This window comes from Bacillus sp. CH_48 (genome assembly GCF_038008465.1).
Taxonomy (GTDB): Bacteria; Bacillota; Bacilli; order Bacillales; family Bacillaceae_G; genus Bacillus_A; species Bacillus_A thuringiensis_S.
On sequence record NZ_JBBOZF010000001.1, the window covers coordinates 3,200,216 to 3,661,588 of the forward strand.

The window sequence follows — 461,373 nt, forward strand, 5'->3', positions numbered from 1 at the left end:
TGGTTCATATGTATTGAACATAAAATAAGCAAAAGGAACTTCAGATGAAGTTCCTTTAAATTTTTCTAATTTAGTATATGTGAATGATTTTTTAACTTTACTTCTATGCAATATTTCATATTGATGGAATGTTATTTATTTTTTATGAACTAGCTTATATTATATTCAATAAGTTTGATATAAAAACAGAAAAAGAGAGTGATAATAATGAGAAATAAGAAGTTAATTTTGAAATTATTCATATGTAGTACAATATTTATCACATTTGTATTTGCTTTACATGATAAGAGAGTAGTTGCAGCTAGCTCTGTTAATGAGCTTGAAAATTGGTCGAAATGGATGCAACCTATACCTGATAATATTCCGTTAGCACGAATTTCAATTCCAGGAACACACGATAGTGGGACGTTCAAGTTGCAAAATCTGATTAAGCAAGTGTGGGGAATGACGCAAGAATATGATTTTCGCTATCAAATGGACCATGGAGCTCGCATTTTTGATATAAGAGGACGTTTAACAGATGATAATACGATAGTTCTTCATCATGGGCCATTATATCTTTACGTAACACTGCATGAATTCATAAATGAAGCGAAACAATTTTTAAAAGATAACCCGAGTGAAACAATTATTATGTCTTTAAAAAAAGAGTATGAGGATATGAAAGGGGCAGAAGATTCATTTAGTAGTACGTTTGAAAAAAATTATTTTGTTGATCCTATCTTTTTAAAAACAGAAGGAAATATAAAACTTGGAGATGCTCGTGGGAAAATTGTACTACTAAAAAGATATAGTGGCAGTAATGAATCTGGAGGATATAATAATTTTTATTGGCCAGATAATGAGACGTTTACCACAACTGTAAACAAAAATGTAAATGTAACAGTACAAGATAAATATAAAGTGAGTTATGATGAGAAAGTAAAATCTATTAAAGATACAATCAATGAAACGATGAACAATAGCGAGGATTTAAATCATCTATATATTAATTTTACAAGCTTGTCTTCGGGTGGTACAGCATGGAATAGTCCATATTATTATGCGTCTTATATAAATCCCGAGATCGCGGCATATATTAAACAAGAGAATCCAAAAAGAGTTGGTTGGGTTATCCAAGATTATATTAGTGATAAGTGGTCACCGATTCTCTATCAAGAAGTTATAAGAACTAATAAGTCGCTTTAATTTTTATCATAATTTCATAGAAACAATATAACTCTATTAAAAGTCTTGTGGAATTCCCATAAGACTTTTTAGTATTTGATAGTATAAGAATCAAGTTCTTCGAATATAATTATAAGATTAATAAAAAAATGTCGATAAATGTCGATTGTTGTTGTAATATAAAACAAGTAAAATATAATATATAGATGGAGTGATTTTGTTGTCTTTTATTAAAAATAGTAAAATTGGAACGAAATTAAATGTATTAGTCATTATATCGAGTTTGGCTTGTATCATGTTATCTTCACTCGGGTTTTTAGGGCTTCAAAAAGGTGAAAATGCATCTTCTAGTATGTATGAAGAAAGACTATTACCAATTGAATGGATAGGAATTGTAGAATCAAATTTTTACCATGTTAATATGAATTTTATGGAGATTATGATATCGAAAGATGAAAAAAGAATGAAAGAACTCATAATAGAAATGGATAAGACTAGAAAAGAAAATGATGAGCTGTTAAAACAATTTGAAACTAGAATTAGTTCTCATAAAGAAAAAGATTTGTATAATGCGTTTCAAAGTCAATTTAAAGATTTAAGAGTACAAATGAAAAAAGCACAAGATTTGGGACTGACTAATAATGAAGAAGCCTATAGCTATTATTTAAAAGAAATTGACCCTAATATGGAAAAAACAATTCAGTCTATTCGTGAACTTATTTTATATAATAATAATGCTGCTGAACAGCTACAAAAAGAGAATGTTAATAGTGTGAAAAATACAATCATAACATTTGTAATTATTTCATTTGTTGGAATCATAATAATCATTTTTATTGGTTTTATAACAAAAAATGCTATAAAAAAACCAATTGTATTATTACAAAAAGATATGGAACGAGTATCTGCTGGAGATTTAACAATTCGAACTTCTTATAAATCCGAGAACGAATTAGGCCATATTGTACAGTCCTTTAATAGTATGTTAGATAACTTGCAACAATTAGTCGGTCAGGTGAAGGTTACGGCGAAAGAAGTGATTGTTTCAACTGAAAATATGCTACAAGAGACGAAAACGGCAGCACATATATCAAACGAGGTTGTTCGAACTACTTCTGAAATAAATAAAGAAATAGAGGGACAAGTGACTAGTATTCAAGAAAGTTCAACTTCAATGGAAGAAATTGCAACTGGTGTTCAAACAGTAGCTGAATCTTCAGCGATGGTTGCTGAAGTTGCTGTTGCAACAATAGACCAAGCAAACTCTGGTAGTGAAGTTATAAAACAATCTATTCATCAAATGAATAGCGTGAATGAAGTTGTCGAAGAAACTTCTAAGGTCATTGATAGACTTGTTACGCGTACACAACAAATTGAAGAAGCGTTAGATGTTATTACTAATATTGCGGAACAAACGAATTTACTTGCTTTAAATGCTGCAATTGAGGCAGCACGTGCTGGAGAAAATGGAAAAGGATTTGCAGTAGTTGCAGCTGAAGTAAGAGGTCTAGCTGAGAAATCTAAAACATCTGTAAATGATATAAATAATTTAATACGTTTTATACATCAAGATACAGAGGATACAGTTCATGTAATGAAAAAAGGTCAACAACAGGCTAGTGGTGGTAAAGAAGCAGCGCATAAGGCAGAACTCGCATTTTCATCTATTATGCAAGATATTAATAGAATAACGACCCAAATTCAAGAAGTGTCTGCTGCCACAGAAGAAATGTCTGCTGGGACAGAAGAAGTAAATGCCTCTTTGTCAATAGTTTCTGAAACTGCAACACAAGTCGCACAAGAAACGAATCGAACGGTACAATCAATTCAAGCACAAGCCACATTGATCCAAGAAATAACGACGAAATCTAATGAAATGAAAAAGAAAGTCGAAAATTTAGAAATGCTAATTTCACAATTCATTATTGAAGAATAAGTCTATTAACATTTATCCCGCTATTTGCCGGGCAGTAAGACCCCTACCTCAAAATTCAGCGGAAGCAAAGAAGTTAGGTAGGGGCCTGCTGCCCGTAAAAGCCCGATTGGTGAAGACTGATTAAAGTTTCACTTTATCATTAGTATAAACTTTAAGATACTCAACATAGTGCTGTGTTGTATAATTTGAAAAAGGACCTTCATAGGTTCTTTTTTTGTAAATGGTGTGAACGATACTTTTCATTATGAAAAAATCAAACTTTTAAATCGGGTTAATTTCAAGTGGAAAATGGATATAATTAACCTTGCGAAAAAGCAACTGGTCCTAAGTGATCAGTTGCTTTTTATTTTTAAAGTGGATGAGCAAAAAAACGCGAAAGTGGTTGGTCCGCTTTTTACAAACATCTATTATGATAAGAGAAGAAAGGTAGTATGTTATCAGCGTTTTAAAGAGGAAGGTTTTTATGTAAGTTCTTTAATTAAAATAGATGGGTCTTAGAGAGGTGAAAAGACAATGAGTTTTGCAATTTCACTAGTCGTTATTATTGTAATTGTATCGCTATTTGGGACTGTACTAGTTGCAAGAAACGTGGAGGAGAATTACGGCAAGTCTACAAAAAGAAATGTGAAAAACTTATCTGCAATCTATATTCTTCTTCTTTTTGTTCTACTGGTTGGGGTAACATGGTATGTGGTAATGATTTGATAGTTTGTGAAAGAACTGAAATGAGAGTATGAAGTTGGAATTTCAGAAGCTATCGAGTAATCAGAAAGAGAACTATTTTGGATATATCCATTTACGGATAAGAAAATGTGACTAATTAATACTATTTTTACGGTGAATACTGTTAGTAAAAAATGAGGATAGTTCGTTTTGAAAGGAGGGAACTAGATGGAATGGAAACCAAATCGTGCAGATAAGACACCTGTATATAAACAAATTGCTGATTATATTGAAAGAGGCATTTCTTCAGGTGAATTTCCTTCTGATAGTAAGTTACCTTCTGAGCGTATATTGGCAAAGGGATTACAGGTGAACCGGAGTACAATAGTAGCTGCGTATGAAGAATTAAAATCACTTGGAGTAGTAGAACGGCAAAAGGGAAGCGGAACACGGGTCAATACAGACATATGGGGTGTCTCACATAAACGAATACCGAACTGGGGTAGGTACGTGGAGGACGGATCATTCTTACCTAACGTACCACTCGTTCAACAAATTCGAACGGAAACACAAAAAGATGATTTAATTAATTTAGCAAGTGGTGAACTGTCACCAGAATTAATTCCAAGTGATAGATTTCGAACAATTTTGTCGGAGAAAACATTTATGGAAAACCTCGGTTATGACCATCCACTTGGAAATGAGATGTTGAGAAAAACAATTTCAGCACATGTTCAGCAATATAAACAAATTGAAGCAGATTCAAGCTCTATTCTTATTACGTCTGGAGCACAACAGGCGCTTAATCTTATCGTTCAATGTTTATTAAAACCTGGCGATGCGATCGCGATTGAAGATCCTTCGTATTGTTTTTCGCTTCCAATGTTTAAATCGGCCGGTTTAAACATATTTCATTTACCTGTTGATGAGCATGGAATGAATCCAGATGACTTAATCGATTTGCACAAAAAGCATCGCATTCGGATGGTATTTTTGAATCCAGATTATCAGAATCCAACGGGTACTGTACTTTCATTAGCGAGACGTAAAAAGGTTTTAGAACTGTCTTCTGAGTTCGGTATACCAATTGTAGAAGATGATCCGTATAGTTTAATTTCTTTTAATGGAGAAGTGAATCCGACATTAAAATCAATGGATCAAAATGGAAATGTTCTTTATATAAGTTCATTATCAAAAATTGTTGCATCAGGATTACGTATTGGATGGATAATTGGTCCTATACGAGTAATTGAGCGTTTAGCAGATGCAAAGCAACAAGTTGATTTTGGCCATAGTGTATTTACGCAGTGGGTAGCAAATCAATTTTTAGAATCAAAGGATTTTCATACACATATTACGATACTTCGTGGACAATTAAAGCAAAGAAGAGATGAATTAATTACAGAGCTTGAAGGAACATTGGGAGACCGAGTTGAATGTTTCGTGCCAGAGGGTGGAATACATGTATGGTGTAAAGTGAAAGGAAAGTTTGATGAATATCACTTATTAGGTGAATCTATACGGAATGGTGTCGCATTTGTTCCGGGCAGTGTTTTAGGTTCGAAAAATGAATATATACGATTTACGTTTGGTAGAGCGAATATAGAACAAATTCAACTTGGAATTAAACGGTTTGCTTACACGCTAAATGAGATTTCATAATATGGATGTGTGATAGTGAAATGAGGGAAATAAATGAAGTACGTGACGCTTTTACTTCAAGTAGGCGTGCTATATGTATTTAGCTTAGTGGGTATGTGGATTCAGGAAATATTTCATCTATCAATACCGGGAAGTTTAATAGGGATGTTAATACTGTTCCTGTTTCTTTTCACTCGCGTTCTACCGTTAAAGTGGTTTGAGTTAGGTGCGGAAAAGTTAATCGTATTTTTACCGTTATTTTTAATCCCTTCGACAACAGGGCTCATGGAATACGGATCTTTTCTTTTAAGTAAGGGGAGTATTATATTCCTTTTAGTAGTTGCAAGTACTATAGTAACTTTAATTGTTTCAGGTTATATAAGTCAATTATTAGTAACATCAAAAAAATAAAATCGACAAGGTGCACGATTCAAATGGTCTTAATTATTATTACTGTAGCAATTTATTTCTTGGCGACAAATCTATATAAAAAATTTACGTTTGCATTTACGTTACCGGTGTTAACAGTTACGGCAATTATGATTTGTTTATTTTTGATTTTTGGTATTTCTCATCATGAGTATAGGGAAAATGGTGGAGACATTCTTTCAAGCTTATTGAGCCCTGCAATTGTAGCATTAGCCATACCTCTATTTAAAGAGCGAAAGATACTGATGAAAAATTTTTTATCGATACTTATCGGAGTAGTGATAGGTATAGTGGCTGTAACGAGCATGAATGTAGTGATTGGCGGAATTTTAAATATAGATAAGGAACTTATATTAACTACTTTACCACAGTTAGCAACGATGCCTATTGCCCTTTCATTAGCGGATCAAATTGGTGGTATTCCATCTATGACTTCTAGTTTTGTAGTTGTTGCAGGGATAACAGGTGCTATTGTCGGACCGACAGTACTTAAGTTTTTCAGTATAACAAGTACGATTGGAAAAGGAGTTGGAATGGGCTGTGCATCACATATTATCGGTGTGAGTCGTTTAGTGAAGGAAGGCGAGAAAGAAGCGACTATCGGTTCGGTAACGATGATTGTAACTGGAATACTCATTAGTATACTAATACCGTATGGAACGAAATTTATTTTTTAAATGTAATGGAGATGATAACAATGACAACATGGTTTATAGTTACATTATTTGTTTTTGGAGCTATTAAAGTATTAGTTTCTAGTATGCCCACTTCTGTTGTAGAATCAATTATTAGTAAATTTGAGTTGCATCAAAAACTTGAGGCGGAAAATACTTCTATATCAATAGATGGAAAAAATATAGAGGGAGAAATGAAACTACAAGTTATTCATGAATTTAATGAAGCTTTGTTTTTAGATAAACATTATTTCCCGCCGCACGGAGAAGGGACACCAATAGTCATTGATACGAAGAAAGGGAATAAAGAGATTAGGTTTTCTCTATATAGCTATGAGGAACATATTGATGTCATTAAGCAATATAAGAAGAAAGTCGTTGCCTATCGTTTACGCTCTAAAAGCCTACAAACACTGGCACCATTAGCAATAATGGAAGAGTATGCTTAAGAAGGGACCTATAATGGTCTCTTTATTTTTTTATCCAATTATATATGTTCCAAATAAAAGAATGGAAAATCATATAACCAAATAAAGAATATGTATGGTTCCAATTCGTACTGTGTATAAATAAACCTAAACTTTCAGCAATCTGTTCAAAAAGGCTAGCACAAATACCAATTGAAATAATAAATAGAATTCTAGAAACTTTAGATAATTTTTTTGAAATGTGTATAAAGATAACTGTTAAAATCGGCAGTACGAATAATGTAAAAGCTATATTAACCGAAAATGTGGATGAGAAGGGTCTAGCTGGAAAGGAATATATTTGTTTATGAACAAAAAAAGCATCTAAACAAGTTCCAATAATAGCAGAGAGAAAGATTGTAACTACTAATGCTAGAAACTCATTCTTCTTCTCGGAGGAGGACATTTTTCTTTGCGAGAATTGCGAGTTCAATTTTTTCGAGTGTTTTGCAGTAGTCTTCTGTAATTTGTCCATTTATATTTTCCTCCTTATCAACTAAATAATGTACAACTTGCCAATCGGTAAACCAATCTTCACTGTCAACTTCCTCATGCTTCATATCTCGCCATGCATAGATGAGTGCAGGGCTGTATATGCGATAAGCGTCATTTCGTAACTGGCATTTTTTTATTCGGCGCTTATAAAACTCACGGGAAAAAGATTCATTTACACTTGAAAATAAATGGGGCCAGTAATCTTTCCTTGATCCCGTATGCGGATGGTGTTGGGCCCAGCTTATTATTTGAGATAAAACATGTGTATCTCGAAATAATAATGAATATAATCTTTTTCCAATTAATATTCGTTCATGTAAGGAAGTGAAATGTTTCATTGTATCACCAAATAGTAACACTTTTTGTTTCTTATCATTTTCGTAGAATGGGAAAAGGATATGATTAAACTGAAAGAAATCAAAGAGTTTAAATCCAATACTATTTAGTACAGTCTTTTTAAATTGTACATTTTGAATCACTCTTTTTTCTAAGTAGTTTTGTTCATTAATAATAGTTGCAATGGCTAATGTTTTTTTGTTGCCTGTTTTCCAAAAATCGTTCCACATCGTTTCCATAAATGTAGAAACATTTAGGTGAGGGAGAAGGTGAAATAACTTTTGTGATTTCTTTACACTTTGTTCGTAAAGTAAAAATTGAGGGTATACATCTTGGAAAATAAGCCAATTCCCTCTTTCTAAAAAAGAAAAAAATATGAATTGATCTTTCTCTGATAAGATTCTCGTATATAAATCGCCCTTTAAATCAGTCATATTCCAACCGCCGTTACGTGATACCATATGTCCAAGCAGTGCCCAATGTATTTCTGGATATTGAATGTAAAATTGGTAGTATGCGCGTGTTCTTGTAACATTATTTTTATTTAGCTGTTCTGTTTGTATTTTTATTTTGTTGATGATGAGTTGCTCTTCTTTCGTTAATTTATACAAGGTATCAGAAGGAATAAGCTTGCTTTTTTGTTTCAATTCATTTTTTACATCGAATAGGGAGAGGGGCAGTGCTTTGGAAGGTCCGTTATATGTATGATTTGAATTGCTTTGGTCCATTCCGTTACCTCCCTTTTTCATAAATTTAAACATGATTATTGGCTATGAATCATTCTATTTATCCCGCTATTTGCCGGGTAGTAAGATCCCCACCTCAAAATTCAGCGGAAGCAAAGATGTTCGGTGGGGGATCAACTGCCCGTAAAAGCCCGATTGGTGAGGGCTGATAATTAGTGGGGGATGAACAATATCCCCACTGATTAAAGTTTCACTTTATTTTATTACGAGTATAAGAAATAAATGAGCGGTGTTTTTTTACAAGGAATTTATTTATCATGCAAACAGTATAAAAAATCTTACTGTTGTGAGGTGAAATGAAAAACAGAAACGTTGTTTAATAGTTTCTGTTTTTTTATTTTGTCAATTAAATGTAACAAACGACGATTATGATTTGAATCAATTGAAAATAATTCAATAAATACTATTTAAATTGAGATGTTTGGTAGGAGGAAAAGGAATGTTAAATAAAACAATTTTAATTACTGGTGGTACAGGTTCGTGGGGGCATGAACTTATAAAACAACTATTAGAAAAATCACCGAAAGAAATTAGAATTTTTTCAAGAAATGAAACGGTTCAGTTTGAAATGCAGCAACAGTTTATAAATGATGAAAGGTTAAAATTTATTATTGGAGATATTCGTGATAAAGATCAACTAGTCTATGCTTGCCAAGGTGTACATTATATATTTCATCTTGCAGCTTTAAAACACGTTCCAGTATGTGAGTATTATCCTTATGAAGCTATAAAAACCAACATACATGGTACGCAAAATGTAATTGAAGCCTCTATACAGATGCGAGTTGAAAAAGTTATATATGTTTCAACGGATAAAGCAGCTGATCCATCAAATACGTATGGGATGACAAAAGCAATTGGTGAAAAATTAATGGTTCATGCGAATATACAAACGAAGAAAACAAAATTCATTTGTGTTCGTGGTGGAAATGTTTTAGGGACGAGTGGAAGTGTAGTACCGCTTTTTAAACAACAAATTAAAAAATCTTCACAAGTAGGGATTACCGATGCGAATATGACTAGATTTTTCTTAACAGTTGAAGATGCTGTTGGATTGTTATTTAAAGCCGTATATCAAGGTAGAGGCGGGGAAATCTTTGTTATGAAAATGCCGGCATGTAAAATAACAGATTTAGCAGAAGTGTTAATTGAAGATTCAGAAAAAAGGAACGTTAAGGTAAAAGAGGTAGGGATAAGACCAGGTGAAAAATTAAGTGAAATGCTTTTATCTGAGGTAGAGAGTAAAACAAGTATAAGTTTTGATCAAAATTATTTTGTGGTACTACCGACCATTCCTATAGAAGGACTTCAAGAATATTATTCTAGCTATCCGCTAGTGGATGTGAAGAGTTTTAGTTCTCAACAAGACTTACTTGCAAAACATGAGGTGAAACAAATGCTATTAAAAGGAGGATTTTTGCGATGAAAAAAAATGCGAGCCTTTTAATAACTGGTGCAAATGGTTTTACAGGACGCCATGCTTGCCAATATTTTTTAGAGCAGGGCTTTCATGTAATTCCCATGTTTCAAAATCGTGCACATAGAGAAAAAATTAGAAATGGTATTACTTGTAATTTAACTAATAAGAGCGAAGTAATAAAGGTAATGAAACAAATAAAGCCAGACTACGTATTGCATTTAGCAGGAAGGAATTCGGTCATAGAATCTTGGACATCTGCTCTTGAATATATAGAGATTAACGTAATAGGAACGTTATATTTATTAGAAGCAATTAAGCAAGAAGCATCGCATTGTAGAACATTAGTTATAGGATCTGCTTTGCAAGCAGATAGTATGGACGAAATGAAAATTTCAAATCCATATAGTTTAAGTAAAACGATGCAAGTCATTATTGCAGAGGCTTGGGGAGAATTAATGGATTCAAATATTATCATTGCAAAGCCTTCAAATTTAATTGGTCCAGGGGTATCGAATGGCATTTGTTCGATTCTCGCAAAGAAAATGATAGATATAGAATCAGGTAGAAGTAAAGCTATTATTGAAGTAAATAGTTTGAAAGATAGTAGAGATTTTCTAGATGTACGTGATGCGGTTAAAGCGTATCATGTGTTATTACGAGATGGAATAAATGGAAAACAATATAACATCGGATCAGGAGTAAAACGATCTTTATTAGATGTACTAGAACAATATAAAGAATTAACACAGCTAAATTTTTTTATAGAGGAAACAGAGAAAAGTGGGAGCGACTCAAATGAGAGTTTAGTAATAGAGGAAATAAAAAGGTTAGGTTGGGTCCCAGAAATTGAATTTCATCAATCATTAAAAGATGTACTTGAGTATGCGAAGTGTAGTGACATCTGCATTCAATGAAAAACAAAAAAGGGTGTAAGAAATATATGAATGGTTATGAAGTAATAGATAATCAAAATACGCTATTTCTTTCAATTGTTGATACGCTGGACTGGAAAGATGAAGAAGCGCATGTATTGCGTCTTTATGAGGCAATACATAAATATCAAGCGTATGTAGAAGAAAAAAGGGTTAATCGAATAAAGTCAGCATTAGAGACCGAAACTAGGTATGTGATTCAAATCTTTGCTCAATATGAGTGTAGTGAGTATGGAAATGATTTTTATGAACTCATTAAAGATCTTTTACAAGATATAGAGGTGGAGTTAAAGATTTATATAAAAAATAATAAGTTTATTTACATTTAAAAGGTAAATATAAAGCTAGATTTTTAATAATAAAGGTGGGTATAAGTTATGAGCAAAACGATTCTTTTTACTGGGGGCGGTACAGCCGGACACGTTATGATTAATATTGTATTAATTCCTAAATTTATAGAGCAAGGATGGAGAGTCGAGTATATTGGATCCAAAAATGGAATTGAAAAATCATTAGTGAAAAATGTTAAATACAATAGTGTTTCAACGGGCAAGCTTAGGAGATATTGGGATTGGGAGAATTTTAAAGATCCTTTTAAAATTATAAGCGGTTGTTTACAAAGTTATAAATTAATTAAGAAAACAAAGCCTGACGTTATCTTTTCAGCAGGAGGATTTGTTTCAGTTCCTGTAGCTATAGGAGCATGGTTAAATCGTGTGCCTATAATTATACGTGAACCAGATAGCACATTAGGACTTGCCAATAAAATAGCATTACCTTTTGCTACAAAGCTATGCACAACATTTCCTCAGACAGGAGAAAATGTAAGTAATGAGAAGAAGGTTTATGTAGGACCGATTGTAAGGGAAGAAATTGAGAAGGGTAACGTATTACGAGGAAGAAGATATTGTGAATTTCAACAAGATAAACCAGTGTTATTAATTATGGGTGGGAGTCAAGGTGCTAAATGGATAAATGATATGGTAAGGAAATGTTTAGATACAATACTATTAAACTTTAATATTATTCATATATGTGGTAAAGGGAAGGTAGACCCATCTATTGGCATGGAGGGGTATATGCAATTTGAATATATAGGAGACGAGTTGCCGCATATACTAAATATGGCAAGTGTTGTAGTTTCCAGAGCGGGTTCTACTGCTATTTCTGAATTGTTATTTTTGAAGAAACCGATGTTGCTTATCCCGTTAACTAACAGTTCCAGTAGGGGAGATCAAGGTTTAAATGCTGAATATTTTTCACGGCAAGGATATGCGGAAGTAATACTCCAAGACAGAGTAAATACGAATACATTTATAGATGCAGTAAATAAGTTGTATACAAATCAGGAGAAATATATTCAAAACATGAATGAATATAAAAAAACAAATGATGAGGGGATTCATCAATTAGTAGATATAATAAATGATGTGGTGAAGTAATAGAAATGTAAATGGAAAAACAAAAGGAAAGAAGGTATCTTCTTTCCTTTTTACTATATTTGTTCAAATTTATTGTTAGTTATTCCAATTAGCTATGTAATATGGGTGAATGCCGTTTTCTAATAGCTCAGTAAATGCATCAATATGAATAGGCTTACTGTAATAATAACCTTGAATAAACTGACATTTATTTTTTTGAAGGAAATTTACGTGCTCTTTCGTTTCTACACCTTCAGCAATGACAGACATTCCTAGTGTATTTGCTAATGTGATGATTGTTTTAATAATTTCCATTCCATCATCACATGTTTCAGACATTGTAATAAATTCTCTCGGAATTTTTAATGTATCAATTGGATATAAAGGTAAGTAGGCTAGCGAAGAATAACCTGTACCAAAGTCGTCGATTGAAATGTGAATCCCTAGACTTTTTAGTGTACGCAGTTTTATCAATGTTTCTCGTTCATCCATCATTGCAATTCGCTCTGTTAATTCAAGATCAAGAGAGCTTGCTGGTAAACCTGTATTTGTTAAAGTAGAAGAAATAGACCTTACAAAATCCTCTTGTTCAAATTCTTTAGCAGATAAATTTACACCTATTTTTAAATGTGAATATCCGAGTCCGTGCCAACGTTTCATTTGCTTACAAGCCTGCTCTAATGTCCATTTTCCTATTGAAATAATTTGTAGTGTTTCTTCTGCAATCGGAATAAACTCGTATGGAGAAATAATACCTAATTCAGGATGATTCCACCTAATTAAAGCTTCTGCACCGATGATTTTATTAGATTCACTATCAACTTGAGGTTGATACAAAAGGAACAATTCTTCATTTTGTAGTGCGTTTGGTAAATCTTTTTCTAATCGTAATCGTCTTTCAATTTTTTTAGCGATTACATCGTCATAAATAGAGAGAGAGTTAAGTTCTTTTGCTTTTGCATCATACATTGCAACATTGGCGTTTTTCAGGAGTGTAGCGGTATCGATTCCGGAATGTGGATAAATAGCGATGCCGATACTCAGTGATAAAGTTAATTTATGCTCATGTATGATAAATGATTTTTTCATGCATTCAAATAATTGGTTACATAATTGGAATAAGTAATCTTCGTCAGTATAGTTTTCAATTATGATTGTAAATTCATCGCCACCGATTCTTGAAAGATGAGTATGTGATGGAAGACATGATTGGAATCGCTTTGCTACTTCTTCTAATATGTAATCTCCTGACGAATGTCCAAGTGTATCGTTAATTGCTTTAAAGCGATCTAAATCTAAATATAATAATGCAAACTCGCTTTCTGCTATTTTAGCATTTTTTATAACTCTCTTTAATTTTTTATGAAAAAAGGCACGGTTCCCAATTTTCGTTACTGTGTCATGGAATGCTAAATATTTAATTTCTTCTTGCTGTTTTTTTAGTGCAGTAATATCTTTCACCATAATATAGCTTCCTGAAATTTGTCCGTCTATTATAATAGGAATGATTGTAACGTATAAAAAATAAGTAAAGCCATCTTTATATTGAGAACTAAGTTGTAAGGATGCCGATTCTTGTTGTTTCACTTTCTCTAATGCCAATGCTAGCTTATGCTTATCTTCATCTAAAATAATCGAAAAACAAGTTTCACCTAGTAACTCATCCGTTGGTGCACCAAGTAGTACACTCCCAGCCTTATTTACATTTAAGAATATTCCATTTAAATCAATGGTGAAAATAGGGTCAGGATGATATTCATATAATGATTTAAACTTTTGTTGTTTTTGAGAAAGAGCCTCTGATTTATGAACTAAATCAGACGTCCGTAAAGTAACTTTTTCTTCTAGTTGGGCATTAAATGCCTGCAAACGTTTTGTTAAGGAATTGTTTTGCATACGTACGATAGAATGACGAATGAGTACGAAAATAAAAGTAATACAATTTCCTGTAATGAGAGTTGAAGATGATGTTTGTTCTTTTAATGTAAACCCGATTAGTATTGCAACAGCAAGATAGGGAAATACAACTAAAGCTTTTTTTCCTATTATAGGGTTTACAATGAAATAATTTTTATGGCTATTATGATCTTCTGGAATAGAGCCAGCTATTGCAATAAGTAATATAGGTATTCTATATAAAAGACGTAATAATGTTATCGTTTCAGTTGATAAGTGGTTATTTAAGTAAAAATAAATATAGTTAAAAGTTGCAGAACTTATTAATACAAAAATAAAGATATAAATTTTCCGTTTGGATTTAAAAATTGTTGGACGGAAAAAGAGACTAACACCTAGCAGCAGAAATAATAAATCTGCAATTGGGTATAAAAATGAAAGGAAAACATCTCCTAGTGAAAGAGAGAATATATTTAAACTTGGTTGGTTAAATAAATACCATTCTAATGTAAATATGGAAGTAAGCACTATGCATATATCACAAATAAAGAACGCTTTTCCCCATTTATTGCATTCCTTTAAAATTTTATAGCAGAAAGCGATAAGACAGAAAAATAGAAAAAACATGTAAAATACATCAGAAACAGTAAAACGATGTATTGGAATTTCGAAGAAGCTATCCTGATATGTATATACTATTTTCCCTAATAAAAAACTACCAATTGCTATTGTAATACATATCCAAAACGGATTTGAACTGACTTTTTTAGAATATATAGAGTAAATCAGTGATACAAATGTAATGGCTTCAACGATAAGTGAAGCGAAGCGTACATCTGAATTTGAAAAATGAGTAGGGAACAGATAGAAAAACATAAAATAGATTGAATAGCATATTAATGTCCCAATTAATATACATAATTGTAAATTTTTATTTAATTTCAATGAAATCACCTTCTTTAATTATGTACTATGTTCGTTATATCTATACATAATAATATTATTTAAGAATTGTATCAGATTTCCTTATAAAAATCATGTTTATAAGGAAAGTGTTAAATAGTGTAAGTATTCTTAAAGTTAAAAAAACATTGTGGTTGATAGTATAGACTGTATCAAGATTTTAAATAGAAATTGTATATTTAGTCATCCTTTGAATTGTAAAGTTTTTTTAGTGATTTGTAAGTGGAGATGCAAAATTGCATATAAAATGATGAGGATTTTTTAGGCGAGATTTTTATTTTAAATCTGAAAATTAACATTTGTGAAAATATAGGGGAAGGATATAAAATAAGAACGTGTATTCTTACAGAGTGGATAGTATTGCCACTAAATAGGGAGGTTTTTTTATGATATATCGAATTAAAGATGCAGAAATATACTATGAAATTGTGGGAGAGGGTAAACCGGTCATTATCATACATGGCTGCGCCCCTGATCATAGGTTAATGATGAAATGTATGGAATCAGTATTTCAGAAATATGAAGGTTATAAGCGAATATATATTGATTTACCTGGTATGGGGAAATCGAACGCTCCAAATTGGATAAATAGTTCAGATCGTATAGTAGAAGTGCTTATCACATTTATTGAGGAAATCATTTCTACTGAAAAATTTTTATTGGTAGGAGAATCATATGGAGGCTATTTAGCCAAAGGTATACTTACAAAGATGTTTGAGAGAGTTAGCGGATTACTATTAGTATGTCCTGTTGTTGTAGCGGAGCCAGAAAAAAGGATTCTTCCAGATAAACAGGTAATTGTACAAGATGAGGAATTTTTAAATACGCTTACTTCCACGGAAAGAGAGAAATTTTGTGAGTTAGCTGTAATAGCAAATGAATATACATATACGCGATTTAAAGAAGAAATTAAGCCTGGGTTAGATGTTGCTAATTATGAATTTATTGAAAGGTTGCAAAAGAATTACTCTCTTACTATGGATTTTCAGCGTGAAAAATATGAAAAGCCCGTTCTTTTACTGACTGGAAGACAAGATATATCAGTAGGTTATCAAAATATTATAGAAATTATTGAAGAATATCCCAGGGCAACATTAGCAGTGTTAGATATGGCAGGGCATAATTTGCAAATTGAGCAGCCTGAATTATTTGAGAGTTTAGTAGGAGAATGGATTAGACGAACAAATCAGCACATTTTATAAAGTATTTTAGTATTACACTTAAGTGTTGAAATGGGATAAATGAACGTGATGTATTAACTAATAAACAATTTTAAGGAGAAATTATGAGCACATATATTTATATGGTTAGACATGGTGAATCACCAAAACTAGAAGGAAATGAAAGAATGCGCGGGTTAACTGAGAAGGGACGTATGGATGCCCGTAGAGTAACTGACATATTAAAAGCGGAGAAAATTGATACTTTTATTTCCAGTCCCTATAATCGGGCTATGTTAACGATAGAGGAGTCAGCTAATTTCCATGAAAAAGAAATAGTAGTATATGAAAATCTTAAAGAGTGTATGTTTTCAAGTGAGGGTCAGGTTATATCAGACAAAGAGGTGTATCCACTTGTACAGAAGATGTTCTCTAATCCGGACTTTTCACGAACGGAAGGAGAGTCATATGCAGATTGCCAGAGAAGAGTAGTGAAAGTATTAAAAGAAATCTTAATAGATTTTCAAGGACGCAAAATTGTAATTGGTACACATGGGCTTGTCATGACATTAATGATGAACTATTTTGATAAACAATATGGTTTTGAATTTTTAATGAATACGTCAAAACCGGATATATATAAGATGGAGTTTAAAGAAGAACAATTAATGAATGTAGAGAGATTATGGAAAGCGGAATAAAATTAGTTGCATGGATTTTGTTGTAAAAGTTACTTTTATAGCAAAGTCTTTTTTTGAATAGAAAGCATCTTTATCAACTATTTTTAGAATGTTAAATCAATAAGTAATTATTCAGTATTTGAATAAATTATGGGAGAATTGGTTTAGGGAAACAATTTTAAATGTGTCAAAACTCCAAACGTTGGATTTATATTCAATAGGAGAAAAAGATGTAGAATTTTGTCTTACAGTCCCCGTTTACTTTTCATTTCATTACATATAGGCTTTGTGGTGTAAGGGGGACATCACCTTTACGCAAAATCTATAAGGAGGTCATTGTAATGAAACAGATTAAAAAGTTTGCGGGAGTTGCTTTAGCGGGGACGATTGGATTAAGTGGACTACTGTTTTTAGAACCAAGTGTAAGCGTTGCGGAAGCACAGCAAGTGAAAGTGGAAAATTTCAATACAATTGATGTAACGATGGATCTAAATGAATTGTATGTATTAAGTGGCAGAAGTATTGATATTCTTTCTGGAGATAAAGAAGCAATTCAGTTAAATAAATACACAATTAGTTTTAATAAACCTGGGAAGTATGTGATTAAAGTAAATGGTTGTATTTATGATGATGTATATACTTTTATTGTGAATGAGTAGTATATATTCTTAAATTGCGAGATAAAAACAGAAACACCCTATTTGCGGCGGGAGTCGTAAATAGGGTGAATTTATTTGCATTAAGCTGTACTTTAAATATGTTCACTAATTTTCTTTTTGTTATGTAAAGTATGTAAAAGTGTTTGAAACATCTTAAATGATTGCTGAAAGATTGGACTTTGAATAAAGGTGTACAGAAAAGTTACGATGAAAACAGGACCGCCTAGCATAAATCCAACAACTAGTACAATACATTCTACTATGATTCTAGCACGGCTAATAGAAAGTCCTGTTTTGTCGGAAATAGTAAGCATGAATCCATCACGGGGGCCAGCGCCAATCCCAGCTGCAACGTACATCCCTCCCCCGATACCTGTAATGGCAATACCAGAAAATAAAATGAGTAAGTTTATCCATAAATAATTACTAGCGTCTGGAAGCATGTTTGATTGTAAGAAAAAGTCCATAATGGGACCGATAAGTAGTGCATTCAAAAATGTACCGACATTTATATATTTTCGATCTACTAGTAAAGATATTAGAACGAGACATAACCCACATATGACACTCCACGTACCAATGGTCCATCCAAACTTTTGGTAGAGAGCCATATTTAAAACTTCCCAAGGGTGCAAGCCTAGAAATTTAACTTTGACCGCAAGAGCATTTCCAAGGCCAAAGAAAATTAATCCTAAGAAAAAAAGAAAATAGCGAAAGAGAGTTAGCCTCATCTTTAAAACCTCCCATATTTTATAATTATGTATGTTACCTGTTACGGTTTTAATGTACAAATATTATGTCTTTTTATCATTCGTTTAAAAATGTTAACAATGTAAATGAAATATGTATCTTCACAGTCAAAAAAGTTAAAATATTTCGTTTTAAGGATTATAATGGAGAGAGAAACGTAAAAGGGAGTGAATGAACTTGAAACAAGAACTTATTGAAAGATTTACGAGATATGTAAAAATTGATACGCAATCAAATGAAGAAAGCCATACAGTACCAACAACACCAGGACAAATTGAGTTTGGTAAGTTATTAGTGGAAGAGCTAAAAGAAATTGGGTTAACAGAAGTAACGATGGATGATAATGGCTATGTAATGGCAACACTTCCAGCTAATACGGACAAGGATGTTCCTGTAATCGGATTTTTAGCTCATTTAGATACGGCAACAGACTTTACAGGGAAAAACGTCAAGCCACAAATTCATGAAAATTTTGATGGTAATGCAATTACGTTAAATGAAGAGCTAAATGTTGTGTTAACACCAGAGCAGTTCCCGGAATTACCATCATATAAAGGGCATACCATTATTACAACTGATGGTACAACACTTCTAGGAGCAGATGATAAAGCTGGTCTTACAGAAATTATGGTTGCAATGAACCATTTAATACATAATCCGCAAATTAAGCACGGGAAAATAAGAGTAGCATTTACACCGGATGAAGAAATTGGTCGTGGGCCAGCGCATTTTGATGTAGAAGCGTTTGGTGCATCATTCGCTTATACGATGGATGGAGGTCCATTAGGTGGTTTAGAGTATGAAAGTTTTAATGCTGCAGGTGCTAAGTTAACGTTTAACGGAACGAATACACATCCTGGAACAGCGAAAAATAAAATGCGCAATGCAACTAAACTGGCTATGGAGTTTAATGGGCATTTACCAGTAGAAGAGGCGCCAGAATATACAGAAGGCTATGAAGGATTCTATCATTTACTTTCTTTAAATGGTGATGTTGAGCAAAGTAAAGCGTATTATATTGTTCGAGACTTTGATCGTGAAAATTTTGAGGCACGTAAAAATAACGTTAAAAATATTGTGAAGAATATGCAAGAAAAGTATGGTGAAGATGCAGTCGTCTTAGAAATGAATGATCAATACTATAACATGCTTGAAAAAATTGAACCGGTAAGAGAAATTGTTGATATTGCATATGAAGCAATGAAAAGTTTAGACATTGAACCAAATATTCATCCGATTCGCGGAGGCACAGATGGATCACAATTATCATATATGGGATTACCGACGCCGAATATTTTCACTGGTGGTGAAAACTATCACGGTAAATTTGAGTATGTTTCGGTAGATAATATGGAAAAAGCCGTTCAAGTTATTGTAGAAATTGCAAGACGTTTTGAGGAGCAAGCTTAAAAAAGAACCAAGTAGTACGAATGTGCTACTTGGTTCTTTTAATATAGTACTCGCCATAAATAAAAAGTTGCATAAGACTCCCAATTAGCCCAGTTTGCCGCGAAATCTTTTATTTCATTTTTAGTCGGTTTATTTTCGGAACCTGTTATAAATTTAATTGCATTATGCAGACCAACATCATCAATTGGAAAAGCTGAAGGAAATCTTAAACAACGCATTAAAACATAGTTGGCAGTCCATGGGCCTATACCATGGATAGCGGTTAATTGTTTCTCAGCAACCTTTACATCTTGTGTTTGCAGTAAATCCTCTTTTGATAGTTTTCCCTCTGTAATAAGCTTCGCAATACCGATTAAATATTCACATTTTCTAGTCGTCATTTTTAATTGTTGGAGATCTTCTACATGTAGATTTGCAATTGTTTCAGGTGATGGGAATATCCAATGCTTTCTACCGTCCCATTCTACATAACTTCCAAATTGCTCAACTAATCTTCTTTTTAGCGTATAAGCATATGATAGGTTAATTTGTTGACCGATAATTCCCCAGGAAAGTGCCTCAAATAAGTCTGGAATACCTAAAGTACGAAGGCCATAATATTGTTCAATTGGTCCTTGAAGGAGTAAATCATGTTTAGCTAATGTATAAAAGGGGGCTAAATCAGTAGTTAAATCAAACCATTCTTTTACATAGTTAGCTACAGCTTCACGTATCGATTTTTCAGATGTGTATGATTCTTCTAAACAAAGTATTTGAATATTGCCATCTGTATTCACACTAATTTCAACTAAAGGATTTACATCTTGAACAGGGATAACTTTATAAATTTTGTTATCTTCAATATGGAACATACATTCATTGTTAGAACGTGATAGATAACGTAAATTTTCTTGGAAACAAAATTCTTTTGGAACTGCTATAGATAATGCGCTATTATATTCTGCTGTCATATGAATTCCACCTGCAACTTTTCTAATGTAAGCAATTTTTTCTTCATTTCTAATCCACCCCTAAATCCGGTTAGTTTCCCATTCTTCCCAATAACGCGGTGACAAGGAATGGTAATAAGAAGAGGGTTAGCAGCAATAGCAGAAGCAACGGCGCGCACAGCTTTAGGTTTTTGAATTCTTTCAGCAATTTCTGTATAAGAATAGGTCTTTCCATAAGGAATTTCACGTACCGCATTCCAAACAGATGATTGAAAATTAGTTCCATAAGCATCGATAGGGAATGTAAAAGTTTCTCGCTTGCTTTCTAAATATTCGATAATTTCTTTCGTATATATTTGCAAGTAATCTGGACTATGGATCAATATATGTTGGGGCAGTTTTTTTCTAGCCCATATATTTAATTCTTCAAAGTTTTCGTCTTGTGATCCAATGAAACATAGTCCATTTTCAGTTGCAGCAATATGAAATCGCCAATTTTTATGTGTAAGTAGCGTCCAATATATATAATTATTTTTGTAGGAATTCATTATCGTATCCCTCTTTCATTTCGTTCTTTTTTCGATATTCAGTAGGAGTAAATCCGGTTTTCTTTTTAAATAAAGTTGCGAAATACTCTGGGTTTTCTATCCCGACAGCAGTACTAATTTCTTTAATAGATTGATTTGTGTGTAAAAGGTATTCGGTTGCTTTAAGAACCCTGAATTGTTGTATATATTCTATAGGAGTTAGCCCTATTATTCTTTTGAAAGTACGCTGTAAATGAAAAGGGCTACCATGACACATTTCCGCAAGCATGTCGAGAGTTAAGGGTTCGTCATAATGCTTTTCGATATAGTCTTTAATTTGTTCTACCCACTCTTCATTAGGTAAAGTGATCCCGTTTGGCTTACAACGTTTGCACGGGCGAAAGTTTTCACTTAATGCTTGTTCTGCATGATGAAAAATTCGTACATTGTTTCTATTCGGTATTCTTGATTTGCATGATGGCCTGCAAAAGATTCCAGTTGATTTCACAGCATAAAAGAATTTGCTATCATAGGAAGAATCATTATGAATAATTGCATGCCAATACTCACTCGTTAATGTTAACCCTTCATTGTGCAAAAACATCACCTCTGAAAGTAGTATAACCTGAATAAAGTGCGTATGTACGTATTTACAAATGTAAGAGCAAGATTACAAAGATGAACATATGATTGTTTTTCTATTTTGTGATAGCATGAACTTTGAAAGTGAACATCAAGAGGAGGACTATAAGTGAAGTTAATTTCATGGAATGTAAATGGTTTACGTGCAGTTATTGCAAAGGGTGGATTTTTAGAATATCTCGAAGAATCTAATGCAGATATATTTTGTCTGCAAGAGATTAAATTGCAAAGTGGCCAAATTGATTTAAATCTAGAGGGATATTATACATACTGGAATTACGCTGTGAAAAAAGGGTATTCGGGAACGGCTATTTTTACAAAAAAAGAACCGCTTTCTGTTACATACGGCTTAGAAATTGAAGAGCATGATCAAGAAGGGCGACTTATTACATTAGAATTCGAAGATTTTTACATGATCACGTTATATACACCAAATTCAAAACGTGGATTAGAACGATTAGATTACAGAATGAAATGGGAAGATGATTTCAGATCCTATATCAAACGATTAGATGAGAAAAAACCAGTTATTTTTTGTGGAGACCTAAATGTTGCTCATAAAGAAATCGATTTAAAAAATCCAAAAAGTAATCGTAAAAACCCTGGATTCTCCGATGAGGAACGAGAGAAATTTACATGTATTTTAGAAGAAGGATTTATTGATACGTATCGTTACCTTTATTCTGATCAAGAAGGTGCATACTCGTGGTGGTCGTATCGTATGGGCGCGAGAGCGAAAAATATCGGATGGCGTTTAGATTATTTTGTTGTTTCGGAAAGAATGAAAGACCAAATAACAGAAGCGAAAATTAATAGTGAAGTAATGGGATCAGACCATTGTCCAGTTGAATTACATATAAATTTCTAAAAAAAGAAGTATCTCCCTAAAATCAGGCGGATACTTCTTTTTTTAATTCAGTTTGTTAAAATTTTTCAAATCATTCTTGAAATAATTTCATATTAAATATATACTTAGTAACGATAATCATTATCAGTAGAAACGGTTATCAAGTGATGAAGGTGTAAAAGAATTATAGTCTAGGGGAAGTGAACGTGAATGAGTTCTGGATAAAATTATTAATCTAATGAAATATATATTTGAGACAAGGTTCATATAGTTAAATTTTATTGAGAATATAGTTTGAAAATTCGAGAGGAGACATATAAAGATGAACAAGAAATTATTTACTTTAGGGATGGTTACAGTTTTAAGTGTAGGTTTAGCGGCATGTAATAGTGCGGATAAAACTTCAGGCGAGCAAAAACAACAGACAAAAGCTACGGAAACGAAAAAAGATGAAAAACGAAAAATTACATATTTAGGTAAAGAATATACAGTGCCAGCAAAAGTAGATAAAATTGCGACAGCTAGTTTAGAGTCAATGGAAGATGCGGCGGTACTTGGAATTAAACCAGTTGGTGCCATTACTGTAGGTGGTAAATTACCAAAATACCTTGAAAAAGAGTTAGAAGGTGCGAAATCTGTTGGTGAGAAAATGCAACCAAATTTCGAAACATTACTACAATTAAAACCAGATGTTATTACATCGAGTACGAAATTCCCAGCAGAAACAGCTGAAAAGTTTACGAAAGTAGCTCCTACATTCCCGGTATCACACGTTTCAACAAATTGGGAAGATAACTTAAAGTTAATGGGAGAATTAACTGGTAAAAAAGATAAAGCAGAAAAAATTATTAAAGACTACAATTCGGACGCTGAAAAAGCAAAAGCAAAACTAGGAGATAAGTTAAAAGATAAAAAAGTACTTGTCATTAGATTAAGAGCAAACGAATTATTCTTATATCCAGATGGAGTATACTTCAACCCTGTAATTTATAAAGATCTTGGACTAACTGCTCCAGAACAATTGAAAACTGTAAAAGCACAAGAGAAAATTTCATTTGAAAAACTTGCTGAACTTAACCCAGATTATATTTTCTTACAATATGAGGCAAGTGAAAATAAAAACCCGAAAGTGTTAGAAGAAATTGAAAGTAATCCAATTTGGCAAAGTATGAATGCTGCGAAGGAAAAGAAAGTATTTGTAAATGTTGTAGATCCAATGGCACAAGGTGGTACTGCTTGGAGTAAAACAGCATTCTTAAAAGAAGCAGTGAAAAATTTATCTAAATAATACAATAAGTAAGGTGCGTTGAATGATATGCAGAAAACAAATGCAGTACCAGTAACCATATTATGTATAGCACCCATACTCATCTTATTTACAGTTATACTTTCGATTTTGTATGGGGCGAAAAGTATTGATGCTGAAACAGTGTGGAACGCATTATTGCATTTTGATTCAAGCGATGTAAATCATAATATTATTATTACTTCACGTTTACCAAGGGTAGTTGCAGCTCTTTTAGTCGGAGCATTTCTAGCCATATCAGGAGCACTTATGCAGGGGATGACAAGAAACTATCTTGCATCCCCTTCTATTATGGGTGTGACGGATGGCGCTGCCTTTGTTATTACACTTTGTATGATCTTTCTTCCGGGAATGTCATCAATTGGTATGGTTTTATGTTCAATGATTGGTTCTGCACTAGGAGCCGGTATCGTGTTTGGTTTTGGTTCGCTCCTTCAAAATGGCTTATCACCAGTTAGGTTAGCGATTATAGGGACAGTTATTGGAACATTTTTAAGCAGTGTATCGGCTGCAATGGCTTCATATTTTCAAATTTCTCAAAATGTTAGTTTTTGGTTTAATGCAAAATTAGATCAAGTAGATCCTAATATCATTAAAATCACGATACCGTTTGGGATAATTGGAATAATTTTAGCGCTGTTAATATCAAAATCTATTACCATTCTTTCATTAGGCGAAGAGGTTTCTATTAATTTAGGGCAGCGTACAAAACTAGTTAAAGCGATGGCAATTTTATCAGTTATCTTTTTAACAGGAACAGCAGTTGCTTTAGTGGGGAAAGTTGGTTTTGTAGGTTTAATTATTCCGCACATTACTCGCTTTATAATTGGGGTAGATTATAAGTGGATTTTGCCATGTGCAGGCGTTATTGGTGGCGTTTTCTTAGCGTTATGTGATGTTTTAAGTAGATTTGTAAATTATCCATTTGAAACGCCAATTGGAGTCGTAACATCTTTAATTGGAATTCCTTTCTTCCTTTATTTAATTCGTACAAGAGGAGGAGAGAGACATGCTTAAAAGTTCAAGTCAACGTTTTGGAATGACGATGGGGATTATTGTATTTTTAATACTATGTGCCATTTACATTAGTTTAACGAATGGTACGTTTGATATTACGATTACAGATGTATTTAAAACACTTTTTAGAATTGATCCAGTACCAGAACATGATTTAGTTATTTTTGAGTTTCGCCTTCCGCGTATTGTAATTGCTGGATTAGTAGGATTAGGCCTTGGTGTTGCGGGTGCCGTTATTCAAGGGATTACAAGAAATGGATTGGCAGACCCAGGTATTTTAGGCGTAAACGCCGGAGCAGGAACAGCCATCGTTATTTTTATGTTTTTCTTTCAAGGGCAACTAAAGAGCACAGATTGGATTTCTATAATGATGATGCCTATGTTTGGTTTAATAGGTGGATTAGGTGCAGCGCTAATCATTTATTTGTTTTCTTGGAAAAACGGTAAGTTAGATTCGCAACGACTGTTATTAACAGGGATTGCAATCGGTTCAGGGTTTGGAGCATTCTCTATGTATTTATCACTCAAAATGAAGTCAACCGATTTCGAGATGGCTGCAGTGTGGGTGTCTGGAAGTATATATAGTGCAAACTGGAAGTATATTGTGGCTATGTTACCATGGCTTATTATCTTAATTCCGCTTATACAAAAGAAAGCTTATTTATTAGATTTATTTCAATTGGAAGAAACGAGTATTACAAGTTTAGGTGTTTCAGTAGAAAGAGAGAAATCGATTTTACTGTTAAGTAGTATCGGACTTGTGAGCGCATGTGTTGCTGTTTCAGGGAGTATTGGTTTTATTGGACTAATGGCACCGCATATAGCGAAAAGACTTGTCGGTATTCAACATAAGTATATAATTCCTACGTGCGGCGTAATAGGAATGTTTCTTGTAATTGCTTCAGACTTTATTGCGAAAACAGTTTTCACACCTGTAGAGCTACCAGTTGGAATCGTTATTTCTATTGTCGGTGTACCGTATTTCTTATATTTACTTTATAAGGCGAAAGCGTAAGAGGAGGAATAAAAGTGAGTATTTTAAGTGCAAAAAATTTAGAAACAAGTTATGAAAAGCTTACAGTGTTTCGCGATTTAAATGTGGAAATACAAGAAGGAAAAGTAACGACAATTATAGGTCCAAACGGTTGCGGTAAATCGACATTGTTAAAAACAATGGGAAGAATTTTAAAACAAAAAAGCGGAAAAGTATATTTGCAAGGGCAAGATTTACATACAATTCCAACGAAAGAAATTGCGAAGCAGTTAGCTTTACTCCCGCAAACGCCAATTGCACCAGGTGAACTTAAAGTGGAAGAATTAATTTCTTATGGACGCTATCCACATCGAAATAACGTAAATAAGTTAACGACAAAAGATAAAGAAATGATTGATTGGGCATTAGATATAACGAAAACTTCTGAATTTCGGACGAGAAAAATTGCAAATTTATCGGGCGGTCAAAGACAAAAGGTATGGCTAGCGATGGCATTAGCACAAGAGACAGAAGTGTTGCTATTAGATGAGCCAACTACATACCTTGATATGTCTCATCAATTAGATGTATTACAAATTGTGGAGAAGTTAAATAAAGAACATAATTGTACGGTTGTTATGGTATTACATGATATTAATCATGCAGCAAGGTTTTCAGATGAAATTATTGCAATGAAGGAAGGAGAAATTGTTATAACTGGTAGCCCAGAAGAAATCATTACAAATGAAGTGTTAAAAGAAGTATTTCATATTGATGCGCGTGTCATGATTGATCCGTATAACGGGGCTCCTGTTTGTTTCGGTTATGATAGCGTTGTATCTCAAGAAGAAAAAATCGAAATATATGTAACAAGTTAAAAAGGGGGGGATAGGGTGAATACTACAGTTGAAAAACAGCAGATTATAACATCTAATACAGAGCAGTGGAAAATGTATTCAAAATTAAAAGGTAAAGAATATCAAATTCATATTTCAAAGCCGAGGCAACCAGCACCGGATTCAGGATATCCTGTCATTTACGTATTAGATGGCAATGCCTTTTTTCAAACATTTCATGAAGCAGTTAAAATACAATCAGTAAGAGCGGAAAAAACCGGTGTTTCACCAGCTGTTATAGTAGGAGTGGGTTATCCAATTGAAGGCGCATTTTCAGGGGAAGAAAGATGCTATGATTTTACGCCTAGCGTAATTTCAAAAGATGCTCCTTTAAAATCAGATGGTAAACCGTGGCCTAAAACAGGAGGAGCACATAATTTCTTTACTTTTATTGAAGAAGAACTGAAACCACAAATTGAAAAGAATTTTGAGATTGATAAAGGTAAGCAAACGTTATTTGGGCATTCTTTAGGTGGACTATTTGCTCTCCATATACTATTTACAAACTTAAATGCTTTTCAAAATTATTTTATTAGTAGTCCATCTATATGGTGGAATAATAAATCTGTACTTGAAAAAGAAGAGAACCTTATACATGAATTAAACAATGCTAAGTTTGAAACAGGAGTGTTCCTTACAGTTGGGTCACTAGAACGAGAGCATATGGTTGTAGGTGCAAATGAATTATCAGAGCGCCTTCTCCAAGTAAACCACGATAAACTTAAATTTAAGTTTTATGAAGCTGAAGGGGAGAATCATGCATCTGTTGTGCCGACGTCTTTAAGTAAAGGATTGAGATTTATTAGTTACGTATAGGAAAAAAGGTAAGCAATTGCTTACCTTTTTTCCTTATTGTTTAAAGGCAACGTATCCATCAATTAAAAAACTAGTGAAAAAGTGAGTCATTTGAGTAAAGCCACATTCCTCCATAATGGTTAATAAATTAGCTTCGGAAATAGGAAATATTTCTGTTTCAAAAGAATTTTCAAATCGGTCCCAATCTTCTAATGGAATTTGATTTTGCATCATATGGTTGCGCCAAGCATGTAATTGTGTAGAAAACATACTTGTATGGGGTACACCATTTATTGAAGAGAGAAAGAATGGCGCACCAGGCTTTAGGCGACTACTAATATCATTAATAAGTTCTTTTTTCTCCTTATTAGTTGGAATGAAGTGCAGGACAAGCATACAGGTGGCAGCGTCAAATAACTGATTTGGTAATAATGTATGGATAGTTCCATGTACAAGATGAACATGGTTTTGTATGCCTTCGTTTTTAATTCTTTTTTTAGCTAACTGTAGCATGCTTTCAGATGGATCGACCCCTGTAAAAGATAAATTGTTATTTTGTTTGCCTATTGAGAGAATTTCTTGTCCGCCACCAGCACCTATAACTAGTAAATTTGGATTCATGTTTTTTATAGGGAGTGTAGTAAATAAAAAATGGTTCATCATTTCATATAGGTGGTAGTAGCCTGGGATTTTACATGGAATTCTTTGTTCATATGAATTTACGGTAGTATCATTCCAATTCATTTTTAACCTCCTAAGTATGTGTTTTATAGGTTTATTATGAAATGAAATTATGAAGGGGAACAATCCCGTAAATCTGGGGGGGAAGAGGATGCATGAAAAAACAATGAAAGAAATTAAAATGGTAGCGAATCATATAAGTTCTATAAGATCATTTCAAGAGTCATTTCTCCACTTGATACGTAAAGTTATTGATTTTGACGCCGCTTGTTTTACAACTATAGACCCAATTTCTTTTTTATCTACTGGGGCATTTACCGATGAGAGTGTTGAAAAGATTCATCCACAATTGTTTATGAATGAATTTTTAGAAGATGATTTTAATAAATTTAAATGTTTAACAGAACACTCTCCTCATGTTGCTTCTCTAAGTATGGCGACAAATGGTGAACAAAAGAAAAGCTCTAGATACCGAAATATTTTAAAACCAGCAAGTTTTGGAGATGAATTAAGGGGCGTTTGTATGAGTAAGGGGAAATGTTATGGCCATCTTAGTTTATTTCGAGGAAGTATAAGTCCCGCTTTTCATATCGATGATTGTAAGTACTTAGCAACGATAGTCCCAATCGCTGGAGAGGCTTTAAAGAAGACAGTTTCTATACCTTTTTCAGAAGAGAAGGTGATAGGCACAGGTACGATTATAGTAAGTGAGGATTTTAGTGTATTATATTGGAATCAAGGTGGCAGCGAGTGGCTTTCAAATCTTAGAAAGCATGAACAGTTAAATATAAAAGAAATACCAAGGCCAATACGTGCGGTTTGTTCGAAAGTAAAGGCTAACGAGTATAATGTAGGGTGTATGAATAGAGAAGAAAACGTTTGTCTACCTTTAGCCTATGGCCATTTTTTAATCATTCGGGCTAGTAAGTTAGAACGTACAAGTAGTTTTCAAGGTGGTTATATTGTTCTATTCGAAAGAGCAAGACCGGAAGAGATTTTTCCACTTATTATGGAAGCTTATAGTTTTACAATACGTGAGAAGCAAGTAATACGTAAAATTCTTACAGGTATGTCGACAAAGGAATTAGCCCAAGAACTTTGTATATCTATATACACGGTACAAGATCATTTAAAATCCATTTTTGAAAAGACTGGGGTAAGTAGCAGAAATGAACTTGTGTGGGAAGTATTTTCGAAGTTTTGCTTTGATGTCAATGAATGAAAATAAAACAACTCTACAAAGATCACATGAAGTACGGTGGATGAGTTGTAGGATTGGACTTAAAAAGGTTATGGATGAAACGTTCCATAACCTTTTTTGATATGTAGAATTGTCCTTTTTGAACGTTTTGTTTCAACTTTTCGTCTAAAGAGACAAAAAGTTGTCACAATTCGGTCACAATTAGCATAAACATAAAATAGACGAAATGAACTTATTTCCAAAAAAGCTTAGTTCATTCCAATCATGATTCGTAGAGCTGCAAAAGCATGGATTAAAAGTTCACTATATTTTCAAGGAGGTAGATCGTATGAAAACTATTCTTGCTATCGCTGGGCTTATTTGGGTTTTATCACATGGAATTCCAATTTATGAAGGAGAACAAATTCGCAGTGCTCTGAATAAAAATTTTAATGAATATCATGTTATTGATCGGCAAGATAATGTTGTGACAGTTCGTGTAAATGACTGTTTTCATACGGTAACCGTGGAAGGAACTTCAGTAGTGAATGATGAAAAAGTATGTGATCAGCAATAATTATATATAGAAGGAAAAAAGTCTCAATTTATACACGTATAAATTGAGACTTTTGTATTTATGGATGAATAATAAGAGGGGATGGATAATCCCCTCTTATTATTTTTTTGAAAAAAGGAAAGGGTATCATGATAATTGAGGCTGAGAAGCTAATAAGTTGTTAAGAATAGGCATAAAGTGTAAATATACTCTTATGGGGTATCATGCGTAGATATTTAATGCTATAATTGGTATACTCATAAAAACAATTGTTTTATTGGATGAAGAGAAACTTTAAGAAGGTGATAATATGGATCATAAAGAGAATGAAGCAGTAACACATAGATCAGAAAAAGAAAAAGAACAGATTATAAATAGATTAAAGAGAATTGAAGGACAGGTTCGCGGTATTCAAAATATGATTGAAAATGATCGTTATTGCGTGGATATTTTAGTGCAAATTTCAGCGATTAATGCAGCGATGAAAAAAGTAGGAATGGGCGTTCTCAAAAATCATACGAGTCATTGTGTTTCAGGAGCTATTAAAAATGGAAATGGTGACGAAGCAATTGAAGAATTAATGACAGTATTTGAACGTTTTTCAAAAGCGTAAAAACAAGCTAGTATTTAACTGGCTTGTTTTTTTGTTTACCCTTATATTGGATTTTGGTGTATTGTAGTGAAAAAGTGTGTGTAAAATAAACTTTTAGAAAATAATTGAAAAATCATGATATAAAACCATTGATTACCTTAGGGGGGTATGGTAAGATGTAATTGTGATTAACAAACAATGAATAAACAAGAGGAGGATTTTAAATGGAACAGTTAACATTACAAGTTGAAGGTATGTCTTGTGGACATTGTGTAAATGCTATCGAAAGCAGTGTGAAAGAGCTAAACGGTGTTGAACAAGTGAAGGTTCAATTAGCAGAAGGAACTGTTGAAGTTACTATCGATTCGTCTGCTGTAACATTAAAAGATATCGTTGCTGTAATCGAAGATCAAGGATACGATGTTCAATAATTATTTTTAGATATGGAGATAAATCGTACTTTAAATGAAGTACGATTTATTTTGCTAATAATTATACCTCATAAGGGTATATAGAGGTGAGAGACATGAATGAAAAAAAAGAGGCCAATCTTCAAATATCAGGAATGACATGTGCGGCATGTGCAAATAGAATTGAAAAAGGTCTAAAAAAAGTAGAAGGTGTTCATGAGGCAAATGTAAATTTTGCGCTTGAAAAAACAAAAATAATGTACGATCCAACTAAAACAAATCCGCAACAATTTAAAGAAAAAGTTGAATCGTTAGGATATGGAATTGTAAGTGATAAAGCTGAATTTACTGTTTCAGGAATGACATGTGCAGCATGTGCAAATAGAGTTGAAAAGCGTTTAAATAAGTTAGATGGTGTGAACAAGGCGACAGTAAATTTTGCTTTAGAATCAGCCACAGTAGACTTTAATCCTGATGAAGTTAATGTAAATGAAATGAAGAGCGTGATTACGAAGCTAGGATATAAATTAGAAGTGAAACCAGATGATCAAGATGCATCAACTGATCATCGATTACAAGAAATTGAGCGACAAAAGAAGAAGTTTATTATTTCGTTTATTTTATCTTTCCCATTATTGTGGGCAATGGTTAGTCATTTCTCATTTACTTCGTTTATTTATTTACCAGATATGTTAATGAACCCTTGGGTGCAACTAACACTTGCAACTCCTGTTCAATTTATCATTGGTGGACAGTTTTATGTTGGGGCTTATAAAGCGTTACGCAATAAAAGTGCTAATATGGATGTTCTCGTGGCGCTTGGAACGTCGGCCGCCTATTTCTATAGTGTATATTTAAGTATTCAATCTATTGGTTCTTCGGAACATATGACAGATTTATATTTTGAAACGAGTGCGGTACTTATTACATTAATTATTTTAGGTAAATTATTTGAAGCGAAAGCAAAAGGGCGCTCATCAGAAGCGATTAAAAAATTGATGGGTTTACAAGCGAAGACAGCTACAGTTGTGCGAGATGGAACAGAAATAAAAATTTTGATTGAAGAAGTAGTAGCTGGTGATATCGTCTATGTAAAGCCTGGTGAAAAAATCCCAGTAGATGGGGAAATTGTAGAAGGAAAGTCAGCGATAGATGAATCGATGTTAACAGGCGAAAGTATTCCGGTTGATAAAACAATTGGAGATGGAGTAATCGGTTCTACAATAAATAAAAATGGGTTTTTAAAAGTGAAAGCCACTAAGGTAGGCAGAGATACTGCATTAGCTCAAATTATTAAAGTAGTAGAAGAGGCTCAAGGTTCAAAAGCTCCTATTCAAAGGGTAGCAGATCAAATTTCAGGTATTTTCGTACCAGTTGTAGTTGTGATTGCAATTATCACATTTGCAGTGTGGATGCTATTTGTTACACCTGGTGATTTTGGCGGAGCACTTGAGAAAATGATTGCCGTACTTGTTATCGCTTGTCCGTGTGCATTAGGGCTTGCAACGCCTACATCTATTATGGCAGGATCAGGAAGATCGGCTGAGTATGGTATTTTATTTAAGGGCGGGGAGCATTTAGAAGCAACACACCGATTAGATACAGTTATTCTAGATAAAACAGGTACTGTGACAAACGGGAAGCCGGTGTTAACAGATGTAATTGTAGCAGATGGATTCCGTGAAGAAGAAATACTACGTTTAGTAGGGGCAGCAGAAAGAAATTCTGAACATCCACTTGCAGAAGCGATTGTAGAAGGAATTAAAGAAAAGAAAATTGATATCCCAAGTTCAGAAACGTTTGAAGCGATTCCAGGATTCGGTATCGAATCAGTTGTAGAAGGAAAACAATTATTAATTGGCACACGTCGATTAATGAAGGAATTCAATATTGATATTGAAGAAGTTTCTAAATCAATGGAAGCGCTAGAACGAGAAGGAAAAACAGCAATGCTTATTGCAATCGATAAAGAATATGCCGGTATAGTTGCCGTTGCAGATACTGTGAAAGATACTTCAAAAGCAGCTATCGCAAGACTGAAAAAAATGGGTCTAGACGTTGTGATGATTACAGGAGATAATACACAAACTGCTCAGGCGATTGCAAAGCAAGTTGGTATTGATCACGTAATTGCAGAAGTATTGCCAGAAGGAAAAGCAGAAGAAGTGAAAAAACTCCAAGCACAAGGTAAGAAAGTAGCAATGGTTGGAGATGGAATAAATGATGCTCCTGCTCTTGCTACGGCGGATATCGGTATGGCAATTGGAACAGGAACGGATGTAGCGATGGAAGCGGCAGATATTACGTTAATCCGTGGGGATTTAAATAGTATTGCTGATGCGATCTTTATGAGTAAAATGACGATAAGAAATATTAAACAAAATTTATTCTGGGCATTAGCTTATAACGCGTTAGGAATTCCAATCGCGGCATTAGGCTTCTTAGCACCTTGGGTTGCTGGAGCAGCGATGGCATTTAGTTCTGTATCCGTTGTATTAAATGCATTAAGATTACAAAGAGTTAAATTAAAGTCTTAAAAAGCTACATTAAAGTAATTGAATAGAATTAAAAAACAATACTTTGAATAAGTATTGTTTTTTTGTTCGTATAGAAATTAAAACGATATAATAAAGAAGAAATATGGAATCGTATGTAGTAGAAAAGTTAAGAGGTAGTTTGGTAAGGAGACTTATATATGTTAAAAGATATTATAGTTAGAACATTTCAGAAAGAAGATTTAGAGCAAGTATTACAATTGTTCTATGAGACAGTTCATACGGTTAATGCAAAAGATTATAATGAGTTACAGCTACAGGCGTGGGCACCAAATCGACTAGATAGAGAAAGCTGGTTAAAGTCTTTAGAGAAGAATATTAGTTATGTAGCGGATCATAACGGTGTGATATTGGGATTTGGGGATTATAACGATGATCATTACGTAGATCGTTTATTTACACATAAAGATTATCAAGGGAAAAGAGTCGCTTCATACATACTACAGATGTTAGAAAAAGAAGCAGTGAAATTGGGGCATAGGGAGATATATACAGAGGCGAGCATTACCGCAAAACCTTTTTTTAAAAGTAAAGGTTTTATTTGCATAAAAGAACAAAAGAAACAGCATAATGGTCAGATTTTTATTAATTATGTTATGAAAAAAATATCCTTCTCATAAATGAGAAGGATATTTTTCATTATTTTACAGCTTCTTTTAGTTCTTTACCAGCTTTGAAAGCAGGTACTTTAGAAGCTGCGATTTGCATTTCTTCACCAGTTTGTGGGTTACGGCCTGTACGAGCAGCTCTTTCGCGAACTTCGAATGTACCGAATCCGATAAGTTGTACTTTTTCACCAGCAGCTAAAGTGTTAGTGATTGATTCTACTACAGTTTGTACAACTACAGTAGCTTCTTTTTGAGAAATCTCAGCATTTTGTGCTACGTTTTTAATTAATTCTGTTTTGTTCATGTTTTTCACCTCATATGTAAATAATGCTATTTAAGTTGTTATTATAACGTATAAAACATTCGAGAACAAGTGTACGTACATATATTCGCAAAAAAAATGAAATTTGTAATATTTTTTAGGACACTTTATAGACATTCCATTTAAGCGGATAGAGATTTGTTCTTCATTTCAGTCTTCTCTTGATGAGAAGGTAGTTTCTTATTATAAGATATGAAGTAAGGTAGTGCTACAAATAACATACCCCCTACTAAATTTCCAAAGAAAACAAAAATAAAGTTTGGAAAATATTCAGCCCAAGTGAAATGACCGGCAAAAATCGCAGCTGGGATGACAAACATATTGGCTACAACGTGTTGAAATCCAATCGCAACAAAAGTCATAACTGGGAACCAAATACCGATAATCTTTCCGATAAATTCTTTACTTCCCATACTGAGCCAAACAGCTAAACAAACGAGCCAATTACATCCGATTGCAGAAATAAATGCTTGCAATGGTGTATCTTGTAGTTTCGCTTGAGCGATAGAAATAGTTTTCGCTAAAAAAGCTCCTTCAGTTAAGCCGACGATATGACCGAAAAAATAGGCTACGAATACAGCTCCTATGAAATTGCTAAATGTAACAATAACTAAATTTCGTATGAAATAAAATAAAGTAATTTTCTTTTGGAACCAGGCCATAGAAACTGTCATCATGTTACCAGTAACTAGTTCACCGCCTGCAAGAATAACGAGAATAAGACCAATAGGGAATACAGCAGCGCCTAGAAAACTAGAAAATGATCCCCAATATTTTGGCATTGTCCCAATAACATGAATATCGAGTAAATACCCTAATGAGATAAAAGCACCACCAAAAAAACCAAGAATTAGCATAGGGAGCAATGATAAATGACCTTTTTTCCTTCCTGAATTCGCAGCAAGTTTCGTAATTTCTTCTGGTGTAAATACAGACATGAATAACCCCTCCGTAATAAAATGATGGAATGAATAGAAAAAATTCAAAAATCTACGTATTATAAAAATATGTTATGACTTCTGTATAAAATTGTCAAAGTGAATAGAGAGGGAACGACATATTGATAACATTGTTCATGTTGTCACATTAATGTAACAATAAGGATTTAAAGTGTTTCTAGAGGTGAAAACATGAATACGAATCATGTAAAAAAAGAACGAAAAAAATCAATCGTAAAGATATTTATTATTATTTTTATAAGTATATTAATGATACCAGTAAGTTTGTATTATTATGCGACAGAAATAGAACGAAAATTAGTAACAGTTACGTGGAATGAAATAGAAGCTTCTGCAATTCCTAAAGAATTTAATAATAAAAAAATATTACAGTTTTCAGATGTACATTTAGGACCAGAGTTTACACTGAAACAACTTGAACATTTAGTGGAGAAGATGAATGAATTACATCCAGATATAGTAGTTTTTACTGGAGATTTAATAGATAAATTTGGGTCTTATAGTGCGGAAAGAGAAGAAGCGAAGGCTATTTTGCAGAAAATTTACGCTCCCTTAGGGAAATATGCTGTGTTTGGGAATCATGATAGGGGCGGGGGCGGTAGTTTATTTTACAAAAAATATATGGAGGAAGCTGGTTTTTCTGTATTAGTAAATGAAGTGCAGAAAATTAAAGTGGAAAACGGCAAATATATTACAATATCAGGTTTGGATGATTTTCTATTAGGGAAGCCGCAAATAGATTCAACTTTAAAAAACTTGAAACAAAATGATTTCAACATGTTATTAGTACATGAGCCGGATGTTGTAACCAAAATCAATCGTTACCCAGTTGATCTTCAACTGTCAGGACATAGTCACGGAGGACAAGTCCAAATTCCTTTTGTAGGTCCGTTAATTACTACCAAACTAGCTGAGAACTATGTTGAAGGTATGTATGAAGTAGAGGGGAAGAGTAAGCCGTTATATTTATATGTAAATCGTGGCATTGGGACTACTAGGATGCCTGTTAGATTTTGGAGTGTACCTGAACTTTCAATTTTTGTGTTGAAGCAAAATAGTGACTAGAATAGTAGGAGGACTTTTAGAGAAAGTTCTCTTTTTTTAATGGTTAAATACTGAATATTATGTAAGTTTTGTTTAAAGTGTTAAATAAAGAAAGGGGAATTTCTAGGATAGAAACATGGCATAAAGAATTGGAAAGTTTATATAACCAAATAGTTTCATGACGAAGAGATTTTCATCAATATCCAGAGCTATCGTTGCAAGAAATAGAAACGCCGAGAAAAATAGCTGAAATCTTAAAAAGTTTTCATATTGATGTGAAAACAAATATCGGGAGCAGAGGAGTAATCGGCGTAATTGAAGGTGGAAGACCTGGGAAGACGATAGCGCTACGTGCTGATTTTGATGAACAAGCAATGTTAATTGGTGGTAAATTACTTTTAAGTCTTGTGAATAGTTATGTAAGAGATGAAAAAGAATCTCTTCATCATGTAGAAGTGAAAAAGTAATTTACATAAATAAAAAACAACAATAGGTTATGTAACCTATTGTTGTTTTTTATTATTTTTGCAAGGAAAGATTATCAAAATATGTTCTGTAAGTATTAGAGAATTCAAAGTTGTTTTTTGCATCCCAATTAATAGACCAAGACATTAGGCCGCGGAATGCAGGATAGCCACTCTGATTTGAAAGTTTATACTTTCCTCCGAAAGGAATGCCCTTAATGATATAATCTAAAGCTTTTTTCATTTCAGTTGGAGAAATGTACCCGCCACTTGGAGCGGCCGCTGGAGCTGCAGGAAGTCCAATCATGACTTGATCCGAACGAAGAGCTGGGAAAATGTTATTTGCATTACCACCTACAGGAAAACCATGTAAGAGCATATCCGCCATAGCGACTTCGTAGTCTGCAGTACCTTGATTGTAGTTATTACCGTCCATTCCAATCCCGCTACCAGCATTGTAGTGTTGAACGTGAATGTATGTTAGTTTATCTTTCACTCCATAAATAATTGGTAAATATGCACCCCAGATGCTTCCGTATGCGCTATAACCGCCTTGAACATAAGCTGTTTCAGGAGCCATGCTTAATAGAAAATCTGGACCATAATGATCTGAGATTGTTCGAATAGCTGATATAAGATTTACGATTTGAGGAGTAGTTGGGTTTTTGAAATTAGTGTCATTTCCGTTTAAGTAAATACCCGATTCAAGGTCAATATCTATTCCATCAAAATCATATTTATCAATCAGAGATTGTATGGAATTAATAAAACGTTGCTTAGCGGCATTGTCAGGGAGTAAAACGACCCCATTTTGTCCACCTATTGAAAGAACTACTTTCTTTCCTTTACTTTTTAAATAAGAAATATCTGATTTGAATTCTGCATCTGTACCATATACAGGGGAAAATTCAACAGTGGAACGATCACCACCAGTTTCACCGAAAGATACATTGATTACATCCCATTTTGGTGAAACGTCTCTTAATTTAATAATGCCAGTACCGTTATCGAAGTTATGCCAGTATCCAACGAGTAATTTTGAACCTAAATTGTTTGCTGCTTGTGTTTGGAAAGGGGATAGCGGTAGTAGTAAGAACATTACTAAAATACAACAAAAAAATTTGAACTTGTTTAACATATTAACACTCCTATACAAAAAGTTGTCTAGATGTATAATCTTGTTTATTTAATGATATCTGAAAATTCTTTCTTTTGTAAGAGGACTATAATTTTCTCAACAATTGTGTATGGGAAAGTATTAAACCTAATGAAATAATTTTTGAAGGAGATTGAATTGCAATTGTTAAATTCAGAATATTTTGATATATTTTAAAGTATAGGACAAAATCTTTCGCACAGTACTCTTACATAAATTTCAAAATTTAGTTTGGAAGGGGATGTACAAGAGTTGGATAAAAATCTTAAGAAAGACCTCAAAATACGCCACATTACAATGATCTCAATTGGTGGCGTAATAGGAGCTGGTTTGTTTGTTGGAAGTGGTGCGGTTGTGCATTCGGCAGGACCTGGTTCTATCGTTTCATATGCATTAGCAGGGCTTCTAGTTATTTTCGTTATGAGAATGCTGGGGGAAATGGCAGCTATTAATCCGACAAGTGGTTCATTTGCAACATATGCAAGAGAAGCAATTGGTCCATGGGCAGGTTATACAATTGGGTGGCTATATTGGTTTTTCTGGGTAATTGTTATTGCAATAGAAGCTACAGCAGGTGCTGGTATTATTCAATACTGGATTCCGGAAATCCCACTCTGGTTATTAAGCTTAATATTAACGATTTTATTAACGTTGACGAATGTTTTCTCGGTGAAATCATTTGGAGAATTTGAATATTGGTTTTCATTTATTAAAGTAATAAGTATTGTTTTGTTCCTTTGCTTAGGTCTTGCTGTTATTTTAGGATTTGTACCAGGAACGGAAGCACCTGGCACTTCGAATTTAGTAGGGCAAGGAGGGTTTATGCCAAATGGTATAAGTTCGGTGTTACTTGGAATCACCGTCGTTATATTTTCATTTATGGGATCTGAGATTGTTGCTGTAGCCGCTGGAGAGTCTGCCGAACCTGTAAAAGCAGTAAAAACAGCAACAAATAGTGTGATTTGGCGTATTCTCGTATTTTTCATTGGATCGATCGCTGTAGTTGTTACACTCCTTCCGTGGAATTCAGCGAACATACTAAAAAGCCCATTTGTGGCGGTATTGGAACATATAGGGATACCAGCGGCAGCACAAATTATGAATTTTATCGTTTTAACAGCTGTACTTTCTTGTTTAAATTCGGGTTTATATACGAACTCAAGAATGCTTTTTTCAATGGCAGAAAGAGGAGATGCACCAAAGGCATTTTTGAAATTGAATAGTAGTGGTGTTCCGGTTCGGGCGGTTTTATTTGGAACTTTCTTTGCTTACATTGGAGTTGTTTTTAGTTACATATCTCCAGATAAAGTATTTTTATTTTTAGTGAATGCATCTGGCGGTATTGCATTACTCGTTTATCTCGTTATAGCAATTTCACATTTCAAGATACGTAAAAAAATGGGGAAAGCAGAACAACAAAATTTGAAAGTGAAGATGTGGCTTTTTCCATATGTAACATATGTTACAATTGCTGCGATTATAGCAGTTTTAGTTGCAATGATCGCAATTGAATCTTTACGTTCACAGGCACTATTAACGATGCTTGTTACTCTTCTTATAATAATTTCTTATTTTATTTTTAATAGAAATAAAAATAGTACAGTATTGAATTCCGAAAGTAAAAATGAGGAATCTGTTCGATTCTAATTTCTTGTTTTAGAAGAGAGTTACACCCAATCATTGCTATAAAAGAATCATAGAAACAAGTAATTACTATTGTCATAGTGAATATAAACTTTTTTCTTGACTTTTTATATGAAGGCGAGCAGAATGGTAAAAAAGGAAGGGGGGATGATGTTGGAAGAGTACGTATTAGAGCTGTATAACTTGTTATATACGACAGAATGGCAAGATATTGTTTCGTTTCTAGGAATAGTATTTTGCATGAAAATTGTAATTGTATATATGGAAGAGCAAGGTATGTTCTATTCCTTCTCATCTCCGTTCGATGTGCAGCGCGAGCCGTTGCTAAACTATGCCAATGTGAATTACGAACAATTTCCTTTTGTACTATTCTTTATGATTCGATTTATAACAGCAATTGTAAAGAAGAAGGAAAGTGATGATGAAGAGTGCCACGCAACTTGTAAGGTAGCTAATGTTTTTTAAGCTAAATACAAGGAGGAGATTTATATGTGGTTTCGATTTCTTATGATTGGTTTCTTTTCATTAACAGCAATTTCATTAATGGGATATCAAGTGTCTGAAATTTTTCAAGCATATAGCGATACATTTTTTAACAAAAATTAATCGCGTTGCTATTTGAATAATAAAGCGATAAAATCCTTCTTAAGAAGTTTTATTAAGAAGGATTTTTTTCTTTGTCTTGTCTTGCTGTGTCAAACTATTGTCACATTTACACTGTGAATAATATGTTAAAATAGTGAGGTTATGTATACATACTTGAAGGAAGAGGGAGTGACCATTTTGGTGAATCAATCAACAAATCAGAAAAGCTATGCTCCTATTGTGATAACGCTTTCTGTAATTGTAAATGCGATTATTTTATTTTTGTTCTTTGGACCTGTTGGCTATGAAGGAGAAGTACATTTTGATGTAACAATTTTACCAATGTTAAATGCGATTTTTAATAGCTTTACGTTCGTATTCTTATTAGCAGCTTTATACTCTATTATTAAAAAGAATGTGAAAATGCACCGTGGTTTTATCCTCGCAGCATTTACAACGACGTTGCTATTTTGTGTTTCTTATTTATCGTATCATTACTTGGCGCCAGCAACACATTTTGGCGGAGAAGGGTTCATTAAATATGTGTACTTCATTATTTTAATTACGCATATTATCCTTGCTGCAATTATTGTACCACTTGCATTGTTTGCACTTGTATTTGGTTTTACAAATCAATTAACACGTCACCGTAAAATTGTACGTTGGACGATGCCAATTTGGTTATATGTAAGTTTATCTGGTGTTATTGTTTACTTAATGATCTCACCTTATTATCAATAAAAGTCTCAGCCCTTAGGCTGGGGCTTTTTTGTTAAGCAAATCTTTTTGTGAAATGAAAAAAATATGGTATACAAAAGTATAGTTGCTTTTCATATAGAAGGGATGGTAAAGAAATATGCAAAATTTTGTATTTCGTAATCCAACGAAACTTATTTTCGGTAAAGATCAATTAGAACAGTTAAAAACTGAAATTCCACAGTTTGGTAAGAAGGTTCTTCTCGTATATGGAGGAGGCAGTATTAAAAGAAACGGTATTTATGATAATGTAATTTCTATTTTAAAGGATATTAATGCAGAAGTATTTGAATTGACGGGTGTTGAACCGAATCCTCGTGTATCAACTGTAAAGAAAGGGATTCAAATTTGTAAAGATAATGGAGTTGAATTTATTTTAGCAGTTGGTGGAGGAAGTGTAATCGACTGTACGAAAGCGATTGCTGCTGGTAGCAAATATGATGGAGATGTATGGGATATTGTAACGAAAAAAGCATCTGCTAGTGAGGCATTACCATTTGGCACTGTACTTACTCTTGCTGCGACAGGTTCTGAAATGAATGCAGGCTCGGTAATTACAAATTGGGAAACGAATGAAAAGTATGGATGGGGAAGCCCAGTTACATTCCCGCAGTTTTCAATTTTAGATCCAGTTCATACTGCATCTGTACCGAGAGATCAAACGATTTATGGTATGGTAGATATTATGTCACATGTATTAGAACAATATTTCCATCATGGAACGAATACAGAACTACAAGACCGTTATTGTGAATCTGTTTTAAGAACAGTCATTGAAACAGCACCTAAGCTTTTAAGTGATTTAGAAAATTATGAGCATAGGGAAACAATTTTATATTGCGGAACGATGGCGTTAAATGGCATTTTAGCGATGGGAGTAAGAGGTGACTGGGCAACTCATAATATTGAACATGCAGTTTCTGCTGTTCATGATATACCGCATGGAGGTGGGCTTGCGATTTTATTCCCGAACTGGATGAAACATGTTGTAGAGGAAAATGTAAGTCGTTTTAAACAGTTCGCTATTCGTGTATTTGATATAGAAACAGATGGCAAAACAGATAAAGAAGTGGCGTTAGAAGGAATTGAGGCACTGCGTCAATTTTGGACTTCAATTGAAGCGCCAGCAACATTAGCTGATTACGGTATTGGAGAAAATGAAATTGATATAATGGCTAATAAAGCGATGGTGTATGGTGAATTTGGTAACTTTAAAAAATTAAATAAAGATGATGTTCTAAGTATATATAAAGCTTCTTTATAAGTGAATTTAGAAAAGAAACCTATTTGATTGTTTGATCGAATAGGTTTCTTTTTTGCTGTTTATAAGCGTTTATGAATGTTTGTGATTATTTTTGACTGTTTATGGTTGATTTTTGTGACCGTTTTCATTATACTGTAATCAAAGAAGAGGTGAATAAAATGTTAACTCCTGAACGTCATCAAATGATATTGCAACTTGTAAAAGAACAGAAAGTTGTAAAATTACAGCAATTAGTTGAAAGAACAGAAAGCTCTGAGTCGACAATTCGCCGTGATTTAGCACAATTGGAAAAGCAAAGGTTATTAAAAAGAGTTCATGGTGGTGCCGCTGTTTTAACAGGAAAAGGGCAAGAACCAACGATGGTTGAAAAATCATCCAAAAACATTCAAATAAAACAACAAATTGCTAATTATGCGGCTAGCGTTGTTGAACAAGGTGATTGTATTTATTTAGATGCAGGGAGTACAACATTTGAAATGATTCCATTTTTAATCAATAAAGATGTTACTGTCGTTACGAATGGACTTATGCATATTGAAGCTTTAGTTGAAAATAATATTCGTGCGTATTTACTAGGCGGAATGATGAAGAGTAGGACGAAAGCTTTAATCGGTGCTATGGCACAGGAAAGTATGCAGAAGTATCGCTTTGATAAATGTTTTTTAGGTGCAAATGGTGTACATGAACAGCTTGGCTTTACAACGCCAGATCCAGAAGAAGCGCTCCTAAAACAAATGGCATTAACATTAGCAAACGAAGGATATTTCTTAATTGATGAAAGTAAGTTTTCAGAAGTTGCGTTTGCGAAAATTGCAAATGTTGAAGATGCAAATATTATTACAAACCATTTAGAAATTGATTTAGAAAAATATAAAAAACAAACCAATGTAATTGAGGCTGATAAACAATGATCTATACAGTTACTTTAAACCCATCTATTGATTATGTAGTGCAAGTTCCTTCTTTTGATTTAGGAACAATAAATCGAGCGGAGAAAGATATGAAGTTTCCTGGAGGAAAAGGAATTAATGTTTCTCGTGTTCTTCAGCGTTTAGGTGTTAAAAATATAGCACTTGGATTTACTGGTGGATTTACTGGTCAATTTATTAAAGAGGTATTACAGACGGAAGGTGTAACAACAAACTTCGTCCAAGTAGATGAAGATACTCGCATTAATGTGAAAATAAAAGGGAAAGAAGAAACAGAATTAAATGGCCAAGGTCCTATTGTAACAAAAGAGCAGTTCGAACAGTTAATGAAAAAAATTGAGAGTATGCAACCTGGAGATTGTGTTGTACTCGCTGGGAGTGTACCAGTCTCTATTCCAAGTACCTTTTACGAATCAATCGCTGCGTTTGGAGCTGAAAAAGGTATTCGTGTAGTAGTAGATGCAAGTGGAAGTGCACTGCAACATGTAATTAAAAATAAGCCGTTTTTAATTAAGCCAAACCACCATGAACTTGGTGAGTTGTTTGGAGTGGAGCTTTCAACAGTAGAAGACATTTTACCTTATGGAAGAAAATTAATTGAACAAGGTGTAAAACACGTTATCGTATCGATGGCTGGAGAGGGAGCTTTATTATTTACGGCAGAAGGTATATATGAAGCGACTGTTCCAAAAGGTGTTGTAATTAATTCAGTTGGGGCCGGAGATTCTCTTGTTGCAGGGTTTGTAGGCAAATATGAACAGACAAAAGATATTGAAAAGGCATTTCAATACGGCGTTGCAACAGGGAGTGCAACAGCATTTTCAGCTGATTTATGTAAGAAGGAAAAAGTAGAAGAATTATTGTCGCAAGTAATTGTAGCTAAGCGATAGGGGGAAGCAACATATGAAAATTACAGAACTATTAAAAAGGGATACAGTCATTATGGATTTGACAGCTTCAAATAAAGAAGCTGTCATAGATGAATTAGTTGAGAAATTAAACGGGGCAAATCGTTTAAATAGTAAAACGGAATTTAAAGAAGCTATTTTAAAGCGGGAGTCCCAAAGTACGACTGGAATAGGGGAAGGTATTGCAATACCTCATGCGAAGACAAAGGCTGTTAAACAACCATCGATTTGTTTTGGTAGAAGTGTAAGCGGTATCAATTATGAGTCGCTTGATGGACAACCGGCACACTTATTCTTTATGATTGCTGCAAGTGAAGGAGCGAATAATACTCATTTAGAAACGTTGTCTCGTTTATCGACATTATTAATGGATGAAGGGTTTCGCAAGCAACTATTAGAAGCGAAGGATGAAAGTGAGCTTCTTCAACTATTTGATGAAAAAGAGAATGAAAAAGAAGAAGAGATTGAAGTTGCAAAACCAGAAGGAAATGAACCGTACGTACTTGCTGTTACAGCTTGCCCAACTGGAATCGCTCACACATATATGGCGGCGGATAGCTTAAAAGCAAAAGCGGCAGAGTTAGGAATAGCGATTAAAGTTGAAACGAACGGATCAACAGGTATTAAAAACGGTTTAACGAAAGAGGATATTGAACGTGCAACAGCTATTATTGTTGCGGCAGATAAACAAGTAGAAATGAATCGTTTTGCTGGTAAACATGTCATTCAAGTGCCAGTTGCTGATGGGATTAGAAAAACGGAAAATCTGCTTAAACGAGCTGTCAAACAAGATGCACCAATCTTTAAAGGTGTAAAAGAGGATGGGAAAACAGAAAGTATTGAGAGAGAAAAAGGATTAGGAATTTATAAGCATTTAATGAGCGGTGTAAGTAATATGCTTCCATTCGTTGTTGGTGGCGGGATTTTAATAGCGCTAGCATTTTCGTTTGGTGGTATAAAGGCGGAAGGTCCTTTAGCTGAATTGTTCATGTCAATTGGTGGAGGAAAAACAGGTGCGTTTTTATTCCTTGTACCAATTTTAGCTGGATTTATTGCAAGCTCTATTGCTGATCGTCCTGGTTTTATGCCTGGTGTTGTAGGTGGATTTTTAGCGGCGAATGCGAATGCTGGATTTTTAGGTGGATTAATTGCTGGTTTCTTAGCTGGATATGTTGTTTTAGGGTTAAAAAGATTATTTTCAGGACTACCAGTACAATTAGAAGGAATTAAACCTGTTTTGTTATATCCAGTCTTTGGATTATTGATTACAGGAGTTGTAATGCAAAAAGTAGTAATTCCGCCTGTAGTAGCATTAAATGAAATGTTGACAGGGTGGTTAAATGGTTTAAATGGTACGAATGCTATATTACTAGGTCTTATTTTAGGTGGTATGATGGCAATTGATATGGGTGGTCCAATTAATAAAGCGGCATTTACGTTTGGTATTGCTGCAATAGAAGCACAGAATTTTGGAGTGCACTCAGCAGTTATGGCTGGTGGTATGGTACCGCCACTTGCGATTGCATTCGCAACTACATTCTTTAAATCAAAGTTTACAGAAGCGGAACGTAAATCTGGTTTAACAAATTATATTATGGGAGCATCGTTCATTACAGAAGGTGCGATTCCGTTTGCAGCTGCAGATCCGGTTCGAGTAATCGTAAGTTGTGTTGTTGGTTCAAGTATTGCAGGTGCGTTATCTATGTTATTCCAAATTACATTACCGGCACCGCATGGTGGATTATTTGTAATAGCATTAGTAAATAAACCGTTACTATATATTTTCTCTATATTAATTGGAACGATTGTCTCGGCTATTATGCTAGGTGTTTGGAAAAAGAAAGTTCAATAACAAATGAAAAGAGAGCAGCTTTTAGTAGCTGCTTTCTTTTTATTACAAAAAAATAGGTTAACAATGGAATATTGATGCTTTTTGGTAAAAGATGTAATGAATTTTGGGTTTTTTGTAACAAAAAAGTAACACTGTAATTTTTTCTGGAAAAAGTTCTTGTGCTCGTATGTAAAAAATATATGAAAACCATTGGAGATTGTATTAAAAATACATTTTATTAATATGGAAATTTATGTTACAGCTCATTAATCGTATATTACGAATGCTTTGTAATTGTGTGATTTCTAAAAATTCTAAAAATCTGTTGCTATAATGAAAATACGAAAACAAAGCAAATGGAGGCTATTCATGAAAAAATTATTAAGTATAGCAACAGCAGCAGTTTTTGGTCTTGGGATTTTTGCAGGTTCTGCTAAAGCGGAAACAATTGTAACAACAGACGTATTAAATGTTAGAGAAAACCCAAATGTAGAGTCAAAGCTTGTAGGTAAAGTGTTAAGTGGGAATACACTAGATGTTATAAATACAGAAAATGGATGGACAAAAATTAAGTTGAACGGTAAGGAAGCGTTTGTAAGTGCTGAGTTTACAAAGAGCACATATTATGTAACGGCGGGCGTATTAAATGTTCGTGCTGGAGCGAATACTGATTCTGAAATTTTAGGTAAACTTAATAAAGGTGATGTGATTGAAACGACGAATCAAGTTCAAAATGAATGGTTACAATTCGACTACAATGGAAAAGTCGGATATGTTCACGTGCCATTTTTAACAGGAACGGCACCTGTAATTGAAAAGAAAGAAGTTGTAGCTCAAGAAGAAGCGCCGGCTAGAACAAATACGCCGGTTAAAAATAATACAGCAGTTAAGAATAAAGAGTCTGTTAAGAGTAACGATTCTATTAAGAAGGTAGAATCAAGTAAACCTGTGGTAAAAGAAAAGCCGGCTGCAAAACCAGTTGCGAAATCTACTGAAACAAGTGCGCCGACTGGTGGTCGTGAAATTACAGTAGAAGCGACGGCATATACAGCAGATCCGAGTGAGAATGGTTCGTATGGTGGTCGTGTATTAACTGCAATGGGGCATGATTTGACAGCAAATCCAAATATGAAAGTAATTGCTGTTGATCCGAAAGTAATTCCGCTTGGCTCAAAAGTATGGGTAGAAGGATATGGAGAAGCGATTGCTGGAGACACTGGTGGTGCGATTAAAGGAAATCGTATTGATGTATTAGTCGGTTCAGATGGTAGTGCTAATAGCTGGGGGCGCAAATCTGTAAAAGTGAAAGTTATACAATAGGTTATCGATATTAATATAAAAAGCGGTTGCTTGAAATTATGTAAGCAGCCGCTTTTTATGGATTATTGAAATGGATAAATAGTTTTACCTGTAATAATTTTATATGCACTGCAAAATTGCGTTTGTATATATTCTGTATTTTTATTTTCTACATGTAATGTTGTTTCATGGAGAGTAGAATGAAAAGCCCGTAGTAAACAATTTAGGGCGAAGTATAATTCCTCTTGTGAACAATTTTGTTCTTTTGTAGAAGTAGCTAAAATGAGGTCTTTTGTCAAAGATGAAAAATTGATGGTGGATTGTTTCATAGTTAACTCATCCTCTCGAAACTATTTTTATCATGTATATGCAGAATTGGACAAACTATGTTCTTTTTTATATGTAATTTCATGTACCGAAATGAAAGAACTTGCAATCATGCCGTTAAAATTGGTAAGATTGGGTATAATCAATAGATGGAGTATATTACATAAAGAGAGTTGAATGATATGGGAGAATTGCAACGTGAAAAAGTTGCTGTCATCATTGGACCAACTGCTGTTGGAAAGACGAAGTTAAGTATCGATCTTGCCAAAGCGTTGAACGGTGAAATTATTAGTGGTGATTCCATGCAGATCTATCGAACGATGGATATTGGAACTGCAAAGGTAACAAAAGCAGAGATGGACGGAATTCCACATTATATGGTCGATATAAAAAATCCGGAAGATTCATTTTCTGTCGCGGAATTTCAAGAACGTGTTCGCAAGCATATTCAAGAAATTACAGAACGTGGTAACTTACCAATTATAGTTGGTGGAACCGGTCTTTATATACAATCTGTTTTATTTGATTATCAGTTTACAGATGATGCTGGTGATGTGATATACCGAGAGCAAATGGAAAAGTTAGCTTTAGAACGCGGTGTGGAATATGTACATAAAAAATTGCAAGAAGTAGATCCAGAAAGTGCAGAGCGTATTCATGCAAATAATGTACGACGTGTCATTCGGGCGTTAGAAATTTTCCACACGACGGGTGAAAAAATGAGTGACCAAATTGAGAAACAAGAAAAAGAGTTACTCTATGATGTTTCATTAATTGGCTTGACAATGGATCGAGAAATGCTATACGATCGCATTAACTTACGAGTGGATTTGATGATGGAACAAGGCCTATTAGAGGAAGTAGAAGGGCTGTATAATAGAGGGATACGAGATTGTCAATCTATTCAAGCGATTGGATATAAAGAAATCTATGATTATTTTGAGAATCGAGCCTCTTTAGAAGATGCGGTATCACAATTAAAGACGAATTCGCGTCGTTATGCAAAGCGTCAATTAACGTGGTTCCGTAATAAAATGGATGTCACGTGGTTTGATGTTACAGACGGTGAAAAAACGTCAGAAATTTTACGATACATAGAAGGAAAGTTACAAGTAAAGTCGAATAATAGTAAGTAGAGAAAAAGAGGAGGATTCGACATGAAGCAATCAATCAATATTCAAGATCAGTTTTTAAATCAACTCCGTAAAGAAAATACGTTTGTTACGCTGTACTTATTAAATGGTTTCCAGCTTCGTGGACTAATTAAAGGATTTGATAATTTTACAGTCCTACTGGAAACAGAAGGTAAGCAACAGCTTATTTATAAACATGCAATTTCTACATTTGTACCACAAAAAAATGTTTCAATTGAATTAGAATAGTAATGAATTATTGTACATAACAAAAAAAGAGCGAGTTTCTCGCTCTTTTTTTATTTGTCATAAACAATATATAGTGAAATTTAAGCGATTCTAAATACAGTAAGGCGGATGTTAGTATTTCCTGTCGCAGGAATCGTAATCTCATTAAGAGTAGATTGGACAGAAATTCTTGCACCAGCTACTAATGTTTCGATTGTAGTAAATGAAAGTGAGTCGCCTATTAAATTTGAAGAGAAATTATCAGTTGCGACTGCTCCATTAATTGAAATTCCTACTCCGAGTGGAGCGCATCCTGGCGCAGTTGTAGAAATGGATACGCTAATTACATAAATACCACCGTTGATAACAGTAACTGTATCTGTGCCGTTGAAGATAATATTGTTTACGTTAATTGCAGTACTAAAAATAAAGTTATTAAATTGCAGTACTGTTTGCTGAATATTGTTTGTTACAACAATTGTTGCTACAGGGAAGCTAGGTCCAGTTGGCCCAGTAGGTCCGGTAGGCCCACCAGAAGGTCCAGTAGGTCCAGTAACTCCTATACCAGTAGCGCCGGTAGCACCCGTTGGTCCTTGAATGCCTTGAGGTCCGGTAGCGCCGGTAGCACCCGTGTTACCTTGAACACCTTGAGGTCCAGTGGCACCAGTAGCACCTGTGTTACCTTGAACACCTTGAGGTCCAGTGGCACCAGTAGCGCCTGTGTTACCTTGAACACCTTGAGGTCCAGTGGCACCAGTAGCGCCTGTGTTACCTTGAACACCTTGAGGTCCAGTAGCACCCGTGTTACCCTGAGGCCCCTGAGGTCCAGTAGGTCCAGGAGGCCCGCCAGAAGGTCCGGTAGGTCCGGTAACTCCTATACCAGTAGCGCCAGTGGCACCCGTAGCACCCGTAGCACCTGTGTTACCTTGAACACCTTGAGGTCCAGTAGCGCCGGTAGCACCAGCAGGTCCTTGAACACCTTGAGGTCCAGTGGCACCCGTAGCACCCGTAGCACCCGTGTTACCTTGAACACCTTGAGGTCCAGTAGCGCCGGTAGCACCCGTGTTACCTTGAACGCCTTGAGGTCCAGTAGCACCCGTAGCACCTGTGTTACCTTGAACACCTTGAGGTCCAGTGGCACCCGTAGCACCTGTGTTACCTTGAACACCTTGAGGTCCAGTAGCACCAGTAGCACCTGTGTTACCTTGAACACCTTGAGGTCCAGTGGCACCAGTAGCACCTGTGTTACCTTGAACACCTTGAGGTCCAGTAGCACCCGTAGCACCTGTGTTACCTTGAACACCTTGAGGTCCAGTAGCACCAGTAGCGTAGCACCTGTGTTACCTTGAACACCTTGAGGTCCAGTGGCACCAGTAGCACCTGTGTTACCTTGAACACCTTGAGGTCCAGTAGCACCCGTAGCACCTGTGTTACCTTGAACACCTTGAGGTCCAGTAGGCACCCGTAGCACCGGTAGCACCCGTGTTACCTTGAACACCTTGAGGTCCAGTAGCACCAGTAGCACCTGTGTTACCTTGAACACCTTGAGGTCCAGTAGCACCCGTAGCACCTGTGTTACCTTGAACACCTTGAGGTCCAGTAGCACCCGTAGCACCTGTGTTACCTTGAACACCTTGAGGTCCAGTAGCACCCGTAGCACCTGTGTTACCTTGAACACCTTGAGGTCCAGTAGCGCCAGTAGCACCCGTGTTACCTTGAGGCCCCTGAGGTCCAGTAGGTCCAGCACCCTATACCAGTGGCACCTGTGTTACCTTGAACACCTTGAGGTCCAGTTGTTACCTTGAACACCTTGAGGTCCAGTAGCACCAGTAGCGCCTTGTTAACACCTTGAGGTCCAGTGTTACCTTGAGGCACCAGTAGCAGCCCGTAGCACCTGTGTTACCTTGAACACCTTGAGGTCCAGTAGCACCAGTAGCACCTGTGTTACCTTGAACACCTTGAGGTCCAGTAGCACCTGTAGCACCGGTAGCACCCGCAGGTCCTTGAGCGCCTGTATTGCCGGTAGCGCCTGTGTTACCTTGAGGCACCCTTGAAGACCTTGAGGTCCAGTAGCACCCGTAGCACCTGTGTTACCTTGAACACCTTGAGGTCCAGTAGCGCCAGTAGCACCCGTACCTTGCACCTTGAGGTCCAGCACCAGTAGCCCCGTGTGTTACCTTGTTACCTTGAACACCTTGAGGTCCAGTAGCACCTGTAGCGCCGGTAGCACCCGCAGGTCCTTGAGCGCCTGTATTGCCGGTAGCGCCTGTGTTACCTTGAGGCCCCTGAGGTCCGGTAGCACCGGTAGCAGCAGGTCCTTGAGCGCCTAGCCGGTAGCCCTGTGTTACCTTGAGGCCCCTGAGGTCCAGTAGCGCCGGTAGCGCCTGTGTTACCTTGAGGTCCCTGAGGTCCAGTAGCGCCCGTGTTACCTCGAGGTCCAGTGGCACCAGTAGCGCCTGCTGGTCCAGTAGGCCCAGTAGGTCCGGTAGGTCCTTGAATGAACGAAGCAGAATTAACTAGAGCAGTTTGTAATGCTGCTATTAATTTAAGAAGCTCTTGAAGTGTGCAAGGGTCAATTCGGAATAATTTTGTAATGTATAGTAAATAGTTAATGAGATTTTGAAGTTCAATAAATACAGCGCTTGCTACAAAGGTTGGATTTCTTAATATAGTTATTAAGTTTTTAATAATAGCTAACCCTTGTGCTTTCAGGGAGGAAGTAGCGTCTAGTGAACAAATAAATTTACTTAGTAGGTTCAATGTATCGATTAGATCTTCAATGTTTTGGGGAGATGGATTTGCGAAAAGTTTTGGGATTATTTTTGTTAAATCAATAATAATCGCACGAAATGTTCTAAGTTGAGCTTTAGTAATTGGGATTGATGGAGTATTTGGGATTCGTCCGGCGCTACTTGGAAAGCATGGTTTGGAGAATTTGTTTTGACTGTCGTTATAACGAGACATTAAATCTCTCCTTTCTCATGAAAATGTGAACGAAACTCATCATAGTAGATGCAGAAATTAGTTAAATGGTCATAGTAAAATCGTTTGTTTAAAGAAAAAATAGAAAAAACGCCTTACAATAAGGCGTTTTTTCTATTTTCTGCGTATTGATAATATCGCTTTAATGAAATTTTTGATTTGAATCCAGCGAGTTTTATAATTTCTGATTCAGGAGTTTCTTTTTTTATTAAGTTTAAAATATAGGTGTTACGAAAATGTTGTCCTGAAATTCCTTTACGTAAATTGGCTCTAGCCACTTCGAGGCGAATCATTTTTTGTATAGCAATTTCCGTTAATGCCTTTGGTGCATCATTTTCATATACCCACCTGTATGTTCCGCGGTTAAAATCAAATGCGACAAACAATGAATCATCACTATGATACTTAGGACGAACTGGTTCTGGGATACTTTTGTAATAATTATATAGTTGTTTTTTGTCTTCTTTTGCTAATGTAATTGTTCTTTCTACACCTGCGGTTGCTGGGATTGACAATGTGTTAGTTTCAAAGTGAACGTGATGCATTGTTAATGCTGTAAGTTCCTGTAAGGATAAACCGTAGTCGATCAATAAATTTAAAATGGCGATATTGCGATCCATTAATAAAGGGCGCACAGGAAGTTGTTTTTCTGAAAGTCCTTCTAATGAAGTGACTATATACTTTAATCTTTTTTCTTCATCAGGTGAAATGAAATCTTCGTTACGAAGTGTACGGTCTGGTTGAATAGATATTTCCATATTCTTCAATGGATTGGGAATGTTTAGAAAGTGATGCATTCTATTTAGTACAGTAAATACACGATGCATCGTTTTTTCTGAGTAATGTCGATTCGTTTTTAAATCGGAAAAGTAATCTTCGTAGTCTTTTGTACAAAGTGTAGCCCATATATTACTGGAAGGGAGCTTTTTGTTTTTTTCTAACCAATGTCCGAAGTCTTCAACGTCATAAACATAACGTTTAATAGTTGAAGGTTTTCGGCCTTTATTCAATAAAAAAATAGAAAAGGCTTGTATTGTATCATGGAATTCCGTTGTATCCATAGTCCCACCACCTTAATTATTTCTTATATTATAGCAAACTTTTCTGAAAATAGGCATTTACAAGGGGGACAGGAATAATAATATTTGGTGAGTGGATAAAGTGAAACTATAATCAGTGGGGATTTTGTTCATCCTCTGCGATTATTAGTTGAACCAATCGGGCATTTACGGGCTTAAATACCAAGCGTTTGCTGAATGTCGAGGTGGGAGTCTTACTGCCCGCAAATAGCGGGATAAAATGAGGTGATTGTATGGAACAATCGATGCGAAAGAAAAACAACAATCAAATTAATATTGTGTTAAACCATCGAAAGAAAATTTCTTTGCCAGCCACAGAAAATAAAACGGTAATTTCAAATGAAACTACAATTAAACATGAAATGCTGCAGAGAATTGAAGAAGAGATGGGGAAGCTTGTTGGGATGGATGATATAAAAAAGATAATAAAAGAAATATATGCTTGGATTTATGTGAATAAAAAAAGACAAGAGAAGGGATTGAAGTCTGAGAAGCAAGTACTTCATATGTTGTTTAAAGGGAATCCGGGTACAGGGAAGACAACTGTTGCTAGAATGATAGGGAAATTGCTGTTTGAGATGAATATTCTATCGAAAGGCCACTTGGTTGAAGCTGAACGTGCTGATCTTGTAGGAGAGTATATCGGCCATACAGCTCAAAAAACAAGAGACTTAATAAAAAAAGCAATGGGAGGTATTTTGTTTATTGATGAGGCTTATTCTTTAGCTCGAGGAGGAGAGAAGGACTTTGGAAAAGAAGCAATTGATACGCTTGTAAAACATATGGAAGATAAACAACATGGTTTTGTATTGATTTTAGCTGGATATTCAAGAGAGATGAATCACTTTCTTTCATTAAATCCAGGGCTGCAATCTCGTTTTCCATTTATTATTGAATTTGCGGATTACTCGGTAAATCAGCTATTGGAAATTGGAAAGAGAATGTATGAAGATCGTGAATATCAGTTATCGAAAGAAGCTGAATGGAAATTTAGGGATCATTTACATGCGGTGAAGTATTCGTCGCAAATTACATCGTTTAGTAATGGGCGGTATGTACGGAATATTGTTGAAAAATCAATTCGTACACAGGCGATGCGGTTGTTGCAAGAAGATACGTATGATAAAAATGATTTAATTGGAATATCGAGTATGGATTTGATGCTCGAAGAGGAGACGCACAGTACATAAACTGTGCGTCTATTTTTGTGTATAAGTTCGTTTACTCTTTTTTTGCTTTTTCTTGGTGCGCTTTATGGAAGCGTTCCATTTTAGCGCTCTTTTCGTGTGCTGAATTAGGGTCGTGTCCAAATTGGTTTACTGAACTTTTTTGAGCTCCTTTATTAACGTGGTTTGTCATTTGTATTCACCTCACTTTAAAAATTAGTATAAACATTATATAAAGAAAAAATCGTTAGAAAAGAAAAACCTCTTTACGATATGTAAAGAGGTTAGATTGCTATTTATGCATTGAACGTTCTTTCGTTTCGATACGTCTGTGCGGTAAATGCCATTTGTAATGAATAGAAACCATGCGGAAGCAAACAATTAAAATGAATAAAATGTAAAGAGCCCAATCGCTAACAATAATTTGAGCGCCAATTAAGAAACCTGCTAAAATTGTCCAAAAGGCATATACTTCAGCTCGAAGAACGAGAGGTTTTCTGCGGGCTAAAAGGTCGCGAATGATACCGCCGCCGATACCAGTTAAAACAGCTGCCACGATTGTGGCGCTAATTGGTAAATTTAATTTTTGAGCATATAATGCTCCTTGTACAGCAAATGCTGATAAGCCGATAGCGTCAGTGATATTTTCCCACTTTTTCCAATGTCTAATTAACTTATTTGGAAAAAGAAAAATAATAGTCATTGATAAAAGTGCGATTTGGAATAACATGTCTTGTTGCCAAAACGCGACAATCGGATAACCGATTAATAAATTACGAAGGGCACCTCCCCCAAATGCGGTTGCCATTCCTAAAATATACACCCCGAAAATATCATAATCCTCTTCCATTGCAACAATGGCTCCGCTTAGTGCGAAAGCGATTGTGCCTATGATGCTAAAAATCTCCCATGCCATGAATTTTCTCCCCCGCTAACTAGATGAAATGTGCTTCCTCTGCTATTATATTAGAAGGTTTAAATTTCGAAAAGGATGAGTGAACATATTTGATGGAAGAAAAAGAAAAAGTCATATTAGTAGGCTGTCAATTGCCGCAAGATGATGATGAAAAATTTATGCATTCCATGAAAGAGCTTGCATCACTAGCTAAGACTGCGAGAGCGGAAGTGTTAGTTTCAACAACGCAAAAACGACCAAAGTTTCATCCGGCAACTTACATAGGTAAAGGGAAATTAGAAGAGCTTACAATGCTAACTGAAGAATTAGAGCCGGATGTTATTGTATTTAATAATGAATTAACGCCGAGTCAAATTCGGAATTTATCCTCAGTATTAGATGCGAGAGTAATTGATCGAACGCAACTAATACTAGATATTTTTGCGCAACGTGCGAAGTCGAGGGAAGGTAAGCTTCAAGTAGAATTAGCTCAGTTGCAATATACAATGCCACGTCTTATGGGTCAAGGGTTGTCCTTATCACGTCTTGGTGGTGGTATTGGAACGAGAGGACCGGGTGAGACGAAACTTGAGACGGATCGTCGTCATATTCGATCGCGTATTGATGAAATAAAGAAACAACTTGCAGTTGTTGTGGAACACCGAAAAAGATATCGTGAGAGAAGAAAAGACAATAAAGTATTTCAAGTTTCATTAATAGGCTATACAAATGCAGGGAAATCGACACTGTTTAATAGATTAACGGAAGCTAATACGTTTGAAGAAAACCTTCTGTTTGCAACACTAGACCCAACGACGAGGAAGATGCCGTTACCTTCTGGTTATACAGTATTACTAACTGATACTGTTGGTTTTATACAAGATTTACCCACTTCATTAATTGCTGCTTTTCGTTCAACACTGGAAGAAGCGGGGGAAGCAGATGTTATTTTACATGTAGTTGATTCTGCGGATCCTAACTACATAGGGCATGAAAGAACAGTAAAACGATTATTATCAGAACTTGAAATTAATCATATTCCTATTATTACGTTATATAATAAAAAAGATGAATTACATCAAAACTTTATTCCGTTTCCGAAAAGTGATTTCTTAATGACTAGTGCTTTTGAAGAAAGTGATTTATTGCGTATAAAAGAAGCGATAGAAATGAAAATGAAGAAAGAAATGGATCGTTATCGAGTAGAAATCCCTCCGAGTGAAGGTAAGTTATTAACGCTTTTAAAGACGGAAACGCTATTAGCAAAGATGGAGTTTCTGGAAGATAAATTTGTATATGATTGTGCAGGGTATATTTTTACTCATTCATCGCTTAATGTGCAATTAAAGAGATTTTTAGTGGAAGAAGGAGAAAATAAAAATGTTTGATCGTTTGAAAAATGGAGAAAAAATTGCTCCAATCGTAAAAGAAGTAGAGAGTCAGATTACAGAAGTACATAAACGTGCGGATGAAGTAATTGAAAGTAATCAGTTTCGTGTATTAGAAAGTTTTCGTAAACATAAAATTAGTGACTCGCATTTTATCCCGACGACAGGTTATGGTTATGATGATATTGGCCGTGATTCGTTAGAAAAAGTGTATGCTGATGTGTTTGGAGCGGAAGCTGGACTTGTTCGTCCGCAAATTATTTCAGGTACTCACGCTATTTCTACAGCGTTATTCGGTATTTTACGTCCAGGAGATGAGTTATTGTACATCACTGGAAAACCGTATGATACGTTAGAGGAAATCGTTGGCGTGCGTGGGAAAGGTGTAGGTTCATTTAAAGAATATAATATTGGTTACAATGCAGTTCCGCTAACTGAAGGTGGGCTTGTTGATTTTGAAGCTGTTGCAGCAGCTATTCATAGTAATACGAAAATGATCGGTATTCAGCGTTCGAAAGGTTATGCTACTCGTCCATCGTTTACTATTTCTCAAATTAAAGAGATGATCGCGTTTGTTAAAGAAATTAAACCTGATGTTGTTGTGTTTGTAGATAACTGTTATGGTGAGTTTATTGAAGAGCAAGAGCCGTGTCATGTTGGTGCAGATTTAATGGCGGGTTCGCTTATTAAAAACCCAGGCGGGGGAATTGTAAAAACTGGTGGTTACATTGTCGGTAAAGAACAGTATGTTGAAGCGTGTGCATATCGTTTAACATCTCCGGGAATTGGTGCGGAAGCTGGAGCGTCTTTATACAGTCTGCAAGAAATGTATCAAGGGTTCTTCTTAGCGCCACATGTTGCAGGGCAAGCGCTGAAAGGTGCAATTTTTACAGCTGCGTTTTTAGAAAAGTTAGGAATGAACACGTCACCAGCGTGGAATGCACCAAGAACAGACTTAATTCAATCTGTTCAATTTGATGATAAAGACCGTATGATTGCCTTCTGCCAAGCGATTCAATATGCATCTCCAATTAATTCGCATTTTACTCCGTATGCAAACTATATGCCAGGTTATGAAGATGATGTAATTATGGCGGCGGGAACGTTTATTCAAGGTGCAAGTATTGAATTGTCTGCTGATGGTCCGATTAGACCACCGTATGTTGCATATGTGCAAGGTGGATTAACGTATTCGCATGTTAAAATTGCGATTTGTTCTGCGATTGATGAATTGATTGAAAAGAATTTATTAACAATTTCTTAAAGGGGAGCTGTCGATATCGGCAGCTTTTTTCGTATAAAAGTAACGATTTATGCGATTAGAAAAAAGAATGAAAAAATTTATAAAAAAATCATGTAAGAAAAGCTAACATCTATTGACACTAAACATAACATGTTATAAAATGAGAAGCAGTTAAGGCGAAGGAGGAACTGAAAAATGAAAGAAGATAGACGTTCTGCCCCGCTGTTTCCAATTGGTATTGTTATGGATTTAACACAATTGTCTGCACGTCAAATTCGCTACTATGAAGAGCATAATCTTGTTTCTCCAACCCGTACAAAGGGGAATCGTAGATTATTTTCATTTAACGATGTAGATAAGTTGTTAGAGATTAAAGATTTGTTAGATCAAGGCTTGAATATGGCTGGTATTAAGCAAGTGTTACTAATGAAAGAAAATCAAACAGAAGCAGTGAAAGTAAAAGAAGAAACAAAAGAAATTTCAAAAACTGAGCTTCGCAAAATACTTCGAGATGAACTACAACATACAGGTAGATTCAATCGAACTTCATTGCGACAAGGTGACATTTCAAGATTTTTTCACTAAAGATAACTGATTCTGAAGGCGATTAGAGGGACTAAGGAGGAATTTATAATGTCTAGATACACAAAAGAAGATATTTTCCGTTTGGCGAAAGAAGAGAATGTAAAGTATATCCGTTTACAATTTACGGACCTTTTAGGGGTAATTAAAAACGTAGAGATTCCAGTGAGACAATTAACGAAAGCTCTTGATAACAAAATGATGTTTGATGGATCTTCGATTGAAGGTTTCGTACGTATTGAAGAATCTGATATGTATTTATATCCTGATTTAGACACTTGGGTAATTTTCCCTTGGACAGCTGAAAAAGGTAAAGTAGCTCGACTAATCTGTGATATTTACAATGCAGATGGCACTCCATTTGATGGAGACCCACGTAACAACTTAAAACGTGTGTTAAAAGAAATGGAAGCTTTAGGATTTTCAGACTTCAATCTTGGACCAGAGCCAGAATTCTTCCTATTTAAGGTTGATGAAAAAGGAAATCCAACATTAGAATTAAACGATAACGGTGGATACTTCGACCTTGCGCCGATGGATCTAGGGGAAAACTGTCGTCGTGATATCGTTCTTGAACTTGAAGAAATGGGATTTGAAATTGAAGCATCTCACCATGAGGTTGCTCCAGGACAGCACGAAATTGACTTTAAATATGCAAATGCAATTCGCTCATGTGATGACATTCAAACATTCAAACTTGTTGTAAAAACAATTGCTCGTAAACATGGTTTACACGCAACGTTTATGCCAAAACCACTATACGGTGTGAACGGTTCAGGTATGCACTGTAACTTATCATTATTTAAAAATGGTGAGAACGTATTCTTTAATGCAAACGGTGACTTACAATTAAGTGATGATGCTCGTCACTTCATCGCAGGTATTTTAAAACATGCACCAGCATTTACAGCGATAGCAAACCCAACTGTAAACTCATACAAACGTCTAGTACCTGGATATGAAGCGCCTTGTTACGTAGCGTGGTCTGCACAAAACCGTAGCCCGTTAGTACGTATCCCTGCATCTCGTGGTATTAGTACACGCGTAGAAGTACGTAGTGTTGACCCAGCTGCAAACCCATATTTAGTAATGGCTACATTATTAGCTGCAGGTCTTGATGGAATTAAAAACAAATTAACTCCACCAGCTGCAGTAGACCGTAACATCTATGTAATGACAAAAGAAGAGCGCGAAGAAGCAGGTATCGTTGACTTACCAGCAACATTAGCGCAAGCGTTAGTTACATTACAATCTAATGAAGTAGTATGCGGTGCACTAGGAGAACACTTACTTGAGCACTTCATCGAAGCGAAAGAGATTGAGTGGGATATCTTTAGAACACAAGTTCACCAATGGGAACGCGATCAATATATGTCTCTATACTAAGAGGCTTGAACCCTTGATACAACTCGTATCAAGGGTTTTTTAATTCCCTATTATTACAATTTTATATGGTTGCAAAATGAAAAACAGCCACATAAAAGCCAACAATTAATAACAAGTAGTGATATCATAGAAAAACATTATCAGATAAATGTAAGTTTTATATAATTTGTGAAATGAAAAAGCCTTGATACTACGGTATCAGGGCTTTTTTAGTGAAGTTATTGGATATGTTAACTACTAGATAATGGATTGTTTTTGGTTATTTTGAATCATGTTACTAAGAAAATCTTTTCAAAAGAATCGATCTTATCTTTTTTAAAAATCACTTGTGCTATGACTTAATAATTCTTTACTGCCTGTACAACGCGACCAATGATTTTTACATCTTCAGCTGAAAGATCGTAAGTTTTTGGTTCGTGGATAGGGTCATTACTCAATGGTATTAAAGTAATGATGCTTCCAGATTTTGAAATCTTTTTCACGGTAGCATCATAACCATTGACTTTTACAACAGCAATTTGTCCGTTTTCAACATAAGGAGTTTCCTCTACTAAAACATAAGAACCATCAGGGAATTCGAGATTCATGCTAGTGCCTTTTACAGTAAGGTAAAAATACTTTTTACGCTTGTTTAAAAATGTACTTAGCATTGGTAAATAGCCTTCGATATTTTCTTCAGCGAATATAGGTGTACCAGCTGCTACAGAACCAATGATAGGAATATGAATAATATTTGATTGATCGTTTTGGATGGTTTCATAAATAGAAACTTCTTCTTTAACAGTATTGTCCTCTTGGGTTGCGAGTTTTTCTAAATCATCAGTAGTGATTCCTAATCCCTTACAAACTTTTATTACATTATCAACAGATGCTTTACCAATCCCTCTTGATAACATGGATTGCAGTGTTGTGGGGGGGAGACCTATTTTTTCGGCGAAGGCTCTTTTGCTATAGCCAGCTTCTTTTATTAAGCGTGTTACAACCTCTGCTTTTTTCATTACTTTCACCATCTTTCGTATTAAAATGTATACGATATTGCGTATTTCTGTATATATCATAACCTAACTGAATTTGTTAGTAAATAGAAATGTATACGAAATTGAGTATTTAAATACGTTTTTTTTGTTGACTAAATACGAAATTGAGTTTATATTTAAATGGAAATGAACGCAATATCGTACATAAAATAGGTGGTGAGTCGATGTATCCGAATTTGCGTGCAGAGATGGCGAGAAAAAGAATTATGATTACACAAATTTCTTCGCATCTGAAACTTCGCCACGCAACAGTGAGCGACAAAATAAATGGTAAATTTCGTTTTTATTATGATGAAGCTTTTGAAATTAAGAAAACTTTTTTTCCAGAACATAATTTGGAATATCTTTTTGAATTTGAAGAAAACGAAGCGAATTGAAATCGGAGGAGAATTGCTTAAAATGGATAACCGAATTATTGAATAATGACTTAATAAAAGGGTTCATATTATAGTATTTATATTAAATTTCGATAATTAGTTAATCTGTAAAAAGAAAGCAACGAATTATGCGTAGTGCGAAATTATCTCAATACAATAAAGATAGTTCAAAATTAGTAGTGAGGAGGAGGTGAGGATGGGGCAATTAACTGACTCATCAGTACATAGTTCATTAGTATTTGAAGTTAATGGCAAAGTAGTAACGGATAGTTTGGTAATTGCAAAGATATTCAAAAAAGATCACTTCGACGTTTTGAAGGAAGTTCGAAAACAAATTGTATATGTAGATGAAGAGTTTGGAGGAGAAAATTTTCACGAGTCCACTTATGTTAATTCAAAGAACAGGCGGATCCCTAAATATGATTTAACAGAAGAAGCATTCACGTTACTTGTTATGGGATATACCACTAGAGAAGCGGTTGGAATGAAAATTAAATTTATGAAAGAGTTCAAACGAATGAAGCAGTATATACAAAATCAACAAAATGTGCCAAAGGATCCAATGGGGGTTTTAAAGTTAACATTTGCTGCGTTAGAAGGGCATACTCAGGAGATACAAGAGATTAAGTCTGAGGTGAAGGAATTGCGAGAAAATACGCCGCTTTATGCTATTGAGTGTGAAGAGATAATAAGGGCTGTAAAGAGGTTAGGTGTTATGTTATTGGGAGGTAAAAATTCAAATTCTTATCAGGATATCGGCCTTAGAAGAAAGTGATATAGAGATATTTATAGTCAGTTACATCGGGAATTTGGTGTGAATAGTTATAAAGCTATTAAACGTTATCATTTGGATAGAGCGATACAAATTATTAATGAAGAATATTCAATTCCAACTGTTTTAAATGAAGAAATTACAGTTAAAAACTCACAAATAAATATGGCAGAAATTCAGTAGGAGGAAAGAACATGCAAAGAAAGATTTTAGTCATTACTAGCAGTTTAGCAGGACTACCAACTGTCAGTGAATTTAAAACAAAAGAAGATGCAAAAGAGCAGGTTAGAAAGCTTATTCAAAAAGGAGTGAGTCAAAATGTGATTCGTATAACACAAGAAATTCCTATGAATATCGAAATTCAAGTGGATGTTGAATTTGAGGAATAAGAGAGGTTTAGGAGAAAATTGATATGGATAGCATAATTGTTTTGAATGAATGTATAAGAAAAGAATCCGTTGCAGCGGATTCTATAAGAAAAAATATCTCTAGATAAGTATACCATTGAATACCGTTTTTGAGAATTTATGAGGTGGCTAATATGGGAATTATTCGAGTGAAAAAAGATAGTAATTATTCCGTTATAAATAATACTGGTTTAAAAGATGAAAGGTTGTCTTGGAAAGCGAAAGGAATCTTAGCCTATGCGCTTACATTACCAGACGATTGGACTTTTCATATTAGCGAATTAGCTCGACATGCTAAGGATGGAGAAGATTCGCTCCGTACAGGTTTTAAGGAATTAAAAGAATTAGGTTATGTAAAACGTTATCCTGTTCGTGATGGGAATACCAAAAAAATTACAAGGTGGGATACGGAAATTTACGAAACGCCACAAAGGAACATGCCACAAGTGGAAAACCAAGATGTGGTAAAGCCATATGAGGAAAATCAAGCACTACTAAATACTAATAGAATAACTACTAATAAACGAAATACTAATATACAAAATACTAATCATTATGATGATATTGATAAATTAGATTCTTGTGTATCCAGCAATGAGAAGGTTAAAGTAAGTTGCAACTTTATTAAGGGGACGGGCATTCCGTTAAGTGAAATTGCAATTGCAGAGTTGGGGGATTTTTGTAATTTGTTTAGTGATGAATTAATTCAGCATGCAATTAATAAAGCCGTTGATGAGAATGCACCAAGATGGAACTACATTAAGGCTATATTGAGGAATTGGAAGGAGCAAGAAGTTAAAACATTAGTTGATGTGGCCATACTAGATAGACGTTTCGAAATGAGCAAGAAAAAGAAATATAATGGGATAGGTAGGAAGTATTCAAATAGAAAAGAGATTGTACCTGATTGGTTATACAAAGATGATGAATCAACAAATCAAGAAGAGGAAAGAAAAATCGTGCAATCTACTGATGAAGAGCGTGAGAGATTACAAGAAGTGTTAAATAAATATAAGTCATAAGAAAAAACGTTAGATGATTTTGTTATTTTGAAATATATTACCTTAATAAAAAATAATACATTTATATTCTTTAAAGATTCCCGATGCATAGTGAACAGTATTATAAAGATATTAGTGAATGTTTGGATCAAGTATGAACCATTTGTAATTTCAGTTTATTTCTTAAAGTTCTATGGGAACTGTTAGAAGTTTTTTCAAAAGGATTCAGGAATTAATTACAATATCTGAATTCTAAAGATGTAAGGAACTTATCAATAGAGGGTAAAAAAATGTTAGGAAAGGGTTGTGTTTATAAAATGAAAGATAATTTACAAGTAATAAAGATTGAAAAAGTTAATAAGCATATTCATTCTATTAAATTAGTATTAAGAGACTTTGTAAAAAGAACGGAAGTGGGTGAATCGGTAAGTGTTCGAATGGCTCAAAGATTATAAGAAGTTAGAAGAAGAAATTACTTATTTAGAATACAACTTAGATAAATCAAAAGCCGAATTGAAGCGTTGGATTAGTGGTGATTTGCAAAATGTACGATTAAACGCTGAATCGGAAGGGGCTAAGGTAGAAGGACGAATTGAAGTAATTGAATATGAATTAGCTTATAAGATGAATGAAGAGTATGATTTAAAGCTTTTAATTAATAAGTTTACAGGACTGGATCATCAAATACTTAAAATGAAATATGTTGATGGAATGACTTTAGAACAAATAGCGTTTGAATTACATTATAGTACAGGCTATATCCGCCGAAAACATGCTGAAATAAGAAAGATTGTCAAGTTTTTAGATGGGTTTTAATGTTACCTTTTTGTAGGATACATGCAGTGTACAGAAAGTATTGAAAAAGTGATTTATGGTAGTAATATAAGATTTCGACGAAAGGGCAACTATTTTTATGGTTGCTCTTTTTATTGTGAAAGAAGGTGAGTAACATGAAGTGATTTTATAGATAAATGGGCATTTGGCTTCCGGTTATATTTAGTAAAGTAGTAGGTTTACAGGCGAAAATAATAGCAAATAAGGAGATGTTTAATGATGAATTTATTAGCTGCTTCAGTCAAAACAAAGAATTTGCCACAACAAGTGTTACGTTGGCAATCAATGGTAGAAAGTGAATGTTCCGCACAAGGAGTACCTGAGTTAGTTCCTTACGTACTTGGAATTATTATGGTGGAAAGTGGAGGGAACTCTGAAACAACCCCCGATATTATGCAGTCCAGTGAATCACAAGGTTGGCCAATGAATACAATTAAAAATCCTAAGGATTCAATTTATTACGGAGTAAAGCATTTAAAGGGAGCTTTTGATGATGCAAAGAAAAATGGTATTACAGATTTAAGTGCCATTGTTCAATCGTATAATTTTGGACGAGCTTACCTTCGCTGGTTAGCTTCTAACAATAAACAGCATTCATTACCGGTAGCAGATTTGTATTCTAAAACAGTTGTTGCTCCATCACTCGGAAATACAACTGGTGCTATGGTGAAATATAGTCACCCTATCGCTGTTGCCTACAATGGTGGTTATCGATATAAAAATGGGGGGAATTTCTTCTACTCTGAAATTGTTAAGCAATATGTTGATTTTAACGGAGGAACTGATGGTGGTGACAATAAACCGTTACAACCAAAAGGACTAGGAATCGCAACGTCTAAATACCCAGAAGGATCGGGTATCAATTTATATAGTGGCCCTGGAAAAGATGCTTGGTTCACAGGTCATGTCATTAATACAAAAATGCCATATTTAATTATAGATGCTGCTTGGTATGGTGGGAATGAAAATATGTTGTGCCTAGGTTGGGAAGCATGGGCGAAAGAAGAACACTTTGAAGTAGAGTGGTTCCATGCTTATTCAAAATATCCAGCAGGTTATGGTATTAACACATATGATGGCCCAAATGGAAATTATAAAGGAAATGTAGATGGATCTTATCCATATGGCGTTTTTGCGAGAAAAGATGGCTATATCGATATTGGACAAAATACATGGGTAAAAGAAGAACATTTTAATGTAAGGTAATAACAAAGGGTTTCTTATTCTGCGATTATAAATATTAAATTTAAATATAAAGAAAAAATGTTATGAAAGGGTGCTTTTTTAAGTGCCTTTTTATATCACTTATAAATAGGAAGGAAGATTATTATGGCGAAATTTATTTATCCAACCGATACAACGAGAGTAACAAGTGGTTTTAGGGGGAGTAGACCAGATCATCATGGGATAGATCTGGCTGAATCGGGTTATCATCCGATTTATGCAGCGGCTAGCGGACGAGTTAGTCGTTCTTATGTTTCATCTAGTTATGGTGAATGTATTATGATTGTGCACACTATTGATGGGGTTACATGGGAAACAGTATATGCTCATATGCGTAGCGGTTCTCGAACGGTGAAAGAAGGTGATTATGTTACGCAAGGACAAACTATTGGAGTTATGGGTAGCACGGGAGAAGTTACTGGTCAACATCTACATTTTGAATTGCATAAAGGGTCTTGGAACGTTAATAAGAGTAATGCTGTGAATCCATTAGATTACTTAGGAAAAGGAGACGGTGGTGGTACAACAGATCCTTCTAATAAACCACTACAACCAAAAGGGCTAGGTATCGCAACGTCTAAATACCCAGAAGGATCGGGTATCAATTTATATAGTGGCCCTGGAAAAGATGCCTGGTTCACAGGTCATGTCATTAATACAAAAATGCCATATTTAATTATAGATGCTGCTTGGTATGGTGGGAATGAAAATATGTTGTGCCTAGGTTGGGAAGCATGGGCAAAAGAAGAACACTTTGAAGTAGAGTGGTTCCATGCTTATTCAAAATATCCAGCAGGTTATGGTATTAACACATATGATGGTCCAAATGGAAATTATAAAGGAAATGTAGATGGATCTTATCCATATGGGATTTTTGCAAGAAAAGATGGTTATATCGATATTGGACAAAATACATGGGTAAAAGAAGAACATTTTAATGTGAGATAAGGATATTAGAGTAGGGTCACTCGTGTGATTCTTTTTAATTTTTGAAAAGGAGATGAGAACGATGGAAGAACAAATCTTCAATTCAATGATTCAACAAGGAGCATTCGCAGCTTTATTTGTGTGGATGCTGTTTACTACGCAAAAAAAGAATGAACAGCGCGAAGAACAATATCAAAAAGTTATTGAAAAAAATCAACAGGTCATTGAAGAACAAGCAAAAGCATTTAGTTCGTTGTCAAAGGATTTATCAGATGTTAAGCAAAAAATATTGGGAAACGGGGATGAGAAATAAAATATGATATTAAATTATTTGTCGCGTATGTAGGTTCTCAAATAGAAATTCAATTAATATATAATAATGAGAAAAAGCCCTAATACCGATAAGTATTGGGGCTTTTTCTCATTAGCTATAGTGAATAAGGTTGTGGTGGATTCTTCAAGAGGAAAGAGTGAATGAAGTCTAATATTTAATGTAAATGAAATGAAACCTTGAAGGATGCTTAGTTATAACACAGTCTTATTCAGGGATTCGTTAGTTCGCTTTCTAAATTTAGGGAATAAATATAGCTTAGTACCTTGCAATAAATAATACTAAGTGGTATATTATGGATAAATCAGGTACCGTGTATTGAACAGTACTAAGATAGGAAAGGAGGATGACACTTGAACGTTCAGTTTAAAAAAGGTGTGCTTGAACTTTGTGTATTAGCACTTGTAAAACGTAAAGATAGTTACGGTTATGAACTTGTTCAGCAAATTTCTAATAAATTTTTAATATCGGAAGGGTCAGTATATCCTTTGTTACGTCGTTTGACGAAAGAAGGGTATTTTCAAACGTATTTAAAGGAATCTACGGAAGGGCCACCTCGTAAATATTATCAATTAACAGAGCAAGGGGAGACGCAATTTCATTTGTTAGTAACAGAATGGCGTGATTTTGCGAAAGGGGTACAAGAAATTATTGAAGGGGTGGAATGGGATGAGTAAAGAAGGGTTTCTTAAAGAATTATCAAGTTATCTTAGAAAGTTACCAGAGGAAGAGAGGCAAGATATTTTATTGGATTATGAAGAGCACTTTCAGTTTGGACTAGAAGAGGGGAAAACTGAATCAGAAATAATTCAGGGCCTTGGTTCTCCGAAAGTAATCGCAAAAGAGTTACTTGCGATGTATCGCTTCGATGAAATGAAAAAAAATCCATCGACTTCAAATGTGACAAGAGCTGTTATGGCAGCGATTGGACTTAGTTTGTTTAATTTTATTATTGTGTTAGGCCCGTTAGTCGCAATTGTTGCTTTTATATTTTCTTTTTGGATTGGTGGCATTGCTAGTGTAGTAACACCATTTTTCGTTATTGGAAAAGTATTTATGGGTACTTTTATATGGTTGGATCTTTTCGTTAGTATAACGTTTGTTGGAGTAGGTTTGTTGTTATGTATTATCGCTTTTTATAGTACAAAGTGGTTTAAGAGATTGTGTGTACGATACGTAATATGGAACTTCAAAATGATAAAAGGAGAGTAAATGATGAAAAAACTATTTTTAATCGCTATCGCTTGTATCATTATTGGAGTAATAGGAATTTCCCAAACATATGAAAAAGCAGTACAAACTGCTGAAAAAGGCGATAAAGAAGATGTAATTAAAAACGAAACATTAAAAAATATAGAAGTTAAGTTAGATGCCGGAGATATTGTTATCCAAAAATCTCCTGACTCTTCTTTTTATGTAAAGCAATCAGGAGATGTACGTAAACAAGAGATTCGTATTGCAGAAGATGGTGACACATTAAAAATTATTGGGGAAAGAGAAAAAGGTGCTTCATTTGATTTTTCTTTTTACGATTTTAGGTTCCAAACGTCTAAATTGACTCTCCTTGTGCCCGAACGCTCTTATCAAGATGTAAAAGTAAATTCATCTGCTGGACAAATCGAAATGAGTGATGTGAAAAGTGATAGTGTAAGTGTTAGAACACTTGCTGGAGAAGTAGAGCTGAAACAAGTAACGTCTAAGAATGTGGAGGGATCTACAAAAGCTGGTGAGGTGAACTTTAAAAAAGTAATAGGGAAAGTGACCGCAAAAACAACAAGTGGGGAAATAAATATTCAAGATCATGATTCTAAGTATAATCTAGAAGCAAGTTCAACTGCGGGAGATATAGATATTACTTTATCGGAAAAACCACAAGATGCGGTAATTACTGGGCAAAGTGCTGCCGGAGATGTAACAATTTTTAATGAAGAAAATAATAACGTAACAATTGGAAATGGTAGTAAAAAGATTAGCGGTAAAACGGCTGCTGGAGATGTCACGATTGAAACTCGTTAATAAGAAATAGAGTGCATGGAAATCTATCAAAATACAAAAAGAAGATAATTACCGTATATAAATAAGGTAATTATCTTCTTTTTATTATTTTTAATGTAAATCACGATATACGCCAATTACTTTCCCGATAACTGACACTTGTTTTAAAATGATAGGTTCTAATGAAGAGTTTTCTGGTTGTAGACGGAAATGGTCTTTTTCTTTATAGAAACGTTTAACAGTTGCTTCGTTATCTTCTGTTAAAGCGACTACAATTTCACCATTATATGCAGACTGTTGTTGGCGAACAACAACTAAATCTCCATCGAAAATACCAGCTTCAATCATACTATCTCCAGAAATACGTAACATGAACACTTGGTCTGCTCCGGAAACAATGCTAGCTGGAAGTGGGAAATGTTCCTCTACGCTTTCGACCGCTGTAATTGGTAAACCAGCAGTAACTTTTCCGACAATTGGAACTTGAATAACAGATTGTGTTTCCGTATCCATTCGGTCTTCGCCTAAAATTTCAATGGCACGTGGTTTTGTTGGATCGCGTCGAATGTATCCTTTTTCTTCTAATCGTGATAAATGTCCGTGCACTGTAGAACTAGAAGCGAGGCCGACTGCTTGACCAATTTCACGTACGGAAGGTGGATATCCTTTTTCTTGTACTTTTAGCTTAATAAAGTCGAGAATGTCTTGCTGGCGTTTCGTTAACTTTTCCATGTTTTCTAACACCTCGTTTTCTTTCATTTTTCTTATTAATAAGTATAACATGTGAAAAAACATTCTACAAACATAAGTTCGAACAAATGGCAGATTTATGTTACACTATAGGGAAATGATAGGGAGAAAGAGGGGTTCAAAATGAATGCAATTATTTATGCACGTGTGAGTACAACGAAAGAAGCGCAAGAAACATCATTATTACGTCAAAAAGATGAATTATTGCATTTAGCTGAGCGCTATCAAATGAATGTTACGAAGGTGATTGAAGAGCAGGCTAGTGGGTATACAATTGAACGTGACGGTATATTAGAGGTGTTAGATACAATTCGGGACGAACAAATTGATGTGTTACTTATACAAGATGAAACGCGCCTTGGTAGAGGGAATGCGAAGATTGCATTAATGCATTGTTTACATAAAGAAGGCATAAAAGTATATACACATACACATAATGGTGAATTACAATTGTCGGATTCTGATTCGATGGTATTAGATATTATTGGTATTGTTGAAGAATATCAAAGGAAGATTCATAACTTGAAAATTAAACGAGGTATGCAACGTGCAGTAGAAAAAGGTTATCGTCCAGAAAATAATTTAAAAAATCGTCATTTAAGTGTAGGAAGAGAGAAAAAAGAAGTGCCAATTGAGGAAATTGTACGTTTGCGAAAAAGTGAACTCACGTTTGAAGAAATTGCAGCAACACTACGTGGATTTGGTCATAATGTTTCAAAGGCGACTGTACATCGTAGATATGTAGAGTATACGAAGCAATTGCTTGATAAAGAAGAGTAACTATTGTATGATAATAATCAGTTTTGATTAGAAGGGGGATTCGAGATGATTAATCACGAACTCGTTGAACGCATTAACTTCTTAGCGAAAAAAGCAAAAGCTGAAGGTTTAACTGAAGAAGAGCAACGTGAGCGTCAATCGCTACGTGAACAATATTTAAAAGGATTTCGTCAAAATATGTTAAACGAACTTAAAGGTATTAAAGTTGTTAACGAAGAAGGTACAGATGTTACACCGACGAAATTAAAAGCTTTAAAAAAGCAAGATAATGCAAAATTAAATTAAAAGATGGGCGAAGCCCATCTTTTTTATTTGTAAAAATCCTTATTTAATAACTTTCCAGTTGTTATTAACGGTTGCTTCTATCGTTCTATGTTCCAATATATAATTAGCGATAAGTTCAGACATATCAGTGGGTATATCTTTTACTATCGGTTTGTTTTGAAACATAAAGAAATTTCCCCCGCCACTTGCACGATAATTATTCATTACAACGTCATATTCGTCATTCATATTAAGAGGAGCACTTTTATGCTGTAAAGATTCTACTCTTTCACCAATTGGTTTTGAAATGTTTAATACATATGAAATCCCTTCCCACATATCATAATTATAATGTTGTGGTTTTGGTTCTATGTAGGTAGGGCTTACGATGATGGATCCATCTGTTTTTAATGTGAAATAAGAAGCAGAGAGTTCAAGAGCATCTTTTATATCTGCTCCAGTTATTCTAATTACTTTTAATGTGTTTGGATAAATATAATTAGAAACGATGTCACGCATTGTTACATGTTCTGGGAAGCCTGGAGATGTATTATGGAACAAACTTGTACAAGAAATTGATACATTAGCTATATCCATCTGTATTTTATTTATGAACTCGATAAAAGGATGATCATGCAAACGAGTTTGCATAGCATCTGAAATTTTCATGTCCCCCTCAATAATTCCAATAGGTTGATCAAGCCACTTTTGTGTTTTCTCTTCGTAATCGGCTACCAATGAAAGTACATCTTGGTCCGCTTCAACCCCTTGTACAGATAATAATTCAGAAGAACTCTCTTTTTTCACCCATTTATGTTTCATTTTTTCGAATGTTACTTTTACTTTTCCAACTGAGTGTCCATTGCATCCGGTCTGTAAAATTGTTACACCGTTAGCCATTGTGTGAGAAATGTCTCGGTGTTGATGACCTGTTAGTAAAAGATCTATGCCTTCAATTTCCTGGCACATTGCATATCCTTGGTTTTCACCTGTTAACACTTCAGTCGGTTCCCCGGTTTGTAAATCACTTTCAAATCCACCGTGATAGGCTACGACTAATAAATCTGGTTTCTCGTGTTCGTGAATATAAGAAACCCATTTTTTTGTAGTCTCTAATGCATCTTCAAATAGTAAATCTTTAATATGATGGGCCTGTTCCCAATTTGGGATGTAATGTGTTGTTACCCCTAAAATAGCAATTTTTATATTTGATTCAATCTGTTTGATTATATAAGGTTTTCCGAAATAGGGTTTCTTTATGTTTTTATCTAAAATGTTTGCTGATAGGTACGGGAAGTTCGCAGTAGTCACAGCATTATTTAATATGTCCATCCCGTAATTAAATTCATGATTGCCGATAACTGCAGCATCATACTGTAGGTAATTCGCTAATAAGGACATTGGGTTTTTTTTGTTTTTTTCGTATGTAACATAATGATAAGTAAATGGTGTTCCTTGAATGAAGTCACCATTATCAATTAAAAGAACGTTTGTATTTTGGGAACGTTCTTTTTTTATAAGAGTAGAAATTTTAGCTAAACCAAGTTCTGCCGGGGAGTTATCTTGGTAGTAAATGGGATAAACAGTGCCATGTATATCGCTTGTTAATAAGATGTTTAAAGTTACAGTTTGATTTTGTTCCAATATGACTCACCTTTTCTATTGTTATCTTCCAATTCATCATATCAAATATGTGAAGTGAATTTTGATGTGAATGTATAGAATGTGTAAAGATTCTGTAAATAACAAATTGTGCATCAAAATATGTGATATATTTCTTCATGTTTACGGAAGCTTATTTCATAACAAGAAAAATGGAGGCATTAATATGTTGAAAAAAGTTTTTGCAATGAGTACAACAGTTGTACTAGCGGCGGGATTATTAAGTGGCTGCGGAGCGAAAGAATCAAGTGCAAGTAAAAATGAAGATACGAAAAAAGGTTATGTACCAAAGACCTTAAATGTTCAATTTGTTCCTTCTCAAAATGCGGATACGCTAGAGGCGAAGGCAAAACCATTGGAAAAGCTATTAAGCGATAAATTAAATATTCCGGTAAAAGTTAGTATTTCAACTAACTACAATACAATTGTAGAAGCGATGGCATCTAAACAAGTAGATGTAGGGTTTTTACCGCCAACAGCGTACGTGTTAGCACATGAAAAGAAGGCTGCTAATGTAATTTTGCAAGCACAACGTTTTGGAGTAGAGGATGAAACAGGAGCTCCTACAAAAGATTTAGTAGACTATTATAAATCTGAGTTTGTTGTTAAAAAAGACTCTAATATAAATAGTGTAAAAGATTTAAAAGGTAAAAAAATTGGTTATCAAGATGTAACATCATCAGCAGGATATGTATGGCCTGCAGCTGTTCTATTAAAAGAGGGAATTGATCCGCTAAAGGATGTGAAACCTGTTACATTAAAAGGCCATGATCAGTCACTTATTGCACTTTTAAATGGTGATGTAGATGCAGCTGTTGTATTCCAAGATGCTCGTAATATTGTAAAAAAAGATTATCCGAATATATTTGATCAAACGAAAATAGTGAAATTTACTGAGAAAATTCCGAACGATACAATTTCTGTACGCTCGGATTTAGATGCAGAGTGGAGTAAGAAATTACAAGATGCTTTCATTGAAATTGGAAAAAATGAGGAAGGCCGTAAAATCATTAAAGAAGTATATTCCCATGAAGGATATATTAAATCTGATGATAGTAAATTTGATATTGTTCGTGAATATGGAAAGACAGTGAAGACGCAATAATACATAGTGAAATGGCGGCTAGCTGGAAGGTGTGAGATTTCAGTTAGTTTGCCGTTTTTTAGTTATTGATAATACATTGAAAGTAGGTAAGATGTGTGATAGAGTTTCGAAATGTTTCCAAAATGTATCCGAATGGCACAAAGGGATTGAATAATATAAATTTAAAGATTCAAAAAGGTGAGTTTATTGTAATGGTCGGATTATCCGGAGCCGGAAAATCTACACTTCTCAGATCCGTAAATCGTCTTCATGAGATTACCGAAGGAGAAATTATTATTGAAGGTGAGTCTATTACTTCTGCGAAAGGAAAAGGATTAAGGCGTATGCGCCGGGATATCGGTATGATCTTCCAAAGTTTTAACCTTGTAAAGCGATCAACAGTATTAAAAAATGTATTAGCTGGTCGTGTTGGATATCATTCCACACTACGTACAACGTTAGGTTTGTTTCCGAAAGAAGATGTGGAGCTCGCATTTCAAGCATTAAAAAGAGTGAATATTTTAGAAAAAGCATATGCACGTGCTGATGAATTATCAGGAGGACAACAGCAACGTGTATCGATAGCTAGAGCATTGGCGCAAGAAGCAAAAATCATATTGGCAGATGAGCCTGTTGCATCGTTAGATCCACTTACGACAAAGCAAGTGCTAGATGATTTGAAAAAAATTAATGAAGATTTTGGAATCACGACAATTGTAAATTTACATTCTATTGATTTGGCTAGACAATATGCGACACGCATTATCGGATTACATGCAGGAGAAATTGTTTTTGACGGTTTAGTAGAAGAAGCAACGGATGAAAAATTTGCTGAAATTTATGGGGACGTTGCTCAGAAAAGCGAATTATTAGAGGTGGCAGTAAAATGAATGACATGACGATATATTCAAATGAAATACCGAAGCCGCCGAGTAAATTGAAACATATGTTAACGTTTATTTTAGTTATTTTAATGCTGTGGAGTAGTAGTGTACAAGTAGATGCATCATTTTCAAAACTGGTAGACGGTTTTCCAAATATGGTAGATCTATTGAAAGAAATGGTGCCACCTGATTGGAGTTATTTTCAAGTTATTACAACAGCGATGTTAGATACAATACGTATGGCGATTATTGGGACGACCTTAGGAGCGATTTTAGCTATTCCACTTGCATTGTTTGCAGCAAGTAATGTGTTTACTAACACATTTTTATATAGTCCAGCTCGAATGATTTTAAATTTTATACGAACGATACCAGATTTATTATTGGCGGCTATTTTCGTAGCGATTTTTGGAATTGGGCCACTTCCAGGTATTTTGGCTCTTACTTTTTTTTCAATTGGACTTGTAGCGAAATTGTTGTATGAATCAATTGAATCAATTGACCCTGGCCCACTAGAAGCGATGACAGCTGTAGGGGCTACTAAGGTGCAATGGATTGTTTATGGAGTCATTCCACAAGTAAAAGCACACTTTGTTTCCTATGTACTATATACATTTGAGGTGAATGTACGTGCAGCGGCTGTCCTAGGTTTAGTAGGAGCAGGTGGTATTGGACTATATTATGATCGTACACTTGGATTTTTACAATATCAACAAACTGCTTCTATAATTATTTATACCCTTATTGTTGTTTTGTTAATTGACTACATTAGTACATTGTTGCGGGAGAAACTATAATGAATAGAACGACGATGATTGTGCCAAAACCGAAGAAACTGAGTGTATATCGCTGGGTTATTTTTATAGCAATTACATTTGTTTATGTTTGGGCCTTTTCAGGAGTACCATTAGAAGGGATAAAGGACACAGCAGGTGAAATCACGAAAGCAATTATGACAGGGGTATTGAATCCAGACTGGTCGTATGTATCTTTGCCAGATGGTGAAGATTTATTGCATGGATTAATTGATACGTTGGCAATTGCGATATTAGGTACATTTATTTCTGCATTTTTATCTGTTCCGTTTGCCTTTTGGGCGGCAACGAATATGAGTAGTGGAAAATTAACTTCAGGATCTGGAAAATTTGTACTTAGTTTTGTTCGTACGTTTCCTGAATTAGTTATGGCTCTTTTATTTATAAAAGCTGTTGGTCCAGGCTCTTTTGCAGGAGTATTAGCCTTAGGATTACATTCTATTGGAATGTTAGGAAAACTATATTCAGAAGGAATTGAAAACATAGATAAAGGACCGACGGAAGCGTTACTAGCAACAGGAGCAAACCGTTTTCAAATACTTTGGTATGCAGTGTTACCACAAGTGTTACCAGACTTTCTATCGTATACGTTATACAGATTTGAAATTAATGTACGATCCGCTGCGATTTTAGGGGTTATCGGAGCAGGAGGGATTGGTACACCTTTAATTTTTGCGCTGAGTTCACGGAATTGGTCTCGTGTTGGGATTATTTTATTAGGTATTATTTTAATGGTAATTATAATTGATTTGATTTCAAGTTCGATTCGCAAACGGATTGTTTAACTTATTTGAAAAGCATCGAAGTTAGATGCTTTTTATATTTTTAAAAACGTATTTAAAAACGTAAGTATAGAAGAAATTTGTATAAATATACAGATAATTCTCTTTCTTTTTAAAATAAAAATAATGAAAAAGTATGTCATATTGAATGCCCATACATTCCCGGAAACATTGATTTTTTTATAAAAAATCAAAAAAATATCAACATATTTGTCGATACATGTTGTATAATCTTGCGTGGGAAGCTATCATATAAATGTATAAAACGTTTACTAATATAAGCGAAGGGAAGAATAGCATGTCACATTCAATCGAACAACTTTCTATCAACACGATTCGCACATTATCCATCGATGCGATTGAAAAAGCAAACTCTGGTCACCCAGGAATGCCAATGGGTGCAGCACCAATGGCTTATACATTATGGACTCAATTTATGAAACACAATCCAAATAACCCAACGTGGTTTAACCGTGATCGTTTCGTATTATCTGCAGGTCATGGTTCAATGTTATTATACAGCCTACTTCATCTATCTGGTTATGATGTAACAATGGATGACTTAAAGAACTTCCGTCAATGGGGAAGCAAAACTCCAGGACATCCTGAGTACGGTCATACAGCTGGTGTAGATGCAACGACTGGTCCACTTGGACAAGGTATTGCAACTGCTGTAGGTATGGCAATGGCTGAAAGACATTTAGCTGCTAAATATAACCGTGATGCGTATAATGTAGTAGATCATTATACATACGCTATTTGTGGTGATGGAGATTTAATGGAGGGCGTTTCTGCTGAAGCATCTTCATTAGCTGCTCATTTACAATTAGGTCGTCTTGTTGTGCTTTATGATTCAAACGATATTTCATTAGATGGCGATTTAAATCGTTCATTCTCTGAAAGTGTAGAAGATCGTTACAAAGCATACGGATGGCAAGTGATCCGTGTTGAGGATGGAAACGATATTGAAGCAATCGCGAAAGCAATTGAAGAAGCGAAAGCTGACGAAAAACGCCCAACGCTAATTGAAGTAAGAACGACAATTGGTTTCGGTTCTCCAAACAAATCAGGAAAATCAGCTTCACATGGTTCTCCACTTGGTGTAGAAGAAACAAAATTAACGAAAGAAGCATATGCTTGGACTGCTGAACAAGACTTCCACGTAGCAGAAGAGGTATACGACAACTTCCGTAAAACAGTACAAGATGTTGGTGAAACTACGCAAGCAGAGTGGAACACTATGCTAGGTGAATATGCGCAAGCATACCCAGAATTAGCAAACGAATTCCAAGCAGCAATGAACGGTCAACTTCCAGAAGGTTGGGAGCAAAACTTACCAACTTATGAATTAGGATCAAAAGCAGCAACTCGTAATTCTTCTGGTGCTGTAATTAATGCAATTGCAGAGTCTGTACCATCATTCTTCGGTGGATCTGCTGACCTTGCTGGTTCTAACAAAACATACATGAATAACGAAAAAGACTTTACAAGAGACGATTACAGCGGTAAAAACATTTGGTACGGTGTACGTGAGTTCGCAATGGGTGCAGCAATGAACGGTATTGCATTACATGGCGGTTTAAAAACTTACGGTGGTACGTTCTTCGTATTCTCTGATTACTTACGTCCAGCAATTCGCCTTGCAGCATTAATGCAATTGCCAGTAACGTATGTATTCACACATGACAGTATCGCTGTTGGTGAAGATGGTCCAACACATGAACCAGTCGAACAATTAGCAGCGCTTCGTGCAATGCCGAACGTTTCTGTTATCCGTCCAGCTGATGGTAACGAATCTGTTGCAGCTTGGAGACTGGCTTTAGAATCTACAAACAAACCAACTGCTTTAGTATTAACTCGTCAAGACCTTCCAACATTAGAAGGTGCAAAAGATGATACGTATGAAAAAGTAGCAAAAGGTGCATATGTAGTTTCTGCAAGCAAGAAAGAAACGGCTGATGTTATCTTACTTGCAACTGGGTCTGAAGTAAGCCTAGCTGTTGAAGCTCAAAAAGCATTAGCAGCGGACGGCGTTGACGCAGCTGTTGTCAGCATGCCATCTATGGATCGTTTTGAAGCTCAACCTGCAGAGTACAAAGAATCTGTATTACCAAAAGCAGTAACAAAACGTTTCGCAATCGAAATGGGTGCTACATTCGGATGGCACCGTTACGTAGGTCTTGAAGGAGATGTGTTAGGTATCGATACATTCGGTGCTTCTGCTCCTGGTGAGAAGATTATGGAAGAGTATGGATTTACTGTAGAGAACGTTGTTCGTAAAGTAAAAGAAATGCTTTAATGATTTCAGAAAAATCTCTCCGGCATGGAGAGATTTTTCTATGTAAATGAGTTTTTTCGACAGAAAAAGTTTTTTATCTCTCCGCAGTCAGACAATCATTGCAAATTTTCTTATATATAATGAAGGGAAAAGGTTGTCCAGATTGGGAGGGGAAAAATGAAAACGTATGAATTGTATTTAATTCAAGAGGATATTGCGAAATCTTATTTTGGTCGTGAATATTTGTTTTTTGATTTATTTGCTCGATTTTCAGAATCTGGGTCCCTTTCGGAGAAAAAAGTGTTATATAAACAAATGATGTATATAACGAAACCATTGCAAGTAATGAAAATTCATCATAAATTAGAACAAGCTTTGCGCGTTCTTGGTAAATATGATAGAACACATCATACACATACACTTTATACGGGAGCGGAGTACGGTGAAATAATGGTGAAACCACACTATATTCGTATGAATACCTCTGGAAATGTCTCTATGGAAACGACTTTCTTTGAGGTGTTAAGAAAGTGTGAATTAACATTTTTAGCTATGGATTATGAAAATACAAAGTACGGATGGCTGAATCCTCTAAAACAAGTACGAACATATGTGTAAAAAATGTCGAATTGTATCTTGTCTTATTGAAAAGGTTTTAGTACACTGTAAGGTAGACAACATGAAGGAGGAAAATATATGCCAATTTGGTTAGGTATTCTAGTGGGCGTAGTAGCACTAGTAGCAGGCGTGGCGTTAGGATTTTTCATTGCCCGCAAATACATGATGAATTACTTACAAAAAAATCCACCAATTAACGAACAAATGTTAAAAATGATGATGATGCAAATGGGACAAAAACCTTCCCAAAAGAAAATCAATCAAATGATGAGCGCGATGAACAAGCAACAAATGAAATAAGCGCTAAAAGACACTCACTAAGAGTGTCTTTCTTTTTGTTAGTTACAGTTTTTAAAACTTTTAAAAATTCTGTATTTTTGGTAAACTGAAAACATCGCTCATTTTAAGGGAGGAGGAAAAAAATGAAAGTGTTTATGAATTTAGCGTGGTTTTTTAAACAAGAAAAACGAGCGTACATAACCGGAATTATTTTATTATTTGGCGTTGCACTTTTAGAGCTCGTAGCACCAAAAGTAATTGGAATCGTTGTAGATGAAATTAATGATGAAACATTGACGACCGATAAGTTACTAAAATGGGTTGTACTATTAGTAATTGTAGGTATTACGATGTACATATTGCGTTACATATGGCGTATTATGATTTTCGGGTCTTCGTTAAAATTAGCTCGCCAATTACGAAAAAATTTATATGAACATTTTACAAAGATGAGTCCATCTTTCTATCAGTCAAATCGAACAGGTGATTTAATGGCACATGCGACTAATGATATTCAAGCAATCCAGCAAACTGCTGGAGCGGGTGTTTTAACGCTTGTTGATTCATTAGCTGTTGGGGGATGTGTACTCGTAGCGATGGGTTTTACAATTAGTTGGAAGTTAACATTGTTAAGTTTAATTCCGATGCCGATTGTAGCCATTTCGACAAATTATTATGGAACGTTATTACATAAAAGGTTTCATAAAGCACAGCAATCGTTTTCGGAAATTAATGATAAAGTGCAAGAGAGTATGAGTGGAATGAAAGTGATTCGATCGCTTGGACAAGAGAAAGAAGATTTGCAGGCGTTTCGAAAAAAATCAGAAGATGTTGTGCATAAAAATGTGTTAGTTGCACGTATTGATTCGTTATTTGATCCGACAATCGCTCTTATCGTTGGATTTTCTTTTTTAATTGCAGTATGTTACGGATCGGTATTAGTTGTAAGAGGTGAATTAACAGTAGGTGATCTCGTTACATTTACGACATATTTAGGTACCCTCGTTTGGCCAATGTTAGCGTTTGGATGGTTGTTCAATATTATGGAGCGTGGGCGTGCTTCATATGACCGTGTAGAAAAAATTCTTTCACAAAAATCAGATGTAGTAAATAGAGAAAATGCTGTACATACGATAGCGAGCGGTAATGTTTCATTTGCCATTGATTCATTTTCGTATAAGAAAAATGAACTGTTACATTTAAACGATATTCACTTTGATTTGAAGAAGGGCGAAACGCTAGGAGTTGTAGGACGTACAGGTGCAGGGAAAACGACTTTATTAAAATGTTTAATCCGTGAGTATGATCATTTTAATGGTGAATTAAAAGTTGGGGAGCGAGATATTCGAGATTTAACACTTCATGGTGTCCGTTCTGCCATTTCATATGTGCCGCAAGATCATTTTTTATTTTCAGCAAGTATTGGTGAGAATATTGCCTTTGGAAAGGCGGATGCTACATATAATGAAATTACCCAAGCTGCAGAGATTGCTTGTATTCATAATGATATCCTCCAATTTTCAGAAGGATATGAAACAGTAGTAGGGGAAAGAGGCGTTTCGTTATCTGGTGGTCAAAAACAGCGAATCTCTATTGCTCGTGCTTTATTAACAAATGCTGAAATTTTAATTTTGGATGATTGTTTATCAGCGGTAGATGCAAAAACAGAAGAGACAATTTTAAGTGCCTTAAAGAGGGAAAGAGCAGGGAAAACGACGATTATTACTGCACACCGATTAAGTGCAATTCAGCATGCTAATCTTATTCTTGTTGTTGATGAAGGTAGAATTGTACAAAGAGGTACACATGAGGAATTAATGAAGGAAAACGGCTGGTATAAGGAAATGTATGAAAGCCAGCAATTAGAAGCTTTAGTCGAGAAAGGAGGCGTATGATGGTAGAGAAGAAGCGAAGTGATTTAAGTAGATTGCTTTCTTATATGAAGCCATATAAAGGGTTGCTATCTTTAGCATTTATCTTTTTAGTTGGTGCGACAGTAACGGAAATGATGGGGCCTTTTTTAATTAAACAATTCCTTGATGAACACCTAGTACCGCGGGATTTTGAACGATCAGCACTCGTTACTTTATTTGTAATTTACATAGTTGCTCATTTATTAAAGGTATTATTTACGTATTTAAATCTATTGTACTTTCAGAACATTGCTTTTAAGATTGTTCAAGATATGCGAGTTGAAGTATATGAACATGTTCAAAAGCTGTCATTAAGTTTCTTTGATCGTACGCCAATTGGTACGCTCGTATCTCGTATAACGAATGATACGGAAGCGATTAAAGATTTTTATGTCAGTGTATTATCAACATTTGTGAAAAATGTAGTCTTTTTAGTAGGTATTTTAATAGCGATGTTTTTATTAGATGTAAAATTAGCGTTATTTTCTCTCATATTAATTCCGATAATGTTCGCGATTATGGTATTATATCGCCGGAAAAGTGCAGCTTTTTATTTAGAAGTACGTAATCAACTAAGCGTGTTAAATGCAAAATTGAACGAGTCCATACAAGGAATGAATATTGTTCAAGTGTTCAGACAAGAAAAACGTATGAGAAAAGAGTTTGAAGAAGTGAATAATAAACATTATAGTGCAGGGCGACGTACTTTGAAGTTAGACGCATTACTTTTACGACCAGCTACGGATTTAGTACATATTGTAGCTATTGCGTTAGTACTAGGTTTATTTGGGATTGATGCTTTAAAGAGCCCTGTTGAAGTAGGAGTTTTATATGCTTTTGTTAACTATATACATCGTTTCTTCCAACCTGTAAATGAGATGATGATGAAATTGTCCTTTTTCCAACAGGCACTTGTTTCGTCATCACGTGTATTTCATTTAATGGACGAGAAAGATTTAGCACCGGTTCAAAAAGGCAATGAGAATCCTCAAGTTGTCGATGGAGATATTGAATTTAAAAATGTTACTTTTTCATATGATGGAAAGCGTGACGTTTTAAAAAATGTATCATTTCACGTGAAACAAGGGCAAACGGTTGCTTTTGTTGGGCATACTGGTAGCGGAAAAAGTACGATTATGAATTTGTTAATGCGATTTTATAATATTAAGTCGGGAAATATTGTAATAGACTGTGTAGATTTAGAAAAATTTGAAGAACGAGAAATTAGAAAGAAAATAGGACTCGTATTGCAAGATGCATTTTTATTTGCTGGAAATGTAAAGCAAAATATTCGTATGTATAATGAAGAAATTACGGATGAAGAAGTAAAAGAAGCTGCTCGATTTGTGCAAGCGAATACGTTTATTGAAAAGTTACCAGAGCAGTATGAAACAGAAGTAGTAGAAAGAGGTGCAGCATTTTCAAGCGGTCAACGACAATTAATTGCTTTTGCTAGAACGATAGCAACGAATCCGAAAGTATTAGTATTAGATGAAGCAACAGCTAATATCGATACAGAAACAGAAGAGGCTATTCAAACAGCGTTGCAACAAATGCGAAAAGGTAGAACGACGATAGCCATTGCGCATAGGTTATCTACAATTCAAGATGCAGATCAAATTTTTGTGATGCATGATGGAGAGATAGTAGAAAGAGGAACACATCAAGAATTACTAAGTGAGCAAGGTTTGTATTATAATATGTACTTGTTACAAAATAAAGGGAGTTTGCAAAAGGCCTTGTAAATACAAGGTCTTTTTTATTTTGTATACAAAATATATTTACTCTTTGTTTCTATAGCATAAATGTCGTGTCCTCTTATGAAATTTGTACATATTGTATGTATACGAAGTAAAAAAATTAATAGGAGATTTTATATGCAAAACAGATCGAGTTCAAATGTTACGTTAATTGATGTGTCTCATTGGGAAGGGAATATTGATTGGAATGCAGTGAAGGCATCTGGAATTCCAGCAGCGTATGCAAAAGCGACAGAAGGTGTAAATTACATTGATCCTACTTTTACTAAAAATGTACAAGCAGCCCGAAGTGCGAATGTATTAATTGGTGCATACCATTTTGCACGTCCAGAACAAAATGATGCAATTTCAGAGGCGAAATATTTTGTGAGTATATTACAAAGTAACCAGACAGACTTAATGCCAGTTCTGGATTTAGAATCACCAAAAGATCCGAGTAATAGTAATTTAACTGGTAGCGCTATATCGAATTGGGCAAGAAGCTTCATAAATTATGTGAAACAGGCTACTGGAAAAGATGTAATGTTATATACAGGAGTTTGGTATATTAATGAGTTCGGAATTAGCGGATTAAGTGATATTCCACTTTGGATTGCTAAATACTCGAGTACACCGCCTGCTGATGCTGGTGGATGGACAGCGTGGACAGCATGGCAGTACACAGATTCTGGACAAATTTCAGGTGTAGGAAATTGTGATGTATCAGCTGCAGTTTCACTAGAAGCTTTACAAGGGAATGGAGCAAGTGGTGGAGGGAATGTTTCTCCGCCTAATAATGCAACTCCAGTGTACGGGGTTGCTATAATTAATGGAGATAATGTGAATTTGAGAAGTGGACCATCTTTGCAGTCTAGTGTAATTCGCCAATTGAATCGTGGCGAAACATATGAAGTTTGGGGAGAACAAGATGGATGGCTTTGTTTAGGGACAAATCAGTGGGTATATAATGATCCGAGTTATATTCAGTATAAACATTATGTGGCGACTATTACTGGTGATAATGTAAATTTACGTGACGCTCCATCATTAAAAGGAAATGTTATAAGACAGTTACATCTTGGTGAATCGTATCGAGTATGGAGTAAGCAAGATGGATGGCTTTGCTTAGGGACAAATCAATGGATATACTACGATCCAAGTTATATTCAGTATGGTGTACAATAGAGTGAAAATAAAAGGTGCCCCGTCAGAGGTGCCTTTTATCCCGCATTAACTGGCGGTAAGACTCCCACCTCAAAATTCAGCGGAAGCAAAGAAGTTAGGGGGGATCAATTGCCAGTAAACGCCCGATTGGTTCAACTAATAATCAGTGGGGAAGGAACAAAACCCCACTGATTAAAGTTTCACTTTATTAAAAATATACAACTTTTACAAAGTCTGTATCGAAACCATAGTATACTATAGTAGATATATTTATAAAAAATAATCGAAAATGAAATAAAGGGGTAAAAATATGAATTATGTGCTAATAGGTGCGGTTTTAATATTATTAGCTGTAGTATTTGTGCTGTTTTATAAAAATAAACAGTTAGAATCAGAGAGTCAGCAAGTAGAATTTGAAAAGAAACAAGCGATTGAAACGTATAAAAATGAAATTGCAGCTACGGTGATAGAGCATACAGAACAACAAAATAATTTGAAAAATATGGAACAGAAAAAATACAATGATTTACAAGTAAGTGCAAATAGAGAAATTGAAAATATGCGTATGATGAAAAATCAATTAGCTGTGCAGCATAGTAAAGAACGTAGTGAAATACAAAATAAACATAATAATGAAATACATATGTTTCAAAAATTAATTGCAAATTTACGAGAATATACTAAAAACGGCGCTGAAATGAATACGTACGAAACATTACATTATATGAAGCGAGGATTCATAGAGCAAGGCATCATATTAGATGCTGAAATTCAAATCATGCCGAATGTTTTTATTAAAAATAATAGTGAAATAAACGATAATCGGATCCATCATCTCATCTTGTGCAAAACTGGTATTTATCTACTTGAGACGAAAGAATGGGAAGAGAAATTAGTTCATGGTTTAACGAAAGAAAATGCTGGTATATATTCATTTATGATTGATGAAATGGGTAAGTATCAACAAGAAGTTGAAAAAGAAGAGACATTTGAATATATAGTAGGTAAAGATTCGTCAACTATACAAGTGAAAAATGAAGGGAATCCAGTATATAAGGCGAAGAAACTATCTCAAATTTTATACAATTGTTTGAAAGAAATGCAGACTAATAGTATAAAAGCAAAGGTAAAACCAGTTGTATATTTTTATAATGAAAATGGAAAAGAAATAATAGATCTTTCTAGTGAGGAAACACCTAGATTAAAAGATCGGGAGCAAATTGTAACGTTCTTCAGAAATGAAATCTTAGCAGGGAAAATAGTATATACAGTGCAAGAATTAGAACAGATTCGAGAAATGATTAGCAGGATGAATTATATAGTGAGTTAAAAGGGGGGATCTTTCTGAGCGCTATGCTATGTGGCATTTTGTATGTCTATTTTTGTTTGTATATAGTAATGTACATTCTATTTATATTCGTCATCGATATGATCCATATGCCCTTAAGTGTAAGGAGCATTTTTGTAGTATTCATACCATTTGTTTTATTAGTCATGGTTCAAAGGGTTATTTTATATGCTTCTAAAAATCGTAATGAAGAAAAGAAGCAAATGTCTGGGGTTTTAATAGTAGCACTCATACCATTAATAGTATGCACTGTACAACTAAGTGTAAATGAATATACGTCAAAGTTTAATCAAAATAGATGGTTAAATCATGCAGAGAAACGGATACATATGGTAGATGATCTATTACAAAAATATAAATTAATAGGGAAATCAAATGAAGAAATTACACAATTGTTAGGCGCTTCAACGGACACGAGAAGTGGGGAAGAAGGAGTTATCACTTTGTATTATCTTGGGACTGAACGTGGCTTTATTCCAATAGATAGCGAACAGCTTGTTTTCCAATTTGATAGAGATGGAAAAGTCATGGAATATACGGTGCATAAAGATTAAAGAAATGTAGAGGGAAGCTATATGTTATAGCTTCTTTTTTATTTTTCAATATGTCACGGAAGGGGGAGAAGGTTTTTGAGTGGAATAAGGAATGAAAGCGGAGGTGATGCATATATATAGATGCATTGGGTGATTATTAGTCCGATTGGTGAGGGGTAATAATTAATAAGTACGGAAAAAACCCCCACTGATTAAAGTTTCATTTTATCATATTGTATAAATGAAAAGGAGGTAAGACGGTGAAAGCAATCCCGACTGATGTCCTGAGTAAAGAATTGATGGAAAGAGAAGGAGTTATCTCTATTACAGTAAAGGAATTTGAAAAGATAGAAGTAGCTGGAGTGGTGGTCGCTGGTCCAGCAGTTATTTTGATTAATCAAGATTAAGTACATATCATTGAAATAAAAAGCATCCGTCTAGGATGCTTTTTATTTGTATGTAAGGATAAATATGATGGATAATTGTGTTACTGGAGGGAAAGTCTGTGGCAATTATTATAACAATGTTAGTAATGGGTATTTTATTAGGATTTGTTGGAGCTGGAGGAGCTGGATTTATTATCGCGATACTCACTTTGGTATTCCAAATTCCTATTCATGTTGCTCTTGCAACATCTTTAACTGCAATGGCATTTACGACATTATCAGGTGTTGTAAGTCATTACCGTGAAGGCAATGTTGCACTTATTATAGGTGGGATTGTTGGGGGATTTGGCGCAATTGGCTCTTATATTGGTTCTAAATTTGGTTCACTTATACCAGCACATCTTCTTCATTGGTTTACAGCTGGGATGTTATTTTTATCGGCAATTTTTATGTTTATTAAATTAATTATGTTCCAAAAAAAAGAACAGTCGTCTTTATATAAACATAAAGAGTTTTCCGTGAAATACTTGTTGAAATGTGTATGCCTTGGATTAGTTACTGGAATGATGGCTGGTTCATTTGGGATTGGTTCTGCACCGTTTATTCAACTTGGATTAATGGTTCTATTGGGACTTACGATTCAGCAATCTGTAGGGACAACAATGCTTGTTATATTACCGATTGCAATTGGAGGCGGGCTAGGATATAGTTCGGAAGGATATTTAGATTATATATTGTTATTGCAAGTATTGATTGGGACCATGTTAGGGGCATACATTGGTGCGAAGTTTACAAATTATGCACCGCGAACGCTTTTGAGGTTTTCGATGATTATGACACCGGTTTTAGCTGGATGTATGCTATTGATGGAATAAAGTGAAATTATAATCAGCAGGGGGTTACTGCCTACAAATAGCGGGATAAAATTAATATAGCAAACTATTAATATATTTTACGAATGAATTATATAGGTAATTCATATTTCCCATATAAAAGGATTTGTTTTAATATTATGAGTGTAAAGTTCGAGTATTCGAAGTACTACTTGAATTATATCCCTATCCCTTTTCTAAAAATGCGAACAAGTTTTGCCCTATTCTATTCAATAGTTAATTGCATAGAAATATATTGTTCGATGACCATTATGGAACGTACATAATGGGAAAATCCCGATCCTTAAAGAGGATGCCCCTAATCTTCATGTGAAAATATGATCGGATATGAAAGCTGACCAATTTATGGTCAGCTTTCTTTTTGTTCGAAAATTATTTCTTCTTTAATTTCTGTTTGCAATAATACAGTTTTTCCGAAGCGACGTTTGCATTCCGCGTGCACTTTTTCAAGGGCTAGTAGCTGAGTAGTGGCGGGAACTGTGACAATAGCTTGGCGAGGTTTTCGATTTTCTTCACAAAAGACACATTCCACAACATAATTAGAAATCATATTTTCATCCTTCCAGTTTTAATTTCTAAGAAGGGATTGTCTATGAAGTTGATGTAACTTTTCGTCGTTGTTTTATTATTTTCCTCTTTTTTTCAAGGGGAAAATAATAAAGAAGGCGAATTTTAGTAGGGGAGGGATGTTTATGGAGAGATGGATAGGTAGTGCAGCGGTATGTGTAAATGAAAAAAATGAAGTTTTAATGGTATTGCAGGGCAAAGAGGGAGAAGAAAAAAGGTGGTCTGTCCCAAGTGGAGGACTTGAAAAGGGAGAGACACTAGAAGAATGTTGTATCAGGGAAGTTTGGGAAGAAACGGGTTACAATGTGGAAGTTGTAAATAAAATATATGAAAAAGAGGGTATTACATACGGAATTCCAGTGTATGTCCATTATTATTTTGTTAAACAAATAGGCGGTAATATGAAAATCCAAGATCCTGATGAGTTAATACATGAAATTGCTTGGAAAGGGATACATGAAGTTGAACAATTGTGTTTAGCTTTTCCAGAGGATTATGAATTGCTGTGCCAATATATAAATAAAGAAGCAAGTATGTAAATACTTGCTTCTTTAATGTATCCAAGACAAGAAAAGCGGAACGATAACCAAACTAGCGCCTGCTGTTAAAAGCATGGATAAACTTGCAATTGTTCCTTCCACAGGACCGATTTCGAATGCTTTTGATGTACCGGTTCCATTTGCGCTCGTTCCTAACATAATACCTTTTGCGATTGCTGTTTTAATACGGCAAATACGTATGAGAGAAGGACCGAGCAATGCTCCTGTTAAGGCAGTTAAAACGACAAATACAGCAGTTAATTGTGACATACCACCAATCATTTCTGAAATAGCCATTGCGATTGGTGTTGTTACGATATGTGGCGCTAAACTATGTTCTAGTGATGAATCAATTTGAAAATAATTTGCTAGTAGTGCTGAAGTAATGACTGATAAAAACGAACCGACAATGACATTAAGTAAGATAGCCATTCCATGTTTCTTTAATAAATCAAAGTATTTATAGATTGGCCATGCAAAAGCAACTGTTGCGGGTTTTAATAATTCAGTTAACCAGTGACCACCAGATTCATATGTTTCATAAGGTGTATCTAATCCGAGCAATAAAGCAATTAAAATAATGGGACAGACGAGAAGAGGAGAAAGTAGACTCCAATTCCAGCGTTGATACATTTTTTTTGATATCCAATATGTGAATAGTGTTAATAGTAAACAAAGAAATCCGATCATTGCGTTGATCCTTTCCGCTTTAGTAGCAATTCTGTTAAAAGTCCTGTAACTAAGGTAACGCAAAGAGTGCTAATCATAATAATTAAAATGAGATCGATTCCATATTGTGTTAGTGTATCTCTGTAACGTATGACAGCGACTGCAGAAGGGATGAAAAATAAAATAAGTTCTTTTAATAAAAAATCTGCTCCGTCCTGTATCCATTCTTTTTTAACTAGGTTAAATTTTAATGAAATTAATAATAAAAAAATACCGATTATACTTCCTGGAACTGGGAGGTGTGCCTGTTTTGCAATCCATTCACCTGTCCAAGCGAAACAAAATAGTAACAAAATTTGTCCGCTTAACTTCCACCATTTCATACAGTAACCACCTCTTTCTTTTTTTACATAAAAATTGTAAAAAAGAATTAACAATTTCTACTATACGTTCATTCAAAATATTTGTCTAATATATAAATTATATGTTATTAATATATTAGACATATTAATCGAAAGTGAAAAGGGTGTCCAAAAATGGAATTACGGCATTTGCAATATTTTGTTGTTGTGGCAGAAGAGTTACACTTTGGACGGGCGGCTGCTCGTTTACAAATGACACAGCCACCACTTAGTCAACAAATACAGCAATTAGAAAAAGAAATGGGAGTTACATTATTTTCAAGAACGAAAAGAAAGGTTGAACTAACAGAAGCAGGAGAAATGTTTTTAAAAGAAGTAAAAAAAGCGTTTGAACAAATTGAAAAAGCAGTAGAAGTTGCACAAAGTGCGCAAAGGGGAGAAGTGGGATCACTTTCAATTGGTTTTGTAGGTGCAGCGATATACGATATTTTACCATCAATTGTTAGGGAATATAGAAAGAAATTTCCGAGAGTGTCTGTTGCATTACATGAATTGTCAACACCAGATCAAGTTCATGCACTTCATGATAACCGTATTGATATTGGCTTTTTACGTCCGCCAATTCCAACACAATTATTAGAATTAGAGCCAATTCAAAGGTTATCTTGCACCTTATGTTTACCAAAGGCACATCCGCTTGCAGAGAAAGATGAAATACATATAGAAGATTTACGAGATGAGCCGTTTGTATTTATTACGAGACCAGTATGGCCAGCTTTATATGATACAATTTTATCTCTTTGCAGAGAAGTTGGATTTAGTCCGCGTATTGTACAAGAAGCAACAGAGTATCAAACAGTTATGGGGCTTGTAGCAGCAGGAATTGGAATTACAGTAATACCCGTGTCGGCAAATAAGTTATATAAAACAGAAGTTGTATATAAAGAGTTATATGATTCTAATTTTGTTGCAGAAATGTCAGTGGCTTACAAAAAAATGAATAGTAATCCAGAGCTACTAGAGTTTTTAAAAATTGCAAGAGAGAAGAAAAGAATAGAAGTAGAAGATGAGTAATAGTAGTAACAGAAAATGGATTTAATTCAGATTCATAAAAGTACACCTTATTAAACAATAAAGCGGAAATGCAACTTAAGTTGCATTTCCGCTTTATTGTTCTTTTTTTAGCTCGATACTAAATAGATAAACGTGTTCATTTTCTTTTAAGAGTAGATCAATGCCTGTTTCTTCATCAATGATAGGAACGATTACAGTTTCTTTACTGGTTTGGATTACAGCAGCTAAAATCGTTTTTTGATTGTATTTTAAATTTTTTATAGATTGGATTGTAGTAGTTGCAGAGCTATTTACGATTGGTGGCGCTTCTTCAGGAACAAGTGTTGCACCACCATTAATATTAATATACCATTGCCCTTTTTCTGGTACATCTTCATTAAAGTAGGGGTATGGCGATATGAAAGAGAGTTTTATTTTCTTTTCTAGAAAATGTGAGGTAGCAATGTAAGCAATTTCTTTTGTTTTTTTACCATTGTTATAATAATCAATTGTAGCATTTATTTCATCTTTATCATTTTTAAGCGTAATGTTATAAAACATGCTATTTCCTTCTTGAAAAGGAGTCATTTGTAAAATAGAAGCTTGCTCTTTTGTTAATTTGTATGGCTCAACAATGGCAACTTCATTGTTTTTTAGTGGGCTACAACTTGTGAGTAATAATAAAGACAAGATTGATAGTAATTTTATACGCATGCAATCTCCTCCTTTTTACAATTATATTCTAAATGTGATTTTTTTATCATTTCGTTTTCTAGGACTAAAGACTTAGAAGAAATTCCGATTGTAGTGCGATGTTTAAAATGTCATATTTTTATACACTAGTAGTATAGAATGCGTATGTAATAAGGTAGGGGAAGAATTTTATGTCTTTATGTCGGCTAGCGAGAAAAAATATTAGAACATTTGCTACCAAAAGGATGAAGCAATTTATTTGGATTGCTATGAGTACTATGATTTTGTTTTTTATGATATCGTTACAATTTAATGAAGGAGCCATTTGGAAAGTAGGGGATACATTTGTATTTCAAATGTATTTTTACACGCTGTTTATTGTACTAATTTTCATATGTATTTTTACTACATATCAAATGATGTACTCCCTTTTGCATGTGAGGAGAGAGGAGTTTACATCTTATGTAGCAGAAAATATGAAAAGAAAAGAAGTGCTATGTTTATTATTTCAGGAGCAATTATTCATTTATGGAGCAGCATTTGTTTTCGGATTAATTAATGGGATGCTATTTTTAAAATTATTTACGGTTATCTTTATGAAAATCGCAGGGATACAAGGAGTAAATAGTGCGCCAATTACAATATATGCAATAGTAGTAGTGAGTATAATTATGATTGTTATCCTTCTATTATCGATGGTGCAATGTTTTCGATTTGTTCAAAGTTTACAAGATAAAAATTCGTTGCATTTCAAGAAAAAGGCATGAGAAATCATGCCTTTTTCTTGAAATGCCTTTTGAGAGGACTCCCACCTCTAAACGTAAATGAAGGTGGTGAGGTGAATCGAAAGAAATATTTTATTTTCAAGAAAAACAGAAACGTACGTTCTTTTTTGCTATAATATCCTTAACAAGGAGGTGAATAAAATGACAAAGGAAAATCCATCAAACTATAAAACTCTTCAAATTTGGATTAAAAAAGGGCATCGTATGTATTCTTATTTTCAAGAATGTTGTCATAACGCTAAGAATATGTATAACACCACAAACTTTTATATACGCCAGGTGTACACTGGATTAACACAAGAAAAAGAGTTGCAGCCTTTGCAAAAAGAAGTTCTGGATAATATTCATAAAAATATTGATAAGATGAATGACACACAACTTCTTGCCTATCGGAAGAAATTGGAAAAAGAGAAATTAAAGCCTAAAGAAGAACAGAAAGAGATTACATGTAATTTGTTTTCAGAACCTAATTTTGAAAAACCTTATGTAGATTACAACTTTCTAGATGCACTATTTAAGGCTATGATTCAAAATGATTATCGAGCTTTGCCTACGCAATGTAGCCAGTCAATCATGAAGGGTTTGTTCCAAAATTGGAAATCTTTTTTTGCTAGTTTAAAAGACTATAAAAAGAATCCAAACAAATATGCTGGAACGCCTAGGATTCCAAAGTATATTCGTTCTTCTGAAAAAGAGATTCTGTATACAAACCAAGATTGTATCATTAAAAACGGTAGATTTTTAAAGTTTCCAAAGACGAAATTACAATTAAATATTGGGAAACTAGGTTTCACTGAAGGTAAACTGAAACAAGTTCGTGTGATTCCAAAATACAATGAATATGTAGTGGAATTGGTAATTGATGTTCCTTCTGAACAACAAATGATTGAAGAGAATGCTCGTTATATGAGTATTGATTTAGGGATTGATAACCTTGCAACCATCGTAACAAACACAGGTATGAAACCTGTCCTTGTTAAGGGCAAACATGTCAAAAGCATAAATCAATATTACAACAAAATGAAGAGTCATTTTACAAGCATTCTTAGAAATGGAAAACAAACGAATGAAGGACCTTTTACTTCTAAAAGGATAGAAAAACTTCATCAAAAACGTTACTTGAAAATAAAAGACGTCTTCCATAAAGTTAGTCACCATATCGTAAAACTAGCTCAAGAAGAAGAAGTTTGTAAAATCGTTATTGGTCAAAACAAAAGTTGGAAACAAGAAACGAATATGGGAAAAAGAAATAACCAATCGTTTTGTCATATCCCGCACAATTTACTGATTCAAATGATTACATACAAAGCAAATGCTGTAGGCATTCAAGTTGTTGTAACTGAAGAATCATATACATCGAAAGCAAGTTTTCTGGATAACGACTTCATTCCAACGTATGGAGAAAATGACCAAAATACAACTTTTTCAGGAAAACGAATAGAGCGCGGCATATATCGTTCAGCAAATAAAACTTTAATTAATGCTGATGTAAATGCTGCGGCTAACATTTTACGAAAAGTAATCCCAAATGCATGGACAAATGGGATAGAGGGGTTAGGCGTGAAACAGCTCGCTAATGTGTTAACTCCTCTGACGTTAATCGTCCGTTAGGTCGAAACGTTAGAAACCACCACTTCAAGCTTTGCTAAGTGGGGGAGTGTTCATTTTACACATAAAAATAATCATGTTACAGTGAAAAGACCTGACAAAGAATGGGAAGGAAAGGTTGTATAGAATGACAAATGAACAATCAATTGTAAAAGTCGATCGGTTAACGAAGCGAATTGGCTCAAAGACACTTGTACAAAATATTAGTTTTGAAGTGAAAAAAGGCGAGGTTGTCGGTTTACTCGGACCAAACGGTGCTGGAAAAACGACTTTAATGAGAATGATGGTTGGTATGATCCGTATGACAGAAGGTGAAGTATGGATTGATGGTCAATCTGTGAAACAGCAATTTGAAAAAACCGCTGCGAAAATTGGGGCGGTAATTGAGACACCCGAATTTTATCCTTTTTTGAGCGGGTATGAAAATTTAACATATTTCGGACGAATGAATGGTAATGTGACCGAAGAACGTATCGATGAAGTAGTGAAATTGTTAGGAATGGGACAAGTAATTAATCGTAAAGTAAAAGCATATTCACTTGGCATGAGACAACGTTTAGGAATCGCTCAGGCGCTTATTCACGATCCGGATGTGTTGGTACTAGATGAACCGACGAATGGATTAGACCCTAGTGGAATACATGAAATGAGAATGTACATAAAAAAAATTGCACATGAACAAGGAAAAGCTGTACTTGTATCGAGTCACTTACTTTCAGAAGTTGAATTAATGTGTGACAGAGTTATCATTATTCAGCACGGGGAATATGTGGCTACGCAAAACATTCAGCATAGTCAAAGTGAAGAGATGGAGACGATCCGTATACGTGTAGATGATGCGAATAAAGCAGCGGAAATGTTAGGGCATGATGTTTTAGTAAAAGATAATGAATTAATTATTAACGTAAAAGATGAAGAAATCCCAAATGTTATTCGTACATTGCTTGAGAAAAACATTCAAGTGTATCGTGTATATGAAGAAAGAAAAACGTTAGAAGAGCAATTTTTAGAATTAACAGGGGGAAAAGATATTGTTTAATTTAGTATATAACGAACTGTATAAAATATTTAAGCGGAAGCGAACGATTATTCCATTTGCGGTTATTGCAGTATTAATAATCGGATTAGGGTGGGTTACGGTAAAGTATTTTGAACCGGAAACAAAAGGATGGAAAGTAGATTATACAGAACGTACTGTAGAAATTGAGAAAAAGCTTGGCATGAAAAAAGAAGCTATTTTAGCAGAAAAATCAGGGGATGAGCTTGTAAAAGAATACCAGCTTAAGATGAAGCATTTAGATACGGATACAGCACCGGCAAGCAGTTCTCCACTTTCTTTCATGAGAGATACAGGTTTTATCGTATTTCCAATTTTGCTCCCATTTATCCTCGTGTATGCAAGTACAATTTTTGCGAATGAATATAGCTGGGGAACATATAAATTTTTAACAATCCGTCCGGCGAGTCGATTTAAAATTTTAACAGCAAAGTTTTTAGCAATCGTTATATTTGCAGCTTTATTGTTTATATTTAATATGATTTTCTCCGCTTTATGTGGACTTGTTATTTATAAATTCCAACAGCCTGCATGGAGTGAGTTTATTTTCCAAGATGGAAATATAATAAAACAAAATATTTTTGTGGAAGCAAGTAAATATTATGTTTTATCGTGGTTACCAACGGTTGTGTATGCATCGTTTGCATTTATGATTTCTGTGTTAACGAGATCTAGTGGAGGTGCAATTGGTATTTCACTATTCCTTGCTTTATCAGGCAATATTGCGTTATTAGCAGCCACTAGATATAACTGGGCGAAATATTTATTGCCAGCAAACACAGATTTATATAGTATTTCAAAGAATGGAAGTTTTATTGATGGAGTAACATTCCCGTTTGCATCATGTATGTTACTACTTTATTTGTTCGTATTTTTATGTATTTCATATACTGTGTTTTTAAAACGTGATTTAACTTAATAAGAAAAGCCGTTCAGGGTGCTGAGATGCACTTTGAACGGCTTTTTTTATGAGAATTGTTTAAGTGCTCTTTCGGCTAGTAAAGCAAAGTATTCGGCACTTATAGGCAGTGCCTCTTCATTAATTGTAAAAGCAGGATGATGCCATTCATGTGTACCGCTCGTTCCCATAAAGACGAATGAACCTGGTATTTCCTGTTGGTAAAATGAAAAATCTTCTCCAGCCATTGACGGACTAGGCGAGATGATATTAAGATTCATCTTTGTGGCAACGTGAGTAGATAAGTCTGTAAGAGCTTTATCGTTGTGAACAGCAGGAGGACCTGAATAAAAACGAAATTCCGTTTTTACACCTAATGCATCAGATACACCTTTAATAATACGCTCCATGAGTGCTGGGATCTTTTCACGTGTTTCAGCTTGGAACGTGCGAATAGTTCCTTCTAACGTAGCTTTTGCAGGAATCACGTTCCACGTATTTCCCGCATGAATATTTGTAACACTAACAACTGCATTATGAGATGAACTTATATTTCGGCTTACAATTGTTTGCAGTGCCATCACAATTTGAGAGGATGCGACAATAGGATCTACGCCAGCATCTGGTACAGCCGCGTGTGTACCAACTCCGTGAATTTCAATTTCAAATCGATCAACTCCGGCCATCAGTGGACCATCTTTAATGCCAATTGTACCTACTGATAAATCAGGTTTATTATGCATGCCGAAAATCGCTTGCACATTACGTAAATGTCCAGCATTAATAACTTTGCAAGCGCCATTACTACTTTCTTCAGCTGGTTGGAATATGAAGCGAACCGTTCCATTTAGGGAAGATTCTCTTTCTTTTAATAAGAAAGCAGTACCTAAAATAGCAGCTGTATGAAAATCGTGTCCACAAGCATGCATTTTCCCTGGTACTTTAGATGCATAGGACAAATGTGTTTCTTCTTGAATAGGAAGGGCATCAATATCAGCACGAACTGCTACAATTGGTCCGTTTTTATTACCAGACACTTCAGCGATAATTCCTGTTTCTAAATTGGAATCAATGATAGTAATGTTTTTTTCTTCTAACCAATTTTTTATTGCTTTTGTTGTTTCGAACTCTTCATATGATAGTTCTGGATACTCATGTAAATGTCGACGGATGGAAATAAGTTTTTCTTTTAGTTGATTTGAAATAGATACCATGTAGTATGCCTTCTTTCTTCAGCAAAATCTTTACTATAAGTATACAACAATAAAAGAGAGGATTTTCAAATGAAAATCCTCTCTCGTTCATGCTGCTATTTTTTTATGCGTATGATGTTTACGATAACGTCCGCGTCCACGCATTGCGTATGCAATTTGCGGGATTGCAATCCCGATTAAAATAAGTGATACACCGAACCATTGTGAAGATAGTACAGCCTCTTTTAAAACGAATACTGACATAATTGTTGTAACCGGTAGTTCCGCTGCACCAAGAATAGTCGCTAAGCCAGAACCGATTTTTGGAATTCCGATTGTAAAGGCAATAGATGGAATTACGATACTAAATGTTCCTAATCCTAAACCGTATTTCCAAAGACCTTGAGAAATGGCACCATTAAAAATAAATGTTGGTGGAAATACAATCATGACTAAAGTTAAAGCACCAGTCATTAAGAGAACACCGCGCGGTAATGAAGGTACTTCAACAGCAACTTTTCCGCTCACGAAAATGTATGTTGCGAATGTAACAGCAGATAATAAACCTAAAATGATTCCAGTCGTATCGAAAGCACCTGCTGATTGTTCTAGTAAACCACTGGATAAAAATGTCCCTACAAGTAAGAAAATAACAGAAATAACTTTTTCTCTTGAAGGTAATGTTTTTGTTGCGACTGCTTCAATGATAATTCCGACCCAAACGAATTGGAATAAAAGAATAATTGCAATAGAAGCTGGTACAGTTTTTAATGAAGCATAATAAAAAATTCCGGTAAAACTTGCAGATGTTCCTGCAACGAATAAAAGTAATGCTTGCTTTAAAGGAACGCGATGTCTAGAAAATAGAAGTGTAATAGCAAGCAAAATAATCCAACCGAACAAATATTGGCTGCCAATTACTTCTCCAAGTGAAAATCCTTCTGCATATGCAAGCTTAACAAAAATAGCTAAAATTCCATAACTACACGCTCCTAATAAAACTAAAAGAGAATAACGAAGCATGAAAAATTCCTCCCATCTATATGAAGTTGTTCCGTATCGAAAATATATAACTAGAGGGAAGTATACAAAATTAGAAATAAAGGGTCAAATGAAAGAAAAGTATGACATTTTATAGAATAATAATAAAAGTATGATATTTATGCATAATCTTGAAATTATTAATAGTAGAAGTATTATAAAATCAACTTTGCATTGTATAGAGACAGCATTTGAAAAAAATATTTTTTAAACCAATATGTAAATAGGCGTACTAGTAGCGTGCTAATTATTTGAGAAACTATGTTACCTTTGTTATGTTAATAACAATTAAAGGAGTTTTATAATCCATTTGAGTTTTTTCTATATAATAGAAGGAAATGAAAACGTTTTATTAGAAACTGTGGGGAAGTGTGGTTTTTCTTATTGCCACGTTGTAAAAGTGATTTCACGAATTGTTCATAGTATTTTTATGTGTTTTTGTTACAATATTTAGGGAGAGGAGTGGAATGATGCAAGATATTAGTATTTTTTTAGCGTTTGGCGCCGGGTTCTTATCATTTATTTCCCCATGTTGCTTACCGCTTTATCCGGCATTTTTATCGTACATAACAGGTATGTCGGTTTCTGAATTGAAAGAAGAAAATGCAATGCTTCGCAAAAGAAGTATGATACATACAGCGTTTTTCTTACTTGGATTTTCAATTATATTTATTGCAATTGGATTTGGTACAAGTTTTATTGGAGGAATCTTTACTGACTATAAAGATTTAATCAGACAGTTAGGTGGTATCTTTATCATCGTGTTCGGCTTAATTATTGTCGGGGTGTTTAAGCCGAAATTTTTAATGCAAGACCGTAAATTTACATTTAAAAATCGTCCAAGTGGCTATTTTGGATCAGTACTAATTGGATTAGCCTTTGCAGCAGGATGGACGCCATGTACCGGACCAATTCTAGTGTCCGTAATTGGATTAGCAGCAACAAACCCAGAATCTGCAATGATTTACATGATTGCTTACATACTTGGATTTGCTATCCCGTTTTTCGTACTGTCATTCTTTATTACGAAAATGTCTTGGATTAAAAGAAATAGTATGGCCTTCATGAAAATCGGAGGATATATTATGATTGTTATGGGTGTCTTCTTATACTTTAACTGGATGACGAAAATTATCGTATATTTCTCAAGTTTATTTGGTGGTTTTACCGGTTTTTAGTATTATTCTGCGAAAATGTTGGAAATACTAACGGAAAAGCATATAATGAAAGTATATTTTGCATATAGCCACAAAAAAGGATGAGAAAATATGAACATAGTTGTTTTATCCAGTATCGTTGCTGTTTGTATGGCTGTCGGTGCGATGTTTATTCGTTTAAAAGCAGCTAAGAAACCTGCAACATTGAAAAAAATTATACTTCCACCATTTTTTATGAGTACGGGCGCATTGATGTATGTTTTTCCTGAATTTCGATTAACTCCAGCAGAAATGTTAGAAGCAATTGGTGTCGGTTTGATTTTCTCTATTTTTCTTATTAAAACATCTAAATTTGAAATTAGAGGACAAGAGATTTATTTGAAGCGTTCAAAAGCCTTTGTTTTTATATTAATTGGATTACTTGTAGTGCGGATTGTATTTAAAACATACTTAAGCCAATCTCTTGATTTAGGACAACTTAGTGGCATGTTCTTCTTACTTGCGTTTGCGATGATTGTGTCATGGAGAATTGCAATGTATCGTTCCTTTACGAAATTACAGAAGGAAATGGAAAAAGAAGATGGTTTTTATAATGAAAAAGATATGAAGCTAACTTAAAAACTGTATATGTACCAAATAAAAAGACAGCGTCAAAGGCGCTGTCTTTTTTATCGAAAATAATATGAAGTTACTTTGCGAGTAAAGATTGATAGTTAGAATAATCAATCTTTTTTTCTTGTAGTTTTTTAATTAAAAATTTATGATCACGCTTTGGTGTGGCAATGATATATCCTTTAATAATTAAGTCTTGTGTAATTTGAGAGGCATTTTCTTGTAATGCAAGTTCCCCAATTTTGCCAGCGATTTTTGATTTTGCAACATCGCGAAATAGTTCTGGAACAGGACTTACAAGCTCTTCTAACAATTGTTTTTGTTCGTCAGCCCATAAATGTCTCGTTTTATTTATGTAGTGTTCTTCCCAATCCAAAATGGACATGCCGTCTTCTTTTGGTAATCGTTTTAAAAATTTTCTGAACATAAAGTATCCACCGATAGACATAAGTCCTAATAAAATAACCGTCCATAATACAATGAACCAACTGAACCATCCTTCGAGCAAGCATATCCCCCCTTAATGATTACGGTTTTCTTTTATTCATATTATATACAGTGAGATTAATAGAAAGCAAGAACGCTTGGTCAAAATGACCAAGCGTTATAGTTTAAACGAAGTATAGTTGTTCAACACATAAATTATTATTATCGTCTTCAACATACTCAATAATAAGTGTGCCAACTTTACGATCTTTATCTTCAGTTGTGAAAATAGAGTAAGAAGTAAAACGTGTTTTTGATAGGCCGCTTATATGTGTAGGTAAAGAAATGTAGTCGTTATCGCGGAAGAATTCCATCAGTTCAATATCCTCAAATTCTTTTCGGTCAACTTGTTTGTTTGTATAGCGGCGTTGAAGTTGTTTTAAAGATTCATTCCAAGAAATTGCTTTTGTGTCGTATACCATTGTTCTATCTCCTTACTGTATGTAATTATTAAGAACATACGTTCCAATCTAGTATACTCTTTTTATTAGAAAAGGGAAAGCAAAAAATAATGTAAGCTTGGATTTCCAAGCTTACATTATTGATGCGTCCGTCATAATCTCTATTTTTCATTATAAGTTAGATAAGAATAAGAAACAAGATGATATATATAATGTTGAGAGTTTTCAAATTTCTGTATATTATAGGTGTACTAAAGTGTAAGGGAATGAGAGGCATGGCATACGTAATTTCACTGCAAGGGCCGATGGCAAGCGGAAAAACAACATTGGCTAAAAGATTAGAAGAGAGAGGATATTCGGTTATATATGAAAATCCTTATCCAATTGTAGAAAAGCGAAAGCAATTAAATTTGGATGTGAATTCAAAAGAAGGGTTTATCATAAATCAAAAAATGTTTATCGAAGTAAAAATAAAGGAGTTTCAAAATGTGAAAGATTCAGTTGTTATTTTTGATCGTGGACCTGAAGATATTGAATTTTATACACTTTTTTATCCAATGATTATAGGGAAAGAGTGGGATATAGAAACTGGATTGAAAGATGAATTATATAAATTAAGAGAATGTCGTTCAGATGCTATTTTTTATTTAGATGTGACAAAAAAGAATGTATATGATAGAAAAAATAACGATAGGACAAGAAAACGAAGTACATTTGATGAGCAATTTAAATTAGTAGAAACGGAAAAAGATTGGTATAGACAATTTCCTGTAACTTATTTGGACACGAATAGATTAACAGTGGACGAATTAGAGGCATATTTTATGAGATGGTTGAAGGAGAAAGCGTTATGAAAAAAATACTTTTATTCGTATATCCAACATTTGCGGAGTTTGAAATAACGGTAGCTACAGCATTGCTGAAAAAGAAATATGACATCATTACAGTAGGTTTAACTAAGGAATTGGTTATAAGTGAAACTGGGTTGCAAGTGCAGCCGCATATAGAAGTAAGTGAAGTACGTGTAGATGAGTATGAGGGGATACTTATTCCAGGTGGAGAAGAAGTACAGTTAAAAGATGCAAAAACTCTTTTTTCAATCATTCGGCAATTTCATGAACAAGAAAAATTAGTGGCGGCAATTTGCGCTGGACCGTATGCGCTAGCAAAAGCAGGCTTATTTAAGGGGATTTCTTATACTGCGACTATAGATTATCAAAAATTCGATTGTTTTCCAGTAAAAAATTTTGTGTATGAAGAAGTTGTGAAACATTCAAATATTATTACAGCACAGGGGCATGCATTTGTAGCATTTGGAATAGTGATTGCCTCTTATTTTGGAGTGGCAGACGAACATAATACAAATTTTTATTGTGGTAAAGGCAATGTAGTAATGGAGAAACTTTTACGAGAAAACGTGTAAAAGCTAGCAAATGCTAGCTTTTTTCTTTTTTACACCGATAAATTACTAACGTTTTTGGATCGCGCCATATACCGTTATGGAGAGATAATTCCTTGTTGATTTCTTCTGTTAGCCATTCTTTCATCTCGGCTTGAAGATACATATTATCGGGTATATTTAGCGATGGAAACATGCTAGAAATATAGTTTACTATTGGGGTAGCATGATGAAAAACGAGCGCATTATGAATAACTGTTTCTTCAACAGTTGGAAAAACGGATTGTAATATCTCTTTACCGTTTTCTAAACAAAATGGAGTGACTGATGATGTTGTTTTCGGTAAATCAAATGCGTCTAACATGCGGTTACACATTTCAATTATACGAGGTAGTGTATCGTTAGAATTTGTTGTAGCTAAAAGTGAGCCGCCGGGACGAATTACTTTATGTAATCCTTGAATTGTTGTTTCAACGTCTTTCACATGGTATAACATATGTCTTGCAATTATTAGGTCATAACAATTTGTTTCAAAAGGAAGTTTATTAGCATCCCCTCGTTTCCATTCTATTAAGTTATTCGTCTTAGCAGCTTGAGCAAGCATAGCTTCGGATTGATCCAACCCGGTTAATGGGCCTTTATGACCATTTGTTTGTAAAAGGGAAAGGAATTTTCCACTAGCGCACCCAACCTCTAATATGCTTTCTTCCCCTTGAAGTTGTAAATGTTCAATAACGATTTCATCTAAATTCACTTGTTTTTCTTCGTAATGTTTATGCGTATCGATACGTGTTTGTAAATTGTTACTGACGCTATATTGCCGTTTTACATCATTCATTTTTTCACATTCCACCTTCGTGCAAAATTGCTGAATCGCATGTGTTAATACGTCGGTTTTCTTTAAACCTTCATATTGAAGTGCAGATTCAAACCTTTCAAGTAATTTTTCTTCAATTCGAAAATGAATATCTTTTCGCTTCGTCATTGAAATATCGCCCCTTTGCATCTGTTAGTGAGACTATAGCACGTCTGAAAAATTTGTGTAAATCATTTGTGTACACAAATGGAGGAGATGAAAAAAATGTTTGAATGTGAGTTTAAACTATTGACGATTTAACCGTTTTCATATATTCTTAAATTAAGAAATATTCAAATAATTAAAAGAAATGAGAGAGTCACATGCTTCTCCAAGGAACACATCGAATTGGTCGTATGGCCATGTTGTTGGCACTTGCGGATGAGAATGAAAGCCCTGTATTATCTATTCCAAAAGGTTGGAAGTATTGTACGGGGAAAGTGGGTTCGATGAATTCGCAAAAAGTTGTAGCAGCAATGGAAACAGCGGCTAAGAGCAACCAAGTTATTGAAACAGATGTTTACAGAGAAACACATGCACTTTATCATGCAATTATGGAAGCATTGTACGGAGTGACGAGAGGTCAAATTCAGTTAGCAGACGTTCTTCGTACAGTAGGACTTCGATTTGCGATTGTGCGCGGTAGACCATACGACGGAAAAAAAGAAGGCGAATGGGTTGCTGTTGCGCTATATGGAACGATTGGTGCACCTGTAAAAGGATCTGAGCATGAGGCGATTGGTTTAGGAATTAATCACATATGATTTGCCCATAGTCTATTAGTTAGAAGGGGGCCTTACTTTTTTAGGACAGAAGTCTGTCTTAAAAAGATAAGGTCCCCTTTTGCCTTTTTAAGGAGGAAAAAAAGAATGATTACGTTAACAGGACACACATTGACAATTGAAGAAATGAAGAGATTGTTACTTGAAGGGGAAGGTGTAACAGCCTGTCCAACTAGTATGCAAAAGGTGGCGGAGTGCCGCGAAGTTGTTGAGAAAATTGTCGAGGACGGAAAAGTCGTTTATGGTATTACAACTGGATTTGGAAAGTTCAGTGATGTGCTTATTCAAAAAGATGATGTAAAGGCACTTCAACACAATTTAATTCAGTCACATGCATGCGGTATAGGCGATCCATTCCCTGAAGAAGTATCACGCGGTATGTTAATTTTACGAGCGAACACGATGCTTAAAGGAGTATCTGGTGTTAGACCGCTTGTTGTAAATATGCTTCTTGAGTTTGTAAATCGTAAAATTCACCCAGTTGTCCCGCAACAAGGTTCACTTGGTGCAAGTGGAGATTTAGCACCTTTATCTCATCTCGCTCTCGTATTATTAGGCGAAGGTGAAGTGTTCTATAAAGGGAAACGCGTTCATGCAATGGTTGCTCTTACAGAAGAAGGGCTTGAGCCAATTGAACTTGAAGCGAAAGAAGGTCTTGCGTTAATTAATGGTACGCAGGCGATGACAGCACAAGGAGTTCTTTCTTATATAGAGGCAGAAGCAACGGCGTATCAAGCTGAACTAATTGCTTCGATGACAATTGAAGGGTTACAAGGCATTATTGATGCATTTGATGAAAATGTTCATAAAGCACGTGGTTATAAAGAGCAAGTAGATGTAGCAAGCAGAATTCGTGACATTCTTCATGATAGTAAGTTAACAACAAAACAAGGAGAACTACGTGTACAGGATGCCTATTCACTTCGCTGTATCCCGCAAGTACACGGTGCTTCTTGGCAAGTTTTGAATTATGTGAAAGAAAAATTAGAAATTGAAATGAATGCAGCAACGGATAATCCGCTAATCTTTGATGGCGGAGAAAAAGTAATTTCGGGCGGGAATTTCCATGGTCAACCGATTGCGTTTGCGATGGACTTCTTAAAAGTAGGAATGGCGGAACTTGCAAATATTTCGGAGCGTCGTATTGAGCGTTTAGTAAATCCGCAATTAAATGATTTACCTCCATTTTTAAGTCCAGAACCAGGACTTCAGTCTGGTGCAATGATTATGCAGTATGCAGCAGCATCACTTGTTTCTGAGAATAAAACGTTAGCACATCCAGCGAGTGTAGATTCAATCCCGTCGTCAGCTAACCAAGAAGATCATGTAAGTATGGGAACAATTGCTTCACGCCATGCACATCAAATTATTCAAAATGCAAGACGTGTTCTTTCAATTGAGATGATTTGTGCAATGCAAGCAGCAGAATATCGTGGTATTGAAAACATGAGTACAGTGACGAAGAGCTTCTACCATCAAGGTCGTCAGCAAGTACCTTCTATTACAAATGACCGTATATTCTCAACGGATATTGAAAATATTGCGCATTGGTTAAAAACGAATTATTCGATAAAAGAAAGATTAGATGTAAACGCAGCACTATAAAATGAGAAAAGGGAGAGATTGAAATGGAAAAAGTACAACAAACAATTCGCGCGCCAAGAGGTACAGAGTTACAAACGAAAGGGTGGGTGCAAGAAGCTGCACTTCGTATGTTAATGAACAATTTAGATCCTGAAGTTGCTGAAAAACCAGAAGAATTAGTTGTATATGGCGGAATTGGCCGTGCAGCTCGTAACTGGGAAAGCTACAATGCAATTGTAGATTCATTAAAAACGTTAGAAAGCGATGAAACGTTACTTGTTCAATCAGGAAAACCAGTTGCCATTTTTAAATCACATGAAGATGCACCGCGCGTTCTGTTAGCGAACTCAAACTTAGTACCAAAATGGGCGAATTGGGATCACTTCCGAGAACTAGAGAAAAAAGGACTTATGATGTACGGACAAATGACAGCTGGTAGCTGGATTTACATTGGAACACAAGGGATTCTACAAGGAACATATGAAACATTTGGTGAGGCAGCTCGTCAACATTTCGATGGTTCATTAAAAGGTACATTAACACTTACTGCTGGTTTAGGTGGTATGGGTGGTGCACAACCTCTTGCTGTAACGATGAATGGCGGTGTTGTCATTGCTATTGATGTAGATAAGCGCAGCATCGATCGTCGTATTGAAAAGAGATATTGTGATAAGTATACAGAATCATTAGAAGAAGCATTGGCTATTGCAAACGAGTATAAAGAGAAGAAAGAGCCTATTTCAATTGGATTATTAGGTAATGCAACAGAAATTTTACCTGAGTTAGTAAATCGTAATATTATCCCTGACTTAGTTACGGACCAAACATCTGCTCATGATCCATTAAACGGTTATATTCCAGTAGGTTATACGTTAGAAGAGGCAGCGAAACTTCGTGAAGAAGACCCAGAACGTTACGTACAATTATCAAAAGAAAGTATGACAAAGCACGTAGAAGCAATGCTTGCGATGCAAGAAAAAGGCGCAATTACATTTGATTATGGAAATAACATTCGCCAAGTTGCTTTCGATGAAGGTTTGAAAAATGCTTTCGATTTCCCAGGATTTGTTCCAGCATTTATTCGTCCATTATTCTGTGAAGGAAAAGGACCATTCCGCTGGGTAGCTCTTTCTGGTGATCCAGAAGATATTTATAAAACAGATGAAGTAATTTTACGAGAATTCGCTGACAATGAGCATTTATGTAACTGGATTCGTATGGCGCGTCAACAAGTGGAGTTCCAAGGGCTTCCATCACGTATTTGTTGGCTAGGTTACGGTGAGCGTGCGAAGTTTGGCCGCATCATTAATGAAATGGTGGCAAATGGTGAATTATCAGCACCGATCGTTATTGGTCGTGACCATTTAGATTGCGGTTCAGTAGCATCTCCCAACCGTGAAACAGAAGCGATGAAAGACGGTAGTGATGCAGTAGCAGACTGGCCAATTTTAAATGCATTAATTAATAGTGTAAACGGTGCGAGTTGGGTATCTGTTCACCACGGTGGCGGCGTTGGTATGGGTTATTCACTTCACGCTGGAATGGTTATTGTTGCAGATGGAACAGAAGCAGCAGCAAAACGTATTGAGCGCGTATTAACTTCTGACCCTGGTATGGGTGTTGTTCGTCACGTTGATGCAGGATATGACTTAGCAGTGGAAACTGCGAAAGAAAAAGGCGTTAACATTCCAATGATGAAATAAGGGGGAGAAAACATGCTGGACACTTTACTAATAAATATCGGTCAATTACTAACAATGGATCAAGAAGATGGCTTGTTAAGGCGGGAAGCGATGAACACGCTTCCTGTTATCGAAAACGGTGTGGTTGGAATTGAAAATGATGTAATCACTTTCGTTGGAACAGCGGAAGAAGCGAAAGGACTTCAGGCGAAAGAAGTTATTGATTGCGGCGGGAAAATGGTTTCTCCTGGTCTTGTTGATCCGCATACTCATCTTGTATTTGGTGGATCTCGCGAAAATGAAATCGCACTAAAATTACAAGGAGTTCCGTACTTAGAAATTTTAGAACAAGGCGGAGGTATTCTTTCAACTGTAAATGCAACGAAACAGGCGTCGAAGGAAGAACTTGTTCAAAAAGCGAAATTCCATTTAGACCGTATGCTATCTTTCGGAGTTACTACTGTAGAAGCGAAGAGCGGTTACGGATTAGATGATGAGACGGAATGGAAACAATTAGAGGCAACAGCACAATTACAAAAAGAGCATCCGATCGATTTAGTTTCCACATTTTTAGGTGCTCATGCAGTTCCGAAAGAATATAAAGGTAGATCGAAAGAATTTTTACAATGGATGTTAGACTTATTGCCAGAAATGAAAGAGAAGCAATTAGCGGAGTTCGTTGATATTTTCTGTGAAACAGGTGTGTTCTCTGTCGAAGAATCAAAAGAGTTTTTATTAAAAGCGAAAGAGCTTGGCTTTGATGTGAAAATTCATGCGGATGAAATAGACCCTCTTGGTGGTGCGGAAGCAGCGGCAGAAATTGGTGCAGCATCAGCGGACCATTTAGTTGGCGCTTCTGATAAAGGGATTGAAATGCTTGCAAACTCGAATACAGTAGCAACATTATTACCAGGAACAACTTTCTATTTAAATAAAGAAAGCTTTGCTCGTGGTCGTAAAATGATTGATGAAGGTGTTGCAGTTGCGTTAGCTACAGACTTTAACCCAGGTAGCTGTCCAACTGAAAATATTCAGCTTATTATGAGCATTGCGATGCTAAAACTGAAAATGACACCAGAAGAAGTGTGGAATGCCGTAACGGTTAACTCATCATATGCCATTAACCGTGGTGATGTAGCTGGGAAAATTAGAGTTGGTCGTAAGGCAGATTTAGTTTTATGGGATGCTTATAATTATGCTTACGTACCGTATCATTACGGCGTAAGTCATGTGAATACAGTATGGAAGAATGGTAATATTGCATATACAAGAGGTGAACAATCGTGGAGCACGGCCACTATTTAAAGAAGAATGCAAAGTTTATTGATCGTGAAGTGACAAAATGGAGTGAGATGATTAAAGATTGGGAGGAAGGCGTAGAAATATTCGGTGCTGCCTTAATTGGAGCACCCCTTTCTAAGCCATCTATTAGTCATTCAGGAGCAAGTTTTGCTCCAAAAACAATTCGTGCGATGTTAGATGCATATAGTACGTACGCAATTACAGAAGAACACGATATGAAAGAAAGTGTCTTATATGATTGCGGCGATATCACGATGCATGTGACGGATATAAAAGAAAGTCATAACCGAATTGCGAAAACAGTTGGTCATGTAACGAAAGTAAATCCGAACATGGTACCAATCGTTCTTGGTGGTGACCACTCGATTAGTTTTCCGAGTATAACAGGCTTTACAAACAGTAAAGGAAAGGTCGGGATTATTCAATTTGATGCTCATCATGATTTACGTAATTTAGATGATGGAGGCCCGTCAAATGGTACACCATTCCGTAGTTTATTAGAAAATGATGTCATTACAGGGAAACAACTTGTTCAAATTGGAATTCGTAATTTTTCTAACGCACGTGCGTACCATGAATATGCAATAGAGCATGGCGTAACAGTGTATACAATGAAAGACGTACGAGAGCGAGAAATAAAAGATATTATCACGGAAAGTATTGAAGTATTAAGAAAACAAGGTGTGACTTCTATTTATATTTCTCTTGATATGGATGTACTAGACCAAGCGTTTGCACCAGGTTGTCCAGCAATTGGGCCTGGTGGAATGGATAGTACGACTTTACTAGATGCGATTGAATTCCTTGGTAAAGAACCGCTCGTTCAAGGAATGGATATAGTAGAGATTGATCCAACTCTTGATTTTAGGGATATGACGAGCCGAGTAGCTGCGCAAGTAATTATGAGTTTTCTTTTAGCGAGGGAAACAATTAGTAAGCGGGTTAGTATATAGACGGAAAAGTAGATCTTTATCTATGCATTATCAAAAACACATTACTACTCAAAAGTAGTGATGTGTTTTTATGTTAAAAGAGAATGAATGTGTATGGAACCGTTAATAAAATTGCGGGTTGTTATAGTGTATTGTGTAAATTTAATTTCTTGCTTCTGAAGTGTTGACTTGTAAAATAATTTTATGATAAAATAAAATTTTGCTAAAAAACTAAAAGTATGTTAAGCTTGAGAAGGTTACCATATATGGAGGTGGATTATTTGTTTCAAATTGGCGATAACATTGTTTATCCAATGCAGGGAGCAGGTATAATTAAAGCCATAGAAGAGAAGGAAATCTCAGGAGAAAAACAACAGTATTATGTTATAAAAATGTCGGCTAGTAATATGGAACTAATGATTCCAGCAGGGAGAATATCGAATTCGAATATACGACCAGTTACGGATATAACCGCATTAGTACACATAATGGATATTTTTCAACATGGGGAGTCAGATAGATTACTTACGTGGAAACAAAGGTATAAATTGAACACTGATAAAATAAAGACGGGTAAAATGCAAGAAGGTGCTGAAGTTGTGCGTGATTTAATGCGTATACAGAAAGAAAAAGCACTTAATGCAAGCGAAAAGAAGATGTTAGATAACGCATATGAATTTTTGATTAGTGAGCTGGGATTAATTGAAGGTATCACAGAAAATCAGATAAAAAGCTTTTGTTAAGGTTCATTACAAATAATGTATTATATCCCAAAAAAGATCTTGAATTTTTTGGGAACATAATTATAGAAAATTTATCATTTCAAAGACATTCAACTCTTTCACACCACTTTTAGAGCATTACCTCTATTGTTATTACTACAATCAAATCCATTTTTATTTTTTAATTTCATTTATGAATGTTCGAAGTTTAATTGAATACTTCGATAAAATAGTTACTTGATTTTTGCAATCCTGATTCACACTGGCACGGACGAGGAGCCGTAAGGATGAAAGAGAGGTAGGGCTTTCATTGTTTTAGGTATATAAGTTATTATTTTTAGAAGAATACTGAACCATATTCACTTCTATTGATAAGGTATTTTTTATATTAAAGAGATAAATGAATTGACAACCATATATGTTCAACAAAAAAGGTTTCCTTCTAAGGAAACCTTTTTAATATTATTTATAGCATTTTATTTTTTTTATATTCGAATTTTTTATTGTAAAGTCGTAAAAATTGACGTTACTATCTAAAAGTAAGTATGATGCGATTATAGTAAGATTTTTTAGGGGGAAGAAAGATGACAAGTTCAAGTAATAAAGCAGCGAGTATTTATGAAGGAACAAATGTAAACGCTGGGGGATCTTTTGAAAACGTTGAAGAAACAAAGTTGTTTGATCCAATTCAAATTGGAGCTTGGTCTCTTCGTAATCGTATAGCAATGGCACCAATGACAAGATGCTTTGCAGATAATGAGACTGGAGCAGTGGGTGCTGATGTAGTGGAATACTATAGAAAGCGTGCTGCTGACGGAGTTGGATTAATTATTACAGAAGGAATTGTCATTAGTCCAAGAGCGAAAGGGAATCCAGGAGTACCAGGAATTTATACACAAGAACAAATCGATTCTTGGAAACCTGTTACAGAGGCAGTACATAAAGAAGGCGGGACGATTATTGCTCAAATATGGCATGTTGGGCGTATGAGTCATCATGAAATAATTGGTGGACAAATGCCGCAAGCACCATCTGCTATCGCTGCAGAGGGAAATGTTCCACGTTTTCGTAAACCGTTTGATACGCCAGAAGCAATGACGTTAGAAGAAATACAAGAAGTGATTGGTCAATACGCACAAGCTGCGAAAAATGCAATCGAAGCTGGATTTGATGGAGTAGAAATTCACGGTGCACACGGATATTTAATTGATCAATTTACGTATGAGTCTGCGAATAAGCGAACAGATAAATATGGCGGTAATTTAAAACAAAGGTTAACGTTTATGAAAGAAGTAACGGCTGCTGTAATAGAAGCTGTTGGAGCTAATAAAACACTTCTTCGCTTCTCTGCTTTCAAAGGTGATAATCCTACTTATATGTGGGAAAATCCTGAGCTTGCAATTGAAACGTTCGTAAATATGTTCAAAGAAGTTGGATTAACGATGATCCATCCTTCAACGATGAATTATACGCAAGGAATTGCTGACGGAAAGAATTTTCATCAACTAGTAAGAAAATATTGGGATGGTACAATTGTTGGGGTTGGTAATTTAAATCCGAAAGAGGCCGAAGAAGCGTTGCAAGAAGGAACGATTGATGTAGTGGCATTCGGCAGACCGTTAATTGCTAATCCAGACTTTGTTCATCGAATTAAACATGCTGAAAGTTTAGTTGAATATGACGCGAAAGAGCATCTTGTTACGTTAGTATGAATAAAGATAAAAGGAGAACACATCGAGTGTTCTCCTTTTATTATGGGATTTTATAGGGGGAAGCGGGATGAGTGAAACGCTACTCGTTATTATTAGTATATTACTATTTTTAATGTTGCTTTTAATCGTCTTTTTTATCATTACATTTTTTATAAAAAAACGAACACATCATTCTATTTTAAAGTTACATCCATACTTAGGAAGAATGCGCTACTTACTGGAAAAGATAGGGCCTGAATTTCGACAATATTGGTTTGATCATGATACGGATGGAAAGCCTTTCTCACGTTATGATTTTCAAAGTGTTATGTTTTTAGCGAAATATCGCTCTGAAATACTTGGTTTTGGATCAAAACGAGATTTTGAAGCTTCTGGCTATTATATTGCTAATACATTATTTCCGATATTGACTGAGGAATTAAGTGTGAATCTCACGCAAGAGCGAGAAGGTAAAAAGTACGTGATTCATAAAGAAGGGTTATTTTCAAGAAGAGAAAAATTGACAGCGGATACAACGAATCTTTGGCTGTACGAAGAAGATGATGCAATTATAGTCGGTGAGAACCGTAAATATCCGTGGAAGCTACATGGTATGTTTGGTGCATCTGCGACTTCTTACGGCGCGATTGGAGAAAATTATATTTTAGCGAGTGGTTTTGGAGCAAAAATGGCAGGCGGATCGTGGATTAATACTGGTGAAGGTGGCGTTATTCCAGAACATTTACATACAGCAGCAAATATCCTTGCGCAAATTGGTCCAGGGTTATTTGGATACCGCGATGAGGACGGTAATTTTTCAATGGGAAAATTCAGGGAGAAAGCAAAAGAAAGTAATATTAGAGCATTCGAATTGAAATTTGGGCAAGGTGCTAAAATACGTGGTGGTCATCTAGAGGGACAAAAAGTAAATGAGAAAATTGCTTCTGTTCGCAACGTCAGAAAGGGAGAGACGATTAATTCACCGAATCGATTTTCATTTTTAAAGAATGCAACGGATACACTTTGTTTTATTCAACAGTTGCAAGAAAGCGGCGGTAAACCAGTTGGAATGAAAATTGTAATTGGTCAGCAGGAGCCTTTGGAAGATTTATTTAAAACGATGAAAGAGTTAAATATCTATCCAGATTTCATTACAATTGATGGTTCAGAAGGTGGATCAGGAGCGACGTATAAATCGATGGCAGATAGTATGGGAATGCCGCTTATTCCAGCGTTACTGACATGTATTGATACAGCGAATCATTATGGTGTTCGGGACAAATTCAAAGTGTTTGCATCGGGGAAATTAATCACACCAGATAAAGTGGCGATTGCTTTAGCGATTGGAGCGGATGCTGTAAGTTCAGCCCGCGGATTTATGATGGCAAGCGGCTGTATTATGGCCCTTCAATGTAATTCTGGCCAATGTCCATCTGGTGTAGCCACGACGAATCCGCATTATCAAAAAGCGTTAGATCCGTATGAGAAGAAGTGGCGAGTCATGAATTATATTATTAGTATGAGATATAGTTTATTTTCATTAGCAGCGGCAGCGGGAGTGAAGAGCCCGCGCCATTTAACTAGAGAGCATATTGTGTTTAAAGACGAGATGGGGAGAGTAGTTCCTCTTTCGGAATTGTTTCCTATAGTAAATCAAATCTAAAAGTATATTTGATATGTAAGATTTTTCAGAGGAATAATCATATTGTTTGGAAAAATTAGGAGTATAATAGGGAAGTGTTTTTAAAAATGACTATTTTTAGGGAGAGATTCACTTGCAGCAAGGTTCGTACAGTATTACAATTTTTTTACTCGTCATAGGGCTCGTTATATTTAGACGCATGCGTTCTATGAATCGACCAATTAAAAATAAAGGAAGACGATTACTATTGCCATTATTCTTCTTATTACCAGGTTTTTCTTTATATGCTGCACCGATACAACTTGTTGGTTGGCAAATTGGTATAGCTGCTGGGATCGGTCTGTTATTGTCAATTCCACTTATTATTTTAAGTGGGTATGAAGTTAGAGAAGATGGCCAAATTTATGCGAAAAAAAGTATCGCTTTTATTGCTACATTTTTAGTTATCGTTCTTTTACGTGCTTATTTTAGAAGACATTTACAAGGTTTAGATCCAAAGTCAATTGGCATTCTTTTCTACACTCTTGCGGTTTGTTATATAGTACCCTGGCGTATTGGATGCTATATGAAATTTCGTAAAGTATATGTAGAGAAAGAGAAAATTGAGATGTCAATAAGCTAAAAGTCATACATTTGTATGGCTTTTTCTTTTAAAATTTATCGGGTAAACGAATGAAAATAAGGTGTGAAAAAAACATTGTTTAATTTTCTGAATATTTTTACTTAAATTTCTTGAAAAATCATTGTAATCCACTGGGATAAAGGCGTTTATAAAGGTTTTCACATGTAATGAAAAGTGCTCGTTCACTTGAAAGAACAAAAAATGTTTGTTAAGGTAGGGAACCATAAGCGAATACAAGAAAATAGAAAAAGTCATTTTTCGAAATTTTGAATGGCTTATGGGCTAAGGGAGAGATTTGGTGAAGATTGAAATTATGGTTTCGCTTGCTATTTATATGGCAGGTATGTTGTATATCGGATATTGGTCTTATAAGAAGACATCCGATTTATCAGATTATATGTTAGGCGGAAGAGGACTCGGTCCAGCAGTTACAGCTTTATCAGCTGGTGCTTCTGACATGAGTGGTTGGATGCTAATGGGATTACCTGGTGCGATGTATGCAACAGGATTATCAAGTGTATGGATTGCGATAGGTTTATTAATAGGTGCTTATGCAAACTATTTAATCATTGCCCCGCGTTTACGAACGTATACAGAAGTGGCAAATGATTCAATTACGATTCCAGACTTTTTAGAAAATCGGTTTAAAGATCGTACGAAAATACTTCGTTTTGTCTCCGCTATCGTCATTTTAGTATTTTTCACATTTTACGCGTCGGCTGGTTTAGTTTCAGGTGGACGTTTGTTTGAAAATTCTTTTAACCTGGATTATAAAATTGGTTTATTTGTAACAGTGGGTGTCGTTGTTGCGTATACGCTATTTGGTGGTTTTCTAGCCGTAAGTTGGACGGACTTTGTGCAAGGGTGTATTATGTTTATTGCGCTTGTACTAGTGCCAATTGTTGCTTTTACGGATGTCGGTGGTGTAACAGAAACATTCAATACGATTAAGCAAGTTGATGCATCACATTTAGATATGTTTAAAGGGACTACAATACTTGGTATTATTTCATTTTTAGCATGGGGTCTTGGGTATTTTGGTCAACCACATATTATTGTCCGCTTTATGGCAATTACCTCTATTAAAGATTTAAAAACTTCTCGTAGAATCGGTATCGGTTGGATGACGATTTCAATTATAGGTGCAATGCTTACTGGTCTAATTGGTATCGCTTATTATGCTAAAAATAATGCGACATTACAAGACCCAGAAATGGTCTTTGTAACATTCTCAAATATTTTATTCCATCCATACATTACAGGATTTTTATTATCAGCTATTTTGGCTTCGATTATGAGTAGTATTTCCTCACAATTACTTGTTATTTCAAGTGCAGTAACGGAAGACTTTTATAAAACATTTTTCCGTCGTAACGCAAGTGACAGAGAACTTGTATTTATCGGTAGATTATCAGTATTAGTAGTAGCTATGATCGCAGTTGTTTTAGCGTATCATCCAAGTGATACAATTTTAACACTTGTAGGTTATGCCTGGGCTGGATTTGGTTCAGCATTCGGACCAGCTATTTTATTAAGTTTATATTGGAAAAGGACGAATAAGTGGGGCGTTCTTGCAGGTATGATTGTTGGTGCAGTAGTTGTTATAGCATGGGTACAAATTCCAAGTTTAAAAGCGACTATGTATGAAATGGTACCTGGATTCTTCTGTAGTTTATTAACTGTTATCGTTGTAAGTTTATTAACGAAAGAACCCGTTAAGGCAGTTCATCGTGAATTTAATGAGATGGAAGCAGTGCTGGAAGAGGAAACGAAATAATTAGCGAAGAGAGTAGACGAAACTGGCGTTTACTCTCTTTTTATTTAAAATGAAAATACGGAATTCGTTGACAACTAAAAGTAAGTAACTTATAATAAATTTGAGTTCAAGATAATTTATGTTACGAATACAGATTTTAAATAGAGTAAATATTTTTTGAGAATTATCTCGAATTTGAGATTATTTTGATAAAGTAGACATTCAAGTGTGATATTATAATTAATATCTCGAATTCGAGATAAGATTATAATGACGGATTTTACTTTTCAGTATGGACAAAATGAATAATGAATTTTAATGAATAAAAGTTTTTAAAATGAAATAAAAAGGGGCGGAGAAAATGACAAAGAAAACGATGGGAATTCACCACATTACAGCAATCGTAGGACATCCACAAGAAAATGTAGATTTTTATGCTGGTGTATTGGGGTTACGTTTAGTGAAACAAACAGTGAATTTTGATGATCCAGGTACGTACCATCTTTATTTTGGAAATGAAGGAGGAAAGCCTGGAACAATTATTACGTTTTTCCCATGGGCAGGTGCTCGTCAAGGTATTATTGGAGATGGTCAAGTAGGAATTACGTCTTACGTTGTACCAAAAGGTACAATGGAGTTTTGGGAAAATAGATTAGAAAAATTCGATGTTTCGTATACAAAAATGACTCGTTTTGGAGAACAGTATTTAGAATTTGATGATCCGCATGGTTTGCATATAGAATTAGTTGAAAGAGAAGAAGGCGAATTAAATAATTGGAGTTTTGGAGAAGTTACACCAGAAGTAGCAATTAAAGGGTTTGGAGGTGCTGTTCTTTTATCTGCACAGCCTCAAAAAACAGCTGAATTGTTAGAACATATTATGGGTCTTGAGAAAATTGGAGAAGAGGGTGAATTTGTTCGATTCCGTTCTTCTGCTGACATTGGAAATATTATTGATTTGAAATTATCAACAATCGGTCGTGGCCAAATGGGCGTTGGCACAGTTCATCATATTGCTTGGAGAGCGAGTGACGATGCAGATCAGCTAGACTGGAAAGAGCATATGACTCGTTTTGGATATCACGTAACTCCTGTACAAGACCGAAATTATTTTAACGCGATTTATTTTAGAGAACATGGTGAAATCTTATTTGAAATTGCAACAGATCCTCCTGGTTTCGCTCATGATGAATCGTTAGAGACGATGGGTGAGGAATTAAAGTTACCGGAACAATATGAACAACATAGAAAACAGATTGAACAAACGCTTTTACCATTTGAAGTGAGAAATTTAGATTAAAGTGATTGAAGGGGGAAAAGGATTATGATGAAACATGTTTTTCAAAAAGGAAAAGATACGTCAAAACCAGTGTTGTTATTACTTCATGGCACAGGTGGTAATGAATTAGATTTACTATCACTTGCAGAAATAGTTGATCCGGAAGCGTCGGTATTAAGCGTTAGGGGAAATGTGTTAGAGAATGGGATGCCGCGTTTCTTCCGCCGATTAGCAGAAGGCATTTTTGATGAAGAGGATTTAATTTTCCGTACGAAGGAATTAAATGAATTTTTAGATGAAGCGGCTAAAGAATATAAATTCGATAGAAATAACATTGTAGCTATCGGTTATTCGAATGGGGCAAATATCGCAGCAAGCTTATTATTCCATTACGAAAATGCATTGAAAGGTGCTGTGCTTCATCACCCAATGGTACCAAGAAGAGGAATGCAATTAGCAAATTTAGCAGGGAAATCTGTGTTTATTGCTGCTGGGACAAATGACCCAATTTGTTCATCAGCAGAGTCCGAGGAATTGAAGGTACTATTAGAAAATGCAAACGCGAATGTAACAATACATTGGGAAAATCGAGGGCATCAATTAACGATGGGTGAAGTAGAAAAAGCAAAAGAGTGGTATGACAAAGCATTTTAAAAAAGAAGCATCTGCTAACGATTAGCAGATGCTTCTTTTTTATTTAAGACTGGATTGCAAGATGAGATGAAGAAAGTGGTAGCTCAATATCAACAATCGTACCTTTATTTAATTCGCTTGAAATGTGTAATTTACCATGATGTTCTTCAATTATTTTGTAACACATCATTAATCCTAGTCCTGTGCCTTTTTCTTTTAAACTATAAAAAGGTTCGCCTAGACGGGAGATACGATCTTCTGGAATGCCACAACCTTCATCGATAATTCGTATTAAGATGAAATTATCCTCTAATGGTTTTGTTTGAATGAAAATATTTCCGCCATTTGGCATCGCTTCTATCGCATTTTTTAATATGTTTATAAAAACTTGTTTTAATTGGTTACCGTCACATTGAATATCATATACGTAATCAAAATGATCCATGATGATATGAACGCTATGCATAATTGCAGTCGGTAAAATAAATGTAACTACCTCTTCAATTAAAGTTTGTATGTTACAAGTTTGGATAGATAATACTTGTGGCTTAGACATCGCCATAAATTGACTCGTGATGGATTCCATTTGTGAAATCTCACTTAACATAACATCGATATACCATTTTTGCTCCTCATTTATTTCAGGGAGGAGCAACGTTAGAAAACCTTTTAGAGAAGTGAGTGGATTTCGAATTTCATGGGCAATTCCAGCTGTCAGTTGTCCGACTACTGCGAGCTTCTCAGATTTTCGTAATAACTTTTCAGTTTCTTTTAGCTCAGTAACATCTCTCCCCATCACGATAAGACCTTTGCGAGAACCGTCATGATGATAAAGCGGGACTTTTGATATACTTAAGATTAGATCGAAATCATCTCTATGTATAATAAATTCCTCGCCATGAAGAATTTGTCTTTGTTGCCATGCTAGTTCATCAATTTCTTCACAATGTAAAAAAGCTTCTCGGTATGCTTCATTATATTGAATGAGTTCGCTATCTTTTTTCCCATGGTAAGGTACATGATGGAAATTGAAGCAAGAAAGTGCGTAGTCATTTGCCTCAAGCCAGCGCCCTTCATGATCTTTAAATATAACAAAGGCAGGCATGGAGTTTACTAATGTACGTAATCTCTTCTCACTTTCTTTTAGCATATTCTCAATTCTTTCTGATTTTTCAAGCGGCTTCATAATAGCATATACGCCAGTAAGACGATTTTGAACAAAAATAGGAACTAGTTTTGTCACAACATCTAATAAGAATCCATTTTTATGATAAATAGATAAGATATACTCTTGTTGATTATCCGCTTCAGTATTCTTTATATTTTGTAATACTTGCTCAGAAATATGGGCTTCTAAAATAGAGGTAATATTTTTCTGTTCTAATTCTAAAGAAGTGTAACCTAATATTCTTTCGGCAGAAGGATTTATATGTAGAATAACTCCTTCTAAATTTAATGAAATAATACTATCAGGATTGTGTTCGAACAGAGATGCGTACATTTCTGTTAATGAACGATCTTGTATATGGTTTCGCAAACGTCTAGAAATGTTCGGATGACGTTTTTTTTGAGTTGGTGAATATTTTTTACGACTCATAATAGTTCCTCCGTACAAATAGCATCTAAAAAGATTTGTCTATTCATAACTATAATATAGATGTAATGTGTATTTCTATAAAAAATGGAAGTTATAGAATAAATTTTGTTTTTTTTATTTTTTGCAAGGTGAATGCAGGATGTTAATAAGGGGAGCTTATATTGTTTTATAAACCTCTTGTAAGTTACAGACGGCTGTTTTCCGTATAACATTAGGGTAGAGGAGGGGGAGAGAAAATGAAAAATTATATTCAAGGGATTAATCACGTGCAAGTAGCTGCACCTGTAGGGTGTGAAGAAGAGGCGCGTGATTTTTATGGGAATACGATTGGTATGGAAGAAATTCCAAAGCCAGAAAAGTTGAAAAAACGAGGTGGATGTTGGTTTAAATGCGGAAATCAAGAAATCCATATTGGTGTGGAGCGGAACTTTACACCAGCTAAAAAGGCTCATCCAGCTTTTTATGTGAATGAAATTAATGAATTTAAGCAAACACTTATAGAGCAAGGTGTTAAAGTGATTGATGATTATGCACGGCCAGATGTAATTCGATTTTACGTGTCAGATCCATTTGGAAACCGAATTGAATTTATGCAAAATAAAGACTAGATGGATTCCCACCTAGTCTTTAACTTCTTCTGAAAAGTCCTAATACTTCTACAGTTTCTGTAATATTAACGAATGCATTCGGGTCGATTTCAGAAATTGTTAGTTTCATACTTGCTAATTCTTCACGAGAAACGACGGTCATAAGTACACGCTTTTTCTCGCTTGAATAAGCACCTTCGCCATCAAGTAACGTTATTCCACGTACAACAGTTGAAAGAAGTTGTTTTTTCATTTTTTCTGCTTCATTTGTTACAATCATAAGTGTAACTTTACGATGTTTTGTATGAACAGCATCAATTACTTTACCAGTTACATAAATTGAAAGTAAGCTTGTAAGTGCAACATCCCAGGTGAAGAAGAATCCTGCGATTATTACAACGACTGCATTTAAAATAATAAGGAATCCGCCAAGTTTAATGTCTCGCTTGCGGGATAAAAGCATACCGATAATATCAAATCCACCAGTGGATCCATTACAGTTAAAAACAAGACCAATACCAGCTCCGGCGATGACACCTCCGAAGATAGAAGATAACAATGGATCTGTTGCTACGACTTTTACTGGAACGTAGTATAATGCAACAGATAATACAACTACAGAGACAACTGTGTTAAAAATTACTTTTTTTCCAAGACCTATGTACCCTAAAATAAGGATAGGTAAGTTTAATACAAAGTTAATAATGCCTGTGTTTACAGGGGTTACAATTCCTAAAATAATAGCAATTCCGCCAATTCCACTACTTAAAATTTTGTGGGGGATAAGGAAAAGATTAAAGGCAACCGCAATAATAATAGAACCGATAATAACACCAAGGAATCTGACCATTTCTTTCCCGTCCTTCACTGAAAAATTCATATTATTTCAAGATTATATATGATATTGAAAGTTTTGGGTAAAAACAGTTTATTTCGGTAAATTAGATTAATCAAAAGAATTTGAGTATTTTATTATTTGAAAGGGGATACAGTTGTGAAGATAAAAACATATCAACAGAAAAGCCCGTTGAAGCAAGAATGTGAGGATTCTTATTTTTGTAATAAAGAAAAAAAGATTTATGGTGTATGTGACGGTGCAACACCACTTGTCCCGTTTGGTGATGAAAATGGACATAATGGAGCATACATCGCTTCGCATTTATTTGCAAGTTATTTTACTTCATTACGAGAGAATCATAGGTTACGATTTGCAGTTGCAAAAGCAAATGAAGCATTGCAAAGCAAAATGTTGGAATATAAAGTAGATACGAGAAAGAAAGATCATTTGTGGTGTACATGTATTGCGGCAGTTCAAATAGATGGTGAGAAAATTGAATATGCGCAGCTTGGGGACTGTATGATTGTCGCAACTTTTCAAAATGGAACGATGCAAGTATTAACGAAAGACACAGTTAAAGGAATTAGTAACCGAGCAAAAAGGAAGAGGGAAGAAGATCGTAAGAAAGGTTTATCTGTCCCGGAGGAACATGTTTTTCAAGATGTTCGAGAACAGTTAAAGTACAATCGTTATCTTGCAAATATGCCAAATGGTTATTCAGTTGCAAATGGAATGAAAGAAGCGATACATTATTTACAACATGGTGAATTACATATAGATGAAGTGAGTGGAATTTTTATTTGTTCAGACGGGTTATTTCACCCAGATTGGCCACTCGAACAAACAGTTGCATATATAAGAAAGAATAGTATAAACGAATATGTAGCAATCATTGAAGAGCTGGAAGGGGAAAAGAGAATCAGACCAGATGATAAAACGATTATTATGATTGATTTTTAAGAGGAGGCAGTTCAAATGGAAATTAAACGTGTCAATCTAACATTTCAAGATGAATTAGTTCCTTTAGAAAAAGTAAACAAACTGATTATTCACCATACAGCTGAAGATGGATGGGACGTGTATAAAACGCATGAATTTCATCAAACTGTAAAAGGGTGGAGTGGGATTGGTTACAACTATTTTATCGAAGAGGACGGAACTGTAGTGGAAGGACGAGGTTTACATATTGGAGCGCATGCGAAAGATCATAACCGCCATACAATTGGAATATGTATGACGGGAAATTTTGATAAATACGATCCAACTCCTGCACAAGTGAATGCATTATATTCTTTATGTAAAATATTTATGAAGAAATTTGCTATAAAGAAAGAGAATATACTCGGTCATAGGGAGTTAGAAGGAGTTACAAAAAGCTGTCCTGGTAATCGTTTTTCTATGGTAGAGTTAAGGAAGATATTATCTTAAATATAGAGGAGTAACAACGATGATGAATATAAAAATACCAAATGATAAAAAAGAAGAGCTTGTAGCACAAATTCAGCAATTTTTCATGGAAGAAGATTTAGATGAAATTGGACGTTTCCAAGCAGAGCGTTTAATAGAAGAGATGATTAAATTAGTTGGACCATTTGCATACAATCAAGCAATTGGAGATGCAAGAAAGCTTGTAAGTGAGAAATTAACGAATATTGAAGAAGATTTATACGTGTTAGAGAAGAATGAAGGAAAATAAAAAAGAGCCGATGGGCTCTTTTTTATTTTTCTTTCTTATGTTCTTTATATTCATGTACTTTTTCTTTCACATTACCAACTGTATCTTTAGCAGTGCCTTTCACCTTATCCCATTTTCCTTCAGCTTGTAATTTCTTATTGTCAGTTACTTTCCCAACAACTTCTTTTACTTCACCCTTTACCTTATCAATAGCACCTTCTACTTTTTCTTTTAAACCATGATCATGTTTAGTCATACATTTCTCCTCCTTGTAGTTTGATTAGAATTCTCTTTTCATAGTGCAAGTTGAATGATGTATCTAGTAATAGCGTAACAAATATAGTTTGAATATTCAAATGATTAATGGGATAGAAAAGAAAGTGTCATAAAATGTATAAAATTGTAATGAGAAGAGAAAGAATGTAAATTACATGTCTTTTGCAGTCCATATTGATTTCGTATAAGCAATTTTCATATGGGCACGTTCCATATTATTTTGACTGCTGCTACCGAACTTTGCTTGTCCAACTACTAAGTTACAGTTGGATTCAATAGCCGTCTCTATTCGTTTTTGAATTAATGCAGTATGACAGCCTTTACGCTGAAATTCTGGCAAAGTAGCAGAAGCAGCTAATGATGCAATCCCATTATTTATATACAGGACACCAATACCCGCAGGAGTGTTTTGAACTTCGGCTATGAAAAAATGCCAGCCAGGTTTATTGTAGAGAATTTCGTTATTTTGATGGACGCCATCTTTTGTAAAGGATGGCATGTTAAATCCGCGTACGTATATGTCTGCAAAAATATGAAATTCATTTTCTTTTAGTTCGCGTACTGAAATGTTAGAAGGAAGAAGGGAAGGGTCTTCTCTCGGTATACTATATAAAGCGGTATGGAAGCTGGATTGGTAAAATCCTCTTTGAGATAAGTATTGAAATAATTTGGCTGTACCTTGAGCGGGTGTAATTTCAAAACGACAAGGGATTTGTAGCGATTGATAATAAGAGACGATTTCATCTATCTCATCTGTATTTGTAAATGTAATACCTTTTACCGTATTAAAAGCTGGACCAGCAATTATTTTTGATGAAAAGGCAGTGGCACTCCCGAACTTTTTCATTTGTACTTGCATTGGATTTTCAGCTAATGCTTGTAATGCTTTTAGTCTAGAAGAGAGCATATGTATTTCTGCGTTTTCAATTTCTGTGGCTATATCGAGTGTTATAACAGTAGTCATAAAATTCCTCCATTAATAAATATATTTCATGGTATATATACGATTTTTGTTTTGAGATTCCTGTTGAAATGTGAGAGAATAAGAGGTTTTTTGGAAGGGAAATGGAAGTGAGCTGTCGAAGGGAGTGGAAACAGATTAAAGGTGGTGCTCTCATGAAAAAAAAAGCCGTGCAGGCATGCTCTAATTGTGGTTCTCAAAACATAGGAGAAGGTGAGTTTGTCGGATATGCACAAATACGGAAAAAGGAAACGATGTTCACATCTTCACCGGTGGATGCTTATATTTGTACAGATTGCGGGAATATCCTTCTATTAAAAGTACGACATTATGAAAAGTTTAAGCAGAAGCCGTTATGATTATTGGGAAGTGACTTTATTAGAAAAGTTAATAAGAGTAATATTTTACATATATATGAGTATGCCTCAGATAAAGAGATGAAAACATATACTGTACATGGTTCGTTATATGACACATAAAAATATATAGAAGAAATTGTGAGGCAGTAGGAGGAAGAAAAAACAGCTCCTCTTGGAATATTTCATATTTAAAACTCCTTTAAATGAATAAAGGAGTTTTTTGTTTTTTTATAACAATAATTACCTTTAATTATTATAATTGGTTATTGAGAGAGGTGGTTTATTAACGCCATAATCATAGAAGAATAATAGCTAAATCGTATACAAAACCACTATATAACACATTCGCAACCGTAAGTTGACAAAGTGCAACCGCGGGAAGATAGAGATAAAGGCAATGTTTACATACAATTTAGGTAAGAAAACAAAGGGGGACACACATATGGGATTTGGTGAAAAGCTTTTTAAATTAAGAAAGGAAAAGGGCCTTTCTCAAGAAGCATTAGCTGAAAAATTAAACACAACAAGGCAAGCGGTTAGTAAATGGGAAAACGGTCAAGGTTTTCCTGAAACTGAAAAGTTAATAATGATTGGAAATGTATTTGAAGTATCACTTGACTATTTATTAAAAGAAACTGCTGAGCAAAGTAACGAAAAGGAAAATGGTTATTATGTAAGTAAGGAAATGGCAGAAGGGTATGTAGTGTATGGACAAAAAATTTCTAAATATATTGCATTAGGATTTAGCTTGCTTATTTTATCTACAATACCGTACTTATTATTTAAAGAAAATGCAACAATGTCTACGTTTCTTGTCATTATCATTGCAGTGCTTGGGATCGGAGCAATGATGGCACCTGTAACGATAGAAGAGAGTCGATACAATGTATTGAAAAAGGAAGAACTACTATTTGATCAAAACTTTCTAAAAGAATTGACAAAAAGATATGCGACTATTAAGAAGAAGTATGCGTCAGTAGTGATCGTTGGATTTTGTTTTATTGCAGCAGGAGCGATTCCGTTTTTGTTTGAGAAAAAGCATATAACTTCAGGAGAATTAGTGCAGTATTACCCTTATTGTGTTGTACTTATTGCTATCGGAGTTTATCTTTTTGTACGTGTGTTAGGAGTGTTAGAGACGTATCGGATTTTAGTAGAAAATAAGGAATACAGTAATCGTTTTATTTTTAAATTGAAAAAGAAAGTAAGGAAAAAGGTAGATAGTTTATAAAAAATAAAAAACATGTTTCGAATCAATGTATTCAAAACATGTTTTTTATCGTTCTGAATTATTTCCAAAGAAATAATTCAGAAAATACAGAAAAATGTCGTAATCATTTATAGAAGTCTGTTATAATGAACGAAAAATAAAAACGCTTTAAAGGGGGATATAACCAATATGATGATGAATGTACCGCTAACAATTAGTTCTATGATGGAAAGAGCAGAAAAACTGTTTTCAAAGAAAGAAATTGTTTCACGGACACATGATACAGTTACGACGTTAACGTATAAGCAGTTAGGTGAAAGGACGAGAAGGCTTTCTAGTGCGTTAAAAAAATTAGGAATTAAAGAAGGCGAGCGTATAGGAACGTTAGCGTGGAATCATCATCGACATGTGGAAGCTTATTTTGCTATTCCTGGTATTGCTTCTGTTTTGCACACAATTAATATTCGTTTATCTCCTCAACATATTTCATACATTATTCAGCACGCAGAAGATCACATTCTACTTATAGATGAAGATCTCGTACCACTCGTTGAAAATATTCAATCACAATTATCAACTGTACAAGCCTACATTATTATGACTGATAAAGATGAACTTCCAAATACTACGCTAGAACCTGTATATCATTATGAAAAACTATTAGAAGAAGGCGATCCAAATTTCCAATTTGTAAAAGATATTGATGAAAATACACCTGCTGGTATGTGTTATACGTCAGCGACTACAGGGAATCCAAAAGGTGTTGTATATACGCATCGTAGTACTGTACTGCATTGTATGGCACTCGGTTTAGCGGATACAGCTGCTTTATCGGAAAGTGATGCGGCGATGGCAATTGTACCGATGTTCCATGTGAACGCTTGGGGACTTCCTTTTGCAGCTACTTGGTTTGGAACTAAACAAGTTCTGCCAGGACCAATGTTTACTCCAAAAATTTTATTAGAGATGATCCAAGCTGAAAAAGTAACGATAGCAGCAGGTGTGCCGACAATCTGGCTCGGTGTATTACAAGAATTAGAAAATAATAGTTACGATTTATCTAGTATAACGAGAATATTATGCGGTGGTGCTGCTGCACCGAAAAGCGTTATTAAAGCATTTGAACAAAAATATAATGTTCCTTTCGTACATGCATATGGTATGACTGAAACAAGCCCACTCGTAACACTTGCACGTTTAAAAAGTTATGAAACAGAATTATCATATGAAGAGCAATTAGAAATCCGCTCAAAACAAGGATATCTTGTCCCTGGTGTAGAGATGAAAGTAGTCGGTACAAACGGTGAAGTGAAGTGGGATGGTACTGAGATGGGAGAGTTATGTTTACGAGCACCTTGGATTGCTGAAAGCTATTATAACGATGATCGTACTGTCGAAGGATTCCGAGACGGTTGGTTATATACTGGTGATGTTGTTACAGTTGACGAGGAAGGCTGCGTGAAAATTGTTGATCGTACGAAAGATGTTATTAAAAGCGGGGGAGAATGGATTTCCTCAGTTGACCTTGAAAATGCTTTAATGGCACATGATGCTATATTTGAAGCGGCCGTTGTTGCAGTTCCACACCCGCAGTGGCAAGAGCGTCCAGTTGCCTGCGTTGTACAAAAGGCAAATAGCACTGTTACAAAAGAAGAACTATATGAATTTTTAAAACCACAGTTTGCAAAGTGGTGGTTACCAGACGATATTGTATTTATGCAGGAAATTCCGAAAACATCTGTTGGGAAGTTTTTAAAACAGGCGCTTCGGAAAGAACTTGAGCATTTGCATAAGGAGAAATAATTGAAAAAATAATTGTAAACCTATATTTAAAATAAGTTGACAAATACTAAATAGAAAGATAATATAACTCCTATAATATGTTATCTAAAAATCGTTTTAAGTTTACAAATAGGAGAAGCAAATATGAATACAAAAAACTTAGTTTTCGTCGCTTTATTTAGTTCTATTATGGGAGTGTTAGGGTTAATACCTCCAATTGCTCTTGCTATTACACCAGTTCCGATTACATTACAATCACTCGGTGTTATGCTTGCTGGTGGATTGTTAGGATCACGTCTTGGTGCGTTAAGTCAGCTTATTTTCTTACTTATTGTTGGAGTTGGGGCACCATTACTTGCAGGTGGACGAGGTGGTCCAGGTATATTTGTTGGGCCAAGCGCAGGATATTTACTTGGTTATATTGTAGGAGCATTTGTTATTGGTTATTTAATTGAGCGTTTACGTGAAGTTTCTATTATAAAAGTATTATGCATTAATATAATTGGTGGTATTTTCGTAGTTTATGTATTTGGTATCATTGTACAAGCATTCGTAATGGATATTTCTATATGGCAGACGATGAAAGTGAGTGTCGTATTTTTACCAGGTGATTGCATAAAAGCGATTATAGCAGCAATTCTTGTAACGAAATTACATCGTTCATTGAAACATATTATTACGCCTGCTCTAAAGAGTGGGAAATATACAAATGCGGGATAAGAAAGAGAAGAAACACGTTCATTGCGTGTTTCTTTTTATTATTTTGTAAAGAAAGGACGTCTCAAATGGGGATTACAAAAGAATATAAAAAGTATGCCTCTTTACTATCAAGTAAAATAGCAATAAAGGAAAATGATCGAGTATTAACATATAAAGAGTGGTTTGAGTCAGTATGTAAAGTAGCAAACTGGTTGAATGAAAAAGAATCGAAGAATAAAACGATAGCAATTGTATTAGAAAATAGTATGGAGTTTTTACAACTATTTGCTGGGGCTGCGATGTCTGGATGGGTTTGTGTGCCGTTAGATATAAAGTGGAAAGAGGATGAGCTCAAAGAAAGAATTGCAATTAGTAATCCGGATGTGATTGTGACAGAGCGATATAAGGTAAATGATCTACCGGATGAAGAAGGAAGAGTAATTGAAATTGATGAGTGGAAAAGAATGATAGAGAACTATCTTCCTACATATAATCCTGTAGAAAGTTTACAAAATGCTCCTTTTTATATGGGATTTACATCAGGATCAACAGGAACAGCAAAAGCATTTTTACGTGCACAACAATCGTGGGTTCATAGTTTTGATTGTAATGTACATGACTTTCATATGAAAAGGGAGGATTCGATTTTAATAGCTGGGACGCTCGTTCATTCTCTTTTCTTATACGGGGCAATAAGTGCATTATATGTAGGACAAACGGTGTACATTATGAGAAAGTTCATTCCAAATCAAGTACTAGATAAGTTAGAAACTGAAAATATATCAGTTATGTATACAGTTCCGACAATGCTTGAATCTTTATATAAAGAAAATAGAGTAATAGAAAATAAAGTGAAAATTATTTCGTCAGGAGCGAAATGGGAAGCTGAAGCGAAAGAAAAAATAAAGAATATATTTCCTTATGCGAAAAGATATGAATTTTATGGTGCATCAGAGTTAAGTTTTGTAACAGCACTAGTCGATGCAGAAAGCGAAAGAAGGCCAAATTCAGTAGGAAAACCTTGTCACAATGTGCAAGTTCGAATATGTAATGAAGCAGGCGAAGAAGTACAAAAAGGTGAAATAGGAACTGTTTATGTGAAAAGTGATCAGTTTTTTATGGGATACATAATAGATGGGGTTTTAACACGGGAGTTGAATGCAGAAGGCTGGATGACAGTGCGAGATGTAGGCTATGAAGATGAAGAAGGCTTTATATATATTGTTGGTAGAGAGAAGAATATGATTTTATTTGGAGGAATCAATATTTATCCAGAAGAAATAGAAAGTGTATTACATGAACACCCAGCTGTTGATGAAATAGTTGTAATTGGTGTGAAAGATAGTTACTGGGGTGAAAAGCCCCTCGCGATCGTAAAAGGAAGTGCTACGAAACAACAATTAAAGAGTTTTTGCTTACAGAGATTATCCTCTTTTAAAATACCGAAAGAATGGCATTTTGTAGATGGAATACCTTATACAAATAGTGGGAAAATCGCTCGTATGGAAGCAAAAAGTATGATTGAAAACCGGGAGAAAATATATGAATAGAGCAGTTATTGTAGAGGCGAAAAGAACACCTATCGGTAAGAAGAATGGGATGTTAAAAGAGTATGAAGTTCAGCAATTAGCAACGCCGCTTCTTACGTTTTTAAGTAAAGGGATTGAGAGGGAAATAGATGATGTCATACTAGGTAATGTTGTTGGGCCAGGAGGGAATATTGCGAGACTATCTGCTTTAGAGGCGGGACTTGGCTATCATATTCCTGGTGTAACGATTGACCGGCAATGTGGTGCTGGTTTAGAAGCAATTCGAACTGCGTGTCATCTCATTCAAGGCGGGGCAGGTAAGTGTTATATCGCCGGGGGAGTAGAGAGTACAAGTACGTCACCTTTTCAAAAAAGAGCACGATTTTCACCTGAAACAATTGGTGATCCTGACATGGGAGTAGCGGCTGAATATGTTGCGGAGCGTTATAACATAACGAGAGAAATGCAAGACGAGTATGCTTGTCTTAGTTATAAGCGGACACTGCAAGCGTTAGAAAAAGGATATATACATGATGAAATATTTTCTTTTAATGGATTATTAGATGAATCTATAAAGCTAGAAATGAATTATGAACGAATCATTAAAAGAACAAAGCCCGCATTTTTACAAAATGGAACAGTGACGGCAGGTAATTCATGTGGTGTAAATGATGGGGCATGTGCTGTTCTTGTAATGGAAGAGGGACAAGCCCGAAAGTTAGGTTATAAACCTGTCCTTCGTTTCGTTCGTAGTGCTGTAGTGGGAGTGGATCCCAAGCTTCCAGGGACTGGTCCGATATTTGCGGTAAACAAATTATTAAACGAAATGAATGTAAAAGTAGAGGACATCGATTATTTTGAAATAAATGAAGCGTTCGCTTCAAAAGTTGTTGCTTGCGCAAAAGAGTTACAAATTCCGTACGAAAAAGTAAATGTAAATGGTGGAGCAATTGCGCTCGGTCATCCGTACGGTGCATCTGGTGCTATGCTTGTAACACGTTTGTTTTATCAGGCACAAAGAGAGTCTATGAAATATGGAATTGCTACATTAGGGATTGGAGGCGGGATAGGGATTGCGCTATTATTTGAGAAAGTAGAAGACTAGCGAGGTAACTAGTTTTCTACTTTTTGAGGAACATAAATATTGCTACCAGGCTTCGCTTTCATTTCGTTCCAAGCAGCAATCGCATCAGCTTTTGCTTTCCCTTTATTATTTGGATCTTCGAAAAAGTCACGAGTAAAGCGATTGTATTCAAATTGTGCACCGATAGTTGTTTTGTATGTAGGGTCTTTTTTTCGTTCGTTTTCTTCATGCCAAAAAGCTACCGCGTCTTCATATGTTTTTCCGACATTCTCTTTAAAAAATTTTTGGAGAGCTACTGTAAAGCGGAAGTTTGCTCCGATTTTTTCTTTGAAAAAAGCACGAACATCTTCGCTACAGCGGTGATTGTTAGTAATAATCGTTTGAAGAGAAAGTTCTTTATAAGAGAGAGAAGCTTTACTCACCTTTTGACCAGAGCTGTTTTTTAATATTTTACCAGTAGTTAAATAATGTGAGATACGCTCAGTTATTTCAATCTTAGAGCCACTAGCTGGCAAACCATGCTCACGGCAAAATGTTTGGAGTTCTGCTTTTAACCAATAATAGTTTTGGAAAACTTCAAGTGATATAGGTTTTGTTAAGGGTGGACGCATAGATGTAACAACTTCTTTCTTCCATAATTTTCTTTAATTATAAAACATACGTTCTTTTTGTGGAAGGATTAATTTGTAAATATAATGGGAAGAGGGGATTACATATGGAAAATGTAATGCAAGTTCGTGTTACGGGAATTTTAATTGAAGGTGAAAAAGTATTGCTAGTAAAGCAAAAAGTTGCTAGTCGCAATTGGTCTTTACCTGGGGGAAGGGTAGAGAATGGTGAAACGTTAGAAGAAGCGATGAGTCGAGAGATGAGAGAAGAAACAGGGTTAGAAGTTAAAATTAAGAAGCTACTCTATGTTTGTGATAAACCGGATGCTAGCCCATCTTTATTGCATATTACGTTTCTGCTTGAAAAGATTGAAGGTGAAATTACGCTACCTTCTAACGAGTTTGATCATAATCCGATTCATGATGTGCAAATGGTACCGATTAAAGATTTAAGTCAATATGGTTTTTCGGAAACTTTTATCACTCTTATAAGTGAAGGTTTTGCAAGTGCAGGGAGTTACCAAGGATTGAAACAAAATATTGGTTTGTAAGTATAGAGTAAGGATAGCTGTTAGCTATCCTTACTAAAAATGCTTTACACCGCCGACTGTAAAGAAGAAACAAGCTGATTTAAAAATTCATCTCCGCTCATAATTGCTCTCCCGCCACCGCGAGCACTCTTCTTATTTCCGCCACCTTTTCCTTCGATTGTAGGAAGAGCGTCTTTTAAAAGAGCATTCATATCGAGTGATACTGATTTTCCGCAAGCGAGAATACATTGTAGTTTGTCATCATTTTCGATGACGAAATACGTAATTGCATGCTCTTGTTGTTCTGTAATAATAGCGGAAAGCTTTGCGATTTCTTGCATAGAACGATTTGTAAATACTTTAGAAATAAGTATGTCAGCATGAATTTTTATGGGCTGTAGAAGTAGTTCATTTGCCTCTGCAAATAATAATTTTTCATTCATTGTTTGTATTGCTTTTTCATTTTCTTTTTGAGAAGTAAGAAGTTGTGCTACTTTTGCTGGGATATCACTCTCGCTACTGTTTAATTGTTTAGAAACATCTTTCATAATTTGTTGTTGTTTGCCCATTAAATTTAGTGTGCGCCAACCAGCGATAAATGTTAATCGTATGCCACCTTTATTGCGCTCCCACCCTAGTACTTGAATAGGACCTACTTCACCTGTACGTTTCGGATGCGTTCCGCCACAGCCGTTGTAGTCGAAGTTCTCAATTATAACAACACGTATATTTTCTGTTATAGTCGGTTCTTTACGAAGGGGGAATGTTTTCGCTTTTTCTAAGTTCATCCATTCGATATGGATTTGATGGTTTTCGAAAACAATTTTGTTGGCAATGTTTATTGCTTTTTCAACCGTTTCTGTATGAAGATTTTCTATTTCTAAATCAATTGTTACCGTTTCTTTACCAAGGTGGAATCCAATCGTAGGTATGTTAAAATGATCCCAAAAAGCAGCAGATAAAATGTGCTGAGCCGCATGTTGCTGCATATGATCAAAACGGCGCTCCCAATTGATTTTACCTTCTACTTCTTCTGTATGTAATTTTTCTACAATGAAGTGACGAATTTCCCCATGTATCTCTTCTACATTGATTACATCGATATCATTTAATGTGCCAGTATCATGCGGTTGTCCGCCACCTGTCGGATAAAATGCGGTCTCGTTTAAAACGACGTATAAGTTACCGTCTTTATCATAATCTTGCTTTATAATTTTTGTAGTAAAGTCTTGCTTATAAGCGTCAGTGTAATATAATTTTTGCTCCAATTTTCTTTCCCCTTTCGCGTTCACTAGTTTCATTGTAAAGCAATTGAAATTAGTTTCCTAATATTTCAGAAGAAAGAAACTATTTTTAGAATTTTCTTGCTATAATAAGAAAAAGAAAATGCGGGGGTGGAATGAATATGTTATATGAAAACGGCGTAGATAAACTTCTTAGTTTAAGTAAAAATATTTCTGAATTGTATCGAGAATTAAATGAAATGACCCGGATTTTAACGGATTGTAATCGAGAAAGTGTGAAGTTTGATCGGTTATATGTAAAAGAGTTACTGTGGAAGAAAGAAGATGTAATAGAGAAATATGACCAGCTACTTGTGCAACTTTGTATAAATGAATGCTTTGATTTAAAAAGTGTCATTACAGGGGAATATAAGTATACATATGAAGAAGTAGAAAACATAGTTTTACAATTTAATGAAAAGTATAATGTCGCAATCTTAATTAAAGATGTGTGTAAAGAATTACAGTTCACATATGGAATTGATATGGACATAACGAGAACAACTCGGGTATCAACAGCTCAAGTATAGAAAAAGGAAAAGAAAGCAGATCCTTTGCTTTCTTTTTTTTATGTAAGAACGGGGAGAGTAGGTTTAGTGATGAAGGGGAAGTTACAAAATATTCATCCGTTAGGAATGACAATTATAATAGGGACTTTATTTGCGAGGTTCGCCACGTCAATGAGCATTCCTTTTTTAGCAATTTATTTAACGACTGTTAAAGGTGTATCAGCTGGAATGACAGGTGCTATTATCGGAACGAGTGCACTTGTTGGTGTTTTTGCTAGTTTTATCGGAGGGAATTTATCAGATCGATTTGGCCGGAAAACGATTATGCTCTGGTCCATGATCGTTTGGATTTTTGTGTTTATAGGTTTTTCACTTGCGGATCATGTTTTAAGTTTCTTTTTATTAAACGCTTTAAATGGATTATGTAGGTCGTTTTTTGAGCCAACATCAAGAGCATTATTATCAGATTTAACGAAACCAGAGTATCGTTTACTCGTATATAATTTGCGTTACGGTGCAATCAATGTTGGAGTGGCGATTGGCCCTCTTGTCGGATTACAGATTGGAAGCGCAAAATCTACAATTCCTTTTTTAGTAGCAGCTGGAGTGTACATTCTATATACAGCTATATTAGCATTCCAATTTAAGAAGTATCCAATTGAAAAAAAGAAAATAAATACAGAAAAACCTGTCACAATGTTAAATGCAATTCGCATTTTGCGAAAGGATGTCGTATTTTTAGTTGCTTTAGTCGGTATTATTTTGAGTAATTGTGGTTTTTCTCACTTAACGACAACAGTATCTCAATATTTTGCAAATGCACATATATTTCAGGATGGAGTGAAATTATTTTCATATATGTTAGCTTTAAATGCGATTGTTGTAGTGATTATCCAATACCCTGTTATTCAAATGTGCAAAAAGTATACACCGTTAACATCAATTATGGTGGGGACTTTATTTGTAAGCGGAGGATTATTTGGCTTTGGAATAGTAGAATCTATGCTAAGTGCTGCCGTTTGTACAATTATTTTTACAATTGGAGAAGTCTTAATGTTTTCGATGACGGATGTATTTATTGATGATATTGCTATTGCGCATCTAAAAGGAACATACTTCGGTGCGATGGGCTTTTCGGGAATTGGAGCAGTAATAGGTCCGTGGTTTGGAGGAGTACTTCTCGATTACTACGGCTACCAAAATGGGTTTGTAGTATTTTCAGCACTAGCTATATTTTCAACTGTGGCATTTCCTGTGCTTTTAGTTACAAAAGGTTTATCGAAAAAAAGATATGATGCAAATTCTAATATAGAAATGCATGCGAAATAACATAAGCCCCAGTAACCAACTGGGGCTTAGTTTATATTATATTAACTCTTAATTTGAAAAAAGAACTTTTTTTTCATGCTTATCAGCAACTTCATTTTTGGAAATATGAATGGCTAAAAATCCGTTTTCTAAGCAGGCTAGCATCTTTTTATAAATGATAGTAGTAGGTAAAGGGATTGTTCGTTGTAAGGAAATGTTTTTATGAAGTATGCATATAGCTAGGCCTGTCTCTAACTTTTTAATGAGTACATTTTGTTCAGTGACATTTTGTACATCTGTTTCCAAAATATATTCTTCTTCGGTTTCGCAAAGGTCGATGTGAATTTGATTTGGAAAGCTAAAGTTACTATAAGAATCGGAACAAAATTGATCCATCCATTCTTCGAAACCATCAACATGAAAAAGACAATTCTTCTTTTTCTTGCCCATGTAAGACACCCTCCGTAAAATATCAATTCATATCATGTTATGCATGAATGAAACAGAGGTGAAGAATAAATGATGAAATACAAACATTTTATGTTGAATGTGCACGGTATGTGAATATTTTTTATTACATATCATGATGTGCATGTTTTTTTTGGCGTGAATGGTTACGGTTTTTTACTTTATGAGATCCGCTTAATGGCTCAGGTTGTCCTTTTTTTTCTTTAGATTCACGATTGTTTTTACTCATTATATGTGACACCTCCTCTTTCTTTTTAGAATGAGAGAAGTTGACGATTTTATACAAGAATGTTTTTAGAAAAAAAGGTAAAGATAAAGGGGACTAACTATTATAGAAAGGGGATTATATAATGCCATATCATAAAGATAAGCAACAAGCCTTTCAAGCGGCACAGCAAGGAGTTACACAAGCAGAAAATGCATTTAATAATATTGTGAAGAATGACCCTAACTATGGTCATGATTTAAAAGAGTTACGCCAAGAGGTTCAGGAAGCATATGAACAAATTCAAAATGCACTAGAGGTAGCTTCAGAAACACAACGTCCACAACTTGAGCAATATGAAAATAATCTCCAAAATATAATGCGAAATGTAGATCAATTAGAAAAGTAAATGAGGTTGTTGTCTATTCGACAACCTTGCTGCTTTAGTGAACGTTATGTTAAAACAGAAAATTCTTTTAATAGTTTTTTCTTTATTATGCGCAGTACATATATTTCAAGTGGAAAAAGTGGAAGCGAAAATGTTGCTCAGAAAAGAGTTAGAACCAACTGGTTATGTAACATGGGAAGTACCTAATAATGAAAAAATTATTGCAATTACATTTGATGATGGGCCAGATCCAACATATACACCGCAAGTTTTAGATTTATTACGTCAATATAAGGCTGAAGCGACATTTTTTATGATTGGATTTCGAGTTCAGCGCAATCCATATTTAGTGAAACAAGTGTTAAAAGAGGGACATGAAATTGGAAATCATACGATGAATCATTTGTATGCGAGTAATTCGTCAGATGAAAAATTAGAAAATGATATTTTAGATGGAAAGAAATTTTTTGAAAAATGGGTGAAAGAACCTTTGCTATTCCGTCCTCCTGGTGGATATATTAACGATGCTGTATTTAAAACAGCGAAAGAAGCTGGTTATCAAACTGTTCTATGGTCATGGCATCAAGATCCACGTGATTGGGCAGATCCAGGGGTCGAATCCATTGTAAATCATGTAGTGAAAAATGCTAAAAGTGGCGATATTGTATTGTTACATGATGGAGGAAATGATCGTAGTCAAACGGTAGCAGCGCTAGCAAAAATTTTACCTGAGTTGAAAAAGCAGGGCTATCGATTTGTAACGGTTTCGGAATTACTACGTTATAAACATTAGAAAAAATCCCAAAAGGAAAATAGACCTTTTGGGATTTTTCTTTACTGGTTCTTTTTACGTTTCTTATTATTTTGTCGCTCTGCTGGAGTTAAAGGCTCGTTTGCAAATTCTTCATTGTAACCAGTTCCTTGTCCTTGTGCAGATGCAACATTCATTCCTGAAATAGTATGATTTGCTTTTCTTTTACCCATTTTATTTCACCTCTATAACATTTTTTGTATGTTGAATGATGAGCAGTTCATAGTATGTATGAACTGTAAGTAAATCGCTGATAGAGCACTTTACTTTATGATAATAGTATTCATAAGGAGCATGAAAGCTATTCAAATTTAGAAACATAAAGAAAACTTATGATAATCTATAAGTTTCTTATTATTTACTTATTTAGAAAGTTGTAATAAGATATTATCGTAAGGTATTGAAAAGTTTGTCTACATTTTATATTCAGACAACTTAGTCACGTTTAACAGGGGGGAAACATAATGGTCAAACATAATCCATTTCAATCACGTGCAACTTTTGAAGTAGATGGAAAAACGTATCATTATTATGATTTGAAAGCGCTTGAAAATGCAGGGGTTGGCAACGTATCTCAATTACCATATTCCGTGAAAGTTTTACTTGAATCAGTACTTCGTCAAGTAGACGGACGTGTAATCACAGAAGAGCATGTTACAAATTTAGCGAAATGGGGAACGAAAGATGTGCAAGATATCGATGTTCCATTTAAACCATCTCGTGTAATTTTACAAGATTTCACTGGTGTTCCAGCTGTTGTTGATTTGGCTTCGCTTCGTAAAGCAATGGCAGACATGGGTGGGAATCCTGACAAAATTAATCCTGAAATTACTGTAGACCTTGTAATTGACCACTCTGTACAGGTTGATAGAGCGGGTACGGCAGACGCGCTTGCATTCAACATGGACTTAGAGTTTAAACGTAATGAAGAACGTTATAAATTTTTAAGCTGGGCACAAAAATCATTTGATAACTACCGTGCAGTTCCACCAGCTACAGGCATTGTACACCAAGTAAACCTTGAATATTTAGCACCAGTTGTTCATGCTGTGAAAAATGCTGAAGGTGACTTAGTTGCATACCCAGATTCATTAGTTGGAACAGACTCACATACAACAATGATTAACGGTATCGGCGTTCTTGGATGGGGCGTTGGTGGTATTGAAGCAGAAGCAGGAATGCTTGGACAGCCTTCATACTTCCCAGTACCTGAAGTAATCGGTGTGAAATTAACTGGCACACTTCCAAGTGGTACTACGGCAACAGACGTTGCATTAAAAGTAACACAAGTATTACGTCAAAAAGGTGTAGTTGGTAAATTTGTTGAGTTCTTCGGTAATGGACTAAAGAGTATGCCTTTAGCTGACCGTGCAACAATTTCAAATATGGCACCAGAATACGGCGCAACTTGTGGATTCTTCCCAATCGATGATATTTCATTAGAATACTTACGTTTAACAGGTAGAGATGAAGAGCAAATTCGTATTGTTGAAGAATACTGTAAAGCGAACGGTTTATTCTATACAGCAGATAGTAAAGATCCAATCTACACTGATCTTGTTGAAATTGATTTAAATACAATCGAATCTAACCTTTCTGGACCGAAACGCCCACAAGATTTAATTCCACTTTCAGATATGAAAGATGCGTTCCACAAAGCTGTTTTAGCACCAGTTGGAACACAAGGACTTGGATTTAATGAGCAAGAGTTCGATAAAGAAGTGAAGGTTACATTAGAAGATAAAGAAGTAACGATGAAAACAGGTGCAATTGCAATCGCTGCAATTACAAGCTGTACAAATACATCAAACCCATACGTATTAATTGGAGCAGGTCTAGTTGCGAAGAAAGCAATTGAAAAAGGACTTGTAGTACCTGAGTACGTAAAAACATCATTAGCACCAGGATCTAAAGTTGTTACTGAGTACTTAGATAAATCCGGTTTAACAACATATTTAGATCAATTAGGTTTCCAAACAGTTGGTTACGGTTGTACGACTTGTATCGGTAACTCTGGTCCATTAGCGCCAGAATTAGAAGAATCAATCGCAGCAAACGACTTACTAGTAACATCTGTTTTATCTGGTAACCGTAACTTTGAAGGTCGTATTCATCCTCTTGTAAAAGCAAACTACTTAGCATCACCACCACTTGTTGTGGCATATGCACTTGCAGGTACTGTTGATATTGACCTGAAAAATGATGAAATCGGTAAAGATGCAAATGGCAATGCTGTTTACTTCAATGATATTTGGCCATCAGCTAAAGAAATTGAAGATGTAGTTCAAAGCGTTGTTACATCTGAATTGTTCAAGAAAGAATATGCACAAGTATTTAACAGCAATGAGCGTTGGAATGAAATCCAAACTTCAAACGAAGCTTTATATACTTGGGATAATGATTCAACATACATTCAAAACCCACCATTCTTTGAAGGTTTATCTAAAGAGCCAGGTGAAGTTGAAACGTTATCAGGTTTACGCATAGTTGGTAAATTTGGTGATTCTGTAACAACAGACCATATTTCACCAGCAGGTTCAATTGGTAAGCACACACCAGCTGGACGCTACTTATTAGAAAACGGCGTACAACCAGTTGACTTTAACTCTTACGGTTCTCGTCGTGGTAACCATGAAGTTATGATGCGTGGTACATTTGCAAACATCCGTATTAAAAACCAAATCGCACCAGGAACAGAAGGCGGATATACAACATATTGGCCAACTGGTGAAGTAACATCTATCTATGATGCTGCTATGAAATATAAAGAAGATGGAACAGGTCTTCTAGTTGTTGCTGGTAAAGATTACGGTATGGGAAGTTCTCGTGACTGGGCTGCGAAAGGTACTAACTTATTAGGTATTAAAGCAGTAATCGCAGAAAGCTTCGAACGTATTCACCGCAGTAACTTAGTATTAATGGGTGTATTACCACTTCAATTTAAAGAGGGCGAAAGTGCTGAAACATTAGGCCTTGTTGGTAACGAGTCATTTGAAATTCAAATCGACAAATCAGTTAGACCACGCGATCTTGTAAAAGTAGTTGCAACTGATTTAGATGGCAACGAAAAACAATTTGAAGTAGTAGCTCGTTTCGATAGTGAAGTAGAAATTGACTACTACCGTCACGGTGGTATTCTGCAAATGGTTCTTCGTGAGAAAATCGAAGAGTCAAAAGTGTCGAACTAAATAATTGAAATGAACAATAAGGAAGCTAACAATAGTTAGCTTCCTTATTTTATGGAAAGGGATGAAACCATATGGTTTCATCCCTTTCTTTTTAATATAAAAAATGGGGGAAACGTCATGAAAGAATATAAAAGAATATTGTTACCATTACGACAGGAGAAAATATTAGTTATAGCAGCCATTTGTAGTGGAATTATAGCTGCTATTTTAAACTTATCGCGTCCAATCTTCATGGGGGTAATTGTAGACAATCTTATTCAAAGGGAGTTAAGAAGTGCCTATTTATATATAGCTTTGTTTGCGGGTAGTCGCTTTTTGATGTGGACGAACAATCTTCTATTTGATTATATAAGTTCAAAAGCGAGTCAACGTATATTACAAACGAAACGTATAGAATTATTGCGTCACTATTTCTCATTACCGTTTGAAGAGAGTGAGAAGATCAAGCAAGGGGAGTTAGAAACTTGGGTCGTATCTGATATTCCGAACTGGATCAGATTATATGGCTTTATATTAATAGAGTATATACACGCTATTGCCCAATTTATTGGAGCTTTCATAGCACTACAACATATAGATATACAGTTTATATTGTGGGTAACTCCGTTTTTATTTTTAAGTACAATTGTTCCAATACTGATGGGAAAAAAGGTAAGAGATATTGCAAGCGTTGCTCAAAAAAATCAATCGAGTGTTGTAGAGATGGTGTCACAGTTTGTAAAGGGTATACAAGATTTACGTAGTTTACAAAAAGAAAAATGGGCTATTCGCTTATTTAAAGGAGTAACGGCACAATCTTATAAATCGGAAGTAAAGAAGACGATGATGCAACACTGCATTGGAGTAGTTGGAACAGTGATTGAAACAGGGGCATATATCGTTGTTCTCATTATAGGCGCGCAAAAAATAATGAAGGGAGAAATGGAAGTTGGCTCAATTGTTGCCGTGTTAGCCACAATTGAAATGCTCTTTTTTCCAGTCCGTTACGTTGGCGATTTATTAATGATGACACAAGTTGCAGTCGCTTCGGCAAATAGAATTTTTTCCTTTTTAGATAAACGAGTGGCAGATAGTAAGGTAGAAAGAGCGATGGGGATGACAGTAACAAATGTTTCATTTCAGGAGAATGATGAAGAGAAATGCAGAATTCATAATATTGATTTGCAAATTAATCCAGGTGAACTCGTTATTATTGTAGGAGAAAGTGGCGCAGGAAAAACAACGCTTTTAAAATTAATGACAGGGTTGTATAAACCATCTAATGGTAACATTGTTTATTATGGTGATGAGGCTCGTATGACTACAGTGTGGCAAGAACCTCGTTTCTTTCGGACGACAGTAAAAGAGAATATGTATTTCGAGGAAAAGTGTTTAGAAAACCAGTTAGAAAAAAATATTGAGCTTGTAAATGTGAAGCCGATAATTAGAGGTTTATCGGAAGGGCTTCAAACTGTACTACATAAAAGCGGTGAAGAGTTTTCGGGGGGGGAAAGAAAACGTCTTGCATTATTACGTGCCATTGTTTCAAATCCGAATCTTATTATTTTAGATGAACCAACTGCGGGATTAGATCCGAGCAACCAAGAAACTATTTGGAATATGATAGAAGGATTAGGAAGAGAGGTCACGAGAATTGTGGCAACACATGATGTAGAGAAAGCGATACTAGCAGATCGTGTTGTCATAATGAAAGAAGGACGTATTGTTGCATGTGGAAGTCCTAAAAAATTAATAAATAGTCATTCGTTTTGCAAGTGATGTGAATAAAGATAAGAGTACTGCTCTTATCTTTATTCAGCATCATTTATTTGATACTCGATAGATTCTGAATGATTCAGATCAACGTTAAAGGTAGCGGTCGTAAGGAAAGTGGCAATTCCAAGAATTAAGAAAAGGACGAATGAGACTAGAGAGACGTAGAGACAAATACGCCCTACTTTCTTTTTTTTAAGGTCTTTACTAAAGAGTGAAATGATTCATGTAATAATACCGACTGGGTATAAAAGAAAACTAAGAATATATAATGTTGTTTTTTCGAATGAATTCATAAAAAATCCCCCTTTTGTTGTAGGTTTATAACTACGAGAGTAAAAAGGTGAATGGGTCCATAAGAAGATAAGCAACACTTCATTTATTTTTCTAATTATATGATAAAAAGGAAAAAATTTCACTTTAAATAAGAATATTCTAATTATTTCGACTGTGAATATTTCCAAGCTCGTCCGTATAAGCTAAAATAAGGTATATAGTATTTGGGTAATTAGGTTAATAAGAAGATAAATACGTTAGGGTGATATAAAATGTGGCGGAAGCTTACGATTATTGTAGTGTTACTTTGTTTAGCGGGATATGCAGCTTATGAACAATTTGGTAAAAAAGATCAGGCGGTACAAGGGGAGCAAGAAAAAAGTGAAGCTGCTATGAAAGAGATGATTGCAAGTAATGGTATCGAAATAGGGAAGAGTGCGCCAAACTTTGAATTAACGAAGTTAGATGGAACGAATGTAAAGTTATCGGATTTAAAAGGAAAGAAAGTGATTTTAAACTTTTGGGCAACGTGGTGTGGACCATGTCAGCAAGAAATGCCGGATATGGAAGCTTTCTATAAAGAACATAAAGAGAACGTAGAAATTTTAGCAATAAATTATACGCCTTCAGAAAAAGGTGGGGGAGTAGAAAAGGTAAGCAATTTTGTTAAAGAAAAAGGAATTACTTTTCCTATTTTATTGGACAAGAACATTGATGTGACAACAGCGTATAAAGTAATTACGATTCCAACTTCGTATTTTATAGATACAAAAGGTGTCATTCAAGATAAGTTTATTGGGCCGATGACGCAAAAAGAGATGGAGAAAAGAGTTGCTAAATTAAAATAATGGTGAAAAGGTAGAGGTGGAGAGTTCCCATTTCTGCCTTTTCTTTTTCAAGTAGTAATAACTTCATGATATGATGTAAGAAATATAAACGTTTAGAGATAAAGGAGTGTATGGAGTGGGGAATGTATCCTTACCGTTAGATTATGTTGTAATTGATTTTGAAACAACAGGATTTAACCCTTATAATGATAAAATTATTCAAGTTGCAGCAGTGAAATATCGTAATCATGAATTAGTAGATCAATTTGTTTCATACGTGAATCCAGAGCGGCCAATTCCGGACCGAATAACGAGTTTAACAGGTATTACTAATTATCGCGTTTCAGATGCACCGACGATTGAAGAAGTGTTACCTTTATTTTTAGCATTTTTACATACAAATGTTATTGTGGCCCATAATGCTTCTTTTGATATGCGCTTTTTGAAAAGTAATGTAAATATGCTAGGGCTACCTGAACCTAAAAATAAAGTAATTGATACTGTATTTTTAGCGAAGAAATACATGAAGCATGCGCCTAATCATAAACTTGAAACGTTAAAGCGAATGCTTGGCATTCGTTTAAGTTCTCATAATGCATTTGACGATTGTATTACGTGTGCCGCTGTTTATCAAAAGTGTGCAGCTATTGAAGAAGAAGGGAACCGAAAAGTAAATAAGGCTGTGCTTGATGAAACTGCGGTATACGAAGCGGTGAAAGAAATGCTTGTATGTAATAAACGTAATGTAGAATGGCTACGTTGTATGAATGTAGGAAGTTATTTAGATATAAAAGCTTTTTATCCAGTTATGAGAGTAAAGGTAAAAGGGCGAAAGAAATATGTATTAACAGAAATATTAGAAGATGATGTGAAAGAAATATGTACAAGCTTAAAATGTGAACCAGCGTTAAAAAGTGAAGTTGGTAATACGAGAATTATGCTTAATAGCTTAGAGGATGTTATGAAATTAGAAAGTTATATTTTAGAACAGTATGATTTTGTGTTACAGGCGCTTCATGATTATAAAGAAAATGAAATAAATGCAGATGAAAAGTTGAAAGAGTATTTAAATATTATGGTATGAAAAACTCCGTGTGCAATATATTGTACACGGAGTTTTTTTAGGAGTACTAAAACATAAAATTTTCTTACAAATCTGATTAAAGAGTTTTTCGTTTGCTCATACTATGTAATAAGAAAGCGAAGGAGAGAGGGTGAACAACATGAGAAGAAGTCGCCGTAAATCGTTTGAAGAACTTGTAAATGAAAATAAACAACAATTATTAAGCGATCGTGATGCAATTGATCGCATTGAAGAGCGCATCGAAAAACGTTATGAAATGAAACTTTTTAAGCAAGCTGAATAATTCTTAACACTAGTACGATACTAGTGTTAAGGAGGCGATAGTAATGGGTAATCCGAAAAAAAATTCAAAAGACTTTGCACCAAATCATATTGGAACACAATCGAAAAAAGCTGGTGGAAATAAAGGAAAGCAAATGCAAGATCAAACAGGTAAACAACCGATTGTTGATAACGGTTAAAAAGGAGAATGTTATCATTCTTCTTTTTTGTGAGGAAATGAAAGATGAGTTTTTAGCAGTAATATGAAAAAAAGGGCTGACTTTTGTCAGCCCTTTTTCGTAATCGTGAAATTTTCAACGAGTAAACGCCAATTTTGCGGGAATGGTAAACCGATTTTCCAGTAACTAATACCACCTATACCTTGTTCTTTCATTAAATTGAATTTACTTTGAACAGACCGTGAATCTTCAAACCAAACTTCGTGTTGCACGCCGTTTTCATCAAAATAATTAAAATGAGGAGCTTGGGCTGTGAAATCATAACGAATAGGAACATTATATTTACGAGCTAGTGCAACAGCTGCGACGGAGCTAATTGCTTTTGCAGGTGGATTTCCTTGTTTAAATGGAAGTTTCCAATCAAACCCGTATAAATTTTGCCCCATCATAATTTTTTGTGGAGGCATTTGAGATTTTGCATATTGAAGTACTTCTTTCACTGGACCGATAGGAGAAATCGCCATCGGTGGCCCGCCCTGCCATCCCCAGTCATATGTCATAATGACGACGAAATCAACAATTTGCCCTTGCGCTTTATAATCATGAGCTTCGAAAAATTTGCCCTTTTGATTGGAACTTGTTTTCGGTACGAGAGTTGTGCTCAATGTGTACCCACTAGGTAAGCGTGTTTTTACATTTCGTAAAAAGCGATTATACGCCTCGCGGTCTTCAGGTGCTACACTTTCGAAATCGAAATGAATGTCTCGCATGCCATATTTTTCAGCTGTTTGCAAAATGTTAGTAATAAATTTGTTTTGAATCGTTGCGTCGCGTAAAATAACTGATGTTAGATCGGCACTGAAATTACCATTTTCAATATTTGTAATAACGAGCATAGGGATTGTTTTACCTTGCGTTGCAATATTAGCAATTTTAGCTGTTTCAGTAGGTTCTTTTAATGTGCCATCTCTTTTTGCCTCAAAACTAAAATAGGCTAAGTATGTTAAAAATGGATTGATGGCGCGTGTCGCATTAACTAAACTCTCTTTAATCGGTATAGTTGAAGGTTGTAAATAAGCGATGGATTCTACAGCTCGTTTTGTGCCTTTTGGTACATATAATTGTTGTCCGACATGGAGAATAGATTTTAAAGATAAATTATTAACTTTAGCTAAACTAGCGAGGGGGACATTATATGTTTGAGAAATTCGATATAGGCTGTCACCAGGCTGTACATAATAATTATTTCCTTTCGTATTAACGATAAGTGCCTGACCAACAACGAGCGTTTCAGCTGGATTTAGTCCATTGTCTTTTACTATTTCGTCAGGTGTTGATCCATATTTTGATGCCAAGCTATATACGCTATCACCACTACGAACAGTTACAATTTGAATCATATGCTGGCTCCTTTCAGTAAAAGATTCACTGTTTTTATTTTATTTTTGATGTTACTGTATTATGATTAAATGTATGCAAGGTAGCAGAAGTGAAAGAAGGCGAATACATATGTTTGTAGCAGAACATGAAGTTGAAATCCGTTATGCGGAAACAGATCAAATGGGTGTTGTTTACCATTCAAACTACTTAGTGTGGCTTGAGTTAGGTCGCACGAAACTTATACAAGATTTAGGTTTTTCATATGTTGAAATGGAGAAAGAAGGAATTATTTCTCCTGTGTTAGATTTACAAATTTCATATCGTAAAGCGATGCGTTATGGAGAAAAGGCAATCGTAAAAACATGGGTCGATACTGTGAGCCCGCTTCGCGTTGTATATGGATATGAAATATATAATGGTGATGGTGATCTTTGTATTACTGCAAGTACGACGAATATTTGTGCGAAAAAAGAAGGGTTCCGCCCTGTATCATTTAAAAAGTTATATCCTGAGTGGTATGCGAAATATGAGGAAATTAAGAAAAAATAAAAAAGCGTGGCAGAAGCCGCGCTTTTTTATTTTTCATAATTAAATTGTGGGAAGTCGTCACCTTCATGAAGTGTAACAGATAAATTATGTCCATCGAAGAACCATTCATCATCGCCTTCAATAAAGAAGTTAATACCTTCTTCTTGAATTTGAACAGCAGGGTGTGCAGGATCATCTTTACGAATACCTAAAGAAAGTCCTTTTTGCACAGTACTGCAACCACCGTATTGTACGAAAAAGCGTAGTGTTTCATTTGATTGTAAGTTTAATTCATTTTTATACCATTGTGCTGCTTCTTTTGTTACGGAAAGATTCATGTATAGTTCCTCCAAGTTATGTTGCTTTTTCTTTAGTATAAAAAATAACGCAAAAAGACGCTATTAATATGCTTCACGTTTTCTTTTTGCGTTATGTGGGTTACGATCTTATTTTTGCTTTTTTGAAAAGTTTGCTTTTGGTTCAGTTTTATTTATAATTCGTCCGATATTTGCACGGTGTTTATAAATAACCATACCTGCTAATAAACACATCGCAATAATGAAGATTTTATCCCCGCTAACAATGGATGCAATAACAGCAACAACTGCTGTTACCATAGAAGAAAGTGATACGTATCTTGTTGTAAATAAAAGGGTGAAAAATACAACAGCCAATATTGCAAAAACAACTGGTGAATAGCATAATAGCACCCCAGCAGAAGTTGCAACTGCTTTACCACCACGGAATTTCGCGAAGATCGGGTAGACATGTCCAAGAACAGCCGCTAACCCGAACCATAGTGGGTGAATATCTAATCCGAAAATCATTGGTAGACTTGTTGCTAATGTCCCTTTTAAAATGTCAGCAATTGTAACGGTAAAACCTGCTTTTTTCCCTAATGTACGGAATGTGTTTGTTCCGCCTAGATTACCGCTCCCGTGCTCACGAATATCGATTCCGTAGCCAATTTTTCCAACAACTAGTGCAAATGGAATCGAGCCAAGCAAGTAGGCAACGATAAATAAAAGATATGTAGTAACCATAAGTTCAGTCTCCTTTATTCAAATGTGTTGATAAAGGGTAAAAAGAGTTTTTCCCGTATATTGTACCATACATTTGTAAAGAGCACATTTCTTTTTTGTAAATGAAAAATTCATTATTTCGTGAAAAAAATTTCACAGTAATGTTACATTTCTCACAGAAACAGCAAGACTATATGTAGTAACATTTTAATCAAAAGACAACAACATATTGGTGGAGGGTTATAAATGTTACAAAATAATACACGTGGAGAAGAATTAATGAAAGTGTTCGAGACGATAGTCCACGGCAATGAACAAGATTTAATGCAAGAAAATGCAAACGTAGACGGCCGCTCTCCAATGGGTGTAATGGGAACATTCGCATCTGAGAGTGCAAAATATTATGCTGTTGAGAATTTATTGTCAGATCAAGTGAAAAAAGCGATAAATGAAAATATATTATATCCACATGATTTAGATTTTTATGCGACAGGAACGACGACTTGTTCGCAAATTCCGTTAGCGCAAATGCTTGCTAACGGTTTTCATACTGGACATGGACATATGAGACAACCACAAGACATTAAAAGTGCATTGGCTCTTTCGTCTATTATTTTTCAAGCGAATCAAAATATGCAGCATGGCGGTCAATCGTTTGCACTCTTTGATATTGATTTAGCACCTTATGTACGAAAAACAATTGAGAGACATAAAAAACGATTACAATCATATCCGCTTACGAAAGAACAAATAGAAGAATTTGCATGGAAAGAAACGGAAAATGATACGTATCAAGCGTGTGAGGCTTTCGTTCATAATTCGAATAGTATGCATAGTAGGGGCGGAGGACAAGTACCGTTTATTTCTATTAATTACGGAACAGATACATCAAAAGAAGGAAGAATGTTAATTAAACAACTATTAAAAGCAACACAAGCTGGACTTGGTAAAGGAGAGACACCAATTTTTCCGATTCAAATTTTCAAGATGAAAAAAGGTGTGAATTTTGAAGAAAGTGATCCGAATTACGATTTATTTGAATTAGCATTAGAGACAACTGCAGAGCGATTATTCCCTAACTTTTCATTTTTAGATGCTCCGTTTAATGCAGTGCATTATGATGGAAGACCAGAAAGTGAAGTATGTTACATGGGATGTCGTACCCGTGTTATGTCTAATATACATGGAGAAGAAACCGCGATTGGTAGAGGGAATTTATCATTTACGTCTATCAACTTAGTGAAATTAGCGTTAATTAGTGGTTCAAAAGAAGCATTTTTTGAAGCGCTAAACTACTATTTAGATTTAGGAATTAAGCAGTTATTAGAAAGATTTGCGTATCAATGTACGAAGCGAGCAAGAGATTTTCAGTTTTTATATTCACAAGGTGTATGGCGTGGTGGAGAAGCATTGCAGCCTGAAGACTCCGTAGCTTCGATTTTAAAACAAGGGACGTTAAGTGTTGGTTTTATCGGTCTTGCGGAATGTTTAGTAGCTTTAACAGGAAAGCATCATGGGGAAGATGAAGAATCATGGAAACTTGGGTACGAAATTATTTCCTTTATGAGAGATAGAATGGATAAAGCGACAGAAGAACATCAACTAAATTTCTCGATAATTGCAACTCCAGCAGAAGGATTATCAGGAAAGTTTGTGAAAAAAGATAGAGAAGAATTTGGCGTGATTAGCGGTATAACGAACCATAATTACTATACGAATTCATTCCATATTCCAGTTTATTATAACATTCAAGCGATAAATAAAATCCGTTTAGAAGGCCCGTTCCATGCTCTCTGTAATGGAGGACACATTACGTATATTGAACTGGACGGAGCAGCGATGCATAACAAAAAGGCATTAAAACAAATTATACAAGCCATGGCAGAACATGGCGTTGGATACGGTTCAATTAATCATCCTGTTGACCGTTGTAAGTGCTGTAGTTATCACGGGGTTATTGGAAATGAATGTCCAAGTTGCGGGAATGAAGATGAGGCTAATATAGAAAGAATTCGCCGTATAACAGGCTATCTTGTAGGAGATATGTCGAAGTGGAATAGTGCGAAACGTAGTGAAGAGATAGATCGGGTGAAACATAAATGAAAGTGATGAATATTATTCATGATAGTGTAGTAGATGGAGAAGGATTGCGGACAGTCGTGTTTTTTGCGGGCTGTCCGCATCGTTGTGTCGGTTGCCATAATCCGAAATCGTGGAATATTTGCAACGGAACGGAAATGACAGTAGAAGAAATTGTGAAAGAGATTGCAAGTAATCCATTAACTGATGTAACATTTTCAGGTGGAGATCCATTTTTTCAAGCTGCTGAAGTGAAAAAGGTAGCAAAAATCGTGAAAGATTTGAAAAAAAACCTATGGATGTATACAGGTTATACGTTAGAAGAGATACAGAGTTCCCAAAATAATGATATGATAGAGTTGTTACATTATGGGGATGTTTTAGTCGATGGAAGGTTTGAAATTGAGAAAAAAGATTTAACACTTCCATTTCGCGGAAGCTCCAATCAACGTATTATTCGATTGAAAGAGTAAAAAGGCGGGATAGATTATATGAATAAAACAGTATTGCTTGTTGAAGACGAAAGAAGATTACGTGAAATTGTTAGTGATTATTTTCGTAATGAAGGCTTTGAAGTAATCGAAGCAGAAGATGGAAAGAAAGCGTTAGAGTTATTTGCAGAGCATGAAATTGATTTAATTATGTTAGATATTATGTTACCGGAAATAGATGGATGGTCTGTTTGTAGACGAATTAGAAAAGAATCAGCAGTACCAATTATTATGTTGACAGCACGTTCGGATGAGGATGATACATTGCTAGGTTTCGAATTAGGTGCAGACGAGTATGTAACGAAACCATTTAGTCCGAAAGTGTTAGTAGCTCGTGCAAAGACGTTATTGAAACGTGCGGATGGCGCGGTAGGAGTAGCGGAAGAAAATGCTATGTCTTTAGCTGGAATTGAAGTGAATCGTCTATCTAGAACTGTTTTAGTAGATGGAGAAGAAATTATATTGACACATAAAGAATTTGAACTTCTCGTTTATTTAATGGAGAACAAAGGAATCGTATTATCACGTCAACATTTATTAGACCAGTTATGGGGATATGACTATTACGGTGATGACCGAACGGTTGATACCCATATTAAAAAACTTCGAAATAAGTTAGGAGATAAAGCGAAGCATATCGGTACTGTTATTCGAGTTGGTTATAAATTTGAAGAATAATCTAGAACAATTTGTGTAATTTAGCCTAGGAAAATGGCAATTTTATACTCTCTTTTGAAGGTAGAATGTACAAAAAATACTTTTCTTGTCTACAATGTTAGATAGGAGTATTTTTTTAATTGGATTTCACGATGAGTTCACAAGAAGGACACAAAACGTGACTATACTGAAAATACGAATTCACCAGAGAGGGGAAATAAAACATGGGATATTACGACGGACCAAATTTAAATGAAGAGCATAGTGAAACGAGAGAAGTGAGAAAATCAGGTAGTAAAAAAGGCTATTTCTTCACAGGTTTAGTGGGAGCTGTAGTCGGAGCGGTTTCGATTAGTTTTGCAGCACCATATATGCCATGGGCTCAAAATAATGGAGCACCAGTATCATCATTTAGTTCGGATTCAAAAGTAGAAGGTACTGTAGTTCCTGTTGTAAATAAAGCGAAAAATGAAACTGATTTACCTGGTATGATTGAAGGAGCGAAAGATGTTGTTGTAGGCGTTATTAATATGCAACAAAGCGTTGATCCATTTGCAATGCAACCGACAGGTCAAGAACAACAAGCTGGTTCAGGATCAGGTGTTATTTATAAAAAAGCAGGAAATAAAGCATATATTGTAACAAACAACCACGTAGTAGATGGAGCGAATAAACTTGCTGTAAAGCTAAGTGATGGTAAAAAGGTAGATGCAAAGTTAGTAGGGAAAGATCCTTGGTTAGACTTAGCTGTTGTTGAAATTGATGGGGCTAATGTAAATAAAGTTGCAACTTTAGGTGACTCAAGTAAACTTCGTGCGGGTGAAAAAGCGATTGCAATCGGTAACCCACTTGGATTTGACGGAAGTGTAACGGAAGGTATAATCAGTAGTAAAGAACGCGAAATCCCAGTTGATATTGATGGGGATAAACGCCCAGATTGGCAAGCACAAGTTATTCAAACAGATGCAGCGATTAATCCTGGTAACAGTGGTGGTGCATTATTTAACCAAAACGGTGAAATAATTGGGATTAATTCAAGTAAAATTGCACAACAAGAAGTTGAAGGAATTGGATTTGCTATTCCAATTAATATCGCAAAGCCAGTTATTGAATCACTTGAAAAAGACGGAGTAGTAAAACGTCCAGCTCTTGGAGTAGGTGTCGTTTCGTTAGAAGATGTGCAAGCTTATGCAGTCAATCAATTGAAAGTACCGAAAGAAGTAACTAATGGTGTTGTATTAGGTAAAATTTACCCAATATCACCGGCAGAAAAAGCTGGTTTAGAGCAATATGATATTGTCGTAGCATTAGATGATCAAAAAGTAGAAAATTCACTTCAATTCCGTAAATATTTATATGAAAAGAAAAAAGTAGGCGAGAAAGTAGAAGTCACATTCTACCGTAACGGTCAAAAAATGACGAAAACAGCTACTTTAGCAGATAATTCAGCTACAAAGAATCAATAATCGAAATAAAAGAAAGTCTCTTTCATATTGAAAGAGACTTTCTTTATCGGCTATACTAAAGGAATAGGAGGGATTAATTATGACAATTGAAAACCCAACTCGTACGGAAATTGGTGAAGTGTTAAAGAAAAGCAAAACAATTGCGGTTGTTGGATTATCAGATAAGCCAGAACGTACATCGTATATGGTTTCAAAAGCAATGCAAGATGCTGGATACCGCATTATTCCAGTTAATCCAACAGTAAATGAGGTGCTTGGAGAAAAGGCAGTTTCTTCACTAAAGGATATTAAGGAACACGTTGACATTGTAAATGTATTTCGTCGCTCAGAGTTTTTAATGGATGTTGCAAAAGAATTTGTCGAGATTGATGCAGATGTTTTTTGGGCACAATTAGGAGTACAAGATGAAGATACATATAAACTTTTAAAAGAAAAAGACTATACTGTAATAATGGATCGTTGTATTAAAGTAGAACATGCGATGACAAAATAGTATAGACTTAAAGTTAGAAAGATTGATTCAGCCCTCATTATAGATAAGTAGGGCCGATGAACGAGGTGTTCATCATGAGATTTTTTAAAGGCTGTTTTTGGGGATTGTTATTTGTAATCCCATTTTGGATTTTGATCATTTGGATCATAATAAAGGTTTGGAATGTGTAATCTTGGAATACATATCCATTTCTCGTTGACAAACGATTATTTTTCTGAAATAGTAGCCTAGAGGAATCCTTGTGAGAAAACAAGGATTTTTCTATTGAAAATGGTATATAAAAGAGATAAGATAACTTGCCAAAACTATAGTCGAGGCGTTATTCTATAATAGAAACATATGTTCTGATTTTGGATTAGGAAAGGGGCAAGGAGTTTGGCGAAGCATCAGTTCCAATATAATGAAGATGCGATTCAAGTGTTAGAAGGACTTGAAGCCGTTCGAAAACGCCCGGGTATGTATATCGGGAGTACGGATAGCCGTGGATTGCATCATTTAGTATATGAAATAGTAGATAACTCCGTTGACGAGGCGTTAGCGGGATTTGGCGACGAAATTTCTGTCGTAATACATAAAGATAATAGTATTAGCGTTATAGATAAAGGGCGAGGAATGCCTACGGGAATGCATAAACTTGGGAAACCTACACCTGAAGTTATTTTAACTGTACTTCATGCAGGTGGTAAGTTTGGTCAAGGTGGCTATAAAACGAGTGGTGGTTTACACGGTGTTGGGGCATCAGTTGTAAACGCCTTGTCAGAATGGTTAGTAGTAACAATTAAACGTGATGGTAACATTTATGAACAACGCTTTGAAAATGGTGGCGTTCCTGCAACAACGTTAGAGAAAATCGGGAAAACAAAAGAGTCTGGTACAACAATGCATTTCAAACCAGATACAACGATTTTTAGTACGACAAATTACAATTATGAAACATTATGTGAGAGATTACGTGAATCTGCATTCTTATTAAAAGGAATGAAAATCTCAATAAAAGACGAACGTAATGATTTAGAAGATATATTTCATTATGAAACAGGAATTGAAGCTTTCGTTTCATATTTAAACGAAGAAAAAGATTCAATTCACCCGGTTGTATATTTCACTGGTGAACAAAACGGGATTGAAGCAGAACTAGCATTCCAGTTTAATGATGGTTACTCAGAAAATATTCTTTCGTTTGTAAATAACGTACGTACAAAAGATGGTGGAACACACGAAGCTGGATTTAAAACAGCAATGACGCGTGTGTTCAATGAGTATGCTCGTAAAGTTTCATTATTAAAAGAAAAAGATAAAAATTTAGAAGGTACAGATATTCGTGAAGGTGTAGCGGCTATCGTTTCTGTACGTGTACCAGAAGAAGTACTGCAGTTTGAAGGACAAACGAAAGGGAAACTTGGTACAAGTGAAGCTCGTTCTTCTATTGATGCCATTGTATCAGAGCATCTAGCTTACTTTTTAGAGGAAAACCCGGATGTAGCTACACTTCTTGTGAGAAAGGCAGTTAAAGCAGCGCAAGCACGTGAGGCTGCTCGTAAAGCGAGAGAAGAAGCACGTAGTGGTAAGAAAAAGAAAAAATCAGAAGGTACTTTAAGCGGGAAGTTAACACCTGCACAATCACGTAACCCTCAGAAAAACGAATTGTATTTAGTAGAGGGTGACTCGGCTGGCGGTTCAGCAAAGCAAGGGCGAGATCGTCGTTTTCAGGCGGTACTACCATTGCGTGGTAAAGTAATTAATACGGAGAAAGCAAAGCTTGCTGATATTTTTAAGAATGAAGAGATTAATACAATTATTTATGCAATTGGCGGCGGTGTAGGAAATGAATTCGCTGTTGAAGATATTAACTACGATAAAGTTGTTATTATGACCGATGCAGATACGGATGGAGCTCATATTCAAGTATTGTTATTAACGTTCTTCTACAGATATATGAAGCCACTTATCGAAGCCGGTAAAGTGTTTATCGCACTTCCTCCTTTATACAAGGTAAGTAAAGGGAAAGGTAAGAGTGAGGTAATTGAATACGCTTGGTCAGATGAGGAATTAGACGGTGTAACGAAAAAAGTTGGCAAAGGCTATATGTTACAACGTTATAAAGGACTTGGTGAAATGAATGCGGATCAATTATGGGAAACAACAATGAATCCTGAAACGCGTACATTAATTCGCGTGAAAATTGATGATGCAGCAAGAGCAGAGCGTCGCGTTACAACATTAATGGGCGATAAAGTAGAACCGCGCCGTAAATGGATTGAACGTAATGTACAGTTTGGTATGCAAGAAGAAGGAAATATTTTAGAAAATGAAATGATTATGGAGACGGAGGTGGAATAACATGCAAGCAGAGAAGTTTCATGACCTCCCGCTTGAAGACGTGTTAGGTGACCGCTTTGCACGTTATAGTAAATATATTATTCAAGATCGTGCACTTCCAGATGCACGTGATGGCTTAAAGCCAGTACAAAGACGTATTTTATATTCTATGTATGTAGAAGGTAATGTACATGATAAAGCGTTTCGTAAATCAGCTAAAACAGTAGGTAATGTTATTGGTAATTATCATCCACATGGAGATTCCTCTGTATATGAAGCAATGGTTCGCTTAAGCCAAACTTGGAAAGTACGTAATGTTTTAGTTGAAATGCATGGTAATAACGGTAGTGTTGATGGGGACCCAGCGGCAGCGATGCGTTATACGGAAGCTCGTTTATCACCAATCGCATCTGAATTATTACGTGATCTTGATAAAGAAACAGTTGAATTCGTGTCAAACTTTGATGATACGAGTGAAGAACCGGTTGTATTACCAGCAGCGTTCCCGAATTTATTAGTAAACGGATCTACAGGAATTTCCGCTGGTTATGCAACAGAAATTCCTCCGCATCATCTTGGAGAAGTTATTGACGCTACAATGATGCGTATTGATAAGCCAAATAGTACTGTTGATGATTTATTAACAGTTATGAAAGGACCAGATTTCCCAACAGGCGGTATTATTCAAGGGATTGATGGTATTAAAAAGGCGTATGAAACAGGAAAAGGTAAAATTATTATTCGCGGAAAAGCAGAAATTGAAACAGTGCGCGGTGGGAAACAACAAATTGTAATCACTGAAATTCCTTACGAAGTGAATAAGGCAAACCTTGTAAAGAAAATGGATGAATTACGTCTAGATAAAAAGTTAGATGGCATTGCTGAAGTACGTGATGAGACGGATCGTACTGGTTTACGAATCGTTGTTGAATTAAAGAAAGAAGTAAACGCCGAAGGTATTTTAAATTATTTATATAAAAATACAGATTTACAAATTCCATATAACTTTAATATGGTAGCGATCAATAATCGCCGTCCAACACTTATGACATTACCGAAAATTTTGGATGCTTATATTGGACATCAAAAAGAGGTTATTACGAGACGTTCACAATATGAATTAAGAAAAGCAGAAAATCGTCAACATATTGTAGAAGGTTTAAAGAAGGCATTATCGATTTTAGACCAAGTAATCGAGACAATTCGAGCTTCAAAAGATAAACGTAATGCGAAAGATAATTTAAGTGCAAAATTTGGCTTTACAGAAGCACAAGCAGAAGCAATTGTATCCTTGCAATTATATCGCTTAACGAATACAGACATTACGGCGTTACAAGAAGAAGCAGATGAGCTTAATAAGAAAATTCTAGAGCTACAGTCAATTTTACAAAGTGAAAAAAGATTACTTCAAGTCATTAAAACTGATTTGAAGAGAGTTAAGAAAACATATAGTGATGATCGCCGTGCTATTATTGAAGAACAAATTGAAGAAATTAAAATAGACGTAGAAGTGATGATTCCACAAGAAGATGTCATCGTTACTGTAACGAAAGAAGGATATGTGAAACGTACTGGATGGCGCTCACATAATGCATCAAACGGCAAAGACTTCGGTATGAAAGAGGGTGACATCTTACTTGAACGATTCGATACGAATACGACTGAAACAGTTCTTTTATTCACAAGTAAAGGGAACTATATATATCTTCCAGTATACGAAATGCCAGATATTCGTTGGAAAGATTTAGGTCAGCACGTTGCAAATATCGTTTCACTCGACCGAGATGAAACGATCATTTGGGTAACGGTTGTACCGAACTTTGAGGAAGAAAAACGATTTATCGTATTTGTAACACGAAATGGTATGATAAAGAAAACAGAATTAAATCAATATAAAGTTCAGCGTTATTCAAGGGCATTCGTTGCTGTAAACTTGAAAAAAGGTGATGAAGTTGTCGATATATTTGCGACAGATGGAACGAGTGATATCGTTCTTGCTACACATGGTGCATATGCACTTATTTTCCATGAAGATGAAGTAAGTCCAGTCGGTGTAAGAGCTGCTGGTGTGAAAGCAATTAATTTAAAAGAAGATGACTATGTCGCTTCTGGTAAACCGTTAAATGGTGACAAAGATCAACTTATTCTCGTAACGCAGCGCGGTGCTGTAAAACGTCTAAAAGCATCAGAAATTGAGAAATCAACGAGGGCGAAACGAGGTCTTGTTATTTTCAAAGAGTTAAAACGTAATCCATACCGCATTGTCGGTATTGAAATTGTTCGGGACGATGAATTAGTTTATATGAAGACAGAAAAAAATATTGTAGAAGAGATTGATCCGAAAGCGTATCGAAATAAAGACCGGTATAGTAATGGTAGCCTAGTGCTAGATGTTAATGATACTGGTGAAGTAGTAGAAACGTGGACGAAAAAACGACCGGAGTAAAGTGAAACTATAATCAGTGGGGATTTTGTTCATCCCCACTGATTATTAGTTGAACCAATCGGACTTTAACGGGCAGTTGGTCTCCCATCTAACTCCTTCGCGGTCGGGAGCCTTACTGCCCGTTAAAGCGGGTTAAAAAAAGCATCTTGCTATGAATAGTAGCAAGATGCTTTTTTCTAGGCAATTTATTATGTAAATAATAATAATCTTGTTATAATAACTGAATGAAATCGTTCTCATAAAGTGAAACTTTAATCAATGGGGATTTTCTTTATCCCCACTGATTATTAGTTGAACCAATCGGGCTTTAACGAGCAGTTGACTCCTCACCTAATTTCTTAGCTTTCGCTGGATTTTGAGTTAGGAATCTTACTGCCCGTTAAATCGGGACAAATGGAGGGGCAACATGAAAAAAATAGGTGTAGGGATTGTAGGATTTGGTTTTTCTAGTACGACATTTCATATCCCACTATTACAAACAATAGAAGAATATGATATTCGTGCTGTATTATCCTCAAAAGAAGAGGTAGTAAAAGAAACATTACCAAACGCTAATGTTGTTAGTACAATTGATGAATTGGTGAAGCGAGCTGATGTTGACTTAGTTGTTATTACATCACCTAATACAACTCATTTTCCATATGTAAAAGAAGCAATTTTAAACGGTAAGCATGTTGTTGTAGAAAAACCATTTGTTGTTTCAATTGAAGAAGGGGAAGAGCTTATTTCATTAGCAGAGCAGCATAATGTAATGTTAAGCGTATATCATAATCGTCGTTTTGATAATGATTTCTTAACAATTAAGAAATTGTTAGGAGAAAACAGAGTAGGGAATGTATACGCATATGAATCAAATTTTGATCGTTTCCGTCCACATGTGCGTGATCGATGGAGAGAAAAAAATCTACCAGGTTCCGGTATATTATACGATTTAGGATCGCATTTAATTGACCAAGCGTTATCAATATTTGGGAAACCAGATGCGATAAGTGCAGATGTAATAAAACAACGACCAGGTGCAGAGGTGGATGATTATTTCCACATAGTACTGCATTACGGAGCTAAACGTGTCATTTTACGTAGTAGCAGTTATGTGAAAAAAGCTGGACCGCATTTTATAGTGCATGGAGAGAAAGGTTCTATCGTGAAGTACGGTATGGATTCGCAGGAAGAGCAATTAAAAAATGGAATGAAGCCAGGTGATAATGGTTATGGAGTAGACGATGAAGAGAATTTTGCTACTTTAGAAACAGAAGAAAGCTTAGAGCGCATTCCAACAGAAGTCGGTTGTTATGACAATTATTATAAAGGTGTACGAGATAGTATATTAAATGGTGAGAAACTACCTGTAACAGCAAAAGAAGGCTTAGATGTTATTAAACTGATTCAATTAGCGATTGAAAGCAGTGAAAAGGGTAGAGTCATTTCTATAAAATAAAAAAGACACGAAATTCGTGTCTTTTATATTAGGAATATGTGAATATGATTAATTATTTAGTTTAGTCGTTTATCATACATTAATTGGATTTGTATGCCATAAGGATCTTCAATAATACCATATGCTTCACTAAATATATTTTTTTCTAGGGGAGAGATTATTTTCACATGTTTATCGGAAATTAAATTATTATAAAACCTTTGTATTTCTTCTAAATTAGCGCTTTGAATGCAAAGTGACATGTTATTTCCAACGTTATAACGTTCATTAGGCTTCATTGTATCTTCTGCTATCATTAGCTTTGTATTCCCAATTTGTAAAACAGAGTGAGCAATATGATCTTTATTTTCACTTTTAATTTTAAAAGAACTATCTCTTTTCGCCAGTTCTTCATACGTAACAACCATTAACTTTTTGGCTTCTAAATGACGTGTATAAAAGTTAATCGCCTCCTTTGCTTGCCCATTCATTGAAAGAAAAATAGCTATTTCTAATGTCATAAATATATAACTCCTTTATTAGTTGATAATTATAATATAGATTAAAAGGGTTTCAATACATGACACCTTTTTGGGAGGGAAATATGAAAAAAACGGAACGAATAAATGATATGCTTATTTTCTTAAATAATAAAAGATATTTTAATTTAAAAGATTTAATGGTTAGATATGATATTTCTAAAAGTACCGCTTTGCGAGATATTCAATCATTGGAAGAAATAGGTGTACCCATATATTCTGAATTGGGTAGAAATGGAAGTTATAAAATTATAGAAAATAGTGTTTTATCGCCAATTTATTTTAGTGTGGATGAAATGTATGCCTTATATTTTTCAATTCTTACGCTAAATGGATACAAGACAAAACCATTTAATGTAGAAAGTATTGCGCTTGAAAATAAATTTAAACATGTATTACCTGATAATGTGAGTAAAAATATTTCAATTATGGAACGAACGCTTTCCTTTGAAGTAACAAATCATAGTAATTTTAGTCCGTTCTTAAAAGAAATTTTACAGGGGATTTTTGCTGAGCGAGTTTATCATTTAACATATTTAAAAAAAGGTGAGGAGAAAGCATTGGTTGCCCAATTTATTCGAATAGAATCTAAATTTGGCCAGTGGTATGCTAAAATCTTTAATTTTGAGACGAATAATGTTCAAATAATTAGATGTGATAAAATTCTTTCTATTGTGGAAACGAGCAATATTAATCCAAAAAATCTTGAAGAATTATTAAGTTATCTTACTACTTTTCACAGAAAGCCGGATGCAATTAATTTTAGCGTCATTGTTAATCAAAAAGGAAAAGACATTTTTGATAAAGAGAATTACCCTTCCATGAGGATGCAAAAGGAAAATGAAAATTACATTATAACAGGCTATTTTAACAAGCAAGAATTTGATTTTATTTCAAATTATTTTCTGAATTTCGGTGAAACGATTATTTCAATTCAGCCTGTTATGCTAAAAGAGTTAATCTATAATAAGGTGTTATCTATAAAGAAGCATTTAACTTCTTTAAGATAAAGTTAGTTTTAGACATTTTTTGATATGAAAAAGCCCTTGCGATTTAAATATCCAAAGGGCTTTTTGGTAATTCTATTTGTTCTTTAGAAAAATTATTTTTCTGGGACGGAGAGTCCATAAAAGAACATCGTAACGATATCTTGTATATGTTTTTCACGATCTCCTTCAAGAAGTTGTGCTCCAAATTCATCACCTAATTTTGTAAACATTTGAATGTAAAGTAACATCATTTCTTTAGTAAGGTGAGGATTAATTTCGTTTTTGCGCTGCGCTCGTTCTAATATTTCTAAATACCAGGGCAGGATTTTTTCATTTTGATAACTATAAATAAACTTCCGGAGTTCTTCGTCCCTTTGCATCATTTGTAGTAACATATCAGGTTGAAATAGCCCGCCAGTATTCATTTTTCTTACAATCATTTTTTGCATCATATCATGAAAAGGTAATTTTTCTTCTGCAAGCTCTTTATAATATTGAAATTCAGATATGATAAATTCTTGTATAAGCTCCCTAAATAACGCATCTTTACTTCCGAAATGATTATAAATTGTAACTTGAGAAACGTTCGCTTCTTTTGCAATATGTTCTATTTTCACTTCATTAAATCCACGTTCTGAAAATAATACGAATGCTGCTTCTTTAATGGCACGTTTTTTCTTTTCTTTTACTCTTTCAAATCCGTTCAATGCAATCACCTCACTTAAAATATACAAGAAAAAATAATGGAAAACAATAATTTTGAAATATGGACTAATAAATATTTCAAAAAGTTGTTGCGAATATGAAAGATGAGGAGTACAATGATTTTGAAATATCACATATTAAATATTTCAAAAAATGAGGTGGAATTATGATTTCAGTTCAGGATGTCACAAAACAGTTTTCGAATGGAAAAGGTTTGTTTCATATTACATTTGATGTAAAAGAGGGAGAAGTATTTGGTTATTTAGGACCGAATGGTGCCGGGAAATCAACGACGATTCGTAATTTAATGGGATTTATAAAACCGACAGCTGGTAAAGCGACAATTTTTGGATTAGATTGTTGGAATGAAGCAGCGAAAATTCAAAGGGAAGTTGGTTATCTACCGGGTGAAATTTCTTTTATTGAAGGAATGAACGGATTAGAGTTTTTAAAATTAATGCAAGGAATGCGTGGATTAAAGGATACGAAAAGACGAGATGAACTGATAGATCGTCTGCAATTTGATGTGAAAACACCGATTCGCAAAATGTCTAAAGGAATGAAGCAAAAAGTGGGGATAGTTGCTGCATTTATGCACGATCCAGAGGTGTTAATTTTAGATGAACCAACATCTGGACTTGATCCACTTATGCAGCAAGTATTTATAGAATTAATATTAGAGGAAAAGCAAAGAGGAAAAACAATCCTAATGTCATCACATATTTTCACTGAAATTGAGCGTACGTGTGATCGAGTAGCGATTATTAAAGATGGTCGACTCGTAACGGTTGAAAATATTCACGATTTACAAAGTATGAGACGACAGGTAATAGATGTAACCGTATCATCGCAAGAAGAGATTGAATCTCTTACAAAGTGTAATTTGCAATTTGAAGTGGTAAAAGGTAGAGAGGCATCTATCATTGTACAAGGAAACTATCAAACTGTTTTACAAACAATTTCAAACTATAATGTAACGGCACTTCAAACGAGAGCGATGGATTTAGAACATTTATTTATGCATTATTACGATAAGAAAGAAGGGGTAACGCATGAATAAGCAATTATTTTTAGCTAGTTTGAAAGAAACACAAAAAAATATTTTGAGTTATGCGTTTGGTGCGGCTTTATATTTGTGGTTATTAATTTGGATATTCCCGTCAATGGTATCAGCGAAAGGGCTAAATGAACTAATAGCTGCCATGCCTGATAGTGTGAAAAAAATCGTTGGTATGGAAAGTCCGATTCAAAACGTAATGGATTTTTTAGCTGGTGAATACTATAGTCTATTGTTTATTATCATTTTAACAATTTTTTGTGTAACAGTTGCAACACATTTAATTGCTCGTCATGTAGATAAAGGAGCAATGGCATACTTGTTAGCAACACCTGTATCTAGAGTGGAAATTGCTATTACACAAGCTGCTGTTCTCATATTGGGACTTCTGATTATTGTATCTGTTACGTATGTAGCTGGGTTAGTAGGTGCAGAATGGTTTTTACAAGATAATAACTTAAATAAAGAATTATTTTTGAAGATAAATGTAGTCGGAGGGCTCATATTTTTAGTCGTTAGTGCGTATTCATTTTTCTTTTCTTGTATATGTAATGACGAAAGAAAGGCACTAAGTTATTCAGCGAGTTTAACTATCTTATTTTTCGTATTGGATATGGTAGGTAAATTAAGTGATAAGTTAGAGTGGATGAGAAGTCTATCATTATTCACGCTGTTTCATCCGAAAGAAATTGCTGAAGGAACGTATAATATATGGCCGGTAAGTATAGGTTTAACTGCTGGAGCACTTTGTATTTTCATAGTAGCAATTGTAGTTTTTAAGAAGAGGGATTTACCGTTGTAAAGTAGAAAGTCCACTGAGAAAGTGGGCTTTTTTTATTTGTAAATTAAATCTAGTATGTTTATTACATAACACTTATAAAGGATATTTGTCTTTTTATTTACAAAAATATTCAAAAAAATGAACCTTTTCCTAGGTTCCTACGTCTAATACATGTAAAGTTAAATTTGAAGTGAGGATGAAACAGGAGGAGCAATTGTGAAAGTAATCCCTTTATATAAAATGATTATAAAAGAAGAAACCGATGTTTCTTTAGCGAAAAAAGGCGATCATGAAGCCTTTATAACGCTTATACATACAGAAAAAGTGAAGATGTATCGAATAGCAAAGGCGATGTTACGTGATGAGACAAATATAGAGGACGCGATACAGACAACAATTTTAAAAGCTTATGAAAATATAAAAAAACTAAAAAAAGAAGAGTTTTTTCAAACTTGGTTAATTCGAATTTTAATGAATGAGTGTAACAATATTATTAGAGCGTATAAAAATGTAATTGTGACAGAAGAGAATGATTACAATATGAGTGCGTGTGATCAGTATGAAGATATAGATTTGTATAATGCGATTCAATCGTTACATGAAGAATTAAGAGCTGTTACGGTGCTTTATTACTATGAAGATATGAATCAAGATAGTATTGCGAAGCTGTTAGAAATACCGAAAGGAACAGTGAAATCAAGATTATCGCGTGCGAGGGAACAACTACAAAAACGATTAAAGATGGAATAGGGGGTGTAAAGGGTGGATAGTGAAAAATTATTTGATGAGAAATTAAAAAAGAGAATAAAAAATGAAAATGTTATAGTACCTCCAGAGTTAAATGAGAAGATTAATGGTACACTACATAATCTTCAGGTAAAAAAGAAGAGTTACAAAATCCATATGATGATAATTAGTGCAGCGGTTTGTATACTTTCAGTGGTATCTATGTCTGAGTTTTCTATACAAAGTTTCGCGCAAAACGGTGGAGTGTTTGAATATGTAAAGAAAAAAGCGTTTTCTGATTATGAAAATGAAGAAGAAATAAAATCAAATGTACATTATCCAGATAAAGAAAAGATTCATCAAAAGATGCTAGATTCTATTGATTATTTTAAAAATAGTTCAGGACAATTTGAGGAATATTCTAGCTCATCAAGAATTGCTACAACATATAAGTATGCAATTGATACGGAAAAACAAAGAGGTATCTCTTCGAAAGAAGATAAACTAGCGAAAAAACGAACAATTATATATAACGAGGGCAAGAAAAAAGAGTTTGATGATGAGAAGTATACCTATAAAGAGACAAAATGGAACCCGAAAGAAAGAAACAATGAATTATTAAAGTTAAATCCTACGGAAAGGTTATTGAGAAAATCAGGTGAAAAAAAGCGATATGATGATGAATATGTAGGACTAGCGAAATATAGTATTCAATCAGAATTCGCAGATTTGTTAATTCGATATAAAGATTGGAATTATAAAGAAACGAAATATCTTGGATTAGATTGTTACAAAATTGAAGGAGTCATCAATATAGAGATGCCTGTTAGCACCTCTGAAGATTTAAGAGGGAAATTCGAAATGGTTGTGGAGAAAAATACAGGGATTATGTTGAAATTTCTTAGTTTTCAAGAAGGCTTGATTCAATATTCACTTACGACAGAATGGATACAAATAGATAAGGGATTGAAAGAAAGTATGTTTCAAAAGGATAGCGCTAAATATGAAAAACATATTGGATGAATAGAAACAGGAGGAGAGTAAATGGGGAATCATTCATCTTTAAGAGAAGAGAAAAATAAGCAAAAATATAAAAAGAAAACGATAATAAGTTTACTACTAGCGGTATTGCTATTTGGTGGAATTGGCTATGGAGCCTATGTATATATGAAAACTTCTAGTCTCGTACAAAAATCTAATTTGAATTTAGCACGAGGTGAAAAATCCAATTTACGTGAGAAATCTGTAAAGCCAATTGCAAATCATGTTTCACTTTTAATTATGGGAATTGATGAAAATCAAGAACGACAAAAGGAGTATAATGGTGCATTTCATACAGATGCATTATTGTTAGCGACTTTTAATAAAGACGATAAAACAGTGAAATTAACGAGCATACCGCGTGATACATATACATACGTTCCAGTTGAAAAGAAAAAAGATAAAATAACCCATGCATATGGAAGTGGTTTCGTTAAAAATGGTAAAGATGGAGGACCGCAAGCTTCTGTGGAAGCGGTAGAAAAATTGTTACAGGTGCCCGTTGATTATTTTGTGAAATTTAATTTTGGTTCCTTTACTAAAATTGTTGATGGGTTAGATGGTATTGAAGTAGATGTCCCAGTTGAATTTACGGAGCAAAATAGTAAAGATGAACCTGATGCGATTCATTTGAAAAAAGGATTGCAAAAATTAAATGGGGAAGAAGCACTTGCACTAGCAAGAACGCGCCATATTGATAGTGATGCGATGAGAGGGCAGAGGCAACAACTTGTTATTGAATCGATTTTAAGTAAATTAAAAAGTGTAGGATCGATTACGAAGCTAGAAAAAATAGTTGAGGCAGTTGACGACGATTTTAAAACAAACTTAGTAATGGATGATATTTTATCTTTTTATAAATACGGTTTAAACGGTTCAGTTGAAAAAATACAACTAGCTGGTGATGATTTATATTTACCTAATGGTCCAAATGGGCAACGTGTATATTATTATAATCCTAATAAAAAAGATTTGCAGAGTTTGAGTAATACTCTTAGAACACATCTAGGGTTAAGTGAAAAGCAAATTGAGGAGAATTAAAGCAGACGTAATGTCTGCTTTTTATTGTGTATAATAGTATGTCATTTATTTTTAAATGTTATATACTATTTTCAAATTAAAGATAATAGTGTAACATAAAATTGTGGTTTAAGTTAAATAGCAAGGGGGCTATCACATAGAATAAATGTTATTGCTTAAAATAGTTTGGGAGAAATGAAAATACAGGGGAGTAGCAAAAATGAGAATTGCAAAGAATTTAACATTCCAAGTTATTGTGGCCATTATTTGTGGTATTGCAGTAGGGGCAATTTGGCCGAGTGTTGGACAACAAATGAAGCCAATTGGTGAAACATTCATCAATATGATTAAAATGGTTATTGCACCGATTATCTTTTTAACAATTGTGCTCGGTATTGCAAGTATGGGAAGTATGAAAAAGGTAGGCCGTGTTGGTGGGAAGGCACTATTATATTTTGAAATTGTTACAACAGCGGCTTTAATTATTGGTATCATCGTAGCGAATGTTGTGCGTCCCGGAGACGGATTAGATCCCTCAAAACTAAAGGGCGGAGATGTTTCGCAATATGTACAAAGCGGACAAGAAATGAAATGGATGGATTTCTTTTTACATATCGTGCCGTCTAACATGTTTGAAGCATTCGCCAAAGGTGATATTTTACAAGTTCTGTTCTTCTCCATTTTATTCGGCGCAGGGTTAACGATGTTAGGGAAAAATGGACAACCGGTTATTGACTTTTTTGAAAGATTATCGAAAGTATTTTTTAACATTTTATCAATTGTAATGAAATTAGCACCGGTTGGAGCATTCGGTGGGATGGCATTTACAATTGGGAAGTATGGTTTAAGCACGCTCATACCACTTGGCAAATTAATGATTTGTGTATATGCGACAATGGCATTATTTGTTTTTATTGTTTTAAATTTTATTTGTAAACTGTACAAATTTAGTTTGTGGAAATATTTAGCTCACATTAAAGAAGAATTACTCATTGTTCTCGGGACATCGTCATCAGAATCAGTACTGCCGCGAATGATGACAAAGATGGAAGACTTGGGGTGTTCGAAGCCAGTAGTAGGTTTAGTCATTCCGACAGGATACTCATTTAATTTAGATGGAACGACAATTTATTTATCGATGGCTACTATATTTTTAGCTCAAGTCTTTCATGTCGATCTTTCACTAGGTCAACAATTAACTATAATAGCTATTTTATTAGTTACATCTAAAGGTGCAGCAGCAGTAACTGGTGGAGGTTTTATTGTGCTAGCATCTACTTTATCTGCAATGAATGTTATCCCATTAGAAGGTTTAGCGCTATTACTTGGTGTAGATCGTTTCATGTCAGAAGCACGTGCTATCGTTAATTTAATTGGTAACGGTATTGCAACTGTAGTTGTTGCAAAAAGTGAAAATGAATTTGATGATGAGAAGTATACGAAAGTAATAGAGGAAATGAAAAGAGAAAAAATAGCCGGGTAAAAAGTCAGTTTTGCTGACTTTTTTTATTTTTGTAGGAAAGGAGTTTCTAAAAATATACATTATTTATTAACAAGAGCTCATAGATATTTAATGTGTAAATATGATAAATACCATTAAAGTGGTACATTTATATGAAAGAGAAATAGAATTTGAAGATCATATGGAATTTTTATGAATATTACTGTAAGAAAATAATTTTTTAAAAATTTTCAATAATAATACTTTACAAATTTTAAAAAATTAGTAGAATAAGAAGTAGTAAGAATCGTCTGATAAATATATAGAGAAAAACAGAATTATCAGAAAATTGTTGAATAGCTATCGTTTAGAATTAGGGAGGGTACAGAAAATGAAAAAGAAACAAATGAAAAAACTAACAGCAGTTGTAGCACCGGTTTTAGCAATGAGCATGGCGTTAACAGCATGTTCTACATCAGGTGGAGATAAGAAGACAAGCACAAATTCTAGCTCTGGTGGAGATAGTAAGTCAGGGGAAAAATTAGCAACGAAACAAGTGCTGAATCGAACAGTAACACAAGAAATTCCAACTATGGATTCTTCTAAATCAACTGATACAGTATCTTCACAAATGCTTGGTAATACGATGGAGGGTTTATATCGTCTTGATAAAGACAATAAGCCAATTCCAGCAGCGGCAGAATCTAGTACGAAAAGTGAAGATGGTAAAAAATATACGTTCAAACTACGTAAAGATGCAAAATGGTCAAATGGAGATCCAGTAACTGCAAAGGATTTCGTATATGCTTGGCAACGTCTGTTAGATCCAAAAACGGCTGCTGAGTATGCATTTATTGCATTCCCGATTAAAAATGCAGAAGTAGTAAATAAAGGAGAAAAACCTGTAACTGAATTAGGTGTGAAGGCGGTAGATGATCTTACACTTGAAGTTGAGTTAGAGCAAGCGGTACCGTACTTCTTAAATTTAGTAGCATTCCCATCATATTATCCATTAAACGAAAAGTTCGTTAAAGAAAAGGGCGAGAAGTTCGGTTTAGAGGCTGATACAACTGTCTATAACGGACCGTTCGTTCTTAAAGATTGGAAGCATGAACAAGGATGGCAATTAAAGAAAAATGATCAATATTGGGATAAAAAGACTGTAAAACTTGAAGAAGTTAACTTTAGTGTTGTTAAAGAGGCTGCAACTTTAGTCAATCTATATGATAGCGGTCAAGTTGACTTTGCTTTATTAAATGGAGAGTTCGTTGATAAATATAGAAGCAAGAAAGATGAATTTGGCACATATTCACAAGTGAGTACGTATTTCATTCGTATGAACCAAAAACGTGATGGACAAGACACGCCATTAAAGAGCAAAAAATTACGTGAAGCAATTGCGCTATCAATTGATAAAAAGAATTTAGCAAATGTAATTTTAAATGATGGATCAAAAGAAGCTGACTTCTTAGTACCAAAAGGATTAGCAACGGGACCAGACGGTAAAGATTTCCAAGAAACATTTAAAAACGGTTTGAAACCAAATCCTAAAAAAGCTGCTGCAGCTTGGGAAGAAGCGAAAAAAGAACTTGGAAAAGATCAAGTTACAATCGAATTCTTAAACTACGATACTGGTAATGCGAAAAAAGTTGGCGAATATATTAAAGATCAGATTGAGAAAAACTTAAAAGGTGTAACAGTTAATATTAAACTTCAACCATTTAAGCAAAAACTAAAATTAGAAACTGAACAACAATATGATATTTCGTATGGCGGATGGAATCCGGATTATGCAGATCCAATGACGTTCTTAGATATGTTTGAGACTGGACATTCACATAACCAAATGAGCTTCTCTGACCCTAAATATGACGGCATGGTGAAAAAAGCTGGGACGGAATTAATGAGTGATGCGAAAAAACGTTGGGAAGAGTTAGGAAAAGCTGAAAAAACATTACTTGAAGAAGATGTAGCGATTGTACCTTTATACCAACGTGGAGATTCTTATGTTTTACAACCAAATGTAAAAGGTGTAGTAAAACACAATATCAGTCCAGAATTCAGCTTTAAGTGGGCATATGTAACTGAAAAATAATAGAGTTGAAAAAGCATTTAAAAGTGGCTTAGCTACTTTTAAATGCTTTTTTTGTGAGCTTAAAATACTAATTTTTAGTATGGTTAAATAGAGGAGAATAAGGTGTATAGTATGTACATATAGTAGATGGGAGATAAATCCTACTAAAAAAATCAGAATATTTAAAATAAAAATATTTGCAATTAGGGAAAAAAGAGTAGAATGACATTAGTTGTAATCTTCTAAAAAAAGTCTTTAGTAAGGGGTCTCTCAAGGGTTGGTAATGTACATATAATTAGGGAGGGTACAAAAATGAAGAGAAAAAAATGAAAAAGTTAACGGCAGTTGTAATACCAGTTTTAGCGATGAGTGTTGCATTGACAGCATGTTCTGGATCAGGTGGGGAAAAGAAAACGACTACTACATCAAATAGTGGGGAAGAAAAAAATCTGATATTAAATATGCAGCGAAACAAGTATTAAATCGTACGGAAAACCAAGAAATTCCGACGATGGATACTTCTAAATCTACTGATACATTAGGTGCGCAAATTTTAGGGAACACGATGGAAGGCCTATATCGCCTTGATAAAGATAATAAGCCAATTCCAGCAGCGGCAGAGTCTAGTACGAAAAGCGAGGATGGCAAAAAATATACATTTAAACTACGTAAAGATGCAAAATGGTCAAACGGTGATCCTGTAACAGCGAAAGATTTCGTATATGGATAGCAACGCTTACTTGATAAAAATACAGCGGCAGAATATGCGTTTATCGCTTTCTATATTAAAAATGCAGAAGCAATTAATAAAGGTGAAAAACCTCTAACAGATTTAGGAGCAAAAGCGGTAGATGATTATACACTAGAAGTAGAATTAGAAAAGCCAGTACCGTATTTCTTGAATTTAATGGCATTCCCATCGTACTATCCTTTAAATGAAAAGTTCGTAAAAGAAAAAGGAGATAAGTTCGGTTTAGAAGCAGATACAACGTTGTATAACGGACCGTTCGTTATGTCTTCATGGAAACATGAACAAGGTTGGCAGCTAAAGAAAAATGATAAGTACTGGGATAAAAAGACTGTGAAATTAGAAGAAATTAACTATAGTGTAGTAAAAGAGGTTGCAACGAAAGTAAACTTATATGATACAGGATCAATTGATTTTACATTACTATCAGGAGAGTTTGTAGATAAATATAAATCGAACAAAGAAGAATATGGTGAGTATGCGGAATCAAGTACATTCTTCTTACGTTTAAATCAAAAACGTAACGGAAAAGATACGCCTTTAAAGAGCAAAAAACTTCGTGAAGCAATTGCATTATCAGTTGATAAAAAAGGCTTAGCGAACGTTATTTTAAATAACGGTTCAAAAGCAACAGATCAATTAGTACCAAAAGGGCTTGCGACAGGGCCTTATGGTGAAAATTACCAAGATGCATTTAAAAATGGTCTAAAATATGATCCGAAAAAAGGTGCAGCAGCTTGGGAAGCAGCGAAAAAAGAACTTGGAAAAGATCAAGTTACAATTGAATTGCTAAGCTATGATGATGGAACTGCGAAAAAGATTGCTGACTATGTAAAAGATCAAATTGAGAAAAATTTAAAAGGTGCAACAATTAATACGAAAATTCAGCCGTTCAAACAAAAATTAAAATTAGAAACTGCGCAAGATTATGAAATTCCTTATGCAGGTTGGAGTCCAGACTATGCGGATCCAATGACATTTATTGATATGTTTGAATCGAAGAGCCCGTACAACCAAATGAGTTATTCAAATCCAAAATACGATGAAATGGTAGGAAAAGCAGGTAATGAATTAATGAGTGATGCGAAAAAACGCTGGGAAACGTTAGGGAAAGCTGAGAAATTATTCCTTGAAGAAGATGCAGGGTTAGTTCCTTTATATCAAACAGGAAGATCGTACGTAATGAAACCGAATGTAAAAGGAATTGTGAAACATAACATCAGTTCAGAATATAGCTTTAAGTGGGCGTATGTAACTGAGGATGGCGGAAAAAATAAAGTGAAATGCTTTTTAGTATGTATAAGGGAATAAATCTCGTTAGCCTATTGAGAATCGGATAGGTAATAAAGAAGGTTCTATCCGAGGAAATTAGAGAGGTCAGTAAGTAGTAAGAAAGATGAATGATAGTAAGAGACCTCATGCTAATAAGAAAAATATAGAACGTAGTAATAGAGTGGAATAAGGGAATGGATGTTTACATATAGTAGACGGGGGATAATTCATATAGTAGTTAAAACAACAAGTTACTATCATAAAAAAATAAATTTTTAGAAATTTACAAAAATACTTTACAAAACTAGAAAAAACAGTAGAATATTAATTAATAAGAATTTTCTGATAACGAAAGTTAGTAGGGAATCTCTAAATGTTAATAGCGTACATATAATTGGGGAGGGTACAAAAATGAAGAGAAAAAAGATGAAAAAATTAACAGCGGTAGTAGCACCAGTTCTAGTAATGAGTATGGCATTAACAGCTTGCTCTGGATCTGGGGAAAAAGATAAAGCAAGCACAACACCAAAAAGCGGTGAAAAAGAAGGCGGAAAGCTAGCGGCGAAGCAAGTGCTTAATTTAACAGAGTCTCAAGAGATTCCATCTATGGACTCTGCTAAAGCGACAGACCAAGTATCGTTTCTCGCTTTAAACAACGTAATGGAAGGTTTGTATAGACTTGATAAAGATAATAAAGCAACACCAGGGGTTGCTGAATCATATAAAAAGAGTGATGACGGTAAAAAATATACATTTACATTAAATAAAAATGCAAAATGGTCAAATGGAGAGTCTGTAACAGCAAAAGATTTCGTGTTTGCTTGGAAACGTGCGATAGATAAAAATACAGCAGCAGAATATGCATACATTATGTTTGATTTAAAAAATGCACAAGCGATTAATGAAGGAAAAGCTGAACTAGATACGTTAGGAGTAAAAGCTGTAGATGACTATACGTTAGAAGTAGAATTAGAAAATCCAGTTCCTTACTTTGTAGAATTAACTTCATTTGGAACATTTTATCCATTAAACGAGAAGTTTGTAAAAGAAAAAGGAGAAAAGTACGGTTTAGAAGCAGATACAACGTTATACAACGGACCATTTACATTAACAGACTGGAAACATGAAGAAGGTTGGAAGTTAAAGAAAAATGCACAATACTGGGATAATAAAACAGTTAAGTTGGAAGAAATTAACTTTAATGTGGTAAAAGATAGCGGTACACGTGTCAATTTATATGAAAGTGGACAAATTGATCGCTCAGGACTTACATCTGAATTTGTTGACAAATATAAATCAAGCCCCGATTTCTTTACACAAAAAACACCGTCAACGTACTTCTTACGCTTAAACCAAAAACGTGGTGGGCAAGATACAGTGCTAAAGAGCAAAGATTTACGTTTAGCGATTGCAAAAGCGTATGATAAAAAAGGCTTAACGAATGTAATTTTAAATGATGGTTCTACACCTGCAGATTACTTAGTACCAAAAGAATTTGCTAAGAGCCCAGATGGAAAAGACTTCCGTAAAGAAAATGGAGATATTTTAAAAACAGATGTGAAAAAGGCAAAAGAGCATTGGGAAAAAGCGAAAAAAGAACTTGGAAAAGATGCAATTACAGTAGAACTATTAAACTATGATGGTGATGGTGCGAAAAAAGTAGGAGAATTCTTAAAAGGAGAACTTGAGAAAAACTTACCAGGCTTAACAGTGAATTTGAAAAACCAGCCATTTAAACAAAAGTTAAAATTAGAATCAGATCTAGATTATGATTTATCTTACGCTGGTTGGGGCCCTGACTACTTAGATCCAATGACATTCATTGATATGTTCGTTACAAATGGTCCTCATAACCAAACAGGATATTCAAATCCTAAATATGATGAAATTGTGCAAAAAGGTAAAGGCGAGCTATTAACGAAAACGAAAGATCGTTGGGATAGCTTACTGAAAGCGGAGAAAATGTTACTGGAAGATGCAGCAATTGCACCATTATATCAACGTGGTGATGCTATCGTTCAAAGACCTAAAGTAAAAGGTATCGTTCATCATCCAGTTGGTGGAGACTATAGCTATAAATGGGCATATATTACAGAGGATAAGTAAGATGAGGGGCGTACAATACGCCCCTTTTTCTATGCACTTTTCTTCCGTCCTCGAATATATAAAATAAAAAAGGGAGAATCCCATGAAACGAAACACATACATCGATTTCCTAGCTTATTACGGAATAGGAAGTGCTCATCCTGGCGGGTTTACGTTAACAAAACAATTGCTAGCACAACTGCCTTTTAGACATGGATCGAATGTTCTTGAGATAGGTTGTGGAACAGGGAAAACAGCGGCGTATATGACAAGGGAACTTGGTTATAAAGTAACAACGGTTGAAAAGAATAAAATTATGATTCAAAAGGCAAAAGATAGATGGTTGTTTGAAGGATTAGATATACAATTAATTGAAGGAAATGTAGAGCAATTACCTTGTTTGAATAACTCATTTGATTTCGTACTTGGAGAATCAATCATCGCTTTTACAGAGAAAGAAAGAGCTATCTCGGAGTGTTACCGTGTATTACAGCAGGACGGTAAGCTTGTTGTTATTGAAATGATTATTGATAGGCACATTGATAAGGGGGAGGAAGAAAAAATAGCTCAATTATATGGCATGAAAGAACTATTAACTGAGAATGAATGGGTACAATTATTTCAGAAAGCAAATTTTAAAAGAATTACAATTGCTGGCGGTGGTACAATTGCAGAAACGATCTCTAGCTATGTAGAAGAGCCGGAATGGAATGTATCCTCACATATTCCAAATGAGTTATATGAGGCATGGGTACAGCATGAAAATGTACGGCTTATGTACCAACATATTTTAGGGCATCGTATTTTTATATGTGAAAAATAAAGAAAAAGAGTTGGCTAAAGGTAGTCAACTCTTTACTATGTTAAATGAAAAATAATGCAGCTAATGCAATTCCGAAGATGAAACCAAATCCGAGTTCAACACCCCAGCCACAACCGCCGCCACCCCAGCCGCCGCAACCACAACTACTACAACCACGCCCACCACAGCCGCAGCTGCTGAATCCACCACCGCCACCGCATCCAAATCCGCAACTATCACATCTGCTAAGGCCGCCGCAAAGGTCACAACCACCGTATGCATAAGCGTCGTAGTATCCGAATCCTGAATCAAAAGATGAGCGCTGTTGCACCGGTTCGATCCATACAGAGCTTTGTGTCACATCGATTATTTTACCTAAATGTATACGGCCATCACGGTCTTCAATCCGAACAACTTTTCCGAAGTAACGTCGGCATGTATCATAACATTTTTGTCTATGCATGTTCTTTCCTCCTTCCGCATTACAGTAATACGATATGTAAGGGGGACAAGTGCGGCTTGTACGAATGTCCTATCTATCATAATTGTTATAGGAAAGGGGAAATATAAGAAGAGGATATATAAGGAGGAAAAGGCATGAAATCTACAGATCAGTTTCAGACATACGAAGTACCGTGGGAAGAATTTATTGAAGCGTTGCGAGAGGAAATGAAGAAGCAAGTAGGAGCAGATATTATTGATACAGTAGTTTGCAATTTAGAAGATGGTTTTGAAGTGTATACATATGTGCAGGGGGATTTAGATTTTGAATATAAGGAAGGGCTTGAGAGAAAATATGGAAGTGATGCGAAGATACCTAATGTGTTAACGATAATGTTATTAGCTAGTATTTATAATACAAGTGAAGCGAATATACGCTTGCATGCGGATAATAAAGAGAATCCGATTGTTGAAGTGTATGTAAAGCAATGAAACACGCTGTGAAAAGCGTGTTTTTTATTTGTATGATAAAATGTTAGAAAATTGAGAAATGAGGTGGGGGATTGGGAATTAAACATCTTAATTTAACAGTTACAGATGTAACAGCATCTAGAGAGTTTTTAGAGAGGTATTTTGGTTTAATTTGTAGTGGAACAAGGGGGAATGCCTTTGCAGTTATGCGTGATAATGATGGATTTATACTAACTTTAATGAAAGGAAAAGAAGTTCAGTATCCAAAAACATTTCATGTAGGATTTCCACAAGAAAGTGAAGAACAAGTAGATAAGATAAATCAAAGATTGAAGGAAGATGGATTTTTGGTCGAGCCTCCTAAGCAAGCCCATGCGTATACGTTTTACGTTGAAGCACCCGGTGGATTTAAAATAGAAGTGATGTGTTAAGTTAAAAATCAAACTTTTTGTTATGTGTTTTTAAAATAAAAAGTAGGAAAAGTCTGTTTTAAGCGTGGAGCTTAAACAGGCTTTTTTACTTATATAATTGGATAGAGAATGCTAGAAGGAATATTACCAAGTGTATAATCTGTTTACATAATAAAGTTATGGTGGGTTAGTTGTCCTAAAATACAAGTCATATATCTTGTTTCCTCTCATAAATTTAAACATAGGAATTTGTCTACAAAGGTGGCGAAGCCTCATCATGAAAATCCGAATTTGTGCCACGTTCATGTTGTTTCTATTTATATGTTTACCTTTATCAGCTTTTGCAAAAGGAGAGGAGGCAAAGGAAAGGGTCGTTTCACTTGTATATGACGATTCGGGCAGCATGAGAAATAACGATCGCTGGAAATATGCCAATTATGCTTTGCAAAGTTTAGTTGCGCTATTAGATGAAAAAGATAAATTTTCTTACGTTCCAATGAGTAAGCCGAATGATCCATTAAACATTTCGTTAACGAAGGATAAAAGGCAAACAGAAATTGAGGGAATTGGAGCGTGGAAAACGTATTTAAATACTCCATTTAGCGCGGTAGAAACGGCGATGCAATCTATAAAAAAGGAAGCAGATATAGATGGAAAACGTGAATTTTGGCTTATTGTATTAACTGACGGGGCATTTAATGATTTAGAGAAAGATAAGGTTGGCGGAAAAGAACAAATTTTGCAGAAATTAGCCCAGTTTAAGAAAGAAATGGATGCAAAAAAGATATCGTTACACCCAGTCTTAATTACGATGGAAGAAGATTTAGGACAACAAGAAAAAGAACAATTAAACACGTTCAAAGAAATATGGAAGAAAGAGATAAATGGTGTTACTATGCCGTCAAGCGGAGAAGATGGCATTGTAAAAAGTGTAAATCAAGTGGCAGCATTAGTTGCAAATCGTGATCCATTCTCCTCTGTTGAATCGATTGTAAAAACGAAAGTAGTGGGGAAAAGAGTAGAGATTACAACACCGTTTCCATTAAAGCGTATGACGCTTGTACGACAATCGCCTTCTCTGCCCGATTATCAGGTCACACAAATTTCTAAACCATTACAATTACAATCTTCTTTTTCCATACATGCACCAGGAGAAGCAAAATTGTTCGGAAATATAGTTCATATAAGTACGGAAAATCAGGAAGTTATTAAACCAGGAACTTATACGATAGAAGTGGACCAGGACATTGAGAAAGAAGGACTACAAGTACTAGTTGAACCAGCGCTTAATTATACGGTTTCTACTTATGACAAAGATGATAGTAGTCAAAAAAATGTAGAGGAAATGCACGAAGGGGTTACTGCTGTTATTGAAGCGAAGCCTACGGAGTTGCCAGTTCAGTCTTCTTACTTTCAGGCAGAAGTAGAAATAGACGGAAAACAATATCCGATGAAGTGGGACGATAAAAGGCATGTGTTTTATTACGAAACTAAGCTTGGTAAAGGGTTAGTACGCGGGAAAGTTCATATGAATATAAAGGGGTTTTATAGACAGACGAAAGAATTTAAAATTGAAACAGCTGAGAAACCAAAATTATCACTTCAAACTGTTACAAAAGATTATGAAGAAAAAGTGACAAATTTAGAGAATAGTAAACCATTTGTTTTGCAGCCACAGTTAGATGGTAAGCCGATGACAGAAGAAGCTGTAAAAAAACTATTAAAATCTACTGGTGTCACATCTAAACAATCAATCAATTATGAAATAAAGCAACATGGAAATCAGATCTATGTTTATCCTCGTCCCTATTACTCCGACACATTTAATTTTACAGATACCGGCACCGTAGAAGCTACCATCGTAATGCAGGATTCAAAATTACAAGAAGTAAAGAAAAACATAACATTCCATATTCAAGATGCTCCGTTTTATGAAAAATATGCGCTTATTTTTAAGTTTGTCATTCCTATCACTTTATTACTGCTAGTAGTAGGAATCATTGTTTTAGGATGGATTGTTCGGCCGAGATTTCACCGGAAGGCACTACTGTATTATGAATGGGATCAAGAGGTAGCGAAAGATTGGCTATATCAATCTGAGCCAGAATTACTTCGAAATAAATGGTGGAACCATTATTTTGGTATCCCATTTAGAGCAGAAAGAAAAACAGTGCAATCCGTTACGTTTATAGCGAAGAAAGGTTCGAAATCTGTCTTTGTAGCGAAAGAATCACAAGTAGTTGGAATGATTATTGATGGGATGTTTATAACAGAGGATGAAGTAGGAATAGAACATAAGACACTATATCCAAATGAACTTTTACTAATTGATAGAGGATATGGTAAGGAGATTTACAAGTACGAATGTGAATAGTAGGTATGGATAAGAAGGGGATGGAGTATTGATTCTCTTTCCCTTTTTTCAAACAAGCAAGAATAGGAAGGTGGTTCACATGACATTACAAGTTCCAACAATATTAATTGGTTTAGGTGGAATCGGTAGTACTGTGACGCATCAAATATATGAAAAACTGCCTGAAGAGCGCCGAAAAAAGGTAGCAATGCACGTATTTGATACAGATGTGAATACATTAAGTAAATTTGATCATATTCGAAAGTTTAAGACACAAACAAGTTCTAGTAAAACGCCTAGGGAGTATATTGCGGGAGATCCAACGATCCCAGAGTGGTTTCCGATGGATCCGACTATACTTGATAAGCCATTAACAGAAGGAGCAGGACAGTTACGCGTCATTTCACGTTTAGCGTTACGTGCTGCGATGAAAGAAGATAAATTGACGTCTTTTTGGCAAGAAATCGAGAAAATTTTTCCGGTTACAAGTGATCAAACGGAATATGGTGTGCGTGTCATTATAGTAACATCACTAGCAGGCGGAACAGGTTCAGGGATGTTTCTGCAAATTGCATTATATTTACGTGAAATGCTTCGGAAGAAATTGCAGCATCATAACATTTTAATACGCGGTGCGTTTTTAATGCCGGATGTTTTAGTAAAGACGAGAACGGTTAGTGCGAAAGAATTTGAAACGGTGCAAGCAAATGGCTATGCATCGTTAAAAGAATTACATGCTATTACGCTCGGTTCTACTGGAGAATTATCAAAACGCGGTGGCGTAACAATTGAATTAGAGTATCGCCCTGATCAAGTAGATGAAGACGGAAGAACGAATCATACAATTAAACAACATCATTTACCGTACAATTATTGTTTCTTATACGATTACGAAAATCTACATGGACACCATTTACACAATTTATCAGACTATATGGAACAGATGGCAAATACAATTTATTTACAGTTATTTAGCCCGATGTCTACAAGTCATTTTGCACAGGAAGACAATCAAATTCAGCAATTAGCAGAATCAAGTGGAAAAGGACGATATTGCGGGGCAGGAACGGCAAAACTCATTTATCCATATGAGCATGTGTTAAAATATTGTGCTTTAAAATGGGCGGTGCAAGGTTTAGATGAATCGTGGCTGCATTTAGATCAACTGTTTCAAGAGAAGAAGCAAAGATACGACCAAGATGTAAAACGTGGGATGCAGCGTGAAAAGCCGGAGAGAGGTAAAAGTTATTTAGAGGACTTGGAGCATCTTGCTACCCGTCCAGAGCAAGCTCATATTTTCTATAGACAAATGTACAATGAAACACGTGAAGGAGCAGAAGGTGGTAAGCTCGGAGTTGCGAAATCAAAACTGTTTTTAGAAGCTGTAGAAAGTTATGTACAACGAACGGTGCAAAAAGATGAGGAATTAAATCGTCTGCAACATGAGTGTAAAATTTCAGCTGCGAAACTGAAAATGATGGAACAAATGAAAGGTGAAGTGGCAAGAGTGGATCATGCGGTTCGCTTATATGCATATGCGATTCCGAGCCGTGTACATGAACATGTAACGACACTTTTATATGACATGATTGAATCAGACCGCTTTTCACCAAGTGGTTCTGAAGGGCAGTCCTATCAATTAAATACATGGTTTTTAAAGAAAACAGATCCAGTTCACCCAGTAGCAGCACGTTTTATGTTATATGAAATTCGAAAACAGTTAGTAGAAAAAATGAATCGATTACATGAAAATAATGAACAAAAGCGTAATGTAATTCAAAACTACGATAAAAAATTTAATGTAGGTAATATCGATGGCACGGTAACGGCTGTACGCCGAGTAGAAATTGCTCAACAACAAGGCTGGTTCGGAAAAATGATTAATAATCAGCAACGTTTATTCAAAAGAGAATTTGAAGACATCGTAACGCAATATGTACACAAATTAAATGAATATCGAAAAGAAATGCTATTAGAACTTGTGTATCAATCGCTATATCAGGCAGTTAATAAAATGATTCAATATTGGGAAAGATTTTTTGATAATTTACATGAAACACGTGAAAATTTATTGTTTGAAATCCAAAAGCGCAGTAAGGAATTTGAAGGGAAAACAAACCCGACGAATGTATATGTATTAGCAGAGGAACAGCTGCAAGAAAAGATATGGCAAGATATGCAGCAACATTTAAATTTAGGTGTACTACCGAAAGATATATCAGCGGAAATTTATATGAGTTTGTATGGGGAATATTGTCGTGATGCGAAAACAGAAGAGATTCAGTCGAAAAAGGTAGAGGATTTCTATCGCGAACATATACTGAGCTATTGTTATGACGAACTGCAAGTACGCTATCGTGATAAATTAGAATTGAATATTATTGAAGCATTGCGAAAAGAAGCAGATTATAAGAAACGTGATCGCAATGAATACGTGCGTGAAAAAATTGAAGACCTGTTCCATTTAGCAAGTCCGTTCATTCCGAAAGTTGCTCATCATAGGGAATTACAATATTGGGGTATACATCCTTCTTTAAAGAAAGAGCTACAAGAGGAATTGATTCAAGAAATGTTTAAAGAAAAAGATACAGTACACGAAGCCTTTTCGCCATTTGAAGTGATCTGTTATCGAGCACATTATGGCTTATCGCTGCAAGATTTTCCTAAATTATCATCAGGACATATTTCAAACGGATTTATGAATGATAAAGGGGACTATTTCCAATCGTATTATCGCCGTGTAAACAAATTAAATAGTAAAAAATCTAGTTTAACGCCGCATTTAGATAAGTATTGGCACTTACCAGCCTTTATGCCAGATTTGAATGCGACTCAAACAAAATTAGATTATGATAAATGTAATCGTGCATTACTATACGCATATATGTATCGCTGGATTAGTTTAGTTGCTGTTGATGGACAGTTTGTGTATCAATATAACGGTGTGGGACGTAGCTTTTTAATTCAGTCGATGGGGAAAAATATTTCAAGCGAAAGTTATAAATTACACAGAGCATTGCTTCATAATCCGTTTATTTATGAAAACATCTTGTCACGATTTGAAGAAGAGCAAGAAAAGGCGATGATACAAGGTGGACATTTATATACACATCCGTTCGTATTAGGAGCCCAAGATGTAAGATGGCTTAGAAAAGAACATGTCCACAATCTTTTAGACATGATTTTAATGTATGACCGTGAAGCGAAGTATGATCCGACGTTAGAAGAAACATCAGATGAATTATTAAGACTATTCCTTGATGAAATCGAGTTGTATTTCCAGAACTATTACGGTACAGGTGCTGATATGGTTGCAAAGAAAGAGAAAGAAATGTTTATTAAACAATTGTGGGATCACTCGCATGCGAAAGGATATGTAGATCCAAATAGCGCTCCGTATAAAAAATGGCAAAATTTATTAAGTATTCAAGATGAAGAAGAAACGCCAAAAACGAATGTATAGTGAATGAAAAGGGAATCCTTAAAAGTGGCAATACAACTTTAGAAAAGAGGGATTCTGATGCCGTTTTTAGGAAGTGTATATCAAATATTTGGGTTATATCCGGAACTTTATTATGGGATGATTTCAGCAGAGTTGCAAGAGGAAGCTCAGAAGGAGCATCTTGAAAATAGTAGTGCAGAAGCTGAAGTGGAAGAATAAAAAAAGTGCAGATGAAAATCTGCACTTTTTTGTTAGTATTAAAATGGTGACATAACCTCAAATTAATTATTATTTTTGAATAATAATTAATTTGAGGTTATTATGATTTTCATTACATTGTATGTAATGAAGGTTGTATGAAAATCAATGTAATAAAATGAATATGAATATTAAGGTGGGAAACAACAATGTTTTTGAGAAAATGATTATGTATAAAAATAACATTTGATACATAATCAACCGATTATTTTTGAGTGATTTATTATTGACAATATAATTAATTGTATGATAAATTCAATCAGCATTCTTAATGGTTTTTTGGTATGATTAATATTTTGAAAATTCAATACGGTATAAAGAGATTGATTTTTCTGTTTTTATTGAGACGGGTTACTAAGTCTATAGGGGAAGTGAACTATGTATATTTTTATTTTTAAAATAGAACAGTAATAAAGAATGTAACAAGTAAGAGATAAACTTGAAAAAGAGGTTTCAAAGAATGAGTCTTTTCATAAAGAAAGCAATGGATGAAGAAAAGAAAAAAGTATTGAATCAAACTTTAGGAGCGATTGATTTAACTCTTTTAGGTATTGGAGCAATTATTGGTACAGGTATTTTCGTATTAACTGGTATTGTAGCAGCGAAACATGCTGGTCCGGCGATTGTATTATCTTTTGTATTAGCGGCAATTATATGTGCATGTGTAGCTTTCTGTTATGCTGAATTTGCATCTACAGTTCCAGTTTCGGGAAGTGTATATTCATATACATATATGACACTAGGTGAGATTTTTGCATTTATAGTTGGCTGGTGTGTTATGCTGGAGTATTTATTAGCGACTTCTGCGGTTGCAGCAGGCTGGTCAGCATATTTTCAGTCACTGCTACTAGGTTTTAATATTCACATTCCTACGGTTTTTGCTTCGGCACCAGGAATGGAGAAGGGTGGAATCATTGATTTACCAGCAGTTCTTATTATTTTAGTTGTTACATTTTTATTAAGCCGTGGTGCAAAAGAAAGTGCACGAATTAATAATATAATGGTTATTATTAAACTGGCTGTTATTGTAGGATTTATTGTTGTAGGGACACAATATGTAAGACCAGAGAATTGGCAACCATTTCTACCGTTTGGTTTTCACGGTGTGGTAGGGGGCGCTGCTACTGTATTTTTTGCTTTTTTAGGATTTGATGCAGTTGCAACAGCCGCAGAGGAAGTGAAGCGTCCACAACGTAACGTGCCAATTGGGCTACTTGTTTCCTTGTTCATTTGTACCGTTCTATATGTAGGTGTTTCATTCGTGCTAACTGGAATGGTTCCGTTTACGGAATTAAATGTTGCTGATCCGGTTGCATATGCGTTGCGCACTGTAGGAGAAGATAGAATTGCTGGGTTGTTATCGGTGGGAGCGATAGCAGGGCTAACAACAGTTCTGTTAGTAGCTATGTTTGCATTTGTTCGTGTATCTTATTCGATGAGTCGAGATGGACTGTTACCAAAAAGACTTTCAAGTGTCCATAAACGTTTACAAACTCCATTTTTTAATACGTGGGTTACAGGTATACTAGCAGCTTTATTAGCGGGATTAGTGGATTTGAATTTATTAGCTAATTTAGTGAATATGGGAACGATAACAGCATTTGTGTTTGTATCTATAGCTGTCATTGTATTAAGAAAGACACATCCTGATATGAAGAGGCCATTCCGTGCCCCTCTAGTACCTTTTTTACCTATTGTTTCAATAGTAAGTTGTATATATTTGGCTTTGAACCTTTCTAAGCTTACTTTAATTAGTTTTGTGGCATGGATTATAATAGGCGTTTTCATATATTTTGTATATGCTAAAAAACATAGTAATGTTAGAAATGGAAATAGAGTATAGTCCATTGAAATAATACTTGTAATGGAAATGAAAACACGCTACTTATTCATATAAGAGCAAGTAGCGTGTTTTTTCTATTTAATAATCCCATTTTCTAAAATTTTAATAGTTGGTGCTACTTTCACATTAGCTTTTGAAAAGGCACGTGGCCAATCATCTTCAACTTGTTTCCATTCTTTATAGTGAAATGCTCTCGCATAATCACCAAATCCGAATGGATCGAGTTGCTGTTTTTGAATTTTGTAGATTAATTCGTTTAAATCTTTGTTTAGTTGTTTTGTAATAAGAGAAGTTAATTTCTTTCTATCTTTATCTATATCCATGTTGAATGTAAGTTCAGATACGGCAATTTTTAAATCCATTTTAATATTAAATTTGAAGCGGTTATCGCTATAGTCTGTATCGATATCATGATTCATACTAAGAACGTTTATTGTTATGAAATCGTCGCCTTTTGTATCTTTTAGATGGCTATTACTTTCAACTAAATTACAGGGGATTTTCATTGTAAGTGAAACGGGTATATTAGCTTTCTTTTGCACCATAAGAAGAAGGGCACTTTCATAGCGATTTAAAGACATCTTATAAGTTCCACGAGAAGTTAATAGTGCCGAACCGGTAACAATAACATCTTTCTTCCCTTTTTTTATTTCTGAAATAGCAGGAGTTACGCCTTTATTAAAAGTTTGTCTATGAAATTCATGGAATGTCGTAAACACGGTCCGATTGTATAGTTTGTTCGTATTAATTAAATCTGTTAAATATTCAGGAAGAGCAGGCTTATCTTTGAAATTATTATATATAACAGAAGAAATGGGGCCATCTACTGCAACCATGCGCATATTTCCTGTATTTTTAGGATCGCGATACCAAACATCCAGATAAGGCATAGCTCCTTCTTGTTTTAAAAAATTTGTGCTAAACAATATGAGCTGTAACTTTTCTGTGGACACTAAACCGCTGCTTGAACTGTTAAACGTATCTTTTGCTTCTCGGGGTGTATGTACTTTCGCTTCATGAATTTCGTACTTTTTCTCTACATCTTCATTAAAAATAGGGTTTACGTGATACACAATTAATTTTCCTTTTGGTTTTGCGTCAAAACCGTAAATTAATGAGATGGATTGTTTTTCTAAATCAAGCCGATCTTCACAGCCTACTAAAAAAATTATGAGAAAACAAAATATAATAAAATGAATACAACGTCTCATTTAAATTTTTCTCCTTTTCCAATGCTGATAAAGTGTCATGTATAAGAGAAATACCACTGGGAATAGAAAAACGATAAAATAACTAGCAGTTTCCCAAAATTCCCGCAACGCACTTATCTGATAAGAAGAAGGGATATAAAAGAATAAGATGAAAATACATCCGAATAATAAAAAATAAATAGGTAATGAACTGCCTTTTTTGTTAAGTAATTGATTAATTCCATCTGAAGCAGTGAAAATATAAGGAATACAGGAATCAAAAATAATAAAGAGATAAAATGACAAAAAGATAATTTCAAATCGCTCAAGAAATGAGAAGTGAAACGGTGTAACAAGAGAAAGTGTCGGCCATAAAAACTTTGTTATACCATCTGGACTAAAATAAATAAAAGAAACAAACGTGATTTGAAGATAAATAAATAACGTAATCAAATTCGCAATAACGATTCCTTTTTTTGCAGATGCTTTGTTAGTTAAATAAGGATAAAGGACAAACGAAAACTCGAATCCGAGAAACGCAATGATAGTTGATTTCACGGTGTTTATAATTGGTAGCCATCCTTCCTTGATAAGAGGAAGAAGATATATAAAATGCCCATCTTTAAGAGGAATAAATAATAATAATGGCATCCAAAGTGTAAAGATGACAGTGAAAACAGCAAAACGACTAATAATAAGTGCTCCTTTACATGCAAGCATAAGCATTGGAATAGATAGCAAAATCATAATTAAAGACATAGGAGATCTAGGTAAAATCCAAATATGAATAACGTATAAGAGGGGAAAAATTAAGGAAACAGCTGCGAGTACAGCATATAAAATCCAAAAAATCATTACTACTCTTCCTAGCCATTTTCCAAGATAGCGTATCAGCACATCAAGTAAAGTATATCCTGGATGTTTTTCCATAATTTTTACAATACATAGACTGACTAAAGTAGTAATGACACATCCGATAATAATAGACATCCAGCCATCTGTATTCGCCCCTTGTGCAACTTCACGCGGGAGTGTAAGTACGCCAAATCCCACTTGAACACCACTAATAGTTAAAATGTATTGAAATAAAGTGATTTCCCTCTTTGCACGTTTTGTCACTTATTCTCCTCCTTTTCCTCAACATCGCTTTGCCGGTTATTTTGTTTTAATTGTAGAGATAGTGGCCGTTTCTTCATGATTTTCCATGGGAAACGTACAAGGGTATCTTTTAAGTCCGAAGCATATGACGGAGAAAAAGGACTACCATATGGCACACCAAGTGATTCCATAGAAAGAATATGGATGATAATGATTGCCATTCCAACCATAATTCCAATGACGCCAAATAAAGAGGCTGCTATCATCATTGGGAATCGAAGAAGCCGAATTCCTGCTGACATTTCTAAGTTAGGAATAATGAAAGAGGCAACCGCAGTAATTGATACGACGATAACCATAACGTTACTAACAATCCCAGCTTGAACCGCAGCTTGTCCAATTACAATTCCTCCTACGACGCCGATTGTTTGTCCAACAGGCCCAGGAAGCCGAATCGCTGCTTCTCGGAGCATTTCGAGAACTAATTCCATTAATAAAGCTTCTAATATGGGGGGGAAAGGAATTTTGGCTCGAGATTCTCCAATCGTTAACAACAATTTGAGCGGAATTACTTCATAATGGAAGGAAATCATAGCAATATAAAGAGCAGGAGCAAATATTGCAATAAATAGCCCAGTGAAACGAAGGAGTCGTATAAAAGATGGAATCATAGGTCTGAAGCTGTAATCATCTATCGTCTGAAAAAAGGATGAAAAGGTCATCGGTCCTATTAATACGCCTGGTGAGCGATCTACAACAACAGCAATTCGCCCATTCAAAATATGATGTGCCGTTGTGTCAGGACGTTCAGTGATAGACAATTGTGGGAAGAGAGTATAGGAATTATCTTCAACAAATCCTTCTAATTCACCGGTAGTAAGAATAGCATCTACTTTGATTGATTCAATGCGGCATGCCATATCTTGTACAACATCTTCGTTTGCAACATCTGCAAGATAAAGTAAAAAAACTTTAGAGGTTGCTCGTTCGCCAACAGTGAATTCCTTCACTTTTAATTCGCGATTTGGAATATAGCGACGAATAAGTGCGATACTATCACTTGCCACTTCATTAAATCCTTCGTGTGAGCTTTTTATGGAAGTCTCTGTTGTAGGTTCTTCAATACTCCTTTTTGGCGCCGCTTGTGTATCTAGTTCTAAAGCTGATAATTGCCCGTTTATAAATAAAATACTTTTGCCATGTAAGAGAGATTGCTCAATGTCTATCCACTTCTGAACTTTTTTAATATTCCCTATAGAAACAGAAGATTCCCAAAAATCATCTTCATTCCATTCTTTAAATAAGAGAGGACGAAGAATATCTACATTAATAACAGTTTTATCTACAAGTCCTTCCATATATATAAGAGCAGCTTCTTTTCCGTTTTTTAACGGGAAAGTGCGTGTAATTAATTCTGGAATACCACTAAATAATTTGGATAAGTGTTTAAGATTAAGCGGCATGGAGGAAGAAATTTCTTTATTTAATACAGTTTCAGATTGCTCATGTGTAGAGAAAGATTTTTCGCCCCTTATCCATTTTCGAAAAGATCCCATATATTCACCTTATTCCTCGTTGAACTTTATATGGGTTATTATGGATAGTTACATACAGACATATGCGCAGTTTAAAATTTATATTGTATATTTGTACATTTAACGCTATAATTATAGTGTTAAAGATGGAATCGTGATATGACCTGTTATGAATCTATCTTTTTATTTATGAATAAATGGATTGGTATTTTAGCAAGATGTGCTAATAAACTACTCCACCATGATGATAGCGTGCCCAAAATGTGGTGCGTATATTTTCGTGGTGGAGTTTTTTTTATTCTCAAAAAGGGGGAAAGACCATGAATGACAACATGGTTCATATTACAATTGACGGAAAAAAGTATACAGCGGAGCCTGGTTCAACGATATTGGGTGTTATTAATGAGAACGGGATTGAACATCCGCAAATTTGTTACGTGCCGGAAGTAGATCCTATTCAAACATGTGACACTTGTATTGTAGAAGTTGACGGAAAGTTAATGCGTTCTTGTTCGACGATAGCAACGGAAGGTATGAACGTTGAGCGTGCTTCTGTTCGCGCAAAAGAAGCACAAACAGAGGCGATGGATCGGTTACTAGAAAATCATTTATTATACTGTACAGTATGTGACAACAACAATGGGAACTGTAAACTGCATAATACAGCAGAATTAATGGAAATTGAACATCAAAAATATCCTTATGAACCGAAAGTAGATGTAAGTGAAGTTGATATGACGCATCCGTTTTATCGCTATGACCCTAATCAATGTATTGCATGCGGTCAATGCGTTGAGGTGTGTCAAAACTTACAAGTAAATGAAACGTTATCGATAGACTGGGAAGCGGAACGCCCACGAGTTATTTGGGATGAAGGAGTAAATATTAATGATTCTTCATGCGTTAGCTGTGGTCAATGTGTAACGATTTGCCCTTGTAACGCTTTAATGGAGAAAACGATGCTCGGTGAAGCTGGATTTATGACGGGATTAAAACCAGATATTCTTGAACCGATGGTAGATTTAATTAAAGAAGTTGAGCCTGGATATAGCGGTATTTTTGCGGTATCAGAAGTGGAAGCGGCCATGCGTGATACTCGTACGAAGAAAACGAAAACAGTATGTACATTTTGTGGTGTAGGTTGTTCGTTTGAAGTGTGGACGAAGGGGCGTAAAATCCTTAAAGTACAGCCATCTTCAGATGCACCAGTTAACGCAATTTCCACTTGTGTAAAAGGGAAATTTGGTTGGGATTTCGTAAATTCTAAAGAACGAATTACAAAACCTTTAATTCGTAAAAATGGAACGTTTGTTGAATCTACATGGGAAGAAGCACTGAATGTAGTTGCAAATAAATTAGGTACTATTAAAGAAGAGTACGGTAAAGGTTCTATCGGATTTATTTCTTCATCTAAAATTACGAATGAAGACAATTACGTTATTCAAAAACTAGCCCGACAAGTATTTGAAACGAATAATATTGATAACTGCTCACGTTATTGCCAATCACCAGCAACGGATGGTTTGTTCCGTACAATTGGTATGGGTGGTGATGCAGGAACGATTAAAGATATTGCGCAATCTGGTCTTGTTATTATTGTAGGATGTAATCCGACAGAAGGTCATCCTGTTTTAGCTACACGTATTAAACGTGCACATAAATTACACGGACAAAAGTTAATTGTAGCTGATCTTCGTAAAACAGAAATGGCAGAGCGATCAGATGTCTTTATTAGTCCAAAACAAGGAACAGATCAAGTATGGTTAATGGCTGTTACGAAATATATGATTGATCAAGGTTGGCATGATCAAGAATTTATTAATGAGAATGTAAACTTCTTTGAAGATTTCAAAGAGAGCCTGAAAGAATATACACTTGAATATGGAGAAGAAATGACTGGTATTTCAAAAGAAACACTTATTCAAATGGCTGAAATGATTCGTGATGCAGATGGTACATGTATCCTTTGGGGGATGGGAGTAACGCAAAATACAGGTGGCTCTGATACTTCCGCTGCGATTTCAAACTTACTTCTTGCAACAGGGAACTATCGTCGTCCAGGAGCAGGTGCATACCCACTTCGAGGTCACAATAACGTACAAGGTGCTTGTGATATGGGTACTTTACCAGGATGGCTTCCAGGATATCAGCACGTTACTAACGAAATGGAACGTGCGAAATTTGAAACTGCTTACGGAGTGAAAATTGATAGTGAACCAGGTCTTAATAATATTGAAATGCTTCACGCAATTGACGAAGGAAAAATGAAAGCAATGTATCTTGTCGGAGAAGATATGGCTCTTGTAGATTCTAATGCAAATCATGTACATGAAGTGTTAACGAGCCTTGATTTCTTCGTTGTGCAAGATGTTTTCCTTTCTAAAACTGCTCAATATGCAGATGTTGTATTACCAGCAGCGCCATCTCTTGAGAAAGAAGGTACTTTCACAAATACAGAGCGCCGTGTCCAAAGATTATATCAAGTTCTTCCTACGCTAGGAGATGCGAAACCAGACTGGTGGATCGTCCAGGAAGTTGCGAATAAACTAGGTGCAAACTGGAATTATAGCCACCCAAGTGAAATCTTTGCTGAAATGGCAAGTTTATCACCATTGTTCTCGCAAGCGAACTATGAAGTGCTTGAAGGATGGAACAGTTTCCATTGGGGAAGTTTTGATGGAACGAATACACCACTTCTGTTCCAAGATGGATTTAACTTCCCAGATAAAAAAGCTCGTTTTGCGATTGCTGACTGGGTACGTCCAGCTGAATTTCCAGCCGAGTTTGACCTTCACATTAACAACGGTCGTATGCTTGAGCATTTCCATGAAGGGAATATGACAAATAAATCACCAGGTATTCAAACGAAAGTACCTGGTGTTTTCGTTGAAATCTCTCCAGACCTTGCAAAAGAACGTGGCGTAAAAACAGGTTCGTTAGTTCGTCTTGTCTCTCCTTTTGGAGCATTAAAATTACGTGCACTCGTTACAGATCGTGTAAAAGCGAATGAGTTATATTTACCGATGAACTCTACAGATAACGAAACGGCAATTAATTTCTTAACAGGTCCTGCTGTGGATGTACGTACGAATACACCTGCGTATAAACAAACGAAAGTACGTATGGAAGTGTTAGAAGTTGATGGCGAAAATCCGATGCCAAAAGCGAACCCACGCAATAAAAAACGTCACCCTCAAGCTGGAATTGAGGTACATCGTAAGTGGGCACGTACAGGGTATGTGCATTTAACGGATAAGTAGGAGGAGAAAACTATGGCTGCACCTATAAAAATGATTCAAAAACAAGAATTAACTGAGGAAGAAATAAAACAGCAAAAGTTAGATGATTTAAAAGAGCTTCTAACTAATAATGAAGAAGCTCTAAATCAGATGTTTAATATAGTAGGGGAATTAAATGACATTGGAATGCTAGAAGCTGCAAATTCTATGCTAAAAGCGAAAGAACCAATTGCGAAGATTGTTCTAGGTCAAGTAACTCGTGAGCCTGTTACAAATTTAATTAATAATATGATGGGCGCTGCAGGTGCGTTAACTGAACTTGACCCAGAACTTACGAAAAAGCTTATAGGTAGTTTATTAGTCGGGCTAGAAGAAGGTAATGAACATCTAGAAAGTAATAAAAAAGTAGGGGTATTCGATCTTATGAAAGTATTGAAAGACCCAGATATTAACCGTGCGATCGGGTTTGGGCTTCATTTCTTAAAAGGTATGGGGAAAGGGTTAAAAGACGAATAAACTTCATGAAGTGAACCTTTTCGCCCAAATATTTGTACGAAATAGTTTGGGCGGAAGGCTCATTTTGGTAAAATATATAATAAAGTAAAATGAGGCTTTTGGGAGGTATAATTGTATGTCAAAAAAAGTACATGAATTTAATGATATGATCCGAAAACTTCGAAAGGAACTTTTCGGAAAAGGACCGGAACGAATTCATACTGTTTTTGCAGAAAATATGGCTATAGCGACTCTTTATGGAAACTTAACACCTACTGAAAAATTTATTTCAAGTACGATGGACGGTGCGGAAATGGTTCATCTGGCTAGAACAAAAATGATTCAAGAAGTGTATGCTGCGAATTCCCGTGAACATTTGGAGGAACTTGTTGGCGCGAAATTAGTGAATTTGTTTTCAGATATGAAAGTAGAAGAAGATATTGCAGTTTCGGTATTTGTTTTTGATAAAAATATAACGTGAGAGAAGGATACTGATCGTGAAACCGATACAGGTAGAAAGAGAAATCTTTCGTTATGAACAAGAGGTATTTAAGCATATAGAGGACAGCATTGTAACAGAGTTTCCTGTCACCATTAAAATGAACGGACAGGAGTTTGTTACAATGGTTAGTACTCCAGAATATATAGAAGATATGGTAATAGGCTTCTTAGCATCTGAAGGAATCATTCGAAAGTATGAAGATATTGATAGTGTATGGGTGCAGGAGAAAGAAGGATTTGTACATGTAACAACGACAAAAGTAAATCCGTATTATGAACAAATGCAAAATAAACGATATATTACGTCTTGTTGTGGTATGAGTAGGCAAGGATTTGTTTTTGCAAATGATGCACTAAGTGCAAAAAAGATGAAGGGTGTCCATGTACAGGTTGCTGCCGATGATTGTTTTCGGTTAATGAAAGAAATGCAGCAATCTGCGGATACGTTTCATCATACTGGCGGGGTTCATAATGCAGCTTTATGTGATGTGAATGGTATTATTTTAAGCCGAATGGATATTGGTAGGCATAATGCACTAGACAAAATTTACGGTTATTGTTTAAAAAACGATATTTCTATAAAAGATAAAATCATTGTTTTTAGTGGTCGTATTTCTTCGGAAATATTATTGAAAGTTGCAAAAATCGGTTGTGAAATTATACTATCAAAATCAGCTCCAACTGAGTTAGCTTTGCAACTAGCGGAAGATTTAGGTATTACGACAATAGGATTTATTCGTAATCACTCCTTAAATGTGTATACCCATCCAGAGCGTGTTTTAAATATAAAATAAAAGTGAGGCAATGAAGATGAAATCAGTTACATTAGACAAGTTGCAACGTCCGTTAAAGGATTTACGTATTTCAGTTACTGATCGCTGTAATTTTCGCTGTCGATATTGTATGCCAGAAGAAATATTTGGTCCTGATTACTCGTTTTTGTCTAATGACAAAATTTTATCTTTTGATGAAATTGAAAGGATAACACGTATTTTCGTTTCTTTAGGTGTGAGAAAATTACGGATTACAGGCGGAGAACCGTTACTTAGAAGAGGGCTTCCAAAGCTTATTGAGCGGCTTCATAAAATAGATGGTGTAGAAGATATCGGTTTAACAACCAATGGATCGTTACTTAAAAAATTTGCTCCTGATTTATATAAGGCGGGACTATCACGTGTAACAGTTAGCTTAGATTCCTTAGAAGAAGAGCGGTTTTTCTATTTAAATGGTAATAGGAGCAAAGTGCAAAGGGTTCTGGAAGGAATACAGGCTGCAGCTGAAGTTGGAATGAAAATTAAAATAAACATGGTCGTTCAAAAGGGAAAAAACGAACAGGACATTTTGCAGATGGCGCAATACTTTAAGGAAAACAAGCATATTCTTCGTTTTATTGAGTATATGGACGTTGGAAATTATAATGGTTGGGATTTAAAAGAGGTCGTCTCTAAACAAGAAATAGTAGATACGATTCATCAAGTTATGCCGTTAGAACGGATAGAAGCAAATTATTCTGGTGAAGTGGCTACTAGGTATCGTTATATAGGAAGCGACGAGGAAATAGGTATTATTTCATCGGTAACAGATTCTTTTTGCTCATCATGTACGAGAGCTCGTATTTCTGCAGAAGGAAAATTATATACTTGCTTATTTGCTTCTAAAGGAAATGATTTAAGAGAATTGCTTCGTTCTGAACATACAGATGAGGACATTACAGATGTAGTACGCGATATATGGAATAATAGGGAAGATCGTTATTCAGATGAACGCTTAAATCATAAAAATAAGAATACAATACCTAAAATTGAAATGTCACATATCGGTGGTTAATATATAAAGCTAGCGTCATAGTGAAAAATGGGGAATTTACAAGAGTTGTGGATTTTCTATTTTATAGTAAAAGTGATGATTGATATCTCTGTAAAAGATGTGCAGAGAAATTAAGCAGCATTCAAAAACCTTTATTTTGAGGAGGTTTTTTGAAGCTGCTTTTTTATTTGGAGAAAATGGAGGAATGGGTAATGGCATTTCATAAGCCGGAACAAATTGCTGAGCTTGTCATTGAGGCCGGTGTTCAAAAAGTAAGACAGACATTGCCAGCGATGCTTATTCTCGGTTTTTTAGGAGGAGCGTTTATTGCGATAGGTTTTTTACTTAACATTCGAGTTTTAGGGAATTTACCTGAGCGCTGGGGGAGTCTAGTGAATGTTTTAGGAGGAGCGGTATTTCCTGTTGGACTTATGCTCGTAGTATTAGCAGGAGGAGAATTAATTACGGGAAATATGATGTCACTGTCTATGGCGCTTTATGCAAAGAAAATTACATTGATAAGTGTACTGAATAACTGGGTTTGGATTACTCTCATGAATTTTATTGGGGCAATTTTCGTTGCGTATTGCTTTGGACATCTTGGCGGATTAACAGAGGGAGAGTATTTAAATAAAACAGTAGCGATAGCGGAAGGGAAGTTACATGAATCATTTGGAAGAACTTTAATTTTAGCAATTGGTTGTAATTGGCTCGTTTGTCTTGCTCTTTGGCTCGCTTACGGGACGAGTGATTTTGTCGGAAAAATCATCGGAATTTGGATTCCAATTATGGCATTTGTAGTGATTGGATTTCAGCAAGTAGTAGCAAATATGTTTGTCATTTCCGCTGTTATTTTTGCTGGTCATCTAACGTGGATGGATTTGGCTAAAAATTTTGTTCCTGTTTTTATCGGAAATGTAATTGGAGGAGCTGGGTTTGTTGGTTTTGCTTACTTTGCTTGTTATCAGAAACAACATTCTAATATGAAATAGAGTTCTTGAGAGGAAGGGTATGTAATGGCTGATCGGTATTCACGACAACAGTTGTTCAAACCAATTGGGAGTAAAGGACAAGAAAAAATTCGAAATAAACATGTGTTAATTGTAGGGGCAGGCGCATTAGGAAGTGCAAGTGCCGAAAGTTTCGTACGTGCAGGTGTTGGCAAGTTGACGATTATTGATCGTGACTACGTTGAATGGAGTAATTTACAAAGGCAACAATTGTACTCTGAACAAGATGCGAGAGAGAAAATGCCGAAAGCAATTGCTGCAAAAAATCGGTTAGAACAAATTAATTCGGAAGTACAAATACATGCTTTCGTAATGGATGCAACTTCAGAAAATATGGAAGGTCTATTAAAAAATGTAGATGTAATCATTGATGCAACAGATAATTTTGATATTCGATTTGTAATAAATGATTTATCACAAAAACATAATATTCCTTGGGTATATGGTTCTTGCGTTGGATCGTATGGTATGAGTTATACAATTATTCCGCAAGAGACACCGTGTTTACATTGTATGCTGAAAAATATTCCTGTTACAGGTGTGACATGTGATACCGCTGGAATTATTAGCCCGACTGTTCAAATCGTCGCAGCATATCAATTGGCAGAAGCACTCAAAATTTTAGTGGAAGATTTCTCAGCAATTAGAAAAACATTTTTCATGTTTGATATATGGAGTAATCAAAATCATTTTATAAAATTAGGGAAAATAAAAACAGACGCTTGTCTCTCATGCGGTTTGAATCGAACTTATCCTTATTTATCATACGAAAATCAAACGAAAGCAGCTGTTTTATGCGGAAGAAATACAGTTCAAATTAGAACAGTAGAAAATAGGAAATACAATTTTGATGATATAGAAAAAGTATTACAAAAACTGGGGAAAGTAGATCGGAATCCGTATTTACTATCTTGCCAATTCGATGATTACCGCGTGGTTGTTTTTCGAGATGGTCGTGTTTTTATTCATGGTACAAATGATATTTCGAAAGCGAAACAACTATATTATCGCGTATTCGGTTAATAGAGAGGGTGTCAACAATGGAAAGAAGAGTGCCAATTACGGTTGAAGAAGCTGTTCGTAAAGTGATGGGATTTGCTGATAAAGGCTTAAAGGAGCTATTACCAATTGAATTAGCTTATGGACGTATATTAGCAGAGGATTTAATAGCTGACCATGATGTACCGTCATTTAATCGTTCGCCGTATGACGGATTTGCTATTCGAGCAGAAGATACTAATTTAGCAAGTTATGAAACGCCAATTGTATTTGAAGTAGTGGGTGAAATTGGTGCAGGATCGCTATTCCATGAGAAAGTAGGTCCGTTTCAAGCAGTTCGAATTATGACGGGAGCACAAATTCCGAATGGGTGTGATGCGGTTGTTATGTTAGAGCTGACTCGTCAATATGAGAAGAATGGCAACAATTATATGGAAGTGAAGCGATCATTCAAAAAGGGCGACAATATTTCTTTTCAAGGTGAAGATGCTCGTAAAGGAACGGTTCTTGCAAAGAAAGGATCGTACATTAATCCAGGTATTTCAGCTCTTCTTGCTACATTCGGTTATAGTGAAGTGCCAGTTGCGAGAAAGCCTGTAATTGGACTGTTAGCGACTGGGAGTGAATTGCTTGATGTCGATGATTCATTACAGCCAGGGAAAATCCGAAATAGTAATACGTATATGATATTGTCTCAAATTCGAAGAGCACGCGGCAGAGTAAAATATTTGGGGAAGTTTAGTGATGATTTTAATACATGTTTTACAGCTGTGAAAGAAGCGCTTGGGCAAGTGGATATGTTAATTACAACGGGCGGTGTATCAGTAGGAGATTACGATTATTTACCAGCTATTTACGAAAAGTTAGGTGCCTCTGTTCTTTTCAATAAAGTTGCAATGCGGCCAGGGAGTGTTACGACTGTAGCACAATTAAATGGCAAGTTATTATTTGGTTTATCAGGAAATCCATCAGCTTGTTATGTAGGGTTTGAATTATTCGTAAGACCGTGTATTCGGGCGTATATGTTTAGTGAAAAAGTACATTTAAAAAGAGAAAAAGCGTTATTAGGAGAAGATTTTCTAAAACCGAATCCATTTACAAGATTTGTACGAGCGAAATTGCAATATGATGAGGGGAAATTAATAGCTTATCCATCAGGTTTTGATAAATCTAGCTCAGTTTCCTCATTGGCAGAATCAAACGTGTTTATCGTATTGCCGGGCGGGACAAGAGGATATAAAAAAGATATGTTTGTCGATGTTCTTTTATTAGAAGATAACGAAGGTAGTGAATGGCCTTGGACATTTCATAAAGTGAGAGGTGGTTCTAATGGGACAAGTGTTATTTGAGATTGTAGATAATCCGATTTTAGTTGAAGAAGTAACGAATAAAGTCGCAAGAAGGGAAGCGGGTGCGATTACAACATTTATTGGTACCGTGAGAGAACTTACAAAAGGAAAACGAACGCTACATTTAGAGTATGAAGCATATAAACCGATGGCAGTAAAACAACTTATGAGAATTGGTGAAGAAATTAGTGAAAGATGGCCGGATGCAAAAGTAGCAATTACGCACCGTGTAGGGCGGCTAGAAATCATGGATATTGCGGTAGTCATTGCAGTTTCATCACCGCATCGTAAAGTAGCTTATGAAGCGAATGAGTACGCGATTGAACGTATAAAACGAATCGTTCCAATTTGGAAAAAAGAATTTCGGGAAGATGGAACGATGTGGGTTGGAGATCAACTTGAAAACACACCATATCCAGAAGGAAAACCAAAGAAGGAAGAATGAGAAAATGATTACAATTTTATTGTTTGCAAATTTGCGTGAGGAAGTCGGATTGGATCAATTAATAATTTCAGAAAAACAAGAAATGACTGTTGGGCAATTAAAAGAATGGTTGAAAGATAGTTATCATTTGCAATCCTTGGATACAGTAATGGTTGCAATTAATGAAGAGTTTGTAACGAATGAAGAGATGATAAAAGTAGGAGATATAGTCGCATTAATCCCGCCCGTTAGCGGAGGGTAATAAGCTTTTTCAACAGATGAAGCGCCAAGAAGATGTTGTATATAAATTAGAATAAGAGAAGGGATGAGTTCTATGCTTACTCAAGAACAAATAATAAATGCATTAAAACATGTAGAGGATCCAGAGTTACACAAAAGTGTTGTAGAATTAAATATGGTTAGAAATATACAAATGAACGGAACAGAGGTTAAACTTGAAGTAGTACTAACAATACAAGGTTGTCCGTTAAAAGCAAAAATTCAACAAGATATTGAAGAATCACTTCACGCAATTGGTGCCTCTAAAGTGGATGTAACATTTGGTTCTATGACACAAGAAGAACGTGCAGCTTTAACAGAGAAGTTAAAGAAAAATAGTAGAACAGAAACTGGTATGCCGAGCATGCTTCGCCTTGATTCAGGAGTACGGTTTATTACTGTAACGAGTGGAAAAGGTGGAGTTGGAAAATCAACGGTGACAATTAATCTTGCAACTGCACTAGCTCGTATGGGCAAAAAAGTGGGGATATTAGATGCAGACATATATGGTTTTAGTATTCCAGCTATGATGGAAACGAATAAGAAACCAACGATGATTGATCAAACAGCAATTCCGGTCGTTAGTCACGGTGTTAAAATTATGTCGATGGGATTTTTTACGGAAGGAAATAACCCGGTTATGTGGCGCGGACCGATGTTAAATAAATGGATTCAAAATTTCCTTGCGAATACGCACTGGGGAGAATTAGATTATTTACTTCTTGATTTACCACCTGGTACAGGAGATGTTGCTATTGATGTTGCAGCAATGATCCCGCAGGCGCAAGAAATTATCGTTACAACACCACACAATGTAGCTTCGTTCGTAGCATCTAGAGTAGGAGTTATGGCAAAGCATACGAAACACGAGATTTTAGGGATTGTAGAAAATATGGCTTATTATGAAGAGCAAGATGGATCGAAAAACTATCTCTTCGGAAAAGGTGGCGGCGAAATGCTTGCAGAACAATTGCAAACAGAAGTGATCGCGAAAATACCTTTTGCAAAACGAGAAGAAAATAACGGTTCATCTGTATATGATGAAGACTCTCTTGTAGGAGAAGTGTTTACATCGTTAGCTGAGGATATTATTTATAGAGGATAGAGGGGGAAGTTTAATATGGCATGTAACATTGATCATTCTATTGAAGATGTGATGAATAAGCTTGAAAGTCAAAAGAGTTTTTTACCTGAAGGGATCTTTAAAGAGTTAAAGAGTTTTTTGCAAGGTATTCATTCACAGAAATTATTAAATGATGTTTTTCACCTCCTAAAAAAGTATGATTTAGTCAGTGAGGAAGAACGAGAGACGAGAAACGCACAATTATTGTACATTTTGAATTAAGTACTCTTTGGCTTTAGAATTTTTTCAGAAGGGGTGAATGTAATGAATATGAAAAAGATGATTGAAATGGTAGAAGCAACTAAAGTGACTGACGAAGAATTATCGATTTCTACTTTACATCAAAAGCTTGTGAAGTTGTATAGTCAAAAAGATTGTGCAGAGGATACGGAGTTATTAAAATATATTTTATCATTATCCGTGCAGCTGAAGCTGAATCTCGTATTGAAATATTTTGGTGTGCGTCCGGTTGTTGCTGCAGACGAGCGTATGCAATTTCAAGAGATATTTAAATGCTTAGCTAAGAAAGATGAGAATGGGGAATGGTTTCTAAATTTTGTTTCTTTATATGTAGGGCTAATTGTAGTTCTTCATTTTGATGAGAAAGTGATTGAGAGCAATTTTTTTGATGATATGGTAGTGGGTGAATGTAATGAAATATAAGATTCTGCTCATAACGTTTTTCTATTTAAATGCTTTAATTGCGATTTTAGTTGGTTATATAAATATGAAGGCAATTAATTAAGAAAAAGGAATGAAACTAGTTGGATAAAAAGAGTTCTTCAGTTGTTTCCGTCGTTTTTTCGTGTTACTATTAATCGAATTTTTCATAAGGAGAGAAAGCGATGAAATGGATTTATTTTCTTATTATTAACGTTATAGCTTTTAGCCTTATGGGGCTTGATAAACGAAAAGCAAAGAAGAAACAGTGGAGAACGCCAGAAAGTACGTTGTTTTTATCGGCGGCAGCTGGAGGAGCAGTTGGAGCTTGGATCGGCATGTATATGTTTCATCATAAAACTCATAAAAAGAAATTTGTTTTCGGCATACCGTTACTTGTTGTAATAACGGTATGTTTATTATTCGTTGTATGAGAAATGTCGAAAGAAATGCAGATTGATTATTGGTAAAGTGAGCATGTGAGACCGTATAATGGAGAAAAAATGAGAAGAGGAGAAAAAGGAAGATGGGGAGTCAATCAGCAGAGCAAAAAAAAGGGATACTATATGCGGCTGGTGCTTACACGATGTGGGGAATTCTACCGATTTATTGGAAATGGGTTGAGGAAGTTCCAGCAGATGAAATATTAGTGCACCGCATCGTTTGGGCATTTGTTTTTATGTTACTTGTATTAGGTGTTACGAAGAGGTTTCGCCAGTTTATTGGGGAATTTGTGAATCTTTTTAAACGACCTAAATTATTAATGTCATTAACAATAGCTTCAGTCTTGATTAGCGGAAACTGGTTTGTTTACATATGGGCCGTTAATCATAATCATGTTATTGAAGCGAGTCTTGGCTATTATATTAATCCGCTTATTAGTATTTTACTTGGTACAGTCGTTTTAAAGGAAAAGTTAAACTTTTGGCAATATGTTGCAGTTGGTTTAGCAGGAGTAGGGGTTGTCATTTTAACAGTACGTTTCGGATCTATTCCGTGGGTTTCTCTTTCACTTGCCTTTTCATTTGGATTATACGGATTAACGAAAAAACTATTAAACTATGATGCTACAATTGGACTTACGATGGAAACCATGTTAGTGACGCCGTTTGCGATCATTTATCTTGTTATGACAGGAGCACATGGTTTCGGCTCATTTGGATCTATTTCAATGTTATCAACGTTACTTTTAATAGGAGCAGGTATTGTAACAGCATTACCACTATTTTATTTTGCAAAAGGAGCACAACTTATTCCGCTTTATATGGTGGGATTTTTACAATATATTGCGCCAACAATTAGCTTAATTTTAGGTGTATTTGTATTTGGTGAACATTTCACATCTACACATATGATTGCATTTTTCTGTATATGGGTTGCTTTATTTGTATTCTCGGTAGCGAAAACAAAGTTTTTAGTGCAGAAACAACCGAAATTTATAAAAAATAAATCAGCAAAAGTATCATAATGCGTAGTATTTTCTACGCATTTTTCTTTATACTTATATTATATAGAATTTCCATTATAGTCAGTAAGGAGCTGAGAACATGGAAACAATTTTACATAATGATCCGCTTATGGCAGCTGTAATTTCATGGTTTTTAGCACAATTAACGAAAGTAGTCTTTAAATTAGTTAAAACGGGTGAATTTGATTTTGCAAAGTTTTTTGCTTCAGGTGGGATGCCAAGTTCTCATGCTTCAACAGTTACAGCGCTTGCTACAGGAGTTGGAGTTGTGGAAGGTGTGGAAAGCTCGATGTTTGCGGTTGCTGCTATTTTTGCCATTATTGTTATGTATGATGCTTCAGGAGTAAGGCTTGCAGTAAGTAAACAAGCAAAAATATTGAATGACTTTTTTCACGGTAGAGAAACAGAATATAAGAAGTTAAATGAACTTGTTGGGCATACACCGTATGAAGTAGTAGTCGGTGCTTTATTAGGGATTATTGTCGGAGTAGGATATTGTTTATGAGCAGAACATTTTATATGTTCTGCTTTTCTTTGTTTTCATACATATTCAGCTACCTTTTTGAATATCGTTATACGGATTTCGAAAGGGTGGGTGAGTAACTTGTTATTATATGAAAAAGTGCATGAAGAAATAGCGAGAAGAACAACTGCACTTCAAACGATGCAACGGCAAGATGGTACGTGGCGGTTTTGTTTTGAAGGAGCGCCACTAACAGATTGTCATATGATTTTTTTATTAAAATTATTAGGTAGAGATAAAGAGATAGAACCGTTTGTAAAAAGATTAGCATCACTCCAAACAAATGAAGGAACATGGAAATTGTATGAAGATGAAGTGGGTGGTAATTTATCTGCTACAATTCAATCTTATGCTGCCTTACTTGCATCGGAAAAATATACAAAAGAAGATGCGAATATGAAGCGAGCGGAAATGTTTATAAATGAGCGCGGGGGGGTGGCGCGTGCTCATTTTATGACGAAGTTTTTATTAGCGATTCATGGAGAATATGAATATCCTTCTCTCTTTCATTTGCCAACACCAATAATGTTTCTGCAGAACGATTCCCCCCTCAGTATATTTGAATTGAGTAGCTCAGCACGTATCCATTTAATTCCGATGATGTTGTGTTTAAATAAAAGATTTCGAGTAGGGAAAAAGTTATTGCCAAATTTAAATCACATTGCAGGCGGGGGCGGAGAATGGTTTCGGGAGGATCGGTCTCCAGTTTTTCAAACGTTATTAAGTGAGGTGAAGAAAATTATAACGTATCCACTTTCTTTGCATCATAAAGGATATGAGGAAGTAGAACGTTTTATGAAAGAGCGTATTGATGAAAATGGAACATTATATAGTTACGCAACTGCCTCGTTTTATATGATTTATGCTTTACTTGCATTAGGGCATTCTATTCAATCGCCAATTATTCAGAAGGCTATAACGGGAATCGCATCTTATATATGGAAGATGGAGAGAGGGAGCCATTTGCAAAACTCTCCGTCAACTGTATGGGATACAGCTTTACTCAGTTATGCTTTGCAAGAAGCTCAAGTTCCGAAAGCAAGTAAAGTGATTCAAAATGCATCAGCGTATTTACTAAGAAAACAGCAAACGAAGAAAGTAGATTGGAGTGTACATGCACCGAATCTATTCCCAGGTGGTTGGGGCTTTTCGGATGTGAATACGATGATTCCAGATATTGATGATACAACTGCTGTGTTAAGAGCACTGGCGCGAAGTAGAGGGGACGAAAATGTAGATAATGCTTGGAAGAGAGCGGTTAATTGGGTTAAAGGATTGCAAAATAATGATGGTGGTTGGGGAGCTTTTGAAAAAGGGGTAACGAGCCGTATATTAGCAAATTTACCAATCGAAAATGCAAGTGATATGATTACAGATCCTTCTACACCAGATATTACAGGAAGAGTGCTAGAGTTTTTTGGGACATATGCGCAAAATGAATTGCCCGAGAAACAAAAACAAAGTGCGATAAATTGGTTAATGAATGTACAAGAGGAAAATGGATCATGGTATGGGAAATGGGGAATTTGTTATATATATGGTACATGGGCAGTGTTGACTGGTTTACGGTCACTAGGAATACCATCTAGCGATCCATCATTAAAACGAGCAGCTTTATGGCTTGAACATATACAGCATGAAGATGGTGGCTGGGGAGAATCTTGCCAAAGTAGTGTGGAAAAAAGATTTGTTACTTTGCCGTTTAGTACACCATCACAAACGGCATGGGCGTTAGATGCTCTCATTTCTTACTATGAAAAAGAAACACCAATCATTCGAAAAGGTATTTCATATTTGCTCTCCAACCCTTATGTAAATGAAAAATATCCTACTGGAACAGGTTTACCAGGTGGGTTTTATATTCGTTATCATAGTTATGCTCATATATATCCGTTGCTTACTTTGGCTCATTATACAAAAAAATATAGAAAATAAACCGAGAGATGTCTCTCGGTTTATTTTGTTGGGTAGTAGGTCCCTTTTGAAAAGAATAAGGTTGTGATGTACCTTATTTTTCGGTTGACTGGCGTTTTTGACGTGCATCAGCGGCATTTGCACGTGCGTTTGCTTCTAAGTCATTGTGGTCAGCGAGTTCGCGAGAGAACTCAACATCAATGCCATCAGTTGCTTTGCTTTGTTTGAAATTCTTTTTGTTCATTCGACACAATCTCCTTGCGTTTATGCGACGTTGCAAAGTTAGTTTGACACAAATAGACTTTTTTATACAAAGAGGAATTGGAAAGCAAAAAGCCGAAATATACAGTATAAGTAATAGAAATGGGGGATAGGAATGGAGTTTTTAAATGGGAAAACAGCTGTTGTAACAGGAGCTGCACAGGGAATTGGAAAAGAGATTGCAAGGGTTTATGCAAAACTAGGGGCGAAAGTATTAATTAGCGATGTAAATGAAGAGAATCTACAAAAGACGACACGTGAGTTATCAGATGAAGGATATGAAGTGTGCTCATATCGATGTGATGTGAGTAATCAAAATGAAGCAAAGTCGTTAATTGAATATGCGGTTCAAAAATTTGGTACATTACATATTTTGGTGAATAATGCTGGAATTACAAGAGACGCAATGTTACATAAAATGGAGAAGTCTGCTTGGGAACAAGTATTACAAGTGAACTTAACTGGAGTTTTTTATTGTATGCAACCAGCGCTTCTTTACATGAGACAACAAGGGGATGGACGCATTATTAACATATCTTCAATTAGTAGAGAAGGAAACATAGGTCAAGCAAATTATGCGGCTACAAAGGCAGGAGTTGTAGGATTAACAAAAACAGCAGCGAAAGAAGTTGGAAGTTTCGGTATTACTTGTAATGCGATTTGTCCGGGGTTTATGGATACAGATATGACAAAAACGATACCAGATAAAGTGAAAGAAAAGATGGTGGGCGCTATTCCAGTTGGTAGAATTGGAACGCCAGAAGATATTGCGAACGCAGCAGCCTTTTTAGCATCAGAATACGCATCTTATATTACAGGTGAAGTATTAAATGTGAGCGGAGGACTGCAAGTTTAAAGGAATACATAATGAAAAGAACCTGACCAGGTAAGTCAGGTTCTTTCTCATTAATTTAAGTTAAGCCAAACGCTCTTCACTTCTGTATAGTTATTTAATGCGTAAGATCCCATTTCACGGCCGAGACCAGATTGTTTAAATCCTCCAAATGGAGATGCTGCATCAAAGACGTTATAACAGTTTACCCATACTGTACCTGCACGTACTTTACTTGCAACATAGTGTGCAGTTTTAACATTTTCTGTCCATACACCAGCAGCTAAGCCAAATTGAGATTTATTCGCACGTTCAATTACTTCATCAATATCGTTAAACGGTATTGCAGAAATAACTGGACCGAAAATTTCTTCTTTTGCGATCGTCATTTCGTCATTTACGTCAGCGAATACTGTAGGAGAAACGAAGTAGCCTTGATCGAATGGATTATTTCCTCCGCAAAGTACTTCAGCGCCTTCTTCAATCCCTTTTTCAATGAAGCCCATTACACGTTTTTGTTGTTCTTCGGAAACGAGAGGACCGATTGTAGTTTCTGGACTTAGACCAGCGCCTTGATTTAATTTTTTAGAATAAAGGACGAGATCAGCCATGACATTATCATACATTTTCTTCGGAACAAATAAGCGTGATCCAGCAGAGCATACTTGTCCTTGGTTAAACATAACACCAGAAAGTGCACCAGGAATCGCGCGAGATAAATCAGCATCTGGCAAGATGATATTTGGTGATTTACCGCCTAACTCAAGTGTAACGCGTTTTAATGATTCGGATGCTTGTCGCATAATTTGTTTACCGACAGGAGTAGAACCGGTAAATGCAATTTTATCAACGAGTGGATGATTAACGAGAGCTTGTCCAGCTGATTCACCGAATCCAGGTACGATATTAATAACACCTTTCGGGAATCCAGCTTCTTCAATTAATTCAGCTAAGTATAGAGCAGATAGTGGAGTTTGTTCTGCAGGTTTTAAAACGATTGTACATCCTGTAGCAAGCGCTGCTCCCATTTTCCACATTGCCATAAGAAGCGGGAAGTTCCAAGGGATAATTTGACCAACGACACCAACAGCTTCATGGCGTGTATAGTTAAAGTAATCACCGGAAACAGGAATTGTTTGACCAACGATTTTCGTAGCCCAGCCAGCGTAATAGCGCATATGCTCAATTGCAAGTGGTATGTCTGCTGCCATTGTTTCACGGATTGGCTTTCCGTTATCTAATGTTTCGAGCTGTGCAAGCTCTTCTTTATGTTCTTCCATTAAATCAGCTAACTTGTACATGAGACGGCTTCGCTCAGCAGTGCTCATACGAGACCAAGGACCTTCGTCAAAAGCCATACGAGCTGCGACTACAGCTTTATGAATATCTTCACGACCAGCTTCAGAAACGACGGCAAGTGTTTCACCAGTTGCTGGGTTAGGTGTTTTAAATGTTTTTCCGGAAGCGCTTTCAATGAAAGATCCATTCACATATAACTTTTTTGTACCTTGAAGAAAATTTTCTACCTTTTCATGAAGATTTACAGCTAGTTGACTCATTGTATAACCCCCTTGAAAATATAATGTAAACGCAGTACGAGACGGCGCTTATTCCGAAATCAAGGATGTGGAAACTAGATGGAAAGCCTCTAATTAAAATCATAATTAATAAATACTGAAAATTCAAATTTCATTTGTGTTACAATTGTAAAAAATATGTAATGTAACAGAACCTTCTATATGATTGTAAAAAATCCTGCTTGTTTTTGCTTTCTAGTAGGAAAAACTAGAAGAACAATGGTACAATAATACATCGTGAGAGGAGGGGGAAAAATGAAAGATTATCATGATGATCCACGCTTTCGAATAGCCCATAGAGAAGCGTTAATTGGTCTTGGACTTGCTATTATTAATTTTATAATATGGTACGGATTCGCTTATGGGCTTGGTAGTAAAAATCCGAGTGAATATACATATGTATTCGGTTTTCCCGCATGGTTTTTTTATAGCTGTATCGTTGGATTTATCGTTATGGTTATTTTACTTAGTTTAGTTGTTCGTTTTGTATTTCAAGATATTTCACTCGATGAGGAAGAAAAAAGTGAGGAATAATAGATGAATTGGTATGTAATCATTCCAATGATAATTTCGTTTATCGTTGTATTTTTAATTGGTGTATATGCTTCAAGACGCGTGCAAGCAACTGCTCATAATAAATTTTTACAAGAATATTTTCTAGGTGGGCGTGAGCTAGGCGGTTTATTATTAGCGATGACAATGATTGCTACGTACGGTAGTGCAAGTAGCTTTATTGGTGGCCCTGGTATTGCTTACAATATGGGGCTTGGATGGGTACTGTTATCTGCGATTCAAGTTGTAACAGGGTATATCGTTTTAACGGTTATCGGTAAAAAGTTTGCAATTATCGCTAGGAAGATGGAAGCAATTACTCTTATCGATTATTTAAAAGGGAGATACAATAATAAAGCAGTTGTTATACTCTCTGCGTTATGTATTATTATCTTTTTATTTTCGGCGACAGTAGCCCAGTGGGTCGGCGGTGGACGATTAATTGAGTCACTAACGGGTCTATCGTATACAACAGCACTATTTTTATTTACTTTTTCTGTACTTGTGTACGTATTAATTGGTGGATTTCGTGCAGTCGCGCTATCAGATACATTATTAGGAATCATTATGTTAGTTGGAACGACAATCATTTTAATTGCTACTGTCATTGCTGGTGGTGGAATTGAAAAGATTATGCAGGAACTTGTTCAAATTAATCCAAATTTAATTACACCATTCGGAGCAGATGGCAGTTTAACGAAATCATATGTTACATCATTTTGGATTTTAATTGGAATTGGCGTTGTAGGTTTACCGCAAATTAGCGTGCGTGCCATGTCTTATAAAAATTCAAAAGCTATGCACCAAGCTTTAATAATTGGAACAGTTGTCGTTGGTACAATTATGATCGGTATGCATTTAACAGGTGTATTTGCAAGAGTAGTACTTCCAGGTATAACGGTACCAGATAAAGTAATGCCGCTACTTGCGATGGAAGTGTTGCCACCGTGGTTAGCTGGAGTTTTCTTAGCCGCACCAATGGCAGCGATTATGTCTACAGTAAACTCTTTATTATTACTTGTAAGCTCGTCAATTATTAAAGATATATACGTAAATTACATAAAGAAAGATGCAGCAGACAGTACGATAAAAAAAGGAAGTTTGTGGATTACTGGTATTGTAGGACTACTCGTTTATGCAGCGGCGATTAAACCACCAGATTTTTTAATATGGCTAAATTTATTTTCTTTCGGTGGATTAGAAGCAGCATTCATTTGGCCAATCGTATTAGGGTTATATTGGAGGAAAGGAAATGCTACAGGAGCGCTTGCTTCCATTTTCGTTGGAGTAGGTTCATATATGTGTATTCATCTTTTCTATCCAAATCCGTTCGGTATACATACAGTTGTCTTCCCAATTTGTTTTGCGTTTATCGCTTATGTTATTGGAAGTATGAGTGCTGTAAAAAAAACAGTATAGGTTAGCTGAAGAACGTAGTCCTTATAGGACTGCGTTTTTTCGTATGAAATTGTTCTTTTTTATTCTGTATACCAATTGTTATTCATAAATTAATAACAATTGAGGGGATGGAGTTGAGGTCGATGAAAAAAGTATTATTTTTAGGAGACCCAGGAATTGATGACTCTTTAGCAATTATGTATGGATTGTTGCATCCTGATATTGATATTGTTGGTGTAGTAACGGGATATGGAAATGTAACACAAGAAAAGGCGACAAGTAATGCCGCATATTTGCTGCAAATGGCAGGACGGGAAGATATACCTGTTATTAATGGTGCAAAAATCCCTTTATCCGGAGATGTTACGACGTATTATCCAGAAATTCATGGGGCAGACGGTTTAGGACCAATTAAACCTCCAAAAACTTTTTCACCAAATATAAAGTCTTTTTGTACATTTTTTGATCTTCTTGAAAAATATAAAGGAGAATTAATAATAGTCGATGCTGGTAGATCAACAACGTTAGCGACAGCATTTATTTTAGAAAAGCCGATGATGAAGTATGTGAAAGAATATTATATAATGGGCGGTGCTTTTTTAATGCCTGGCAATGTAACACCAGTCGCAGAGGCGAATTTTCATGGTGATCCCATTGCGTCACAATTAGTCATGCAAAATGCCAAAAATGTGACATTAGTACCACTTAACGTTACATCGGAAGCAATTATTACACCGGAAATGGTAAAATATATTACGAAACACTCTAAAACGAGTTTTAATAAGTTAATCGAGCCGATATTTACGTATTATTATAAAGCTTATAGAAAGTTAAATCCGAAAATAAAAGGAAGTCCAGTGCATGACGTCGTTACAATGATGGTTGCGGCAAATCCATCCCTTTTAGATTATGTATATCGTCGTGTCGATGTAGATACAGCTGGAATTGCAAAAGGAGAAAGTATTGCAGATTTCCGTCCTCAACCTGATGCAAAAGCCTTGAAAAATTGGGTGCGAATTGGTTGGTCATTACATTATAAAAAATTTCTTGAGGATTTTGTGAAAATCATGACGTAGACATAATAGGAGTATACAAGTTAAAATAATGGAGATGGTTATTCAAATGACCATCTCCATTATTTTGTTTTTTAATGATAAATAGAGAAGAGTTATACAATAGGAGAGGAATTTTACTTGAAAAAAACTATGGTATGCGCAGTAATTGTGGGTATTTTCGTTTTGCTAATATCGGGTAACTTTTTAGTGAAAAAAGTATGGAGTTCAAATAATGATGATGCACAGTATATTGCATCTTTTATTGAAGAACATAAAGATGAAAAAAATAGTGCACTTCTAGTAAAGAGAAATGATAAAGTTGTTTATTCTGTAAATCCCAATGTTGTATTGCCAGTCGCTAGTACGATGAAATTAATTGTGGCGCTTGAATATACGAAACAAGTTACTGAAGGGAAAATTGATTCGTCTAGTTTCGTTTCGATTAATGATGTGAATCGTTATTATGTTCCGAATACAGATGGGGGTGCACAAGATAGATGGCAAAAGTATTTGGAGAAGACAGGCAAGATAACTGAAGGAGCGGTTTCTTTAGAAGAAGTGGCAAAAGGAATGGTTAAGTTTAGTTCGAATGCGAATGCTGAATACTTAATGGAATTGTTAGGATTAGATAACATTAATCGGAATTTACAAAGTTTATCACTTCCTGCACATCAACCACTATTTCCAATCGTTTCATCTTTATATATCCCGGGATATTTGCATAAAGAATTGCATGTTCCAAAATATAAAATAGAAAAAAAGTTAAAAGAAATGTCTCAAGAGCAATATCGTGAATATGCGATGAATATTCATGAACGCTTAAAGAAGAAGGGACCATTATTACAGAAGGAAATTCCGCTTTATTTAGAGGAACGTTACGACAAAATTTGGTCAGATAGATTACCAGCAGCTTCCGCAAATGATTATATGGTATTACTTCAAAAAGCAAACCATAAAGGCGGCTTGACAGAGGCTGAAGAAAAAGTATGGGCAAATATCGTTGAAACAGACATGAGTGCCAAGAAATACCGTAAAACATTTAGACATGCTGGGCAAAAGAATGGTTACACACCATGGACGGTGACAAAAGCAGTTTACGCTATGGATAAACGTGGAAACTGTACAGAAATTGTGTTTTTAGCGAATAATTTAAATGAAGACGATAGTGCAGAAATACGGAAACATTTAGCAAACTTACATTTCCAAGTGTTGCAAAGTGATAAGTATGATGCGACTTTTATTAAATAAACTCGGTGCAGAGAGCACCGAGTTTATTTTTATGTACAAGCACTTTTTTTCTATCTCTGGGTATGATGGGTAGTAATACTTAGGTGAGAGGGGAAAAGGTGATGAAACAGAGTAAGGAAGAGTTTATAAAGAGTGAAGGCGCTGATTTCCCTGGAAAAACATATGTGGATTGTGTATTACAACATGTATTTGATTTTCAACGAAATTACTTATTGAAAGATATGTTTCAAGTGCATAAAGCACATATTACGATGTTGACTGAAGAAAGTTTAATGAAAATAGAAGAAGCTAAAGTTATATTAAACGCACTTAGAAAAGTAGAGCGAATACCAAAAGATAAATTGGTATATACAGAGCAGCATGAAGACCTCTTTTTTTTAGTCGAACATTTAATTTCTCAAGAAGCGAAATGCGATTTTGTAAGTAATATGCATATTGGTAGGAGTAGAAATGATATGGGTGTAACGATGTATCGCATGAGTTTAAGGCGATATGTAATACGGTTAATGGAGCATCATTTGTTATTGCAAGAAAGTATATTACAACTTGCCGATGATCACAAGGAAACGATTATGCCAGCTTATACACATACACAACCAGCACAGCCAACAACATTTGGTCATTATACTTTAGCAATTTATGATACGATGCAAAGAGATTTAGAACGAATGAAAAAAACGTACCAACTTTTAAATCAGTCTCCAATGGGGGCGGCTGCACTCTCTACAACAAGTTTCCCGATTAAACGAGAACGAGTTGCTCATCTACTTGGATTTACAAATGTAATTGAGAACTCATATGATGCTGTTGCCGGGGCGGATTATTTATTGGAAGTTAGCTCGCTACTTATGGTAATGATGACGAACACGAGTAGATGGATTCATGACTTTTTGTTGTTAGCAACGAAAGAATATGACGGTATTACTGTTGCAAAGCCATATGTACAAATCAGTAGTATAATGCCGCAAAAACGAAATCCAGTTTCAATTGAACACGCTCGTGCAATTACGAGTGGTGCTTTAGGAGAAGCATTTACAGTATTTCAAATGATCCATAATACGCCATTTGGTGATATTGTCGATACGGAAGATGACTTGCAGCCGTATTTATATAAAGGAATTGAAAAGACCATTCGTGTTTTTTGTATGATGAATGCAGTTGTTCGAACGATGAAAGTAGAAGAAGAAACGTTGAAAAGTCGTTCCTATAAACATGCAATTACGATAACTGATTTCGCAGATGTTTTAACAAAAAATTATGACATTCCATTTCGGCATGCTCATCATGCAGCAAGTGCTATTGCAAATATGTCATTGGAGCAGAAAAAAGAACTACATGAATTACACTTCAAAGATGTAAATATGTATTTGCAAGAACATTTTAAAATAAATTTATTAGAAAAAGAGTGGAAAGAAATTATATCGCCAGAAGCTTTTATTCAAAAAAGAAATGTATACGGTGGACCGAGTAAAAAAGAAATGGAGCGCATGATTAAAAATCGAAAAGAGTCATTTCAAAATGAAGAAGAGGTATTTGAAAGGGAAAAACAAAGAATTTTACAAGCTGAAACGAATTTGAATTCATTAACTTTGAATATTGTTGAATCGTAAAAGAGGAATTTAGTGAATTAATCGCCAATACTTTATGAAACTATAAATAGAGAGAAGAGATTGTCGATGATTCAATTATATGTATATGAAGAGATTTTTCATTTTAAAGAAGACGTTACAACATTTCTAGAAAAGAATGAGCAGGAAAACAATCTCATATTAGGTGTATTACAAATGGTCCAAGAACCGATATTTATGGGGATAGCGAAACAAGGAGAAGAAATTGCCGTTGTATTTCTGCAAACAGAAGAGAAGAAACAAATCATTGTTGCAACTTCTGAAATTGCAGGAGTAGCTATTGAGGAACTTGCAAAAGAGTTAACGAAAGTATACCCGGATATTCCTGGATTGATCGGTAATAAGAAAATTGTACAGAAATTAGCGGAAGAGATTGCGGTATTAGAAAATAAGAAAACGAATGTTGCAATGGAGCAAGGTGTGTATGAGCTGAACAAAGTAAAGAAGAGGTGTAATGCGAACGGACTTTTCCGGGCAGTAAATAATGATGAATTACCATTAATAGAACAGTGGATATATCAATTTTGTGAAGATGTAAAGCTTCCTACTACGAAAGAAGAAGCAAAACAAACTGCGCATACATTAATAACTACAAATCGACTGTTTGGTTTGGAAGTGGATAGGAAACTCGTTTCTGTAGCTGCAAAAACGAGACCAACTAAAAATAATATAACAGTTAATTTTGTATATACGCCGAAAGAAGCAAGGAAAAAGGGATACGCATCTAATTGTGTAGCGGCACTTAGTCAATGTATGTTAGATGAAGGGTACAAGACGACTACGTTATATACTGATCTAGCGAATCCGACATCTAATAAAATTTATCAAGAAATCGGTTATGAGCAAATTGCGGAGTCTGTGCTTATATTTTTAGAGAAGTAGAACAAAAAGGTGTGCTAAAATAGCACGCCTTTTTATTATTCATCAATCCTAATAACCTCGCCTTGAGGGAAGTCCTCAGTTTCTAGTAAGTTACGAATAGCTTTCGCAACATATTCAGGTGATAATAGTTTTCCTTCTTCTTTTAATGCAATGAAGCGGTCCAAATTTATAAAATCTTCTTTATTTGTTTCACGAATTTGTGATTGCATATTTGTATCAACAACACCAGGTGCAAAAGCGACGATTTTTACTGGATATTCTTTTTCTACTTCTTCAGTTGCTACGCACTGTGTAAACATATTTACACCAGCTTTCGTTGTGCAATAAGCGCCCCAGCCAAAGTAAGGATTTTTTCCTGCACCAGATGAAATGTTAATAACGCGTTTATCTACTTTCCAGCCTTTCGTATGCTTCATAAACGTAGATGTAAGAATCATAGGTGCAAGTAAATTAATGTGAACGTTCGTAATGAATTGTTCGCTTTCAGCTTTTTCGATTGGCTTCATAGGTGCAACTGTACCCGCATTATTAATTAAATGAATAGAGGATACATTTTCTTTTCTAATAGATGAAATGATCTCTTTAAAGTTAGTTTCTAAGTTATGTACATCTTGAAGATCTAGGGAATGAAAAATGCAATTGCTGTTATATTGTTCTGCAAGTTTAGTAAGCTCTTTATTTTCTCTTCTAGAAATAGAGATGACAGTTGTATTTTTTTCTAATAATTGCGTGGCAATAGCTTCCCCTAAACCTTGTGAAGTTCCTGTTATAATAACATAGCGCATAGTTTTATAAACTCCTCTCATATGTGCGGAATTTTGTTGGACAACGTACATCCCATAGGTTGTCTACATTTTATAGTATAGAGCACTTTTTACTATAAATGAAATGAGATGATTGTGTGCCTTTTATAAATCGTTTTACGACAACAGTACCTGGTGCCGTCACGTTCACTGGGAATACACTGGGACTTAGTCCTACATCACCTGCACCAGGTAATATTTTTGGTACACTTGCTGTGTTTACGACAGTAAATACAGCATTGCAAGTACCAGGATTCCCAGCAGGGACAACAGATGAATGGGAATTGAATTCTTCAAGTGCAATTTTAAATCTTCCAGCGGGGAGCAGTGTGTTATATGCAGAATTAGTTTGGGCTGGTACGTTCCGGACTGATACGGAAGATGTGTTACCATTTTTAAATGATAACATTACATTTACAACGCCAGCAGGGACGTTTTCTGTTACGCCAGATCCTGTTACCGCGCAGCAAGGTTCAGTAGGAAACCAGTTTTATTATGCTCGCTCTGCCAATGTAACGAATCTTGTTAGTGCAGGTGGAGCAGGAACATATACAACGGGTGCTGTGCCAGCTGCAAGAACTTCAGCCGACCCAACAATCAGTCGTTCAGCTGGATGGACGCTTGAGGTTGTGTATCAAAATGCCAATTTACCACTTCGAAATTTGTCAGTATATGCAGGTCAAGAAATTATTGATGCTTCATCACCACCAGTTGATGCCACTATTTCAGGATTTGCTACTCCAGCTACAGGAGCTGTAACAGGACGAGTGCTCGTAACTGCTCAAGAAGGTGATTCTAACATTGTTGGAGATCAACTTCGCTTTGGACCGAATGCAAATGCTACAGTTGCATTATTCGGACCGAGAAATCCTGCGAATAATTTTTTTCAGTCACAAATTTGTAATGACAGTGGAAATTTAGATACGAGTGGCACGTTTGGAGATTTGAATCAGCCGTTAGGGATAGCTTTGGCCGTCCGAAGACAGGGGTGGGATATTACAAATGTAGATGCCTCCTCATCTTTAGTAAACAATCAAACATCAGCAACGGTTCGATTCGTTACTAATGGAGATGGATACGCTGCAGCTGGTTTTGGGGTTCAAATTGATGCAACGGGGCCAATTATTAATCCTGTTAAATCGGTCAATAGAACAGTTGCAGGAGTTGGAGATATTCTTACCTACACAATTACAGTTCCTAATACAGGTACAGGAAGTGCAGAAAATGTTATATTACAAGACAGTATTCCGAACGGAACGACGTTTGTTACAGGTAGTGTAACAGTAGGTGGAGTAACACAGCCGAATGCGAACCCTGCTAATGGAATTAATTTAGGCACAATCCCAAATAACACGCAAAGAATTGTTACATTTCAAGTACGAATAACATCGTTTCCGAACCCAAATCCTATTCCAAATCGTGCAATGGTGTCATATCAATTCCGTCCTTTCGTTAGTAGTCCTCCTATTACAAGTACGTCTTCTTCAAACACAGTACAAACGACAGTGAATCAAGCGACTATAAGTATGCAAAAATCTGTAGATTTACAGACGGCAACGCTTAATGATGTATTAACGTACACAGTTAATGTCACAAATAATGGGAACGTTACTGCAAACAATGTTATTTTTGTTGATAGTATACCTGCTGGAACAACATTTGTTCCAAATAGCGTTACAGTGAATGGAGTAGCACGCCCAGGAGCGAATCCAGCAAGTAGTATAAATCTTGGAAGTATTAATGCTTCGCAAACGACTATAGTGCGCTTTCAAGTTCGAGTAACATCTAATCCTCTTGTCAATCCAATTCCCAATCGTGCAAGTGCTACATTTACCTTTACTCCAGTGCCTGGTCAACAACCAGTTTCAGGGCAAGCGACAAGTAACACTGTAGTTACGACCGTTAACATAGCTGATATAAGAACGAGAAAAACAGTGGATAGAGCTTTTGCGACGGTAAATGATGTTCTTACGTACACTGTTACAATTGAAAATACAGGAAATGTACTTGCGACGAACGTTATTTTTCAAGATCCGATCCCAATTGGAACGACATTTATCGCAAATAGTGTGACTGTGGACGGGGTTTCACAACCTGGGGCAAATCCAGCAACTGGGTTTACAGTAGCTAATATATCTCCTGGCGGAAGTAGGACTGTTACATTTCGAGTACGAGTTACATCTACACCATCGGGAGGTACGATTGCGAATCGCGGAAATGTGTCTGCTAATTTCGTCGTTATTCCGAATCAGCCACCGATAACAATTAATAGACAAACGAATACAGTTGTGACACAAGTTAATACAGGCGGTTTAAATGTAATAAAAGAAGTGAATACAACGCAAGCGGCGGTAGGGGATACTTTAACATACACAATTGCCGTCCAAAATACAGGAAACGTTCCGTTAACAAATGTATTTTTCCAAGACCCTATTTCTTCTGCTGTTTCATTTGTTGCAAATTCTGTAACAATTAATGGAGTATCGCAAAGTGGATTGAATCCGAATACAGGATTTTCTCTTCCGAATATTCCTGCGGCTCAAACAGTTGTAGTCACATTTGACGTATTAATTGTACAGGATCCAGAAAATGAAGATATTTTAAATCAAGCAAATGTAACAGCAAGTTTTCAAGTGAATCCGAGTGAACCACCAGTAACCATCAATGTTCCGAGTAATGTTGTGAATACGACAGTACAAACAGGGAACTTTGAAGTTGTGAAATCAGTGAATACGGCTGTTGCAACTGTAGGGGATATTTTAGTATATACAATCGAAGTTATAAATGCAGGTAGTGTACCAGCTACAAATGTATTTTTCCAAGATTCAATTCCACAAGGGACATTATTTATTGAAAATAGTGTAGTTGTGAATGGTGTTTTACAAGAAGGGGCAGATCCAGAACTTGGATTCCAATTAAATGATTTGCCTACTGGCGCGAGTGTTATTGTTACGTTTGAAGTATTAATTGATGAAATTCCCCAAGGGAATAATGTCGTAAATAATGCGAATGTAACTGGAGATTTCCTTGTAAATCCAACAGAGCCACCGATTACTGTAACAGTACCAAGTAATACTGTTATGACGATTGTGAATTCTTCAGGGTTAAATGTAATGAAAAGTGTAAGTGCTACTGAAGCCGGTGTAGGAGATACGTTAACGTATACAGTTCGTATACAAAATAGTGGAACGGTGACAGCGACAAATGTATCATTCCTTGATCCGATTCCAGTTGGAACCACTTTTGTAGCGAATAGTGTAACAATAAACGGGACACCTCAACCAGGTTTAAACCCGACAATTGGATTTCCACTTGCTAATATTCCAGTAGGAGGTATGGTGACGGTCACTTTTCAAGTGGCAATCACGAGTGTACCACCAAATAGAGTTCTTCCGAATAATGCGAATGTAACTGCTGATTTCCAAGTAAGTCCTCTCCAGCCACCAATTACAATTGTAACGATTAGTAATATTGTTGTGACGCGAGTGAATGTAGGATCACTTAATGTAATGAAGAGTGTAAATACACCACAAGCCGGTGTAGGAGATACGTTAACGTATACGATTCTTATTCAAAATACAGGAACTGTTCCTGCAACAAATATTGTTTTTCAAGATCCAATTCCGTCTGGTACTGCGTTTGTAACAAATAGTGTGACGATAAATGGAGTTGTTCAGCAAGGTGCGGATCCTATGCTAGGTTTCCCGGTACCAAATATTCCGGTCGGGCAAACGGCTACGATTACGTTTCAAGTTACAGTGACGAGTGTTCCGAGCGGTGGAAATATAAGAAACCAATCGAACGTTACTGCAAGTTTTCTTATAAATCCAGCAAACCCTCCAATAACGACTGTTACAAATAGTAATTTTGTTGTGACGCAAGTAAACACAGCACAGTTAAATATACAAAAATCTTCATCTGTACAACAAGCAGCACTTGGAGAAACTTACACGTATTCTGTTGTCATTCGGAATAACGGTACAGTAACAGCAACGAATGTCTCTTTCCTTGATCCAATTGCTTTAGAAACAACATTTGTAGCAAACAGTGTAACGATAAATGGAACGCTACAACCTGGATTTGACCCAAATGTTGGTTTCCCGCTTCCTAATATTGCTGCTGGAACATCATTGACAGTAACGTTCCAAGTTACGGTAGTTGCACCGTCTACACGTGGAGCAGTATTAAATACAGCATCTGCTACAGCCACTTTCTTATTAAATCCTTTACAACCACCTGTAACAACCACGAATTCAAGTAATACAACGGTAGTTACAATACCGTTACCTCCTCCTGGTGAAGTAACAGCAACAAAAACAGTTGATGTTGCAACTGGGGCCGTTGGGGATGTATTAACGTATACTGTGCTCATTTCAAACGTAGGAATTATCCCTGTTACAGATGTGTTCTTCCAAGATGTCATACCAGAAGGAACGACGTTTGTTGACAATAGTGTAACGATAGGTGGAGTGCAGCAACTTGGTTTAAATCCAGAAATAGGATTTACAGTTACTCCATTATTAATCGCTGGTGGAAGTATTGAGGTCACATTCCAAGTGACGATTACAGAAATTCCAGATAATGAAGTCATATTAAATGATGCAGATGTTACATTTACTTCACAACCAAATCCGCAGGAACCACCGATTACGGAAACGATATTAACAAATTTAGTCGTTACGACAATTAATATAGCGTTTATTTTTCCATTGAAACTAGTAGATAAAGAAGTAGCGACGGTAGGAGAAATATTAACGTATGATGTATTGATTTTTAATTTCGGAACAGTGCCAGCGACGAATGTTCAATTTATCGATACTACTTCCGCGGGTGTAGCATTTGTACCAGGAAGTGTGAGCATAAACGGGGTAACAGCACCAGGATTAGATCCTTTCATTGGTTTTACAGTTCCAGATATACCTGTCGATGATTTTGTACTTGTCACATATCAGGAAGTGGTTACAAGCATACCAGAAGGTGGAACGATTGTTAATTTTGTAGACGTTACAGCTACATTTGCTGTAAGTGAAACAGAACCGCCTATTACGGAAACAACGACAAGTAATACGACATTAACAGAAATCAATGAGCCTGGTTTGAATGTTTTAAAATCAGTGAGTCAGCCGGTTGTTGCAGTAGGCGATACAATCACATATACAACAGTAGTTCAAAATACAGGAACAGTGCCAGCAACGAATGTTCAATATAGTGATGTATTACCTTCCTCTATAGCATTCGTGCCGAACAGTGTAACGATAGATGGTGTGTTACAACCTGGATTCAATCCGAATAACGGATTCCCGCTTCCAGATATAAATCCAGGTGAAAGTGTAGAAGTCACCTTCCAAGTAACCGTTGTTAGTGCGCCATCAAACGGAACAATTGCCAATACGGCAAATGTAACTGGAAGTTTTGTATTAGTACCAGGAGAACCACCAGTTATAGTAACAGAGCCGAGCAATACAACACTTACAACTGTAAATAGAGGGCAATTTAATGTTATTAAACAAGTAAATAGGGTTGCTACTCTCGTTGGAGATATATTAACGTATACGGTTCAAATAACGAATACAGGAACAGTAACAGCTAATGCTGTTCAGTTTGTTGATACCATTTCAGCAGGGGCGTCATTTGTACCAAATAGTGTAACGATAAATGGAGCCTCGCAACCAAACTTAAATCCAATTACTGGATTTGGAGTTGGAGATATACCGGTAGGTGAAACAGTTATAGTGACGTTTCAAGCGACAGTTACAAACATCCCGTCATCAGGAACAATTACGAACGTTGCAAATATAACAGGAAGCTTTACTTTAGTGCCAGGAGAACTACCAGTTGTAGTAACAGAGCCGAGTAATACGACGATAACTAGAGTGAATAGAGGACGATTCAGCGTTATAAAATCTATAAATAAAGAAGCGACACGATTAGGAGATACGTTAACGTATAGTGTGCAAGTTACAAATACGGGAACGGTAACAGCAACGAATGTTCAGTTTATCGATGTTCCATCACCTAGTTTAGAATTCGTTCCTGGAAGTGTACAAATAAATGGGGTTCCGCAAGTAGGTTTAGATCCATTTGTAGGCTTTGCATTGCCTGATCTTGCAGTAGGGGATAGTGTATTAATTACATTTGAAGTAAATGTAATCGCAGTTCCGCCTTCTAGTAGCATTATGAATACAGCAAGAGTAACGGGAGATTTCGAATTGATTCCAGGAGAACCTCCGTCTACAATTACAAATTCAAGTAATACGACGGTTACGCCGGTAAATAGAGGCAGCTTAGATATGCTAAAAGAAGTAGACCATTCAGTTGTTGGTGTAGGAGAAACGGTAACGTATACTGTTCGTATATTAAATACTGGTACTGCTGATGCAATGAATGTTCAATTTATCGATGTGCTATCTCAGGAAGCTGATTTCATTCCAAATAGTGTAACGATAAATGGGGTTCCGCAACCGGGGTTAAATCCGCAGATTGGATTTACGATACCTGATATACCAGTTGGTGAGACGGCACTTGTAACATATGAAGCTACGATTACAAGTTTTCCGGATGGTGGAACAGTAGTAAACGTTGCTGGAGCGTTAGCAGAATATATTTTAGTACCAGGAGAGCCGCCAGTTACAGTGATGGACACGAGCAATACAGTTATTGTAACGGTAAATACTGCAATCTTATTTGTTGCAAAAGGAGCAAACTTTGAAGTAGCAATGATAGGGGATGTTGTCACTTACGGAATCGCTGTTATAAATGATAGTACAGTTCCTGTGACCAATATTGTGTTAACAGATATCATTGATCCGAATACGCTATTTATAAATGGTACGGTAACGGTAAATGATGTACCTCTTCCATTTGCTAATCCGAATACTGGTATTCCGTTAGGTGATTTTCAGCCAAATGATGCAGCAATTATTAATTTCCAAGTTGTAATAACAGGAGGGCAAGTAAATAATTTAGTTACAAATACCGCTACAGCGAATGGGCTCGCAACTGTAAATCCGAATGAGCCGCCAGTAGTAGTTGAAGGTGATAGTAATACAGTTGTTATCCCGTTTATTCCTCAAAATGTCTCAACGACAGTCGTAAAAACGGCAGATTTACAGGCAGCAACAATTGGAGATGTCATTACGTTTACGACAGTCATCACAAATACGGGTGATACTGTAATGCAAAATATTCGTTTTCAAGATATGTTAGATAGTAGTGTTCGATTTGTTCCTGGAAGTGTAACGGTTGATAATAGGCCAGTGCCGAATGTAAGCCCGGCAGTAGGGTTTCTTATCGGAATTTTAAATCCTGGTGAAGCAAGGACAGTTTCGTTCCAAGTAGCAGTACAGAGCGCGCCAAATGGCTCAGGAAATTATATAAATCAAGCGAGTATTCGTTTTGAACATCAAGTAGGCACAGTATTGCCACCTGTTACACAAATAGTAGAAAGTAACATAGTTGTCATTCCATTTGTTCCAACGATTGAACAAATTTGTGAAACAAACTTTAATTGCTTAGATAAAATTCCATTTCAATGTTCTCCGTGTAATCATTTGCATGGACATAAAAAATAAAAACAGAAAGAGCATCCTGAAAAATAATTGGATGCTCTTTCTGTTTTAATCATATAGATTCATTTTCGGGTGAGGTGAAAAATTCGTCGGTTTTGTCGGAGAGTAGTAATGGAATGGCTCCTTTTATAACAGAAATGTCCCAGTCCCACCATGCGAGATTCTCTAGTTTGTCAATCGTTTCTTGTGGGAAACGATATCGAACAAATTTTGCAGGATTACCAGCTACAATTGCATACGGGGGTACGTCTTTTGTAACAACGCTTCTGGCGCCGATAATGGCCCCGTTACCAATTGTAACACCAGATAAAATGCAGGATTGATAACCAATCCATACATCATTGCCGACTACGATATCACCTTTTGAAGAAGGGTGACCAGTAATATGTGCTCCTTCATCAAAAAGTGCATTAAATGGATAAGTTGTTATCCAGTCTGCGCGATGTTCACCGCCGAGTATGAAAACGACTTCTTCTGCTAATGAACAAAACTTACCTATTTTTAATTTTGTTTCATCGTTCCAAGAAAAAATGGTTGGCCCTACTTTACTATAAGTATAATCACCAATATCATATTTATTATATTCAGGTTTTTGATTTAAATATAACATGCTTCTTCAGCCTCCTTTCTCAATTAAGCGATACGTATGGAATATTATATGCAAGATGTAGTAATGTGAACTGTATTAAATGTGAACTGTATTAATAGGTGAAATGAAAAAAAGGGAGTGGGATGTATGCGATACGAAATGGGTTTATATAATAAACCGTTTCAGTCAATTCAATCAGGAAAAAAAGTATATGAAGTACGCCTATACGATAAAAAACGTCAACTAATAAACAAAGGCGATGAAATCGTATTTACGAATCTTACGACGACAGAAATGATGACGGTAAAAGTAACGGAAATAAAGCGATACGAGAGCTTTAAATCTATGTATGAACAAATTGATAAAAAATTATTGGATTGTGAGAATGATAGTTTAGAGGAAATGTTAGAAAGTACATACAAAATATATACGAAAGAACAAGAAAAAGAGTGGGGAACAGTCGCGATTCGTATTGAGGAAATAAAATGATAAGAAATCGCGGGGCGGCTATCATTGTACAGGAAGGGAAAATTGCTCTTATAAAACGTATTCGAGAAGAGGAAACATATTATGTTTTTCCTGGCGGAGGGGTTGAGGAAGGTGAAACGCCTGAAGAGGCAACGAAAAGAGAGGTATATGAAGAATTAGGGCTACATATAAAAGTGGAGCACCTTATTGCAAAGGTAAAATATAAAGGAAATGAATATTATTATGGTGCCTATATTACAGGCGGAGTGTTCGGAAGTGGAACAGCTGAGGAATTTCAGCGGGAAGGTAGAGGAAGTTATATTCCGTTATGGCTACCGATAAACGAGTTGGAAAAAGTGAATATAAAACCTTATGAAGTGGTCGGAAATATATTTAATCATTATAAAATATAACGTCTGACAACATACAAAAAAAACCATTGACATAGGCTTCTGATTTAAGTATTGTATTCGAGTATGTTTATAATCAGGAGGTTTATATGAGCAATCAAACTACTACACATCATGTGAAAATGACAACAGCGGATCCATCTGGAATTGGTCTATTTGGATTAGCAATGGTAACACTTGTAGCATCATCTCAAAAGTTAGGCTTAACAGATGGCGTTTCACTTGTATTACCATGGGCAATCTTTTTAGGAGGATTTGCACAAATCTTTGCTTGCATTCACGATGCAAAGCATAACAATACATTCGGTACGACAGCATTTGGTGCGTACGGCCTATTTTGGTTAGGTGTTGGAATGACTTGGTTAATTCAACTTGGAGTATTTGGCGAAAAATTAGCACAAGCTGCAGATTCAAAACAGCTTGGTGTAGCCTTTATCGGATATTTGATTTTCACAATCTTTATGACGATTGGTGCAATGGAAACACATAAAGTATTATTTATGATCTTTGTCCTTATTGATTTCTTATTTATTGGTCTTTCATTAAGTACTTTAGGTGTTATGCCGCACGCAATGCATAATTTAGCAGCATATTCTGAACTTCTTATTTCATTATTATCTTTCTACGGTTCAGCAGCAGCAGTGTTAAATACACACTTTGGAAAAGTTGTTTTACCAGTAGGAAAGCCTTTTGGTATTTTTAAAAAGTAATAAAAAAGCACAGATGATTGTATAGTCATCTGTGCTTTTTTATTTATCCCGCTATTTGCCGGGCAGTAAGACCCCCCACCTCAAAATTCAGTGGAAGCAAAGAAGTTAGGTGAGGGCCCTGCTGCCCGTAAAAGTCCGATTGGTTCAACTAATAATGAGTGGGGGATGAACAAAACTCCCACTCATTAAAGTTTCACTTTATTTGAAATAAGTAATGTAAATAAAAGTAGAAAAAATCAATTGAAATTGATTCTCATTATTAATATAATGAGAATGAGAATCATTTATTGTTAGAGGGGGATGCCAAAGTGGCAAAAATTTTAATAGCTTATGCAAGTATGTCAGGAAATACAGAGAGTATTGCTGATTTAATTAAAGTTAGTTTAGATGCTTTTGATCATGAAGTAGTATTGCAAGAAATGGAAGGCATGGATGCTGAAGAATTATTAGCTTATGATGGAATCATTTTAGGATCTTATACGTGGGGCGATGGTGAATTACCATTTGAAGCGGAAGATTTTCATGAGGACTTAGAAAATATAGATTTAGCTGGGAAAAAGGTAGCGGTATTCGGATCAGGTGATACGGCGTATGAACTATTTTGTGAAGCGGTAACGATATTTGAAGAACGTCTTGTAGAACGCGGTGCAGAGCTTGTACAAGAAGGGCTGAAAATTGAATTAGCTCCAGAAGATGAAGAGGATGTTGAAAAATGCAGTAATTTTGCAATTGCATTTGCTGAGAAGTTCTAAGAATGGGAGTGTCAACGTGGAGACAATGTTAAGTGCAACTGCTATTGCAAAGTTAAGAGATGGAAAACTGTTGTTAGCTACTACATATAATGGCTTATTTATTGAACAAGACGGAGAATGGAAACGAATTTTAAATGGTTTTCAAAAACGAATTAGGGATTTACATAGCGAAGATAATGTAGTTTATGGTGTAGGTGACGAAGGGATTTTTATTCGTAGTATGAATGGTGGAGAGAACTGGACAATTCAGCGTTTTCCAACAAAAGCAACGAGTTGGAATGTATGTAGCAATGTACAAGGAACTGTCATTGCTCATGGAGAAAAAACGCTGTATCTTTCTAATAATTTCGGTTCGACATGGGAGACTATTCATCCGTTTCTTGAGTATGGCAGTGCGGCACCGTCTATTCGATCGTTATTTTTATATAAGCATTACTTATTTATTGGTACGAAAATACATGCTAAATATGGTGGTGTTTGGCTCTTTGATTTGAAGACACGTAAATTAAAGAGGATTAAAATTGCGATGAATCAAATGATCTCCGCGTTGACTTTACACAATTCTTATTTAGTAGCGGCAAGTGGATCGTGCAAGGGAGTTAGCGGGAATATTTCTTATTGTAAAATAGATGAAAGTATTGCGAGTGAAAAAATATATTGGCATACATGTCAAAGTGAGCAGAAAGCAAGTAGTTATTTAGACTTAAGTGTAGATCAACATGTTTTATATACAACTTCAACACAAAATAAGGCGGGTATTAGTAGTGTGTGCCGTGTGCTTCTTGACGAAGGTATTGTTACAGTATGTGATTCAGTTAAAGGGCACGGATGGCGCATTGTTAATCAAAAAGATGGTTATGTAGTAGCCGGATCAGGCGAATTAAAAGCAATGCAGTGGGAACAAAAAATAATTTAAGAAAAAAACTTTACTTTTATTATATTGATATGATATAGTGTATTTAAACCATTTTACTTTTAATAATATAGAGATTTAAATGAGCTGTAACTTCCGAGGAGGATAGCAATGTTAAATCTCCTCAGGGGTTGCAGTTTTTTAATATCTGGCTTATTATTGTAAGGTGGTTGAAAATGAATATGTACATATAGGTACATTGTAGGAGGATTTTTTTCATGCAAAACGGTAAAGTAAAATGGTTTAACTCAGAAAAAGGTTTCGGTTTCATCGAAGTTGAAGGCGGAGAAGACGTATTCGTTCATTTCTCAGCTATCCAAGGCGAAGGCTTCAAAACTTTAGAAGAAGGTCAAGAAGTTACTTTCGAAGTAGAACAAGGTAACCGTGGACCTCAAGCTACTAACGTAAACAAGAAGTAATTTTTGAAAAAAGAAGGGCTCGCCCTTCTTTTTTTTGCATTTTTATAGATGTCCTCCTACTTACATATCATAACGAGACTGAATTTTCATTTATTTATTCGGAGTATTTTTGTATAAAGTACATGAATAAATAAATACTGAAAATAGAGTGTTTGTGTGAAAAGGAATTTAGAAAGAGGTAAATAAATTGAAAAACGCTACACATTTCATTGTGTTTGATATTGAGAGGAATTTCAGACCGTATAAATCAGAAGATCCGTCAGAAATAGTTGATATCGGAGCTGTAAAAATAAAAATAGGTACAATGAAGATAATTGAAGAGTTTTCGGAGTTAGTAAAACCAAGTGCACGATTAACTCGTCATACGACAAAATTGACTGGAATTACAAAGGAAGATTTAATTGGTGTAGAAAAATTCCCTCAAATTGTAGAGAAATTTATTCAGTTCATCGGCGAAGATTGTATATTTGTTTCATGGGGAAAAGAAGATTATCGCTTTCTATCTCATGATTGTGCATTACATGGTGTTGAATGCCCAAGTATAGAAAAAGAAAATAGAATTGATTTGCAAAAATTTGTTTTCCAAGCGTATGAAGAATTATTTGAACATACGCCAAGTTTACAATTTGCAGTAGAACAGCTCGGTTTAACATGGGAAGGGAAACAGCACCGAGCTCTAGCAGATGCTGAGAATACAGCAAATATACTTCTTAAAGTATATAGCGAGAGAGATATTCATAAACGGTACAAAAGACATGGCGAACTGGAACTTGTAAAGGACGGGAAACTAACGGAAAAAGCGAAAAAAAAGATGCGAAAATGGGTGTTTAAAGAACTAAAGAAAAATACAGAACGCTCTTTTGAATGGAGTACATTTGAAAGTAGTGACACGTGGGAAAGTATTACGGAAAGATATTATATAAGTGAAAATACAGTAGAACTGCTGAAAAAACATTTTCGTACGGCAGTGCGAAAAGCAGAACGGCAGATTAGGTATTTGGCTGAGATGGAGGAGAATGTAGAGGTTAAATGACATTCTCCTTTATTTCTAGCTACATAAATTTAACATCATTATATTGATGGATGAATAAAGTATTCATATTAAATAGGAATTGATTTGTTGTGATTGGGCCATTATAATTGCTTTGAAAATTAAGGGGCGGTAAGAATTTTTAAATACATTCATAAAATTAGAGCCCATAGAAATGAAAGAGGATACAGTTAAATGGAAGCAATCTTCAACATTGTAACAGTTGTAGTTTTGGGGATAATATTTACCACGCTATCAGCAGTAATTATACTTCCTTTCATAGCAAAGAAGAAGAATTGGAAAAAGCTTAATATATCTTTAAAGCGTGGTGTATTAAAGATTAAAATCGAAGAGTAAAATATGAGTTTTATACAAGGGAGGTGTGATAGTGATAGACTTGGATATTAAAGACGTCACCGTACAGATGGAATTAAACGGTGTCTTTTGGAATGAGGATGGGGTTGCTGAAATGACGGTGACTACAAAAGCTGAGCATTCTCTTCTTCTTCGTTTAGTAGTTGACTTAAAAAGTAAAACTATTAGGGCGACAAGTGCCGACATAGTAAATGGATTCTGCCCTCTGTGCAAACAGAAAAAGGACAAATGTAGTGAACTTAATGACTTGCAAAACAAAATGGAAATTTTAGAAGAAGCCTACGATTGGGTGAGAGAGCATCCGGAATATCGTTTTCAATTATCTTTTTACGAGTATAATAAATTTGAGGTAGTGAAGTGAAGTTTTCATTTTACCAACATACATAGTGACTACTCTAATGGAAATACGCTTGCACAACAAGGAAGGAATTTACTTGATTCTGCGACAATTGATATCTTGAATCAATAATAATTTTTAAAAATAAGCATATTTTTGTTATAAATCAGGAAAAACGATTCTATTAAGAATCGTTTTTTAATATAAACATCAACTAAGCTCAAAATAAAAGAGCGCTTATTAAAAGCGCCCAATAAAAACAGATATATGGAAGGATTTATTCAATCCCGTTCGGATCATACGAATACTGTTGCTTATTCTCAATCCGCTCAATCACATCTTGCAGCTCATCTGGCTTCAGAAACTCAATAGGAGAGAAGCCCTTTTCAAATGTAAGTGTGTCTGCTTCAATCATAAGTACATATCGGTCATTTACCTTCGCAATATGTATTTGATCCCCGAAATCAGCAAGTAACGCCTTCACAGAGATATGGTCTGCTTTTAGCTTTAATTCCACTTCAGGAGCATGCTCAACGATTTGAGCGGTAGCTTCCATTACTTCTTCGGTTGAAAATTGTTCCATAATTTCGCGTTTCGGACTGGCAGCCCATACTTCCATCGCTTGGTCGAATTGTTCGCGTTCTTCTGTACCTTCTTCAAATACATCTTCAATTTGGTCGTATACCATGTCCATTACTTGTGTTTTCATAATTTCAGGCATAGAGCGTTCATATTCGACGAATTTTAAGAAGTCTTCAAAGTAGCGGGCGTGTGATGCTTGGTGAATTTTTAATTCGCCCACTTCGACCATACCTTCTTCAGGCATGTACGGATATTGGATAGATTTCATATTCTTTGTTGTGATGGCCATTTCAACGTTACGAATCAGTGTTGATTCATCAGAAATAGAAGCCACCTTTGGTTCGAAGTCGCATTTCATTACAAATACGAATGGATCATCAAAGTATTTGCGTAGTTTTGCCTGAGCAATTAAAAATACACCACCGCGTACAGCGCTTGTGTCAAGATATGTATAAACGAGAGGTTCGCTCATATCTTTAAAGTTTTCCTTTGTTTCTGCAAAGCGAATACGATTAAAAAGGTTGTAATGAGGGTTTGAATCAAGTTCGTGCCCTTCTTCTACAATAAAGCGACCAATTTTTGTTGGGGCTTGTTCGGTTTTTGCATGACGTTCTACTTTTCGCTTCGATATTTTTAATAACTCACCATTCAAAAATTCTTTTAAGGAGCTATCTTCATACTCTTCAGCGTCTAAAGTTTGAAAATGTTTGTAGCGTTTATCAACTGCTTCACCTTTTCCTTCTACTTGTACAACATAAAAGGAAAGATAATTTATTTCAAAATCCATATTTATCACCTTGTTTCATTTCATTAACTCTTATCAGTATAGAGATGGAAAAAACTTTCGTCAATTTATATAAAGGAAGGGGGAGCCCCTTCCTTTATATAATTTTTATCCCGCTATTTGCCGGGCGGGCTGCCCGTAAAAGCCCGATTGGTGAAGGCTGATTAAAGTTTCACTTTATTTTCTCGATTAAAATCCGTCTTCTAATGCTGCGAATGGAATGTTTAGTCTGTTTTCTACTGTGCGTAAACGTTGGTTTAAGCGGTTTAGTCTACGTGTATGGCGCTCAACTGTATTTTCTAGTTGACGTACTCTTTGTTCAAGCTCATTTACGCGTCTTTCTAATTGACGATTTCCAGTGCCAGGAAAAGAGATTGGAAGTTGGAATTGTCTATTTTGGTCATATGGATTCGTTTGCTCTGCGTGATCTATATAAGATTGGTATTGTGCTTGTAAGTCATACTGTGGTTGTTGGTACGCATATTGATTATATGGATCATATGGATTGTAGGGATACATAATAACATCCTCCATTTCTTTAAAATAGGTTGAATTCACCATAATGTATGTGCAAAAGCGGAGCGGTGGCACGGCAAATACCTATTTATGTTGAGGGATTTTTCTTTATAAAAAATAGCTTGAGGGTTTTTGATTTGTATTTCTTTTGCTTAATGGTATATACTGGATAAAAGGGAGAGTTTACATAAAAGTTACAATTCTATCAAACTCAAACTTTTATGTAAATATGTATAGACATTTGTAAAAGAAAAGAGTAATTTATATAGAGTGAAAAATAACTTGTAACATTTTATAAACATATTGTAAAATGATTGTAACAAAACATACATAAAAATGAAATAAATACATAATAGTGATGTTGGGGAAAGGGAGAGAGTATATTGTTCCGTAAAGTAAAGGGTATATTAGTTGGGGTGTTATGTGTAGCTGTAGTGAGTGGCTGTGGTACAAAAGTAAGTGATGTTGCATTGGTAAGTGATATTGGTGGGCACACTGTAGAGGCTAAAGCAGAAGTGCAGGATACTATTAGTTTAGTTGATGGTCGAACTGGTACTGAAGTGAAAAAATTAGATTTATCTGGTTTAGGCTATTTTGAAGATGAAGCGAAATTTAAAAAGTCTGTAACAAAGGTTGTTGGTGAGGTTGGAAAAAGCGTCGACAAAAAAATGGTTCCTTCACGTATAGCACCTGATGGAAGTTGGCAAGAAGGAAAACCTTCTTATGAATTAATGGAAAAAGAATTAGTAGATAAATTGTTAAATGTGGGTATGTGGGATGCTACGTATCAGTTGCCGATCGTGGAGAAAAAACCAGTCGCAACATTAAGTGATGCGCAAGGAAATGGTACGGTAATTGGTAGATATGAAACGAACTTAGGCGGTTCAACAGGTGGCCGTATTGAGAATATTCGTTTGTCAGCAGCGAGCATAAATGGAGTTGTGTTAGCAAAAGGAGACCGTTTCTCTTTTAATTCATTAATCGGTGATACAACACCAGACAAAGGATATCAATTAGGGAAAGAAATAGTTGATGGTAAATTAGTAGATGGATACGGTGGTGGTGTTTGCCAAACATCTTCAACTTTATACAATGCAGCAGATCAAGCTGGCCTGAAAATGGTGGAGAGAACTACACATTCTAAAACGGTAGGTTATGTTCCTCAAGGAAGAGATGCTACAATTGCATATCCATATTTAGATTTAGTATTTGAAAATACGAATGATGCACCTGTGAAGCTTTATATGGGCATTCAGGGTGGAAAGCTAGTTGCTGAAGTACATAAAATGAGATAAGCGTTAAAAAGCCCCCTTTTCTGAAAGTTAGAAAAGGAGGCTTTTTTTATTATGAAAATAAAAATGTATGTAAATTCTGACTTTTCTTATTTACATAGGATGATTTTAGTTGTATCCTTCATAGTAACGGTTATATGTAATGGTAAAATATAGGGATAAGGAGATGAAGTTATTCATGGTACGAATTCATCCGAAAACACGTATTGGTCATGTTGAATTTAAAGTGAAAGATTTAGAGCGTCAAATTGCTTTTTATAAGAATGTTGTAGGATTAGAGGTAATTAAGCAAGAGGGGAATAAAGCATATTTAGCAGGAAAAGGTAGTAAGAATACATTACTTGTTCTTGAAAAGATAGAGGACGGGGTACTGCAAGAACCGCGTACGACTGGTATATATCATGTAGCCTTTTTAGTTCCGACTCGTGAAGCTTTTGCTTCTGCGCTATTTGGAGTTCTTCGTAATAAGAATGTAATTGACAGCCCAGCTGAACAAGAAGGGCGTTATACATATTCAAATGAAATTTTACCAATCTCAAGGTTTAACAGTGCAAGTGATCATACATATAGCGAAGCGTTTTATTTGCAAGATCTAGAGGGGAATGGTATTGAAATTTATGCAGACCGTCCGCGTGATCAATGGGGAGAAGGACCAGGAGGAAGTACGCCACTAGATTTAAAAGAGCTGGCAACACTCGTTGATTATGAGGCTGATGGATTACCTGCTAATACTGTCGTTGGGCACGTACATTTACGAATAGCTGATGTAGAAAAATCACACGAGTTTTATGTAGAGACAGTAGGGTTTGAAGTGCAACAACGTGAAGATGACTGCTTATTCATTTCTGCAGGAGGATATCATCACCATATCGGTGCAAATACGTGGAACGGAGTAAATAATCCACACCCACCAGTACATGCAACTGGACTAAAGGTATATACAATTGTACTACCGCATAAAGAAGCGTTAGATGCAGTGAAAGAAAGATTAATAGAAAAACAACATGAAATAAATGAAACTACAAATGGGTTTACGGTAGTAGATCCAAGTGGTATTACAGTGCAGTTTGAAATAGAAGCAGTGTAAAATAAGCGAGAAAGTGTATAATCACTTTCTCGCTTATTTGTGATCATTCATAGCTCAATCCAATATCTTCTTACTACATTCCCATCTTCCTCAGTGAAATCATCATCACGAAGCCCGCCGTTATGTAAAATCGTTTTTTCAGAAGCGGTATTCACTGCGTCGCAAACGACAAGTACTTTCGTGATGTCTAATTCCTTCGTTTTTTCTAATGATAATGCTAGTAATTTCGTAGCATAACCTTTTCTTCTTTCAGAAGGGCGAATGCCATAACCGATATGACCGCCAGCGTTAAATAGATGTTCAGTTAAACTATGACGTATATTAACAGCTCCGACAATTCTATTATTATTTGTAACGAGCCAATATGTAGAATCTGGTACCCAAGTTTCAGGGATATTTATTCCGTTATGCGCATCGAGAAGTTCTTGAACCATAGCTGGGAAGTTAGCAGGATTTTTTGAGATAACCCACGGGATCATTGTTTCACCGCTATCTTTCCATTCGTTATAGAAATCTAAGTATTCTTCTTGTAAATCAGTAGTAGGTGTAAGTAACGAGACGTTCATTGTTAGTAAGCTCCTTTGTTTATGTAGTATTTATAAAAAATTATGACACAAAATGAAAGCGTTTTCTTAAGTTTCTCAACCTAATTTCATGTAATTCACCTTTGATTTTTTAGAAAATTAGTGAAGATTTAAAATTAGAAGTTATTTATTTTATGTTAATATTTTAAATATTAACATAAAACGGTCGGAGTATTAAGTGTATTTTATTGGTATTCCTTCATGTTGATAAATGGATGTTTGTGATAATTTTTGTTTTATCTATCTATAATGAATGAAAGGGGGAAGTGCCCGTGAGTGTAGATTTTGATTTTATTATACGAATCGGTGTTGCTGGCTTGTTAGGAGCAATGATTGGTATTGAAAGAGAAATTCGATCGAAAGAAGCTGGATTAAAGACTCATTTTCTCGTAGCGGTAGGAAGTGCGTTAATAATGGTTGTTTCGAAATATGCCTTTTCAGATATTGTGTATGAAGAGCATACGTCTCTAGACCCAAGTCGGATTGCAGCACAAGTCGTTAGTGGAGTTGGTTTTTTAGGTGCAGGCACAATTATTATTCAAAAGCAGGCGGTGAAAGGATTAACGACCGCGGCTGGTTTATGGGCTACTGCCGGCATAGGATTAGCAATTGGAGCGGGAATGTATGTAGTAGGGATTGGAGCGACGATTCTCGTTTTAATTGGTTTAGAAATTGTGAGTCGTATTTTTAAGGTGCAATTTTTATTTCCACAAAATATAACGGTGCAAATGTGTATAAATAAACATGAAGCGGTACAACAAATAGTAGAAACGCTACAAGTGAAAGGCATTCCAATAGTTTCATATGAGGTGGAGGCTTCACAGCAAGGTACAGAAACTGTTTATAAGGTAGGGATGCAACTGAAAAATATATCGTCAGAAGAAAAGAATGAGTTTATTCAGTATATGCAAACATTACCGGAAGTTACGTTTATAAAGTTAAAATCATAGTGTTGAAAACGAGGATAGATGTAGCAGGAATTTTGCTATTATCTATCTTTTTTTGATATAAAACGCACATAAAGTCAAGTGCTAATTTTGCGCAGCAAGGATACATATGTGAACGTTCCCTTATTTTTTCTCAATACAGGACAAAAAGTAAAAATAGTAAAATAATGGAGCGGGACACTAAAAATGTAAGGTAGGGGAGAGTATGAAAGGCTATTCAAAAAAAATGTTAGTAGGGGTAAGTTTTGCTAGTTTAATGTTAGGGAGTTTTCAAGGGGTAAGTTTGGCAGAAGATACTAAGGGAGAGCAAGTTTCTTATCGAAATGTACTCAAAATGGAGCCAGTCGGTGTACAACTACCAGTACAAGAATTAGCTCATTCATCGAAATTGCTCGAAAGCAAGTCTTTTGAGCAAAGGATACAATTTGCTGATTTATCACAAAGACCGCCTGAGGTAAAAAAGGAAAGTAAGCAATTAGCTGTAGCGAAAACTTATACAATTGCTGAATTAAATCAATTAAGCAATCAGCAGTTAGTAGATTTACTTATAACCATTGATTGGGAGCAAATTACGGGGCTATTTCAGTTTAATACAGACAGTCTAGCATTCTATCAAAATGATAGTAGAATGCAGGCGATTATTGATAAATTGAAGCAGCAAGGACAAGCCTATACGAAGGATGATTCAAAAGGGATTGAGACATTAGTAGAGGTATTACGTTCAGGGTTTTATTTAGGATTTTATAATTCGGAACTTAGTAAATTAAATGAACGGAGTTATCATGATAAATGCTTACCTGCATTAAAAGCGATAGCTAACAATTCAAATTTCAAGCTGGGTACATTAGAGCAAAATAGAGTGGTATCATCATACGGAAAGTTAATAGGAAACGCTTCGAGTGATGTGGAAACGATAACATCGGCTGCAAAGATTTTTAAACAATATAATGATAATTTCTCTACATTAGTAGATAATCTTTCAGCTGGAAATGCTATTTACGATATTATGCAAGGTGTTGATTACGACATTCAATCGTATTTGTACGATACGAGGAAAGCACCGAAAGATACAGTATGGTATCAGAAAATAGATAGTTATATTAATGAACTAAGTCGTTCTGCATTAATGGGAACGATTACCGCAAAAAACGGTTGGCTTATTAATAATGGCATTTATTATACAGGTAGGCTCGGTTCGTTCCATAGTACAGGAACGAAAGGATTACAAGTTGTAACAGATGCGATGAAAATTTATCCGTATTTAGGGGAGCAATATTTCGTAGCTGCTGAGCAAATCGCGACGAATTATGACGGAAAAGATGCAAATGGTAAAGTGGTGAATTTAGATCAAATAAGAGAAGATGGAAAGAAAAAATATTTGCCAAAAACGTATACGTTTGATGATGGGGCAATTGTTTTAAAAGCTGGAGATAAAGTGACAGAAGAAAAAGTAAAACGTTTATATTGGGCGGCAAAAGAAGTGAAGGCACAATTCCATCGTACGGTTGAAAGTGATCAACCTTTAGAAAAAGGAAATCCTGATGATGTATTAACGATGGTTATTTATAATAGCCCAGCAGAATATCAGTTTAATCGTCAATTGTACGGATATGAAACGAATAACGGTGGTCTTTATATAGAAGGAACAGGTACGTTCTTTACTTATGAGCGTACGCCAGAAGAAAGTATTTATAGTTTAGAAGAATTATTCCGACATGAGTTCACGCATTATTTACAAGGTAGATATGAAGTACCAGGGTTATGGGGTCAAGGGAAAATATATGAAAATGAAAGATTATCTTGGTTTGAAGAAGGGAATGCTGAATTTTTTGCAGGGGCAACGAGAACGGATAATGTTGTACCGAGAAAGAGTATTATAGGAGGATTATCTTCAAACCCAGCAGAGCGTTATACGGCAGAGCGAACGTTAAATGCAAAGTATGGAACATGGGATTTCTATAATTATTCCTTTGCTTTACAATCGTATATGTACAATAAGAGATATGATATGTTTGATAAAATACATGATCTTATTAGGAAAAATGATGTAACAGCATATGATGCATATCGCTCTACATTAAGTAAAGATGCGAATTTAAATAAAGAATATCAAGATTATATGCAAATGCTAGTTGATAATCGTGAGAAATATAACGTACCATTAGTATCAGACGATTATTTAGCAAATCATGCACCGAAACCAGTTTCAGATATTGCGGCAGAAATAACGGCGGAAGCAAAATTGAAAAATGTATCAGTGAAGAAAAATAAATCACAGTTCTTTAATACATTCACACTACAAGGAACATATACAGGAACTGCAGCAAAAGGAGAATATGAAGATTGGAAAATAATTACACGAAACGTTAATGATACGTTAAAACGTTTAAGCGCAAAAGAATGGACAGGCTATAAAACGGTAACAGCATACTTCGTAAATTATCGCGTGAATGCATCAGGACAATTTGAATATGATGTTGTGTTCCACGGTATTAATACAGAAGAAGGTGCAGAGAATAAAGCGCCAGTTGCGGTTATAAACGGTCCGTATAGTGGAAATGTGAATGAAGCAATTTCATTTAAAAGCGACGCATCAAAAGATGAAGACGGGAAAATTACTTCATATAAATGGGAGTTTGGAGACGGTACTGTAAGTAATGAGCAAAATCCAACTCACGTATATACAAAAGAAGGAGCGTATACAGCGAAATTAACAGTAACAGACGATAAAGGAGCAACTAATACTGCTACAGCGACTGTAACTGTTCAAAAGAAAGAAGATAACAGTTTAGAAAAAGAACCGAATAACTCATTCCAAACAGCAAACAAACTGCAGTTAAATCAAGTTTTACGTGCTAGTTTAGGAAATGGAGATACAAGTGATTTCTTTGAAATTAATGTGGAGACTGCTAAAAATCTTCAAATTAACGTAACGAATGAAAATAATATCGGAATGAACTGGGTACTTTATTCTGAAGCAGATTTAAATAATTATGTTACGTATGCTCAGCAACAAGGGAATAAACTAGTAGGTAGTTACTACACGTATCCAGGGAAGTATTATTTACATGTGTATCAGTATGGTGGTGGAACAGGGAATTATACGGTGGAAGTGAAGTAGTAAAAGGGGAGTTGTCTTTTTCAATGAACGGCACAAGGTCTGTACTTTAATGAAAAAACAACTGTAGGAAATGTCCCTAACGATAATAACAAATTAAGTGTCGAGAGATGCTATATTTACATTAAACAAATCTAATTAGTAAAAGAGATAAACTATTATTTCATCCAGATGTAAGAAAAGTTATAAATATTAAGTGCGTTTACTGTAATTAAACTAAAGGATCAGAGTGTATCTGTAACAATAGATAAGCTCTGACCCTTATTATTTTATAAATTTAAGATAATTAATAAGTAAGCTAGCTAGCGGGATTCTTAAAATTCATTTATATAATTAACTAAACAGAAAATTTTTATCACATTAGCAAGGGATACTAATAGAAAAGCGTGTCCCTTTACCTAATTCACTCTCTATCTCTATATCTCCGTTTAATTCTCTAATAATACTATAAGCAATCATAGTACCAAGCCCAGTTCCTTTTTCTGTTGTTGAATAGAATGGCAAAGCAATTCGTTTTATTTGTTGAGATGACATCCCAATTCCTGAATCAATAATATCAATTATGATATTTCCTTTTACTTTTTGTATATTTATTTGTAATAATCCACCATTTTTCATAGCCTCAATTCCGTTTTGGATGATGTTGTTTAGACAGAGTTTGAATTTTTCGGGGTCCCCATTTATATAAAAGGAATCTGTACTATTTTGTTTGATTTCAACTTTGTATGATAGAGCGAGTGGTGAAATAGTATCTTTCACCTGATTTAAAATGTGATTAATATCTATTTTCTCTTTTAGGGTGTTCTGTGGTTTGGTTAAAGATAAATAGTTATTAATAGTAGATTGTATTTGCTGCATTTCAATTAACATGATTTCTAAGTATTGATCCTGAGATAGCTTAGAGGCATGTTTTTCATTTAATAATTGAGTGAATCCATGTACCGTGGTTAGTGGATTGTGGATTTCGTGTGCAATTGACGCCGCTAGTTCGCTAGCTATATAAAATTTTTCAGCCCGTTGCAGTTTTTCTTCCATTTTATATTTCTCAATCATTCCCTCTATTAAATAAACTGATAATAATACTGTGAAAATATTAATGACTATATAATTTAATAAAAATTCTATGAGAGTAGAGTCTATTTTCCCTCCTGTATTTATTTGAGTTACAATACCGCAAATAGAAAGTGAAGTTGTACATACTAAAATAAGGAGTAAGCTTAATAATACTTTTTTTCTTTAATATACATAGGTAATAGGTAACGAAAGAGCATTGTTATACCAAAAATAATAGTGAAGATAATAAATGATGGAAGAACGCCATTTCCGCCTAAGTAAAACCGATAAGAAAGATATAAAATTCCTATAAAAATAATGTTTTTTGTATTTCCATATAGAAAAACTAATATAATAGGAATAAAACGTAAATCATAAATAAATCCCACATGTAAATGAAAAGGAAAAGTCATACAAAAAATAATAGCAATGGAGGAAAGGATAGAAAATAACATATTATTACATGTTGTTTTTTCTTTAAACTCTAGCCAAAATACGTGATAGCTAAGGATACAAATTATTATAATAAAGGTATTTAATAAAAGAGTAGAAATTCCCATAGTTTTGCATCTCCGATAGTTTGTAAGTAGAATTATGTATGAGTTGGACATAGATGTTTAGTATTAGTAGACTTTTTATCTAAAAAAGGAAGGGTACTTGAAAAACATGCTGTTATATTACTCGTATTAAAATTGATAAGGAAAATAGAAAAAATCTATTTAAATTTATGTACATATGAAATTATCAACTAACTTTTGTATGGGTAAAATCGGGATTTAGTTACTGATAAAATAAGGTTTTTTAAGTATGAATATTCTGTGAAAATGATATGCGTGGTGACTTCTGTTTTGTAGCCTCCGTTATATTAACATGGAATATATCAAATTACAAAGTGAAATTTTAGAAAAATTTTATTAGTACATTTTATCTGAAATAGAAATGCTATTTATGTGAGTATTTTGGTACTTACTCGTATAAAACTTTGTTAGAAAAAGACTTTAAAATTTACATGTTTTTTATGAAGCGTAATATTGTAGCTTTATCTATGTGGGGTTCTCAATAACTGTTAATACAAAAAGTTAAGATATGTAGTTTTATAGATATGAATTATTACATAAAAACGCACTTGGAAAAGGATGTATGATGGTAATAGAATACAAACATCAAGGGGGAACTTAAAATGAAGTTAAATAAACTAGTGCTTAGTTGTGGAGTAGTTTCAGCATTAACACTTGGTGTGTTAGGGAATAATACTTATGCTGAAGAAGTACACAAAACGAATGATCCAATTCATGTAGTTGAACATGTTTCTGCAGACTTATTATTAACCCAAACAATGGATTATAGTGGCGAGGCTGAAACTTCTTTCGTATATGATGGGAGTACTGACTTAAGCTTCTCTATGAAAAATAATGGTCAAAATACAATGGGATATAGTGTAAAAGGTCCAAATACAGAGCTAATTGTTGGTGGTTATATAAAACCTGGAGAACAACAAATTAATGTTACAAATGTACGGAATGCTTTATCTCCATTACCGAATGGAACATATAAAATTTACGTTTCAAATGATGATGGTTCTAAGGGGCAATTCCAAGTTTCAGTAAGATCTATGAATTAAATTTAAAACGCTTTGTTTTTAAGTTAATTTAATCTTTACTTATTGGAAAGAAGCTAAATTGAATTGAGAATTACCGATAAAAATGAAAACGAGCACCTTATCTAATTGTGAGAGGGTGTTCTTTTTTGCTATTAAACAGAAAACAATTACTTCCAACCACCTATAAATATATTTTGATATTTTCATTGCTAATCTACTAGTTTGTGTCAACGAGAGAATGTCTACTATAAAAGATATTAAAATAAAGATGATGTAACATTCAGCTAAATTATATGGGGAAATAGAAAAACCACTCTTATATGAGTGGTTTTTAGTAATTATTTTTAGGTTATACATTTAAAATTAGGCTAAGTTATAGAAATAATAAACATTTAATCCCGCATTAACTGGCAGTAAGACTCCCACCTCAAAATTCAGCGGAAGCAAAGAAGTTAGGTGGGGGTCGGGCTGCCAGTAAACGCCCGATTGGTTCAACTAATAATCAGTGGGGGATGAACAAAACCCCCACTGATTAAAGTTTCACTTTATCCGTTGTGATTATTTTGGTTCTGGATAATGATTGTAGTAAGAGATTCTAATAAATTCTTGGTAGACATTTGTTAATTTGGCATCTCTAAGAGCATCGTTGAATTTTTGCATACGTACACTACCTTGAGCGTAGCCTCCACCTGGGGCATAAGGGTTTCTAGCTTCAAAGTCATCCAAAAATACTTTTAATTTTTTATAGTCTTGAGATTGATAGAAAGCCACGGCCTCTTCAGGAGTGACATCAAAGTAAGAGGATGATGTTGAGTTATAAGAAGCTGCTTGAGCAGTAGGTGCCTCTAGCATAGTTGCAGCTCCACCGAACATAGTAAGCGCCATAGAAGATACAATAATTTTTTTAAACATAATAAAACCTCCATGTAGAATATTGGACTAATAGCAATCCTGTAATCAGTATAGTTACATTGAAAATGATTATCAAATGCAATGTTGCATAATGTATCCTGCTATTTGTGGGCAGTAAGGCTCAAAGCAGAGAAGTTAGATGGGGATCGGGCTGAATAAAGTTTTACTTTATTCTTTGAATGAAGAGTCACCCTTATATCTCAATGAAGGAGCGTAATAGAGAATTAATAGATTAAAAGAGGTGTATAAATTACTCGGATTAACAAGAAAATGAAAAGGCTATTTTTAATAAGGGGAAGGTTAATAGAAGATTAATAACTGGAGCAAAGGAATTGCTATTTATATATTTAACATACATATTTGTCTTTTAAATTGTAGGCGTGTTTTAGAATTTGTATATAGTAAATTCGTTAAAAAACTTGATAAATAATAAAATGTGTAAATTTTTTGACTATTTCATTAAAATTATTTAATATTTGTAATTTATTGTTTTATAATGATAATCGGGTCGATCGTGAATGTTTTAGATATTGCGATATATACTCGGATTAATTTATTCTAGGGAGGTTACAAAATTGGGTAAGAGAGTCATTATAAGAGTTTTTACATTATTATCAGTACTGGCATTATTCCTTAATGTATTTTTACCTAGGGCTAGTGCAGAGGTTATGACGCACGAGAAATATTCAATGAACTGGAGTTATAGTAATAGTTTAGGAAAGCACATTCGAACTGAAATGATTAAAAATTCAAGTGGTCAAATTGCTTATTGCTTAACTCTTGGACTAAAATCACCAAATGGTGAAGATCTTCCTGAAATGGGGAAAACAGATAATGTAGTATATAGGGTCCTATTAAACGGTTTCCCGCAAAAAAGTGTTCAGCAGTTGGGAGTAGCTAATCAGAATGAGGCACACTACGCAACTCAGCTTGCAGTTTGGAATGCATTAGGTCAACTTGATGTAAATGAACTGAAACATGAGAATAAAAATGTTGAAAAAGCAGCTAAGGCAATTATCAATGCTGCTAACAATAGCGGCGATACACAAGATATTTATATGAATGTTATCCCAGTTGAAAAACAAAAAGCAGAATTAAAAGGTGAGTTCTTCGAAACAAATCTATATACAGTACAAACAAATGCTAAGGGTGGTTCTTATAAAGTAGTAGCAAAAAATGCACCTAATGGAGTAAAAATTGTTAGTGAAAATGGTGAAGTGAAAGATCAACTTTCAGTTGGAGAGAAATTCCGTATCCAAATTCCTAAAAATACTAAAACAGGTGAATTTAATCTAAGTGTTGCTGCAAACTTAACAAAAGTTCAAGCAATTGCTTACCGTGGTACGGATACTGTTCAGAATGCTACAGTACTATTAGAAAGAAATGAAGAAAAGCTTAGTAGTGATCTTGCAGTAAATTGGGAAGCAGCTGGTTCTTTAAAAATTAAAAAGGTTGGAGAAAATGGAGAAGTTTTAGCTGATGCAGTATTTGAGGTCTTTAATGCAAATAATGAATCAGTTGGAAAAAGCACGACTGGTGCTGATGGTATAGCAGAATTAAACAACTTACCAATTGGTACTTACACATTAAAAGAAATTAAAGCACCAACAGGCTATGTTTCAGATGATAAACCACAAACTATTGAAGTTAAGACAGGAGAAACAGGAGCTGTCCAAATAGTAAATAACAAAGTAAAAGGTAACATCGAAATTAAAAAGCTTAGTGATTCAGGAAAGGTTTTACCAAATGTTGAATTCACAGTCTTCACTGAAGATGGTAAAGAAGTGAAAAAAGTAGTAACAAAAGAAAATGGAATTGCAAACGTTGAAGGTCTTACGTATGGTAAATATTATTTCTTAGAGACACAAACACCTAATGGATATATTGGAAATAAAACAAAGTATCCTTTTGAAATTAAAGAGCACAATAAAACACTTACTTTTACAGTGGAAAATACAGAAGTAAAAGGTAGTGTAAAATTACTTAAAGTGGATAATGAAGATGTTAGTAAAAAATTAGAAGGTGCAGAATTCGAGCTAAAAGATGCAAGTGGAAAAGTAATTGGTGAATATAAAACAGATAAAAATGGTGAGATTAACGTCAAAGATTTAGCGTATGGTAAATATTCATTTGTAGAAAAGGCTTCTCCAAATGGTTATGTTCTTGTTAAAGAACCAATTATGTTCGAAATAAAGGAACATGGAAAGATTATTGAGTTATTGGCAGTTAATCATCTTATCAAAGGTGATCTAGAAATTACAAAGGTAGATGTAGCTGATGGAAATAACAAGCTTCCAAATGCAGAATTTACGATTTATAACGAAGCAGGAAAAGAAGTAGTAAAAGGAAAAACAGACGATAAAGGAATCGCTAAATTTGAAAAGTTACCATTTGGAAAATACACATATAAAGAAACTGTTGCACCAAAAGGTTATGTATTAAATGAAGAAACGTTCTCTTTTGAAATTAAAGAGAATGGTCAAATCATTAAACACATTGTCAAAGATGAAAAGATTCCTTCAATAAAAACAACAGCTACTGATAAAACAGATGGTACAAAAGAAATGCACACGTCTAAGTCTGTAACAATCCAAGATAAAGTGGAATACAAAGATCTACAAGTAGGTAAAGAGTACACTGTAAAAGGTAAATTAATGAATAAAGAGACTAATAAACCATTAGTTGTAAATGGTAAAGAAGTAACTGCTGAAACGAAGTTTACACCAACAGAAGCAAATGGTTTTATTACACTAGATTTTACTTTTGATGCAACTGGTTTAGAAGAAAAAGAAGTAGTAGTATTCGAAGAGTTACTGAAAGACGGAAAAGTTGTTACGACACATGCTGATATCAATGATAAAGGTCAAACAGTTAAGTTCGTTAAGCCATCAGTAAAAACGACAGCTACAAACAAAGCTGATGGTGGAAAAGAGATTCATTCAAAGGATTCTATCACTATTCAAGACAAAGTGGAGTATACTAACTTAGTTGTAGGTAAAGAGTACACTGTAAAAGGTAAACTTATGAACAAAGCTATTAACAAACCATTATTAATTGATGGAAAAGAAGTAACAGCTGAAACGAAGTTTACTGCAAAAGAAAAGAACGGTTTTGTAACATTAGACTTTACTTTTGTTGGTGCTGAACAGCAAGGAAGAGAAGTAGTCGTGTTTGAAGACTTATTACATGAAGGTCAAGTAATTGCAACTCATGCTGACATTAATGATGTAGGTCAAACAGTTCGGTTTGTAGAACCTTCTATTAAAACGACAGCTACAAATAAAGCTGATGGTTCTAAAGAGTTAGACGCTTCTAAATCTGTAACAATCCAAGATAAAGTGGAATACAAAGACTTAATCGTGGGTAAAGAGTACGTTGTAAAAGGTAAACTAATGGATAAAGCAACAAACAAGCCATTATTAGTTGATGGTAAAGAGGTAACAGTAGAATCTAAGTTTACTGCTAAAGAGAAGAATGGTTCTATCATACTAGATTTCACATGTAATGCTTCTGCATTACAAGGTAAAGAAGTAGTAGTATTTGAAGAACTGTATCAAGATAATATATTAATAGCTATTCACGCTGAAATTGAAGATAAGGGACAAACAGTGAAATTTAAAGAGGTAAAGCCGGAACAACCTAAACCAGAACAGCCGAATTCGGATGAAAATACTCCAACACCAGAGCAACCTAACGAGCAAGTAAAAGAACAACCACAACCTAAGAAAGAAATCCAATCTAAAATTGGATGGTTACCACAAACAGGTACTAATCTTACAAGTTGGATCTCTATGGCTGCAGGAGCATTACTGTTAATTGTTGGTGGAGTGATTTTCTTAAAACGTAAAAATGCATAGAAATTAAAAATAAGCACATCTGTTTTTATAACAAGATGTGCTTATTTTTATCATTTTAGCCAAGAAAACTCCTATATTTAAGTCTGAATGGCATTTAAAATAGCAACTTTATTTGTAGTAAATAATATATAATTTTGTTTTACTGTTTTAATTAAAATACGGTCTGTTGTCCCATAAGCTGCTCCAATACGTATTACATCTACGTCTTCAACACCAGCATAGGTAGCATCTTCGGTAACCTCAATCACATCACGTAATGGAATTGTAATCTCCGCCAATTGCCATGAAATAATTAACTCTTCATTTGTTTTTTTTACATTAATGCCTAGCATTATACCAAGACCCTTCAACAATAATATGCTACACTTCTAATCTCGTTATATAAATTTTTAGATTTTTTATCTATATGTAGCCATAGAATTTATTTATATTTGTGAGCATCTTAATGATGTCAAACAAATAGAAGGATATACAGTCTTTCTATTAAGAAATATGTTAAGAACAAAAGTTCACTTCAAATTAATATGAATTTGATATGGTTGAGATATTATGAACGAGAAACAGTAAGAGTTGCAGGAAGGAAATGAATAATGAGACTTAAATTAGTAGGGATTTTCAGTTGTGTAATTATGATGTTAGGTATTTTTATAATTTACACCAATCAATCTATTGGTAAAGAACCAGATAAGACGAACTATGAATCTCGTGAAAACTCCATAAATAAAGAGAAAGATAGTAGAGGAAAAGGGCAATCAAAATACAATGAAAGTTCTTTTGCTAGTATACAGGCTGTAGTTAATAAGGAATATGGATTACCCGAAGATTATAAACCAGAGGATTTAGTTGTACCAAATGTACCATTCTCATTTAGTGGAACGGTAGAAAAGAGCCACCTCCGTAAAGAGGCGGCAGAAGCACTGGAAAAGTTATTTGATTTAGCAAAGCAGGAGGGGATTCAGTTAAATGCTGTTTCGGGATTTCGTTCCTATGACTATCAACAACGACTGTATGCGAACAATGTGAAAAGAAAAGGACAAGAGCATACGGATCGCTTCTCGGCAAAACCAGGACATAGCGAACATCAAACAGGGTTAACAATGGATGTTTCTTCTAAAAGTGCGAACAATGAATTAGAGCTATCTTTTGCTAATACGAAGGAAGGAAAATGGCTGAAAGAAAACGCGCATCGTGCAGGGTTTATCATTCGTTATCCTAAGGGGAAGGAAAGTATTACAGGTTATGCATATGAACCTTGGCATATTCGCTATGTAGGAGATATTGCTGAAAATATATATGAACAAAAGCAGACTTTAGAAGAATACATGAATCTATGAAAATAGAATTGAAGAATTAAACGGGCTATCAATAGACGTGAGATTGTAAAAGGCAGGGGATATAAATTAAGGTGTTTTTTAATTTTTTTAGTGAAGAGGGAAGGTATCCCTCTTCTTTTTTCATTCCTTGTAAAATTTGAGGATGTCTTAGGGGAGTGAAAAGATGGATTGTGTAGGTGTATTAATAAAGGCTACTTTCGATGGCTTCTGGAGATGTTTTTTGAGGGAATATATTCATTGCAGCAATTGACTATATTATAGGAGCATTCACGTTGGGATATAACAGAGAATTATAGAGTAAAGTAGGATTCAAAAGCATTGTTAACAATGTGGGTGTTATAAGTTATTTTCCTATCAAAACAATTAGTTTTTGTTCAAAATTTAAGAGTGTTATTTTATTATATCTAGTAACTATTTATATTATTTAATAATTACTTGATTTACTATTAAGGTGATTATCTTACAAAATTGTAAGGTTATTTTAATTGACACTCGTATGTATAAGTAACTATACTAGTTACACAATGTTGGTGAGTATATTTAATAATCTTTATCTATAAGTGTATGTCCGAGGATTATTTTTGGAGCAATAATTCGATTTTAAATTTATTATCTGATATATATTAATATAAACAACTTAATCTATTCTTTATTCAAGGTCGTATTATTTAAAGATTAATTATAAATGATATATTTACCAAATTGTAATAATTTGATAGAGGTGTTACATTTTGAAATACAAATTAATTGCTACAGGAATTCTTGCTGGAAGTCTATTAACCTACTCATCTAATACATTTGCAAATACTCATAAGTTCCCAGATGTTCCTGCATGGGCGGACAAATCCGTTAATTATTTAGTTGATAAACAGGTATTGAATGGCTATCCAGACGGAACGTTCGGTTCAAATGACTCATTAGACAGAGCTTCGGCTACAAAAATTATGACAAAAGTTTTAGGTATACAAATTGACTCTAATGCAAAACCATCATTTACAGATTCACAAAACCACTGGGCTACTCCGTATATTGCTGCTGCTGAAAAAGCTGGTATTGTTAAAGGTGAGGGAAATGGAATCTTCAATCCATCCGGAAAAGTAACTCGTGCTGCTATGGCTACGATGCTAGTAAATGCATATAAACTACAAAGCGCAGCAAATCATAATGAGCAGGTTAAATTTGAAGATTTAAAAGGGCATTGGGGAGAAAAATATGCCAATATTTTAATCGGTTTGAAAATTTCCAATGGTACTGAGAACGGTTGGCAACCAAATAGATTTATAACACGTGCTGAAGCTGCTCAACTTACTGCAAAAACAGATATGATGCAACATCGTCCCCAAAACCCATTAGAAAGCAAAACAATCATTATTGATCCTGGACATGGTGGCGAAGATCCTGGGAAATCCACAAAGGGATTACCTGAAAGTAAGATTGTACTAGACACTTCTTTACGTCTACAACAATTACTTGAAAAGCATACACCATTTACAGTTTTATTAACTCGTCAATCTGATAATAGACCGGGGCATGATCAAAAAAGTTCTTTACAGGAACGTGTTAAATTTGCTAAGAAAAATCAGGGTGATATCTTTATAAGCGTACATGCAAATGCTTTTAATGGTAATGCAAAAGGGACAGAAACATATTACTATAAATCTTCTAAATCCGAAAAAACAAATCCTCATGTGGAAGAAAGTCGTGTTTTAGCAGAAAAAATTCAAACACGTTTAGTAGAGGCACTTCAAACACGAGACAGAGGAGTTAAACATGGAGACCTTCATGTAATAAGGGAAAATGACATGCCAGCTGTGTTGACGGAACTGGCGTTTATAGATAATGGTATTGATTACAGTAAATTATCTACGGAAGATGGCAGACAAATTGCAGCAGAAGCCATTTATGAAGGAATTTTAGATTATTATGAATGGAAAGGAAATAATGTATCTGAATATAGGCTGTAATAAGTAATTGAAAATATAGTAATTCTCGAAATGAAGAATTCTATAATTTTTTTGTTTTTTTTTAAACAATAATTTTAAATTTGTATTTAAAATTATTGTTTAAATTTTTATTTTATGTTTTAATATTATTGATAATAGTTATCAATAATAGTGAGAGGAAGATTAGTGAAACATGTGTTTTTAGTTAGTGTCATAAAAGTTAATGAATTTGTATATTGTATGGCTATGAATCTATCTCTATTTTTGCGAACTAGAAATAATATATTTATATCTTTTAAATGTTTAAGAAGGAGTGGCTGTCTGTATGAAAAAAGCAAAAGAAATAGCTAAATGTGTTGCGGTAGCGTCCGTTATTATGTCTGGATCATTTAGTTTACAAGCAACATCTGCATTTGCAGATTCTAAAGGAACTGTAGAAAATCTTCAAAATGGTGGGAAGGTCTATAATAGTTTTAAAACTACTTATGACATGAAGCAGAATATCAAAAATTCGATAAAGGTTTCTTTTATTGAGGATCCTTACGCAGATAAAAAGATTGCAATTGTGACCACTGATGGTAGTAATATTGATGCTAAATATACAGTTAATAGTGGATACTATAACGCAGGCTTAAAATGGCCATCAGCTTATCATACTGAAGCAGAAATAACAAGTGGTGATAGTGCTCAGTTCCATAAAGCTGCCCCAGTTAATACAATGACTTCAGCAAAGGTCACTTCTGAGGTAGGGTATACACTTGGTGGAAGTGTTAAAGTAGGAGTAAATGATAAAGGGCCAAATGCCGATGCAAGTATCACAGGTAGCTTTGCTTGGAAAGAAAGTGTATCTTATGATCAAGTAGATTATAAAACGGTATTAGAGACTCACACAGATAAGAAATTAAATTGGAAAGTAGGATTCCAATCATTTAATTTCCCAGAGTGGGGAATTTATAATCGTGATTCATTCAATACTTTCTATGGTAATCAACTATTTATGAAATCACGTAGTTATAATGAAGGGACGAATAATTTTGTTTCAAAAGATACAGTACCAGCTTTAACAGGATATGGTTTTTCTCCAAACGTAGTAGCGGTTATTACTGCTGATAAAACAGAAACTACATCAGATTTAAAAATAACAAATCGTAGAATTTCAGATCAGTACAATATTGAGTGGGTAAGTTCAAAATGGTGGGGAACAAATAATAAAGATACATATAATGAATTCTTTACGAACCACTATAAATTAGACTGGAAAAACCATCAAGTTACTCTTGATAACCAAAAATTCCTTGAAGAACAAATGAATAGTATCAACAGCGTGAATGATAAACTTAACAAAGGAAAAGGGAAGTTATCTCTTTCAATGAATGGAAATCAACTCAAAGCTACGTCTAGCAATGCTGGTTATGGTATCAGTTATGAAGATAAGAATTGGGGTATCTTTGTAAATGGTGAAAAGGTCTATACTTTTAATGAAAAATCAACTGTAGGCAATATATCTAATGATATTAACAAATTAAACATTAAAGGACCTTATATCGAGATTAAACAGATCTAGTCAGAAAATGATGGACGATTGATGGATAATTCTCTCATCAAGCTACGAGTATACTAGTTTATCCCGCTATTTGTGGGCAGTAAGACCCCTCACCTCAAAATTCAGCGGAAGCAAAGAAGTTAGGTGGGGGCCCTGCTGCACCTAAAAGCCTGATTGGTGAGGGCTGATTAAAGTTTCATTTTATTTTAAATCTGTATAATGTAACGAAAGGACCAAAGTTTATCTATAAAATGGATAAACTTTGGTCCTTATTATGTTTTTATTCGCACACGAAATTAAGATAAAATTAGATGTTTTTTGTCTATTCTTTTACTCAATTAGAAAAGAGCGTAAAGTATTTGAAAACTATTGATGCTACGCAAGGGGATATTGTTTAAAGTAATCAGAACTTCATCGGTTGTTAAGTTACCACTTTAAATATATAATTAAATTTCATTAAAAAGATACTCTATTCAAAGTCCTTATTGGGTTTTTGAAGTGAAATATATACTATTTGAGGTGTGTGAAATGGGGAAATCTCGAGAGCAGACGATGGAAAATATCTTAAAGGCTGCTAAGAAAAAATTTGGAGAGCGTGGCTACGAAGGTACGAGCATACAAGAAATCGCAAAAGAAGCGAAAGTGAATGTTGCTATGGCCTCTTACTATTTTAATGGGAAAGAAAACCTATATTATGAGGTGTTTAAGAAATATGGTCTTGCTAATGAGCTACCCAATTTTCTTGAGAAGAATCAATTTAAACCTATCGATGCCCTTAGAGAATATTTAACGGTTTTTACTAAACATATAAAAGAGAACCCTGAAATTGGATCATTGGCATATGAGGAGATTATTAAGGAAAGTGCACGATTAGAAAAGATTAAACCGTATTTCATAGGTAATTTTGAACAGTTAAAAGAAATATTACAGGAGGGTGAAAAGCAAGGAGTTTTTCATTTCTTCTCCATAAATCATACGATACATTGGATCACTTCTATTGTTTTATTTCCAAAGTTTAAAAAGTTTATTGATTCTTTAGGGCCAAATGAAACGAACGATACAAATCATGAATGGATGCCAGAAGACTTAGTGGACAGGATTGTTACTGCATTAACAGATAAACCTAACGTGTAAATTATTCAGTATTTATGAATTCTGTTATTACTATTTAAAGCCTAATTTCTCAATGTATTGTAGAGAAATTAGGCTTTTTTCAACACGTCATTAAGGTTTTTATAGTTCAAGGACTCAAGTTAATGATTATATTTTCAAGTATTCGTTTTGAGCTACATAGATATAGTTTTTGTTGCAACTGTTTGTTGAAATGCTTTATCATGCTCAACAATAACCATTGTGGGATTAAATTGTTGAATAAGTTCTTCAATCTGCATACGGGAATAGATATCTATAAAATTTAGTGGTTCGTCCCATATATATATATGGGCTTTTTCACATAAACTTTTAGCGATAAGCAGTTTTTTCTTTTGTCCACCAGAATAATGAGATATATCTTTCTCGAATTGAATTCGATCAAAGTCCATCTTACTTAGGATGGATTTAAATAAGGTTTCATCAATCTTGTGCTCTTCAATGAAGTCTGATAGCGACCCCTTCAAATGAGAAGTATCTTGTTGGACATAGGAAATGATGAGTCCTGTACCTAAAGTAACTAAGCCTGTATGCTGTATCGGATGTCCTAGAAGTAGTTTTAGGATACTACTTTTTCCGCTCCCATTCGTTCCATCAAGTACAATTCGGTCACCTTGTTCAACTATGAAGCTAATCGGCTCATTCACAATTTGGTCATTGTACTTAACGGACACGTCAACCAAAGTAACCAATTCATTTGATTTAAATTGCAATTGTTCCAATTTTAATGACTCAGTTTTTTCCACATTTTTTAGTAATTTTGACTTTTCCTCAATAGCTTTTTGTTGCCTTGATTCAAGGTTTTTTGCTCTTTTCATCATCTTGGCTGCTTTATGTCCTACAAACCCCTTATCCAACTTAGAGCCTGAATTCCTCGTTCCATTTTTTGAAGCTTCCACGTCATGAGACCAACTTGCTGATCGTTTGGAAGACTGTTTTAATCTCCCTATGTCTTTTTGTAGACGCTCATTTGTAGCCTTCTCGTGCTCTTGCTGTCTATCAAAATTTAACTTCCAAGAAGAATAGTTACCACTTTGAATTTCAATATTTGCTCTATTAATAGATAGGATATGGTCAACGCACCCATCTAAAAAGATTCTGTCATGTGAAATTAAAATAAATCCTTTTTTCTTTCTTAGATAATTAGAGACTATCTTTCGTGCATCTGTATCTAAGTGATTTGTTGGTTCATCAATTAATAGGAATTGACCCGCATTTAAAAACAGTGCAGCAAGCAACACCTTTGTTTGTTCCCCATTTGATAATGTTTTAAATGGTCTGTACATGACCTCAGCATCAACATTTAAATAGGATATCTCACGTAGAAATTCCCAATCTGCGGCTTGGGGACAAATTTCTTCAAGGATTTCATGAGTGAATTTGTTCCTATCTGAAACAGAGTAGGGGAAGTAATTGAATTCTACCGAAGCAAGGATTTTCCCGCTATACTCATAATTCCCTAACAATAAATTAAAGAATGTCGTTTTACCTCGTCCGTTTCTACCAATAAACCCTAGCTTCCAATCCGTATCTATTTGGAAGTTTACACTTTCAAAAATATTATCAAAGCTACCTGGGTATGAAAAAGTTAAGTCTTGGACCTTTATCATTGACATAATAATTCCTCCTTTATATATCGAAACGTTTCATATAAAGTCGGAACATCCATCCATTTTTTAATTCCTCTATATAAGTTTGATGGATATTAACGACTTATATAGAGCATTACATGTGTAACAATAGTGTCTGAAGTACTCATTTTTCTCGCTCCTTTATTTGTGAAGTACATTTAACAATTAGTAAGTTTCAACTAAGCTAAACGGGAATAAAAAAATCCCCCAATTTGTAATCGGAAGGATTAGTCTTTCGTCTATACTTAATAAGTACTTATTAATCATTTGAATCATGACAAATAAAGTATGAACTGAATTTTAAAAATGGATAGACTAACCCTATATTTTGTAGTTTGAAGTTATAAAATTCAACTTAAAATATAAATTAGTTAATCATTATTCATCCATCATTCCTTTCATAATTCTATTTTTAGAGTAACATTCTTTTTAGGGAGATGCAATATTAGCTTCAATTTCATCTAATCCTAGATCATTTATAATTCTTTGAGTAAGGAGATAAAATTTTACCTCTCTTTTTATAAACATCAAATTTTTGTTCAATAGGTCATGTCTTTTGTCCGTTAAAAAGGGAGGATATGAAATTGACATCAACCTTTGTTGTAACTATAATAGTTACAGTATGTTCCGTAAACTAATTCGAATTGCTATGTTAATGATAGTATATTTTCATTCCTTTTTAAGTGTGACAGGTAGCAACTAACTATAATCCAATAGAGGATTAGATTCTATCTCATATTTAAAGGGTAGATAAGTTGTACCCGCCAAATTTACGATGCGCAAATACTTAAAAAACTACATTTTTCAGCTTATCCTTTTTGGAATCCTCAGTATTGATAATTGTAAACATCTACAAAAAGTTAGCAAGACTGTTGTATGTAGAAAGAAATCTTTTAAAAAGGTCATAATATGGATAATAGGTAACACACATTTAAATTTAGTAGGAGTTGTGCCACTATCAAGAAATTTTTTTAATAAAAGTATAGAAAAAACTCAAGAAGGTGAGTCCATTGCGTAAACATGCATATGTGCAATTTTATGTATTGATATTGGCTTTAATAGCTTATATAAGCTTTTGCTTTATATTTATATTTGTTTTTCCAAGTCTTTATTTCGTATCAGATTTTAATATCCGACTATCATCTTTAGTTGTTGAAACTACTGTATTTATCTCACTACTGTATTCTATATTATCCAGAAAAATTAAGTTAGGAGTATTCTGGGTGTGCATTATTATTGCGATAGGTTGTTTCTTGATAGGGAATTTTATATCTGCTTTTCAAGTACTTAATGTAGAATTACCAATAAAAAATTTTAATATCTCTGATGTATTTTTGTTGCTTTTCTTATTCTTCTTTCTCTTTGCGTTCTTTTATAAAATCATGATGGAATGTAATAAATGGGAGAAAGCATATTTGCTTTGTGATTTATGCATTGTTGTTACTGCTATTTTTACATTAGAGTGGTATTTATTTAATAAACCTTCTGCAAATATCTTATTCTTATCAATTGGAGATGTTTTTCTCTCATTTATTTTTCCGATTATAGATTTATTACTTCTATTACTTGGAGTTACACTAATCTTTCGACCTGCTATTTTCAATGCAAAAAGCAAATTGTATATTTTTATCCTAGTATTAACTGGATTAGCTATTACGGACTATTTGTATTTTTACTTACAAGGTGATTTGTCAGAGCGTTCAGTTATATTTTTAAGGTGTTTGTATAGAGTTTTCCTATTATTTATTGCTATTGCTGCTACAATTCCAAAGGATGCTTCTTCTAAAAGAAATTATTTTATTATTAATCCGACATTTGGAGAGAAACTTCTTGGCATATTCCCTTATCTTGCAGTTGCAGTCTTAATTGGCTTTACTTTGAAAGAGCAAACGTCTTCAGCTACATTGATTACGGGAAATTGTATTGCTTTTGTATTTGTACTGATTCGTCATACAATCGTACGAATGCAAAACAAAGATTTAACTGAAACATTAAAAGTGTTTAATAATCAATTAGAACAAACAGTATCTCAAAGAACAAGGGATTTAATAAACAAATCTAATGATTTGGTAAAAAATCAAGAAAGATTTAAGTCATTATATGAGTATCATCCGGATCCTATTTTAACGATTGATTCAACTGGTATCGTATTAAATATAAACCAGGCTGGAAGTATGTTATTAGGAAAAGACAGTGCTGTATTAATAGGGAAAGAGTGCTTCTCTATTTTTTTAGATGAAGATAAATCTGAATTGGAAGCGGCTATAAAGAAAGGGAGACGATGTAGTTCATCTTCACTACAGTTGCGTGTGAAAAATAACAATGAGAAGGACATGCTGTTTTGGTATGTCACTATAGTTCCTATTATGATAGAAGGTCAAACTTTTGGGAGTTATGTAATGGTAAAAGACATAACGAGGATGAAACAACAACAGGATGAGATAAACTACCTTGCATTCCATGATACGGTGACGGAGATTGGAAATCGTATATTCTTCCAACAAGAATTAGATAGATCCATTAAGCGTGTGCAAAAAACACAGGATAAATTTGGGCTCCTGTATATTGATTTAAACCGCTTTAAGACTATTAATGATACACTGGGCCATTCCATTGGTGACAGGGTTTTAAAAGAAGTTGCCAAACGTTTTAGGACATGTCTTTCACCGACAATTCCTCTAGCAAGAATAGGTGGTGATGAGTTTGCAATCATTGTCCATAACCAAACAGAGCAACAGCTATTGAATTTGTGTAAAACTCTATTTCTTATAACTGAAGAACCATTCGTAGTAAATCAGCATAGTTTTTACTTATCTCTTAGTATAGGAATAGCAGTGTACCCATTTGGAGGAATAAATACTACTACACTTTTACAACACGCTGATATCGCTATGTATAGCGCAAAGGAAAAAGGTAACAATGCTGTTTGTATGTATGACGAGACATTATCTCAAAAAGTAACCCGTCGATTACGATTAGAACAGGATTTACCAAATGCAATTGAAAATAATGAGTTGTTTTTATTGTATCAACCACAAATTGACAGTAAGGAAGGTAAGGTTATTGGTGCAGAGGCTTTAATACGTTGGCAACATCCAGAACTTGGGCTGATTTCTCCGTTTGAGTTTATACCTATCGCAGAAGAAACGGCGCAGATTATTTCAATTGGAAAGTGGACGTTACAGAAAGCGTGTCGACAACTGAAAGAATGGCATTCTGCGGGCTTTTCAAATCTAAAGATGGGGATAAATTTATCAGCTATAGAGTTTGAACAGAAAGATTTTGTTCAAACCATTATATATACCATAGAAGAGATAGGAGTACCTGCTAATTCGATTAATTTGGAATTAACAGAGCGAATCGCCATGGTAGATGAAAAAGAAACTTTATCAAAGTTAAAAGCATTAAAATCATTTGGTGTACATTTATCAATTGATGATTTTGGTACAGGTTATTCTTCATTAGCGTATTTACCTCTTTATCCAATTGATACTTTGAAAATTCCAAGAGAATTTGTTAATAGGATTGGAACTTCTACTGATGGAGGTGAAATTATACAGACCATTATTTCACTTGCTCATACTTTAAACATGAAAGTCATAGCAGAAGGGGTAGAAACGAAAGAACAATTAACAGTGTTACAACGTAATGCATGTTATCTAATTCAGGGCTATTACTACAGTAAACCTGTAAATGATGATGAATTTATTGTTTTTTTAAGTACAATACAAAATGAATAAATGAAAAATCAGTATATGTATGAAATAAAGTGAAAAGAGGTTCTATCCATATGGATTTGAACCTCTTTTCACTTTATTTTCAGGAGTTATGCAGCAAGGTTTCAGCCTTTGAAAGTAAAATAAGTATCTATATTCCTTGTATTTTGGGTTAATGGGATATGAGGTGAAAGTTGCTTCTTGTGAAAAAGAATTAGAGCCAGCTTGTATATTCTTAAAGCAATTTGAAAAAGGATTAGCAGTTTGTATGGAATTAGGAAATGAAGAGTATGTATATCATTTCAATATTTTACGTTCTCTTAATGAAGATGAAGCAATTAAACTCTTAGAAGAAGTGAAAAAAGTATTTCTTACTTCGAAAAGCAAGGTTTATGGGATTTCGTAGAAGAATATGCAGATCTAAAAAAGGAAGAAATTATACAATAATCACATGCTATCATTTTTAATAGCTAATTAACAAAGGGACTCCAATTATGGAGTCCCTTTGTTAATGGGGTAATGCTTTGGTTTATCTAATTATAGCAATATTTGTAAAAAGTGTAAAGGGGTCCTAGTTTGGAGGGGGAATTATTTAATCTTTTTTATTTAATAAAAGGGATAATATTTAGTTATCTGCGCTTCTTAATTATGTTTTCTATCACAATTTGAAGTGAATTTCAGTTAATCTTATTTATTTTATGGGAATTATAAGGTATACTAAAAGTAGGTGCAAAATGTACCATTTGAAAAAGAGTGAATTGCAAAAAGGAATCCGTAAAGGATTCCTTTTTTGTTTCTTTGAAAATGAAGCAATGTTCTAATTATCTCATTCATTTTTATGAATACGCTGCGATCTTATAAACTAAAAAGGCTTTTATGGAAATTTGCCATATTCCTGTAACAAAACAAAGGTATGTTATGTGTGTTAAATATAAAGAGAAAGAAGGAAAAGTTGTGAAAAAAATTTTGCCAATTGTTGCGTTATTAGGCATGATGAGTTTTGGAGTACAGGAAATGAATGTAAGAGCTGATACATACCACAAGGGCGATTCGAAAATTAGTTTTTGGGATTCGAAAAGAAAGGGTACTAATTTCATGAATAGTACGTCATTACCTGAAAACTATAAAAGTGCAAAAGAAGCTAATATTGAATATGTACGTTTAGCACCTGATAAATGGGCAAAAGATAAAGATTTTCTATTTGAGGATAAACCAGATACTTCTGGAAAGGATTTTCTGATAGGTAATGCAGATAACTATCAGGGATTAGTAAAGGAGGATTTAGAAAAATTAAAGGCGGATTTAGATGCCGCACAATCACAAGGAATGAAAGTTGTTCTTACAATGTTATCTTTACCTGGTGATCGATGGCGCCAATTTAATAATAACAAGAATGACGACAGAATATGGGAAGAAGAGAGGTATCAAGAACAAGCAAGTCAATTTTGGAAGGACCTTGCTCTGGAATTAAAAGATTATCCTGCGGTGGTGGGTTATAATATTATAAATGAACCACATCCAGAAACAGCTAAAAATAATAGATATAATGATTTTTGGACAGAAGATTACGAGAAATGGTATGCAAAAGTGAAGGGAACGACAGCGGATTTAAACAGATTGTATCAAAAAGTAATCAATTCCATTCGTGAAGTAGACCAAGAAACACCAATTATTTTAGATTCAGGTTTATATGCTACTCCATGGGCTTTTAAATATTTAAAACCAGTAAAGGATAAAAAAACGCTTTACGCATTTCATATGTATGAACCATATGAATTAACGAGTCAAGGTGAAAAGAAAAATAAAGAATATCAATATCCAGGATTAGTAAAAGTAGGAGACTTAGAGAAACCTGTAATGTGGAATAAGCAGGGATTAGAGAAATTTTTGAAGCCAATCCAACAATGGTCTAAGAAAAATCATGTATCATCTAATCGAATTATTGCAGAGGAGTTTGGAATTAACCGTACTGTTCCGGGAGCTACCCAATACATGCAAGATCTTATTTCTATCTTCAACCAAAAAGGTTGGCATAAATCATTCTATGCATTCCGTGAAGACACATGGACAGGGATGAATTATGAATTGGGAACAGGAAAAATAAAATGGGATGAAGAGGGTAAACCGGTGCCTCAAGATAATTCACTCTGGGAAGTAATAAAAAAAGATTTACAACCACATAAATAGTTTAGAATATTTGTCCTAAGGACTAAATGTAAGCATCTAATTCAAGTAGAATTAGATGCTTTTTTTCAAAAAAGGTGGAAGCTTAAACAAATATAGTTGCAATTGAATTGACCTTTAAAGTGAAAAAAATTTATGAATTTTTTGTGAGATTCCAACCCTTAAATGTTGAAAATTATTTACTGATTTCTCCAATTGGATATATTTCTCCAATCGGATGGAAGTTTAGAATACAGAATCAAAACATAATAAGCTGTTATCGATGAGTTTATCGTAAAGTTGTTATTTAATGTGTCATCAAATAACATTTATATACAATAATAAATAAAGAAAAGGAGATGTTTATGAAAAAATATAGAGTAATAGATACAACTTAAATAGTATGAATAGTTTAGATTGTAAAAACATGAAGAAGAAAACAAAAAATCCTTAAGAGTACTAAGGAAAAATGAAGGAGATAATATGGGGAATAATTCAAAATATAAAACTAGAAAAATACTTGCAGCTACTGCTACAGTAACTATGCTTGCGACTGGAATGATTTCTTCATCAGATGTCTTTGCGGAGCAAAAGGAGCAGCAAAAAAATTTATCGACATCACTGCAAAGTGAAAAATCAGTTAAATCAGAAAATAGAACATTTACAGTCCCAGGAAAAGGGGATGTTGAGCTAATAAAACAACAGGAAAGAAAAAGTATGGCATTTAGTCCATATGAACCAACTGGTTTATATGCAAAACCAAATGAACAAATAACGATTAATGTAGAAGGTAATCAAGATATTCAGGTATATATTGGAACGTATTCATATGATGCTTCTTGGAGAGAAGATTCTAAGATAAAATCATTTACATTAAAACCAGGTATAAACACAATCCAATCTCCAAATGGGGGGATGATTTATTTTTATAATAAACAACAAGGTGGTACCATTCGAACAACAATTACAACAGGCGGAACGACTACGCCCTTCTTTGAACTAGGAAAGCATACGAAACAAGATTTAATTAACATGCTGGACCAATATCCAAATGCACATGCAGTGGAGTTAAAAGGAGAACGTGTATTAATTACGGCTAGTCCTGCACGTATTAAGAAATATTTGTTGGGTTCTAATACAGATCCTGTACAACTCTTAAAAAAGATGGATGAAGCTACTCGAATTCAAGACAAAGTAGCTGGATTATCTGAAGAACAAGTAGATAAACATTATGTTCATTACGTAGAAGAAAATCATTCTCCCGATTATTATATGTATGCGACTTCTTATCGAACTGCATATGTAGGAGATGCAATTCAATATGTATTAGATATTAATAAATTTATAAAAGATGGTTGGGGTCCATGGCATGAGGCAGGGCATTTGAGACAGCAATCACCTTGGAAATTTTATAATATGACAGAAGTACAAAATAATATATACAGCCTTTCTGTAGAAAAAGCATTTACATCTAATCAACCTTTTAGATTGCAACAAGAGGGTGCTTATACTAAGGCATTTCAATACTTAGAACAACCTAATAAAAATTATGACGAAGTTAGTGATGTTTTTGTTAAGCTTGTTATGCTTTGGCAACTACAGCTAGCATATGGAGAGGATTTCTATCCTAAATTGCATCAATTGTATAGAGACATGCCTTCAAGTGAACTTCCACAAACTGATGAAAATAAAAAACAATTATTTATGATTTCAGCATCAAAAGTAGCCAAACAAAATTTGATTCCTTTCTTTGAGAAGTGGGGATTACGTCCAAATAACGATACTATTCAAAAAGTAGCTGCATTAGGATATCCAATTTTAACAGCAGAGATTTGGAAGAGTACGGATTCTAATCCAATTAAACCAGATATGCCTAATGAAAATAATATTTTAGAAGGAAACCAGTTTGCATGGTCACTAAAAGGAATTAGTGATTTCGAGTTTGCAAAAGTCAATTTTAATAAGTCGACAGAAGAGATGCAAATTGATTTAAAAGCAGGCGTACCACATCATTATTTTAATGAAACATATGCGAGTATTAAAGTACAAAATGCATCAGGAAAAGTAGTATACAATAAAGATATTTATGGGAACAAACAACAAAATGCTGAATCGCAAAAAGTTCCAGTTAAAATAGGGGATTATGTTGAGCTGACACATCTAGAAGGTGTGCATAGAGCTACTTTAATAAATGTAGGTAACAGTAAACAAGAAAGTTTTGGAAAAAAAGGCATGTACGAAGTTACAAAAGAAGGCTTGAAGAAAGTAGAAAAAATGCCAGAAACAACGGTTTTAGATGGAAATCATTTTGGGTGGTCTTTAAAAGGATATAGTGATAGAGAAATCGCAAAAGTAGATTATAATAGGACAACAGAGAAAATGCAGGTGAATTTAGAAGCAGGCGTACCACATTCTTACTTTAATAATACGTATGCAAGTATTACAGTAAAGAATTCAAATGGTGGTGTTGTGTACAATAAGGAAATAGTAGGGAATAGACAACAAACTGCTGAAAGCCAAACCGTGCCCGTAAAAGTGGGAGATTACATTGAGTTTACCCATATAGAAGGGGAAGCAGTAAAGGAAAAAACACGCGCTACACTTATTAATCTTGAGAATAATAAACAAGAATATATGGGCAAAAAAAGAACCTATCAAGTTACTTCAACGGGATTAAACAAAATAGATTAACATGAAAAACATTCTAAGTATTAGTTGGATGCAAATAGTCGTTCATTATGAACGGCTATTTGGCTTTTATTTAAAGAAAGGTGAAATGAAAATACTCTCTCTTTTGTATATACTTTCGTTTCCAAAAATTTCTACGTTTTTTATCAGGGGGAAAATAATTTAAAAAATGTGCTTGAGAATTGATACATGTTTAATTGCTATAGATTTGAGAAAAAAGAAACAGAATAGTAAGGTATTTGTTGATAAATCCTCTCAAGTGTTACAATATTTTACATATTTGGTATGATATATATGAGTTCTATGTATATTAAGGGAGGAATGGGAATGAAAAGGTTCATAACACGTGCAAGTGGTAATACAATCTCAAAAAGGTTAGTTTTAATGGTGTTGTCGATGGTTTTAATGATAGTGATGATTACACCATCGAATGATGTATCGGCAGCCAATCTATCAAAAGCAGGTTCACTAAAAGGCGTGAATTTATTTAATGGAAGTTGGACAGTTGCTATACAGGCAGCAAATTTACAATATGTTTCGGCTGAGCCTTCGGGAAATATAATAGCAAATCGTAATGCAGTTAATGAATGGGAGAAATTTGAATTAATTTCGACTGGGGAATTATATACGTACGCTTTAAAAGCTAAAAGTAATGGGAAGTATGTTTCGTTTGAGCCAAATGGTAGAGTAGTAGCAGATCGTACATCAATTGGTGCATGGGAAAAGTTTATCTTATATAATGGTGGAGACAATAGGATATATGTATTACAAGCACTAAGTAATGGTAGATATATATCAGCAAATGGTGGTAGAGAATTAACAGCTACTAGTTATGTAGCTGGAAGCTGGGAAAGATTTGTTATTGTATACTTCTAAACTTTGAAGTGTTATATATCTAAATGATAATAGCATGTTTAGTTTGTATAAATACCTAATACAATAAATTGTTAAGTATGTAATACAAGTGTATATTAACGTGTAAAAGGGCTGCAAATAATTAGCGGTCCTTTTTGCATGTTAAATAAGCACTTACTGAGGTTATAATGAAAAGAAAAAGAACCCTATAGGGTTCTTTTTCAAGACATATTAACAGTAAGGAGAATCATAAAATGCTACTTCAAATCTTTATTAGGGGAAAGATTTTGAATAAGCTTAACATACATCTATTTTTACATAAATGTAATATATAGTAAATTGATAATGTTTATACTTACTATTACTAATATTCAATTAAGATAGTTAGCACTATTTGTATAGTGTTAATGAAGTGCATATTTAGAAAACTAATAATGGCCACAAGTTGGTTATATATGTCTAATATTATATTTTATTTACTAAAAGAGCTTATAGATATATTATTTTAAAAATTAATTAACATTTAAACAATTTTAACTGAAATTGGGTGTGTATTAACTAAAAGTAAATAAAATAAACAAAGACCCTGTAATGAATACAGGGTCAAATACAGGGTTAAGGGAACGCATAGTTTCTCAAAATCATAATAGCATATATTCTTTGTATAGCTACATGAGGATTTTGACAGAATTAAGAAAAAGACAGAAATCTGTAAGAAAGCAAATATATTGCTGGAAATTTGATTTGAAATTAAACTATAAGGCATATTGAAATAGATGGAAACTCTTGAGTACCGTGATTAAATATGAGGTTTAGATTAAAAGAAGAAAAGGCACTTTTGGGTGCCTTTTCTTTAGGTAAACAGTTTACATATTGCTGAATTATACACGAAACCATAATTCGACTATGAAGTAAATCTTAATATAATTCTAAATAGAAAAATATGTAATATTATATTTGAGTTTTAATTATTTTATCGAATATAGAGTAGCAATGTAAATAAAAGGGCATGCATTCGTATCTGCAGCCCTTTTTAGGAGGAATTCAAGATACCAATAGGACACGTATTGGTAAACAGGTTCAAAAATAGTATATGTGAAAAGAAAAAGTCCTATACCAAAAGTAGACAGGACCTTATTTTTTACAATTTCAAAAATGACATTCTGTCCTTTTTGAAATTAGTACAACACACACTTGGTTTGTAATAAAGTTAGAAAAAGTATACATGAAAATGGCAGACAACTATTTTGTTGCCTGCCGGTGCTAGTGGGTTGAATGAGTTAGTCAATTCAATAAATTGCTACCCCATTACCAGAAGAGTGAAGCCGCTAGTTCAAACGGCTTATACATAGTTTTCCTAATAAAGAAAAAATTATGAGTAAAGATTTTGTTTGCTCTATATGAAAAGATAAATAGATATTCATCAGACAAGGATAATTTAGCATACCTTGAATAGGGTGAAGGAACGAATTAAATAAAAGGATTTTTGTTTAGGAAGGGACTGACTCAGGAATGGGACTTTCGGACAGGGTTTGGGGGGCGATGATTGCCTTTGGCATTGCGACTAATATCGTTGCTTGTATGATGGCAGTATACATTCAAAAATATGAGCTAATGATAAATCACCTTACAAATATTTTATTTTTAATAATTATCTCTTTAACGTTTATTAAGATGAAAATTAACAAATGGGTGGCTTTAGGATTTACATTTGTTGTAATAGAGAAAGGTATTAAGGCGGGATATGACTTCTACACACATGATTATTATGGTGTCAGTTGGAGTTTAGCTATCATTGTCTATTGCATATACGAGATGAAAAAGTATCATATTGAAATAAATGAATAGTCTCAACAATAAGATGTTAGTAGGTGTAATTTTTTAAATAATAAAAAAAAGACACTACAAGAGTGTCTTTTTTTTGAAAATACTCTATAATTAACTTTGGGGAAGGTAATGTTAGAGTATTCGTTTAGCATTATCTTTATATTTGATAAACCATGAAATCGAAGGATTTTGTGGTTTATTTTTTGAACAATAGATATTACAGTATTGGCAGTGAGCTAGTGATCATTTTAAGCATTAGGAGAGAATGGATTAAAAGTCTAACATCGAATAACGGTTCCGGAATATAGTGTTGCGAAATGATCTCCCATATCCCAAACGGTACTTGCCTGTATATAGCCCTTAAAGCCTTCTGAAGAATAATAAATCTCTTTTGGTATACTTTCTTTAGTTTGGAAATGTGCTTTAGAGTACTTTACATAATGGTTTTTAACAACTTTTGCATCTGGAACAATAGTGTTTTTTTGTTCCAATGTTGGCCTAGCACTAGAAGGTGATATAAATTTTACAGTGTCTTGGTAATTAGGATCTAAGGTGTCAGCTTGTACACTGTGTGACGAAACAATTGTGCTTAAACTACTTCCCGCGATTAAAGTTGCAAATACTAACTTTGAGAATTTTGTTAATCTACTCATTCTATAATCTCCTTTTTATTATTTTGTAAGGTATCTCCTTACACCTCACAGTCTATATCCACTACAAAAGGGTGTACATACATATTGATAGACAAAATTCTACAAAATACCTCATGTTTTTGGGGACGTGTATAATAATCCAATGTTTAATAATTTATCAGAAGTAAAAAAGTAAGTCTTATATAAAAGAAAAAGAATAATTTATGCAGGTAATGTATATAAAATTATTGTTTGAATATTCTAAAATGAGTTGATAAAGATGTGGGATTGTTTTTTAGAAAATAAATGATTCCAAAGATTAAATTTAGAAGTTTAATTCTCTTTGTAAGTTTATTTTTATAATACTATTCACAGGTGTAGATTATTAAGATTTAAATATAAAATGTCTAAAGATTTTTGTACAACCAAACAGTTAAAATATAAAAAAGTGAGAAAAATGATAAACATTCTTCTCACTTTCATCAATTAGGGTGGCATATACATAAATATGCGTTTGGGTAGATTTTTGAATGAAAAATCCACATGCATAGTATAACAAAAAAAATAGGGCTTTTCACATGTAATATTGCATATGAAATATAGTAAAGTTTTAAATTTTAATATTACAAACTTGTATATACGTGTTACAATGTAATTCTCTAATTTATTTTATTCAGCTATTTAGAATTTCTGTTTTAGTTAATTTATTATGGTAAGGATTTCATCTGATTGGATTAGCGCTAAACTAGATTTTTATCCAAACAAATCCAATAATTATTTTTAAAATGAAGTATATGTTGTATCCAATTTATTTGGAATAATTCGTAGTCTAATAATTGCTGAATCTAGAAAAAAACATATTCGAAAGGAGGACAGATAAAACTCTGCCTGTGAAATTTAAATCGCTAAATGGTAAAGTGCGGATGATAGGATGTAATTGTGATTTCATTTCGAATGGTACCATAAATGAATATGGAAAAATATAGGATAAAATTTAAATGAACTATATAAGTAGTAAAAATGAAAAGGAGAAGTATCTAGTGTTTAATATAAAAGAAAGATTGGGACAAATAAAGCTTAAAACGAAGTTGTCTATGGCATTTATAGCAATATTAATTATACCAAGCCTTATCGTAGGAGTATCATCTTATAATAAAGCAAAAACAGATCTTAATGAAACAATTCTACAATCAGCAAAAGATAATATAAGTATTTTAGACAAGATTGTTGATGATGAATTAGAAAATAAGCATACAGATGTCACTCATTTTGCAAAGGTACTCACACAAGGGGATTATAATCCTGAACAATCGCAAAATGTACAGAGTAAATTTGATCAATATATACAGTTACATCCAGAGATAGAAACGATTTATACGGCATCCAGTAACAATCAATTTATTCATGCACCTGTTGGCAAAATACCAGAAGGGTTTAATCCGTTAGAAAGTAGTTGGTATAAGGATGCAGTAAAAGCAAATGGAGAGATTATTGTTTCATCTCCCTATAAATCAAAGTCTACAGGAAATATGGTAATTGCAATTGCAAAGCAAAATGCAGATAAAAGTGGTGTCATTGGCGTAGATTTGAATATTACAGATATCGTAAAAACATCCAAAATGATAAAAATTGGAAAGCAAGGATTTGTATCTATAGTTAGTCAAGATAAAACTATAGTTGTTCATCCATCACTAAAGCCTGGAGAGAAATTAGAGAAAACTTTAGCGGATGAATTGTACAAGACAGAAGATGGAGTAATTACTTATAGCCTCAATGGCGAAGATCGAAACATAAGCTTTAAGACAAATAAAAAAACAGGTTGGAAAATAGCTGGCGTAATGCCTACGAAAGAAATTGAAGAAGCTACTAATCCTATTTTTTATAAAACGTTCACTATAATAGGGGCTTCATTATTGTTAGGTGGAATTGTAATTCTATTCATACTCAGATCTATAATTACTCCACTAAGACAATTAGTCATTTCAGCTCAAAGAATTAGTCAAGGAGATTTAACCGAGAAAATAGATATTCGTTCAAAGGATGAACTTGGTCAATTAGGTGGTAGTTTCAATACAATGGCAGAGTCGTTACGTAATATTATTTCTCAAATTAACACATCTGCAGGACATGTAGCTGCGTCTTCTGAGGAACTAACTGCTAGTGTAGAGCAAGCAAGTGTTGCGACAGAACAAATTACAAAAGAGATGGAAGAAATCTCGAACAGTGCAGAAGTTCAAAATAATGAAGTTGAGTCTGGAGCTGAATTAATTGGTGAGGTAACACGAAATATTCAATATGTAGCTGAGAATGCATCTGAAGTATCGGCTTCATCCATATACACAAAACAAAAAGCCAATGAAGGTGAACAATTAGTAGAACAAACTGTAGCACAAATGCAGTCTATCCATCACTCTGTTTCTCAATCCGATAATGTAATAAAATTATTAGATAAGAAATCGCAACAAATTGGAAGTATATTAGAAGCGATTCAAAATATTGCGGAACAAACAAATTTATTAGCATTGAATGCAGCAATTGAAGCAGCTAGAGCAGGAGAACAGGGTCGAGGGTTTGCAATTGTTGCGGATGAAGTTAGGAAGCTAGCAGAGCAATCATCCGAATCTTCGATGGAAATTGGAAGCTTAATTAAGGAAATACAAGCAGACGTACATGAGACTGTAAAAGCTATGAATGAAGTGGGAGTAGAGGTACAGTCGGGAATTAAAGTTGCGAACGATACAAAGCAAAGTTTTTATGAGATTTCAAAATCTGCAAATGATATTGTGTCAAAAGTGCATGGTATGGTGGAACTATCTAATACAATGACTACTGATGCAATGAAAGTCGATACATCGATTGATCAAATAGCTATGGCTGTAAAAGAGAATTCTTCAAGTATGCAAACGATTGCTGGTTCATCTGAGGAACAACATGCTTCTATGGAAGAGATAAATTCTTCAGCAATACAATTAGCACAGATGGCAGAAGAACTTCAAGAGTTAATTGGTGGATTTAAGATTTAAGTTGAGATTCTAGGAGAGAATGCTAGAATCTTGTTACAGAGTGGAAATGCAAAGTAAATAAGTATAATATATACTCTCTATGCGTATTGAACAGGCAGAAAAGCCATTTAAAAACCCTCCATTTGGAGGGTTTTTAAATACATTTACATTAAATTTGTGGTGGTGCACCACCATAATCGCCAACACTATATGAAGGAGCAGGATAATGCCCATGAGTAGCAAGCTGATCTGTTTTAGAAAACTGAAAATTTCCCACCGTTAATACCCCAATAAAAGCAATGCCTGATAATAATAAGCTAATTTTTTTCATTATTTTAACACTCCTTTTGCAATTGATTTTTGTCTTGCTTGATAACAAATATGGAAATAGTCACTTACCTTTTGGTGGTTCTCTAATTGTCTACATTTTGTGGCAAATAATTCAGCGTATTCGACAACATATTCCCATAATTCTTCTTCCTTAAAGTATAAGATTCCTTCTTGAATGATTTTTTCTAATTCTTCCAATGGAATATTTTCGTTTAATCTTTTTAAAATAGAGAAGTGGTGTGTGTATTCTTCGTTATGAATTTTTCTGCAAATCTGTAATCCCTTATCAATGAGTTGGCTGGCCGTTGATTGTTCTCCTAATTTATAATGTTCCTTAGCTTGTAGGAAGATGGCCTTGAAGTGTGTAGGGATTTTCTCTGTTACTTCTGAAAGGTGACGAATAGCTAAAGTAGACATACTTTGATCAGAATACAGCCACCCCATAGTATTTTTTACATATAACAAGGAATCTTCTTCCCTATTTTTTTGTAGTAAATCAATTGCACAATGTAGATATTCTTCTGCTTGTTCGTACTGTTTTAAATAGATGCAGCAACCACCTAGCAAACTATTACAAAAGGCTGTTTTTACTTCATAACCTTCATACTTTGAAAAGATTGCTCTCGATTTATTTGCGTATTCGATAGAAGCGAGATTGTTATAGGTATGGTGATAGAAAGTAGCAATTCTATAGTAAAATTCAGCATGTTCAATTTCATCTGGTATAGCTACCAATATTTTTTCTGCTAGTTTATAATGTTCCTCTGCCTCAGTATAATTTGATATAAAAGTGGAATGAATGGATTTGAAAAAGTGATAATAGAATCGTAGAAATTGATCTGTAGGCATATCATAATCGCTAATAGTATCAAAACTATTTTGTTGAATACCAAGGCTATCTGTTAAGACCTTGTAACGAAATTCGAGTAGTGAATAGTATAGTAACAAATTTTGATCCTGATGTTCTTGATCCGGTTCAATGCTTAACTTATTAATTTTTTCATCAATTTTCTTTTTTAGATTAGTAGCTTTTATAACTTGTTGAGATAGCATTGCTCGATACCAGTCGTTCAATAGAGAGGTTAATTGCTCATTTCCCTTTACTGAAACACTCATAATATACGCCCCCATTTTCTAAAAAAATCCTAATCCAATTTAATTATAAACATCATAACAAAATAGAAGAAAAAATGGAGTGATATTACAATATTTTTCAAGAAAATTCAGAAAAAATAATCAATTTATGTCGAATATACTCATAATAAAACATCCGAAAATTATCAAAAGATAATATGAGTCTTTATACGTTCTATCAGGTGAACTTAGAAACTGTGATTGAAGATTTATGAAATTTTCTTTTCTTAAAACGGATCAATTACGTATTAATTTTTAAATTATTTTATCGGATACATATAGTATGTATCACCACCAAATGTATAAATCTTGCGTATGTAAATAAGAAAAGAATAAAGAAAACAAAAGAAGAACTTGTAAGAATTTCTACAAGTTCTTTTTTGGATAATGTAAAAAGGTGAAACAGACTATCTCATTATTTGTAATAGTGAAATTATCTTACTTATGGTTTTGTTTTATAGAAGATGTACTATTATATTTGAAGATTTGTTCTAAATGTTGATTAAAGGAAAATTAAAGACTGGTAGGGGAGAAGTGCATAAAAGAGAAAGCCTTCTTTACTTATTCTGAAAAGATAATTCAAAAAGCAATTTGTGTATAGAATAAGCAATGCATGAATTCATCGACATTGGTGATAATAAATAAGAGAATCATAAGCATGAACTTTAGTGGAATAGCTACAAGAAGGGGATAATTATAAAATTGTTAAAGCTCAGTATAATTCTATAATAGTAGATATAATTATTGGAATTTTCAACTTAGTTACTTTTCGGGTAGGGTAAGTAGAAGAAAATAGGAAGTTTTTCTTTGAAGAAAGCTCTTTTGACAGGAATAGATTTTTTCATAACTAGAACAAATAAATTAATAATCGCATATACTGTATTGTCGTTAAAGCAAGACAGTATTTTCTCATAACAAGGGAATCACTAGAAAAATATGTGATTCCTTTATTCTTCAGTATAATGTCAATAGTTGATTTGAAATAATCGAAGAAATAAAATCTTTGTTAATGGACAATCACATCATTTTAGGTATAGTAGGTTTATAATTTAGACTATAAAATTAATGTGTCTTTTATTATTTTAACCAAGAAGACTCCCTCCATAAGGAACTCACAGCAAGTATGAGTAAGTGGGAGTAGTTCAAAGCATGCAATATTGTTTGATTTGGCTAATACATAGATTTATCATCTCAGAACTGGTGTAAGAATTATAATGTTTATACCATTCTATTGTATTTTCTAAAGTCTGTTGTAGGGACCATTTTGGTTGCCAATCAAGATTGAATTTTGCTTTGCTAATGTCAAGATTTAGTAAATTTGCTTCATGAAAATTTATTGCGCCTATATTTTCTGCAGTCCAATCCCCACAGCCCCAAATATCTAGTAAACTTGTCACTAATTTTTCTACTGGAACAATATTGCTTAAGGATGGCCCGAAGTTCCATGCTCCTGAATAAAGGATACCATTATTTATAATTTTTTCTGTAAGGAGTAAATACCCGCTTAAGGGTTCTAGTACATGTTGCCAGGGTCTAATAGCAGTAGGGTTTCTAATAATAATCTTTTTGTTTGATTCTAATGCTCGTATACAATCAGGAATAATTCTATCTATTGACCAATCACCACCACCAATTACATTACCAGCTCGAACGCTTGCAATTATTTTCTTGTGGTGAGAAAAGTTTTCTTCTGAAAAGTAAGAATTTCGATAGGAAGAAATTAAAAGTTCGCAGCATCCTTTGCTTGAGCTATATATGTCATGGCCACCCATAGGATCAATTTCACGATAACCCCAAGGCCATTCTTTATTTTCATAGCACTTGTCACTTGTCACCATAATTCCTATTTTAGCTGATTCATGTAATCGAATTGCCTCTAGTACATTCATAGTTCCTACAACGTTTACCTCGTATGTTTCTCTAGGATATTCATATGAATACTTAACTAGAGGTTGGGCAGCTAAATGGAATACAATTTCAGGTTTATAATCTGTAAAAACCTTATTTAATTTATTAAAATCCCTAATGTCTCCACGAATATCAATTATATTGTTTTGAAGGTTAGTAATGTTAAAGTTATCATTTTTATTTTTAGGATCCAATGAATATCCGATTACAGTAGCACCTAATTCATTCAACCATAGGGATAACCAAGAACCTTTAAAACCAGTATGTCCAGTAATTAAAATTGTCTTTCCGTAAAAAGCATTATTAAAGTTTTGATTTAACAATTAGTCCACCTCCTTTAGTACCCTATTTTTAGGGGATTAGGTATAAATGTTTATTATTTTTATACCAATTAACAGTTTTTATAATTCCTTCTTCAATATTAATTCTAGGTTCCCAGGAAAGAGAGTTTTTTATTTTTTGCACATCTGCTTCAGGAACCCATCTTTCATTCGTTCTAGATGGAATTGCACCGTAATTTGGTCTGGAATTGGTTTTCAAATGTTTGAATAATAATTCTACATAATGTTTCAAGGGGTAAATAGTGCCACTCCCAATATTAAAGATTTCATTTTGTACAGTAGTATTCTCTACTGCTAGGATACAGGCATCTATTATATTTTCTATATAACAATAATCTCTTAATTGATTACAGAAAGTTAAATTTACATCTTTGTTTTGTAATACTTGCAAGATTATATAGCTAAAAATTTTATGTGGCTCCTCGCTTTCTCCGAATATGCCAAAAGGTCTTAATGTTATAAGATTAATGCTGTTTTCGCTAGCAATTTGATGGGCGAGTATAGTAGCAGCAGCTTTGGTACTTCCGTAGATATCCACAGGAGTTAGTAACATATTTTCATGAATAGGTTCCATCTTGTTACCGTATTCAGAACTACTCCCAAAATTGATAATTTTTTTACAATTCACCAATTTTGCTGCTTGAATAATGTTACATGTCCCTATAATATTTGTTTCTATAGCATGCATGTAATCTGTATGGGCAGAATTTACACCATAGGCTGCCAGGTGAAAGATATAATCCGGATTAACTTTCTTTATTGCATCCTGTACTTGTTTTCTATCTCGTATATCTATTTCATAGGTTTCAATATTTTTTATAATATCCTTTAGTCTCCAAAAATTTGATGGTGTTCTTATGAAAAGAACAATTCGTGCTTGTAAATTTAAAAGTCTTCGTGCCAAGTGAGAACCAATAAAACCGTATCCACCAGTAATAAGGAAAGTTTTATTTTTAAATGAAGTAATCATAGTGAAAATCTATCCTTTATTAAGATTTATTTTTAAATAAGGAGAGTATCAGTCTTAATTGTAATGAGGGGAGGAGTATTTAAAATAATTTTTTATTGTCGTTGTATCAATTTGGTCAGCAAATAAAGAGGAGGGGGATTTTTGAAAAGTATTATGAAGGGTATGACATGTCTTGTTCAATTGTTCAATATAAGGAATGTATATATAATCTAAAACTTCTGGAGGTAATTCTAAAGTTTCTTGTTTCCATAAATCGAACTCATTTGGATTAATAATTTGCATACTTCCAAAATGAAAAGCTATTAATTCATCTTGATCAATAAAAACTTTTTTATCTGTTTTTGATATAGAACTGCTATTTAAAATGACATTCCAAGGTGCTGCATCAATACCTTTATGAGTCATGATTTTTATATTAGAAAAGATGTTAGGAATGTGATTTAAATATTTTTGGTCACCCCATCTATTCATTTCAACATCATAATGATTATTGCAATATTCTAGGCATTTATCTTTCCACCATGTTAAAATTTCTTTGCTATTTTGATCGTTTTTGAAGCCTACTAAACCAGCTTGATATATACCGTGTATGTTTTCAATTTCAGTAGAGCTTCTTTGAGGGCAAAGGAATACAGAGTATTTCCACCATTCATCAAGAATGATATTAGGTGCTGTAAAGAAATACATATCAGCATCACAATATATAATGTGATCAACTTCCGGATAAAGACTAAGGACATGTAGACATAGGGGCGCTTTTAATGTCCAACAATATTCTTGTAAACTTCTATCATTTTTTATATTGAGGAGTTCATGATTTTCAATATCTTTTACTGGAATTAGTATGGCGTGCTTTAATTTTAATGTCTCTAATATTTGATAAGTTAAATCATCCATACAACAAATCCATACAGTAAATTTAGCGTTGAAATTTTCTAAGGAATAATAAGAGGTCAATCCTTGAATTAATCGTTCTTTACTTATAATCATGGAAAAGTTCATAAAATGATTGGATTGATTCATTTTTCTTCTTAATTGTGAATCTTTATATAAGGTTTGAGCTTTATTTATATCTTTTTTACTTAAAAATTGTTTAGTATCTTTATTGAATTTATTTTTTAATTGATTTAAAACAAATTGAATTCTCTCTAAATACGGAGTGTAAATATGGTTTAATATATTATTGGGTATTGAAATTGCTCCTAAAGACCAAAGATCAAAATCATTTTCATTAAAGATAGTAATACATGCAAAATGGTAAACAACTAGTTTGTCGTTTTCAATAAATACATCGTTTTTAGTCTTGTCAATTTTATAATCGTTATTATATATACAGTTCCAAGGCGCAGCATTTATACCTAAGTTATTTGAAATTTTTACTTTTGGAAAATATATAGGGATATAATCTAAATACTTTTGGTCTCCAAATTTCCCCTCCTCAGCCTCGGCACTGCACCAATCTAGACATTTATTTTTCCACCATCTTACACTTTTTAGTCCATAGAGATCATTCTTAAATCCAATTAGCCCAGCCTGATATTTTCCATACATTTTTTCTACCCAATCACGATCTCTTTGGGGGGTAAGGAAAATAGAGTATTCACCCCATTCCTCAAAAATAATATTAGGATCAGAGAAAAAGCATAAATCACCATCACAATATAGAATAGATGGTAAATCATAATTGACCAATAAATATTCTATCAAGACAGATTTTAAAGTCCAACAATATTCATTTACTTTTCTTTTTCTTTTAATTGCTTTTAGTTCACTATCTTCTAATTCTTCAACTTGTAAAAGGTTTACATTAATTAAATTCATTTCTTTTAATAGTGAATATGCAAAAGGGTCTATACAACAAATCCACAATGTGAATTTTTCTGAGTACTGCATTAATGATTGCTGTAAAGCAATGATTTTCAAGACATATTCATTACCTACAATGACACAGAAATGATTATTTAGATCATGTTGTTGATTATAGAATTGGGGATTCATTCTTTTTTGAGTATTTTTTTTGGAGAGATTTGAAGCTTTAATTCCTGTTGAAAGCGGGTTAACTATTTTCTCATTAGAGGGGATATACAATCGAGGTAAACTTATTTTTTTATCATTAGAGTTCAATGTTTATTCAGTCCTCTCCACTAAAATTTATTAGGATTCCAACTTTCATCTACAGTTTTTAAATCTTTAGGTGTATCGACACTAGCCCAAAAGTCATTGTGTTCATAGACTGCGAGCTCATTGTCTTTTATTAAATTGCGAAGAGGATCTTCTTCTAGAACACAATCATCACTATCACCTAAATAATCGAATATTTCTTTGTTAAATACAAAAAAACCGCCATTAATTACTTCATCAAGTAATGGTTTTTCTTTAAAATCAATAGCAATTCCATTTTCGACCGTCAATAGGCCATATTGACTATTTTTTTTAATTCCAGTTAATGTAGCAATTTTTCCTTTTTCTTTATGGAATGCTATTAGTTGATCAATATCTATATTTGCTAATCCATCGCCATAAGTTAATAAAAAGGTTTCATCCTGTACAAAGGGTTCAAGTTTTTTTAGCCTTGCCCCGGTCATTGTATCAATTCCTGTATTTATAAAGTGTATATTCCAATTTTCTAATTCCTGAAGTAGCGTATATTGATTGGTTTTAAAATTCAAACTAAAGTCATTCTCTTTCCAGCTAAAGTCCATAAAATATTCTTTAATTTTCTCACCTTTATATCCTAGGGGCAAAATGAAATCAGAATGTCCATATTTTCTATACCAATTCATTATATGCAAGAGGAGAGGCTTTCCTTGAACTCGAACTAATGGTTTGGGAATGTCCTCTAAAATTCCTTGCATCCGAAGCCCTTTTCCGCCACACAAAATTATGACTTTCATAAATTTCTTTCCTTCCTCTCTATATATTTTACTAATTTAAACTATGTAGTTTGTTTGATAAATGTATACACGGTTGTACCATAATGACAATCAACTAAAAAATATATGTTAGATTTATAATTCAAATGCTGATTAAACGTGAAGAATACGCACTGTAGTTTATTCTCAATCTTATGTAAATTAGGTTATTCTAAAATCAATGCTTTATTTTATTTAATACTAATGAAAGAAATTACTTGTTTGTAAGATAAAAGAAGGGGAGGGGAATCAAGGGAATTAAAGAAGCTTATAATGAAAAATCTAAGAAGGAAATTAACTATTTAAAGGAAGAGTGAACAAATATTACATTGTAGATTTTACAAATTTAAAAAAGAGCACCGTATAAAGGTGCTCTAGTGATGGAATCAATTTTGTAAAGAACCATTTATTCAATAAAGAAGGACTTATGAGTTATTATATGAACGGTTTATTAATTAAGTGTGTATCAATTAGATGGGAATTTTATTTCTCTACACCTATTTTAATTTACTGGAAAAATCATGTTAAAAGTAAGAAGAAAAGTATTAAGTTAATGTTATTTTATTTAAAATATAATTCCAATCGGAATCATCACCTTCCCATCTATCCTGATAACGTGGGAGTTCAATTGAACAAATCCTCGATATTCCCCAATTTTGTTCAACGATATTAGATATATCCTCCTTAAAATTGACAATAAGAATATTAAAATCTTTATTTGTAATTTCGGATAATACGTTTTTTAATTCAACCGCTTCATCTCGATTTCCCCAAATCCTAATGAATAAAATTGATTCACTACTATTTATTTTTTCAAGGAATCGATTAATTCTAGTGTCTAATTTAGCTTTAAAAGAAGGATAGGTTGATTTCCAATCCTTTTCTGAGTCAATAGGAAAGTCATGCATTGAAAAACAATTATAATAAGTGTCCTTTATACAATAGGTAATTCGTTCTGCCCATTTAGTTTGATTATCAAATTCTGATTCAATAAGACCGTAACTTTCTGAACCTTCTATGACCATATTTTCCAACTTCATAAATTTTTCAAATCGATTTTGAAGTAATCTGTTTACATCTGAAAGTGATGGATAATAAAACCAATCTAAAGGTCCAGAAAATGTTCTTAAATGGTGCCTTTTGATTTGGTTAGTGACTTGACACAATCCTCCTAAACTTACAATTACGCCATAGGATTTTTGTATATCATCTAGGTTCATCCTCATCATCCTTTTTAAAAGTAATTTAAATTATCTATTCAGTATATGATGCAATAACATATTGATGTGGACATATATATCAAAGTACATAGAGCTAAGACATTGGTATAAATTTGAAAAGTCAAAATCCCTAAGTTAAGGGGTTATATCTTTAATGTTATATCATTGAGTTGCTATTGGGATGAAAGTTGGTAGGGATTATACTCTCCAGTAACTTAAATTAGAAACCAGTTCTTGATTACTACAGTAAAATTGTTGTGCCTTTAAAAGAATCCTTAGATAAAAAAGAAAAATCTATTGGTTAGCATTTAACCAGTAGATTTTTCTTTGAGTTATTATCTTTTACATAATAATTATAGAAGATGGAAAATTCCACTTAGAAATAATTTTAAGCAGAAGAATAGACTAGTCTAATTTCTAATGGTTCCAGTATCTTTTATTTTGACGTGTGTCTTTACATTTATTTTAGCCTCTGCTAACGCTTGCAACCAATTTCCTTTTACTTTTTTCCACTCTTTATATTGAAATGCTCTAGCATATTGGGATAATCCGATTGGATCAATTTTATTCTGCTGTATTTCATATAACATATTTTGTAAATTATTATTAATTTCTTTTTGAATAGCACTTTTTAAATTATTTATATTTTTTTTATTATCATAGTGCCCTTTAATTGAATTCGGATTGGTTTTTTCTATTAAAGCTACATTAGCGTAAATATCGAGATTAAATACAAACTTTCCGTTTTGAAAATTAACAACTACCTTCCTTGTCGCGTTCTGTACGAATATAGAAGTGTTTGTTTTTTTGTTGGACTTTTTAGGAGGAAGCGCAAGGTGTAGTATCATTCGCCCGCTACTTTTTTGCTTATTTATAAGATTGAAAAATTTAACATCTTTTTTAGGGATATGAGTTAAATATTTCCCTTTTCGATTTAAAAATGCAATTCCTACTGTATCGATTTCATTCTTTGTTTTTTTGATAATTGGAACAGTTTGCGTCATTCCTTCTTCATTTTGTTCTCTCATTAATTGTTGAATTGTAGAAGAGACGGATTGGTTATTTTGAATTGACGATTCGATTACACCATTTATATAAGATGAAAGTGATGGTTTACTAGGCTTATGAATTGTAAAAATTTGTTCTGCAGGTCCATCTACAAGTACTACTTTAGCATTAATGGTAGCGTAAGGGTCACGGTAAGAAGAATCAAGCTCCTGCAACCAATTTGCTTCTTGCGCTAATTTTTTTCCAATTAAAATGATTTCAGCTTTGGAAGCTGTCATAAAGCCCGTTAACTTCGTATCTATCTTACTGAATCCAGTATATACAGTTGATGCTTGTGTCCAATGTTCTATAGTACTTTTTTGCTGTTTATGATGAAAGAGTGGTATGCTTGTTCCAACTTTTATGTCTCCATTAGGGGTTCTATCCAAGCCAATTAACAGGATTAATGAAACCTTCTCAAGAGGAATTCTCTGACTACAACCAATTATATATACACAACAAATTACAATCCATATCCATTTTCGAATCAAAGTTGTTTCCTCCTAGTAATCCAAGTAAAAAGAATACTGTAAGCGAAAAATAAGATTGGTAATAGAATAAAGAAAACGACATTTAAGATATCCATAAGAGAATATATAAACAAATATTGATCCACATCGGGATTTAGGAAAATAAATAGGCCAACTATAAATAACATAAAAGCAAGCAGCGCCCAATTGCGGGCGTTTTTTTGAAGTGAAATGGCCACAGATTCAAAACTGAAAAATAAATACGGATATATCGTAGTGGAAAATACAATTAAATAGTAAGCGATATATATAATTTCTAATCGTTCCATGAAAGAAAAACGAACCCCTTTTAACAGATGAAATACTGGCCAGATTACGTCTTTTATCCCCTCTGGACTAAAGTATATATAAGAAAGAATAGTAACATATAGATAGAAAAACATGGTTCCAGTATTCGCTATTAGTAGTCCTTTTATGGCTTTTTGTTTTTTTTGTAAGAATGGATATATATAATATGCAATTTCTAGGCCAGCATAAGGAGTAATGGTTTCTTTTGTTGCCTTTACAATAGGGTATAATCCTTCTTTAAATATAGGTAGTAGGTGTAAAGGATTGTAGTTAGTCTTTAGTGAAAAAAGAAGAAATAGTGGCATCCAAGTAGTGAAGAAGAAAACAAGCATAGAATAACTAGTAAGAGCCCTTAACCCACTCAGGGTTAAAATAATAAAAGGTAATAGTAATAATATGGTGATTTGATAAGCAGGAGTGGAAGGGAATATCCACACTTTTACAATATCGGTTGCCTTTAATAAAGTATTAAATCCAGCAAAAAATAGATAAAAGGCATATGCAAGAAAAAGAATTGTCCCTATCCATTTACCAAAGTATGTTTTTAAGATTTGTGAGAAATTTTTGTTAGGATTTTTTTGTAACATTAATATAATAAATACCCCGATTATAGAAGTAACTATCCATCCGAGAATGATCGAAATCCAGCCATCTGTGCCAGCATTAGTAGCAAGGGGGCTTGGCATAATTAACATACCAGATGCAAGTTGAAGCGAATGAATGAAAATAATAAATTCGAATAAAGTTACTTTTTGGAACTTAAGATTTCCCATGTTAACCACCTTCTTTTTTCTTTCTTTGTTTCGGCTGTCCTGTACTCGAGCGGGTGGTAATCATCGAAATAGGAAATCTTACAAAAGAATCTTTTAACTCTTGGAGACGAAATGGTGCGATTGGCATTCCATATGGTGAACCATAGGAAGTTAGTGAAACAAAATGAGCAAATAAAAGCATTAATCCACTAACAATACCTACAATCCCATAAAAGTAAGCCAATAACATCATTGGAAAACGGATAAGGCGTATAGAACTTGATAAATCATAATTAGAAACAATAAATGAAGCAATGGCTGTAATAGATACGATAATAACCATAACGTTACTAACAAGACCAGCTTGAACAGCCGCCTGTCCAATTACAATCCCTCCAACGATTCCAATAGTTTGTCCAATTGGTTGTGGTAAGCGAATGCCAGCTTCACGTAGCATTTCTAGTGTAATTTCCATTATAAAAGCTTCCAATAAGGGGGAGAAAGGGACTTTGACTCTTGATGTTGCAATAGAAGTGTATAAGTCTATAGGAATAATTTCAAAGTGAAAAGAGACTATAGCAATATAAAATGCGGGTAAAAAAATAGCTATAATAAATCCTGCAAATCGTAATAAGCGAAAAAATGATGCGATGAGCCAATGAATATTATAGTCATCTGGGGTTTGAAAAAATCCAATCAAATTCATAGGAACAACCATTGCACCAGGTGATCTATCCATTAACACTGCTACTTTCCCATCAAGTATATGATTTGAAATGGCGTCTGGGCGTTCGCTTAAATAAGCCTGTGGAAAAGGAGTCCAATTTTGATCTTTTGTATAATTAGATAGCTCTCCAATACTTAATACCGCATCTGTTTTGATTTTACAGATTCTAGTTTCTATTTCTTGGACTACATCTGCGTTTGCTACATCACCTAAGTAAATTAAATAGACTATAGAAGTGGCTCGTTCTCCAATCGTCAGCTTTTTGATCTTTAACTCTGTAGAAGGAATATATCGACGAATAAGACCTATATTTTTTGTGGCATTTTCAATAAATCCATCATGGGATCCTTTAATAGTAACTTCTGAAATTGGCTCTTGAATCGCTCTTTCTGCCCAGCCTTTTGTGTTTATTAGAAGTGACCGCTTTTCTCCCTCCATAAACAGTACACATTGCCCCTCAAGTAATCCTTCTTTAATTTCATTCCATGTATATACTATTTTGGTATGAGTAGCAATAATATTAGAATTAAATATTTGACTGTCTTCATTTACTTCTTGTAATAATGGTGTAACAACATTGGTTTTTAATGCAACACCATCTGTAAGGCCTTCAAAATAATATAGTAAAATATTCGTGTTTGTTTTTAATTGCAAAGGATGTTCAATTAAATCTGCACTAATATCAAAGATATTATCTAGTGTATTTTTAAGTTGTTTTAAGTTACTTGTTTGGATCTTTTCAATGGTTTTATCTGTCGTAGTTTCTAAGGTCTCTTCATTTAAGGACAAAATTGACACCTCTTTAATATATAACGATTAGTTGTATTTATTATTTTTATATGATTGAATTTTATTCACTAATTTAAACTAATTGGAGATAAGAATTAATAAATTTGATGTGCTATATTATTAATTCAATAATTGAGAGCAAAAAGCAGATGTAATTTGTGTGGAAATTTAAGTATTAAGATAGAATTGAAATTTGAATGATTATAATAAAAAGAACCCTTGATAGGTTCTTTTTTAGTTGGTAAATATGTTGTCAACAATAGATGGCGATAAAGGTAGTAATTTAGATGTCTTTATGTTAATCAACTAAATTTTGTAGGAAGAATTCATTTTTCATTTATTTGGGTGTTCTAGTGTATTTGAATTTTGCGCACTAACAAATTTTGTTTAGGGACAAAATGCATTTTCTTAATTATCAGAAAAAATAGCGCAACAAAATTCCTATTAATTATTTTGGTAGGTATCAAATATTTCTTTGGCCTTATTTTCTTGATATTACCGTACGTTTATATGTTTCTAAGGGAAAGAAATACTTTCATGTTACCATCTATTGTTTGATTAAGATGGTAACATGAAAGTGAAACGTTTACAACCAGAAAATAAAGAAAAAATATTAAAATGCGACTTTTTTCGACAATTATTCTATGTTTATATTTAATTTTATTATAGGAAAAGGCGGAGGGAAGCGGACCTTTTCCTATAAACTGTTTTGTTGGAATTAGAAATAACTAAAAAAGTAATAATAGCTTAAAATTAAAATGAAATTCAATGATAAAGTTATTATTGAATTTTTGAACCTCAGGTGTCTTGAAAGTATGGTCAAATTTTAATCCACTTTGCATTTCTTCCTTTTGTAACTAGCTTAATATGGCCAAACAGTTGCAAGGAATTTAAAGCCTTACTGATTGTACTCTCTGCAATGTCTGGATAAGTGTTACGAATACTTTCTTTAGTAAAGGGTTGTTTTTGTTTAAGTATAAAATCCTGAATTCTCTCAACTTTAGTATGTTTACATATAGAATCTAGAACTGTGTTATGAAGATCTTTGTAAGCCTCTAATATAATGGTTAAAAACGTTTTTAACCAAAAGCTATTATTATGTTCCTCGCAGTACCAATTCACCGAAGATTTATAAATCGAATTGTAATAATCAGATTCATGTTTCTTAATATATTTATCCAAACATACATATTTTACAAATGTATGTCCACTCTTAATTAACAGCAATTGCATTAACATAAATGCCAACCTGTTATTACCTTGATTGAAAGGGACTATGCAATAAAAATTTAATATAAAACGAGCTATTAATAAAAGTGAATGAAGCCCCTTACTAGTATTTAATGAGTTGTATTGATCACATAATTGCTCCATAAACTGTGGAATAAGTTCATGTGGAAGAATGCGGTAACTATTCAAGTGCATTCCATGTTCTGGAATTCCTGGAATAATAAAAGGTTTTTCACGCCATTTGGCACTGTCAGAGGTAATGTAATGTATTAGTTGAAAATGTAATTCCTGTATAGTTGCTGGATTGATTAATAAAGTACAGGAGTTTTTATGTACAAAAGAAAGTGTTTGATAATAGCAAAAAATAGCATCTTCCGAAATATTTTGAGGTACGATATCATCTAAAATAAGTTCTTTTAATCTTTTATTAGGAACTTTTATATCCTCGTAAATAGTTGTGAAATTTTTTATGTAATGTAGTGGTATAGTTTTTTCTAAGCTATTAAATATGTCCTTGTTTTGTTCCTGATAAGCAGCTAATTTTCCTTTGAATTCGCTAATTTCACTTATTAAATTTATTAACCTCCTTTTCAATTCAATATTTTTATACTTATCATCAAAAAAGTCTCTCATTTTTGTTCCCCCTGTAACCCCTTAACACGTTGTTGCATATATCTTTCCATTCTAAAGGTATTCCACGACATCATTGTAAAATAACGACATTTTCGTTCTGATTTTAAATATATATCAGAATCTATATTTTTATTTAACAATTAAAACATGGAGATTATAAAGAAGAATCGTTAGGATTCAATTTTAATAGGCATAATCCTAACATCAAATGTACAAATGTACAATAAAAAAATAAAAAATATAAAACTATCGACTCTTTTGAAAGATTATTTAAAAGGGTTTTAAGAAATTGTAGGTATAGAGTGCTTTAGTTTAGCAGTAAATATTGAAGTGGTAATAAAGTTTTCATAGGTAATCATAAAGTAGATAAACTATTAATTTGTGACAATTATGTGTCTAATCTATTATATACTTTTATGAGAATTCTAAAATTAAATCCTAAAGAGCTGAATTTTCTATATTTATCATAAAGATCAGAAGAGGTGTGTTGATGAAATGTATCATTTTATATAAAAATATGTAACGTTTAATACTCGTATTGTAAAATATTTTGACATACGTTAATTTAAATATTAGATACAGGAACATTTAATAAAAACTCAGTACTAAAATACCCTTTAAACGTTTCACCCTAAAATCGTTCTCAAGCACACTGAAGTTCATCCTTTGTTTCTGTGCCTTATTAGCTAAAAATAACATAATAAATTGTTAAAATGTGATAATTAAAAATGGGATTTTAAATCTTTTATCTTTTCTTAAACGTTAACAATCTCTTGATAATCTGTTTAAAGTAAGGAAATACAGGATAGAAAATAGCTATTAATAAAGAAAATACAGTTAAGCTAGATACCTTAAGCTATTTTATGAGTAATTAAGCGTTAGTTTGAATTAGTAGGGGTATTATATGTGTTTTAACCTCAAGTGTATATGTTTAAGGTTAAAGGATTTGTGAGTGGTATAAAAGCAAAAAAGTCTGGAAGAAACGGATATAATCGGTTTCTTCCAGACTTTTTTGCTTTTTGTAATATAAAAAATTTATTTTTCCTATATGAGGAATTTTTTTGTTTTAATATTTGAATTTTTTGTGAAATTAAACGGAGTTTTTATTCTTCTTTTAATACATAATGTTACAAAATTGCGTAATTGTATTTACTTTATTTTTATAGGAGATTAAAAATAATAATAAATGTACCAATTTATGAGAGATATTAATATATTAATTGATGATTTGTTCGTTTATCCTTATATTGCTATTATATTAGCGAAAGCAATATATTGGGGGGACAAAAATGAAATTGAAATTAACATCTAAATTGGAAAGATTAAGAACAAGTAAAAAGGGGATTGGTGCTTGTGTTTTGGCTGCAGGCATGACGGCAATCACAATGGCTCCTCAAAGTGCGTATGCACATGGGTTTGTTGAAAAGCCGAGTAGTCGTGCTGCTTTATGTAGTCAGAATTATGGGGTATTAAATTTAAATTGTGGAAATGTAATGTACGAACCTCAAAGTCTAGAAGCACCTAAAGGATTTCCAGATAGTGGACCGATTGATGGGAAAATCGCTTCGGCAGGAGGGTTGTTTGGAGGTATTCTTGACCAACAAACATCAAATCGTTGGTTCAAAAACACAATTAAAGGTGGAGTAAATACATTTACATGGAAATATACAGCGCCACATTCTACAAGTAAATGGCATTATTACATTACAAAAAAGGGATGGGATCCTAACAAACCATTAACACGTGCTGAATTAGAACCAATCGGAACTGTGAAACATGACGGTTCGGCTGCATCAAATAATTTAACACATACAATTAATGTACCAACTGATCGTAATGGTTATCATGTTATTTTAGCTGTATGGGATGTAGCAGATACGTCAAATGCTTTTTATAATGTAGTTGATGTAAATTTAGTAAATAATGAAACTCCTGATACAGTAGCTCCAAGTCAACCAACTGAATTAAATGCCTCTAAAGTTTCTGCCAATAGTGTTGAAATAACATGGAAGGCTTCCACTGATAATATAGGTGTAAAAGAATATCAAGTGTTACGTAATGGAGAAGTAATTGATACGGTACCAGGTACAACTTTTATTGATAAAAAATTAAAAGCAGATACGGAATATACTTATACAATAAAGGCATTAGACTCTGCTGGAAACATATCAAAAGAAAGTGAAAAACTGAAGGTTAAGACAACACATACAATCCCCGATATAGAGGCTCCAACTCAACCAAAAGGATTACATAGTATGGGTACAACATCGACAACTGTTGATTTAATGTGGAGTCCGTCAGAAGATAATGTAGGTGTTGACCATTATATTGTATATAGAGAAAGCGCTGGGGTTATGAATAAAATTGGAACAGCGGCTAATACATCCTTTATGGATAAAGATTTGAAGGCTAATACATCGTATAAATATGTAGTGACGGCGGTTGATTTAGCTGGAAATGAATCTAGTAGAAGTGATGTTTTGAATGTAACAACAAAGTCAGAGAATTCCGCATATGAAAAATGGGATGCAAGAAAAGCATATACTAAAGGTGATAGAGTAGTACATGAGGGGAAAGTGTACGAAGCCGTTCAAAATCATCAAGGAAATGGCGACTCAAATTGGATTTTTGCTTTATCGCTTTGGAAGCCAGTTTTGAATAAATGATAAGCTGAAAAAGATAGTTTACAATTTTGGATTGCTCTTTAAAAATTAAGGGCTGTTCCAAATATAATTATCTAATGGATTAAATGATATGTTAATAAAGTGAAACTGTAATCAGTGGAGGTTTTGTTCATCCCCCACTGATTATCAGCCCTCACCAATCGGGCTTTTACGGGCGCCCGTTAACGCGGGATAAAATTTAATCGCTATCCTAATGTTTACGAAATGAAATTAAAAAAAGAATCCCAATGGAATTCCATTGGGATTCTTTTTTTCTAATTTGTAATAGCGTAAATTTTCACTGTGAATTTGCTAGTGGCACCAATTGGACTTGCAATATAATATTTAGTGTTTGTGTAAGCTTCAGTCTTAGATTCATGTGAAATATTTTTCCAACGAGTGGAATCTATTCCCAGGGAAACATCAATCATTACATTGAAAGAAATAGTAGAAGGATAATCTTTTTCTGAAGGCTCAATAACCCATTTTAATTCTTTTGTACCTACAGGTAAACTATCAATTTTAAAGTTTTGGCTGGATCGATTTTGTTGCCCTGATAAAGGACTAGATTCAGATGCTATTTGCGAAATTAATATTTCTTTTTCATTTGAATGTATACCATTTAATTTAATGATACTATCAATTAAACCTGGACCAGGAAAATCAGCTGCGATGATACCAGAATGTTTAATTGCGCCTTGTTGTAAGAATTCGGTCCCAAGTATATTCATCCCCCCATAGTATACTTGTCCGTTTCTATCGCGAGGGAAATCACTCCACGCATTAGTGGAATTCGTTTGAATCAATTTAGGACTACTGTCAGTATTTCTGCCTTCTTTTCCGCTTGCAACAAACCAAGGATATACATTATTTAAAAATGCGGCTGCGCCCCCCGTACCACTAAAATGGTTGAGATAAATTTTTCCATTATTAAAGTTAGTATTTGTATTTTGTAGATGGTTTTTTATCGCAATCCATTTTGTATATATTTCGTTTGGTCCGCTTCCAATTTCAAATTTATCTTGTATATTCAAACCTTCGTAATCAATCCCGTACAATTGAGTGGATGTAAAGTTTTGTAAGATTACAATTTTCCCGCGGGTATCTCCTAAAGTAGGATTATTTCTATCTGAAGTTTGTACGGAATTAGGATCCCAAAAATATGAAGCATTAACGTTTTTGTATTTTAAAAATATCTCCTCAAATGATAGAGATCCATTTTCAGGAGTAGTTTCTTCTTTTAAGCGCATTAATATTGTTTCTGTTGGATGAGCTTTTAAAAATTGAATGGTCTCTTTCAATACATCTTCAAACACAGCTTTTTGATTTACAACACCATGATACATTGCAAAAGAATCTTTTACACGTTTAACACGCATATCTACATATCGAATTCCGGAATTTAATTGTTGGGATAAACTCATAGTTTGATTTCTTGTCAAATTTTCATCAATAAAACTTGCTCCATGTAAAGCCATTGTACCGTGAGTCCCTGGAATAGATATTTCACTTATTTTTGTTGAATCTTCTATTTTCGCCATCCACGATGGATTTTGATACCCTATATTGGATTCATAGGAGTAACCTGGATGACTATTAGCTAAAATAGTAGATGGTGTACTTAAACTTGCTAGTGTAATACAAGTAAGGATACTAATTTTAAAGAAATTTCTCATTTTTATTTTGTTCATTTTTTCTCTCCTGACCTTTAAACAATTGTTAGATGATTTTTTACTATATTTATTGTTTTTCATTCCTAAGATAATAAATTTTTGTATTTGAAAATAATTAACAATAGGGGGAGTAAGTTATTTGAGACTTTAATAATTTGTTATTATAAATTGTCTCTAATAGCCAAATGGATTATTGAAAAATCGAAGTATAGCCTCCCAAAAAAACAACTGTTTATTGCATTGAATACAAACAAAACAGAAGTCCTAAAAAAGACTTCCATTTTGTGACATATAATGAATAATAAGGTGGTAAACAAATCAAGATAATGTGATTGAGTGGTAAAAATTTATTAATAGCTGTTTTAGAATCTCTTATAACAAGGCTGATTACAAAAAGCGGATCTCTACACTGCTAATAAAAATTGAAAAATTCTACTCATTAAAACTTAGACTAACTACAGTTGCAATTGATTGGGCTGCATGTTCCCAGCTTCCATCTATAACTTTACCAATTTGCTGACCAAGTGTATTTAAATCATTTGGATTAACTGGAATTCCATTATACGCAGCAAGAATTGATAAAAGTGGAGCGGCAAATGGTGTCCAACCACCTCTATCAATATTAAATACAGGTTTATCTAGTACCTTTCCATCTTGTACTGTAAACTCATAATAAAATTGATCATCTGGACGAAAACTTAAATGATGAGAAATTTGCCCCTTAACATATTTTTTTCCTGCACCTAGGTTTACTACTTCTATTTCTTTTACATTAAATTCATGTTCAAATACTTTAATTTTTTTGACTTCTGGACCATTTAAGGCAGCTTGAACGGCTGTTTCCAAATTATTTTGTGCCAAAGGTTGAATACTCGATTGTGCCTCTTTGTGTTGAATAGGAGCCTCTTTTTCTGCAGCAAACACCGAGGTAGTAGGTAGTGCACCTGTAGCTAACGTAGCGGCAAGTGCTGTTGTCATAATGATTTTTCTTTTCATCTTCATAGTTTTTCTTCCTCTCTTAAAGTTATGATATATAATCTTTTAAAGACTGACACGGTGCAATTTTTTTCATAATGCACGTAAAAAATTAGTTTAAGAATTATGTGAAATCTTGTCAGAAAATTAAAGTTAATTATATATGTATTTAAGATGATATCTATCTACACATATTTTTTCAATTTTTAGATAAATGAAATAGTAATGACTTCTTAAGAATTAATTTAGCACCTTGTTTATCTAGAAAAGTCCTATAAACACATTTAATTCATAGTAAAAGTAATATATTTGATATTAAATGTCTTGCATAATGCGATAAAAGTTCACAATTTTTTTATCATTATATACAGAAAAAGGTAACGAAACTTAAGCGATATGTAATACTTGTCATAGTTGTGAATTATGTAAATCTATTTAGTGTAACAGCTAAGATGTTAGATCTTGTTTTTCTTAAAAACATTACTTATTCGGATTCATGAAAAGGATTTTAATGGATTAGTTTGATTTGATATAAAAAGAGGACGCATTTTTATTTGCGTCCTCTTTTTATGATAATTTATTTTACAAGTTAAGAAGAATCTTTGATCATCTAAATAAATTCTATCACCCTATTAGGAGATGCTAGTAGAACAATATGGACTTTTATTTAGTTCATTTTCTAACAGTTCGTTTAATTCAATACTATAGGCAAGCATAGTACTTAGTTCAGAACCTTCTTCTATTGTTTTATTGATAATACTCTTTCTTGGTACTATTCTAAGTATTTTTCAGCTAGGTAAGAGGGGTATGATGAAATAGGAGGGCCCATCTTAAAGTAGGATAAATTGGTCTTTGAAATCGGTATACAGTTCTTTAATAAATATAGTTTTTGCAATATATCTTTATCTATGGGATGAAGCATATAATCTGTCATGATGAAATAATTGTGATGGTAGATAAATACTTTTCCTTCTGGTAAAACCGCGTGACGAGATAAATTTGGATAAATAGGTGGTCCATCTGAAAATTGATTTAAACTACGTTGTGAAACTTTAATAATTTCTTGAACTGAAAATTTAAATTTGCGAAATGCAATGGTGTCAATAAATGGACGTTTTTGATTATTTTCTATATAAAATAACTCTCCTTTTTCACTTTGCACAACCCGTAGATTTGGAATTGACTCTGTAAGGGTTATGGGGGGCCCTTCTGTATATTTGTAGATAAATGGATCGGGAATTAAGACAATTTCATTTTGATTATATTTGAAGTAAGAAAGCATATCTTTCGAAATAAGCCTGCGTTTAAAGTTATCAATTAAAAATACTTTACCTTGTGAATTACTAAATAAAATACCATTTAAATCTTTTGAAGGGAGGTTAGCATATAGGTTTTGGAAAGAGAATGGTGTTTTAAAAGTAATATCGAGCACTTTGTTAATGGGATAAAAAGGTTGAAATGTATTTAGGCGTTTCCAAAACATTGCATCTCCAGCAAACCAATATAAAGGATTTGTATCCCAATATCCACAGTACTTTTCATAGACTTTTAATAATATTCTTCTAGTATGCATAATTGAACAATGATCTACAACATTAGCAGCTGTATATAAAATTTCCGAAGCTTCTCTCACAAATTCATTTGTAGGTTGTAGGTTATAATCAACATATTTTACGTATTGGGAAGAGTAGACTACATCAATTTCAGGATGTTTTTCTAAGAAAGACAACATTTCAGCTAATCTGTTTGGAAGGTATATAGTATCATCTGTTAAATAGCAAATATAATCCCCACAAGTTAATGGTAGTGCCTCATTGATAAGTGTTGCATATCTTGTAGTTTTATATCGTTCATCATCTTGTATAAAACTATTCGTATAAGTAATTCGAGGATCCTCTAGATAATTTTTTATGACATTTATAGTTTCTGGACAGGAGTTATCATCCATAATAAAAAGTTCCCATTCTTTATAAGTTTGCATTAGAACACTTTCAATAACTTTATTAATTAATGATGGCTTATTATAACTAGTAAGGATAATTGATATTTGGGGTTGCAAAGTCTTCACCTCTATTGAGAATATTGAATGTGTTTTTCTAGTGAAATCTAATAATTAAAGCTTTATCGACACTTTCTTTTTTATACTTAAATAATTTATGACTTTTTCATAGATATGGTATGGACTATAGTGGAGAAAAAAGAGACATGGGTGAATATAAATACTGCTATTAATTTTTTATAGATAAAGAAACCTTTTTTAAAATTATCGGAACGGTTTGTCCTTTCTATTTATATAATAACGTAACTGTTTTTGTATTTATTGATAAGGAGGAGAGAGAGATTTGCCTAAAATTTCAGTTATAATGACAAGTTACAATAAGCCTGCGTTTGTTGAAAAGTCTATATTAAGTGTATTAAACCAAACCTTTCAAGATTTCGAGCTTTTTATAATGGATGATGATTCAGATGAAATGACCCAGAAGGTGATTCAACCATTCATAAATAATGAAAATGTACATTTTTATAAAAGTAATGTAGCTCATATTTCTGAAAGGACAAAAAAAGTAAGATATGCCGCTTTAATTAATGAGGCACTTAAGCATGCTAAAGGAGAATATATAACTTATATTACAGATGATAATCAATATGAAGAAGAACGTCTTAAAAAGATGTCTAGTTATCTTGATGAGAATAAAGATGTTCAAATTATTTATTCTGCATCAAAAACGATTCATATAGATGAAACAGAGATGCCTATTAAAACGGTTGAGAGACCTGCAAAAAAAATTACGAATAATGCTCCATGTACAATTGATCATTGTTCTATTATGCATAGAGCATCTGTTTTACCAATTCTTGAAAAAAGGTGGAATTCTTATTGGGATGAAGATCCTCAGTTTTACCGGATAGGAGATGCACGCTTCTTTTGGAGATTAAATCACTATTGGGATTTTTATCCCTTAGATGAAATTTTAGATATCAATTATATTACTCCCCATTCAATACATGCGCAGTTATTTGCAGAAGAAAAAAATGAATTTGTGCAATTATTACCACCACAAAGAACATGCAAAGAATTAAGGGAAGACTTAAGAAGAAAAAGAGGGTGAAAAATTGAGTGACATTTATTTGAAAAATTACTGGCTATTAAATTTAGAGTATATAAATATTTTTTCAAGGTTAAAGCATTATAATATTCCTTTACCATTACTGAGTAATTTTTATCAATATTTAGATGAAGATATAAAAAATAAAATGAAAGATAATAATTTTTACAAGCAATTGTCAATTGAGCCAATAGCAGAAACACAGTTACAGTTAGAGTTTGAAAAAATAATGTCTGTATTTCAATCAAACATAAAAAGAAAAAACCAAAATGGAGCAATCCTCCTAAATTCAGATTATCTCCGTTTTTCAGTAAGTAACTTTACCCACTTTAATCCAAATCAAACAAAGATATTAACTAGATCAAAAAAGACCGAACTCTATGGTCTTCCTACAGTTTGTGCACCAGATTATATAAATAAATCTGCTAATACCGCACATGTTTTTATAGAAAAAGCTAAAGAAATCTTTTTAAAGTTTAATAAGCACCCACTATTTTCAAACCTCTTTTTTCAAAAAAAATTACTAAGCGACCTTCCTATCATGATTGAGAAACTTAATATGGCTCATTTTATTTTTAAAGAACAAGATATTTCTGGTGTGATTGTCGGTACTACGGAAGATATAACAAGTAGAGCTCTTACTTTTCTTTCTAGTAGTGAGGGTATACCGAGTTATTGTCTGCAGCATGGTGCAGTAATGGGGGAAGAAGCATACTTTCCGGTTTTCGCAACAAAACAGGTCGTATATGGGAAATATGAAGAAGATTGGTACCTTCAAAAAGGGGTCAGTGAATCTCAAATCGAAATACTAGGGCACCCCAGATATGATGAGATCTTTGATAGAGTATATATGGATAAAAAGAATTTTTTTAATAAATTAAAAATAGACCCCTCTACAAAAGTGGTTTTTATTGCAACCCAGCCATTTAAAACTTCATTTTATACTGAATTGACAGAAAAGTTAGTGGAAGACAAAAATATTACGGTTATTATAAAGCCACATCCTTGGGAAAAAGGGCGTAATTTAGTGGGAGAATATATTAAGTTAAGTAACTTATATCCTAATGTTAAATATATAACAAATGAAGTAAACATATATGATGTTATTTTACATGCAAATCTTGTGGTTATCTCAAATTCAACAGTGGGATTAGAGGCAATGTTATTAGATATACCTGTAGTTGTTTATAAATCTTTATTAGAGGAAAGGGATTATAAATATTACGATACATTAGATTGGCTTGTAAATCATTCTATGGAGGATATGACTAGCACGATTAAAAAGGTTCTAAATAATCCTTTACAATCAAATTTAGCAAAAGAATTAAGAAGAAAATTTATTAATGAAAACTATCCGCAAGAAGCATGCACAAAAAGATTAATAAATTTAATTCAAATTGAAAAAGATTAAAATCGTCACCATTTATAAATATTTGAAGTAAAAGATTATATCCTCAGTTTTCAATGATTAATATGTATTTTAAACTTGCAATAGAAACGTATGTTTCTATATCCGGCAAACTAGTTTATCTCTCAACAAATGGATTGCCTATGGAATTACAAACAAGTTGAAGAGAGGTTTTTTGCTAAAATTATTTTTTAATATGAGGAGGTATATATTTTCATGTTTTTTAAAGATAAAAATGTTTTAATTATTGGTGGAACAGGAACAATTGGAAAAAGCATTCTTTCTAATGTTCTACAGGAAAAGCCAAAAGTGGTAAGAGTTTTTAGTAGAAGTGAATACAATCAATTTTTATTACAAGAAGAATTTAGGGATAAAAATCGAAATATTCGTTATTTAATTGGGGATATTCGTAATTATGATCGAGTATTTAGTGCGATGGAAAATATTGATTATGTATTTCATGTGGCCGCGATGAAGCATGTTTCGTTTTGTGAATATAATCCGTTTGAAGCAGTTTTGACCAATATTTTTGGAACACAAAATGTAATAAAAGCGGCAATTGCTCAGAAAGTAAAAAAGGTAGTTTTTACAAGTTCTGATAAAGCGATTTCACCAACAAATAATTACGGTGCAACAAAATTGACTGCTGAAAGATTGATTACGTCAGCGGAATATTCAAAAGGTTCAAGTGAAACGACATTTACAAGTGTTCGCTTCGGAAATGTGATGGGATCAAGAGGCTCTGTCATTCCTTTATTTGAAAATCAAATTAAAGAAAACCAAAAAATAACTGTAACGGATCTTAGTATGAGTAGATTTATGATGACACTGAACCAAGCAACTATGTTAACAATTGAAGCAATGAAAATAGCAAAGGGTGGTGAAACTTTTATATTAAAAATGCCAGTTATTTCATTAAACGATTTAAGTGAAGTGATGATAGAAGAAGTTACAAAGTTATATGGATTGTCCAAGGAGAATATTAAAATTGAAGAAATTGGTTTAAAACCGGGTGAAAAAATGTATGAAGAACTTATGACACATGATGAATCTTTACAGGCTTTTGAATTACCAGATATGTTTATCATTCCTAGCCCATTAAAAAAGGGTACTCAATATGAAAATGCAAAAAGGGCGAAGGCAGGCTTTTACCGTTCTGATAATCAAAATGCTATTTCAAAAGAAGAGCTTAGAAATTTAATATTAAACCAGCAGCTATTAACAGGAGGGGAGAAAATATGAAAATATTAGTAACTGGTGGTGCAGGTTTTATTGGTAGGTGGGTTGTAAAGAGATTATTGCAGGATAAGCATGAAGTATGGATATTAGACAACTTAGCAAATTCAACTACTGCAAATATTACCGAGTTTGCACACGATCTAAATTTAAAACAATGCATTCAAGGAGATATTAAAGATAAAAAATTAGTTGCTCAATTATTTGAAAATAATTCATTTGACCTTTGTTATCATTTAGCAGCGAGTATCAATGTTCAAGATAGTATAGATGATGCTAGAGCAACTTTTGAAAATGATACAATAGGTACTTTTAATTTGCTAGAACAATGTCTTAATTATGATGTCAAAATGGTCTTTATGAGTACTTGTATGGTATATGATAAAGCTACTAATATACAAGGGATATCAGAATTAGACCCAATTAAACCAGCCTCTCCATATGCGGGATCAAAAATTGCTGCTGAAAACATGGTTTTATCTTACTATTATGCTTATAAGCTACCAGTAGTGGTTATTCGCCCATTTAATACGTATGGTCCATTCCAGAAAACAGGTGGGGAAGGTGGGGTTGTTGCCATTTTTATAAATAATAAATTAGATAATGTACCACTGAATATATATGGGGATGGAAAACAAACGAGAGACCTTTTATACGTTGAAGATTGTGCAGATTTTGTTGTGGCAGCAGGATACTCTGCAAAAGCAAATGGTCATATTATCAACGCTGGAACAGGGCAAGATATATCCATTAATAAATTAGCAGAATTGATTTCGGGAAATAAAGTAAGCATTCAACATGTAACTCATATCCATCCGCAAAGTGAAATTCAAAAATTATTATGTAACTATGAAAAAGCAAAAACAATATTAAACTGGGAACCAAAAGTTTCTTTAGAAGATGGAGTTATTAAAACAGAAGAGTGGATTAAATCTTTAAAAATTAGTCCTAAGGAGAAAGAGTAATGGTAAGGGGAATCCTCGGTATGCATGGAGGAAAGCCTGTTAGAGAAACTTATTTACCATATGGTCAGCAACAAATTGATGAATATGATATTCAGGCTGTTGTAGATGTATTAAAAGGGGATTTTTTAACAACAGGACCAATGGTTCAACAGTTTGAAGAGGCTATAGCGAAATATGTGGGAGCAAAATACGCTGTTTCCTTTTCAAATGGTACAGCTGCATTGCATGCTGCCTGCTATGCAGCAGGCATAACTGAGGGAGATGAAGTAATTACAACTCCGATGACATTTGTAGCAAGTGCAAATTGTATTTTATACCAAGGGGGAAAGCCGGTATTCGCTGATATTGACAATGGAACATATAACATTAGTCCTAAATCTATAGAGGAAAAGATTACAAACAAAACAAAGGCTATTATTCCCGTACACTTTACTGGGCAGCCTGTAGAGTTAGAAGAAATACAAAAAATAGCAAAAGAAAACAATTTGATTATCATTGAAGATGCAGCCCACGCATTAGGAGCCACATATAAAAATAAAAAGATTGGTTCAATTGGTGATATGACAATGTTTAGCTTTCATCCGGTGAAACATATTACTACCGGAGAGGGGGGGGTAATTACCACAAATAATCCTCTGTTTTACGAAAAACTTTTTCAATTCCGTACGCACGGAATTGAAAAGAATCCTCGAAATCTTCTTGAAAATCATGGGCCTTGGTATTATGAAATGCAATTCTTAGGTTACAACTATAGAATAACGGATATACAAGCTGCTCTTGGCTTATCACAGTTAAATAAATTAGACTCTTTTATTAAAATTCGAAAGAAATATGTAGACATTTATAATAAAGAATTTAGTTGTTTATCTGAAATCATCATACCAAAGCAATTGCCTCAAACCGATTCAAGCTGGCACCTTTATATTATTCGTTTAAATACTAAATTATTAAAATGTAATCGAAAAGAAGTTTACGAGGCATTACAAAGAGAAAATATCGGTGTGAATGTGCACTATATACCCGTACATTTGCAACCGTTTTATCAAAAATTAGGTTATGGAAAAGGTATTTGTCCGCAAGCAGAAAATGTATATGAGGAAATTATTACGCTGCCTCTATTTCCTAAAATGACAGAAGCTGATGTGTGGGATGTAATACAAGCTGTGAGAAAAGTTCTTTCGTTTTATAGAGTTGCTAAAAATTAAATGAAAGGGGTGTTATTAAAATTGCAAAACCAAAAATTGTTAAGAGCAGTTACAAAAGGTGACATTAAAAAAGGAGAGATTATTACAGCTAATAAAGTAACAATGGAATTAAATGTTGTAGAAAATGCGCTGACCGAGCTTGAAGCAGAGGAATTATTACCTCAGGTAGCTGTATATAATTTGTCTGCAGGTACCCCAATAACAAAAGAGGTTATTGAACCTCCAAAGGTAGTAATAATTGTACTTTGCCGCTTAAAATCTACTAGGTTACCTTTAAAGGCAATATTGCCAATACACGGAGTTCCTTCCATTGAACGATGTCTTATAAATACATTAGCTATTCCAGGAAAACACCAGGTCATACTTGCTACTTCAGATATTGCACAAGATGACCCTTTGGAAAAATTTAATTTAGACGGGAAAGTTAAGATTTTTAGAGGTGATCCAGAAAATACCGCTGATCGCATGTTCCAAGCTGCAAAACAAGAAAATGCAAATATTGTCATACGGATTACAGGGGATTGCCCAGCTGTGTCACCTGAAATAAATACTTTTTTACTAGATGAACATTTGAAAAGTGGTGCAGACTATACACAGGCAGAGTTAAGTACGTTACCTGTTGGAACAGCAGGTGATATTTTTACATTAGAGGCAATCGAACGATTACTACAAACCCCAAAACCTTTAACTTATGCAGAATACCTTCCGTTTTATTTTATTAATAATCCACATTTATTTCGTATCAATGTAGTGAAACTTCCTCCAGCAGTTTGTTATCCTACTTGGAGGTTAACATTAGATGAACAACCAGATTTAGATATGTTCAATGAACTTTATAGAGGTCTGAATGTAAAATCTAAACCTTTATTCTTTCATCAAATAAAAGATTACATCCTTCGAAACCCTGAACTTATTGAAATTAATAGTCATGTAAAATTGAAATGGGCAAATCAACAATCATTAGTAGATGAGTTAAATAGAGAAACGATATTATAAATTAATAAATTGTAGTGCTTTTAGTGAGGAGGGAGTATCTTGCTTGAGAAAAAAATTGCCTTTCGCGCCGACGCATCTATTGAAATAGGTACCGGTCATATTATGCGTTGTTTAACACTGGCCCACGAGTTACGGAATAAAGGTGCTCAAGTATATTTCATTTGTCGTAAGCTAGAAGGTGATTTACATCAATATATTTTAAATAAGGGATTTTGTGTGTTTGTATTAGATGGAGATGGTGAAAATACAAATTTCTTAAGTTCAGAACACGGGAGTTATTTAAATTGGCTCAAATATCATTGGTTTGTTGATGCACAGCAGACCAATGATATTTTGTCGCAACTTCCCAAGTGTGATTGGTTAATCGTTGATCATTATGGATTAGATAATAGGTGGGAGTCTGCTTTAAGAAAAACTGTAAGGAAAATCATGGTAATCGATGATCTTGCAAATCGAATGCACGACTGTGATTTGTTACTAGACCAAAATTTATACGATAACCCTAATGATCGCTATAAAGATTTAATACCAGAGCACTCATTAGTAAAATTGGGGCCTAAATATGCTATATTACGGCCAGAGTTTCATGCTGCTAAGAAATTTTCACGAAAAAGAACAGGAGAAATTGAGAGGATTTTTATTTTTTTTGGTGGGCATGATGTAACAAATGAAACATTAAAAACATTAAGAGCCTTACAAAATATAAATCAAGATAACTTAAAAATAGACGTTGTGGTAGGAAGCCAAAATCCGCATAAAGAGGAGATTCAAACTTATTGTAAGAGTGTTTCTAACGCTTCATATTATTGTCAAATAGAAAATATGGAAGAGCTTCTCGTACGAGCGGATTTAGGGATAGGAGCTGGTGGAACAACCACATGGGAACGCTGCTTTCTTGGATTACCTTCTATTACAATTACAACTGCCCAAAATCAAATTGAAGTAACCAAGGCTGTAGCAAAGGTTGGAGCTACATGGAATATTGGTACAGCTGAAAGTGTTTCGGATAAAGCAATTATGGAATGTCTAAACAAACTTTTATCAAATTCTAAAATAGTGAAAGAAATGTCTAATAAAGCTCTTTCTATACAGTGTGCCAGTAATTCAAATGAAATAGCAAAAAATATTTTAGGAGGATAGTATGTTAGATATTGAGGATTTTCAATTGGAAAGGTTAGAAAAGAAAGATTTAGAACTTATTTTAAATTGGCGGAATGCAAAAGAAATACGTTCAGTTATGTATGAAGATCATCAAATAACAATAGACGAACATTTAAAGTGGTATGAAAAACTCGTAATGGATGAAACAAAGGTTGCAAGAATATTAATATATAAAGAAAAACCAATTGGATTTGTTAATTTTACAAAAATAGATGAAATGAATCGAACTTGTTATTGGGGATTTTATATAGGTGAAAAACAAAGTGTAAGACGTGCCGGAACTGTATTAGGTTTATTAGCATTAAATTTTATTTTTGAAATTAAAGACATACACAAAGTATATGCAGAAATAATAGAATCAAACTGTATTAGTTTAAATTTTCATCAGAAACTTGGTTTCCAAGAAGATGGAAGATATGAAGATTATATTTATAGGGACAATGATTATATAGATGTCATTACAATGACCTTGTCCCGTGAACAATGGGAGGAAAGAAAAGAAGCTATAAAAATAGAACTTGAAGGTGAAAAAAATGAGTAATGTATATATCGGAGGTAGAGAGATTGGCAATAGTTTGCCACCATTTATTATTGCAGAAATGTCAGGAAATCATAATCAATCATTAGATAGAGCGTTGAAAATTGTAGAGGCAGCTGCGGAGGCCGGGGCACAAGGATTTAAAATTCAAACATATACACCAGATACAATGACTTTAAATATAGAAAATGATGATTTTTCAATTCACGATACGAAAAGTTTATGGAAAGGCAAATCACTTTATCATTTATACAAAGAAGCATATACACCATGGGAGTGGCATAAACCAATTTTTGATCGCTGTATAGAGTTAGGGATGATACCATTTAGTACGCCTTTTGATGAAACAGCTGTAGACTTTCTAGAGACATTAAATGTTTCATGTTATAAAATTGCATCTTTTGAAAATACTGATATCCCCCTCATACGTAAAGTAGCCGCAACAGGAAAACCAATAATTATTTCGACAGGTATGGCTTCAATTGCCGAACTAGATGAAACAGTAAGGGCTGCGAGAGAAGAAGGGTGTAAAGAACTAATTCTATTAAAATGTACGAGTACGTATCCTGCGTCTCCAAAATCTACAAATATAGTTACCATACCTCATATGAAAGAGTTATTTAAATGTCAGGTGGGTTTATCTGATCATACACTGGGTGTAGGAGTATCTGTAGCGAGTGTTGCCTTTGGGGCCACAGTAATTGAGAAACATTTAACGCTCTCGAGGTTGGATGGAGGAGTTGACGCTAAATTTTCAATGGAACCAGCTGAATTTAAATTATTAGTAAGCGAAACTGAAAAAGCATGGGAATCTTTGGGGAATGTATATTATGGACCGACTGATATAGAAAAAGATTCTTTAAAATTTAGAAGATCATTATATGTAGTAGAAAACATAAAAGCGGGAGAATTCTTTACAAATGAAAATGTTAAAGCTATTAGACCAGGGAATGGCTTATTACCAAAACACATATCCAAAATTATTGGGAAAAAAGCGAATAAGGATATCGAAAAAGGGACGCCTGTTTCATGGGATTTAATTTGATATCGAGGAAATGAGAGTGTTTATAGAAAGATTTATAACAAAAATACTATTTAAGTAGAGAATAAATTTTAAAGGCCCTGTTTAAAAACAGGGCCTTTAAAAAGGGCATAATATTTAACAACTGAAGGTACCTTCATATTACCATTATTGGAATATCGATACCATATGTTAGGTGTTGAGAAATAAAAAGTTCATTCGGTACAACAAAGTGGCCAGCGAAGCTAGCTAAACACTTGTTGCACAAAAGAAAATTAGGCCCTGAAAGTAATAGATATGTAACCTAAAGTTACATTTATAGTGTTAACAAGCTTGCATATATTATACGAAAAGGTATCTAGTAAAAAATTTATTTTGTAGAAATAAAAAAGAAATTGTCACCGGATCACCTTTTGATAAAACAGCGTACTTTCAAACATAATATATTCAAATCCTTATGATATATGTAAATAAAAGAGCAGCTAGTGAAAGCTAGCTGCTTAATAAAGAAAAGAGAAGAACTACAGGGACGTTTAAATGAGTTCTGGCTTTCGCCTATCTTTAGTATTGACGGAATGTTTAGTTTTATGCTGAAAAACTTAAGAAGAGCATCTATAAAAAGACCTCTTTAAGGAAGAAATGAGATATTGAAAAGTGAATTAGGTTTTTAAAATTCAAGAAAATATATGACTATTTCATCATAATGTGACGATGAAACATAAAATAGTAGTTAACAAACTGGCCAGTATGGAAGCACAAACTTTGCATTTCAGCAAGGTAGGAACTATTTAATTGGTTTTGTACTGTTAATATTAGTTGCAAGTATTGATTGGGATCAATGGAAAAATTTATCTTGTCCAATGTATATTATTGGATTTGCATCAATTGTTATATTAAAAATACTACCAGAATCAACATTTACTCCCGTTAAATTGGGAGCAAAAAGATGGTTTCAATTTCCTGTTATTGGTCAAATTCAACCATCGGAGTTTTTCAAAATTGCACTAATTATATTTGTCGCAAATTTAGTAATGAATCATAACGCTAAATATATGATTCGGACATATAAAACTGATTTCCTGTTGGTTGGAAAAATTATGTTAGTCTCAATTCCTCCTATTGCTCTGGTATATAGCCAGCCAGATACAGGGATGGTGTTCTTATACGCAGCATCTATTGTATTTATTCATATCAGGGATTCAAAAGAAATTAATTGCATTTTGTACATTCATTCCGGTAACTCTACTATCTACATTAATATTTACATACGTAAGATATCCAGATTTTTTCTTTAAAGAATTAGTTACTAGGTTAAAACCTCACCAACAATCACGCATTATAGGTTGGCTGAATCCAGCTGAAAATACAGATCAAGGGTATCAAACGCAACAATCTCTTTTAGCTGTTGGAAGTGGCGAATTACATGGAAAAGGATTTGGTCAAGGAAGTGTATATATTCCTGAAAAGCATACTGATTTTATTTTTGCTACCATCGCTGAAGAAGGTGGATTTATAATAGCGGCTCTCGTTGTATTGGTCTTGTTACTTCTTATATATCGAGTAACTATAATTGCTTATTCAGCAGAGAATCTGTTTGGTACATTACTATGTGCGGGGCAATTAGTGTTCTAACACTTCGAATCTTCGAAAATATTGGTATAATGCCAGTAAAAGGAATTGCACTTCCTTTTTTATCATATGGAGGAAGTTCACTGTTTTCAAATATGATAATGATCGGGCTTATCTTATCGGTGCATAAAAATTATAAAAAATACATGTTTCAAGTGAAATAAAAGTTAAGAATATGTTATAGATTAATTTGAAGAAATCCCCTTGTGCATCTATATGCACAAGGGGATTTCTATTTTAATAAAGCTGTGACTGTAAAATAGTTGTTATAAAGTGGATTCTCTTATGAAAAGTATGCTGTGTTATCACTTTTGTATGAATTTTTTCAACCATTAATCTTTTTGAAATCGTGTCATCTAAATAAAGAGATACTTTATTTAAACAGTCTTCAAAGCTGTTATAGGATATAATTTCATCTTTATTGAAGAACGATAAAAGATCAGACTTTTCTTCAATAATTTGAAAGCCTTGGCAAGCGGCAATATCAAACGTACGATTATTAATAGTATTATTTTTTACTTTATTTTTATTTTTATTTTGTGGAAATAGATGACTACGATGAGGATTTAAAATAAGACTAGCGTTGTTATAATAGAGCGCAACTTCTTGAGGTGGAATCCATTCTTCTATAATTTTAATTCTTCGGTGATTTTTCCATTTTTTTAATAACTTATTTCTCCAATGTCGGCCAATAATAGTATAGTGATAGGGGGTATTTTCTAAAAGGAAATGTATTAATTTTACTCGGTTTGGATAAGGATAGCCAATGAATAATACTTCACTTTTATATTTTATATTTTTTAGACTAGGTTTAAATACGTCTATATTAGTTGCTAATGGTAAGTGATATACATTGGTATATCCTAAAGCTGTGTAATATTTAAGTGCTTCGCTATCAATAGTAAATATAAAATCAAAGTTATTTAATAGAAGAAGAGAAGTATCTATATAAAATGGATCCTCAGTTAACCAGACAGCTAATTTAATGTTCCATTTTTTAAAATATTGAATTGCTTTTTGTGGTAGATGATTACCTAATAAGGTGAATACAATATCGGGATGAAAAGTTGTTGTAATGAAATCCAATTGTTGTATTAATTCACTCGGTTGTATCGCTAACCATTCGAAATTTTGATCTATAAGTGTTCCTTGTATGCTTTGATCTAGATATTGATAAATTTTTGAGTAACCAGAAGTAATGTATAAGAGTTTCATATTTCAACCCCTGCTTTAGGTTTAAAATATATTATGAGATAAACGTAACACTTTCTATTTCTTTACAACTAATTTTAGTAATACTTGTAGTAGGAGGAGTAACTGAATTTTCCTCTTCTAATGTGACGATACAAGTATTAGGGTTAAAATTTGTAAAAATAGCAGGTCCAATAATATTCCCAGATTTACCAGTCACAGTAACGACTTCGCCTGGCTGTAAATTTTTAAAAATACTACATACTCCACCTGAACAACCAAATAAATTGCATAAGAACAAATTTATTCCTCCTTTAAACAATATACTATATCATATGAAGTTTTGTAGAACGATGTGTAGACAAGTAACCTTTAGAAGAGAAAAAATTTAAATTAAAGCAATTTATTGAAATAATAGGTCAATAGAATGTTACATCTCAGGGGATACTGATTAGATTTTTCATGAAAAAAGACATTCATTAGAATGTCTTAAATATGGATTAAGCTAGAAAAATATGAATCATTTTAAAGAGTGGTTAAAGTAACACTTTCTATATCTTCACAACTTATGAATGTAGTATTGGTAGATGAAGGGGTTATCACATCTTCTTCTTCCAATACTACTGCACATATATTCGGAAAGAACAGTGAAAAAGTAGCAGGTCCAATAATTTGACCTGATCTAGTAGTAATTGTAACAACTGTTCCCGTTGGCCACGAAGAGAATAGAAAACAAGCTAAACCTGTACAATCTGCCATAATAAATCCTCCTAACTTTAAATTTTAATTGAAGTAATAAAGTCCAAACATTTTATAGTGTATGTGGGAGTAACATGAAGTGCTTGGACTAATAGAAATCACTTTCTGGTTTTATCTCTTTATGATCAATGAGATAACTATTAAATCCTACAATACAAAGGTTTAATAAATACAATATGGTCAGAAGGTTTAATGAAAAAGATATTCTATGATATAGTAATTAGCTATTCCAAGGTCAAAATACTGTGAATAGGAATTATAAAGTGAGGAATTTTTCAGAGTAACAAATGGAAGTTTTAATAATGTAACAAAAATTGAACATAATCTTCATTAAAAAAAAGAACACAAATCAGTGCTCTTAGAAAGTAGACTATAGGGCTTTCGGATTAGTATATACTATCATATGCTCGTTTTTTTTAAGGGTGTAAACAAAATTAAATAAAAATAATACATATGAGGTTTTTAAAAGAGTAATAGCTCAACAGGATGGATTTGCATACATATAAACTAAATAACCATAATTTCATTTGTAAATTTATATAAACAAAAATATTTGAAAACAAACTTTTCGCGTTGCTAAATTGAATATTCCGGTTCTTATAAGTGACAAAGGATACTTTGAGAGAGTATTGAGACAAGGATAAACTGTAAGGAAAAATTATATAGGTGATTAATTAATATAAAACCATCCTATTATTGTATATGTGGACACTGGATGTTTCTATGTAGTTTGTTTCAAGTGACTTATAATCCAATGTCTATTGGCATGTGATGTAATTAAATGTAGCTAGAATACAGTATAATATTGAAAAATATAAAGTTTGTAGTGTTTGAAACAAATTAAAGAAGTAACATAAGGAATTTACGCATAAAGTAATGTTGATGGTAAAATTAATAGAATTTTCATTTTAATAAGATAAAAATGTGATGTTTTTAACGTATAATAATTTTACTACGATGAAAATACGGCCACAAATTAGTTAATTTAAAAATTAAATTTAGATAGGAAGAGGATAATGAAGACCAGAGATAGTTATAAAATTATTGTCGTTGGTGCTGGGACTGCAGGACTATCTTCTACTGCACATTTATTAAGAAATATCCCCCTATTGAAAGAAAGTATAGCGATTATTGATCCGTCAAAAAAACATTATTTTCAGCCACTATGGAGTTTAGTGGGGGGAGGAATTGTTTCAAAGGAAAGTACAATGCGTGATCAAGAATCGCTTATTCCAAAAGGGGCAACGTGGATCCCTAAAAGTGTTGTTAAGTTATTTCCGGATGAAAATAAGATACTGTTAGATGACGGACTGCTGCTTGAGTATGAAATTCTTATTGTAGCAGCTGGTATACAAATAAATTGGGAAGGTATTAAGGGCTTAAAAGAATCTATTGGGACTAATGGGGTATGTAGCAATTATTCTTATACATATGTTGACTCTACTTGGAGAGAAATCGAAAAATTTAAAGGAGGAAATGCGCTTTTTACCCACCCTAATACTCCTATTAAATGCGGTGGTGCTCCACAAAAAATTATGTATTTAGCAGAGGAGTATTTTTGTAATAGTGGTGTAAGAAACAGAAGTGAAGTAATGTTTTATTCTGCAAACACTGACATATTTCAGGTTCCACGATATGCAAATACTTTAGAACAAGTACTAGAAAGAAAGCAAATTATAACGAATTATAATAAAAACTTAGTAGAAATTATCGCCGAAAAGAGAGAAGCAATTTTTGAAGATACGCAAACGCTGAAAAGAGAAACCATACCATATAGTATGATACATGTTGTTCCACCAATGGGGCCACCAAATTTTATTAAAGAGAGTGAAATAAGTGATTATCAGGGATGGGTAGATATAAACCCTTATACTTTGCAGCATGTAAAGTATAAAAATATTTTCGGACTTGGAGATTGTACTAATTTACCTACTTCTAAAACTGGAGCGGCAATTCGAAAACAAATACCTGTCTTAAAACAAAATATTATGGACGTACTTAGTGGAAGAGATTTGCAGGCTAAATATGATGGGTATACATCTTGTCCAATTATTACAGGATATAAAAGTCTTATACTCGCTGAATTTAACTATAAACATGAGCCTCAAGAAACGTTTCCGTTTAATCAAGCGAAAGAAAGGTATAGTATGTTTTTACTTAAAAGATTTATGTTGCCATATATGTATTGGAATTTTATGTTGAAAGGGATCCTATAGGGGAAGATAGAAAGTGGTTATAAAAATTGAAAAGCAATTTGAAATACCTATTTGGAGGGAATAGCTATGCTTTTAAAATATTTTTATGATGAAAAATTAGCACATGCTTCCTATTTAGTCGGTTGTCAGAAGGAAGGCGTAGCAATTGTAATTGATCCAGGTCGCTATATAGAACAATATATAGAATTTGCTAAGAAAGAGGGAATGGAAGTAATTGCTGCGGCTGAGACTCATATTCATGCTGATTTTCTTTCTGGGTCTAGAGAACTTTCCAATCTTTATCATGCAAATTTATATGTATCTGATGAAGGAGATTGTGATTGGAAATATCAATATCTTAATGAAGGTCGATACAAATTGGTTAGAGAGGGCACAGAGTTTAAAGTAGGTCATATAAAATTTAATGTAATTCACACCTCAGGGCATACGCCTGAAAGTATTTCTTTTTTAGTGACTGATACAAGTCAAAATAATTATACGAATGATAAACCGATAGGAATATTCACAGGTGATTTTATATTTGTAGGAGATATAGGAAGACCGGATTTATTAGAAACTGCATTCGGTATGAAAGATACTGCAAAAATAGGAGCGAAACAATTATTTGATTCTATACAAAAAATAAAAATACTTCCTGATTATTTGCAAATATGGCCATCACATGGTGCGGGAAGCGCATGTGGAAAAGCATTAGGAGCAATTCCAACTTCTACATTAGGTTATGAAAAGATGTTCAATTGGGCATTTCAGTGTAATGAAGAAAGTGATTTTATATCAACTTTATTGACGGGACAGCCAGAGCCTCCAAAGTATTTTTCATTAATGAAGAATTTAAATAAGTATGGACCGCCAATTCGTAAGAAGAGAAAAGTAATGCTATTAATACAGTAGAAGAACTTCAAGAAATTTTGAAGAGCGTTCATCAAATAGTTGATATAAGGGATGTAGAGAGTTTTGCTGCAGGTCATATCGAGAAGTCAATTAACATACCTTATAACAATTCTTTCACAACTTGGTGTGGATGGTTATTAGATTATAAAACAGAAACGTTAATAATTCTAGATGAGGAAAAGGTTAAAGTGGAGGCAATTATTAGAGAATTTGAATCTATTGGGTTAGATAATATTATTGCTTTTGCACCCTTAAAAGTAATACAAAGACTTGATAGATTTGAAAGTTACAAAGAAAAAACATCGATTGAATTATATCCGCATATAAAAGGTGGAAGCGTTAAGGTTATCGATGTGCGTAGTAAAAAAGAGTGGGAGGAAGGACGCCTTCATGATGCAATACATATCACTTTAGGTAATCTATTTGAACAACTAGATTATATACCGAAAGATTGTCCAATAGTTTTGCAATGTCGAACCGGATTACGTTCCGCTATAGCAGCTAGTATTTTACAAAGAGCTGGTATAAAGGAAGTAGTGAATTTAAAGGGAGGATTTCTTGCATGGAAAAAAGAAAGGCTTCCTTATACAACAAGCAATCTCAATGTGTAGGAAAATATTATTACGAGATCAGTAAAATAGTAAAGAAGGTCGCCATTCACGGCGACCTTCTTTACTATGCGTTATACCCAAATAATTTTAAATCTTCTCCAGACCCTGAAATAATCTTCTCAAATCGTAATCCTACTTTTTCTAAAAGCTTTCCTGAGGCGATGTTATCTATAGAAGTAATTGCTACAATTCGATTCATGCCGAGCTTTTGTACACCGTATTCGATTATTGCAGAAGCTGACTCGTAGCCATATCCTTTTGAACGGAATGTTTCTAAAAAGGCAAATCCGATATCAACGTCTTCTAATGAATCTCTTTTAATAAGGCCACACATACCAAGTGGAGTGAGATCTTCTTTTCGTTCTACTAAGTAAAGGCCAAATCCGAGTTTGTTATACATATCGATGGGACCGTTTACAATATAATTTTTTGCGTCTTCTAACTTTCTAACTCCTTTGTCACCGATAAACTGAATCCATGCAGGATCGTTTACTAACTCAAGAATAAAAGAAGCATCTTTTATATCAAACCAACGAAGGTTAAGACGTTCGGTTTCAAGAACTATCAATGATTACACCACCTTTAAAAAGTTATAACAATTAGTATGGATTGTGTAAAACAAAAGTGCAACATATTTTAATGGGGCTTTGTTTGTTCACATAAAGTTCGTTTGTTTTGTATAGAGAGATATTTTATAATTAGGATTGATTGTAAAGAGTGAGGTGCTTATACAATGACTCCTAGGTAACTAGGAGTTTTTACTATATAACTATCATTATTACTAAATATGACACACTACACATTCTACTCAAGGAGGTACATAATGAAGAAATTATATAATGCATCGTTTACGTATTTGATTATCGGTTTATTATCAGGGATTTTCGCTAGGGAGTATGGTAAGTATAAAGGGATTTTAGGATCTACTTTGTTAAATCTTTTGCATACACATACACTTGTACTTGGCTTTTTCTTCTTTTTAATTGCTTTAGGATTAGCAAAAGTATTCGCGTTTCATGAAGTGCAAGGGTTTAATAAGTGGTTTGTTTTACATAACATTGCATTAACATTAATGTTAGGTTCGCTAGCAGCGAGAGGGCTTCTTCAGTTAAATGGAGCTGACTTTAAAGGGTTAACTTATATTGTAGGATTTTCTCATTCGTTGATGGCAGTTACTTTAATTTGGTTTATGTTGTTAATAAAGAAATCGTTTAAAATGTAGTGAAAAAGAACTTGTAGCGTGTGCTGCAGGTTCTTTTTTGTATGTTCAGGTTTAATAATCTTATTTTTCTAATTATTTTGTATAAAGATGGTATACTTGTTTTAAAATTAAAAAGGAGAGTTGATTATGGAAATAACAATTGAACATGTAGTAAATGAATTAAAAGGCATACTTCCTGAAGATCGAGTAGTAATAAATATGACAGTACGAGAGTTACATAGTAAAGATGAATCTTATCATACTAGTAGTTTACCTGATGTAGTTGTTTTTCCAAAAACGACCGAAGAAGTTAGCGCGATAATGAAAATAGCGATTCAGCACGGAACAGCTGTCGTTCCATTTGGAGTAGGGTCCAGTTTAGAGGGACATGTAATTCCTTACGAAAAAGGAATTACAATGGACTTTTCTCTTATGAACAAAATACTTGAAATAAGAGAAAAGGATTTTCTTGTGAGAGTACAGCCAGGGGTGACGCGCTCTCAGCTTAATAAAGAATTGAAAAAGTATGGATTATTTTTTAGTGTAGACCCAGGAGCTGATGCAACGTTAGGAGGAATGGCTGCTACAAATGCGAGCGGAACGACAGCGGTAAAGTATGGGGTAATGCGTGATCAAGTTCGAGATTTAGAAGTCGTTCTTGCTGATGGAGGAGTAATACATACCGGGAATTTAGCGGCGAAGTCATCATCAGGTTATCATTTAAATGGTATTTTCGTAGGATCAGAAGGAACACTTGGATGTTTCACGGAGTTAACTTTAAAAGTATACGGTATACCAGAACATGTTATGGCTGCGAGGGCATCGTTTCCAACTATAAATGATGCAGTAGAAGCTGTAATTAACATATTACAAGCAGGTATTCCAATCGCGAGAATTGAACTCGTTGATGAATTATCTATGAAACAAGTAAATCATTACAATGAAACAAGTTACAGAGAAGAACCGACACTGTTTTTAGAGTTTCACGGCAATGAAGCAGGGTTAAAGCAAGATATTGAATTTACGAAAGAAATCGTTCTTGATCATAAATGTAAAGAAATTGCGTTTGAGACGGAAACAGCAGCAAGAAATAAACTGTGGGATGCAAGGCATAACTTAGCGTACTCTTACGTGCATAGTTATCCTGGTAAAAAGCTAATGAGTACAGACGTATGTGTGCCAATTTCGGAATTAGCTGGCGCGATTCAACATGCGAAAGAGGTATTAGATAAAGTAGGGCTTACTGGCGGTATTCTAGGTCATGTTGGAGATGGGAATTTCCATGTACTCTTAATGATTGATACAAATGATAAAGAGGAAGTAAAGAAGGCAGACGAAATAAACGAAAGTATCGTTCTGTATGCTCTTAAACGAGGAGGAACATGTACAGGAGAACATGGCGTTGGAATCGGAAAACGAAAGTATCAAGAAGAAGAACATGGGGCGGCATTATGTGTAATGGAGAAAATAAAGAAAGCTCTTGATCCGCAAAATATTTTGAATCCGAATAAGGTGTTTCAATTAAAAGATAGGGGCTGATCGGGTGAAAGTACTAGAAGCGATAAGTAATATAGCTGGAAAGTATTTTGCATTTTGGGTTATTTGTATTTCAGCTATTGCATATTTCATTCCCGCGCCATTTCTCGGGTTAACTAGTTACATAACGATTTTACTTGGGATTGTCATGTTTGGGATGGGATTAACATTGAAGGCTGTTGATTTCAAAATCATAGCTACAAAACCATTACCAGTTATTATCGGTGTATGTGCTCAGTTTATTATTATGCCACTTGTCGCATACGTACTAGCCTACGTTATGAATCTGCCAGCGGAATTAGCAGCTGGGTTAGTGTTGCTCGGTTCAGTACCGGGTGGCACTGCATCAAATGTTATGGTTTATTTAGCAAAAGGGAACTTAGCGTTGTCTATTGCAATGACTTCAGTATCAACGTTACTAGCACCAATTGCTACACCGCTCATTCTACTATTACTTGCAGGGCAATGGATGCCAGTAAATGCTATGTCCATGTTTCTTTCTATCGTACAAGTCATTATTGTGCCTATTATTTTAGGACTAGTAGTGAAAAAGTTTTTCCCTCATATCGTTAATAAAGGAATGACTGTTATTCCTTTAATATCAGTTGTAGCAATTATCATAATTGTTTCTGCAGTTGTTTCAGCAAATGTAAGTAGCATTACTTCTTCAGGACTTCTTATCTTTATTGCGGTGATGCTCCATAATGCTTTCGGTTTTTTGCTCGGATATATAACTGCGTTCGTACTTGGACTAGACGAAGGGACAAGAAGGGCTATTTCAATAGAAGTAGGAATGCAAAATTCAGGTTTAGGTGTTGCACTGGCGACAGCGCATTTTGGACCGGCTGCTGCACTCCCAAGTGTATTAGCGGCAGTATGGCATAACATTGCAGGGCCAATATTAGCAACCATCTGGTCAAAAAATGCAAAAAATGAAAAGAATACTTTTAGCGATGAAAATGTATTAATAAATATAGAAAAATAGGAATGATAAATAATGCAAAAACGTATTGTACATTTTGAAGGAATGGTTGTATTTTTAGCCGCGATTTATATGTATTCGATATATGAGTTTAGTTGGATTATATTTTTTGTATTCCTTTTAGCGCCGGATCTATCAATGTTAGCATATGGGATTAATAATCACGTTGGTGCGAAAATATATAATGTATGTCACACATATATCATATCCATATTAATTGTTCTAATAGGTGTCTATTTTAAGATAGATACCGTTATAATGATTGGCTTAATATGGACAGCACATATTGGAATGGATCGAATGTTTGGATATGGATTGAAATATGAGACGGATTTTAAGGATACTCATATTCAGAGGTTATAAGAAAAAGTATTCATATTTACAGCGGGTCTATTAAAATATTGAACAAAATTCAGTGAATGAATTTTGTTCAATTGTTGAGAAATATATATATAGATAGATACAAATAATCGAATTATGTTATTTTTATGATAATTAAAAGAAGGAGAGTGGATTTGATGAATATACAAATCACTGGCAATGAATTAATTAATAAGATGCTGAATGATTGGTATCGAGATATTAGAGCTCAACGTATAAGTGAAGCAAAAAAATTAAAAGAAGAGATCGATAAAAAGCTTTATATTATCGAATCAGATGTAAAGGTTTCATTTCACTATTATCTGTTAGAATTTCGATATAAAGTGCTAATAGATGGTTTAGGTAATTTGAAAAAAGCTTTTGATAAAATAGATGCATTGCCTAAACCGAATGATGAATATTCTAATTATTATTATTATTTATTCAAAGCCATTCATTATACAATTCTTACTAATTATAGTGAAGCTAGCAACTATTTTGAAAAAGCTGAAGGGTTATTAGAGCATATTTCAGATGAAATTGAATATGCAGAGTTTAATTATAGAGTTGCTATATTAAAATACCACTTGCATTACGCATATTCAGCTATTGAATACGCTTCAAAGGCAAGAGATATCTTTGTTAAACAAGCAGGGTATGAAGTGAACATAGCGCTGTGCGAAAATATATTAGGATTATCTTTTTCGGAATTAAAGCAGCATGATAAAGGTGAGGAATATATTGCGTCAGCAATAAACATTTTACAAAAAAATGATGCTGAAATGTTAGTATTAAGAATCAGACATAATTTAGGTTTATTGTATGCGAGTCAAAATCTTTCAGTTTTAGCAATTAGACACTTATCTGAGGTTTCTAAAAAAATGCCTACTCATTATAAGGCAATCTTTTTAGAGGCAAGAGAATATTATAAATTAGGTGAAATAGAAAAAGCGAAGGAATTAATTGAAAGTGGATTGAAGGTTTGTGAGGAATTAAAAAATGATGAATATAGATATCACTTTTTAATTCTAAAGGGATTTTGTCAGCATTTAGAGGTAGAAAAAATAGAAAAAATTATTCTTGAAGGTTTTTCTTACTTTGAAAGAAAAAATTTATCGGAGTATATTCACGAATATACTGAAAGTCTGGCATTAGAGTTTCATAAAGTAGGTAATATAGAAAAAGCAGAAAAGTATTTTTTTATGAGTTATGAAATAAAAAAGAGAATATTTGAAAAAGAAGCATTAAAATAAAGAAAAAACTTGGATTATCTATAATGGGAATAGCGGCTGGAGTTATGGGGTTTTATGGTAGAAGGTCTTTGCAATAAATTAGCTCACAGTGGATATGGTAGAACGTTTATAATTATAAAACCTAATGAAAATCCATATGCTGTCTCTGAAGATACAACGATGCCTGCAAAACAAATCTTCTATTGAACGTGGGTAATTAAACAAGTCACAAATTATAATTTGTGACTTGTTTAAGGTTGGATACTAAATGTGTTGCTTTCAATATTGAAAGCAACTTTTAAGTTTGTGATTAATAGTTAACTTAATAAATTTTGGGTTAAAATAAAAACAAATTTTTAATCAAGTCCCACAAAAAGTACGATAAGGGCGATTCGTCGGTGCAGGCGGAATGCAGTATTCTTCTTGATCTGTAGAATACGCATAAGGGTTTGATAAAGCTTCAAGAAGTTTCTCCATTACGCTATAGTCGTCATTTGTAACAGCTGCTTCTAGTGCTTCTTCTACACGGTGGTTCCTTGGGATGATTGATGGGTTATTATTTTTCATCATTTCGTAGGCGTTTTCTTTCGATTGTTCTTGTCTTTTTAATCGAGATTGCCACAGTTTGTACCAATCTTTATATTCAGGACTTTCAAATAGAGCTGTATTTTCAATAGCATCAAGAGTTAATGAACGGAATGTATTTGTATAATCTGCTTTATATTTCTCCATCATTTTTAAAAGTTGCTCAATAAGTGGTTGATCTTGTTCTTCGGTACTAAATAGTCCTAATTTCTTTTTCATTCCAAGGAACCAATGGTTTTCATACTGTACGCTAAATTTCGAAATTTCGTCTTGGGCGATCTTTAATGCTTCTTCTTCATCTTCGTGCAGAATTGGTATTAAAGATTCTGCTAATCGAGCGAGGTCCCATGCGGCCATATATGGTTGATTTCCATATGCATAACGACCTTGTGTGTCAATAGAGCTAAATACGGTTCCTTGATTGTAATTGTCCATAAATGCACAAGGACCGTAATCAATTGTTTCGCCACTAATCGTTATATTGTCAGTGTTCATTACACCGTGGATAAATCCAACAAGTTGCCATTTTGCGATAAGACTGGCTTGTCTTTTAATGACTTCTTGTAGTAATGCAGTATATCGGTTTTCATGAGCTTCAATTTCTGGGTAATGCCTTTTTATCGTATAGTCAGCTAGTGATTTCAGGTCCTCTATTGAACCACGAGCTGCAGCATATTGAAATGTACCGACGCGTATATGGCTACTAGCTACTCTAGTTAAAATTGCTCCAGGTAACTTTGTTTCACGATATGTTGCTTCACCAGTTGTGACAACTGCTAAACTGCGAGTAGTCGGAATATCAAGTGCATACATTGCCTCACTAATGATATATTCACGTAGCATCGGACCGAGTGCAGCACGGCCATCTCCTCGGCGTGAATAGGGAGTAGGGCCAGAACCTTTCAGTTGAATATCGAAACGCTCACCTGAAGGAGTAATTTGTTCGCCAATTAAAAGAGCACGACCATCGCCTAACATATTAAAATGTCCGAATTGATGGCCAGCATATGCTTGAGCTAATGGATGAGCTCCTTCTGGGAGTGCATTACCAGCGAAAATAGCAATTTCAGCTTCCTTTTTCAGTTCTTCAGGGGTCAAGCCAAGAGATATCGCTAATGAATGGTTTAGTTTAACTAACTCCGGTGAACTTACGGGAGTAGGGGGGATTTCTGTATAAAATGATTGTGGTAAAGTCGTATAACTATTATCTAAATTCCAACCTGTTTCATTATTTTTAGTCATTGTATCTCCTCCTTTTTGTATTTTAAGTTATGTATTTGTACGTATGTATTCTTTGTAAAGTTAACTAAAAGTATAATATAATATTTCCCCTTGCAATCTATTGTAAGGACTTCATTGCACTATGTCTATTTAACAGCAAATTTAAAACCTCCATTTTAAGAAAATGGAGGTTTTATTATTATTTAATTTTTACAATTATTTTTCCTTTTGCTCTTCCAGACTCTGAATATTCCATTGCTTTTTGCGCATCTTCAAAAGGGAAGACTCGATCGATTACCGGTTTGATTTTTCCGGCTTCAATATAGTTTGCAATAGTACGTAATTGATCCCCGCTTGGCTTCATAAATAAAAATGAATATTGAGCATTATGCTTTTTTTCAAGTGCAGTAAGTTTTTTGCTGGCTAATGAAAATAAGAGAGTTTTAAAGAATCCTGAACCAAATTCTTTACCGAAGCGAGCATTCGGCATACCTGAAACGGAAACAATGTTTCCTCTGCTTTTTATAATATTGAATGATTTTTCAAGTGTTGCACCGCCGATTGTATCAAATACCGCATCATAATTTTTTAGTATATCTTCAAATTTTTCTGTTTTGTAATTAATAATTTCATCTGCGCCAAGAGACGTTACTAAATTTGCACCAGCTTCACTAGCAGTCGTTGTAACAGTAGCACCCATTATTTTTGCTAACTGAATTGCGAAAGTACCAACACCACCGGATCCAGCGTGAATTAAAATCTTTTGTCCTTTTTGTAATTGCATGATGTCATGTAATGCTTGATATGATGTTAAGCCAACAAGTGGAATCGAAGTAGCTTCCTCAAAACTTAAATTTTTCGGCTTTAAAGCTATATCATCTTCATGAATGGCTATATACTCCGCGAAAGTACCAATCTTATTTTTTCTTGGACGAGCATATATTTCATCACCAACTTTAAAACGAGTTACTTTTGATCCAACCTTCGTGATGACACCGGCAAAGTCATTACCAAGGATTAGGGGCATTTCATATTTCAGTAACATTTTTACTTTTCCGTCGCGTATTTTAAAATCAATTGGGTTAATACTAGCTGCATGAATTTCTGCGAGCACCTCATACTCTTTTATTTCAGGAGTAGGTACCTCTGCCATACGCATTGGGACTTTTCCATATCTATCAATTATCATTGCTTTCATTTCTTATACCTCCAAGTTTTAATAAAAGTTTTGCAATAGCTTCTCAATATCTAATACAAGATTTTTTAATAAACCTAATTTTGTACGTATATCAATATAATAAAAATTCTTTGTACCTTCTTTTCTCATTAAAATAATGCCAGCTTCTCGTAAAATCTTAAGGTGATGTGATACTGCTGGACGGGAAAGGTGTGTTTGCTTCGTGATTTCTCCTACACGTAATCCTGTTTGACATTCCGTTTCCATTAGCACTAATAAAATAGCTTGACGTGTTTCATCACCAATTGCCAATAATACTTTTTGAGAATCAATAAAATCTTTTTTTATAATATTTAATTGTTCTTGTTTATTCATTTCAATCACTTTGCCTCCTGCTAATTAGTCGAAAGGTTTAAGATAACGAACCATTACTTCGATACGGTAATGCTACATGATTGTTGTATGAGGTGCAATATTGGGAAAGAAAATCGAGACGAATGAATTTTTTATTTTTGAAAATTATAGGGAGATAGAAAAGGGATTGGAAGGACTACATAACACAATAGATGAAGTTTTAAAAACAAAAAATGATGTAACAATAAAATAAGCGGTCGTAACCTTGTATAATCCATAAGGTTACGACCGTTTATAATGTTTGTATTATTTTTGATTTTTACGATAGAACATAGTTCAACGTAAAGTACGTTCTTTTGTTTTACACTTTCATACAGACACAATTCAGGTGGATTATAGATGTATGAAAAGGTAAAAGGGATTTTGGGGCGTAATCTATCTATATGATAATTCAAAATGAAATATAAGTCTATATTTTAATGTTTTTTTTGATTATATTTATGTCAATGAGCTCAGAACAATGATGTGGAGGGTAAATATATGAAATCGAATTATGTACCAGTTTTAATTGTTGGAGGGGGATTATCTGGGTTAGCGTCTGCGTTATTTCTTGCAAAACATAACATTGAGTACTTACTTATTGAAAGGCATCCGTCTACTGCCATTCATCCGAAAGCAGGCGGTCTTACTTTACGTACAATGGAGTTATTTCGAGAATTAGGCTTGGAACAAAGAATTAAATTGGCAGGTAAAGCATTAGAGAACTGCCGAGGAAGAATAGCGGTTCATACAATAGCTGAGGCGAATAAAGAAGAATTGGAACAAATGAGAGCGACGCAATACAGAAACGATGAAGAGTTACTTCAAAAAATAGAAAAGATTAGTCCATCAAAACAAACTGCATGTTATCAAATTATTTTAGAAGAGATGATGTTACAAGAAGCAAAAACGCTAGGCGGGCAACTATCTTTTTATCATGAATTAGTTTCATTTGAACAAAATGAAAACGGGGCAAAAGCAAAGATTCGAAATCGTGAAACAGAAAAAGAAAGTGTCATACATTGTGACTATGTAATTGCAGCGGATGGAGCGAAAAGTAAAATACGTGAGCAGTTAGGGATTAAAACTGAGGGGCGTGGAACCATTGGTGGCTATTATATGAATATTTATTTTGAAGCTGATTTAAGAGAGTTTATACAAGGAGACGCATTCGGTTTTTCGATGGTACTTCATCCGGAGGTTCTTGGTGCACTTATCCCAGTTGATAACGTAAAAAAATGGATTTATCATGTAGCCTACGATCCATTAAAAGGAGAGGGGCTAGAGGACTTCACTATAGAACGTTGTAAACAAATTATTCAAATAGCAATTGGAAGTACAAATGTTGAATCAAAAATATTAAGTGTTTTACCGTGGGAAGCGGCCGAAAGTACAGCGGTGAAATTTCAAGGAAATCGAACCTTTTTAGTTGGAGATTCAGCACATATTATGCCGCCAACAGGAGGATTTGGTTCAAATACAGGAATACAAGATGCGCATAACTTAGCTTGGAAATTAGCGGCTGTTATAAAAGGGAAGGCAAAACCAAAATTGTTAGAAACATATCATGAAGAGAGACACTCTGTTGCAAAATTAACGACAGCTTATGCAAGTAGTTTACTGTTTCGTGCTGCGAATAGAGAGGAAGGCAGTTTGAATAATATGGATGTTTTAGCTGTTACAGTTGGATATCAGTATTGTTCAGAGGCGATTATAGATAATTCAGTCACTCCACATAGAATGGATAGCATAGAGTTGAACGGGAGACCTGGAACGCGAGCGCCGCATTTATGGGGAACGTATGAAGGAAAGAAAGTTTCTACATTAGACTTATTCGGTAACAGTTTTGTATTACTTATAGGAGTAGAAAATAGTTCTTGGGCTGAGGCAGCACATGCTGTTTCAGCTAAATTAGGAATAAATATAAAAGGGTATCGTGTTGGCTTAAGTGGAGACTTTGTTGTTCCAGAAGATATTTTTAGCAAATTATATGGTATAGAGAATGGAGGTGCTGTATTAATTAGACCAGATGGCTTTATCGGATGGCGTTCGGAAAAAACGGTAGTAAATCCAGATATAGTATTGGAAGAGGTAATGAGAAATTTATTATGTGATTTTTAAGTAACTACAGAAATATTGTTTTATGTGCTTCACTGTACTGAAAAAAATATTCACAAATTTCAATAGGTTTGATATGATTAAATTCGACAAGTTAATAGAGGCCGGAGATATTTGAGAAAAGCCATAAATTTATTTAGGGATACAGGAGTGTATTCTAAATAATTTATGGCTTTTTTTATTGAATGAATTGTACAAAATAGAGAGTTACATGTGAAAAGGAGGACTATAGGAATTAAATAGGATAATACTAGTTTTCTATATTAATAATATAGATAAAGTATATTTGTAAGATTGGAATTTTAATATAGGTTTATAAAAATAATGAAAGTGTGTCTTCTATTTCGTGTAAATCTCATTAGCTTGTTGAAATTTGCAACGTAGGAAGGGTTAGAAGGATGAGAAAGATTATTAGCGTTTTAGTTATTTTCTTTATGACGGGAAGTATCTTTGCTGGGGGAGCTGTTCATGCGAAAGCAGAAGGGAAGCATGAATGGAATACGAATAAGTTTTTAAATATTGCACATCGCGGAGCAAGTGGACATGCACCTGAGCATACTTTTGCTTCTTATGATTTAGTGAAAAAAATGAAAGCGGATTATTTAGAGTTAGATATTCAATTAACAAAGGATGGCCAATTAATTGCAATGCATGATACAGCAGTTGATCGCACTACAAATGGAACAGGCGAAGTACGTGATAAAACGTTAAGCGAAATAAAGAGTTTAGATGCAGGAACGTGGTTTAATAAAGCGTATCCAGAAAAGGCTAAGCAAGAGTATGTTGGGCAAAAAGTTCCGACTCTTGAAGAAATCTTCCAAAAGTATGGAAGAAGCATGAAGTATTACATTGAAACAAAATCACCAGATGTGTATCCAGGAATGGAAGAGAAATTGTTAGCATTGTTAAATAAATATAATTTAGTAGGTCAAAACATGTCATCTAGCCGTGTTATGATTCAATCATTTAGTAAAGATAGTTTGAAAAAGATTCATAGTATGAATGAAAATATTCCGTTAGTTCAATTGCTTTGGTATTATCCAAATGAAAACAATGAAATTGTTGAATGGTCTGGCATTACACATGAACCGAAAAGTGTAACGAATGATGATTTTCAAGAAATTAAAAAGTATGCAGCTGGTATTGGACCAAACTTACGTAATGATAACGGAGAACTAATTATTGATGAATCATATATGAAAATAGCTAGGAAAAATGGACTGTTAATTCATCCTTATACAATTAATGAGAAACCAGATATGAGACTGTTAATCAAATGGGGTGCTACAGGAATGTTTACAAATTATCCGGATCGATTACATAGTGTATTGAAGGGGAAATAAGTGAAAAAGGGTATACCAGTGTTTTAGGTACACCCTTTTTAATTTAACTCCCCGATAAACAGAATCTCTTTTTCGTAGCATTCATCTTCATCATAAATAATTTCTTGAAAGCGAAGCGTTTCGAAGGAATGACAAACTGAAATTTCTAATTTCTCCCAAAAATCAATTTCATTTGAAAGAAGAATCCATTTTTGAAATTCACTATTTCTATTAAAAAAATTATGAAAGTAGTCCTCATTTTTAAATATAATGATTTGCGAACCCCACAAATTATTTATAGAAATTAAAACAACAACTCGATATGTATGTGTATCGCTCGGTTTCATATTTATTAAATGATTTGCTTGATTTAATAAGGTTTGAATACATAATCGCTTTACTTTTCTAGGTGTTTTACGAGAGTCGATAAAAGTTTGCGAAACTGGCAATAGCATATTCCAATATTCATCGTTATAGAAAATAGAAGGGAACGTTTTTGTATGTTCCTCAATTCGCTTTATTAAAGTGTTTGTTTTTCGTTTCATACCACGTATTTTCTTTTCACGCATTGTGAGTCATCTCCATAAATTTTTGTAATGCAGCAGAGTGATATATATCTTTTCTAGTAATAAAAGTAGTAGGAACTTTTTTGAAGCTATTTGGTAAAGGGTTGAATGATATGTCATGTTTATGATCATTTAAAATAGACTTCATCATAATTGCTATGCCCATACCTGATTTTATACATGCGAGTATCGCCTCAATTGTTCCGAACTCTAATACTCGCTTAGGTGAAATTCCTTCTTCTTGAAGCCAATCTTCTAATAAATTTCTATAATAGCACCCGCGACTAAATGCAAGTAAATTCATGTCTCCGATGTCTTTAAAGGAAGATAAAGGATTTTTGCTAATGAGAACTAATTCTTCTTCACGAAATATATTTGTATGAAGTTCAGTATGCTGAGTAGAGCCAGCTATAAACGCTCCGTCCAGTTTTCGTTCTAATACAAGCCTAATCAATTGTTCCGTCGTATTTGATTCTAAAATCAATTCGACTTTTGGGTATTTCTCATAATAGGCTGTTAATATAGATGGAAGTCTTACAGCGGTTGTAGATTCTGTACATCCAATTTTTAAAGTGCCTCTTGGTTCGATCCCATTACTTTGAACTGCTTTAACAGATTGATCTATTAAGTGGATAATTTGTTTGGCGTATGTTAATAAAATCTCACCGTTAGAAGTTAAAGTTACACCTTTTCCGTTTCGGTAAAATAAAGGCACACCTAATTCGTTTTCTAGTTGTTTCATACGCATTGTTACGCCAGACTGTACATAGTTTAAATTTTTCGCTGCGTGAGATATGTTTTTTTCTTTCGCAACTTCGTAAAATACAGTTAAATCTTTTATATCCAAGTATCATCCCTCCATAAAAGGTATCATTTTTTTTGATGGATTACATGATAAATCTTTATTTTATATGATATCAGAACTTTCATACAATGAAAGGGGGATGGAGGGATTATTGTGTTAATGGAAGAAAGGGTGAATAGTACTTATAAGTGGGTTATGTTAATTTTTGCGACAGTTGCTCAAACAACAGCGACACTTATAACGTATGGTGTTGGAGCGTTTGCTTTATTTTGGAAAGAAGAATATGCACTTACGAATACGGAGAGTGGATTGCTAGTAAGTGTTGTAAATATAGGACCGCTATTTTGTATGCTTTTTGTCGGGCGGCTACTTGATCAATACAATGAAAAGTTGTTAATTTCGATAAGCTCATTTTTACTAGGAGGTTCATTTTTACTGACTAATATGGTCAATGAATTTAATGGGTTACTCTTTGTACTTTTATTAGTAGGAACGTTTTATAGTGTTTCGCAGCCAGGAGGAAGTAAGGTGATAATAAAGTGGTTCCCAAAAGAAAATCGCGGGTTAGCAATGGGGATTAGACAAGCTGGTATACCGATTGGTGGCACGTTAGCGGGAGTATTGATCCCGTTTCTTACAATAAAATATAATATGGCTTATGCGGTAAATAGTATTACATGCATTTGTATAATTGGAGGGTTTTTATTTTTTATATTTTATAAGGAACCATATATTCAAGAGAAAGTTAAACAAGAACGTATTAAACTTTCTTTTTGGATGCAGTTAAAAGAAGTGATGTGTAAAAAAGAGTTGTATGCAATTTATATAACTGGCATTTGTATGATTTCATTGCAAATGGTGTTAGTTGCACACTTTATAAAATTTTTAGTATTGGAACAATCAATCACGCCAATTTTAGCTGGAAAAGTATTTTCCGTTATGTTCTTTTCTGGAATGGTTGGTAGGATTATATTAGCAGCTACTAGTGATTTGTTTTATAAGGGAAATCGGCGCACCCCTTTATTTATAACTGTTTGTATTTCTATTCTCTTCATTCTAATATTAGTAATGAGCATACATACAATAACGAATGTATTGTATGGTGTAAGTGCATTGTTAGGGTTCTTTTCGATTGGATGGTTTAGTCTTTTTATAACTGAAGTTGCAGAATCAGCAAGTGAAGAATCGGTAGGGATGACAGTGAGTTTTGCACTTACATTAAATCAAATTTCCATTATTGTTGCACCTGCTTTATTTGGTTATATTGTAGATAAGAAGGGATATACGTATGCGTGGTTATGCATAGTTGTATTACTAACTATTTCAGCGGTTAGCTTATATAGGAATTATAGAAAATAAAGGAATGTTAGCAATGTAAATTTTTTGTGAAGAAAGTCTAAAGAAATGTTGAATGAGCGACATTTCTTTTTTTATTTGTTGTATAATCAAAATGTAAATGAGATTCGTTTTCAATTTCGTTCATTACCTCTTTTGAAATTACCTGTAATTTTAGCCATAATTAGCTGTTTTTCTTTATCGTTATTTGCATGATTTATTTTATTTAAAAATTTTTCAGCATCATTTCCTTTTAATATCATAATTTGTTTTCCGTAATATTCAATTAATATCATGTTGTTTTTTATTATCCGATAATGAAACATCTTATCATCTAAACGGTTGCGTTTATCGGTGTTTTTCATATTACATCTCCATTCTTTTTAGTATGTAACAAATGTTACAAAAGAATTTGAAATTATAGTGTAATGCATCCGATTGTATGTTGGAAATTTTGCTAGAAAGAAATACAATAGAGAGTAGTCAAAATTGAAAATGAGAAAAAGGAATCTAGTTTTAACATAGTGAATATTAAATAATATTATAATATACTTGATAATTAAAAGATATAAAATAGAATGGATGTACGTTAAGTGAAACTAGATAAAAGAGGGTTCCTAGTATGTTAAAGAAATGGTTAATCGTTTTCTTTATTTTTGCTGTTTTTTGTGGAAGTGTTGTTACACTAATACATGCAAATAAAGGAAAAAAATATGATGTAAAGGCATTTTCAAATGTAAATAGTAAGCAAAAAGATGTTAAGCAGGAAGTTGATGCGAATGCGAAAAAGCGTTATGAAATTGCAGCTGGAAAACTAGATCAGTACTTAAAAGATAAAGGATTTAATGGGAGTGTTCTTGTAGCAAGTAAAGATCATGTCATTTTACGAAAAGGGTACGGTTATGCGAATGTGAAAGATCAAGTATTAACAACTCCAAGAACGAAATATCGCATTGGGTCTATTACGAAAACAGTTGTTGCAATATCTATTATGCAACTAAAAGAAAAAGGGAAGTTGAACATTGAAGACAATGTAAATAAATATATCCCATCGTTTCCGGCAGATAAAAACATTACGTTACGAAATTTGTTAACACATACGTCTGGATTACCAGAACAGGGACAAGGTAGTGTTGACGCAGCATCACGGTTAAAATTAGTAACGTGGATTGGGGCACAAACGTTACAATTTCCAGCAGGGACAGGATGGAAATATACAGATTATAATTATATGGTGCTTGCATATATTGTAGAAAAAATATCGAATAAACCACTTGCTGAATATGTGAAAGAAAATATTTTGACTCCTGTTGAAATGCATGAATCTGGAATGGGCGCAACACTTCCAGAGGATATTTTCTTAGCAGAAGGGTATACGAAAAAAGATAATAAGTTAATAGCCACGCCTCGCTTAAAAATGAACTGGCTGTATGGTTGTGGTGAAATGTATACGACTGTTGAAGATATGAAAAAGTTAGATGAAGCTATTATGGATGGTAAACTACTTTCTAAACAAAGTGTATCAGATATGTTTTCTGCATCACCTGCAAGAAAATATGGATTTAGTTTCTATATTTACCCAGATTATTATCATAACCACGGTGTATTAGCTGGCTGGAACACTTTTAATAATTTTAACTGGGATAAACGAACGTTTGTCATATTATTTTCTAACGTCCAAAATGGTATGAATGATGCATTTAATCAAGAATTTAGGAAAATGGCGAATGATTTAATAGAAGGAAAGGGAATATAAAAAAGAGCCTCTAGCGAGAGGCTCTTTTTTATAGAGCTGAAAACTCCTCAACAAGTTGAGTGAATTGTTTCAATGCACTTTCAATCGGTTCTGGCGTAGTTAAATCAACACCAGCTTTTTTCAATAAGTTTAGTGGATAGTCAGAACTTCCGCCTTTAAGGAATTCAATATAATGTTTTTGAGCATTTGGATCGCCGCTTAATAGTTTATCAGCGATTTGAATGGCAGATGCGAATCCAGTTGCATATTTGTATACGTAAAACGGGCGATAGAAATGAGGGATTCTAGCCCATCCGTATTTTACTTCTTCATCAAATACAAGTGAATCACCGTTATATTCTTTAAATAGCTTTTCATAAATTTCACTGAAGACTTGGGCATTTAATGGTTTACCTTGCTCAGCCATTTCATGTGTGATTTTTTCAAATTCTGCAAACATGATTTGTGTAAAGAAAGTACCTTTAAATTTCTCAATAAAATGGTTAACTAAATGGTTACGCACGTTCGTTTCTTTTGCTTCTTTTAATAAATAGTGAATTAATAACACTTCATTTACTGTAGAAGCGACTTCTGCGACAAAGATAGAATAATGTGCAGAAATTCTTGGTTGGTATCCATGTGAATAGTGCGTATGCATACCGTGCCCGCATTCATGAGTAAGAGTGAACAGGCTGTTTAAATCATCGTGATGATTTAAAAGAATGAAAGGATGAACACCGTATACACCAAAGTTATAAGCACCAGAACGTTTTCCTGGTGTTTCTCTTACGTCTATATATCGTTTATCTTTAAAACTTTTTAATGTCTCAATATATTCTTCTCCTAAAGGAGCTAGTGATGCAATCATAATGTCAAATGCTTCACTATATGGAATGTCTTGTTTTGCACCCTCTACTAAATCGACGCCTAGGTCGTATTGTCTTAGTTCATCTACGTTTAATTTTTCTTTTCGAATTTCATTGTATGTATGTAATGTTTGAATATTTTTTTTCGTTGTATCAATTAGGTTTTCATATACTTCTTTCGGAACCATATCGCCAAATAATGATTTCTCTAACGCCGATGGATAGTGTCTTAGCTTCGAAACAGTAACATTATTTTTAATAGCAGCGGATAAAGTAGATGCGATGGAATTCTTTAACTGAACATATGGTTTGTAATATGCTTTATAAGCTTCTTTACGCTTTTCACGATTCGTATCTTCTATTAATTTTGCATACATTCCGCGTGTTAAGTTCACTTTCTCTCCATCGTCAGTCGTCACTTCACCAAATAATATATCTGCATTGTTTAACATACCAAATGTGTGCTGTGGAGAAGAAAGAGCTTCACCCATCTGTGATAAAATTTCTTCTTGGTCCTTATTCAATACGTGTTTTTTATAACGGTATAATTCAAACAAGTCTTCTTTATAATATTGTAAGCCTTCTGTTTCTTCTATGTAAGAATGTAATGTGCTTTCGTCTATGCTAAGTAAGAAGGGGGAAAAGAAAGATTTAGTTGCACTTACTTTCACGTGTAATTGTGATACTTTATCGACAAGAGATTGCGCGTCAGTATCGCGTGTATCAAGGTCAGATTGTAATCGTGCATAAGCGAACATTAAAGATATTATGCTAGAAATTTCTTCACTCTTCGTTAAATAAGCTAATAAACTATTACCATCGTGAATATTGCCATTAAACTCGTGTAATTCCTTCGTTAATACTTCAATTTTATGAAAATCACTTTCCCAATCTTCAATTGTATGGTAAATGTCTGTTAAATCCCATTTTTCTATATCAGCTACTTGTAATCGATCTTTAAGTTCTGTCATAATCATTTCCTTTCTAAACATGTAGTTATATTTCTATATAACTATGAAATACAACAAATTGCAAAAAATCCCTGCTGAAAATTGAAAAGCCTTGCTAAAATAACAAGGTTTACATACTTATAGTGTAATTCCGAATTTTGAATGTAAAAGGTTTGTATATTGCATGTCTGTAACGGTTTCTTTCGTTTTTTTACCATTTTTCGCTACTGTAAGGCTATCTTTCGTTAAAGAGGCATGCCCATCTTCAGTTAGTTTTACAATAAGAGGTACTTTATTAAAGGGTGATCCTTCATGTTCAACGATAATTTTTTGTGCTGTATTTGCTTTTTTTTTATCCACTTCTTCTATATAAAATGCATAGCCTAACGTCCAATCATCAGCAGAAGATTGATCCAAAAACTCATTGTTTTTACGCATCTCTAAAATGTAGTTTCCCTTTTCGGTCATTTCTTTACGAATACGATAATCTCCTGTAACAGAGTGAATGACTTCACCTGAGAAAGGGACAGGTGCAAGAGGTAAGTATGATCCGAATCCTACTTCAATTAAATAAAGTTCATTATGATGTGTTAAAACGGTTGCGATATGGCCAGAATCAACAGCCCATATGGAGTTTGCAGCGTTATAAACTGTTCCTGAAACGAGATGAACATCAAATCCAGCGTCTTTAAGGAAGTAATACATAGTAGGATTGAGTTCATAACAAAGACCGCCACGGTTATTTACTAAAATTTTCTCTTTCAAATTTTCTTTTGATATTTCTTTAAAATTCTTTTCGAGAATATTTAAGTTTTCAAAAGGAACAGTTTGTGCCATTGCGTACATAATGTTAGATAAATCTTCAAATGAAACCGTGTCTTTTTCTTCTATATGTAATCGTGCGAAAAATTGTTTTTGAAAGTCTGTCATAGAAATCCCTCCGCTATGCTTTTATAGGTAAATTGTAAACAATCTTGAATAGAATGTGAAATTAAAATTACGTTGAATATTTGAAGTGAGACTAAAAATAATGTGGGAGAGTGAGAGATTGCTACTTTACTAACGATGGAACGAATATTATAATAATTCTGATAAACTATGCAAACGCTTTCTTAAGAAGGGATGGAATACAGATGTTTAAAAGAATAACAATAGTCGGATTGTCAGTTGTTATGTTATTACCTAGTATATATGGGGAGAGTAAAGCATATGCAGATACAGTTAACAATGGAACGTTAATGCAGTATTTTGAGTGGTACGCTCCGAATGATGGGAATCATTGGAATCGTTTGCGTGCTGATGCTGAAAATTTAGCGGAAAAAGGAATTACATCTGTTTGGATACCACCTGCATATAAAGGAACTACGCAAAATGACGTAGGATATGGAGCATATGATTTATATGATTTGGGGGAATTCAATCAAAAGGGAACAGTGCGGACGAAATATGGGACGAAAGCACAATTGAAATCTGCCATTGACGCTTTACATAAGAAAAACATCGATGTATACGGTGATGTAGTTATGAATCATAAAGGTGGGGCTGATTATACGGAAACTATCACAGCAGTTGAGGTAGACCCGAGCAATCGAAATGTTGAAGTATCAGGTGATTATGAAATTAGTGCTTGGACAGGCTTTAACTTTCCAGGGCGTGGAGATTCTTATTCTAATTTCAAATGGAAATGGTATCATTTTGACGGAACAGATTGGGATGAAGGAAAGAAATTAAACCGAATTTATAAATTTAGGGGCATAGGTAAAGCGTGGGACTGGGAAGTGTCTAGCGAGAATGGGAATTATGATTATTTGATGTACGCGGATCTTGATTTTGATCATCCAGATGTTGCGAATGAAATGAAAAAATGGGGAACGTGGTATGCGAAGGAATTAAATTTAGATGGCTTTCGTTTAGATGCTGTTAAACATATTGATCATGAATATTTGCGCGATTGGGTAAATCATGTTAGACAGCAAACGGGGAAAGACATGTTTACAGTAGCTGAATATTGGCAAAATGATATCCAGACTTTAAATAATTATTTAGCGAAGGGCAATTATAATCAATCTGTGTTCGATGCGCCACTTCATTATAATTTTCATTATGCTTCAACAGGAAATGGAAATTATGATATGAGAAATATTTTAAAAGGAACGGTAGTTGCGAATCATCCTACACTTGCGGTTACTCTAGTTGAAAATCATGATTCACAGCCTGGTCAGTCATTGGAATCTGTAGTGAGCCCTTGGTTCAAACCGTTGGCATATGCATTTATTTTAACGCGTGCAGAGGGATATCCTTCTGTTTTCTATGGTGATTACTATGGTACAAAAGGAAATAGTAACTATGAAATTCCAGCGTTAAAGGACAAAATTGATCCGATTTTGACGGCACGAAAAAACTTTGCATATGGTACGCAGCGTGATTATTTTGATCATCCAGATGTGATTGGCTGGACAAGAGAAGGTGATAGTGTGCATGCTAATTCTGGTTTAGCAACGATAATCTCTGATGGACCAGGAGGGGCAAAGTGGATGGATGTTGGAAAGAATAACATAGGGGAAGTATGGTACGATATTACGGGTAATCAAACAAATACTGTAACAATTAATAAGGACGGGTGGGGGCAGTTCCAAGTAAGTGGAGGATCAGTTTCCATATATGTTCAGCAGTAATTTTGTGATGAAAAAGGAGAGGTAGACTGAAATATAAGTTTTCCTCTCCTTTTTATATGGTGCATATTTATTTTTCCTGAATCTTTATTGTAATAAAAGAACTAGTCGACCTTTATAACAACAAGAGATGCATTGGAATAAATAATGTCACCCGTGGCTTCTCTTATTCGTAATCGAAGAACATCTCCTTGGTTTAAAGGTAATAGATCAGTTCTGGCGGATGTGGCTCTTACCCCAGAAGCACCACCAACTCGTGTTTCAATTGCGAATTGAATGGAATCGTTTATTGTAAGATTTAATATGCTAGACGAAATAGCTTGTATTACAAATACGATTGAAAAGGATACAGAGTATACACCAGTGGTATCAATTGTAATGGAGTTGTCTACTGGATTTAGAGTAGTTCCACTAACAGGTCCTGGAATGGTAAAGTTGACATTTGTATTAACTACTGCTGAAAAACCGATTCCTACTTCAGAAGTTATTGTTCCAAATACGGGAAGAATCCCTAAACCAGTTGCGCCAGTGGGACCAGTTATTCCAATTCCGGTAGGGCCTGTAACCCCAGTGGGACCAGTTATTCCGATACCGGCAGGACCTGTAACCCCAGTGGGGCCAGTTATTCCGATTCCGGTAGGACCTGTAACCCCGGTGGGACCAGTTATTCCGATTCCAGTAAAACCTGTCGCACCGGTAGGGCCTGTGATTCCAGTAGGTCCAGTAGGGAAAGTAAATGGTGGAATTGATGGTAGTGTGGGACCGATTAAATTTGGTTCCAGAGCAGGTCCATGTAAAGTATTATATTCTTCATTCATATAGTAAACCTCCTATCATTGCTTGTCATAATTATTAAATGTATTAGAGGAAGTAAATGACATTCGCAATAGCGGAGCCGCTTCTATAATTTTTCCTCAGCAAATATAGGTCTAGTTTAAGTGATATTGAAGCGTACAGTTACGTACTACTTAAGTATGACACCTTTACTTCTCACGTAACATATAGTATGATGATTTCAATAAATTAGATTTCAATGACTATAATATAAATTAATGAGAGGTGCTTTTTGTGAGTGCGGTAGGTACTAAATAGGAAAAATTTAATGAAATAAGTCAGATAAGAACAGGGGATTTTTATGTATACCATACCCCTAACTTTGTCATGGATTTATTTCGATACCTATGAAGATACCTACAATACTTTATAAAGCGTGTAATAAGGGACTGCCATCTATTTTTTTATGGCTTATTTCCTCATATGTTATTACACATGCCTTGTAAATGTAAAAGCTGCGGTATCCCCGCAGCTTTTTTGTATATATTTTTAATGTATAAAAATGGTAATTTAATAATGTAGAACTCATTGGAATCTAATGAGTAGGTATCTTCATTTATGATAAAAATCAATCATAGTGAGGAGAAACAAAATGAATACGATGACTTTTGAAAAGTTACAATATAACGAATTAAAGGATATAGTGAAATCTTATTGTGTAAGTGGATTAGGTAAGGAATTATTAAACAAATTAGAGCCGAGTACGAGTCTAAAAGTAGTGAGAAATCGCTTGAATGAAACGACAGAAGCACGAGCTATATTAGATGCAGAGGGGCATGTTCCTTTCTTCGGCATTTCTAATATTGCTAGTACAATTCAAAAATTAGAAAAAGGGATGATTTTAGATCCAGAAGAATTAGTAAGTGTTTCAGACTTTTTACGTGGATGTAGAAAGATTAAAAAGTTTATGTTAGATAAAGAATTTTTTGCACCAGTATTAGCTTCTTATGCAAATTCAATGACTGAATATAAAAGTATTGAAGAGGAAATTAACTTTTCAATTAAAGGAAATAGTATTGATGTAGCTGCAAGTAAAGAGTTAAAGCGAATTCGAAATAATATTGATTCTGTAGATGGGAAAATAAAAGAACGTTTAATGAAATTTTTAAATAGTAGTGCAAATAAGAAATTCATTCAGGAATTCTTTATTAGTAAAAAGGATGACCGTTATACGATTCCAATTAAATCTTCCTATAAAAATCAAGTTGCTGGAAGTATTATTGAAGCCTCGGCAAAAGGCTCTACTGTATTTATAGAACCGCATACGGTTACGAAATTGAATGCAGAATTAGCAGGTTTGAAAGCAGAAGAAGCGGTTGAAGAGTATCAGATTTTAGCGACGTTATCAGGAATGGTGTTAGAAAACATTTATAGTATAAAGATTAACATGGAGCTAATTAGTCAGTATGATATGGTATTTGCGAAGGCAAAGTTTAGTAAATCGATTGATGGAATAGAGCCGAAGTTAAATGATCATGGCTACATTCATTTAGTGAATTGTAAGCATCCGCTTTTAACAGGGCAAGTTGTACCGTTACATTTTAAAATTGGTCAAGAGTATCGTAGTTTAATTATTACAGGGCCGAATGCGGGCGGAAAGACAATTGTGTTAAAAACGATTGGATTGTTAACATTAGCTACAATGTCAGGCCTTCATATTGCAGGAGATAGAGGTACAGAAATCGCTATTTTCGAAAATGTATTCGTAGATATTGGTGATAATCAAAGTATTGAAAATGCATTAAGTACATTTTCGTCTCATATGAAAAATCTTTCTGAGATTATGAGGATGTCAAATAATAATACGTTGCTATTATTTGATGAAATTGGGAGCGGTACAGAACCGAATGAAGGTGCAGCACTTGCAATTTCTATTTTAGAAGAATTGTACCTTGCGGGATGTATTACCGTTGCGAGTACGCATTACGGAGAAATTAAACGATTCTCAGAAATGCACGATGACTTTATGAATGCAGCGATGCAATTTAATAGTGAAACGTTAGAGCCGCTTTATAAATTAGTTATCGGAAAATCAGGGGAAAGTAATGCACTTTGGATTGCGAATAAAATGAGCGTAAAAGAACATGTACTGAAAAGAGCGAAAGAGTACATGGGAAATAAAGAGTACGCTTTAGAAAAAGTGAATGAAAGTAAAATTAGAAAACCGAAATTTGTACAAGAAAAAAGAGAATCTCATTATGAGTACAAAATCGGCGATCGTGTGAATTTATTGGATTATGATGATTTTGGTATCATCTATAAGGAAAAAGATAATTTTTATAACGTTGTTGTATATTATAACGGTGAATTCGTTGAAGTAAATGTAAAACGTATTACTTTAGAAGTAGCAGCGAAGGAGTTATATCCAGAAGGATACGATTTAAATACACTATTTGTTGATTATAAAGAAAGAAAAATGCAACACGATATTGAGCGCGGATCGAAAAAAGCACTGCGTAAAATTCAAAAAGAAATAAGAAAGAATAGAGGATAAGTTAAAATGGTAACGATTAGACAAGAACAAAAAAATGATTATAGAAAAACAGAAGAAGTCGTAAAAGAAGCATTTTTACTTGAAGAATTTAGTGATAAAACAGAACATGAACTTGTAAAACGTATTAGAGAATGTGACGCGTTTGTTCCGGAGTTATCAATTGTTGCGGTAGATGAAGATATAGTTGGTCACATTATGTTATCGAAAATTACAATAGAACAAGATGGAACTTCTGTAGAATCGTTAGCACTTGCGCCAGTTTCAGTTGCTAGGGGCCATCAGAAGAAAGGAATTGGCGGAAAACTGATCACGGCTGCTTTAGAAAAAGCGAAAGAACTTGGATACGGATCAGTTGTAGTATTAGGACATCCAGAGTACTACCCGAAATTTGGTTTTAAGAAAGCAAGTGAGTGGAATGTAAAAGCATCGTTTGAAGTGCCTGAAGAAGTGTTTATGGCGATGGAGCTAAGAGAGAACGCTCTCCAAGGTGTAGAAGGAGTTGTTCAGTATTCGAGTGCTTTTGCTGAGTAGGAGTAACGGTTAAGAAATGTAATCATAAAAGATGCTATCTTTTTGTATGGATATACAGAAAGATAGCTTTTTTTATTAAGCGGATCTACTGACGTATATTTTGCTCAATGAATAATTGAGGTGGTAAAATTGAGATAGAAACGTAAAGGGAGAGAATAGAATGAATAAGCGAGAAACAGATAGCAATGAGAATGCAGTTACGTTATATGTTACAAGACACGGTAAAACAATATTAAATACGAATCATCGCGCGCAAGGTTGGGCTGATTCTCCATTAGTAGAAAAAGGTGTTGAAGTTGCCACAAATTTAGGAACAGGATTAAAAGATATTCATTTTATGAATGCGTATAGTAGTGATAGTGGCCGAGCGATTGAAACTGCTAATTTAGTATTAAAATATAGTGAGCAATCAAAATTAAAACTTGAGCAAAGAAAAGATTTGCGAGAATTAAATTTCGGTATTTTTGAAGGTGAAAAACTTGAGAATATGTGGGATGTGGTTGGAAAAGCTGCAGGCGTTCCATCACCAGAAGAACTTATGAAGTTTTCTATTCAAGAAGTGATTAATCTTATTAGAGTAGCAGATCCTACAAAACAGGCGGAAGATTGGGAATTATTTTCTACTCGTATAAAAGCTGAGATAGATAAAATTAGTGAAGAAGCTGCTGGAAATGGTGGCGGTAACGTTTTAGTTGTCGTTCATGGGCTTTTGATTACTACCTTAATAGAAATGTTAGACAGTAGCAAAACAAAACTTGGGGTGGAAAATGCTAGTGTGACGAAGATTGTATACCAAGATGGAACATATACAGTCGAGTCGGTTGGAGATATGAGTTATGTTGCAAAAGGGAAAGAAAGTGTGGAAATATAATTAAATCTCCAAGAGATATAAGAAAAGGAAGGTAGAGAAATCTAGCTTCCTTTTCTTATTGGAACGATTATGGAATTAATAAAATCTTCCCTGTACTTTTTCTGCTCTCTAATAATTTATGTGCAAGAGCACCATCTTGTAAGGAGAATGTAGTAGGGCACTCAATGTTTAATTTGCCAGTTGCGATCCAATCGAATAATTGAGTAGATCGTTTTTTACGTTCTTCATAAGTGGTAAGAACGTTCCAAAGGTCTCCGCCAGTTAAAGTTTTTGAAGTATCCATAAGCATACGTGGATCAACTGGCGCAGGATTACCACCAGCCATTCCGTAAAATACGACAGTACCGCCAATTTTAGTAGCGTTAAAACTGTCCTCTAATGTAGAACCTACTGATTCATATACAACATTTACTCCAGTTCCATTAGTCATTTCAAGTACTTTCGTATGCCATTCTTCGTTATATAAAAATACGTGATCGGCACCAGCTAATGTAGCTATCTTTGCTTTCTCTTTTGATGACGTTAAACCAATTACTTTTCCGCCATATAGTTTAATCATTTGAACAAGAAGTTGACCGACGCCACCAGCTGCAGCGTGTACTAAAGCTATATCACTTTGTTTTAGTTGATAGCTATCTTGCGTTAAATAATGTGCAGTTAATCCTTGTAATAAGACAGAAGCGGCTGTTTCAAAAGAAATAGAATCTGGTAGTGGGATTACTTTTTCAGATGGAACGGCAACTAGTTCTGCATTTGCAAATGGGACGTCCGCAAATGCAATACGGTCTCCTGGGTTGATAGTAGTAACGTCAGCTCCTACTTTTTCAACAATTCCAGCTCCTTCATAACCTAATACATAAGGCGGATTGCCAGCAAGATGATAATCGCCGCGGCGTCTATAAATATCAGCGAAGTTTAATCCGATTGCTTTCGTGCGGACTAGAATTTCATTTGGATTTATGATTGGATCATGTATTTCTTTATATTGTAGTACATCTGGATTTCCAAACTGTTCGAAACAAAGTGCTTTCATATGGAATCCCTCCATTTGTATTGTTTGTCGATGCTCTTTATCATACAATACAAATATCAATAGGCAAAGAGGATTATTTTGATGAAATCAATCGGAAATATCGATTGAAAAGAGGGATGATAAATGGAGATAAAACAATTAATTACATTTAAAGTAGCAGCAGACACTTTGAATTTTACACAAACTGCAAAGAAATTAAATTTTGCCCAATCAAGCGTAACGGCACAAATTAAAACGTTAGAAGCTGAGCTTGGTACACCGTTATTTGAAAGATTAGGAAAACGCCTTTTCTTAACTGAAGCAGGAAGAAAGTTTCAACTATATGCGGACAAGATAATCGCACTTAGTAAAGAAGCAAAGACGGCCGTGAAAGATGATGAGGAAATAGCAGGTACGTTAATAATTGGTGCACAAGAAAGTCAATGTACATACAGACTGCCTTCTATATTAAAGAGGTTTAAAGCACAATTTCCTCAAATAAAACTTATATTTAAACCAGCACATTCCAATAAAGATGCAAAGGAACAATTGATGGAGGGGAAAGTAGATCTTGCATTTATTTTGGACGAATGTAAAACAGAAGATGTTTTACATGTGGAACCACTTATGAAAGAAGAATTAAAAGTAGTAGCTGCTCCTACGCATCGTTTACTTGAACAACCTTCAGTTTCTATAAAAGATTTAGAGAGTGAAACACTTCTACTAACAGAATTAGGCTGCTCGTATCGGACTTTATTTGAAGAACTATTTCGTATAGAAGATGTGTATCCAGCAAATAAAATTGAGTTCGTTAGTGTCGAGGCAATTAAACAATGTGTTATTGCAGATTTAGGTATAGCTGTTCTACCAGCGATAGTAGTAGAAAAAGATATAAGAGAAGGGACAATAAAAGAGTTACATTTAGAAAATGCAATTTCATCGATTTATACACAAATTGCTTGGCATAAAGATAAATGGATGACAGCACCACTGCAGCAATTTATTGATGTAACAAGGGAGTTTTTTACAACGGATTAAGTGGAGAAATATTTATTTTATATAAAAGAAAAAATGGCAATTTTGTATAAAGAACCGATGCTTGAATATAACAAGTATCGGTTCTTTTATGTTTTAAATATAGAATGCTATAAAATGTGTATTTCTCAACTTTTTTCTTACAAGGATAAGTAAAATTCTTCGTATATTCCAATAATCATCAGGGAATTTACAACGTTTATTCGTTTCTGTAAGATGCCTCTAGGAAGAGTGAAAGGAGGGCTTACATAGCAGTATAGCTTGTCTTTAGTATACGTACTTATTGTGAGGGGGAATTTAAAATGTTTAAAAAGTTAATGAAAGTATGTGTGTTAAGTGCGGCAAGTATAGGTGTATTATTTAGTTTTCAAGGAAGTACATTTGCAGCTACTGATTTAAGTAGTTATTATGACGGGAAAAATCCAGCAACAACGAAAGTATACGGGGGAAGTACAACATGTGATGCAGATGGATTTAATGCAAAGTCTACAGCAGTTTATGAAGGTAGTAAAAAAGTGGGGACAGTGTATTTACGTTACAGTAATAAATGTCATGCAGCATGGGCTAAGTTTGTGTTAGATCAACCAGCACCAGCTGTTTCGGGAGGAGTGTACGCGTACGCTGTTGTAAATAAATACAAAAATGATGTATTCCAAAAATCAGTTACTTCTAATCAGGGGAACGGCACAATAAAAACAGGTCAAACGAGCACTTATACAGGAATGGTATTTGATTTAACTGCTGATTTCGGATACACAGCAGATGCTGAAGCAGTTACGTTTAATAACGGTTACGGGAAAACAGCACGTTACTAATAAAGGAGTGAAATTATATGAAACTTTTAAAAAAGACGAGTGCATGTTTATTGCTATCTTTACTCGTTGTAACTAGTATGTTTAGCACGATTAATAGCGATAAAGCATATGCAGAAGATCATTCATATGATGGGAAAAGTCCTTATTATAATAGTTGTGATCAATCCGCAGTAACGAAAGAGAAGAAATGGATAGATTCAAATTCTTATGTAGAATTAAAATTTAGCACGACGTGTAAGACGGCTTGGGCGAAAGTTACTGTAACTCGTCCAGCAGTTTATAATAACGAAGCTGATGCAAGGGTTGTTAGAAAAACAGATGGAAAGGCATATACTTGCGGAAGTGCTGGAGGAAATGGTGTTGTAAATAAAGGACAAACATCATGCTATACGCCAATGGTATATGACTTGGATCCAAGAAAAGCGCAAGCACAGGGGAAACATGCCATTCCGAATAGCGATGCTTATAATTATGCGGAGACTATTTGGTATTGATGAGGATATGGAGATTGTAAGGTAGAGTATTTTAAGAGCATGTTTAGATTGGATTTCAAAACATGCTCGATTTGTATTCATTCTAATTTTTTTGGTAATCATAAACCATTGAATTAACTAAGGTCAGTATCAGGAGGAGTATATCCAAGGTACCTAGCCATCGATACAATTTGTCCTTTATGATGAAACTCATGAGTCTCCGTATGAGTTAAAAGCCATAGCGGAGTTGTGCTCCAAGGTTCTTTTTGCCCCTTTACTTCATTTGCTATATTTTCGAGCCAACGGTCATTGTATTCATCTAAAAAACGTTGTACAGTCTCATCTACTAACTTAAATCTAGCACGGACTTTTTCCACATCTGCATGCTCAATTTCGTAATCGCTAGCAAATGAAAAATCTGCTCTTTTTTGCTTGAATGCGAATGATCCAAGCCAGTATCGGTAGCAATCGGCTACATGAATATGAGTCTTTATAATGCTACCGCTTCCGAAATTAGGAACTGTGCTATGTAATGTTTCTACGGGGATTTCTTCCAAAAACGAAAATAGAGTTTCTCTTGTAGAGCTAATAAGATTATATTGTTGTTTTAAAATATGTAACATGCAAGTACACTCCTCTTTTATTTACATAGTAAGTAATTCTATATTTACGAGGAGTGAACCTTTTTATTATTTTTAATAAGCATATTAGATGTATTTCTTATTTGTTTCTGATAGATTAAACAAGGTGAAACGTTAATAAGTTGAACATTCTTAGTTCATAATAAATTGTACATGAAGAAGGGAAACGATCAAATGAATAGACTAGTTGGCTTAAAACAATTTGAAATAACGCGCGGGGCATTACTTAAATTTATGGAAACGTTAGATGATAAAACTGCAGATACGCAGCCAGAGGGTTTTAACAATACAATTCGCTGGCATATCGGTCATGTGTTAACGGCAGCAGAGGTTTTCATGTTTGGAAAAGAATTCAAACAATTACCAACTGAATATCCAGGTATGTTTGGGTATGGATCACGACCATCTAAATGGAAAACAGAAGGACCATCGTTAGAAGTATTAACGGCTCAATTAAAAGAACAAGCAAAACGTATTAACGAAATTCCAGCAGAAGCATTTGAAAATAAACTGCCAGAGCCATTCCTAGGATTGGAAACAGTAGGGGAGCTTTACGGTATGATGCTTTATCATGAAGCTGATCATATTGGGCAAATGAAAGCGATGGAACGTATTATTAAAGCTCTTTAGTCTTAATTGCATATAACAAGCAATACAGTTGTAATGTTAAATAATATATACAAAAAAGGTAGATAAATTATTATCTACCTTTTTTGTATAACTTCTTGAAGGATTAGGGATTATCATCGTGGTGCTGATGAAGAAGGATTAGAGAATTTTATAATTTTTTAGGTTGTGATTATTAATTGTAGTATTCCTAAATATGGAATATAAGTATAATGATAGAGAAGAACTAGAAATAGGGGTGAATACTATGATTACATTAGAGCAAAAGTTAGAGCAATATAAACATACATATGTACAGTTAAAGGGAGAACTAAAATGGAAAACGAGTGATTCTCGAACAGGAATGATGATTGCTGCTATGTATGCAGGTAGTGATAAATTGTTTAATCTCGAACGTTTTTTAGAAATTAGTAGTTATATTAAGAATCAGGTAGGGATGTTTTCATACTTAAAGTCTTATCATCGTTTTGTAGTGGCCGCAACATTAGATATTCACTTTACAGATTACAAGAAAGCTTTTCGGACGTTTTTAGATTTATATGAACAATTGGTCACTAGTGGCTTTAGCCGGAGTATATTTACTTATCTCGCAGCAGCTGTGCTTTTAACAGAAGAAAATGAACAGCATGGCGCGCACATTCAGCGTTCGATGCAAGTATATAAACGCATGAAAAAGGATCACCTCTTTCTTACAAGTACAAATGATTATCCGCTCGCGGTTTTATTAGCAGGACAATCAGAGAATGTAGAAACACTTATGGATCGTGTAGAACGTCTGTATCAGAAACTAGCGAAAGCTGGTTTGCGTAAAGGGAATGATCTTCAGTTTTTAAGTCATATTCTTTCACTAAAGAAGGATGTCCGTGAAGAAATGTTAGTTGCAACATGTACAAACATATGGAATTTGTTAAAACAAGAAAAGGTAAAAGTGAAACAGATGCATTATCCAGCAATCGGGCTACTAGCGTTACTTGAAGATGGAGAAAAAGAGATTTATGCTATTAAAGCGTTGATTGAAAAACTGCAGGGGGAGAAATTATTCCGTTGGCATGCAGATGCGAATATTCTTATTGCTATTCAACTGTTCGTAAGTCAGAAAGGTGAGGAAAGTAAAGCTACCAACACAGGTTTACAAACTATGATAGAAGTCCTCATACAAGCACAACAAGCAGCTATGATGGCAACGATTGCCGCTTCATCTGCAGCAACATCTTCTGCTAGTAGTAGCTCATAATATGTAACTACTTTAATAAGGAAGGTAAAAAAGCCCATCACTTTCTAATGAGTGATGGGCTAAATATTTTTACATAATCAGCATTATTTTTTCGACTCTTTCAAATGTTTGAGTTGTGTAACAATCATAATGCTAATAACAACGAGTAAAAACCATGAACTAATTTTGCTTAAGTGAACGAGATTCCACGCTTCCCGTTGATTTGGATATTGCCATGCTCCGAAAAATGTTGCGATGTTCTCTGCAATCCAAATAAAGAACCCAATAAGGAAAAAGGAGAGAACGAGTGGCATTTTATATGTAACGCCTCGTAATGAAAATTCTACAAATGTCCGAAAGAAAACGATGAATAAAAGTACAGTTAATACCCATCTAAAGTCATATAGAAAATGATGTGTGAAAAAATTAAAGTAAATCATAGCGCCTAGCGGTATAGCAAAAATAGCCCTCGGCCAATGGTACATTTGTAAATGTAATCTTCTCCACGCTTGGCATATGTAACTGGCAACACTTGCATACATAAAGCCACTGTAAAGTGGAACTCCAAAAACTTTTGAATATGCCTCTTCTGGATAACTCCATGAACCGAAATGTACTTTATATATTTCTAGTAAAAGCCCGATAAGGTGAAAAACAGTAATTACTTTTAGTTCATCTTTCGTCTCAAGTCCAGTCTTATACATAATCCACTGCATAAGAAGACATACGATGAGTATGAAATCATAGCGGTATAACCCTGGGATGGAAATGATTTTTGATAGGGCTAGTGTTAAGAAAATAACGACTGGGAATAAACAGGATAATGCTTGCTCGTAAGTGAAATGTAATAGTTGTTTTATATAGAACATTGTATCTCCTTTTTGTTAGAAAAATCAAAATAATGACTAAGTATACTACAATTTAAAAAATAAACCAGCAGTCTATTTTGCATGTATTTGTAAGTTTTAGAAAGGAATTGTAATAAGTATTTTAATATTTAACAAATTAAAAAAATAGTTTGCTATTTTAAAAAAGTGAGGATATAATTTCTAAATAAAAATGATAATTATTATCAATAAATATTATAAAATAAAAATAATTATAAAAAAACAACTGAATATAAAGGATGAAATGAAACATGTTACATAAGTCTGCTGTATATGCTGGCAATAAGCACATGAAACATATTAAGTTCATATGTTTCATGTGCTTATCAATTTTATGTTTAATCGGATCTATATTTTTAGCTATTGCATTCGGTGCAAAGGATATCCATTTGCAAACCGTATGGACAGCGGTTTTTGATTATAATCCGAAATTAACGCAGCACCAAATTATATATGAATTAAGGCTCCCAAGGGTAATTGGAGCAGCAGTTGTAGGAGCAGCTTTTGCGGTCGCTGGGGCTGTTATGCAAGGAGTAACACGAAATCCTTTAGCTGATGCAGGTGTGCTTGGCATAAATGCAGGTGCGATGTTTGTAGTAGCACTTAGTTTTGCCTTTTTTCCGCATATGCCATATTCCTATTTAATGATTGTCTCTTTTATTGGAGCGGTTTTAAGTACAGTACTCATTTTTATTATCGGATCGGCCACATCAGGCGGATTAACACCAATGAGGTTAACGATTGCTGGAGCGGTTATGGCAGCGCTTTTACATTCATTAAGTTCAGGTGTTGCGATTTATTATGATTTAAGCCAAGATTTAGCGTTTTGGTATGCTGGTGGTGTTGCAGGGGTTAAGTGGGAACACTTGAAATTTTTAGTCCCTATTATTCTTATAACGATTATTTTTGCGACAATGCTAGGGAGATCTATTTCACTCATATCAATGGGAGATGATGTTGCTACAAATTTAGGAGTGAAAACGAACCGAACGAGAATATTAGGGATGATTATAGTAGTCATTCTTGCAGGTGTATCTGTTTCAGCTGTTGGTTCTATCGGATTTGTAGGACTCGTTATTCCGCATATTGCTAGAAAATTAGTTGGTGTTAATTATCGACTCATTATTCCTATGTCAGCATTATTAGGTGCTATGTTATTAGTTTTAGCTGACCTAGGAGCAAGAGCAGTAAACCCTCCTAAAGAACTTGCGATAGGAATTATGGTAGCTCTTGTTGGAGTTCCGTTCTTCCTCTATATAGCACGTAAAGTTGGGAGGGAGCTATAAGTGAAGGGTCTTATTAACACAGATAAAAAAAGAGCCATTACTGTAACTACAATATTCGGTTGTATTGGTATCGCTGTCATTTTACTTAGCTTAAATACAGGGACACTTAGTATTGCACCGCTCAAAGTAATTCAAACGCTTTTCGGTTATGGTGATTTTGAAAGTGCAACCGTGCTATACGATTATCGTATGCCAAGAATTATAATCACAATGTTAGCTGGTATTGGCCTTGGGATTTCCGGTGCGATTTTACAAGGATTATCACGTAACGCACTTGCAGACCCTGGTATTTTAGGATTGCATTCAGGTGCATCTTTCGGGCTAATTATATTTGTTACTTTCTTTCATTCTATTAATGAGAATGCATCGATTTTAATACCGTTATTTACATTTGGTGGGGGAATACTAGCTGCATTTTTAATTATTATACTTGCGAGTGATCGATCAAAAGGTTTACTTCCTATTAGACTTATTCTCGTTGGTATTGCTGTTTCAGCTGGATTTAGTGCGATTTCGTTATTTTTCTCTCTCAAGTTAAATGATGAGACATATACATTCGCTTCCAGATGGTTAGTTGGTAACGTGTGGGGAAGGGATTGGATTCATGTCCTTGCATTATTACCTTGGATTTTCATACTAACCCCGTATGCATGGCTAAAATCTAAAACGTTAAATGCATTGTCACTAGGTGATAGTGTGGCAGCAGGACTTGGTGTTTCTGTTCAAAAAGAACGGTTACTACTTTTAGCTACAGCGGTTGGATTATCTTGCGCGAGTGTATCGATGGCAGGAGGAATTGGTTTTATCGGTTTAGTTGCTCCGCATATTGCAAGAAAGTTAGTAGGTACTACGTATCAACATTTTCTTCCTTTAGCTGGCATTATCGGAATGATTATTTTAGTGCTAGCAGATACGATAGGTCGTTCTATATTTGAGCCAAACTCTATTCCAGCTGGTGTAGTAGTGGCAGCTTTAGGAGCACCGTATTTTCTTTATTTACTTACAAAAACAAAATAAATACTTCAAAGAGGAGAACATATGAAAAAGAAACTTACTATTTTATTTAGCATGATGTGTATTTTAGTATTAGCAGCATGTGGTCAAACGAAAGCTAATGAAGAGGCAACGAAAAAAACGGAAAAAAGTAATGACCCAAAAATTGCTTCAATGTCTATTCATTTAACAAATGATTTACTTGCATTAGGAATTACACCAGTAGGTTCTGTTATTGGGGGAGATTTAAAAGATTTCTTACCGCACGCTAAAGAGAAGTTGAAAGATACGAAGAAGCTTGGTGTTGTAACAGATCCGAATATGGAAGCGTTACTTCAATTAAAGCCAACTGACATTTATGTTGATGAAAAATATGCTGGTAAAGATGTAGCGAAATACGAAAAAATTGCAAAAACACATTCTTTCAATTTAGATGAAGGTACGTGGAGAGATCATTTAAAACAAGTTGGTAAACTTGTAAACCGTGAGAAAGAAGCAGATAAATATATTCAAGATTACGAAGAGCAATCAAAACGAGTAAAAGGTTTAATAGATAAAGAGCTAGGTAATAACGAAAAAGTAATGGCAATTCGCGTTACTGCAAAAGAATTGCGTGTATTTAGTACGAAAAGACCGATGGGACCAATTTTATTCCAAGACTTAGGGTTACAGCCTGCAAATGGTGTAGAGAAAATTGATGGAAACCGCCCTTTCGAAGTCATTTCACAAGAAGTATTACCTGACTTTGATGCAGATGCGATTTTCGTTGTTGTAAATAGAGATGATAAAGCAAAAGCAGCATTTAAACAACTTCAAGAAACGCCAATTTGGAAAGACTTAAAAGCAGTTAAAGGCAAGCACGTATACATTATCAATGATCAACCATGGCTGGACTATTCTGCTTTAGGAAACAAAATGGCAATGGATGAAGCGGAGAAAATGTTTACGAAATAATATAGTTTTGCTATTAGGAAAGGCCCTCTAAATTTGGAGGGCCTTTCTATTATTGTTAGAATAAATAAAAAATTATACAATGAAGTTAATTCAATATGGAGGAGATGTGCCAATGTCAGTGCTTATTGTAAGTATCCCATTTATGAAACAGTTTATGGAATAAGGGGATAAATAGTCTAAAATAAGTATCCCCGTTATTTAAAAGGGGGAGTTTGAAATGACAATGAATCTTTTTCGAAATAAAACGATTAAATTATCAGCTATGAGAGAAATAGATGCTGAAGTAATGGCTATGTGGCAAGAAGATAGTGAGTATTTAAGACATGTTGATACAGATGTAGCATTCCCGCAATCTTTAAATGAAATAGCAAGTGATGAGTTATTAAAAGGACGGAGATCGAATAGTGTTTCTTTCATGGTAAGGACAGTTCAAGAAGATCGCTTAATTGGTTTTGTGGCGATTCATGGTATAGAGTGGAATAACAGAACAGGTTTATTAGCCATTGGTATAGGAGATGCGAATGATAGAGGAAAAGGATATGGGAAAGAAGCAATACATCTTATTCTAAAGTATGCTTTCTATGAATTGAATTTACACCGCATCGGTCTCGATGTTATTTCGTATAATAAACCTGCCATTGCATTGTATAAAAAGATGGGTTTTCAAATGGAAGGCTGTATGAGAGAAGCGGTTCAAAGAGATGGGAAGTGTTTTGACCGTCTGATTATGGGGATATTGCGGGATGAATGGATAGAGCTGCAAGGTTAGAAAGTACATTCGAAATTATATATGTAGTATGCAGGAGATATAATGGTAATTGGCGAAAATTTACAGTGTGTTGATTGAATTTATAAGGAGTCATGCAAAATGAATTTAGAAAAGGCAAAACCAGTAAATGAAGAGGTCGCCGAATTAAAAGAACTTATTAAAGAGTTACACGGAAGTGTGCACCAACTTCAAAGTGAAGTGCAGCAACTAAGGCACGAAAGACCAGTTGTTGAAGTGAGAAAAGGTGTTCAATTATCACCAACAATTGTCGGACAAATTGGTGGTATGATTTTAGGTGGTTTAGCAATTATCGGTATATTTTGGTGATGAAAAAAGGTTTGCAGCACGGATGCTGCAAACCTTTTGTATTTGACGATATAATTTCATGCAATACAACTTTTACATTAAATAACGTAAATATATATAAGCATGTGATAACAAGAGTGCAACAATAGTTAATGGTAAACCAATTTTTAAGAAGTCCATATAAGAGAAGCCATGTCCTTCACGTTTTGCAATACCAGCAACGACTACGTTTGCAGATGCTCCGATTAGCGTTCCATTTCCTCCTAAGCAAGCTCCAAGTGATAACGCCCACCATAGTACTTCGATTTGCGGAGAGTCGACAGATAGTCCGAGTCCTGTAGCTAAGTCTTGAATAAGCGGGATCATCGTTGCGACAAATGGGATGTTGTCGATTGTCGCAGATGCGATGCCAGATACCCATAAAATAAGTATAGCTGCGAATCCGATGTCACCGTTTGTTACGTCGAGTACTTCTTTTGCAAGTGAAGAGATAAGTCCGATATCAATTAACCCGCCAACGAGAACGAATAGTCCGGCGAAGAAGAAAATGGTTACCCATTCAACGTGGGCAAATACATCTTCAATATCATGTTCTTTCACGCCGGTTAACATAAGAAGTGTAGCGCCTGTCATCGCGATAACAGCAGCGTCTACATGAATAATCGAATGAAGTACGAAGCCTAAAATAGTTAGTCCTAAAATCGAAATGGATTTTAAAAGGAGGCTTTGATCTTTAATGTAATCTTTTTCGTTTAATGCCATTAGTTTTTCGATTTGTTCAGATGTTGTTTTTAGTTTGTTACGATACATGAAGTAAATAATGCCAAGTGTCACAATAGAAATAATAATTACAATTGGAGCTAAGTTAAGTAAAAAGGCGTTAAAGTCTAAATGTTTGTTTGCTGATCCAATCATAATATTAGGTGGATCACCGATTAATGTTGCTGTTCCACCTATATTTGAAAATAGCACTTCTGAAATCAAATAAGGCACAGGATTTACTTTTAAAATACGTGTAATGGATAATGTAACAGGAACGATTAATAAAACGGTTGTTACATTGTCCAAAAATGCTGATCCGACAGCGGTTAATAGGGATAGTAATAATAAAATGCGAATCGGTTTTCCACCAGCTGCTTTTGCCGCTTTAATGGCCACAAATTCAAATACGCCTGATTGACTCGTAATATGTACGAGAATCATCATCCCGATTAAAAGGGTGATCGTTTCCCATTGAATATGTGATGTGAAAGCGGTATGTAAATCTACAACTCCAAAAATAATCATAATAGCAGCACCGAATAGTGCGATTACAGCACGATTCAATTTTTCAGAAATAATAAATCCGTACGTAATTAAAAATACGGCAATTGCAAAATAATATTGCCAATTTGCTACTTCATGTGCTGATTGTTCCAATCATGTCACCTTCTTTAAAGTATGTATTCAATTGTCGAAATGTATCTCGCTGCAATAATGCGGGATAAAATATATTGTAGCAAATTCAAAAAAGAAAGAAAACTATTTAACGAAGTGAAGGAAAAAATGTATTTTTTACATATCATATAAAAAATATAAAAAACGCAGTGCAAATTATTAGGAAAAGTGAGCGTTGTCCTCTAATATAGAGATAGCAATTTACATTATTTTTGCGTAAAATGGTTTAAAGAGGTGAATTCCGATGGAAATAGTAAAAGATAGTTCTCTTATTCAAAATGAAATTGAACGTTTTGTAAATAAAGATGTATATATTCATTTAGAAACGACAAACGGAGCGTATGCATCACACATAAATGAAAAGATGATGACAGTTGGTGCTTTCATTCGAAATGCGATTATCCGTTTTGAACGCGGGAAGATAACTGGAACAAATCCATACCGAGTTGGTCTGAAAATGGATCACGGTTGGGTATATGCTGAAGGTATTACGCACTGGGAAGTAGACGATCAAGAGCGTTTATTATTAGCTGGACATGATAATTTAGGTCGTCTAGCAGTTGCACTTGAGTTAAGCTTAACACCATTTAAGTAAGAAGGAGGGAAACTTATGGAGAGACATGTACTTGTTGTATTTCCGCATCCAGATGATGAAGCATATGCTGCGGGAGGAACAATTCGCTTATTAACAGATCAAGGAGTACCTGTAACATATGCATGTGGTACTCTAGGACAAATGGGACGTAACATGGGTAAGAATGTATTCGCTAACCGTGAAACGATTCCAAATATCCGTGAGAAAGAATTGAAAGATGCTTGTGAAGCGATGGGCATTAAAGATTTAAGAATGCTTGGCTTCCATGATAAAACGTTAGAGTTTGAAGATGTTGATTTTGTTGCTGACAAAATTGAAGCAATCATTCAAGAAGTAAATCCATCTCGAATTATTACATTTTACCCAGAGCACGGTGTACATCCAGATCATAATGCATTTGGCCGCGCTGTCGTTCGCGCTGTATCACGTATGCCAAAAGAAGAGCGCCCAGTTATTCATGCTGTTGCGATTACGAAAAATCGTGAAGCAGTATTAGGAGAACCGGATGTTGTAAATAACATTAGTGAAGTATTTGATCATAAATTAACTGCATTAGGTGCGCACCGTTCACAAACAGAAGCAATGCTTGAAGACACGCATGCAAAAATAAAAAACAAAGATGCAGCAACATTAAAATGGCTGCAACTTGAACAGTTTTGGACTTATAAATGGGAGTAGGCTAGAAGGATACCTTCTAGTTGCTCTTATATAGAAAAGCGCCGTCACTTGTGATGGCGCTTTTTCTTGTTGAAGACTATATATTTCTTAGGGGGCTTCAAAATTTTAAAATTAACGTGCAGTATAGCCTCCATCAACAAGAAGTGTTGTACCGTTAACAAAACTAGCATCATCACTTGCTAAAAATAAGACAGCTTTAGCGACTTCTTCTGGTGTTCCAAGTCTGCCTTGTGGATGAAGTGAAGCTAAATATTCTTTCTGTTCAGGATTAACACTACCAAGTAAAGGGGTGTCAATATAACCGGGGCACACCGCATTAATACGTATTCCATATTTAGCGTAGGCAGTACATAAATTTTGAGTTAATAGTTTCACACCACCTTTTGCAGAGGAGTATGCTGTTGGGGTAGGTAATGAAACAAAACTATGAATCGAACCAGCGTTAACGATGACACCACCTGTACCTTGTTTAAGGAATTGTTCAATCGAATATTTATTAGAAAGGAATACCCCAGACAAATTAATATCAATAGTTCTTTTCCATTTTTCATAGGATAATTCATTTGCCGGTGCATCATCAGCAACGCCGGCATTGGCATACATAATATCTAATTTACCGTATGTACTTACTGTCTCATGAATTAGCTGTTTAATATCTGCCTCTTTTGTTACATCAGTTTTAATAAATAACGTATTATATCCATGTGCATTCAATTCATCTGATAGTTCTTTTCCACGTTCAGAAAAGTCAGCAATAACTACTTTTGCACCTTCTTCGATAAAAAGACGAACAGTAGATTCGCCAATTCCACTTGCTCCACCAGTTATGATTGCTACTTTGTCTTTCAATTTCATATAAACCTCTCCATTCATCAATGAATTTAAGTCGAATTTTAAAATCTGGTTATATCACTATTAACCTTAAATAGTAAGTAGATAGAAGAAAAAGCTCGCGTTTACTTAATTGTAAGAGTGCTATTTTTTCTTTAGTGTACTTTTTGATACAGTTATGGACGAAAATATTAATTTGGTCAATCTTATCATTAGATTGAATATTTGGTAAAGAGCTCTCGAACAGAGCGAGTACGGATGTTGAAAAATTAAAATAAATATGAAGTATTATTTGTAGGGTAAGGAACAAGGGGGAGAGAAGCATAACGAAAACTACTACTCTATTTAAATAGGAAAAAACCTTGCAGGGGGGCAAGGCTTTAAACAGGGTATTAAAAATGATTGATTTATTAAGAAGAACTTCTTCTTGTGAATAAACTAATTTTAGCATGATAACTCATATGTATGTGTTACGAATTTGTGAATAAAAACTCAATGATAAAAGTATGAGTGAAAGGAAATAATGTATTTGAAATATGTATTATTACAGAAAGTTTAGTTGAAATAGTGAGGAAAATAAAAAAGCGCAATGAGCAAAATAATTAAGAGACGAATTATATGAAAGGTTAGTGGAACGCCTACTATTTAATTCTTTAGAACTGATTTTTAATAATGTATATAAGAAGCGTATATTTTGAATTATTTAATAGAATAATATATATTTATATTGATTTAGTGATTTTAGTTTTTTAAAAATGGGGAAATGGATATGAAGGTTAAATTTGCCGTAATAAAAGATGAGAACTTTGATTGTAGTTTATTGGAAACAAAATTATTGAAAACTTTTAAAGAAGTAGATTGTGAAGCAGATATTGTAAAGGTTGAGGATGAAATTTTTGAAAACAATGATATACAAATGCATTTGTCAGAAATAACCATTAATGTTACTGGGAAAAATATCGGATTTAGATCCGTTTCAGCCAGTATATTTATTGTTCTAGAGAGTTTATCAATACAGCTATTTCGTATTCATATTAGTATACTTTAAGCAGTTCAAAAAGTGGATTCTTCAGAAAATCATACTGATTATATTGAGTTGTAAATATGAAAATAATAGAAATTATCGTAGGTGCTCCCGAATGTTGGATTGCACATTGTTTGTTGTTAAATAAACAAGGGATACTTTTTCTAATTTGAACGTATCTTAACGCTAATTTATAAATAGAAGAATGGAAACATGTGAGTAATTCAATTAAATTGTACAAATAATTTGGTACGCGGATATACGGAATGTATTCACAGGTAAGAGGGTTGTCTCATAATATATATAGATTTTTCTATTAAGATGAACAGAGGGTGTGAATATATGGAAGATGTTTACGCTAAAATTGACAGTCTCAAGGCGGAGCAAAAAGAAATTATGCGAGACATTCGAAATTTAGAAACGCGTACCACTATTAATGAGAAAGACATAGCAACAATCAATAAGCAATTAGAAAAAATAAGTACAAACACAACTTGGATTTTGCGAATTATTATTAGTACGATAATAATGTCAGTTTTAGGATTGATATTAAAAGGAATGATTTAGTCTTGTGAAATAGAACAATATAAAAGAAAGAGGGGAGCTCCCTCTTTCTTTTATATAAATGAGAAGCTATAAATTTTCCGTTTCCTTTTCATCTGCATATTTTTCCTCTAAAGAAATTAATAGAGGAATGGATACAGTTACTAGAATGATTAAAGTAGTTATAAAAGATTTAGAAAGAGAAAAAGAACCTTCAATGAAAGGTGATAAAAACTTGAATGAAAGTATACTTGTTATTAAGGAAATTACTAAAAAGCTAAAAAGAGATATATTTTTATTCTTTATAGATGTCTCTATAAAGTTTTTAACACAGGTTATTACGACAAATATAGTTAATATGATAAGAGAAACAAAATAATGTGTTAAATTCGTCATACTAATAGTAGGGTCTTCTATTATGTAAGCAAGTAACTTAGATACTAATATTCCTCCAAACAATAAAATAATAAAAGCAAGTAATCCTTCTGATATATAAGTGCTGAAATTCTCTTTCTTGTTAAAGAGTTTGTAGTTCAGAGTGGATTGGATTATTTGAATTAGGAATAGGGTAATAATCCATACATAATATACAAATGGTAATTCTCCTGAGAATAGAGAAATTAGAAAGTTTACTACTGTCCTTAAAATTTCAATCATTACGAAAGTCCTCCTACTTGTTCAGCGTTATGATATTAGGAATATATCGGTCTATCATTTTATAATTAGGTTTATAAATTCAAACTATTTCTAATTATTCCATAATAAGGTGGTTATATCAAGTTGTTATCTTCTATGGGGTGTATTAGTTGTTCACTAATATAAAAAGAACATTTGAACGTTAATACTAGAAAAATAAAAGTAATATGTAATATAATTGAAAAAGTATGTTTTAAAATCAATGTTAATATTACCCTCCTATAAGTATTAACATACGTAATTGAGGTGTTTTCTTTGTTGTTTTATGACCGGATTTCTATAATGGCCCCTCCTGTTCCATAGCTTAGGAAAGTCTTTTTACTTCTGAGATTTTCAAAGTTATAGGAGGGTATGAAAAATGAAAAAAGTCTCGGTACCATCACTTTTGTTAATGATTGTTCTTGTCGCATTTCCGCAAATTAGTGAAACGATTTACACACCATCTTTACCAGACATTTCAAAGGCATTACAGGTAAGTAATAATGAGGTGCAGTTAACACTTAGTGTGTATTTTGCTGGATTTGCGTTAGGTGTATTTTTTATTGGTTGGTTATCAGATATAATTGGTCGTCGCCGGGCGATGTTACTTGGAATTGTCGTATATGGCGTTGGGAGTTTCTTGTGCTTTATTGCAAATTCCATTGAAGTTTTATTGCTAAGTCGTTTTATTCAAGCGTTTGGAGCAAGTGCAGGATCCGTGGTTACACAAACGATTCTTCGGGAAAGTGTAGATGGGCATAAACGCCATGTTATGTTTGCTCAAATTTCGGCAGTCATTGCTTTTACACCAGCGATAGGCCCGCTAGTTGGGGGCTTTCTTGATCAAATGTTTGGATTTAAAATAGTATTTTTAAGTTTAGTTGTTATGAGTGTCGGGATTTTTCTGTATACGTTTGTTTCTCTTCCAGAAACAAAAACAGACTCAGTGACAAATAAAATAAATGTCTTTTCAGTATTGAAAAGATTAATTACAAATCCGAAAGTAGTAACATATGGGCTATTAATTGGAGGAGCAAATGGTGTTTTATTTAGCTATTATGCAGAAGCACCGTTTATCTTTATCGAATACTTTCAGTTATCACCCAGTACGTATGGATTTTTAGGAATTGTTGTTGCGTCTGCTTCTATTGTTGGAGCGAAAGTTTCAAAACGTTTACTGGTTACTTATAAGCCAGAGAAAATTATATATATCGGTTGTCTTGTAATGACAGGTGGAGCAGTCGTTTTATCTATTATTACTTCAGTTGGATCAAATCCAAATATAATATATATGATTGGATTTTTAGTAGCGATGTTTATATTGCTATTAGGAATTGGAGTAGCGTTACCTAATTGTTTAAGTTTAGCATTAGTAGATTTTCAAGATGTTATTGGTACAGCTGGTGCATTGTTTAGCTTAGGGTACTATATAATTGTAACGGTGACAATTTTGGGAATGAGTCAGCTGCATACAGGCTCGTTACTGGTGATGCCACTTTATTTTCTGGTTATTGTAGTTATTATGATGGTGTTTACTAAAGTGTTTATTTTAGGTAAACAAACTTCAAAAGCAATTTAAATATGAAATGGTAAAAGGGTCTCATTAAAAATGAGACTCTTTTATATTTTATGCCTCAAAATTGGACTGGACTAAAGAAGTTAGTAATTTATTAATATATTAAATTTCTGATTGGTATATGAATCTAACGTTTGGGAAATCACGTTATCAACTATGAAGATTGAAGTACATGAGATGTGAAACCGAGGAAGAAATGCCATCCTTGGTTATTTATATTGTAATAATATTCATACCGGAATCATATTGAATAGATGTATTTTATTGTTAATTTAGTTAAAAATTAAGCAGGCTTATGTATAATAATTTATTGAAAAAATAATTGAATTTTTCAGATTAATGAATTAATATAAGGTAAGTAATTTTAAGATTTATAGAATATTGGAAGATGAAGGTTTTGAGAATTTTATTAGGAGCACAAAACGATTTTAGGATAGCTTTAAAGCTAGTGTAAAATGACGTTTGCTTCATCATTTTCAGGGCCGAAAGGAATTAGGGGAAAGCATCTTGTTTTAAAATGCGGCTATGAATCATCTAAGAGGGGGAAGTGAAGTGGCAAACAAAGAATTGAAAAGAGGTTTAGAAGCACGTCATATTCAAATGATTGCTTTAGGCGGAACAATTGGTGTTGGTTTATTTATGGGGTCAGCCAGTACAATTAAATGGACAGGTCCGTCAGTAATGCTTGCTTATGCAATTGCAGGTATTTTTATCTTCTTCATTATGCGTGCCATGGGAGAAATGTTGTATATGGAGCCAAGTACAGGCTCATTTGCGACATTCGGTCATAAGTATATTCATCCGCTAGCTGGTTATATGACAGCGTGGAGTAACTGGTTCCAGTGGGTTATCGTTGGGATGTCAGAAATTATCGCGGTTGGAGCGTATATGCAATATTGGTTCCCGGATTTACCAGCTTGGATACCAGGTATAATTGCCATGGTCATTCTTGGTGCAGCTAACTTAATTTCTGTTAAGTCATTTGGTGAATTTGAATTTTGGTTCGCGATGATTAAAATTGTTACGATTCTATTAATGATTATTGCGGGATTTGGTCTTATTTTCTTCGGAATTGGTAACGGTGGAGAAGCGATTGGTATATCTAATCTTTGGTCAAATGGCGGTTTCTTTACAGGTGGTTTTTCAGGATTCTTCTTTGCATTATCACTTGTAGTTGGAGCATATCAAGGTGTGGAATTAATCGGGATTACTGCTGGTGAAGCGAAAAATCCGAAGAAGACACTTACAAGAGCAATTCAAAGTACAATTTGGCGTATTTTAATATTCTATATTGGTGCTATTTTCGTTATTGTAACTGTGTATCCGTGGGATCAATTAAGTACAATTGGTAGCCCGTTCGTAGCGACTTTTGCGAAAGTTGGTATTACGGCAGCAGCTGGACTTATTAACTTCGTTGTAATTACAGCGGCAATGTCTGGTTGTAATAGTGGTATTTATAGTGCTGGACGTATGCTTTATACGTTAGGGATAAATGGACAAGCACCAAAATATTTCACAAAACTTTCTGGAAATGGTGTACCTTTATTTGGTACAGTTGGCGTAATTATCGGTTTAGCGGTTGGTGTTGTATTAAGCTATATTGCACCGAAAAACTTATTCGTATATGTATATAGTGCGAGCGTACTTCCTGGTATGGTACCATGGTTCGTCATTTTAATTAGTCAAATTCGTTTTAGAAAAGAAAAGGGAGCAGAGATGAAAGATCATCCGTTCAAAATGCCATTTGCTCCTGTAACAAACTATTTAACGATTGCCTTTTTAATTATGGTATTAATCGGAATGTGGTTTAACGATGATACTCGTATTTCACTAGTTGTAGGTATTATTTTCTTAGCTATCGTTACAATTAGTTTCTATGCTTTTGGAATAGGGAAGCGAGCTCCGTTAGACGTTCAAAACAATAAAGAGATTTCAAGTAAATAAAGAAAAGGCTGTTCATCTGGAACAGCCTTTTCTTATTGTTGATATAATTTGATTTGTGATAGATATATTTGAAAAATCGTTGATATATTGTACGTTATGATAGATATATTTGAAAAATCGTTGATATATTGTACGTTATGATAGATATATTTGAAAAATCGTTGATATATTGTACGTTATGATAGATATGTTCGAAAAATCGTTAATATAATTTCACATACTATCTGTCACTATCATGATTAAAATTTCTCTAATACGATTTTCCCGATGGTACGTCCACTTTCAAGTAGTGCATGTGCCTTCTTTAAGTTTTCAGCGTTAATCGGTGTTAATGTTTCATTTAAGGTAGTCTTTAAAATGCCTTCATCTAGTAGTTCGCTTACTTTATTTAATAGTTCGTGCTGCGTAATCATATCGCCAGTTTCATACATTGCTTTTGTAAACATAAACTCCCAAACGAGTGTAGCACTTTTACTTTTTAAAATACCCATTTCAAGAGGGTGTTCATTTTCTACGATAGAGCAAATTTTGCCTTGTGGTTTAATAAGGTCACATATTGCTTGCCAATGTTGATCTGTATTGTTTAAGCAGAAAATATAATCTACATCGCTGAATCCAAGGCTTTGTAATTGCTCTTTTAAAGGGGCATGATGGTCAATTGTATGGTCAGCTCCAAGCTTTTTAACCCAGTCTATCGTTTCGCCGCGGGAAGCAGTTGCAATTACATTTAGTCCAGCCCATTTCGCCAGTTGAATTGCAATTGAACCGACACCACCAGCTCCGCCGATAATTAAAATGTTTTTAAATGAGTTCGTATCTTTTTTAGTATGATCAATGCCTAAACGTTCAAATAAACCTTCCCAAGCTGTAATCGCTGTTAAAGGAATTGCGGCAGATTCAGCATCATTTAACGTTTTTGGTTTCTTACCAACGATTCTTTCATCAACTAAATGATATTCACTATATGTACCTTGTCTCGTAATGCTTCCAGCGTAAAACACTTCGTCGCCTTCTTTAAATAACGTACAACCTTCGCCCGTTTGTACGACAATACCACTCGCATCCCAGCCGAGTATTTTTGCTATATCTTCTTTTTTATCTTTCGGAGAGCGAACTTTTGTATCAACTGGATTAACGGAAATTGCGTTAATTTTAACGAGTATATCTCTTCCTGTAGCAACAGGTCTTTCAACTTCAATATTAATTAAACTGTTTTCTTCTTCAATAGGTAAGTATTCATGTAAACCAATTGCTTTCATTTCTATTCCCTCCATTAAAGTAAGAGTCATTTACTCTTTTATTATAGATGGTGAAATGCCATTATGTAAAAAAAGTACACTCTTTTTTATTTATGCTGGTATGAAAGTGTGGAAGGAGTTTATTTCTAAAAAGCAGAATTTTTTATTGTGTTACTTTATCTTAAATTAAATGTAAAGGTGGATACATAATGACAGTAAAAAAGCTTTATTTCATCCCAGCAGGTCGTTGTATGTTAGACCATTCTTCTGTTAATAGTACGCTCACACCGGGAAATTTATTGAACTTACCTGTATGGTGTTATCTTTTGGAGACGGAAGAAGGGCCTATTTTAGTAGATACAGGTATGCCAGAAATTGCGGTTAATAATGAAGGTCTTTTTAACGGTACATTTGTTGAAGGACAGATTTTACCGAAAATGACTGAAGAAGATAGAATCATAACTATTTTAAAGCGTGCAGGGTATGAGCCAGATGATCTCCTATATATTATTAGTTCACATTTGCATTTTGATCATGCGGGAGGAAATGGTGCTTTTTCGAATACGCCAATCATTATACAGCGTGCTGAATATGAGGCGGCGCAATATAGAGAAGAATATTTGAAAGAGTGTATATTGCCGCATTTGAACTACAAAATTATTGAAGGGGATTATGAAGTGGTACCTGGTGTTCGGTTATTGTATACACCAGGACATTCGCCAGGGCATCAGTCACTGTTAATTGAGACAGAAAAATCCGGTCCGATATTATTAACGATTGATGCATCTTATACGAAAGAGAATTTTGAAGATGAAGTGCCGTTTGCAGGATTTGATTCAGAATTAGCTTTATCTTCAATTAAACGTTTAAAAGAAGTTGTGGCGAAAGAGAAACCAATTATTTTCTTTGGTCATGATATAGAGCAGGAAAAGGGATGTAAAGTGTTCCCGGAGTATATATAGTGCAAAAAGTCATGAGCTCGCGTGCTCATGACTTTTTCGTTTAAATAATTTTTTTAAATAAATTATAAACTTTTTTTGAACTATCTTCGTTTAACTGATAGTACGTAAGGTTTACATCATCAGGAGTATCTTGCTGAGCAATCATCACTTCGCTGTTGTGATGATCAACTACCCATATGAAATATTTTTTATAAGTTCCATCTTCGAAAGTAATCCACATATCACAATCTATTAAATCTGATCCTTCCTCATCCAATGTTAATTTGCCTTTTTTTGCGGTATTCATACTGTTAATAAACGTTTTTAACTCATCTGTTTTTGTGAGAAAGATATCCTTTTTTGTTTTAATTGATTCGACATGTATATCTTTTATTTCCTGTTTTCCTAAAAAAACAGGAGGCTCATTTGGATCTCGGGAGCTTGAAATAATAGTAGCTTTCTTTTTCGGCTTATTTGCAGTATACAGATCTTGAATAGATTTTCCCGAGTTTACAAACCATACAATTCCAGAAATAATTAATACGCTACCTAACAATAAAATAATTTTTTTAATAGGATTTTCTCCTCTCTATTACTTTGTGTGAAGAGCTTTTCTATTAATATATGATAGGTAAGCGTAAAGTATTATAGTTGAACTTGGTTATGCTTCACAGTTTTTATCGGGCGATCTATGAGTAAATTGTAAGTGAGCCCAATTAATACGAAAATGCCACCGATAACTTTACCGATAGAGAGTTCATTTGTCAGGAAGAAATCAATAATAGTCCCCGCAAATAATTGTCCGATAAAGATGAGTAATGTTAAATAAAAGGCTGATATTTTAGGAGTAATATAGTTGGATAATGAAATAACGATAACGCCTACTAATCCGCCTAAGTACACGGCGATAGGAATAGATTGCAACGTATGAATAGGGATATACAATGAATCTGAACTGAAAATTAAAAATAACATAGAGAAAAATAATCCAGTAATATAATTGAAAAACGTGCCTTCCCAGTTTCCAATTTCCTTTGCTAAATTCGCGTTAATAATTCTAGCAACGACGATAGAAACACCAGCTAAAATAGCGATCGTAATATATAACATATTTTTGCCCCCATTAATAAATTGTCATGATAATAATCCCAGAAGAGATGAATGCTAATCCAACTAGTTTTTTCTTTTCAAACTTTGCAACTTTCATTCCTAATAAGCCGAAATGATCAATAACGATGGAAGCAATAGATTGACCGAGTAAACTTAATGCGATCGTAATAGAGGCACCGAGGACGGAGAAACTTATATTATTAAAAAGAACAGTGAATACTCCAATCGCTCCAGCGCTATATAAAAAAATCGGAATACCTTTATCGAAATGAATTTTATGTTTGTTTAAGATTAAAATGAAGATAACTGCAATTAAACCGACGAGGTGAATGACAACGCTTGCTGTATACTTCCCAATTAACTCGGATAAAATTCCATTCAATGGGAGCATAACGGCGATGAGCACACCAATAAAGACAGAAAGAAAGTTATACAATGTAATATCCCCTTTATATTTCATATTTGTAATGACTGTATCATGCTGAAATTGTGTATTGTTATGACATATGTCATAGTGGAAGAAGAAAATTTTAATTACAATGGGGATGAGTTGTAAAGGTGGGGAACTATGAAGAAAGTATGTAATTCTATTAAACTAGCAGAGTATATGAAGAAAAATAATATTGATTCATTTTTTAGTCATGATATGAAGCCATATATGGAACTTATATTTTTTAAAAAGAATGAGTTTATTTGTAGAGAGAATGAAGAAATAGAGTATTTATTTTTCTTCGTTGAAGGAAAAGCGAAAGCGTTTAATACATTAAGTAACGGGAAATCTGTATTGCTATGTTTCTATGATAGTTTGCAGCTGTTAGGAGATGTTGAGTTAATTCATTCTCAAAAGACTGCTTCAAACGTACAAGTAATGGCAGATTCATATTGTGTTGCTTTACCTTTAGGAAAAGTGAGAAATCAGCTATTTCATGATGCGAAATTTTTAAGATGTATTTGTGGATCGTTAGCACATAAGTTAAATCGACTTTCAAAAAATAGTACAATTAATTTACTATATCCACTTGAAAATAGACTTGCAAGTTACATGTTAGCAGCAGGGGAACGAGCGGTGCAGCACGGAAATCGAATTGTGTTTAGTGGGAATTTAACGGAAACAGCTGAATTGTTAGGAACGAGTTATCGGCACCTATTACGTACATTAAATATTTTTTGTGATAAAGAGATTATAAAGAAAAACAATGGTTGCTTTGAAGTAGTGAATGTGGATGTTTTGAGGGAATTGGCTGCGGATGTTTATAAATAGGAGATGAAGTTATAAATGATTACACCTATATTTAGAATTTTTGATATTGAAAAAGCAAAACTATTTTACATAGGTTTTTTAAGATTTAAACTGGATTGGGAACATCGGTATGAGGAAAATATGCCATTATATATACAAATTTCGTTAGATGATACTGTGATACATTTATCAGAACATCATGGTGATGCCTCACCAGGTGGTGCGATTCGGATCAAAATAGATGATGTAAAGGATTATCATTCTGTATTATTAAGTAAAGAATATGCTTATTCGAAGCCGAATATAGAAAAAACACCTTGGGGTACAATTGAATTAACTGTGATTGATCCGTTTTTAAATAGAATTATATTTTATGAGGAAAAATTGTCGGAGTAGAAAGGATTCATATACAAATATTCATGGGTTAAGTAGTGTAGTTACGTGGTAAATGTAATGAAGAGTAGTTCATAAAGTAGTGAACTGCTCTTTTTCATGTTGTTAAACAGATTGAATTATTGAAAAATAAATCGTATGATAAAATACATGAACAAATGAGCATATATTCATTTGTTGTAAGGAGGAGGGAAAAGATGTTAGATGCAATCATTGTTGGAGCTGGTCAAGCGGGATTGACAATAGGATACTACTTGAAGCAGGCAGGATATAATTTTTTATTACTCGAGGCAGGAAACCGAATTGGTGATTCATGGAGAAATAGATATGATTCTTTGCGGCTCTTTACACCGAGTGAATATAGTAGTTTACCAGGTAGGATATTAAAAGGAGCAAGGAATGAATTTCCACATAAAGATGAAATTGCAACTTATTTAGAAGAATATGCAAGACATTTTCAATTACCGGTACAATTACAAACGGAAGTTCTAAAAATAAAGAAAGAAAAAGAAATATTTGAATTACATACTCCTACAGAAATTTTACAAACGAAAAAAGTTATTATCGCATCAGGTGGTTTTCAGCATCCATTTATTCCCTCGTTTTCAGAAAATCTTTCACCACATATTTTTCAAATACATTCATCACAATATAGATCATCATCGCAAATTCCACAGGGGAAGGTACTTGTAGTAGGTGGCGGAAATTCAGGAATGCAAATCGCAGTAGAACTTGCAAAAACGCATGAAGTTACGGTGTCTATTAGTCATCCCTTAACGTTTTTACCGTTACAACTTTTTGGAAAAAGTATTTTTAATCTGCTAGAAAAAGTGGGTTTATTGTACGCTGAAATAAATACAAAGAGGGGAAGATGGTTTCAGAAGAGAAAGGACCCTATTTTCGGTTTTGAAGGTAAGAAACTTATTCGTAATGGAGCAATCAAACTACAAGAAAAAGTAGTAAGTGCATCAGGAAATAACATTATGTTTCAGAATGGTGATATTTATAGTGCAGAAAGCGTTATATGGTCAACTGGTTTTGTTCAAAATTATAATTGGATTGAAATTGAACAGGCAGTGAATGAGAAAGGGTTTCCTAATCATATAAAGGGAGTTAGTCCAGTAAGAGGATTGTATTATATCGGATTGCCGTGGCAATCTCAAAGAGGCTCTGCGCTTATTTGTGGTGTAGGAAAGGATGCAGTATATTTGCTTTCTGAAATCAAAAAAATAGATCAGTAGCAATAACTACTGATCATCCATATGTACATGAATTAGGAGAGGTCAAACATTTATTAACTTTATTATAATAGATTTTCATAGAATTAAAAACTGAAAATTCAAATTTCATGTTGAGAAAGTTTTTTGTATCGAAATATATGAAAAAATAGGGATTTTCATCCCACATTAACGGACAGTAAGGCCTCCACTGATTAAAGTTTCACTTTATTAAAAGGAAAAATGATATTTATATTTTAGTAAATTATGATATAGTCTAAATAAGTGTGTTTTCCCATAAATGTAATTATTTTCATTGTAGTTTCGTTTATATAAGGGAAGGAGAAGTAATTATGAAGTTTGATGATCAACGCTTACTAGGAGTCCGATTAGGTTCTGTACTTGTGACAGAGGAAAATCAATATTTAGTAATTAAGAAAAAAGATCATTATGCACTATTAAATATACATAATTTAGAATGCACTCATGTTGAAGTGCAGTTAGAACATTTGGAAGAAATGTTACATGAAGATTTTCAGGAAAGTATAACGGAAATTATCGCACCAGAACATATAAAAATTGTTGCGAAAAATGTTATATAGATAAAGAAGCTGGAAGGAACAGCTTCTTTATTTTCATTATAAGGATAACGTTTTTACAACCTCACCAATGATCCCTTCCATTTGATGAACACCTAAATCGGAATTGGTCATAATAACAGCGCCATTCCCGCAGTATGGATAACAAACCATCATACATTGAAATCCGACGCCCCATCCGAGTGAATAAATCTGTAATTCTTCATTAGAATCATCTAGAAAAACACCTAATCCAGTCCATTTTGAGCAACCTTGAGGAGAAATCATGTCTAGTACTAATTTTTGAGAAAGTTTTAGTTTGCCCTTTCCTTGTAAGGAATGAATGATTTCAATGACTAAAGCTGATAAGTCAGTTGGTGTTGTCCAAATGCCTGAAGCAGCTGCGAATGGATAAAATGGAAATCTCTCATTTGTTACAGTTCTATCTTTATTATGGCCGCAAGCAAAAACATCGGTTTTATCTATGTCTTTTGGAGAGAAGAGTGTACTATTTTTCATTTGTAGTGGCTGAAAGATATATTCTTCAAGTAAAAGGTTAAATGGTTTTCCAGTTATATCTTCAAGTAGTAGTTCGATAATACAAAAGTTTGCATCAGAGTAGTGAAATTCACTTTCTGGTTTATAAGTTATTTCTATTGGTACTGAACAATATGATGTTTTACCAGCAAGGAGTTCAGATAAGTTTGGTCGCCCTTGTGCAAATGTAAAATGTTCAAAACTATTAGGAGAATCAATAATTCCAGATTGGTGACTTAATAAATTTCGCAGGGTGACTTTTTTCTGTGAGGTAAATAGATTGGTAGGTATGTTCCAAGATGTAAGTCTATCATTTACGTCTCCATCTAAATGTATGATTTCTTGATCTGATAACGTTAGTACGAGCATTGTAGTGATAAACTTACTAATAGAACAAGAATTAAATATAGAATTCGTAGTGACAGTTCTAGTTGTTCCAGATTCAAGTGTTCCGAAAGTAATCGCTTCGTCTAGTTTGCCGTCACGTATAACGGCAAGACTTAAACCTGCAACGGAATATTGGTTCATTTTCTCGTATATATTGTTACTTTTTAAGTTCATAGTGACTCCTTTCTTCAAAAAAGACAGAATGTTAGTTCTATTATACTATAGTGAATAGAGAGTGTGAGAGAAAAAGAAAAAACTTCATCGATCAAAGATGAAGTTTTTTAGTTAATTTGAAGTGAATGTTTTAAAAAATTTATCGCGGTACATGTACATAATCCATGAGGTTGTTATTAAAGAAATGATGATTTGTTTGTTTTTAATTGGTGCATTGAAAACAAGCCAACCCACTATATCAAATAATAAATGTAGCATGATTGAAAGAACTACAAATTGAAGTAACGTATTTAAAAATCTTTTCATAAAGTGTCCCCCTAAAATAATAGGTTTTATTAACAGTTTGATATAGTGGTATTATACAGTAAATGTTTCTTGTGGTAAAATTTACATAAGTTAGTGAAATAAAACAAATGAAAGTTAGTAAGGGGGAACATTCATGGAATTCTGGATGGTTATACCGATAGTAGCCTTTGGTTTCATTTATATCGCTGAAAAATTAACTACAATTGAAAAGAAAAATGATGCGCGTTTAAAGAGAATTGAAGATAGATTACAATTAATTACGAAAGAATTGGGAATTGTAGAAAGAGAACCTGAAATTAATAAAGAACTACGCCAGCTTGTAGAAGAAGGCAAAAAAATTACAGCAGTTAAGAGAGTAAGAGAAGCTTTTGGTTTTTCCTTACTAGAAGCGAAGCAATATGTTGATAAATTATAAAAAAGATCACCCATTTGGGTGATCTTTTTCACTGCACCATGCGTGTATTTACATAAGCCGCGATTATAACGTGTCCAATTATAATGATAGGAAATAAGATTTTGGCATTAGGAGTAGTGAAGACACTACCGATTGTCGCAATGACACCAGCAATTAAATTATAAAGACCTACTATTTTTGATAGTGTCACTTTATCAAGCACGCGGCGTTCGTTGAATCCTGATAAGAGGCAAGTGTATTGTTTTACTCCGATGAAATAAGCTAGTGCAAATGAAATGATTGCTACTATGAATAATGATGGTGAAGCGAAGAGAGTCATTGCAAACACCTCCGTTAATGGGCTATAAATAAATTATAGTCTGAATGTTATAATTTAACAAAATACAATTTTGATTTTAAATGTAATAGAAAAATGGAGTATTTGTAATGAGGGGAGATTAAGTATGAATATTGTGGAGTTTCAGATTGGGATGAAAAATTAACGAAGGAACTAATAGAAATGGTAGAAAAGAAATTTCAGAAGCGCGTAACGGATTTCATTATTACACATGCGCACGCTGATCGAATTGGCGGAATAAAAACGTTGAAAGAAAGAGGTATTAAAGCGCATAGTACAGCATTAACTGCAGAATTAGCAAAGAAAAATGGATATGAAGAGCCGCTTGGAGATTTACAAACAATTACGAGTTTGAAGTTTGGCAATACAAAAGTAGAAACGTTCCATCCAGGGAAAGGACGTACAGAAGATAATATTGTTGTTTGGTTGCCACAATATAAAATTTTAGCTGGAGGCTGTTTAGTGAAATCTGCGGAAGCAAAAGATTTAGGAAATGTTGCGGATGCATACGTAAATGAATGGTCTACATCGATTGAGAATGTGCTGAAGCGATATGGAAATATAAATTCGGTAGTACCTGGTCATGGAGAAGTAGGAGACAGAGGATTACTTTTACATACATTGGATTTATTAAAATAAGAAATTGTAGAAATACAAAAGAGAGGAGAAATAATTTTCTCCTCTCTTTCTTCTAACTATATTTAAATGCTGAATCTGTCGATTACGCCAGCATGTATTACTGAGATTTTAATTCCAAGTATACAAATACTAGAACTGTCATAATTGCTATAACAACGTAAGTAGCATCAAGCATTATAAGTGTTTTTAAAGTTTCAGTCATTCTAATTCACCCCTGTTATAAAAATATAACATGATCTTTTTATTGATTAGATAAGAGATCATAAAGATAAAATGTATATGAAATTTCTTAAGTAGTTTCTATATAAATATATCATATAAATAATGTAAGTAATATTAAGATAGTGTAAATGTATTGTAAATAAAAAGCTTTACAATAAAGGCTTTAATAAAAAATGATAGTTCCTTAAAATAAAAAATACGCTATTCTTTCTATTGAAGGATAGAAAAGGATGGCGTTTTTGTATGTCTATTTTCATATGTGATGAATTGCAACTATTTGTATAAGGATTCAAAAAATTTTCGTTGTATATATTTCTCCAAATTAATTATTTAGCTATTTAAAAGTATCGAAAGATGTGTGCACACTAATGTACATTTTTTAGTGTCAATAAAAATATTATGTCAACAATATGAACTGTCACAAATCTTTATATATTATTGTGATTGATATCACATCACTTTTTTTCAATGGGTATTATGCTTAAGGTGTAATGAATGATTGGGAGAGGGTGGGATGATATGTTTTGTTATCAATGTGAACAAACGCCAACAGGCGGATGTAAAGTGATGGGTGTTTGTGGTAAGAATGAAACGATTGCGAGTTTACAAGATACGATTGTGTTTGGGCTAAAAGGAATTGCAGCTTATCGCACACATGCTGCTCAGCTAGGGTATACGGATGCATTTGTAGATGCTACAACACAAGAAGCTTTATATATGACATTAACAAATTCTAATTTTAACGAACAAGAGCATATTGATATGGCTATGAAAGTTGGGAAATCAGCTTTACGGGTGATGGAGTTATTGGATGAGGCACATACGAATCATTTTGGTGTGCCAGAACCTGTACAAATTACACAAAATCGTGTAGAAGGTAAAGCAATTGTAGTTACGGGCCATAATTTATTTGCATTAGAAGAACTATTAAAGCAAACAGAAGGAAAAGACATTAATATTTATACGCATTCTGAAATGCTACCAGCACACGGATACCCGCAGCTGAAAAAATATAAACATTTAAAAGGAAACATCGGTAAGGCATGGTATGATCAAAGACGCCTTTTTGAAAAATTTACTGGTGCCATATTAGCTACAACGAACTGTGTTATGCCAATTAAAGGCTCGTACTCTGATCGATTCTTTTCATATGACATTGCAGGTTTAGAAGGTGTACAAAAAATTGAAAATGATGATTTTACAACGTTAATTCAAAAAACGCTAGAACTTCCAGAAGTACATATGGAGTCGGATGAACAGTTAGTGACAGGGTTTCATCATAATACAGTATTATCATTAGCTCCAGAAATTATTGACGCAGTAAAAAAAGGGAAAATAAAGCGTTTCTTTGTTATCGCCGGTTGTGATGCACCGGGAAAAGGCGGAGAATATTATCGTGAATTAGCAACGTCACTTCCGCCAGAAACGGTTATTTTAACAACTTCTTGCGGGAAATTCCGCTTTAATGATGTGGATTACGGTGTTGTACCTGGTACGGAAATTCCGCGTTACATTGATTTAGGACAGTGCAATAATTCAATTTCTACAGTGAAAATAGCGGCTGCTTTAGCTGATGCTTTTCAATGTGAAGTGAATGAATTGCCAGTAAGTATTGTCCTATCATGGTTTGAACAAAAAGCGGTTGCCATTTTACTAGGGCTATTTAGTCTTGGGATTCAAGATATTCGCATCGGTCCAAAGGCTCCTGAATTTATTTCAGCTGGCGTGCTTGATGTATTACAAGAAACATTTGGTTTAAAACTAATTACAAATGCAGCAGAAGATATGGCTATGATGTTATCGTAACGGAAAAGATGTTTTCACTTAATTGTGGCTTTATAAATCATTTGTATGTGTGTGAGTAAACGAACATACATACAAATGATTATTAATAAAGAAAATTTGCTATATCTATAAATTTTATAATTTTATAAAGCTTTTAAAGTGTAACACCACATGCCCATCACCTTAAGATTTTAAGTATCCCCAAAACGAAATTTTTACATGAATATCTATAATTTCACCTCTTTTTCATTTGATTTGAAAATAAGCTTTCTATTTTTAAAAACCAACGATACCACCTCAAATTATATGAATAAAATCCATTCATTTATTAGGAAAATGGATTAAAAATAATAAGGTAGACTAAAAAGTAAAATATTATTTATGATAATCATTCTTTTATAAAATTCAAATTGGAAATAGCCCTACTCATTTTCAAAATGGAGGGGCTTTTTTTACTGTAAAATCAATATCTGCAGCTTATTTTTGTTGAAAAAATTCTCATTCTTATTTTGATAGTGATATGGGTACATATACATGCACATCAATCTTTTATTATGAAGTAGCCCTTGAATATATTGTTTTTTATTGACAGACATAAAAATGATTTATTTGCTGTATTGATAATTTATAGACGTTATAATAAAATGTTTATGTATATTTAAACTTAATTTATTTTTGTTTGGTTTCATTGGGAGGTTAGGCAGTGTTAATAACAATAAAATAATGGATATATCACCTGCAAAAAGAATGAAACCAATACGGAGAAGATGATTTCGTTAAAAATTTAAAAAATAAGCGTTATTAGCTCTTGAAGAAAAATGACTAGAAAAATTACAAGCATATGGAAAATAGGGTTATACAAAAAGTCCTAAAGGGGGACGGAATTATGGAGAAAAGAAAGTATTCAGTAACACCACAAGATCGAATGAATTATGTATTAGGTCTTTATTCTGCAGATCAACAAATTAATGCAGTTCTTTATTTTCCTGTAGGTATATCCAAGGAAATACTTGAAGAATCAGTAAGGATAACGTTGCAATTGCAACCAGTTTTGAACAGCCGGTTTGTAGAAAATGATATTCCTTACTGGGAGGAACATTCATCTGACACTAACTCATCTATTTGCTTTTTTGCAGAAGGAAATAATCAAGAACTTGAAATAATGGCAATAGATTTTATTAAAGAACCTGGTGATCGTATACAGGGGCCTATGGTTCAAACGAAATTATTACGGGGCACTACAACAGATATGTTAGTTGTGAAATTATCTCATCTATGTTCAGATGGTGCAGGAGTCAAGGAATATATTAAATTGCTTGGAACAATATATACGCACCTTTCATTGGGACGGTCTAAGAAGCAAATTATAAAGGAATTTGATGAGGGAAATGAGAGTTGTCGAGATCAATCACATGTATTCAAATACGCTGGAATATCGGACATAAAAAGTGCGTATCGTCCTAACCAAGAACAACAGGCATCGTTATGGTCTTTTCCATCTCAACCTAACAAAAATAAATTTCCCCAAATGTCCGTACGGCGATTGAGCCATGAGCAAACTCTACGTTTAACCCAATGGACAAAAGCACAACAGGCTACCTTGAATGATGTAATCATGACTGCATACTTCCGAGCTTTATCACATTTCACTGTGTATGCAGAACCTCGCACTGCAGAAAAAATGATTGGCTTGACAATTGATTTACGTCGATATCTGCCTAATAATACAACTGGTGCTATTTGCAACTTATCCGGTATGGAAATGCCAGTGATTAAAATGGAAGACGATGAAACATTTAAGCAGACTCTTGTTCGAGTTAAACAATCAATGGATAAAATAAAGTCTCAAAATCCAGGTCTTTCTTCAGCAGCAGGAATGGAGCTACTGGCAGAAATGAAGCTATCTACAGTGAAGGAAATGTATAATCAGCAATATGAAGAGGCTGTACAGATGGGGATGGCGTTGCCATTACTGACAAATTTGGGAGTGATCGCTGAGGAACCTATTCAGTTTGGTCAAATTCAAGCTGAGGACGGGTATATGGCATCACCTATTATGTATGCACCATTCTTTTCAATGGGAGTAAGCTCTTATAATGGAAGACTTACATTTACGATTGGTTATCATGCGCCGGATACATCAAAAGAAAAGGTAGAAAAATTTTTAGATAGTGTTGTTAATCAACTATCAGAAATAAAATAAAAGAGAATATAGAGAACAAATTTCTAACAGAATTGTATTTTAGGGGCTCGTATCATGTACGGATAATCTCTGGGAATTTTCTCTGACCGCACTTGCCTTTATGCTTTATATGCAATGGGAATGGTAGTGAGAAACAATTTGTATCGTGAAAAAACATGATATATCGGTATGAAAACAATAAAGCAGAGCTGATTTAAATTACACTTTGAATCAGCTCTGTTTTACTAGTTTGATGACCCTTACAACCAAAAAAGGAGACTGTATCCGGTTAGGGTAAAGCGGATTTTTAATTTTTTTGAAAATAAAGTTGACATCCACAACTACTTAGTCATACAATGTAGTTGTAATAAGTAATACTAAATAGTGTAGTTTTACTCAAAAGCTATTCAGTAAAAATTCGCCTTAGTACTCTGTAGTACTGAATATAAGTCAGACAGAATAGGGGGTAAAGGAGGATCAGGACATGGAAAATTTAACTGAAATGCTGAAAGGTTCACTGGAAGGGTGTGTACTGGAAATCATTAGTCGCCGTGAAACGTATGGCTATGAGATTACCCGCCACCTGAATGATCTTGGGTTTACCGAAGTTGTAGAAGGTACGGTGTATACTATCCTCGTACGATTAGAGAAGAAAAAGCTTGTGAATATTGAAAAGAAACCATCAGATATGGGGCCTCCTCGTAAGTTTTATTCATTAAATGAAGAAGGCCGCCAGGAGCTTGAATTGTTTTGGGAAAAATGGGATTTTGTATCGTCAAAAATTAACGTCTTGAAGTCAAAATAGGTTCATAAGATAAAATGTTCTGGCCGATACTTTGAGAATTTCTTGTTCGGCTTTATAAAAAAGGAGGAAAATAAGATGTTAGAAATGTTCAAAAAGTTAATTGGTGATAAAAAAGAGTACAAAATGATGATGGCACGAGTTGAGGCTCTGCCAGAGGACTACCAATTTGTATTTAAGAAAATTCAAAACTACATGTGGAATTTCTCAGCGGGTAACGGGATGGATATGTTACACATACAGTATGAATTAATCGATTTGTTCGAAGCGGGTGCAGCGGAAGGAAGACAAGTGCTTGACATTACTGGGGATGACGTGGCTTCCTTTGCTGACGAACTAGTGGCAAACGCTAAAACTTACGTCTCCAAGTATCGTGAAGATTTGAATGAAAGTATTATGAAGAAATTGAGAAAAAAATAAATGGAATAAGTAATAACGACTGATTAGCTGGTTACACATATGAATTGCATCATAGCTATTCAGTTATATTTTTAACTCGGTACTAAGTAATACAGAATATCAGTGATACTAAATAGGTAGAGGTAAATAAATTATCTTCGCAAAACATTTTATAGGGAGGAAAAAGTATGAGTAATGCAGCGATTTCTGTAAAAAGCTTGAAAAAATCCTTTAAAGACAAGGGAGTTTTAAAAGGGGTAGATTTTGAGGTGCAGCGTGGAGAAATTTTCGCGCTGCTAGGCTCAAATGGAGCGGGAAAGACGACAACGGTCAATATCCTTTCGACGCTAATGAAGCAAGATGATGGCGAAGTGAGTATTTGCGGTTTTGACGTCCAGCGACAACCAGATTATGTTCGTCAAAGCATCAGTTTGACAGGACAGTTCGCAGCTTTAGACGGCATGCTTACTGGAAGGGAAAACTTGATAATGATCGCTAAGTTACGTGGTGTTTCCAATCCCGCACAAGTTACTGATAATCTACTTGCAAGATTTAGCCTGACTGATGCGGCCAACCAGAGGGCAGATCAGTATTCAGGAGGGATGAAGCGCCGGATTGATATCGCAATGAGTTTGATTGGGGCGCCAGCAGTTATTTTTCTCGACGAACCAACGACCGGACTTGATCCAGAAGCGCGGATCGAAGTGTGGGATACAGTAAAGGAACTTGCCGGTAGCGGTACAACTATTTTGCTTACGACTCAGTACTTGGAGGAAGCAGAACAACTGGCAGACCGTATCGCTATTTTGCATGGCGGAAAAATTATTACGACAGGTACTCTTGCTGAACTGAAAGAGATGTTCCCACCGGCAAAAGTGGAGTATATCGAAAAGCAACCGACATTGGAAGAAATATTCCTTGCGATTATTGGCAAAAAGGAGGAGATGTAAATGAAAAGTAAAACAGGTGTATTACTAGGTCGTTTAATGCGTAACATTATGCGCAGTCCGGATACAATTATTACGGTAGCAATTACACCGATTATGATGATGCTATTATTTGTTTACGTATTTGGCGGGGCTATAAAGACAGGAACGGATAACTACGTTAATTATTTATTGCCGGGAATTTTGTTAATGGCTATCGCATCCGGTGTAGCTTATACTTCTGTACGATTATTTACGGATGTAAAGAGTGGGCTGATGGCACGTTTCATTACGATGCCTATTAAGCGCTCATCAATATTGTGGGCTCACGTTTTAACTTCTCTTGTTGCTAATGTACTTACTATCGTGGTGGTTATTCTTGTTGCGCTCTTAATGGGCTTTCGTTCTAGTGCAAATATGCTAGATTGGCTTGCGGTAGCGGGAATACTGGGGATGTTTACGTTAGCGCTCACATGGCTAGCTATCATTCCAGGGCTGAAAGCGAAGTCTATGGAAGGGGCGACAGCTTACTCGTACCCGCTAATTTTTCTTCCATTTATTAGTTCGGCCTTCGTACCTACTGAAACGATGCCTAAAATTGTTCGTGCGTTTGCAGAGAATCAGCCTGTAACTTCAATCGTGAATGCGATTCGTGCTCTTTTATATGAAGGAACTGTGGGTAACGATATTTGGATTGCACTCGCTTGGTGCGTAGGTATAATGGTCATCTCTTACTTTTTCGCCAGTAAAGCATTTAAACGTCAGTTAGGGTAAGAAACGAGATAAACGAAACCTTATATATTTAGAAAAGCACGGGAGATTTTCCGTGCTTTTATTATTTATCATGCTCTCATTGTAGTAAATGAAATGGTATTTAAAAATAGGATAATTATCCAGTGATAAAGCTTAATATTTGAGGCTCACTGCTTATGGAATGTATAAGCACACTCGTTTTTGTAAATCTGCTAATACTTCATCGGGTATTTCTTTGATTTTAATATCCTTCCCTAGAAAAAGCAGCCAATTTATTATTTCCATCACTTCATCGGGATTGTTAACATTGATAAAAGTTTTTAAAATGGCTGTGGATTGGTAAGGATTAGTATAAGATATTGAAATTTTTAAAGGATGGTATTTTTTGAACTGGGCAATTGCTGTCGGACCAAGTTCAAATACAAGGTTAATTGCTTCGTCCTTCTTACTTAGTTTTTCTAAAATCTTTTTCTTATTTAGCCTTTTGTTCGTCGTGTATGGTTCGATATTAATGAGATCATCGACAGGAAACATCATCTTCTTTTCTTCTTTTAAGTCAAACCCTTCAATGATCCAATGGCTTTTTTCTTGATAAAGGTGCAATAGATAAATTGGATAAGACTTGATTTCTTCATCTTCTTTCATAGTAATCAATAAATGGTTATCTAAAAGAAGGATTTGAATGAGTTTTTCTAACATAGGATGGGGGAGATCAGAAAGCTCAAGTAGATCGGGATTATAAGGATTAGTCCCTTGGAAAAGCAAGAGTTGATTTAAAAGAACGAGATCATCTTGCTGGGTTTCTGAGATGAGTCCTAGTAGTTTTTCGGCTAAAGATTGACGACTCTTTAGGTAGGGAAGTTGTTGATTCCTCGTAGCCATAAAGGCAATAAAAAGAGCTTTCACTTCATTATCAGTAAAGCGAACAACGGGCAGGATAGAGTTATGCATAACAAAATATCCACCAGTTCTTCCAACTTCAGCGACAAGTGGCATGCCCATAGCTTCAATTTCTCTTATGTCTCTAATAGCTGTCGATCGCGATATGTTAAATTCTCGTATGATTTCAGAAATTGTAAAGTGGGAGCGATTGTTGATATACCGCATAATTGTATTAATCCGTTCAACTTTTTTCATTAGAGTCTCCTAAACAGTATCATTTTTTGACATGATTTAAAGTTATTATAAACGTATCAGATGAAAAGATAAATCATTTGAATCATTTTAAAAGAAGGAAGGTTTTGAATATGAAAAATTATACGATTGAAGAAAAAGATAGCTTTATTGTGTTAGGTATTGGAACTGAAATTAAGAGTGACTATACAGACTTTGCTGGGATAAATAAAGAAAAGGAAGACTTTTGGTCGGCTGTTAAAGAAGATGGAAGGCTGGATACTTTAAAAGCTTTAGCTACAAACGAATACATTTTTTCTGTGAGTGAAGCGGTGAATAACAAGATGATGTATTATGCTGGTGTTATGACAGAGGCACAAATAGAAGAAGCATCTAGAGTAATCCAATTTCCGAAGGGAGAATACTTAGTAGTGAAAGGGGAAGATAAGACGGCTGAAGAGCTAAGTAATAAGCTGACTGGTATTGCCTTCGGTCAAGCTTTACCAGATGCAAAAGATTTTGCCTATGTTGGCGGGCCAAATACAACAGTTGAGATGGGACAAAGAAACGGCTTAGTATTTGGTGAAATGTGGATTCCGGTTGTTAGGAAGTAAAGTGATAAAAGGTACGAATATGGAAAGTAGAGGCTAACAATATTGAATTGTTGGCCTTTTTGATTTGAATATAATATTCATATACGACTACACAGTATGTTCTGATAAAATGGAATAAAAGGTAATTATTGTAAGGTGGTGGTGAGGTGAATAAAAAAAGGCTTTTTGAGCTATTCATAGTAGCGTTTGTGTTTCTATTCCTTCATGTAAGTACATTTACTAATGAAAGATTTAACGATAAATTGGGATCATTTACTTTCATTGTGCTCCTTCTTATGCTTTCTATTTACAGCGTATTTATAGAAAAGTATTTTGATGATATACAAAAGTGGATTCGAAATATTACATGTTGCTTTGCTTTATTCGTAGTGGTTTTAGTAGCTCTATGGATAGGTTATTTTTAGTCCTTACTTAAGAGAATGAGAAATATGTGATTACACTACATTCGATTCGATAATATGACTTAGCTGCATCGGTTTATATTAATCTTTTCTCTCCTCAATCATGATAAAATGTAAAAAATGAGAATCCAATTTAATAGATATTATAAGAAAACCATCAATTTGATTATCCTTTTTCAAATTGATGGTTTTTATTTTTGAAATAAATATGTATTTTTTAAAAAAATATTTTTTGACCCCCATAAAACTATGTATTCCTCCGAATATGTATAGTGAAGAAAATAAATAGAAGAAAAATGACTATGAAAGAATATAGAAGCATTAATAAATTTACTAGATTAAGTGGGCATCCGAAATAAAAGGATGAAATTACCAATGATATAGAGAAGAGTTATTCAAGGATTGCAGATAAAATAGAAAAAGAATAAGCAAAACGAACGGTAGAAAATAAGAAAGTAGATAAAAATTAAAACTTAACTTTTGTGCCGAGAGAAAAGGAAAATCATTAAGAAAACGTTAGGAAAAGTTAGAATCGAAAAATATAACTAACAGCAAGAAGACAAGACCGAAGAAAAGTACCAAGAAAATCTGGTTAAATGGTCACTTGTGTAGTGGCCATTTTGCTATTTGAAGGAGGCTGGGAGATTACAAGTGTTGAGTTTAGTAATGAAGATCTTAAGAAAACCGAAAATAGAAGATATCGTATGTAACATACAAAACAACGAAGAAGACAAAGAAGCGTTTATCGTACAGTATCAGCCTTTTATTAGAAAATCAATCTCATCTGTCTGCCGCCGATATATTACAGAACAGGATGATGAATATAGCATTGGATTGTTTGCGTTTAACGAAGCAATTGAACAGTATTCATATACAAAAGGAAAATCCTTTTTAGCGTTTGCTGATCTTCTTATAAAAAGAGATGTAATTGACTATATACGTAAGGAGTCTAAACATAACTTTGTCTTTTTAAAAGAAGATGAGCAAGAGGAAATGTTAGAAATGCAAGTATCGCTTACGGAGTATATGAAAGAGATGGAAAATAGTAACCGTAAGGAGGAAATTCTTCATTTTCAAAGTGTGCTAGCTGAGTTTAAAATCACATTCTCAGAGCTTGCTAAAGAATCTCCTAAGCATCGTGATACACGTGAGCACTTAATAGAAATTGTAAAAATTATTATAAAAGAAGAGGAAATGATGGAAGAGCTGTTCCGAAAGAAAAAGTTACCGCTTAAACATATAGAACCACGTGTTAGGGTAAGTCGTAAAACGTTGGAACGACATAGAAAATACATTATTGCAATGTGTATTATTTTTGCAAACAACTATACATATATTCTGGATTACATAAGAGGGGAAAAGCATGATGAATAAAGGAATTGTGATGGATATAAAAAAGCATAGCGTAGTTGTTTTAACACCAAATGGAGAGTTTATTACGTGTAAAAGAAAAGGGGATTCTTGCATAATCGGGGAGGAAATCTTATTTGATGAGCAAGAACAAAAAGTATCGCATTTTTCGATCCCTTCCTTTTTAAAACCTGCATCAATACTTGTTGCTTGTTTTCTATTTGCAGTGCTGTTTTTCTACAACCAACCAGAAGAAAAAGTATTTGCTTACGTCTCAGTTGATATAAATCCAAGTTTAGAGGTGAGCGTAACAAAGGATTTTCGTGTTATAGATTTGCAGGCTTGTAATGATGATGGAAGGCGTATTTTAAAAGAATTGAAGCAATGGGAAAATAAACAATTGCAAGAAGTAATACGTAGGATTATAAAGCAAAGTCAAGAGGATAAGTATTTAACGAATGATAAGCAAGTTATGCTAACAGCTGTTGCAAAGGACAAGGCACTAGAACCACAGTTGGAAAAGGCGATGAAAGAATTAAAGAAAGAATATGAGCTAAAACATATTACAGTTGAATATCAAAGTAGCACAATGCAAGTACGAGAGAATGCTAGAAAAGCTGGAATTGGCACAGGTGTCTATATAAAGCAAGAGAGTGAGAAGAACAAATCGCTTACGCCTCCTGCCACGCCGTCTAATCCGGTGGAAAACGAAGAAGAGATACAATTGCAGCCGGAGTCATCTCCTGATGCATCACCGGATTTGTCTCCCGTACAAGAAAAAAAATATGAGAAGCCAGAGCATAAAGAACAAAAGAAAACAGAAGAACAGCCATCGAAGCAAATAAAAGAAAACAATGGAAGAGGATCCCAGCAAGAAAATAGAGGGAATCAACAGGAGAATAACAGTAGAGAATCTCAACAGGGAAATAATGGGGACCGACAAGGGAACAATGGAAGAGGATCTCAACAAGGAAATAATGGGAATCAGCAAGGGAACAACGGAAGAGGATCTCAACAAGGAAATAATGGGAATCAGCAAGGGAACAACGGAAGAGGATCCCAACAAGGAAATAATGGGAATCAGCAAGGGAACAACGGAAGAGGATCTCAACAAGGGGATAATGGAAATCAGCAAGGGAACAACGGAAGAGGATCTCAACAAGGAAATAATGGGAATCAGCAAGGAAACAATGGAAGAGGACCCCAGAAAGAAAATGGTGGAAACGAGCAAGGGAACAATGGTAGGGGGTCTCAACAAGAAAATAGAGGCCACCAGCAAGGGAATGAAAAGAAGAATCAATAGAATATGGAAGTGAGAGATTCATTTCAAAGCTAAAAGGATTTCTCTCGCTATTGTGGGCAGTAAAACTCCCATCTCAAAATTTGGCTTGGGCAAAGAAGTTAGGTGGGAGTTGGGCTGCTTGTAAATGAGGGCTGATTAAAGTTGCACTTTATTATTCTATAGTTCTATTAAGAAGGAGTATGTGAAAAATATAATGGAGAAAAACATTCAACAAGAGAAAGATAAAGAAAAACCTGTTTTTTATGATCCGAAAGGAAGGAGAAACATAGCCTTTATTTGGTTTCTATGTATCTCAATAGTTAGTGTAGGTGTTGTATTTTATTTTTTCTTTCAAAGTATTTTTTCAACACCAGAAATTCCAAACATGAATCCTACTGTAAAACAAGATACGAAACTTGTACCAATTAATCAAAAACTTAGTGAGGAGCAGTTAAAGAACGAAGAATTCAAGCCAAATACCGAAATGAAGGATAATAAAAATTTGGTGAATTCGACAAACGATAGTAAACAACCTAAAGAAGTGTATGGTTTTTATGTAAACTGGGATGAAAATAGTACCGCTTCTTTAAAAGAAAATATCGATTCATTAACCACGTTAGTACCAGAATGGTATCATTTAAAAGAAGATTTAACGATTAGAAGTGAGATAAAACCTGAGATAGTAAAACTAGCAAAGAAAAATCATGTGAAAATTATGCCGTTACTTACTAACTATACAGAAAAAGCTTCTGGCCCTGATAGTGAGCTTATCCATAAGTTACTGAATTCGCCGAATGATGTGAAGACGAAATTTATTAATGATTTAGTAAGCCAAGTTAAAAAGAATCAGTTTTCAGGTATTAATATTGACTTTGAGGCCGTACCTGAAAGTGATAGAGAAAACTTAACAAATTTCATGAAAGAAATTACTACGGTCTTTCATAAACATGATTTGCTCGTTACACAAGATGTTCCAGCTAATGATAAGGCTTTTGATTATGGTGCGTTAGCAAAAATAATAGATCGTATGATTGTAATGATGTACGATGAGCACTATGGAGCGGGGGAACCAGGACCAATTGCTTCAAATAAGTGGTTCCAACATACATTGAATGAACTGAATATTCCGTCTAATAAACTTATAGTTGCTTTCGGTAACTACGGATATGATTGGGAAATAAATAGTAAAAAACCTGCGAAGTCTTTAACTTTTTCAGAAGTTATGACAATGGCGAATGATTCCAATATGAAAATTCAATGGGATAACATGAGTGGAAATCCTTATTTTAGATATAAAACAGGAGAGAAAGAACATACTGCTTGGTTCTTAGACAGTGTTACTCTCTATAATCAAGTGAAAATCGCAATGGACAACAATGCAAAGGGGTTTGCGTTATGGAGATTAGGAGCAGAAGATCCTACAATATGGAAAGTTTTAAAAAATCCGATTGAGGCACAAAAAAATCCTAATGTATTACATAAAATCACTAGTTTAGATGAAGTGAATTATTCTGGACAAGGTGAAATTTTACAGATTGAGAATGAAAAGCAAAATGGATTGAGAGATTTTAAAGTAGGTAAAGATGGTTATCTTACAGATGAAGTATATCAATCTTTACCATCTGCATACGAAGTGCAACGATATGGAAAACCGAAAGGGAAACAAGTAGTATTAACATTTGATGATGGACCAGACCCGAAATATACGCCAGAAATTTTAAATATATTAAAAGAGAATAAAATAAAAGCTGCTTTTTTTGTCCTTGGTGAAAACGCACAACTAAATCCTAGTATTGTAAAAAGAATATACGATGAAGGGCATGAAATTGGCAATCATACTTTCAAGCATCCTAACGTAGCTGATACGTCTTTACTACGAACAAAAGTAGAACTTAATACGACGCAACGTCTGATCCAGGAAATAACTGGGCATTCTACAGTTTTGTTTAGGCCACCATACGAAGCGGATGCTAACCCGGATTCCTCAAATGAAATAGTGCCTATTTTACGGGCACAAAATATGAACTATACAATGGTAGCAGAAAAAGTGGATCCTGAGGACTGGGCAACACCATCAACTAATGAATTAGTAAAGCGTGCTCTTAATCCCGTTTATAAGGGAGAGGGAAATATTATTCTTCTCCATGATGCGGGAGGGAATCGTACCCATACGGTAGAGGCGTTGCCGATCATTATTAAAGAGCTTAAAAAGCATGGATATAGTTTTGTAACAATTTCAGATTTAATGAATAAAGAACGAGATGAAATTATGCCCCCAGTTTCTTCTGAGGGTGAGCAATATTTACTTTACAATAAAGCTGTCTTTTCAGGGGCGGGATACTTTAAACATATATTAACAACTATTTTTTATATTGCTATTGGATTAGGGATTTTTCGATTCTTATTCTTAATTTATTTTGCATGGAAGCAAAAAAGAAAAACGTTATCTCGCTCTATTAATTCGTCCTACCAACCTTTTGTTAGTGTTGTCATAGCAGCATATAATGAAGAAAAGGTGATAGCTAAGACAATTCGCTCAATTTTGGATAGTAAGTATGGAGAATTTGAAGTTATTGTTGTGGATGACGGATCGACAGATGGTACGTCAAAAGTAATGCAAGAAACATTTTATAAACACCCTAAAGTTCGTTTCATTCAGAAAGAAAACGGCGGGAAATCATCGGCAATGAACCTAGGGTTTCAACAATCTCGAGGAGAGATTATTGTCACTTTAGATGCGGATACTATTATTGCGCAAGACGCCATTTCTCTAATGATTAGACACTTTGAAGATCAGAATGTAGCAGCAGTTTCAGGTAATGTTAAAGTGGGGAATAGACGAAATTTGTTAACTACTTGGCAACATGTTGAGTATATTACAGGGTTTAATTTAGAACGTAGAGCTTTTGATGAGTTAAATTGTATTACAGTTGTTCCAGGAGCTATTGGGGCGTGGCGCAAGAAGAATGTAGTTGAATCTGGATATTTAAGCGAAGATACATTAGCAGAAGATACGGATCTTACTATTACATTTTTACGTCAAGGATATAAAATTGTATATGAAGAAAAGGCCTATGCTTTTACGGAATCACCTGAAGATGTGAAAAGTCTCATTAAACAGCGATATCGTTGGTCATATGGTACACTCCAATGTCTTTGGAAACATCGAAAAGCAGTGTTTCATACAAAACATAAAACGTTAGGATTTATTGCATTGCCTAACATGTGGTTATTCCAATATGTTCTGCAATTCATTGCTCCTTTTGCAGATATTTTAATGATTATGGGGCTGTTTGGTAGCAATCCGCTAAAAGTGTTAGGGTTTTATCTTGTATTCTTTTTATTAGACCTTTTTGCATCTCTGTTTGCATTTAAATTAGAGAAAGAGGACCCTAAACCGTTAGTGTGGTTAATTTTACAACGCTTTATTTATCGTCAATTTATGACTTATGTTGTCATTAAATCTATATTCTCATCTATTCGAGGCGTAGCGGTAGGATGGAATAAACTAAAGAGAATGGGGAGTGTTAAACATTCCACGGAACATAAGGAGGCATCATAAGAGAGCAGACTATCTGCTCTTTTTTTCATTGATTTTAGTTAGTTGAATGTAGAGTTGTAGCATAAAAACTGCTGCTTCTATAACGAGATTCCTATTCATCATTAATAGTGAGACATTATGTTAAGCTAATCTTTTAGTTTTGGATTAAAGTTTTTTTATATTTTTTTAAAATGACGGACACAAAAACGCATATACCTTCGAATTATATATATGGATAACATAAATATGTATATAAAAAGGGGAGAAATAAGATGAAAGAAAAAAAAGAAATGTTTCAAGAAATCGCTGAGGTGTTAAAGGTATTGGCGCATCCAGTTCGTCTATCTTTAGTAAAAATAATGCTTGCAAAAGGTCCTACTAATGTAACAACAATGTATGGGGATTTGGAAATGCCTCAAAGTACAATTAGTCAACATTTATCTAAACTAAAAGCTGCTAAAATGGTTACAGGTACTCGGAAAGGATTAGAAATTTATTATGAGGTAACTGACAATCGCACAAAATCAATATTAGCATGCTTAGTTTAAATGCTGACTTCTAGACGTCAAAATTAAGAAGAGGATAGGAAAGCAATTCTATGGAGAGAGTTTTTAAGGTTTTTACACAAGTGAAGATCTGAAGTAAAGTTCCTTAATAAATAAAATAGTTGTTTGAAAATATGGTATAAAATGGAATTTTTATACCATATTTTTTAATATCTGTAATAAAGGAAGAATGTTTTGGTTTCAATTTATACGCTATCTTTATAAATTTTGATTACCTTAAACGTTTGACAAACTAGCAATAGGTCTGGAGTCAAAGTAAGTCCACACAGGCTTAATTCCTAAGTGGAAAGATCAACATGCTCAATATGCAAAAAAATATAACTTAAATCCTCTGCATCCTAGATTTTGCAAAATTACTTGTTACCTTATTTATTAAAAAAATCAATTAAGGAACTATTTAGTGAAAATAAATTGTTCAGTTAAAGGTGCATTTTATAGAATGTAAGGAAAGGTCTCAATTTCAGTAGACACGTGGATTCGCATACTGATAGAATAAGCGAAAATATAATAAAGGTGGAATGGATTTGAGAAAAAGGTTAGGATGCTTACATGCCCATTATTCAAATATAGAATATATAGAAAAGGCACTTACCTCATTTAACATTGAATTAATCCATTTTGTTGACCCGGCATTAATGTATCAGGTTACATCCAATGAAAAATTTCAAGAATCAGATGCTCAATTTAAAGTTAAAGAGCAAATAGAATGGATTGCTCAATGTAATGTTGATGCTATCCTTATTACTTGTACAAATTATATTGCAATTTTACATGAAGACCAAGACTCAATATCAGTGCCAATTATTAAAATTGATGTACCTTTCTTTGATTACATATGCAATATACAGCAACCTCAGACAATTGTTTTTACAAATCCTGCAACTGTTGAAGGCACAGTAGAACGTCTTAAACATCATGCTAATAGCCTTCAAAAATCTTTAGATTTAGAGGTTGTTGTCATAAATAGTGTTTTTGAATTGATAATGAAAGGACTAAAAAAAGAATACAACCAAGAAGTTACAAAGTTCTTAAATCAAATCATTAAAGATGAAAAGAAATTTATCTCTGTTGCTCAATTATCTATGGTTGATGCATCTAAGCAAGTTGAGTATAAAACATCTAAGACTATTATTACTCCATTGAATACATTGGTATCTTACATTGTTAATAAATTAAAATTAGAGAAGAAAAATTAGTGGTAGAAGACAGAGGATTTGGAATTATGTATGGCTTTCTATCAATTTTCCTCGGGTTAGGTACTGTTATCTTACATAATGTTTGGACACTTAATTGGCAGGGACTCATTACACTTATTGCATGGCTCGCACTATTAAAAGGGATTTATGTAATTGCATATCCTGAACCATCCAAGAAAACCGATTTTGAAGTAAGAGTACTATCTACTCGTATAGTGCTTGCTATCCTTGGTGCTTTATCTTTATGGATGCTTTTCATACTTTATATGAAATAGAGACAAATATTTTTGATCATGGGAGTATATAGGTGAGGAGTTTTGGGTAGTCCTTTGGAACGAGATTTTATAGTTAACTGTAAATATAGTGTTTCTTCCCTTGTAGATATGTTTTTATAAATAGTGAGATGGGCAAAACGAAAAGAGTCCTAAATAAATAGGATTCTTTTCGTTTTATAAAAGTGAACTTATTTTGTATCACTAATACAATGGATGATTATTTTTCCGGACTATTCGCAGTTATCTATCTTGGTATACTCAATGGTGGCTATGTGACCATCCGGTCGAATCAAAACGGTATCTATATTTTTTAACTTGGAATCTTGTATTTCTCCTATTATCACCTTTATGTGTGAATCAATATTTATTTTATTTATCTTATCTATATAAGTAGGGTGTATTAATAAAATAAATTTACCATCCTGCATTAATTCAAAGAGTTTATAACTTTTCTTATTTAGAGAAGAAATAGTGAGGTTTGTACATCTTTTTCCTATCAATGGATGCCTTTCTGTATCGTGCATCGACGAATACATTATCCCTAAGCCACTTACTCTTTCAGATAAATCTTGATTTATCTCGGGGTATGTAAGTAGGTACGAAAATAAATCCCTCAATTCCATTCCTGCGTTTGAAAAGTTTATCATTAATTGTTCTTGCGCTTGTACTTCCTTGAAAAATTGTTTTCCCACAGCATGTCTTTCAATATGATAACTTTCTAATAGGCTTTCATATTTTTTTTGTTTTATTGCGAGTCCTAATTTCCAGCCTATATTAAAAGCATCTTGTAGACCTACATTCAAACCTTGTCCTCCAGCAGGGAAATGAATATGTGCTGCATCCCCTGCTAAGAATACACGCTTATGTTGATAAGTATTTGCTAGTTTGGTTGCATTGCCAAAACGAGAAAGCCATATTGTGCTCTTAATTTGAAGATGTTCACCTGTAATACTATAAATACTATCTATAAACTCTTTTTCTGTAACAGCAACATGAACAGGTATTGTCTGATTCTTAGGATCAACAATTGCAAAACGAAATACATCAGTTGTAATAGGTACCATCATTAATATCCCATTTATATTAGAAGTAGATAAAAATGGAGTATCTGGTATATCTTCTAAAATAACATCACCTAATATAGCAGTAGTTGTTGTGTTTGTTCCATTAAACGGTATATTTGATAACTCACGAACTATACTTCTTGCTCCATCAGCTCCTATTACATATGGAACTTCTATTTTATATATTGTTTCTCTTTGTTCTATTTCTAGTTGTACAAATGTTTCATATTGTTTTAAGTCTTTCACAGTATGCCCGCGTTTAATGACTACACCTAATTCTAATGCACGTTCTTCTAATATTCCTTCTGTAATAGATTGGGGAATAAAAAGTGTATACGGAAAATCAGTATTTAAATTTTTAAAGTTTAATCTTGTATCTAAGGCAGCAAAATGACTTGTATTTAATTTCTTTCCTCTAGCTAAAAATCGATCTGCAATACCTCTCATAGCCATCAATTCTAAGGAGCGGGGGTGTAGTGTGAGTGCTCTAGAATTTCGTACCCGGTCTAATCTTCTCTCTAAAACAACAACTTTTACGTCTTGGATAGCTAATTCACATGCTGCCATAAGTCCAACTGGACCACCACCAACTACCGCTACATCATAATAATTGTCCATATCATGCCCTCCATTTATTTAATTGTTTAAGAGCTAATGTGAAAAATTGTAAATAGATTTATAAATGTTATCTATTGTACATATATAATTATACTTCATTTTGGTTTCCGGGGAAACTAAAATGAAGTTCCTAGGAGAAGTTTACTTAGTAAGTGTGTAGTTAAAGCTATATAGCGTGTCTGCAGCTTCTTCTGCTTGTACTATTTTTGCTAAAAATGCTACTACTGTAGTTCCATATGGGAGTTGTAAAGGTCTTTCTGCTATTCGTAGTTTTAATGAAGTAGTAGTGGTTGTAACTCGACTTCAAATAATTCGCTTTCAATTTCATTAAGTGCATACATTGATACAGGATGTGGAGAGGTATTAGATAAGACTTGTGATGAAAGGAGTTCTCCTGATGAGGAGTAAAATGTAACAAACACTTGTGAAAATGGAGGGACCATAATGATTACACGGTCAGTTTTTTGTAACGTATTAACCAACTACAAAATAATATAGTTTTATAAAAATCAAAAAACAATAGATAAATATAAAGATATTATTATGGGTACTTTTCCAATAGTGAATTAAGCAAATTAATAAACTCTTTATTTTATTGTAAATAGTTTAAGAGCACACAAATATGCGTGCTCTTAGAATAGAAAGGTAGTTTTCTATGAGTAGGGAGTCCCCATACAATAAAATATGCTTGTCCAATTTAAATGTGAGAAGTTTTTTATAAAAATTCTATTTGGTAAGTCTATGTGAAAAATCACCTTGTACAGGAACTCTTTGCAAAGTATTTTGTCTGCAGTCATGATTATTAAAGTTGATGAGAGCTGTTATCCGAATAATAAAACCACATCTCAAATTGTTGACTATATGTCTAACAACTAGGATGCGGTTCAATGAATAAAAAGTGTCCGAATAAAATATAAGGTAAAAAGTATAGGATACTTTTGTTATAAAGAGTATTTGTAGATGAATGTTATTGTTTTTTACTTTTGAAAGATTTGGGCTTCTAAATTACGAGTTGTTGGAGTACCTCTAATATAAAATTTCAGTAGAAATATTGAACTACTAATATGAATGTAGAAGATTTAATAAAGACGGTAATGTTCTTTTAGTCATGTAATCTTTTCATTTGATGATCTTTTCCCCATTCACATAGTTCATCCATAATTTGCATTAAAGATTTCCCGTATTCGCTTATTGTGTACTCAACCTTTGGTGGTACTTCTTGATATACAGTACGATGGATAATCCTATCAGCTTCAAGTTGGCGAAGTTGTTGAGTTAGAACTTTTTGCGTAATGTTTGGGATTTCTCGTCGGATTTCGTTTGTTCGCATTTTTCCATCCATCAACACACATAAAATATGAACTTTCCATTTTCCGCCGATTACATCGAGTGTCGTTGCAATTGGGCAGTCTTCATTTTGATTCATATAACACCTCCACAGGTACTTTAAGGTTCCTATAGCACTTTAAAGTACGTACTTTTCAATTATATGTGACTCACTCATACTAATACGTAAAGGGTTGAATAATTTATAAAGGGGATGAAAAATGATGAAAACACTTGTAATTGTAGCACATCCTGATATTGAAAAATCAAAAATTAATAAAAGATGGATTGAAGAACTTGAGAAATATTCGGATGAAATTACGGTGCATGAATTGTATAAAGTGGCACCGAATTGGGAGTTTAATGTGGAAGAGGAACAAAAGCTGTTAGTAGAACATGACCGATATATATTTCAATTTCCTCTCTACTGGTACAGCTCACCACCTTTATTGAAAAAATGGTTCGATGATGTATTAACATATGGGTTTGCATACGGATCACAAGGAGATAAAGTGAAGGGAAAAGAATTTGGTGTAGCTATTTCTATAGGTGGATTAGAAAAAGACTATGAAAATAGTGGGATTACAATGGATGAGTTGACGAAACCATTCCAAGCTACATGCTTATATACAGGTATGGAATTTATACCTTCCTTTTATTTATATGGTGCAGAATATAAACTAAGTGATGAAGAGATTGATAAAAGTGCACCTGAATATGTGCAATATGTGATGAACAAGAAGTATTCTAATATATAATGAAAAATAGCCATTTACTTGTGAAGTAAATGGCTATTTTATATTCTTCTTATATTCACTAAGTGTAATCTTTAGTAAATTAATAGTTAATCTGGTAAAATAAAAAACCTAACATATATAAAGGGGAGTTTTACTTGAGAACGATGCAAAAATTATTACAAAAAAGAGCAATGCAATCACCAAATTTGGAAGCGCTTGTAGGCGGAGAGAAAAGGTATTCGTTTCAGCAGTATAATGAACGAGTAAATCAGCTTGCACATTATTTGTTACATAATGGTGTGCAAAGAGGAGACCGTATAGGAATACTATGCAAAAATAATCACCCGTTTCCAAGCGTTATGATGGCAAGTTTAAAAATTGGAGCGGTATGTATTCCGCTAAATCATCAGCTTACTGCTTATGAATTAGAAACGATTGTAAAAGAAGCGAAATTAAAAGTATTAGTTATTGATGAAGAATTTAGTGAAGTATTATTAAAGATTGATGCTGTTAAAGAAATCCCTTATGTAATTCAAACGACAAAAGAAGGCTTTGGTTCATTTGAATTAGAGTTGCAAAAACAGCCAACGTCAGAAACGAACGTAGAAGTTCATGAAGAAGACGATGCCATTTACTTATTTACTTCAGGAACGACTGGACAGGCGAAAGCATGTGTAATTGGACATAAAAACTTGCATCATTATTTTGCTGAAATTGCGGGCCAAAGAGAAATCCCAGCAGGTGAACGTTTTTTATCCGTGCATCCATTGTTCCATATGAGTGGCGTGCTTTCTATTTTAAATTGTATTTATCATGGCGTTACGATGATTTTCTTAGCTGATTCGAATCCTGCTATTATTTGGGATAAGATTGAAGAAGAGAAAATTACTACGATGCTTGCGTTCCCAGCTGTTTATAGTTACATGCTTGATGAGCTAAATAAAAAAGAACGTAACATTTCAACCTTTAAAGTAGCACAAAGCGGTGGTACAAAAGTGCCAGAAACACTCATTCAAAAATATATGGAAAAAGGAATATATATGGTGCAAGGCTATGGCAGTACAGAAGGTTGGGTTGTAACCTCATGGCATCCAATGATGGGAAAAGAAAAGATGTCTTCTGTAGGAAAAACACTGAAACATGTAGAGGTGAAAATTGTTCATCCAGAAACAGGTGATGAACTAACAACAAATGAAGTCGGAGAGATTCATGTAAGAAGTCCATACATGTTTAAAGGATATTGGAATAATGAAAAGGCGACAAAGAAGGTAGTGAAAGATAATTGGTTTAACATGGGTGATGCTGGCATGATAGATGACGACGGATTCCTACATATTATGGGAAGATATAAAGATGTTATCATACGCGGTGGTGACAATGTATATCCAGATCAAGTAGAAGATGTTATTCATGAACTACATGGTGTTTTAGAAGTTGCAGTAGTTGGAGTTCCAGATGACTTTTGGGGAGAAGTTCCAAGAGCTTACATTGTGAAGGATGGCGAAACAACATTAACAGAAGAAAGTATTACTCAGTATTGTAAGGAGAAATTAGCCAGTTACAAAATACCAGAAGTGGTATTCATAGAAGAATTACCGAAAAATGCTTTAGGAAAAGTGTTGAAGAGGGAATTACGAGATGTAGTTCTTATGAAATAGAAAATTATGAAACGATGGAGAACCCAGTTATGTATAAAGCATGACTGGGTTTTTATGTATCAAAAACATAATAATTTACTAGATTTTGTATTTTGTGTAAGAAAATAAAGAATATTCAATTAATAATTCGAGGGATGAAATTAAATGAAGCTACCGTTATTAGAAGTAGAGACGGATAGACTCATTATCCGTCCATTTCAAAAAGATGATTACGAAAGTTGGTTAGATGGATTTAATAAGAGACTGCCATCGCAGTATAAATATGACGATGGCTATCAAGTTCTGGTATCATCAACAAAAGCATGGTTCACGGAATGGATAAGAGGTTTTGATGAAGTAGCACATAGAGATGAGATGTATGTATTAGGCATTTTTCGTAAAGAAGACGGAGCTAATATTGGAAAGCTAGAGCTGATAAAAATTTTACGAATGGATTACCAATGGGCGATGATGGGGTATTCCATACATAATCAATACTGGAAAAATGGATATGGCATAGAAAGCGTGAAAGCTGCGTTATCGTTATTTTATAATAGTCTTCATTTTCATAGAATTGAATTACATATACATGTTGATAATGAGCCATCCGTTCGTCTTGCGGAACGATCAGGTTTTTCTTTTGAATGCGAGAGAGAGGCGTTTTCTTTAGAGAATGGTAAGTGGATGGATTTTCTTATTTATTATAAAAATAAAGAAATGAACAAATAAGGAGAAAAGAAAATGAAGACTATAAACGTATTTCATTACGACGCATTTACGAATAAACCAAATAAGGGAAATCCAGCAGGTATTGTATTAGAAGCAGATGGATTAACGGAAGAGAAAATGCAAATTATTGCTGAAAAAGTTGGATATAACGAAACAACTTTTGTTCTTTCTTCAGAAGTAGGAGATATAAGAATGCGTTATTTTACACCTGGTTTTGAAATGGATTTATGTGGTCATGGGACAGTAGGGACGATATATGCCTTGCGCGAAAAAGGTTTATTAGAAGAGAAAAGTAACCTTACGATTGAAACGAAGGCTCGGATTTTACCGATACAAATAGGTGTAAATAAAAATGGAGAAACCTTTATTAAAATGAGACAGGCAGCACCTCAGTTTAAAGAATTTACAGGTTCAAAAGAAAAATTAGCTCATAGTATTGGTTTAGAAATAAATGATTTAGATGTAAGTTTACCGATTGTATATGGAAGTACTGGTAATTGGACTGTAATTGTACCGATTAAAAATCTTAATGCATGCGAGAGAATGAAACCTAATAATGCTGCATTTCCATCAGTATTAAAAGAAATACCTAATGCTTCTATTCACCCAATTTGTCTAGAAACTTATGATGAACTAGCACAAATGCACGGCCGTCATTTTTCATCAGCTTACGCTGGGACGATTGAAGATCCAGTGACAGGAACAGCTTCAGGTGTAATGGGAGCGTATTATGCGGAGTATTTAGAGAAAGATTTTGAACATGAATTGGATTTAATCGTTGAGTAAGGACAGGAAATAAATAAAGATGGTCGTGTAACTGTTTATGTAACGAAAGAGATAGAAAACGAGAAGTTACAAATAGATATTGCTGGAACAGCGGTGTATGTGAAAGAGTTTGAAGTTTCAATATAAAGTGAAACTTTAATCAGTGGGGGTTTTACTGCCCGGTGAATAGCAAGATAAAAAAGAAAGCCCGGAATACATCCGGACTTTCATTATCTGTTCAATACTTCAATGTACGAAGCATTTCCGGTTGTTCTTAAAGCGGAGCGGAAATTATTATTTTCTAACGCCACAGCAACTTGTTGTAACTGCTGTGCATCATCATGATGGATAAGTAAGCTGTCAGCACCGCTTTCTTCTATATGAATGTGTTCGACATTTCCGATAGCATCATGTACAGCTTTTAAAAATTCAGGTTTCATGGTGTCCTCCTATATGTATGTAACGTTGTTATTTAGTATTTCCTTATTTTTGAAATATAAAAGTAAATGAAAGGAGAAATAAAATGAATATAACGCAGTTTAACGAACAGATAACATCATTATTTGAAGAGCATCTTCACAAATATGGCGATGATGAATATGGTTTTACTCATATAAGTAAAGATGAATTTCACAAAATCGGTTACACAACAAATCTGACATTAGAGACGATTGAAGAAGCGTATAAAAATGGAGTCGATATGATAGTTACACATCATGCGCCGTGGAGTTTTTTATTTGGTATGGAAAAGGCTTGTATTGAGAAATTGAAGCAATATGAAATGAATCATTTTTGGATTCATTTGCCGTTAGATTTTGTAAAGTTTGGCACGTGTACGTCGTTATTTAACGGAATTGGGATAGATACAATACTAGAATATTCCACGTATGAGGAAGAAGAACTACCGGGAATAGGAGAATATAAAGAAGCGATTCCTTTTTCAAACTTAGTTGGAAAACTGGAAGAAAAAATGGAAGAGAAAGTGAAGAGCTGGAGAAATCATGATAAACCAGTAAAACGGATTGCGATTTTAACCGGTGCAGGAAACAATACAAATTTAATTGAACGTGCATTAGAAAAAGGATGTGACACGTACATAACAGGTGAAAAAACATTATATACAGTGCAACATGCGAAATTTAAAGGGATTAATTTAATTGTAGGCAGTCATACTTTTACAGAAGTGTTTGGTGTAGAAAGTTTGGCTCATAAATTACAAGACAGAGACCCGGCAATAGAAATTATTAGAGTATATGAAGAGCATTTAGAGTGATGAAATCACATCACATTACCATAAATGGAATGAAATATATGATGGAATATTGAAGAAAGCCATTGTAATAAAATAAAATTGTTGTTTGCTATATTAGGATGGTTGGCAGGATTCCCCTCACGTTTGTCAAATAATAGTAAAGTTGTCTTTTAAATTAAGGGAATCTTCCGAATTAAAGGGTGAGAGAATGGAAATTTCAATAATCACTGCACAACTAATTAAGGAAAAAGTTATTTCACATTATCCAAATAGCGTAAAAGCATTAAACGGGGGAACGACAAGTACTGTATATTTGTTGGATGAACAATACGTTGTAAAGTTGAATGAATCGGATGTCATACGTGAAGCAGCTTATTTTCTTCAGTTTTATAAAAAGGACGAATTATTTCCAAAGCTTTTATATAAGGAACCTTTAAATCGCTATATTGTTTACTCATTCCTTGAGGGCACAACGTCTTGCAAACTAGGCCATAAACGGAGTGTTCTTTGTAAACTTGTAAAGGAAGTTATCAATAAGTATGAAGTGGCTACAGAGGTTGATGGCTGGGGATGGAAAGAAAATCTGCTTCAATCTTGGAGTGAATTTTTAACAACAAATGTGATAGAAGCTCATGAAAATGTAAGACGTTACATAAGTGAAGAAGAGTATAGAACGGTTCTTAATTTAGCAAATAGGGATGCTGGAATAAATCAGCCATTTTTATTGCATGGTGATCTTGGATTTCATAACTTTATATTTAAAGAGAATAAACTGCACGGTGTAATTGATCCTTTACCAGTGTTAGGAGATCCTATATACGATTTAATTTACGCGTTTTGTTCAACTCCGGAAAATTTAACAAAAGAAACAATTAATTATGCGATGAAACAGTGTGTATTTCATAAAAAAGACTGTGATTTATATGAAGAAATAGTCATAGGATTATATTTACGTATAGACACATGTTTAAGACACCACCCGAAAGATTTAGAAGATTATTTAATAGCTTGGCGTTATTGGATGGGTGAAATTAAGCCGGCTTTATAGCACAAATATTTTTGGGGGAGATAGTGAAATGAATGTTGCAGAAGCGAAAAAGGATTTAGCAATAAAAACGAAGAGAGGCTTACCGATTATATTAGCCGGCGTTTTATTTTGGATAGTTATGAGTATAACGGGATTTGTTCTTTCTGAAAAACAAGTGGTGTGGGTATATTTAATCGGTATGGGCTGTGTGTTTCCTTTTGGCTTAATGATAGCTGCTATATTGAAAATTGATATGTTTGCGAAAGGAAATCCGTTAGGGGTTTTGGCAGGCTTAATTGGTGGGATAAATGTATTGAATATTCCACTTGTATTACTTGCCTATTTTCAATTTCCAGAATGGTTACCTTTTGTAGTAGCGATGTTAATAGGTGTTCAGTTTATTCCGTACGTATGGATTTATGAAAGTAAAAGTTATGGTTTATTGTCAGTAGGGACTGTATTTGTAACGTCAGTTTGTGGGATTCTTTTTGCAGAAAAAGGATTTATTGTAATTCCATTATCGGTTACAGTTGTCTATTTACTTACTTTTATAAGTTTGTTAATTGAAAATAAAAAAGCAGATCATTATCAACAAAAGTCAGCTTAATAAAGAAATAGGGATAGGGGGAATTATTATGGAAAATTTCGTTTGTACAACGTGTGGTGTGCAGTATGCAGCGAGTGTAGAAGAACCGGTGAGTTGTCATATTTGTGATGAAGAGAGGCAATATGTTAACCAAAAAGGACAATCTTGGACGACACTAGAAAGCTTACAAACAGGTGATACATATAAAAATGAAATAATCGAAGAGGAAAATGGACTTTATAGTATTACGACAAAACCAGGATTTGCGATCGGTCAAACTGCATTTATAGTGAAAACAGAGTCATATCGTTTACTATGGGACTGTATTACGTATTTAGATGAAACGACAATTGAGAAGATAAAAGAGCTTGGTGGATTAGATGCAATTGCATTGTCTCATCCGCATTATTATTCAACGCAGGTAGAATGGGCGGAGACATTTGATGTACCAATTTATATACATGAAGATGATAAAGAGTGGGTAATGCGCCCGAGTAGTCGTATTATTTACTGGTCTGGAGAGTCATTACAATTAGCTGATGGATTAGTCATTCATCGTTTAGGGGGACATTTTAAAGGTGGATCTGTCTTACATTGGGAAGAAGGTAATGATGGAAAAGGGATTTTGTTAACAGGTGATATTATTCAAGTTGTAGCGGATGAAAGGTGGGTAAGCTTCATGTACAGCTATCCAAACTTAATTCCACTACCAGCGAGAAAAGTGGAAGAAATGGTGAATCGAGTGAAGCCGTTACAGTTTAATCGTTTATACAACGCTTTTCATCGAGTAGTAAAAGAAAATGCAAATGAGGCAGTTGAACGTTCTGCTGAAAGATATATAAAAGCAATAGAAGGAAAGTTGTTTCATACGTAAAAGGAGAATAGCTTAATGAAAACGTTAGTATGCTTTGGAGATAGTATTACAGCTGATGAAACATTTTTTAATGGAATGCCGAGATTAACACCACGTTTGCAAGAGGTGTTTCCGAACTGGAAAATAGTGAATGCAGGTATTCCAGGTGATAATACATTTGATGCGTTAAATAGAATTGAAGAAGATGTAATATCATATAAACCAGATTTCGTAACAGTTTTTCTTGGTACGAATGATGCAGTCCCTTTTTCTCAAGTGTCATTACAAGCATATAAAGAAAACTTAGAGAAGATTGTGAACCAAATTTCATCAAATAAAGTACTACTGATTAGTCCTGCACCAGTTGATGAAGAAAGACAGCATAACAGAACAAATAGAGTACTTGGTCAGTATGCAGACGTGGTGGAGGAAGTGGCGAGGGAAACAGGAAGTTATTTTCTAAACGTATTCGCTGAAATGATTCAAGAACGGGATTATAAAAGATTTGTAGAAAATGATGAAAAAGATGGATTACACTTTGGACCAGAAGGTTATGAGTATGTAGCGAAGTTAATTGGTGAAAAGTTAAAAGGGATTTTATAAGGAGCAAAGCACTTAGTGTTTTGCTTTTTCTTATTTCTTTCGCAGTCCATAAACTTATTGATTGCTGTAATTTGGACAAACGTTTTGCATTTGTATGTGCGTAAAAGGCTAGTACTGTTTTAAAGTAATATAAATTTATTTTTTAAAATTTATATTTCGTAGTTGAAAATCAACAAAGGTGTAACTATAATAGTTACAGTAAGTTCGTTGTTTTGAAATGTACACATTGAATTACAAGAATGAAGGGAGTTTTTATGTAAATCAAAAAGTTATAAAAATCTATTAATTTTTATAATGAGATAAAATGTTTTTTTGTTCGTACAAATTATTAAATATGTTATTTCTAATAGAAAACTAGAGGTGGAAAAATGAAAAATTTTAAGGGTATGTTGATATCATCACTTGCAATTACATCTTTTGCTGGGGTAGGTACGACATTTGTAACAAATACAGTACATGCTGCTAATAACGATTCTAGTAAAATACAAGTTCGTTCTAATAAGAGTATAAACACAACAACTGGCTCGAGAGGGCCTGTATTATCAGTCAATCCTTATGATGAACCTAGATTTTCGAGACAGGGATATCTTGAAGAGGCACCTTTAGGAATTAATGCTCCTTATGCTTGGGGAATTAAAGGAGGAAATGGTCAGGGAGCAACTTTTGTAGATTTGGAAGAAGGCTGGTTATTAAATCATGAAGATTTAGTCGGTCAAAATATTGAATTTATGTCTGGAAAAATGAGTAATGATCTTTCTCACGGTACTTCAGTTCTAGGTGTTGTTTCTGCAGCTGATAATGGAATTGGGAACATTGGGATTGCACCAAAAGCAAAGGCAAAAGTAATTTCAGTGATCCGAGATAATGGGAGAATCGATGTAAGAGATGCTATTTTAAGTGCCGTAGATTCTTTACAGGCTGGAGATGTTTTATTAATTGAAGAATCCTTTAAATATGATGGATATGGAGATGACCCTTTACCAGTCGAAGTGTATCCTAGTATATTTAACGCAATTCGCAAAGGTACAGATAAAGGCATTATTATTGTAGAAGCAGCTGGTAATGGTGGGATTGATTTAGATGAATTTAAAGACCGTAATGGTAAACAGATTTTAAATCGAAATAGTCCAGACTTTAAAGATTCAGGATCTATTATAGTTGGAGCATCTACTGCAAGAGTTCCTCATAAACGTTTAGCTTTCTCTAACTATGGTAGTAGAATTGATGTATATGGTTGGGGAGAATATGTTGATACATTAGATACATATCAAAATCAAAATAGTAAAGGACAAAAAGTTACAGATCAGAACATAATTAATCGTTATACTTCTAATTTCCGTGGTACTTCTAGCGCTTCGCCTATAATTGCTGGGGCTGCTGTATCGATTCAAGGGATTGCTAAAGAACATTTAGGTAAGGCATATACACCAAAAGAATTGAGAGCAATTTTAAGTAATCCTAATACAGGCACAAAGTCTAATAACCCATCATCTGATAAAATAGGGGTTTTACCAGATTTAAAAGCGATTTTGTCTAACCTTGGATTTCATAGTGATTTGACTACCAATGATCCTATGGTATTTCCAGATAACGTAGAAAAAAATGAAGGAAAAGAAAATTCAACTTTCGTATTTCCAGGTGAAGAAACAAAAAGAACAGGTGATAAAAATTCAACTGTAACCTTCCCAGAAGAAGATTTAAAACAGGAGGAAAAAGAAGAGGGATTAATTGTTTTTCCTGATTAATAAAAAAATACTACCTTCCATTTGGAGGTAGTATTTTTTATTTCTTGTCAATAACAAGCAGGCATGAAATTTGTATTTGTTTATCTTTCATAATGAACTTAACCACAAAATCGAATATTTGACTGTTAATTTACTTTTTCGTCTCAATCAATTATATGAATTAATCTAGAAATGCTTGCTGCAATGCTTTCAGTCCATCACTGTAAATGCCATGAAACAGATTAATTGCCTCTTCATCACTAACTTCAACAGGAGTGAACGTACCAGACCACTCTACTAACGATGTGTTACTTTCAGTACCTTCTTTAACCTGGATTGTAGATAAATAATTAGTGACTGGGAACGGTGCATTCATGATTGAATACGTGTAGTAGCGCTCTTTATCATTGAATACTTCTAATCGTTCTATAATTGTATCGCCATCTGGATTAGCTAGATGACGTACACGACCGCCTTCAGTTAATTTACTGCTAGGTATATAAGGTAACCAGTCTGGAAGGGAGTTGAAACCTCCGATTAATTGCCATACTTGTTCCGGTGAAGAAAAAATTTCCATAGATGTAGTAGTATGTGCCATATTCATTACGCTCCTTTTCATCCCGGTATTTACGGGTAAATAATCAGTGGGGGATGCTCCCACTGATTAAAGTTTCATTATTATTTTACGTTGATTGGTAGTGGTGCATTAGGTGCTACTAGTTTTTGTTCGCGCATTTCTTCCCAGAATGCTGCTGGAATTACTGTATTTAAGGCGTTTTGGTCTTCTACAATTCGTTCCGGTTTACTTGCACCAGGAACAACGGCAGCAACTGCTGGATTTGCTAGTGAAAATTGTAATGCAGCAGCTTTGATGCTGATGTCGTGACGATCTGCAAGAGCTTTGATTTTCTCAACCTTTGCAATAATTTCTGGCGATGCTTTTTGATATTCGAAGTGAGCGCCTCCAGCAAGAATACCTGAGCTATATGGGCCACCAACAACAATATCCATATTATGCTTTACAGCTGCAGGCATTACTCGTTGCAATGCACGTTCGTGGTCTAATAATGAATAGCGACCAGCTAGTAAGGATATATTTGGTTTCGCTTCTTCTAAATCAAGCATAAGTTCAATTGATTCTACTTTGTTTACTCCAAGCCCCCAGCCCTTAATAACTCCTTCTTCACGTAAACGTGTTAGCGCACGGAATGCTCCTGTTCGAGCTGTTTCAAATTGTGAAATCCACTCATCACCATAAAAGTCTTGTGCTAAATCATGAATGAAAACAAAGTCTAGACGATCTGTTTTTAAACGTTTCAAACTTTGCTCGATAGAACGAAGTGTTGCATCTGCGCTATAGTCATTGATCATTTTATTTTTGCGACCAAATTCGAAAAGTCCGCCTTTTTCACCTAAATCACGTGCAGATGGATCTTCTAGTTCATCTGAAATCGTTCGACCTACTTTGGTGCTTAAAAAGTAATCATCACGATTTCTTTTTGACAGTGCTTCACCAAGACGGATTTCCGCTAATCCAGATCCATAAAGTGGAGCTGTATCAAAGTAACGAACGCCATTCTCCCAAGCAGCATCCACTGTAGCGATTGCTTCTTCCTCTGGGATATTACGGTACATATTTCCTAGTGGTGCTGTACCAAACCCGATTTTTTCTTTTAGTAATTTACTCATTATAGATATCCTCCTAAAATATATTTGAAAATTATTTATTCATTGTGAATGGATGTGAAAATGAAAACATGTCATTTCATCGTCTGACAAAATGTATGATAAAAATACTCACTTTAAAGTACAGGTAATTTCTAATACTTCATGACTTACTCAACTCTTACAAATGCTATTATGAAATGTATTTTACATAATGAAAAGTACGTACTTTAAAGTGATATAGATACTAAAAAGTAATACAGGTACTTTTTGGTGCCGTACTACTCATCTGCTGTTTACGTATGCTATTATGAAACATGTTTAACACAATAAAAAGTACGTACTTTAAGGTGCTATAGATACTTAAAAGTAATATTTAAATATTTTAGCTTATTTGTCTTATAAAATTATTAAAGGAGATTTTTATATGAAAACATACAATATTCCTGTAGAGGCAACTTTAGAGGTTATCGGTGGAAAGTAGAAAGTAGTTATCCTTTGTCATTTAAAGAAAGACAAAAAGAGAACGTGCGAGTTAAAACAATTAATGTCTGGTATTACACAAATATAGTAAAGAAGTAGGGATGAAAATCGAAATGGTTTCTATCCCTACTTTTTCATTTTATATACAAATTAAGAACTAAAACTATATACTTTCAAAAAGTAAACTATATAATAAATGTAGAAACGAAAATTTATGAGCAAGGAAGTTGAAAAATATGACATTAACAATGGGCTTTATTGGATTTGGAAAGTCAGCTAACCGCTATCACTTACCTTATGTAAACACACGTAATAATATAAAAATAAAAACGATTTTTGTACGTCAAATAAATGAAAAATTAGCGGCTCCATATAAGGAAAAAGGTGTTTACTTCACTACTGATTTGGACGAATTGTTGAATGACAAGGAAATTCAAGTCGTGACGATCTGTACGCCAGCACATACGCATTATGAATTAGCAAAAAAAGTTATACTAGCTGGAAAATCAGTTATCGTTGAAAAACCATTTTGCGATACAGTGGAACATGCGAAAGAATTATTAGCTTTAGGACGAGAAAAAGGTGTAGTAGTTATGCCTTATCAAAACCGCCGTTTTGATGGTGATTTTTTAGCTGTGAAGCAAGTAATTGAACAAGGGTTCCTTGGTGATATTATTGAGATTGAATCACATATTGATTATTTCCGTCCTGGTTCAATCACTCATGAAGCTCCAAAAGAAGAAGGTTCATTTTACAGTTTAGGTATTCATACGATGGACCGTATGATTTCACTATTCGGCCGTCCAGATACGGTGACATACGATATTCGTAATAATGAAATGGAAGGTGCGGTTGATAACTATTTCGATGTTGGTTTACATTACGGAAATCAGTTGAAGATTAAGCTGAAAACGAACCATGTCGTAGCAAAAGATTATCCACGCTTTATCGTTCATGGAACAAATGGATCATTTATTAAATATGGTGAAGATCAGCAGGAAAATGATTTGAAAGCGGGTGTTATGCCTGAGAGTGTAGGGTTTGGTGAAGATTCACCGATGTACTATGGAGTTGCTAAGTATCGTAATGCAAATGGTGACTGGATTGAAAAACAAATTAAAACGCCACTTGGTGATTACGGTCGTTTCTATGATGCCGCGTATGAAACAATTATAAATGGTGCACCAAAACTTGTGAAAGACGAAGAAGCGGTAACGAATATTGAAATCTTAGAAAATGGATTTGCTTCCCCATCACCTTCAGTTTACAAACTTGAGGCTTTACATTTGAATGAATAGAAGAGAGTTTGCAGTATAAAGGAGGTATGGAAATGGCAAGCGGATCAACACAAGTAAAATACCTCGGCATTTATCAAAAGATTAAACAGCAAATTTTAGACGGTGAATATAAAATCAACGAAAAAATTCCGAGTAGCCCCGTCCTTGCTGAAGAATTTGGTGTTTCAGCCCTTACTATTAAGAAAGCGCTGGATCTATTAGTTAGAGACGGCTACATTATCCGCCGGCGCGGAAGTGGAACAGTGGTGCAAGATTGGCGTCAACAGGAAAAGGCACGAATGATTCAAACTTTAACGGGTACGAAAGCTGTATACGGCAGTGAGGTAGAAAGTCAAATTATCGAGTTTGCGATTGTTGGGGCTGATGAAGTAGTTGCTGAGAAATTGGGAGTTTCAATCGGTGATTTCGTCTATAAAATCATTCGCCTCCGCATCATTCACAGCATTCCGACGATTATGGAGCATACATGGATGCCAATTTCGGTTATCCCAGGTGTTGAGGCTTCTGTTTTAGAGGAGTCGATATACTCACATATTCAAAATAAACTTGGTCTTGAAGTAGGGACATCTGTTGTCAGGGTTAAAGGAATTCGCCCAGATGATAGGGAAAAGCAGTTTATGAACTTAACAAATCAGGATTTCCTAATGCGAGTTGAACAAGTAGCTTATTTAACGGATGGACGAACTTTTGAATATTCTTATGCAGATCATCTACCCGAAACCTTTGAGTTTGAAACAGTCATTACTGCAAAAAATTATAAAGAGACATAAAAACCGGTTGAGGCAAGTATTGTCTCAACCTATTTTTATGTCTTCTACAGTTATTATTCATCTGCTGTAATCAGCATGGATGTGTTCCCGGTTTTTTCAAGATGAACTTCTCCCCAGGAACAGAGGGAATCAAGTATAGCTCCTAAAGACGAACCGTAATCCGTTAAAGAGTACTCTACTTTTGGTGGTACTTGGTCATATACTTTCCTTTGAATTACACCATCTTCTTCTAGTTCCCGTAATTGTTGGGTTAACATTTTTTGCGTAATACCAGGCATTAAACGTTTTAATTCACTCGTTCTTTTTGTTCCTTTTTTTAAATGACAAAGGATAACAACCTTCCACTTTCCACCAATAACTTCTAAAGTCGCTTCTACAGGAATATTGTATGTCTTCATAAAAAAACTCCTTTGATGAATTTAGATTACAGTTGTGAGCCTACATCCGTTGCAATACTAAAATTATTTCTTTTTAGTACCTATAACACTTTAAAGTGCGTACTATTTATTGTGCTAAATATCGGTCATAATAACCGATGTAAGAGAGAAATAAGCAGAATGGCACTTGAAAATGCATATGTTACTTTTTAGTACCTATAACACTTTAAAGTACGTACTTTTTATTAGGATGAATATAATCCATAATAGCACTTGTAAGCAAGAAATGCGTGAAATGTGCTTTGAAGGAGCCATCATGCTATGGGGAATTTTACATGAGAATAATTTGTTGTGTTATTAAAATTAATCCAAGACTTAACAGTTGATTAATTGAACTGTAAAGTTTAAAATTACAGTAAGATTTTTAAAAGTGAGTTGTTAACGTCTGTAAAATGTAGCATGAATAATAGCGATAAATGAAACATTGCTGAATAATTAACATTATGTGAATTTGATTCTAAACTGTAATTTTTTTTAATACATTTCAATAAGCGATATTTAAAATGTACGTTTAATAATATTAAAGGAGAGAGTTAAATATGGTAATTCTATATACAACAGCAAGCTGTGCTTCATGCCGAAAAGCGAAAGCATGGCTTGAAGAGCATCAAATTGATTATATTGAAAAAAACATCGTATCAAATTCTATGACAGTTGATGAGCTTAAATCGATTCTTCGTTTAACTGAAGAGGGGGCTACTGAAATTATTTCAACTAGATCGAAAACTTTTCAGGACTTAAATACAAATATTGATGAGCTCTCGCTAAATGAATTTTATACATTAATAATTGAGCATCCATTAATGTTGCGTCGCCCGATTATGCTGGACGAAAAAAGATTGCAAATTGGTTTTAACGAAGAAGAAATTCGTAAATTTTTACCACGTAGCGTCCGAACATTTTTAAACATTGAACTGCAAAAGCTGGCTAATTAATAAGTAATATTTTTTAGGGGAAGTGGTATAAAAGGAGGAAGCAGAAAATGATAGAAGTATGTGTTACAGTCAATTATAACGATAGAAATTATCAAACAAATGTTATTGTAAGTAAAGATACGATATGGACAAAAATTAAACAATTGGCAGAAGAACAAGTGAAGAAACAATGGAGTCTTTAATGTATTTTTAACTTAAAAAGCTAAAGTGAGTTATGGAATCTATTTCTTTATGCTAAGAGTGGTTCTTATTATATTTTAACGTCTGGCTAACCTATCTGTAATATTTATCCTTTCCGGCAAGAAGACCCCATCTGATTTGGGTTACGGTTGAAACCCAACAATTCAGGTGGAGATGAATTGCCGTCAGAAGATAGGCTGAACGCTTTTGTTTCTTTTGTCTTACGATATAATCTGCCCTAGGTAAGGAGGGGATATATCGTAGGACAACTAAATTAGATAAGGATAATCATAATCATTTGGATACTTGGACCAAAAGGAATTACGATGAAGACCATGTTCACATTTTGTTCCGTTCTAAATATTGATTTGTCAAAAGTAATTAACAGTTACAAAAATATTTCTTTCCTAAGAAAAAACACGATTTTAGGAAAGAAATAATTGTAATAAACTCTCTGAGAAAGGTGGTGAAAACAATGGCTAGAAAGAAAGCAGTGAAAGTATTACGGAAACAAAAGAAAAGAGAAACCATGCAACGATTCACGCAGAAACAGAATATCGGACGAGCTTGCCTCACAGCTAAAGAATTTCGTTTACTGCAGCGCATGTCGCATAGTTCAAAAGCGTTGCGAAATGTTGGGCTATACACGATGAAACAAAGTTACTTGAACAATAACAGGATGGCTACTGTAAAAGAAGTGGACACTGCTATGCAAGCCGATACGAACTACTCGGGCGTTCAATCAAACTCTGTTCAAGCGATTCGTAGAGCCGTATTTACAGAAGTAAAAAGCTTTTTTAAAGCGTTGGAACAGTGGAAGAAACATCCTGAGAAGTTCACAGGTCGTCCGAAGTTTCCAAATTATTCTCGTTCCACGGACAAACGAATTATTGAAATCTATCAAGTGCCAAAAGTGGATGAGAACGGATATTGGATCATTCCGATGAATGTGGCATTCAGGAAAAAATTCGGTTCCATTAAAATACGTATGCCTAAAAACTTGAGAAATAAAAAAATCTCCTACATTGAGATTATACCGAAGCAAAAAGGTCGGTTCTTTGAGGTGCATTACACATATGAGATGCACGTTTCTCAAATGAAGAAACCACCCACGACCACGAGTAACGCTTTGAGTTGCGATTTAGGTGTAGATAGATTAGTAAGTTGTGTGACAAATACAGGTGATGCATTTTTAATTGATGGGAAAAAATTAAAATCCATTAACCAGTACTTCAACAAAATGATACGTAATCTAGGGCGGAAAAATATGGACAATGGAATTTCAAAACGTATTGTAACGAATCAAATGGCTGTACTTTGGCACAAACGAGAACGACAAATAAATGGTTACATTTCACAAACTGTAGGCCTGTTGTTCAAAAAAGTGAGAGCATGTAACGTAGATACAATTGTCGTAGGGTATAACGCTGGTTGGAAACAAAAATCTGATATGGGGAAAAAGAATAATCAAACATTTGTTCAAATCCCATTTCACAAACTGATGGCAGCAATTGAGAATAAATGTATAAAAGAAGGCATCCGATTTGTAAAACAAGAAGAAAGCTATACTTCAAAAGCTAGTTTTCTGGATAAAGATCCGGTTCCAGTTTGGTCTAAGGATGGTAAAACTCATTATTGCTTTAGTGGCAAACGAATCACGCGTGGTCTGTACCAAAGTAAAGCAGGAACATGTATCCATGCTGATATTAATGGTGCGCTGAATACATTGAAAAAATCAAAAGTTGTAGAATTAGATGGCAATCTCAAGGTAAAAACGCCGATTCTATTAGAAGTGCAAAAACGTAAGGCTGTTGCTTCGCGCATAGCTTAGTGGGTGTGTCAACCATCCATGTGTACTCGACTTGTCGGGGCTTGTAGCACACGCCGGATTCATCTGAGTGGTGGCTTCTTCTATAAGGGAGAACTGCTCTTTTTCGAAAGGGTGGTGGAAGTGGGAAAACAATCATTCGTTGTCAGTACCAACCAAAAACATACTTGGGGTGTTACCATAAGGTGGCATGAACGCTAGAGCGTCAACTGTCTAGTAATAGACAGAAAAGACCTAGCATTCAAACTCAAGCCCCACTGAAAGGCTTTATCTCAGTAGGGGTAGTTGACGGCTACAGTATGTTAATATATGAGAAACAATATTTTTGATTGTAGGAGGAAAACAATGAACAGCGACTTTACCTTGGCCATACACAGTTTAACTTATTTAGCTTTACAGCCAGACCGGATGTCAACAAGTAATGCTATTTCAGAAAGTGCAGGTGTTCACCCAGTACGCATTCGCAAAGTACTAAGTTTGTTAAAAAAACATAAGTTTATACAATCGAAAGAGGGGACTGGTGGCGGTTTTATTTTCGCTCGCGATTTAGATGAAATTAATCTTTGGCATATTTATCAGATAACCTCTGAAGGTGCTTTGCAGCCGAAGTGTCCAGAATCAAACAATCAGTGTGTTGTAGGTTCGAACATGCGAAAAGTTCTTTTCGCTATTTTCTTAGGTGCTGAAGAGCATCTAGGTGAATACTTAAAGAATTATACAATGAAAGAAGTTGTTGAACTTATCAATCAAGAGCGTTAAGCGGCTTAATTATTATATAGCCGTGAGTTCTTAATACTTAAATGTAATGAAAAATATTACAGTATAATTTGTTTTTATATCTTTTTTATCGTCACAAAAAATATTTATAAGAAGGTGAAACGGTATGATGTCAAATAATAATCATGTTTTAAAAGTAGGAGATTGGGTTCGTGGAATATCAAATGAAGGTGAATTAATAGTTGGTTATATTGTATCACTTGATGATGTAGAGGATATAGTTACAGTTAGTATTGTGAAACGTGACGGCAAGTACACAATAAACGAAGCGATTTTACTCTTTAGTAAACACGTTAACAAACTTCCTGAATCAAAGGTAATAAATAAGGAACAAATCCTTTATCTTATAGATCTTGCATTATTAACAGGGGATGAAGAATGGTTTATCGAGCTTTCTTCAAAATTAAACTCGATAAAAGAGCTAGTTAATGAGGGATTTTAAAATTTAAACTTTTGAGGATGCACACAATCCGCCTTATGGAGAGGACATAATTACTTTTCGCATCAAAGGAAATGATGTAAAAACGATTCATTACAAACATAGAGATATCCCTGAAGAAGAGCCGAACAAACTACAATTAAGATGATATTGAAGTGATTTGTTTGTGTATTCCTGATAACGATAATTATGTAAATGAGCTGTCCATATGGGGCAGCTTTTTTGTTTTTTGCTCAGTGTAGCTTTTTAAATTGTATATGAATTCAATATTAATAATATATATCCTAAAATTTGTTTTTTTGTATTTTGGGATTTTTTTCTTTTTACCTACATTAATTATTTATTAGAATATCTTTTATGTTTAAAATAAAATTTTTTGATAAAAGGAGATATAAGTATCTTTATAATAAGTCACCTAGAAAAACAATGTATTATTGTATTTTTTACTAACTAATTCAGCTTTAAGCGATAAAAACAATGGCTACATGCTAACTGTAAAATATTATCCATGTAAAATTATTCCGCTTTAATATTTCTGAAAATATAAAAATATTAATTTTATAAATATACACGTTATAATGAGGGCGTCGAGAGAAATTTTATTATCTCTGGAGAAAATATAAAAAATGCGATTATTAGTAAGAAAGGTGTGTGATTAGAGGCGAAATGTATGTAATGTGCTTCAGTGGCTTGTGTAAGCAATATCATCAGTGCTACCGAAGTTATGAAGGTAATGTATAGAATTGAGAAAGAAATGCCTCGCAAATGAAGAGAGGCCGGTTTAGCTAAAATTACTGTTAAAAGTAAAAAAAGAGAAACCATTAAAGTAATACACTGTTATTAGAAATGTTGCAACGTATTTATGAAGTCTATTCTATATTGTTCTCTTAAGAGGTCTTTATATAAAGAGCGGATATTACGAGTAAACTTTTTTGTGAACGCTAACAATTATATTAGGACGCTAACTAGCGAATGTTTCAATTTGGATTCATTATGATGAAGGACATACAAAGTGGGGCAACTTGTAAGGAATTCATTTTCCGAAAAGGGAATATTTGTTAGGTGTAAAGAGAGATGTAGGAATAGATACAAGGGGGAGTTATTATATGAACGGGAATACTGCAAAGAAAATAGAAGTTCAAGCTGAAAATACCGCACTAAAAAATGAGCAATATGCAGATCCGAAAAAGTGGCATAAGCAGGATACTACATGGGCACTCAGTCTATTTGGAACTGCAATTGGAGCAGGGGTGCTCTTTTTACCGATTAATGCAGGTTCAGGTGGTTTATTATCTTTACTACTAATTACATTACTTGCATATCCAGTTATGTACTACTCACATAGGGCGCTTGCTAAAATGATATACGCTTCTAATTCTGCTGATGAGGGGATCACAGGTACAATTAGAGAGTATTTCGGAAATAAAGCGAGTATCATTTTTAACATCGTATATTTCAGTTCAATTTATACAATCGTACTAATGTATTCGGTTGCGCTTACAAATACTGCAAGTAGTTTTATCGTGCATCAATTGCACATGCCAGAGCCTCCAAGGGCTATTTTATCACTTGTATTAGTTCTTGGTCTTATCGCTATACTGAATTTTGGTCAAGATATCACTGTAAAGATCATGAGTATGCTAGTGTATCCTTTCATAGCTTCTCTACTGTTTATCGCAATATCTTTAATTCCACAGTGGAATACGTCAATGCTTAGCTTTTCAGCTGTTTCTACTGCTTCAACAGGAACAGGATATTTGGGAACGATACTGTTGATTCTACCAATCATCGTATTCTCATTTAATCATTCACCTATGATTTCATCATTTGTTGTGAAACAGAGAGCTACGTATGGAATCGAAGCCACTGATGCTAAATGTGCGCAAATACAAAAGGTTTGTTATATCATGACATTCGTTGTAGTTATGTTCTTCGTTTGGAGTAGTGCACTGAGCTTAACTCCAGAGGATTTAAAAATGGCAAAAGAGCAAAACTTATCAATCCTTTCATATCTTGCGAATGAACTTAATTCACCTGTAATCACGATTGCAGCTCCAATTATTGCTTTTGTGGCTATTACAAAGTCTTTCCTTGGCCATTATATCGGAGCATTTGAAGTAATGCGTGACATGATTATTAAGTTCGGTAAATCACGTGGAAAAGATATTGAAGAAAAAACAATTAAGACAATCGTCCTTACTTTTGTTGTATTATCATGTTGGTTTGTTGCTTATACAAATCCAAGTATTCTTGGACTTATTGATTCTCTAAGCGGTCCTTTAGTTGCTGCTATCTTATGTCTATTACCGATGTATGCGATTCAAAAAGTGCCAGTACTAGCTAAATACAAAGGGAAAATGAGCAACGTATTTGTTATTATTGTAGGTGTACTTACTGTCTTAGCAAGTATTAAGTCATTATTCTAATTCACTATTATTGGTATTAGTGTAAAAATAGTTAACATGAAAAACTTTTTGGACAAACTTCTCACATTGGAGAGTTTGTCCTTTTTTAGTCATTCTATCAACTTGCCGACAAACAAGCCACCTTCCAGGCAGAAGGTGGCTTGTTTCGGTATTAATTTATTTTAACTATTCATGTCTGAATGGCCCTTTTGGAGCAATTAGCTCTAAATTAGTACCATCTGGATCGGGGAAGTAGGCAACTCCTGTACCAAATCCAGATTTCTAGCCGTCTTCTTGAAAGATAATTGGTTCGTCATATGGTGCTATCCTATGCCCATCAAGCTAACAAAATGGATTGCCTCTGAAACAAAAAATGATTTTTATTACTATAAAAAACGTAAAGTATCTGTTTTTAGAAAAAATTAATTTTTATAAATTGATGGAGATATAACTCAATTCTTTTATATATTTAGTTAAATATGATTGTCAGAATGAACTTAAAGTAATTATGATTTCTAGAAATACGAACTGATGTTTTGAATTGGTTTAAAGTTGCTGGAACAAAATAAAACCAATTGAGCAAAAAAACTTGCAAAAATAAAAAGAGAGATGTATATTAATTGATGTATCAATAATTGATACATCAATTAATATTTTGACAAGAAAGAAAAGGAACATTTTATGAAGGAAATGTTCGTAAATATCAGTGGAGAAGAACGCAAAATACTTATTCATGTTCTATTACAGATACAAAAAAATGTAGAGAATATTAAAGAATAGAGAGTGTAGGGGGCAGAATAGTGTGGAAATAATCGCAGCTATTTTAGTCGGGATCGTAGCATTAGAACATTTGTTTATCATGATCCTTGAAATGTTTTTTATTGATTCAAAAGTAGCGAAACGTGCTTTCAAATTACCGAAGCATTTAGAAGGAGATCGAAACGTAGCCATTATGTTTGCAAACCAAGGTTTATATAATGGATTTTTAGCGGCTGGTCTCATTTGGGGACTTGTACTTGGGCTCAATCCAATTGGTTATATGGTCCAATTATTTTTCGTGATTTGTGTGGTGATAGCAGCTATTTTCGGAGGTTTCACATCTAATAAATCAATTATTGTGAAACAAGGACTTCCAGCTGTTTTAGCACTAGTTGCTCTTTTATGTATGATATAGAATCAAAGTTTCTCAATAAAAGAACTCATTTTTGAAAAAATACGCTATTCTTTCTTTAGAATTATAGGAAAGGATAGCGTTTTTGTATGTCTATTTCTATATGTAGTGAATTACAACTATTCCTTCAAGGGATTCAACTGCTTTTCAGCTTTTGGATATATTTTCATCCATCTTTGTTTCCTCCTATTGTTGGATAGTGTAATAATTGATAAAAATTTTGATGAAATTGGATTATAATGATTGATCAAAAAAGCTAGTGATTAAAAATATTATTCTTTAGTACATACATTTTTAAGATGTTAAATATATTTCATAATAGTCTCTGTAAGATAAGGGTAACTAGAATAGTACTTTTTATAACTTTGAATATCATTCATAATAGCACCAGTAAGAAGAAAACAAGCTTTACGGTACTAGTCACCAAAGATGTTACAGTAGTTTATTTAGAATCAGATTGATTGAAAGGTTGTACTATATGGCCTAATAATTTCGGAAAAATGTCGGTGTGGCATAAAACAATTATGGAGGTTAAAGATATGAGTACTTCAAATTTGAATGAAATAAGTAAACGAATTTTAATAGAGGAGGAAACACTTCAATTTTCCTCTTTTACAAATGAAGATGCACTGCAACTAGGTTTATTTATCGTTGAAACAGCGAAGAAAGAGGGGAAATTGATTGCTGTTGATATAACGAAAAACGGTGTGCAATTGTTTCATTTCAAAATGACAGGGACAAATGAGGAAAATACGAAATGGATTGAGCGTAAAAAACGAGTCGTTTCTCTGCATGATCATAGCTCGTATTATATGCAGATACAAAGTGAAATAACTGGAATCTCATATAATGAAAAATATCTTTTAGATACTTCGGAATATGCTGCGTTTGGTGGCTGCTTTCCTATCAGAATAAAAGACGTAGGGGTTATTGGAATGATAACAGTTTCGGGATTACCACCAGAAGAAGATCACGAATTGGTTATAAGAGCAGTTAAGAATCATCTGAAGCAATAATAAAAAGGCCAAAACGAACAAGAATATGTTCATTTTGGCCTTTTTATTATTCATTTCATGTAATGAACATAGATCTAATCTTTTTCTAATAAATACATGAGTACTAAAAGATATTAGGGAATGAAGAATCTTTAATCCGAGACACTTTTCTTGACGATGATAATTTATGTAGTTAATATGATAGATATAAAATAACTTAATTACTTTTAATAATTAAATTATTTTATATAAGTTATAGTAATTAAGTAGTATGTGGTAAAAATGCTTTGAATTGCCACTATTAATATTGGGGACAATGAGAAAGCGACAAATATAAAAAATTTGAAGTTAAGAAGCAAGAGTGAATCAACAATGATAGTAGCTTCTGTACAATGCATTTTTACTATAGTGACAATGACTATACATCACGAGGGGGACTGAACTTGGAATCAATGACCTTTGTTTTATTTGGAGCGACAGGGGACTTAGCAAAACGCAAAATTTACCCCGCGCTATATAACTTATATAGAGATCAAAAGCTTCCAAAGCAAATATCTGTTATCGGGCTTGGAAGACGTGAAGTGTCTCATATAGATTTTCAAAAAAGAATAAAAGAATCAATAGAGACGTTTTCTCGTCAGAGGGAAGAAGGTACTCCGGAACTCGAAGGTTTTTTAGATAATTTTCGCTATTGTCCATTAGATGTGAGTAAACCGGAAGACTATGAGAGGTTATTACAAGTCGTTCGTGAAAGGGAAGAGGAACTACATATAAAAGGTAATAGAATGTTCTATCTTTCAGTTGCTCCTGAATTTTTCGAGACCATTGCTTTAAATATTAAGGAAAGCGGACTTGATAAAACAGATGGATGGAAACGCCTGATGATTGAGAAACCGTTTGGGCACGACCTTACATCTGCTCGTGAGCTTAATGATAAGCTTAGTCGCACGTTTGAAGAAGACGAGATATACCGTATTGATCACTATTTAGGTAAACCGATGATTCAAAACCTTGAAGCACTAGAATTTGCAAATCCTGTTCTCCAATCGATTTGGAACAAAGAACATATAGCAAATGTACAAATTACAGCTAGTGAAACAGTTGGGGTTGAAGAAAGAGCCGGATATTATGATCATGCAGGAGCCATTCGAGATATGGTTCAAAATCATATGTTACAAATATTAATGATGACTGCTATGAATCTGCCGGAAAAGGTTAATGCGTGTGAAATTCGAGAGGAAAAACGAAAAGTAATGGAGACGCTTCGTAAAGTGAAAAAAGAAGACGTTCAAAGCCATATCATTCGCGGTCAATACTCTTCAGGAGAGATAAAAGGCGGGCAAGTTGTAGCGTATAAAGAGGAGCCAGGAGTAAATCCTTCTTCTAACATAGACACATTTGTTGCTGCTCGTTTGTGGATCGATAATCCATTTTGGACTGGCGTTCCATTTTATATACGAACAGGAAAACGAATGAAAGAAAAGTCCACTCGTATTGTAATCGAGTTTAAAAATACGTTAAAACAGCAATATCAAGATAATAATCCAAATGCAGCACCTAACTTATTAATAATTGAAATTAGCCCAGGTGAGAATGTTTCATTACAGTTAAATAGTAAAAATCCATTGAAAAATGGAGAGATTGAACCGATGCGTATTAACTTTACTTGCGAGCAAGTGGATGTGGGAGTACCTGAAGCGTATGAAAGACTCATTCATGATGCGGTGAGTGGAGACGCTACATTCTTTGCACATTGGAGAGAAGTTGAATTGTCATGGGAATGGGTACAACCAATTCTTGAAGCGTTCGAGGAAAACTTATTACCGCTTCATGAATATGAGTCTGGTTCATATGGTCCAGAAGCGTCTAATGAACTGTTGCAAGAAAGTGGATTTAAATGGTGGTTAGATCAAGAGACGGAAAAATAAGTACTTTCTTTCATGAAAGCATTTAGGGGGACGATTACTATGGCACAAAACATAAATCAATTAGCAGTGAATACACTTCGTACGTTATCGATTGATGCTATTAATGCGGCAAACTCAGGTCATCCAGGTCTTCCGATGGGAGCAGCACCAATGGCTTATGCATTATGGGCGAATCATTTAAATTACAATCCTAATCACCCAGAATGGTTTAACCGTGATCGTTTCGTTTTATCGGCAGGACATGGATCTAGTCTGTTATATAGCCTACTTCATTTAGCTGGATATGACGTTTCAATTGATGACTTGAAAAACTTCAGAAAGTTAAATAGTAAAACACCAGGACATCCTGAGTTTGGTCATACTCCTGGAGTTGAAGCGACTACAGGCCCGTTAGGACAAGGGATTGCTAATGCTGTCGGAATGGCAATGGCAGAAGCTCATTTAGCAGCGAAGTTTAATAAGGATGGTCACTCTATTATAGATCACAATACGTATGCTTTAGTCGGAGATGGTGACTTAATGGAGGGTGTCGCTTATGAAGCGATGTCAATGGCAGGACATATGAAACTTGGCAAGTTAATTGTACTGTATGATTCAAATGAAATTTCACTTGATGGTGAATTAGGCATTGCTTTCTCTGAAGATATTCAGAAAAGGGCAGAATCTGTACATTGGCAATATGTAAGAGTTGAAGATGGAACCGATGTCGATGCTATTACAAAAGCCATTACATTAGCGAAAGAAAATACGGATCAACCTACTCTTATAGAAATTAGAACCATTATAGGTTATGGAAGTCCAAAAGTTGCTGGAACGAATAAAGCACATGGTAATCCGCTTGGAGTAGAAGAAGCGACAGCGACAAAACAAGTGTATGGTTGGCACTATGAGGAAGACTTCTTTGTGCCTGAAGAAGTAACAGCTCATTTTAATGAACTGAAACAAAAAGGTATTGAAAAAGAGAACGAATGGAATGAGCAATTTAACGTATACAGAGAGTCAAACCCTGCACTAGCAGATGAATTAGAAAAAGCGATTACAGGTGAGGTTTTAATTGAAGCGAAAGACATTCTATCTTTTGATACTGAAAAAACAATTTCCACTCGTGTTGCAAGTGGGGAAGCTATTAATCATTATGTGAAATCGATTCCTTCTATTTTCGGTGGAAGTGCGGATCTTTCTCATTCTACGATGACAGATATAAAAGGTGAAGCAGTATATGCAGTAGAATCATATGCTGGACGAAATATATACTTCGGTGTACGTGAACATGCAATGGGCGCGGCAGCGAATGGACTGGCTCTCCATGGAGGAGTAAAACCTTTCGTAAGTACATTCTTTGTATTTAATGATTACCTTCGTCCATCGATTCGACTGGCTGCACTGCAAAAGTTACCTGTTACTTACGTATTTACACATGATTCGATTGCTGTAGGAGAAGATGGTCCAACGCATGAACCAATTGAACAATTGGCAGCGCTTCGAGCAATTCCTGGTCTAATAGTTATCCGTCCGTCAGATGCAAATGAAACAGCAAGTGCTTGGGCGTATGCTTTACAGCAAACGGATGGTCCAGTCGTTTTAGTACTGAGCCGTCAAAATTTACCGGTGTTTAATGAAACGAAAGCGAACATAGAGAATCTCTCTAAAGGAGCTTACGTATTAACACAAACAAATGAAAATCCGGATGTAATTTTAATTGCGACAGGTTCTGAAGTATCCTTAGCTGCTAGTGCGAAAGCAAAATTAGAAGAAGAACAAGTTTCTGTTCGCATCGTTGCAATGCCGAGCTGGGAGTTATTCGATCGCCAATCGAACGAATATAAAGAATCCGTTCTTCCGTCTTCTGTAACGAAACGAGTATCTCTTGAGATGGGTGTATCTCTAGGTTGGGAACGTTATGTAGGACAAGAAGGAAAAGTACTATCAATTGAAACATTTGGAGCTTCAGGAACTGGAGCTGAAGTCATGAATCTATTTGGATTTACGACAGAAAATGTTGTTCAAATTACAAAAAATGTGTTGAATTCTTAAGCTATGACTGTGAAAACCTTTCTGTACATATTAACATTTCAGTGCTGAAAGGTATTCCAGATTGTAGTGATATGGATTTTTAATAAAAGATGATTTGAGGAGGAATTATATTATGCAAGTAGGATTAATTGGGTTAGGTAAAATGGGATTAAATTTAGGGAAAAATTTAATGGATCATAAACATGAAGTAGTAGCATTTGATTTAAATACGAGCGCAGTAGAAGAAATGAAAGAGTACGGGGCAACGGGTACATCTAGTTTAAGTGAACTTGTTCAGTCATTACAATCACCAAGAATTCTTTGGGTAATGGTACCACACGCTGTTGTTGATTCTGTTATTGATGAGGTTACACCACTTTTATCAAAAGGAGATATTTTAATTGAAGCTGGTAATTCACATTATAAAGAGTCTATCCGCCGATATGAGCAATTAAAGAAAGATGGCATTCACTTTATGGATGCAGGAACTTCTGGCGGAATGGAAGGCGCTCGTAATGGTGCTTGTTACATGATCGGAGGAGATCAAGAAGCTTGGGACATCGTTGAACCTATCTTCCGCGATACTGCTGTAGAAAATGGATTCTTATATGCTGGAAAAGCTGGTAGTGGTCACTTCTTAAAAATGGTTCATAACGGAATTGAATACGGTATGATGGCTGCTATTGGTGAAGGATTTGAGATTCTAGAGAAAAGTGAATTTGACTACGATTATGAAAAAGTATCAAGAGTATGGAACAACGGTTCAGTCATTCGTTCTTGGTTAATGGAATTAACAGAAAATGCATTTTCTAAAGATGCAAAACTGGATGAGATTAAGGGTGTTATGCATTCTTCTGGTGAAGGAAAATGGACAGTAGAAACAGCATTAGACCTTCAAACAGCAACTCCTGTTATCGCAATGTCTCTATTAATGCGCTACCGCTCATTAGACAATGATACATTTACAGGAAAAGTTGTAGCAGCTCTGCGCAATGAATTTGGCGGACATGCAGTAGAAAAGAAATAAAGTGAAACTTTAATAAGTAGGGGCTTCATTCCACACCAATCGGGCTTTTACGGGATAAGCATATTAAACATGTAACTCATCAACGTTTAAAAACTGGAGGGAATTAATCATGAAATTTTTTATTGATACTGCAAATCTTGAGGATATAAAAAAAGCATATAAACTTGGAGTTTTAGCTGGTGTTACAACGAATCCTTCTTTAGTAGCAAAAGAGGGCATTAAATTTGAAGACCGTATTGCAGAAATTTGTCAGGCAGTTCCTAAAGTTGAATCTGTTTCGGCAGAAGTAACGCCAGATGCTGTTACAGCTGAAGAGATGATCGCCCAAGCAGAAGAACTGATTAAAATTAACGGTGGCGATGAAAAAGTTACAATTAAACTTCCGATGACGTTAGCTGGATTAGAAGCTTGTCGCTACCTTACTGAAAAAGGTGTGAAAACGAATGTTACACTTATTTTCACGGTGAACCAAGCACTTTTAGCTGCTCGAGCAGGTGCAACGTACGTTTCTCCATTTTTAGGACGCTTAGATGATATTTCTGAAGATGGCGTATTATTAGTTGCTAAAATTGCTGAATTATTCGATGTTCATCAACTAGATACACAAATTATTGCGGCTTCTGTTAGACATCCAGATCATGTAACTCGTGTAGCGATGGCAGGTGCTCACATTGCAACAATTCCTTATAAAGTAATTGAACAACTTGCTATGCACCCATTAACAGACCAAGGTATTGAGAAATTTGCTGCTGATTGGGCGAAAGCGCCTAAATTATAATGAAGTGAAATGTTCACTAATTGCTTTTTTACGAGAGGGTCAATCTCTATGTGACTTCATCCTATAAACTTAATCTTGATTTTGACATCTTATTACGTGAAAACAGCAATATCATATAGAAACGATTCATTTTCAAATTAGTACAATAGATATGAAAAGGCCCCCTTATGAGAGTAAAGTTAGTTAGCACGTAATTCTCATAAGGGAGAGTCTTTTTTCGTATAAACCATGGTGCTCCCAAGTATGTATGCATAATTAGTAAAGAATTGAGAGTGTTCTTTTTTAATGGGATATTCTGAAAGGGGTTACATAGTGAGATCGAAATATATGATCGGTGTAGATATTGGGACAACTAGTACAAAATCGGTTTTGTTTTCAATTGATGGATCTGTTATTGCAAGTCATGGAATTGAATATCCTTTATATTCTCCTACGCCTGAAATAGCAGAACAAGATCCAGAAGAAATCTTTCAAGCGGTGATACATACGATTAAAGAAGTTGTGCAATCAAGTAATATACAAGCGGTTGATATTCTCTGTGTTTCTTTCAGTTCGGCAATGCATAGCGTTATCGCTGTAGACGAAGATGGAAATCCGTTAACGAAATGTATCACGTGGGCAGATAATAGAAGTGCAAGCTGGGCGGAGAAAATAAAGAATGATATGAATGGTCATGAAATTTATTTACGTACTGGGACACCTATTCATCCGATGTCACCACTTTCGAAATTAGTTTGGTTACAGAATGAGCGGGTAGAATTGTTCGCAAGAAGTTATAAATTCATTTCTATTAAAGAATATGTTTTCTACAAGTTATATAAAGAATATGTAATTGATTATTCTATAGCATCAGCGACAGGGATGTTTAATTTGAAATCTTTAAAATGGGATGAAGAGGCTTTACATGTTGCGGGAATTACAGATGACAAGCTTTCTAAACTTGTTCCAACAACGCACAGTTTAACAGGATTAGATGAAGAGCTTGCCAAAGAGATGAATGTACTTGTTTCTACGCCTTTTGTAGTAGGAGCGAGTGATGGAGTACTATCTAATTTAGGTGTAAATGCAATAGACCCTGGCGTTGTGGCTGTTACAATTGGTACAAGCGGTGCGATACGTGCTGTAACAAATCGTCCTGTAACAGATCCAAAAGGTAGAATTTTTTGTTATGCGTTAACTGAAGACCATTGGGTAATTGGTGGTCCAGTTAATAACGGTGGTATGATTTTCAGATGGGCTCGTGACCAATTGGGCACTTCAGAGATTGAACTTGCGAAGCGTTTAGGAAAAGATCCATATGAAGTACTTACTGAAATAGCAGCAAATGTGAATCCTGGATCTGACGGTTTATTGTTTCATCCGTATTTAGCAGGGGAAAGAGCTCCTTTATGGAATGCAAATGCACGGGGATCTTTCTTTGGACTCGGATTGCATCATAAGAAAGAACATCTTATCCGTGCTGTTTTAGAAGGAGTAATTTATAATTTATATACCGTTCTTCTCGCTTTAAAAGAGCTAATTGGCGAACCAAAAAAAATTCAAGCGACAGGCGGTTTTGCAAGATCGGAACTTTGGAGACAGATGATGGCAGATATTTTCCATCAAGACGTATATGTTCCTGAAAGTTTCGAAAGCTCTTGCTTAGGTGCTGCAATCCTCGGTTTATATAGTTTAGGTGAAATAGATACATTATGCGTAGTTTCTGAAATGGTAGGGGCAGATTTTCATCATGGGCCAAACATGGAAAGTGTGGAAAAATATAAAGATTTAACACCAATCTATATTCGTCTGTCTCGTCAATTGGAAGAAGAATATGAAAGTATAGCAGCGTACCAAAAAAAGTGGGTTTAAAAGCTATTTATCAAGAAAATATGGTAACGTATAAAGAGGTACTCCGATTTTTTAGGATACTCTTTCAACATAAAATATTTTAAGAAGTATGATGAACGAAAAATATAGGGAGAGAGGGTTATAAAAATGAAGGATAACAAAGAGTTTATTGGATATGTTGGAACTTACACAAAAGAAAATAGTGAAGGAATATATAAGATTACTTTAGACACAGAAGCAAAAAAAATTAGTAATGTAACACTTGCCGCTAAGCTGGATAACCCTACATATGTAACGATTAACCGAAATAATGAGTATCTCTATTCCGTTGTTAAGGAAGGAGAATCTGGTGGTGTAGCTGCCTATTCAATTGATAGTAAAACTGGAGAGTTAAAGGCAGAAAACAGACAAGTAGTAGAAGGGGCTTCTCCTTGTCATGTGAGCGTTGATAGTGGGAATCATACGGTAGTTACAGCAAATTACCATAAAGGAACGATTGAGTCTTTTGAAATAAATGAAGAAAATGGAACTGTAAATCCTGCTTCATCTATTATGGCGCATGAAGGTTCAGGTCCAAATAAAGAAAGACAAGAAAAACCACATGCACATTACGCGGGATATACTCCTGATGAAAAATATGTGATAGGTGTTGATTTAGGAATTGATAAGTTAATTACGTATGAAATAAAAGATAGTACATTAACAGAGGTGAATAGTTTATCTGTAAATCCAGGGAGTGGTCCAAGACACATTACTTTTCATCCAAATGGAAAATACGCTTATGTAATGACGGAGCTTAGTTCAGAGGTTATTGCGCTAACATATAACTCGGAAGAAGGATCCTTTACAGAAGTACAGTATATTTCTACTCTTCCAGAACACTTTGATGAAAATAGTCAAGGAAGTGCTATCCATATTTCTTCTGACGGCCGTTTTGTATATGCAGGTAATCGTGGTCATAATAGTATCGCTATTTATAGCGTAGATCAAAATTCAGGTCAGCTTACATTTGTTGAACATACATCTACAGAAGGAAATTGGCCGAGGGACTTTGTATTAGATCCCACTGAAAAGTTTCTTGTTGCTACAAATGAAAAGTCACATAATCTTGTGCTATTTTCAAGAGATGAATCTACAGGAAAGTTAACACTTTTACAATCTGATGTTGCTGTGCCAGAGCCTGTTTGTGTGAAGTTTTTAAATGTTTAAGTTGTGTTCGATATAATTTCATATACTCAGAAAACAATAAAAAGCAAAGCGATATCGCTTTGCTTTTTATTGTTTCTTTTTCGGTCTACGTACTAATTCGCCGCCGCAGTTTGGACAAACGTTGTGTCTTTCTTCTGTACATGGTGCGCAAAATGTACATTCATATACACAAATGTATGCTTCAGAATCTTGTTCGAGCGATTGATCGCAAATTTGACAGTTTGTTTTCATTTGTAGTGCCATAATAAGTCTCCTTTTAGTTAGAAAATTTATAATTTAATTATAATTCATTAAATAAAAATAGTCCTTTTCAATTGAAAGGAAATCGAATGATAAAGTTATGAATTGAAACGAAAGATGCCGGTTTATTTTAAAATTGATTATTTATTACAGTTGGAATATTATGAAATAGTCAAAAGACAACAGGGGGTATAGATTTTGACTAATCATAATAATCATTTAAAAGCAAACTGCGAAAAATGCTTCGGTCTATGTTGCGTTGCATTACCGTTCGCAGCATCGGTAGATTTTGCAGTGAATAAAGATGGTGGTAAACCATGTTCCAACTTACAATCAGATTTTAGATGTAGTATACATAAAAATCTTAGAGGAAAAGGTTATAAAGGTTGTACAGTATTTGAATGTTTCGGCGCTGGGCAGAAGATTTCTCAAGTTACATTTAACGGGGTTGATTGGCGGAAAGATGCTAAGCATGCGAGAAAAATGTATGATGCTTTTCCAGTTATGCATCAACTTCATGAAATGCTTTGGTATTTGAATGAAGCGATTCTTTTAAAGGCAACACAGCCAATTCATAAAGAGCTGAAGACCGCAATTGAGGAGACAGAGCGACTTTCGAATTTAAATCCAGATGAGTTAATGAAAATAAATGTTCCAGTGCATAGGGCAGAGGTAAACATTCTTCTTTTAGAAACGAGCGAATTAGTATGGAAGGAAATGAATACTGCGCGTAAGAAACGAATCATACACCGCGGTGCAGACCTTATGGGAGCAAATCTGAAAAAGAAAGATTTACAAGGTGCAAATTTAAGAGGAGCATATTTAATTGCGGCAAACTTAAATGGAGCAGACTTACGAGGGGCAGATCTCATCGGAGCAGATTTACGAGATGCAGATATTCGCGGGACTGATTTTACAAATAGTATTTTCCTGACGCAAGTTCAAGTTAATGCGGCTAGAGGGGACAAACATACGAAATTACCGAAATTATTGTCTCGTCCATCGCATTGGAGTGCGTAAAGAGTGAGGAGTATTTAGTGTGGATATATTTCAGTATTTAGAAGAGATGCAAGAGGATGTCTTTTCGTTAGCAGTAGAGCAAATAGAAGCGAAGTATTATGATATTTGTTGCATGTTGGCGTCTACAGAATATGCAGAACGAATTAAAGCAATTGATTTAGAGTCATATAAGGAAAGTATTCGAGTAGGTTTGGATGCAGCTGTAGAAATGGCTACTAATGAAGAAGCAAAGACGATTTATTTTGAGTATGATCTTGATAACGAGTGGAATAGTCAGTTTTATCCCGCATTAACGGGCAGTAAGACCCCCACCTCAAAATTCAGCGAAAGCAAAGAAGTTACGTGGGAGGTCAACTGCCCGTAAAAGCCCGATTGGTTCAACTAATAATCAGTGGGGATGAAGAACGCCCCCACTGATTAAAGTTTCACTTTATATTTGTGAGGAATATGTTTCAATGGAAGAAGAGGACGATAATTGGGCTTCTGAATGGACATATAATATTGAGGGGCCGGGGTCTGTAGAATTAGCGGATATGTATAATGAAAATGGCTTTGACACAAGTGAAAAAGCAATCGGTATAACTTTATATTTAATTGCTAAAACGCTATGTAGTTTTATAAGTGTACGTAGTGAAGTGCAAAGTAATATACCGATTTGTATTGGTTTTCACGACCAAGATCCAATTATACGAACAGGCAGAGACTAAGAATCTCTGCCTGCTTTTTATTTCTTTTCAAAAGTAGTAATTAAAACGCTACATATAATGAGAATACCACCAATGAAAAAGTTACTATTTAATGTTTCATTTAAGAGCAACCAACCAAGTAACGATCCAACGATAGGTTGGAAGAAGAAAAATAAGGAACCGATGCTTGCATCCAGTAATTCTAATCCTTTATTCCAAAGGAAAAAGGCACCTGCTGTTGAGACGATTCCTAAGTATAATACGCCTAATATTACGTACGTATTTACTGTTCCGATAGAGGCCGCTTGTAGCTCCCATATTATAAAAGGTGTAATAAAAAAGAGTGAAAAGAAAATTGCGTACGTTGTAATAACTAAGGATGAAAATTGGATTGAAGCGATTTTTACATAAATAGATAGTAAACCCCACGTAATAGCGGCTCCAACTAAAATGATTGTTCCGATAAAATAGGAGCCGATTTCAATATCCCATCCGATTACGATAATGACACCGATTGTCGCTATTATAGTAGATAAAAGTCTACGAGCAGTTAGTTTTTCTTTCAAAATGAGCGCTGCAAATATAACCATAAATGCAGGTGTAGCTGATGTAACTAACGAGCCTGTATGAGCGTCGGATAATTTTGTTCCGATAAATTGGCATGTGATTGAAATGAAATAGCCGATAAATCCAATCCAAGCGAATAATAGCCAATCTTTTTTGCGAATGGTTGCTTTTTTCTTTTGCTTTTTCTCAGCTATTTTCAAAATGAAATACAAAACAACAAAAGCGATAATAAAGCGTAACCAAACGAGTGTCAGTGGTGGGATAAAATCGAGTATGTATTTGCTAACAACATACATACCACCCCATATACTTGCTGCTAGTGATAAGCATATAGCTCCTAAAATTGTTTGTTTCATGTAAAGTACCTCCGTCTATTTTTAGGGTAATATGAGTTCCCTAAGACGAGGCGTAGTGTATGTGCTAAATGAATGCCCGTCTTAGTTTATAGACGGCCTACAGGTTGATCGTTTTCGAATGAAGTGTTGTAGTACATGAGTGCATTCCTCCTTCATATTTTATAATGATATTATAACTTAATTTTCAGTTTATTGGGATGTTTCTTTAGGAAATAGTGGCTGTCTAAGAAAGTGTAGTATATGGTAGAAAAACATATTTTTAAAATAAGAGAAACCAATGACATAGCAGATAAGTATATTAAGAGTAGGAGGAAAAAGTAGATTAATAGAGAAAGAGGAGGAGATTGTTATAACTACAACTGTTATTTCTCATTTTTATAACGAAGAGTATTTATTGCCGTGGTGGCTTATACATCATACGAAACTGTTTGATCATGGCATTTTAATTAATAAAGGTTCTAAGGATCGTTCGGTTGAGATTTGTAAAAAATTCGCACCGCATTGGGAGGTGCGAGATTCTGTAAATCCAGAGTTTGATGCATATGCGACAGATCATGAAGTGATGAGGATAGAACAAGAAGTACAAGGATGGAAAATGATTTTAAATACGACTGAGTTTCTTTGCGTGCAAGATAAAAATCAGTTTTGGAAATCGCTAAATGAATTGGGGGGGAGGATGTATTGGCTGGACGGGCTTATTATGGTTGATGATCCTAACTACAACTATCCGGACCTTAACTTTGGAATACCTTTAATGAAACAGCGGTTTCATGGTTATTTACCAGAAGATTGGCCGTTATGGAGAAGAGGTAGATTTATTCATAATCATGAGCATGGAAGTTATACGGTTGGAAGACATTTATCTGCGCATGAATCGATGATTTATCCACCTCTTGCCTGTATATTATGGTTTGGGTTTAGTCCGTGGAACGATGCGATGAGAAAGAGAAAGTTACAAATTGGTCCGACTCTTTCTGAAGCTAGTAAGCATGGGGGAATGGGGACGCATCATATTGTTACGCCGGAAAGATTAGAAGGATGGTATAAGGAATTAGCGAGAGGAACGAAGGATTTACGTTTTAATGATGCATATCGTTATGTTTTTGTATAAATGATTTCCACCATAAAATTGTTTCTTCAATTCCTGTATTTAGATCGTATGTTGGTTTCCAGTTTACTTCAGTTTTTAAACGTTCTACATTAACCCCGACAAATAAAGGTTCATCTTTAGAGAAAGGGATTGCACCTAGTTTAATTAAATGTTCTTTTCCTATCTTTTTAGCAATGATAGAAGCTAACTCTTTAATTTGTACAGATTGACCAGAAGCGATATTGATGGTGCCTGTAACGCTGTGTTCTAATATTGTTACGAGAGCGTCAGCGACGTCACTCACATGGAGGAAATCTCTCGATTGTTTTCCATGTGTACATAGTGCTTCCTCGTTTTTTAATAAGGAAGTGATAATGTTAGAAACGAGCCGATTACCTTGTTCGTGAGGTCCATACATATGAAAAATGCGGCCCCAACACATGCTGAGGCCTGTTTGTTGTGCATACGTTTCTAGCCAGGAGTGCAGTGCATTTTTACATAAAGAATACGGGGTTTTATAGGAAAGGAGCGGTGAATCTTCAAATAATACGCCGTTAAACCATTCGTACTCTGCGCCAGTACCTGCAACGACAACACGCTTTCCACCGCATGTTGTAAAGTGTTGAATCAATGAAATACTAGACTTTAGCCAATAGTAATTATTAATAGATACATAGCATGCTGGTGGCACTGCTTCCCAAGCAAGGTGAATGAGATGGCTAGGCTGAACGTCGTAAATGAATTGTTTTACTTCGTCATCGCGAAGCAAGTTTACTTTATGCCAATGGCAAGGGAGGTGAGAGGGGTTATTTTTATTATACGTGGCGTGCACTTCGTATCCCTTTTGTATAAGTGAATGTACAACATATTTACCTATCCAGCCACTACCACCTGTTACAACAACTTTCTTCATGGCTCGATCACCTCAATTTCTGGAACCGTCACTAAAAATTTACCGCCCCATTCACGAATGAAAGAGCATTCTTTCATAATTTCGTCTTTCAAATTCCAAGGAAGTATAAGAATGTAATCTGGTTTTGTACGTTTAATTTCTGCTGGAGATTTTATTGGAATACGAGTTCCTGGTAAAAGGAGATTTTGTTTGTGAGGATTTTTATCTACTGTATAAGCTAGAAATTCTTTACCTATCCCGCAATAATTCAAAAGGGTGTTTCCTTTAGCTGGAGCACCGTAACCGATAATTTGTTTGTTTAAAGCTTTCGCTTCAATAAAAAACTTTAAAATATTTATTTTCAATTGTTCGATGCGTTTAGAAAAAAGGAGATAGCAATCTAAAGTATCTAACCCGTGGTCGACTTCTTTTTGAATTAATTTTGTAACATTGGAATGGATAGTTGATTGGGCACTTAGATGGTTTACAAAAATCCGTAAGGAACCACCATGCGTTGAAAGTTCTTCTACATCAACAATTTGTAAATGATGATAACTTAAAACTTTTTGAAGGCTTATAAGTGAGAAGTAGGAAAAGTGCTCATGGTAGATAGTATCGAACTGTTTAAAGGATATGAGGTTTAATAAGTGTGGGAATTCAATTGTTATCGTGCCATCACGTTTTAATAGTGTTTTTAAACCAGCGACAAAATCATGCAAGTTCGGAACGTGTGCTAATACGTTATTTGCGACGATTAAATCAGCTTGTGGCAATTTTTTTGCTAAGTCATTACTGAAAAAATTCACATGAGTAGGAATTCCTTTTTTGATAGCAATTTCTGCTACGTTTTTCGCGGGTTCAATTCCCAATATCTCGATATTTTCTTTTTTAAAGTATTGTAATAAGTACCCATCGTTACTTGCGATTTCAATCACTTTTGAATGTTTCGTTAAGTTGAAACGCTTAATCGCCATTTCTACATATTGTTTAGCGTGTAGCAGCCAGCTTGAGGAGTAAGAGCTGAAGTATAAGTAGTCATGAAAAATATTGTGCGGAGATTCAAATTCATCTAGCTGCACGAGTAAACAAGAGTGACAAACAAATGTGTGCAGCGGATAAAATGGTTCCATTTTATATGAATTTTCAGAAGCTACAAATGAATTAGCAAGAGGAGAAACGCCCAAATCTAAAAAAGTGTTGGTTAGTAATGAGTGACAAAAACGGCATTTTTTCTGTTCCATTTTATAGCCCCCTTATAAATTTTTGAATGCATCGATTTGTTGTCGCGTGAAAGATTCTATATTTTCACCGGATGCATATTTTTTGTACCAATCAACAGTCCAAGCAATAGAATCATCTGTTGATAACTTAGGGGTCCAGCCGAGTTTGTTTACTGCTTTTGTACTGTTGAGTGTTAAAATTGGTGATTCATAAGGAGTTTTCGTAGAGGGAGAATGGATGGTGAGTCGTTTATTCCATAATTTCGTTACGGATTGAATGACATCATTTACGGTTCTGCTAGGTTCATTAATCGGTCCGAAATTCCATGCTTCTGCATATTTAGCATCATTCCAAAGTTTCTCAGCTAGAAGGATATAGCCATGTAGAGGATCTAAAACATGTTGCCACGGACGGACGGCATATTTGTTTCGAATACACAAAGTATGATTGTGCAAATATGCCCGAATGATATCAGGGAATAATCGATCTTCTGCCCAATCACCACCGCCGATGACGTTACCAGCTCTGACTGAGGCGAGTTTCTGGGTATTAGTGCGGAAGAATGATTTTTGATAGGATGTTGCCACTATTTCAGCGCAAGCTTTGCTAGCGCTATAAGGGTCGAAACCTCCTAGTCGGTCATTTTCCACGAACGCTCGGTCGCCACTACCGTCATTCTCATAACATTTATCGCTTGTCACATTAATAATGGCACGTACGCTTTCGACGGACTTTGCTGCTTCTAGCACGTGGACAGTACCTAAAACATTCGTTTTGAATGTATCGATAGGATTTTTGTATGAAGTGGTGACGATTGGCTGAGCTGCTAAATGAAATATTATGTCGGGATTATGTTGTTTTAGGGCGTGGAATAAAGAGTCGTAATCAGTAATATCGCCATGAATTGTCATACACTCTTTTGCTACGTTACCTTGTTCAAAAAGATTAGGAATGGATGGGGGATGAGAAGAAAAGCCCACTATTTCTGCCCCTAAAGAACTTAAGAAAAGGGTGAGCCAGGAGCCTTTAAATCCAGTATGTCCCGTAATAAATACTTTTTTCTTATTCCAAAAAGATGATGAAGCCATATTACCAAACCTTCCATGGAGCGTTATTACTTTCCCATAGCTCGACTAATTTATTTTTATCACGCAATGTATCCATTGGATGCCAAAAACCAGAATGTTGATATGCGGCCAATTCGTTTTTGTTTACTAACTGAACTAAAGTGTCTGTTTCAAAAACAGACTTATCTCCACTAATGTAATTGAAAACTTCAGGATTTAAAACGAAAAATCCACCGTTAACCCATCCGCCATCACCTAATGGCTTTTCTTGAAAAGATGTTACAGACTGTTTATCTAATATGAGAGAACCAAATCTACCAGGGGGTTGTACGGCAGTAACAGTAGCCATTTTTCCATGTTTTTTATGGAATGTAATAAGTTCTTTTATATTTACATTACTTAATCCATCACCATAAGTGAGGCAGAAAGGTTCGTCTCCGACATAATTTTGAATCTTTTTCACTCGGCCACCCGTTTCGGTATTTACACCAGTATCGATTAGTGTAACTTTCCACGGTTCTACACGATGAGAATGGCTAGTAATTGTATTATCGTTTAACTGTATTGTGAAATCAGACATGTGTAAGTTGTAATTTAGAAAGAACTCTTTAATTGCATATCCTTTATAGCCTAAGCAAATAATAAACTCAGTAATCCCGTAATGACTATACAAACTCATAATGTGCCATAGAATGGGTTTTGTTCCAATTTCAATCATAGGTTTCGGTTTTAAATGTGTTTCTTCCCCAATTCTTGTACCGTACCCACCAGCAAGAATAACAGCTTTCATTTTTTCCTCCTAAAATAAAAATTTATTATTTATACAGTATTCATGTTTTATGCAAATGAGATTGTTTTTGATTAAGCGAATGAAAATGTTTGAGGCGATGACGATGCAGAAAATATTACGGTTTGAATTTTGGGAATAATTCTTGGTATTCAGGGTTATGACGGAGGTCTTGTGTTAGGTTACTAAGCTCTAAAAAACGTATGTCCAGTACTTCAGGAGATTGACCGTAATGTGTTTGAAGCCCCATTTGAACACCCCTTTTTGAAAGGGTAGGTGTAATTTGTAATTTTCTTGCCTTTGACTGTTCATTCCAAGGGCTAAAATAAAATTTTAAAATAAATGAAGGATAGTCATAAATTATATATCCGTGCCGCGAATGATGTCTACCAGGTAAATATGCACCATCTAGATGATTGTGAATAAATCTCCAAGCACATCCGAGTTGTGGGTTGTAAGGGAAGACACCGTGGTATCGCTGTTCTACTAAGGGGATAGAATATCTAGGCTTTGAATAATTATAATTGTGATTATCTATCATTAAAATCATTCTAATCGCATACATGTTTTGGCCTAGTGTATGAAGAGATGAAAAAAAATCTTCAGTATTATTACAACAAAAGAATTCAGTAGTATTTAAAACGATTTTCCAACCTAAAACTTCTCTTTCAATTTCCATCACTTCAATATCAGTATTAGTTGGATCAAACTCAAGAAATCTGGAATTTCGTACTTCCCAGTGGGGTGCTAATAGTTTACAAATCTCTACGGAACGATCTGTAGACCCTCTATTAATTAAAATGCCGTGATCGAATATTTTCGTGTGATGCATAAGCCACCATGGAAGTAGGTATTCTTCATTATAAAAATGAGAAATGATTGTCTTTTTCATGTTAATTCCCTCCTATACAAGCAATCATTATTAGTAGAATATGCTTTTAAATAAGAAAGGTTAAAAGGTACAGACAATGTAGTGATTAGGTAATAGTTTAGTAATTTTATTGTATGAGTGATTTGTATTGGATAATAGTAGGGTGGAGCTTGGAATTTGGTATAAATTGTGAATAATAAACCGTCACGTTTGACTGTACAGTTTATGTATTGTATCATGTAAGTAATATAAACAAGGGGGGAAGATCGTTGGGAAGGTGTATCGAATCGGACAGTTGGCTCTCATGGCTCACGTGTCGAAACGAACGATTGATTATTATACGAATCTAGGTATCTTAAAAGCGGAGCGATCTCAATCTAATTATCGCTATTACGACGAAACAGCATTTGAGACATTACAATTTATTGAGAAGTGCAAAGAAATGCATATGCCGCTTTGTGAGATTAAAGAGAAAATCGAGGAGAAGAAGAAGCTGCTCGGTATCAATGAACACGTTTCGAAACAAGTGAATGAAGTGACAGACCATATTCATCGATTAGAAGCAGAGTTAACAGAGTTAAAGCCGCTTTTAGATGGATTGACTGATTCACAACGTGAAAAAATATCGAAATCTTTATCTGGTCAAACGACAGCTTTAATACAGACACTTGCTCTATTATTATAGAAAAAGTGAAATCTGACCTCTTTAATTTTTGTATAGGGCTATGTTTTCTAAGAAACAAATAAGAAAACATTATAGTATACAGGAGGTGGACACCTTAGTTTTTTAACTAAGGGGATTCATTGGAAATATTTAATTTAGTCATGGTTGCGATTTTAATCGCATTTACTGGATTTTTCGTAGCAGCTGAGTTTGCGATTGTAAAAGTACGTTCAAGTCGTATTGATCAGCTTGTTGCAGAAGGAAAACGCGGTGCTTTAGCAGCGAAAAAGGTAACAACAAATTTAGATGAATATTTATCTGCTTGTCAATTAGGTATTACAGTGACAGCTATGGGATTAGGTTGGTTAGGTGAACCGACAATTGAAAAGTTATTACACCCATTATTTGAGAAATGGAACTTAAATCCTTCTATTTCATCAGTATTAACATTTGGTCTTGCTTTTATGTTAATGACGTATTTACACGTTGTAGTAGGGGAATTGGCTCCGAAAACGATGGCAATTCAAAAGGCTGAAAGGGTAACGTTATTATTGGCAGGTCCATTAATGATGTTCTATAAAGTAATGTATCCATTTATTTGGGTATTGAACGGTTCAGCTCGTGTGATAACTGGTTTATTCGGTTTAAAGCCAGCTTCAGAACATGAAGTAGCTCATACAGAAGAAGAATTACGTCTTATCCTTTCAGATAGCTATGAAAGCGGCGAAATTAATCAAGCTGAATACAAGTATGTAAATAACATTTTTGAATTTGATAATCGTATTGCGAAAGAGATTATGGTACCGCGAACAGAAATCATTGGTTTCTACCTGGAAGATTCAGTAGAAGAACACATGAAAGTAATCCAAAATGAGCGATACACACGTTATCCGATTTTTGGAGAAGATAAAGATGATATTATCGGTATGGTCAACGTAAAAGATTTCTTTATTCGATATATGACCGAGGATCAAAAAGATTTATCATCTATTCGCTCGTATATGCGTCCGATTATTGAAGTGATGGAAACGACTCCAATTCACGATTTATTACTTCAAATGCAGAAAAAGCGAATTCCGATGGCTGTTTTATATGATGAGTACGGAGGAACAGCCGGAATTGTAACGCTTGAAGATATCTTGGAGGAAATCGTCGGCGAAATCCGTGACGAATATGATGAAGATGAAGCACCACCAATTCAACATGTGAACGAGCAACATATCATTGTTGATGGAAAAGTGCTTATCTCAGAAGTGAAAGATTTATTTGGATTACACATCGAAGAAGATGATGTGGATACAATCGGTGGATGGATTATGATGCAAAATCATGAAATCGAAGAAGGACAACACGTTGAGGCGGAAGGTTATGAATTTAAAGTGTTAGAAAAAGACGCTTACCAAATTAAACGTGTTGAAATTCGTAAGATGGAACAAGAACAAGAAGAAGAGAAAGCAGCAACTGTGTAAGTTGCTGCTTTTCTTCTAAAGTACAAAAAATGAGAACTTAGGAGCGGATATTTTGATTCAAGAAGCCTTACGTGTATATCGATTACAATTGTATGTGATCTTTAGTGGTTTACTACTTATGTGGACGATTACTCCGTTTGGAAAACAAGTGACAGGGTTTGGTATTGGATTAGCAGTAAGCGCCTATTGTCTTTGGTTATTAGCTCGCAGGGTGGAGAAACTCGGAAAAAGTATCGTAATGAAGGAAAAGGCTCCTGGGTTAGGAGTTCTAAACCGATTTGCAGCTGCCATTTTAGGAGCAATCATCATGTATGAAATTGAGCATGAAATGGAAATGTGGGCATTTGGTACAGGCATTTTAGGTGGTCACTTTTTAATGATTGCAAATTTAGCTTATGCGAATATGCAGTTAGTGAAAGAGGAAGAGAAGCAAAGGGAACATGCTTCGAAAAACATAGAGCTATGATGAAAGGGGCCTAATGGGGTTCCTTTTTTGTGTTTAAGTGAGCTAATGAAAGGAATCAATTTTACGACAAATATAATACGCTTCTTTTTTTCGTTTTTCAATAGTATGAAAAATAATGTAAAAAAATTTAAAAACCCATCGATTTCTAAAGGTTATGTATGTTATTATGACAAAAGACTTTTTGAAAGAGGTGGATACCAATGTTACAAGCGTTACTTATTTTTGTGCTTCAAATTATTTATGTTCCAATTTTAACAATCCGTACGATTTTGCTTGTAAAGAATCAAACAAGATCCGCTGCTGGTGTTGGATTGTTAGAAGGAGCTATTTACATTGTCAGTTTAGGTATTGTGTTTCAAGATTTATCAAATTGGATGAACATCGTTGCCTATGTCATTGGCTTTAGTACAGGACTTTTATTAGGCGGTTATATAGAGAATAAATTAGCAATTGGTTATATTACGTATCAAGTTAGTTTACTAGACCGTTGTAATGAATTAGTAGATGAACTACGTCACTCTGGATTTGGTGTTACGGTATTTGAAGGCGAAGGAATTAATTCTATACGTTATCGCTTAGATATCGTTGCAAAGCGCTCTAGAGAGAAAGAACTGTTAGAAATCATTAATAAAATTGCACCGAAAGCGTTTATGTCTTCTTATGAAATCCGTTCATTTAAAGGCGGATATTTAACGAAGGCGATGAAGAAGAGAGCGTTAATGAAGAAGAAAGATGAACATGCATCGTAAAGAAAAGGGAGTAGTGCAGCTTTAAAAGCACGGCATAACCCCCATATGTAAAAGAGAGGAATCTATTTCAAATTTGATTCCTCTCTTTTTTATGAAGGGATTTATCTGTTAATTGGAAAAATTGAATCGTATAATTATTTTTTCTATTCATCCTCAAATTAATGATTAGCCATACAACTTGAATAAATACTGGTATAATAAACGCGATTAATAAAACGATAAGTGATATTGATTTAATTTCGGATGTTTGAGTAACACCAGCACCATCAACATCTCGTAGCCAAATAATAGCGGCCCATATTCCAAAAATGATAATCCAAAACATGTTGCCAATCCACCAAGAAACCCATCGTTTTTTCATGTTAGAATTCCTTACATTTACACTCTGTTAAAAGTATATTTTCGTTCGTTACATTGATCCCGCTATTTGCCGGGCAGTCCGTAAAAGCTCGATTGGTGAGGGTTAATAATTAGTGGGGGATGATGCACAAAACCCCTACCGATTAAAGTTTCACTTTATAATGAAATAACTATAAAATTAGTTTTTCTTAACTGTATACCTAACTTGTTTAAAGGTTACCATTTCTCCATCTTTATCATCATCTTTTGTTTGCAAAAGTTGAACTTTTGGCTTGTAGTCCGTCCTATGAGCGTGTTCGATATCTTTAATGTTAAGCTTGTAGGATTCACCATTATTAATTTTTTGTTCCAATACTTTTTTATTAGCAACATAAATAAAGGTCACTTTATTTTCATCAATGCCCTCGGTCTTAATTTCTAATTCATTATCTTTTGTTGTAATGGTTGGTGTTAATAATTCCATACTGCCGTTTCCAGTTTCTAAAGAATTTCCTGCAATAGCTGAACATCCGGATAATATGATTCCGGTGAATAGAAGAACAGCTAATTTCTGTTTCATAACATCCCTCAATTCCATGTGAATTTTGATTTTGGTATTGCTAGATTACTAGTGTGGAGCGTAAATGTTTAGTTAGTACCCTTTTAATTGCACCATAATATGTAAATTAAAACAGGATGTATATCCAATTTAAGGGAGATTAAAAAATTTACTGATTGTTGTAAATTCGTGTGTTTTAGCTTCTATTTCAATCGAAATGTAGACGAGAGAAAGAAATTTTTTTATAGAAATTATAATTTTTACATTTTACAATAATGATAGGGAATAGATGAATTCATTTACTTCGGAGGTAGTTATTTGAACATTAATGAGAAGGCAATTGAAATGTTTGAACAAAATAAATATGAGGAAGCAATGGAACTGTTTCAACAAGCAGTACATGAATCTAGAGACGTACAATCTCTCAATAATCTGGCTTGGATGTACTTTTATGAGGAAGAGAATGATGATAAAGCTCTTGAATTAATAAGAGAAGTTGTTAAGTTGAATCCTTCTTCATACTTTCCTTATAACATCTTAGGGGAAATTTACACGAAACAAGAAAAATGGGAAGAAGCGAAAGAAGTATTGCAAAAATCTATTTCGATGCAACCATCGGATGAAGCATTTCACAATGTAGCTGTAGCGCATTATGACCTTGGAGAGTTAGAAAAAGCTTCGGAATTTTTTTTGCGAGTTGCAGGGGATTCGGACTATATAATGTATAGCTATGTAAAATGCTTAATTGATTTAGGGCGAACGACAGAAGCGAAAGAGAAGTTAGATGCTTTTAACAGGAAATCTGATAATTTTTTAGGAGAAATTCATGTAGCAGATTTATATGTTGAGTTGAATTGCTATAACGAAGCAATTGAATGGTTCGAAAAGGGATACAAAGAAGTTTGGAAAAGTCCTAACTGGATTGGTAGGTTTGTATATGCTCTATATAAAGCTAATAATTTCTCCCGTATAAATGAAGTTATACAGGAATCTATCGAAGCGAAAACATCAGAAATAGAAGATGTTCAGAATGAAGAAGTAGAAGAAAACTGGACAGAAAAAGATAAGAAAGAGTTAATTGAGGAATATACAGAAGAGAATAATTGTTATAAAACAATGATAGAACGTATCAAATCTGGATATGTTCCAGGGTTAGAATTTGAAACTTATCATTTAGGGGGGTGCTATTTATTTGGTTGTAAAAGACATAATCATCTTGAATATGAAAAATAAAAAGATTCGACTGTCAAGTATGATGGTCGAATTTTTTTATTATAGGTTGCTTGTCTAAAGGTACCATCTCAATTGTAATGTGTTAAAGAGGTTTCGTCTCATTACATAGGTATATATCCTCTTTAGAGCTCCCTTTTTTAATATTTAAAATATGGAGTGAAATAAAACCAATAACTCCTATTCCGCCGAAAATAAGCCATGGTGTATACATTCCGTTTAAATTGGATGTAAACGATGTCCCGGTATAGTTACCGATGATAAAACCAAATGCGAGTGATAGTTGATAAAATCCGAAGAAAGTGGCTGTATATGATTCATTACTGTAATTTGCAATAGCGATATCAGCGTTAGGTAATACGAGTGTTTCACCGATTGTAAATAAAATTACACAAATAAAGAGCCAATATGGGTGTTGAAATAAAGGAATGAGTAAAAAGGAAATACTCATTAATAAAACACCGTATTTAATAATCGAAAGTGTGTTGTATTTGTGGAATAATTTTCGGAATAATACCATAAATATGACGCCTGTTATCGCATTTATCGTAATAACGAGTGTAGCAAGTTGATTGCTATTACTAATGTTTTTCATATGAAGTGGAAGTGCGACAGTAAGCTGAGTAAACATAATATAGAAGAAAATCATGATAAAGGAAAACAGAAGGAAAGACTTGTTTTGTAAGATGGCCTGTATTCCTAATGTAATAGACGTGTTTTCAGTAGTGACATGGAAGTGATTTTTAAGTAAGTAAAAGATAAAAGCAAATAACAGCATAAGAGATCCTGTTAGAGAGAAAGCGTAGAGTGGATCGAGTAAGAGTAAGAACCCTCCTGCAATTGGTCCGATTATTGCACCGCAATTAAAGCTAAGGTTTAAATATGTAAATAAATTTTTTCTCAAATGAGCTGGCTGTGAGCCAAATATAGCGCGAGCGGCAGGTTCGTAAAATGCAGTTCCGAAGCCAATAAGTGCAGAAGAAATAGAAATTGTATAGAAATCAGAGCATATTCCTAAAGCGATAAATCCGATTCCTCTCAAAAATAAACCAGCTATCATCATAATGATATAGCCTATTTTGTCAGCAATTAACCCTGAGAATAATGGGATAACTCGTGATGTAATTGTCATAACCGTCAACACTGTTCCTACTTGGACAGCAGAAAAATGAAGAAAGGTTAATAGATAAATAGCTAAAAATGCGTATACTGCAAAATACCCAAAAGACATAAAAAATGAAGAAATAAGCATGAAACGTATCGGTGTTGAGAAACTTTTCATAGAAATCCCCCTAATTATGTAACCAGTAAAATTATTTGATGGTTAACTATTTTATACTATAATTATACATAAAGTCAGAAAAAAGTAAATTTTAAGAAGAAGGTGGATCGAATTGAATCAAAACGCTCCAAATGAACTAGAATATATTCGGGAATTTTTAAATACATGGAGAATACCAAACGATACGAGAGAGCCAATTGATTTGCTGCAAACAAAAGAAGATATAAAGCTCTTTATGAAAGAATATTTTGATGAAGAGTTTCCATTTCATACGATAGAGGAATTAAGAAATTTTCGAGAAGATATTCGGATGACAATTGAAGGCGAAGAATCATTGCAAAAATGGTTAGAGAAATACCCATTTCATGTACATATAAAGGAAGATATGAAAGGTATTACATATGAACCAGTATATGAAGAGAATGTGTATACAAAAGTGCTAAGCATTGTGTTAATGTCAATTCAAGAAAATGTGTGGGGAAGGTTAAAAGCATGTCCAGATTGTCGCTGGGTATTTTATGATCATTCGCGAAATGGAAGTAAAAGATGGTGCGGTATGTATGCTGGAGAAGAAGGAGGAAGAGCATGCGGGACGATTGCAAAAGTGAAAAACTACCGGGCGAAGAGAAAAGGGCGATCTGGTTATGATATGTAAGTAATATTAGAGAAAGAAAAATGGATGGGGGGAATGATATGGAAGGCACACAAATGTTAGCTTTAAACAAAAAGTGTTGGGATACAGTTGCACCATATTTCTTTCAAGTGGATTGTTTACCGAAATATGGTCCGTATACGGCGTCTGAAGATGAGATTCATTTGTTCGATTCAATTAGAAATAAAAAAGTTCTTGATATTGGGTGTGGAAGTGGACATTCGTTGCAATATATGGCAGAGCATAGGGCAGAGGAAGTATGGGGTCTTGATCTTTCAAGTGAACAAATTAAAACAGCGAATAAAACGTAAAAGCGTTGGAATCCAAAGTTAATATGCGGAGCAATGGAAGAAGAAGGAGATATTCAGAAAGGGTATTTTGATATTATATATTCCATTTATGCATTAGGTTGGACTTCAAATTTAGGAAAAACAGTAGAGTTTATATATTCCTATTTAAAGCCAGGAGAAAGTTTTATTTTTAGTTGGGAGCACCCAGTATATTCAAACTTACAATATGGTACAGAAGAAGTTGCTATAAAGTCTTCTTATCATGAGGAAACGTCCATTACGTTTGAAACATTTAAAGGAGAAAATGTACAAGCGATATTATATAAGAGAAAAATAAGTACATATATAAATGAGTTAAATAGAGCAGGCTTTATAATTGAGAGAATAGAAGAGCCTGAACCATCGAGCTCGTTTGATGGAGAACTAGCTGAGCCGTCTACGAAATATTATTCTTTATATAAAGCTAGGATGGTACCAACTACTTTTATTATTAAGGCGAGGAAACAAATTGTTTTATAAAAAGAAGCCTATCGTTTCAAATAGTTGAAATGATAGGCTTCTTTATTTTTAAAAAATAAGGTCAGAGGTGTACTTTTTTTAAAAAAATGCATTTCATATAAAAGGTGTAATGATTTTAGGGAAGGGGGATTGTTGTGCGTCATCATAAAAATTGCAAAAAATTCGGAGTGGCACTGCCTCTTCCGCTTATAGGTGCAACTGGTCCAACAGGTAATAGTGGCCCTGTAGGTCCAACTGGAGGGCATGAAGGTCCTGTTGGTCCAACAGGGATGACTGGACCGACGGGAGCAACTGGTCCCCAAGGACCTCAAGGTATCAGGGGAATACAAGGTTCGCGAGGGACAACAGGAGCGCAGGGAATACAAGGAGCTGTTGGTGATACCGGAGAGCAAGGTATAACTGGTCCAACTGGCCTCCAAGGTGCTCAAGGATTAATCGGAAACCAAGGTCCAATTGGTGATATTGGGGTACAAGGATTAGAAGGAACACAGGGAGCTACGGGTCCTGCTGGTAGTCAAGGAATACAGGGCATACAAGGAATACAAGGGGAAGTAGGTGAGCGAGGACAAACAGGGGCACAAGGAATACAAGGAGAGAGAGGGGTAACTGGAGTTCCAGGGGTAACTGGTTCCCAAGGTCCTCAAGGTGTTCAAGGGATACAAGGAGAGCAAGGGGCTACTGGTATACAAGGAGAAGACGGCGCTCAAGGAATACAAGGAATTACTGGAGAACAAGGACACCAAGGTGATCAAGGGGCACAAGGTGTAGTAGGACCAACTGGTTCTACTGGAATACAAGGTCCTCAAGGTATAAGCGGAATAAAGGGAATAACCGGTGTAACAGGCCCTCAAGGTCCACAAGGAGTTCAAGGAATACAAGGAGTAAGTGGATCCACAGGTTTTCAAGGAGCAAAAGGAGTACGAGGGATAACAGGAGCAACTGGTCCTACTGGTACACAAGGCTCAGAAGGACCACCGGGTGGTCCGACGGGAACAACCGGTCCAATTGGTCCATCTAGTGGAGTGACTGGTCCATCAGGTCCACCCGGCCCGCCAGGAGGTCCAACAGGTCCAACGGGTGCGACTGGTTCAACAGGTGTAAGCGGAGGGATAGGACCAATTGGAGCGCAAGGAGTGCAAGGTATAACAGGTCCAACAGGTCCTCAAGGTGTAAGGGGAGTCCAAGGTTCCCAAGGTGTAGTTGGAGCAGTTGGAGTCCAAGGGGCACAAGGTCCTCAAGGTAACCCAGGTATAACGGGTCCAACGGGTGCAGAAGGTTCTCAAGGAATACAAGGTACGCGTGGAGTAACTGGTCCGACAGGTGCAGAAGGCCCTAAAGGTATTCAAGGTATTCAAGGTGTAATAGGCCCAACAGGTGCACAAGGAATGGTGGGAATACAAGGGATAGCCGGTCCAGCTGGTGTTACAGGAGCGGAAGGAGTTCAAGGTGAACAAGGAATCCGAGGAGCAACTGGTCCAGCTGGAGCGCAAGGTATACAAGGAGTACAAGGAATTCAAGGGGAAACAGGAGCAGCTGGAGCACAAGGTCCTCAAGGAGTTCAAGGGATACAAGGGACTACGGGATTGACAGGTGCACAAGGTGCACAAGGTCTTCAAGGAGTGCAAGGAATAATCGGTCCGACTGGAGCTATTGGTTTGCAAGGTCCTCAAGGATTACAAGGAATAACGGGTCCAACAGGAGTTCAAGGAGTGCAAGGAATACAAGGAGTGCAAGGAATAATCGGTCCAACAGGAGCACAAGGAATTAGAGGTCCCCAAGGAAATACAGGGGAGGTCGGTATAACTGGCTCTCAAGGAGTCCAAGGGGCACAAGGTAGTCAAGGACCCCAAGGCCCACAAGGGAATATTGGAATTACTGGTGCAACGGGTGAAACTGGAGCTACTGGAGCAACCGGGTCAACTGGACCACAAGGTGTGCAAGGTGTTCAAGGGATTACGGGAATACAAGGAATAACAGGAATGACAGGCGATATAGGTGCAACGGGTCCGCAAGGAATACAAGGTATACAAGGAATTCAAGGTTTGCAAGGCCCAATTGGAGCAAGTGGGGTGACAGGTGCTAGTGGTAGTATAGGCCCAGTTGGAGCGCAAGGTAGTCAGGGGCAAAACGGAGCGGTTGGACCAACAGGCGCAACTGGTAATGTAGGATCAATAGGTTTCTCGGGGATAGCAGGAGCGACTGGAGCGACTGGTTTACCTAGTGGGGGCGGTTATTTCTTTTCCACTGCAACGAGTACAATTGCAGCGAATGCGCTAATACCAATTAATTCTGGTTCTACAATTTTTGGAGCAGGAGTTAGTTTAACAAATGCGACAACTATAACGTTAAGTACGCCAGGGATATATTTAATAAGTTATTATTTTCAAGGGGATGCAATTTTGGGGAATGAAACGATTTCGGTAAGGCTTGTTTTAAACGGAACGCAAGTCGCAGGGAGTTTTATTCTTTATGTTACAAAAGGTAATTTTATATTAGAACCAGCGATTTCAAATACGATGGTAATTGAAGTTACTTCTCCAAATTCCACTTTGTCATTACAAAATGGTCCATTAGCTATTGGGCATGTAACGACATTAGCGGGAGTAATAACAGCTAGCTTAAACATATTACAAATAGTTTGATGCGTTACAAACGGGAGGAGATGCTTGTGAAGAATCAAGATAAGTGTAGTAAGTTTCAAGCACCTATTCCTTTTCCGCCGCCAGGTATTACGGGGCCCACTGGACCAACCGGTCCAACAGGTGCTTTAGGTGGACCAACTGGACCGCAGGGAATACAAGGCGTACAAGGTCCAATCGGTCCAACAGGTCCGACAGGAATACAAGGGGTGCAAGGGGTACAGGGAGAAAATGGTCCAACAGGTCCAACAGGTTTAACTGGACCACAAGGCTCTCAAGGTAGTCAAGGACCTATGGGAGAACAAGGCCCACAGGGAATACAAGGTGTTCAAGGAATTCAAGGCGAAAGAGGTCCGACAGGTCCAACTGGTATTCAGGGGATACAAGGAATTCCTGGTCCAATCGGTCCAACAGGTTCAACAGGAATACAAGGCATACAAGGAATGCAAGGGGAAGTCGGTCCGACAGGTCCAACAGGAATACAAGGTATACAAGGAGTGCAAGGGGACAATGGTCCAACAGGTCCGACTGGAAATACTGGTATACAAGGTGTTCAAGGTAATTTAGGAAGTAGTGGTTTACAAGGTATAACAGGAATACAAGGAATACAGGGTCTAATTGGTCCAACAGGCCCAACAGGTTCTCAAGGAATCCAAGGGGAACAGGGGCCAATGGGGCCACAAGGGGAAACTGGTGTTCAAGGTTTACAAGGTCCCCAGGGAGAAATGGGGCAGGTAGGTCCAACCGGTTCTCAAGGAATCCAAGGAGTGCAAGGTGTAATCGGTCCGACAGGGGCAACTGGTTTACAAGGGGATCCAGGTCCAACTGGATCAACCGGATCAACTGGGATAACCGGTCCGACTGGTTCTGCAACGGGTCCAACAGGAGCAACAGGTCCAACCGGTCCTCCGGGAGGCCCAACCGGTCCAACCGGTCCAGCAGGATCACCAGGGGGTCCAACCGGTCCGACAGGAGCAACAGGGGCAACAGGGGCGACAGGAGCAACAGGAGCAACAGGAATCCAAGGAGTGCAAGGAATACAGGGTCCAACAGGAGCAACCGGTTTAACAGGTTTGCAAGGGGTACAGGGGCCGATGGGGGCAACAGGTCCAACGGGTGACCAAGGCATTCAAGGTCCACAAGGGATACAAGGAGTAATCGGCCCGACAGGTCCGCAAGGTCTACAAGGATTACAAGGCTCAATCGGCCCAACCGGTCCGACAGGTCCCCAAGGAGTGCAAGGGGCACAGGGTCCAATCGGTCCAACCGGCCCACAAGGGGTTCAAGGTATACAAGGTGAGCAAGGAGTAAGGGGAGCGACAGGTCCAACTGGTTTACAAGGTCTACAAGGCGTACAAGGTCCGAGTGGCCCAACTGGCCCACAAGGAGTGCAAGGCGTACAAGGTCCGAGTGGCATAACAGGCCCAACCGGTCCTCAAGGAATACAAGGTATCCAGGGACCGCAAGGAAGTATAGGCCCAACCGGTCCTCAAGGAATACAAGGAGTGCAAGGTCCCCAAGGTCCAACAGGTCCGACAGGGGCAACGGGTCCTCAAGGAATTCAGGGAATCCAAGGTCCGATTGGTCCAACTGGTCCCCAAGGAATTCAGGGGATACAAGGAGTGCAAGGTCCAATCGGCCCAACTGGTCCAACCGGCCCTCAAGGTCTACAAGGAATAACCGGCCAGGCGGGCCCAACCGGTCCAACAGGAGCAACCGGTCCGACTGGAGAAACGGGTCCCCAAGGTCCTCAAGGAATTCAAGGATCACAAGGAGAAATGGGTCCAACGGGAGCAACCGGCCCGACTGGAGAAACGGGTCCCCAAGGTCTTCAAGGAATCCAAGGTCCCCAAGGGATAACGGGTCCAACGGGAGCAACCGGCCCGACTGGAGAAACGGGTCCCCAAGGTCTTCAAGGAATCCAAGGTCTCCAAGGGATAACAGGTTCGACGGGAGCAACCGGCCAGACGGGAGTGACTGGTGCCACTGGCCCGACTGGAATACAAGGCATACAAGGAATAACTGGAGCAACAGGGGGAACGGGAGTAACAGGCCCAACCGGCGCCACTGGTCCAACCGGCTTAACTGGAGCAACAGGATCATCTGCTATATCGACAGGTGGTGGCTATTTCTTTTCTACATCAACAAGCACAATTGCAGCAAGTGCCAATATTCCAATTAACTCGGGATCCACTGTATATGGAACTGGTGTATCTTTAACTAGTGCTACAACTGTCACAGTATCGACGCCAGGAATATATTTAGTAAGCTACTATTTCCAAGGGGACGCGACTGGTGGGAATGAAGTAGTATCTGTAAGATTACTATTAAATGGAACACAAGTAACAGGGAGTTTTATACAAAATGTAACGACATCAACTGTAGTATTGGAACCATCTATTTCAAATACGCTTCTTGTAAATGTAGCTAGTGCAAATTCAACGTTTATATTACAAAATGGCCCGCTCGGTGTTGGGCATGTGACTACAATAGCAGGTACGATTACGGCAAGTTTAAATGTAGTGAGAATATTATAAGAAATATAAAAACACAAGGAATGTCTTTTTAGACACACCTTGTGTTTTTGATGTTAAATGAACAATTTTTTATCCTGCATTAACGGGCAGTAAGACACCCACTACAAAATTCAGCTAGAGTAAAGAAGTTAGGTGATAGATCAACGGACCGTAAAAGCCCGATTGGTTTAACTAATAATCAGTGGGGATGCCCCCACTGATTAAAGTTTTGCTTTATCTTTTTGGCTGAAAAATATGTTGAAAGAAGTATTTGTGATGTAAGTTATCTACAATTTTATTTGCTTGATATGTGCGATGTTGTTCGAGTCGAAGTCTTTGCTCCATCATTTTTATTGCGTGATCAGATAAACGTAACATAATACATATCTCCTTTTCTATAAATATAGGTGACTATTTGATATCGATCCCATATTTATAATTAAGGAGGCAAAATGTGTAACATAGGCAAAAAGCACCTTCCTCTCCCATTACGCTTACGAGGTTAGCTGTCGGACTCGGGAAGTGAGAGTTTCCCTACTTAAAAAAAGATTCGCCCCAAGTAGCATAGCTACAAAATTGGTTCCCCCGCTCCAAAATTTGGACTCAGCAAAAGGTATTATAAGGTAAAAGGTAACATAAATAAAACGATTAGTCAAATTATTTTATTTTTTCTGTTTTTTCAGTTGTGTAAGTACTATTCCATCAGGTAGTTCGGTGTATGTTACTTCAAGGAAGCCGTGTTTTTTATATAATGCGATAGCAGGGGTATTTGCTTTACCTGTTTGTACAATGTATGTCATAGAAGAAGGGAACATGTTAAATATATAAATTAGGAGTTTCGTCGCAATTCCTTTTTGAAAAAAATCGGGCGATACAACTAACCTGTGGATATCAATTAGTTTTTCTTCTTGTACAAAAGAAATAAAGCCGACAAGTTTATTTTCAGAAAAATATCCATAGAATGTTTCAACGCAACTTTGAATATCGTTTACAGTATCATATAAACGGGGTATGGCAGTACTATTTAAGTAGTCCCCTTCAACTTTATAGGCTGGAATTTGAACTTGTAAAATGGATGTTGCTACTTCAAAAGAAGTGGAATTTAACTTAAGAATCATAGATAATGAAGCCTCCTTTGAATATGGTATATTAATATAATTGCTTTATGGGTGAGTTTGACAATATTTTTCTTTTTTGCATATAATATATGTATCTCCATATGTAAAATAGTAGTAAATATATTTCTATAGTGAAATATGATTAGCAATGATAAATACATATGTTTGTATTGAATCATACAAACTATAATAGAAATGGAGGACTAAAAATGGGATGGATTATCACATTAATAGTTGGTGCTATTATAGGTGCAATTGCTAGTTCTATAACGGGTAAAAATTTCCCAGGTGGTATGTTCGGAAATATTATCGCAGGTTTATTAGGTGCTTCGTTAGGTGGTAGATTATTTGGATCCTTTGGGCCATCATTTGGTGGGATTCATGTCGTGCCGGCATTATTAGGTGCAATCGTGTTAATTCTTATTGTATCATTTGTAGTGAAAGCTGCAAGGAAATAGAGATATAGATTATGATGAAGAGCCCTGAATAAGGGCTTTTCATCATTCGAAGAGGTGGTTTCATTGGAGAAAATAAATATAAGAAAAAGAGATAAGTTAAGAAAGTTTTTTAGAGAACAAAATTATTTGGCGGTATTGCTTGGATTTGCGTTATTGTTTATTAATATTTTATTACTAACAAAAATATCATTTGTTTTTACACCGTTTATCGTATTTTTAAAAACAATTTTCTTCCCAGTACTATTGGCAGGCGTGCTATTCTATATTTTGCATCCATTCGTTTCACTTTTAGAAAAGAAAGGTGTTTCAAGAATCGTATCGATAGCCTCAATATACTTAATAGTAATCGGATTATTTGTGTTTTTAGTTGTAACTGTTATCCCTATTATTAAAGATCAAATTGATGCATTAATTGATAACTTACCGTACTTTGGCCATGAGATTGAACAAGCAGCGCGTAGATTCGGGGAAAGTAATTTACTTGGTAAAATTCAGGAGAATTTAAATATTAATGTTGCGAATATGGTAAAAGACTATACAGTTGATTTTACAAAGTCATTATCATCAGTAACTGGGAATGTAACTGGATTCTTGAGTACTGTTACAGAGGTTGTTTTAACATTTGTAATGGTTCCATTTATATTGTTCTATCTTTTAAAAGATGGCGAACAATTGCCGAATCACTTCTTAAAATTCATTTCAGAACAAAGACAACCAGCAGCAATGAGAATACTAGATGATATGCACTATGCGATTAGCTCGTATATTAGAGGGCAAATTATCGTGAGCTTGTTTATCGGTATTATGCTATTAATCGGTTACCTTATTATCGGTATTAAATATGCGGTACTACTTGCGATTTTAGCGATGATTGTAAATATCGTTCCGTACGTAGGACCAATTATTGCTATTACACCAGCGTTAATTATCGCATTTATTGACTCGCCAGCAATGGTGTTAAAAGTAATCATTGTTATGATGGTTGTACAATTAGCAGAAGGTAAATTTATTTCTCCTCAAGTAATGGGGAAAAAGCTAGATATTCACCCAATTACAATCATATTTATCATTTTAACTGCCGGAAACTTATTCGGGATTATGGGCATTATTTTAGCCATTCCAGGATACGCGATATTAAAAGTGTTAGTTACGCACGGTTATAGATTTGTTAAGTTGAATACGTGAAAAAAGAGCTAAAACAGTGGGAACTGTTTTAGCTCTTTTTTATTAACAATTCATTTGCATATTGGCGCGCCCATTGATCCGCTTCTAATATAGCATCTAGTGAAAGGTCTTTTACGTTATGATGAGCTTCAACTGTTTTGTAAATTGTTTTTTCAATATCGAAAAAGACAATTTCATTTTTTAAGAATCGTGCATTCGCAATTTCATTTGCTGCATTTAATACAGCGGGAGTAGTACCACCGATTTTGCCACATTCATATGCGTATTGTAGACAAGGGAACTTCTCTAAATCTGGTTTTTCAAAATGTAAACTACTGATTTCTAATAAATTTAATTTTTTATAGGAAGAAGGTAGCCGAGTAGGATAGTGAAACGCATATTGAATAGGCATTCTCATATCAGGAGCACCGAGCTGTGCCATAACTGATCCATCAATAAATTCTACTAAAGAATGAATGATGCTTTCTTTATGAATCATTACATCAATTTTTTCATACGGAATATCAAATAGCCATCTCGCTTCCATTACTTCGAATCCTTTATTCATTAATGTGGCAGAATCAATCGTTAGTTTTGCGCCCATTAACCAGTTTGGATGTTTTAAAGCGTCCTTAGCTTGTAACGTTTGCATTTCTTCACGTGTTTTATCACGAAAAGCACCACCGGAAGCTGTTACAATTAACTTCTCAATCTCTTTATTATTTTCTCCGTTTAAACATTGGAAAATAGCTGAATGCTCACTATCTACTGGAATTAAGCGACATCCGTTTTGTTTCGCTAGTTCAGTTACGATATGTCCAGCTGCAACTAAAGTTTCTTTATTAGCAATAGCGATATCTTTCTTTGCTTTTAATGCTTCAATTGTTGGGAGTAATCCTGAAACACCGACAACAGAACTTAATACAAGATTTGAATCAGGGTGAGTAGCTACTGCAATTAAGCCATCAGTCCCGTGTGTGATTTTTGTATTTGCTGAAATACGCGTACGAAGCGTGTCTGCTAAGTCTTTTGTCGCAACGCTTACAATACGAGGTTGAAACGTTTTGATTTGTTGCTCAAGAAGATCAATGTTATAATTTGCGGTTAAACCGACGATTTTGAAATGTTCAGGATGAGCTGAAATAACATCTAATGCAGATGTGCCGATGGATCCTGTGGAACCTAAAATGGATATATATTTTACCATGAAAAAACCTCCAAAGTTGTTTTGAATATTTCTGCAAACCTATATAAGATTAGACAATTGAAGTGGAAATTCCTGCTATATAAAATAGAAAATTCGGGTTTGTTTGGAAGTGAAATGTGATAAACTGTAAAAAAATAACGAAAAAGCAATGAAAGAGAAGAGTACATATTCGAAACTTTTCAGAGAGCTGATATGTGGTGAGAATCAGTAAGGGATGAATATGGAATGGGCTCTGGAGCTTCTAACTGAAATGAGTAGGTAAAGACGGTTACTTCACGTTAAGAAGTTGAAGTGAGCTATAATGATAGCTAATTAAGGTGGTACCGCGGGAGTTTCTCGTCCTTTTTAAGGATGAGAGGCTCTTTTTATTTTGAGAAAGGAGGAGTTAGTGTGAGTGAAAAAATAATGTTAACAGGAATTAAGCCGACAGGTTATCCGCATTTAGGAAATTATATTGGCGCGATTAAACCTGCATTACAAATGTCAAAGAATAATGAAGGAAAAGCATTGTACTTTATAGCTGATTATCATGCGTTAAATGCTGTGCATGATTCAGAAAAGTTCAGCAGTTATACGAAAGAGGTAGCAGCTACTTGGTTATCGCTTGGACTTGGGGAAGATGTTATTTTTTATCGACAAACAGAAGTGCCGGAGATTCTAGAATTAGCTTGGATATTAGCTTGCTTAACTCCGAAAGGACTTATGAACCGTGCTCATGCGTATAAAGCGAAGGTGGAGCAAAATAAAGAAGCGGGTTTAGAGATAGATGCAGGAGTGAATATGGGATTATATACGTATCCGATCTTAATGGCGGCGGATATATTACTATTTCAAGCTACTCATGTACCAGTTGGGAAAGATCAAATTCAGCATATTGAAATTGCACGTGATATTGCGACGTATTTTAATCATACATTCGGCACGACATTTACACTTCCGGAGTATGTCATACAAGAAGAAGGAGCAATATTACTAGGACTTGATGGAAGAAAGATGAGTAAAAGTTACGGGAATGTAATCCCATTATTTGCAGAGAAAGAAAAACTACGAAAGTTAATATTTAAAATCAAAACAGATTCTTCACTTCCGAATGAACCGAAAGAACTAGAAACGTTATTTATAATTTATAAAGAATTTGCGACAGAGGCTGAAATACAGTCGATCCGTGAAAAATATGAGACTGGAATCGGATGGGGTGATGTGAAAAAAGAGTTGTTTCGCGTTGTAGATCGTGAGTTAGCTGGACCTCGTGAGAAATACGCTAGGTATATGAATGAGCCAAATTTATTATACGAAGCGTTAGAAAAAGGTGCTGAGCGGGCAAGAGAAATCGCGAAGGTAAATTTAGCTGAAATTAAAAAACGGATTGGATTTGAGAGGGGGCGCTGAGCGTTCCCTTGTTTATCTATATAATATTCTTCATATTGATATGTAGAGCAAGGAATTCGCACTTCTTTTCAAAACTTATTAGTTGCATATGTTAAAAAGTATGCTAATATAGGGTTACTTATTAAATGTGTTTAATAAGTATAATTTAAGTCACTTATTAAAGAAGTTTAATAAGTGGATCTCATTCAATAAAAAAGGAGATGAATGTATGAAAACGGAGAAAGAAAAGATGGTGGCAGGAGAAATGTATATGCCAGATGATGAAGAGTTAGTAGCTGATAGAACTGAAGCAAAACGTTTAACACGCCTTTATAATGAGGCGATGGAGATAGGAGATGAAAAACGTTTTACGTTATTAAATCAGCTTTTAGGTTCTTCAGCTGACGGGAAAGCCCAAATCAATCCTGATTTTCGTTGTGATTATGGCTACAACATCCATGTTGGAAAGAGCTTTTTCGCAAATTTCAATTGTGTGATTTTGGACGTTTGTGAAGTACGAATCGGTGATAATTGTATGTTTGCACCTGGAGTTCACATTTATACTGCTACGCATCCGCTACATCCGGTAGAGCGGAATTCCGGTAAAGAATATGGAAAGCCTGTAAAGATTGGTAACAACGTTTGGGTTGGCGGGGGAGCTATAATTAACCCTGGTATTTCAATTGGAGACAACGCTGTAATTGCCTCAGGGGCAGTTGTGACAAAAGATGTACCTCATAATGTAGTTGTTGGTGGTAATCCAGCTAAAGTTATTAAAACGATAGACTTATAGAAATCGTTTTTTTTACGGGTATATGAATAAACTGGTGTCTTATCGTATAGACAATGGGGAAGGTGTTTCATATGGAGAAATATAGTGCGAACAATCATACAAAGACATTACTTGCCTCTCGAAACGCTCTTTTTCTCTTATTTGCTTTGCCAGGTGTCGCGTTTGCTACATGGATTTCAAGAACAGCAGCTACTCGAGATATGTTAGCAGTGTCAAATGCAGAAATGGGCTGGATTTTGTTCGGACTATCTGTTGGTTCAATAATTGGTTTACTGAGTGCAAGCCGCTTCATTGACTGTAAGGGAGCTAGAGACGTTATTATAGGCAGCATGTTTTTTATGATTGTTGGATTGATTTGTTTAGGTATAAATATTTATTTTGTTTCTAGTATGGGGGCTTTTAGTAGCTTACTAGTATTTGGAGTAGGCTACGGATTGGCGGAAGTCGCATTGAATGTAGAAGGTTCTTCCATTGAGCAGAAATTAGGAACAACTCTTCTTCCGAAATTTCATGGCTTTTTTAGTGTAGGAACTTTAGTAGGCGCGCTCAGTGGTTCTGTCGCAGCGTCGCTTCACATCCCGATTCTGTATCAGTTTCTTGTGATTTCGGTCATGTTTCTATTACTTGTATGTATGGTGTATCGTTTTCTTCCGCATGGAACAGGAAAGAAGGAGAAATCGCGGAACAAAAGGAGAGAGAAGCGTACTTCCTTACGTATGGAAAAAAAGGTGCTTTTAATTGGTCTTTTTGTGCTTGGAATGGCATTTGCAGAAGGTAGTGCAAATGATTGGCTACCTATCGTGATGGTAGATGGACATGAGCAAAGTATAGTGGCAGGTTCTATTATGTACGCAATTTTTGTATTAGCAATGACGTTAACTCGTATGTGTAGCAGCTATTTCCTTGATCGATTCGGTCGTGTCGCTGTCGTACGTGCCACTATTATGATGGCGATTCTAGGAATTTCAATCGTAATATTTGGGAGTAATTCGTATTTTCTAGCATTTGGCGTAGTACTGTGGGGGATTGGTGCAGCGCTAGGGTTCCCAATTGGTCTGTCAGCTGCTGGAGATGACCGTGAAAATGCGACTTCTAATGTTGCTGCAGTTTCTATCATTGGTTATACAGCCTTTTTAGTCGGACCACCATTTTTAGGGATACTTGGGGAAGCATTCGGAATACGTAATGCCTTGCTAGCTGTTTTATTATTTGTTCTTTTGTCTGGAATTGTATCGTCTATTACAAGAGAGAATACACCGAGCTAAATAAGGGTTGCATGCAGCGGAAATATATCATCTCTATTGCTTTAGAAAATGATGTATGATATATTGTCAACGCAACTTATTAAAAGTGTTTAATAAGTATGTTGATTAAGGTGGTGAGCGATTTGAGTGAACAATTTGTTACTCAAAAATCAATTAAAGAGACGATCCTTCGCGGCATTCGTACGGCTCTTCTAGAGCAAGGAAGTGCGACGAAAGTTGAACTTAGTAATACATTAGAAATTAGTTTTCCAACGATAAGTAAATTTATAGAAAATATGAAACAAGATGGTGAAGTCACTTTAGTCGGTTTAGATGATTCAAGTGGCGGAAGAAGAGCGAAACGATATGCGTATAATCCAGAATATATGTTAGGATTAGCGATATTTTTAGAAAAAAATGAGACGAATTATACAATTTTTAACTGTTTAGGGGAAGTAAAAGAACAAGGGAGTACTTCAAGTGCATTAATTGATGCGGGACTAAGCGTATTAACAGAACATATAGAAAGTCTTATAGCTATGTTTCCAAAAATAAGTTCTATATCAATTGGTGTCCCTGGTGCGGTCGATAATGGGCGTATTTTCTATATTCCTGGATATGAAAAGTTTCAAAATTTTAATTTGAAAAGTCACTTTGAGGAACTGTTTTCTATACCAGTAGTAATAGAAAACGATATGAATGCTGCAGTGCTCGGGTATCATAAAAACACGAGGAATAATGACAATTCCTCTCTTGTATATTTGTATTCAGGTCAAAATGGCCCAGGTGCGGGGATTATGGTAAATGGAGATGTCGTACGCGGAAGTACATTTTTCTCAGGAGAGATATCTTTCGTTCCGCAGTATGATAATAAAAATTTCTTACAAGCTTTGAGAAGTGGGGATTCGCATAATTCAGAGGAATATAATATAGATGCTATTACTCGTTTAATAGCTACATGTATAGCTATTATTAACCCTCATACGTTTATCTTCTGTGATGATGAAGTGAATCAATTTGTAATAGATCAAATTGTAAAAAGTTGTCCGCAGTACATTCCGGCAGAACATATTCCGAAAATAACAGTGAGCAACTGGAAAGAAGATTATTTATATGGGTTAAAAAGCCTTGGACTTGATCTTATAATTACGAGAACAAATAAAGAAAATTAAATGTACTGGCAATGAAGCATCCAATTGCCAGTTGAATAACATAAAAGAAAAGGTGTCGATTATGAAAATTGAACATGTAGCAATTTGGGTGAATGATTTAGAAGGAATGTGTGATTTCTATAAACAGTACTTCGGTGGTGAAGAAAATAGCTTATATCACAATCCGAAAAAGCAGTTTGAATCTTATTTCATAACTTTTGAAGGTGGTGCGCGTCTAGAACTTATGAGACAAGTAGGGATAGACGATAAAATAAAAACACAAACAGTAGGATATGCGCATATTGCTTTTTCTGTAGGTAATAAAGAAAAGGTGAACGAATTAACTCATACATTAAGAGAAGCAGGGTACCCTGTGTTAAACGGCCCACGAACTACAGGGGATGGTTACTATGAAAGTGTAGTAAGTGATCCTGAAGGGAATCAGATTGAGATAACAATCTAACATTATATTTACTAATAAAAAATAAAATTTTGTTGTTCCCCCAAATGTTTACGAGAAACCTATTATTTCTGCAGAAAGGGGGACATAACATTGAGTGAAATCATTTTTATTTTCTGTATATATCCATTGCTTATTTGTATTTTTTCAATAGCTGTGACATATAAAGTAGGTACATTTTACGCGATGCCAATTGTAACATTTCTTATTTTTCTTATGTTAAGTGTTACAGTGCACGATCCAGCATTTTTCTTTTGGGTTGGCATGTATACTATTCTTTCATTTATTGTTTCTTATATAACTATCCTTTTTATAAAGGGATATAAAGTTGTAGAAAGAGAGCGTTAATATCATTTTGGGGAAATAGGGATTTACGGTGAACGATAACAACCTCATTTCACGTTGTAATGACGGGAAATGAGGTTGTTTTATTTATATTTTTAATTAGAGTGATGAAAATCGCGAAGAATCCCCTCAATGACTGGATGAAGAGTACTAGGTAACTCATCAAACGGAAAGAAACGTAATTCTTTTGACTCAGTTTTATCACATATAAGCTCCCCGTGAAATTCGCGGCAAATATAAACAACGAGTACACCATGTACTTGATCGCCGTTTGGATAGATTTGAAAGAAATCTGGCCCTGAGTATGTACGGAATAGTTCTGGATTTTTAATAATAAGTCCAGTTTCTTCAAATACTTCTCGTTTTAAAGCACCTTCTAACGTTTCGTTATATTCTAAGGCACCCCCAATAATGCCCCATCGGTTAAAATCTGTCCGAAGCTGCAGTAATACTTCATCTTTTTCATTTAATATAATGGCATGTGATCCTATTAAAATAAGTGGATGATTTCCTACTAGATTTCTCATGTCTTCAATGTAGCCCATATTTTTGCTCCTTGTATTTAATAATAGTTAGGGAGTTCTTTTAACATTCTTTCTGTTTTACGCGCTGTAAAAGCTAAGTTATGGTCATCTTTCGTTCTGAAAAATAATGTGCGTAAAAAGGTTTTAATGTTGGCGCATAAAATACAATACTCATTAAGTGAAAGGCGTTTTCTAATTTGAGGAAGCCTTTTTATTTTTTTATGAATAATAGAAATTAACTCGTTTTGAGGAAAATCATGATACAGCATTGCTAGTAATGGAGTAACAATGCGTTCATCTTCATTATTATGAAAAAGGTCAGATGGAATAAAAATTTTATTTAATAAACAATGAATTAATTCTTCGTACCATTCAAAGGTCGTATACGTATTATGAACAATTTCGGTGAAAGCATCAGATACGTGAGCAAGACAATGAGCCCATCCTTTGTTTTCAATATAGCCTCGAAAATCCGTTTCTAAGTTTGTATATGTAATGAGTTTATTTTTTATTTCTTCGATATCCTCCTCTGTACAAAAGTAGTGCGAATTAGCGAATTGGAGTATTAACGCAATTAACGAAACAGTGTAAGAACGTGTGAAAACCCCATCTGTATGTGGGGAGTAAATGTCACAATATAAATACTCATCACTTAAACAAGTTTGCAGAAGTAATTTCAGCTGATCGTCCATAAGGAATTCATGATGAATGAAATGCGCAAAACATTTATATATAAGTTGGTAACGAACGTAGCTATCAGTCGTTCCGATATACTGAAGCATGTTCAAAGTTAACTCATTTACGTCTATATGCTGTAGTTGCGTATAGTCATTTTGTTGTATAAGCTCTAACTGTTGTTGCAATGCTGTAATATCCACTGGAGAACCTCCTCCGCACTTTAAAGATGCGATCTTTTCTAGTATTCTATATATTCAAGGACAATCCTGCTCATGCAAGGAGAACGATTAGAAATTCGAGTATGATATAGATGAGGGAAGAATATGACGACGATAGAACAGTTAGAAAAACATTTTAAAATAAGAAGAAGTGCTTCTTCTATTATGATAAAAGAAAATAATGCAGAGATTTTTACAGAAGAGCAATTAGAGGAAATGATGCAATATTGCGTTGCTGAAGCTAAAAAAGGTGAATTAGAAAAACTACATTTTGAAATCTCTTCAAAAAGTCCAAATTATGATGTGTATAAAAAATGTTTTGAAACGTATTCATTTGAATATGTTACGGAAAACATGATTGTATTTAAAGATATATATGAAGTAGAAGATGTAGAAAGTGAAATGGATTTTAAGCTTATTGAAGAAGTTGGAGAAGAGGCTTTTTATTCACTGTGGAATGAAGCGACGGGAGAACCAGTCGCTCATGATCAATTTGTGCATATGATGCTACAAGAAATTGGTGAGCAATGGAAAGAACATTGCTTAACAGCGAGTGTCGATGAAGAGCCGATAGGAATTGTAATCCCGCATATTGAAAGAGGTACGTTAGAAGAAGGGAAACTTATGTACTTCGCAGTTACTCCAAATATGCGTAATAAGGGATATGAAGCGGCATTATTTGCAGGTGCGATGTTTGTCTTAAAGGAAATAGGTGCATCTTATTATATTGGTGAGACAAATGTACAAAATGAATGGATGAAGGATGTTTTTGAAAAGAATGGATGTCAGTTGCTGAGTTGTACTGAGCGGTATGTGAGGGTGTTTTAGGAGGATGAATGGTCTATATTCTCGAACTCGTATAGCGGGAGGGGACTATTTATTCGCACCCTGATCGCGGGACAGTTGTATATAAAGATTTAGGTGATGAACAAATTGCATATGTCTTTCGAGGGAATCCGTGTACAACTTATGAACAAGTAAAAGAACTTTTTGCCTCTTTGTAAGATAAAAAGAAAAATGAGAACGACAAAATAGATATTCCTATAATACAATAAAGAAAGATTCGATTATATGAGAAAGCGTTGGTGAAAGAATGGAGCAGCAAAGAAATTGGCTACAAGCAACTGTAGAAAGAATTGAAGATAATACGTTACAAATAAAGTGGGAAAATAATATAGAAGAAGTTCGTATTTATTGGAGTACTTCACCAGATCATATTGAAGAAAATGGAGAACTACTTGCAACGGTAAATGGAGAATTATCATATACAATTGAAAACCCGAGTGAAAATGAACGTCCATATTTTAGATTAGTAGGAAGTAATGGACAAGCAGTAACAGTAGCCGAGCGTAGATTGCCATTACAAGGTGCGTTTAACTTCCGTGATATGGGAGGATATGAAACGACTGAAGGCCGTAAAGTAAAATGGGGCAAATTATACCGCTCTGAAGAATTAGCAGGGCTAACTGAATGGGATATTGCCTATTTACAAAAGTCTGGCTTAAAGTTAATTTGCGATTACCGTACAGACTTTGAAGTGAAGCATAAGCCGAATCCAGAGATTACGGGTGCTCGTCAAGTGTGCTTACCAGTTATGCAAGACTTAGCGAAAGACTTAAATATAAATGAGTTTTTCCAAGTTGGTGACCTTTCTATGTTAGGAAAACCAGGTGAATATCTTGTGAAAATGAATCAAGGTTTCGTAAGTGGTAACGAGGCATTCGTGAGCTTCTTAAACTTAGCGCAAAACCCGGAAAACTTACCGTTAGTAAACCACTGTACAGCTGGAAAAGATCGTACTGGATTTGGTTCAGCATTATTACTACTTTTACTAGGTGTACCAGAAAAAACAGTAATGGAAGACTACTTACTAAGTAACGGATTTCGTGAAAAGCTAAATGAAAAAATGATGGCCTTTTTAGGTGCGAAATTACAAAACGATGAGAGCAGAGCGATATTAGGTGCAATGTTTGAAGCACGTGCTGAATACTTGCAAGCTGCGATTGGTGAAATTCAAAAGCAATACGGATCAGTTGAAGCATACGCTGAAAGGGCTCTTGGCTTTACGAAAGAGTCGTTAGAGGAAATGAAAGAGTTATTACTAGAAGATTAATAATGAGAAGGAGGCTGAGCGGATTAGCCTCCTTTTACTTATAGCGTAGTTGAAAATAGAAGATAATGGTGTATTCAATAAAGAGCAGGTTAAGCGCCTCATAATGAAATATATAAACTTATATTACTATCGTGTTATTATGTTAAGTGACGGTAAAGTCGTGTGATTTATAATGATTTCTATAATGAACTATAGGGAAAAAGCAAGAAAATGTCTATGTATTTGATGGAGGGTTATCATAATAGAAAGGAAATTAGGAGATGGGGAAATCAATAAAAAGTGAATTAATAGGATTGTTTACCTTTAATGAGACATGTAAAGTATATCAGCAAAAAAATGAGGAAATACATTGGCAATTGGATATTAGAAATGAATATGTAGATGTTAATGAGATGATTAAAAGGGCAGAGAAGCTTTTTTTATGTATAGAAGAATTTGATAAAAAGGCTAAAGTAGCCATAGCAGAAAAATTGATAAATTACAAAAATGATTTTTGGCCTGAGTATGATGAGAATGATGAACATTTAAATTGGGATGCTGTAGATGCAGGAGAATATGATATAACGAAAGAAAAATTTGCAAAAGCAATTACGCTCTATGAAATTGAAATTAGAGAAAATGATATATACTGTGAATATCATGATGGAGATTTATTTGGTGGACACATGATACATGCCTATTTTGATAATGATTATAAGTTATTAAACGCAGAGGTGTAGTTTTAGTTATATAAAAATTGAATTAAAGTGTGCTTTAGTTAAAAGAATTAAATAAATTTTAAACAATGAGAACGAAGCTTTTAAAATAGGAATTGAGGAGAACATCATGAAATACAAAGTTATATTATTCGACGTAGATGATACATTATTAGATTTCCCTGAAACGGAAAGACACGCATTACATAATGCGTTTGTACAGTTTGGTATGCCTACAGGGTATAATGATTATCTTGCAAGTTATAAAGAGATTAGTAATGGATTATGGAGAGATTTAGAAAATAAAATGATTACGCTAAGTGAATTAGCAGTAGATCGATTTAGACAATTATTTGCACTTCATAATATAAACGTAGATGCGCAGCAATTTAGTGATGTATATCTTGAAAACTTAGGGAAAGAAGTACACCTTATAGAAGGCGCAGTACAATTATGTGAAAATCTACAAGATTGCAAGTTAGGTATTATTACGAATGGATATACGAAGGTGCAACAATCAAGAATCGGAAATTCACCTTTATGTAATTTCTTTGATCACATTATTATTTCTGAAGAAGTTGGTCATCAAAAACCAGCGCGTGAGATTTTTGATTATGCATTTGAGAAATTTGGAATTACGGATAAATCAAGTGTACTAATGGTCGGAGATTCGCTAACTTCTGATATGAAAGGCGGAGAAGACTTCGGCATTGATACGTGTTGGTATAATCCGAGTTTGAAAGAGAATAAGACGAGTGTTAATCCGACTTATGAAGTGGAGAGTCTACTACAAATTTTAGAAATTGTAGAAGTGGCTGAAGAAAAGGTAGCTTCATTTTAATTGTGCTGATATTTGTCGAAAAATCGATATATTTGAAAAATCGTTGATATATTGTAAGTTGTGATAGATATATTGAAAAAATCGTTGATATATTGTAAGTTGCGATAGATATATTTGAAAAATCGCTCATATAAGTTCATATACTAAGATATAGAACAAAAAATAACGCTACTATACAAGGTCATTCACGTGTTATAATGCGTGAATTAAATATACGTATATAAATAGTTTCTCAGAGTGATGCGATGTCATGTATGATTAGTGTAACAACTAGAGGTGAATGAAGGATGTTAACGTTTTTATTTGAGTTAGACAAGGTTATTCCGCAGACGAATGAGCCACGGTATGTTGCTTATACAAATGGTTTTATCGAAGGGGATTTAACAATCTGTATGGATGACAGAGTATTTTTTCAAAAGTCACGTATGAAGGTTGCAGAGCTGGGCATTTATTTAGGTCAGTGGATGGAACAAGTTCAACACGGGCAAAACGTGCCTATGAAATATGAAACGGCTGACCGTGAAGAGGTAATTCTTGGCTTCTTCTATAAAGAGGATCATAATCAATGGAATGTTTCTTCCAGCTGGCAAGAATTTGAACTTCAAGAGCTTATATCTACTACAACATTAATAGAGAGTGTTCAACACTATTTGTATGAGCTAAATAAAGAACTACGCATGATAGAATATCCTGTGACGTTTGATCAGTACTTAAGAGGAGAGCGAATGATGCAGCTCTCTTACAAACGACCGTGTGATAGCAAAGCAGATACGACGCCGGTAGAGGTTTATAATGGAAGCGAGCAAGTAGGCGTAGTAAGGGGCTATTATAAAAATACGCTGATGAGAGTGCTGGATTTTATTCCGAAAATTGGTAGTAATATCATTTATGAAATAAAGGATAGTAAGGACAATATTCGCGTCATTGCAAAGGATGTAAGTAGGCAGCGCCAAAGAAAGATTTTAGTAACGTACATCGATAATAATGATGCAGAGCATGAAATACTTGTATGTGACGGAAAGTTATTGGATGCAAATTTTATATTTACCTTTACATATAAGGCAGAAGAATATGTTGTTCATAAAACTTCATTTGGAATGGGAAAATTATTACGAAAAGGCTATTTAATCGCAGATTGGAATATTCGTCTTGAGGAAGATATGTATTACATCGAGATGAATGCATATGATGGAGATTACATGGAGGATCAATACTTACTATTAGGCGTATTTCATGCGGTTTTATATGGATAATCGATGAGAAATACCGTCATTCTTCTTGGAAAGAATGACGGTATTTTTTATTTATCCTCAAAAATAAAAATCTCATCAATCGTACTATGAAGTGCCTTCGCTATATCGTGAGCGAGTTGCAATGAAGGATTGTATTTACCTTTTTCGAGATGACTAATTGTTTCACGGCGTACACCAACTTGCTTCGCTAAATCTTCTTGTGTCATGTTCAATTTTGCGCGGTATTCTTTTATCTTCGTTACGAACGCCATGGTGCATCTTCCATTTCATCAACAGGTTTATCATAAAAGAACATAGAAAAACCGAACGTAATAATGAGTGTGCCGAAAATAAGAGCGATATCAATTTCTTGTAGCGCCGGGTTTGGAAATAACATTTCAATAAATATAATGATAGCGGTAGTTAGTAATGTAACGATAAATGCATTGCGACACGATTTATTGACAATTTGTTCAAACAGTTCATCGTGTTGAACTGTTCTATACGATGTGAAAAAGGAGAAGAAACAGAACATAGTAAACAATCCTTTTTCATAAAAAAATCCGAGGAAACCGAAGAAACCGAGAAATCCTAAATATTTTATCCAAGTTGTTTTCATGATAGGTCCTCCTTACGTTGTTAGAAATAAGTCACGTTATGTTACAAATATATCACAATTGGATAGGAATGGTAATAATAGTTTTCCAGTTTGCTTCATAATAATAGTAAAAAGAGGAAATATGCTGCGAAATAAAGAGGATAATATTGTAAAATGGTTGTAAGGAGGGGGAGGAAGAAATGCTAACTTGGATCATGATCGTTGTATTACTTGTAGTGATTACTGTCATTGCGACGGTGTTAATTGGGCGGAATGGTGATGCAAATTATAGCAAAGCGACAAAGGGGAATATTAAACGATTAACAATGATTTATATTATACTAGCTGTCGTTTTAGTTGTTGGATTAGGGGTGTATATTTATTTTAAAGGTTAAATAAACTGAAAAATGTAAAAATCTTAAAATAGAAGTATGCTATAATATCAATATAGTTATTTGGTAATTAAGGAAAGGATTGGATGGAATGATTGAAATTACGAATGTGTCAAAAAGTTATAATGGGTCTACTTATGCAGTAAAAGATTTAAGTTTATCTGTACCTAGCGGCGAAATCTTTGGATTTTTAGGACCGAATGGTGCGGGTAAATCCACGACAATTAAGATGATTACTGGCATTCACGGGGTGGACAAAGGGACTATTACGATTAACGGAAAAAATATTATGGAAGAGCCGATGGAAGCGAAGAAGACGTTTGGTTATGTGCCGGATAGCCCAGATATGTTTTTACGTTTAAAAGGAATTGAATATTTAAACTTTATGGCTGATATGTATGAAGTGCCGAAAGAAGTAAGACAAGAACGAATAGAGTCTTTAGCGAAGAAGTTTGATCTTTATAATGCATTATCTGATCAAATTCAAAGTTATTCGCACGGTATGAGACAAAAAATCGTTATTATTGGTGTGCTCGTGCATGAACCAGATGTATGGATTTTAGATGAACCGTTAACAGGGCTTGATCCGAAATCTGCATATATTTTAAAAGAAATGATGAGAGAACATGCGGATAAAGGAAAGATTGTATTTTTCTCTACACACGTATTAGAAGTAGCGGAAAAAATATGTGACCGGGTTGCTATTATTAATAAGGGGAATTTGCAGTTTAAAGGAAATTTAGATGAAATGAGAGATCATTTTAAATCCAATGAATCACTTGAAAAAATGTTCTTGGAGATGACGGGCAATGAGTAAAATTTGGACGTTAACGAAGGTACTATTAAAGTTAAATTACGCAGATTTTATAGCAGATAAGAAGAAGCGATGGGCGTATTTATTTTCATTTGCAGCTATTTTATTTGTTGGATTTTTAATATTTGGTTCGATGACGCACGGAATGTATGAAGGTCTGAAACAATTAGGGCAAGGGCCGGGAATGATTATTGCAATGGGACTTGCGATTGCGAGTATATGGGTATTTTTAATGAGTATAACGAACATTTTAACTGTATTTTACTACAGCAATGATATTGAAATGTTACTGCCGTTACCATTAAAACCAGCGCAAATTATTTCGGCAAAATTTTTAACGGTATTAATTACACAATACGTAATGAGTTCATTCATTTTATTACCAATCTTCATTACGTACGGTTTAAAAAGTGGCGCATTTATTACATATTACATATATATGATTTTTATTTACTTACTCTTCCCAATCGTGCCGTTAGTATTAGCTTCGTTACTGATGACAATTATTATGAGGTATACAAATATAGCGAAAAATAAAGATCGAGGAAATATATTTATTGGAATCGTAAGTATATTATTTATTGTAGGAATTAACGTATTTATGCAGTGGAGAAATAAAAGTGCGTTTTCTGGAGATGGGGCTGCGGAATACCTTGTAAATAATCAATCTTCTCTTTTAGTACAAATGACAAATTATTTTCCAACTACATATTTTGGAGCAGTGGCATTAGTAGAAAATGCAAATTGGAAGGGACCTTTATATGTAATAATCTTTGCAGTTATTTCATTTGTCTTCTTTGTGTTGTTTTATTACATAGCAGAGCGTACATATTTAAAAGGGGTTATTGGACTTTCAACGAGTACAGCAAAGAAACAAGTTATTTCGGCGGAAGGTTTACAGAAATCAACAGTACAAAGTTCGCATTTAAAAGCGTATGTGAAAAAAGAATTTAAAACGTTATTCCGTACACCACAATTTTTCTTAAATTGCATTGTACAAACTTTCGTTATGCCAATTATGTTGTTCTTTATTTTATTTGTGCAAGATGGAAATTTAAAGTTTATTACAGAGTATATTAACAATCCAAAGACAACAGGATTTGCAATTGGTGTTGGTCTTTGTGCATCGTTATTTTTAATGGGTAGTAACGTCATTGCAACAACGTCATTTTCGCGAGATGGAAGCTCTTGGTTTGTGAATCGTTATTTACCAGTAAAGGCTTCGGATATCTTTTTTGCGAAAGCAATCACTGCTTGGTTAATTAATGTGATCATTTTAGCAGTATTCGGTATTACGATGGCAGTTGTAGCTGGGATTTCTCCAGTCTTTATGATACTGTGGTTTTTACTAAGTGCGAACGGGTTGTTATTAATTAATTTAATCGGAACACGCTGGGACGCGCAAACTGCAGATATTCATTGGGATACAGAGCAGAAATTATTTAAGAGCCGATATACCACTTTGTGGAATTTTTTAGCTAATATTTTAATAGCTTTAATTATTGTGGGGGGAGTAAGTGTATTATACTTCTTCCTTCATGTCGGACTGTGGGTTATGTTTATCGTTTTATTTGTAATGTTTACGATTGTAAATTATATCTTTATTAAAATGTTAAAATTAGGTGCTGAACGTATACTGTCAAATATTCAATAAGAAGATAGATCCTCTGTATTCATGCAGGGGATCTGTGTATAGATGGAGGAGAAAAAGGTGAAGAAAATAGCAATTGTAACAGGGGCAACTCGTCTGAATGGAATTGGTGCAGCTGTATGCAAGGTGCTTGCTCAAAAGGGGATAGACATTTTTTTCACGTACTGGCCAAAGTATGATAAAGCGATGCCATGGGGAATGAGTGATCAAGAACCCTTTTTGCTGAAAAAGGAAATTGAAAGTTACGATGTTCGATGTGAAATGGCAGAAATCAATTTATCGCAGTCTTATTCGCCAAATCGTTTGTTTTATATGGTATCAGAACGGTTAGGTGATCCATCTATTCTAGTTAATAATGCAGTATATTCTACTCATACGAGAATTGAGGAATTAGATGTAGAGCAGTTGGATAAACATTATACAGTTAATATTCGGGCTACTATGCTATTAAGTTCATTGTTTATAAAACATTATTCACTTAAAACGGGCGGGAGTATTATTAATCTTACTTCAGGACAGTCAGTAGGTCCAATGCCAGATGAACTAGCATATGCAGCAACGAAAGGGGCAATTGAAGCATTTACAAAGTCAGTAGCACCAGTAGCGATGGAGAAGGGGATTACTGTTAATGCCGTTGATCCAGGACCAACAAATACAGGGTGGATTACAGAGGAATTAAAACATTATTTAGTATGGAAATTCCCGCAAGGTAGAGTTGGAGAAACAATGGATGCTGCGCGCTTAATTTCTTTTTTAGTAAGTGAAGAAGCGAAATGGGTTACTGGGCAAGTTATTCACTCGAATGGTGGTTATTCATAAAAATATTATGTTAACAAATGTTGAGAAACAAAAAACGAAAGAAAATTTTATTTTTTTGTATAAATAAAATGTCAAGAAAGATAAAAATTTGATAGAAGAGTATATCGTCATATAAAGATAGTAATTCTTAATGTGACAATATACTCTTTTTCTTTTACTTACGAGCAGAAAAATGAAGTAGAAGAAACTCGAATATTAAAATGAGTTTATCAGTTTTTGTCCGTATTATTATGAAGATTACTGTCGGAAAGATGGTAATTCGTATGAAAAGGGATTTTTTAAGGGGAAATCGAATCGTAAAGGGGAGGATAAATAAAGTAAACATAGGGGGATTTATATGAAAATGAAAAAGGTCGCTATCGCATCGATAACAATTGGTACAATGCTTACTATGGCAGCTTGTAGTCCATCAGCAGATAAAGAGGCAGAAAAGAAAGAGCAAGTAACAGCGCAAAATGAAGGAGAAGCAAAAACGACAAGTGCAGATGAAGCGTCCAAAACAACGAAAGATACTGAAAAAGAAACAAATACTTCTTCAAATGAAAAAACAGATAAAGATGCAAAAAATACGAAAGAATCATCAGGAACAGAAAGTAACGGCAAAACGTCAACTCAAAATGAGAATGTGAAAACAAAAGAAAAAGAAACGACAGGAAAAACGAATGACCAAACGACTAGCGGGAAAACAGCAGATCAAAGCACAAGTACAAGCTCAAACACAAACAATAACGAAAAGACAACGAAAGATCCGAAGAAAAGTGTTGCTGTGAAAACGAACGTTAAAGAAGTTGTAGCATTAATTGATAGCTTGGACAAGCAGTTAGCTGCTAATCCAAAATTGGAAACAGTGAATAAGCTTGGCAAACAAATTAATGAAAAGTGGGACGTGATTGAAAAAGAGCTAGAAGCATCACATCCGACGGATTCTAAAACAATCGGTCAAAGTATGTATCCGTTAATTGTAGGAGCGGAGAAAGAAAAAATCGATATTAATAAAATGAAATCATTAACGACGAAAACGAAAAAAGATTTAAATCAGTTATTGACGAAACTTTCATAGTTTCAAAAGCCTACTCGTGTGAGTAGGCCTTTTTTAGGTTGTTGTAATGTGCACAGTATAACTTATTTATTATCATTTTCAATTACGATGCGAAAGGAACTGAATGCTTGTTGACTGATATAATCTTCTTCGCTAACTTTAAAAGGAAATGGAAAAGCGACGAGTTGAAAATTACTTTCCTGATCCACTGAAGGCAATGTGAAATTAAAGATTTGTCTTGTTTCAGGTGCAACCTTAGTATAAACGACTTTTCTATTGTTAAATATTTCAACTTGTTTCCAATCTTTAAAAGCCACGATTGCGTAAGTCATTTCATCATTCGTTTCATTACCGTTTGATAGGGTTAATTGCTTGCCTTCCTTTTCAAAGAAGACAGTTTGTAAGTTCTCTTCACGGTTCGTAACAAATAATGGTTCGTAAAGACCATCTTTTAAAATAGCATCTGGATCTATAAGGGAGAGTTTTATTTTTTCGTTTTCTTTCTGAAGAGGATGCATTGAATATCGCATACTTAGAATATCTTCTAAAATAGCTGCTTTATTTAAGTTATTATCTTTTAATTTGTATTCAGGTTTTTTAATTATTAAAAAGGTTAATTCATTTGCATTAGGAGAGGTGTGTAAAGAGATTTTCGTAGTAATTGAACTGTTTGGTTTCATATCAAAAAAATAGTGTGATATTTCATTAGTAGTATCTTCTATTTTAAAAGGTTTTTGTTCGTAATCTTCTAGAACAATTAATCCATATTTTCGGTTTTCATTAATAGTATGTACGAATGATAATGTTACATTAATTTTATTATCCTCACTAGTAATTGTACTGCCATTGTTGATATGTTGGCCTTGATTATCCTTCAATCCGTAAGAAATAGTATTGGTTTGTTGCTCTCGTTTATTTTCTATGGAAAGAGGATGAGGTTGTATGATTGAAGTATTGAACAAAATATAAATTGTAAGTAATGAAATAAGTAAAACACCGCTAATAATATATATTTGTTTCATAAATAGCACCTCAATATATGTAAAGTATTAGAGAAAAAAGATATGCAAGATGCATATCTTTTTTCTCTTTCTTACCAGAAGGCTTTTGTTTCGTGATTTACATCATTATAACCACTTAATTTATAGGTATGATTACCGATAGCGTAATCATCTCCATAATAAACGCTTGTGTTGGTCGCTGTAGCATTTACAAAGGATGATTTTTTTGCACTATTACTTTTCGTATTTACTAATGAGCCATCGCCATTGAAAGTTCTTGCTTTTGCATAAACATAGTCTTCGGTCGTAGTTGATTTCGATTTCGCAACTGCATATGGGTTACCAAAAAAGGGAGTATATACGCTAATGTTAGAGTCATTCTTAGGTGCAGCTGCAACAGTCAAACTAGGAACAATAGATGTTTTTGTTGATTGAATTGTATCAAAGTCAACTAAAACGGGCTGCTTGTCTACAGTGTCGACCTCTGAAGCACTTGCGTTATTAGTAAAACCAAAACCTAAAACCGCTAACCCTAAAGTTGTCACCGATAAAGATTTTTTCATATTCACTAATTTTCCCACCTTTTTAAATTTTTGAGTTCGAACTCAATTCATACAATATATGAAAAATTCTAAATTCTCAATGGTTTATCCCATACTTAACTTTTCTTTTACTTTCAATTCAATATATCTTCATTTGCAAAAAAGCGAATATATCTTCTAATGCTTAGCCAGCAAGGAATATAGGTTTAACCTTATGAAATTTGTGTAAATTTTAATCTATTCATGTCATTATGTCTGTTATTTTTAAATTCATATGGGAAACTTATTTAAAAAAGGATGGTGACAAAAATGACAATTGATCGAATTTGTACAATTGGACCCGCAAGTAATAATAAAGAAACGTTAGCACAGTTAATAAAGAATGGTATGAAAATTGTTCGACTAAATTTATCGCATGGCACGCATGAAAGTCATAAAGACATCATTCGTTTAGTGAAATCATTAGATGACTCTATTAAATTTTTGGGTGATGTACAAGGTCCTAAAATAAGATTAGGTGAAGTGAAGGGAGAGCAAATTACACTTCAGGCAGGAGATTCTTTTATTTTATATACACAACCAGTTACAGGGAGTAATACAGAAGCAAGCGTTGATTATGAAGGAATTGCGAATGATGTGAAAGTAGACAGTAGAATTTTGATTAATGATGGAGAAGTTGAATTAATTGTTGAAAAGATAAGTACGGACAAAATAGAAACGAAGGTAAAAACAGGTGGCAATATCTCATCTCATAAAGGAGTTAATTTACCAGATGCGGCTGTTCGTTTACCAGCTATTACAGAGAAAGATAAAAAAGATATTCAGTTTCTTTTAGAAGAGAATGTTGATTTTATCGCGTGTTCTTTCGTAAGAAAACCTAGTCATATAAAAGAAATAAAGGATTTTATACAACAGTATAAAGAAACGTCACCTAATGTAATTGCAAAAATAGAAACGATGGAAGCAATCGAGAATTTTCAAGATATATGTAAAGAAGCAGATGGAATTATGATTGCAAGGGGCGATTTAGGAGTAGAGTTACCGTATCAATGCATTCCGCTTTTACAGAAAATGATGATTCAGGAATGTAATCGAACGAATACATATGTCATTACAGCAACACAAATGCTTCAATCTATGGTAGATCATTCTATTCCAACAAGAGCAGAGGTGACTGATGTGTTTCAAGCTGTACTGGACGGGACGAATGCAGTTATGCTTTCAGCTGAAAGTGCATCAGGAGAACATCCAATCGAAAGTGTGAGAACATTACGTCTCGTTTCAGAATTTGCGGAGCATGTTAAAAAAGATGGACCTTTTGCGATGAAAGATGTACTGCAATTACTGCGTGAGTCTCTGGATGAGTAATAAATAAAAAGAGGGCGGATATGCATCCGCCCTCATGTTTTTCATTCATACTATTCTTGCTCATCCAAAATCTTTTCAAACGCAGCAGATACTTTATCAAACTCTTCATCATTTTCAATGTATGAAAACTCATTATCTTCTTCTACTTTTAAAAAGAAAATATCAATGTCTTCCTCAGTTTCTGTTTGGATATCTTCAACAAAGGCAACTGCAATATATTCTGCGCCTTCGACATCCATCGCTCCAAGTACTTCTACTTCTTGCTCTTCGTTATTCTCATCACTAAGAGTAAACACTTCGCCAACTTCAATATCAGACATATTCATTCTCCTCCTGTTCGACTCTAAAAATAGAGCACTCAAACTGTATACATACTAACATATCTTTCCATGAAAAACCAAATTCATACGTAAGAAAACAACTGATTCTTCTTTAGTATGAGTATACAGCTATTAGGAGCATTATTTGTCTGTGCTATATTACTTAATCCATTCAACAATTGTATCCATAGTCTGTCTTGTTTTATCACGCTTTGGCTCTTCTTTACGGTAACCAAAGGCAACCATAACTGATGCTTCAAAGTTATCGCCTTGTATAATGCCTTCTTGACGAAGTAAAGAATCTACTTCCTCTTTATCAAATCCTTCTATTGGACAAGAATCAATACCGATTTGAGCTGCGCTCGTCATCATATTACCTAAAGCAATATAAGTTTGTTTAGATGCCCAATCAAATACAGCACGATCGGATTGTAATAAGTTAAAATCTGTTTCCTGGAACTTTTTGAAGAATTCATATCTAATTTTTTGAGTGTCTTCAGGCAATCCAATAATATCGTTCATCATATATTTAATATACTCTGCATCATAGTGCATATCTTTAATGTTTCTTGAAAGAACAATGACGAAGTGGCTTGCTGTTGCAAGTTGCCCACCAGCGCCCCATGAATACGGTTGTAGTTTTTCTCTTAATTCTTTATTTTGTACGACAATAAATTTCCAAGGCTCATATCCAAAAGAAGAAGGAGATAATCTGCCTGTTTCTAAAATGAATTTAAAATCCTCTTCTGAAATTTTGTGTATAGGATCGAACTCTTTACATGCATGTCTGAAATGAAAAGCCTCCATAATTTTCTCTTTTGTAATTTCTTTTGTATTTGTCATAAAAGTGCCTCTTTTCGTTAATTTATTTTGTAAGTAAATTATATTTTTAAAGTAACATAGACACAAGTACGCACATTTTTGTGTTATAGTATCAAAAAAGATACTATTGGTAAGGGAAAGGAGTTATGATGGATTGTTCGAATGAAAATAATATAAATTACCCATTTCTAAATAAATATTCTTGTCCAGTTGAAGCTATGGTTGAGGTTATTGGTGGAAAATGGAAAGGGGTTATTTTGTATCATTTATTAGATGGTACAAAGCGGTTTAATGAATTAAAAAGATTAAAACCTAATATCACACAAAGAATGTTAACACTGCAGCTGAGAGAACTTGAAGCAGACGGCATCATCCATCGTGAAGTATACCGTGAAGTTCCACCTAAAGTAGAATATTCGTTAACTGAGCTTGGTGAATCACTACGTCCAATGATTCTATTAATGATGGAATGGGCGACTCATAATATGGAGAAAGTTTTGGAAAGTAGGAATACGAAAAATAATAGTTAAGAGTTGTAGAAATAAAAGGTGTTTTCCATACGTAAAGACACCTTTTATCCCGCATTAACGGGCAGTAAGATCCCCACCTCAAAATTCAGTGGAAGCAAAGAAGTTAGGTGGGGGATGAACAAAACCCCCACTGATTAAAGTTTCACTTTATTTCTATGTTTTTTACTTTTTAACTTCAACTGCTGAAATTGCAAAGTCATTCAAGTTTACAGTTTTACCATACCAATCAGAGTGTTTGAAGACGATACCTTTACCATATCCTTCAGTTGAAGTACGATCCCATAGCGTTGTCGAATAGCTAGCAGTAGGGGATGCTGTACTTACAGAAGAAATTCTATTTTGCCAATTAGGAGGCAAATTTTTAAAACCGCTACTAAGAGAAAAATACTCGCCACCTTTATTTGCATGTTCATAGAAATCTGTACTATTAGGTCCGCTCCCTCCAACACCAAGGGGATTGATTGTATTATTCAACCTTTGTTTGTCTTTTTCAATAAAAGAATCTAAACTTTCTTTGTTCGAAAATCCATAAGATAACCAGTCTCCATTTTGATTTTGTTTCGGTAGAACTACAGTTATTTTTACGTCTTCCTTAGATGGAGCACTCAATTTGTTAAACGAATCTACAGTCTTTTCATCTACAGTTACATATTCAAAAGAGCTAATCGAATAATCCTTTTCGGTACTAGCTGATACTGATCCCAGTCCTCCAGTTAACGACAAAACAGTTAATAATGCACCTGCTACCAACTTTTTCAGCATGGATTCATCTCCTTAAAACTTAGATTTTTTACATAACTAAAATGTATGTTAATTTGAATGTATTATAAATATTTAGAAATTTATAAAAAATAAACAGAATATTCTTTTATTAGTCTTGAGTAAGGAAAGTAATTAAAAATGAAAAAAAGGTTTACTTAAAAAGTAAATCCTTTTTGCCAACCTATCTCAAAACTCTATGGATTAAAGTTTCATTTTATCCATCTATGAATCATAAACTTCTTTTGCATTCATAGAAACAGCATCTAATAAAAGAAAAATGGCTGCTATCATATGTAGAAGGATTTCTATATAAGGAAAGAAGGCAACTAGAGTAACGATAATACCTATATAATGAGCGTACGTATTCATGCCTGCTTTTTTAGCTAATAAAATAGTAGTGATATGTAAAGCAATCAATAGTAGTAAAGGTATCCCATCTAGGTTAACAAGACTTGGAAATATATAATAGCAAGGAAGTAATAAAAGATGATAGATCCCTGTAGGCCACTTTAGTGCTTGTATGTAAGTTTTCAAAGTAAATCCTCCTAAAATAATTAATATCTATATATTACCAAAAAAAGATAGGTGATTGGATATTAAACACTTGTGGTTTTTAGTATAATATAATTATTTTATGTTAACTAATTGTTTCCTTATCTATAAAATAGAAAAACCACCCAAACGAGGGTGGTTCGTATTATAAATAACTACTTAAAGAAGAAAGGGGAACCTTCACCTCACTACCTTCCTTCATATTCCGCAGCATAACGGTTTCTGTACTAAGTTCTTCTTCACCAATAATAAGCACGTAAGGGATATTCTCTTTATTGGCATAATTAAGAGCACGTTTTAATTTGCGTCCTGCTAGTTCGAGTTCGACTTTTAAGGAAGTGGTAGAACGTAATTGCTGGGCAATTTGTAAGCATTGTAATTCTGTCCCGAGTGGGATGATAAATACATCCGCTGTAGATGATATCGTTTCTTTCTGTGAGAGTGCTGTATAAATAACGTCTAAACCGAATGAAATACCGACTGTTGGATAGCTAATATTATCGCCACGGAATGCCCCAATAATATTATCGTATCGACCGCCGCTACCGATGCTAGATGTAATCGATCCATCTTTTAAAAAGATTTCATATACGGTGCCTGTGTACATTGTAAGTCCTCGCGCTAAAAACGGATTGAATATAGCATTTTCATTTATTCCAAGAGCGATTAAATATTGCTGTAATTGTTGCAATTCGTTTACTCCATCGGCAACGATTGGAGTATTGAAAGCGTCTTTAAAGTCATCAATTGAAAGCTTTAGACAAGATAATACAGTATTACATATTGTATCAGCCATTTCTTCAGAAATTCCGCGCTCTAATACATCTTTTCGTACACCATCAATCCCAATCTTTTCGATTTTGTCTAATGATAAAATGACGTCACTTGTTAATTCAGTAGGGATG

434 protein-coding genes, 17 pseudogenes, 1 riboswitch and 1 other annotated feature (2 of these 453 only partly in view) are annotated in these 461,373 nt (G+C 34.5%); of the genes and pseudogenes, 320 read left to right on the plus strand and 131 right to left on the minus strand.

Annotated features, from left to right (window positions below):
- The 8 genes from N2V92_RS16180 to N2V92_RS16215 all read left to right on the plus strand — a co-directional run.
- Positions 1-28, plus strand: partial view of a S8 family peptidase gene (locus N2V92_RS16180; RefSeq protein WP_016077356.1) — the final stretch only. It extends 1,814 nt beyond the left edge of the window; 28 of the gene's 1,842 nt are visible here — the last part of the coding sequence; the start codon falls outside the window, past its left edge; it ends in the stop codon at positions 26-28.
- A 179-nt stretch (positions 29-207) separates the two neighbouring features.
- Positions 208-1,188 carry a phosphatidylinositol diacylglycerol-lyase gene (plcA, locus tag N2V92_RS16185; protein WP_042595511.1) on the plus strand — a complete coding sequence of 327 codons (981 nt, stop codon included), beginning with the start codon at positions 208-210 and terminating at the stop codon, positions 1,186-1,188.
- A gap of 199 nt (positions 1,189-1,387) precedes the next feature.
- Positions 1,388-3,103 (plus strand): methyl-accepting chemotaxis protein, encoded by a 1,716-nt coding sequence (locus tag N2V92_RS16190; RefSeq protein ID WP_000008148.1) that lies wholly within the window; start codon positions 1,388-1,390, stop codon positions 3,101-3,103.
- A 513-nt stretch (positions 3,104-3,616) separates the two neighbouring features.
- Positions 3,617-3,808, plus strand: coding sequence for a hypothetical protein (locus N2V92_RS16195; protein ID WP_000006462.1), 192 nt, complete (start codon positions 3,617-3,619; stop codon positions 3,806-3,808).
- Positions 3,809-3,994: 186 nt separating this feature from the next.
- The gene (pdxR, locus tag N2V92_RS16200; RefSeq protein WP_000454960.1) at positions 3,995-5,428 is read left to right on the plus strand and encodes a MocR-like pyridoxine biosynthesis transcription factor PdxR; all 1,434 of its coding nucleotides are present in this window, start codon (positions 3,995-3,997) and stop codon (positions 5,426-5,428) included.
- A 33-nt stretch (positions 5,429-5,461) separates the two neighbouring features.
- Entirely contained in the window at positions 5,462-5,818 is a 357-nt protein-coding gene (locus N2V92_RS16205) for a CidA/LrgA family holin-like protein (RefSeq protein ID WP_000878483.1), read from the plus strand.
- A gap of 23 nt (positions 5,819-5,841) precedes the next feature.
- Positions 5,842-6,513 carry an LrgB family protein gene (locus N2V92_RS16210; RefSeq protein ID WP_000242949.1) on the plus strand — a complete coding sequence of 224 codons (672 nt, stop codon included), beginning with the start codon at positions 5,842-5,844 and terminating at the stop codon, positions 6,511-6,513.
- A 20-nt stretch (positions 6,514-6,533) separates the two neighbouring features.
- Complete coding sequence (locus N2V92_RS16215) at positions 6,534-6,959, plus strand: YfmQ family protein (protein WP_000214632.1); 426 nt, start codon at positions 6,534-6,536, stop codon at positions 6,957-6,959.
- Between the two features lie 22 nt (positions 6,960-6,981).
- On the opposite strand, the gene N2V92_RS16220 is transcribed toward N2V92_RS16215, so the two are convergent.
- Both N2V92_RS16220 and N2V92_RS16225 read right to left on the minus strand, forming a co-directional pair.
- Positions 6,982-7,383 (minus strand): CBO0543 family protein, encoded by a 402-nt coding sequence (locus tag N2V92_RS16220; protein ID WP_042595508.1) that lies wholly within the window; start codon positions 7,381-7,383, stop codon positions 6,982-6,984.
- On the minus strand, positions 7,358-8,536 hold the full coding sequence (locus tag N2V92_RS16225; RefSeq protein ID WP_000372811.1) for a DUF2515 domain-containing protein: 1,179 nt from the start codon (positions 8,534-8,536) through the stop codon (positions 7,358-7,360). Before N2V92_RS16225 ends, N2V92_RS16220 begins: the two co-directional genes overlap by 26 nt.
- Before the next feature lie 457 nt (positions 8,537-8,993).
- On the opposite strand from N2V92_RS16225, the gene N2V92_RS16230 reads away from it, so the two are divergent.
- From N2V92_RS16230 to N2V92_RS16245, 4 genes are read left to right on the plus strand one after another with little or no spacing between them, the layout of a single operon-like run.
- Entirely contained in the window at positions 8,994-9,980 is a 987-nt protein-coding gene (locus N2V92_RS16230; RefSeq protein ID WP_000932978.1) for a UDP-N-acetylglucosamine 4,6-dehydratase family protein, read from the plus strand.
- Positions 9,977-10,888: an NAD-dependent epimerase/dehydratase family protein gene (locus N2V92_RS16235; RefSeq protein ID WP_000739090.1), complete on the plus strand. Its 912-nt coding sequence runs from the start codon at positions 9,977-9,979 to the stop codon at positions 10,886-10,888. Before N2V92_RS16230 ends, N2V92_RS16235 begins: the two co-directional genes overlap by 4 nt.
- Positions 10,885-11,235, plus strand: a complete 351-nt coding sequence (locus N2V92_RS16240; protein WP_002082318.1) for a DUF6572 domain-containing protein — start codon at positions 10,885-10,887, stop codon at positions 11,233-11,235. The genes N2V92_RS16235 and N2V92_RS16240 overlap by 4 nt, the downstream gene beginning before the upstream one ends.
- Positions 11,236-11,283: 48 nt before the next feature.
- Positions 11,284-12,348: an undecaprenyldiphospho-muramoylpentapeptide beta-N-acetylglucosaminyltransferase gene (locus N2V92_RS16245; RefSeq protein WP_000047566.1), complete on the plus strand. Its 1,065-nt coding sequence runs from the start codon at positions 11,284-11,286 to the stop codon at positions 12,346-12,348.
- A gap of 75 nt (positions 12,349-12,423) precedes the next feature.
- Here N2V92_RS16245 and N2V92_RS16250 read toward each other — a convergent pair whose 3' ends face one another.
- Positions 12,424-15,168, minus strand: a complete 2,745-nt coding sequence (locus N2V92_RS16250) for a sensor domain-containing protein (RefSeq protein WP_170264798.1) — start codon at positions 15,166-15,168, stop codon at positions 12,424-12,426.
- A 404-nt stretch (positions 15,169-15,572) separates the two neighbouring features.
- Here N2V92_RS16250 and N2V92_RS16255 point away from each other — a divergent pair, with 404 nt between their 5' ends.
- The 3 genes from N2V92_RS16255 (at position 15,573) to N2V92_RS16265 (ending at position 17,685) form a co-directional block, all read left to right on the plus strand.
- Complete coding sequence (locus N2V92_RS16255; protein ID WP_000640338.1) at positions 15,573-16,388, plus strand: alpha/beta fold hydrolase; 816 nt, start codon at positions 15,573-15,575, stop codon at positions 16,386-16,388.
- Positions 16,389-16,471: 83 nt separating this feature from the next.
- A complete protein-coding gene (locus N2V92_RS16260; protein WP_000109172.1) occupies positions 16,472-17,047 on the plus strand; it encodes a histidine phosphatase family protein in 576 nt (191 codons plus the stop codon).
- 320 nt (positions 17,048-17,367) lie between these two features.
- Entirely contained in the window at positions 17,368-17,685 is a 318-nt protein-coding gene (locus N2V92_RS16265) for a hypothetical protein (protein WP_000809494.1), read from the plus strand.
- A 92-nt stretch (positions 17,686-17,777) separates the two neighbouring features.
- On the opposite strand, the gene N2V92_RS16270 is transcribed toward N2V92_RS16265, so the two are convergent.
- On the minus strand, positions 17,778-18,416 hold the full coding sequence (locus N2V92_RS16270; RefSeq protein WP_001241258.1) for a YczE/YyaS/YitT family protein: 639 nt from the start codon (positions 18,414-18,416) through the stop codon (positions 17,778-17,780).
- Positions 18,417-18,612: 196 nt separating this feature from the next.
- Between N2V92_RS16270 and pepT the strand changes: the two genes are divergently transcribed.
- Positions 18,613-19,845, plus strand: coding sequence for a peptidase T (gene pepT, locus N2V92_RS16275; protein ID WP_000807013.1), 1,233 nt, complete (start codon positions 18,613-18,615; stop codon positions 19,843-19,845).
- A gap of 38 nt (positions 19,846-19,883) precedes the next feature.
- Here pepT and N2V92_RS16280 read toward each other — a convergent pair whose 3' ends face one another.
- The 3 genes from N2V92_RS16280 to N2V92_RS16290 are packed head-to-tail and all read right to left on the minus strand — an operon-like array spanning position 19,884 to position 21,899.
- Positions 19,884-20,795 (minus strand): DNA-3-methyladenine glycosylase 2, encoded by a 912-nt coding sequence (locus N2V92_RS16280; RefSeq protein ID WP_000123502.1) that lies wholly within the window; start codon positions 20,793-20,795, stop codon positions 19,884-19,886.
- Entirely contained in the window at positions 20,792-21,322 is a 531-nt protein-coding gene (locus N2V92_RS16285; RefSeq protein WP_001089834.1) for a methylated-DNA--[protein]-cysteine S-methyltransferase, read from the minus strand. The genes N2V92_RS16280 and N2V92_RS16285 overlap by 4 nt, the downstream gene beginning before the upstream one ends.
- Entirely contained in the window at positions 21,303-21,899 is a 597-nt protein-coding gene (locus tag N2V92_RS16290) for a bifunctional transcriptional activator/DNA repair enzyme AdaA (RefSeq protein ID WP_016077359.1), read from the minus strand. Before N2V92_RS16290 ends, N2V92_RS16285 begins: the two co-directional genes overlap by 20 nt.
- A gap of 153 nt (positions 21,900-22,052) precedes the next feature.
- On the opposite strand from N2V92_RS16290, the gene N2V92_RS16295 reads away from it, so the two are divergent.
- The 6 genes from N2V92_RS16295 to N2V92_RS16320 all read left to right on the plus strand — a co-directional run bounded on the left by N2V92_RS16295 (position 22,053) and on the right by N2V92_RS16320 (position 27,798).
- Entirely contained in the window at positions 22,053-22,811 is a 759-nt protein-coding gene (locus N2V92_RS16295; RefSeq protein WP_000767606.1) for an exodeoxyribonuclease III, read from the plus strand.
- Positions 22,812-23,112: 301 nt separating this feature from the next.
- The gene (locus N2V92_RS16300; protein ID WP_001035504.1) at positions 23,113-24,078 is read left to right on the plus strand and encodes an iron-hydroxamate ABC transporter substrate-binding protein; all 966 of its coding nucleotides are present in this window, start codon (positions 23,113-23,115) and stop codon (positions 24,076-24,078) included.
- Positions 24,079-24,105: 27 nt separating this feature from the next.
- Complete coding sequence (locus tag N2V92_RS16305) at positions 24,106-25,113, plus strand: FecCD family ABC transporter permease (RefSeq protein WP_170264799.1); 1,008 nt, start codon at positions 24,106-24,108, stop codon at positions 25,111-25,113.
- The gene (locus N2V92_RS16310) at positions 25,106-26,128 is read left to right on the plus strand and encodes a FecCD family ABC transporter permease (protein WP_000920455.1); all 1,023 of its coding nucleotides are present in this window, start codon (positions 25,106-25,108) and stop codon (positions 26,126-26,128) included. The genes N2V92_RS16305 and N2V92_RS16310 overlap by 8 nt, the downstream gene beginning before the upstream one ends.
- Positions 26,129-26,142: 14 nt before the next feature.
- The gene (locus N2V92_RS16315; protein ID WP_016077360.1) at positions 26,143-26,964 is read left to right on the plus strand and encodes an ABC transporter ATP-binding protein; all 822 of its coding nucleotides are present in this window, start codon (positions 26,143-26,145) and stop codon (positions 26,962-26,964) included.
- 15 nt (positions 26,965-26,979) lie between these two features.
- Entirely contained in the window at positions 26,980-27,798 is an 819-nt protein-coding gene (locus tag N2V92_RS16320; RefSeq protein WP_016077361.1) for an alpha/beta hydrolase, read from the plus strand.
- A 33-nt stretch (positions 27,799-27,831) separates the two neighbouring features.
- Here N2V92_RS16320 and N2V92_RS16325 read toward each other — a convergent pair whose 3' ends face one another.
- Entirely contained in the window at positions 27,832-28,521 is a 690-nt protein-coding gene (locus N2V92_RS16325) for a class I SAM-dependent methyltransferase (protein ID WP_016077362.1), read from the minus strand.
- An 88-nt stretch (positions 28,522-28,609) separates the two neighbouring features.
- Between N2V92_RS16325 and N2V92_RS16330 the strand changes: the two genes are divergently transcribed.
- From N2V92_RS16330 to N2V92_RS16355, 6 genes are all read left to right on the plus strand, one after another.
- Positions 28,610-29,680 (plus strand): helix-turn-helix transcriptional regulator, encoded by a 1,071-nt coding sequence (locus N2V92_RS16330; protein WP_000544759.1) that lies wholly within the window; start codon positions 28,610-28,612, stop codon positions 29,678-29,680.
- A 307-nt stretch (positions 29,681-29,987) separates the two neighbouring features.
- On the plus strand, positions 29,988-30,215 hold the full coding sequence (locus tag N2V92_RS16335; protein ID WP_000849105.1) for a hypothetical protein: 228 nt from the start codon (positions 29,988-29,990) through the stop codon (positions 30,213-30,215).
- 289 nt (positions 30,216-30,504) lie between these two features.
- Positions 30,505-30,807 (plus strand): metal-sensing transcriptional repressor, encoded by a 303-nt coding sequence (locus N2V92_RS16340; protein WP_000349643.1) that lies wholly within the window; start codon positions 30,505-30,507, stop codon positions 30,805-30,807.
- Between the two features lie 203 nt (positions 30,808-31,010).
- A complete protein-coding gene (gene copZ, locus N2V92_RS16345; protein ID WP_000436973.1) occupies positions 31,011-31,217 on the plus strand; it encodes a copper chaperone CopZ in 207 nt (68 codons plus the stop codon).
- Between the two features lie 95 nt (positions 31,218-31,312).
- Complete coding sequence (locus N2V92_RS16350; protein ID WP_001003184.1) at positions 31,313-33,733, plus strand: heavy metal translocating P-type ATPase; 2,421 nt, start codon at positions 31,313-31,315, stop codon at positions 33,731-33,733.
- A 158-nt stretch (positions 33,734-33,891) separates the two neighbouring features.
- Positions 33,892-34,371 carry a GNAT family N-acetyltransferase gene (locus tag N2V92_RS16355; protein WP_000910172.1) on the plus strand — a complete coding sequence of 160 codons (480 nt, stop codon included), beginning with the start codon at positions 33,892-33,894 and terminating at the stop codon, positions 34,369-34,371.
- A gap of 19 nt (positions 34,372-34,390) precedes the next feature.
- On the opposite strand, the gene N2V92_RS16360 is transcribed toward N2V92_RS16355, so the two are convergent.
- Complete coding sequence (locus N2V92_RS16360) at positions 34,391-34,663, minus strand: HU family DNA-binding protein (protein WP_001043904.1); 273 nt, start codon at positions 34,661-34,663, stop codon at positions 34,391-34,393.
- 140 nt (positions 34,664-34,803) lie between these two features.
- Positions 34,804-35,619, minus strand: a complete 816-nt coding sequence (locus N2V92_RS16365; protein ID WP_000110552.1) for a formate/nitrite transporter family protein — start codon at positions 35,617-35,619, stop codon at positions 34,804-34,806.
- A 192-nt stretch (positions 35,620-35,811) separates the two neighbouring features.
- On the opposite strand from N2V92_RS16365, the gene N2V92_RS16370 reads away from it, so the two are divergent.
- Both N2V92_RS16370 and N2V92_RS16375 read left to right on the plus strand, forming a co-directional pair.
- Positions 35,812-36,705, plus strand: coding sequence for a metallophosphoesterase (locus tag N2V92_RS16370; RefSeq protein ID WP_001095333.1), 894 nt, complete (start codon positions 35,812-35,814; stop codon positions 36,703-36,705).
- 107 nt (positions 36,706-36,812) lie between these two features.
- A pseudogene (locus N2V92_RS16375) lies at positions 36,813-37,049 on the plus strand (amidohydrolase); the annotation flags it as partial.
- 154 nt (positions 37,050-37,203) lie between these two features.
- On the opposite strand, the gene N2V92_RS16380 reads toward N2V92_RS16375, so the two are convergent.
- Complete coding sequence (locus tag N2V92_RS16380; RefSeq protein ID WP_000932447.1) at positions 37,204-38,286, minus strand: chitinase; 1,083 nt, start codon at positions 38,284-38,286, stop codon at positions 37,204-37,206.
- A gap of 270 nt (positions 38,287-38,556) precedes the next feature.
- Here N2V92_RS16380 and gabP point away from each other — a divergent pair, with 270 nt between their 5' ends.
- From gabP to entD, 8 genes are all read left to right on the plus strand, one after another.
- Positions 38,557-39,951 carry a GABA permease gene (gene gabP / locus N2V92_RS16385; RefSeq protein WP_000360101.1) on the plus strand — a complete coding sequence of 465 codons (1,395 nt, stop codon included), beginning with the start codon at positions 38,557-38,559 and terminating at the stop codon, positions 39,949-39,951.
- A 123-nt stretch (positions 39,952-40,074) separates the two neighbouring features.
- Complete coding sequence (locus tag N2V92_RS16390; protein ID WP_003309818.1) at positions 40,075-40,413, plus strand: hypothetical protein; 339 nt, start codon at positions 40,075-40,077, stop codon at positions 40,411-40,413.
- 318 nt (positions 40,414-40,731) lie between these two features.
- Positions 40,732-41,274 (plus strand): DUF420 domain-containing protein, encoded by a 543-nt coding sequence (locus tag N2V92_RS16395; RefSeq protein WP_000248061.1) that lies wholly within the window; start codon positions 40,732-40,734, stop codon positions 41,272-41,274.
- 115 nt (positions 41,275-41,389) lie between these two features.
- Positions 41,390-42,553, plus strand: a complete 1,164-nt coding sequence (locus N2V92_RS16400; protein WP_016077363.1) for an iron-containing alcohol dehydrogenase — start codon at positions 41,390-41,392, stop codon at positions 42,551-42,553.
- Between the two features lie 158 nt (positions 42,554-42,711).
- Positions 42,712-43,464: a DeoR/GlpR family DNA-binding transcription regulator gene (locus N2V92_RS16405; protein ID WP_000957288.1), complete on the plus strand. Its 753-nt coding sequence runs from the start codon at positions 42,712-42,714 to the stop codon at positions 43,462-43,464.
- Positions 43,461-44,372 carry a 1-phosphofructokinase gene (pfkB, locus tag N2V92_RS16410; RefSeq protein WP_000640856.1) on the plus strand — a complete coding sequence of 304 codons (912 nt, stop codon included), beginning with the start codon at positions 43,461-43,463 and terminating at the stop codon, positions 44,370-44,372. Before N2V92_RS16405 ends, pfkB begins: the two co-directional genes overlap by 4 nt.
- A gap of 13 nt (positions 44,373-44,385) precedes the next feature.
- Positions 44,386-46,242 (plus strand): PTS fructose transporter subunit IIABC, encoded by a 1,857-nt coding sequence (locus tag N2V92_RS16415; protein WP_000704609.1) that lies wholly within the window; start codon positions 44,386-44,388, stop codon positions 46,240-46,242.
- 348 nt (positions 46,243-46,590) lie between these two features.
- Positions 46,591-47,541, plus strand: a complete 951-nt coding sequence (entD, locus tag N2V92_RS16420) for a cell wall-binding protein EntD (RefSeq protein ID WP_000735454.1) — start codon at positions 46,591-46,593, stop codon at positions 47,539-47,541.
- Positions 47,542-47,603: 62 nt separating this feature from the next.
- Here the strand turns inward: entD and N2V92_RS16425 are convergent, their stop codons facing one another.
- Positions 47,604-47,849: a hypothetical protein gene (locus N2V92_RS16425; RefSeq protein ID WP_000814430.1), complete on the minus strand. Its 246-nt coding sequence runs from the start codon at positions 47,847-47,849 to the stop codon at positions 47,604-47,606.
- A gap of 180 nt (positions 47,850-48,029) precedes the next feature.
- Between N2V92_RS16425 and miaA the strand changes: the two genes are divergently transcribed.
- Together miaA and hfq are read left to right on the plus strand one after the other, a co-directional pair.
- Positions 48,030-48,983: a tRNA (adenosine(37)-N6)-dimethylallyltransferase MiaA gene (gene miaA, locus N2V92_RS16430; RefSeq protein WP_000504289.1), complete on the plus strand. Its 954-nt coding sequence runs from the start codon at positions 48,030-48,032 to the stop codon at positions 48,981-48,983.
- Positions 48,984-49,004: 21 nt separating this feature from the next.
- A complete protein-coding gene (gene hfq / locus N2V92_RS16435) occupies positions 49,005-49,229 on the plus strand; it encodes an RNA chaperone Hfq (protein WP_000813896.1) in 225 nt (74 codons plus the stop codon).
- 80 nt (positions 49,230-49,309) lie between these two features.
- Here the strand turns inward: hfq and N2V92_RS16440 are convergent.
- Together N2V92_RS16440 and N2V92_RS16445 are read right to left on the minus strand one after the other, a co-directional pair.
- Positions 49,310-52,172 (minus strand): annotated as a pseudogene (locus N2V92_RS16440) (Gly-Xaa-Xaa repeat protein).
- 113 nt (positions 52,173-52,285) lie between these two features.
- Entirely contained in the window at positions 52,286-53,251 is a 966-nt protein-coding gene (locus N2V92_RS16445; protein WP_000381624.1) for a tyrosine-type recombinase/integrase, read from the minus strand.
- Between the two features lie 251 nt (positions 53,252-53,502).
- On the opposite strand from N2V92_RS16445, the gene spoVK reads away from it, so the two are divergent.
- A complete protein-coding gene (gene spoVK / locus N2V92_RS16450; protein ID WP_000438196.1) occupies positions 53,503-54,459 on the plus strand; it encodes a stage V sporulation protein K in 957 nt (318 codons plus the stop codon).
- Positions 54,460-54,490: 31 nt separating this feature from the next.
- On the opposite strand, the gene N2V92_RS16455 is transcribed toward spoVK, so the two are convergent.
- Both N2V92_RS16455 and N2V92_RS16460 read right to left on the minus strand, forming a co-directional pair.
- Positions 54,491-54,628: a hypothetical protein gene (locus N2V92_RS16455; protein ID WP_000181505.1), complete on the minus strand. Its 138-nt coding sequence runs from the start codon at positions 54,626-54,628 to the stop codon at positions 54,491-54,493.
- A gap of 99 nt (positions 54,629-54,727) precedes the next feature.
- Positions 54,728-55,351 carry a trimeric intracellular cation channel family protein gene (locus N2V92_RS16460; RefSeq protein ID WP_000312267.1) on the minus strand — a complete coding sequence of 208 codons (624 nt, stop codon included), beginning with the start codon at positions 55,349-55,351 and terminating at the stop codon, positions 54,728-54,730.
- Between the two features lie 92 nt (positions 55,352-55,443).
- Between N2V92_RS16460 and hflX the strand changes: the two genes are divergently transcribed.
- The 4 genes from hflX to glnA all read left to right on the plus strand — a co-directional run bounded on the left by hflX (position 55,444) and on the right by glnA (position 59,929).
- Positions 55,444-56,718 carry a GTPase HflX gene (hflX, locus tag N2V92_RS16465; RefSeq protein ID WP_000391414.1) on the plus strand — a complete coding sequence of 425 codons (1,275 nt, stop codon included), beginning with the start codon at positions 55,444-55,446 and terminating at the stop codon, positions 56,716-56,718.
- Positions 56,711-57,982 (plus strand): methionine gamma-lyase family protein, encoded by a 1,272-nt coding sequence (locus N2V92_RS16470; protein WP_000460287.1) that lies wholly within the window; start codon positions 56,711-56,713, stop codon positions 57,980-57,982. Before hflX ends, N2V92_RS16470 begins: the two co-directional genes overlap by 8 nt.
- Positions 57,983-58,156: 174 nt before the next feature.
- Positions 58,157-58,546, plus strand: a complete 390-nt coding sequence (gene glnR / locus N2V92_RS16475) for a transcriptional repressor GlnR (RefSeq protein WP_000656783.1) — start codon at positions 58,157-58,159, stop codon at positions 58,544-58,546.
- A gap of 48 nt (positions 58,547-58,594) precedes the next feature.
- Complete coding sequence (glnA, locus tag N2V92_RS16480) at positions 58,595-59,929, plus strand: type I glutamate--ammonia ligase (RefSeq protein WP_016077367.1); 1,335 nt, start codon at positions 58,595-58,597, stop codon at positions 59,927-59,929.
- A gap of 338 nt (positions 59,930-60,267) precedes the next feature.
- Here glnA and N2V92_RS16485 read toward each other — a convergent pair whose 3' ends face one another.
- On the minus strand, positions 60,268-60,927 hold the full coding sequence (locus tag N2V92_RS16485) for a LexA family protein (RefSeq protein ID WP_000708856.1): 660 nt from the start codon (positions 60,925-60,927) through the stop codon (positions 60,268-60,270).
- Positions 60,928-61,130: 203 nt separating this feature from the next.
- Between N2V92_RS16485 and N2V92_RS16490 the strand changes: the two genes are divergently transcribed.
- From N2V92_RS16490 to N2V92_RS16545, 12 genes and pseudogenes are all read left to right on the plus strand, one after another.
- Positions 61,131-61,343 (plus strand): hypothetical protein, encoded by a 213-nt coding sequence (locus N2V92_RS16490; protein ID WP_000283430.1) that lies wholly within the window; start codon positions 61,131-61,133, stop codon positions 61,341-61,343.
- A gap of 196 nt (positions 61,344-61,539) precedes the next feature.
- A pseudogene (locus tag N2V92_RS16495) lies at positions 61,540-62,298 on the plus strand (ORF6C domain-containing protein).
- 11 nt (positions 62,299-62,309) lie between these two features.
- Positions 62,310-62,504 (plus strand): hypothetical protein, encoded by a 195-nt coding sequence (locus N2V92_RS16500; RefSeq protein WP_001189066.1) that lies wholly within the window; start codon positions 62,310-62,312, stop codon positions 62,502-62,504.
- Between the two features lie 152 nt (positions 62,505-62,656).
- On the plus strand, positions 62,657-63,544 hold the full coding sequence (locus N2V92_RS16505) for a DnaD domain protein (protein ID WP_000511422.1): 888 nt from the start codon (positions 62,657-62,659) through the stop codon (positions 63,542-63,544).
- 269 nt (positions 63,545-63,813) lie between these two features.
- Positions 63,814-63,978 (plus strand): hypothetical protein, encoded by a 165-nt coding sequence (locus N2V92_RS16510; RefSeq protein WP_000900737.1) that lies wholly within the window; start codon positions 63,814-63,816, stop codon positions 63,976-63,978.
- Complete coding sequence (locus N2V92_RS16515; RefSeq protein ID WP_000464432.1) at positions 63,953-64,339, plus strand: hypothetical protein; 387 nt, start codon at positions 63,953-63,955, stop codon at positions 64,337-64,339. The genes N2V92_RS16510 and N2V92_RS16515 overlap by 26 nt, the downstream gene beginning before the upstream one ends.
- A 237-nt stretch (positions 64,340-64,576) precedes the next feature.
- Entirely contained in the window at positions 64,577-65,563 is a 987-nt protein-coding gene (locus N2V92_RS16520; protein ID WP_033668930.1) for a lysozyme family protein, read from the plus strand.
- A gap of 123 nt (positions 65,564-65,686) precedes the next feature.
- Positions 65,687-66,529, plus strand: coding sequence for a M23 family metallopeptidase (locus tag N2V92_RS16525; RefSeq protein WP_001051376.1), 843 nt, complete (start codon positions 65,687-65,689; stop codon positions 66,527-66,529).
- A gap of 61 nt (positions 66,530-66,590) precedes the next feature.
- Positions 66,591-66,821 (plus strand): BhlA/UviB family holin-like peptide, encoded by a 231-nt coding sequence (locus N2V92_RS16530; RefSeq protein ID WP_000392443.1) that lies wholly within the window; start codon positions 66,591-66,593, stop codon positions 66,819-66,821.
- A 371-nt stretch (positions 66,822-67,192) separates the two neighbouring features.
- A complete protein-coding gene (locus N2V92_RS16535) occupies positions 67,193-67,516 on the plus strand; it encodes a PadR family transcriptional regulator (RefSeq protein ID WP_001102628.1) in 324 nt (107 codons plus the stop codon).
- Positions 67,509-68,051, plus strand: coding sequence for a DUF1700 domain-containing protein (locus N2V92_RS16540; protein ID WP_000031386.1), 543 nt, complete (start codon positions 67,509-67,511; stop codon positions 68,049-68,051). Before N2V92_RS16535 ends, N2V92_RS16540 begins: the two co-directional genes overlap by 8 nt.
- Entirely contained in the window at positions 68,052-68,855 is an 804-nt protein-coding gene (locus N2V92_RS16545; RefSeq protein WP_003279471.1) for a DUF4097 family beta strand repeat-containing protein, read from the plus strand.
- Positions 68,856-68,945: 90 nt separating this feature from the next.
- On the opposite strand, the gene lexA is transcribed toward N2V92_RS16545, so the two are convergent.
- Entirely contained in the window at positions 68,946-69,566 is a 621-nt protein-coding gene (gene lexA, locus N2V92_RS16550) for a transcriptional repressor LexA (RefSeq protein ID WP_000413739.1), read from the minus strand.
- Positions 69,567-69,707: 141 nt separating this feature from the next.
- On the opposite strand from lexA, the gene N2V92_RS16555 reads away from it, so the two are divergent.
- Together N2V92_RS16555 and N2V92_RS16560 are read left to right on the plus strand one after the other, a co-directional pair.
- The gene (locus tag N2V92_RS16555) at positions 69,708-70,364 is read left to right on the plus strand and encodes a YneB family resolvase-like protein (protein ID WP_000991471.1); all 657 of its coding nucleotides are present in this window, start codon (positions 69,708-69,710) and stop codon (positions 70,362-70,364) included.
- A 45-nt stretch (positions 70,365-70,409) separates the two neighbouring features.
- Positions 70,410-70,649 (plus strand): DUF896 domain-containing protein, encoded by a 240-nt coding sequence (locus N2V92_RS16560; protein ID WP_000607015.1) that lies wholly within the window; start codon positions 70,410-70,412, stop codon positions 70,647-70,649.
- A 39-nt stretch (positions 70,650-70,688) separates the two neighbouring features.
- On the opposite strand, the gene N2V92_RS16565 is transcribed toward N2V92_RS16560, so the two are convergent.
- Positions 70,689-72,272, minus strand: coding sequence for a bifunctional metallophosphatase/5'-nucleotidase (locus N2V92_RS16565; protein ID WP_000437465.1), 1,584 nt, complete (start codon positions 72,270-72,272; stop codon positions 70,689-70,691).
- Between the two features lie 184 nt (positions 72,273-72,456).
- Between N2V92_RS16565 and N2V92_RS16570 the strand changes: the two genes are divergently transcribed.
- The 14 genes from N2V92_RS16570 (at position 72,457) to N2V92_RS16635 (ending at position 86,988) form a co-directional block, all read left to right on the plus strand.
- Positions 72,457-73,395: a phosphate/phosphite/phosphonate ABC transporter substrate-binding protein gene (locus N2V92_RS16570; protein WP_000915042.1), complete on the plus strand. Its 939-nt coding sequence runs from the start codon at positions 72,457-72,459 to the stop codon at positions 73,393-73,395.
- A 95-nt stretch (positions 73,396-73,490) separates the two neighbouring features.
- Positions 73,491-74,264 (plus strand): phosphonate ABC transporter ATP-binding protein, encoded by a 774-nt coding sequence (gene phnC / locus N2V92_RS16575; protein ID WP_000569232.1) that lies wholly within the window; start codon positions 73,491-73,493, stop codon positions 74,262-74,264.
- Positions 74,261-75,055 carry a phosphonate ABC transporter, permease protein PhnE gene (gene phnE / locus N2V92_RS16580; protein WP_016077368.1) on the plus strand — a complete coding sequence of 265 codons (795 nt, stop codon included), beginning with the start codon at positions 74,261-74,263 and terminating at the stop codon, positions 75,053-75,055. The genes phnC and phnE (N2V92_RS16580) overlap by 4 nt, the downstream gene beginning before the upstream one ends.
- Positions 75,055-75,858 carry a phosphonate ABC transporter, permease protein PhnE gene (phnE, locus tag N2V92_RS16585; RefSeq protein WP_001082385.1) on the plus strand — a complete coding sequence of 268 codons (804 nt, stop codon included), beginning with the start codon at positions 75,055-75,057 and terminating at the stop codon, positions 75,856-75,858. Before phnE (N2V92_RS16580) ends, phnE (N2V92_RS16585) begins: the two co-directional genes overlap by 1 nt.
- A gap of 295 nt (positions 75,859-76,153) precedes the next feature.
- Positions 76,154-78,154, plus strand: a complete 2,001-nt coding sequence (gene tkt, locus N2V92_RS16590; protein ID WP_000019774.1) for a transketolase — start codon at positions 76,154-76,156, stop codon at positions 78,152-78,154.
- 156 nt (positions 78,155-78,310) lie between these two features.
- Positions 78,311-78,751 (plus strand): sporulation inhibitor of replication protein SirA, encoded by a 441-nt coding sequence (sirA, locus tag N2V92_RS16595; protein ID WP_000860652.1) that lies wholly within the window; start codon positions 78,311-78,313, stop codon positions 78,749-78,751.
- A gap of 78 nt (positions 78,752-78,829) precedes the next feature.
- Positions 78,830-79,051, plus strand: a complete 222-nt coding sequence (locus N2V92_RS16600; RefSeq protein WP_001123317.1) for a YneF family protein — start codon at positions 78,830-78,832, stop codon at positions 79,049-79,051.
- A gap of 122 nt (positions 79,052-79,173) precedes the next feature.
- Positions 79,174-80,925 carry an ABC transporter ATP-binding protein gene (locus N2V92_RS16605; RefSeq protein WP_000862447.1) on the plus strand — a complete coding sequence of 584 codons (1,752 nt, stop codon included), beginning with the start codon at positions 79,174-79,176 and terminating at the stop codon, positions 80,923-80,925.
- Positions 80,925-82,688, plus strand: a complete 1,764-nt coding sequence (locus tag N2V92_RS16610) for an ABC transporter ATP-binding protein (RefSeq protein WP_000229515.1) — start codon at positions 80,925-80,927, stop codon at positions 82,686-82,688. The genes N2V92_RS16605 and N2V92_RS16610 overlap by 1 nt, the downstream gene beginning before the upstream one ends.
- Positions 82,689-82,820: 132 nt before the next feature.
- Positions 82,821-83,867, plus strand: coding sequence for a GH25 family lysozyme (locus tag N2V92_RS16615; RefSeq protein ID WP_001181415.1), 1,047 nt, complete (start codon positions 82,821-82,823; stop codon positions 83,865-83,867).
- A 289-nt stretch (positions 83,868-84,156) separates the two neighbouring features.
- Complete coding sequence (locus N2V92_RS16620; RefSeq protein WP_016077369.1) at positions 84,157-85,176, plus strand: NERD domain-containing protein; 1,020 nt, start codon at positions 84,157-84,159, stop codon at positions 85,174-85,176.
- A 23-nt stretch (positions 85,177-85,199) separates the two neighbouring features.
- Complete coding sequence (locus N2V92_RS16625; RefSeq protein WP_016077370.1) at positions 85,200-85,748, plus strand: hypothetical protein; 549 nt, start codon at positions 85,200-85,202, stop codon at positions 85,746-85,748.
- 239 nt (positions 85,749-85,987) lie between these two features.
- On the plus strand, positions 85,988-86,134 hold the full coding sequence (locus tag N2V92_RS16630) for a BC1881 family protein (RefSeq protein WP_000644411.1): 147 nt from the start codon (positions 85,988-85,990) through the stop codon (positions 86,132-86,134).
- A 98-nt stretch (positions 86,135-86,232) separates the two neighbouring features.
- Positions 86,233-86,988, plus strand: coding sequence for a sulfite exporter TauE/SafE family protein (locus N2V92_RS16635; RefSeq protein ID WP_000974664.1), 756 nt, complete (start codon positions 86,233-86,235; stop codon positions 86,986-86,988).
- A gap of 367 nt (positions 86,989-87,355) precedes the next feature.
- On the opposite strand, the gene N2V92_RS16640 is transcribed toward N2V92_RS16635, so the two are convergent.
- Positions 87,356-87,556 carry a DUF3903 domain-containing protein gene (locus N2V92_RS16640; RefSeq protein WP_042595477.1) on the minus strand — a complete coding sequence of 67 codons (201 nt, stop codon included), beginning with the start codon at positions 87,554-87,556 and terminating at the stop codon, positions 87,356-87,358.
- A 142-nt stretch (positions 87,557-87,698) separates the two neighbouring features.
- Here N2V92_RS16640 and N2V92_RS16645 point away from each other — a divergent pair, with 142 nt between their 5' ends.
- Positions 87,699-88,112: an NUDIX hydrolase gene (locus N2V92_RS16645; RefSeq protein WP_000442973.1), complete on the plus strand. Its 414-nt coding sequence runs from the start codon at positions 87,699-87,701 to the stop codon at positions 88,110-88,112.
- 12 nt (positions 88,113-88,124) lie between these two features.
- On the opposite strand, the gene N2V92_RS16650 is transcribed toward N2V92_RS16645, so the two are convergent.
- Positions 88,125-88,802 (minus strand): LrgB family protein, encoded by a 678-nt coding sequence (locus N2V92_RS16650; RefSeq protein ID WP_000578954.1) that lies wholly within the window; start codon positions 88,800-88,802, stop codon positions 88,125-88,127.
- Positions 88,799-89,164, minus strand: coding sequence for a CidA/LrgA family holin-like protein (locus N2V92_RS16655; protein WP_000872365.1), 366 nt, complete (start codon positions 89,162-89,164; stop codon positions 88,799-88,801). The genes N2V92_RS16650 and N2V92_RS16655 overlap by 4 nt, the downstream gene beginning before the upstream one ends.
- Before the next feature lie 153 nt (positions 89,165-89,317).
- Between N2V92_RS16655 and alsR the strand changes: the two genes are divergently transcribed.
- Complete coding sequence (alsR, locus tag N2V92_RS16660) at positions 89,318-90,217, plus strand: acetoin biosynthesis transcriptional regulator AlsR (protein ID WP_000423234.1); 900 nt, start codon at positions 89,318-89,320, stop codon at positions 90,215-90,217.
- Between the two features lie 93 nt (positions 90,218-90,310).
- Here alsR and N2V92_RS16665 read toward each other — a convergent pair whose 3' ends face one another.
- Positions 90,311-90,910 carry a hypothetical protein gene (locus N2V92_RS16665; RefSeq protein ID WP_001220622.1) on the minus strand — a complete coding sequence of 200 codons (600 nt, stop codon included), beginning with the start codon at positions 90,908-90,910 and terminating at the stop codon, positions 90,311-90,313.
- Between the two features lie 170 nt (positions 90,911-91,080).
- Here N2V92_RS16665 and N2V92_RS16670 point away from each other — a divergent pair, with 170 nt between their 5' ends.
- From N2V92_RS16670 to N2V92_RS16685, 4 genes are all read left to right on the plus strand, one after another.
- Positions 91,081-91,656, plus strand: coding sequence for an FtsX-like permease family protein (locus N2V92_RS16670; RefSeq protein ID WP_000050614.1), 576 nt, complete (start codon positions 91,081-91,083; stop codon positions 91,654-91,656).
- Between the two features lie 159 nt (positions 91,657-91,815).
- Entirely contained in the window at positions 91,816-93,285 is a 1,470-nt protein-coding gene (locus N2V92_RS16675; protein ID WP_000159708.1) for an RNA-guided endonuclease InsQ/TnpB family protein, read from the plus strand.
- 124 nt (positions 93,286-93,409) lie between these two features.
- On the plus strand, positions 93,410-94,321 hold the full coding sequence (locus N2V92_RS16680; RefSeq protein ID WP_000180626.1) for an ABC transporter ATP-binding protein: 912 nt from the start codon (positions 93,410-93,412) through the stop codon (positions 94,319-94,321).
- Positions 94,314-95,258 (plus strand): ABC transporter permease, encoded by a 945-nt coding sequence (locus N2V92_RS16685; protein WP_000482759.1) that lies wholly within the window; start codon positions 94,314-94,316, stop codon positions 95,256-95,258. The genes N2V92_RS16680 and N2V92_RS16685 overlap by 8 nt, the downstream gene beginning before the upstream one ends.
- 47 nt (positions 95,259-95,305) lie before the next feature.
- On the opposite strand, the gene N2V92_RS16690 is transcribed toward N2V92_RS16685, so the two are convergent.
- Together N2V92_RS16690 and N2V92_RS16695 are read right to left on the minus strand one after the other, a co-directional pair.
- Complete coding sequence (locus N2V92_RS16690; protein WP_000253664.1) at positions 95,306-96,451, minus strand: M20 peptidase aminoacylase family protein; 1,146 nt, start codon at positions 96,449-96,451, stop codon at positions 95,306-95,308.
- 87 nt (positions 96,452-96,538) lie between these two features.
- Positions 96,539-97,453: an EamA family transporter gene (locus tag N2V92_RS16695; RefSeq protein ID WP_000947042.1), complete on the minus strand. Its 915-nt coding sequence runs from the start codon at positions 97,451-97,453 to the stop codon at positions 96,539-96,541.
- A 322-nt stretch (positions 97,454-97,775) separates the two neighbouring features.
- Here N2V92_RS16695 and N2V92_RS16700 point away from each other — a divergent pair, with 322 nt between their 5' ends.
- The 3 genes from N2V92_RS16700 (at position 97,776) to N2V92_RS16710 (ending at position 99,246) form a co-directional block, all read left to right on the plus strand.
- Complete coding sequence (locus tag N2V92_RS16700) at positions 97,776-97,925, plus strand: peptidase T (protein ID WP_074790237.1); 150 nt, start codon at positions 97,776-97,778, stop codon at positions 97,923-97,925.
- A 16-nt stretch (positions 97,926-97,941) separates the two neighbouring features.
- The gene (ccdA, locus tag N2V92_RS16705) at positions 97,942-98,649 is read left to right on the plus strand and encodes a cytochrome c-type biogenesis protein CcdA (RefSeq protein ID WP_001152674.1); all 708 of its coding nucleotides are present in this window, start codon (positions 97,942-97,944) and stop codon (positions 98,647-98,649) included.
- Between the two features lie 90 nt (positions 98,650-98,739).
- Positions 98,740-99,246, plus strand: coding sequence for a CcdC family protein (locus tag N2V92_RS16710; protein WP_001028640.1), 507 nt, complete (start codon positions 98,740-98,742; stop codon positions 99,244-99,246).
- Positions 99,247-99,316: 70 nt separating this feature from the next.
- Here N2V92_RS16710 and N2V92_RS16715 read toward each other — a convergent pair whose 3' ends face one another.
- Both N2V92_RS16715 and N2V92_RS16720 read right to left on the minus strand, forming a co-directional pair.
- Entirely contained in the window at positions 99,317-99,748 is a 432-nt protein-coding gene (locus N2V92_RS16715; protein WP_000889371.1) for a DUF2621 domain-containing protein, read from the minus strand.
- Positions 99,749-99,851: 103 nt separating this feature from the next.
- Positions 99,852-100,148, minus strand: a complete 297-nt coding sequence (locus N2V92_RS16720) for a hypothetical protein (RefSeq protein WP_000262400.1) — start codon at positions 100,146-100,148, stop codon at positions 99,852-99,854.
- A 254-nt stretch (positions 100,149-100,402) separates the two neighbouring features.
- Between N2V92_RS16720 and N2V92_RS16725 the strand changes: the two genes are divergently transcribed.
- Together N2V92_RS16725 and N2V92_RS16730 are read left to right on the plus strand one after the other, a co-directional pair.
- Complete coding sequence (locus N2V92_RS16725; protein ID WP_000332115.1) at positions 100,403-100,981, plus strand: AAA family ATPase; 579 nt, start codon at positions 100,403-100,405, stop codon at positions 100,979-100,981.
- The gene (locus N2V92_RS16730) at positions 100,978-101,550 is read left to right on the plus strand and encodes a DJ-1/PfpI family protein (protein WP_000722190.1); all 573 of its coding nucleotides are present in this window, start codon (positions 100,978-100,980) and stop codon (positions 101,548-101,550) included. Before N2V92_RS16725 ends, N2V92_RS16730 begins: the two co-directional genes overlap by 4 nt.
- A gap of 13 nt (positions 101,551-101,563) precedes the next feature.
- On the opposite strand, the gene N2V92_RS16735 is transcribed toward N2V92_RS16730, so the two are convergent.
- Complete coding sequence (locus N2V92_RS16735; protein ID WP_000166776.1) at positions 101,564-102,511, minus strand: class I SAM-dependent methyltransferase; 948 nt, start codon at positions 102,509-102,511, stop codon at positions 101,564-101,566.
- A 194-nt stretch (positions 102,512-102,705) separates the two neighbouring features.
- On the opposite strand from N2V92_RS16735, the gene hutP reads away from it, so the two are divergent.
- The 12 genes from hutP (at position 102,706) to N2V92_RS16795 (ending at position 117,030) form a co-directional block, all read left to right on the plus strand.
- The gene (hutP, locus tag N2V92_RS16740) at positions 102,706-103,146 is read left to right on the plus strand and encodes a hut operon transcriptional regulator HutP (protein ID WP_000926515.1); all 441 of its coding nucleotides are present in this window, start codon (positions 102,706-102,708) and stop codon (positions 103,144-103,146) included.
- A 105-nt stretch (positions 103,147-103,251) separates the two neighbouring features.
- Entirely contained in the window at positions 103,252-104,769 is a 1,518-nt protein-coding gene (gene hutH / locus N2V92_RS16745) for a histidine ammonia-lyase (RefSeq protein WP_000631844.1), read from the plus strand.
- A gap of 23 nt (positions 104,770-104,792) precedes the next feature.
- Positions 104,793-106,451, plus strand: coding sequence for a urocanate hydratase (gene hutU / locus N2V92_RS16750; protein WP_042595469.1), 1,659 nt, complete (start codon positions 104,793-104,795; stop codon positions 106,449-106,451).
- Between the two features lie 12 nt (positions 106,452-106,463).
- Positions 106,464-107,735 (plus strand): imidazolonepropionase, encoded by a 1,272-nt coding sequence (gene hutI, locus N2V92_RS16755; RefSeq protein WP_000887549.1) that lies wholly within the window; start codon positions 106,464-106,466, stop codon positions 107,733-107,735.
- A complete protein-coding gene (gene hutG / locus N2V92_RS16760; protein ID WP_000399844.1) occupies positions 107,714-108,685 on the plus strand; it encodes a formimidoylglutamase in 972 nt (323 codons plus the stop codon). Before hutI ends, hutG begins: the two co-directional genes overlap by 22 nt.
- A 260-nt stretch (positions 108,686-108,945) precedes the next feature.
- On the plus strand, positions 108,946-109,407 hold the full coding sequence (locus N2V92_RS16765) for a CarD family transcriptional regulator (RefSeq protein ID WP_170264802.1): 462 nt from the start codon (positions 108,946-108,948) through the stop codon (positions 109,405-109,407).
- A 563-nt stretch (positions 109,408-109,970) separates the two neighbouring features.
- A complete protein-coding gene (locus N2V92_RS16770; protein WP_000204597.1) occupies positions 109,971-111,098 on the plus strand; it encodes an alkene reductase in 1,128 nt (375 codons plus the stop codon).
- A 67-nt stretch (positions 111,099-111,165) separates the two neighbouring features.
- The gene (locus N2V92_RS16775) at positions 111,166-112,740 is read left to right on the plus strand and encodes an FMN-binding glutamate synthase family protein (RefSeq protein ID WP_042595465.1); all 1,575 of its coding nucleotides are present in this window, start codon (positions 111,166-111,168) and stop codon (positions 112,738-112,740) included.
- 112 nt (positions 112,741-112,852) lie between these two features.
- A complete protein-coding gene (locus tag N2V92_RS16780; RefSeq protein WP_001183916.1) occupies positions 112,853-113,341 on the plus strand; it encodes a cytochrome c biogenesis protein CcdC in 489 nt (162 codons plus the stop codon).
- Between the two features lie 298 nt (positions 113,342-113,639).
- Positions 113,640-115,118, plus strand: a complete 1,479-nt coding sequence (gene putP / locus N2V92_RS16785) for a sodium/proline symporter PutP (protein ID WP_000687593.1) — start codon at positions 113,640-113,642, stop codon at positions 115,116-115,118.
- A 340-nt stretch (positions 115,119-115,458) separates the two neighbouring features.
- Positions 115,459-116,397: a ring-cleaving dioxygenase gene (locus N2V92_RS16790; protein WP_044798047.1), complete on the plus strand. Its 939-nt coding sequence runs from the start codon at positions 115,459-115,461 to the stop codon at positions 116,395-116,397.
- Between the two features lie 24 nt (positions 116,398-116,421).
- Complete coding sequence (locus N2V92_RS16795) at positions 116,422-117,030, plus strand: alpha/beta hydrolase (RefSeq protein ID WP_000975496.1); 609 nt, start codon at positions 116,422-116,424, stop codon at positions 117,028-117,030.
- Between the two features lie 43 nt (positions 117,031-117,073).
- Here the strand turns inward: N2V92_RS16795 and N2V92_RS16800 are convergent, their stop codons facing one another.
- Positions 117,074-118,606, minus strand: coding sequence for a BA3702 family sensor histidine kinase (locus N2V92_RS16800; RefSeq protein WP_042595456.1), 1,533 nt, complete (start codon positions 118,604-118,606; stop codon positions 117,074-117,076).
- A 236-nt stretch (positions 118,607-118,842) separates the two neighbouring features.
- On the opposite strand from N2V92_RS16800, the gene N2V92_RS16805 reads away from it, so the two are divergent.
- Positions 118,843-119,214: a VOC family protein gene (locus tag N2V92_RS16805; RefSeq protein WP_000800779.1), complete on the plus strand. Its 372-nt coding sequence runs from the start codon at positions 118,843-118,845 to the stop codon at positions 119,212-119,214.
- A 19-nt stretch (positions 119,215-119,233) separates the two neighbouring features.
- Here the strand turns inward: N2V92_RS16805 and N2V92_RS16810 are convergent, their stop codons facing one another.
- Positions 119,234-120,043, minus strand: a complete 810-nt coding sequence (locus tag N2V92_RS16810) for a YitT family protein (RefSeq protein WP_000251344.1) — start codon at positions 120,041-120,043, stop codon at positions 119,234-119,236.
- A gap of 126 nt (positions 120,044-120,169) precedes the next feature.
- Between N2V92_RS16810 and N2V92_RS16815 the strand changes: the two genes are divergently transcribed.
- From N2V92_RS16815 to N2V92_RS16825, 3 genes are read left to right on the plus strand one after another with little or no spacing between them, the layout of a single operon-like run.
- Entirely contained in the window at positions 120,170-120,991 is an 822-nt protein-coding gene (locus N2V92_RS16815; protein WP_002162635.1) for a protein phosphatase 2C domain-containing protein, read from the plus strand.
- Positions 120,992-121,006: 15 nt separating this feature from the next.
- Positions 121,007-121,459, plus strand: a complete 453-nt coding sequence (locus tag N2V92_RS16820; protein ID WP_000403997.1) for a peptidoglycan recognition protein family protein — start codon at positions 121,007-121,009, stop codon at positions 121,457-121,459.
- A 19-nt stretch (positions 121,460-121,478) separates the two neighbouring features.
- The gene (locus tag N2V92_RS16825; RefSeq protein ID WP_000981064.1) at positions 121,479-121,727 is read left to right on the plus strand and encodes a DUF2164 domain-containing protein; all 249 of its coding nucleotides are present in this window, start codon (positions 121,479-121,481) and stop codon (positions 121,725-121,727) included.
- 22 nt (positions 121,728-121,749) lie between these two features.
- Here the strand turns inward: N2V92_RS16825 and N2V92_RS16830 are convergent, their stop codons facing one another.
- Together N2V92_RS16830 and N2V92_RS16835 are read right to left on the minus strand one after the other, a co-directional pair.
- On the minus strand, positions 121,750-121,962 hold the full coding sequence (locus N2V92_RS16830; protein WP_000160410.1) for a CsbD family protein: 213 nt from the start codon (positions 121,960-121,962) through the stop codon (positions 121,750-121,752).
- Positions 121,963-122,133: 171 nt separating this feature from the next.
- Entirely contained in the window at positions 122,134-122,946 is an 813-nt protein-coding gene (locus N2V92_RS16835; protein ID WP_000214258.1) for a GNAT family N-acetyltransferase, read from the minus strand.
- 152 nt (positions 122,947-123,098) lie between these two features.
- Here N2V92_RS16835 and N2V92_RS16840 point away from each other — a divergent pair, with 152 nt between their 5' ends.
- The 6 genes from N2V92_RS16840 (at position 123,099) to N2V92_RS16865 (ending at position 129,627) form a co-directional block, all read left to right on the plus strand.
- Positions 123,099-123,302, plus strand: coding sequence for a hypothetical protein (locus tag N2V92_RS16840; protein ID WP_042595450.1), 204 nt, complete (start codon positions 123,099-123,101; stop codon positions 123,300-123,302).
- Between the two features lie 442 nt (positions 123,303-123,744).
- On the plus strand, positions 123,745-124,533 hold the full coding sequence (locus N2V92_RS16845) for a helix-turn-helix domain-containing protein (protein ID WP_000505609.1): 789 nt from the start codon (positions 123,745-123,747) through the stop codon (positions 124,531-124,533).
- A 168-nt stretch (positions 124,534-124,701) separates the two neighbouring features.
- Complete coding sequence (locus N2V92_RS16850; RefSeq protein ID WP_042595448.1) at positions 124,702-126,315, plus strand: long-chain fatty acid--CoA ligase; 1,614 nt, start codon at positions 124,702-124,704, stop codon at positions 126,313-126,315.
- 123 nt (positions 126,316-126,438) lie between these two features.
- Positions 126,439-127,014: a biotin transporter BioY gene (locus N2V92_RS16855; protein ID WP_001093320.1), complete on the plus strand. Its 576-nt coding sequence runs from the start codon at positions 126,439-126,441 to the stop codon at positions 127,012-127,014.
- 65 nt (positions 127,015-127,079) lie between these two features.
- A complete protein-coding gene (locus N2V92_RS16860) occupies positions 127,080-128,543 on the plus strand; it encodes an acyl-CoA synthetase (protein WP_042595444.1) in 1,464 nt (487 codons plus the stop codon).
- Positions 128,536-129,627, plus strand: a complete 1,092-nt coding sequence (locus N2V92_RS16865; protein ID WP_001077997.1) for an acetyl-CoA C-acyltransferase — start codon at positions 128,536-128,538, stop codon at positions 129,625-129,627. Before N2V92_RS16860 ends, N2V92_RS16865 begins: the two co-directional genes overlap by 8 nt.
- 8 nt (positions 129,628-129,635) lie before the next feature.
- Here N2V92_RS16865 and N2V92_RS16870 read toward each other — a convergent pair whose 3' ends face one another.
- Complete coding sequence (locus tag N2V92_RS16870) at positions 129,636-130,217, minus strand: DUF6434 domain-containing protein (RefSeq protein WP_001247725.1); 582 nt, start codon at positions 130,215-130,217, stop codon at positions 129,636-129,638.
- A 104-nt stretch (positions 130,218-130,321) separates the two neighbouring features.
- On the opposite strand from N2V92_RS16870, the gene N2V92_RS16875 reads away from it, so the two are divergent.
- Positions 130,322-130,765 carry an NUDIX hydrolase gene (locus N2V92_RS16875; RefSeq protein WP_000432585.1) on the plus strand — a complete coding sequence of 148 codons (444 nt, stop codon included), beginning with the start codon at positions 130,322-130,324 and terminating at the stop codon, positions 130,763-130,765.
- Positions 130,766-130,809: 44 nt separating this feature from the next.
- Here the strand turns inward: N2V92_RS16875 and N2V92_RS16880 are convergent, their stop codons facing one another.
- Positions 130,810-132,012: a serine-tRNA(Ala) deacylase AlaX gene (locus N2V92_RS16880; RefSeq protein ID WP_017763506.1), complete on the minus strand. Its 1,203-nt coding sequence runs from the start codon at positions 132,010-132,012 to the stop codon at positions 130,810-130,812.
- A gap of 137 nt (positions 132,013-132,149) precedes the next feature.
- Between N2V92_RS16880 and N2V92_RS16885 the strand changes: the two genes are divergently transcribed.
- Together N2V92_RS16885 and N2V92_RS16890 are read left to right on the plus strand one after the other, a co-directional pair.
- Positions 132,150-132,557, plus strand: a complete 408-nt coding sequence (locus tag N2V92_RS16885) for a hypothetical protein (protein ID WP_000965134.1) — start codon at positions 132,150-132,152, stop codon at positions 132,555-132,557.
- Between the two features lie 69 nt (positions 132,558-132,626).
- Complete coding sequence (locus N2V92_RS16890; RefSeq protein ID WP_002082353.1) at positions 132,627-133,865, plus strand: MDR family MFS transporter; 1,239 nt, start codon at positions 132,627-132,629, stop codon at positions 133,863-133,865.
- Positions 133,866-133,913: 48 nt separating this feature from the next.
- On the opposite strand, the gene N2V92_RS16895 is transcribed toward N2V92_RS16890, so the two are convergent.
- Positions 133,914-134,294, minus strand: a complete 381-nt coding sequence (locus N2V92_RS16895; RefSeq protein WP_000516758.1) for an Hsp20/alpha crystallin family protein — start codon at positions 134,292-134,294, stop codon at positions 133,914-133,916.
- Positions 134,295-134,418: 124 nt separating this feature from the next.
- Complete coding sequence (locus N2V92_RS16900; RefSeq protein ID WP_000042142.1) at positions 134,419-134,541, minus strand: small acid-soluble spore protein P; 123 nt, start codon at positions 134,539-134,541, stop codon at positions 134,419-134,421.
- A gap of 121 nt (positions 134,542-134,662) precedes the next feature.
- Between N2V92_RS16900 and N2V92_RS16905 the strand changes: the two genes are divergently transcribed.
- Both N2V92_RS16905 and pdaB read left to right on the plus strand, forming a co-directional pair.
- Positions 134,663-134,926: a hypothetical protein gene (locus N2V92_RS16905; RefSeq protein ID WP_001146295.1), complete on the plus strand. Its 264-nt coding sequence runs from the start codon at positions 134,663-134,665 to the stop codon at positions 134,924-134,926.
- A 46-nt stretch (positions 134,927-134,972) separates the two neighbouring features.
- A complete protein-coding gene (pdaB, locus tag N2V92_RS16910) occupies positions 134,973-135,698 on the plus strand; it encodes a polysaccharide deacetylase family sporulation protein PdaB (RefSeq protein WP_000917688.1) in 726 nt (241 codons plus the stop codon).
- Positions 135,699-135,739: 41 nt separating this feature from the next.
- On the opposite strand, the gene sspO is transcribed toward pdaB, so the two are convergent.
- Positions 135,740-135,889: a small acid-soluble spore protein O gene (sspO, locus tag N2V92_RS16915; protein ID WP_000518060.1), complete on the minus strand. Its 150-nt coding sequence runs from the start codon at positions 135,887-135,889 to the stop codon at positions 135,740-135,742.
- A gap of 291 nt (positions 135,890-136,180) precedes the next feature.
- Between sspO and acnA the strand changes: the two genes are divergently transcribed.
- Both acnA and N2V92_RS16925 read left to right on the plus strand, forming a co-directional pair.
- On the plus strand, positions 136,181-138,904 hold the full coding sequence (acnA, locus tag N2V92_RS16920; protein WP_042595440.1) for an aconitate hydratase AcnA: 2,724 nt from the start codon (positions 136,181-136,183) through the stop codon (positions 138,902-138,904).
- A 117-nt stretch (positions 138,905-139,021) separates the two neighbouring features.
- Positions 139,022-140,662 (plus strand): ABC transporter ATP-binding protein, encoded by a 1,641-nt coding sequence (locus N2V92_RS16925; RefSeq protein ID WP_042595438.1) that lies wholly within the window; start codon positions 139,022-139,024, stop codon positions 140,660-140,662.
- A gap of 32 nt (positions 140,663-140,694) precedes the next feature.
- Here the strand turns inward: N2V92_RS16925 and N2V92_RS16930 are convergent.
- Positions 140,695-140,952 (minus strand): annotated as a pseudogene (locus N2V92_RS16930) (hypothetical protein).
- Positions 140,953-141,204: 252 nt separating this feature from the next.
- On the opposite strand from N2V92_RS16930, the gene N2V92_RS16935 reads away from it, so the two are divergent.
- From N2V92_RS16935 to sspN, 4 genes are all read left to right on the plus strand, one after another.
- Entirely contained in the window at positions 141,205-141,780 is a 576-nt protein-coding gene (locus N2V92_RS16935) for a redoxin domain-containing protein (RefSeq protein ID WP_000269061.1), read from the plus strand.
- 115 nt (positions 141,781-141,895) lie between these two features.
- Positions 141,896-142,843 (plus strand): 3'-5' exonuclease, encoded by a 948-nt coding sequence (locus tag N2V92_RS16940; protein ID WP_042595436.1) that lies wholly within the window; start codon positions 141,896-141,898, stop codon positions 142,841-142,843.
- A 139-nt stretch (positions 142,844-142,982) separates the two neighbouring features.
- Positions 142,983-143,126 (plus strand): FbpB family small basic protein, encoded by a 144-nt coding sequence (locus N2V92_RS16945; RefSeq protein WP_001254699.1) that lies wholly within the window; start codon positions 142,983-142,985, stop codon positions 143,124-143,126.
- 43 nt (positions 143,127-143,169) lie between these two features.
- The gene (sspN, locus tag N2V92_RS16950; RefSeq protein ID WP_000527987.1) at positions 143,170-143,304 is read left to right on the plus strand and encodes an acid-soluble spore protein SspN; all 135 of its coding nucleotides are present in this window, start codon (positions 143,170-143,172) and stop codon (positions 143,302-143,304) included.
- A gap of 86 nt (positions 143,305-143,390) precedes the next feature.
- On the opposite strand, the gene N2V92_RS16955 is transcribed toward sspN, so the two are convergent.
- Positions 143,391-144,683 carry a glycosyl hydrolase family 18 protein gene (locus N2V92_RS16955; protein WP_000614855.1) on the minus strand — a complete coding sequence of 431 codons (1,293 nt, stop codon included), beginning with the start codon at positions 144,681-144,683 and terminating at the stop codon, positions 143,391-143,393.
- A 109-nt stretch (positions 144,684-144,792) separates the two neighbouring features.
- Here N2V92_RS16955 and N2V92_RS16960 point away from each other — a divergent pair, with 109 nt between their 5' ends.
- Entirely contained in the window at positions 144,793-145,212 is a 420-nt protein-coding gene (locus N2V92_RS16960) for an acyl-CoA thioesterase (protein ID WP_000495808.1), read from the plus strand.
- A 26-nt stretch (positions 145,213-145,238) separates the two neighbouring features.
- Here the strand turns inward: N2V92_RS16960 and N2V92_RS16965 are convergent, their stop codons facing one another.
- Both N2V92_RS16965 and plsY read right to left on the minus strand, forming a co-directional pair.
- A complete protein-coding gene (locus tag N2V92_RS16965) occupies positions 145,239-145,529 on the minus strand; it encodes a HesB/YadR/YfhF family protein (protein WP_001054452.1) in 291 nt (96 codons plus the stop codon).
- A gap of 108 nt (positions 145,530-145,637) precedes the next feature.
- Positions 145,638-146,234: a glycerol-3-phosphate 1-O-acyltransferase PlsY gene (plsY, locus tag N2V92_RS16970; RefSeq protein ID WP_000258974.1), complete on the minus strand. Its 597-nt coding sequence runs from the start codon at positions 146,232-146,234 to the stop codon at positions 145,638-145,640.
- Between the two features lie 225 nt (positions 146,235-146,459).
- Here plsY and N2V92_RS16975 point away from each other — a divergent pair, with 225 nt between their 5' ends.
- The 8 genes from N2V92_RS16975 (at position 146,460) to N2V92_RS17010 (ending at position 157,602) form a co-directional block, all read left to right on the plus strand.
- Positions 146,460-148,316, plus strand: coding sequence for an anaerobic ribonucleoside triphosphate reductase (locus N2V92_RS16975; protein WP_000940081.1), 1,857 nt, complete (start codon positions 146,460-146,462; stop codon positions 148,314-148,316).
- Positions 148,313-148,765 (plus strand): anaerobic ribonucleoside-triphosphate reductase activating protein, encoded by a 453-nt coding sequence (nrdG, locus tag N2V92_RS16980; RefSeq protein ID WP_000867078.1) that lies wholly within the window; start codon positions 148,313-148,315, stop codon positions 148,763-148,765. The genes N2V92_RS16975 and nrdG overlap by 4 nt, the downstream gene beginning before the upstream one ends.
- 18 nt (positions 148,766-148,783) lie before the next feature.
- Positions 148,784-149,461 carry a response regulator transcription factor gene (locus tag N2V92_RS16985; protein ID WP_001044679.1) on the plus strand — a complete coding sequence of 226 codons (678 nt, stop codon included), beginning with the start codon at positions 148,784-148,786 and terminating at the stop codon, positions 149,459-149,461.
- A 203-nt stretch (positions 149,462-149,664) separates the two neighbouring features.
- The gene (locus tag N2V92_RS16990; protein ID WP_000542642.1) at positions 149,665-150,906 is read left to right on the plus strand and encodes a S1C family serine protease; all 1,242 of its coding nucleotides are present in this window, start codon (positions 149,665-149,667) and stop codon (positions 150,904-150,906) included.
- A gap of 79 nt (positions 150,907-150,985) precedes the next feature.
- Positions 150,986-151,399 carry a CoA-binding protein gene (locus tag N2V92_RS16995; RefSeq protein WP_000151394.1) on the plus strand — a complete coding sequence of 138 codons (414 nt, stop codon included), beginning with the start codon at positions 150,986-150,988 and terminating at the stop codon, positions 151,397-151,399.
- A 375-nt stretch (positions 151,400-151,774) separates the two neighbouring features.
- Positions 151,775-153,739 (plus strand): DNA topoisomerase IV subunit B, encoded by a 1,965-nt coding sequence (gene parE, locus N2V92_RS17000; protein WP_001062195.1) that lies wholly within the window; start codon positions 151,775-151,777, stop codon positions 153,737-153,739.
- Between the two features lies 1 nt (position 153,740).
- Positions 153,741-156,164 carry a DNA topoisomerase IV subunit A gene (parC, locus tag N2V92_RS17005; protein WP_001147460.1) on the plus strand — a complete coding sequence of 808 codons (2,424 nt, stop codon included), beginning with the start codon at positions 153,741-153,743 and terminating at the stop codon, positions 156,162-156,164.
- A gap of 406 nt (positions 156,165-156,570) precedes the next feature.
- Positions 156,571-157,602, plus strand: coding sequence for an oxidoreductase (locus tag N2V92_RS17010; protein ID WP_000719768.1), 1,032 nt, complete (start codon positions 156,571-156,573; stop codon positions 157,600-157,602).
- A 56-nt stretch (positions 157,603-157,658) separates the two neighbouring features.
- Here the strand turns inward: N2V92_RS17010 and N2V92_RS17015 are convergent, their stop codons facing one another.
- Entirely contained in the window at positions 157,659-158,102 is a 444-nt protein-coding gene (locus tag N2V92_RS17015) for a VOC family protein (RefSeq protein ID WP_000171340.1), read from the minus strand.
- 59 nt (positions 158,103-158,161) lie between these two features.
- Here N2V92_RS17015 and N2V92_RS17020 point away from each other — a divergent pair, with 59 nt between their 5' ends.
- Entirely contained in the window at positions 158,162-159,130 is a 969-nt protein-coding gene (locus N2V92_RS17020; RefSeq protein ID WP_000187494.1) for a helix-turn-helix transcriptional regulator, read from the plus strand.
- A 92-nt stretch (positions 159,131-159,222) separates the two neighbouring features.
- On the opposite strand, the gene N2V92_RS17025 is transcribed toward N2V92_RS17020, so the two are convergent.
- Positions 159,223-159,825: a TetR/AcrR family transcriptional regulator gene (locus N2V92_RS17025; RefSeq protein WP_003309799.1), complete on the minus strand. Its 603-nt coding sequence runs from the start codon at positions 159,823-159,825 to the stop codon at positions 159,223-159,225.
- A 155-nt stretch (positions 159,826-159,980) separates the two neighbouring features.
- Between N2V92_RS17025 and N2V92_RS17030 the strand changes: the two genes are divergently transcribed.
- The 10 genes and pseudogenes from N2V92_RS17030 to N2V92_RS17075 all read left to right on the plus strand — a co-directional run bounded on the left by N2V92_RS17030 (position 159,981) and on the right by N2V92_RS17075 (position 172,882).
- Complete coding sequence (locus N2V92_RS17030) at positions 159,981-160,874, plus strand: ABC transporter ATP-binding protein (RefSeq protein ID WP_000626561.1); 894 nt, start codon at positions 159,981-159,983, stop codon at positions 160,872-160,874.
- Positions 160,867-161,673 (plus strand): ABC transporter permease subunit, encoded by an 807-nt coding sequence (locus tag N2V92_RS17035; RefSeq protein ID WP_001041417.1) that lies wholly within the window; start codon positions 160,867-160,869, stop codon positions 161,671-161,673. Before N2V92_RS17030 ends, N2V92_RS17035 begins: the two co-directional genes overlap by 8 nt.
- A 195-nt stretch (positions 161,674-161,868) precedes the next feature.
- Positions 161,869-162,402: an RNA polymerase sigma factor gene (locus tag N2V92_RS17040; RefSeq protein WP_000864724.1), complete on the plus strand. Its 534-nt coding sequence runs from the start codon at positions 161,869-161,871 to the stop codon at positions 162,400-162,402.
- 12 nt (positions 162,403-162,414) lie between these two features.
- Positions 162,415-163,401, plus strand: a complete 987-nt coding sequence (locus N2V92_RS17045; protein WP_000376636.1) for a hypothetical protein — start codon at positions 162,415-162,417, stop codon at positions 163,399-163,401.
- A gap of 21 nt (positions 163,402-163,422) precedes the next feature.
- Positions 163,423-164,460: an LCP family protein gene (locus N2V92_RS17050; protein ID WP_000526731.1), complete on the plus strand. Its 1,038-nt coding sequence runs from the start codon at positions 163,423-163,425 to the stop codon at positions 164,458-164,460.
- A gap of 199 nt (positions 164,461-164,659) precedes the next feature.
- Entirely contained in the window at positions 164,660-165,922 is a 1,263-nt protein-coding gene (locus N2V92_RS17055; RefSeq protein ID WP_001216974.1) for a dicarboxylate/amino acid:cation symporter, read from the plus strand.
- 349 nt (positions 165,923-166,271) lie between these two features.
- Positions 166,272-167,975: a peptide ABC transporter substrate-binding protein gene (locus tag N2V92_RS17060; RefSeq protein ID WP_016077387.1), complete on the plus strand. Its 1,704-nt coding sequence runs from the start codon at positions 166,272-166,274 to the stop codon at positions 167,973-167,975.
- Between the two features lie 305 nt (positions 167,976-168,280).
- A pseudogene (locus N2V92_RS17065) lies at positions 168,281-170,013 on the plus strand (peptide ABC transporter substrate-binding protein).
- Between the two features lie 372 nt (positions 170,014-170,385).
- A complete protein-coding gene (locus N2V92_RS17070) occupies positions 170,386-172,080 on the plus strand; it encodes a peptide ABC transporter substrate-binding protein (RefSeq protein ID WP_000823457.1) in 1,695 nt (564 codons plus the stop codon).
- Between the two features lie 82 nt (positions 172,081-172,162).
- Complete coding sequence (locus tag N2V92_RS17075) at positions 172,163-172,882, plus strand: class I SAM-dependent methyltransferase (protein ID WP_000828269.1); 720 nt, start codon at positions 172,163-172,165, stop codon at positions 172,880-172,882.
- 40 nt (positions 172,883-172,922) lie between these two features.
- On the opposite strand, the gene N2V92_RS17080 is transcribed toward N2V92_RS17075, so the two are convergent.
- On the minus strand, positions 172,923-173,324 hold the full coding sequence (locus tag N2V92_RS17080; protein ID WP_042595428.1) for a hypothetical protein: 402 nt from the start codon (positions 173,322-173,324) through the stop codon (positions 172,923-172,925).
- A gap of 134 nt (positions 173,325-173,458) precedes the next feature.
- On the opposite strand from N2V92_RS17080, the gene N2V92_RS17085 reads away from it, so the two are divergent.
- From N2V92_RS17085 to N2V92_RS17110, 6 genes are all read left to right on the plus strand, one after another.
- On the plus strand, positions 173,459-173,794 hold the full coding sequence (locus N2V92_RS17085) for a hypothetical protein (RefSeq protein ID WP_000842905.1): 336 nt from the start codon (positions 173,459-173,461) through the stop codon (positions 173,792-173,794).
- Positions 173,795-173,865: 71 nt separating this feature from the next.
- A complete protein-coding gene (locus N2V92_RS17090; RefSeq protein WP_000511529.1) occupies positions 173,866-174,204 on the plus strand; it encodes a VOC family protein in 339 nt (112 codons plus the stop codon).
- Between the two features lie 256 nt (positions 174,205-174,460).
- Positions 174,461-176,557 (plus strand): vWA domain-containing protein, encoded by a 2,097-nt coding sequence (locus tag N2V92_RS17095; RefSeq protein ID WP_042595426.1) that lies wholly within the window; start codon positions 174,461-174,463, stop codon positions 176,555-176,557.
- A 79-nt stretch (positions 176,558-176,636) separates the two neighbouring features.
- Positions 176,637-179,999: a tubulin-like doman-containing protein gene (locus N2V92_RS17100; RefSeq protein WP_042595424.1), complete on the plus strand. Its 3,363-nt coding sequence runs from the start codon at positions 176,637-176,639 to the stop codon at positions 179,997-179,999.
- Positions 180,000-180,056: 57 nt separating this feature from the next.
- Entirely contained in the window at positions 180,057-180,197 is a 141-nt protein-coding gene (locus N2V92_RS17105) for a hypothetical protein (RefSeq protein ID WP_001116193.1), read from the plus strand.
- Between the two features lie 499 nt (positions 180,198-180,696).
- Complete coding sequence (locus N2V92_RS17110) at positions 180,697-182,079, plus strand: APC family permease (protein ID WP_000051659.1); 1,383 nt, start codon at positions 180,697-180,699, stop codon at positions 182,077-182,079.
- Between the two features lie 74 nt (positions 182,080-182,153).
- On the opposite strand, the gene N2V92_RS17115 is transcribed toward N2V92_RS17110, so the two are convergent.
- The 3 genes from N2V92_RS17115 to N2V92_RS17125 are packed head-to-tail and all read right to left on the minus strand — an operon-like array spanning position 182,154 to position 185,923.
- Positions 182,154-183,290: a Ger(x)C family spore germination protein gene (locus N2V92_RS17115; RefSeq protein ID WP_042595422.1), complete on the minus strand. Its 1,137-nt coding sequence runs from the start codon at positions 183,288-183,290 to the stop codon at positions 182,154-182,156.
- Positions 183,291-184,388, minus strand: a complete 1,098-nt coding sequence (locus N2V92_RS17120) for an endospore germination permease (RefSeq protein WP_042595420.1) — start codon at positions 184,386-184,388, stop codon at positions 183,291-183,293.
- A complete protein-coding gene (locus tag N2V92_RS17125) occupies positions 184,385-185,923 on the minus strand; it encodes a spore germination protein (protein WP_017763495.1) in 1,539 nt (512 codons plus the stop codon). The genes N2V92_RS17120 and N2V92_RS17125 overlap by 4 nt, the downstream gene beginning before the upstream one ends.
- A gap of 299 nt (positions 185,924-186,222) precedes the next feature.
- Here N2V92_RS17125 and fdhF point away from each other — a divergent pair, with 299 nt between their 5' ends.
- The 17 genes from fdhF to N2V92_RS17210 all read left to right on the plus strand — a co-directional run bounded on the left by fdhF (position 186,223) and on the right by N2V92_RS17210 (position 201,713).
- Positions 186,223-189,162 (plus strand): formate dehydrogenase subunit alpha, encoded by a 2,940-nt coding sequence (gene fdhF / locus N2V92_RS17130; protein WP_042595418.1) that lies wholly within the window; start codon positions 186,223-186,225, stop codon positions 189,160-189,162.
- 12 nt (positions 189,163-189,174) lie between these two features.
- Positions 189,175-189,657 (plus strand): DUF1641 domain-containing protein, encoded by a 483-nt coding sequence (locus tag N2V92_RS17135; RefSeq protein WP_000729897.1) that lies wholly within the window; start codon positions 189,175-189,177, stop codon positions 189,655-189,657.
- 115 nt (positions 189,658-189,772) lie between these two features.
- Entirely contained in the window at positions 189,773-190,117 is a 345-nt protein-coding gene (locus N2V92_RS17140) for a DUF2294 domain-containing protein (RefSeq protein WP_000039580.1), read from the plus strand.
- 16 nt (positions 190,118-190,133) lie between these two features.
- Positions 190,134-190,931: a formate dehydrogenase accessory sulfurtransferase FdhD gene (gene fdhD, locus N2V92_RS17145; protein ID WP_000802662.1), complete on the plus strand. Its 798-nt coding sequence runs from the start codon at positions 190,134-190,136 to the stop codon at positions 190,929-190,931.
- Between the two features lie 16 nt (positions 190,932-190,947).
- Positions 190,948-191,964 carry a GTP 3',8-cyclase MoaA gene (gene moaA, locus N2V92_RS17150; protein WP_000844115.1) on the plus strand — a complete coding sequence of 339 codons (1,017 nt, stop codon included), beginning with the start codon at positions 190,948-190,950 and terminating at the stop codon, positions 191,962-191,964.
- A gap of 191 nt (positions 191,965-192,155) precedes the next feature.
- A complete protein-coding gene (locus N2V92_RS17155) occupies positions 192,156-192,935 on the plus strand; it encodes a formate/nitrite transporter family protein (RefSeq protein ID WP_000863998.1) in 780 nt (259 codons plus the stop codon).
- A 24-nt stretch (positions 192,936-192,959) separates the two neighbouring features.
- Entirely contained in the window at positions 192,960-193,976 is a 1,017-nt protein-coding gene (locus N2V92_RS17160; RefSeq protein WP_042595416.1) for a molybdopterin-synthase adenylyltransferase MoeB, read from the plus strand.
- Positions 193,977-193,993: 17 nt separating this feature from the next.
- Positions 193,994-195,301 (plus strand): molybdopterin molybdotransferase MoeA, encoded by a 1,308-nt coding sequence (locus tag N2V92_RS17165; RefSeq protein WP_042595413.1) that lies wholly within the window; start codon positions 193,994-193,996, stop codon positions 195,299-195,301.
- On the plus strand, positions 195,282-195,746 hold the full coding sequence (gene moaE, locus N2V92_RS17170; protein ID WP_000531883.1) for a molybdopterin synthase catalytic subunit MoaE: 465 nt from the start codon (positions 195,282-195,284) through the stop codon (positions 195,744-195,746). The genes N2V92_RS17165 and moaE overlap by 20 nt, the downstream gene beginning before the upstream one ends.
- 4 nt (positions 195,747-195,750) lie before the next feature.
- Positions 195,751-195,987, plus strand: a complete 237-nt coding sequence (gene moaD, locus N2V92_RS17175) for a molybdopterin converting factor subunit 1 (RefSeq protein WP_000628473.1) — start codon at positions 195,751-195,753, stop codon at positions 195,985-195,987.
- 72 nt (positions 195,988-196,059) lie between these two features.
- The gene (locus N2V92_RS17180) at positions 196,060-197,109 is read left to right on the plus strand and encodes a P-loop NTPase (RefSeq protein WP_000957495.1); all 1,050 of its coding nucleotides are present in this window, start codon (positions 196,060-196,062) and stop codon (positions 197,107-197,109) included.
- A gap of 15 nt (positions 197,110-197,124) precedes the next feature.
- Entirely contained in the window at positions 197,125-197,349 is a 225-nt protein-coding gene (locus N2V92_RS17185; RefSeq protein ID WP_000752380.1) for a hypothetical protein, read from the plus strand.
- A gap of 42 nt (positions 197,350-197,391) precedes the next feature.
- A complete protein-coding gene (locus tag N2V92_RS17190) occupies positions 197,392-197,790 on the plus strand; it encodes a hypothetical protein (RefSeq protein WP_001056280.1) in 399 nt (132 codons plus the stop codon).
- Between the two features lie 182 nt (positions 197,791-197,972).
- Positions 197,973-198,221 carry a DUF1294 domain-containing protein gene (locus N2V92_RS17195; protein WP_000871349.1) on the plus strand — a complete coding sequence of 83 codons (249 nt, stop codon included), beginning with the start codon at positions 197,973-197,975 and terminating at the stop codon, positions 198,219-198,221.
- 92 nt (positions 198,222-198,313) lie between these two features.
- Positions 198,314-199,255 carry an EamA family transporter RarD gene (gene rarD / locus N2V92_RS17200; RefSeq protein ID WP_000535543.1) on the plus strand — a complete coding sequence of 314 codons (942 nt, stop codon included), beginning with the start codon at positions 198,314-198,316 and terminating at the stop codon, positions 199,253-199,255.
- A 79-nt stretch (positions 199,256-199,334) separates the two neighbouring features.
- On the plus strand, positions 199,335-199,760 hold the full coding sequence (locus tag N2V92_RS17205; RefSeq protein WP_000447819.1) for a divergent PAP2 family protein: 426 nt from the start codon (positions 199,335-199,337) through the stop codon (positions 199,758-199,760).
- Between the two features lie 99 nt (positions 199,761-199,859).
- Complete coding sequence (locus N2V92_RS17210) at positions 199,860-201,713, plus strand: terpene cyclase/mutase family protein (RefSeq protein ID WP_000928149.1); 1,854 nt, start codon at positions 199,860-199,862, stop codon at positions 201,711-201,713.
- A gap of 73 nt (positions 201,714-201,786) precedes the next feature.
- Here the strand turns inward: N2V92_RS17210 and N2V92_RS17215 are convergent, their stop codons facing one another.
- Positions 201,787-201,936, minus strand: coding sequence for a YfhD family protein (locus N2V92_RS17215; RefSeq protein ID WP_001035815.1), 150 nt, complete (start codon positions 201,934-201,936; stop codon positions 201,787-201,789).
- A gap of 132 nt (positions 201,937-202,068) precedes the next feature.
- On the opposite strand from N2V92_RS17215, the gene fabG reads away from it, so the two are divergent.
- Complete coding sequence (fabG, locus tag N2V92_RS17220) at positions 202,069-202,809, plus strand: 3-oxoacyl-ACP reductase FabG (RefSeq protein ID WP_017763493.1); 741 nt, start codon at positions 202,069-202,071, stop codon at positions 202,807-202,809.
- A gap of 50 nt (positions 202,810-202,859) precedes the next feature.
- On the opposite strand, the gene dhaS is transcribed toward fabG, so the two are convergent.
- Positions 202,860-204,344 carry an aldehyde dehydrogenase DhaS gene (gene dhaS / locus N2V92_RS17225; RefSeq protein ID WP_000080306.1) on the minus strand — a complete coding sequence of 495 codons (1,485 nt, stop codon included), beginning with the start codon at positions 204,342-204,344 and terminating at the stop codon, positions 202,860-202,862.
- Between the two features lie 273 nt (positions 204,345-204,617).
- On the opposite strand from dhaS, the gene N2V92_RS17230 reads away from it, so the two are divergent.
- The 6 genes from N2V92_RS17230 to N2V92_RS17255 all read left to right on the plus strand — a co-directional run bounded on the left by N2V92_RS17230 (position 204,618) and on the right by N2V92_RS17255 (position 211,125).
- The gene (locus N2V92_RS17230) at positions 204,618-204,896 is read left to right on the plus strand and encodes a YhdT family protein (RefSeq protein ID WP_000656241.1); all 279 of its coding nucleotides are present in this window, start codon (positions 204,618-204,620) and stop codon (positions 204,894-204,896) included.
- Positions 204,897-204,899: 3 nt separating this feature from the next.
- Positions 204,900-206,333, plus strand: coding sequence for a sodium/pantothenate symporter (gene panF / locus N2V92_RS17235; RefSeq protein WP_001104822.1), 1,434 nt, complete (start codon positions 204,900-204,902; stop codon positions 206,331-206,333).
- Positions 206,334-206,455: 122 nt separating this feature from the next.
- Complete coding sequence (locus N2V92_RS17240) at positions 206,456-207,388, plus strand: nucleoside hydrolase (protein WP_000756467.1); 933 nt, start codon at positions 206,456-206,458, stop codon at positions 207,386-207,388.
- A 117-nt stretch (positions 207,389-207,505) separates the two neighbouring features.
- Positions 207,506-208,615 (plus strand): serine hydrolase, encoded by a 1,110-nt coding sequence (locus N2V92_RS17245; RefSeq protein ID WP_000753478.1) that lies wholly within the window; start codon positions 207,506-207,508, stop codon positions 208,613-208,615.
- A gap of 101 nt (positions 208,616-208,716) precedes the next feature.
- Positions 208,717-210,225, plus strand: a complete 1,509-nt coding sequence (argH, locus tag N2V92_RS17250; protein WP_042595403.1) for an argininosuccinate lyase — start codon at positions 208,717-208,719, stop codon at positions 210,223-210,225.
- Between the two features lie 66 nt (positions 210,226-210,291).
- Positions 210,292-211,125 (plus strand): GNAT family N-acetyltransferase, encoded by an 834-nt coding sequence (locus tag N2V92_RS17255; protein ID WP_000615511.1) that lies wholly within the window; start codon positions 210,292-210,294, stop codon positions 211,123-211,125.
- Between the two features lie 35 nt (positions 211,126-211,160).
- Here N2V92_RS17255 and N2V92_RS17260 read toward each other — a convergent pair whose 3' ends face one another.
- Positions 211,161-211,910, minus strand: coding sequence for a (S)-benzoin forming benzil reductase (locus tag N2V92_RS17260; RefSeq protein ID WP_001271058.1), 750 nt, complete (start codon positions 211,908-211,910; stop codon positions 211,161-211,163).
- Between the two features lie 116 nt (positions 211,911-212,026).
- Here N2V92_RS17260 and N2V92_RS17265 point away from each other — a divergent pair, with 116 nt between their 5' ends.
- A complete protein-coding gene (locus tag N2V92_RS17265; RefSeq protein ID WP_044798044.1) occupies positions 212,027-219,499 on the plus strand; it encodes a DUF7507 domain-containing protein in 7,473 nt (2,490 codons plus the stop codon).
- Between the two features lie 49 nt (positions 219,500-219,548).
- Here the strand turns inward: N2V92_RS17265 and N2V92_RS17270 are convergent, their stop codons facing one another.
- On the minus strand, positions 219,549-220,106 hold the full coding sequence (locus N2V92_RS17270) for a CatB-related O-acetyltransferase (RefSeq protein WP_000966310.1): 558 nt from the start codon (positions 220,104-220,106) through the stop codon (positions 219,549-219,551).
- A 126-nt stretch (positions 220,107-220,232) separates the two neighbouring features.
- Here N2V92_RS17270 and N2V92_RS17275 point away from each other — a divergent pair, with 126 nt between their 5' ends.
- The 9 genes from N2V92_RS17275 to N2V92_RS17315 all read left to right on the plus strand — a co-directional run bounded on the left by N2V92_RS17275 (position 220,233) and on the right by N2V92_RS17315 (position 225,523).
- Positions 220,233-220,574 (plus strand): ASCH domain-containing protein, encoded by a 342-nt coding sequence (locus N2V92_RS17275; RefSeq protein WP_001268365.1) that lies wholly within the window; start codon positions 220,233-220,235, stop codon positions 220,572-220,574.
- Positions 220,571-220,966 (plus strand): NUDIX hydrolase, encoded by a 396-nt coding sequence (locus N2V92_RS17280; protein ID WP_000620834.1) that lies wholly within the window; start codon positions 220,571-220,573, stop codon positions 220,964-220,966. The genes N2V92_RS17275 and N2V92_RS17280 overlap by 4 nt, the downstream gene beginning before the upstream one ends.
- A gap of 86 nt (positions 220,967-221,052) precedes the next feature.
- Positions 221,053-221,673 (plus strand): acetate uptake transporter, encoded by a 621-nt coding sequence (locus N2V92_RS17285; RefSeq protein WP_000070938.1) that lies wholly within the window; start codon positions 221,053-221,055, stop codon positions 221,671-221,673.
- A 308-nt stretch (positions 221,674-221,981) separates the two neighbouring features.
- The gene (locus N2V92_RS17290; protein ID WP_001062758.1) at positions 221,982-222,425 is read left to right on the plus strand and encodes a flavodoxin; all 444 of its coding nucleotides are present in this window, start codon (positions 221,982-221,984) and stop codon (positions 222,423-222,425) included.
- Between the two features lie 16 nt (positions 222,426-222,441).
- Complete coding sequence (locus N2V92_RS17295; protein ID WP_000449483.1) at positions 222,442-223,341, plus strand: WD40/YVTN/BNR-like repeat-containing protein; 900 nt, start codon at positions 222,442-222,444, stop codon at positions 223,339-223,341.
- A 215-nt stretch (positions 223,342-223,556) separates the two neighbouring features.
- Positions 223,557-223,757, plus strand: coding sequence for a cold shock-like protein CspB (gene cspB, locus N2V92_RS17300; RefSeq protein WP_001179150.1), 201 nt, complete (start codon positions 223,557-223,559; stop codon positions 223,755-223,757).
- A 187-nt stretch (positions 223,758-223,944) separates the two neighbouring features.
- Positions 223,945-224,790: an exonuclease gene (locus tag N2V92_RS17305; protein WP_000786425.1), complete on the plus strand. Its 846-nt coding sequence runs from the start codon at positions 223,945-223,947 to the stop codon at positions 224,788-224,790.
- Positions 224,791-224,982: 192 nt separating this feature from the next.
- On the plus strand, positions 224,983-225,144 hold the full coding sequence (locus tag N2V92_RS17310) for a hypothetical protein (protein WP_000387294.1): 162 nt from the start codon (positions 224,983-224,985) through the stop codon (positions 225,142-225,144).
- Positions 225,145-225,175: 31 nt separating this feature from the next.
- The gene (locus tag N2V92_RS17315) at positions 225,176-225,523 is read left to right on the plus strand and encodes a hypothetical protein (protein WP_000566111.1); all 348 of its coding nucleotides are present in this window, start codon (positions 225,176-225,178) and stop codon (positions 225,521-225,523) included.
- Positions 225,524-225,776: 253 nt separating this feature from the next.
- On the opposite strand, the gene N2V92_RS17320 is transcribed toward N2V92_RS17315, so the two are convergent.
- Together N2V92_RS17320 and N2V92_RS17325 are read right to left on the minus strand one after the other, a co-directional pair.
- A complete protein-coding gene (locus tag N2V92_RS17320) occupies positions 225,777-226,868 on the minus strand; it encodes a DUF3900 domain-containing protein (protein ID WP_000345047.1) in 1,092 nt (363 codons plus the stop codon).
- A 186-nt stretch (positions 226,869-227,054) separates the two neighbouring features.
- Positions 227,055-227,384 carry a hypothetical protein gene (locus tag N2V92_RS17325; RefSeq protein WP_000283708.1) on the minus strand — a complete coding sequence of 110 codons (330 nt, stop codon included), beginning with the start codon at positions 227,382-227,384 and terminating at the stop codon, positions 227,055-227,057.
- Between the two features lie 380 nt (positions 227,385-227,764).
- On the opposite strand from N2V92_RS17325, the gene N2V92_RS17330 reads away from it, so the two are divergent.
- Together N2V92_RS17330 and N2V92_RS17335 are read left to right on the plus strand one after the other, a co-directional pair.
- Positions 227,765-228,676 (plus strand): VanW family protein, encoded by a 912-nt coding sequence (locus N2V92_RS17330; protein ID WP_000488994.1) that lies wholly within the window; start codon positions 227,765-227,767, stop codon positions 228,674-228,676.
- A 175-nt stretch (positions 228,677-228,851) separates the two neighbouring features.
- Positions 228,852-229,760 carry a VOC family protein gene (locus N2V92_RS17335; protein ID WP_000251643.1) on the plus strand — a complete coding sequence of 303 codons (909 nt, stop codon included), beginning with the start codon at positions 228,852-228,854 and terminating at the stop codon, positions 229,758-229,760.
- Positions 229,761-229,807: 47 nt separating this feature from the next.
- Here N2V92_RS17335 and N2V92_RS17340 read toward each other — a convergent pair whose 3' ends face one another.
- On the minus strand, positions 229,808-230,326 hold the full coding sequence (locus N2V92_RS17340; protein ID WP_001103122.1) for a GNAT family N-acetyltransferase: 519 nt from the start codon (positions 230,324-230,326) through the stop codon (positions 229,808-229,810).
- Between the two features lie 290 nt (positions 230,327-230,616).
- Here N2V92_RS17340 and N2V92_RS17345 point away from each other — a divergent pair, with 290 nt between their 5' ends.
- Together N2V92_RS17345 and colA are read left to right on the plus strand one after the other, a co-directional pair.
- On the plus strand, positions 230,617-231,294 hold the full coding sequence (locus tag N2V92_RS17345; protein WP_000109726.1) for an MgtC/SapB family protein: 678 nt from the start codon (positions 230,617-230,619) through the stop codon (positions 231,292-231,294).
- 202 nt (positions 231,295-231,496) lie between these two features.
- On the plus strand, positions 231,497-234,412 hold the full coding sequence (gene colA / locus N2V92_RS17350; protein WP_044798040.1) for a collagenase ColA: 2,916 nt from the start codon (positions 231,497-231,499) through the stop codon (positions 234,410-234,412).
- A gap of 357 nt (positions 234,413-234,769) precedes the next feature.
- On the opposite strand, the pseudogene N2V92_RS17355 reads toward colA, so the two are convergent.
- A pseudogene (locus tag N2V92_RS17355) lies at positions 234,770-236,022 on the minus strand (ATP-binding protein).
- Positions 236,023-236,642: 620 nt separating this feature from the next.
- Here N2V92_RS17355 and N2V92_RS17360 point away from each other — a divergent pair.
- Positions 236,643-237,083: a hypothetical protein gene (locus N2V92_RS17360; RefSeq protein WP_000773517.1), complete on the plus strand. Its 441-nt coding sequence runs from the start codon at positions 236,643-236,645 to the stop codon at positions 237,081-237,083.
- A 537-nt stretch (positions 237,084-237,620) separates the two neighbouring features.
- Here the strand turns inward: N2V92_RS17360 and N2V92_RS17365 are convergent.
- Complete coding sequence (locus tag N2V92_RS17365) at positions 237,621-237,974, minus strand: hypothetical protein (RefSeq protein ID WP_000473481.1); 354 nt, start codon at positions 237,972-237,974, stop codon at positions 237,621-237,623.
- A 575-nt stretch (positions 237,975-238,549) separates the two neighbouring features.
- Here N2V92_RS17365 and N2V92_RS17370 point away from each other — a divergent pair.
- A complete protein-coding gene (locus tag N2V92_RS17370; RefSeq protein ID WP_016077400.1) occupies positions 238,550-241,831 on the plus strand; it encodes a VaFE repeat-containing surface-anchored protein in 3,282 nt (1,093 codons plus the stop codon).
- A gap of 77 nt (positions 241,832-241,908) precedes the next feature.
- On the opposite strand, the gene N2V92_RS17375 is transcribed toward N2V92_RS17370, so the two are convergent.
- Positions 241,909-242,163 (minus strand): SunI/YnzG family protein, encoded by a 255-nt coding sequence (locus N2V92_RS17375; protein ID WP_000900690.1) that lies wholly within the window; start codon positions 242,161-242,163, stop codon positions 241,909-241,911.
- A 258-nt stretch (positions 242,164-242,421) separates the two neighbouring features.
- Between N2V92_RS17375 and N2V92_RS17380 the strand changes: the two genes are divergently transcribed.
- The 4 genes from N2V92_RS17380 (at position 242,422) to hlyIIR (ending at position 247,785) form a co-directional block, all read left to right on the plus strand.
- Positions 242,422-243,165: a M15 family metallopeptidase gene (locus N2V92_RS17380; RefSeq protein ID WP_001237444.1), complete on the plus strand. Its 744-nt coding sequence runs from the start codon at positions 242,422-242,424 to the stop codon at positions 243,163-243,165.
- A gap of 731 nt (positions 243,166-243,896) precedes the next feature.
- The gene (locus N2V92_RS17385; RefSeq protein ID WP_000875666.1) at positions 243,897-245,129 is read left to right on the plus strand and encodes an N-acetylmuramoyl-L-alanine amidase; all 1,233 of its coding nucleotides are present in this window, start codon (positions 243,897-243,899) and stop codon (positions 245,127-245,129) included.
- 304 nt (positions 245,130-245,433) lie between these two features.
- Positions 245,434-246,672, plus strand: a complete 1,239-nt coding sequence (gene hlyII, locus N2V92_RS17390) for a hemolysin II HlyII (protein ID WP_000709372.1) — start codon at positions 245,434-245,436, stop codon at positions 246,670-246,672.
- Between the two features lie 507 nt (positions 246,673-247,179).
- Positions 247,180-247,785, plus strand: a complete 606-nt coding sequence (gene hlyIIR, locus N2V92_RS17395; protein WP_000520485.1) for a hemolysin II regulator HlyIIR — start codon at positions 247,180-247,182, stop codon at positions 247,783-247,785.
- A 152-nt stretch (positions 247,786-247,937) separates the two neighbouring features.
- Here the strand turns inward: hlyIIR and N2V92_RS17400 are convergent, their stop codons facing one another.
- Positions 247,938-249,416, minus strand: coding sequence for an Lsa family ABC-F type ribosomal protection protein (locus tag N2V92_RS17400; protein ID WP_000061802.1), 1,479 nt, complete (start codon positions 249,414-249,416; stop codon positions 247,938-247,940).
- Between the two features lie 1,025 nt (positions 249,417-250,441).
- On the opposite strand from N2V92_RS17400, the gene N2V92_RS17405 reads away from it, so the two are divergent.
- From N2V92_RS17405 to N2V92_RS17430, 6 genes are all read left to right on the plus strand, one after another.
- A complete protein-coding gene (locus tag N2V92_RS17405; protein ID WP_002162673.1) occupies positions 250,442-253,171 on the plus strand; it encodes a sensor domain-containing protein in 2,730 nt (909 codons plus the stop codon).
- 151 nt (positions 253,172-253,322) lie between these two features.
- Positions 253,323-253,553: a hypothetical protein gene (locus N2V92_RS17410; RefSeq protein ID WP_002162674.1), complete on the plus strand. Its 231-nt coding sequence runs from the start codon at positions 253,323-253,325 to the stop codon at positions 253,551-253,553.
- Between the two features lie 512 nt (positions 253,554-254,065).
- Positions 254,066-255,334, plus strand: coding sequence for a glycoside hydrolase family 5 protein (locus N2V92_RS17415; RefSeq protein ID WP_025989072.1), 1,269 nt, complete (start codon positions 254,066-254,068; stop codon positions 255,332-255,334).
- Positions 255,335-255,793: 459 nt separating this feature from the next.
- Complete coding sequence (locus tag N2V92_RS17420; RefSeq protein ID WP_016077401.1) at positions 255,794-258,001, plus strand: M60 family metallopeptidase; 2,208 nt, start codon at positions 255,794-255,796, stop codon at positions 257,999-258,001.
- Between the two features lie 324 nt (positions 258,002-258,325).
- Entirely contained in the window at positions 258,326-258,874 is a 549-nt protein-coding gene (locus N2V92_RS17425; protein ID WP_000819434.1) for a fascin domain-containing protein, read from the plus strand.
- Positions 258,875-260,365: 1,491 nt separating this feature from the next.
- The gene (locus N2V92_RS17430) at positions 260,366-260,701 is read left to right on the plus strand and encodes a hypothetical protein (protein ID WP_000524428.1); all 336 of its coding nucleotides are present in this window, start codon (positions 260,366-260,368) and stop codon (positions 260,699-260,701) included.
- A 257-nt stretch (positions 260,702-260,958) separates the two neighbouring features.
- Here the strand turns inward: N2V92_RS17430 and N2V92_RS17435 are convergent, their stop codons facing one another.
- The gene (locus N2V92_RS17435; RefSeq protein ID WP_000088964.1) at positions 260,959-261,333 is read right to left on the minus strand and encodes a hypothetical protein; all 375 of its coding nucleotides are present in this window, start codon (positions 261,331-261,333) and stop codon (positions 260,959-260,961) included.
- A gap of 1,019 nt (positions 261,334-262,352) precedes the next feature.
- On the opposite strand from N2V92_RS17435, the gene N2V92_RS17440 reads away from it, so the two are divergent.
- Positions 262,353-264,335, plus strand: coding sequence for a methyl-accepting chemotaxis protein (locus tag N2V92_RS17440; RefSeq protein ID WP_000481863.1), 1,983 nt, complete (start codon positions 262,353-262,355; stop codon positions 264,333-264,335).
- 148 nt (positions 264,336-264,483) lie between these two features.
- Here the strand turns inward: N2V92_RS17440 and N2V92_RS17445 are convergent, their stop codons facing one another.
- The 11 genes from N2V92_RS17445 to N2V92_RS17495 all read right to left on the minus strand — a co-directional run bounded on the left by N2V92_RS17445 (position 264,484) and on the right by N2V92_RS17495 (position 279,125).
- A complete protein-coding gene (locus tag N2V92_RS17445) occupies positions 264,484-264,645 on the minus strand; it encodes a hypothetical protein (protein ID WP_000724114.1) in 162 nt (53 codons plus the stop codon).
- Complete coding sequence (locus N2V92_RS17450; protein ID WP_000116956.1) at positions 264,645-265,760, minus strand: Rap family tetratricopeptide repeat protein; 1,116 nt, start codon at positions 265,758-265,760, stop codon at positions 264,645-264,647. The genes N2V92_RS17445 and N2V92_RS17450 overlap by 1 nt, the downstream gene beginning before the upstream one ends.
- Before the next feature lie 1,160 nt (positions 265,761-266,920).
- Entirely contained in the window at positions 266,921-268,009 is a 1,089-nt protein-coding gene (gene rfbG / locus N2V92_RS17455) for a CDP-glucose 4,6-dehydratase (protein ID WP_000934343.1), read from the minus strand.
- Positions 268,010-268,037: 28 nt separating this feature from the next.
- Positions 268,038-268,997 carry an NAD-dependent epimerase/dehydratase family protein gene (locus tag N2V92_RS17460; RefSeq protein WP_000633065.1) on the minus strand — a complete coding sequence of 320 codons (960 nt, stop codon included), beginning with the start codon at positions 268,995-268,997 and terminating at the stop codon, positions 268,038-268,040.
- Positions 268,998-269,051: 54 nt separating this feature from the next.
- Positions 269,052-271,121 (minus strand): hypothetical protein, encoded by a 2,070-nt coding sequence (locus N2V92_RS17465; RefSeq protein WP_016077403.1) that lies wholly within the window; start codon positions 271,119-271,121, stop codon positions 269,052-269,054.
- Positions 271,122-271,141: 20 nt separating this feature from the next.
- A complete protein-coding gene (locus tag N2V92_RS17470) occupies positions 271,142-271,891 on the minus strand; it encodes a sugar phosphate nucleotidyltransferase (RefSeq protein ID WP_000864426.1) in 750 nt (249 codons plus the stop codon).
- A 563-nt stretch (positions 271,892-272,454) separates the two neighbouring features.
- Positions 272,455-273,129: a papain-like cysteine peptidase gene (locus N2V92_RS17475; RefSeq protein ID WP_016077404.1), complete on the minus strand. Its 675-nt coding sequence runs from the start codon at positions 273,127-273,129 to the stop codon at positions 272,455-272,457.
- A 410-nt stretch (positions 273,130-273,539) separates the two neighbouring features.
- Positions 273,540-274,667: a Ger(x)C family spore germination protein gene (locus N2V92_RS17480; RefSeq protein ID WP_000619984.1), complete on the minus strand. Its 1,128-nt coding sequence runs from the start codon at positions 274,665-274,667 to the stop codon at positions 273,540-273,542.
- Positions 274,664-275,767: a GerAB/ArcD/ProY family transporter gene (locus N2V92_RS17485; RefSeq protein WP_000527367.1), complete on the minus strand. Its 1,104-nt coding sequence runs from the start codon at positions 275,765-275,767 to the stop codon at positions 274,664-274,666. Before N2V92_RS17485 ends, N2V92_RS17480 begins: the two co-directional genes overlap by 4 nt.
- Before the next feature lies 1 nt (position 275,768).
- On the minus strand, positions 275,769-277,262 hold the full coding sequence (locus N2V92_RS17490; protein WP_016077405.1) for a spore germination protein: 1,494 nt from the start codon (positions 277,260-277,262) through the stop codon (positions 275,769-275,771).
- A gap of 819 nt (positions 277,263-278,081) precedes the next feature.
- Positions 278,082-279,125 carry a Fic family protein gene (locus N2V92_RS17495; RefSeq protein WP_001204206.1) on the minus strand — a complete coding sequence of 348 codons (1,044 nt, stop codon included), beginning with the start codon at positions 279,123-279,125 and terminating at the stop codon, positions 278,082-278,084.
- A 1,289-nt stretch (positions 279,126-280,414) separates the two neighbouring features.
- Between N2V92_RS17495 and N2V92_RS17500 the strand changes: the two genes are divergently transcribed.
- Positions 280,415-281,791 carry a lytic polysaccharide monooxygenase gene (locus tag N2V92_RS17500; RefSeq protein WP_016077406.1) on the plus strand — a complete coding sequence of 459 codons (1,377 nt, stop codon included), beginning with the start codon at positions 280,415-280,417 and terminating at the stop codon, positions 281,789-281,791.
- Positions 281,792-282,063: 272 nt separating this feature from the next.
- Here the strand turns inward: N2V92_RS17500 and N2V92_RS17505 are convergent, their stop codons facing one another.
- From N2V92_RS17505 to N2V92_RS17515, 3 genes are all read right to left on the minus strand, one after another.
- The gene (locus tag N2V92_RS17505) at positions 282,064-283,479 is read right to left on the minus strand and encodes a phosphatidylinositol-specific phospholipase C (RefSeq protein WP_016077407.1); all 1,416 of its coding nucleotides are present in this window, start codon (positions 283,477-283,479) and stop codon (positions 282,064-282,066) included.
- A gap of 414 nt (positions 283,480-283,893) precedes the next feature.
- Complete coding sequence (locus N2V92_RS17510; RefSeq protein ID WP_000782791.1) at positions 283,894-284,463, minus strand: hypothetical protein; 570 nt, start codon at positions 284,461-284,463, stop codon at positions 283,894-283,896.
- Between the two features lie 745 nt (positions 284,464-285,208).
- Positions 285,209-286,495 (minus strand): glycosyltransferase family 2 protein, encoded by a 1,287-nt coding sequence (locus tag N2V92_RS17515; RefSeq protein ID WP_016077408.1) that lies wholly within the window; start codon positions 286,493-286,495, stop codon positions 285,209-285,211.
- Positions 286,496-286,778: 283 nt separating this feature from the next.
- On the opposite strand from N2V92_RS17515, the gene N2V92_RS17520 reads away from it, so the two are divergent.
- From N2V92_RS17520 to N2V92_RS17565, 10 genes and pseudogenes are all read left to right on the plus strand, one after another.
- Positions 286,779-287,546, plus strand: a complete 768-nt coding sequence (locus N2V92_RS17520) for a glycosyltransferase family 2 protein (RefSeq protein ID WP_001124407.1) — start codon at positions 286,779-286,781, stop codon at positions 287,544-287,546.
- Between the two features lie 4 nt (positions 287,547-287,550).
- Positions 287,551-288,954, plus strand: coding sequence for a CDP-glycerol glycerophosphotransferase family protein (locus N2V92_RS17525; RefSeq protein ID WP_016077409.1), 1,404 nt, complete (start codon positions 287,551-287,553; stop codon positions 288,952-288,954).
- A 213-nt stretch (positions 288,955-289,167) separates the two neighbouring features.
- Positions 289,168-290,193: an SDR family NAD(P)-dependent oxidoreductase gene (locus N2V92_RS17530; RefSeq protein ID WP_000465155.1), complete on the plus strand. Its 1,026-nt coding sequence runs from the start codon at positions 289,168-289,170 to the stop codon at positions 290,191-290,193.
- Positions 290,190-291,152, plus strand: coding sequence for a dTDP-glucose 4,6-dehydratase (locus N2V92_RS17535; protein WP_016077411.1), 963 nt, complete (start codon positions 290,190-290,192; stop codon positions 291,150-291,152). The genes N2V92_RS17530 and N2V92_RS17535 overlap by 4 nt, the downstream gene beginning before the upstream one ends.
- The gene (gene pseC, locus N2V92_RS17540; RefSeq protein WP_000251480.1) at positions 291,152-292,357 is read left to right on the plus strand and encodes a UDP-4-amino-4,6-dideoxy-N-acetyl-beta-L-altrosamine transaminase; all 1,206 of its coding nucleotides are present in this window, start codon (positions 291,152-291,154) and stop codon (positions 292,355-292,357) included. Before N2V92_RS17535 ends, pseC begins: the two co-directional genes overlap by 1 nt.
- Positions 292,358-293,353, plus strand: coding sequence for a cytidylyltransferase domain-containing protein (locus N2V92_RS17545; protein WP_000679359.1), 996 nt, complete (start codon positions 292,358-292,360; stop codon positions 293,351-293,353).
- A gap of 39 nt (positions 293,354-293,392) precedes the next feature.
- The gene (gene pseG, locus N2V92_RS17550) at positions 293,393-294,493 is read left to right on the plus strand and encodes a UDP-2,4-diacetamido-2,4,6-trideoxy-beta-L-altropyranose hydrolase (protein ID WP_000890380.1); all 1,101 of its coding nucleotides are present in this window, start codon (positions 293,393-293,395) and stop codon (positions 294,491-294,493) included.
- Between the two features lies 1 nt (position 294,494).
- On the plus strand, positions 294,495-295,055 hold the full coding sequence (gene pseH / locus N2V92_RS17555; RefSeq protein ID WP_000884084.1) for a UDP-4-amino-4,6-dideoxy-N-acetyl-beta-L-altrosamine N-acetyltransferase: 561 nt from the start codon (positions 294,495-294,497) through the stop codon (positions 295,053-295,055).
- Positions 295,048-296,097 carry a pseudaminic acid synthase gene (pseI, locus tag N2V92_RS17560; protein WP_016077412.1) on the plus strand — a complete coding sequence of 350 codons (1,050 nt, stop codon included), beginning with the start codon at positions 295,048-295,050 and terminating at the stop codon, positions 296,095-296,097. The genes pseH and pseI overlap by 8 nt, the downstream gene beginning before the upstream one ends.
- 710 nt (positions 296,098-296,807) lie before the next feature.
- Positions 296,808-297,866, plus strand: a pseudogene (locus N2V92_RS17565) (FtsW/RodA/SpoVE family cell cycle protein); the annotation flags it as partial.
- A gap of 73 nt (positions 297,867-297,939) precedes the next feature.
- On the opposite strand, the gene N2V92_RS17570 reads toward N2V92_RS17565, so the two are convergent.
- From N2V92_RS17570 to N2V92_RS17580, 3 genes are all read right to left on the minus strand, one after another.
- The gene (locus tag N2V92_RS17570) at positions 297,940-298,917 is read right to left on the minus strand and encodes a CgeB family protein (RefSeq protein WP_000772272.1); all 978 of its coding nucleotides are present in this window, start codon (positions 298,915-298,917) and stop codon (positions 297,940-297,942) included.
- A gap of 31 nt (positions 298,918-298,948) precedes the next feature.
- Positions 298,949-299,194: a hypothetical protein gene (locus N2V92_RS17575; RefSeq protein WP_000477970.1), complete on the minus strand. Its 246-nt coding sequence runs from the start codon at positions 299,192-299,194 to the stop codon at positions 298,949-298,951.
- A 224-nt stretch (positions 299,195-299,418) separates the two neighbouring features.
- The gene (locus N2V92_RS17580) at positions 299,419-299,652 is read right to left on the minus strand and encodes a hypothetical protein (protein ID WP_000752669.1); all 234 of its coding nucleotides are present in this window, start codon (positions 299,650-299,652) and stop codon (positions 299,419-299,421) included.
- Positions 299,653-300,668: 1,016 nt separating this feature from the next.
- Between N2V92_RS17580 and N2V92_RS17585 the strand changes: the two genes are divergently transcribed.
- Both N2V92_RS17585 and N2V92_RS17590 read left to right on the plus strand, forming a co-directional pair.
- Positions 300,669-301,868, plus strand: coding sequence for an FAD/NAD(P)-binding oxidoreductase (locus N2V92_RS17585; protein ID WP_000857326.1), 1,200 nt, complete (start codon positions 300,669-300,671; stop codon positions 301,866-301,868).
- A gap of 66 nt (positions 301,869-301,934) precedes the next feature.
- Positions 301,935-303,370 (plus strand): annotated as a pseudogene (locus N2V92_RS17590) (MBL fold metallo-hydrolase).
- 64 nt (positions 303,371-303,434) lie between these two features.
- Here the strand turns inward: N2V92_RS17590 and N2V92_RS17595 are convergent.
- Complete coding sequence (locus N2V92_RS17595) at positions 303,435-303,938, minus strand: GNAT family N-acetyltransferase (RefSeq protein WP_016077415.1); 504 nt, start codon at positions 303,936-303,938, stop codon at positions 303,435-303,437.
- Positions 303,939-304,193: 255 nt separating this feature from the next.
- Between N2V92_RS17595 and N2V92_RS17600 the strand changes: the two genes are divergently transcribed.
- The 6 genes from N2V92_RS17600 (at position 304,194) to N2V92_RS17625 (ending at position 308,888) form a co-directional block, all read left to right on the plus strand.
- A complete protein-coding gene (locus N2V92_RS17600) occupies positions 304,194-304,592 on the plus strand; it encodes a DUF2871 family protein (RefSeq protein ID WP_000737896.1) in 399 nt (132 codons plus the stop codon).
- A 126-nt stretch (positions 304,593-304,718) separates the two neighbouring features.
- Entirely contained in the window at positions 304,719-306,110 is a 1,392-nt protein-coding gene (locus tag N2V92_RS17605) for an FAD-binding oxidoreductase (RefSeq protein ID WP_016077416.1), read from the plus strand.
- A gap of 4 nt (positions 306,111-306,114) precedes the next feature.
- Positions 306,115-307,092, plus strand: coding sequence for a bile acid:sodium symporter family protein (locus N2V92_RS17610; RefSeq protein ID WP_016077417.1), 978 nt, complete (start codon positions 306,115-306,117; stop codon positions 307,090-307,092).
- A gap of 12 nt (positions 307,093-307,104) precedes the next feature.
- Positions 307,105-307,452, plus strand: coding sequence for a DUF4260 domain-containing protein (locus tag N2V92_RS17615; RefSeq protein WP_001172057.1), 348 nt, complete (start codon positions 307,105-307,107; stop codon positions 307,450-307,452).
- Between the two features lie 155 nt (positions 307,453-307,607).
- Complete coding sequence (locus N2V92_RS17620) at positions 307,608-308,702, plus strand: response regulator aspartate phosphatase (RefSeq protein WP_001025501.1); 1,095 nt, start codon at positions 307,608-307,610, stop codon at positions 308,700-308,702.
- Positions 308,703-308,756: 54 nt separating this feature from the next.
- A complete protein-coding gene (locus N2V92_RS17625) occupies positions 308,757-308,888 on the plus strand; it encodes a hypothetical protein (protein WP_000229166.1) in 132 nt (43 codons plus the stop codon).
- A 153-nt stretch (positions 308,889-309,041) separates the two neighbouring features.
- Here N2V92_RS17625 and N2V92_RS17630 read toward each other — a convergent pair whose 3' ends face one another.
- From N2V92_RS17630 to N2V92_RS17640, 3 genes are all read right to left on the minus strand, one after another.
- Entirely contained in the window at positions 309,042-310,508 is a 1,467-nt protein-coding gene (locus N2V92_RS17630; RefSeq protein WP_000164912.1) for a protein adenylyltransferase SelO, read from the minus strand.
- A 178-nt stretch (positions 310,509-310,686) separates the two neighbouring features.
- The gene (locus N2V92_RS17635) at positions 310,687-311,685 is read right to left on the minus strand and encodes an NADP-dependent oxidoreductase (RefSeq protein WP_016077418.1); all 999 of its coding nucleotides are present in this window, start codon (positions 311,683-311,685) and stop codon (positions 310,687-310,689) included.
- Positions 311,686-311,703: 18 nt separating this feature from the next.
- Positions 311,704-312,048, minus strand: coding sequence for an ArsR/SmtB family transcription factor (locus tag N2V92_RS17640; protein ID WP_000571870.1), 345 nt, complete (start codon positions 312,046-312,048; stop codon positions 311,704-311,706).
- Between the two features lie 91 nt (positions 312,049-312,139).
- On the opposite strand from N2V92_RS17640, the gene N2V92_RS17645 reads away from it, so the two are divergent.
- The 3 genes from N2V92_RS17645 to N2V92_RS17655 all read left to right on the plus strand — a co-directional run bounded on the left by N2V92_RS17645 (position 312,140) and on the right by N2V92_RS17655 (position 315,518).
- Entirely contained in the window at positions 312,140-312,271 is a 132-nt protein-coding gene (locus N2V92_RS17645) for a hypothetical protein (RefSeq protein ID WP_000516656.1), read from the plus strand.
- Positions 312,272-312,558: 287 nt separating this feature from the next.
- The gene (locus N2V92_RS17650; protein WP_000841682.1) at positions 312,559-314,178 is read left to right on the plus strand and encodes an FAD-dependent oxidoreductase; all 1,620 of its coding nucleotides are present in this window, start codon (positions 312,559-312,561) and stop codon (positions 314,176-314,178) included.
- A gap of 395 nt (positions 314,179-314,573) precedes the next feature.
- Positions 314,574-315,518: a glycerophosphodiester phosphodiesterase gene (locus N2V92_RS17655; RefSeq protein WP_001226347.1), complete on the plus strand. Its 945-nt coding sequence runs from the start codon at positions 314,574-314,576 to the stop codon at positions 315,516-315,518.
- A 38-nt stretch (positions 315,519-315,556) separates the two neighbouring features.
- On the opposite strand, the gene N2V92_RS17660 is transcribed toward N2V92_RS17655, so the two are convergent.
- Positions 315,557-316,066: a DUF3916 domain-containing protein gene (locus N2V92_RS17660; RefSeq protein ID WP_001208326.1), complete on the minus strand. Its 510-nt coding sequence runs from the start codon at positions 316,064-316,066 to the stop codon at positions 315,557-315,559.
- A complete protein-coding gene (locus tag N2V92_RS17665; protein WP_000351676.1) occupies positions 316,059-316,910 on the minus strand; it encodes a LysR family transcriptional regulator in 852 nt (283 codons plus the stop codon). The genes N2V92_RS17660 and N2V92_RS17665 overlap by 8 nt, the downstream gene beginning before the upstream one ends.
- Before the next feature lie 117 nt (positions 316,911-317,027).
- On the opposite strand from N2V92_RS17665, the gene N2V92_RS17670 reads away from it, so the two are divergent.
- Positions 317,028-318,227 (plus strand): MFS transporter, encoded by a 1,200-nt coding sequence (locus N2V92_RS17670; RefSeq protein ID WP_003279283.1) that lies wholly within the window; start codon positions 317,028-317,030, stop codon positions 318,225-318,227.
- A gap of 110 nt (positions 318,228-318,337) precedes the next feature.
- Here N2V92_RS17670 and N2V92_RS17675 read toward each other — a convergent pair whose 3' ends face one another.
- On the minus strand, positions 318,338-318,568 hold the full coding sequence (locus tag N2V92_RS17675) for a hypothetical protein (protein ID WP_000798785.1): 231 nt from the start codon (positions 318,566-318,568) through the stop codon (positions 318,338-318,340).
- A gap of 257 nt (positions 318,569-318,825) precedes the next feature.
- On the opposite strand from N2V92_RS17675, the gene N2V92_RS17680 reads away from it, so the two are divergent.
- Positions 318,826-319,959: a serine hydrolase domain-containing protein gene (locus N2V92_RS17680; protein WP_000915207.1), complete on the plus strand. Its 1,134-nt coding sequence runs from the start codon at positions 318,826-318,828 to the stop codon at positions 319,957-319,959.
- A gap of 28 nt (positions 319,960-319,987) precedes the next feature.
- On the opposite strand, the gene pepF is transcribed toward N2V92_RS17680, so the two are convergent.
- Complete coding sequence (gene pepF, locus N2V92_RS17685) at positions 319,988-321,775, minus strand: oligoendopeptidase F (RefSeq protein ID WP_016077421.1); 1,788 nt, start codon at positions 321,773-321,775, stop codon at positions 319,988-319,990.
- A gap of 117 nt (positions 321,776-321,892) precedes the next feature.
- Entirely contained in the window at positions 321,893-322,684 is a 792-nt protein-coding gene (locus tag N2V92_RS17690) for an arylamine N-acetyltransferase family protein (protein ID WP_042598409.1), read from the minus strand.
- A gap of 203 nt (positions 322,685-322,887) precedes the next feature.
- Here N2V92_RS17690 and amyS point away from each other — a divergent pair, with 203 nt between their 5' ends.
- The gene (gene amyS, locus N2V92_RS17695) at positions 322,888-324,429 is read left to right on the plus strand and encodes an alpha-amylase (RefSeq protein WP_042598408.1); all 1,542 of its coding nucleotides are present in this window, start codon (positions 322,888-322,890) and stop codon (positions 324,427-324,429) included.
- A gap of 101 nt (positions 324,430-324,530) precedes the next feature.
- On the opposite strand, the gene N2V92_RS17700 is transcribed toward amyS, so the two are convergent.
- Positions 324,531-325,244 carry an exosporium leader peptide-containing protein gene (locus N2V92_RS17700; RefSeq protein WP_001001586.1) on the minus strand — a complete coding sequence of 238 codons (714 nt, stop codon included), beginning with the start codon at positions 325,242-325,244 and terminating at the stop codon, positions 324,531-324,533.
- Positions 325,245-325,852: 608 nt separating this feature from the next.
- On the opposite strand from N2V92_RS17700, the gene N2V92_RS17705 reads away from it, so the two are divergent.
- The 3 genes from N2V92_RS17705 (at position 325,853) to N2V92_RS17715 (ending at position 329,156) form a co-directional block, all read left to right on the plus strand.
- The gene (locus tag N2V92_RS17705) at positions 325,853-327,754 is read left to right on the plus strand and encodes an endonuclease MutS2 (RefSeq protein ID WP_001095201.1); all 1,902 of its coding nucleotides are present in this window, start codon (positions 325,853-325,855) and stop codon (positions 327,752-327,754) included.
- Between the two features lie 6 nt (positions 327,755-327,760).
- Entirely contained in the window at positions 327,761-328,285 is a 525-nt protein-coding gene (locus N2V92_RS17710) for a GNAT family N-acetyltransferase (RefSeq protein WP_042598406.1), read from the plus strand.
- A 160-nt stretch (positions 328,286-328,445) separates the two neighbouring features.
- Positions 328,446-329,156 carry a histidine phosphatase family protein gene (locus tag N2V92_RS17715; protein ID WP_001042048.1) on the plus strand — a complete coding sequence of 237 codons (711 nt, stop codon included), beginning with the start codon at positions 328,446-328,448 and terminating at the stop codon, positions 329,154-329,156.
- Positions 329,157-329,223: 67 nt separating this feature from the next.
- Here N2V92_RS17715 and N2V92_RS17720 read toward each other — a convergent pair whose 3' ends face one another.
- Positions 329,224-330,189 carry a quinone oxidoreductase family protein gene (locus N2V92_RS17720; RefSeq protein ID WP_016077422.1) on the minus strand — a complete coding sequence of 322 codons (966 nt, stop codon included), beginning with the start codon at positions 330,187-330,189 and terminating at the stop codon, positions 329,224-329,226.
- 123 nt (positions 330,190-330,312) lie between these two features.
- Here N2V92_RS17720 and N2V92_RS17725 point away from each other — a divergent pair, with 123 nt between their 5' ends.
- The 3 genes from N2V92_RS17725 to N2V92_RS17735 all read left to right on the plus strand — a co-directional run bounded on the left by N2V92_RS17725 (position 330,313) and on the right by N2V92_RS17735 (position 332,512).
- Complete coding sequence (locus N2V92_RS17725; protein ID WP_000403873.1) at positions 330,313-331,206, plus strand: LysR family transcriptional regulator; 894 nt, start codon at positions 330,313-330,315, stop codon at positions 331,204-331,206.
- 299 nt (positions 331,207-331,505) lie between these two features.
- Positions 331,506-332,018 carry a YjfA family protein gene (locus N2V92_RS17730; protein WP_000473731.1) on the plus strand — a complete coding sequence of 171 codons (513 nt, stop codon included), beginning with the start codon at positions 331,506-331,508 and terminating at the stop codon, positions 332,016-332,018.
- Between the two features lie 17 nt (positions 332,019-332,035).
- Positions 332,036-332,512 carry a DUF2690 domain-containing protein gene (locus N2V92_RS17735; RefSeq protein ID WP_000771161.1) on the plus strand — a complete coding sequence of 159 codons (477 nt, stop codon included), beginning with the start codon at positions 332,036-332,038 and terminating at the stop codon, positions 332,510-332,512.
- 113 nt (positions 332,513-332,625) lie between these two features.
- Here N2V92_RS17735 and N2V92_RS17740 read toward each other — a convergent pair whose 3' ends face one another.
- Positions 332,626-333,114, minus strand: a complete 489-nt coding sequence (locus N2V92_RS17740; protein WP_016077424.1) for a DinB family protein — start codon at positions 333,112-333,114, stop codon at positions 332,626-332,628.
- Between the two features lie 171 nt (positions 333,115-333,285).
- Here N2V92_RS17740 and N2V92_RS17745 point away from each other — a divergent pair, with 171 nt between their 5' ends.
- Together N2V92_RS17745 and N2V92_RS17750 are read left to right on the plus strand one after the other, a co-directional pair.
- Entirely contained in the window at positions 333,286-333,762 is a 477-nt protein-coding gene (locus N2V92_RS17745) for a DinB family protein (RefSeq protein ID WP_003279300.1), read from the plus strand.
- A 193-nt stretch (positions 333,763-333,955) separates the two neighbouring features.
- A complete protein-coding gene (locus N2V92_RS17750; protein ID WP_003309751.1) occupies positions 333,956-334,993 on the plus strand; it encodes a DUF4003 domain-containing protein in 1,038 nt (345 codons plus the stop codon).
- An 83-nt stretch (positions 334,994-335,076) separates the two neighbouring features.
- Here N2V92_RS17750 and N2V92_RS17755 read toward each other — a convergent pair whose 3' ends face one another.
- Entirely contained in the window at positions 335,077-335,841 is a 765-nt protein-coding gene (locus tag N2V92_RS17755; protein WP_000499382.1) for a DUF817 domain-containing protein, read from the minus strand.
- Positions 335,842-336,110: 269 nt separating this feature from the next.
- Between N2V92_RS17755 and N2V92_RS17760 the strand changes: the two genes are divergently transcribed.
- The 5 genes from N2V92_RS17760 (at position 336,111) to N2V92_RS17780 (ending at position 340,188) form a co-directional block, all read left to right on the plus strand.
- Complete coding sequence (locus tag N2V92_RS17760) at positions 336,111-337,145, plus strand: FecCD family ABC transporter permease (RefSeq protein WP_000902700.1); 1,035 nt, start codon at positions 336,111-336,113, stop codon at positions 337,143-337,145.
- Positions 337,146-338,162, plus strand: a complete 1,017-nt coding sequence (locus N2V92_RS17765; RefSeq protein ID WP_000677264.1) for a FecCD family ABC transporter permease — start codon at positions 337,146-337,148, stop codon at positions 338,160-338,162.
- A 21-nt stretch (positions 338,163-338,183) separates the two neighbouring features.
- Positions 338,184-339,092 carry an iron-hydroxamate ABC transporter substrate-binding protein gene (locus tag N2V92_RS17770; RefSeq protein ID WP_000728216.1) on the plus strand — a complete coding sequence of 303 codons (909 nt, stop codon included), beginning with the start codon at positions 338,184-338,186 and terminating at the stop codon, positions 339,090-339,092.
- 217 nt (positions 339,093-339,309) lie between these two features.
- Positions 339,310-339,861, plus strand: coding sequence for a GNAT family N-acetyltransferase (locus N2V92_RS17775; RefSeq protein ID WP_000178503.1), 552 nt, complete (start codon positions 339,310-339,312; stop codon positions 339,859-339,861).
- 99 nt (positions 339,862-339,960) lie between these two features.
- Positions 339,961-340,188: a hypothetical protein gene (locus N2V92_RS17780; protein WP_001047304.1), complete on the plus strand. Its 228-nt coding sequence runs from the start codon at positions 339,961-339,963 to the stop codon at positions 340,186-340,188.
- A 72-nt stretch (positions 340,189-340,260) separates the two neighbouring features.
- On the opposite strand, the gene N2V92_RS17785 is transcribed toward N2V92_RS17780, so the two are convergent.
- Positions 340,261-341,586: an ArsB/NhaD family transporter gene (locus N2V92_RS17785; protein ID WP_000437996.1), complete on the minus strand. Its 1,326-nt coding sequence runs from the start codon at positions 341,584-341,586 to the stop codon at positions 340,261-340,263.
- Positions 341,587-341,848: 262 nt separating this feature from the next.
- Here N2V92_RS17785 and N2V92_RS17790 point away from each other — a divergent pair, with 262 nt between their 5' ends.
- Together N2V92_RS17790 and bshB2 are read left to right on the plus strand one after the other, a co-directional pair.
- A complete protein-coding gene (locus N2V92_RS17790) occupies positions 341,849-342,199 on the plus strand; it encodes a YojF family protein (RefSeq protein ID WP_000407045.1) in 351 nt (116 codons plus the stop codon).
- A gap of 15 nt (positions 342,200-342,214) precedes the next feature.
- Complete coding sequence (gene bshB2, locus N2V92_RS17795; protein WP_000439487.1) at positions 342,215-342,877, plus strand: bacillithiol biosynthesis deacetylase BshB2; 663 nt, start codon at positions 342,215-342,217, stop codon at positions 342,875-342,877.
- Positions 342,878-342,988: 111 nt separating this feature from the next.
- Here bshB2 and N2V92_RS17800 read toward each other — a convergent pair whose 3' ends face one another.
- Positions 342,989-343,732: an SDR family NAD(P)-dependent oxidoreductase gene (locus N2V92_RS17800; RefSeq protein WP_000768020.1), complete on the minus strand. Its 744-nt coding sequence runs from the start codon at positions 343,730-343,732 to the stop codon at positions 342,989-342,991.
- 745 nt (positions 343,733-344,477) lie between these two features.
- On the opposite strand from N2V92_RS17800, the gene N2V92_RS17805 reads away from it, so the two are divergent.
- Complete coding sequence (locus tag N2V92_RS17805; protein ID WP_000865002.1) at positions 344,478-344,756, plus strand: hypothetical protein; 279 nt, start codon at positions 344,478-344,480, stop codon at positions 344,754-344,756.
- A gap of 318 nt (positions 344,757-345,074) precedes the next feature.
- Positions 345,075-345,299, plus strand: a complete 225-nt coding sequence (locus N2V92_RS17810; RefSeq protein ID WP_000390464.1) for a hemolysin XhlA family protein — start codon at positions 345,075-345,077, stop codon at positions 345,297-345,299.
- Positions 345,300-345,365: 66 nt separating this feature from the next.
- Here the strand turns inward: N2V92_RS17810 and N2V92_RS17815 are convergent, their stop codons facing one another.
- Positions 345,366-345,932: a DUF5823 family protein gene (locus N2V92_RS17815; protein WP_000570034.1), complete on the minus strand. Its 567-nt coding sequence runs from the start codon at positions 345,930-345,932 to the stop codon at positions 345,366-345,368.
- A gap of 397 nt (positions 345,933-346,329) precedes the next feature.
- Between N2V92_RS17815 and N2V92_RS17820 the strand changes: the two genes are divergently transcribed.
- Both N2V92_RS17820 and N2V92_RS17825 read left to right on the plus strand, forming a co-directional pair.
- Positions 346,330-347,529 carry a multidrug effflux MFS transporter gene (locus N2V92_RS17820; protein ID WP_000758019.1) on the plus strand — a complete coding sequence of 400 codons (1,200 nt, stop codon included), beginning with the start codon at positions 346,330-346,332 and terminating at the stop codon, positions 347,527-347,529.
- 549 nt (positions 347,530-348,078) lie between these two features.
- On the plus strand, positions 348,079-349,470 hold the full coding sequence (locus N2V92_RS17825; RefSeq protein WP_001284408.1) for an amino acid permease: 1,392 nt from the start codon (positions 348,079-348,081) through the stop codon (positions 349,468-349,470).
- 239 nt (positions 349,471-349,709) lie between these two features.
- Here the strand turns inward: N2V92_RS17825 and N2V92_RS17830 are convergent, their stop codons facing one another.
- Positions 349,710-350,729, minus strand: a complete 1,020-nt coding sequence (locus N2V92_RS17830) for a zinc-binding alcohol dehydrogenase family protein (RefSeq protein WP_000643781.1) — start codon at positions 350,727-350,729, stop codon at positions 349,710-349,712.
- Between the two features lie 188 nt (positions 350,730-350,917).
- Between N2V92_RS17830 and aiiA the strand changes: the two genes are divergently transcribed.
- Entirely contained in the window at positions 350,918-351,670 is a 753-nt protein-coding gene (gene aiiA / locus N2V92_RS17835) for a quorum-quenching N-acyl homoserine lactonase AiiA (RefSeq protein ID WP_000216598.1), read from the plus strand.
- Between the two features lie 40 nt (positions 351,671-351,710).
- Here the strand turns inward: aiiA and N2V92_RS17840 are convergent, their stop codons facing one another.
- The 3 genes from N2V92_RS17840 to N2V92_RS17850 all read right to left on the minus strand — a co-directional run bounded on the left by N2V92_RS17840 (position 351,711) and on the right by N2V92_RS17850 (position 353,219).
- Positions 351,711-352,205, minus strand: coding sequence for a hypothetical protein (locus tag N2V92_RS17840; RefSeq protein WP_000901705.1), 495 nt, complete (start codon positions 352,203-352,205; stop codon positions 351,711-351,713).
- An 89-nt stretch (positions 352,206-352,294) separates the two neighbouring features.
- Positions 352,295-352,759 carry a DMT family transporter gene (locus tag N2V92_RS17845; protein ID WP_000965812.1) on the minus strand — a complete coding sequence of 155 codons (465 nt, stop codon included), beginning with the start codon at positions 352,757-352,759 and terminating at the stop codon, positions 352,295-352,297.
- A gap of 13 nt (positions 352,760-352,772) precedes the next feature.
- Positions 352,773-353,219 carry a DMT family transporter gene (locus N2V92_RS17850; protein WP_002082423.1) on the minus strand — a complete coding sequence of 149 codons (447 nt, stop codon included), beginning with the start codon at positions 353,217-353,219 and terminating at the stop codon, positions 352,773-352,775.
- A 108-nt stretch (positions 353,220-353,327) separates the two neighbouring features.
- Between N2V92_RS17850 and yeiL the strand changes: the two genes are divergently transcribed.
- The 4 genes from yeiL (at position 353,328) to N2V92_RS17870 (ending at position 356,211) form a co-directional block, all read left to right on the plus strand.
- The gene (gene yeiL / locus N2V92_RS17855; RefSeq protein ID WP_000754833.1) at positions 353,328-354,020 is read left to right on the plus strand and encodes a transcriptional regulator YeiL; all 693 of its coding nucleotides are present in this window, start codon (positions 353,328-353,330) and stop codon (positions 354,018-354,020) included.
- A 15-nt stretch (positions 354,021-354,035) separates the two neighbouring features.
- Positions 354,036-354,395: a glyoxalase superfamily protein gene (locus tag N2V92_RS17860; protein ID WP_016077426.1), complete on the plus strand. Its 360-nt coding sequence runs from the start codon at positions 354,036-354,038 to the stop codon at positions 354,393-354,395.
- A 194-nt stretch (positions 354,396-354,589) separates the two neighbouring features.
- On the plus strand, positions 354,590-355,633 hold the full coding sequence (locus tag N2V92_RS17865) for a flavin-containing monooxygenase (protein WP_000882897.1): 1,044 nt from the start codon (positions 354,590-354,592) through the stop codon (positions 355,631-355,633).
- A 329-nt stretch (positions 355,634-355,962) separates the two neighbouring features.
- Positions 355,963-356,211, plus strand: coding sequence for a hypothetical protein (locus N2V92_RS17870; RefSeq protein ID WP_000666947.1), 249 nt, complete (start codon positions 355,963-355,965; stop codon positions 356,209-356,211).
- Positions 356,212-356,247: 36 nt separating this feature from the next.
- Here the strand turns inward: N2V92_RS17870 and N2V92_RS17875 are convergent, their stop codons facing one another.
- Together N2V92_RS17875 and N2V92_RS17880 are read right to left on the minus strand one after the other, a co-directional pair.
- Positions 356,248-357,285, minus strand: coding sequence for a serine hydrolase domain-containing protein (locus tag N2V92_RS17875; protein ID WP_042598401.1), 1,038 nt, complete (start codon positions 357,283-357,285; stop codon positions 356,248-356,250).
- Between the two features lie 111 nt (positions 357,286-357,396).
- Positions 357,397-357,591, minus strand: a complete 195-nt coding sequence (locus N2V92_RS17880) for a hypothetical protein (RefSeq protein WP_000819655.1) — start codon at positions 357,589-357,591, stop codon at positions 357,397-357,399.
- Positions 357,592-357,724: 133 nt separating this feature from the next.
- On the opposite strand from N2V92_RS17880, the gene N2V92_RS17885 reads away from it, so the two are divergent.
- Positions 357,725-358,006, plus strand: a complete 282-nt coding sequence (locus N2V92_RS17885; RefSeq protein ID WP_000397727.1) for a hypothetical protein — start codon at positions 357,725-357,727, stop codon at positions 358,004-358,006.
- A 28-nt stretch (positions 358,007-358,034) separates the two neighbouring features.
- On the opposite strand, the gene N2V92_RS17890 is transcribed toward N2V92_RS17885, so the two are convergent.
- Entirely contained in the window at positions 358,035-358,325 is a 291-nt protein-coding gene (locus N2V92_RS17890; protein ID WP_000171767.1) for a DUF3784 domain-containing protein, read from the minus strand.
- Between the two features lie 141 nt (positions 358,326-358,466).
- Between N2V92_RS17890 and bla the strand changes: the two are divergent.
- From bla to N2V92_RS17925, 7 genes and pseudogenes are all read left to right on the plus strand, one after another.
- Positions 358,467-358,982: pseudogene (gene bla, locus N2V92_RS17895) on the plus strand (subclass B1 metallo-beta-lactamase); the annotation flags it as partial.
- A 741-nt stretch (positions 358,983-359,723) separates the two neighbouring features.
- Positions 359,724-361,010, plus strand: coding sequence for a hydroxylamine reductase (gene hcp, locus N2V92_RS17900; RefSeq protein WP_002082429.1), 1,287 nt, complete (start codon positions 359,724-359,726; stop codon positions 361,008-361,010).
- Positions 361,011-361,875: 865 nt separating this feature from the next.
- The gene (locus N2V92_RS17905) at positions 361,876-363,192 is read left to right on the plus strand and encodes a condensation domain-containing protein (RefSeq protein ID WP_000415486.1); all 1,317 of its coding nucleotides are present in this window, start codon (positions 361,876-361,878) and stop codon (positions 363,190-363,192) included.
- Positions 363,193-363,655: 463 nt separating this feature from the next.
- A complete protein-coding gene (locus N2V92_RS17910) occupies positions 363,656-363,976 on the plus strand; it encodes a PadR family transcriptional regulator (RefSeq protein WP_000429487.1) in 321 nt (106 codons plus the stop codon).
- 75 nt (positions 363,977-364,051) lie between these two features.
- The gene (locus N2V92_RS17915) at positions 364,052-364,393 is read left to right on the plus strand and encodes a DUF1048 domain-containing protein (RefSeq protein WP_000891986.1); all 342 of its coding nucleotides are present in this window, start codon (positions 364,052-364,054) and stop codon (positions 364,391-364,393) included.
- Positions 364,394-364,560: 167 nt separating this feature from the next.
- A complete protein-coding gene (locus N2V92_RS17920) occupies positions 364,561-365,322 on the plus strand; it encodes an ABC transporter ATP-binding protein (RefSeq protein ID WP_000063333.1) in 762 nt (253 codons plus the stop codon).
- On the plus strand, positions 365,323-366,072 hold the full coding sequence (locus N2V92_RS17925; RefSeq protein ID WP_000837802.1) for an ABC transporter permease: 750 nt from the start codon (positions 365,323-365,325) through the stop codon (positions 366,070-366,072).
- Between the two features lie 153 nt (positions 366,073-366,225).
- Here the strand turns inward: N2V92_RS17925 and N2V92_RS17930 are convergent, their stop codons facing one another.
- Entirely contained in the window at positions 366,226-367,188 is a 963-nt protein-coding gene (locus tag N2V92_RS17930; protein WP_000755063.1) for a helix-turn-helix transcriptional regulator, read from the minus strand.
- A gap of 110 nt (positions 367,189-367,298) precedes the next feature.
- Here N2V92_RS17930 and N2V92_RS17935 point away from each other — a divergent pair, with 110 nt between their 5' ends.
- The 8 genes and pseudogenes from N2V92_RS17935 to N2V92_RS17970 form a co-directional block, all read left to right on the plus strand.
- Complete coding sequence (locus tag N2V92_RS17935; RefSeq protein WP_000801027.1) at positions 367,299-367,778, plus strand: GyrI-like domain-containing protein; 480 nt, start codon at positions 367,299-367,301, stop codon at positions 367,776-367,778.
- A 146-nt stretch (positions 367,779-367,924) separates the two neighbouring features.
- Positions 367,925-368,182, plus strand: a complete 258-nt coding sequence (locus tag N2V92_RS17940; protein ID WP_001036202.1) for a DUF3963 domain-containing protein — start codon at positions 367,925-367,927, stop codon at positions 368,180-368,182.
- Between the two features lie 648 nt (positions 368,183-368,830).
- Complete coding sequence (sigI, locus tag N2V92_RS17945; RefSeq protein WP_002082432.1) at positions 368,831-369,553, plus strand: RNA polymerase sigma factor SigI; 723 nt, start codon at positions 368,831-368,833, stop codon at positions 369,551-369,553.
- Entirely contained in the window at positions 369,543-370,832 is a 1,290-nt protein-coding gene (locus N2V92_RS17950; RefSeq protein WP_016100084.1) for an anti-sigma-I factor RsgI family protein, read from the plus strand. Before sigI ends, N2V92_RS17950 begins: the two co-directional genes overlap by 11 nt.
- A gap of 193 nt (positions 370,833-371,025) precedes the next feature.
- Positions 371,026-374,373, plus strand: coding sequence for a glycosyltransferase (locus N2V92_RS17955; protein ID WP_000414293.1), 3,348 nt, complete (start codon positions 371,026-371,028; stop codon positions 374,371-374,373).
- Positions 374,374-374,624: 251 nt separating this feature from the next.
- Entirely contained in the window at positions 374,625-374,900 is a 276-nt protein-coding gene (locus N2V92_RS17960) for an ArsR/SmtB family transcription factor (RefSeq protein ID WP_000660065.1), read from the plus strand.
- A 536-nt stretch (positions 374,901-375,436) separates the two neighbouring features.
- A complete protein-coding gene (locus N2V92_RS17965; protein ID WP_003279185.1) occupies positions 375,437-376,114 on the plus strand; it encodes a hypothetical protein in 678 nt (225 codons plus the stop codon).
- Positions 376,105-376,389, plus strand: a pseudogene (locus tag N2V92_RS17970) (hypothetical protein); the annotation flags it as partial. The gene N2V92_RS17965 and the pseudogene N2V92_RS17970, both read left to right, overlap by 10 nt.
- A 230-nt stretch (positions 376,390-376,619) precedes the next feature.
- Here the strand turns inward: N2V92_RS17970 and N2V92_RS17975 are convergent.
- Both N2V92_RS17975 and N2V92_RS17980 read right to left on the minus strand, forming a co-directional pair.
- Positions 376,620-378,071 carry an FAD-dependent monooxygenase gene (locus N2V92_RS17975; RefSeq protein ID WP_000371163.1) on the minus strand — a complete coding sequence of 484 codons (1,452 nt, stop codon included), beginning with the start codon at positions 378,069-378,071 and terminating at the stop codon, positions 376,620-376,622.
- A gap of 1,102 nt (positions 378,072-379,173) precedes the next feature.
- The gene (locus N2V92_RS17980) at positions 379,174-379,497 is read right to left on the minus strand and encodes a winged helix-turn-helix transcriptional regulator (protein WP_001072997.1); all 324 of its coding nucleotides are present in this window, start codon (positions 379,495-379,497) and stop codon (positions 379,174-379,176) included.
- 124 nt (positions 379,498-379,621) lie between these two features.
- On the opposite strand from N2V92_RS17980, the gene N2V92_RS17985 reads away from it, so the two are divergent.
- From N2V92_RS17985 to N2V92_RS18000, 4 genes and pseudogenes are all read left to right on the plus strand, one after another.
- The gene (locus N2V92_RS17985) at positions 379,622-380,155 is read left to right on the plus strand and encodes an NAD(P)H-dependent oxidoreductase (protein WP_002082441.1); all 534 of its coding nucleotides are present in this window, start codon (positions 379,622-379,624) and stop codon (positions 380,153-380,155) included.
- A 134-nt stretch (positions 380,156-380,289) separates the two neighbouring features.
- Positions 380,290-381,792: a class I adenylate-forming enzyme family protein gene (locus N2V92_RS17990; RefSeq protein WP_016077429.1), complete on the plus strand. Its 1,503-nt coding sequence runs from the start codon at positions 380,290-380,292 to the stop codon at positions 381,790-381,792.
- Positions 381,793-381,936: 144 nt separating this feature from the next.
- Entirely contained in the window at positions 381,937-382,500 is a 564-nt protein-coding gene (locus N2V92_RS17995; protein ID WP_016077430.1) for a GNAT family N-acetyltransferase, read from the plus strand.
- 12 nt (positions 382,501-382,512) lie between these two features.
- Positions 382,513-383,412, plus strand: a pseudogene (locus tag N2V92_RS18000) (PhzF family phenazine biosynthesis isomerase).
- 83 nt (positions 383,413-383,495) lie between these two features.
- On the opposite strand, the gene N2V92_RS18005 reads toward N2V92_RS18000, so the two are convergent.
- On the minus strand, positions 383,496-383,705 hold the full coding sequence (locus N2V92_RS18005; RefSeq protein ID WP_000801655.1) for a hypothetical protein: 210 nt from the start codon (positions 383,703-383,705) through the stop codon (positions 383,496-383,498).
- Positions 383,706-383,788: 83 nt separating this feature from the next.
- Here N2V92_RS18005 and N2V92_RS18010 point away from each other — a divergent pair, with 83 nt between their 5' ends.
- The 6 genes from N2V92_RS18010 to N2V92_RS18035 all read left to right on the plus strand — a co-directional run bounded on the left by N2V92_RS18010 (position 383,789) and on the right by N2V92_RS18035 (position 389,331).
- A complete protein-coding gene (locus N2V92_RS18010; protein WP_001027990.1) occupies positions 383,789-384,538 on the plus strand; it encodes a Nif3-like dinuclear metal center hexameric protein in 750 nt (249 codons plus the stop codon).
- A gap of 187 nt (positions 384,539-384,725) precedes the next feature.
- Entirely contained in the window at positions 384,726-385,565 is an 840-nt protein-coding gene (locus tag N2V92_RS18015; RefSeq protein WP_016077432.1) for an aminoglycoside phosphotransferase family protein, read from the plus strand.
- A 28-nt stretch (positions 385,566-385,593) separates the two neighbouring features.
- Positions 385,594-386,151 carry a DUF7010 family protein gene (locus tag N2V92_RS18020; protein ID WP_016077433.1) on the plus strand — a complete coding sequence of 186 codons (558 nt, stop codon included), beginning with the start codon at positions 385,594-385,596 and terminating at the stop codon, positions 386,149-386,151.
- A gap of 28 nt (positions 386,152-386,179) precedes the next feature.
- Complete coding sequence (locus N2V92_RS18025) at positions 386,180-387,004, plus strand: MBL fold metallo-hydrolase (protein ID WP_016077434.1); 825 nt, start codon at positions 386,180-386,182, stop codon at positions 387,002-387,004.
- 15 nt (positions 387,005-387,019) lie between these two features.
- Positions 387,020-387,586 (plus strand): SGNH/GDSL hydrolase family protein, encoded by a 567-nt coding sequence (locus N2V92_RS18030; RefSeq protein WP_000855216.1) that lies wholly within the window; start codon positions 387,020-387,022, stop codon positions 387,584-387,586.
- A 368-nt stretch (positions 387,587-387,954) separates the two neighbouring features.
- Positions 387,955-389,331, plus strand: a complete 1,377-nt coding sequence (locus tag N2V92_RS18035; RefSeq protein WP_016077435.1) for a S8 family peptidase — start codon at positions 387,955-387,957, stop codon at positions 389,329-389,331.
- Between the two features lie 160 nt (positions 389,332-389,491).
- Here N2V92_RS18035 and N2V92_RS18040 read toward each other — a convergent pair whose 3' ends face one another.
- A complete protein-coding gene (locus N2V92_RS18040; RefSeq protein ID WP_000951538.1) occupies positions 389,492-389,908 on the minus strand; it encodes an SRPBCC family protein in 417 nt (138 codons plus the stop codon).
- Positions 389,909-389,988: 80 nt separating this feature from the next.
- A complete protein-coding gene (locus tag N2V92_RS18045) occupies positions 389,989-390,999 on the minus strand; it encodes an aldo/keto reductase (protein ID WP_000040529.1) in 1,011 nt (336 codons plus the stop codon).
- 403 nt (positions 391,000-391,402) lie between these two features.
- Here N2V92_RS18045 and N2V92_RS18050 point away from each other — a divergent pair.
- The 3 genes and pseudogenes from N2V92_RS18050 to N2V92_RS18060 form a co-directional block, all read left to right on the plus strand.
- A pseudogene (locus N2V92_RS18050) lies at positions 391,403-391,540 on the plus strand (winged helix-turn-helix transcriptional regulator); the annotation flags it as partial.
- Positions 391,541-391,694: 154 nt separating this feature from the next.
- Complete coding sequence (locus N2V92_RS18055; protein WP_000176638.1) at positions 391,695-392,756, plus strand: oxidoreductase; 1,062 nt, start codon at positions 391,695-391,697, stop codon at positions 392,754-392,756.
- A 32-nt stretch (positions 392,757-392,788) separates the two neighbouring features.
- Positions 392,789-393,526 (plus strand): GntR family transcriptional regulator, encoded by a 738-nt coding sequence (locus N2V92_RS18060; RefSeq protein ID WP_000146283.1) that lies wholly within the window; start codon positions 392,789-392,791, stop codon positions 393,524-393,526.
- A gap of 53 nt (positions 393,527-393,579) precedes the next feature.
- Here the strand turns inward: N2V92_RS18060 and N2V92_RS18065 are convergent, their stop codons facing one another.
- Positions 393,580-393,924: a winged helix-turn-helix transcriptional regulator gene (locus tag N2V92_RS18065; RefSeq protein WP_000860831.1), complete on the minus strand. Its 345-nt coding sequence runs from the start codon at positions 393,922-393,924 to the stop codon at positions 393,580-393,582.
- A gap of 578 nt (positions 393,925-394,502) precedes the next feature.
- Between N2V92_RS18065 and spxA the strand changes: the two genes are divergently transcribed.
- From spxA to N2V92_RS18100, 8 genes and pseudogenes are all read left to right on the plus strand, one after another.
- A complete protein-coding gene (gene spxA, locus N2V92_RS18070) occupies positions 394,503-394,898 on the plus strand; it encodes a transcriptional regulator SpxA (RefSeq protein WP_000236191.1) in 396 nt (131 codons plus the stop codon).
- A gap of 47 nt (positions 394,899-394,945) precedes the next feature.
- Positions 394,946-395,080 carry a BA3454 family stress response protein gene (locus N2V92_RS18075; protein WP_000573531.1) on the plus strand — a complete coding sequence of 45 codons (135 nt, stop codon included), beginning with the start codon at positions 394,946-394,948 and terminating at the stop codon, positions 395,078-395,080.
- A 317-nt stretch (positions 395,081-395,397) separates the two neighbouring features.
- Positions 395,398-395,482, plus strand: a pseudogene (locus tag N2V92_RS30035) (transposase); the annotation flags it as partial.
- A 71-nt stretch (positions 395,483-395,553) separates the two neighbouring features.
- Positions 395,554-396,909, plus strand: coding sequence for an RNA-guided endonuclease TnpB family protein (locus N2V92_RS18080; protein ID WP_000101454.1), 1,356 nt, complete (start codon positions 395,554-395,556; stop codon positions 396,907-396,909).
- Between the two features lie 342 nt (positions 396,910-397,251).
- Positions 397,252-397,665 (plus strand): Rrf2-family transcriptional regulator SaiR, encoded by a 414-nt coding sequence (saiR, locus tag N2V92_RS18085; RefSeq protein WP_001083466.1) that lies wholly within the window; start codon positions 397,252-397,254, stop codon positions 397,663-397,665.
- Between the two features lie 124 nt (positions 397,666-397,789).
- Entirely contained in the window at positions 397,790-398,125 is a 336-nt protein-coding gene (locus N2V92_RS18090) for an IDEAL domain-containing protein (RefSeq protein ID WP_000987461.1), read from the plus strand.
- A 7-nt stretch (positions 398,126-398,132) separates the two neighbouring features.
- A pseudogene (locus N2V92_RS18095) lies at positions 398,133-398,270 on the plus strand (DUF3888 domain-containing protein); the annotation flags it as partial.
- Positions 398,271-399,228: 958 nt separating this feature from the next.
- Entirely contained in the window at positions 399,229-400,548 is a 1,320-nt protein-coding gene (locus N2V92_RS18100) for an aromatic amino acid transport family protein (RefSeq protein ID WP_001014174.1), read from the plus strand.
- A 165-nt stretch (positions 400,549-400,713) separates the two neighbouring features.
- On the opposite strand, the pseudogene N2V92_RS18105 reads toward N2V92_RS18100, so the two are convergent.
- Positions 400,714-400,842, minus strand: a pseudogene (locus N2V92_RS18105) (VOC family protein); the annotation flags it as partial.
- Positions 400,843-401,329: 487 nt separating this feature from the next.
- On the opposite strand from N2V92_RS18105, the gene N2V92_RS18110 reads away from it, so the two are divergent.
- The 8 genes from N2V92_RS18110 (at position 401,330) to N2V92_RS18145 (ending at position 411,478) form a co-directional block, all read left to right on the plus strand.
- Entirely contained in the window at positions 401,330-401,701 is a 372-nt protein-coding gene (locus N2V92_RS18110; protein ID WP_000402472.1) for a DUF1304 domain-containing protein, read from the plus strand.
- A 497-nt stretch (positions 401,702-402,198) separates the two neighbouring features.
- A complete protein-coding gene (locus N2V92_RS18115) occupies positions 402,199-402,714 on the plus strand; it encodes a heme-degrading domain-containing protein (RefSeq protein WP_074789785.1) in 516 nt (171 codons plus the stop codon).
- Between the two features lie 422 nt (positions 402,715-403,136).
- Positions 403,137-404,621, plus strand: coding sequence for a glucose-6-phosphate dehydrogenase (gene zwf, locus N2V92_RS18120; protein WP_000445329.1), 1,485 nt, complete (start codon positions 403,137-403,139; stop codon positions 404,619-404,621).
- Between the two features lie 39 nt (positions 404,622-404,660).
- Positions 404,661-406,655 (plus strand): transketolase, encoded by a 1,995-nt coding sequence (gene tkt, locus N2V92_RS18125; protein ID WP_000068269.1) that lies wholly within the window; start codon positions 404,661-404,663, stop codon positions 406,653-406,655.
- Between the two features lie 112 nt (positions 406,656-406,767).
- Positions 406,768-407,661, plus strand: coding sequence for a phosphogluconate dehydrogenase (NAD(+)-dependent, decarboxylating) (gnd, locus tag N2V92_RS18130; protein WP_001195925.1), 894 nt, complete (start codon positions 406,768-406,770; stop codon positions 407,659-407,661).
- Between the two features lie 109 nt (positions 407,662-407,770).
- Entirely contained in the window at positions 407,771-408,439 is a 669-nt protein-coding gene (gene fsa, locus N2V92_RS18135) for a fructose-6-phosphate aldolase (RefSeq protein ID WP_000667676.1), read from the plus strand.
- A gap of 327 nt (positions 408,440-408,766) precedes the next feature.
- Positions 408,767-410,290: a gluconokinase gene (gntK, locus tag N2V92_RS18140; protein ID WP_003309728.1), complete on the plus strand. Its 1,524-nt coding sequence runs from the start codon at positions 408,767-408,769 to the stop codon at positions 410,288-410,290.
- 126 nt (positions 410,291-410,416) lie between these two features.
- Positions 410,417-411,478: a lactonase family protein gene (locus N2V92_RS18145; protein ID WP_000654322.1), complete on the plus strand. Its 1,062-nt coding sequence runs from the start codon at positions 410,417-410,419 to the stop codon at positions 411,476-411,478.
- 66 nt (positions 411,479-411,544) lie between these two features.
- Here the strand turns inward: N2V92_RS18145 and N2V92_RS18150 are convergent, their stop codons facing one another.
- Positions 411,545-411,721 carry a DUF1272 domain-containing protein gene (locus N2V92_RS18150; RefSeq protein WP_001207874.1) on the minus strand — a complete coding sequence of 59 codons (177 nt, stop codon included), beginning with the start codon at positions 411,719-411,721 and terminating at the stop codon, positions 411,545-411,547.
- Between the two features lie 195 nt (positions 411,722-411,916).
- Between N2V92_RS18150 and N2V92_RS18155 the strand changes: the two genes are divergently transcribed.
- Complete coding sequence (locus N2V92_RS18155) at positions 411,917-412,738, plus strand: pentapeptide repeat-containing protein (protein ID WP_000181462.1); 822 nt, start codon at positions 411,917-411,919, stop codon at positions 412,736-412,738.
- 19 nt (positions 412,739-412,757) lie between these two features.
- Positions 412,758-413,445 (plus strand): annotated as a pseudogene (locus tag N2V92_RS30040) (hypothetical protein).
- A 17-nt stretch (positions 413,446-413,462) separates the two neighbouring features.
- On the opposite strand, the gene N2V92_RS18170 reads toward N2V92_RS30040, so the two are convergent.
- The gene (locus tag N2V92_RS18170; protein WP_000814705.1) at positions 413,463-414,347 is read right to left on the minus strand and encodes a DMT family transporter; all 885 of its coding nucleotides are present in this window, start codon (positions 414,345-414,347) and stop codon (positions 413,463-413,465) included.
- A 295-nt stretch (positions 414,348-414,642) separates the two neighbouring features.
- On the opposite strand from N2V92_RS18170, the gene N2V92_RS18175 reads away from it, so the two are divergent.
- The gene (locus tag N2V92_RS18175) at positions 414,643-415,458 is read left to right on the plus strand and encodes a glycosyltransferase family 2 protein (RefSeq protein ID WP_080018574.1); all 816 of its coding nucleotides are present in this window, start codon (positions 414,643-414,645) and stop codon (positions 415,456-415,458) included.
- Here N2V92_RS18175 and N2V92_RS18180 read toward each other — a convergent pair.
- The 5 genes from N2V92_RS18180 to N2V92_RS18200 form a co-directional block, all read right to left on the minus strand.
- Positions 415,427-416,350 (minus strand): NAD-dependent epimerase/dehydratase family protein, encoded by a 924-nt coding sequence (locus N2V92_RS18180; RefSeq protein WP_000758379.1) that lies wholly within the window; start codon positions 416,348-416,350, stop codon positions 415,427-415,429. The two genes, N2V92_RS18175 and N2V92_RS18180, sit on opposite strands and share 32 nt — an antisense overlap.
- Complete coding sequence (locus tag N2V92_RS18185) at positions 416,347-417,570, minus strand: class I SAM-dependent methyltransferase (protein ID WP_016077437.1); 1,224 nt, start codon at positions 417,568-417,570, stop codon at positions 416,347-416,349. Before N2V92_RS18185 ends, N2V92_RS18180 begins: the two co-directional genes overlap by 4 nt.
- Positions 417,571-417,582: 12 nt before the next feature.
- A complete protein-coding gene (gene rfbG / locus N2V92_RS18190; protein WP_000168648.1) occupies positions 417,583-418,638 on the minus strand; it encodes a CDP-glucose 4,6-dehydratase in 1,056 nt (351 codons plus the stop codon).
- Position 418,639: 1 nt separating this feature from the next.
- Positions 418,640-419,407 (minus strand): glucose-1-phosphate cytidylyltransferase, encoded by a 768-nt coding sequence (rfbF, locus tag N2V92_RS18195; RefSeq protein ID WP_000648807.1) that lies wholly within the window; start codon positions 419,405-419,407, stop codon positions 418,640-418,642.
- A 115-nt stretch (positions 419,408-419,522) separates the two neighbouring features.
- Positions 419,523-420,296, minus strand: coding sequence for a glycosyltransferase family 2 protein (locus N2V92_RS18200; protein ID WP_016077438.1), 774 nt, complete (start codon positions 420,294-420,296; stop codon positions 419,523-419,525).
- A 256-nt stretch (positions 420,297-420,552) separates the two neighbouring features.
- On the opposite strand from N2V92_RS18200, the gene N2V92_RS18205 reads away from it, so the two are divergent.
- From N2V92_RS18205 to N2V92_RS18220, 4 genes are all read left to right on the plus strand, one after another.
- Positions 420,553-420,960, plus strand: coding sequence for a MerR family transcriptional regulator (locus tag N2V92_RS18205; protein ID WP_000285637.1), 408 nt, complete (start codon positions 420,553-420,555; stop codon positions 420,958-420,960).
- Positions 420,961-421,079: 119 nt separating this feature from the next.
- Complete coding sequence (locus tag N2V92_RS18210) at positions 421,080-422,408, plus strand: hemolysin family protein (RefSeq protein ID WP_016077439.1); 1,329 nt, start codon at positions 421,080-421,082, stop codon at positions 422,406-422,408.
- A gap of 52 nt (positions 422,409-422,460) precedes the next feature.
- The gene (locus N2V92_RS18215; RefSeq protein ID WP_000613876.1) at positions 422,461-422,874 is read left to right on the plus strand and encodes an ATP synthase subunit I; all 414 of its coding nucleotides are present in this window, start codon (positions 422,461-422,463) and stop codon (positions 422,872-422,874) included.
- A gap of 200 nt (positions 422,875-423,074) precedes the next feature.
- Complete coding sequence (locus N2V92_RS18220) at positions 423,075-423,623, plus strand: DUF2179 domain-containing protein (RefSeq protein WP_000938443.1); 549 nt, start codon at positions 423,075-423,077, stop codon at positions 423,621-423,623.
- A gap of 67 nt (positions 423,624-423,690) precedes the next feature.
- On the opposite strand, the gene N2V92_RS18225 is transcribed toward N2V92_RS18220, so the two are convergent.
- Together N2V92_RS18225 and N2V92_RS18230 are read right to left on the minus strand one after the other, a co-directional pair.
- Positions 423,691-423,984: a DUF3923 family protein gene (locus tag N2V92_RS18225; RefSeq protein WP_016077440.1), complete on the minus strand. Its 294-nt coding sequence runs from the start codon at positions 423,982-423,984 to the stop codon at positions 423,691-423,693.
- A 177-nt stretch (positions 423,985-424,161) separates the two neighbouring features.
- Positions 424,162-424,542 (minus strand): hypothetical protein, encoded by a 381-nt coding sequence (locus tag N2V92_RS18230; RefSeq protein ID WP_000810640.1) that lies wholly within the window; start codon positions 424,540-424,542, stop codon positions 424,162-424,164.
- Between the two features lie 297 nt (positions 424,543-424,839).
- On the opposite strand from N2V92_RS18230, the gene N2V92_RS18235 reads away from it, so the two are divergent.
- Positions 424,840-425,754 carry a tetratricopeptide repeat protein gene (locus tag N2V92_RS18235; protein WP_016077441.1) on the plus strand — a complete coding sequence of 305 codons (915 nt, stop codon included), beginning with the start codon at positions 424,840-424,842 and terminating at the stop codon, positions 425,752-425,754.
- 82 nt (positions 425,755-425,836) lie between these two features.
- Here N2V92_RS18235 and N2V92_RS18240 read toward each other — a convergent pair whose 3' ends face one another.
- Positions 425,837-427,033, minus strand: coding sequence for an MDR family MFS transporter (locus tag N2V92_RS18240; RefSeq protein WP_000834868.1), 1,197 nt, complete (start codon positions 427,031-427,033; stop codon positions 425,837-425,839).
- Between the two features lie 112 nt (positions 427,034-427,145).
- Here N2V92_RS18240 and N2V92_RS18245 point away from each other — a divergent pair, with 112 nt between their 5' ends.
- The 4 genes and pseudogenes from N2V92_RS18245 (at position 427,146) to N2V92_RS18260 (ending at position 433,670) form a co-directional block, all read left to right on the plus strand.
- The gene (locus N2V92_RS18245) at positions 427,146-427,688 is read left to right on the plus strand and encodes a CGNR zinc finger domain-containing protein (RefSeq protein ID WP_001072948.1); all 543 of its coding nucleotides are present in this window, start codon (positions 427,146-427,148) and stop codon (positions 427,686-427,688) included.
- Positions 427,689-427,726: 38 nt separating this feature from the next.
- Positions 427,727-428,494: pseudogene (locus N2V92_RS18250) on the plus strand (class I SAM-dependent methyltransferase).
- 134 nt (positions 428,495-428,628) lie between these two features.
- Positions 428,629-431,136: a collagen-like protein gene (locus tag N2V92_RS18255; protein WP_016077443.1), complete on the plus strand. Its 2,508-nt coding sequence runs from the start codon at positions 428,629-428,631 to the stop codon at positions 431,134-431,136.
- A 20-nt stretch (positions 431,137-431,156) separates the two neighbouring features.
- Positions 431,157-433,670 carry a BC_3345 family exosporium-associated protein gene (locus N2V92_RS18260; protein ID WP_081206610.1) on the plus strand — a complete coding sequence of 838 codons (2,514 nt, stop codon included), beginning with the start codon at positions 431,157-431,159 and terminating at the stop codon, positions 433,668-433,670.
- A gap of 213 nt (positions 433,671-433,883) precedes the next feature.
- Here the strand turns inward: N2V92_RS18260 and N2V92_RS18265 are convergent, their stop codons facing one another.
- Positions 433,884-434,027 carry a hypothetical protein gene (locus N2V92_RS18265; protein ID WP_000945244.1) on the minus strand — a complete coding sequence of 48 codons (144 nt, stop codon included), beginning with the start codon at positions 434,025-434,027 and terminating at the stop codon, positions 433,884-433,886.
- Positions 434,028-434,124: 97 nt separating this feature from the next.
- A riboswitch (cyclic di-AMP (ydaO/yuaA leader) is annotated at positions 434,125-434,268 on the minus strand.
- Positions 434,269-434,311: 43 nt separating this feature from the next.
- Positions 434,312-434,767, minus strand: coding sequence for a GNAT family N-acetyltransferase (locus N2V92_RS18270; protein WP_000601235.1), 456 nt, complete (start codon positions 434,765-434,767; stop codon positions 434,312-434,314).
- Between the two features lie 209 nt (positions 434,768-434,976).
- Here N2V92_RS18270 and N2V92_RS18275 point away from each other — a divergent pair, with 209 nt between their 5' ends.
- Together N2V92_RS18275 and N2V92_RS18280 are read left to right on the plus strand one after the other, a co-directional pair.
- Complete coding sequence (locus tag N2V92_RS18275) at positions 434,977-435,225, plus strand: GlsB/YeaQ/YmgE family stress response membrane protein (RefSeq protein ID WP_000539733.1); 249 nt, start codon at positions 434,977-434,979, stop codon at positions 435,223-435,225.
- 63 nt (positions 435,226-435,288) lie between these two features.
- Complete coding sequence (locus N2V92_RS18280) at positions 435,289-436,410, plus strand: AI-2E family transporter (RefSeq protein WP_000411479.1); 1,122 nt, start codon at positions 435,289-435,291, stop codon at positions 436,408-436,410.
- A gap of 28 nt (positions 436,411-436,438) precedes the next feature.
- Here the strand turns inward: N2V92_RS18280 and N2V92_RS18285 are convergent, their stop codons facing one another.
- On the minus strand, positions 436,439-437,596 hold the full coding sequence (locus tag N2V92_RS18285) for a 1-deoxy-D-xylulose-5-phosphate reductoisomerase (RefSeq protein ID WP_000241772.1): 1,158 nt from the start codon (positions 437,594-437,596) through the stop codon (positions 436,439-436,441).
- A gap of 139 nt (positions 437,597-437,735) precedes the next feature.
- Positions 437,736-437,943, plus strand: a binding site (T-box leader).
- A gap of 43 nt (positions 437,944-437,986) precedes the next feature.
- Between N2V92_RS18285 and N2V92_RS18290 the strand changes: the two genes are divergently transcribed.
- From N2V92_RS18290 to N2V92_RS18315, 6 genes are all read left to right on the plus strand, one after another.
- Positions 437,987-438,985 carry a tryptophan--tRNA ligase gene (locus N2V92_RS18290; RefSeq protein ID WP_001290885.1) on the plus strand — a complete coding sequence of 333 codons (999 nt, stop codon included), beginning with the start codon at positions 437,987-437,989 and terminating at the stop codon, positions 438,983-438,985.
- Positions 438,986-439,193: 208 nt separating this feature from the next.
- Complete coding sequence (locus N2V92_RS18295; protein ID WP_000845633.1) at positions 439,194-439,757, plus strand: maltose acetyltransferase domain-containing protein; 564 nt, start codon at positions 439,194-439,196, stop codon at positions 439,755-439,757.
- A 71-nt stretch (positions 439,758-439,828) separates the two neighbouring features.
- Complete coding sequence (locus tag N2V92_RS18300; RefSeq protein WP_000417602.1) at positions 439,829-441,022, plus strand: MFS transporter; 1,194 nt, start codon at positions 439,829-439,831, stop codon at positions 441,020-441,022.
- Positions 441,023-441,144: 122 nt separating this feature from the next.
- A complete protein-coding gene (locus tag N2V92_RS18305) occupies positions 441,145-442,173 on the plus strand; it encodes an ROK family transcriptional regulator (RefSeq protein WP_016077445.1) in 1,029 nt (342 codons plus the stop codon).
- 61 nt (positions 442,174-442,234) lie between these two features.
- Entirely contained in the window at positions 442,235-442,615 is a 381-nt protein-coding gene (locus N2V92_RS18310) for a VOC family protein (RefSeq protein WP_000687550.1), read from the plus strand.
- Between the two features lie 90 nt (positions 442,616-442,705).
- On the plus strand, positions 442,706-442,960 hold the full coding sequence (locus tag N2V92_RS18315) for a YbeF family protein (RefSeq protein WP_001289513.1): 255 nt from the start codon (positions 442,706-442,708) through the stop codon (positions 442,958-442,960).
- 92 nt (positions 442,961-443,052) lie between these two features.
- Here N2V92_RS18315 and N2V92_RS18320 read toward each other — a convergent pair whose 3' ends face one another.
- Positions 443,053-443,502 (minus strand): NUDIX hydrolase, encoded by a 450-nt coding sequence (locus N2V92_RS18320; RefSeq protein ID WP_000540466.1) that lies wholly within the window; start codon positions 443,500-443,502, stop codon positions 443,053-443,055.
- A 17-nt stretch (positions 443,503-443,519) separates the two neighbouring features.
- Entirely contained in the window at positions 443,520-444,359 is an 840-nt protein-coding gene (locus tag N2V92_RS18325; protein ID WP_000355454.1) for a DUF2785 domain-containing protein, read from the minus strand.
- Positions 444,360-444,482: 123 nt separating this feature from the next.
- Between N2V92_RS18325 and N2V92_RS18330 the strand changes: the two genes are divergently transcribed.
- The 5 genes from N2V92_RS18330 to N2V92_RS18350 all read left to right on the plus strand — a co-directional run bounded on the left by N2V92_RS18330 (position 444,483) and on the right by N2V92_RS18350 (position 449,279).
- Positions 444,483-445,205 carry a GNAT family N-acetyltransferase gene (locus tag N2V92_RS18330; RefSeq protein ID WP_016077446.1) on the plus strand — a complete coding sequence of 241 codons (723 nt, stop codon included), beginning with the start codon at positions 444,483-444,485 and terminating at the stop codon, positions 445,203-445,205.
- Positions 445,206-445,470: 265 nt separating this feature from the next.
- Complete coding sequence (locus N2V92_RS18335; RefSeq protein ID WP_016077447.1) at positions 445,471-446,490, plus strand: tyrosine-protein phosphatase; 1,020 nt, start codon at positions 445,471-445,473, stop codon at positions 446,488-446,490.
- A 260-nt stretch (positions 446,491-446,750) separates the two neighbouring features.
- Positions 446,751-447,209 (plus strand): DUF2262 domain-containing protein, encoded by a 459-nt coding sequence (locus N2V92_RS18340; RefSeq protein ID WP_016077448.1) that lies wholly within the window; start codon positions 446,751-446,753, stop codon positions 447,207-447,209.
- A gap of 106 nt (positions 447,210-447,315) precedes the next feature.
- Positions 447,316-448,026: a YjjG family noncanonical pyrimidine nucleotidase gene (locus N2V92_RS18345; protein WP_000875913.1), complete on the plus strand. Its 711-nt coding sequence runs from the start codon at positions 447,316-447,318 to the stop codon at positions 448,024-448,026.
- A gap of 287 nt (positions 448,027-448,313) precedes the next feature.
- Positions 448,314-449,279: a tubby C-terminal domain-like protein gene (locus tag N2V92_RS18350; protein WP_016077449.1), complete on the plus strand. Its 966-nt coding sequence runs from the start codon at positions 448,314-448,316 to the stop codon at positions 449,277-449,279.
- 47 nt (positions 449,280-449,326) lie between these two features.
- Here N2V92_RS18350 and N2V92_RS18355 read toward each other — a convergent pair whose 3' ends face one another.
- Both N2V92_RS18355 and N2V92_RS18360 read right to left on the minus strand, forming a co-directional pair.
- Positions 449,327-449,530 carry a helix-turn-helix transcriptional regulator gene (locus N2V92_RS18355; RefSeq protein WP_000896294.1) on the minus strand — a complete coding sequence of 68 codons (204 nt, stop codon included), beginning with the start codon at positions 449,528-449,530 and terminating at the stop codon, positions 449,327-449,329.
- Positions 449,518-449,877 (minus strand): DUF3796 domain-containing protein, encoded by a 360-nt coding sequence (locus tag N2V92_RS18360; RefSeq protein ID WP_000859207.1) that lies wholly within the window; start codon positions 449,875-449,877, stop codon positions 449,518-449,520. Before N2V92_RS18360 ends, N2V92_RS18355 begins: the two co-directional genes overlap by 13 nt.
- A gap of 179 nt (positions 449,878-450,056) precedes the next feature.
- On the opposite strand from N2V92_RS18360, the gene N2V92_RS18365 reads away from it, so the two are divergent.
- From N2V92_RS18365 to N2V92_RS18385, 5 genes are all read left to right on the plus strand, one after another.
- On the plus strand, positions 450,057-450,251 hold the full coding sequence (locus N2V92_RS18365; RefSeq protein WP_000958863.1) for a hypothetical protein: 195 nt from the start codon (positions 450,057-450,059) through the stop codon (positions 450,249-450,251).
- An 88-nt stretch (positions 450,252-450,339) separates the two neighbouring features.
- Entirely contained in the window at positions 450,340-451,065 is a 726-nt protein-coding gene (locus N2V92_RS18370) for an ABC transporter ATP-binding protein (protein WP_000570204.1), read from the plus strand.
- On the plus strand, positions 451,058-452,716 hold the full coding sequence (locus N2V92_RS18375) for a putative ABC transporter permease subunit (protein ID WP_000036853.1): 1,659 nt from the start codon (positions 451,058-451,060) through the stop codon (positions 452,714-452,716). Before N2V92_RS18370 ends, N2V92_RS18375 begins: the two co-directional genes overlap by 8 nt.
- Positions 452,717-452,773: 57 nt before the next feature.
- Positions 452,774-453,532, plus strand: coding sequence for an SDR family oxidoreductase (locus N2V92_RS18380; protein WP_002082465.1), 759 nt, complete (start codon positions 452,774-452,776; stop codon positions 453,530-453,532).
- Between the two features lie 337 nt (positions 453,533-453,869).
- Positions 453,870-454,592 carry a hypothetical protein gene (locus N2V92_RS18385; protein WP_000782525.1) on the plus strand — a complete coding sequence of 241 codons (723 nt, stop codon included), beginning with the start codon at positions 453,870-453,872 and terminating at the stop codon, positions 454,590-454,592.
- Positions 454,593-454,654: 62 nt separating this feature from the next.
- Here the strand turns inward: N2V92_RS18385 and N2V92_RS18390 are convergent, their stop codons facing one another.
- A complete protein-coding gene (locus N2V92_RS18390) occupies positions 454,655-455,593 on the minus strand; it encodes a hypothetical protein (protein ID WP_000810162.1) in 939 nt (312 codons plus the stop codon).
- Between the two features lie 71 nt (positions 455,594-455,664).
- On the minus strand, positions 455,665-456,141 hold the full coding sequence (locus tag N2V92_RS18395) for a hypothetical protein (RefSeq protein WP_001056350.1): 477 nt from the start codon (positions 456,139-456,141) through the stop codon (positions 455,665-455,667).
- Positions 456,142-456,423: 282 nt separating this feature from the next.
- On the opposite strand from N2V92_RS18395, the gene N2V92_RS18400 reads away from it, so the two are divergent.
- Positions 456,424-457,482 carry a pyruvate kinase gene (locus tag N2V92_RS18400; RefSeq protein ID WP_016077450.1) on the plus strand — a complete coding sequence of 353 codons (1,059 nt, stop codon included), beginning with the start codon at positions 456,424-456,426 and terminating at the stop codon, positions 457,480-457,482.
- Between the two features lie 50 nt (positions 457,483-457,532).
- Here the strand turns inward: N2V92_RS18400 and N2V92_RS18405 are convergent, their stop codons facing one another.
- Positions 457,533-457,808: a DUF1292 domain-containing protein gene (locus N2V92_RS18405; RefSeq protein WP_102981856.1), complete on the minus strand. Its 276-nt coding sequence runs from the start codon at positions 457,806-457,808 to the stop codon at positions 457,533-457,535.
- Positions 457,809-457,961: 153 nt separating this feature from the next.
- Positions 457,962-458,645: an NAD(P)H-dependent oxidoreductase gene (locus N2V92_RS18410; RefSeq protein WP_000185604.1), complete on the minus strand. Its 684-nt coding sequence runs from the start codon at positions 458,643-458,645 to the stop codon at positions 457,962-457,964.
- A gap of 128 nt (positions 458,646-458,773) precedes the next feature.
- Here N2V92_RS18410 and N2V92_RS18415 point away from each other — a divergent pair, with 128 nt between their 5' ends.
- Entirely contained in the window at positions 458,774-459,154 is a 381-nt protein-coding gene (locus tag N2V92_RS18415; RefSeq protein WP_000340656.1) for a winged helix-turn-helix transcriptional regulator, read from the plus strand.
- Positions 459,155-459,316: 162 nt separating this feature from the next.
- On the opposite strand, the gene N2V92_RS18420 is transcribed toward N2V92_RS18415, so the two are convergent.
- From N2V92_RS18420 to N2V92_RS18430, 3 genes are all read right to left on the minus strand, one after another.
- A complete protein-coding gene (locus N2V92_RS18420) occupies positions 459,317-459,916 on the minus strand; it encodes a hypothetical protein (protein WP_000914417.1) in 600 nt (199 codons plus the stop codon).
- Between the two features lie 222 nt (positions 459,917-460,138).
- A complete protein-coding gene (locus tag N2V92_RS18425) occupies positions 460,139-460,450 on the minus strand; it encodes a hypothetical protein (protein ID WP_000860703.1) in 312 nt (103 codons plus the stop codon).
- A 163-nt stretch (positions 460,451-460,613) separates the two neighbouring features.
- A protein-coding gene (locus N2V92_RS18430) for a histidine--tRNA ligase (RefSeq protein WP_000425329.1) crosses the window boundary here: on the minus strand, positions 460,614-461,373 show its 3' portion. 518 nt of this gene lie beyond the right edge of the window; only the last 760 of its 1,278 coding nucleotides appear in the window; its start codon lies off the right edge, out of view — the gene reads right to left on this strand; it ends in the stop codon at positions 460,614-460,616.

What these genes read in the sequence shown, in the direction of transcription:
- N2V92_RS17020 (WP_000187494.1), top strand. Translation starts at nt 158,162, where the DNA reads ATGACACCTTTTTGGGAGGGAAATATGAAAAAAACGGAACGAATAAAT.
- N2V92_RS17810 (WP_000390464.1), top strand. Translation starts at nt 345,075, where the DNA reads ATGGAAGATGTTTACGCTAAAATTGACAGTCTCAAGGCGGAGCAAAAA.
- copZ (WP_000436973.1), top strand. Translation starts at nt 31,011, where the DNA reads ATGGAACAGTTAACATTACAAGTTGAAGGTATGTCTTGTGGACATTGT.
- N2V92_RS17340 (WP_001103122.1), bottom strand. Translation starts at nt 230,326, where the DNA reads ATGAACGTCTCGTTACTTACACCTACTACTGATTTACAAGAAGAATAC.
- pseI (WP_016077412.1), top strand. Translation starts at nt 295,048, where the DNA reads ATGAGTAATGTATATATCGGAGGTAGAGAGATTGGCAATAGTTTGCCA.
- N2V92_RS16605 (WP_000862447.1), top strand. Translation starts at nt 79,174, where the DNA reads ATGAAAGTGTTTATGAATTTAGCGTGGTTTTTTAAACAAGAAAAACGA.
- dhaS (WP_000080306.1), bottom strand. Translation starts at nt 204,344, where the DNA reads ATGAGTCAACTAGCTGTAAATCTTCATGAAAAGGTAGAAAATTTTCTT.
- N2V92_RS17320 (WP_000345047.1), bottom strand. Translation starts at nt 226,868, where the DNA reads ATGGATTTTGAAATAAATTATCTTTCCTTTTATGTTGTACAAGTAGAA.
- N2V92_RS16300 (WP_001035504.1), top strand. Translation starts at nt 23,113, where the DNA reads ATGAACAAGAAATTATTTACTTTAGGGATGGTTACAGTTTTAAGTGTA.
- N2V92_RS17620 (WP_001025501.1), top strand. Translation starts at nt 307,608, where the DNA reads ATGAATATACAAATCACTGGCAATGAATTAATTAATAAGATGCTGAAT.
- glnA (WP_016077367.1), top strand. Translation starts at nt 58,595, where the DNA reads ATGTCTAGATACACAAAAGAAGATATTTTCCGTTTGGCGAAAGAAGAG.
- N2V92_RS17400 (WP_000061802.1), bottom strand. Translation starts at nt 249,416, where the DNA reads ATGTCAATGATAAAGGTCCAAGACTTAACTTTTTCATACCCAGGTAGC.
- N2V92_RS17310 (WP_000387294.1), top strand. Translation starts at nt 224,983, where the DNA reads ATGGAAGCAATCTTCAACATTGTAACAGTTGTAGTTTTGGGGATAATA.
- colA (WP_044798040.1), top strand. Translation starts at nt 231,497, where the DNA reads ATGAAAGGCTATTCAAAAAAAATGTTAGTAGGGGTAAGTTTTGCTAGT.
- N2V92_RS16650 (WP_000578954.1), bottom strand. Translation starts at nt 88,802, where the DNA reads ATGATCGGATTTCTTTGTTTACTATTAACACTATTCACATATTGGATA.
- moaA (WP_000844115.1), top strand. Translation starts at nt 190,948, where the DNA reads ATGAAATCAGTTACATTAGACAAGTTGCAACGTCCGTTAAAGGATTTA.
- N2V92_RS16505 (WP_000511422.1), top strand. Translation starts at nt 62,657, where the DNA reads ATGGGAATTATTCGAGTGAAAAAAGATAGTAATTATTCCGTTATAAAT.
- N2V92_RS16335 (WP_000849105.1), top strand. Translation starts at nt 29,988, where the DNA reads ATGAAAACTATTCTTGCTATCGCTGGGCTTATTTGGGTTTTATCACAT.
- N2V92_RS17960 (WP_000660065.1), top strand. Translation starts at nt 374,625, where the DNA reads ATGAAAGAAAAAAAAGAAATGTTTCAAGAAATCGCTGAGGTGTTAAAG.
- rfbG (WP_000168648.1), bottom strand. Translation starts at nt 418,638, where the DNA reads ATGGCTTCATCATCTTTTTGGAATAAGAAAAAAGTATTTATTACGGGA.
- N2V92_RS17420 (WP_016077401.1), top strand. Translation starts at nt 255,794, where the DNA reads ATGGGGAATAATTCAAAATATAAAACTAGAAAAATACTTGCAGCTACT.
- N2V92_RS18020 (WP_016077433.1), top strand. Translation starts at nt 385,594, where the DNA reads ATGAATGTTGCAGAAGCGAAAAAGGATTTAGCAATAAAAACGAAGAGA.
- N2V92_RS17160 (WP_042595416.1), top strand. Translation starts at nt 192,960, where the DNA reads ATGGCTGATCGGTATTCACGACAACAGTTGTTCAAACCAATTGGGAGT.
- pfkB (WP_000640856.1), top strand. Translation starts at nt 43,461, where the DNA reads ATGATCTATACAGTTACTTTAAACCCATCTATTGATTATGTAGTGCAA.
- N2V92_RS17985 (WP_002082441.1), top strand. Translation starts at nt 379,622, where the DNA reads ATGAAAACACTTGTAATTGTAGCACATCCTGATATTGAAAAATCAAAA.
- N2V92_RS17255 (WP_000615511.1), top strand. Translation starts at nt 210,292, where the DNA reads ATGATTCAATTATATGTATATGAAGAGATTTTTCATTTTAAAGAAGAC.
- N2V92_RS18220 (WP_000938443.1), top strand. Translation starts at nt 423,075, where the DNA reads ATGTTACAAGCGTTACTTATTTTTGTGCTTCAAATTATTTATGTTCCA.
- N2V92_RS18300 (WP_000417602.1), top strand. Translation starts at nt 439,829, where the DNA reads ATGGAGAAATATAGTGCGAACAATCATACAAAGACATTACTTGCCTCT.
- fabG (WP_017763493.1), top strand. Translation starts at nt 202,069, where the DNA reads ATGGAGTTTTTAAATGGGAAAACAGCTGTTGTAACAGGAGCTGCACAG.
- pdxR (WP_000454960.1), top strand. Translation starts at nt 3,995, where the DNA reads ATGGAATGGAAACCAAATCGTGCAGATAAGACACCTGTATATAAACAA.
- N2V92_RS17700 (WP_001001586.1), bottom strand. Translation starts at nt 325,244, where the DNA reads ATGAATGAAGAATATAATACTTTACATGGACCTGCTCTGGAACCAAAT.
- N2V92_RS16405 (WP_000957288.1), top strand. Translation starts at nt 42,712, where the DNA reads ATGTTAACTCCTGAACGTCATCAAATGATATTGCAACTTGTAAAAGAA.
- N2V92_RS16510 (WP_000900737.1), top strand. Translation starts at nt 63,814, where the DNA reads ATGTTAGGAAAGGGTTGTGTTTATAAAATGAAAGATAATTTACAAGTA.
- hutI (WP_000887549.1), top strand. Translation starts at nt 106,464, where the DNA reads ATGCTGGACACTTTACTAATAAATATCGGTCAATTACTAACAATGGAT.
- N2V92_RS18390 (WP_000810162.1), bottom strand. Translation starts at nt 455,593, where the DNA reads ATGAAACAAATATATATTATTAGCGGTGTTTTACTTATTTCATTACTT.
- N2V92_RS16265 (WP_000809494.1), top strand. Translation starts at nt 17,368, where the DNA reads ATGAAACAGATTAAAAAGTTTGCGGGAGTTGCTTTAGCGGGGACGATT.
- N2V92_RS16885 (WP_000965134.1), top strand. Translation starts at nt 132,150, where the DNA reads ATGTTATATGAAAACGGCGTAGATAAACTTCTTAGTTTAAGTAAAAAT.
- pdaB (WP_000917688.1), top strand. Translation starts at nt 134,973, where the DNA reads ATGTTAAAACAGAAAATTCTTTTAATAGTTTTTTCTTTATTATGCGCA.
- alsR (WP_000423234.1), top strand. Translation starts at nt 89,318, where the DNA reads ATGGAATTACGGCATTTGCAATATTTTGTTGTTGTGGCAGAAGAGTTA.
- gnd (WP_001195925.1), top strand. Translation starts at nt 406,768, where the DNA reads ATGCAAGTAGGATTAATTGGGTTAGGTAAAATGGGATTAAATTTAGGG.
- N2V92_RS16790 (WP_044798047.1), top strand. Translation starts at nt 115,459, where the DNA reads ATGACAAAGAAAACGATGGGAATTCACCACATTACAGCAATCGTAGGA.
- N2V92_RS17890 (WP_000171767.1), bottom strand. Translation starts at nt 358,325, where the DNA reads ATGACTCTCTTCGCTTCACCATCATTATTCATAGTAGCAATCATTTCA.
- N2V92_RS18065 (WP_000860831.1), bottom strand. Translation starts at nt 393,924, where the DNA reads ATGAAGACATACAATATTCCTGTAGAAGCGACTTTAGAAGTTATTGGT.
- N2V92_RS16455 (WP_000181505.1), bottom strand. Translation starts at nt 54,628, where the DNA reads ATGACAAACCACGTTAATAAAGGAGCTCAAAAAAGTTCAGTAAACCAA.
- N2V92_RS16665 (WP_001220622.1), bottom strand. Translation starts at nt 90,910, where the DNA reads ATGCGTATAAAATTACTATCAATCTTGTCTTTATTATTACTCACAAGT.
- spoVK (WP_000438196.1), top strand. Translation starts at nt 53,503, where the DNA reads ATGGAACAATCGATGCGAAAGAAAAACAACAATCAAATTAATATTGTG.
- N2V92_RS17050 (WP_000526731.1), top strand. Translation starts at nt 163,423, where the DNA reads ATGGGGAATCATTCATCTTTAAGAGAAGAGAAAAATAAGCAAAAATAT.
- N2V92_RS18400 (WP_016077450.1), top strand. Translation starts at nt 456,424, where the DNA reads ATGACAATTGATCGAATTTGTACAATTGGACCCGCAAGTAATAATAAA.
- spxA (WP_000236191.1), top strand. Translation starts at nt 394,503, where the DNA reads ATGGTAATTCTATATACAACAGCAAGCTGTGCTTCATGCCGAAAAGCG.
- N2V92_RS17660 (WP_001208326.1), bottom strand. Translation starts at nt 316,066, where the DNA reads ATGCGTGAAAAGAAAATACGTGGTATGAAACGAAAAACAAACACTTTA.
- rfbF (WP_000648807.1), bottom strand. Translation starts at nt 419,407, where the DNA reads ATGAAAGCTGTTATTCTTGCTGGTGGGTACGGTACAAGAATTGGGGAA.
- N2V92_RS16210 (WP_000242949.1), top strand. Translation starts at nt 5,842, where the DNA reads ATGGTCTTAATTATTATTACTGTAGCAATTTATTTCTTGGCGACAAAT.
- N2V92_RS16280 (WP_000123502.1), bottom strand. Translation starts at nt 20,795, where the DNA reads ATGACAGCAGAATATAATAGCGCATTATCTATAGCAGTTCCAAAAGAA.
- N2V92_RS18170 (WP_000814705.1), bottom strand. Translation starts at nt 414,347, where the DNA reads ATGAAACAAACAATTTTAGGAGCTATATGCTTATCACTAGCAGCAAGT.
- N2V92_RS17710 (WP_042598406.1), top strand. Translation starts at nt 327,761, where the DNA reads ATGGTAACGATTAGACAAGAACAAAAAAATGATTATAGAAAAACAGAA.
- N2V92_RS17775 (WP_000178503.1), top strand. Translation starts at nt 339,310, where the DNA reads ATGACAATGAATCTTTTTCGAAATAAAACGATTAAATTATCAGCTATG.
- N2V92_RS17920 (WP_000063333.1), top strand. Translation starts at nt 364,561, where the DNA reads ATGAGTAATGCAGCGATTTCTGTAAAAAGCTTGAAAAAATCCTTTAAA.
- N2V92_RS17060 (WP_016077387.1), top strand. Translation starts at nt 166,272, where the DNA reads ATGAAAAAGAAACAAATGAAAAAACTAACAGCAGTTGTAGCACCGGTT.
- N2V92_RS16390 (WP_003309818.1), top strand. Translation starts at nt 40,075, where the DNA reads ATGGTAAAAAAGGAAGGGGGGATGATGTTGGAAGAGTACGTATTAGAG.
- N2V92_RS16935 (WP_000269061.1), top strand. Translation starts at nt 141,205, where the DNA reads ATGTGGCGGAAGCTTACGATTATTGTAGTGTTACTTTGTTTAGCGGGA.
- N2V92_RS18265 (WP_000945244.1), bottom strand. Translation starts at nt 434,027, where the DNA reads ATGTTACGTTTATCTGATCACGCAATAAAAATGATGGAGCAAAGACTT.
- N2V92_RS16925 (WP_042595438.1), top strand. Translation starts at nt 139,022, where the DNA reads ATGAAAGAATATAAAAGAATATTGTTACCATTACGACAGGAGAAAATA.
- N2V92_RS17335 (WP_000251643.1), top strand. Translation starts at nt 228,852, where the DNA reads ATGGTACGAATTCATCCGAAAACACGTATTGGTCATGTTGAATTTAAA.
- N2V92_RS18330 (WP_016077446.1), top strand. Translation starts at nt 444,483, where the DNA reads ATGACGACGATAGAACAGTTAGAAAAACATTTTAAAATAAGAAGAAGT.
- N2V92_RS16545 (WP_003279471.1), top strand. Translation starts at nt 68,052, where the DNA reads ATGATGAAAAAACTATTTTTAATCGCTATCGCTTGTATCATTATTGGA.
- N2V92_RS16960 (WP_000495808.1), top strand. Translation starts at nt 144,793, where the DNA reads ATGTTTGTAGCAGAACATGAAGTTGAAATCCGTTATGCGGAAACAGAT.
- N2V92_RS16955 (WP_000614855.1), bottom strand. Translation starts at nt 144,683, where the DNA reads ATGATTCAAATTGTAACTGTTCGTAGTGGTGATAGCGTATATAGCTTG.
- N2V92_RS17240 (WP_000756467.1), top strand. Translation starts at nt 206,456, where the DNA reads ATGAAAAAAGTATTATTTTTAGGAGACCCAGGAATTGATGACTCTTTA.
- parC (WP_001147460.1), top strand. Translation starts at nt 153,741, where the DNA reads ATGCAAGCAGAGAAGTTTCATGACCTCCCGCTTGAAGACGTGTTAGGT.
- N2V92_RS17485 (WP_000527367.1), bottom strand. Translation starts at nt 275,767, where the DNA reads ATGGGAAATCTTAAGTTCCAAAAAGTAACTTTATTCGAATTTATTATT.
- N2V92_RS17365 (WP_000473481.1), bottom strand. Translation starts at nt 237,974, where the DNA reads ATGTTTAAAAAAATTATTGTATCTTCTATGGCGCTTACTATGTTCGGT.
- N2V92_RS16775 (WP_042595465.1), top strand. Translation starts at nt 111,166, where the DNA reads ATGAGTGAAACGCTACTCGTTATTATTAGTATATTACTATTTTTAATG.
- N2V92_RS18150 (WP_001207874.1), bottom strand. Translation starts at nt 411,721, where the DNA reads ATGGCACTACAAATGAAAACAAACTGTCAAATTTGCGATCAATCGCTC.
- gntK (WP_003309728.1), top strand. Translation starts at nt 408,767, where the DNA reads ATGATCGGTGTAGATATTGGGACAACTAGTACAAAATCGGTTTTGTTT.
- N2V92_RS17015 (WP_000171340.1), bottom strand. Translation starts at nt 158,102, where the DNA reads ATGACATTAGAAATAGCTATTTTTCTTTCAATGAATGGGCAAGCAAAG.
- N2V92_RS17100 (WP_042595424.1), top strand. Translation starts at nt 176,637, where the DNA reads ATGACATTACAAGTTCCAACAATATTAATTGGTTTAGGTGGAATCGGT.
- N2V92_RS16680 (WP_000180626.1), top strand. Translation starts at nt 93,410, where the DNA reads ATGACAAATGAACAATCAATTGTAAAAGTCGATCGGTTAACGAAGCGA.
- N2V92_RS16720 (WP_000262400.1), bottom strand. Translation starts at nt 100,148, where the DNA reads ATGGTATACGACACAAAAGCAATTTCTTGGAATGAATCTTTAAAACAA.
- N2V92_RS17505 (WP_016077407.1), bottom strand. Translation starts at nt 283,479, where the DNA reads ATGAACAAAATAAAAATGAGAAATTTCTTTAAAATTAGTATCCTTACT.
- N2V92_RS17475 (WP_016077404.1), bottom strand. Translation starts at nt 273,129, where the DNA reads ATGAACCTAGATGATATACAAAAATCCTATGGCGTAATTGTAAGTTTA.
- N2V92_RS17655 (WP_001226347.1), top strand. Translation starts at nt 314,574, where the DNA reads ATGAGAAAGATTATTAGCGTTTTAGTTATTTTCTTTATGACGGGAAGT.
- N2V92_RS17125 (WP_017763495.1), bottom strand. Translation starts at nt 185,923, where the DNA reads ATGGGATCTTTTCGAAAATGGATAAGGGGCGAAAAATCTTTCTCTACA.
- N2V92_RS16305 (WP_170264799.1), top strand. Translation starts at nt 24,106, where the DNA reads ATGCAGAAAACAAATGCAGTACCAGTAACCATATTATGTATAGCACCC.
- N2V92_RS17445 (WP_000724114.1), bottom strand. Translation starts at nt 264,645, where the DNA reads ATGAAAAAAATTAGCTTATTATTATCAGGCATTGCTTTTATTGGGGTA.
- aiiA (WP_000216598.1), top strand. Translation starts at nt 350,918, where the DNA reads ATGACAGTAAAAAAGCTTTATTTCATCCCAGCAGGTCGTTGTATGTTA.
- N2V92_RS18345 (WP_000875913.1), top strand. Translation starts at nt 447,316, where the DNA reads ATGAAATACAAAGTTATATTATTCGACGTAGATGATACATTATTAGAT.
- N2V92_RS17915 (WP_000891986.1), top strand. Translation starts at nt 364,052, where the DNA reads ATGTTAGAAATGTTCAAAAAGTTAATTGGTGATAAAAAAGAGTACAAA.
- hutH (WP_000631844.1), top strand. Translation starts at nt 103,252, where the DNA reads ATGATTACGTTAACAGGACACACATTGACAATTGAAGAAATGAAGAGA.
- N2V92_RS18350 (WP_016077449.1), top strand. Translation starts at nt 448,314, where the DNA reads ATGTTAACGTTTTTATTTGAGTTAGACAAGGTTATTCCGCAGACGAAT.
- N2V92_RS16270 (WP_001241258.1), bottom strand. Translation starts at nt 18,416, where the DNA reads ATGAGGCTAACTCTCTTTCGCTATTTTCTTTTTTTCTTAGGATTAATT.
- N2V92_RS18200 (WP_016077438.1), bottom strand. Translation starts at nt 420,296, where the DNA reads ATGAAAAAGACAATCATTTCTCATTTTTATAATGAAGAATACCTACTT.
- N2V92_RS17135 (WP_000729897.1), top strand. Translation starts at nt 189,175, where the DNA reads ATGGCTGCACCTATAAAAATGATTCAAAAACAAGAATTAACTGAGGAA.
- N2V92_RS18145 (WP_000654322.1), top strand. Translation starts at nt 410,417, where the DNA reads ATGAAGGATAACAAAGAGTTTATTGGATATGTTGGAACTTACACAAAA.
- hutU (WP_042595469.1), top strand. Translation starts at nt 104,793, where the DNA reads ATGGAAAAAGTACAACAAACAATTCGCGCGCCAAGAGGTACAGAGTTA.
- N2V92_RS17185 (WP_000752380.1), top strand. Translation starts at nt 197,125, where the DNA reads ATGGCATGTAACATTGATCATTCTATTGAAGATGTGATGAATAAGCTT.
- N2V92_RS16825 (WP_000981064.1), top strand. Translation starts at nt 121,479, where the DNA reads ATGATGAATATAAAAATACCAAATGATAAAAAAGAAGAGCTTGTAGCA.
- N2V92_RS18275 (WP_000539733.1), top strand. Translation starts at nt 434,977, where the DNA reads ATGGGATGGATTATCACATTAATAGTTGGTGCTATTATAGGTGCAATT.
- N2V92_RS16905 (WP_001146295.1), top strand. Translation starts at nt 134,663, where the DNA reads ATGCCATATCATAAAGATAAGCAACAAGCCTTTCAAGCGGCACAGCAA.
- N2V92_RS17605 (WP_016077416.1), top strand. Translation starts at nt 304,719, where the DNA reads ATGGAAATAACAATTGAACATGTAGTAAATGAATTAAAAGGCATACTT.
- N2V92_RS16990 (WP_000542642.1), top strand. Translation starts at nt 149,665, where the DNA reads ATGGGATATTACGACGGACCAAATTTAAATGAAGAGCATAGTGAAACG.
- N2V92_RS17450 (WP_000116956.1), bottom strand. Translation starts at nt 265,760, where the DNA reads ATGAGTGTTTCAGTAAAGGGAAATGAGCAATTAACCTCTCTATTGAAC.
- N2V92_RS17360 (WP_000773517.1), top strand. Translation starts at nt 236,643, where the DNA reads ATGAAGTTAAATAAACTAGTGCTTAGTTGTGGAGTAGTTTCAGCATTA.
- N2V92_RS18115 (WP_074789785.1), top strand. Translation starts at nt 402,199, where the DNA reads ATGTCGGTGTGGCATAAAACAATTATGGAGGTTAAAGATATGAGTACT.
- N2V92_RS16975 (WP_000940081.1), top strand. Translation starts at nt 146,460, where the DNA reads ATGTTACAAAATAATACACGTGGAGAAGAATTAATGAAAGTGTTCGAG.
- N2V92_RS16695 (WP_000947042.1), bottom strand. Translation starts at nt 97,453, where the DNA reads ATGCTTCGTTATTCTCTTTTAGTTTTATTAGGAGCGTGTAGTTATGGA.
- N2V92_RS17650 (WP_000841682.1), top strand. Translation starts at nt 312,559, where the DNA reads ATGAAATCGAATTATGTACCAGTTTTAATTGTTGGAGGGGGATTATCT.
- N2V92_RS17055 (WP_001216974.1), top strand. Translation starts at nt 164,660, where the DNA reads ATGAGAATTGCAAAGAATTTAACATTCCAAGTTATTGTGGCCATTATT.
- N2V92_RS17545 (WP_000679359.1), top strand. Translation starts at nt 292,358, where the DNA reads ATGAAAGGGGTGTTATTAAAATTGCAAAACCAAAAATTGTTAAGAGCA.
- lexA (WP_000413739.1), bottom strand. Translation starts at nt 69,566, where the DNA reads ATGGAAAAGTTAACGAAACGCCAGCAAGACATTCTCGACTTTATTAAG.
- N2V92_RS16215 (WP_000214632.1), top strand. Translation starts at nt 6,534, where the DNA reads ATGACAACATGGTTTATAGTTACATTATTTGTTTTTGGAGCTATTAAA.
- N2V92_RS17950 (WP_016100084.1), top strand. Translation starts at nt 369,543, where the DNA reads ATGATGAATAAAGGAATTGTGATGGATATAAAAAAGCATAGCGTAGTT.
- N2V92_RS16655 (WP_000872365.1), bottom strand. Translation starts at nt 89,164, where the DNA reads ATGAAATGGTGGAAGTTAAGCGGACAAATTTTGTTACTATTTTGTTTC.
- N2V92_RS16890 (WP_002082353.1), top strand. Translation starts at nt 132,627, where the DNA reads ATGAAGGGGAAGTTACAAAATATTCATCCGTTAGGAATGACAATTATA.
- N2V92_RS16365 (WP_000110552.1), bottom strand. Translation starts at nt 35,619, where the DNA reads ATGTCTGTATTTACACCAGAAGAAATTACGAAACTTGCTGCGAATTCA.
- N2V92_RS16995 (WP_000151394.1), top strand. Translation starts at nt 150,986, where the DNA reads ATGACAATTGAAAACCCAACTCGTACGGAAATTGGTGAAGTGTTAAAG.
- N2V92_RS17085 (WP_000842905.1), top strand. Translation starts at nt 173,459, where the DNA reads ATGAAATCTACAGATCAGTTTCAGACATACGAAGTACCGTGGGAAGAA.
- sirA (WP_000860652.1), top strand. Translation starts at nt 78,311, where the DNA reads ATGAAAACGTATGAATTGTATTTAATTCAAGAGGATATTGCGAAATCT.
- N2V92_RS18060 (WP_000146283.1), top strand. Translation starts at nt 392,789, where the DNA reads ATGGCAAGCGGATCAACACAAGTAAAATACCTCGGCATTTATCAAAAG.
- N2V92_RS17435 (WP_000088964.1), bottom strand. Translation starts at nt 261,333, where the DNA reads ATGAGTAGATTAACAAAATTCTCAAAGTTAGTATTTGCAACTTTAATC.
- N2V92_RS16670 (WP_000050614.1), top strand. Translation starts at nt 91,081, where the DNA reads ATGTCTTTATGTCGGCTAGCGAGAAAAAATATTAGAACATTTGCTACC.
- N2V92_RS16600 (WP_001123317.1), top strand. Translation starts at nt 78,830, where the DNA reads ATGCCAATTTGGTTAGGTATTCTAGTGGGCGTAGTAGCACTAGTAGCA.
- N2V92_RS16225 (WP_000372811.1), bottom strand. Translation starts at nt 8,536, where the DNA reads ATGGACCAAAGCAATTCAAATCATACATATAACGGACCTTCCAAAGCA.
- N2V92_RS16710 (WP_001028640.1), top strand. Translation starts at nt 98,740, where the DNA reads ATGAACATAGTTGTTTTATCCAGTATCGTTGCTGTTTGTATGGCTGTC.
- N2V92_RS17230 (WP_000656241.1), top strand. Translation starts at nt 204,618, where the DNA reads ATGAAAGATTATCATGATGATCCACGCTTTCGAATAGCCCATAGAGAA.
- N2V92_RS17530 (WP_000465155.1), top strand. Translation starts at nt 289,168, where the DNA reads ATGTTTTTTAAAGATAAAAATGTTTTAATTATTGGTGGAACAGGAACA.
- N2V92_RS17375 (WP_000900690.1), bottom strand. Translation starts at nt 242,163, where the DNA reads ATGCTAGGCATTAATGTAAAAAAAACAAATGAAGAGTTAATTATTTCA.
- N2V92_RS17780 (WP_001047304.1), top strand. Translation starts at nt 339,961, where the DNA reads ATGAATTTAGAAAAGGCAAAACCAGTAAATGAAGAGGTCGCCGAATTA.
- N2V92_RS16350 (WP_001003184.1), top strand. Translation starts at nt 31,313, where the DNA reads ATGAATGAAAAAAAAGAGGCCAATCTTCAAATATCAGGAATGACATGT.
- N2V92_RS17875 (WP_042598401.1), bottom strand. Translation starts at nt 357,285, where the DNA reads ATGAACTTAAAAAGTAACAATATATACGAGAAAATGAACCAATATTCC.
- N2V92_RS17260 (WP_001271058.1), bottom strand. Translation starts at nt 211,910, where the DNA reads ATGCGCTATGTTATTATAACAGGAACTTCACAAGGTTTAGGGGAAGCT.
- N2V92_RS18335 (WP_016077447.1), top strand. Translation starts at nt 445,471, where the DNA reads ATGGAGCAGCAAAGAAATTGGCTACAAGCAACTGTAGAAAGAATTGAA.
- N2V92_RS16795 (WP_000975496.1), top strand. Translation starts at nt 116,422, where the DNA reads ATGATGAAACATGTTTTTCAAAAAGGAAAAGATACGTCAAAACCAGTG.
- N2V92_RS17635 (WP_016077418.1), bottom strand. Translation starts at nt 311,685, where the DNA reads ATGAAAGCAATGATAATTGATAGATATGGAAAAGTCCCAATGCGTATG.
- N2V92_RS16830 (WP_000160410.1), bottom strand. Translation starts at nt 121,962, where the DNA reads ATGACTAAACATGATCATGGTTTAAAAGAAAAAGTAGAAGGTGCTATT.
- N2V92_RS17140 (WP_000039580.1), top strand. Translation starts at nt 189,773, where the DNA reads ATGTCAAAAAAAGTACATGAATTTAATGATATGATCCGAAAACTTCGA.
- N2V92_RS18180 (WP_000758379.1), bottom strand. Translation starts at nt 416,350, where the DNA reads ATGAAGAAAGTTGTTGTAACAGGTGGTAGTGGCTGGATAGGTAAATAT.
- N2V92_RS17670 (WP_003279283.1), top strand. Translation starts at nt 317,028, where the DNA reads ATGGAAGAAAGGGTGAATAGTACTTATAAGTGGGTTATGTTAATTTTT.
- N2V92_RS18075 (WP_000573531.1), top strand. Translation starts at nt 394,946, where the DNA reads ATGATAGAAGTATGTGTTACAGTCAATTATAACGATAGAAATTATCAA.
- sspN (WP_000527987.1), top strand. Translation starts at nt 143,170, where the DNA reads ATGGGTAATCCGAAAAAAAATTCAAAAGACTTTGCACCAAATCATATT.
- tkt (WP_000019774.1), top strand. Translation starts at nt 76,154, where the DNA reads ATGTCACATTCAATCGAACAACTTTCTATCAACACGATTCGCACATTA.
- N2V92_RS16855 (WP_001093320.1), top strand. Translation starts at nt 126,439, where the DNA reads ATGAATACAAAAAACTTAGTTTTCGTCGCTTTATTTAGTTCTATTATG.
- N2V92_RS18005 (WP_000801655.1), bottom strand. Translation starts at nt 383,705, where the DNA reads ATGAAACCTGAATTTTTAAAAGCTGTACATGATGCTATCGGAAATGTC.
- N2V92_RS18295 (WP_000845633.1), top strand. Translation starts at nt 439,194, where the DNA reads ATGAAAACGGAGAAAGAAAAGATGGTGGCAGGAGAAATGTATATGCCA.
- N2V92_RS17870 (WP_000666947.1), top strand. Translation starts at nt 355,963, where the DNA reads ATGAAGTTTGATGATCAACGCTTACTAGGAGTCCGATTAGGTTCTGTA.
- N2V92_RS17805 (WP_000865002.1), top strand. Translation starts at nt 344,478, where the DNA reads ATGAAGGTTAAATTTGCCGTAATAAAAGATGAGAACTTTGATTGTAGT.
- N2V92_RS18045 (WP_000040529.1), bottom strand. Translation starts at nt 390,999, where the DNA reads ATGAGTAAATTACTAAAAGAAAAAATCGGGTTTGGTACAGCACCACTA.
- amyS (WP_042598408.1), top strand. Translation starts at nt 322,888, where the DNA reads ATGTTTAAAAGAATAACAATAGTCGGATTGTCAGTTGTTATGTTATTA.
- pseH (WP_000884084.1), top strand. Translation starts at nt 294,495, where the DNA reads ATGTTAGATATTGAGGATTTTCAATTGGAAAGGTTAGAAAAGAAAGAT.
- N2V92_RS16500 (WP_001189066.1), top strand. Translation starts at nt 62,310, where the DNA reads ATGCAAAGAAAGATTTTAGTCATTACTAGCAGTTTAGCAGGACTACCA.
- N2V92_RS17535 (WP_016077411.1), top strand. Translation starts at nt 290,190, where the DNA reads ATGAAAATATTAGTAACTGGTGGTGCAGGTTTTATTGGTAGGTGGGTT.
- N2V92_RS17580 (WP_000752669.1), bottom strand. Translation starts at nt 299,652, where the DNA reads ATGGCAGATTGTACAGGTTTAGCTTGTTTTCTATTCTCTTCGTGGCCA.
- N2V92_RS18320 (WP_000540466.1), bottom strand. Translation starts at nt 443,502, where the DNA reads ATGGGCTACATTGAAGACATGAGAAATCTAGTAGGAAATCATCCACTT.
- N2V92_RS17755 (WP_000499382.1), bottom strand. Translation starts at nt 335,841, where the DNA reads ATGTTCTATATAAAACAACTATTACATTTCACTTACGAGCAAGCATTA.
- phnE (WP_016077368.1), top strand. Translation starts at nt 74,261, where the DNA reads ATGAATGACATGACGATATATTCAAATGAAATACCGAAGCCGCCGAGT.
- N2V92_RS17195 (WP_000871349.1), top strand. Translation starts at nt 197,973, where the DNA reads ATGAAATGGATTTATTTTCTTATTATTAACGTTATAGCTTTTAGCCTT.
- N2V92_RS17190 (WP_001056280.1), top strand. Translation starts at nt 197,392, where the DNA reads ATGAATATGAAAAAGATGATTGAAATGGTAGAAGCAACTAAAGTGACT.
- N2V92_RS18100 (WP_001014174.1), top strand. Translation starts at nt 399,229, where the DNA reads ATGAACGGGAATACTGCAAAGAAAATAGAAGTTCAAGCTGAAAATACC.
- N2V92_RS17735 (WP_000771161.1), top strand. Translation starts at nt 332,036, where the DNA reads ATGAAACTTTTAAAAAAGACGAGTGCATGTTTATTGCTATCTTTACTC.
- hlyIIR (WP_000520485.1), top strand. Translation starts at nt 247,180, where the DNA reads ATGGGGAAATCTCGAGAGCAGACGATGGAAAATATCTTAAAGGCTGCT.
- N2V92_RS17910 (WP_000429487.1), top strand. Translation starts at nt 363,656, where the DNA reads ATGGAAAATTTAACTGAAATGCTGAAAGGTTCACTGGAAGGGTGTGTA.
- N2V92_RS17030 (WP_000626561.1), top strand. Translation starts at nt 159,981, where the DNA reads ATGATTTCAGTTCAGGATGTCACAAAACAGTTTTCGAATGGAAAAGGT.
- N2V92_RS16355 (WP_000910172.1), top strand. Translation starts at nt 33,892, where the DNA reads ATGTTAAAAGATATTATAGTTAGAACATTTCAGAAAGAAGATTTAGAG.
- N2V92_RS18285 (WP_000241772.1), bottom strand. Translation starts at nt 437,596, where the DNA reads ATGGTAAAATATATATCCATTTTAGGTTCCACAGGATCCATCGGCACA.
- N2V92_RS18385 (WP_000782525.1), top strand. Translation starts at nt 453,870, where the DNA reads ATGAAAATGAAAAAGGTCGCTATCGCATCGATAACAATTGGTACAATG.
- N2V92_RS17630 (WP_000164912.1), bottom strand. Translation starts at nt 310,508, where the DNA reads ATGACTAAAAATAATGAAACAGGTTGGAATTTAGATAATAGTTATACG.
- N2V92_RS16520 (WP_033668930.1), top strand. Translation starts at nt 64,577, where the DNA reads ATGAATTTATTAGCTGCTTCAGTCAAAACAAAGAATTTGCCACAACAA.
- N2V92_RS16360 (WP_001043904.1), bottom strand. Translation starts at nt 34,663, where the DNA reads ATGAACAAAACAGAATTAATTAAAAACGTAGCACAAAATGCTGAGATT.
- N2V92_RS17075 (WP_000828269.1), top strand. Translation starts at nt 172,163, where the DNA reads ATGAAACGAAACACATACATCGATTTCCTAGCTTATTACGGAATAGGA.
- N2V92_RS17865 (WP_000882897.1), top strand. Translation starts at nt 354,590, where the DNA reads ATGTTAGATGCAATCATTGTTGGAGCTGGTCAAGCGGGATTGACAATA.
- N2V92_RS18240 (WP_000834868.1), bottom strand. Translation starts at nt 427,033, where the DNA reads ATGAAAAGTTTCTCAACACCGATACGTTTCATGCTTATTTCTTCATTT.
- N2V92_RS16235 (WP_000739090.1), top strand. Translation starts at nt 9,977, where the DNA reads ATGAAAAAAAATGCGAGCCTTTTAATAACTGGTGCAAATGGTTTTACA.
- N2V92_RS16620 (WP_016077369.1), top strand. Translation starts at nt 84,157, where the DNA reads ATGAATTATGTGCTAATAGGTGCGGTTTTAATATTATTAGCTGTAGTA.
- N2V92_RS16530 (WP_000392443.1), top strand. Translation starts at nt 66,591, where the DNA reads ATGGAAGAACAAATCTTCAATTCAATGATTCAACAAGGAGCATTCGCA.
- N2V92_RS16260 (WP_000109172.1), top strand. Translation starts at nt 16,472, where the DNA reads ATGAGCACATATATTTATATGGTTAGACATGGTGAATCACCAAAACTA.
- N2V92_RS18035 (WP_016077435.1), top strand. Translation starts at nt 387,955, where the DNA reads ATGAAAAATTTTAAGGGTATGTTGATATCATCACTTGCAATTACATCT.
- N2V92_RS16570 (WP_000915042.1), top strand. Translation starts at nt 72,457, where the DNA reads ATGTTGAAAAAAGTTTTTGCAATGAGTACAACAGTTGTACTAGCGGCG.
- N2V92_RS16845 (WP_000505609.1), top strand. Translation starts at nt 123,745, where the DNA reads ATGGGATTTGGTGAAAAGCTTTTTAAATTAAGAAAGGAAAAGGGCCTT.
- panF (WP_001104822.1), top strand. Translation starts at nt 204,900, where the DNA reads ATGAATTGGTATGTAATCATTCCAATGATAATTTCGTTTATCGTTGTA.
- N2V92_RS18310 (WP_000687550.1), top strand. Translation starts at nt 442,235, where the DNA reads ATGAAAATTGAACATGTAGCAATTTGGGTGAATGATTTAGAAGGAATG.
- N2V92_RS17070 (WP_000823457.1), top strand. Translation starts at nt 170,386, where the DNA reads ATGAAGAGAAAAAAGATGAAAAAATTAACAGCGGTAGTAGCACCAGTT.
- N2V92_RS16370 (WP_001095333.1), top strand. Translation starts at nt 35,812, where the DNA reads ATGAATACGAATCATGTAAAAAAAGAACGAAAAAAATCAATCGTAAAG.
- N2V92_RS16690 (WP_000253664.1), bottom strand. Translation starts at nt 96,451, where the DNA reads ATGGTATCTATTTCAAATCAACTAAAAGAAAAACTTATTTCCATCCGT.
- N2V92_RS17180 (WP_000957495.1), top strand. Translation starts at nt 196,060, where the DNA reads ATGCTTACTCAAGAACAAATAATAAATGCATTAAAACATGTAGAGGAT.
- N2V92_RS16820 (WP_000403997.1), top strand. Translation starts at nt 121,007, where the DNA reads ATGGAAATTAAACGTGTCAATCTAACATTTCAAGATGAATTAGTTCCT.
- N2V92_RS17880 (WP_000819655.1), bottom strand. Translation starts at nt 357,591, where the DNA reads ATGAAAAGATTTTTAAATACGTTACTTCAATTTGTAGTTCTTTCAATC.
- N2V92_RS16525 (WP_001051376.1), top strand. Translation starts at nt 65,687, where the DNA reads ATGGCGAAATTTATTTATCCAACCGATACAACGAGAGTAACAAGTGGT.
- N2V92_RS18025 (WP_016077434.1), top strand. Translation starts at nt 386,180, where the DNA reads ATGGAAAATTTCGTTTGTACAACGTGTGGTGTGCAGTATGCAGCGAGT.
- hlyII (WP_000709372.1), top strand. Translation starts at nt 245,434, where the DNA reads ATGAAAAAAGCAAAAGAAATAGCTAAATGTGTTGCGGTAGCGTCCGTT.
- hcp (WP_002082429.1), top strand. Translation starts at nt 359,724, where the DNA reads ATGTTTTGTTATCAATGTGAACAAACGCCAACAGGCGGATGTAAAGTG.
- N2V92_RS16835 (WP_000214258.1), bottom strand. Translation starts at nt 122,946, where the DNA reads ATGACTACTGTTATAACACTCGATATAGCCACAGAAATTGAAAACGCA.
- N2V92_RS17510 (WP_000782791.1), bottom strand. Translation starts at nt 284,463, where the DNA reads ATGAAGATGAAAAGAAAAATCATTATGACAACAGCACTTGCCGCTACG.
- N2V92_RS16230 (WP_000932978.1), top strand. Translation starts at nt 8,994, where the DNA reads ATGTTAAATAAAACAATTTTAATTACTGGTGGTACAGGTTCGTGGGGG.
- N2V92_RS18230 (WP_000810640.1), bottom strand. Translation starts at nt 424,542, where the DNA reads ATGAAACAGAAATTAGCTGTTCTTCTATTCACCGGAATCATATTATCC.
- phnE (WP_001082385.1), top strand. Translation starts at nt 75,055, where the DNA reads ATGAATAGAACGACGATGATTGTGCCAAAACCGAAGAAACTGAGTGTA.
- N2V92_RS17155 (WP_000863998.1), top strand. Translation starts at nt 192,156, where the DNA reads ATGGCATTTCATAAGCCGGAACAAATTGCTGAGCTTGTCATTGAGGCC.
- N2V92_RS16625 (WP_016077370.1), top strand. Translation starts at nt 85,200, where the DNA reads ATGCTATGTGGCATTTTGTATGTCTATTTTTGTTTGTATATAGTAATG.
- N2V92_RS17415 (WP_025989072.1), top strand. Translation starts at nt 254,066, where the DNA reads ATGTGTGTTAAATATAAAGAGAAAGAAGGAAAAGTTGTGAAAAAAATT.
- N2V92_RS16255 (WP_000640338.1), top strand. Translation starts at nt 15,573, where the DNA reads ATGATATATCGAATTAAAGATGCAGAAATATACTATGAAATTGTGGGA.
- N2V92_RS17010 (WP_000719768.1), top strand. Translation starts at nt 156,571, where the DNA reads ATGAAAAAAATAGGTGTAGGGATTGTAGGATTTGGTTTTTCTAGTACG.
- N2V92_RS18355 (WP_000896294.1), bottom strand. Translation starts at nt 449,530, where the DNA reads ATGGCGTTCGTAACGAAGATAAAAGAATACCGCGCAAAATTGAACATG.
- N2V92_RS16770 (WP_000204597.1), top strand. Translation starts at nt 109,971, where the DNA reads ATGACAAGTTCAAGTAATAAAGCAGCGAGTATTTATGAAGGAACAAAT.
- fsa (WP_000667676.1), top strand. Translation starts at nt 407,771, where the DNA reads ATGAAATTTTTTATTGATACTGCAAATCTTGAGGATATAAAAAAAGCA.
- rarD (WP_000535543.1), top strand. Translation starts at nt 198,314, where the DNA reads ATGGGGAGTCAATCAGCAGAGCAAAAAAAAGGGATACTATATGCGGCT.
- N2V92_RS16400 (WP_016077363.1), top strand. Translation starts at nt 41,390, where the DNA reads ATGCAAAATTTTGTATTTCGTAATCCAACGAAACTTATTTTCGGTAAA.
- N2V92_RS18030 (WP_000855216.1), top strand. Translation starts at nt 387,020, where the DNA reads ATGAAAACGTTAGTATGCTTTGGAGATAGTATTACAGCTGATGAAACA.
- N2V92_RS17110 (WP_000051659.1), top strand. Translation starts at nt 180,697, where the DNA reads ATGAGTCTTTTCATAAAGAAAGCAATGGATGAAGAAAAGAAAAAAGTA.
- N2V92_RS17745 (WP_003279300.1), top strand. Translation starts at nt 333,286, where the DNA reads ATGAAGAAGGGAAACGATCAAATGAATAGACTAGTTGGCTTAAAACAA.
- N2V92_RS17410 (WP_002162674.1), top strand. Translation starts at nt 253,323, where the DNA reads ATGGGATATGAGGTGAAAGTTGCTTCTTGTGAAAAAGAATTAGAGCCA.
- N2V92_RS17600 (WP_000737896.1), top strand. Translation starts at nt 304,194, where the DNA reads ATGAAGAAATTATATAATGCATCGTTTACGTATTTGATTATCGGTTTA.
- N2V92_RS17325 (WP_000283708.1), bottom strand. Translation starts at nt 227,384, where the DNA reads ATGTATCCCTACAATCCATATGATCCATATAATCAATATGCGTACCAA.
- tkt (WP_000068269.1), top strand. Translation starts at nt 404,661, where the DNA reads ATGGCACAAAACATAAATCAATTAGCAGTGAATACACTTCGTACGTTA.
- N2V92_RS18405 (WP_102981856.1), bottom strand. Translation starts at nt 457,808, where the DNA reads ATGAATATGTCTGATATTGAAGTTGGCGAAGTGTTTACTCTTAGTGAT.
- N2V92_RS16330 (WP_000544759.1), top strand. Translation starts at nt 28,610, where the DNA reads ATGCATGAAAAAACAATGAAAGAAATTAAAATGGTAGCGAATCATATA.
- N2V92_RS16730 (WP_000722190.1), top strand. Translation starts at nt 100,978, where the DNA reads ATGAAAAAAATACTTTTATTCGTATATCCAACATTTGCGGAGTTTGAA.
- N2V92_RS16425 (WP_000814430.1), bottom strand. Translation starts at nt 47,849, where the DNA reads ATGAAACAATCCACCATCAATTTTTCATCTTTGACAAAAGACCTCATT.
- N2V92_RS16340 (WP_000349643.1), top strand. Translation starts at nt 30,505, where the DNA reads ATGGATCATAAAGAGAATGAAGCAGTAACACATAGATCAGAAAAAGAA.
- ccdA (WP_001152674.1), top strand. Translation starts at nt 97,942, where the DNA reads ATGCAAGATATTAGTATTTTTTTAGCGTTTGGCGCCGGGTTCTTATCA.
- N2V92_RS18340 (WP_016077448.1), top strand. Translation starts at nt 446,751, where the DNA reads ATGGGGAAATCAATAAAAAGTGAATTAATAGGATTGTTTACCTTTAAT.
- glnR (WP_000656783.1), top strand. Translation starts at nt 58,157, where the DNA reads ATGAAAGAAGATAGACGTTCTGCCCCGCTGTTTCCAATTGGTATTGTT.
- N2V92_RS17285 (WP_000070938.1), top strand. Translation starts at nt 221,053, where the DNA reads ATGAGCAATCAAACTACTACACATCATGTGAAAATGACAACAGCGGAT.
- N2V92_RS16725 (WP_000332115.1), top strand. Translation starts at nt 100,403, where the DNA reads ATGGCATACGTAATTTCACTGCAAGGGCCGATGGCAAGCGGAAAAACA.
- fdhF (WP_042595418.1), top strand. Translation starts at nt 186,223, where the DNA reads ATGAATGACAACATGGTTCATATTACAATTGACGGAAAAAAGTATACA.
- N2V92_RS17165 (WP_042595413.1), top strand. Translation starts at nt 193,994, where the DNA reads ATGGAAAGAAGAGTGCCAATTACGGTTGAAGAAGCTGTTCGTAAAGTG.
- N2V92_RS17495 (WP_001204206.1), bottom strand. Translation starts at nt 279,125, where the DNA reads ATGAGAGACTTTTTTGATGATAAGTATAAAAATATTGAATTGAAAAGG.
- N2V92_RS17205 (WP_000447819.1), top strand. Translation starts at nt 199,335, where the DNA reads ATGGAAACAATTTTACATAATGATCCGCTTATGGCAGCTGTAATTTCA.
- N2V92_RS16380 (WP_000932447.1), bottom strand. Translation starts at nt 38,286, where the DNA reads ATGTTAAACAAGTTCAAATTTTTTTGTTGTATTTTAGTAATGTTCTTA.
- N2V92_RS17760 (WP_000902700.1), top strand. Translation starts at nt 336,111, where the DNA reads ATGTTACATAAGTCTGCTGTATATGCTGGCAATAAGCACATGAAACAT.
- moaE (WP_000531883.1), top strand. Translation starts at nt 195,282, where the DNA reads ATGGGACAAGTGTTATTTGAGATTGTAGATAATCCGATTTTAGTTGAA.
- N2V92_RS17675 (WP_000798785.1), bottom strand. Translation starts at nt 318,568, where the DNA reads ATGAAAAACACCGATAAACGCAACCGTTTAGATGATAAGATGTTTCAT.
- N2V92_RS17470 (WP_000864426.1), bottom strand. Translation starts at nt 271,891, where the DNA reads ATGAAAGTCATAATTTTGTGTGGCGGAAAAGGGCTTCGGATGCAAGGA.
- N2V92_RS17830 (WP_000643781.1), bottom strand. Translation starts at nt 350,729, where the DNA reads ATGAAAGCAATTGGTTTACATGAATACTTACCTATTGAAGAAGAAAAC.
- N2V92_RS17770 (WP_000728216.1), top strand. Translation starts at nt 338,184, where the DNA reads ATGAAAAAGAAACTTACTATTTTATTTAGCATGATGTGTATTTTAGTA.
- moaD (WP_000628473.1), top strand. Translation starts at nt 195,751, where the DNA reads ATGATTACAATTTTATTGTTTGCAAATTTGCGTGAGGAAGTCGGATTG.
- miaA (WP_000504289.1), top strand. Translation starts at nt 48,030, where the DNA reads ATGGGAGAATTGCAACGTGAAAAAGTTGCTGTCATCATTGGACCAACT.
- N2V92_RS16610 (WP_000229515.1), top strand. Translation starts at nt 80,925, where the DNA reads ATGGTAGAGAAGAAGCGAAGTGATTTAAGTAGATTGCTTTCTTATATG.
- N2V92_RS16240 (WP_002082318.1), top strand. Translation starts at nt 10,885, where the DNA reads ATGAAAAACAAAAAAGGGTGTAAGAAATATATGAATGGTTATGAAGTA.
- N2V92_RS17500 (WP_016077406.1), top strand. Translation starts at nt 280,415, where the DNA reads ATGAAATTGAAATTAACATCTAAATTGGAAAGATTAAGAACAAGTAAA.
- N2V92_RS17615 (WP_001172057.1), top strand. Translation starts at nt 307,105, where the DNA reads ATGCAAAAACGTATTGTACATTTTGAAGGAATGGTTGTATTTTTAGCC.
- N2V92_RS17280 (WP_000620834.1), top strand. Translation starts at nt 220,571, where the DNA reads ATGATAAGAAATCGCGGGGCGGCTATCATTGTACAGGAAGGGAAAATT.
- N2V92_RS17885 (WP_000397727.1), top strand. Translation starts at nt 357,725, where the DNA reads ATGGAATTCTGGATGGTTATACCGATAGTAGCCTTTGGTTTCATTTAT.
- N2V92_RS17570 (WP_000772272.1), bottom strand. Translation starts at nt 298,917, where the DNA reads ATGAAACTCTTATACATTACTTCTGGTTACTCAAAAATTTATCAATAT.
- nrdG (WP_000867078.1), top strand. Translation starts at nt 148,313, where the DNA reads ATGAAAGTGATGAATATTATTCATGATAGTGTAGTAGATGGAGAAGGA.
- N2V92_RS18420 (WP_000914417.1), bottom strand. Translation starts at nt 459,916, where the DNA reads ATGCTGAAAAAGTTGGTAGCAGGTGCATTATTAACTGTTTTGTCGTTA.
- sspO (WP_000518060.1), bottom strand. Translation starts at nt 135,889, where the DNA reads ATGGGTAAAAGAAAAGCAAATCATACTATTTCAGGAATGAATGTTGCA.
- N2V92_RS17740 (WP_016077424.1), bottom strand. Translation starts at nt 333,114, where the DNA reads ATGTTACATATTTTAAAACAACAATATAATCTTATTAGCTCTACAAGA.
- N2V92_RS18370 (WP_000570204.1), top strand. Translation starts at nt 450,340, where the DNA reads ATGATTGAAATTACGAATGTGTCAAAAAGTTATAATGGGTCTACTTAT.
- N2V92_RS16945 (WP_001254699.1), top strand. Translation starts at nt 142,983, where the DNA reads ATGAGAAGAAGTCGCCGTAAATCGTTTGAAGAACTTGTAAATGAAAAT.
- N2V92_RS17080 (WP_042595428.1), bottom strand. Translation starts at nt 173,324, where the DNA reads ATGCATAGACAAAAATGTTATGATACATGCCGACGTTACTTCGGAAAA.
- N2V92_RS18185 (WP_016077437.1), bottom strand. Translation starts at nt 417,570, where the DNA reads ATGGAACAGAAAAAATGCCGTTTTTGTCACTCATTACTAACCAACACT.
- N2V92_RS16615 (WP_001181415.1), top strand. Translation starts at nt 82,821, where the DNA reads ATGCAAAACAGATCGAGTTCAAATGTTACGTTAATTGATGTGTCTCAT.
- N2V92_RS16220 (WP_042595508.1), bottom strand. Translation starts at nt 7,383, where the DNA reads ATGTCCTCCTCCGAGAAGAAGAATGAGTTTCTAGCATTAGTAGTTACA.
- N2V92_RS16485 (WP_000708856.1), bottom strand. Translation starts at nt 60,927, where the DNA reads ATGAAAAAAGCAGAGGTTGTAACACGCTTAATAAAAGAAGCTGGCTAT.
- yeiL (WP_000754833.1), top strand. Translation starts at nt 353,328, where the DNA reads ATGAAGAAAGTATGTAATTCTATTAAACTAGCAGAGTATATGAAGAAA.
- N2V92_RS17625 (WP_000229166.1), top strand. Translation starts at nt 308,757, where the DNA reads ATGGTAGAAGGTCTTTGCAATAAATTAGCTCACAGTGGATATGGTAGA.
- N2V92_RS18055 (WP_000176638.1), top strand. Translation starts at nt 391,695, where the DNA reads ATGACATTAACAATGGGCTTTATTGGATTTGGAAAGTCAGCTAACCGC.
- acnA (WP_042595440.1), top strand. Translation starts at nt 136,181, where the DNA reads ATGGTCAAACATAATCCATTTCAATCACGTGCAACTTTTGAAGTAGAT.
- N2V92_RS17935 (WP_000801027.1), top strand. Translation starts at nt 367,299, where the DNA reads ATGAAAAATTATACGATTGAAGAAAAAGATAGCTTTATTGTGTTAGGT.
- N2V92_RS16325 (WP_016077362.1), bottom strand. Translation starts at nt 28,521, where the DNA reads ATGAATTGGAATGATACTACCGTAAATTCATATGAACAAAGAATTCCA.
- N2V92_RS17690 (WP_042598409.1), bottom strand. Translation starts at nt 322,684, where the DNA reads ATGACAGACTTTCAAAAACAATTTTTCGCACGATTACATATAGAAGAA.
- N2V92_RS17720 (WP_016077422.1), bottom strand. Translation starts at nt 330,189, where the DNA reads ATGAAAGCACTTTGTTTCGAACAGTTTGGAAATCCAGATGTACTACAA.
- N2V92_RS17715 (WP_001042048.1), top strand. Translation starts at nt 328,446, where the DNA reads ATGAATAAGCGAGAAACAGATAGCAATGAGAATGCAGTTACGTTATAT.
- N2V92_RS17905 (WP_000415486.1), top strand. Translation starts at nt 361,876, where the DNA reads ATGGAGAAAAGAAAGTATTCAGTAACACCACAAGATCGAATGAATTAT.
- N2V92_RS17115 (WP_042595422.1), bottom strand. Translation starts at nt 183,290, where the DNA reads ATGAGACGTTGTATTCATTTTATTATATTTTGTTTTCTCATAATTTTT.
- N2V92_RS17995 (WP_016077430.1), top strand. Translation starts at nt 381,937, where the DNA reads ATGAAGCTACCGTTATTAGAAGTAGAGACGGATAGACTCATTATCCGT.
- N2V92_RS17965 (WP_003279185.1), top strand. Translation starts at nt 375,437, where the DNA reads ATGGATTTGAGAAAAAGGTTAGGATGCTTACATGCCCATTATTCAAAT.
- N2V92_RS18010 (WP_001027990.1), top strand. Translation starts at nt 383,789, where the DNA reads ATGAATATAACGCAGTTTAACGAACAGATAACATCATTATTTGAAGAG.
- plcA (WP_042595511.1), top strand. Translation starts at nt 208, where the DNA reads ATGAGAAATAAGAAGTTAATTTTGAAATTATTCATATGTAGTACAATA.
- N2V92_RS17095 (WP_042595426.1), top strand. Translation starts at nt 174,461, where the DNA reads ATGAAAATCCGAATTTGTGCCACGTTCATGTTGTTTCTATTTATATGT.
- N2V92_RS17930 (WP_000755063.1), bottom strand. Translation starts at nt 367,188, where the DNA reads ATGAAAAAAGTTGAACGGATTAATACAATTATGCGGTATATCAACAAT.
- hfq (WP_000813896.1), top strand. Translation starts at nt 49,005, where the DNA reads ATGAAGCAATCAATCAATATTCAAGATCAGTTTTTAAATCAACTCCGT.
- N2V92_RS16245 (WP_000047566.1), top strand. Translation starts at nt 11,284, where the DNA reads ATGAGCAAAACGATTCTTTTTACTGGGGGCGGTACAGCCGGACACGTT.
- pseC (WP_000251480.1), top strand. Translation starts at nt 291,152, where the DNA reads ATGGTAAGGGGAATCCTCGGTATGCATGGAGGAAAGCCTGTTAGAGAA.
- N2V92_RS17460 (WP_000633065.1), bottom strand. Translation starts at nt 268,997, where the DNA reads ATGATTACTTCATTTAAAAATAAAACTTTCCTTATTACTGGTGGATAC.
- N2V92_RS18225 (WP_016077440.1), bottom strand. Translation starts at nt 423,984, where the DNA reads ATGAAAAAACGATGGGTTTCTTGGTGGATTGGCAACATGTTTTGGATT.
- N2V92_RS17215 (WP_001035815.1), bottom strand. Translation starts at nt 201,936, where the DNA reads ATGAACAAAAAGAATTTCAAACAAAGCAAAGCAACTGATGGCATTGAT.
- N2V92_RS16310 (WP_000920455.1), top strand. Translation starts at nt 25,106, where the DNA reads ATGCTTAAAAGTTCAAGTCAACGTTTTGGAATGACGATGGGGATTATT.
- N2V92_RS16560 (WP_000607015.1), top strand. Translation starts at nt 70,410, where the DNA reads ATGATTAATCACGAACTCGTTGAACGCATTAACTTCTTAGCGAAAAAA.
- N2V92_RS17955 (WP_000414293.1), top strand. Translation starts at nt 371,026, where the DNA reads ATGGAGAAAAACATTCAACAAGAGAAAGATAAAGAAAAACCTGTTTTT.
- N2V92_RS18080 (WP_000101454.1), top strand. Translation starts at nt 395,554, where the DNA reads ATGGCTAGAAAGAAAGCAGTGAAAGTATTACGGAAACAAAAGAAAAGA.
- N2V92_RS16895 (WP_000516758.1), bottom strand. Translation starts at nt 134,294, where the DNA reads ATGGGCAAGAAAAAGAAGAATTGTCTTTTTCATGTTGATGGTTTCGAA.
- plsY (WP_000258974.1), bottom strand. Translation starts at nt 146,234, where the DNA reads ATGGTTACTACATATCTTTTATTTATCGTTGCCTACTTGCTTGGCTCG.
- N2V92_RS17800 (WP_000768020.1), bottom strand. Translation starts at nt 343,732, where the DNA reads ATGAAATTGAAAGACAAAGTAGCAATCATAACTGGTGGAGCAAGTGGA.
- hflX (WP_000391414.1), top strand. Translation starts at nt 55,444, where the DNA reads ATGGAAGAAAAAGAAAAAGTCATATTAGTAGGCTGTCAATTGCCGCAA.
- N2V92_RS17845 (WP_000965812.1), bottom strand. Translation starts at nt 352,759, where the DNA reads ATGTTATATATTACGATCGCTATTTTAGCTGGTGTTTCTATCGTCGTT.
- N2V92_RS17750 (WP_003309751.1), top strand. Translation starts at nt 333,956, where the DNA reads ATGGAATATAAGTATAATGATAGAGAAGAACTAGAAATAGGGGTGAAT.
- hutP (WP_000926515.1), top strand. Translation starts at nt 102,706, where the DNA reads ATGCTTCTCCAAGGAACACATCGAATTGGTCGTATGGCCATGTTGTTG.
- N2V92_RS17585 (WP_000857326.1), top strand. Translation starts at nt 300,669, where the DNA reads ATGAAGACCAGAGATAGTTATAAAATTATTGTCGTTGGTGCTGGGACT.
- N2V92_RS17820 (WP_000758019.1), top strand. Translation starts at nt 346,330, where the DNA reads ATGAAAAAAGTCTCGGTACCATCACTTTTGTTAATGATTGTTCTTGTC.
- N2V92_RS16640 (WP_042595477.1), bottom strand. Translation starts at nt 87,556, where the DNA reads ATGATTTCTAATTATGTTGTGGAATGTGTCTTTTGTGAAGAAAATCGA.
- N2V92_RS16900 (WP_000042142.1), bottom strand. Translation starts at nt 134,541, where the DNA reads ATGAGTAAAAACAATCGTGAATCTAAAGAAAAAAAAGGACAACCTGAG.
- N2V92_RS17680 (WP_000915207.1), top strand. Translation starts at nt 318,826, where the DNA reads ATGTTAAAGAAATGGTTAATCGTTTTCTTTATTTTTGCTGTTTTTTGT.
- N2V92_RS16735 (WP_000166776.1), bottom strand. Translation starts at nt 102,511, where the DNA reads ATGACGAAGCGAAAAGATATTCATTTTCGAATTGAAGAAAAATTACTT.
- N2V92_RS16205 (WP_000878483.1), top strand. Translation starts at nt 5,462, where the DNA reads ATGAAGTACGTGACGCTTTTACTTCAAGTAGGCGTGCTATATGTATTT.
- N2V92_RS18090 (WP_000987461.1), top strand. Translation starts at nt 397,790, where the DNA reads ATGATGTCAAATAATAATCATGTTTTAAAAGTAGGAGATTGGGTTCGT.
- N2V92_RS17725 (WP_000403873.1), top strand. Translation starts at nt 330,313, where the DNA reads ATGGAGATAAAACAATTAATTACATTTAAAGTAGCAGCAGACACTTTG.
- N2V92_RS16195 (WP_000006462.1), top strand. Translation starts at nt 3,617, where the DNA reads ATGAGTTTTGCAATTTCACTAGTCGTTATTATTGTAATTGTATCGCTA.
- N2V92_RS17980 (WP_001072997.1), bottom strand. Translation starts at nt 379,497, where the DNA reads ATGAATCAAAATGAAGACTGCCCAATTGCAACGACACTCGATGTAATC.
- N2V92_RS18260 (WP_081206610.1), top strand. Translation starts at nt 431,157, where the DNA reads ATGCTTGTGAAGAATCAAGATAAGTGTAGTAAGTTTCAAGCACCTATT.
- N2V92_RS16445 (WP_000381624.1), bottom strand. Translation starts at nt 53,251, where the DNA reads ATGGATACAACGGAATTCCATGATACAATACAAGCCTTTTCTATTTTT.
- N2V92_RS17730 (WP_000473731.1), top strand. Translation starts at nt 331,506, where the DNA reads ATGTTTAAAAAGTTAATGAAAGTATGTGTGTTAAGTGCGGCAAGTATA.
- N2V92_RS17380 (WP_001237444.1), top strand. Translation starts at nt 242,422, where the DNA reads ATGAGACTTAAATTAGTAGGGATTTTCAGTTGTGTAATTATGATGTTA.
- N2V92_RS17790 (WP_000407045.1), top strand. Translation starts at nt 341,849, where the DNA reads ATGGAAATAGTAAAAGATAGTTCTCTTATTCAAAATGAAATTGAACGT.
- N2V92_RS16645 (WP_000442973.1), top strand. Translation starts at nt 87,699, where the DNA reads ATGGAGAGATGGATAGGTAGTGCAGCGGTATGTGTAAATGAAAAAAAT.
- N2V92_RS18270 (WP_000601235.1), bottom strand. Translation starts at nt 434,767, where the DNA reads ATGATTCTTAAGTTAAATTCCACTTCTTTTGAAGTAGCAACATCCATT.
- cspB (WP_001179150.1), top strand. Translation starts at nt 223,557, where the DNA reads ATGCAAAACGGTAAAGTAAAATGGTTTAACTCAGAAAAAGGTTTCGGT.
- N2V92_RS18410 (WP_000185604.1), bottom strand. Translation starts at nt 458,645, where the DNA reads ATGACAAATACAAAAGAAATTACAAAAGAGAAAATTATGGAGGCTTTT.
- N2V92_RS16875 (WP_000432585.1), top strand. Translation starts at nt 130,322, where the DNA reads ATGGAAAATGTAATGCAAGTTCGTGTTACGGGAATTTTAATTGAAGGT.
- N2V92_RS17705 (WP_001095201.1), top strand. Translation starts at nt 325,853, where the DNA reads ATGAATACGATGACTTTTGAAAAGTTACAATATAACGAATTAAAGGAT.
- N2V92_RS18365 (WP_000958863.1), top strand. Translation starts at nt 450,057, where the DNA reads ATGCTAACTTGGATCATGATCGTTGTATTACTTGTAGTGATTACTGTC.
- N2V92_RS17925 (WP_000837802.1), top strand. Translation starts at nt 365,323, where the DNA reads ATGAAAAGTAAAACAGGTGTATTACTAGGTCGTTTAATGCGTAACATT.
- N2V92_RS18360 (WP_000859207.1), bottom strand. Translation starts at nt 449,877, where the DNA reads ATGAAAACAACTTGGATAAAATATTTAGGATTTCTCGGTTTCTTCGGT.
- N2V92_RS16860 (WP_042595444.1), top strand. Translation starts at nt 127,080, where the DNA reads ATGGGGATTACAAAAGAATATAAAAAGTATGCCTCTTTACTATCAAGT.
- argH (WP_042595403.1), top strand. Translation starts at nt 208,717, where the DNA reads ATGAAACAGAGTAAGGAAGAGTTTATAAAGAGTGAAGGCGCTGATTTC.
- N2V92_RS16800 (WP_042595456.1), bottom strand. Translation starts at nt 118,606, where the DNA reads ATGAGTCGTAAAAAATATTCACCAACTCAAAAAAAACGTCATCCGAAC.
- N2V92_RS17425 (WP_000819434.1), top strand. Translation starts at nt 258,326, where the DNA reads ATGAAAAGGTTCATAACACGTGCAAGTGGTAATACAATCTCAAAAAGG.
- N2V92_RS16870 (WP_001247725.1), bottom strand. Translation starts at nt 130,217, where the DNA reads ATGCGTCCACCCTTAACAAAACCTATATCACTTGAAGTTTTCCAAAAC.
- N2V92_RS17430 (WP_000524428.1), top strand. Translation starts at nt 260,366, where the DNA reads ATGGGACTTTCGGACAGGGTTTGGGGGGCGATGATTGCCTTTGGCATT.
- N2V92_RS16460 (WP_000312267.1), bottom strand. Translation starts at nt 55,351, where the DNA reads ATGGCATGGGAGATTTTTAGCATCATAGGCACAATCGCTTTCGCACTA.
- N2V92_RS17035 (WP_001041417.1), top strand. Translation starts at nt 160,867, where the DNA reads ATGAATAAGCAATTATTTTTAGCTAGTTTGAAAGAAACACAAAAAAAT.
- N2V92_RS16965 (WP_001054452.1), bottom strand. Translation starts at nt 145,529, where the DNA reads ATGAATCTTTCCGTAACAAAAGAAGCAGCACAATGGTATAAAAATGAA.
- N2V92_RS17860 (WP_016077426.1), top strand. Translation starts at nt 354,036, where the DNA reads ATGATTACACCTATATTTAGAATTTTTGATATTGAAAAAGCAAAACTA.
- entD (WP_000735454.1), top strand. Translation starts at nt 46,591, where the DNA reads ATGAAAAAATTATTAAGTATAGCAACAGCAGCAGTTTTTGGTCTTGGG.
- N2V92_RS17815 (WP_000570034.1), bottom strand. Translation starts at nt 345,932, where the DNA reads ATGATTGAAATTTTAAGGACAGTAGTAAACTTTCTAATTTCTCTATTC.
- N2V92_RS16810 (WP_000251344.1), bottom strand. Translation starts at nt 120,043, where the DNA reads ATGGTCAGATTCCTTGGTGTTATTATCGGTTCTATTATTATTGCGGTT.
- N2V92_RS17270 (WP_000966310.1), bottom strand. Translation starts at nt 220,106, where the DNA reads ATGTTATATTTAAATCAAAAACCTGAATATAATAAATATGATATTGGT.
- N2V92_RS16285 (WP_001089834.1), bottom strand. Translation starts at nt 21,322, where the DNA reads ATGAATTCCTACAAAAATAATTATATATATTGGACGCTACTTACACAT.
- N2V92_RS16470 (WP_000460287.1), top strand. Translation starts at nt 56,711, where the DNA reads ATGTTTGATCGTTTGAAAAATGGAGAAAAAATTGCTCCAATCGTAAAA.
- N2V92_RS16850 (WP_042595448.1), top strand. Translation starts at nt 124,702, where the DNA reads ATGATGATGAATGTACCGCTAACAATTAGTTCTATGATGGAAAGAGCA.
- N2V92_RS17850 (WP_002082423.1), bottom strand. Translation starts at nt 353,219, where the DNA reads ATGAAATATAAAGGGGATATTACATTGTATAACTTTCTTTCTGTCTTT.
- N2V92_RS17105 (WP_001116193.1), top strand. Translation starts at nt 180,057, where the DNA reads ATGCCGTTTTTAGGAAGTGTATATCAAATATTTGGGTTATATCCGGAA.
- N2V92_RS18040 (WP_000951538.1), bottom strand. Translation starts at nt 389,908, where the DNA reads ATGGCACATACTACTACATCTATGGAAATTTTTTCTTCACCGGAACAA.
- N2V92_RS17275 (WP_001268365.1), top strand. Translation starts at nt 220,233, where the DNA reads ATGCGATACGAAATGGGTTTATATAATAAACCGTTTCAGTCAATTCAA.
- N2V92_RS16985 (WP_001044679.1), top strand. Translation starts at nt 148,784, where the DNA reads ATGAATAAAACAGTATTGCTTGTTGAAGACGAAAGAAGATTACGTGAA.
- N2V92_RS16490 (WP_000283430.1), top strand. Translation starts at nt 61,131, where the DNA reads ATGTATCCGAATTTGCGTGCAGAGATGGCGAGAAAAAGAATTATGATT.
- N2V92_RS16840 (WP_042595450.1), top strand. Translation starts at nt 123,099, where the DNA reads ATGAAAAAAAAAGCCGTGCAGGCATGCTCTAATTGTGGTTCTCAAAAC.
- N2V92_RS18415 (WP_000340656.1), top strand. Translation starts at nt 458,774, where the DNA reads ATGGATTGTTCGAATGAAAATAATATAAATTACCCATTTCTAAATAAA.
- pepF (WP_016077421.1), bottom strand. Translation starts at nt 321,775, where the DNA reads ATGACAGAACTTAAAGATCGATTACAAGTAGCTGATATAGAAAAATGG.
- N2V92_RS16865 (WP_001077997.1), top strand. Translation starts at nt 128,536, where the DNA reads ATGAATAGAGCAGTTATTGTAGAGGCGAAAAGAACACCTATCGGTAAG.
- N2V92_RS17975 (WP_000371163.1), bottom strand. Translation starts at nt 378,071, where the DNA reads ATGGACAATTATTATGATGTAGCGGTAGTTGGTGGTGGTCCAGTTGGA.
- N2V92_RS16540 (WP_000031386.1), top strand. Translation starts at nt 67,509, where the DNA reads ATGAGTAAAGAAGGGTTTCTTAAAGAATTATCAAGTTATCTTAGAAAG.
- N2V92_RS16805 (WP_000800779.1), top strand. Translation starts at nt 118,843, where the DNA reads ATGAAAAATTATATTCAAGGGATTAATCACGTGCAAGTAGCTGCACCT.
- N2V92_RS16555 (WP_000991471.1), top strand. Translation starts at nt 69,708, where the DNA reads ATGAATGCAATTATTTATGCACGTGTGAGTACAACGAAAGAAGCGCAA.
- saiR (WP_001083466.1), top strand. Translation starts at nt 397,252, where the DNA reads ATGAACAGCGACTTTACCTTGGCCATACACAGTTTAACTTATTTAGCT.
- N2V92_RS18015 (WP_016077432.1), top strand. Translation starts at nt 384,726, where the DNA reads ATGGAAATTTCAATAATCACTGCACAACTAATTAAGGAAAAAGTTATT.
- bshB2 (WP_000439487.1), top strand. Translation starts at nt 342,215, where the DNA reads ATGGAGAGACATGTACTTGTTGTATTTCCGCATCCAGATGATGAAGCA.
- N2V92_RS16675 (WP_000159708.1), top strand. Translation starts at nt 91,816, where the DNA reads ATGACAAAGGAAAATCCATCAAACTATAAAACTCTTCAAATTTGGATT.
- N2V92_RS18375 (WP_000036853.1), top strand. Translation starts at nt 451,058, where the DNA reads ATGAGTAAAATTTGGACGTTAACGAAGGTACTATTAAAGTTAAATTAC.
- N2V92_RS16415 (WP_000704609.1), top strand. Translation starts at nt 44,386, where the DNA reads ATGAAAATTACAGAACTATTAAAAAGGGATACAGTCATTATGGATTTG.